Raw genomic sequence first — 461373 nt, forward strand, 5'->3', positions numbered from 1 at the left:
CCTAATGTGAATATATATTGCACGATGACGCAACCGATCAGGGTGCGCGGTATTCTTTATGCGCCTAAATTCGAGGTTGCGGAAAATCATCGGGACCGATCGAGTTTCGAACGGTTGGATTTTATAAGTCGCCTTCGTCAGTTGAATCCAGGGCTTGGTGTTGTACAGGTCTAAGGCGTGGGCTAATACGAGGTGTCATGTGGGGTGGTTGAATAAAATACGCGTCAGTTCGAGATTCGAAGCGCTATCGGGAAAGGATTCCAAAGCTGCTTTTACCTTCAAACCGGCGACTGCCTATCCAGCATATTCTTTTGACAAGAAAGTCGAAAAAAATTTGCAAAAATGGGGGCGTATTTCCGAGATGGGGCTGTGCTTGGTGCATGCCGTGGGCGAGCACGCGCTGGACGACAGTGAGCTGTTCCAAGGGCGCGCACAGCACGTCTTGAGCGGGTGGGATGTCATTTCAACGTCGTTGATCAGTCGCAGACGGCCATGGGCGCAAGTGCAGATCCGCAATCGGGATCCAAAGATCGCCCGGCTGCTAAGGAAGCCTCCGACGATGTATGCAAATGTCGCGTTGATTCTACAGGTACCGCCAGAAAATATTCTGGGAACCTTCCCAACGGACGTCTTCTTCCCAACGCATGAACCGGCAAAAGACTACAGGTTTGCGAGTGCAGTTTTAGGCGACAGAAGTACAGCGCGTCCGGTATTAGGAGGGGCATATACTCAGATTGAGTCGCCGCGCAGGATAATGGAAAGGACCGGGAAAGAGATGCCGGGTACTAAGTATAACGAGATTCTCGTGGTGACCCGCCCTCATGTCAGGTTGCACTTTTCGGAAACGAAGAACGTTGAAGTGAAGGGTATTATTTACACTCAAGGAAGTTGTGGTCTCAGTCCGTCGGAAGCCGAGGTGCTTCAGCGCTTGCGCGAATTGAATCCCGATCTTCCAGTCGAGGAAGGGTAAGCCTGACTTGGCGAGCAGTGTGAATCTGAGCGATGGTTTCAAAAGCGAAAGAGCGAAAACTATATTCCAATCACACCGCGATGCAGCAGGTTTTATCGCAGTGGGAGAATCTCGACCGCCAAGGCATGATGCTGGTGTGCCCCTTCACCTCCATCACGGCTTTATGTGGCTATGAATTGCCAGTCATCCAACAGTGGATTGATCGTCATTGGGTACTGTCCACGTCATTGGTCAATCCGAGCGACATCGAAAAGCAACGGAAAAGCTATCGGCGAATGAATAGGGACGGGCATTTATTTTCCGGTATGCCGGAGGAACTTGGTATTGTGCTCGACGTGCCGCCGCAAAATATCCTACGTGCTGCGGCGGCACCGATGATGACTCGTACCCGAATCAATCAGCAAAAATTCATATTGGCAAACAATGGATTATTCAGTGTTGAAGGTCCAGATATCACGGCTCAGACGGATGCCTCCTTCAACGTTGTTACACCCAAAACGCTAATGAAATCGACCCGTTGGCAGCATAATGAAGTTTTGATCATGGGCAAACCCAACCAACATGTACATGGTGTTGTCACGCAGAGAGTCATCGCCAAAGATATCGTGGTGCTTTCGAAGGACACGCAGTCCGAGTTTTCCCATGAAAATCGGAAGTTGTGGTTGGGTTTTCATACGGCGAATTACTTCAGGGGGCCCTATGCGCCGGCGAGGCGTTAAAGGTCGGAAGAAAGCTAATGATGGTGCGGGGCGCCGTACTGCCGCCTGAAACTCCGGTGTGGACATTGTGTGTTTGAAGCTTGGGCACGTTTGATGCCTTTGCATAGTATTCTTGAGAGGTTGGATGAAAGTATCCCAGGTTATACGAAGACTGAATTGCCTTTCGGTTGCAGAGCCCAAGACGGCTTTCAGTTCAACGCGAGCATCCTTTACGCCTAGATTCTCTTTCGACGAAAAAGTGGAAAGTGATTTGGAGGCGTGGGGGGACATTTCGAAATATGGGCTGTGTCTGGTGCATGCTTTGGGCATTAGCTCTTTTGGGGGCGAGTTATTCCAAAGAAGAGCGCAGGATGTGTTGAGGGGGTGGGACGTAATTTCCACGTCCATGATTGCACGTAATCGTATCCGGCGACAGGCCCAAGCACACAATCTCCCAAACCGGATTCTTCGACAGATCGATAGCTGCAATTGTCTGTACGCCAACCTGGGGCTGATTTTAAAAGTACCTCCCCAAAATATATTAGGTACTCACGAGTATGATGTTTTCTTTCCGACTCATGCGCCGGCGGCACACTACGAATTTGCATCTCGAATACTGGCAAGGCGAACGGCAAAAGGAAAACTTTTCAATGAAGACCTGTTTACCAAGATTGAGTCACCTGCCGAGATCCTGAAGAAAACCATCACGCCAAGTGCCGTGTACAACGAGATATTGGTCGTTACCCGACCCAATGTCAGGGTGCACTTTTCGGCGACGGAAGAGGTTAGGGTGCAAGGCATTATTTACTCGCAGCATGGAAACGCTTTCATCCGAGACAAAAGGCGGGATCAGTTTATGCTAGACAGGTTGTGTCAGGTTAATCCGGATTTAGCTGTCGAATACATATGAGTCTGGTTGTCGGCCTCGATTTTCCTCGCCGCTGGTTGTTTTCATACACCGCCATACTCGATCTGTCAGTGTACATACCATTTGCGCAAAATCTTGCTAGTAGGCTCTTCGCATGGGATGTTTCAGATTTCGATCGCGCGCAGAGTCTCTCTCTGCGGGCTTGGCGAAGGCGGCATTCAAGCCACGGTCGTCGTGTTCATCGCCGTTGTATTCCTTCGACGAGCAGGTCGAGCGCGATTTACGTGAGTGGGGACGGCTTTCAGAATATGGCCTATGCCTGGTTCATACGCTCTGTTTGAATGGATTTCAGGCAGGCGCGCTGTCAGCGGGCAGGGCACAGGATGTCTTTAGATCCTGGGATGTGATTTCAACGTCTTTGGTCATACGCAGGCGTCTGTGGGCACACAGTATGATGCGCAGGAACCGTGCAGGCTTTGTGCAGATTTCGTCTCAGGTGACACCCATGTGTCATTCGGTGGGTTTTATATTGGATGTGCCGCCTGAAAATATCCTCGGCACGTTCTCGCGGGATGTACTTTTTCCTACCCATGCATCAGCCGATGGATACGAGTTTTCCGATGCAGTGCTTAATGGGTTCGAGCAAAACATGATGTGGGCGGGTGGCTTCAGACACATCGAGCCGCCGTTCGAGATATTGCACCATACCCGAGGTCACGGTGTTTTTTCGGATTATAACGAAATCCTTGTGGTGACCCGACCGTGCGCCAAAATACATTTTACGATGACGAAAGAAGTTGGCGTCACCGGGATCTTGTATTCCCCAGACAATAGAGGCGCTGATGCCACTGATGACATCAGACTATTACATGCAATGCTTGCATTGAATCCTGAATTACAAATCGAGCTGGCCTGAGAACTTCTGCGGTTGCGATGGAACGGTAACCCCTGAGAGCCCTCCATGCTTTGCTTCCGCCTCCGTTATGCTATGCGTCGTTCAAATGGGCTGGATGACCGGTGTGATCAATTACCTATGGTTTTTCTTGGCGGCGCTGTTCGAGATTGGCGGCTGCTATGCATTTTATCTCTGGCTGCGCCTGGGCAAGAGCGCTTGGTGGGTAGCGCCTGCGCTGGCCAGCCTGACGGTGTTCGGGCTGATTCTCACCCGTGTCGAAGCGGCGTATGCCGGCCGTGCCTATGCCGCCTACGGCGGTATCTATATCGTTGCCTCATTGCTATGGCTGGCGCTGGTGGAGCGGGCTCGGCCGATGGCCAGCGACTGGCTAGGGGCACTGCTCTGCGTGGCCGGTGCAACCCTCATTGTGTTCGGGCCGCGGTTGCAGCAAGGGTGATGCAGGCAAGGCTGTAGGTGAAATCGCGTGTTTGTGTGGGATGCGTCTATTTCACCTGCGTAACGTTGTGCGGTTGAAGGCGCCACAGGCAGTCTCTGGTTTTCCGTTGGATTGGAGGGTCAGACATGTTGGTGATAGGGCGTCAGGTGGGGCAGGCGATCAAGATCCGGGACGACATCACGATTCGGGTGTTGTCCGTGCAAGGGAGTGAACAGGTGCGTCTGGGCATCAAGGCACCTGCTGATATCACGGTAAACCGGGAAGAGATCAGCGACAGCGTCAAACAAGCCCTGGCGCAGCGGCGCCAGGGCAAGCAGTCAGTCGAATAGCTCCCTGGGCACTTCGTGCTTGGCCAGCAATTGGCATTGCTGACTTTCAAGATCGAACAGAATGAACGCCTGACCTTTGGCCAGTGCCTGGCGGACCCGCAGTACGCGGGTTTCCAAGGGCGTGTCGTCGCCGTTATCGGTGCCGTCGCGGGTTACGAAGTCCTCGATCAAACGGGTGAGGGTTTCGGCTTCGAGTTGGTCGTAGGGGATCAGCATGGTCACAAAGTCTTGGCTGGGATGGGGGCATGCTACGCCAATCGCGCAGGGCTTGCCTCAGGTGCTGTGCCTCCTCGCGCCAAGCGCTCAAGGCTTGTTGCCAACCAGGCTGTCCACCGCCGGCACCCTTGTCTCGCTTTCCATCTGGGCATCATGCTCCAGCTGATGGCTGAAGCGCTCGAGCGATGCATTTGCAGGGTGCGAATCGCTGGCGAATACCGGTGGACTGAGCAGATAAGCCGCCAACAAGCGGCTCAGGGCAGCCAGGCTATCGATGTGGGTCCGCTCATACCCGTGGGTGGCATCGCAACCAAACGCCACCAGCGCGGTGCGGATATCGTGGCCGGCCGTGACGGCCGAATGGGCATCGCTGAAGTAATAGCGGAAGAGGTCACGACGCACCGGTAGGTCGTGGTCGCCAGCCAGTTTCAGAAGGTGCCGTGAGAGGTGGTAATCATAAGGGCCTGAGGAGTCCTGCATGGCCACGCTCACGGCATGTTCGCTTGAGGCCTGCCCGGGTGCCACCGGAGCGATGTCGATGCCGACGAACTCGCTCACGTCCCAAGGCAGCGCTGCCGCGGCACCAGAGCCTGTTTCTTCGGTGATGGTGAACAGCGGGTGGCAGTCGATCAACGGTTGCTGGCCGCACTCCACCACGGCCTTGAGTGCTGCCAGCAGTGCTGCCACGCCAGCCTTGTCGTCCAGGTGGCGCGCGCTGATATGACCGCTTTCAGTGAACTCCGGTAGCGGATCGAAGGCGACGAAGTCGCCGATGGCTATCCCCAGTGCCTCGCAGTCGGCGCGGGTAGCGCAGTAAGCGTCCAGACGCACTTCCACATGCTCCCAACTGATCGGCATCTGATCGATGGCCGTGTTGAAGGCATGCCCGCTCGCCATCAGCGGCAGCACACTGCCGCGGTACACGCCTGTGTCGGTGAACACGCTGACGCGACTGCCTTCGGCGAATCGACTGGACCAGCAGCCCACCGGGGCCAGGGCCAGACGGCCGTTATCGAGCAGTTGGCGCACGCTGGCGCCGATGGTGTCCAGATGCGCCGAGACGGCGCGGTCGGGCGTGTTCTGACGGCCTTTTAGCGTCGCGCGGATGGTGCCGCGGCGGGTCAGTTCGAAGGGGATGCCCAATTCGTCCAGGCGTTCGGCCACGTAGCGTACGATGGTGTCGGTAAAACCGGTGGGGCTAGGAATGGCGAGCATTTCCAGCAGCACGCGTTTGAGGTACTCGAGATCGGGTTCGGGGTGTCCGTTAGACATCAGGTACTCCTTGGGTTAACGCTGTTCTCTCGCGGGTAAGCCCGCTCCCACAGAGCTGCGCCGAGCCCAATGGGAGCCGGTTTACCTTGTGCACGGTTTCATGTCGGTGCTTGGCTGTGGGGAAAGAGCAGGTCGACGAAGCGCTCGGCGGTCGGTTGCGGTTCGTGGTTGGCCAGGCCCACCCGCTCGTTGGCTTCGATGATCACGTAGTCCGGCTGCTCGGCATCGCGCACCATCAGGTCCAGGCCCACCACAGGAATGTCCAGGGCGCGCGCGGCGCGCACGGCGGCGTCTGCCAGCACCGAATGCAGGCGCTCGGTGACGTCTTCGAGCGTGCCGCCGGTGTGCAGGTTGGCGGTGCGGCGCACGGCAAGGCGTTGTCCAGCCGGCAACACGCTGTCGTAGTCCAGGCCCGACGCACGCAAGGTGCGTTCGGTCTCCTCATCGAGCGGGATACGGCTTTCGCCTCCGGTGGCAGCCTGGCGCCGTCTGCTTTGGGCTTCGATCAAGGCCTGAATGCTGTGTTTGCCGTCTCCAATCACCTGGGCCGGGTGACGGATCGCTGCCGCCACCACTTCGAAGCCGATCACCACGATGCGCAGGTCCAGACCAGGGTGATAGCTTTCGAGCAGTACCCGGCTGTCGAAGCGTTGAGCCTGCTCGACGGCCTGGTTGATCTCCTCCAGAGTGCCCAGGTTGACTGCGACACCTTGGCCTTGTTCGCCATCCACCGGCTTGACCACCACTGCGCCGTGCTCTTCGAGAAAAGCCAGGTTGTCATCGGCATTACCGGCCAACTGTTGAACCGGCACGCGCAGACCGGCGGCGTCCAGAACGTGCTGGGTGAGACGTTTGTCCTGGCACAAGGTCATGCTCACGGCACTGGTCAGATCGCTCAAGGATTCGCGGCAACGGACACGGCGCCCGCCCAGGCTCAGGGTGAACAGGCCTGCGCTGGCGTCGTCGACTTGCACGTCAATGCCGCGCCGGTAGGCCTCGTCGACGATCAGACGGGCGTAGGGGTTGAGCGAAGCCTCTGGGCCAGGGCCGAGGAACAGTGGCTGGTTGATGCCGTTCTTGCGCTTGACTGCAAAGGTCGGGAGGTTGCGAAAGCCCAGCTTCTTGTACAGGCGCTTGGCTTGGCGGTTGTCGTGCAACACCGACAGGTCCAGGTAGGCCAGGCCGCGGCTCATGAAGTGCTCGACCAAATGACGCACCAGCACTTCGCCTACGCCTGGGCGGGTGCATTGCGGGTCGACGGCCAGGCACCACAGGCTGCTGCCGTGTTCAGGGTCATCGAAGGCCTTGCTGTGGTTCAGCCCCATGACGCTGCCGATCACAGCGCCCGTGTCCTCGTCCTCGGCCAGCCAGTACACCGGCCCGCCCAGGTGATGGGGGGTGAGCAGCTCTGGGTTGACCGGCAGCATGCCGCGTCCTTGGTAAAGGGCGTTGATGGCATGCCAGTCAGCGTCGGCCTGGGCCCGGCGGATGCGAAATCCGCGGAACACGCGTTGCGCAGGGCGGTAGTCGGTGAACCACAGGCGCAGGGTGTCCGAAGGATCGAGGAACAACTGTTGCGGGGCCTGGGCCAGCACTTGTTGGGGAGCGGCCACATACAGAGCGATGTCTCGCTCGCCGGGGCGCTCGTCGAGCAATGCCTCGGCGAGCACGGCCGGGTCCGGGTAGGTGTGGCCGATCAGCAGCCGGCCCCAGCCGCAATGTACCGCACGGGGTTGGCCGTGGGGTTCGCTGCCGTCACCGGCCAATTGCGCCTGCAGGCGCTCGTAGGAGGGGACTTGTCCGCGGAGCAGGCGCTGGCCATAGGCTGTTTGCGCTTTCATCGGTCAGATTCCTTGTTCGCTGAGCCAGAGGTTCAGGGCGGCCAACTGCCAAAGCTTGGAGCCTCGCAGCGGCGTCAGTTGACCCTGAGGGTTGCTCAGCAGGCGATCGAGCATGGCCGGTTTGAACAGACCTCGGTCTTGGCTTGGGTCGGTCAGCAGTTCACGAACCCAGTCCAGCGTGGCGCCTTGCAGGTGCTTCAGACCCGGCACCGGGAAGTAGCCCTTCTTGCGGTCGATCACCTCATGTGGGATTACCCGTCTCGCCGCGGCCTTGAGCACGTGTTTGCCACCGTCGGGCAGTTTGAATCGGGCCGGGATGCGCGCCGACAGTTCCGCCAGTCGGTAATCGAGAAACGGTGTGCGGGCTTCCAGGCCCCAGGCCATGGTCATGTTGTCGACGCGTTTGACCGGGTCGTCGACCAGCATCACGGTGCTGTCCAGGCGCAGGGCCTTGTCCACAGCCTCGCTGGCGCCAGGGCGGGCGAAGTGTTCGCGAACGAACTCGCCGGCCGCGTCGCTTTCCAGCAGCCACGGGGCCTGGACCGTGTCGCGATACTCGGCATGGTCGCGGTCGAAGAACGCGGTGCGATAGGCCTCATAGGCATCGTCGGCGCCGTCCACCTGCGGGTACCAGTGGTAGCCGGCGAACAATTCGTCGGCGCCTTGGCCGCTCTGCACCCCCTTGCAGTGCTTGGCCACTTCCCGCGAAAGCAGGTAGAAGGCGATGCAGTCATGGCTGACCATCGGCTCGCTCATGGCGCGGAACGCCGCCGGCAGCTGTTCGATGATCTCGCGCTCGTCGATACGCAATTGATGGTGGCGCGTGCCGTAGTGGCGGGCGATCAGGTCCGAATACTGGAACTCGTCCCCGCGCTCACCGCCGGCATCTTCGAAACCGATGGAGAAGGTCGACAGATCGTCCACCCCTACTTCGCGCAGCAGGCCGACCAACAGGCTGGAATCGACGCCGCCGGAGAGCAGCACGCCGACGTCCACCGCCGCCCGTTGGCGGATGGCTACGGCGTCGCGGGTGGCGTCGAGCACGCGTGTGGTCCAGTCTTCCAGGTCCAGGTGCTGTTCATCCGGACGCGGACCGTAGTGCAACTGCCACCAAGTCTCACGCTGCACCTCGCCGTGGCGGTCGATGCGCATCCAGGTCCCGGGTTCGAGCTTCTGCACGTTGGCCAGCAGGGTACGAGGCGCGGGCACTACGGCGTGGAAATTCAGATAGTGGTTGAGCGCCACCGGGTCGATCACCGGATCGATATCGCCGCCCTTGAGCAGCGCCGGGAGTGTGGAGGCGAAGCGCAGACGCTCACCGTTGCGCGACAGGTACAACGGTTTGACGCCGAGACGGTCGCGGGCCAGGAATAGGCGCTGGGCGTCGCGTTCCCAGATGGCCAGGGCGAACATGCCGTTGAGCTTGGGCAGCAAGGCTGCGCCCCAGGCGTGATAGCCCTTGAGCAACACTTCGGTGTCGCCGTCGGAGAAGAAGCGGTAGCCCAGGGCTTTGAGCTCTTCGCGCAGTTCGGGATAGTTGTAGATGGCGCCATTGAAGACCATCGACAGGCCCAAAGTGTTGTCGACCATGGGCTGAGCCGAGGCGTCGGACAGGTCCATGATTTTCAGACGCCGGTGGCCGAGGGCGATCGGGCCCTGGCTGTGGAAGCCCCAGGCGTCGGGGCCGCGAGGCGCCAGGTGATGGGTGATGCGCTCTACCGCGGCGAGGTCCGCCGGGCGAGGGGCTTGGTCGATGGGGGTGAAACGTAACTCTCCTGCTAATCCGCACATAGGTCCTTACCGGTTTTGCCGTTGGGGAATATGCGCCCCGAAATGGGGCACATAAGGAACTGACCCATGGGGGTTGTGAGAGTTTTAGATCAATCCGTTATATGGGTTGAGCGGCCCCGTTGCCGGTGAACCCGGCCTCTCTATTTGCCGCGAATCAACCGACGCAACGCAAACCGGTTCGGATGACACGCCTGCGCCACCGTGCGCGGCAGCGGCAGCGGTTCACCGCACACCCAGGCTGCGACCAGCTCGCCGCTCAAGGGCGCGGTGATCAACCCTCGCGAACCATGGCCGCTGTTCACGTACAACCCGTCGAGCCAAGGACAGGGCGTGTCCGGCACCTGTCGAGCGTCTTTAGCGAGCACTGCATAGGCGTCGGTGAACGCTTGCGCATCCGCCACGGGCCCTACGATCGGCAGGTAGTCTGGGCTTGTGCAGCGGAACGCCGCTCGGCCCTGCAACCGGGCGGGGTCCAGCACGCTGGTATTGAGCCGCTCGGCCAAGTCCGTGGAGATTTCATCGAGCAGGGCCAAGTTGCCCTGGTGTTCGGCGACAGTCGGTGCCAAGTCGTCATTATGGAAGTCGAAGCTTGCGCCCAAGGTGTGCTCATCGCCACGCGGCGGCGCGACGTAGCCTTCGGCACACACCACGGTGCGCAAGGCGCGGCTGGCCTCGGTGGCCGGCAGGCGGGTGATCTGCCCGCGGATGCGCTTGAGCGGCAGCTCGGCGCAGGCCTCGAAGCGGCGGATCTCGGCGGCGCCGGCGAGCACCACCACTGGCGCGCTCGCCAGCAGGCGCTCACCGTCCCACGCTTGCCAACGGCCATCGACTTTGCGCAGTTCGATCACCTCCTGGTGGGTCAGCAACTCGATGTGCGGATGTTGCAGCTGCGCCTGGCACAGCGCTGGCGGGTGCACCCAGCCGCCTTCGGGATAGAACAACCCACCGGCAGGCAGTGCCACACCTGCGACCGACTCGGCCTGGGCTTTATCGAGCACGTGCAGCAATGTGCTGTCGAAGGCCTCGGCCAGCTTGGCCTGGCGCTGTGCTTCCTTGTCGTCGAAGGCCAATTGCAGCACACCGCAGTCGTCCCAGTCCTGTCCGCGTTGCAGCTGTTGCAGCCAACGGCGGGTGTAGCCGAAGCCCGAGAGGATCATCTGCGACAGCGTCGTGCCGTGGGCCGAGAGTTTCAGGTAGAGCACGCCCTGGGGGTTGCCCGAGGCTTCCTGGGCCGGGGCGTCGTGGCGCTCCAGCACGCTGACCTGCCAGCCACGGGCCGCGAGGCTGGCAGCCGTGGCGCTACCGGCAAGGCCGGCACCGATGACCACGGCATGCCGCGGGCCTTGCGCAGGGGCAGGGCGGGCATACCAAGGTTCGGGTTCGGCTGGGGCGGGTTGCTCAGCGGGCCAGCCCTGGAACTGGCCGTGCATGACCTCCCATTTTTTACCGATACCCGGCACCTTGCGCATGGCAAAGCCTGCAGCGATCAGGCCACGACGCACCCAGCCGGTGGTAGTGAAGGTGCCCAGTGTGGTGCCGGGCCGGGACAGCCGGGCCAGTTGCGCGAACAGCTCCGGCGTCCACATGTCGGGGTTCTTCGCCGGGGCGAAGCCGTCGAGGAACCACACATCGACCTGCGCATCGAGCGTAGGCAATTGCGCCAGGGCATCGCCCACCATCAGGGTCAGGGTCACCCGCCCATGGTCGAAGCTGAACTGCTGGAAGCCGCCATGCACCGCCACGTACTGTGCCAGCAGCGGCTGCCAGTAAGGTTCGAGTTGCGGCCACAGCTGTACCGCGCGGGCGAGGTCTTCGCGGGTGAGCGGGTACTTTTCGACGCTGACAAAATGCAGGCGCGCACCCCGCGGGGCGTGTTCGGCGAACAACTGCCAGGCACAGTAGAAATTCATGCCCGTGCCGAAGCCGGTCTCGCCGATCACCAGGCAGTCCTGGGGCGTCAGGGCGGTGCAGCGTTCACGCAGGCGGTTCTGTTCGAGGAAGACATGCTGGGTTTCCTCGATGCCTTCGTTCTTGGAAAAGTAGACGTCGTCGTACTGCCGCGAGTGAGGGCGGCCCTGGTCGTCCCAGTCGATCTGGGCGTGCTGTAAGAAGGTGTCAGGCATGGTTGGCTCAGCATGTCGCGGGAGGACGATTTTAAGCCATTTACGCACCTGTCGCTGCGCCAACCGAACAGAACCGAACGTGGCCAGCGATTGGACCTGAAGCCTGGCGCACAATCCGCTAGTCTTGGTTATCCATTGAAGGAGCCAAGGCAACTCATGTTCGAATCCGCCGAAATTGGTCACAGCATCGACAAGGAGGCTTTCGAGGCCGAAGTACCCGCCCTGCGCGAGGCGCTGCTCGAAGCCCAGTACGAACTCAAGCAGCAGGCGCGCTTTCCGGTGATCGTGTTGATCAACGGCATCGAGGGCGCCGGCAAGGGCGAGACGGTCAAACTGCTTAACGAGTGGATGGACCCGCGTCTGATCGAGGTACGCACCTTCGACCAGCAGACCGATGAGGAACTGGCCCGTCCGCCGGCCTGGCGCTACTGGCGGGCGTTACCGCCCAAAGGGCGCATGGGTGTGTTCTTCGGCAACTGGTACAGCCAGATGCTGCAGGGACGGGTCCATGGTCTGTTCAAGGATGCGGTGCTCGACCAGGCCATCACCGGGGCCGAGCGTCTGGAGCAGATGCTTTGCGACGAGGGCGCGCTGATCATCAAGTTCTGGTTCCATCTGTCCAAGAAACAGATGAAGGCGCGTCTTAAGGCGCTCAAGGACGACCCTTTGCACAGCTGGCGCATTAGCCCGCTGGACTGGCAGCAATCGCAAACCTATGACCGCTTCGTGCGTTTCGGCGAGCGTGTGTTGCGTCGCACCAGCCGCGACTACGCGCCCTGGCATGTGATCGAGGGGGTCGATCCGTACTACCGCAGCCTGGCGGTGGGGCGCATCCTTCTGGAGAGCCTGCAAGCGGCGCTGGCCAACGATCCGAGTAGCAAGCACAAAGGCAACGTGGCGCCATTGGGGCGCAGCATCGACCAGAAGAGCCTGCTCGGCGCGTTGGACCTGAGCCGGCGCCTGGACAAACACGATTACCAAGAGCAACTGGTCACCGAACAAGCTCGCCTTGCAGGGCTGCTGCGCAACAAGCAGATGCGCCGCCATGCACTGGTGGCGGTGTTCGAAGGCAATGACGCGGCAGGCAAGGGCGGCGCTATCCGCCGGGTGGCCGCGGCGCTCGACCCCCGTCAGTACCGCATCGTACCGGTCGCCGCGCCCACCGAGGAGGAGCGGGCCCAGCCTTACCTGTGGCGTTTCTGGCGGCATATTCCGGCGCGAGGCAAGTTCACCATCTTCGACCGTTCTTGGTACGGCCGGGTGCTGGTGGAGCGGGTGGAGGGCTTTTGCACCCCGGCCGACTGGATGCGTGCCTATGGCGAGATCAACGATTTCGAAGAGCAATTGACCAACGCGGGCGTCGTGGTGGTGAAGTTCTGGCTGGCGATCGACCAACAAACGCAGCTGGAGCGCTTCGAGGAACGCGAGCAGATCCCGTTCAAGCGCTACAAGATCACCGAGGACGATTGGCGCAACCGCGACAAGTGGGACCTCTATGTAGAGGCGGTGGGGGACATGGTCGACCGCACCAGTACCGAGATCGCGCCCTGGACCTTGGTCGAGGCCAACGACAAGCGTTGGGCACGGGTGAAGGTGCTCAAGACCATCAACGAGGCGCTGGAAGCGGCATTTCATAAATCCCGCAAATAAGTGCTTGGCTGTCACCTATTTTGGCGAGCGAACCCGCTTCCACAGACTAGCGGTGCACTTGTGGCAGCGGGTTTGCCGGCGAAAAGGCCAGCGTAGGCGACAGGGGAAATCCTGGCATGCCCGCAAGGAATGACCCGATGAATTCTTTTCCCGCGACTTTTCCCCAGCCCTGTACTCCAAGCCCTTAGAATTTCCAGTACCCCCACCCGCAGGGCCTGATTCGAGGACGCTATGCACATTTCTTCCGGACGCTGGGGCTACGGCCTGTTCCTGGCACTGCTGACCGCGTTTCTCTGGGGCATTCTGCCGATCAAGCTCAAGCAAGTCCTGCAGGTGATGGACCCGATCACCGTCACCTGGTATCGCCTCACGGTTTCTGGCTGCCTGCTGTTCGCCTGGCTGGCGGTCAATCGGCGCTTGCCGGCTGTCGGCAAGCTTGGACGCAAGGGCGCAGGCCTGATCTCCGTGGCGGTCTTCGGCCTGATGGGCAATTACGTGCTGTACCTGATCGGGCTCAACCTGCTCAGCCCTGGCACCGCACAATTGGTGGTGCAGATTGGCCCGGTGTTGTTGCTGGTGGCCAGCGTGTTCGTCTTCAAGGAGCGCTTCAGCCTGGGACAGGGGCTTGGGTTGTTGGTGCTGCTGGCTGGATTCGGGCTGTTCTTCAACCAGCGGCTCGAAGAGCTGCTGACCTCGTTGGGCGTTTATACCACCGGCGTGTTGACCATTCTGCTGGCCACGAGCATCTGGGTGTTCTATGCCCTGAGCCAGAAGCAACTGCTCACGGTGTGGCATTCACAGCAGGTGATGATGGTGATGTACCTGAGCTGTGCGCTGTTGCTGATGCCCTGGGCGCATCCATTGGAGGCATTGCAGTTGAGCCCGCTGCAAGGCTGGCTGTTGTTGGCGTGTTGCCTCAATACCCTGGTGGCGTACGGAGCGTTCGCCGAGGCGCTGGCCCATTGGGAAGCCTCGCGAGTGAGCGCGACCTTGGCGCTCACACCTTTGGTGACTTTCCTCGCCGTGGCCGCGGCGGCCGTGCTGTGGCCGGATTATGTCCAGGCCGAAGACATCAACGCCCTGGGATACGTCGGGGCGGTGACGGTGGTGGTGGGGTCGGCCCTCGTGGCGTTGGGACCTTCATTGATGGCCGGCTGGCGTGCGCGGCGTGCGCGATTGGCACAGGTTCAGTGAACCAGACGTGGCTGCGCCAGCTCCCGTAAAAGAGCTGGCGCAAACGGGGCTGCATGGCCTGACGGTCAGCCTTTTGCACCGGGTGCCAGCATGTTCTCTGGCCGCACCCATTGGTCGAACTGCTCGTTGGTCAGGTACTTGAGCTCAAGCGCCGCCTCACGCAGTGTCTTGCCCTCGCTGTAGGCCTTCTTGGCGATCTCGGCAGCCTTGTCGTAACCGATGTGCGGGTTGAGCGCGGTGACCAGCATCAGCCCTCGCTCCAGATGCGCGGCCATCTGCTCGGCATCCGGCTCGATCCCGGCCACGCAGTGCTGCTGGAAGTTGCGGCAGCCGTCGGCCAGCAACTCGATCGATTGCAGCAGGTTGTGGATGATCACCGGCTTGAACACGTTCAACTGCAGATGCCCTTGGCTGGCGGCAAAGCCGATCGCCGCGTCGTTGCCCAGCACCTGGCAGGCAAGCATCGACAAGGCCTCGCATTGGGTCGGGTTGACCTTGCCGGGCATGATCGAACTGCCCGGTTCGTTGGCCGGCAGGCGTACTTCGGCGAGCCCCGCCCGTGGGCCGGAGCCGAGCAGGCGCAGGTCGTTGGCGATTTTCATCAAGGCCACGGCCAGGGTCTTGAGGGCGCCGGCCAGGGTGGTCAGCGGCTCATGGCCGGCCAGGGCGGCGAACTTGTTCGGTGCGGTGACGAAGGGCAGGCCCGAAAGCGCTGCCAGCTCTGCGGCGATGGCTTCGGCGAAGCCGTGCGGAGCATTGAGCCCGGTACCGACCGCAGTCCCGCCCTGGGCCAGCTCGCACACTGCCGGCAGGCTGGCACGAATGGCGCGCTGGGCATAGTCAAGCTGGGCGACGAACGCCGAGACTTCCTGGCCGAAGGTGATGGGTGTGGCGTCCATCATGTGGGTACGGCCGGTCTTGACCAGGTGCTGGTGACGCGCCGACAGCTCGGCCAGGCCCGCCGAGAGTTCGGCGATCGCTGGCAGCAGTTTGTCGTGCACGGCCTGTGCAGCGGCGATGTGCATGGCGGTGGGGAAGCAGTCGTTGGAGCTCTGCGAGCGGTTGACGTGGTCGTTGGGGTGTACCGGCGCCTTGCCGCCTCGACCCTTGCCGGCCAGCTCGTTGGCGCGCCCGGCGATGACTTCGTTGACGTTCATGTTGCTCTGGGTGCCGCTGCCGGTCTGCCAGACGACGAGCGGGAACTGGTCGTCATGTTCGCCTTGGAGCACTTCATCGGCGGCCTGTTCGATAAGACGGGCGATGTCGGCCGGCAGGTCGCCATTGCGGTCGTTGACCCGCGCTGCAGCTTTCTTGATCAGCGCCAGGGCGTGCAGTACAGCCAGGGGCATGCGCTCCTTGCCGATGGCGAAGTTGTTCAGCGAACGCTGGGTCTGCGCGCCCCAGTAGGCGTCCTCTGGAACTTCGACCGGGCCCAGGCTGTCTGTCTCGATACGGCTCATGCTGCGTTCACTCCTTTGTCAGTCCGAAACCGCAGTTTAGGCCCTGATTCGCTCGAGCGGTTCCGTCGCTCGTCATGCCACTTGAGCACTATGGCGCCACGGCGCAGAATGCTCTCCCCGAGGTACCCGCCTCCCTTTCTTTCATGAAGGAAATGCAATGACTCGTCTTCGCGTCCTCTGTGCCGCCGTCGTCCTGGCTTGCGCCAGCGGCCAGGTACTCGCCGCCACTGCCAGCCACAACGCTGCCGCCGAGAAATTCCTGACTCTGGTCAATGCCGACAAGCTGGGCACCCCGGTGTACATGCAAGTCCAGCAGATGTTCGCCCAGCGTTTCGCCCAGACCAAAGCGCCTGAGTCCAAGAAAAACGTGCTCGACAGCTACCAGGCCAAGGCCAATGCCGCCCTGGACAACGCCATCGGCTGGAAGAGAATCAAGCCGAAGATGGTCGACCTGTATACCCAGACCTTCACCGAGCAGGAGCTCAAGGACCTGGTCAAATTCTACGAATCGTCGCTGGGCAAGAAGGTCCTGCGCGAGATGCCCCGCGTGACCCAGCAGTCGGCCCAGCTGACCCAGCAGAGCCTGGAACCGGCGGTCCCAGTGGTCAACAAGCTGCTTGACGACATGACCAAGGAACTGGACCCGAACGCCGGCAAGGCCCCAGCCAAGAAGTGAGTGACGCCCCGATGAACATGCAGCAACGCATCGAACAGCAGTTGGCCGCCCTGGCCCCGGCGCACCTTGAGGTGCTCAACGAGAGCCACATGCATAGCCGTGGCCAGGAGACCCACTACAAGGCGGTGATCGTCAGCGAGCAGTTCGCCGGACTCAATAGCGTCAAGCGCCACCAGAAGGTCTACGCCACCATGGGTGAGCTGATGGGCCAGATCCACGCCCTGGCGATCCATACCTATACATCCGAGGAATGGGCCAAAGTCGGTGCGGCGCCGGCCTCCCCGGTCTGTGCCGGCGGGGGGCACTGAATCCCTTCCGTCGTTCTGGTACAATCCGCGTCATCCGGGGGCCGCTACAGCGGCCCCCTGCTTTTTGTCAAACCCGGTCCGCCCCTTACGAGGGTGACCACCTGGAGAGTTGTTTCATGTCCCAAGCTATCGTCGTGGCGGCCTTGTACAAGTTCGTCACTCTGGAAGACTACGTCGAGCTGCGCGAGCCGCTGCTCCAGACCATGGTCGACAACGGCGTCAAAGGCACCTTGCTGTTGGCCCTGGAAGGCATCAACGGTACTGTCTCGGGCACCCGTGAAGGTATCGACGGGCTGCTCACCTGGCTGCGCAACGACCCGCGCCTGGTCGATATCGACCACAAGGAATCCTACTGCGACGAGCAGCCGTTCTACCGCACCAAGGTCAAGCTCAAGAAAGAGATCGTCACCCTGGGCGTGCCGGGCGTGGACCCGAACCACAAGGTCGGTACCTACGTCGAGCCCAAGGACTGGAACGCCCTGATCAGCGACCCGGAAGTGCTGCTGATCGACACCCGCAACGACTACGAAGTGGCCATCGGCACGTTCAAGGGCGCCATCGACCCGAAGACCGAGACCTTCCGCCAGTTTCCCGACTACATCAAGGCCAACTTCGATCCGAGCAAGCACAAAAAGGTTGCGATGTTCTGCACCGGCGGCATCCGTTGCGAAAAAGCCTCCAGCTACATGCTCGGTGAAGGCTTCGAGGAGGTCTATCATCTTAAGGGTGGGATCCTGAAGTACTTCGAGGAAGTGCCTCAAGAGCAGAGCCTGTGGGATGGCGACTGCTTCGTCTTCGACAATCGCGTCACGGTGCGTCATGACCTGACCGAGGGCGAATACGACCAGTGCCATGCCTGCCGCCACCCGATCAGCGTGGAGGACCGTGCGTCCGAGCACTATTCGCCAGGCGTGAGCTGCCCGCATTGCTGGGACAGCCTGAGCGAGAAGACCCGGCGCAGCGCCATCGACCGGCAGAAGCAGATCGAACTGGCCAAGGCGCGCAACCAGCCCCACCCGATCGGTTACAACTACAAAGCCGAGGCTTGATGCATGTCCGCACGCCTGCTGTATGTGATGGACCCGATGTGTTCCTGGTGCTGGGGCTTCGCCCCGGTGGCCGAGGCGTTGATCGCCCAGGCGCGTGAGGCTGGCGTGCCGACGCGCCTAGTGCTGGGTGGCCTGCGCTCGGGCAGCAGCGCCCTGGATGCCTCGACCCGTCGCTACATCCTCGAACATTGGCAGGCGGTGGCCGAAGCCACCGGCCAGGCGTTTCGCTTCGAAGGTGCCATGCCGGACGGCTTCGTCTACGACACCGAGCCCGCTTGCCGCGCCCTGGTGGCAGCGCGCGAGCTGGACGCCGAGCGGGTCTGGCCTCTGCTGGGATTGATTCAGCGGGCGTTCTACGAGCAGGGGGTGGACGTTACCCGCGCTCCGCAACTGGTGGAGCTTGCCGAGCAGGCAGGTTTTGACCGAGGTCATTTCGCCGAGGCGTTTTCCCGGGCCGATACCCGTGCCGCCACCGCGGCCGATTTCAGTTGGGTGCAGGACCTGGGCATTGCCGGCTTTCCGACGCTGCTGGCCGAGCGCAACGGCCAGCTGGCCTTGCTGACCAACGGCTACCAGCCGCTGGACCGGCTGCAACCCTTGCTCGGCCGCTGGCTGCAGCAGGCCGCCTGTGCTTGACCTGCCAGGGTCATCCGACCCTGTGCCGGGGAAGGCCCCCGCCGTGGCCGATCGTCTGAGCTGGGCGGAGATCCGCCGCCTGGCGTTGCATCACAAGAAGGCCCTGTGGTCCGCCAACCTTGTGGCCGTGCTCGCGGCTTTGTGCAGCGTGCCGATCCCTTTGCTGCTGCCATTGCTGGTGGACGAAGTGTTGCTCGGCCATGGCGATGCGGCGCTCAAGTGGATGAACCGCTTCCTGCCGGACAACTGGCAGGTGGCGGCCGGCTACATCGGCCTGATGCTGATCGCGACCCTTGGCCTGCGCCTGGCTGCACTGGCCTTCAACGTGTTGCAGGCCAAGTTGTTCGCGGGCCTTGCCAAGGACATCGTCTACCGCCTGCGCATTCGCCTGATCGAACGGCTCAAGCGGATCTCCCTCAAGGAATACGAAAGCCTGGGCAGCGGCACCGTGACCACGCATCTGGTGACTGACCTGGACACCCTGGACAAGTTCGTCGGCGAGACCTTGAGCCGCTTCCTGGTGGCCGTCCTGACCTTGACCGGTACGGCCGCCATCCTGATCTGGATGCACTGGCAGCTGGCACTGTTGATCCTGCTGTTCAACCCACTGGTGATCTACTTCACCGTGCAACTGGGCAAGCGGGTCAAGCACCTGAAGAAGCTCGAAAACGACAGCACCGCACGCTTTACCCAGGCTTTGGCCGAGACCCTGGACGCCATCCAGGAGATCCGCGCCGGCAACCGTCAGGGTTATTTTCTCGGTCGCCTCGGGCTGCGTGCCCGGGAAGTGCGCGACTATGCCGTGGCCTCGCAGTGGAAGAGCGACGCCAGCGGTCGTGCCAGCGGGCTGTTGTTCCAGTTCGGTATCGATATCTTCCGCGCCGCGGCCATGCTCACGGTGCTGTTCTCCGACCTGTCCATTGGCCAGATGCTGGCTGTATTCAGCTACTTGTGGTTCATGATCGGGCCGGTGGAGCAACTGCTCAATCTGCAATACGCCTACTATGCCGCCGGCGGCGCCCTGAGCCGGCTCAATGAGCTGCTGGCGCGGGCCGACGAGCCGCAGTATCCGGCGGCGGTCGACCCCTTCGCCGGGCGCGACACGGTCGGCATCGAAGTGCGCGACCTGCGCTTTGCCTATGCCGACGAGCCGGTGCTCGAGCATCTGGATCTTTCCATCGCCCCGGGCGAGAAAGTGGCTATTGTCGGGGCCAGCGGTGGCGGCAAGAGCACCTTGGTACAGCTGCTGCTGGGCCTGTACAGCGCCCAGGCCGGGACCATCCGCTTCGGTGGGGCGAGCCTTCAGGAGATCGGCCTTGAGGCGCTGCGCGAGAATGTCGCGGTGGTGCTACAGCACCCATCGCTGTTCAACGATAGCGTGCGCGCCAACCTGACGCTGGGCCGTGACTGCACCGACGAGGCCTGCTGGCAGGCTCTGCGCATCGCCCAGCTCGATGCCACCATCGCCGCGCTGCCCCAGGGCCTGGACAGCGTGGTGGGGCGCTCCGGCGTCCGTCTGTCCGGTGGCCAGCGCCAGCGCCTGGCCATTGCCCGAATGATCCTCGCCGAGCCCAAGGTGGTGATTCTCGACGAGGCCACCTCGGCCCTGGACGCTGCCACCGAATACAACCTGCATCAGGCCATGGCGCGGTTTCTCAATGGCCGTACCACATTGATCATCGCCCACCGGCTGTCGGCGGTGAAACAGGCAGACCGGGTGCTGGTGTTCGATGGCGGGCATGTGGCCGAGGATGGCGGTCACCAGCAGTTGATTGCCGAGGGCGGGTTGTACGCCAAGCTGTATGGGCATTTGCAGCAGAGCTGAACGTGCCTGGGGGCGCTGCGGGAAAGCGCGCCTCGTCGCGAGCACTGCCACGGCCGGTGCCATTGCCCCGCAACGCTTGATCCAGGCCAGTACCGGTAACGCGGTAACCCACTTCAATTCCCATCAAAAACCCCGTCGTCCCGCTGGCAAATGACCTACGCTGTGCTTGTCTGGGTCGACATGCGCCTTTCTGCTCAGTGACAGGGATTACATGAAGGGAAATCGGACTCTCGAAGCGCCAAGGCTGCTGGGCATCATCTGGCCCTTCATCGCCGTTGTGATTTTCCAGATGCTGTTGGGCAGCATGAGTCTCTACGCATTGTCTGCCGTACGCGCCTATGTGGCAGGCGAAAGCCTGTGGTCCAAGGCCCAGAAGGACGCCATCTACTACCTGAGCCTGTACGCCGATACCCGTGACGAACGCTCTTACCAGCGTTACCTGCAGGCAATCGACGTGCCCAAGGGTGACTACCAGCTGCGTCTGGCGCTGGACCGACCCGATCCTGACATTGAGGCGGCGCGCAAAGGTGTCCTGCAAGGCGGCAACCACCCGGACGATGCCTCCCGGATCATCTGGTTCTACCGCAATTTTCGCCACGTCAGCTATATGGAAACCGCCATCGCCTATTGGGACATCGGCGATAACTATCTGCGCTTGCTCGATGACGTGGCTCGGGAGATGCGCGAGGGGTTTGTCACTGGAGAGGTCACTGCCGGCGACGTGGACCGCTGGCGTGCGCGCATCGTCTCCATCAACGAGGGTGTGACCCCGGCGGCCAAGGCCTTCAGCGATGCACTGGGCGAAGGGTCGCGGATGTTGCTCAGGATGCTGATGATCACCAATCTGGCGACGGCGCTGTTTCTCATCAGTATCGCCTGGCGTCGTTCGAGCAAGCTGCTGGCCCAGCGCCAAGCGTTTGCCCAGGCCCTGCAGGCCGAACGGGAGCGGGCGCAGATCACCTTGCAGTCCATTGGCGATGCGGTGATTACCACTGACGTCGAAGGCTGCATCGTCTACATGAACCCGGCCGCCGAGCTGCTCACCCACTGGCAGGCCAGCCAGGCCCAGGGCATGCCGCTGGCGGCGTTGTTCAGCTTGGTGGACGAGCATGCCGAGCACGACAACCGCACCCTGGTCGAGCAGGTGCTCAGCGGCAGTCTCAAGGGTGGCTCCGAGCATGCCCGGCTGATACAGCGGCTTGATGGCAGCACGGTGTCGATCAACCTGGTCGGCTCGCCGATCGTCAGCGATGGCCAGGTCAGTGGCCTGGTGCTGGCGTTGCATGACATGACCCAGGAGCGCCAGTACATCGCCAGCCTTTCCTGGCAGGCGACTCACGACGCTTTGACGGGCCTGGCCAACCGCCGCGAGTTCGAGTATCGCCTCGAGCAGGCCCTCAACAGCCTGGCACGCCAGCCCGGGCGGCATTCGCTGATGTTCCTGGACCTGGACCAGTTCAAGCTGGTCAACGACACCAGCGGCCATGCCGCTGGCGATGAGTTGTTGCGCCACATTTGCGCGGTATTGCAGGCTGGCCTGCGTGAGGGGGACACCTTGGCGCGGCTGGGGGGCGACGAGTTCGGCGTGCTGCTGGAGAACTGCCCGCCCGAACAGGCCGAGCGTATTGCCGAGCAACTGCGCCAGACCGTGCAGAGCCTACATTTTGTGTGGAAAGGCCGGCCGTTCGTCACCACCGTGAGTGTGGGCCTTGTGCATATCGCCCAACCGGCCGGCACCCTGGAAGCCTCGCTGCGTGCGGCCGACATGGCCTGCTACATGGCCAAGGAGAAAGGCCGCAACCGGGTCCAGGTGTACCACGCCGACGACACTGAACTGTCCCTGCGCTTTGGCGAAATGGCGTGGATCCAGCGTCTGCACGTAGCCTTGGAGGAAAACCGCTTCTGCCTCTATGCCCAGGAAATCGCGCCGCTTTCATCCATGGAAGGGCCTGGCCATCTGGAGATCCTGCTGCGCCTGCACGATGAAAGCGGCCGCACCATCCTGCCCAGCACCTTTATTCCGGCCGCCGAACGCTACGGCTTGATGACTGCCCTGGATCGCTGGGTGGTGCGCAACGTGTTCCAGGTCATTCGCCAATGCCTGGACGAAGGCAGGGAAGGGCCGCTGGCCATGTGCGCGATCAACTTATCCGGATCGAGCATTGGCGACGACAAGTTCCTGGAGTACCTGCGCTCATTGTTTGGCAAGTATTCGATTCCACCGCGGCTGGTCTGTTTCGAGATCACCGAAACCAGCGCCATCGCCAACCTGGGCAGTGCGATTCGTTTTATCAACGAGTTGAAGGGGCTGGGCTGCAAGTTCTCGTTGGATGACTTCTGCGCGGGTATGTCGTCATTCGCGTATTTAAAACATTTGCCTGTAGACTTCCTGAAGATCGACGGAAGTTTCGTAAAAGACATGCTCGACGATCCGATCAACCGCGCCATGGTCGAGGTGATCAATCATATCGGGCATGTGATGGGCAAACGGACCATTGCCGAATTCGTCGAAACGCCGTTGATTGAACAGGCGTTGCAGGAGATCGGCGTGGATTATGCCCAGGGTTACCTCATCGAGCGGCCGCAGGTGTTCACCTGCGACAGCCTGCAACGCCAACGAATAGCCGCAAGGCCCCTGTTGCACCGGGCGCCTGGGACCTTTCGTTGAAGAAGGTGTCGTCCGGAAATCACATGGATTCAAGGAGCAGAAAGTGATTGATACCTTCGTACGAATCGGCCCATTGATGGATGCCGCCAGTTACCCCGATTGGGCTCAGCAATTGATCGAAGAGTGCCGCGAAAGCAAGCGGCGGGTGGTGGAGCATGAGTTCTACCAGCGCTTGCGCGACGGCCAGCTCAAGCAGGCCACTATCCGCCAGTACCTGATCGGTGGCTGGCCGGTGGTCGAGCAGTTCTCCCTCTATATGGCCCACAACCTGACCAAGACCCGCTTTGCCCGGCACCCAGGCGAAGACATGGCGAGGCGCTGGCTGATGCGCAACATCCGCGTCGAGCTCAACCACGCCGACTACTGGCTGCACTGGTGCCAGGCCCACGGGATCACATTGGCTGACCTGCAGGCCCAGGAGGTCCCGCCGGAGCTCAATGGCCTCAATGACTGGTGCTGGCGGGTTTGTGCCACCGAGTCGCTGGCGCTGTCGATGGCCGCGACCAACTATGCGATCGAAGGCGCGACAGGTGAGTGGGCGGCGCTGGTGTGTTCCACCGACACCTATGCCTTGAGCTTCCCCGAGGACATCCGCAAGCGCGCGATGAAATGGCTGAAGATGCATGCTCAATACGATGATGCGCACCCGTGGGAGGCGCTGGAGATCATCTGTACGCTGGCTGGCGAGCACCCGACTCCGGGCTTGCGGGCCGAGCTGCGCAGGACGATCTGCAAAAGCTATGACTGCATGTTCCTGTTCCTGGAGCGATGCATGCAGCTGGAGCATCGTCAGCCTGGGCGTCTGCGGCCGGCGCTGGCGATAGGGTAAGGTCTGGGGCCTTGCGCCCCATCGCAGGCTGCGCCAGCTCTTACAGGGGCAACACGTTACCTGTAGGAGCTGGCCTGGCCTCTGATCGTGTCAGGCTGAACGGCCCAGTTACTGGGCGTCGAACGCCTGCCCGTTCACCTCGGCACTGTCAGGACCCATCAGATACAAGTACAGCGGCATGATCTCTTCGGGCAGCGGATTGTTCTGCGGGTTCTCGCTCGGGTAGGCCTGGGCACGCATCGCGGTGCGGGTGGCGCCAGGGTTGATGCTGTTGGCGCGCACCGGCGCTACGCCGTCCAGTTCGTCGGCCAGGGTCTGCATCAGCCCTTCGGTGGCAAACTTCGAGACACCATAGGCGCCCCAGTATGCGCGGCCCTTGCGCCCGACGCTGCTGGAGGTGAACACCACCGACGCGTCCTCCGACAGTTTGAGCAGCGGCAACAGCGTGCTGGTCAGCATGAAGGTGGCATTGACGTTTATGTGCATCACGCGCATGAAGTTCTCGCCCGAAAGCTGCTCCAGCGGTGTGCGCGGGCCAATGATCGAGGCATTGTTGAGCAGGCCGTCGAGGCGGCCGAACTGCTCTTCGATCATCACGGCCAGTTCGTTGTACTGGTGGGGCAGGGCGGTCTCGAGGTTGAACGGGATCACTACCGGTTGCGGATGGCCGGCCGCCTCGATCTGGTCGTAGACCTCGTTGAGGTTGGCCTCGGTCTTGCCCAGCAACAGCACGGTCGCCCCCAGGGCGGCATAGGCCTTGGCGGCGGCAGCACCGATACCACGGCCAGCGCCTGTGACCAGAATGATCCGGCCTTTGAGCAGGTCGGGGCGGGCGGTGTAGTCGTACATGTCAGGTGTCCTTGCTTGTCAATCTTGCACGGCCCCCTGGGTGAGCGGGTTCCACTTGGGGCCGCATCAGGGGTCAGCAGCCGCACAGCGCGCTGTCGATCACCTTGCGCAGTTCCAGGGGGTGGTCCACCACCACGTCTGCTCCCCAGTTGTTGGGATTGTCCTGAGGATGAATATAGCCATAGCGCACCGCCGCCGTGCGGGTACCGGCATCACGGCCGGACTCGATGTCGCGCAGGTCATCGCCGACGAACAGGACACTGGCCGGGTCCAGGTTCAGGGTCTTGCAGGCGAGAATCAGCGGCTCGGGGTCGGGCTTGCTGTTTTTCACATGGTCCGGGCAGATGAGCAAGGCCGAGCGCTCGGCCAGGCCCAGGCGCTGCATGATCGGCTCGGCGAAGCGCACGGGCTTGTTGGTGACCACGCCCCACAGCAGGTTGCCTTTCTCGATGTCCTCGAGCAGCTCGGCCATGCCGTCGAACAGCTTGCTGTGCACTGCGCAGTCGCGCTGGTAGCGCTCGAGGAATTCCAGGCGCAGGGCTTCGAAGCCTTCTGCGTCCGGATCCATGGCGAAGGTGGCCGCAACCATGGCCCGGGCGCCGCCGGAAATCACGTCGCGAATGCGCTGGTCATCGATGGCCGGCAGGCCACGGTCGGCCAGCATGGCCTGGCAGATGGCAATGAAATCCGGCGCCGTGTCCAGCAGGGTGCCGTCCATGTCGAAGAGTACTGCTCGCAAACGCATGCTCATTCCTCGCGCAGGGTCTGGATCATGTAGTTGACGTCGACGTCGCTGCTGAGCTTGTAGTGCTTGGTCAGCGGGTTGTAGGTCAGGCCGATGATGTCTTTCACCTCGAGGCCCGCGACGCGGCTCCAGGCGCCCAGCTCCGACGGGCGGATGAACTTCTTGAAGTCGTGGGTGCCGCGCGGCAGCATCTTGAGCACGTACTCGGCACCGATGATCGCCAGCAGGTAGGCCTTGGGGTTGCGGTTGATGGTCGAGAAGAAGACCTGGCCGCCCGGCTTGACCAGGCGATGGCAGGCGCGAATCACCGAGGAGGGGTCAGGCACGTGTTCGAGCATTTCAAGGCAGGTGACCACGTCGAACTGCCCGGCCATTTCCTCGGCCATCTCTTCGGCGGTGATGCGGCGGTATTCGACCTCGACGCCGGACTCCAGCTGGTGCAGTTGGGCCACGGCCAATGGTGCCTCGCCCATGTCGATGCCGGTGACGCTGGCGCCACGCAGGGCCATGGCTTCGCTGAGGATGCCGCCGCCGCAGCCGACGTCCAGCACCTTCTTACCGGCCAGGCCCACGCGCTCGTCGATCCAGTTGACCCGCAGCGGGTTGATGTCGTGCAGCGGCTTGAACTCGCTCTCGCGGTCCCACCAGCGGTGAGCCAGGGCTTCGAACTTGGCGATTTCGGCGTGGTCGACGTTGCTCATGGAACAATCCTCTGAATCTTCGATAAAAGTGTTACAGGCGCAAACCCAAGGCTTGCGGCCGTCATTCGTGGCCTGCGATGCGCGCGCCCCAGGCGCGGGCCGTGGTCGTCAAAGCTTGTTCGTCCATCTGCGTCAGGCGTCGGTCGTCGAGCAGTTGGTGGCCGGCGACCCAGACATGCCGTGCGCAGTCGCGGCCTGTGGCGTAAATCAGTTGCGAAACCGGGTCGTGCACGGGCTGCTGGGCCAGCCCCGAGAGGTCGAAAGCCACCAGGTCTGCGGCCTTGCCCAGCTCCAGCGAGCCGGTGACCGCCTCAAGACCCAGGGCGCGGGCACCATTCAAGGTGGCCATGCGCAGGGCTCGGTGGGCATCCAGGGCTGTGGCGGAGCCGGCGACCGCCTTGGCCAGCAGGGCCGCGGTGCGGGTTTCGCCGAGCAGATCCAGGTCGTTGTTGCTGGCCGCCCCGTCGGTGCCCACCGCCACGTTGACCCCGGCCTGCCATAGCCGTTCCACCGGGCAGAAGCCACTGGCCAGCTTGAGGTTGGATTCGGGGCAATGGACAACGCTGGTGTCGCTTTCTACCAACAGAGTGAGGTCATCGTCGCTGATCTGGGTCATGTGCACCGCCTGCAGCCTTGGGCCCAGCAGGCCGAGACGGGCCAGGCGCGCCAGCGGGCGCTCGCCGTTCTCGGCCAGGGCTTGTTCGACTTCGCCGGCGGTCTCGTGGATATGCATGTGCAGCGGGGCGTCGAGCTGGTCGGCGATGACGCGGATCTTCTCAAGGCTCTGATCGCTGACCGTATAGGGCGCGTGAGGCCCCAGGGCGACACTGATGCGTGGGTGGTGGCGCAGGTCATCGAACAGCTCGATGGCCAGGTGCAGGCCTTCGTCGGGCGTGCGGGCGCCAGGGATGGGGAAATCCAGCAAAGGCACGGCGATCTGGGCGCGAATACCGCTGCGGTGCACTCGGTCGCAGGCCTCCCGCGGGAAGAAATACATATCGGCAAAGCAGGTGATGCCGCCCTTGAGCTGCTCGGCGATGGCCAGGTCCGTGCCATCGCGCACGAAGGCTTCATCCACCCAGCGGCCTTCGGCCGGCCAGATGTGCTCTTTGAGCCAGGTCATCAACGGCAGGTCGTCGGCCAGCCCGCGCAGCAGGGTCATGGCGGCGTGGCCATGGGCGTTGATCAGGCCGGGGCACAGCAGACAGTCGGGCAGCTCGCGTACTTCCCGTGCAGCCGGTGCCCGTTCACGCGGGCCGAGCCAGGCGATCAGCCCGTCACGGATGCCCAGGGCGTGCTCCTTGAGTACCACGCCGGCCGGCTCCACGGGGACCAGCCAGCCCGGGACGAGCAGCAGGTCGAGGGGGGAGGGGGCTGTGGGCATGCGAAGGGCACCTGGTTCGGTTGAGTCAAGCGCGCAGTATACCCGAGCGTCCAGGGCTGAGGCTCGCTATAATCGGCCGCTTTTGATCAGCGAACGACGGGGAGAGGCGATGCGCGAGCGACTTTTGGCGGCGGAGAAGGTGACCGGCATCCAGTGGCGTAATGGCACCTTGCATCTGCTCGACCAGCGCCTGCTGCCTGTTCGTGAGCATTGGTTGGCCTGCACCGACGTGACGGCGGTGGTCGACGCGATCCGCCAGATGGCGGTGCGCGGTGCGCCGGCCATTGGCATCAGCGCCGCCTACGGCCTAGTGCTTGCCCTGCGCCAGCGCCTGGCCGAAGGGGAGGACTGGGAGCACGCGCTGGAGGAAGATTTCCTTGCCCTTGCCGAAGCCCGGCCAACGGCGGCCAACCTGTTCTGGTCGCTCAACCGCATGCGCGAGCGTCTGCAGCGTCTGCGTGCGGATGAAGACGTGCTGGCGGTCATGGAGGCCGAAGCGGTGGCAATCCATGAAAGCGACCGCGAAGCCAACCTGACCATGGCCCAGCACGGCCTGGAGCTGATTCGCCGCCAGCAGGGCAACGCGCAGACCATCCTCACCTACGGCAACGCTGGTGCCTTGGCCAGTGGCGGCTTCGGCACTGCGCTGGGGGTGATCCGCGCGGCCTACCTCGAAGGCATGGTGGAGCGGGTCTACGCCGGCGAAACCCGGCCCTGGCTGCACGGCTCGCGCATCACCGCCTGGGAGCTGGCCCACGAAGGCATCCCGGCGACCCTGTGCGCGGATTCGGCGATGGCCCACCTGATGAAGACCAAGGGCATCACCTGGGTGGTGGTGGGCGCTGACTGCATCGCCGCCAATGGCGATGTGGCTGGCAAGATCGGGACTTACCAACTGGCGGTCGCGGCCATGCACCATGGCGTGCGCTTCATGGTGGTGGCGCCGAGCACCACCATCGACCTGAACCTGGCTACCGGCGAGGACATTCCCCTCGAGGAGCGCGAGGCCGACGAGCTGCTGGATGTGGCGGGTAACCGTGTGGCAGCCGAGGTGGAGGTGTTCAATCCGGTATTCGATGTGACGCCAGCGGACCTGGTCGATGTGATCGTGACCGAGCGAGGCGTGGTAGAACGGCCTGATACCGCCAAGATTGCCCAGTTGATTTGTCGCAAGCGTTTGCACTGATCGTTCAGGATTTTACGATGGCCTCATCGTGGGGCAGGAAAAACGGCGTTTTTACAGGCGCAGCGGCAACCTGCCATATCTCCCACGCCCCACGCCTTTGTGATACCATCCGGCAGTTTCCAGGGCCGCTCGTTGAAGCGGCCTTCATTGCGCAGATCCATGGCTCAACTCATTGATTTGTCGTAAGTCGTCGCACCCCTTTGCGTGCGGCGGCGAGCTTCGTTCGTCCTACGAGGGAAACGACGAAGTTTCACCAGAAAAAGGAATCAGGCTTCTCATGGGCGAACTGGCCAAAGAAATCCTCCCGGTCAATATCGAAGACGAACTGAGACAGTCTTACCTCGACTACGCGATGAGCGTGATTGTCGGGCGTGCGCTGCCCGATGCGCGTGACGGCTTGAAGCCCGTGCATCGCCGCGTTCTCTACGCGATGAGCGAACTGGGCAACGACTGGAACAAGCCGTACAAGAAGTCCGCGCGTGTGGTCGGTGACGTCATCGGTAAGTACCACCCCCACGGCGACACTGCGGTCTACGACACCATCGTGCGTATGGCCCAGCCCTTCTCGCTGCGTTATCTGCTGGTCGATGGCCAGGGCAACTTCGGTTCGGTCGACGGCGACAACGCCGCAGCCATGCGATACACCGAAGTGCGCATGGCCAAGCTGGCCCACGAGCTGCTGGCCGACCTGCACAAGGAAACCGTCGACTGGGTGCCCAACTATGACGGCACCGAGCAAATCCCGGCGGTCATGCCGACCAAGATCCCCAACCTGCTGGTCAATGGTTCCAGCGGTATCGCCGTGGGCATGGCAACCAACATCCCGCCGCACAACCTGGGCGAGGTCATCGACGGCTGCCTGGCGCTGATCGACAATCCCGAGGTGTCGATCGATGAACTGATGCAGTTCATCCCCGGTCCCGACTTCCCCACTGCCGGCCTGATCAACGGCCGCCAGGGCATCATCGAGGCCTACCGCACCGGCCGTGGCCGCATCTACATGCGCGCCCGCTCCGAGATCGAGGACATCGACAAGGACAAGACCGGCGGTCGCCAGCAGATCGTCGTCACCGAGCTGCCGTACCAGTTGAACAAGGCGCGGTTGATCGAAAAAATCGCCGAGCTGGTCAAAGAGAAGAAGATCGAAGGCATCACCGAGCTGCGTGATGAGTCCGACAAGGACGGCATGCGCATCGTCATCGAGCTGCGTCGCGGCGAGGTGCCGGAAGTGGTGCTCAACAACCTCTATTCGCAGACCCAGCTGCAGAGCGTGTTCGGCATCAACATGGTCGCGCTGATCGACGGCCGTCCGCGTCTGCTCAACCTCAAGGACCTGCTCGAGGCGTTCGTCCGTCACCGTCGTGAAGTGGTGACCCGCCGTACCGTGTTCGAGCTGCGCAAGGCGCGCGAGCGTGGTCACATTCTTGAAGGCCAGGCCGTTGCGCTGTCCAACATCGACCCGGTGATCGCCCTGATCAAGGCCTCGCCGACCCCTTCCGAGGCGAAGGAAGCCCTGATCAGCACGGCCTGGGAGTCCAGCGCCGTGCAGGTCATGGTCGAGCGTGCCGGTGCCGACTCCTGCCGTCCGGAAGACCTGCCGGAGCAGTACGGCCTGCGTGATGGTAAGTACTACCTCTCGCCGGAACAGGCCCAGGCCATCCTCGACCTGCGCCTGCACCGCCTGACCGGCCTTGAGCACGAGAAGCTGCTGGCCGAGTACCAGGAGATCCTCGAACAGATCGGTGAGCTGATCCGCATCCTGAGCAGCGCTGAGCGCCTGATGGAAGTGATCCGCGAAGAACTCGAAGCGATCCGCGCCGAGTACGGCGATGCCCGTCGCACCGAAATCCTCAACGCCACCCACGACCTCAGCTACGGCGACATGATCCCGGAAGAAGAGCGCGTGGTGACCATTTCCCACGGTGGCTATGCCAAGACCCAGCCGCTGTCCGCCTATCAGGCACAGCGCCGTGGCGGCAAAGGCAAGTCGGCCACTGGCGTGAAGGACGAGGACTACATCGAACACCTGCTGGTCGCCAACAGCCACGCCACGCTGCTGCTGTTCTCCAGCAAGGGCAAGGTTTACTGGCTCAAGACCTACGAGATTCCCGAAGCGTCCCGCGCCGCCCGTGGCCGTCCGCTGGTCAACCTGCTGCCATTGGAAGAAGGTGAGCGCATCACCGCCATGCTGCAGATTGACCTCGAAGCCCTTCAGCAGAACGCCGATGGCGACGAAGAACTGGAGGATGCCGACGACACCGTGCTCGAAGGGGAAGTGATCGAGGCCGAGGAAGTCGACGAAGAAGACGGCGACACCCCGGAATGGGTGGCAGAGCCGACCGGCGCGTACATCTTCATGGCGACCGCCTCCGGTACCGTTAAGAAGACCCCGCTGGCCCAGTTCGCCCGTCCGCGTTCCAGCGGTCTGATCGCCCTGAAGCTCAAGGAAGGTGACACCCTGATTGCCGCGGCCATCACCGACGGCGCCAAGGAAGTCATGATGTTCTCCGACGCCGGCAAGGTGATCCGCTTCGCCGAGAGCGTGGTGCGCGAAATGGGCCGTACCGCCCGTGGTGTTCGCGGCATGAAACTGGGCAAAGGGCAGCAGGTGATCTCCATGCTGATTCCTGAGTCCGGCGCGCAGATCCTCACGGCTTCCGAGCGTGGCTTCGGCAAGCGTACCCCGCTGTCCAAGTTCCCTCGTCGCGGCCGTGGCGGCCAGGGCGTCATCGCCATGGGTACCAAGGGGCGTAACGGTCTGTTGATCGGTGCGATCCAGGTGCAGGAAGGCGAAGAGATCATGTTGATCTCTGACCAGGGCACCTTGGTGCGTACCCGTGTGGGTGAGGTCTCCAGCCTGGGCCGTAACACCCAGGGTGTGACCCTCATCAAGCTGGCGACCGACGAGACGCTGGTGGGGCTGGAGCGGATTCAGGAGCCGTCCGAAGATCCCGACGAACTGATCGACGGGGACGAGGAGGGCGTCGAGGTCGATGCGCTGGACGCAGTCGACGACGACGGTGGTGTCGCCGAAGAGGCGCCACAGGAGTAACTCAGCGCAACACCCCCGAACGGGGCGACCATGGTCGCCCCGTTTGACTGATTACGGCAGGCAGCGTCCTCAAGGACGGTGCACTACCTGTGGAAGCGGGTAAACCCGCTTCCCAGGGTGCTCGGCAGTATCGAAGATTGTAGATTTGTACTATTTGGCAGAGCGAGAGTGGATGTGAGCAAACGAGCCTTTAACTTCTGCGCAGGCCCTGCCGCGCTTCCTGACGCTGTCCTGCAGCGTGCCCAGGCCGAAATGCTGGATTGGCGTGGCAAGGGCTTGTCCGTGATGGAGATGAGCCATCGCAGCGATGACTACGTGGCCATCGCCGAAAAGGCCGAGCAGGATCTGCGCGACCTGCTGTCCGTCCCCTCCAACTACAAAGTCCTGTTCCTGCAGGGTGGTGCCAGCCAGCAGTTTGCCGAGATCCCGCTGAACCTGCTGCCGGAAAACGCTACGGCCGACTACGTCGAGACTGGCATCTGGTCGAAGAAGGCCATCGAAGAGGCGCGCCGCTTCGGTCATGTCAATGTCGCCGCTAGCGCCAAGCCCTACGATTACTTGGCTATTCCGGGGCAGAACGAGTGGAACCTGACCAAGAACGCTGCCTATGTCCATTATGCGTCCAACGAGACCATTGGTGGCCTGCAGTTCGACTGGGTTCCGCAGACCGGTGACGTTCCTCTGGTGGTCGACATGTCGTCCGACATCCTGTCGCGCCCGATCGACGTCTCCCAGTACGGCCTGATCTATGCCGGTGCGCAGAAGAACATTGGCCCGAGCGGTCTGGTGGTGGTGATCGTGCGCGAAGACCTGCTCGGTCGCGCCCGTAGCCATTGCCCAACCATGCTCGACTACAAGGTCGCGGCCGACAACGGCTCGATGTACAACACTCCTGCCACCTATTCCTGGTACCTCTCGGGCCTGGTGTTCGAATGGCTCAAGGAGCAGGGCGGGGTCGAGGCCATGGAGCAGCGCAACCGCGCCAAGAAGGACCGCCTGTACGGTTTCATCGATGGTAGCGAGTTCTACACCAACCCGATCAGCCACAATGCCCGCTCGTGGATGAACGTGCCGTTCCGCCTGGCCGACGAGCGCCTGGACAAGGCCTTCCTGGCCGGCGCCGATGCCCGTGGTCTGCTCAACCTCAAGGGCCATCGTTCGGTCGGCGGCATGCGCGCCTCGATCTACAACGCCCTGGGCCTGGAAGCGGTCGATGCCTTGGTGGCCTACATGGCCGAGTTCGAGAAGGAGCACGCTTGATGTCCGATCAGGAACTCAAGGCGCTGCGCGTACGCATCGACAGTCTCGACGAGAAGATCCTCGAGCTGATCAGCGAGCGCGCCCGTTGCGCCCAGGAGGTGGCCAAGGTCAAGACCGCCTCCCTGGCCGAAGGCGAGAAGCCGGTATTCTACCGGCCCGAGCGTGAGGCTGCTGTGCTCAAGCGCGTCATGGAGCGCAACAAGGGCCCGCTGGACAACGAAGAGATGGCGCGGTTGTTCCGCGAAATCATGTCCTCCTGCCTGGCCCTGGAAGAGCCGCTCAAGGTTGCCTACCTCGGCCCTGAAGGCACCTTCACCCAGGCCGCGGCCATGAAGCACTTCGGTCATGCCGTGGTCAGCCGTCCGATGGCTGCCATCGATGAAGTGTTCCGTGAAGTGGCGGCAGGTGCCGTCAACTTCGGTGTGGTGCCGGTGGAAAATTCCACCGAAGGCGCGGTGAGCCACACTCTGGACAGCTTCCTCGAGCATGACATGGTGATCTGTGGCGAAGTCGAGCTGCGTATCCACCACCATTTGCTGGTGGGCGAGAACACCAAGACCGACAGCATCACGCGCATCTATTCCCACGCTCAGTCCCTGGCCCAATGCCGCAAGTGGCTGGACGCGCACTACCCGAATGTCGAGCGCGTGGCGGTGTCCAGCAACGCCGAGGCCGCCAAACGGGTCAAGGGCGAGTGGAATTCGGCGGCCATCGCCGGCGATATGGCGGCCAATCTGTACGGCCTGACCCGCCTGGCCGAGAAGATCGAGGACCGCCCGGATAACTCCACGCGCTTCCTCATGATCGGCAACCAGGAAGTGCCGCCGACCGGCGATGACAAGACTTCAATCATCGTCTCGATGAGCAACAAGCCAGGTGCCCTGCACGAGCTGCTGGTGCCTTTCCATGAAAACGGCATCGACCTGACCCGTATCGAGACCCGCCCGTCGCGCAGCGGCAAATGGACCTACGTGTTCTTCATCGATTTCGTCGGCCATCACCGCGACCCGCTGATTAAGGCGGTGCTGGAGAAGATCAGCCAGGAGGCTGTGGCGCTCAAGGTGCTGGGGTCCTATCCGAAGGCGGTGCTTTGATCGAAAACCTTTGGTTTTCGCGCGGTACCTGTGGGAGCGGCCTCGTGTCGCGATGGGCTGCCCGGCAGCCCCCTGCGGTCTCACTGACTGGCATAGTTTCTAAACAGGGTTCGCACTCGTGGTAGATGCAGTTACAACCAAACCCGCGCCGATCATCGGCCGCCTGGTCGTCGTAGGCCTGGGCCTGATCGGCGGGTCATTCGCCAAGGGCCTGCGCGAAAGCGGCCTGTGCCGGGAAGTGGTCGGCGTCGATCTGGATGCCCAGTCGCGCAAGCTGGCCGTTTCGCTCGGCGTGGTCGATCGCTGCGAGCAAGACCTCGACGTGGCCTGCGTCGGCGCCGACGTGATCCAGTTGGCCGTGCCCATCCTGGCGATGGAAAAGGTCCTGGCCCATCTCGCGCGCCTGGACCTGGGCGATGCAGTGATCACCGATGTGGGCAGCGCCAAGGGCAATGTGGTGCGTGCCGCACGTGAGGCCTTTGCCGGACGTCTGTCGCGTTTCGTCCCGGGCCACCCGATCGCAGGCTCCGAGCAGAGCGGCGTGGAGGCCTCCAACGCCGCACTGTTCCGCCGCCACAAGGTCATCCTCACGCCACTGCCGGAAACCGATCCGGCCGCCGCGGCCGTGGTCGACCGCCTGTGGCGCGCGCTGGGTGCCGATGTGGAGCACATGCCGGTGGAGCGCCATGACGAAGTCCTGGCCGCCACCAGCCACCTGCCGCACCTGCTGGCGTTCGGTCTGGTCGATTCCCTGGCCAAGCGCAATGAAAACCTGGAGATCTTCCGGTACGCTGCGGGAGGCTTCCGCGATTTCACGAGAATCGCCGGCAGCGACCCGATCATGTGGCACGACATCTTCCTCGCCAACCGCGAGGCTGTCCTGCGCACCCTGGATACATTTCGCAGCGATCTCGACGCCTTGCGCGACGCGGTCGATGCAGGGGACGGGCACCAGCTGCTGGGTGTATTCACCCGCGCCCGGGCTGCCCGCGAGCATTTCAGTAAAATCCTGGCCCGCCGGGCCTATGTGGACGCTATGAACGCCAACGATCTGATTTTCCTGGCCCAACCTGGTGGCCGCCTGTCCGGACGGATCCGCGTTCCGGGCGACAAATCGATTTCCCATCGCTCGATCATGCTTGGCTCGCTGGCCGAAGGTACCACCGAGGTCGAAGGTTTCCTCGAAGGCGAGGACGCCTTGGCGACCTTGCAGGCCTTCCGGGACATGGGTGTGGTCATCGAAGGCCCGCACCATGGTCGTGTGACCATCCATGGCGTCGGCTTGCACGGCCTCAAACCGCCACCCGGCCCGATCTACCTGGGTAACTCCGGTACCTCGATGCGCCTGCTGTCGGGTCTGCTGGCCGGCCAGCCGTTCGATGTCACCATGACCGGCGATGCCTCGCTGTCCAAGCGCCCAATGAACCGTGTGGCCAATCCGCTGCGCGAGATGGGTGCAGTGGTCGAGACCGGTCCTGAAGGCCGTCCGCCGCTGACCATCCGTGGCGGCCACAAGCTCAAGGCGCTCAACTACACGCTGCCGATGGCCAGTGCCCAGGTCAAATCCTGCCTGCTGCTGGCTGGCCTGTATGCTGAAGGCACCACTACCGTCACCGAGCCTGCGCCGACTCGCGACCATACCGAGCGCATGCTGCGCGGCTTTGGTTATGCGGTCGAGACCAACGGCCCGGTCGCTTCGCTCAAGTCGGGTGGCAAGCTCAGTGCAACCCGCATCGAGGTGCCGGCGGATATCTCCTCGGCGGCGTTCTTCTTGGTCGCGGCTTCGATCGCCGAGGGTTCGGAGCTGGTGCTCGAGCATGTCGGCATCAACCCGACCCGTACCGGCGTCATTGATATCCTGCGCCTGATGGGCGGCGACATTACCCTGGAAAACCAGCGTGAAGTTGGCGGTGAGCCGGTCGCGGACCTGCGCGTGCGCGGTGCCAAGCTCAAGGGGATCGAGATCCCCGAGCACCTCGTGCCGCTGGCTATCGATGAATTCCCGGTGCTGTTCGTGGCTGCCGCCTGCGCCGAAGGGCGTACCGTGCTGCGCGGCGCCGAGGAACTGCGCGTCAAAGAATCCGATCGCATCCAGGTCATGGCTGACGGCCTGCTGACCCTGGGCGTGAAGTGCGAGCCAACCCCCGATGGCATCATCATCGATGGCGGCCAGATCGGCGGCGGCGAAGTGCACGGTCACGGTGACCACCGGATCGCCATGGCCTTCAGCGTTGCCTCGCTGCGTGCCAGCGCGCCGATTCGCATCCATGACTGCGCCAACGTCGCCACGTCCTTCCCGAACTTCCTGGCGCTGTGCGCCGAGGTTGGCATTCGGGTCGCAGAAGAGGGCAAATCGTGAGTTCGCAAGCGCCAGTCATCACCATCGATGGGCCAAGCGGTTCGGGCAAGGGTACGGTCGCGGGCATTCTGGCCCGCGAGCTGGGCTGGAAGCTGCTTGATTCCGGCGCCCTGTACCGCCTGCTGGCGTTCAATGCCGTCAACCACGGCGTCGACCTGACCAACGAAGAGTTGCTCAAGGCCTTGGCCGCCCATCTGGATGTGCAATTCGTCGCTGCGGAACCGGGTAAGCTGCAACAGATCATCCTCGAGGGTGAGGATGTCAGCAACGTGATCCGCACCGAAACCGTCGGCGCCGGCGCCTCCATGGTCGCTTCGCTGCCAGCAGTGCGCGAAGCGTTGCTGCAGCGTCAGCGCGCCTTCCGCGAAGCGCCTGGCCTGATCGCTGACGGTCGCGACATGGGCACCGTGGTCTTCCCGGACGCGCCCTTGAAAGTGTTCCTCACCGCCAGCGCGGAGGAGCGGGCACGGCGTCGCTATTTGCAGTTGAAGGGCAAGGGCGATGATGTTAGTCTGGCGAGTCTGCTAGATGAGATTCGTGCGCGCGATGAGCGCGACACCCAGCGCGCGGTGGCCCCGCTGAAACCAGCGGCCGATGCCATCCAACTGGACTCCACCGAGTTGTCCATCGAGCAGGTGTTGCAACGTATCAGGAGCGAGCTCGCCCAGCGCGATCTGCTCTGATAGCCAGGAGAACAGGCAGGGGCACCAGTCAACGTCCTGCCGGTTTTCCTTTATATGAACGAAACCCACATTGTCTGGAATGTGGCTATGGGCGTCTGTTTCGCCCGAATCTACAGGAATTAAAATGAGCGAAAGCTTTGCAGAACTCTTTGAAGAAAGCCTGAAAACCCTCAATCTGCAGCCGGGCGCGATCATCACCGGTATCGTTGTCGACATCGACGGCGACTGGGTTACCGTTCACGCTGGTCTGAAGTCCGAGGGCGTCATCCCGCTCGAGCAGTTCATCAACGAAGCTGGCGAGCTGACCATCAAGGTCGGTGACGAAGTTCACGTTGCGCTGGACGCGGTCGAAGACGGCTTTGGCGAAACCAAGCTGTCCCGTGAAAAAGCCAAGCGCGCCGAGTGCTGGATTGTTCTGGAAGCAGCTTTCGCCGCCGAAGAAGTGGTCAAGGGCGTTATCAACGGTAAGGTTAAGGGCGGCTTCACTGTCGACGTTAACGGCATCCGTGCGTTCCTGCCGGGCTCCCTGGTTGATGTCCGCCCAGTGCGCGACACCACCCACCTGGAAGGCAAAGAGCTGGAATTCAAGGTCATCAAGCTGGACCAGAAGCGCAACAACGTTGTCGTTTCCCGTCGCAGCGTGCTGGAAGCCGAGAACAGCGCCGAGCGCGAAGCCCTGCTGGAAACCCTGCAGGAAGGCCAACAGGTCAAGGGTATCGTCAAGAACCTCACCGACTACGGCGCCTTCGTGGACCTGGGCGGTATCGACGGCCTGCTGCACATCACCGACATGGCTTGGAAGCGCATCAAGCACCCGTCGGAAATCGTCAACGTTGGTGACGAAGTCGACGTTCGCGTCCTGAAGTTCGACCGTGAGCGCAACCGCGTTTCCCTGGGTCTGAAGCAAATGGGCGAAGATCCGTGGGTTGCCATCACCTCGCGCTACCCAGAAGGTACTCGCGTACAGGCTCGCGTTACCAACCTGACCGACTACGGCTGCTTCGCTGAGCTGGAAGAAGGCGTTGAAGGTCTGGTACACGTTTCCGAAATGGACTGGACCAACAAGAACATCCACCCGTCGAAAGTCGTTCAGGTTGGCGACGAAGTGGAAGTCATGGTTCTGGACATCGACGAAGAGCGTCGTCGTATCTCCCTGGGCATCAAGCAGTGCAAGTCCAACCCATGGGAAGACTTCTCCAGCCAGTTCAACAAAGGTGACAAGATCACCGGTACCATCAAGTCGATCACCGACTTCGGTATCTTCATTGGCCTGGACGGCGGCATCGACGGTCTGGTTCACCTGTCCGACATCTCTTGGAACGAGTCCGGCGAAGAAGCCGTACGTCGCTTCAAGAAGGGCGACGAGCTGGAAACCGTCATCCTGTCGGTTGACCCAGAGCGCGAGCGCATCTCCCTGGGTATCAAGCAACTGGAAGACGATCCGTTCTCCAACTTCGTTGCTCTGAACGACAAGGGTGCAATAGTCAAGGGTATCGTCAAGGAAGTTGACGCCAAAGGCGCCATCGTTACCTTGGCCGACGACATCGAAGCTACTCTGAAAGCTTCCGAAATCAGCCGTGACCGCGTTGAAGACGCGCGTAACGTCCTGAAGGAAGGCGAAGAGATCGAAGCCAAGATCATTAGCGTCGATCGCAAGTCCCGCGTTATCAGCCTGTCCATCAAGTCGAAGGACGACGCTGAAGAGCGCGAAGCTATCCAGAGCCTGAAAAACGCCGCTCCGGAAGCTGCTGCCGACACCACCATGGCTGCGCTGCTGCGCGAAGCGATGGCCAAGCAGAACTAAGTTCTGTTTGATCGGTAAAAGAGGGCGACTTCGGTCGCCCTTTTTTGTGCCTGTTTGAAAACAAGCAGATACCGCCCTCGCGTCGCGTGCCGCTTCTGTTGACGCTGACGAAGCCTGCAAAGCGGCGCCAGCTCCCCCTGAATCAATTCACTGCGCCTCGCCTGGTTATTCGGCCATTCCCTACTGCTCATCTCGCTTCCCAGTCTCCTGCAATCTTGAATTTTTTTATTAAGTCAAGATCCACCCTGTTCAAATCCGTCGGGGCGTGCTACAAACTGGTTAAGCAATGATCTAGCTGCTTGATAACGAAGGGAAAAATATGACGAAGTCGGAGCTGATCGAACGTATTGTCACCCATCAAGGGCTGCTCTCGTCCAAGGACGTGGAGTTGGCCATCAAGACCATGCTTGAACAGATGTCACAATGCCTGGCCACCGGTGATCGCATCGAAATCCGTGGTTTTGGCAGCTTTTCCTTGCACTACCGCTCACCACGGGTAGGGCGTAACCCCAAGACCGGCCAGTCGGTGAATCTTGAAGGCAAGTACGTACCGCACTTCAAGCCCGGCAAGGAACTGCGCGATCGCGTCAACGAAGAAGACCAGGTCCCGCACTGATAAAGGAACAGCCTGATGCGTAACCTCAAGCGTGCCTTGGCGGCACTCTTCGTGCTGCTGCTGGCGGCGGTGGTCCTGTTCTTCGTTCTGGAGAATCAGCAAGCCGTCTCCTTGGTCTTGTTCGGTTGGACTGCACCGGCAGTCCCTGTAGCGATACTGGTGATCGCCGCATTGGTCGTTGGCCTGGCTGTCGGCCCGCTGCTCGGCGCTTACGGCGTGCTGCGCAGCAAGCGCAAGATCCGTGCTTCTGCCCGCCAGGCGGCCCTGTCTGGCAACTGAGGATTTTTCCTTCCAGGGGCGGCGAATCCTGCCCTGTATCCTCCAGCTGAATGAATGAAGTAATAGCGCGCTTCAATTCAGACTTTGGAGGTTCAGCAGCATGCAATTCCCTACGCTTTCACACCACGGTGCTACCCGTGGTGTGACCGGCTCATGCCATCAACTTCACATCGACAGCGCGACCAGCCTGTTGATCGACTGCGGCCTCGAGCAGGGCGGTGATGCCGCTCTGAAAGGTGAGAGCGCTTCGCTCGGTTTCGCCATCGATGGCATCCAGGCGCTGATCGTTACCCATGTGCACCTGGACCACGTCGGGCGTATTCCCGCCTTGCTCGCCGCCGGCTACCGCGGCCCGATCATTTGCAGCGAGCCCTCTGCGCGCTTGTTACCTTTGGTGCTGGAAGATGCCTATAAGCTCAGCGTCACTGCCGAGCCTGCCCAGGTCGAGCGATACCTGGAATTTCTCGAGAAATTGATAATCCCCGTACCCTTCGAACAATGGCACACCATAGTAGATCGAGAAGGACTCGTATGCTGCATCCGGCTGCAGCGCGCCGGGCATCTGCTCGGTTCTGCCTATGTCGAGTGCGATGTATGTAAAGCGGATCCGCCCAGCAGCACGCGTGTCGTATTTTCCGGCGACCTGGGGGCTGCGCATAATCCATTGCTCAAGCCCGTGCAGCCACCAGAGCGAGCGGACGTGTTGGTGCTCGAAAGCACCTACGGCGATCGGCTGCACGCGGACCGCAGCGAACGCCAGCAACGACTGGAAGCGGCCATCGATCGCGCGTTGTCCGATCACGGCACCCTCATGATCCCCGCCTTCAGCCTCGGGCGTACCCAAGAGCTGCTCTATGAGCTCGAAGACATCCTGCACCGCAAAGCCCTGCTCGCGCCCCGCAGCGAGAATACCGGGAGTGATCCCCTAGATTGGTCGCAACTCCCCATCATCCTCGATTCGCCCCTGGCCCAGCGCATTACCCGCGCGTACCAAGACCTGCATCAGTTCTGGAACGCCGAAGCCCGGCAACGTTTATATGAAGGCCGCAACCCCTTGAGCTTTGAACAACTGATATGCGTGGATACACACGCCAAACATCAGCAAGTGGTCAATTACCTTAAAAGTACGGGACGTCCCGCTATTGTGATCGCCGGTAATGGCATGTGCTCCGCCGGGCGCATCGTCAATTACCTCAAGGCTATGGTGGGCGATCCCAGACATGAAGTGATGTTTGTCGGTTATCAGGCAAAAGGCACACCCGGTGCCGTCATCCAAGCGAGTCAGGGGGCGGAAGGTTTTGTGCAAATTGACCTAGACGGCAGAATGTACGAAGTGCGGGCGAAAGTGATGAGTTTGGAGGGTTATTCGGCCCATGCGGATCAGGCAGCACTGGTCGATTTTGCACGAGGGCAGGGGAGTGCCGCGAAGGAAATAGTGCTTGTACATGGCGAGGAGCGTGCGAAGCGGGCGCTGGCTGTAGCGCTTCAGCGCGCGTATGACGCGATGAACGAGCACTTAACTGTCTCGATCCCATGACCATTTGGCGGTTCGCCAAGGTCTCGTCGGAATCCCGGGAACTTTTTCAGATGAGCCTCTTCTATCACTGATTAACGCTTAAGGCGTGAAGTCCGACGAGCATACTGGTAAATTGGCACCACGCGCGAAGCGGCCGGCCGGTATGCTTGTCGCCTGGCCTAGGAATGTGTGAATCGCCCCTGGTTTCGTAGACACCTCCAAGCCTCATAATGAGGCCCAAATAGGAGGTGCCATGAGTCGTCAGCGTTACCCCGAAGAATTCAAGATCGAAGCGGTCAAGCAAGTGACCGAGAAAGATTACATCGAGATGTTCTATAACCCTAAACGCCGACACAGCAGTGCTATGCAGCTGTCTCCAGTAGAGTATGAGAAACGCTATTTCCTGAGCTTGGAGAGTGTCTAGAAAACCAGGGGCGATTCATCGATTGGAAATTCGCGAGTGCTATATGAAATGTTTTTCTGGGCCGTTCGAATTGCATTTTCCGCCTGAACCCGCAAGCTTTCCATTTTCGCGAGCACCTGCTGCTTATGCTCTTCTGTACGCGCCCAGGCAAGCTCTTTGTGCAAATCTTCCATAGGAATAGACATAGACATTTCCGTACACAGTTAGAGACATGAAGATGGTAATAGACTAGCGTGATGATATCACTCAACACAAGGCCCGACCGGCCCCATAGCCACAACATGAGAATTTTTAGACACCTAGCAATTAAATTATTGAAACAAAAAAGCCCAGTCGTTTCCGACTGGGCTTTTTTGTTTCAATAATGGTCGGGACGGAGTGATTCGAACACTCGACCCCTTGCACCCCATACAGGTAATAACCTGTCCGAGACTGCCCAATAAAATTCAAAAGCCATCCTTAAACCCCTCTATTTCACTGGCTTACAGCCTTTGTATCGTCCAAAATTGCCCAAAGCGATTCGAAAAAAGCCGATCTCAATTGGCAACCAATTGGCAACGGGGAAGCTGACTACATGGCCAAGATTACAGACCGCCAGATGACCGCCAAACCAGGTACGAGCGACAAGTGGCTGAGCGAAGTCGCCATCTGGGGACATGGCAGCCTGGTGGCACGTATCACCCCAAGCGGCGAGCGCCTTTTTTATTTTCGCTACACAAATAGCAGCAGTGAGCGCATCACCCTCCCCATCGGCACCTATAGCCGCGATGGCAGTGAAGGCACCATGACGCTCGCCGAAGCTGGACAGCGAGCTAAAGAGCTCGCTGGGCTTCATAAGTCAGGTATCAGAGACATAAAGGAACATCTCGAGACTGAGGAGGCCGCACGTGTCGCAGTACGTGACGCCGAGCTTGCACGAATAGCCGCGGAGAAAGCCGCACTGGAGGCAGCCCAGGTCCGACAAGCCGCCAGAAAAAACGTCCAGCACTTGTTCGACCACTGGGCCAAGGTCGACTTGATAAACCGCAAGGACGGAGGTGCAGAGGTGCGCCGCATGTTCGAGAAAGACGTTCTACCGTTGCTTGGCAAGATGGCCGTCGAAGATGTGAGAAAAGGTCACATCACCGAGGTGACTGACGCCCTGCTCGCACGTGGTGTCAACCGGATGGCGAAGATGATCTTCAGCCTGATGCGTCAGATGTTCCGATTCGCCGTAGACCGGGACCTGATTGATCACGATCCGACGGCGAGCATTCGCAAAGCCAAAATTGGCGGCAAAGACATCGAGCGAGATCGCGTATTGAGCGTGGAAGAAATTCGTACGTTAGCCAATCTCACCCCTAAGGCTGGCCTACTTCCCTCATCTGAAGCTGCCATTTGGATTGCGTTGTCGACTTGCTGCCGCATCGGTGAGCTACTCAACGCCAGATGGGAAAATGTCGACCTAACTAAAGGCAACTGGCACATTCCAGCAGAGCACAGCAAAAACGGTAAGGCACATAACGTTACACTCTCATCGTTTGCCATCCGGCAGTTCGAGGCTGTCCGGGTCTACACCACGGCCAGTGAATGGTGCTACCCCAATGTCAAGAATGACGGCCCTGTCTGCTCAAAAACTGTGACCAAGCAGCTTGGAGATCGACAACGTCTTCCAGGTGAAGGGATCCTGAGCAACAGAAGCGCCAAAGCCCAGGCTCTTCTCTTGCCTGGAGGCAAATGGACACCTCATGACTTAAGGCGAACCGGTGCCACTATCATGACGTCACTAGGTGTCTTGCCGGAAGTTGCAGAACGCTGCCTGAACCACACCGAAGAAAACAAGGTGAAGCGTACCTACCAGCGCCATAGTTACACCAAGGAAATGGCTGAGGCTTGGCACGTCCTTGGCCAATATCTGGAAGAAATAACGCACACTGCGTAGCTAGCCCGATTGAAGCCAAGACTGCTTTTATGCAATGAGCTCAAGTAACAAACCGCTGATTAAATATAGTTATTCTAGCATTCCTCTGCTGCTATTTTCGCTATTAGTAGCGAAAATAGCAGCTCACTAGCTCTCAAGCAGGTGCGAATAGGCATCCTATCTTCGCCAGCTAACCCACCTCGCCACCATTACCTCGCGGCCTACCCGCATTAGATTTTCTTCTAGGCAAGACACCCCTCCTAAAAGCCCGCTCTCCCCCTGTCTGTTTGATAGCACCAATGTCCTGATCAGACTTGCACATATAGCCAACAACCTGATCTTTCAGTACAGAAATTTTATCTTCATCACTATAGTCAACCCTCCCAATACCACACTTATCGTACCTACCCATATTCATATTGCAATTATGGAACAACCCATCACCCGCAGTAATATTCTGTCGCCAATACTCACCAATCTGATTAGCCTTATACGCCCCCTTACACACTTTATTTCCGTCATAGAAAAACAGCGCATGGGCATGCGCCCCTTTACTCTCAGCATACTCACTCTTAATCATATAGCCAACCATACCTCCAAACACTGAAGGTTTCCCCCTACGATTAGCCAAGAGGTGGGTAATATCTTCACTCAACCTCTCCAGTGACACGTCCCTAGAACACTCCTTTGTATATGCTAGATCAATACGCACCGCCTCAATCTTAGAATGACAATCCAATATCGCGTCAACATACTCAGTAGCACTCTCCAACATTCTTTTATCTACATCACGAGCCATTAGCTGCACCTCAAAATAGTTAACGGTAAGTTCCAAAGTATGTATACAAAAAATTAACCAAATAAAACATCAAGCAAATAAAGCAACACACAGCAAAGCAATAAAACTAATAACCTAAATACAACTAACATACAAAGCACCGAGCAGTATCAGGTATACATAAATTTGCAACCGAAAACTCTAGAGAACACTAACCCACAACGAACATACAGAGTTATGCACCGAATCCAACACACCCAATCCAGAGCAAAGCCAGCACACAACAACCACTTAGAAATAAAAAAACCGCCTTAAGCGGTTTTTTTATTTCAGATAAAATCTCTTATGAGGGCATACAAACAATCATTGATCGCCCATATGGGAAGTAATAAATTCGTCGCTGATTAACTAAATACTGCAGCACAGGCTCCAATGCTGCTTTCTTCCGTAGCCGGTTAGGTCCATACTGAAGGAGAATTTTTAGCGGAATCCAGCCCATCGGATACTTAAATGCTATATCTCTAACGAAACTCTCAACATCTAGTGCATCCTTTTCAAGCTCACTACCACCTCCAACAAGGCCAAAGACTCTAAGGAACTCGTTAACATACCAATTCATTAAAGAAATCGCTGAAAAAAGCGTCTCCCCCGATATCTCTTCAGCATCTGAATCTACAAGGTGCATTAGCGCGGCGAGTCTTGCAGTATTTTCAGCAACCTTGGATCCAAAATCCTTAGCATTTGATAGCAAACCATCTGCCTGCATCATTGTCTCAATAAGGTCACTGTAATTCTTCCATTGGACCTGAGCATCCTCCGAGAAGACCAGGACGACGTCATCGCGCCGACTTGCAAGCTCAAGCAGTCTCTGACCAAACTGCTCCAAAGCACCATCATTAGGATGACCAGATAGAACAGTCCTAATACCTATGTTAGATATAGGCCATGAAATCAAAAAACGAGCCAACAGGCCTGATGACCTAGCGACATCGCCCTTTTTTAATAAAAACTTTTCAAGTATGCCTGGCTGAACCTGGATGCAAGCTGAAAATCTAGGTTCTCGCAAAATATAGCTGGGCGCATTTTTCCTTTCTATATCAATTGTCCCACCATTCCACAAAGAGCACATATTACCTGGGGATCGCATCACGTAGCCATTTAAGAAACGACCACCCTCGTCCTCGATAAGAGTGGCTGCCTTGGAGGACTCACACAACCCCTCCAACAACCTCTCCGGGGTTACATCCTTATAGATAAGTTTACTTTTTACTGGCTTGGCAGGCTTTGCTTTAGCATGCGCCCTTAACTCACCCTCCAAATCTACAACGGACGTCCCTTTTTCCAAAGCCTTGATTATTTTCCGATCTAGCATTCGCTCTTTTAGATCCCACACTTTCTTAGCGGACTCATAATCAACCATCAGCCCTTCGTAATCATCCTCCCCTTTAGCCTGTATACTTCGCAAGCTTTCAAAAACCAGACTGTCCACGCTTGTCTTTCGCTCGCCGGACTCAGCAATTGTCAAAACGTAAATCGATATATTTGATGTTAAGCCCTTCCACCGCCTAACCCTATAAGTTCCTTGCGCAGCTGTCGCAGCAGCAGCTAGCACGGTGGCAGAAATGAGAGGCAAAGGCGCTTTAGTCTTATGCCCTACATCGTTAATTACGCACTGAATGGACGCAGGAAGACAGCCCATCGGAAACACATTGTTGTTCATGGCGATTTTTCCAAAATTCGAATTTTTTACCTAACAAGACATTAGGCGTGTAAAAACCAGACAAAAGCAGTCAGCACCAGCGCAAAATTATTTATTCTTTTGCACGACCTGCTTAGACATGAGCCATTGGAATATATCAGCCTCAAGCCAACCAACAGCACGCGACCCAATTCTGATCTTCGTTGGAAATGTTGAGTCGTATCGAGGTGATTTCGGATTGGTAATGTCAAACAGCGTTGAACGTGATATACCGATCACGTCGAGGCACGCTCGAACGCGTAAGACCTTATTTTGGATGGCCCGCGGCTGGACGCATTGCATAAAGCACACTCCTGAGAATTAGCTTCTCGAAACCGCTCCAATTAGGAGTCAGGTCGCGAACTCGCAGGCTCAAGTATGTCCAGCGCAATGATTTGGATACGCGACCAAGCAGTCGCATAGGATCAGTTAAATTTGATATGTCAGCGGAAGCTGAATAAGAGACTGCAGGAGCAGTGGGTAAGATGGTGCTGGCTTAAAACACAATTGTATTCGCAGGTTATGCCTACTTCCCGCCAGTAAGGATTTTACAACTAGCAAAAAATCTACCTACACCCCCGACCGTTGTCAAGCCTTATTAAACGAAAAACTGCCTTTTTGAAGCAGCGATAGGTCGAGAACGGTCGTTTACCGGGGTTTCAGCTTTTCCGGTTGATCGATCCACCATGGACAACAATAACCCTCTCCACGTTGCTTGCTGCGCCGTGCATTTGAATGCATCTCAATTGCATATATATCAATTGCTAAATTGGCAAACCCTCGCTGAAACCCATCCCTGCTTTTTGGCAAGGGTGGGTTTCATTTGCCTTGGCAAAAAACTCTACGCATAGCACCGCCAGGAGAGAAACATGATCAGCTGCCCATTTTGTAAATCCACAAACCTCATCAGTCGCCATGCCGGTCGCCAGACCGGTGAACGCATCGGTGGTATCACGGGTGCCATTGGTGGTGCCGCCAACTCAATTTCCGGTGCAAAGCTGGGCTCAATAGTCGGTGCTGTAGGAGGCCCGCTTGGCTTAGCGCTCGGCGGCTTTGCCGGCGCGCTGCTGGGAGGTCTGTTAGGTGCAACAGCCGGAACCGTGGCCGGAAGGCAGATCGGCGATATGGCAGACGGCTCCCTCGTCGACAACTGCCAGTGCTTGAGTTGTGGGAGCACCTTCCGCAGCGTTTAAAGCACTCCCGCCGCCCATCATCTCAAGCAATCCCCTACGCACTCGAACCTTACTTATTGGAGATTCCTCCATGGCTCATCAAATCGAACAAATGGCCTACGTTGGCGCTACTCCGTGGCACGGTCTAGGCAACAACCTGCCGCAGAAACAGCCCATCGAAGTCTGGCAACGCGAAGCCGGTATGGACTGGCAGATCCTGGAAAGCCCTGTACATTTCAAGTCGGACGCCATCGGCCATCTGGGCGCGATCCACTCCTTCCCCGAACAGAAGGTGCTCTACCGTTCGGATACCAAGGCACCGCTGTCGGTGGTCTCGCAGCGTTATCACACCGTTCAGCCGCGCGAGGTGCTGGAGTTCTACCGGGACCTGACCGAAGTTTCCGGCTACGAGCTGGAAACCGCTGGCGTGCTCAAGGGCGGGCGCAAGTTCTGGGCGCTGGCACGAACCGGCCAGGGCGCTGCACTCAAGGGCAACGACCAGGTGAATGGCTATCTGCTGTTGGCCACTTCCTGTGACGGCACTCTGGCCACCACCGCAACACCCACCACCATTCGCGTGGTCTGCAACAACACGCTGACCATTGCCTTGGATGGCACCAGCCGTGCGATCAAGGTGCCGCACAGCACCCGCTTCGACAGCGATCTGGTGAAGAAGCAGCTCGGCATCGCCGTCTCGCAATGGGATGACTTCATGTACCGCATGCGCCACCTGGCTGAACGCAAGGTGCAGTGGCATGAGGCACTGGGCTTCTTCATGAACGTGATGTGCGAGACCAGCCCGACCGGCGCACTGCCGGAACAGCTACCCAACGAGCGCGCGCTGCGCAAGGTGCAGGAGCTGTACGAAGGTCGCGGTCGGGGCAGCCAACTGGACTCGGCACGCGGCACCGCCTGGGGCTTGCTCAATGCCGTAACCGAGTACGTCGATCACGAACGCCGGGCACGCAGCACGGAATACCGTCTCGACTCTGCCTGGTTTGGCCAGGGTGCCCAGATCAAGCAACGCGCTCTCGATACGGCCCTGCAACTGGTCGCCTGACCTTTTTACCTACTCCACCCCATAACGCCCGACCCGCTTCGTTGCAGGTCGGGCGTTTCTATTTCTGCAAGGTGAACACTATGAAAGCCACTTCATTGAATCGCAGCACCAGCAAAACCCGTCCGGCTCTGCGCCTGGTCAGCACCAAGGAATTGCCCCGTGAGGACTGGCTGCAGATCCGCAAGCAAGGCATCGGCAGTTCGGACGCTGCCGCAGCCGTAGGACTGACCCCCTACAAGTCGCAACTGGAGCTGTGGATGGAAAAGACCGGGCGTGATGCCGGCATGCCGAAGGCTGATCCTCAGGATGAGGAAAGCCCTATGTACTGGGGCAACGTGCTGGAGCCCATCGTGGCCTGGCATTACAGCAAGCGCACGAAGAACAAGGTACGGCGCATCAACGCTGTGCTGCAGCATCCGGATCCGGAGCTGCCCTGGATGCTGGCCAACATCGACCGCGAGGTGATCGGGGCGGACGATGTGCAGATTCTGGAATGCAAGACAGCAGGCATAAATGGGGCACGACTCTGGAAAGAGGGCGTGCCTGAGTATGTGCAGCTGCAGGTGATGCACCAGCTCGCCGTCACCGGTAAGCAGGCGGCGGATGTAGCGGTACTGCTGGGTGGCCAGACGCTGGAGATCCACCGCATCGAGCGGGACGAGCAGATGATTGCTCGCCTGATCGAGCTGGAGCGCCAGTTCTGGCACTACGTGGAAACAGATACGCCGCCACCGGCTGATGGCACCGCTTCGGCAGAGTCAGCCCTGCGCTGCCTCTACCCGGAGGACAACGGCCAAGTCGTCGACTTCACCCAGCATGCCGGGCTCAGCGCGGCTTACGTCGAGCTGAAGGCTATTCGTCAGTCGATTGCCGACAAGGAAAAACGCGAGGCTGAGCTAAAGCAGATGCTGCAGCAGGCCATGGGCGATGCTAGCCGGGCGGAGTTCTCCAACGGTTACATCACCTGGCGCAAGGCCAAAGACAGTGTCGGCTTCGATGTCGCGCAACTGCTCAAAGACAAGCCGCACCTGCAGGCCAAGTACCCACTGCTGAAGCCGGGTGCACGGCGCTTCCTGGTCGGCTGAAACCCAACTGCTCCATCCCTTCCCTCCCCTTGGCCAGCCCATGCAGTTCGCGCTGCGTGGCTGGCCTTTTTTCATTTCCAGGAGACTCACCATGCTCAAAGGTCTGGCTATCACCCCGCCGGTGCTCGGGCGGATTTCCATCGGTAAGGTCATCGAGAAGAACGGCAAGCGACTGCCAGAGAAGGATGACCAGTTCACCATCACGTCCCAGGTGCAGGGTAAGGACGGCTGGTTGCTGCACCCGCTCAATGATGAGCTGCGTCAGGGCAAAGACGACAAGCTGCGCAGCATTCCGGTACGCCTGCTGTTCAACGAACCGGAGCTGAATTTCCGAGCAGACTACACGCTGTTCGACCGACAATCCGGACGCCCCGTCTGCGTCGGCAATGGCGAGACCTGCAAGCGGGTCACTCAGGACGGTATGCAGTCGTTGCCCTGCCCTTCGCCGGATGCCTGTCCGCTGGCCAAAGGCGGTGCCTGCAAGCCCTACGGCCGACTGAACGTGGTCATTGGCGATGAGGATCCGCTGGGCAGCTTCGTGTTCCGCACCACCGGCTTCAACAGCATCCGCACCCTCGCCGCTCGCCTGCATTACTTCCAGGCCATCTCGGGCAACCGCCTGGCCTGCCTGCCACTGGAACTACGTCTACGTGGTAAGTCGACTCGCCAGAGCCATGGCACGCCGATCTTCTACGCCGATCTGACGGTACGCGGCGGCATGGACATGGCTGAAGCACTGGTGACCGCCAATGAACTCGATTCTCGGCGCCAGGCTGCCGGCTTCAATCAGGCCGCGCTAGATGAAGCTGCACGACGTGGCTTCGGCAATGGTGCCTTCGAGGACAGCGAGGAGGATGTCAGTGCCATCGTGGAAGAGTTCTACCCCGAGGGTGAGGCACCTGCATCAGCGCCCACCGCTTCACTCCACCCAACCAAACCCAGCCTGGCTGAAAAGCTCGATGCACAGGCCGCTCGTCAAAACACACCCTCAGACCAAGGAGGACGCCATGCGCCTGCACAAGCTGAAAGCCAGTGACACGACCGGCACCTACTTGGTCGATTCGCCGGTGACGGAAAACGACATTCTACTGATGGCCAGGCAACTGGCCAGTCAGCGCCTGCGCAAGGGACGTGCCCTGACGTCGCCTAAGGAGGTGTTCAGTCACCTGCAGGCGCTGCTGGCTGACTATGAGCATGAGGTATTTGCCCTGCTCATGCTCGACAGCCGCCACCGGGTGATTGCGTTCGAGGAGCTGTTCAGGGGGACTCTTGATGGAGCCAGCGTGTATCCCAGGGAGGTCGTGAAGCTCGCCCTGGAGCACAACGCCGCCGCCCTGATCCTGGTGCACAACCACCCTTCGGGTGACCCTGAGCCCAGCATGGCGGATCGCAACCTCACCACGAAACTGCAGGACGCGCTGAATCTGGTCGGAGTCAGAACGCTTGATCACGTTGTGGTAGGCCAGGAGGATTGTGTGTCGTTGGCTGAGCGCGGGTACCTTTAAGGAGGTGCCAATGAAACTGCTGTTACGACTGTTGCCTCGGCATTCATGTTTGCCGGGATCTTGGCCGGTTGTCAGGCGATATTGCTGCTGGTGATTCTGATGGTGCGCTTTCCACCATTGCTGATTGCCGTGGTGTTGGCGTGCTGGATCTACCGGAAGCAGAAAGTAAGAATGAACCCTTGAACGGTGAGCCAGCGTGGGTAGTCGAAAGGCTGCCTGCAATGGCTCTCACTTTTTTCTTTTGCCTTGGTAGCTAACGCTTACCTGCTGCCTTGTAAGCTGCACTTCGTTCACGCTTGCCCACTGCAACCACAATCACAACCACCCGATCATCCTCGACACGATAGACCAATCGATAGCCTGCTGTTCGGAGCTTGATCTTGTAGTGGCCAGGCAGATCCCTGAGGGCATCAGCCTGTACCTTTGGTGCTTCCAGCCGCTCACGCAGTTTTTTCTTTGCCTGCTCACGCACCGTATGACCCAGCTTCTCCCATTCCTTCAGCGCTGAGGGCAGGAACTCGAGCTTATAGGTCATCCAGGTTCACCGGCACACCCTTCTCACCGGAGCGTGCATTAACGACATCGATCAGATCCAGATCGTCCAGACGCTCCAGCATCTGCTCGTACAGCTCGGCTGGCACCATGTACCCCATCACGCGGTTATGATTGAGAACGGCGACCGGCATGCCACCAGCACCAGCCATGACACCGGTGGGGTTTTTCTTCAGCTCAGAAACGCTCACGGCAACGTCAGCCAAAACACTCTGCATACCATAGCTCCTTTTTTAGGTCTTTATTTTGGTCTTAAGGTGCATAGCATAGCAAGGCATCCCCATGGGCAATCTTCGGAATGGCAGGATGCGTCCAGTTTTGAACATACGCCAATCTGACAGCACCGATTGCCCTTAGGCCTTTCATCCAGCTGTGAACCCATGCGCCTTGCGCGCCAAGGTGATTGACGGCAAGACCTCTGATGGCTATTGGTCGCGCATCATCGAGCGCGGCGCCAGGTCGTTCGAGACCTATGTGATTGCCCGCCTGGCCGACCAGGGATTCCGCAACGACTACCTGGCAAACGTGCAGACGCTGGAGCAGTTCAGCCGTGATCCAGGCCGGTATCCGTACCTGACGCCCGTCGAGCAGGGGCAGGTCAACGATGCGTTCGACAAGCTGTTCGCCCCCCTGGAAACCAGGGAAACCGACCTGGGCGTCGCATTGTTCTCCCGAGCCGGCGGCCCGATAGACACGGACGGCTTGCCTGAGTCGAGCATAGTGACCGGCAAAGTCCCGGAGAATCCTGGTGCTTTAGCTCAATTGAGGATTTACTCCGGCCATTCAGCAGTCGTCGTAGCGCCTGGTTATGCTCGGATTTATTAAAAGGTCTCCCGGCGGCTTCAGCGCGTAGCATTTCAAAGTAATCGCTGACAGTGGCCTCCACCTCCATTTCCGACCAATCTTCACCGATGCGGATGATGGTAAAACCGAGGGTAGTTAGCACAGGCACAACCGTGGCTTCGCCGCCCGAGAAACTGTCTGCGCTTAGCGGGCCCATATCGGGAAACTGCTTGCCGAAGGCGACTCCGACAATAGCTTTGGAGTCGCAGTCAACCCCCGTTTTGGGGTCACGAACGAGAAAATCGCGCGACTTGCCAAAGCCATAGCGCGCCAGGAATTTCGTTCTCCCAAGCTGCACAAATTCATCGATAGCAGCCTGTACAGCCGCCGGACTTCGAAGCTGGGAGAGCAGAGACATCGGTTCCTTCCTTTCTTTAAGTTGCATCTGGCAGCGCACAATGCGATGCAGTTCGCCAGCAATAACTCCCTTTGCTCTGATCAATCACGTTCCAGGCGCGGCCAAGAACTGCCGATCATGATGTCTACGACACTTCGGGCAACTCGCTCTCTGTCGGCATCAAGTCGATAGACCAAGCCTCCAACTGTCCCTGCGATACTTGGGAGCTATCGAGCAGATCAAGCAGTTCTTCCTGTCGCGGTTGACCAAAGACCACCCGGTAAGCAGCCAACTGGCGTTTCAACCTGGCGAAGGCTTCAACCTCGCTGGTGTAAGGCAATGCCGGCACATGGCGCTCGATCCGAGCCTCTCCCGGTGCGACCCAATAAGGCACTAGTTCGCTGCGCCCCTGCGCACGCGCTTCCCGATCAGCCCGCACAAAGATTTCTTGCCAGAGGTTGTGACCTGGACGCCAGTTACACAGTGACTTGGAGGAAAAGCGGGCGGCAACATTCTTACGTACTGCGTGCCCCTTATACCGATGCACCCGCCCCTCCCGCTGCTCCATATCCACCGGATTACCGGGCAGGTTCCAGTGAACAATCCGATGACACCACGGATGGAAGTCGAGCCCCTCTTGTCCCACCGATGTACTGGAGAGCAGGAATGGGCGGAATGGGCTGTTGAAGGCCTTTCGGACTGCGTCCTGAGTCAAACCGCCCTCCTCTGACTGCAAATGCCCAAGGCGCAGAGCAAACATCATCCGCAGATGCAGCTCCTCCGTCTCAACCTGATTACCCTTAACCCGATAGCAGCGAGCCAGCACTCGTGAAGGCCGTGGCTCTACCATTTCCACCACATCGGTTACGCAGTCACGGCAGACGGAGTTGATTTCCTGGCCTGCCGCCCAACCATGCTGCTCGAACACTAGATGCCAGGTTTCGTCGAGCACTGCTTGCAAGTTCCCGTCACGGCAATAGCGCAAGACGCGATGCCAGTAGGCATCTTCATCGCTGGAATCAGAACCAGTGGAATCCAGCTGACGGATCAGGCGAATCGATGCCGGGCGGTTGAACAAACGCCAGAATGAATAGGCGGTCCTAGCAGCTAGCTCCCGACGCACCTGCGGTGACAATCCAGGCACATCAAGCATGCGCGCAGCAAGCACAGCAGGCGAGCCAAGAGCTACATCCGTGAGGGTTTCAAGCAAGTGATCAGGACGGCGCCCTAGGGTGCTGATATCCAGGGAGAGCAGGTCATCTACGTAGCCAGGCAAGTACTCAGGATTGGGTCGATACTCCGGGGCCGTAGAGTCGTGCGGCCAGTCAGACAAAAACTCACGCATGCCAGGATCCAGCAGCAACGGCGCCGCCCATTCCCAACGATTATCTACCGCAGCATTCTCAGGATCAGGCAAGGTTTGGAGCAGCTCAGCCACCTGACTACGTACCCATTCGCGCCGGTCAACACCTACTGGAGCAGCAAGAGGATGAGCCTTATCTGCCAGTGTCAGACAGGGCATAAGCAGCAGCAACAGGCGATGCCGGGCTCGAGATCCACCTGTTTCAGTCAGGCGCAACAGGGCGCTCTGGCGACGATCCGGTTCGTGGTAACTCTCAAAATCAGGCCCCAGCATTCGCCGCTCGGCTTCATAGCTGAGCAGACCACTGACTACATCGGGAACCATGTTCCAGGCAGAGAACAACAGCGCCTTGCTCTGCCCATGCTGTCCCTCATAAACTCCAGCCAATGGCCAGTATGGTACGGTCGGTGGCATCCAAAGCAGCTTCCACAATCCACTGTCGATCAAGCGTTCTCGCAAATCACGCAGTTTTGCATGCGCATCCGGCACAAGCTCGAGCTTTGAAACTGCATCGATGGACAGCATGCTGTCTTGGTGCTCGGTGAGCACCTTGGCCAGCTTTTCAGGGAAGCGCTGCTGCGTATCCTGAATCCGCTCGTCCACCTTGTAGCGATGCATGAAGTTGACAAGATAGGGGGCGGACTTCCAGTAAGCCATTGGATCTCGCTCGCCTACCGCACGAAACACCGCATCTGCCGCCAGATACTGGCGTACATCCTCAGGCTGCAGTTTTACGGTATTACCAGGCTCCACCAGCATACCGTCATGTTCCTCTGTAGCTGCCACGCGCTCGGTGCGAGCCATCACCTCTCGCAGGCAGAGTTCAAGCTCCTGCTTGGCTGGCAAGACCTGATCCGTTTCTCCCCTCGCTGCACGACGTAACCCGCGACCAAATTCGGTAATCGCAGACTTCAGACGAGCGCCCCGCTTCTCGTCATGCCCAAGCAGAAAGGCGGTAGTGGCAATGAAATCCTTATAGTGGTCCTCCTGCTCAATCTCTGCGTCCGTGGTGAACAGCTTGTACGGAGTTGCGGAAAGCAGCAGCACCCTCGCAGGGACTCCCTCCGATGATTTAGCGCTAAACAGTGCCTGAGCAATCTCTGCCGCAGGATCAGATTCGGCTTGTTCTGGATCCAGAAGTGTTTTGAAGCGCTGGAACTCATCCACCACTATCAAGTCCGGCTCCAGCGCTTCGACGCAAACCTCAGCCAGCAACTGGCGTAGTTCGCCGATCAAGCGTCGGCGTAAATGACCAGCATCCAGCGGGTAGGACTCCCGATAACGAGCGAAGTAGCCGGTTGCGGCGTCAATGACCTCCTGTTGCAGACGCCCGCTATCCCGGAATCGCTCCCGGAAACGTGCAGCAATGCCCTCCTCCAGCGGCAGTGGCCAGTCATTGAGCTGCTGACGCCAGCGCTCACGGCTCTGGACCGCTCCCTGGAGAAAGTTCATCAGACCCACTCGCGGCCTAACTACACCATCGAGGAGGTGAAACAACAACCGACGCTCATCCCGCATTCCGGTCGAACGCCCCATGTTGAAGGAGGTACTCGGAGTGAAGCTGACAAAGTTCAGCTTGCTACCAGCCAATCCCAGCTGCCCCTCACGGGGGGCAAGCTCAGTAGCGAGCATGGTCAAGCGAGAAGCAAGGGAAAAACTGACCTGGTTGTCACCGGTGATCCGCAGCTTCGGTAGATTGGAGCGGGCAATACTCTGGTTGCTGCAGATATAGATCACGTCGATCCTATCGACATCCTGCCAGAGCTTGTCTACTGCCCGAGCGATCACACCTCGGGCGACCAGCGTCTTGCCAAGCCCTACTTCATCAGCAACCAGGAAGCGGCCCGTACTGTCATCAGCATCGAACAGGCGAAAGAAAGCATGCTCCACTGTGCGCCGCTGGAAAGTCTTCAGTGGGGCCAGAACACTCTCGATATCCGGTCGTTTCATTGAGCTTCCATGTCATTCAGTACTGAATCAACTACTTGCCATACGACATAAAGATCATCGGGCACGATCTTTCGCCCCTCTTCCGACTGGAGCAAATCAGCAATCAGCCGTCTTACCGGGAGCAGCCGCTGCGGGTCCCTTGAGGCGGCGCGCAGCATGCCTTCCAGCAATGGCTCACCTCGGAGTCCCTGCCCTCCGGCAAAATTCCAAGTCTGTCCGGAGCTGGCCCCAATGAGCCCGGCAATCTCTTCCAGGCCGCCTAGCAGGGCCCGCAGGAACTGCATGAAACGCTCTGGGCTATCGATCAGGGTGCGTAACACATGATGGATCCGCTCCTCCGGCATCCCTTCTACAGGCAGCTTGATGGCAAGATCGAGCCTCTCATCATGTCCATCCACGGCGATGCTGAAAGCTATAAATGCTGTCAGCCTGGCAATTGGTAGATGCCAACTGACACCGTCCTGCCACTTCTTAGCCTGATGCCCTTCAACCGATAAGGGCCAGGCTGTCAGTGTGACGCCTTGAGGTAGGGCAATCTCACCCTGCACTGCCATTTGCCAATCGTTTTCTACTGGTCTAAAGCTGACAAGCAACTCCGCCCCCAGCAATGCGTCTCGGACCTGTTTCAGCTTGGTTGCAGCCTCTTGGGCTGTTTCTTCCTCAGGCGTGTACTCAGAAGGCTGGTAGTCTTCACACAGACGCAGAAAGCCCGACTCCATGAACAGGTTGATACCAATTCCTTTGCCCCCAGCACATCCTTTAGGACCTGAGGCTGATGCCATCACCTCAACATTTCTCCCGGTAAAAGCTGCATCAGTCAGATTGGCAGAGCCGACAAACCAGCTGGCTCGGTGCCCATGCTCAAATACCATCAGCTTGGCATGCAGGCCAGATGGCCGTAGCTGAGATCCATCCTCCGCTTCTCCATCGGCCGTCGGACTCAGTACTTGTACGAGGCTCCAATCCTTGGCCAGATCCACTTCAAGCTGCGAGAGCTGATCTGCACGACTAACCAACAGTGACTCACTCGATGCCAGGCTGGCGATTTTTTGCAGCGCCTTGTCAGACAGGAAGGGAGCTATGGCCAGCACCCGAGTTGCCTGCTCGACTGGGCTCCAGTGTCCCTTCTGCTTACCAAAACCCAACACATGAAACTCAAGACCGCTATCGAATCCCTCCGGCGCCGGAAACGCGGTCCGCTGTACTTCATCCGCCAGTTGCTGAATGCCTGCAATGACTGCGTCATCCAGTGTTTCATCTCCTAGGCCTGGTAATCGACGCAACAAGTCAGACAGCGGCTTGCTTGCTGCAATTGTTTTTTTGCCAGGAGTCGCCTCCGACGTCAGGGCAATATCCCAAGACCGATCAAAGGTTAAATTGCGAGAAGCCACAGATACACGAATCAGCGGTGGTTCATTTTCACGAACAAAACGGGCCACCCAGACTTTTGGATGGAATGCTCCGCCGTTAGGCGCTTTTACCTGATGAACGCTGGACTCCAACGCCCCATATAGAGCCCGGCTGTTAGCGGGCACGGCAATGCCAGCTTCGTCGACAAAAACCTGTATACGCTCACCTGCCTCTCGAATAGCCTCGAGCAACACCAGCGGATCCAGCAAGAGCTGCTCGACTCCAGCATCTGTCTGAGCCAATACAGCCAGCGGCAGAGCCAGCAGAACTTCTAGATCCAGGCTGTAGGTCGTCAGTACGGTGCGTTCAAGTCGGTAACCTGGTGGCGGCTTGAGCAAATCCATGGCCACGGCACGGGAGTCGGGAGACAGCATCAGTGCGACAACCCCTCATGTAGATCCATCAACAGTCGGCGCACCTGACTCCAGCGAAACTCCATACGCCCAACTCCTACACGGCCACTCCAATCTGCCAACCGGCCAGCATTTGCAAGTCGCGCCCGCTTGGGGCCTTTGAGGTGCCGCTCTCGCATTTCAATCAGGGAGCGTAATTCTCGATCCTCAAGCGCTCGTTCAGCATCCCCATGACTGACGCACTGCAACCAGCGCTCTACAAAACGGCGTTGAGGCTCCGGACTACGCACCTGCTGACGCAGCACAAAAGCCCACAAGACCTCTGGCTGGAAGGTCTGCAGGTCTGCCTTGGCCCGCACCATCCATTCGGAAAACTCCTGACGGTAGTAGTCAGCTGCTTCCATATCGGCTTTCGACTGATTGGTCTTGCCACGCTTCTCCGCCAACATCAGGTTGTAAAGGAGCGGCGCACCTTCAACAACCAATGAAAACTGGCGAGCCAACTCGAGTGTGGAAACTATCTGGGAGGGAGCATCAGGTGGCAGGTGAACCTCCCAAAGCTTATGAGCCTGCTCGGCAAGATGATGATCAGCCAGCCAACCCAGCAAAGAGCCATTACAGTTGGCACGGATCTGGGCCTGAACGAACTCGGCCTCTTCACGACTCAGAGAAAACTCTGCTCCTACAGGGAATCCAGCCGGTGCTGAAGGCAGTCTCGGGTGCCAGGTATAGCGACCGGACAAAAGCACACCAGGGTCGTCTGCCGATGCATCAGGGCGGCGAGCCCCGCGGCGTAACTCATCAAAATGGGTGTGATACCAGCTCAGGCTCTGCCGAGGTACGAAAATCCCCCAACGTGAAAGTGCGACCCAATAAACGCTGCTTGGCAGACGAGCAAGGGACTCTCGCGCCTGTATGCCGATCACGCCGTCATTGCCTTGATCCGCAAGATGGGAGATCAACTCCACCTCTTTAGAGCGCGCAGTTCTGGCGACATCACCTCCACTCCCCGTTTGCTCGAGACGCTTGTAAATCCAAGGGATAAACAGCACATAGCGCAAGCGTGTATGCAGTACAGAAGTCCCTGGGAACAGTGCATCAGACAGGGCATCGCGGAGACTACCGAGGCCAAGTTCGTCAACAGTGCCCTGCTCCTTGAACAGATCAAGGATTTGGCGAACCTTATCGCGATCGGCTGAGGTCAGGTCCAGCCAGGTTAAAGATGCAGTCAAATTCCGTGCCTCCGTTCAAAAATAGCTCCCTGTTTTAGAAGCACTACCATGAGCTTGATAGCAGAGAGGATCCCCAGACTTGAGTAATCCGCGAACCCGATTTGGCCTGCCGAGCAAGCCCAGATCAGTGGCTAGGTACTCCACAAACCCTTGGGATAACGATCGTCCAGCGCTCGCATTTCTGCAGAGACCGATACTGCTCCTCGCTGTCCTCTAGGAACCGAACCACCACACCCGCAACCTCGCAGTATTCAACCTCAAGATCCAGCCTAAAGGACTGAGAAGTCCGCCCGACAACCCGACCATGGTCGTCCAGAATCACATAACGCTCGCCTCGCTGCTCAAGCTTCAGCGTCGCCCCCGGCTCCAGGGACCTCAGTGCCTCATGGATAGGGTCTGTTACAGGGCTACGTCCGGCAAAACCAATGTCGATGTCCTTCAAACTGAGCTGCAGATAACGCCGCTCCAAAGCTGGGTTGTAATCGCCGGTGAAGGTCTGCTGCACGATGTCAGACGACAAACTTCCACTGAAAGGATTCGCTGCACTGAACTCACACAGAGTCAGCGTCTGCTCTGCGCGCGTCATACCCACGTAGTACAACCGGCGCTCATCGTTAAGTCCCTCAGTCTGTACATTCCATCCACCATCAAGCAGTACGACATGCCTGAACTCTAGGCCTTTCGCTGAATGCACCGTGCCCAAATACAGGCCACTCTTGGTCTGCTGCCGCATCTCCCGAGCGTAGTCATAGAGCCAGTCCACGATTGCAGCACTGTTGAGCTGGCAATCACCGAGCTCGACCTGCAATTGGGTGAAAGCCTCCTGGAAAAAGTTACACCAGCTCTCACCCACTCCCGCAGACACCTGCTGCCACGCCATAGCAGCCGAAAGCGCCTCATTGGCTTCTCGAAGTCGATCAACAACCGCCACGAAATCACGCTGCCGAGTGATGGGCAGCGCACTATCTTTATCCGAGGCCAGAAAGTACGGAACTCCGGCAAGCTCGCAAAGCGCCTGGACTGGCCACAGATACTGATGGGTACGGGCAAGAATGGCGCATCCACTCCAGCCACCCTCTTCCAATGCCAGCAGTCGCTTGAGTTCGCCTATAGCAGCCTGCGCCTGAAGGTTGCCAACAGCTCTATCGCTGGGATCAATTGCCAATCGTGCAACCCGTCCAGAGCGACCTGGATCAAGCGCCTGCCACTGTCCCCCGAGAGGATCTGACTGGCGCTCGCGGTTGATTCGGATCGGATAGGACGCTTTCAAGCGCCCGGGGTTGTTGCCAACCAGGTGATTTGCAGCCGCAATGATGCTCTGAGTCGAACGATAGTTCTCGACGAGGTAACTGGTAGCGGCAGAGTAATCCTCGCGAAAGCGCTCGATGTAGCGGTTGTTGGTATCGCGCCAGGCGTAGATGTTCTGATCATCATCGCCTACCGCCAGAATGCACAAACGCCCTTCCTCACTGGACTGCCTACCGGCAAGCGCACTCACCAAACGGTATTGCAGAGCATCGATGTCTTGGTATTCATCAACCAGGATGTAGCGGTAGCCACGCAACAACTGCTCTCGCAGGTCGTCCTCTCCATCGGCTGTTCCCTTGCCCTCCAAAAGCTCAACAGCGTCCTCCAGAACCTGTTTAAGAGCCCCCTCGTCGACAACATCCCTACGCTCAAAACGAGTGCCGGTCAGTCGCATGGCCATGCTGTGGTAGGTCATGACGCTGACGCCGTAGGCATCAGCTCCGACAAGGCTCAAAAGTCGCCGCCGTATTTCATTGGCCGCATGCCGATTGAAGGTCAACGCCACAATTGCATTGGCAGGAACCCGTCGAACACGCAGCAGGTACGCAATACGGTGAACGATTACGCGAGTTTTGCCAGACCCTGGCCCTGCCAACACCAAGCGATTAACGTCGTCGTCATCGACCACAATGAGTCGCTGTTGAGTGCTCAGATCCTCAACGATGGATCTCCAGGACTCTTCACTGGTGGCATGCTTAAGCACCTCTTCGCGGCCAGAGAAATAGCGCTGCAAGAAGGCATCTTTTGAGTCCGTGAAATAGTGCAGCACCAGCTCCAGCGCACTCGCCATAGCGCCGAGCGCGACCTCGGCATATTCACGCATCACATGGACCTGGATACGCTTTTCGCTGTAATGCTCATCGAGACGCAGGTAATCGTCTTTGAGGTAGCTGCCCTTCTTGTCTGCGTTTACCTCAATGGTCATTGCTCGACGCATCACAGTCATCCCGTGGTTGAGCGTCAGCACCTCCTGCTTGTGCAGGTACAACAGCACATGCTCAATTGCTCGCTGACGCTGGTTGGGGGGGATGACCTGTGAGAGCTCCAGATCCGACTCGATCACACCCACTAGCTCACCGAAGGTGGACTGCACCATCAGATCTTTGCCCTTGGAGGCCGGAGCCAGCTTTCCGATCAAGAATTGAAGCAGCTTGCTGGCAATGACTCTGCGCTTTTCACCAAAACGTTCAATCTGCGACCAGCTGTACTTACCTTGAACTTTTAGCTTGATGTAGTCGTGATTGACCTGCTTTAGCTCAAAACTGCTGCGTGGCTGGCTGTTGCTTTCACGATCTTGAGAGAGGCTGCGCAGCAGGCGAAGCACTTGCAACGGGATGACATCCTCGCGCTCGAGTCTGGCTTTGAGCCCCGCCGTCAGAGCCGCGAGATTGAGATCCTGCCAACTGCCATCCTCGGCATCTGGCGCCAGCTCGCTTAGTACCTCGAACAGCGCCCCCTCTAATGCCAGGGTCTGCTCCAGGCGTTGAATGGAAGCATCCACCACGCCGTGACGCAGCAATACGGTCAGTTGGGTATCGTTGACGAGTAGGCCCAGCTCCTCCATCTGCTTGAGGGTGCTAACAACCTCCTCAGATGTCAGGCTGGTGAGCGACATCAGGTTGTCCGTATTAACCCGCTCATCGGCGTCGGCCTGGTAGAGGTATTTCAGAATTGCGCCGAACTCTTCACGGCGCCGCTCCGACAGATTGGCCTTGAGCAAACGCTGCTCGGCGTCCGCTTCGCTCAGACTCAGGCGCGCCGGAAAAATCTGTGTACTGTTTTCCTCTCGCTTGAGGTATTGCCCCCGCTCCAGCCAGGCAACCGCGGTTACCACTTTGGTTTCAGCATCACTGTCGTCAGCGTCGAACGAAGTCTCGACGGTCTCATCCATGAGAATCTCGCCGGCGGTGATGACCAGCTCACCGCCCTTACGTCTGGCATACTCGAAACGCAGCTTGCGGAGAATTTGTTGGATGTCACGGAGGCTGAGCTTTGAGCGCTCGCACAATCCAAATTGGGTCTCAATATCCTGCGAGTCATAAAGCAGCACACAGCGTGCTGCAACCTGGTCACGCCCTGCCCTGCCTGCCTCTTGAAGGTAGTTCTCCAGCGAACCAGGAATGTCTGCGTGAACTACCAGGCGGATATCGGACTTGTCGACGCCCATGCCAAAGGCATTGGTGGCAACGATGATGCGGAGCCGCCCAGCCTTGAAGTCGTCCTGGATATCCTTCTTGTCATTGGGTTCAATCCCGGCGTGGAAATGGCGGCACGGCCATCCCTGCCCGACTAGAAACTCTGAAAGCTCTTCAGCGCCCTTGCGACTTGCAACGAAAACGACCGCACCACCGTCCTGGCCGCCGAGGTGATCCTCAAGCAATTGATGAGTTCTGGGCCATTTCTCGCCACGACTGCAGGGCAGCACTTCAAAGCTAAGATTCGTCCGCTCATGAGTCCCCAGGAACTGATCAAACTCAATTCCGAGGCCTTCCTTGAAATGATCACGGATATCAGCCAACACATCCGGCTTAGCCGTTGCAGTGAAGCAACCAATGGGGGCCAGGGGTTGATTGCCTGTGTGCTCGCGAATGAAGCGCGAGGCGTACATGTAATCTGGACGGAAATCGTTGCCCCACTTCGACAAGCAGTGTGCTTCGTCGAAGATCCAAGCGCCGATCTGGCGCTGGCGTATCGCACGCCGGAAAGCCTTGTTGCGGAACTGCTCAGGAGATACCAGCAGAATGCCGACATCGCCCATCTGGACCTTCTCCAGCACATCAGCACGCTCAGGCATGGTCAGCAGGCCATTGAGCGTCGCAGCACACTGCACATTTCGCTCAAGAAGCCCGTCAACCTGATCCTTCATCAGCGACTGCAGAGGCGAAATGATGATGGTCAGGCTGCCGTTACGATGAAAACGATTCAGCGCCGGCAGTTGGTAACACAGTGATTTACCACCACCGGTTGCCAGGATCGCGAGCACATGTCTGCCCTGCATGCCTGCGAGAACCACATCGTGTTGCAGGCTTTGGCCGGGGCGTTCGTAGCGGAAATCAGCAAAGCCGAAGTAGCGCTTCAGCTCATGGCGCGGGTCGTGGGTCGTGCAGCAGTAGCGGCAGTCTGAACGGCCGCAGGGAACGTCCCGGAGCTCAGTGATCAATCGCCCCACAGCAGAGAACTGATGCCGCACCCAAGGCGCAAGGACAGAGTTGCCCCCCGACACCCGCAACCACGCAAGGGCATAGGCCAAGGGCAGATGCAAATCCGTCTGCTCAAGGTCCTCAGCCAGGAGAGCTTCCAGTCGAGCTCTACATACCTTGAGATCACGATCCAATGATGGATCGGTTTCCGCCAACAGACTGGGAATGAGCCGCTGCAGATCCGAAATCGGAACTGCAGTCTGCCCCGTTAGCGAGGCGAAAAAAGATCCCAGATCACTCTTTATGCTTGGAGCAAGCAATGCCTGGTAGCAGAGTAGCTCAGCACGATTGGTCTCATTCAACTGCGCAAATGCATCTCGCTGATCTCTGAACAAAACCAGCGTCGAACGACAGTCTGCAAGCGGCGAGTTGAGGCTGTCCCGGATGAGTTTGTAATCCTTGACCAGCCGGTGATACGGGTTCTGCGGAAAGGCCAGAGGGGATAGTCTTAAGGTGTCGATGACTGGCAGAGAATGCAGAGCAAGAGTAGGTGCCTGCTGCTTGAGGATGGGCAAGTCATGTTCGATGACGTTATGCCCCAGAAGAAAGCCAGCGCCATCGGACAGCGCATCGACTTCAGCAAGAATCTCGGAGAGATTTTTCGAGACCTTACGATCAAGCTCGACACCGAGGTCAGGCCGCGCAGCCCCGACCTTAAAGATACGATCTGGCTGCCCCTCCTTACCGGGAGCGACCTCCAGATCGATGACCAAGCTCTTGGGTTGGGGAACTGATGACATCCCTGACGCGATCCCTGCTACTGCAAATGCCTGATTGGACTTTAAAGGCAAAACGCCAGCAACAAAAGTGTGACGCCGTGCCCATGAAACCCAGATGAGCTTATCAGCATCAGGATTCCAATCAGTTGATGCGATCTCGCTCAGCAACTCTGGCCTTGATCCACTCTTGGATCTCATTCTCAAGCCAGCGGTGCCAATTGGCTCCAGCCGACTGCCGCCACTTCACGCTCGCGAAATGCATCGTAAAGACTTACTGACTCACCACGTACCATCCACATCCGCGTCATTTGATGCCCCTCTTAAAATCTTATGCATCCATCTGAGAGCAACGGTCTTAGCTCGTTTGGTGAATGTCATGCGTTACTTAAAAACGGGGTGGCGTAACTGAGAAACTCAACATGAGGCACTCTTTGCTCTCGCCACTTGTATGGCTTGGATGGGGGCGTTTCACGGCGTTCACAGACAGTCATTATCAATCGACGCTTGGCCCGTGATACGCCAACAAAGAAAGCGCAACGCTCTTCGTCTGGCTTCCCCCAGAAGGTCTGGTTTTCGACACCTAAGAGAATGACCGAGTCGAACTCCAGGCCCTTGCTCTTGTGCATCGTCATGATGCGTACCGCTTGGTCATCCGAAAAACGCTCAAGTGCCTTGGGCAGATCAGGTTCGATCTTGAGCAATTCTTCGATGCGCATTTTGGTGTCTCGGACAACTTCCTTGAGCCTGTCATAAGACTCATAGTCCGGGGAAAGCGCGCTCAGGGTTTCGATACTAAGTTGCCTCAAGAACGCCCGTGCGGCCTCCCACCAACCTGAAAACGGCACTTCAAGAAGCTCTGCAACGACAGCTTCTTTTCGCTGACGCTTTATCAATCGATCTACATTCTTGCGAGTGCTGGATTGAATTTCATCATCCGCGAAAGGAATCAACTGGTTCATCAACCGAACCCAGGCTTTGGGCTCACGCTGGCCATAAAGACAGGACAAATAATCCACGATCAATCGCGCTGCCGGTTCGACCGTGATGTCCTGCATCTGCTGTTCGTTACGGAAAGGAATACCACGGTCCTCTAGTGCTGCCATGAGATGGTCGGCGTACAGCTCCAACTGCTTGGAAACCAGCACCGCGATTTCGGACGGTGGTAGCTGTTCAACTCTTATCCAGTTGGCAATCAAGTCGGCCAAGCACTCTGCCTCTTTTCGGCTGTCCTCAAATTGCCACGCAAATACCTCACCTCCATCCCCCGCAAGCTGCTCTTCGGACATGGCTGACGCTGGGTCAAGGATACGGATGATCTCGTTTTGCACTCTGAGTAAGCGAGGCTGAGAACGGAAATTGCGGTACATGTTGAGCGGTACCGCTTCGAAGTCAGCAGCGAAGGCTTCAAAGATGCCATCAAGGGCTCCGGCCCAGCCCATAATTTTTTGTTTGGTATCACCGACGGCTGTGAGACGTATGCTGGTGCCCTGAAAGGCTAGCTTTATAAGGTCATACTGCAGATTGGTGCAGTCTTGGAACTCATCCAAAAAAACATCGCTGTAGGTTTGGCGAATGGCGTTACGGGCCACTTTAGACGTCTGCAATATCTTAATAGCCAACGGCACTAGATCGCCGAACGTAATTTGTGTTCGGGATAAACCCACCTTCCTATCGGTGATTGTGTAACCCGCGTCCAGGGCATCATCCCCGGTCAAAACCGGCCGAAATCTATCGATGATGCGCTTGGCAAAGGCATGAAAGGTGAAGCTATCGAAACGTGAGGCCAGATCTGAGCCACAGCGACGCTGAACCCGCTCTTTCAAGTTCTTGCTGGCATCAACTTTGAACGAGATGGCGAGAATCCGCTTGGGATAACGACAAGTGCCAGTGCGCAAAAGAAAATCAGCTCGCTGTGCCAGCATCTCGGTCTTGCCGGCACCTGGTCCAGCGGTCAACGCAAGACAATGCTCCTGTTCCTTGGCTGCGAGTTTGGCATTAGGCTCCAGCGTCAGCCCATCAGCGGGCTGCCAGGCTTCGGTTACGATCACTCCGGCAACTCCGCGAGTTTGGCGATGACGGCGTCCGCCAATCTACTCAGGGATGCAGGCATATCTTCAAGTAAATCTTGGTCGCTCAGTTGAGCAAGTGCACTGATGTGGGCGGCGGGCTTGCTACCAAGTTTGAAGCGTTGATGATAGGTGCCAAACAGCTTAAGTTCGTCTTCGCTATATTGGGATGAGCCGTGATGGCTTTTCCCCAGAACGGCCTTGATAGCATCAGCATCTGGCACCTCTTCCTCAACGCTATAAGCGTCTGGATAGGCGAGAAGCATCGCGAAATCAAGGTCCATAGGAGACGAGAAATACACTTCTCGTTGCTCAAGTAACCCTAAGTAATGTGGGTAGGTTCGAACAGGTTGAGCGTCATCGTTCCACTGTGGAATTCCATGGTCCGCCGGAAGCATCCTGGCAGGAGCATGTGCTGCCAGTTGGTCGTTCACGTACTTGATGCGCCCCCACCCTGCTTGATGGCGGGCCACATCCAAATCTAGCAGCGTTAGATATGGAATCTGCAGGGCTTCCAGCAGACGCCAGAAATGGTTGACATGCCTGCCCCCCAGCGGCGCTATCACGACAGCTGACTCATCAATCGGCGCACCCTTGGCCCGTAATAGGCGCGGCAACACGATCTCTTCACTGTCCCCTTCGCCGAGGACAACTAATCGAGAGAAATAAACTTCGGGAAATGCCTGTACTGCCTCGCGCACGAACTTGTGCGCGTCGTCCGCTTTGTCAGGCAAGTGAATGCAGGTTACGCGCGATTGTCGCGCCTCAGTCAGCCGCAAGTAGCGAATGTGTTCAGGCTCGACTCGCCGGAGCATGGAAGGCGCATGCGTCGCGATGAGGGCTTGGGCATCGCCTTGGCTTGTCATGGCATTCAGTGCGCTGACAATTCTTCCCAAGTAGTGAGGGGAAAGACTGTTCTCAGGCTCTTCAACGGCAATAAGTGTAAAAACCGGGGGGCGCAGCTTGTCTGGATCAAAGGACTTATCTTGCTCAGTTAAAACGGCGCGACCTATGGCCTGCGACGACAGCACGAGTGACAGATAGAGCATCGATTTCTGGCCATCACTCAGCCGAGAATAATCGACCAAGTTTTCGTCATGCCCTGGTGTGAACGAAACGGACATGTGCCGAAGCAGCGCCTCAATCTCAGAGGCAACGAAAGTAATCTTGGGGTCAGCAAAGAAATTGCCTTTGTGCAGCGACGTCCATGCATTTTGCAAATGCACACTGAACGTATTGACTGATGGGTTGGCTGCCAGGCTATCGCTTATGCCGTCTGTAAGCCCCCTAATAACGTCGCGCTCTTTATCCCACTGCACAGCTCGGAGTATCCGCCCAAGCAAAGCATTGGCCCCGTAAGCAATGTGGTCCGCGGGATCACGTCGCGCGGGCAGGTAGTGAACATGAATATGGTTGCGCTCGGTTCGCGGCACCTGCGCCGTGGTAAGGGGCGAACCATCTGGATTGACGTCCAGTACATAAACAAAGGTTTCTTCGATGTCGCCATCGGGCCCCATGGCAGCGCTCAGACGGAAACGCACTCGTGGAACGCCGTCTGGCTCATCTAGGCGCATGTGTCCAAAATGAGGAGCAACCGTGCTGTTGTCTTCGTCTTCGGCCAGTTCTGGGAAAAGAAAATCTGCTTCGATCCAAAGCTGGCGCTCTGCCGGAATCTCCTTTTCATCGAACGGGACATGGAAGTCAGAGCGCTGAATACGGCGCTGGGCCGGATCAAACGCAAACAAGCGACACAGTGCTTGGAGCGCAGCGGTCTTGCCGGAACCATTGGGGCCGATCAAATAGGTGATGGCTACGAGGTCAACATCAGTAGGCCCGGCACCGTAAGACTGAAAACTTGATAGGCGCAGCGTCTGTAGCTTCATAATGCTCGATCATCCTTGTTGTTACAGCTCGCGGAGCGCAGTACACAGCATCTCGCCGACCACGAAAAATGAAAATCAGAAGCCTGTAAGCAAGATTTGAAATGTGATTAGTTATCAGTCATGGCGGGGCACGTTAGACCACGGTAACCTGGCCGTTCATCAGCATGGGCAGTAGCCAATCGCGGAGTTGAGCAAGCTGCAGGTTCTCTTTGATGTTGTTGGCGATCTTCTCGAACGCGGGCTCAACAACCGCAGCGAATTTTTCGATCACATCCACCGTTGGAATTGCCAACTTAGTCAGTTCAATATCATTTGAGACGATGGAGTCGAAGACAGACCCTGAGGATTTAACCTGCAGGTGATGGATTAATTCCTTGGCGAGGAGGAAAAGAAATGTGTGACTGATTCCTGGTTTGGCGCGCAAAGCATAGCAAGACTGATTCATTGCCATATCGACGCCTGCCAGTGTCAGTTTGCCTACAGATCCGCGCGCTGTAATGAAAACAGTATGCTTTCCAAAAAGCTTGGTACTACTGCCTTTAAGGCCTTGCACGGTTATGTAATCTGCCGTCGAAAACTTGAAGCTTTCCCCATCAGCATCAGTTGGGGTAAAGAATGGGATATCCCCCCCCCAATATTCAGCCTTCTTTTTCGTGGGCGTTCCGCCACCAAGCAGGTCAGCAACGGCCAGAATGCTTGAGTCCTCCCACCCACACGGAATAGCCCGTTTTAGCATAGTGCTGTAAACCATCTTACCGCCGGAGGACTTGTAAGGTTTACCGTTGCAGTCGGGGAAGTCGAACTGCACGAACCAGTAGTCGTATAGCGTCTTGGCCATCGCCTCCAGCTCAGAATTAATACGGTTATTACAGTCAATTTTGGCGTCGAGAGCGGAAAGAACAGCTGCAATCTCTTCAGACTTATCAATCAGCGGGATCTCAAGCTCTTTTAGCAAAGGAATTCGTAAGTTACTAACAATTGACCCTGTTTTATCGCTCTGATTTATTTGCCCCTGAACAAACTCAGACAACATTGCGTAAAGAAGGTATTTACTGCCTATTTTCTCTGGATTAGGCTTTATTAGAACCATTCGCTGACCAAGACAACACTCGATGCCGTCGGGAATAACGCAAACCTCACCCATAGGCGCTTCTCGGGTAATGATCAAGTCCCCCGCTTCAGGCTTGGCCCGTAAAGTTCGCTCCTGAAACGTTTCATCATCCGTATAAGAGACACTACCAAGGTCGAGCCTGCCATTTTTAATGTTAAAAGTTCTAACAACAATTTTCCCGCTTTCGCTCCAGATAGGAGTTGAGTGATGGCAGTCGGTTATTGAGAAACAAAGTTTATGCAACGGGGTTGTTTTCCCAGAAAATTTTCTTTTAGTTTTTATTACTTTACTCATATCGCAAACCCGCCAGCTGCTTATTTATCTCCGCCTTGAGACCAGCCGACTCTTCGAAGAGTTTATTCAAATTCTCACTAAAGCCCTTCATCTTGGCTGCGAACTGCACAGGCGTAAGTTCGCTGTATTCGATTTTCACCTCAAAGTACTGCCCGGCGCTGAGGCTATAGTTCTTCGCCGCGATGTCGGCGTAGCTGACTACCACTGCGAAATCTTCCACGGCCTGCTTGCCATTGAATGAAGCAATGATTCGGTCTTCCTCAGCATCTGAAAGAAGGGTTTTCTGATTTTTTCCGTCCTTAACCTTAGTACCGAGGCCTGATGCGTCGATCAGAACTACATCTTCTTTGTTAGTGGCATCAATGAACAGGATTGATACGTTGGTCCCGGTCGTGGCGAAGATGTTGCTGGGCATTGAGACCACGCCAGCCAGCATTCTGTTATCTACCAGGTGCTGACGGATTCTCTTGTCGATGCCGCTTTGCGCACTTGTGAAGCCGGTGGGTACTACTACAGCCGCTTTGCCGCCAGGCTTTAGCGAATGAATGATGTGCTGCAAGAAGAGCTGGTAAATTGCCATCTTGTCGACGGCCTGCTTGGGAATATTTGGTACCCCGGCGAAGAAGCGCTCCTGATGTTCCTTGCTGTCCAGCTCGTTGCGAAAATCGCTGAAGTCCATCTTGAATGGTGGATTGCTGACGATGTAATCGAACTTTTTAAGCGCCTTGCCCTCCCGGTGGTAGGGGTGGAGCATGGTGTTGCCCTGGATGATGTTAGGGATAGAGTGCACCAGGTTGTTTAGAATCAGGTTCAGGCGTAGCAAGCTGGATGACTTTTGTGAGATATCCTGCGAATAAATGCTGCAGCGCTGCTCGCCGATGGCGTGGGCGATGTTCATCAATAGGGTGCCGGAGCCGGCTGAAGGGTCGTAGCAGCTCACGTTCTTGATTTTGCCGCGCACATCCTCCGGGACCAAGATAGAAGCCATGATCTTCGCTACGGAGTGTGGCGTGTAGTACTCGGCGTATTTACCGCCACTGTTGCTGTTGTAGTCTTTGATCAGGTATTCGAATAGCGCGGCGTAGAAGTCGTACTTCTGGGTGAAGATGCGCTCAAAGCTGAACTCCACCAGTTTGTTGATCAGTGCTCGGCAAAAATTGTCGCGTTTGGACGGGTCTGAAATGTATTCGCTGACGCGATCAAACAGCGTGACCTTGGCTCCGCCATCGGTTTTCACCGCGAAGATGTCATTGTTGGTAATGGCGATGTCGCGAAGGGTGTCGTCAAACAACTTGGCGAATTCAGGCTCATTCTGCCGGCCGAACAGATGGGCGAGAAAGTGCTCAGGCTTCAGGCGTGGAGTGTCCGGCCCCAACTGCAATTGCAGCATTTCCAATTCATCCGCGCTAAGACCGGCGATGGCCTGTTCCCAAGTGAGTGCTTGGTTCAACTCGGGACGGATTTTCTTGGCTTCGAAGGTGAACTTGTCGTTGAGAAACTTATAGAGAAAGACCTGGGTGATGATCTTGAACTCATTGCCATCGTTGCCCAGGCCATAGGCTGCACAAATGGCCTTGAGGCTGTCGATCAGTTGGCGGGTGCGTTGCTCAAATTCTTGCGTTACCACGTACGTGTTCCTGTTCGAGTGCCTGAGGCAAATTCATTAATGTATTCGGCCACAACCAGTTGGTTGATGGTGTGGGAGGCGTCCGGAGTGAGCTGGATTTTCTGGCGGTTTTGGAACTCGCCAATCACCAACGGCATCATCATTCGCTCGAAGTAGCTTTCGTTGTTCACAAGCTGGGTGTTCTGCAGCACCTGCTCGTCGGCCTGCTGTTTGACGCCGGAGAGCGCCTCAAACAAGCGGCGTTCTGTTTGGGTGAGACCGCCGCGCTCTTGCAGGCGCTTGTGGATACGAGTGTATTTGGCGTCGCCTTGGTACTTGGCGCGCAGCTGGTTATTCTTCCGGTTGAGCTCTTTGACCTGGCTATGAATCGCGTTGAGCGCGCCGATGTTGGCGGTCATTTCTTCCTGGGTGACTTCGTTGAGTTTCTTCTTCTTGAACAGCCGCTCCAGCTCTTCCCTCAGAGTGATGAACTTGGGGTCTTGCTGGTCGAAATTGTCGGCCAGAGCCTCGCGGGTCTGGCGCAGAGTGTTCTTGAGCTTGTCAGCCAGTACCAGCTCTTCTTCGCGGACCTTGGTGAACATGAACAGCACATCTTCCAGCGCCACGTTGAGCAGGTTGCTGGTGTCTGTGCTGGATTCGATGTTCTCTTTCAGGTTGAGCAGGTCAAGGTGGTTGCAGGTTTCACGGTAGAGCTGGTTGAGCTTCTGGAAATCAAGCTGTTGCAAAAGCGCGTAATCACCCTGCAGACGAATCAGGTTGTAGAGGCTGCGGGCGTCGGCCAGTGCCTTCTTGAGCGCCAGCACCGTGGCTCGATCCTGAATTTGGGTGATCTGCCGCGAAAACTCTTCGGCGTTTTCGATGTTGAAGCTGAATAGGATGTCCTTGATCGCCTCGATTTCCTCGGCGATTTCTTCAGCGGATTTGAACAGATTGGAGTAGTGCTCGACCTCATCGCCCAGCTCTGCCTGCAGCTCGTCGAAATAGGCCTTGTTGGTGGCGTCGAACTCCTTGCGGATATCGGCAAAATCGACCACATAGCCGTAGCGGAAGTCCTTGTAGGTACGATTGACACGGGTGAGCGCCTGCAACAAGTTGTGCGAACGAATCACCCGGCCTAGATAGAGTTTTTTCAGGCGCTTGGCATCGAAGCCGGTGAGCAGCATGTTGTAGACGAACAGCAAGTCGATCTTGCCCGCCTTGAAGTCTTCCACCCATTGCTTACGCTCTTCCTTGCTGCCGACGTCGTGCAGGATCAGTGCGGCGCTTTTGATGCGGTTCTCCTGCTGGCAGCGGACGGCGTAGCTGCCGGGCTTCGCCGCCGAGACCAAAGCTTGTGAGGAGTCCTGCAAGTTGGGGGTGGGCTGGCCCTGCTTGGCATGAACGGCGTTGAAGATCTCGAACATCTGTCGGGCCTGCTCGGCGCTGTCGCAGATCACCATACCGCCGATGCTAGCATCGGCCAACGCACCGCGGCTCTTCTCGAAGTCACGCACGATGTATTCGAGCATTGGCTCGACAAACCTCGGGTGGGCGTAGACGAGCTTGCGATCTATATCACCCTGTTGCAGTTCTACAGCGGCCAGCGCTTCCTGAAGGATCAGTTTGTAGTTGGTGGCAATTTCTTCGCGGATCAGGCGCAGGGTATAGCCGTCGGCGATGGAGGCGTTGTAGTAGTACTTGTGGATGTAGTCGCCGAACAAGGCGCGGGAATTGTAGTCGTCACCCAGCAAGGGGGTGCCGGTAAGGCCAATCTTGATGGCGCTGCGATCCGACTGGCTGAGGTTGGCTAGGAAACTGCCCTGGGGGTTGTAACTACGGTGCACCTCATCAAGGAAGTAGACGCGCTGGATGTTAACGTCGTAGTCCTCGGTACGCACCACGTCCGGGTCATCCTGGAATTTCTGGATGTTGACCACTGTGATCTCGGGTCTGCCGCTGTGGTTGTGCAACACCTGAGTAGCCTTGATATCGCGCGCGAAGGCTTCACGACTGTCGATGCTGTGTACGATCAGCCCACGCCCGGAAAATTCGCGCTGGGCCTGGATGAGCAGATCGAGCCGGTCGACGATGAAATAGAACTTGGGGATGATGCCCTGTCGCTGGAAGTAGTCAGTCAGGAAGCGGGTGTTGTAATAGGCAAGCGCGGTTTTGCCGCTGCCCTGTGTGTGCCAAATGATGCCCTTGTGCACACCGGCATCGAGCTTCTTCTTAATCGCTTTAGTGGCGAAAAGCTGCGGGTAGCGCATGACGTGCTTTTGCAGCCCGTCAGCCTCGTTGACATAGACGAGTGCAAAACGCAGCAGAAAAGCCAGCCGTTGACGGCTGAACAATGACGTGCAAATACGATTCGTCGGTGCGTCGGGATCCTTGTTAGTAAGGAACTCTGGGCTGTGCTTGATGACGTTGAGATTGTTGTCGCGTAGCACCGCGTTTTCGACAGCGTCATCCTCGGAGGCCAGCAGCTCGGCCAGATCCAACGCCTCTTCTTCGCGAAAGTAGTTAAATGTCGGCATGTCATACGAAGGGCTCGCATAGAAGGCACCTTCGATTGGCTGCGGCGAGCCGTCTTCGTACTCCATGTTGTTGGAGAAGACCATCAACTGGGTGATGTTGATGAAGCGGCGGAAGCGCGGATTGCGGCAGCGAGTGACGATACGGTTGCGCTCGGCCAGCACGCCTTCGCGGTTGTTAGGCTTCTTGACCTCGATAAAGGCAAGCGGCATGCCATTGATAAGCAGGGTGATGTCGGGCCGGAACTCATCATCACCATTTCGGCATGGCAGCTCGGTCACAACGTGGAAGCTGTTGTTGTCGAAATTCTCAAAGTCGATCAGGCGAATGCCAGAACGCTCGGTGAGCTGGTCGTAAAAAGCCTGGCCAAGGTCTTCGTTGTCCAGTAAGAGCTTGACCTCCGCCAGCAGGCGGTCGATGTCAGCGGCGTCCACGCCAGGGTTGATCCTGGCCAGCGAAGAACAAAAAAGCGCCGGGAAGATATTGGTTTGCTCATCCCAAGAAGCCCCTTTCAGGGAGAGGTAGCTGTAGCCAAGGCGAACCAGGTGCAAGATGCAAGGGATCTTGACGCGCGAATCTTCACTGAAAACCATCGGATGTGCTCTTCCTTAATGCGTGGATCAGCTCGGGTAGGCACGAGCTGATCCTCCCCGCCCCCTTGATCGATGCTAGCCCCCTATCCTTCTCAAGCCAATCTCAATTGGCAACCAATTGGCAACCAGAGCGGCTATTTTTTAATCACAACGTTAAACTCTCGCCCATAAAAAAATCCAGTCACCGCTAAGTGACTGGATTTTTTAGGGTTTTTTGGTCGGGACGGAGTGATTCGAACACTCGACCCCTTGCACCCCATGCAAGTGCGCTACCGGGCTGCGCTACGCCCCGACTGGGCTTTGAAGCAAATTCTCAATGTTGCTGAGAACGAGAAGAAATTTACCCTAACCTTTTGATTAATGGAAGCTTTTTTTCAAAAAACTTTCCATTCATCGGGTTCGGTTCACTTCTTCAACACCACCAACACATCCTCCAACTCGGCAATCATCTGCCGGATCAGTTGCCTGTACTGGGTAGTGTCATCCTTGGCCTCGTCACTGGAGAGGCGCAGTCGCGCCCCGCCGATGGTGAAGCCCTGGTCATACAGCAGCGCGCGGATCTGGCGGATCATCAGCACGTCTTGGCGCTGGTAATACCGCCGGTTACCGCGGCGCTTGACCGGGTTGAGTTGCGGGAACTCCTGTTCCCAATAACGCAGCACGTGCGGTTTTACCGCACAGAGCTCACTGACCTCACCGATGGTGAAGTAGCGCTTGCCCGGAATGGGGGGCAGCTCGTCGTTATGGCTTGGTTCCAGCATAGGCCTCAACCCGGGCTTTCAGTTTCTGCCCTGGACGAAAGGTGACGACGCGGCGAGCGGTGATCGGGATCTCTTCCCCTGTCTTGGGGTTGCGGCCCGGCCGCTGGCGTTTGTCGCGAAGGTCGAAGTTGCCGAATCCGGACAGCTTGACCTGCTCGTTCTCTTCAAGTGCGTGCCGAATTTCTTCGAAAAACAGCTCGACCAGCTCCTTGGCCTCTCTCTTGTTGAGCCCCAGCTCCTCGTACAGCCTTTCGGCCATCTCAGCTTTCGTCAGAGCACCCATACGCTATTTCCTTAACGTGGTGTTCAACCTTTGTTCAAGCGAGGTGAGGATGTTTTGCAGGGTAGTGTTCACCTCATCGTCGTTAAGAGTGCGCGATGGATGCTGCCAGGTCAAGCCGACGGCCAGGCTTTTTCTATCAGGATCAATGCCTTTACCTTGGTAGACGTCAAACAGCCTGAGGTCTGTGAGCCATTCGCCCGCATTGTCACGAATTACTTCAAGCACGGAGCTAGAAGCAACATCACGTCCTGCGATCAAAGCCAGGTCACGCCTCACTTCTGGGAACTTGGACAGTTCGCTGAACTTCGGCAGGCGGCCTTCGACCACATCGCTCAGTACCAGCTCGAAGACGAACACTGGACGCTCCAGGCCCAGGGTCTTGGCGAGCTCTGGGTGGATAGCGCCGATGTAGCCGACTTCCTTGCCGTCGCGCTCGATGCGGGCGGTCTGGCCAGGGTGCAGGGCTGGGTGCTTGCCGGCGACGAACGTGAAGTCGTCCAGGGCGCCCGAGTAGCCCAGCAGGGCTTCCACGTCGGCTTTCACGTCGAAGAAGTCGAGGCTGTCACGGCCGTTCGCCCAGCCTTCCGGCAGGCGGCTGCCCGTGGCGACGCCGGCGATCATCGGCTGCTGCTTGAGGTCGCCCAGCTGGCCGACGAAGCGCAGGCCGCTTTCGAACAGGCGTACGCGGTCCTGCTGGCGGTTGAGGTTGTGCTGCAGCGCCTTGACCAGGCCCGGCCACAGGGACGCGCGCATGGCGGCCATGTCGCTGGAGATAGGGTTGGCCAGCAGCAGCGGCTCGACGCCCGGGGTGAACAGCTCGAACAGTTTCGGGTCGATGAAGCTGTAGGTGATCGCTTCCTGATAGCCGCGGGCGACCAGCAGGCGGCGCAGGGTCGGCAGCTCGCCACGGGCTTCCGGGCGGGTCTGCGGAGCCAGGCGGGCTTGCGGGTAGCGGACCGGCAGGTTGTTGTAGCCGTACAGGCGGGCCAGCTCTTCGATCAGGTCGACTTCGAGGCTGATGTCGAAGCGGTGGCTTGGGACTTCGACAGTCCACTGCCCTGCCCCATCAGCGCTGGTTTTCAGCTCCAGGGCGTTGAGCAGTTGCTCGACCTGGGCAGCGTCCATGTCCATGCCAAGCATCTGGTTGATACGCTCGGCGCGCAGGGTGACTGGCGCGACCTTCGGCAGGTGCTGCTCGCTCACGGCCTCGACGATGGGGCCGGCTTCGCCGCCGACGATCTCGAGGACCAGGGCGGTGGCGCGCTCCATGGCTTCACGGGCCAGTTGCGAATCGACGCCGCGCTCGTAGCGGTGCGAGGCATCGGTGTGCAGACCGTAGGAACGGGCCTTGCCTGCGACGGAAATCGGCTCGAAGAAGGCGCTTTCCAAGAACAGATCGCGGGTCTTCTCGGTATTCACGCCGCTGTGTTCGCCACCCATGACGCCGGCGATGGCCAGGGCGCGGGTGTGGTCGGCGATGACCAGGGTGTCGGCACGCAGCGCGACTTCCTGGCCGTCCAGCAGGACGAGCTTCTCGCCCTCCTCGGCCATGCGTACGCGGATGCCGCCGTTGATTTCGGCGAGGTCGAAGGCGTGCATCGGCTGGCCGAGTTCGAGCATCACGTAGTTGGTGATGTCGACAGCGGCGTCGATGCTGCGCACGTCGCTACGGCGCAGGCGCTCGACCATCCACAGCGGGGTCGGCTTGCTCAGGTCGACGTTGCGGATGACGCGGCCCAGGTACCGTGGGCAGGCCGCCGGCGCGCAGACTTCAACCGGGCGCACTTCGTCGTGGGCCGGGGCAACGGCAGGCACTTGAGGACGGGTGACCGGCACGTCGTACAGGGCGCTGACGTCGCGGGCCAGGCCTGCGATGGACAGGCAGTCGCCGCGGTTCGGGGTCAGGCCGATTTCGATGCTGGCGTCGTCCAGGTTCAGGTACTGGCGAATGTCTTCGCCGACCGGGGCGTCAGCCGCCAGTTCCAGCAGGCCGTCGTTCTCTTCGCTGATCTGCAGCTCGGCGGCCGAGCACAGCATGCCGAAGGACTCGACGCCGCGCAGCTTGGCCTTCTTGATCTTGAAGTCGCCCGGCAGTTCGGCGCCGATCATGGCGAACGGGATCTTGATGCCTGGGCGCGCGTTTGGAGCGCCGCAGACGACCTGGAAAGTTTCCTGGCCGTTGCTCACCTGGCACACGCGTAGCTTGTCGGCGTCCGGGTGTTGTTCGGTGGCGAGGATCTCGCCCACCACGATGCCGCTGAACTGGCCGGCAGCGGGGGTCACGCTGTCGACTTCAAGGCCGGCCATGGACAGGCGGGCGACCAGTTCGTCACGGGAGACTTGCGGGTTTACCCAACCGCGCAGCCACTGTTCACTGAATTTCATGCTGTTCTCCTAGAAAGTGCGTCGATTGGGCCTAGCGGAATTGGGCGAGGAACCGCAGGTCGTTGTCGAAGAACAGACGCAAATCGTTGACGCCATAGCGCAGCATGGCCAGGCGCTCGGCGCCCATGCCGAAGGCGAAGCCCTGGAACTCTTCCGGGTCGATGCCGGACATGCGCAGCACGTTCGGGTGGACCATGCCGCACCCCATGACTTCGAGCCAGCCGGTCTGCTTGCACACGCGGCAGCCATTGCCGGAGCACATCACGCACTGGATGTCGACTTCAGCCGAAGGCTCGGTGAAGGGGAAGAACGACGGACGGAAGCGTACCGCCAGTTCTTTTTCGAAGAACACGCGCAGGAACTCTTCGATGGTGCCCTTGAGGTCGGCGAAGTTGATGCCGCGATCGACCAGCAGGCCTTCGACCTGGTGGAACATCGGCGAGTGGGTAATGTCCGAATCGCAGCGATAGACGCGGCCCGGGCAGACAATGCGGATCGGCGGCTGGCTGGACTCCATGGTCCGCACCTGCACAGGCGAAGTGTGGGTGCGCAGCAGCATGTTGGCATTGAAGTAGAAGGTGTCGTGCATCGCCCGGGCCGGATGGTGGCCGGGGATGTTGAGCGCTTCGAAGTTGTGGTAGTCGTCTTCGACCTCAGGGCCTTCGGCGATGCCGTAGCCGATGTGGGTGAAGAACTGCTCGATGCGCTCGAGGGTACGGGTGATCGGGTGCAGCCCGCCAGTGGTCTGGCCACGGCCTGGCAGGGTCACGTCGATGCATTCGGCGGCCAGGCGAGCGTTGAGCTCGGCTTCTTCGAAGGCAGCCTTGCGTGCGTTGAGCACGTCGGTGACGCGCTCTTTGGCGTCGTTGATCAGCGCGCCGACTTTCGGGCGCTCTTCGGCTGGCAGGTTGCCCAGGGTCTTCATCACCTGGGTCAGCTCGCCTTTCTTGCCGAGGTATTGGACCCGGATCTGTTCCAGGGTAGTGATGTCTTCAGCGCGTTCCACGGCCTCGAGGGCTTGGGCAACCAGCGCGTCCAGGTTTTCCATGTACAGACTCCAGATACGAAAATAGGGGAAGAGCTTTTGAAGGCTCTTCCCCTATCGATGACGTTTTACACCCGACGACGCAAAGCGCCGCCGGATGATTGTCGTGGGTACTTAAGCCAGGACGGCTTTAGCTTTCTCGACAATCGCAGCAAACGCCGCTTTTTCGTTCACTGCCAGGTCGGCCAGAACCTTGCGGTCGATTTCGATCGACGCTTTCTTCAGGCCAGCGATCAGACGGCTGTAGGACAGACCGTTGGTGCGGGCACCGGCGTTGATACGAGCGATCCACAGAGCGCGGAACTGACGCTTCTTCTGGCGACGGTCACGGTAGGCGTATTGGCCAGCCTTGATGACAGCCTGCTTGGCAACGCGGAATACGCGCGAGCGTGCACCGTAGTAGCCTTTAGCCAGTTTCAGAATTTTCTTGTGACGCTTACGAGCGATGACGCCACGCTTTACACGAGCCATGAGTAACTTCCTCTATCGTTGACCAGAATTAACGTACGCGCAGCATGCGCTCGACTTTTGCCACGTCAGACGGGTGCAGCAGGCTGGCACCGCGCAGTTGACGCTTACGCTTGGTCGACATTTTGGTCAGGATGTGGCTCTTGAAAGCGTGCTTGTGCTTGAAGCCGGAAGCGGTTTTCAGGAAACGCTTCGCAGCACCGCTCTTGGTTTTCATTTTTGGCATGTTGGAACTCCGCATTCGATAAAATTACACATAATCATCAGGCCTGCCGTGCCCGGGAGATTACTTCTTCTTTTTGGGGGCGATGACCATCATAAGCTGGCGTCCTTCCATCTTCGGATGCTGCTCAACGGTGCCGTATTCGGCGAGGTCAGCTTCGACCCGCTTCAACAGCTCCATGCCCAGCTCCTGGTGGGCCATCTCACGGCCGCGGAATCTCAGAGAGATCTTGGCCTTGTCCCCATCGCTAAGGAAACGTACCAGGTTGCGTAGTTTTACCTGGTAATCCCCTTCTTCCGTCCCTGGACGAAACTTGATTTCTTTGATCTGGATCTGCTTCTGGTTTTTCTTGGCTTCGTTGGCCTGCTTCTTCTTCTCGAAGAGGTGCTTGCCGTAGTCCATGACCTTGCAGACAGGCGGTTGCGCGTCTGCAGAGATCTCCACCAGATCCAGCTTCGCTTCATCAGCGATACGCAGCGCTTCATCAATCGAGACGATGCCAATCTGCTCGCCGTCAGCGCCAATTAACCGAACCTCGCGTGCCGAGATATTCTCGTTGATCGGGGCTTTCGGTGCAGTTCGTTTATCGTTTCTCATTTCACGCTTAATAGTCATTACTCCGATTCTAGGCGACCGCGCTGAGCCACGGCGTCAGCGAGCAGTTGGGTGAATTGGGAGACGGGCATGGAGCCCAGGTCTTTGCCATCACGGGTACGCACTGCAACGGTCTGCGTTTCGACTTCGCGGTCCCCTATAACCAGAAGGTATGGGACCTTGAGCAAAGTATGCTCGCGGATTTTAAAGCCGATCTTCTCATTTCTCAAGTCGGACTTGGCACGGAAACCAGCCCCATTGAGGGATTTTTCCACTTCGAGTGCGAAATCGGCCTGCTTGTCGGTGATGTTCATGATCACCGCCTGGGTCGAGGCCAGCCACGCCGGGAATACGCCCGCGTAGTGCTCGATCAGCATGCCGATGAAGCGCTCGAAGGAACCGAGGATCGCACGGTGCAGCATGACCGGGCGCTTACGGTTGTTATCTTCGGCGATATAGCTGGCATCCAGACGCTCCGGCAGGTTCGGATCGTACTGCAGGGTGCCGCACTGCCAGTTACGGCCCAGGCAGTCACGCAGAGTGAATTCGATCTTCGGACCGTAGAAAGCGCCCTCGCCCGGCTGGTATTCCCACTCCAGGCCCGACTCGTTCAGCGCATCGGCCAGGGCGCCTTCGGCGCGGTCCCACAGCTCTTCGGAGCCCACACGCTTGGCGGGACGGGTCGAGAGCTTCATGGCGATGTCGGTGAAACCGAAGTCCTTGTAGACATCCAGGGTCAGCTTGATGAAGTCGGCCGCTTCTTTCTTCACCTGATCTTCGGTGCAGAAGATGTGGGCGTCGTCCTGGGTGAAGCCACGCACACGCATGATGCCGTGCAGGGCGCCGGACGGCTCGTTACGGTGGCAGGCACCGAACTCGGCCAGGCGCAGCGGCAGGTCACGGTAGGACTTCAGGCCTTGGTTGAACACCTGTACGTGGCAAGGGCAGTTCATCGGTTTTACCGCGAAATCGCGACTTTCCGACGAAGTGGTGAACATGTTCTCGGCGTAGTTGGACCAGTGGCCGGAACGCTCCCAGAGGATGCGGTCGACGACCTGCGGCGTCTTGATCTCCAGGTAGCCGTTTTCGCGCTGCACACCACGCATGTACTGCTCGAGCACCTGATAGACGGTCCAGCCGGCCGGGTGCCAGAAGACCATGCCCGGGGCTTCTTCCTGCAGGTGGAAGAGATCCAGCTGCTTGCCGATCTTGCGGTGGTCGCGCTTTTCGGCTTCTTCGATGCGCTGGATGTAGGCAGCCAGTTGCTTCTTGTCAGCCCAGGCGGTGCCGTACACGCGCTGCAGCTGCTCGTTCTTGGCATCGCCGCGCCAGTAGGCGCCAGACAGCTTGGTCAGCTTGAAGGCCTTGAGGAAACGGGTGTTCGGCACGTGCGGGCCACGGCACATGTCGACATATTCTTCGTGGTAGTACAGGCCCATGGCCTGTTCGTCCGGCATGTCCTCGACCAGGCGCAGCTTGTAGTCTTCACCACGGCTCTTGAACACGTCGATGACTTCGGCGCGCGGGGTCATCTTCTTGATGACGTCGTAGTCCTTGTCGATCAGCTGTTGCATGCGCTGTTCGATGGCGGCCATGTCTTCTGGGGTGAAGGGGCGCTCGTAGGCGATGTCGTAGTAGAAGCCTTCGTCGATCACCGGGCCGATCACCATCTTGGCGGTCGGGTACAGCTGTTTCACTGCGTGGCCGACCAAGTGGGCGCACGAGTGACGGATGATCTCCAGTCCCTCTTCATCTTTAGGGGTGATGATCTGCAGCGTGGCGTCATTCTCGATCAGGTCGCAGGCGTCGACCAGCTTGCCATCGACCTTGCCGGCCAGCGTGGCCTTGGCGAGGCCCGCGCCAATGGAGGCGGCAACTTCGGCAACGGTGACGGCCTTGTCGAACGTACGTTGACTGCCATCGGGAAGAGTAATTACGGGCATGGCGCCTCCTCTCCTAGTGGTGACCCCTACCAAAGGTCACATGGGTTGGGATGAGCCAGTACAAGATCCGACCTGCCTTTCCCGCGGGAAAGCCTGCCTCACAGTGGCAGGAGCCTTTCGGCCAACCAGGGACGAACCAGAGTGACTGGAAAGAAAAATGGAAAACAGCTGCCAGGGTGCAGCTGCAAGCCGAGCATGCTAGCACGCGGCTTGGGCGGCAGGCAGAAATATTTGGAAATTAAGCCGTCTGGGTGAACTTGTTCGGAAAATTCCACCTCAGAGTTTCTGAAGCATCCTACTCTTGATGAGATCCAACCCAAGGAGTGTGTGGTTATGCGACTTCAGTCTCTTCTGGCCCTGACCGCCGCCAGCGCCCTGCTGCTGCCCCTGGCGGCACATGCCGAGTGGCCTGCCGGCAAGAAAGGCGCCTACATGGAGCAGTGCGTCCAGGTGGCGTCGGCTCAAGGTGTCGATGCGAAAACGGCGGACCAGCACTGCAAGTGCGGCGCTGATGCGATCGAGAAGAACTTCACCAAGGCGGAAATCGAAGACCTGGACAGCAAGGACGGTGTCGACGCCAAGCTGATGCAGCGGGCGCAAACCGTGGTACGTCAGGCCTGCGCACCTAAGAGCTGAGCCTTTTTGCGGGGCGATGCACGCATTATTTGCCGTGGATCAGTATCCTGCGAAGGTAACAGGCGCTAGATACGCAGAATTAGACTATGATGTCGCCGGTGCTGCGTAGCCTCGGCAACATCGCACCTCGAAAAAAAACCATGTTTCTGGAGATTCACCCCATGTCCAATCGCCAAAACGGCACCGTCAAATGGTTCAATGATGAAAAAGGCTACGGCTTCATCACCCCAGCAGGCGGCGGCGACGACCTGTTCGTACACTTCAAGGCCATCGAAACCGACGGCTTCAAGAGCCTGAAAGAAGGCCAGTCCGTTTCCTTCGTTGCCGAACGCGGTCAGAAGGGCATGCAGGCTGCGCAGGTTCGTCCGGAGTAATTCGGATACGAATACAAAAAACCCGCCTTCATGGCGGGTTTTTTGTGGGTGTTCGCTTTTGTCGCAGGCGAAACCTCAACCGCAGTTAACGCGGGTCACCACGCCTTTGTCATCGACGTTCAGGTTCAGCCGCTCGGAGCGGTATTCCAGGGTGATTACATCGTGGGGCTTGAGGATACGTGCCAGTTGCGAACCGCTGGCCTTGCGTGCCTGCTCCAGCAGCGCCGGGGTGGCCTGTTTGCCGATGGTGAAGTCGGCACCGCTGGCCTCGCAGCGACCGCCGTTATCGGCCGAGGTGCCTGGGGCCTTGTCGCCACCGCTGGAAGAACCGCCTGTGCTGCAACCTGCCAGGACTGCAGCCGCCAGCAAGGTCGCCAGGTAAGCACGGGTACGGAACATGAATCCTCCTAATCATCATGGGAACTGTCTCATGCGACAGCTCCGCTCAACTTTTGTTGCAAAACCGGGCAAGTCTGCCTGAACCGGCCCCTGATGGCGAAAGGGAATCGTGACTGGATTTTGCGCCGTACGCCTGGCGGTTTATTCGCCAGCGGTCGTGCGACGAATGCAAAGGCATGATTTACTGCAACAACCGGAGCGCAGCACGCCTCCCTTCGAACGCCAGGGTCCGGTGTTCGACCCTTAGCCCAGGCTTGCCACGAGAGCCTCCCATGAGCAGCCACAGCATCGACGCCGACATCAAGGTCAAATGGGCCGAGGGCCAGAGCGCCTACAGCCCCAGCACCCCCGAAGAACTGCTGCTGATCGCCATCGACTTGTTGGTCCGCGACCGCGGCAGCGAAGCAGCGCGCAGCTTCATCGAGCAGGTGTTCGAGCGCTACGCCCCGCACGCCGCTATTGCAATCGAGCCAAGCGCTCGCTGAGCAGGTCGAAAAAGCCCTGGGCATCGCCCTCGTTCAGCCACAGCACATTGGCCGGACGCTTGAGCACCGCGTACCAGTCAACGACGGTCTGGCCAAAGGTCGGGCCTTCACGGCTGTCGACCTCCAGGTGGGCCCGCCTGCCGCTGAACAGCTCGGGCTTGATCAGGTAGGCGATGACACTGGCATCGTGCACCGGGCCTCCGGGCATCCCGTGCAGGTCCATGTCGTGCTTGACGTAGGCGTCGAGGATATCCACCACACGCTGGCTGGCCTGATTGTTGATGGCTGCCAACTGCTTGAAGCGCGCTTCACTGGTGATCACCTTGTGGGTCAGGTCCAGGGGCACGTAGGTCAGCTTGACGCCGCTGGCCAGCACCACCTGCGCAGCATGGGGGTCGGCGTAGAGGTTGAACTCGGCCACCGGGGTGATGTTGCCGCCATTGAAGTGAGCACCACCCATTACCACCACTTCCTTGATGCCTTTGGCGATCTCGGGCTTCTGGATCAACGCCAGGGCCAGGTTGGTCTGCGGACCGAGCATGGCCAGGGTGATGCTGTGAGGCTCGGCGTGGGACAGCGTATCGACCAGGTACTGCACGGCATTGCCCTGGGCCAGGCCCTGTTTGGGCTCGTGGACCTTCACCCCTTCCAGGCCCTCCCGACCATGGATATCGTCAGCGTAGATCGGCTTGCGCACCAGCGGGCGCCCTGCCCCGGCGTAGACCGGGATGTCTTCGCGCCCAACCCATTCCCGCGCGAGGCGAGCGTTGCGTGAGGTCTTGTCCAGACGCACGTTGCCGGCCACGGTGGTGATGGCGCGGATGTTCAAGTCCTCGGGCGAGGCCATGGCGAGCAGCAGCGCGACGACGTCGTCGGCACCCGGGTCGGTGTCGATGATCACATCCCGCGTAGCGGCCTGGAGGGAGGTGGTGGCCACGGCTGACATGAGGACGACTCCTTTGAGGAGGTGTTTGAACATAGGGCACTCCTTGTTGCCTTCGATAGTGGGGCCGCGTTGCGGCCTTTCGTGGGTAAACCCGCTCCCACAGGGTTCGGCGCAGGACCGGGTTTACCCGCGAGTGGGCCTTGACCTCAGAACGTGACACCCGCCACTAGCGCGATGTTGCTGTAGGGTTTGCACTCCCCGGTTCGCACCACGGCCTTGGCCTGGCGGCACAACTCTTTGAACGCTTGATGGCTCAGCAGCTCGCGCACGCCCAGCTGTCCTTGCAGCCCCTGTACCTGCGCCAAGGCTGGCGGCGCTACCTCGAGCATCTGCTCGGCCAGCACATGCCGCTCCACTTGCATCTCCTCCAGCACCGCCTGCAACACACTGGCGAAATCCGGCACACCGGGGGTCACGGCCAGATCGATCAGTTCTACGCCCGGCGGCACCGGCAGCCCGGCATCGCCGATCACCAGGATGTCACCATGGCCCAGCCCGGCGACCACCCTGGACAACGCCACGTTCAACAATCCGGTCTTCTTCATGGCGCAAGCTCCGCCAAATAGGGAATCGAAGGCTGGGCGCCCACGCGGGTCACCGACAACGCCGCGGCCCGCTGGCCGAAGGCGATGGCCTCGCCCTCCTCCAATCCACGCACCAGGCCGGCAGCGAAGCCGCCGATGAAGGTATCCCCTGCCGCGGTGGTATCCACGGGCTTGACCACCGGGGCGGGAAAATGCCGGCTATCCGCAGGGCTGACGAACAACGCACCCTGCGCCCCCAGCGTGACGATCACCTTGCCCGCGCCCAGCTGCAACAGCCGTTCACCGGCGCGGCGTGCACTGTCGATGTCGGTCACCGGCAGCCCGGTCAAGGCTTCGGCCTCGCTCTCGTTGGGCGTGAGGTAATCGATATCGGCGAACCAGTCCGACGGCAGCGGGCCGGTGGCAGGCGCGGGGTTGAGGATCACTGTCTTACCCAGTTCACGCCCACGGGCCAGCGTCCAGGCCACCGTGGTCATGGGCACTTCCAGCTGGCAGATGATCACCTCGGCCGCTTGCAACAGAGCGTCGTAACGCTGCACGGACGCCGGCGTCAGCTGGCCGTTGCCGCCGGGGATGATGACGATGGAGTTCTGGCTGGCGGCATCGACCATGATCAGCGCCACGCCGCTGGAGACGCCTGGGCATACGCCCACCGCTTGGCAATCGATGCCCTCATGCTCCAGGGCCTTGCGCAGTTGCTGGCCATAGGCGTCGTCGCCCACGTTGCCGACCATGGCCACGCTGGCCCCAAGCCGAGCCACGGCCACCGCCTGGTTGGCACCCTTGCCGCCGGGCACGGTGAAGAAGCTGTCGCCGGCCAGCGTCTCGCCGGGCCGGGGCAAACGCTGGGTGCGGGCCACCAAGTCCATGTTGAGACTGCCGACCACCACGACCTTGGCGCTCATGGTCACTCCTTAGCGGTAATCATTGAACAGGTCCGGGCGCGGCCCGGTGGATTCACGCAGCACGATGCGCGGGGCGACGATGCGCTGCTCCACGCCGCCGCTGCGGGGGGTGGCGATGCGCGAGAGCAGCAGCTGCGCGGCGCTTTCGCCCAGCTCGCGGATCGACTGGCCGACCGTGGTCAACGGCGGGTACACATAGCGGCTGAGCTCGATGTCGTCGAAGCCGACCACCGACAACTCGCCCGGCACGTGGATGTTGCGCTCGGCCGCCGCACGCAACACGCCAAAACCGATCATGTCGTTGCCGGCGAAGATCGCCGTGGGCCGCGGGCCGTCGAGCAGGTGGACCGCGGCGTCGTAGCCACCGGGGCTGCTGAAGTCACTGTGCAGAATGCGATTTTCACCCTCCGCCACGCCCTGCTCGGCCATGGCCCGACGGTAGCCCGCCAGGCGTAACTGGGCAGGCCCTGAGTCGGCCGGCCCGCCGATGCAGGCGATGTCACGGTGGCCCAGGTCCAGCAGGTGCCGGGTGGCGAGGTAGCCACCCTGTTCGTGGTCGATGCGTACCAGGTCGGCGTCGATGCCATCCAGGGCGCGGTCGACGATGACCATCGGCGTGCGCACGCAGGCCAGGCTTTCCAGCAGGTCGCTGTCCTGGCCGACCGAGGCGACGATCAGGCCGTCGATGCGCTTTTCCAGCAACACCCGCAGGTAGCTGCGCTGCTTTTGCGGGTTGTCGTCGGAGTTGCAGAGGATCACGCAATAGCCATTGCGCTCGCAGCCGTCCTCGATACCCCGGGCCAACTCGGCGAAGTACGGGTTGACGCTGTTGGGCACCAGCAGGCCGATGGTGGCGGTGCTGCGGGCCTTGAGCGAACGGGCCACGGCGCTGGGCACGTAGTCGAGCTCGGCGATGGCCGCCTCGACCTTCAGGCGCACATGCTCGCTGACCGGGCGGGTCTTGTTCAGTACATGGGACACGGTGGTATAGGAAATACCTGCCAATGCCGCGACGTCTTTGATGGTTGCCATGGGTTCAGTTCCGCCGGCCTGCGCGCCGGCTCCGGTAAGTGTCGAGCACCACGGCGATCACGATGACCGCCCCGGTGATGATGCGTTTGGTGGGTTCGGAGGCACCGATCTGCGCCAGCCCCGCGGCCAACACAGAGATGATCAGCACACCGAAGAAAGTGCTGATGACCGAGCCGCGCCCGCCCATCAGGCTGGTGCCGCCGATGACCACGGCGGCGATGACCTGCAGCTCCAGGCCAGCGCCGGCATTGGGGTCGGCGGCTTCCAGGCGGGAGATCTGGAACAGCGCGGCCAGGCCCGCGAGCAGCCCCATCAAGGCGAACACCAGCACCTTGTAGGGGCGCGGGTCGATGCCTGCCAGGCGCACGGCCTCCTCATTGGTGCCGATGCCGATCAGGTAGCGGCCGAACACCGTGCGGGTCAGCGCCAACTGGGCGACGACGATGACCAGCAAGGCGATGATGAAGGCTGGCGAAATACCGAAGGCGATGGGGTTGGAGAACCAGGCGAAGGCATCGCCGATGTAGGCGGTGCGCGAGTCGGTGAACTGGTAAGCCAGGCCTCGGGCCATCTCCAGCACGCCCAAGGACACGATGAACGATGGGATGCGCCAGGCCACGGTGATGCCACCGGTGACGCTGCCGGCCAGCGCCGCCACGGCCATGCCCAGCAACGCCGCAGGCAACGGGCTCCAGCCCCAGCCCAGGATCGCCACGCTGACCGCCGAGGCGGCCAGGGCCAACACCGAGCCCACCGACAGGTCGATGCCGCCGATGATCAGCACGAAGGTCATGCCCACCGCCAACACCATGAGGTCCGGGATCTGGTTGGCCAGGGTACTGAAGGTGGCGTAGGACAGGAAATGGCTGCTCAAGAACGAGAACAGCACGATCATCGCCAGCAAGGCGCCAGCCAGGCCCAGGTAAGTACCCAGGCCGAAGTAATTGGCGCTGCGGCGCGCGGGGGCGCGGCCCGGGGTGTCGAGGGGTGTGGTCTTCATGGGTCCATCCTGGGAGCTGCTTCATGCAGCAGTGCGTCACGTTTCTGATAGCCGGCGAAGGCGGCGGCGAGCAGTTGATCCTGGCTCCAGCGCTCGCGGTCGAAGGTGTCGATCAGCCGGCCCGCCGAGAGCACAGCGATGCGATCGCAGATCAGCATCAACTCGCGCAGGTCGCTGGACACCACCACCAAGGCCTTGCCCTGGCGCGCCAGCTCGGCCAGCAGGCCATAGATGTCGAACTTGGCGCCGACATCGATGCCCCGGGTCGGCTCGTCGAACAACAGCACCTGGCAGTTGCGCTCCAGCCAGCGGCCGATCACCACTTTCTGCTGGTTGCCGCCGGAAAGCTCGCCCACGGCCTGGGCCGGGCTGGCGCTGCGGATGCGCATGGCATTGATCTGGCGCAGCGCCTGGGCGCGCTCGGCTTCGGCGTCGAGTATGCCCGCGCGGGACACCGCCCCCAGGTTGCCCAGGGCAATATTGGCGCTGATCGATTGAGTGAGCAGCAGGCCTTCGCCCTTGCGGTCCTCGGTGATCAACGCGATGCCCGCGCGCACCGCCGCCTTGGGCGAATCGAGGGTGACCGGCTGCAAGGGCTGGCCAAGTTCGATCTGCCCGCTGTCGGCGCGGTCGGCGCCGTAGATCAGGCGCAACAGCTCGGTGCGTCCGGCGCCGATCAGGCCGGAAATACCGAAAATCTCCCCTGCCCTGACCTCGAACGACACCTCGCGCACCTTGTCGCCACGGCTGAGCTTGTTGACCTTGAGCAGCGTCTGGCCGATCTCGCGACGACCGAGGTCGATATGCTCGCCCAGCTCGCGACCGACCATGAGGTTGACCAGCTCGGCGCTGCTGTAGCGCTGGATCGGCTCGACGCACACCAACTTGCCATCGCGCAGCACGGCGATGCGCTGGGCCACGCGCTGCAGCTCTTCCAGGCGATGGGAGATATAGACGATGGCCACGCCGCGCTGGCGTAGGCGTTCGATCTGAGTGAACAGCAGCTCCACTTCGCGAGCGGTGAGCATCGCCGTGGGCTCGTCGAAGATCAGCACATGGCAATCGCCAATGAGGTTGCGGGCGATCTCCACCATCTGCTGATGGCCGATGCCCAACTCGCCGACCGGGGTGTCCGGGTCGATGGCATCCAGGCCGACCTGGGCCATGGCGGCGGTAGCCAGTTGGCGCAGGCGTTTCTGACTGATCCAACCGGCGCGGCTGGGCAGGTTGTCGAGGAACAGGTTCTCGGCCACGGTCAGGGTGGGCAGCAGGTTGAGCTCCTGCATCACCATGCGCACGCCCAGGCGCTCGGCCGCGCTGCGACTGCCGGGCGCGTAGGGCTCGCCGCGATAACGCATCTGCCCTGTGGTGGGCGTTTCCAGGCCGCTGATCAGCTTGGACAGCGTGCTCTTGCCCGCGCCGTTCTCGCCGGTGAGCGCCAGCACTTCGCCGGCGCGCAGCTCCAGCGTCACATCGCCGAGCACCGGCTGGGTGTAAGTCTTGCCCAGGCCGCTGACGGCAAGGGTGACCTCATTCGCTTCTTTCATGGCAGACACCCCGCCCCAGGGAACGCAGCGGTCTTGTATTGGCTGTGCTGGCCTCCTCGCGGATGAGCCGGTGCCCACAGACCTTGCGCAGGCCTGGAAAACCCTGCTGTACCTGTGGGTGCGGTCCTACCGGCGAAACCGGCGCCGCGATGCCGCATCATCATTTGGTAACCAGTTCAACCGGGGTCTGGATGACGTTGTCGGCATCCACCGCAGGCTTTTCGCCCTTGAGCATCTGCAAGGCCGCCTGGATGCCGAACACTGCCTGGTCGGCGCCATGCTGCTCGAGGGTGGCAAGCACGCGGCCGTCTTTGAGCATGGGCTTGATGGCGCGGATGTTGTCGTACCCAACCACTTGCACCTGGCCGGTCTTGCCTGCCGCCCGCACCGCCGACACAGCGCCCAGGGCCATGCTGTCGTTGCCGGCCAGCAATGCCTTGAGATCGGGGTATTCGTTGAGCATGGCGGCGGCGACGGCGTTGCCCTTGTCGATCTCCCAGTTGCCCGACTGCACCGAGACCACGTTCATCTGCGCAGCTTCCATGGCGTCCTTGAAGCCTGCGGTGCGCTGCTGGGCGTTGGTGGTGGTCGGCACGCCTTCGATGATACCGACCTGGTCCCCGGCCTTGAGCTTCTGCTGGGCCAGGTAGTCGCCGACCAAACGTGCGCCCTTGCGGTTGTCGGGGCCGACGAAGGGCACGCTCAGGCCTTTGCTCTTGAGCACGTCGGGGTCGAGGCGGTTGTCGATGTTGACCACAGTGATGCCCGCGTCCATGGCCTTCTTGATCACCGGCACCAGGGCTTTGGAGTCGGCCGGAGCGATGACCAGGGCGTTGACGCCGGAGACGATCATCTGCTCGACGATGCGGATCTGGTTGCCAGTATCGGATTCGTCCTTGATGCCATTGGCCACCAAGTCGAAATCATCAGCGTGGGTTTTCTGGTAGGTCTTGGCGCCGTCTTCCATGGTCAGGAAGAACTCGTTGGCCAGGGATTTCATGACCAGGGCGACCTTGGGTTTGTCCTGGGCCTGGGCGGCGGACACGGGGAGCGAGAGGGCAAGCGTGGAGAAGACAGCCAGGGCCAGCAAGCGGCCAGGGAATGGCAATTTCATGAATTTGACTCCGAATCTTGTGTTTTTTATCGGATCGCAAACGTTTGCGTTGCCTAACTATGGAAACAAGACCTGCTTTTGTCAAACCCTTACGCGGTTTTGCCCAGGCCGCGTACGTCGGGATTATCCGGAAAATTTCCGAAAAACCGAACACCTTTTCCTACTCTCATTCGGGATACCGAACGGAACAGGCTGTCATGCAGCCCGAACCAGTCTCACAGGTTTGTCGTAACGCGCCCTGATCACGGCCTCATCCAGCCCTTGCTGGGACCACGGCCCCCGCTGGTACGAAACCTGCCTGCTTTAGGGCGCGACACAGCCAACCGTCTCATTTGGAAGAGAGAAAATAAAAACATGAATGCTGCAGTGAAAACCTTCGCCCCAAGCGCCCTCGCCCTGTTGCTGATCCTGCCGACCGGCCTTAGCGCCAAGGAAGCAGAGCAACAGCAGAAGCTGGCCAACGTGGTCATCCTCGCCACCGGCGGCACCATTGCCGGCGCCGGTGCCAGCGCCGCCAACAGCGCCACCTACCAGGCCGCCAAGCTCGGTGTCGACAAACTCATCGCCGGCGTACCGGAGCTGGCCACCTTGGCCAACGTGCGCGGCGAGCAGGTGATGCAGATCGCCTCCGAGAGCATCAGCAACGACGACCTGCTCAAGCTTGGCAAACGCGTCGCGGAGCTGGCCGACAGCAAGGACGTCGACGGCATCGTCATCACCCACGGCACCGATACCCTCGAAGAAACCGCCTACTTCCTCAACCTGGTGGAGAAGACCGACAAGCCAATCGTGGTCGTCGGCTCCATGCGCCCGGGCACTGCCATGTCCGCCGATGGCATGCTCAACCTGTACAACGCCGTAGCAGTAGCCAGCGACAAGCAGTCCCGCGGTAAAGGGGTGCTGGTGACCATGAACGACGAGATCCAGTCCGGCCGTGACGTGAGCAAGTCGGTCAACATCAAGACCGAAGCGTTCAAGAGCGCCTGGGGCCCGATGGGCATGGTGGTCGAAGGCAAGTCCTACTGGTTCCGCCTGCCGGCCAAGCGCCATACCGTCAACTCGGAGTTCGACATCAAGCAAATCAGCGCCCTGCCCCAGGTGGACATCGCCTATGGCTACGGCAACGTGACCGACACCGCTTACAAGGCGCTGGCGCAAAATGGCGCCAAGGCTCTGATCCACGCCGGCACTGGCAATGGCTCGGTATCGTCGCGGGTGGTGCCAGCCCTGCAAGAGCTGCGCAAGAACGGTGTTCAGATCATTCGTTCGTCCCACGTCAATCAGGGTGGTTTCGTGCTGCGCAACGCCGAACAGCCTGACGACAAGAACGACTGGGTCGTGGCCCATGACCTGAATCCACAGAAGGCGCGGATCCTGGCGATGGTGGCGATGACCAAGACCCAGGACAGCAAGGAGCTGCAGCGGATCTTCTGGGAGTATTGATTCGTTGCCATGACGTCGGGCCGGCGCGTTGTATGAGCCGGCCCCTTCGCGGGTAAACCCGCTCCCACAGGGTCCAGAGCGGACGTGGGAGGAGCGGGCTTACCCGCAACTGCATTCACCCGTGAGTGAACCAATTCCATCCCTGCGGTCATAGACGCTTTCGCCTTACACGCTGTTGCGAAATGCCTTACAGTGAAATACTGTATGCGCATACAGCAAAACAAGGAAAAGCCCCGTGGCCAGTACCTCTGCAGCATCCCCTAGTACCTACGAACAACTGGGTCTGCGCATCCAGAAGATCATCAACAGCCCCATCGCCCAGCGCAGCCGCGCGGCCTTGATCTTCCGCCTGGAGCACGAGTCGCCCGACGACTGGGAAACCCTGCTCGAGGAAATCGCCGAAAACGACAACGTCACCCTCGCCCACCGCGATGACGGCGGCGTGCAGATCTTCTGGACTGTGCCCAAGGAAGACTGACCGCGCATGAGAGTTTCGCTTTTCGCAGGCCTGTGCCTGCTGTTCACCGCTGTCACTGCCCACGCCGACGCCCCACGTACCTTCCAGGAAGCCAAGAAGGTCGCCTGGCGCCTGTATGCACCGCAATCCACCGAGTTCTACTGTGGTTGCAAGTACAAAGGCAACAAAGTGGACCTGGCCTCTTGCGGCTACACCCCGCGCAAGAATGCCCAACGCGCTTCGCGCATCGAATGGGAACACATCGTGCCTGCCTGGCAGATCGGCCATCAGCGCCAATGCTGGCAGAATGGTGGACGCAAGAACTGCTCGCGCCACGATGAGGTGTACAAACGCGCCGAAGCCGACCTGCACAACTTGGTACCGAGCATCGGCGAGGTCAATGGCGACCGCAGCAACTACAGCTTCGGCTGGCTGCCGCAGCAACAGGGTCAGTACGGCAGCTGCCTGACTCAGGTGGACTTCAAGGCCAAGAAAGTGATGCCGCGCCCGTCGATCCGCGGGATGATCGCGCGCACCTACTTCTATATGAGCAAACAGTACAACCTGCGCCTGTCCAAGCAAGACCGGCAGTTGTTCGAGGCCTGGAACAAGACCTATCCACCGCAGACCTGGGAGTTGCAGCGCAACCAACAGGTGGCGTGCGTGATGGGCCATGGCAACGACTTCGTCGGGCCGGTGAACATGCAGGCCTGTGGCTGATCAGTTGAGGGTCTGCAGGTAGGCGCTGGCCTGCTGGTAGCGGCAAAGCCGGGCCAGGTCCGCAGGGCCCGGGCATGGGATACGCGACAGGTCACTGTTGTCGGCCAGGTCCGCCAGCTTGACCTGCCGCGCCAGCGGGTCGCCGCCAAGGCGCACCACGAACGCTTCGTAGCTCTCGCCTTCACGCCGGCTCAACGCCAGCACGGCGGCGAGGATCTTCAGGGGGAAGCCTTCGCGCGCGAGGTCCGACAGGGTCAGCGGGGTGTCCTCCAACACGTCGTGGAGCACCGCGACGATCCGCTGCTCGGGCGTCGAAACCCGCATCATCACCCGCAACGGGTGGAGAATGTAGGCCGCCCCACCCTTGTCGTATTGCCCTTCATGCGCCCTGGCAGCGACGGCAATGGCCCGTTCCAGCGTAGACATGAGGCCTTTCCCCCTCAACCACCTGCTTCCCTGCAAGCATAGCCGCACACGCCCCGGACATGCATTTTTGACGCCCTGGAGCCGCTGTGCGGCCCGTGCCTTAGCGCTGTGCGCCGTGCTGGATGACGATCGAGTCCGTGCCCAGGCGCGCCATGACATCGGCCTTGCGTGCCTCGGCCTCGGCCTTGGTGGGGAATGGCCCCATCAACACCACCGGCTTGCCATTGCGATACTCGACCGAGGACGGGATGCCCTTTTCGATCAGGCGGGCAGTCATGTCGGTCAAGGCGCCCATGTTGGCCCCTTGGATCACTTCCACATCCCAGCCTTCCGGGGCCGGCTGGTCAGCCAGGGCATCGGCGCGGCGTTGCAGCTCGGCACCGCCGCAGACCTCACGGATGCGCAGGTTGTTGCCGGTGTCATCGACGAGGATTTCATACTGGCCATCGTGCTTGATCGCCACATAACTGCGGTACGCCTCGTACTGCCCGGCGTCGTCCTTGCCGCGCACCTGGCCGCAGATCGAGCCCTGGGTGTCGATCCGCACGTTGGCGAACTTGGCCGTCTTGAGGTTGTGCAGTTCGGCCACCTGTTTGTGGACACCCTCGACCTCGTTCTCACAGCCCGCCAGGGCCAGCACTGCCATTACCACTGCCAGTTTGCGCACGCGTCTACCTCCTGATTCGAAGCGGCGGATTCTAGCATGAGCGACACCTTGATCTGACTCAGCAACAGGACATTGACCCGACAAATGCACTGTCGGACAACACTTTGTCCGGCAACTTCGGCAACTGTGCGCTACATATCATTGGAGGGCGCGCGACCTGGCGTTTCCACGACACCGTCACACGAACTCGAAACCAAGGCCACCGCGCACTGCCAATGTCCCAAGGAGAACCTGAATGAACCTGAAGTCGTTCGCTACAACCTTGTGCCTGTCCTCGCTACTGCTCTCCGGTTGCGCGAGCAAATACGTGGAGTCCGATCAGTATTCCGGCTTTCTGAAGGACTACAGCATCCTCAAGGAAGAAAAGTCCCCCTCCGGTGCGCCGGTGATGCGCTGGATCAAGCCTGGCGTCGACGTCAACGCCTTCCGCAGCGTGTACATCGAGCCCAGCCAGCTCTATCCGCGGCCGCAGCCGACCGAGAAGGTTCCGCAGTCCACGCTTCAAGGCATCACCCAGTACTACGACCAGACCTTGAAATCACACTTCTCGAAGGTCCTGCCGCTGGCCACCAGCCCAGGCCCAGGCGTGTTGGTCGTGCGCCCGGCGATCACTGCGGTCAGCGCCTCCACCAAGAGCCTGCGCCCGTATGAAGTGATCCCGATCGCCCTGATCGCCGCGGGTATCAGCACCGCCACCGGCATTCGCGACCAGGACACCAGCATCGCCACCGAGGCGGCCTTCATCGATGGCAGCAACAACCAGGTAGTGGCCGAGGTGGTGCGCAAAGGCGCCGGCACAGAGCTGGAGAACTCATCGCAAGTCATGCAGGCCAAAGATGCCAAGGCCGTGCTCGACGGTTGGGCGCAGGACATGGTCAAGTCGTACCAGGCCCTGAAGAAATGATCCTTGTCGGCGCTGCCCTTCTGCGTGGCGCCCGCTTCGCGGGTGAATCGGTTCGGTGTCCGGTTTACCCGTGAAACCTGCACGACCTCACGGTTTTGTCGCGGGCACGGCTTCGAGCAGCGCGCTCACGGCATCCAGATCACAGGCTTCGGCCAATGCACACATATGGGCCGCCAGCATCTCGAGCTCCTGCGGAAGACCTTGCACCCATTCGAACAGGTCCGTGACCGCCCCCGCCTCGAGCAACACACGTAACTCCCGCAAACGATGCGCCTCCAGGCTGCTCAATTGGTGGATCAGCAGCACCCGGTCGCACGGCACCTCCTCCTCCCTGCCTTCCATGCGATAACCCAGCCCCAGTAGCTGCGCCAGCGTCTGGCGCAATGTCGCCAGATTGACCGGCTTTATCAGCGCAGCGTCGAAGGCGGGGTGCGGTGGGCTGGGCAGATGCTGGCTGTGCTGGGTCGCCGAAATCAACACCACAGGCAGCGCGGGCCAACGCTCGCGCAATGCTCGCAGCAACTGCGCGCCGTTGAGCTTGGGCATCAGGTAATCGGTCAGGACCAACGCTGGCGGCTGGGAAACGGTCGCGGCGAGCCGTGCCAGGCAATCCTCGCCATCCACCGCCGCCTGGACAGCGAACCCGCAAGTGAGCAGTTCATCTACCAACAAATTGCGGATGTCGTCGTTGTCTTCGACCACCCACACCGTGCGCCCCTCCCCCAGGACCGGCGGTACGGCAATCGAGAAATCCAGCCATTGCGGCTCGGTGATCTGGCTCTCGCAAGCGACATTGACCGTCAGGCAAAACCCGATGCGCGTCCCTTCTCCAACGGCGCTGTCGACCTCAACGTTCGCGCCCATCAGCCCCAACCAGTGATCGACGATGGCCAAGCCCAGTCCACTGCCCTCCACTTCGTGGGCGTGGCTGCGAAAGAAAGGCGCAAACAGGTTCGGCAAGTCTTCTTTGGCGATGCCAAGGCCGGTGTCGTGCACGCAAAAATGCAGGTCCACGCAGCTCGCCTTGCCCGGTGTATCCGTCGCACGCACCTTCAGGCCGATCATGCCGTCTCGGGTGAACTTGGCGGCGTTGTCCAGCAGATTGATCAACACCTGGCGCAGGCGCTTGGCATCGACTTCCACAACGGGCGGTACAGCCCCAGACAGGTCGAACGAGAATTTGTTGTTGCGTCGCAGGGCCAGGACTTGCGCCTCCATGACCACCGAGTCCAGCACACCATGGAAGTACACCGGCGCCACGAGCAAGGTTTGTCCCGAGGTGCCTTTGGCGTAATCGATCAGGTCGCTGACCAGCGCCAGCATGTGGTTGGCGCTCTTGAAGATCACCCCCGCCTTTCGTGTGATCGCACCCCCTTCGGCTTGCAACAGTTGCGCGTAGCCGATGATCGAGGTCAGCGGCGAGCGCAGATCGTGGCTGACCCGACCGAGAAATTCGATTTTTGCCTGGCTGGCGTTGTTGGCTTCGACCACGGCGGCCTGAAGCGCCCGTGTACGCTGGGCCACGGCCTTTTCCAAGCGGTGCTTTTGCTGGCGTTCGCTCTCGAGCAGCTCCTGCTCGATCTGCTTGCGCCTGACCTGCTGCTCGAGGGCGAACAAGCCAATGATGCCGACAATGATGCCTAACCGGATGAGCATGGCCGAGATGTTGAACAGCCCGTCATAGTTGATGGCAAAGGTGTAGTTGAAGGTGAACCACAGGCTTTCCAGCCAGCTGAGCAGGAACAGCACCAACAGCACCTGGCGATAGGGGTTGCCGCGCAAGGCGACGCGCGATAACGAGAAAGGCCATGCCAGCAGCACGGTCAGGCTCAGGTAGGCGCTGAGCGTGCGCAGCGTATTGTTATCCCACAATGCCTGGCTCAGGACCAACGCCCCTATGAGCACCACGCTCGGCCAATAGAAGTACCGCCACGCCCGGCGCTGGCGAAGGTCGAGCAATAGCAGCGCCGAGGTCAGGAAGCTGAACAGCGCGATCTGCCAGAACGTCGTGCGCAGGGCCAGCCCCATGGATTGCAATCCATCGAACAGCTGAAAAGTCAGGTAGCCTTCCTGTTCGGCCTGCATGGCGAAGGTTGCCAGCAGCCACAGAGCAAGTGTCATGAAGGCCAGCTTCAGCCGCAGTAGCAGGATCGCCACCAGCGCCAGCACACACCCGAACAGCACGGCATGCTGCAACTGCTCGAGGCGGTCCTGGGCCTGCACGGCGTCCGCCTCCCATAACCTGAGTGACAGCGTGGGCCTGTGTTCGCTTTGCACCCGAATCAACAGATCGCTCGGCGTTGCGCCGACGAAAGTGATGGGCAGCAGATTCCGCTGACTGTGAATCGTCCGCGCCTCGATGGGCAGCGAAGGGCCGGTGCGCTGATGGTCGATCACTTCGCCGGTACGGGCATCGAGTTGGTAGAGATCGATGTCTCCGACTCGCCAGGGCGCAACTTCCAGCCAGCGCTCGGTGACCGGCAAGTCCGGTGCCTGGACCTTGAGCCTCAGCCAGAGCGCGGAATGACGACGCGGCGCGCTCAGAAGCGCTTTGCTGGCTGGACGCCAGCGTGCCTGTTGCAGGGCCTGCTGCGCTTCGAGGGCCTGTCCGGGGGGCTCTTCGAAGACTTGGGCACTACCAGTGAGCGCTTGGAACGGGGCGTGGAAACTGCGCTGATCGAACACCGCCACCGAGCCGAAGGCCAGCAACAACAGCAAGGCCCCGAAAAAGACCGTGCATGCGCTACGAGCGTCAGTCGACATCGCCCGACTCCAAGTTGCCGCGCGACTGGCGAAACTGATTGGGCGAGAGCCCGTAACGGTCGCGAAACGCCGTCGAGAAGCTGGCGCCGCTAGTGAATCCCACCTCCAGGGCGATCGCCTGGGAGGCAAGGCCGGTGTTGGACAGCAGGCGGCACGCCTCCTTCATGCGTTCCTCTCGCAGGAATTCGAACACCGTCACCCCGGCGCACTGGCGGAAGGCTTCGTTCAGGCGTTTGCTGTTGGTGCCCACCTGCGCGGCCAGCTCGTGCAGGTCAGGGGTCGTGCTCAACGCATTCACCAACACGTTGCGCGCGGTCTGGAACAGTATGTTGTCGAGGTTGCGCACTGGTGCGGCCTGATGCTCATTCACCGAAGCGTTGTCCAGTTTGCGTCGAAGATGAATCACCAGCCGCAGACGGATCTCTTCCAGCCTGAAGGGTTTGACGATGTAGTCGACCGCGCCGCACAGCAGGCCTTGCACCCGCTGGTCAGGCATGCCCGCGCCTGTCAGGAAGATCACGGGGATCTGCCGGGTCAATGCCGAGGCCTGCATCATTCGACAACAGGTCAGGCCATCGCAAACCGGCATCAGCACATCCATCAACACGATGTCCGGATTGATCAGCTGAACCTTCTTGAATGCATCCTGGCCGTTGCGTGCCAGATACACGCGGCAACCTTGCTGCTGCAGGTAGTCGGCGAGCAGCATCCGCTCATTGTCGACATCATCGACGACCAGGATACGCTGCCCTTGGAGAACGTCTGGCGCAAGATTTAGCGTCTCGATGAAACTCCCTCCTCTACCGGCCGATTACAGAGCCGGCCCGCACCATCACGCAGGCCTGTACAGCCGTTTTATCGCATGCCACTTTTGCGCGCTTCAACTGCGGATACTTCGCGAGCGCGTCTGCGCCAACAAAAATTTCCCGCCGGCGAAAGACGCGGCCCTCCGGGCAAAAGCCACGCCCACCCAATGGCTTGATAATCCACGGTACACCGTGCTCGAAGTGCGACGTCCTCTTGACCGTGGAGCCTCTCCCCATGAATTTACGATCCCTCGCCATCGGAAGCCGCTGCGCGCTTATTTTCTCGCTCATCGCCTTGTTGACGCTGGCGATCGGCGTGACTGCCATCCTGCAAACCCGATCCATGAACGCCTCGGCCGAACAAGTCCGCCAGCACTGGCTGCCCGGTGTGATGGCCACCGGCGATATCAGCAACCATCTGGGGCGGATACGTTCGCTGGCCCTGCGCAATTTCATCGAGCAAGACGTTGAAGACGTGCGCAGGATCGAATCGCTCAAGGGCGATGTTTCCAGCGCGTTGGCCGAATACGAGAAAACCCTCCACAGCGAAGAAGACCGTGCCCTCTTCACCGCCTTCAGCCGCGAATACGCAAACTACCTGACGATACTGGACAAGGTCCTCGCAGCCCAGGGCGACAAGGCGGCGACCATGAACACCATCAAGCATGAGCTGTCCCCTCAGGCCGACAGCATGATGGCCGCCCTCAATGCCCTGCGAATCTTCAACTCCGACAGCGCCGACCGCGCAGCCGAAGCCAGCGAAAAGGCTTACTACGAGGCGTTCTTCGCCATCGTCGTAGCCTTGGTGGTCATCCTGCTCGTGATGCTGCTCTGCTCGTTCTTGCTGACCCGTAGCATCGTGCGCCCGCTGGCGGATGCCATTGCGGTCGCCCAGCGGATTGCCGGCAACGACCTGACCCAAGAGCTCCGTATCAAGGAGCGCGACGAGCCGGGCCAATTGCTGGCATCGCTCAAGCACATGCAGGACAGCCTGCGCCAGACCTTGCAGCACATCGCTCAATCCTCCGACCAGCTCGCCTCCGCGGCCGAAGAGCTGCACGCGGTGACCGAAGATACCAACCGTGGATTGCACCAGCAGAGCGCGGAGATCGAACAGGCCGCAACCGCTGTCAACGAAATGACCGCAGCCGTCGAGGAAGTGGCCAGCAATGCAGTCAATACTGCTCAGGCCTCCGAGGACGCCGACAGCACCACGCGCCAGGGCCGCGAGAAAGTCGAACAGGCACTGGGTTCGCTCCAGCAACTGGTGGGCGATGTCAGCACGACCTCTGGGCAGATCGCCGAGCTGGCGCACCGCGCCAACGAGATCAACCGCGTGCTCGAGGTGATCGGTGAGATCGCCGAGCAGACCAATCTACTGGCCTTGAACGCCGCGATCGAGGCGGCGCGGGCAGGCGAAGCCGGGCGTGGCTTCGCGGTGGTAGCCGACGAAGTACGCGCCCTCGCCCATCGCACCCAGCAGTCCACCGGCGAGATCGAACAGATGATCAGCGGCATCCGCTCCGGCACTGCGCATGCGGTCGATGCCATGCGCGCAAGTGAAAGCCGCGCCAACAGTACGCTGGAAATCGCCCAGGCGGCGGGCCACGCCCTGACGGTTATCTCCCAGTCCATGTCCACCATCAACGACCGCAACCTGGTGATCGCCAGCGCCTCAGAAGAGCAGGCTCAGGTCGCCCGGGAAGTCGATCGCAACCTGGTCAATATCCGTGACCTGTCGATGCAGACCTCCGCGGGCGCAAACCAGACCAGCGCGGCCAGCCAGGCGTTGTCCCAGCTTGCAATCGAACTCAACGGCTTGGTGGCGAACTTCAAGATCTGACCACGGAAGGGTTTGCGACGATGAACGACATTCAATCACCGGAATTTGCCTTGTGGTCGTCAAGGCACGTGCACTTGAAGGGGTTCACCGAATCCGAGTACGACGAGGCCATCCTGGAGGCCCAGTTGCTCCGGCAGAGGGGGTTGGTGACCGAGCAGGAGTGGATTCAAATGGTGAAGACGGCAAACCTTCTCCTGGCCCGGGCCACATCCTGAACGTGCTCTGGGTCACGGCTCACGGCGGTGGAATCAAATCCAACGTGCGCTCCACTTCCTCGATGTCGATCCTGAAACCGTCGCCATCGGGGGTACCGACCACATAAGCGAAGTGCTGGTTGTCTCGGTCGGTGTGGTACTTGTAGTAGCTGACGAAGCGATTGGGCGGTTGCAGGGCGAGCAAAGCACCACCCGGTTGCAGGACATTGACCCCATGCACCAGCTGGCTGCCCTCGACACCGATCACCACCTGCGCCCCGGCGCAGGCCGCAACGATGGACGGCACGTCGCTTTTCAGCGGATCGACCACGTGAAAACCACGGGTTCGACGCAGGTGCTCGGCCAACTCCAGTTCGTTGCGCAGCAAGCGCAGGTCGCCGTCGCCACCGCGCAGCAAGAACACGCCGGGGTGAGACTGATAGTTCACCCGCGACAGCAGCTTGTCGCCCATGGCGCGAAAACGCAGATACTTGTTGCGGTTGTTACAGAAGTCATCGAACAGCACCAGTTCATGGAAGTAGGCGCCACTCAGGCGCCTTGGCTTCATGCCGAGCCAGTCTTCGTAGGGCGGCGCCTGGGTGTAGATGGGAAACCGCGCCGACGGCCCGACAGTGACCGGCACACCTTCCTCGGCGGCCAGGGGATAGGTCACGCAGTCTTCGACCATCCAGTTGCCGAACCAGGTATTGCCGTTGACCGAACAGTAGATTGCCCCGCGGTCGATCTCATGCTCCACGACCACAGGCGGGAATGCCCTGGGCCGTTGGGAAAGCCAGAAACTGGCCCGCCCCTTGTACAGCACTCCGTCGATCAACCAGACGTCCTTGAGCAGATAGCCCCGGGTCGGGCCCTGCACCACTTCGCCCAACCCTGCCATGGTGCGGGCCGGGTGCTCATATGGATAGAAGCGTTTTTCCTCCCAGCCGGTGACGCGCTCCAGCTGGCCGGGCAGCGCAATGGCTGGCGGAGAGAACGACAGGCAACCTGGGGCGATGTCCCAGCTTTTTTCCGCGATGCTTTTCAGGCTGATATCGACATGACGAGCCAGCCGTTTTCGCGCGATGTATTTATACGCGGCCAATGTCCAGTGCCGACGATGATGGGAATCCAATTGACTGAACGCCGACACCTCACTTTCCATGAACAGTCCTCCCCACTGAGCGGGACCCGTCAGGAACGGCAAACCCATAAAGGATGTAGCCACCCTTTATGAACCTGACAAATAGGCCGGAATATCAACGCGAAACGTCAATGCACCCTTTAACTCATTGATATGAAAGCCACGCTTCATTGAAACAGCGCCCCTCATATCCAGTAACAAGTAAAGGTGCCAACAAATGACTTTGCAAGCGCTCTACCTCGGGTATTTGCCAATTATTTTATGGCGTCAAATTAATCACCCGACTTAAATAGTTTGCACTTGCAATGAACATTCAGACTCCGCTTCGCGCCGTCAGTCGATATGAGGATGCTGTTGCGCCAAACGTGCGCGCTGGGCTTGAAGCTCGGCAATCTTCGCGTCGATGTCTTCGATCTTCTGCTCCAGCGTGTCGTGGTGTTCCTGCAGCAGCTCGCGCGCTTCTTCGATGTCCGAGGCAGCGGGGGCAGCGCCGTGCAGGGGCTTGTTGGCCGTCTCCTTCATCGACACGCCCGTGGCCAATCCCACCAATGCGATCACCATCAGGTAGTAGGCCGGCATGTACAGGTTTTCGGTGCTCTCCACCAGCCAGGCGGCGATGGTTGGGGTCAGCCCGGCGATCAGCACCGAAATGTTGAAGGCGCTGGCCAAAGCGCTGTAGCGGATATGGGTGGGGAACATCGCCGGCAAGGTAGAAGCCATCACCCCGATGAAGAAATTGAGCAGCACGGCCAGGATCAGCAAACCGGCGAAGATCACCCCGAGCACGCCGCTGTTGATCAGCATGAACGCCGGAATGGCAAGCACCAACAGCCCCACGCTGCCACCGATGATGAAGGGCCGGCGGCCGACCTTGTCGCTCAACAGGCCAATGATCGGCTGCACGAACAACATGCCGACCATGATCGCGATGATGATCAGCACCCCATGGTCTTCGCTGTAGTGCAGGTTATGGGACAGGTAGCTGGGCATGTAGGTGAGCAGCATGTAGTAGGTGACGTTGGTGGCGATGACCACACCCACGCAGGTCACCAGGCTGCGCCAGTGCTGGGTGGCGACCTCCTTGAACGACACCTTCGGGCCTGAAGCCAGGCCCTCGCGATCGCCCTGCTCCAGCTTGTCGACATGCTGCTGGAAAGCTGGCGTCTCTTCGAGGGCGTGGCGCAGGTAGAGGCCGATCAGGCCCAGCGGCAAGGCCAGGAAGAACGGCAAGCGCCAGCCCCACTCCAGAAACGCCGCCTCGCCCAGTGCAGTGGAGATGAGCACCACCAGGCCCGCGCCCAGCACGAACCCTGCGATCGAACCGAAGTCCAGCCAACTGCCGAGAAAGCCCCGCTTGCGGTCCGGTGCGTATTCGGCCACGAAAATCGACGCCCCGGTGTATTCGCCGCCCACCGAGAACCCTTGGGCCATCTTGGCCAGCAGCAACAGGATCGGCGCCCAGATGCCGATCGAGGCATAGGACGGGATCAGCCCGATGGCGAACGTACTCAAGGACATGATCACGATGGTCGCCGCCAGCACCTTCTGACGCCCATAGCGGTCACCCAACGCGCCGAAGAACAGCCCACCCAGCGGGCGGATCAGGAATGGCACCGAGAACGTGGCCAGTGCCGCGATCATCTGCACCCCGGGGCTTGCGTTAGGAAAGAACACCTTGCCCAGTGCATAGGCAACGAACCCATAGACACCGAAGTCGAACCACTCCATGGCATTGCCCAGCGCCGCGGCGGTGATCGCCTTGCGCATCTTGGCGTCGTCGACGATGGTGATGTCCTGCAAGCCGATCGGCTTGACGGTCTTTTTCCGTGATTTCATGGTCGCTCCCTGTCGCGGATGCACGTTCTATGGCATCAGATACAGCGGAACGTAAAAAAATTCACCGTCAGGCTGTGCAGTCCCCGTGGGGCAGGTTTACCGGCGAATGCCGTTGATGAAACCACTGTCGCATTGGCGGGTAAATTCGCTTCCGCAAAGGGCAGTTTGCGCCCCCTGCAGACCGCAGCACCGGCTTCGTCACGGGCCATCCTGGTTACAGGCATATCGCCAGAGTCTGGCTATGCTTGCTAGGCGCGTGCGCAGCGCACGCCTAACCGGAATCGACGACATGGAAAGAAGCCCGATGAAACTCACCCGCTCCCTCGCCCTTGCTTCGCTGACCTGCGCCGCCAGTTTCACCGTCGTTGCGGCCCCGCTGCCGCTGGGCAGTGAAGCCCTGGAAAGCCACGTCTCCACCCATGTACTGGCGGTGAATGCGCCGAACTACCAGGTCACCGTCGAAGGCCCCAACCAGAAACCTGTGACCTTCCAGCTCACCGAGAAAGCCAAGGCCTTGCCCAACCTCAAGGTGGGGGACAACGTGGACATCTACGTGACCCGGGCGGTCGCCTACGAACTCAATACCGAGGTCGGTGGTGCGCCGAAGATGAGCGAGGAGTCCGGCACCATCCGCGCCACCAAGGACAACCCCAACCCCGGCGGCGAGGCGTTCCGCCAGGTCAAGGTCACTTCCAAGATCAGCAAGATCGACCTGAAGAACCATGAAGTGACCCTGCTGCCGCCGGAAGGCAAGGTGCAGGTGGTCAAGGTCGAGAACCCTGATCTACAAGCGCGCATGAAGAACCTCAAGGTCGGCCAGACGGTCGATGCCATCTACACCGAGGTGCTGCGCGTCGAGACCTCACGCTGAAGGTGTGGCGGTGTTGCAGCCCATCGTAGGCTTTGCCCCACAGGTCCAAGCGCGACGTGGTACCTGTGGGCCTTCATTCGGCGCTCGGCCATTGCGCCTGCAAGAACGCCATCAACGCCCCCGCCGCCGGTGACAGGCTGCGCCCCTTGCGGGTGAGCATGCCGATCTGGCGCTCCACCTTGGGCGCGGCCAAGGGCAGGAAGGCGAGTTTTTCGTTTTCCAGCGGAAACGCCAGGTACGGCAGGGTACTGATCCCTACCCCTTCTTCCAACATCGCGATCAACGAAATCATGTTGGAGACGAACAACCGCCTGTGCTCCAGCAAACACGCTGCATCCGTGCCTTCCAGTAGCCGCGAGGTGCCGTTGCCGATCATCGGCAGGCCCTGCAGCTGCGACCAATGCAAGGCCCCGCCCACTTGCACCAGTGGATGATCGGCCCGGCACACCACGCCCACCTGGTCATGGGCGATCGGCATGAACTCGATCTGCTCGTCCTCCATCCACAGGCTACTGATCCCGAAGTCCACCTGCCCCTTGGTCAACAGTTGCTGGACACTTTCGGCCGTGCCGTCCTGGATGCTGACTTGCACGTTCGGGTGCTCGGCCACGAAACGCGCCAACGGCCCTGGCAGCAAACGGCTGGCCACCGAGGGCACGGTGGCGATGCTGACCTGGCCAATCTCGTGCCGGGCCAGCAAGGTGGCCTCGCGGGCGATGCGGTCGTGGTGTTCGATCAAGCCGCGAAACAGCGGCAGGCAATGCTCGCCGAACGGCGTGAGCTCCACGCGGCCACCGCCCTTCTCGACCAGGGCCTGGCCCAGTTTCTGCTCCAGCTCCCGCACCGCCAGGGAAATGGCCGGTTGGGTGCGAAACGCCTGGCGTGCGGCGGCGTGGAAGCTCTTGAGTTCGGCGACCAGCACGAAATAGCGCAGTTGGGCAATCTTCAGTTCGGGCAGCATGGTTAGCGATCCTTATCAAAGCATTTTTTTTATTAATTTTTATTTGCTGCATATTGCTCGCAAGATGAGAGCCAGGCAAACGGAGGCTTTCATCCATGACGTACAAGAACTACATCGATGGCCAGTGGTGCGAAGGCCAGGCCACCCTGGCGAATCACAGCCCCTCGGATACTCGCGACCTGATCGGCGAGTACCACCAGGCCAGCGCCGAACAGGCCCGCCAGGCGATCCAGGCTGCCCGCGCCGCACAACCCCTGTGGGCCGCCTCGGGCCTTGAGGCCCGCCAGCAGGTGCTGATGGCCATCGGCGACGAGCTGATCGCCCGCAAGGAAGAACTCGGCGAGCTGCTCTCGCGTGAAGAAGGCAAGCCGCTGGCCGAAGGCATCGGCGAGGTCAACCGCAGCGGCCAGTTCTTCCACTACTACGCCGCCGAAGTGCTGCGCCAGATGGGCGAGACCGCCGCCTCCGTGCGTCCAGGGATCGACATCGAAGTGCACCGCGAGCCAGTGGGCGTGGTAGGCATCATCACCCCGTGGAACTTCCCCATGGCCACGGCGGCCTGGAAGATCGCCCCGGCCCTGGCCTTCGGCAATGCCGTGGTGTTCAAACCGGCCAATCTGGTGCCGGCCAGCGCCTGGGCCTTGACCGAGATCATCAGCCGCCAAGGCCTGCCCGCCGGCACCTTCAACCTGGTCATGGGCAGCGGCGCCAGCGTCGGCGAAACCCTGGTCAACTCGGCCGACATCGACGCCCTGACCTTCACTGGATCCCTGGAAACCGGCCGCCGCGTCGCCGTTGCCACCGCCGGCAACCTGGTGCGCTGCCAGCTGGAGATGGGCAGCAAGAACGCTCTGGTGGTGATGGACGACGCCGACCTGGACCTGGCGGTGGAATGCGCGCTCAACGGGGCGTTCTTCGGCACCGGGCAGAAGTGCACGGCGTCTTCGCGCTTGATCGTCTGCGAGGCAATCCACGACCGTTTTGTCGAGGCCCTGCGCCTGCGCATGCGCCAGCTCAAGGTCGGCCATGCCCTGCAAGCCGGGGTGCAGATCGGCCCGGTCGCCGATGCGCGCCAGCTGGAGCAGAACCTGGAGTACCTGCACCTGGCCCAGGCCGAAGGCGCCACCTTGATCGAAGGCGGCGAACGCCTGCAGCTGGACACCGACGGCTATTACATGCGCCCGGCGCTGTTCATCGACAGCCGCAACGACATGCGCATCAACCGCGAAGAGGTCTTTGGCCCCATCGCCTGCGTAATCCGCGTGCGCGACTTCGAAGAGGCCCTAGCCACGCTCAACGACACCCAATACGGCCTCACCGCCGGCATCATCACCCAGTCCCTGCGCCACGCCAGTGAGTTCAAGCGCCGCGCCCAGACCGGCTGCGTGATGGTCAACCTGCCCACCGCCGGCACCGACTACCACGTGCCGTTCGGCGGTCGCAAAGCGTCGAGCTTCGGCCCGCGCGAACAGGGCCAGTACGCCCGCGACTTCTACACCGTGGTCAAGACCACCTACCTGCGGCCCTGAAGGAATACGCGCCATGCATGACCTCTTGATGATCGACGGCCTGCAGTACTCCAACTGGGGCCCGGAGATATTCCAGCAAATGCAGGCCGGTGGCCTGAGCGCGGTGCACGCCACCATCGCCTACCACGAGAACGCTCGCGAAACCCTGTCGCGCCTGGGCGAGTGGAACCGCCGCTTCGAGACCTGGCCCGAACTGATCCGCCCGGTACGCTCGGCCAGCGACATTCGCCTGGCCCATGAAGAGGGCCGCGTGGGGATCTTCTTCGGCTTCCAGAACTGCTCGCCGATCGAGGACGACATCGCCTTGGTGGAAGTCTTCCGCCAGCTCGGGGTGTTCGTCATGCAGCTGACCTACAACAACCAGAGCTTGCTGGCCAGCGGTTGCTACGAGCGCGAAGACAACGGCATCAGCCGCTTCGGGCGCCAGGTGATCGCCGAGATGAACCGCGTCGGCATGCTGATCGACATGTCCCACAGCGCCGAACGCAGCACGCTGGAGGCCATCGAGCTGTCGACCCGGCCAGTGATCATCTCCCACGCCAACCCGTCGAGCTTCCACGCCGCCAAGCGCAACAAGTCCGACGCGGTGCTGCGCGCAATCGCCGAGTCCGGCGGGCTGCTGGGCTTTAGCACCTACCCGTTCCACCTCAAGGGCGCTTCGGAGTGCTCCCTGGAGAGCTTCTGCGACATGGTCGCGCGTACCGCCGACCTGATGGGCGTCGAGCACATCGGCATCGGCACCGACCTGTGCCAGGGACAGCCGCTGTCAGTGCTCGAATGGATGCGCAACGGCCGCTGGAGCAAGGAGAAAGACTACGGCGAAGGCTCCAAGGACAACGCCAACTGGCCAGCGCCGTTGCAATGGTTCCGCGACAGCCGCGACTTCCCCAACATCGCCCAGGGCCTGCGCGCCCGTGGCTTTGCCGAGGAAGACGTGCGCAAGATCATGGGGCTGAACTGGTTGCGCCTGCTGGAAACCGCCACCACGGCGCAGGCCTGAGCCCCTCGCACGGACAGCCTTACAAAAACAACAATCACAGGTTCCGGAGGCTAAATGAAAAACCCAACCACCCTGCCGGCTGACGACCAGACCCTGCGCCTGCCGCTGTCGCGGGACATCGACTGGCCGCTGTTTCTGATCAGCGGCGGTTTCCTCGGCGCATTCCTGTTGGCGGCCCTGATCGACATCGATGTGGTCTCGGCCCTGGTCAACACGTTGTTCGCCTGGTCGACCAAGGCCTTTGGCCTGTATTGGCAGGTCTTGATGCTGGCGACCTTCGTGGTCAGCCTGGCCATTGGCTTTTCCAAGTGCGGGCGCGTACGCCTGGGCGGCGTGACCCAACGCCCGGACATCAGCACCTTCAACTGGATCGCCGTGATCATGTGCGCCCTGCTGGCCGGCGGCGGCGCCTTCTGGGCCGCGGCCGAGCCGCTGATGCACTTTGCCAGTCCGCCACCGCTGTTCGCGGGCGTGCAACCGCACAGCGAAGCGGCGGCCTCTGCAGCCCTGGCGCAGTCCTTCGTGCACTGGGGTTTCCTGGCCTGGGCGGTGCTCGGCAGCTTGCTGGCGATCGTGCTGATGCACCTGCACTACGACAAAGGCTTGCCACTGGCTCCGCGCACCCTGCTCTACCCGCTGTTCGGCGAACGCGCGCTCAAAGGCCCGATCGGCACCCTGGCCGACGCCACCTCGATCATCGCGGTGGTCGCCGGCACCATCGGCCCGATCGGTTTCCTGGGCTTGCAGATCAGCAGCGCCTTGCATGCGGTGTGGGGTGTCCCCAACGGCATCGTTACCCAATCGATCACCATCGTGCTGGTCACGGCGATGTACACCGTCTCCTGCCTGGTAGGGCTCAAGGGCATCCGCTTCGTCAGCGAAATCAACGTCTGGCTGATGATTGGCCTGGCGGTGTTCATGGTGGTGTTCGGGCCGACGCTGTTCATCCTCGGCGGTTTCCCGCAGGCCTTCGCCCTGCATGTGGAGCACTTCATCCCGATGACGATGTTCCGCGCCGATCCCAAGTGGCTGGACTGGTGGACGGTGTTCTACTGGGGCTGGTTCATCGGCTATGCGCCGATGGTGGCGCTGTACGTCGCGCGGATCTCGCGGGGCCGCACCATCCGCGAGATCATCATGACCCTGTCGATCATCGCACCGTTGGTGACCATGTTCTGGTTCACCGTGGTCGGCGGGACCGGCATTGGCCTTGAGTTGCAGACCCCAGGCATTGTCACCGCTCATGGCGCCCAACCCGAGGACCTGCTGCTGGGCGTGACGCAGAACCTGCCGCTGGGCGGCTTGATCAGCGCGCTGTTCCTGTTCCTGAGCTTCATCTCGGTAGCCACCAACGGCGATGCCATGGCCTTCACCGTGGCGCTGGCGATGTCCAGCAACGATAAACCGAAGAAATGGCTGTGCGGCTTCTGGGCCATCGGCATGGGCCTGGCGGCGGTGGTGCTGATCACCATCGGCGCAGGCGGCGTGACCGCCCTGCAGTCCTTCATTGTCATCACCGCGGTGCCGGTGTCGCTGGTGATCCTGCCAGCGTTGTGGGATGCGGTGCGCATCGCCCGGCACATGGCCCGCGAACAAGGCGTCTGAACATGATGCATCCAGGTACGACAACAATGTCCAACACCGTGCTTGCCACCCCCACGCTGCGCCCTGCCGACCAGGTCATGGACTTGGCCCGGTTGGGCAGCCACTTCCAAAGCCCGCTGAGCTTCGTGCGCAGCAGCATGCGGCGGATGATGAACCAGCGCTGGCAGATCCAGCGCAGCCGCTTCGACCTCGATGGCGAAGGTTTCGGCACTGTGATCTACCGCATCGACACGCCGAGTGCCCATTACCACTGCGTGATCTTCTCGGCCTACCTGCCGCCGGAAAAGCGCAGCGACCGGGTGATCGCCGACCAGTGGGACGTGACCTTCGTGCTGGTGGCCGGGGATGTCGACGCGGCGCAACTGGACGAGCTTGCGCGCAACGTGCCGCTGCAGGAAGCCGGTCGCTTCGATGCCCGCGTGCTGGTGCTGTCCCGGGCCAACCGCAGCCTGCGCAACTTCGACCGGTTCCTGGCGGCGCTGGCCGAAGGACAGCAACCGGACCCGCGTCAGCTGGCCGAGGTGGGCTACCTCTACCGCACCACCGCCGTCTACGGCAACGGTAAGTTCGGCATCGCCGACTTTGGTTGCCTGCAAGACAACCCGGACTTCAACCAGCCGTTCAGCGCGCAGATGTTCACGGTGTACCTGCTGCGCCATTTCAGCATCGAGCAGATCGAGCACATGGCCCGTGCGCTCAACCCACAACGGGCGGTACAGCTGGCCCCGGCACTGCAACGCTACCTGGGCGTAGGCAATGCCACGGGCCTGGGCATGGCGCCTTTTTTGATCAATCACCCGCAGCTCGTGGAGCGCTGGATCAGCACGCGGGAAACCGCCCTGGCGCAGGTACTGGCACGATCGGCCGAACCTGCGCATCTGGCCCGCCTTCAGCGGTTGCTCAGCCGCGCCCACCTGCACCTGAGCCAGACCCAGACCGAAGATGTGCGCCAGCACGAGCAAAACCTGCGCACCCTCGCCGAGCTGTCGGCGTTGGCCGACTGGCTCGGTGGCCAGCCGGCGGGCGACGATCTCTGGCCGCGCCTGCTGGCCTGGAGCGAAGCCCACGCCGACCTAGGTTGCCAGGAACTGCTGGTGAGCCTGTTGCTGGAGCTGTACCCCGAGCAAGTCACGCCGCTGGCCGAGCAGATGGGTGTGGTCGAAGGCCTGCGCCTGGATGCCCAGATGCCCCTTGCGCAGTTGCGTGAACTCATCGAGCGGCAGTACGCCTGGGCCCTGGCCTACGACTTCGGCAATGTCGAAGCCGAGCATTTCTTCTGGTACCGCTCGGCCGAAAAAGAAGAGCCGCGCCTGGGCATGCGCGCCGAGGAGCCGGGCGCCGAAAAAGAGATGCAACTGGGCATCGCCCGCAACATCCAGCGCTGTCATGGGGCGTTAGTCGAGCACCTGCGCGAGCAACCCCAGGCACTGACCGCGCATTTCCTCATCGCCCAACCGGCGTTCAAGGGCACGGTGCGCCGCCTGCAAGGCATGGCCCATACCAGCTATGGCGAAATCCGCGCCAACCTGCTGGCCCAGGACATGCTGCCGATCCACCTGCTGCGCTGCAAACTGGCGTTCTTCGGCGCGGGCAAGTTCGACCCCAAGTCCAGTCGCTGGGTACGCATCACGCTGTTCCAGGGCGCGCCGCTGGTCAGCGACATCGGCCAGCCGTTCGATGACGACTGGAACTTCGCGGTGATGCCGCAGGAGGGGCTGTGACCATGCGCGTATCGCTCAACGAAATCCAGGTGATGTGCCGCAAGGCCTTCGAAGGCATGGGCTTTGCCGCTGGCGACTGCGAGGACGCCGCCGACCTGGTCGGCTGGTTGCACCTGCAAGGGCTGGACGGCATCGGCACGCTGGAAAAAGCCCTGGACTATCTGCAAAGCGAAGCCGAGCAGCCGTTCACCCTGTGCTACGAAGACAGCGCCCTGCTGGTGATCGACGCCAAGGGCCAGAGCGTGCTGCGTTGCGCCGCGACCGTGGTGGAACTGGCGCTGGGCAAGGCCCTGCGCAGCGGTCAGGCGGTGCTGCGTATTCACCACTGCCACAACCGCCTGCTGTTGCTGGGCTACCTGAGCCGGGCGGCCGAGATGGGGCTGCAGGTGCAGGCCCGCTGGGACGATGCCCGCCAGCGCCATGTGGCCAGCTTCGCCGCAGGCGCCAACCATCCTCAACTGCACTGCGACGCCCCGCCCGGTGCCGGGGATGCGATCGAGCAAAGCATCACGGTGTTGTTCAGTCGGCCTGCCCGGGCCATCGCTCCGGTCGCCGCGACCCACAGCCTGCTCAACCAAGGGTTCACGGTCAGCGAACACACCTGGCGCAGGCTCAAGCAGATGGCCGATCACATCCTCGTCGAAAGCACCGAAGCCTCCCGCCGCCATGGCGCGGGCGGCGGCAGCGATGCCGACTGACCCTTACCGAACACTCAGGAATTTCCTTCATGAAACATGCGATCAAGACCAACCTGTTCGCCTCCAAGGCCCCATTGGAATGGGCGGTCGTCGGCAATGGCACTCTGTACACCGCACAGATTCCCATCGACGCCCACGGCCAGGTCGTCGCTGGCGGCATCGAGGCCCAGACCCGCCAGACCCTGGACAATCTGCGGCACACCCTGGAGGCGGCCGGCAGCTCGCTGGACGCCGTGACCCAAGTGCTGATCTACGTCACCGACCGCAGTTACCTGGCCACGGTCAACAGCCTGTACACCGATTATTTCCAAGCGCCCTACCCCAACCGTGCAGCCGTGGTGGTGGCCGGTTTGGCGCGGGAGGAAATGCTGGTGGAATTGGTGGTCTACGCCTGCGTGTAAACCCACCCTGAGGCTGCCTGGCAGCCTCGCTCGCGCAAGGCACCGGCCGTGCCGTTCACGGCAGTTCGGTTAACCCGCTCGCACAGGATTCACCGGGGGCCAGGTGGGTGTCGATTTGCACGCGAATGGGCCTCGAGAACCCTGCAAGAACAGAAGTTGGATAGACAGATCGCGCACCGCGCAGACCAATCGCGCACTCATCGTCGTCGCCAGGGGCCTGTGCAATATCGCGGCCCAACGAACGCGCTAATAGTGGCTAGCCCCTACACAACAACGAGGCTAGATCCGTGTATTCACGCGTCCTGTGTTCCCTATCCCTGCTCACCCTCGCCATTGGCGCCGCTCACGCCGCCGAACCGCTCAACACTCCGCGCCTGGTGGGCATGGACAACTTCCGCGACATTGCCGGCACCACCACCGCGTACAGCACCGCCCACAATGGGACCCTGCGCGCCGGCGTGTTCTACCGCACCAACGCCGTGACACCGACCAACGCGGACATGGCCACCCTCACCAGCCTGAACATCGGCAAGGTGTTCGACCTGCGCACCCCCAACGAGATCGCCGTCACGCCTGACCGCCTGCCGCCCGGCGTTCGCTACCAGAACATCGACATCATCGGTGCGACCACCTCGGGGGTGGACATCACCAACACCACGTTTCACAACGCCGACGAGGCGATTGCGATGATGAAGGAGACCAACCGCGCATTCGTCTATGACGCGGGCATGCGTAGCCAGTACACCGTGCTGTTCAACGAACTGGCCAGCGCCGAAGGCGCGACATTGTTCCATTGCACCGCCGGCAAGGACCGCACCGGCTGGACCGCTGCGGTACTGCAAAGCATCGCCGGGGTGGACGACGCCACCATCATGGCCAACTACCTGGCCACCAACGACTACACCGCTGACCGCATCGCGGCGACGCTGGCAGCGCTGCCGCCGAACCTGGCGGCGATCTACGGGCCGATGATCGGCGTGGACGCCAGCTACCTGCAGGCTGGGCTCGATGAGGTCAAGGCGCGCTACGGCACCATGGACAACTACCTCAAACAGGGGCTAGGCCTGTCCCAGGAAACGATCTACGTGCTGCGCGGCAAGATGGTCCGCTATACCAGCCTGCCCGGCCAGGCCAGCCTGCAAGGCAACGCTGCCGCCGGCGCAGGTCTGTTGCAAGACCTGCAGGACAGCTCGCTCTCTGGCACTTACAGCGCCTACAACTACTACCTGCAATCGGCCATCGATGCTGGCACTTTGGGGGGCTTGGAATCCACTGTCGGGGGCCAGGTGCATGCCGATGCGGCCAGCTACCTGCTGCGCCAGGGCGCGATGATCGACCAGGCAGCAGCGCCCTTCACCCATGGCGCGGACCTCAAGCCTGGTCAGTCGCGCCTGTGGAGCACGGCGCTGGCCGGCTATGTGGGCACCGACGGCTCGTCCCACGCACAAAGCAGCAACGAGCACAGCCAGGGCCTGATGATCGGCGTGACCCAGCGCGTTTCCGAGCAGCTCAGTGCCCATGCCGGCTTCGGTTACAGCAACGGCAACGTCGGCGGCGCTGGTGGTGAGGCAGACACCGACCTGACCTTCCTCAGTGCAGGTGCCCGCTTCGCTCCCGGCAGCCTGGAGCGAGGGCTGTTCATCGATGCCAAGGCCAGCGCCGGGTGGTTCGACTATCAAAGCAAGCGCGATCTGGGCGGCGGCCTGGGCCGGGCCAAGGGCGACAGTCACGGCAACCTGGCGGGGGCGAGCGTTGCCTTGGGCTATCGCCTGAACAGCGGCGCGCTGGTGCTGGAACCGAGCCTGGGCGTGAGGGTCAGTCATGTGGACCTGTCGGGGTTCACTGAAAAAGGCAGCGAGCTGGCCCTGGACGTCGATGGCATCGGGCAGACCCGACGCAGCGCCGTGGCCAACCTTCAGGGCAACCTGGCGGCGGTGCACTTGGACAGCGGCTGGCAGCTGGTGCCGGGCTTCTCGGTGGGTTACGAGCATGTGCTTGGGGATCATCAGGTGGACAGCGAAGGTCATCTGCTGGGGCTGGATATCGAACAACGCGCCGCGTTCGACAATCGCGACCAGTTCACCGGCGCGGTCAACCTCATGGCCAACCTGGGTGCGTTCAGCGTGGGCGGTGAAGTGGCGGCCATGGGGGGCGGTGACAGCCATGGGGTGAGCGGGAGCCTGAAGGCCAGCTACGCGTTCTGACCCCCACTGCTCTGCAGAGCGGGGGCTTACACTCCCCGCAGCACCTGAGCGGGGCTCACGCCATAGGCCTGTTGGAAGTAGTGCGAAAACCGCCCGGCGTTGCTGAACCCATGACGCAACGCCACCTCCGACACCGAGCCGGACTCCCCACGTGCCAGGGCTTCATAGGCCCGCTCCAGGCGTACCTGGCGTTGATAATCGACGATCGATGCCCCCACGAACCGCTTGAAGCCCTGCTGCAGAGCCCGCAGGCTGACGTTGGCCAGCGCTGCCAGCTCGGCCCCGCTGGACAGGCTGTGGGGGTTGGCGCGGATGTAGTCCATGGCCAGCTTCACATGCCGCGGCGCGATTTGCGGCGAGGGCCGGCGCAGCGCTTCGCTGTGGTTGTGCGGCCAGGCCTCGAGCACCGCGTCGACCAGCATTTCCTGCAAGCGCACTGGCATCAGCACGCCCGCGTGGATCAACGAGTCGAACGCGTTCCCCGTGGCCAGCTCGAGCAACGCACGAATGCCCTGGAACGCCGCGACACCCAGGTCCACCACCGGCTCGAAGCGGATCGGCTGTAATACCGGACGGCCCAACAGGATCGCCAGCCGCTCGGTGATCAGCCCCCGGCGGATCGACATGCCGCACTGGGCATGGTCGTCGGCAAAATGCAGGGTCCGGATCGCTCGCTTGTCGATGGCCAGGCCCATACCGGGCCGGCCGGTCGTCTCGACGCCGTGCTCGAAGACGACCCGCCCGGCGCTGGGCAGCACGAAGGTGATCTCATCTTGCGGGGCGCCAAAGGTGATGGAGCAATCGCCCCGGTAGTGCATGCGGCGAAAGCTGACGCCCTCGTGCCGCCCATAGACGCCACTGATGACGATGTCGTCCGACAGCGCCAGCGAGTCGGCATAGAGGTTGTCGAACATCTGCGAGAACAACGCACCGAAAGCGTCGCTGCGCAGGCCTCGGGAGCGGAGGATGATCTGTTTGCGGGGCGTGCCGGAAAACACCTTAGGGTCACCTTCTTGTTGTTTGGACGCATGGGCGCCTGACCTTACCAAGGGGGCATGACAGCGACGTGACCTGCACATGGCCAGGGCTTGAGCAAAACAAAACACAACCGCGGCAACATTTCGAAGTAAATTCCTACAGAAAGTAGCGAATTACCCTCGTAGAATTGTCGCCTGGCGTGTGCTGCGTGCGCCCGGGAGCCTTCCCGAATACGGAGAACATTCATTTGTTTTCCGAGAGCTATTTTCATGTTGCATGCAGCCTCCACACTGTTTTGGCGTTCCCCGCTCCGCCGTGTCTCGGCCGGGCTTTCCAAGCGCCATCCCCTTCCCTTCCTCCCATCCTTTGCTGCAGTGGCCCGGAACGTCCGGGGCCATCGTTTTGCTGTGTCCGCATTCCGACGCGCCGCTGCCCTCGCGAAGGTGACGTCATGAACGAGGACTCCCGTATGAATGCACCTGTGCCCACCCTTGCGCGGCCGTCGCTGCTGCACCGCCTGCTGACCAGCGAGGCCGCTGGCGGCGTGCTGCTGATGATCACCGCTGCCCTTGCCATTGTCCTGGCCAACAGCCCTTGGGCTAGCACTTACCAACATCTGTTGCACTTGCCCGTGGGGCCCACGCTCAGCGACAAGCTCGGCCCGATGACCGTTCACCTGTGGGTCAACGACGGGTTGATGGCGGTGTTCTTCCTGCTGGTGGGGCTGGAAATCAAGCGCGAGCTGGTCGATGGCCGTCTGGCCACCTGGGAGCAACGCCGCCTGCCGGCGTTGCCGGCCTTGATGGGCATGGCCGTCCCGGCGCTGATCTTCCTGGCGGTCTCGCGCAGCGAACCGGGCCTTGCCAGCGGCTGGGCCATCCCCGCGGCCACGGACATCGCTTTCGCCGTCGGCGCCCTGGCGCTGCTGGGGCGGCACGCACCGCTGTCGCTGAAGGTGATGCTGGTCTCGGTGGCGATCATCGATGACATGGGCGCCGTGGCGATCATCGCGCTGTTCTACACCTCGTCGATCAACCTGCTGGCCCTGGCTGCAGCAGGCGGGATCATCCTCGTGCTGCTGGCGTTCAACCGTCTGCGCGTGGTGTCGCTGTGGCCGTACCTGCTGGGTGTCGCGGCGCTGTGGTACGTCACCTTGCTGTCGGGTGTGCACGCCACCATCGCTGGCGTGGTCGGCGCACTGTTGATTCCCTACAGCGCCGGGGTCGGCAAAGCCAGCCCGCTGCTCAAGCTCGAGCACGCCCTGGCGCCATGGGTCGGGTTCTTGATCGTGCCGGCCTTTGGCTTTGCCAATGCGGGGGTTTCCTTCAGCCACTTGAGCGTGAGCGATGTGCTCGCCCCGCTGCCACTGGCCATTGCCCTGGGCCTGTTGCTGGGCAAACAGCTGGGCGTGTTCGCAGGCGTCTGGCTGGCGGTCAAGACCGGCCTTGCGGCCAAGCCGCGCGGCGCCAGCTGGCTGCAGATCTACGGGGTGGCGATGCTGTGCGGCATCGGCTTTACCATGAGCCTGTTCATCGGCGAGTTGGCTTTCCCAGGGCAGCCCGAGCGGATCGACGAGGCCAAGATCGGCATCCTGCTCGGCTCGCTGGTGTCGGCGCTCGTCGCCTGCGCCATCCTGCGCTTTGCGCCCAAGCGCCAAGCCTGAAGCGCGGCACTCACGCGCGCACCGTTCGTCGAGGGCCGCACACATGCGGTCCAACCCCCGATGCCAATGCCCTTCTAACGAGCACGTGTTCAACACTGCCTTGGAGGGCAACCGACGATGAACGAACGATTCCTCGAATCGCTGACGACCACGACGCTCTTTGGCATCTCTGTGCTCAACCTGATGCTGGCCCTGGCGGTCAGCATCCTCACCTTCCTGATCGCTCGCTGGGCGATCAGCTTCGTCAAGCGCCGGGTCCAGCATTGGTCCTCCCACGATGGGCATTTCGCCCAAGTCCTGGCCAAAGTCCTCGATGGCACCAGCAACGTGCTGTTGCTGCTCGCCGCGCTGCTGGTGGGCCTGGGCGTGCTGGACCTGCCCGAGCGCTGGCTGGACCGGGTCGGCAGCCTGTGGTTCGTGGTCGCCGCCCTGCAGATCGGCCTGTGGGCCAACCGCGCCATCGCCCTGGGCCTTGCCCGCTATTTCGCGCGGCACAGCGCCGAGGGCTTCTACCAAGGCAGCGCCCTGGCCACCCTGTCGGCCTGGGGCGCGCGGGTGCTGCTGTGGTCGATGGTGTTGCTGGCGATGCTGTCGAACCTGGGGGTGAACATCACCGCCTTCGTCGCCAGCCTCGGCGTGGGCGGGATCGCCGTGGCGCTGGCGGTGCAGAACATCCTCGGCGACCTGTTCGCTTCCCTCTCCATCGCCGTGGACAAGCCATTCGAGGTGGGCGACTTCATCGTCATCGGCCCACTGGCCGGCACGGTCGAACACATTGGTCTGAAGACCACGCGCATCCGCAGCCTGGGCGGCGAGCAGATCGTCATGGCCAACGCCGGCATGATCAGCAGCACCATCCAGAACTACAAACGCCTGCAGGAACGGCGCATCGTCTTTGAATTCGGCCTGTCCTACGACACGCCCACCGAGGCGGTGAAAAAGGCGCCGGGCATCGTCGCCCAGGTGATCAAGTCCCAGCAGCAGGTACGCTTCGACCGCGCGCACCTGCGCGGCTTCGGCAAGGAGTCGCTGGAGTTCGAATGCGTCTACATCGTGCTCGACCCCGGCTACAACCTGTACATGGACATCCAGCAGGCGATCAACTTCCAGTTGCTCGAGCAGTTCGCCAGCATCGGGGCCAAGTTCGCCGTGCCGGCGCGAGCGATCAAAGTGACCTCCCTGCCCCAGGCTTCGAACCAGATGGGCCGCGAAGCCGGCGTGTTCAAGGCCAGGGACTGATCGGTCCGGGCTTTGGCCGCACCACTTCGAAGTGCCCGCGAAATACCGTTTCGACGATGCGCCACTGACCCGCCTCTCGTCGGTAGCGGTCCTGGTAGAAGCCACCAAGCTGGCGGGTCACGCCGGTTTCAGCGTCGCGGTTCTGGTAGTGCAAGGCCCAGCGCGCCTGGGCGTTGTCTGGGTCTTGGTAGTCGATCTGCGGGTTGGCGGCGTGGTGCAGATCGATCACCCGGGGCACACAGGCCAGTTCGCGGTATAGCGCCAGGAACGGTTCGCGGTCGTTGAACACGCCCAGCGGGCCGTAGTCGATCAGCACCGGGCCTTGAGCGAAACAGTCGCGAATCGCGGCCACGTCCTTTAGATCGCATGCGTTCAAGTAACGATGCTTGAGCTCTCGGATGGCCTCCAGGGCCTCGAGGCGGGCGATGCGTTGCTCCAGTGTCATTGCGTCTTGCATGAGGTTCTCCCTGGGATGGTTGCCACCAGACGCTGTTTTCATCTGCTGCACCTTGGGCAGGTGCGCGCCCTCGCAGCCCCCTGCCCTTGAACGTTCCGGGGGCCGCCTGCTGCTTGTCCTGTCGCGGACGGTGCTAGCAAACCTATCCTTACGCGAACGCCCGATGCACCCTCCATTTGGACTAGGTCTGTAGCACAGACCCCGACACCCTCCAACGACATCCCTTTGCCCACTCTCGCCATGCGTAAGCATTCGATTGAGTGCGCGCTTCTTTACACTTGCTTTACATTTGTGAATCGTTACTATTTGCGACAGAAAACAACAACGCGAGTGATTCGTAATGGCAAAAAAGTCTGTCGCCCCAGCATCGCTGTCGATGCTGGGCCTGTTGGTAATCCCTGCCGCCTACGCTGAAACCCAGCAAACGCTGGCCTTGCCAGCGACCCCGGTCACCGGTGCCTACGAGCAGCAAAGCTACAAGGCCAGCGAAAGCAAGAGTGCCCTGAAGATCGATGCGCCCCTGCGCGACATTCCCCAGACGGTCAACGTGGTGCCAGAGAGCGTGATCAAGGATCAAGGCGCACAGTCCATGGAAGACGTGCTCAAGAACGTGCCCGGGGTCGGACTCTCCAACGGCGATGGCCAACGCGACCAGGTCACCATTCGTGGCTTCAGTGCTATCGGCGATATGTACATCGATGGGGTTCGCGACGACGCCTTGTATTTTCGCGATCTGTCCAATATCGAGCGCGTCGAGGTCATCAAAGGCCCGGCTGCCGTGCTCTACGGCCGTGGTTCGTCAGGTGGCTTGATCAACAGCGTCAGCAAGAAACCAGGCTTTGCGCCCAAACACGAAGTGGGGATGACCTTCGACACCGAAGGCAAGCGCCGCACCCAGTTCGACACCGGCTATGCCGACCCGCAGGGCAACCAGGCCTATCGCCTCACCGGCGCGTTCGAGGACAGCGACACCTTCCGCGAAGATGGCTACATTGATCGCAAGGCCATCGCACCGTCGGCGTATTTCCGTCTTTCTGACGACTTGGAATTGAACCTGGGTGCCACCTACCTGTACGACAAACGCCTGATCGACTTCGGTATCCCGGCCCTGGGCAACCGCCCGGTGGATGTGGACCGCGACAAGCGCTTCGGCTCCGGCGACGCCGACCAAGACTACGCCCGCAGCGAAGTGTTTTCCTTCACCGCGAGCCTGGACTACCGCATCAACGACGACTTCACCCTGACCAACACCAGCCGCTACTACCACTACGATCTGGACCGCAACAACACCCTGGCCGACAGCAGCCCGACCCGCTTCGTCACCGCGCCGGACGGCGAGCTGTTGGTCAAACTCAACCGCGGCAACGTGACCCGCGACGAGTACGGCGTGTTCAACCAGACTGAGCTCAAGCAGCAGGCGCAACTGGCCGGCATGCAGCACAACCTGCTGTATGGCGTGGAAGTGGGCTATCAAGACAAATACCAACGCGTGTTCAGCCAGAACAACGTCGCTCAGGTACCGGTGTATCGCGACGGCTTGGTCCCGGTCCCGGAGCATGCCGCCAACCTGACCTCCAAGGGCACCAATTACCAGCAGACCGCAGGCTTTTACGTGCAGGATCTGATCGAGCTGAACGAGCACTGGAAAGCGCTGGTCGGCGTGCGGTATGACATCTTCGGCCAGGAGTACGACGACATCCGTGCCGACGACGTCGACCTTGACCGTACCGACAAGACCTCGAGCCCACGCGTGGGCCTGGTGTACCAGCCCGACCAGATCCAGTCGTACTACGTATCCGTCAGCCGCAGCTACCAGCCTTCAGGGGAAATGTTTGCCGTCAACGCCGGCAACGCGGATTTGGAGCCTGAGAAAACCACCAACTACGAGTTGGGCGCCAAGTGGGACTTGCTGGACAACAAGCTGGCGGTGACTGCAGCCATCTTCCGCCTGGAGCGCACCAACATGCGGACCCCAGACCCGGTCGTCCCAGGATTGACCATCCTGGCCGGCGAGCAGCGTACCGACGGCTTCGAGGCGACGGTCACCGGTCAGCTCTCGGACAAATGGCAGGTCTATGCCGGCTACGCCTACCTGGATGCAGAAATCATCAAATCCAACGCCAAGACCAACGGCGTTGCCAACGAAGGCCAGACCCCAACGCTCACTCCACGCAACAGCGCCAACCTCTGGCTGGTACGCAGCCTCAACGCACAGTGGCGCGTCGCCGCCGGCGCCAATTATGTGGACGAGCGCTACACCGCCTTGGACAACCGTGTGGTGATGCCTGGCTACACCACCTTCGATGCCGCGCTGCTGTACAGCGAACAGCACTGGGACATGGCGCTGCGCTTGAAGAACGCATTCGACCGGGACTACTACGCCTCTGCCCATGGCTCGGTGGACCTGATCACCCCAGGTGCCCCTCGTACCCTGGAAGCCAGCCTGGCCTACCGCTTCTGATGCCACAGGCTGTCCTGGTGCCTGACCAGGACAGCCTGCCACTTGCCACTCACCCCGACGCCAGCCACCGCTCATTGGCTTTCAATGTCCGGCTGGAAGGCTCCAGTTCCCCGATCCGCTCCAGCCGAGCCCGCACGATGTTGCGGCTGATGCCCAGCAGCCGTGCGGTCTGCAACTGATTGCCATGGCAGTAGCGATAGGCCGTGCGAAACACGGCCTCTTCGATGTGCTCGTAGAGGTCCGGCAGGTTGCGCTCGTACAACGCCAGCAACGCAGCATCCAGGCTCGCTTCGAGGGGCGGGGCGGGCAGCGCCTCATGGCGTGACGCAGGGGTGCGCATGTCGGCCAGGTGCAAGTCGCCCGGCTGAACCCGCTGCTGGCGGCAGACCAGCAGCGCATGGTGGATGGCGTTCTCCAGCTCGCGGATGTTGCCAGGCCAGCTGTGCCCGAGCAGCTTGCATTCGGCCTCGGGGCTCAAGGTGGCGCGCTGGTAGCCCAGACGCTGGCAATGCTCCTCGACGAAGAACCTGGCCAGCGGCAGGATGTCCCCGGGCCGTTCGCGCAACGGCGGCAGGCGGATGGTCGCCACGTGCAGGCGGTAGAACAGGTCCTCGCGAAAATGCCCGGCCACTACGGCATCGGCCAGGTTGACGTTGGTCGCCGCCACCAAGCGTACGTCGATGGGGATAGCGTTGCGCGAACCCAGGCGCACCACTTCGCGCTCCTGCAGCACCCGCAGCAGCTTGACCTGCATGTTCAGTGGCAGATCGCCGATCTCGTCGAGAAACAGCGTGCCGCCATTGGCCGCCTCGAACCAGCCGGCCTTGCTGGAGGTGGCCCCGGTGAAGGCGCCCTTCTCGTGTCCGAACAACTCGCTCTCCACCAGGCTCTCGGGGAACGCGCCACAGTTCACGGCAACGAACGGCGCCCGGGCGCGTCGGCTCAACTGATGGATATGGCGGGCGACCAGTTCCTTGCCCGTGCCCGTCTCGCCGATGATCAACGCATTGGCTTCACTGGGGGCAAGGCGCTCGATGCGGCTGAGCAGTTCGCGCGAGCGCGGGTCCTCGAAGACCAACACGGTGGCACGCACCGATTTGCTCAGTTCTCGGGCGTGGGGATGGGTGAGCAGCGACATGGCGGCAAGTCCTTTGGCAGGCAATGGGTCGATAGTGCCCGAAAATCCTTATTACAAAATAATTATAAATATTCATTTGCTTATAACTTTGTTGGCACTGTTGCACCAGCAGCACAGCAGCAGCAACCCTTGCTGCCAGCGCAGATCCCCCAGCCCATGCGACAAGCCCGCCAAAATCAAGAAAATCACAATAAATTCAATTAGTTATCCAACAAAAATAAAAACCGGTACGGTTGTTGCCCTACCCCCAAGGTGTCCTGCCAGACCAGGACGCGCCGGATGCCATGCGCGCCAGCCAACGGACGCACGCACCGTCATTACGACAACGCAGCCACACCGCTGCACGACGTCCGTTCCGAATGCCATTGGGGATCAGCATGTTCAAACGCACCGCACTTTCCATCGCCGTCGCCCTGGGGGGGCTGCCCGCATTGACGGCGCTGGCTGACGAAAGCCTTACGCCCAGTGAGTCGACCACCGTCGACAGTACCGGCTCTACCTTGTCCAAGGTGGTGGTCACCGCGCAGAAGCGCGAGGAGACCGCCCAGGAAGTTCCAGCTTCGATTTCAGTGCTCAGCGGCGACAAAATCCGCGACAGCTCGCTGCAATCGGCCAACGAGGTCACACGCTTCATCCCCAACGCTTCGGCCGGTACTACCGAGGGTCATGGCCGGCCGCGCTGGTGGATTCGCGGCCTGGGCACCGGCGATCAGGGCGCCAATACCGTGAGCCCCGTGGGCATCTATGTCGATGACGTATACATCGCCAACATCAGCGCCACAGGTTTCCCGCTGTTCGACCAGGAGCGCGTCGAGGTCCTGCGCGGCCCCCAAGGTACCCTCTGGGGCAAGAACACCACCGCCGGCGCAATCAACTTCATCTCGCGCAAGCCGACCTTCGAACGCTCTGGCTATGCCAAGGCCGGCTATGGCGACTATGACGATCGTGTGCTCGAAGGCGCCATCAGCGATGCCCTGGTGAGCGATCGCCTGGCCGCACGCCTGTCGTTCCGCCATCAGGGCCGCGATGGCTACAACGAGAACATCGCCGACCACAACGACCAAGGGGCGCTCGAGGACGACGCCGCGCGGCTGCAGTTCCTGGCTTACATCAACGATGATCTGGAGGCCAACCTCAACCTGCATGCCCGCAGCTATCACGACACCGGCGGCTACAGCACCGTGAGCTATGGCCTGCGTCCCGATGGCAGCAACCAGTTCGGCTACCGTATCGATCCCAAGCAGGGCAAGGTCAACTACAACGCCAAATACCAAGTGCAGATCGACCAGGTCGGCACCAACCTCAACCTCAACTGGCAGTTGGGCGACTTGACGCTCACCTCCATCAGCGCGTTCGAGCACTTCACACGCGACGGTTTCAGCGATTCGGACAACACCCCGCTCGAGCTGCAACGCAGCTACGCCTATGCCGACAGCCAGCAGTGGTCCCAGGAGCTGCGCCTGGCCTCGCCGCGCGAGGACCGGCTGAACTGGGTGGTGGGCCTGCACTACTTCAACGAGGACCTCGACTCGCGCAACGCCAGCGCCGCCCTGGACAACCCGTTCATCCCTCGCTACTACAACAACCTCAGCTACAACCAGGGCACCGAGAGCTACGCGGTCTTCGGCAGCAGCACGTTCCGCTTCACCGAGGACTTCAGCATCACCGCCGGCCTGCGCTGGACCCGCGAAACCAAGGACATCGACCTGCGCCGGGTGCAGAACCAGGGCCAGGCTGACTTTTCCAACGGCGACTGGTGGAAGCCTGGCAGCGTGTCCAGCCCGCTGGTGGTCAACGCTGTGCAGGACGAGCACAACACCTGGAGCGACTGGACTTACGATCTCACCCCCGAGTACCAGATTTCCGACAACGCGCGGGTGTACCTGCGCTACGCCTATGGCTTCCGCTCCGGCGGTTACAACACCGGCGCGACCAGCCAGGCGACCGTGGCCACGGTGAACCCGGAATACCTGACCTCCTACGAGCTGGGGGTGAAGTCCGAGTGGCTGGATGGGCGGCTGAACGCCAACGCCGCGCTGTTCTACTACGACTATGAAGACATCCAGCTGAATATCGTCAGCGCGGTGAACAACCAGACCGTCTCGCGCCTGGCCAACGGTGCCGAGGGCGAGGCGTACGGCGCGGAGTTCGAGCTCGAAGCGGTGCCAGTGCAAAACCTGCACCTGAACTTCGCCCTGGGTCTGTTGCACACCGAGTTCACCGACTACACCTCCGGCAGCAACGACTATTCGGGCAACAAGTTCGTCCGCGCACCGAACGTCTCGGCGGTGATCGGCGCGGACTACCGCATCCCGCTGCAAGTCGGCGGCGCACTGGTGCTGGGCACCGACTGGAACACCCGCAGCCGCCAGTACTTCTTCTCCAACGACCAGAGCCAGAACATGCGTAGCGGCGGCTATACCCTGGGCAACGCGCGGATCACCTACGAGCTGCCCGGCGACACCACTCAAGTGAGCGCCTATGTCAGCAACCTGACCGACAAGGAGTACCGCAACCACACCCTGCCGGGCGGCTTCCAAACTGCCGGCGTGATGTTCGGCGACCCGCGCACCTTCGGCGTTTCCGTCACCACCGAATTCTGACCCCAACGCCCGCGGCATGTGCCGCGGGCCTGCTCGAGGAGCCCATCATGCCCATCGCTACCCTGCCCCGGCTGCTGCGTCACCTGCTGCTGCCCGCCGCGTTGCTCACGGCCCAGGCCCAGGCGGCTGAACCACAGACCGTGCGCATCGCCACCGTGGCCTATGCCAATGCCGGCAAGACCATCTTCAATGGCCCGTCCTACGTCATGGATCGGGACAAATGGCTCGAACAGCAGCTGGCCCAGCGCAACATCAAACTCCAATGGGTACCGGCCGCCACTGCCTCGGTGGGGACATTCGTCAACGAAGAGTTCGCTAACCGGCGTATCGATTTCGCCTTCTATGGCGACCTGCCGTCGATCATCGCCAATGCCTCAGGCGTCTCGACCCAACTGATCGTGCCTGGCGGCAGCGGCAACAACGTGTACTTGGTGGTGCCGCCGGGGTCATCGGCCAAATCCATCGCCGACCTCAAGGGTAAGCGCATCGCCCTGCACCGCGGGCGGCCCTGGGAGCTCTCGTTCGCCAAGTTGCTCGACGCCAACCAGCTGCGGTTCGATGACTTTCGCATCTTCAACCTCAACCCCCAGGCCGGTGCCGCTGCGCTCAGTGCGGGGCGTGTCGATGCGCTCTTCACCCTGAGCGATGCGTATCTGCTCGAAGACAAGCAGGTCGGGCGCATCATCTGGTCGAGCAAGCAGGCCCCCGCTGACTGGCGGATGCGCGCCGAACTGTGGGGCGCCAAGGATTTCATCGCCCAGCAGCCTGAGATTACCCAACTGGTGGTCGATGCCTACCTCAAGGCCGCCCACTGGACCGCGCAACTAGAGAATCAGGCAGCGTACCTGGCCTACCAGGCGCAGTCCGGGCAACCTTTGAGCGTGTTGCAGCGCGAAGCCGAGGGCCAGCCTTGGGCGCAGCATTTCAGCCCCCTGTACGACCAGGCGCTGCGCCAGCATTACACCGACGCCATTGCCTATGCCCTCAAGGCTCGGTTGATTCGCGGCGAGGTGAACGTAGAGACCTTGCTCGAGCCGAAATTCGTGCAGCAAGGGTTGCAGAATCTGCAGCTGCAGCAGTACTGGACAGTGCCTGTGGCTTCGGTCGCCACCCAGCCCTGATCAACACCGCCGGGGCTGCGCAGCAGCCGCCGGGATCAGGCCACGCGTTCCAGCAACTTTTGGCCCTGTGCCCACAGCCCGGTCATCTTCCACTGCTGCTCCAGCACGCCCGGGCCGAACTCCTGGGAGGCGCCGAACAGTTCAGCCAGCCCTTGGAAGTGCGCGCCCTCCTCGATCAGCAAAATCAACTTGGACACCTGCAACAACGACTCACCCCAGAACGTGGCGCCGCCATTGGCTTCGAGAATGGCCGGTGTATACGGGTTCTGCTCGATACGCTCGACGATGAACGCTTGTTCAGGCTGGCGACGGTCGATGTAGATCGGCAGCTCGCGGGCCAACGTCACGCGCTGGGAGGCGGCATAGCGGATCGGCAGTACCCGGTGCGCACTGGCCCAGCCCCCCAGGTACGGGGTATGCACGTGAATCACCACATTCACCTCAGGACGCCGCTGGAACACCTGGGCGTAACGCTGGCCATTGCCGCCGGCCTTGCGTCCGCTCAAGGGGGAACTGCCGTCGGCGGTCTCGTCCAGCACCACCTCGCCATCGTAATTGGCAACCACTGCGCGAATGGTCGGGTCATCGGCCCAGGGGCTTGGGGCGTGCAGGGCGATCACCAGATCGCTGTCCGGCACACGCAGGTAGGCCTGGAAGGTATTGGTGGCGCTCAGCGTGCGGGTATCGCGCAACACCTGGAAGGCCTTGGCGAAATCGTGCCGTACGCGATCGAGCTGGGCGAGCAGTGCCGGGGTGATTCGATGGGACATGGTGCAACTCCTGTGTAGCGCCTCGGAAAGTCGGGCTAGCACTGTCTGAGCAGAAGTTGTGCCACTCCTGAATTTCAAGTTTTTTCAATCACTTATCCGTTACAAGATCAATTTCCACGGCACGTACGGCCCGCATCTGCTGCGGCGCCAACAGCCGTTGCTGACCAAGTGTTGCTGGATCAGCAATCGCGCTCATGGATGCGGCTTGAACCACGCTGCACCCCTTGCTGCACAAGGCTTCCAGACTTTCGGCACAGCCCTTGCTCAATGACTGGCAAGCCCACGCTGGATGCGTTCGGGCCTTCCTTCATGCAGCCACTGGAGCACAGCCATGAGCACCGAATTCTTCTGGCGCCTACCCTTGGGTAGCGACGGCCCTTACCTGGCCACCGACAAGAACAACCGCGGCGCCCCGACTTACCGTCCGGGCAACATTGCCCCCGGGCGTCTGCCCAACGGCGAGGCCGACGGCTTCACGTACATCGACTACATCGCCCAGGTGGCCAAGGCCGCCGAGCTTGCAGGCTTCGAAGGGGCCCTGCTGCCCACCGGGCCGGAGCCGTGGATCGCCGCCGCGGCTTTGGCCCGGGAGACCCGCCGCATCAAGTTCCTGGTGGCCTTCCAGGCCACCTGGACGCTGCCGGCCTATGCCGCCCAGCAAGCCGCGATCCTGCAGAACCTCAGCCACGGCCGCCTGGAGTGGAACATCATCACCGGTGGCAACCCTGCCAGCCAACGCGCCAACGGCGACTTCCTCGAACACGACAAACGCTATCAGCGCACCGGTGAATTCCTCGACATCATCGAGGGTCTGTGGCGCAACGAACAGTTCAGCTACCAGGGCGATATCTACCAACTGGAGAACGGCGCGCTGCCACCAGGGCTCAAGCACGAGCGCAAGCCGAGCATCTACTTCTCCGGCTTCTCCGACGCCGCGCTGGACGTGGCCGCGCGCCACGCCGATGTCTACCTGAACTGGGCAGAGCCGGTGGACAAGCTCAAACCCCACTTGGACCGTGTCCGCGAGTTGGCCGACAAACAAGGCCGCCAGGTGCGCTTCGGCATCCGCATCGACCTGTTCGCTCGCGAAACCGAAGACGCCGCCTGGCGCGAGCTGCGCCAGCAATACGAGCGGATCGACACCCGCACCAGTGCCGCGATCAAGCACTTCGCCAGCGGCTCCGACTCGGTGGGCGCCGCCCGCCAGAGCGCCTATCACCAGCACCTGGAACGCTTCGACGACCTGATCCTGGGCCCTAACCTCTGGGCCGGTTTCGGCAAGGCCAAGCCAGGGCCCACCGTGGGTCTGGTGGGCAGCCACGAGAACGTCGCCGAACGCCTGGCCGAATACCGCGACGCCGGTTTCTCGACCTTCATCCTGGCCGGCAATCCGCACCTGGAAGAAGCCCTGCGCATCGGCCAGGAAGTTCTGCCGCTGGTGCAGACCCGCCGTCACTCGCAAGACGACCACCCCACCGCGCTGAAGGCCAGCGCCTGACCCTGCAAGGAGCTGCACATCATGAGTCAACCGCTCGATACCCTCTGGTACACCCGCTGCCCCGTGCCCACCGGGCTCGGCATTGCCTTGCAGAAAGGCTGGCTGGAACAGGCCCTGGGCGACCAGGGCACGCGCATCCAGTCGCTACGTGAGTCCGCCAGCCAGGCAGTGCGTGAGTCGCATTTCGATCACAGCCTGCAGAACTCGGTGCGCCACGGGGGCAGCATTCCGGCCATCTGGGCCCGCGCCAGCGGGCGCGAGACTCGGGTGATCGGCTTGTCTTGGGCCGACGAGGTGCAACTGATCCTCAGTTTGCCGGACAGCGGCATCCGCTCCGTCAAGGACCTTAAGGGCCGGCGCTTCGGCCTGCCCCACTGGACTGGCGCACAGATCGACTTCACCCGCGCCCAGGCCATCCGCGGTCTGGAAAATGCCCTGCGTCTGGAAGGCCTGGAGGTCAAGGACGTGGAGTTGGTGGACTTCATTCAGGGCGGCACCTTCAGCGATGAAGCGCCCCAGCGCATCGCCGGTCTCGGGGCCTTCGGCGGCAGCCGCCGTGGCGGGCAGAACCCGGAGCTCACCGGGCTGCTGCGCGGTGAAGTGGATGCGATCTTCCTCAAGGGGGCTCATGCGGTGCAGCTGGCCCAGCAGTTTGGCCTGCACACGGTGATCGACACCGGCTCGCACCCTGAGCCGCTGGTGCGTTCGAACAACGGAACGCCGCGCACCCTGAGCGTCGATCAGCACCTGCTCGACCAGCACTTCGACAGTGCCGTGGGCATCCTCGGTGCGGTGCTGCGCGCCGAGCAATGGGCCCATGCTCACCCGGAGGACACCCGCCGCTACCTCGCTCGCGAAGCCAACAGCAGCGAGTATTGGGTGGTCCAGGCCTACGGCGAGGACGCGCACCTGCGCCTGCACACCGCGCTCGACGAGCGCGCCGCCACGGCCTTGCAGGACTTCACCGACTTCCTGCACCGCTGGGGCTTCATCCCCGAGCGCTTCGCGGTGCGCGACTGGATCGACCCGCGCCCGCTGGACGCCCTGCGCAGCGCCGTCGCCAAGCGCGCCAGCTGAGCATCATCTGGCCCCGGCGCAGGCTGGGGCCGACTGCCCATCCGCACAAGGCTCTTGCATGAACAACCCACTCGACACCCTCTGGTACACCCACAGTCCGGTACCCACGGGGCTCGGCATCGCTGTCGAATCCGGCCGACTGGCCCGGGCCTTCCAGCCCTGGGGTACGCGCATCCAGGCCCTGCGCGAATCCTCCGACCGCGAGGTGCGTGAGGCGCACTTCGACCATCATCTGCACAATTCGGTACGCCATGGCGGCAACATCCCGGCCATCTGGGCCCGCGCCAGCGGGCGCGATACCCGCGTGCTGGGCCTGTCATGGAGCGACGAGGTGCAGTTGATCGTCACCACCGCCGATAGCCCTGTGCGCGGTATTCGCGACCTGCGCAACCGCCGCTTCGGCCTTCCCAAGTGGGCCAACGTGCAGATCGATTTCACCCGTGCCCAGGCCATCCGGGGCCTGGAAAACGCCCTGCGCCTGGAGGGCCTGAGCCCCCATGACGTGGAGCTGGTGGACTACCCCTATGGCGGCACCTACAGCGACGACCCGGTGCGCCACGTGCACGGTGCCCAGGTCAGCCTCGGCGACCGTGTGCGCCAGCGCAACAACGAGTTGATCGGCCTGCTGCGAGGCGATATCGACGCGATCTTCCTCAAGGGCGCCCACGGCCTGCACCTGGCCGACGAATTCGGCCTGCGGGTGGTGGTGGACATCGGTTCGCACCCCGATCCGCTGGTGCGCGCCAACATCGGCACCCCACGCACCCTGACCGTCGACCAGCACCTGCTGGACCAGCACTTCGACGCCGCGGTGCTGATCCTCGACAGCGTGCTGCGTGCCGAGCAATGGGCCTGGGCCCACCCCGAAGAGACCCGCCGCTTCCTCGCCCGCGAGCTGAACACCAGCGAGTACTGGGTCGCGGCGGCCTATGGCGAAGACGCCCACCTGCGCCTGCGCACCAACCTGGCCGAGCGCTCCATCGAGGCCTTGCAGGACCTCACGGACTTTCTCGAACGCTGGGGGTTCATTGCGCGCCGCTTCGATGTGCGTCAGTGGATCGAACCCCGGCCGCTGGCGCACCTGCTGGAGAACGTCAATGTCGCCATCTAGGCCGCACGGCTTCATCGCCAGCTTCATGTTCCTGGCGACCTTCAGTGGCGCCACCATCGGCATGGCGAAGATCGTCACCACTCTGTACGCCATGCACCTGGGCGCCAGCCCGTTGCAGTTGGGGGTGATCTCGGCCATGGAGTCGCTGGGCATGGTGCTGCTGACCCTGCCGGCGGGCTTCGTCATCGCCCGCGTCGGTGCACGCCGGGTGTACTTTCTGGCCAGCCTCGGGCCACTGCTGCTGAACTTGGCGATCCCGCTGTTCGCCCATTGGACCTGGCTGGCCGTGGCGCGGCTGCTGATCGGCCTGTGCATCCCGTTTCGCATCGTGGCCATGAACAGCGCCTTTCTGCGTCAGTTGCGCCACATAGGCCGCGACAAGGCCGGCTGGTATCGCGGCGCGCTGACCCTGGGCATGGGCTTGCTCGGCCCGTTACTGGGCAATGCCCTGAGCGGTGGCAGCTTTACGTTGGGCTTCGTGGTGATCGGGCTGTGCTTCGGCTCGATGGCGGTGTACAGCCTTGGCTTTTGGGAGCACGAAAACCCGGCCGAGACCGCCCCCGAGATTGACGGCGGCATCCTCGCCCAGTCCCGTGCCTTGCTCGGCCATGCCGAGGTGGCCGAGAGCTGCCTGATCGAACTGTTGTCCGGCGCCACCGGTGCGTTGTTCGGCACCTTCGTCATCGTGCTGGCCATGGAGGTCGCACACCTGAGCCAGGAGCGTGCCGTGAGTTTGGTGATGATCCAGGGCCTGGCGGCGGTGCTGGGCCTGTTCAGCCTTGGCCGCTTGGTAACGCGCGCGGGGCGGCGCCTGACCTACCTTGCAGGTCTGGGCCTGGCAGTGACGGGCCTGCTGCTGCTCGGTCGTGGCCAGGGCTATGCCTGGCTGGCCGCGGGGGCAGTGCTGCTGAGCGTGGCCAGCGCCCTGGCGCACTTGGTGAACATGGCGCGGATGAGCGACTCGCCGCTGGACAAGAGCAAGCTCTCGGGCCTGTTCAACCTGGCCGGGATGCTTGGCGGCTGTACCGGTGCCTTGCTAGGTGGGGTGATCAGCCACTGGATCGGCACGGCCAACCTGTTTTTGGCGTGGACCCCGCTGGTGCTGCTCACCGCCCTGTTCTGCTGGCTGCGCCACGTGCGGCGCGGTACGACCCCTGTCATCGTCGTGGAGGGCTGACTCGATGCGCACACTCCCTTGGCATCACCTGACTCTGCTCGTCTCGCCGCTGGCGCTGCTCGCGGCGTGGATAGTGCTGGCCGACAGCGGCGCCTTCCCGCGCCAGCTGCTGGTACCACCGCGCGAGGTCTGGCAAACCTTCGAGCAGTTGCTGGCCAGCGGCGAGCTGCGCGAACACCTGGGCAGCAGCCTGTCGCGCTTGGCCCTGGGCTTCGTGTTCGGCGCCGGCGCAGGCCTTGCCTTTGGCTGTGCCATGGCCCTGTCGCCCGGTGTCGAGGCCTATTGCGGGCCACTCTTCCATACCCTGCGCCAAGTCCCGTCGATTGCCCTGATCCCGATGTTCATCCTGTTCTTCGGCGTCGAGGAGACGTTCAAGATCGTGATCGTCATCAAGGCCACGTTCTTCCCTGTGGCCCTTGCGACCTGCGAGGGCGTGCGCGGCATCCCGCGCAGCTACTTCGAGGTCGCCCAGGTGCAGCGCCTACCCCTGCCGACCCTGCTCACGCAGGTCGCCTTCCCGGCCGCCGCGCCACCGATCCTCACTGGCCTGCGCATTGGCCTGAGCCGCGCCTGGATGGTGCTGGTGGCTGCTGAGCTGCTGGCCGCCGACAGCGGTCTGGGGCAGATGATCGAGATGAGCCGGCAGATGCTGCGCATCGATGTGGTGATGGTCGGTGTGCTGGTGACCGGGCTGGTGGGCTTCACCCTCGATCAAGGTCTAAGACTGCTGGAGCGGCGCGTGCTGCGCTGGAAGCCCCTATGAACCGACTGATTTCATTGGCCCGCCGGGGCCGCGGGCTGGTACTGCCCCTGTTGTTGATCGCGGCCTGGGACATCGCCTCGCGCCAAGGCGCCAGCCAGGCCTATGCCTTCGTACCGCTCGAGCGCATCGGCCAAGGCCTGGTCGAGCTGCTGGCCAGCGGCGAGCTGTGGTTGAGCGTGCAGGCCAGCCTGCAACGCACCTGCCTGGGGCTGCTGTTCGGCGTGCTGGCAGGCTTCGCCCTGGGCGCCGGGATGGCCTCGTCGCGCTGGCTGGAGCGGCTCTTCGCGCCGTTGTTCCATGGCCTGCGCCAGGTTCCCATCCTAGGGCTGATCCCCCTGTTGGCGTTGTGGTTCGGCAGCGGCGAAGCGACCAAGGTATTGATCGTCTCTCTGGCGGCGTTCTACCCGATGACGCTCAACGCCTTCGAAGGCTTCAGCCACGTGGAGAAACGCTACCGGGAAGTCGGGCGCCTGTATGCCCTGTCGCCCTGGCAGCAGTTCGCGCAGATCCTCCTGCCTGGCGCTCTGCCCAGCTTGTGCAACGGCGTGTTGCACGCGCTGGCCTTCGCCTGGGTCAGTTCGGTGGGCAGCGAGCTGTTCCTCTCCACCGGCATGGGCCTGGGCAACCTGATGATGAACGCCGAGACCGGCTCGCGCATGGAGGTCATCGTGATCGGCGTGCTGTGCATCGGCTTGCTCGGCTATGCCATGAACCAACTGTTCTCCCGCCTCAGCCGGCACCTGCTGCGCTGGCGCGCTCTTCGTCGATAGGTGACCGTGATGACCGCATTGCTCAATTCCGTTCTACCCGCCTACACCCTCGGCCAACCCGGCGCCTTGCAGATTCGTGGGCTGAACAAGCACTACCAGATCGACGGCAAGCCGTTGCAGGTGCTCAAGGACATCGATCTGCAGGTGCTGCCGGGCGAGTTCGTCTGCATCGTCGGCGCCAGCGGGTGCGGCAAGTCCTCGCTGTTGCGGCTGATCGTGGGGCTGGAGCAAGACTACGCCGGGCACATCCATCTGGATGGCGAACGCGTACAAGGCACCAGCCTGGACCGGGGCCTGGTGTTCCAGGATCACCGCCTGTTTCCCTGGAAAACCGTTGAACAGAACGTGGCCCTGGCCCTCAAGCCCCTGCGCCTGGGCAAACGGGAAAAAGCCGAACGGGTCGCCGAGCATCTGGCGTTGGTCGGCCTGCAAGGCTTCGAGCACGCCTACCCGCACCAACTCTCCGGCGGGATGGCCCAACGCGCAGCCATTGCCCGGGCGTTGATCACCCGGCCTAAGCTGCTGTTGCTCGACGAGCCCTTCGGCGCCCTGGATGCCCTGACCCGCATCCACCTGCAACGCGAGCTACAACGCATCTGGCTGCAACAGGGCAGCAGCATGATCATGGTGACCCATGACGTGGAGGAAGCCCTTTACCTGGGCGACCGGGTCATCGTGATGGACCCTCGCCCTGGGCGCATTCGCCATGAAGTGCGCGTGGAGCTACCGCACCCGCGCGAACGGCACGCGCCGCGATTGCAGAAGCTGCGCGACGAGCTGCTGGCCGAGCTCACGGGGGCCTGACGATATGGCGCCAGGTTGCTACCCAATTGCGTCACCGCGATTGAGACAGCCGCCCGGCTTGTGTTACGAGGTTCCTAGGCCCGCCGACCCGCAGCGGGTGAGACAAGGAATCTCGTACATGCCCACGCCAAGAACAATAATCGCCACCACCGCTCTGCTACTCGCCGCGCCCTTCCAGTTGGCGCTGGCCGATACCGCCCCCGCCAAGCCCAACCTGCTGACTGCCGCCGCCGCCTGGCGGCAGACTGCGGCCGAATACCGTGCCTTGTACTACCAGGGCTTCAACTTGGCCAAGCTGCGCCTGGACCAGGCCCTGGCCGAGCGCAAACCTGGTGCCAAGCCGCCAGCGATCATCAGCGACCTGGACGACACGATCCTCAGTAGCAACACCTACTGGGGCGCGCTGATGAACGAGGATAAGGACTTCTTCGACGATGCCCTCTGGGACCGCTGGGTCGCCGACAACGGCCCGACCCTGACACCAGGTGCACTGGCGTTTCTCGAATATGCCAAGTCCAAGGGCGTGGAAATCTTCTATGTATCCAGCCGCGATCAGGGCGACAAGACCGACGCGTACGCACTCGAAAACCTGCGCGCACTGAAGGTGCCCTTCGCCGACAAAGAACACGTGACCATCCTGCGCGAAAGCTCCAACAAAGAGCCTGCGCAAAAGGCCATAGCCGAGCACCACGACGTGCTGCTGATGCTGGGCGACAACCTCAACGACTTCAAACGCCGGTACTACGTCGACAACATCCAGCAGCGCGCCACGTTGCTCGATGAAGACCGTGCCCAGTTCGGCGATAAGTTCATCGTCTTCCCCAACCCGACCGACGGGCACTGGATGAAGGCGATCTTCGGGGAGTCCGAGCCTGCCGACACGCCCGAGAATCGCGCCAAATTCCGCGCGGCAGCGGCCTCGGGTGCCTGGAAGGCCAAGCCATAGGTGCTCGCATTGGGTGGACGCGCAGTGCATGTGCGCACAGTTGAGCGGCGTTTGCCTGCCCCAGAGGCATGACCTTCGGGTAGCTGAGCGCTTCATTGGCTCTCGTTCAAACGGACGATGCGAGGGTTCGACCTCTGGGTCATGGTGGGTGCCTGCGCAGGTAGGCGTCCACTCTCAACCCGACAGAAAACCGAAGATGACGACATCCATTCGTTTCGAAGGCGGTACCGCGGTCATTACCGGCGCGGCCAGTGGCATCGGCAGTGGGCTGGCGCGGCATGCCGCCAAGCTTGGCATGCGTGTGGTGCTGGCCGACCTGGACCGCGACAAACTCGAGGCCGTCGCGGCCACGCTCGACACCGAGACGCTGTGCGTACCGACCGATGTGCGCAATCCGCAAGCGCTCGAGGCGCTGGCCGAGGCCACCTGGCAGCGTTTCGGCGGTGTCGATCTGCTGTTCAACAATGCCGGCATCATGGCCACGGGCTTTAGCTGGGAGATCTCACCGGAGCGCTTCGAAAACAGCTTTGCGGTCAATGTCCATGGCGTGCTCAACGGCCTGCGCAGCTTCGTGCCACCCATGCTAGAGCGCAACGCGCCGGCGCGCATCATCAACACCGCATCGGTGGGCGGGTTTTTGGCAAGCCCACTGATGGCGCCCTACTCGGCGACGAAGTTCGCCGTCGTCGCCCTGACCGAGTCGCTGCATGGCGAGTTGAAAATGCTCGGCACGCCCGTGGGGGTGTCGCTGCTCGCACCGGGCCCGGTGCGTAGTGGCATCTTCGACAATCCCTTTGGCGATGCGCTCGACCGCCCCGAAGTGCGAGGGTTCGTCGACACCATGCGTCAGATGCTGGACGCGCATGGGCTGACCCCGGACCAGTTCGCCGAACGGGTATTCGAAGGAATTCAGGAGGAACGTTACTGGCTCATTCCACAACCGCAGGTGCTCAATGATGCCCTGCAACGACGTGTGGAAGATATTCTCGCCGGACGTGAGCCGGTGATGCCGACGCTCTGACACTTTTCATACGCACCGCCAACGGCACGAACGTCCAGGCGGTGCCCATCCCCCTGGTTCAGCCGGGAGCTTGCGCCTCTGACTGGCGTGGCGTATTGGAAACGGGAAAAACAAAAAAGGCCAAAGATAAAATCTTTGGCCTTTTCTGGAAGCGTTCCGGGATATCGGGTGACACCCCATGAACACTGAATTTGGAGCGGGAAACGAGACTCGAACTCGCGACCCCGACCTTGGCAAGGTCGTGCTCTACCAACTGAGCTATTCCCGCGTCGTGATGGGTGCCATTGTAGCGATCTGCAAAACAACGTCAACCCTTTGATTCAAAAAAACTTTTACTTCTGCTCCGAGCCTTCGCGCAGGTGCGGCCAGGCAGCGACCAGGTAGTGGACCATCGACAGCAGCGTCAAGCCAGCGGCGACCAGCAGCAAGGCGTAGCCGAGCACCACCCAGAAGGTCAGCACCGGTGGATTGGCCAGCAGAATGACCAGCGCCAGCATCTGCGCGGCGGTTTTCCACTTGCCGAGGTTGGACACGGCCACATGCGCCCTCGCCCCCAGTTCCGCCATCCATTCACGCAGCGCCGAAACCACGATCTCGCGACCGATGATCACCGCAGCCGGCAACGTCAGCCAGAAATTGGCATGCACCTGCACCAGCAACACCAAGGCGACCGCGACCATCAGCTTGTCCGCCACCGGGTCCAGGAAGGCACCGAATGGCGTGCTCTGCTGCAGGCGACGGGCCAGGTAGCCGTCCAGCCAGTCAGTGGCGGCGGCAATGGCGAACACCGTGCTGGCGGCAATGTAGCTCCAGTGATAGGGCACATAGAACAGCAGGATGAAGATCGGGATGAGCAGGACGCGTAGAACGGTGAGCAGGTTTGGAATATTCATCGGTACGACTGGCTGCGGGTTGAGGGTGGCATTCTACTCGCTATGCAGGCTGGCATAAATCGACTCGGCAAGCTTTTTACTGATGCCTGGCGCCTTGGCGATTTCATCGATGCTGGCGCGGTTGAGCTCCTGCAGGCCGCCGAAATGTTTCAGCAGGTCACGGCGGCGCTTGGGCCCGACCCCGGCCACGTCCTCCAGGCTCGAGGTGCGCCGAGCCTTGCCGCGCCGGGAACGGTGGCCGGTGATGGCAAAACGGTGGGCTTCGTCGCGGATCTGTTGGATCAGGTGCAAGGCCGGTGAATCCCCCTTGAGGGTGAACTCGTGGGCCACGTCGTTGAGGTACAAGGTCTCGAAACCAGCCTTGCGCGTCACACCCTTGGCCACGCCGAGCAAGGTCAGGTCGGTCAGGGCAAGCTCCTGCATGACCTCGCGGGCCATGTTCAACTGTCCCTTGCCGCCGTCCACCAGGAGCACGTCGGGCAGCTTGCCCTCGCCGTCCTTGATGCGACCGAAGCGGCGCGTCAGGGCCTGGTGCATGGCGGCGTAGTCGTCGCCGGCGGTCACGCCTTCGATGTTGAAGCGTCGATAGTCGGACTTGAGCGGTCCTTCCGGGCCGAACACCACGCAACTGGCCACGGTGGCTTCACCGCTGGAATGGCTGATGTCGTAGCATTCCAGGCGCTGGGGCACTTCATCGAGGCCCAGCACCTGGGCCAGAGCCTCGAAACGCGCGGCCATGTGCTGGCGGTTGGCCAGGCGGGCGTTGAGGGCCTGTTCGGCATTGGTGACCGCCAACTGCTGCCAGCGTGCCCGCGTGCCACGCACCCTATGGCTGATGGCCAGTTCCCGGCCACGCAGGGTCTGCACCGCCTCGCTGATGGCGGCAAAGTCTTCGTGGGTCACGTTGACGATCAATTCGCCCGGCAGTTCGCGCTCGGCATTGCCCAGGTAGTACTGAGACAAGAACGCGGCCATGACCTCGGCCACCTCCTCCTCGATGCCCACCTGGGGAAAGAAGTTCTTGCTGCCCAGTACCCGCCCGCCCCGCACGCTGATCAAATGCACGCAGGCGCCACCCGGGTTGACGAAGGCGGCCACGACGTCGACATCCCCCGAGCCACCTTCCATGTACTGTTGGTCCTGCACTCGGCGCAGCAAGGCGATCTGGTCGCGCAACTCTGCCGCCTTCTCGAAGTTCAGGGCCATGGCGGCCATTTCCATTTCGGCATTGAGCTCATTGCCCAATTGCTGGCTGCGGCCTTCGAGGAACATCATCGAATGGCGCACATCCTCAGCGTACTCCTCTGGCGTCACCAGGCCGACGCACGGGCCTTTGCAGCGCTTGATCTGGTATTGCAGGCATGGCCGGGTGCGGTTGGCGTAATAGCTGTCCTCACATTGGCGCACCGAGAAGGCTTTTTGCAGCAGGCTCAGGCTCTCGCGAATGGCGCCAGCGCTAGGGTACGGACCGAAGTAACGCCCCTTGGCCTTCTTGGCGCCACGATGAATGCCCAGCCGTGGGAATTGACCGTCGGAAAGAAAGACATAGGGGTAGGATTTGTCGTCGCGCAGCAGGATGTTATAGGGCGGACGCCATTCTTTGATCAGCGTCTGCTCCAGCAGCAAGGCCTCGGTCTCGTTGGCGGTGATGGTGGTCTCGACCTGGGCGATGCGCCCCACCAGGGCTGCCGTCTTGGGCGCAAGACCCGTCTTGCGAAAATAACTGGCCAGGCGTTTCTTGAGGTTCTTGGCTTTGCCCACGTAGAGCAGCCGCGCCTCGGCGTCGAACATTCGGTAGACGCCTGGGCGACCGCTGCAGGTCGCCAGGAATGCACTGGCATCGAAGATTTGAGACATGGGGCCTTACAGACTTGCGTCAACCATACCGTGGCGAACGGCCAGCAAGGTCAGTTCGACGTCGCTGGTGACCGAGAGTTTTTCGAAGATCCGATAACGGTAAGTATTGACGGTCTTGGGCGACAGGCACAACTTGTCGGAGATGATCTGCACTTTCTGGCAGCCCACGATCATCAACGCGATCTGGATCTCCCGCTCCGACAGGGCATCGAATGGCGAGCCCTGGGGCTGGAACGACTTGAGCGCCAGCTGCTGGGCGATCTGCGGGCTGATGTAGCGCTGGCCGGCAAAGGCCAGGCGGATAGCCTGGACCATTTCGTCCAGCCCTGCCCCCTTGGTCAGGTAACCGGCCGCCCCGGCCTGCATCAGGCGCGTGGGGAACGGGTCGTCCTCACACACGGTGACCGCGACCACTTTGATGTCCGGATGGCTGCGCAACAACTTGCGGGTCGCCTCCAGGCCGCCGATGCCTGGCATTTTCACATCCATCAGGACGACGTCCGGCTTAAGCTCCCGGGCCAGCTTCAGTGCCGACTCGCCGGAATCCGCCTCCCCCACCACCTGCAGGCCATCGATATCGGCCAACATGCGCGTGATGCCGGTACGCACCAGATCGTGATCATCGACCACCAAGACCCTAATCAAACAGACACCTCGTCAATGGGGCGATTGGATCCCGCCACCTTAACAAAATTTTTCACTGCTGACCTAGTGACCTGGTTGGCTATTTCGCCTCCTAGCGCGCAGCGGTCACTAGGTCAATGCATCGTCGAAAATCACAGACCGACCCGATGTGCGTACCTGGCCACCATCGCGCTCGCCCGCCTCTCCAGCCAGACGCTGCAACAGGTGGCGCAAGGCAACCTGATCAGCCTCAGGCAGTCGGCGGAAAAGCGCCAGCACGCGGTCTTCATCGACGGTCAGGCTGTCCAGTGGGGCTGGGGTATGCGCACCACTGAGCACATAGAGCGCATCAACGCCCCGCTTGGCCAGCGCGGCCAGATAATCGACCCGCGGCGTGCGCTCACCACTTTCATACTTGCCCTGGGCATTGGGCTCGACACCGCCGATGTCGCCGAACACCCGCTGGGTGAGGCCAAGGCGCTCACGCTCTTCCCGCAGCCGCGGACCAATTCCACTCATTCGACTCCCTTCCCTTGCTGTCCATGAATCCCACGGAAATGGTGACCTTCGAGCAAGTGGCCATCACCCCGGATGGCACTATGCCAAGTGGGATCCAATCCTGGCAAGCCATCATTGCGCCATTGGTCACGATCCGTCTCGACAGTCAGCTTTTCGGCGCGACCCCGCGTTGCATACGCACGAAACAGTCGTCCTCGCCCATCTCGACGAAACCATGTCGCCGATAGAGCTGACGCGCAGGATTGCTCTTGAACACCATCAATCTGAGCAAGGGCAGCCCCCGTTGCCCTGCCCACTGGGCCAGAGTCTCCAATACCCAAGCGCCGACACCACGCCCCCTGTGCTCCGGCAGCAGGTGCAACTCGCGGATGAACAGGGCCTGACGATCCTGGCTGAGGCTGCAAAAACCCAGCACTTGCCCCTCCTGCGTCACCAGCCACTGTTCGCGCCAACCCCAGGCTTCGTCGAAGGCTTCCTCGATCCACAGCAGGTCGAACTCCCGGTAGTAAGGCAGCATGGCGCGCCGGGTCAGATCGCGGGCGAAGGTGCGGTAGGCGTCGGTGGCGGGGGTCAGTTCGAACGGCATGTGGAGCAGTCTTCCAGTCAATCTACGGGGCATAGCACACCGGTGAACTACCCGGTCCACGGCGCTCCAGTTCATCCTCCAGCCACCCGGCCAGCACCACGGCGTTATTGTGCTTGGTGTCCTTGCCGGCATAGAGCAAGGTCAAGTTGCCCTTGGCCGCCAGATCCAGCAGGGGGTACCAATGCTCGGGATGGGCCGCGAGTTCCTGCTGGTAGCGCTGGGTGAAACCGGCGAAATCAACCTCGCCATGATGAAACGCCTTACGCAACTCATCGGAGGGTGCGACCTCTCGCAACCATCGGCCGTGAAGGTCGTCCTTGCGTTTGTTGCGTGGCCACAGGCGATCGACCAGCACCCGCTGACCGTCCTCGGCCTCCATTGGATCGTAGACACGTTTGCAACGGATCACGACGTTCTCCTACGCCAGGCTTTCCCATCAGCCTAGGGCCTTCATTGACCAAGGTCACGTGCAGACTCTGAATTGCCTTCTATGCTTTGCCCGCCTGGCATCTTTGCCCGACGCCACCCGGAGCCCTCCATGGCAACCTCGTCACTGGCCAACCAGACCGACCTGGCCCACTGCGACGTCCGCCCGCCGTTGTCGCACAGACCCGGCCGCGGCACCCTCACGCTGTTCATCGGCCTGCTGCTGGCCGCTGTGGCTTACACCGCCTGGAGCCTGAAACAGGATATCAGCGCCAGCGGCACCGTCGTTACTACCTTCACTCCCTTCCTGCTGCTGGGCCTGGCGCTGCTGATCGCCCTGGGCTTCGAGTTCGTCAACGGCTTTCATGACACGGCCAATGCGGTCGCCACGGTGATCTACACCCATTCGTTGCCTGCGTCGGTGGCGGTGGTATGGTCTGGCCTGTGCAATTTCCTTGGGGTGCTGCTGTCCAGCGGTGCCGTGGCCTTCGCCATCATTGCGCTGCTGCCGGTGGAGTTGATTCTGCAGGTCGGCTCAACGGCCGGCTTTGCCATGGTGTTCGCCTTGCTGCTGGCGGCAATCATCTGGAACCTGGGCACCTGGTGGCTGGGTCTGCCAGCCTCGTCCTCACACACCTTGATCGGCTCCATCATCGGCGTCGGCGTGGCCAACGCCCTGATGCATGGCCGCGCAGGCACCAGCGGGGTGGACTGGGCCCAAGCCGGCAAGGTGGGCTATGCCCTGCTGTTTTCGCCGCTGATCGGCTTCGCCTGCGCCGCCTTGCTGTTGCTGGCAATGCGCCTGCTGATCAAGCGTCGCGAGCTATACCAGGCACCGCAAGGGCAGACACCTCCCCCCTGGTGGATCCGCAGCGTGTTGATCCTGACCTGCACCGGCGTGTCGTTCACCCATGGGTCCAATGATGGCCAGAAAGGCATGGGGCTGATCATGCTGATTCTGGTGGGCACCTTGCCAATGGCCTACGCGCTGAACAAGACCATGCCCACCGAGCAGGCACAGCAGTTCTCTGTCATCGCCCAAAGCACCCGTCAAGCGCTGGTGCGCAGTGCGCCTCAAGCAGCACCGGGCGACCCCCGTCAGGCGCTGGTCGCCTTCATTGCCGAGCCCAAGGCGAGCCCCCAGCTGGTCCCCGCCTTGGCCGCACTCAGCGGGATGATCGGCGAACAGGTCAAAGGCTATGGCTCGCTCAACCGAGTGCCAGCCGAAGCCATGGCCAACATACGCAACGACATGTATCTGGCGAGCGAAACCATCCGCCTCATCGACAAGCAACAGTTGGCACGCTTCGACGCCGATACCCACCGCCAGATAACGGTGTTCAAACAGCAACTGGACGATGCCACCCGCTATATCCCGCTGTGGGTCAAGGTGGTGGTCGCCATTGCATTGGGCCTGGGCACGATGGTGGGCTGGCGACGCATCGTGGTCACGGTGGGGGAAAAGATCGGCAAGACCCACCTGAGCTATGCCCAGGGCGCCTCGGCAGAAGTGGTGGCCATGTGCACCATTGGCGCGGCGGACCTGTTCGGTCTACCGGTGTCGACCACCCACGTGCTCTCATCCGGTGTCGCGGGGACTATGGTGGCGAACGGCTCAGGCGTCCAGCGCCGGACGCTGTTCAATCTGTTGATGGCCTGGGTGTTGACCTTGCCGGCAGCAATGTTGCTGGCCGGATGCCTGTACTGGCTGCTGTGCCAGGTATTCTGAAGGTTCAGGGCCGCGTCGCGACCCTGAACACCTGCAGACTCAGCCCGGAATCTTCAGGCCCCGCTGCACGGCAGGCCGGGCCAGGAAGGCCTCCAGCACTCGCTGCACCTGCTTGAACTCATCGAACCGCACCAGCTCCCGTGCGTTGTAGCGCTCCACCAGGTTGCGCACCCAGGGGAAGATGGCGATGTCGGCGATGCTGTAGTCATCAACCATCCATTCGCGTCCGGACAGATGCCGGTCGAGCACGCCCAGCAGACGCCGGGATTCATTGACGTAGCGGTCCCGCGGGCGCTTGTCCTCGTACTCCTTGCCCGCGAAGAAATGGAAGAACCCAACCTGGCCGAACATCGGCCCGATCCCGCCCATCTGGAACATCAGCCATTGCAGGGTCTGGTAACGGGTGGCCGGGTCCTGGCTGAGCAATTGGCCGGTCTTCTCAGCCAGGTACTGCAGGATCGCGCCGGACTCGAACAGCGGCAATGGCTGACCGTTCGGCCCGTTGGGGTCGAGGATGGCAGGAATCTTGTTGTTGGCGCTCAAGGAGATGAACTCAGGGCTCATCTGGTCATCGTTGTCGAAACTGACCTTGTGCACTTCATAAGGCAGGCCGATCTCCTCCAGCATGATCGAGACCTTGACGCCGTTGGGCGTGGCCAAGGAATACAACTGCAGGCGCTCGGGATGACGCGCCGGCCATTTGCGGGTGATGGGAAAAGCGCTGAGATCGGTCATGGGCACTTCCTGAAAACGAGGAAATGACCACTGTAGGGGTAACCCGGTGGTTTGGCCATCGGTTGTTACTGGGGATTTCGCCGCCATGCGTGGGAGTGGGTTTAGCCGCGAATACGTTGGTGAATCCACTACCGCATTCGCGGGTGAACCCGCTCCCACAAAGACCGTGCAGTGTTTCCGATGGCGCGCCCGTGGATGCGCCATCCGTCACATCAGTAGCGCGTCGGAACGCGCTCTGCACCCTTGGAAATGATCACTTCCACACGACGATTGAGCTGCCGGGAATGCGCATCGGCATTGGAGGCAACCGGGTATTCCTTACCATAACCGCCAGTGGTGATGCGGCCAGGCTCCACGCCCTGACGGCGTAGCGCCATCGCCACGGAAGCGGCGCGCTGTTCGGACAGCTTCTGATTGAACGCATCGCTGCCAGTGGCATCGGTGAAGCCTTCTACCAGCACCTTGCGTTCAGGGTTGTCGTTGAGGAATGCGGCCAGCTTCTGGATATCGCGGTCGCTGCTCGGACGCAGTTGCGCTCGCCCGGTGTCGAACAGCACATCGCCGAACGTCACGACGGTGCCACGCTCGGTTTGCTGGGACTTGAGCGATTGCAACGCCTTGAGCTGGGCGGTACGCACCTGAAGGCGCGCCTCGGTACGCTGGGCCTCGATACGCTGAAGACCGGCCTCGGCCTGACGCAGCACGATGGTCTGCTCGGCCGTCTCGATCTTGCGGTTGGCCAGGTAGGCGAGCTGCTCGACCTGCATGTCCTTGCGGTCCTTGAGCGAGGCCAGCTCCGCCTTGCCAAGGGCACGGTAGGCTTCCTGGGTCTCCAGGGCGGCAAGGCGGCTGGCGTCAGGCTTGCTTTGCAGGACCGAATACGCCTCGCGGGCCTCCAGCAAGCTTGGGTTTTCTGGCGTCGCGCTACAACCGGCCAACGCCAGTGCGAGTACCGAGACACAAGGCAACAGATACGATTTCGACATGGTCAGCTCCTTATTCGGCGGTCACGGCAGGCAGTGTGTCGGGTGCTTCGAGCATTTCCCGCTTGAGCACTTCGATGCCTTCGCGGGCGGCACTGAGTTGTGCCTGTGCCTTGCTCGCCTGGGCCTTGCGCTCGGCGAAGCTGGCATCGGCCTCGGCTTGTTCGGCGAGGGTGCGGACTTGAGCCATGTCCTGCTGGCCCATGGCCCGCTCCATGGCATTGAGTTTGTCTTGGGCCGCACGCATTTCGACGGGCGCATACTGGGTCGCATCGGCAGCCACGGCACGATTGACCGCGTTACGGGTCAGCTCGATCTGTTCTGTCGGCACGACAACACTGGCGCAGCCGCCCAGGGCCAATAACAGGCCGCCCAGAGGCATGAGATTGCGGATGGATCTGGCACGCATGAAAACAACTCCTCGGTGCAAGGCGCATGGGCACGGAGCTCCCGCCGCGATCACGCACGCGTTTGCATCAGGGGGGTAGGAAAAGTCTCGGATGCTCAGCAGAACCTCGCCTGCGTCGCAAAGGCGAGAGTGGGAGCTTTATGTGGGATTAAACGAACATCCAAGACCGTCGGTTGCGAAAACCAGACCAGCCTATTCGTAACCCTGGACGAGCCGCATAGGACTCACCTGACAAGCCCGTAAGGTTTTTCAACGAATTGGGGCATTAACCACTCGGCAGACGGCTCAGGACCGTCTGCCGATAGCAGCACTCAAGACAAACCATGGGCCTTGAGCTTGAGCTTCTCGGTATCCACGCGCACGAACACCGAGTCAGCCGTCACGGTCAGTACATCGCCTGCCCAGACTTCGCAGATGACCCGGGTCTTGCGCCCGACTTCACCTTCGACACGTGCTTTGAGCACCAGCTCCACGCCCATCGGCGTGGGTTTGAGGTACGTCAGGCTGAGGGTGCCGGTGACACAATCGATTCGCGGCAGGCTCCCCGCTTCGCGTCCTTCGGCCCGGTAGTGATAGGCCATGGCCGTCCAGTTGGAATGGCAATCCACCAACATGGCCAGGAAGCCACCATAGACCAGCCCCGGCCAGCCGATGAAGCTGCTGTCGGGCGAGTGGCGACAGAGCAGGTGAATACCATCGTCATCCCAATGACTCTTGATGTGCAGTCCGCTGGGGTGCGAGCAGCCACAGCCGTAGCAGGTACCCTCAGGGGCCGCCAGCTCCTGCTGGGAAAGTACGTGTTCGTTCATACGCGTCCTGTGCTTGTTGGTATGCGGAGAAGACGCCACCGATGGTAGCGCCCCACCCTTCCCCCGCCAACGACGAGGCTGCGCTGGCAGCCTCGTTTTGCGCTACCGATCCGTTGCCGGGGCCAGCACCGAGATACCACGCCTGCGGGTCAGGGCAATCAGCAGGATGAAGCAGGTCACCCCCGCCGTCATCAGCGTCTCGTAGCGATAGGCATCGCTGAACAGCATGTAGCCAAGCACCATGACGATCAGCCCGATCACCAGCCAGGTCAGCCAAGGGAACAACCACATCTTCAGCGCAAGCTCCATGCCTTCGCGCTCGGCACGCGCCCGCATGCGCAACTGCGACACGGCAATCACCAAGTACACCAGCAAGGCGATGGCGCCGGTGGTCGACAACAGGAAGCCGAACACCTTGCCAGGCAACACATAGTTGACGAAGCAACCGGCGAAACCTGCCAGGGTCGACAGCACGACTGCCACGGTCGGCACGCCATTGCCGGAGATACGCTTGATCATCCGCGGCGCCTCGCCCCGTGCACCCAGCGAATAGAGCATGCGTGAGGCGGTATAGAGACCGGAATTCATGCAACTGGTGACCGCCACCAGCACCACCAGGTCAACCATCAACTTGGCACCCGGCACGTTCAGCACCTCGAGTACGCGCTGGAAGGACCCCACTGCTTTAAGGCCAGGGTCGTTCCAGGCCACCAGCGACACCACCAGGAAGATCGAGGCCAGGTAGAAGATGGCGATGCGATACACCACCAGGTTGGTAGCGCGGCGAATCTTGTCTTTCGGGTTGGCGGTCTCGTCGGCCGCAATGGTGACGATCTCGGCGCCGAAGAACGAGAAAATCGTAATCAACACGCCGCCGAGCACCGTGCCAAAGCCGTTGGGCATGAAGCCGCCGCTGGCCCACAGATGGCTGACACCGGAGACTTCCGCCAGCGGCCAGACGCCGAACACGGCCATGCTGCAGATGCCGATGAACGCAAGAATGGCGATCACCTTGACCAGCGCGAACCAGTACTCGAATTCACCGAAGTTCTTCACGCTGATCAGGTTGGTGGCCGACAGCACGACCATGATCAGGAACGCGAACAACCAGGACGGCACGCCGGGGAAGTACGCATGGAGGATATCCGCGCCGGCAATCGCTTCGACCGGGATGATCAGCACCCAGAACCACCAGTACAGCCAACCGATGGTGAAACCCGCCCAGGGTCCGATGGCCTCGGCGGCATAGGTGGAGAATGAACCACTGTTGGGGTTGGCAATCGCCATTTCGCCCAACATGCGCATCACCAGCAAGACCAGCAGGCCAGTCATGGCGTAGGAAATCAGGATCGCCGGGCCCGCGGTGGCGATGGCGTTGGAAGAACCGATGAAAAGGCCGGCTCCGATGATGCCGGCGATGGAAATCATGGAGACCTGACGCGAGGTCAGGCCATGTTGCAGCGAGCGTTGTTTTTTTGGGTGTGGCGATGCCATGGGGAACCCTCGAATGGGTCGGCCGCCGCCAGCGGCGGCTGAAAAGGGAGCAGAAGGCAAAATCGTTGCTTTCGTGTTCTTGTTGTTTTCGGTCCGATCAGGCGCAGGCCCTTATCGATGCCGTGCAGTCGGACGCTGGCATTTGCCGATGGCAAATAACATTTCAGCCGCGCCGAGACGTTCGAACGCGTCGACAGTCATTGTTCTTCTCCTGTTTCAACAGCGGGTTGTCATCGTTGATACAGGTCAGTATTAATCTAATAAGACGAGGTCAACAAACGACCTTTTCGAAGCACATGATTCCGTTGCGGAATGAAATCCTTCCAAATTCACGGGGTACTCACCGCTCATGTCAAAACGACTGATGCCTTCTTCCACCGCCCTGCAGTGCTTCGAAGCGGCCGCTCGTCATCTGAGCTTCACGCGGGCGGCGCAGGAACTGCACCTGACCCAGAGCGCCGTGAGCAAGCAAGTGGCGCAACTGGAGGACATGCTGGCGCACCCGCTGTTCCAGCGCATCCGCAGGCGCCTGCAGCTGACACCGGCCGGCGCGCTGTACCTGACCGAAGTGAACAAGATCCTCACCCAAATCGACATCTCCAGCCGCTACATCCTGAGCTACGGCGATGAAACCGAGGTGCTGCGCATCGCCACCCAGCCGACGTTCGGAGCCCGCTGGCTGGTGCCCAGGCTCAAGGGTTTCGGCGATCGTCACCCACGTATCCACCTGGACATCCGCAACGAGCTGGAACCTTTCGACCTGGTCCAGTCCAAGGCGGACATCGCCTTTTTCTTCGGCCAGGGCACCTGGCCTGGCGCGACGTGCATCGAACTGTTCAGCGAGGCAGTGGTGCCGGTGTGTGCGCCATCGCTACGGGCCCAACACCGCTTCGACAGCGCCGAAGCATTGACCCAGCATCGCCTGTTGCAATGCGCTTCGCGGCCCGAGGCTTGGCATGAGTGGTTCCTGGGCCTTGGGTTGCATAGCGAAAACAGCTATCACGGCCCACGTTTCGACACGTTCTACCTATGCATCCGCGCCGCCATCGCAGGTTGCGGCATCGCCCTGATCCCGCGATACCTGGTCGCCGAAGAGCTGGCCGAAGGCAAGCTGGTGGTGGCCTGGGACCACCCGGTACCCAGCAATGGCAAGCACTTCATCGCCCATGCCGAGCATGCGGCGGAGGTACCGAAGGTGCGGGCGTTCGTGCAATGGATCCTGGAGCGGGTGGCACAGGGGGACTGAAGTTTGTCGTGGCCGCTGGTGACAGACCGCGCTGGCGCGCAGGAGGCTAGCCCTGGAAAAGCAAGAATTTTTGGAATGACCGCAATCGAATAATTCGTTTGCGAAACGACACTTCGCCGCGCTTGGATAATAAGAAAATCAAACCAAGGTTTGCGTGCACATGAATCAGGAAAGTATCAGTCAGTCCATTGCAATTGTTCATCCGATTACACTTTCCCATGGCCGCAATGCCGAAGTCTGGGACACCGACGGCACACGTTACATCGACTTTGTCGGCGGTATCGGCGTTCTGAACCTGGGCCATTGCAACCCTGCCGTGGTCCAGGCCATCCAGACCCAGGCCACACGCCTGACCCACTATGCGTTCAATGCCGCCCCCCATGGTCCTTACCTGGCGCTGATGGAGCGTTTGCAGCACTTCGTGCCGGTGAGCTACCCCCTGGCGGGGATGCTCACCAACAGCGGCGCCGAGGCTGCGGAGAACGCGCTGAAAGTGGCCCGTGGCGCCACCGGCAAGCGCGCCATCGTCGCCTTCGACGGTGGTTTCCATGGTCGCACCCTGGCCACCCTCAACCTCAACGGCAAGGTCGCGCCGTACAAGCAACGCGTGGGTGAATTGCCCGGGCCGGTGTACCACCTGCCCTATCCAAGCGCCGACACCGGCGTCACCTGTGAGCAGGCGCTCAAAGCCATGGACAGGCTGTTCAGCGTGGAACTGGCGGTGGAAGACGTAGCAGCGTTCATCTTCGAGCCCGTGCAAGGCGAAGGCGGCTTTCTGGCGCTGGACCCGACCTTTGCCCAGGCACTGCGCCGCTTCTGCGATGAGCACGGCATCCTGATCATCATCGACGAGATCCAGTCTGGCTTCGGCCGCACCGGTCAGCGCTTCGCCTTCCCTCGCCTGGGCATCGAGCCTGACCTGTTGCTGTTGGCCAAGAGCATCGCCGGTGGCATGCCACTGGGCGCGGTGGTCGGCCGCAAGACAGTCATGGACTCGCTGCCCAAGGGCGGCCTGGGTGGCACCTATTCGGGCAACCCGATCGCGTGCGCGGCAGCTTTGGCCAGCCTGGAGCAGATGACCGACGAGAATCTCGCGACCTGGGGAGAGCGCCAGGAGCAGGCCATCGTGGGCCGCTACCAGCGCTGGAAGGCCACCGGGCTGACGTCGGCGCTAGGTCGCCTGACCGGCACCGGAGCGATGCGCGGGCTGGAGCTGGTCAACGCCGACGGCAGCCCCGCGCCAGCCCAACTGGCCAAGGTACTCGAGTCGGCCCGCGCCAAAGGCCTGCTGTTGATGCCAAGCGGCAAGGCGCGGCACATCATTCGCCTGCTGGCACCGCTGACGATCGAGCCGCAGGTCCTCGAAGAAGGCCTGGATATCCTCGAACAGTGCCTCGCCGCGCTGGGCTGACGCGTTAGCGGCCCAACTCTTCCGGGGTGAGCATGTCGGACTCGAAGGCGATCCAGCCGCCTTCGAGTTCGGCGTGGCCATTGACGATCGGGCCGTAGTAGGTCAGGCCGTTCTCCAGCGTCACGCAGATGTGCGTGGCAGACTTTTCCGGTGCGGCCAGGGTGCCGACGAAGTGCACCTTCTTCAGCGTTTCGGTGACCGCTTCCAGGCCCACGCGCATGTTGGGGTTTTCCATGGCTTCGGCATCACCCCCACGGTCTTCGGCGCTGACGGTCACGGTGGCGATGTAGGGGTACTTACTCAATCGGGTTGCCTCATAAGAAAGGGACGGCGCATCGGGCGCCAAGGGTGCGTAGGTTACGGCAGGCGATGCGCGCGCGCGAGTACCGCGCGCGCATTTGCCCGGGCAAACCGCTCGTTCAAAGGCATCCGCCCGTCCCGAGACCGCAGCCCCGAAATCTGTTAGGGTGCCCGCCGATGCACGCCCCACCACACGAGGATCCCGAGTGAGCGCCGAAGAACCCCTGATCGCCGACCTGTTCGAAGTCGACAAACGCCTGAGTCTCAAGCCCGTCGTGGACTTCAACGCCTACCTGCGCAATGCCTTCGGCGAAGGCGCCTGCCGCTGCCACCGCTGCCTGGAACGGGGCGGCGACGAAAGTGACTACAGCCACCAGCACACCTTCGCACTCGAAGGCCGTACCATGCACCGGCGCTTCGCCAACACCGCGGGGAGCGATGTCCTGCTGGTGCTGAAGAAGGCCTGGCTGTCCTACACCAAGAACGATCTACCACTGACCGGCGCGCTGGACCTGGCCACCGTCAAGACGTTCACCGAAACCGCCCTGCACGAGCGTCTGCTGGCCCTGCTGCCAGCCAGCGGCCTGGCCCGCGAAACCGACGGCCAGTGGCACTTGCAAGCCCTGGCCGACTGACCCGGGCGCTTGGCCGCCGGGCTTAGCGCCCCTGGCGGCCATGCACGATGGCACGGCCTTTTTCCAGGTAAGCGTCCATCTCCTCACGCGGCACCATGCTGCCGCCCGTCGCCCAGACTAGGTGGGTGGCATTGGCCATGCGCCGCTCATCCAGGCCCAGACGCTGACGATAGCCTTGGTTTTCCTGCAACACCTGGCCCATGCCCGGCACGCCCGCCAGCGCCGAAGGCTCCAATGCCAGCCCTTCTAGCTTCTCCACCAGCGCCAGCAAGCGGAACAATTCGGCATCGCTGACGGTGTAGTAACCGTCGATCAGGCGCTGCATGGCACGCCCGACAAACCCTGAAGGCCTGCCGACCGCGAGCCCGTCGGCGGCGGTATGGTTGTCCAGACCAAAGTCATAGACCGACACCTGCTCATGCAAACCGGTGTACACCCCCAACAGCATGCACGGCGAGTGGCTGGGCTCGGCGAACAGGCAGTGCACCGCATCGCCGAACGCCTGCTTCAAGCCAAAGGCCACGCCCCCTGGACCACCGCCCACGCCACAGGGCAAATAGACGAACAGCGGATGCTCGGCATCGACGACGATGCCCGCCGCCTGCAACTGCCCGCGCAAGCGTTCGGCCGCCACGGCATAGCCCAGGAACAGGTCGGTGGAATTTTCGTCATCGACGAAGTGACATTGGGGATCGGCATCGGCTTCGCGCCGCCCCTGCTCGACCGCGACGCCGTAATCGGCGTCGTATTCGCGCACCTCGACACCACAGGCCCGCAAGCGATCCTTCTTCCATTGACGGGCATCGGCGGACATGTGGACCGTCGTGCGCAACCCCAGGCGCGCCCCCATGACGCCGATGGACAACCCCAGGTTGCCGGTCGAGCCGACGGCGATGCTGTACTGGCTGAAGAAGACGCGTGCCGCCTCGCTGTCGAGCGTTGCGTAATCATCTCCAGGCTTGAGCAGGCCGCCGGCCAAGGCCAGACCCTCGGCGTGCTTGAGCACTTCATAGATACCGCCACGGGCCTTGATCGAGCCTGAGATTGGCAGCAGGTTGTCTGCCTTGAGCCACAGCGTGCCGAGCGGCGCGATGTCGAGCTCATCGCACAAGGCAGCCTGCAGGCCGGGCAAAGGCAACAGTGGCGATTCGATCAACCCACCGGCGGCTTGGGTCTGCGGGAAGGCCGAGGCGATGAACGGTGCAAAACGCGTCAACCGTGCGCTGGCCTCGGCGATATCGCCTGCCCCCAGCGGTACATCGCCCAACGCCTGGGCACTCGGTGCGACGCCAGGATTGAACCAAGTGACTGGGGCGTGGCGCACCAGGTCGGCGATCAACGGGTGCTGCTGGCACCAGGTCTGCAGCGGAACTTCGAGGGCCATGGGCGACTCCAGGCAGATCATTAGGCAGGGCCTGGATTAGGCGGCACATCAGCCCCCCTTGGCAACCGTCGGATACTTGGCCTGGGCCCCATCAGCAGCGCCATCGTCTGCTACCTTGGGAGAACCCGCTCACCCACAGGTGAATGACCATGGCCCGCACGACTCCCATCGAGCTGTACCGCAACATTGGCATCGTCGCCCACGTCGACGCCGGCAAGACCACCACCACCGAACGCATCCTGTTCTACACCGGGGTCAACCATAAAATGGGCGAAGTTCATGACGGCGCCGCCACCATGGACTGGATGGCCCAGGAGCAGGAGCGCGGCATCACCATCACCTCGGCGGCGACCACGGCGTTCTGGCAAGGCTCGACCAAGCAGTTTGCCGACAAGTACCGGTTCAACATCATCGACACCCCCGGCCACGTCGATTTCACCATCGAGGTGGAGCGCTCGCTGCGCGTGCTCGACGGCGCGGTGGTGGTGTTCAGCGGCGCCGACGGCGTCGAGCCGCAGTCCGAGACAGTCTGGCGCCAGGCCAACAAGTACCATGTGCCGCGCCTGGCCTACATCAACAAGATGGACCGCCAGGGCGCGGATTTCCTGCGGGTGGTCAAGCAGATCGACCAGCGCCTGGGCCACCACCCGGTACCGATCCAGCTGGCCATCGGCAGCGAGGAGCACTTCGCCGGGCAGATCGACCTGGTGAAGATGAAAGCCATCTACTGGAACGACGCCGACCAGGGCACCAGCTATCGCGAAGAGGAGATTCCCGCTGAGCTGCGCGCGCTGGCCGATGAATGGCGCGCGCACATGGTCGAAGCCGCCGCCGAAGCCAATGACGAGCTGACGATGAAGTTTCTCGAGGGTGAAGCGCTGAGCGTTGACGAGATCAAGGCCGGGCTGCGCCAACGCACCTTGGCCAACGAGATCGTGCCGACCATCCTCGGCTCGTCCTTCAAGAACAAAGGCGTGCCTCTGATGCTCGATGCCGTGATCGACTACCTGCCCGCCCCCAGCGAGATTCCCTCGATCAAGGGCGTCGACCCAGATGACGAGGAAAAGCACCTGGAGCGCCACGCCGACGACAACGAACCGTTCTCGGCCTTGGCCTTCAAGATCGCCACCGATCCGTTCGTGGGCACCTTGACGTTCGCGCGCGTCTACTCTGGCGTGCTCAGTTCCGGCGACGCAGTGCTCAACTCGGTCAAGGGCAAGAAGGAACGGGTCGGACGCATGGTGCAGATGCACGCCAACCAGCGCGCCGAGATCAAGAATGTCTGCGCCGGCGACATCGCCGCACTGATCGGCATGAAGGATGTCACCACCGGCGACACCCTGTGCGACATGAACAAGCCGATCATCCTCGAGCGCATGGATTTCCCCGACCCGGTGATTTCCGTGGCCGTTGAGCCCAAGACCAAAGCCGACCAGGAAAAAATGGGCATTGCCTTGGGCAAGCTGGCCCAGGAGGACCCCTCGTTCCGGGTCAAGACCGACGAGGAGACCGGCCAGACGATCATCTCAGGCATGGGTGAGCTGCACCTAGACATCATCGTCGATCGCATGCGCCGCGAGTTCAACGTCGAGGCCAATATCGGCAAGCCGCAGGTGGCCTATCGCGAGAAGATCCGCAACACCTGCGAAATCGAGGGGCGCTTCATCCGCCAGTCCGGTGGACGCGGCCAGTATGGCCATTGCTGGATCCGTTTTGCACCGGGCGACGATGGCAAGGAAGGCCTTGAATTCATCAACGAGATCGTCGGCGGCGTGGTGCCACGCGAGTACATTCCCGCCATCCAGAAAGGCATCGAGGAGCAGATGCAAAATGGCGTGCTGGCCGGTTACCCGCTGATCAGCCTCAAGGCCGCGGTGTACGACGGCTCGTACCACGACGTGGACTCCAACGAGATGGCCTACAAGATTGCCGCGTCCATGGCCACCAAGCAACTGGCCCAGAAAGGCGGTGCCGTGCTGCTGGAGCCGGTGATGAAGGTCGAGGTGGTCACGCCCGAGGAATACCTGGGCGACATCATGGGCGATCTGAGCCGTCGGCGCGGCATGATCCAGGGCTCGGAGGACAGCCCCGCCGGCAAGGTGATCCGTGCCGAAGTACCATTGGGCGAGATGTTTGGCTATTCCACCGACATGCGTTCGATGACCCAGGGCCGGGCCAGCTACTCGATGGAGTTCACCAAGTATGCAGAGGCGCCGGCAAGCATCGCCGACAGCATCGTCAAGAAGAGCAAAGGGGAGTAATCCGCTGTAGCGGCAAGTGGCCAGACACCTTCGCGGGCTCACCCGCGAAGGGGCCGATGCGGGCAAAAGCCCTGCTCAATGCTGCTCCCCTGCCCGCTTGAGCAGCTTCTTGCAGCGCTCCGACAGGTGCACCACGCGCAGGTGCTTGCCAGCCTTGGCATAGCGTTCGCGCAGGGTCTTTAACGCCGCGATCGCCGAGTAGTCGACAAAGCTCAGGTGCTTACAGTCCAGGGTAACGCTGGCTGGATCCTGCGCCGGGTCGAACTGATCGAGAAACGGCGTGGTCGAGGCGAAGAACAGCGTGCCGTGCACTTGATAGACCTTGCCGCCCGCCTCGTCCAGATGGCTGTCGGCATAGAGTTCGCGGGCGTGCTGCCAGGCAAAGTTGATCGCGGCGATGACGATGCCGAACAGCACGGCAGTCGCAAGGTCAGTCAATACCGTCACCACCGTCACTGCGATGATTGCCAGCACGTCGCTGACCGGCACCTTGCGCAACACTCGAAGCGATGCCCAGGCGAAGGTCTGCTGGGCGACCACGAACATCACGCCAACCAACGCCGCCAGCGGGATACGCTCGATCAGCGGCGAGAGGAACAACACGAACAGCAGGATCATCCCGCCCGCCACCACGCCCGACAGCCGGCCGCGGCCATTGGAGCTGAGGTTGATCACGGTCTGGCCGATCATCGCGCAGCCACCCATGCCGCCACATAGCCCCGAGACCATGTTGGCCGCCCCGAGCGCCACGCATTCGCGATCGGGGTAGCCACGGCTTTCGGTGATCTCATCGGTGAGGTTCAAGGTCAACAGGGTTTCCAGCAGGCCGACCATTGCCATCAACACGGCGTAGGGCGCGATGATCTTCAACGTCTCAAGGTTCCACGGCACCTCTGGCAGGGCCAGTCGTGGCAGACCGCCGGCGATGTGCGCCATGTCGCCCAACGTGCGGGTCGGCAAACCAAGCAGATAGACCAGCAGACCGACACCAAGAATCGCGACCAGCGCCGGAGGCACGGCGCGGGTCAGGCGCGGCAGCACGTAGACCACCAGCATGGTCAGCGCCACCAGGCCGACCATCAGGTACAGCGGTGAGCCGCTGAGCCAGTGCTCGCCGTCCTTGAAGTGCTCCAACTGGGCCAGGGCAATGACGATCGCCAGGCCATTGACGAACCCGAGCATCACCGGATACGGCACCAGGCGCACCAGTTTGCCCAGGCGCAGTACGCCAAACAGGATCATCACACCCCCACCGAGTAGCACCGTAGCCAATAGATACTGGGCACCGTGCTGCACCACCAGGGCGACGATCACCACCGCCATGGAGCCTGCGGCACCGGAAATCATCCCGGGGCGCCCACCGAGCAGCGCGGTCAGGGTACAGATGATGAAAGCACCGTACAGGCCCATGAGAGGGTTGAGGTGGGCCACCAGGGCGAAGGCAATACATTCAGGCACCAGGGCGAAAGACGTGGTCAGGCCAGCGAGCACGTCGGCGCGAAGTCGGGCGGGTTTCATGGGGTTCCTGTGTCGTGTCCGGATGCAGAAGCGACCGGGATGAAAAATCGAGGGGCGCGATGTTACGAGATTTGTCCGATAGCGACCACCGATCGGCAGCTCAGCGCACGCGCTCGCGACTCTGTACCGCCAGGTCCAGTGCCCGCAGCATGTCCAGACGCGCCGAACGCCCCAAATCCGGATGCTGCAACTGGCCATTGCGTTCGGAAGGCAGGATTGGCGCGGTCAGGTCTTCGGCGTCCATGGCTTCGAAATCCTGCTGCGGGCCCAAGGTCAGCGCACTGCGGCGCAGCAGCATGCGCACCTGGTCGGGGGTCAGCTGTGGGTTGATCGACAGCATGGCAGCCACTGTGGCAGTGACCAGCGGGGTCGCATAGGAGGTACCGCAATGGACCCGGCCTTGCGGCGCAGGACGGATGCAGGCAGCAGCACTGATATCCACACGCATGTCGACATTGGAGCTGCGCCGCTTGGTCACGTGGGTCGGGCTTTCGAGCGCAACGGCTTGGTCGCTGCGTTGGTGGCCGCCGACCACCAGCAACTGATCGGTGATGAATGACGACGGCAGGCGATATTCATCCCTTCCAGACCAGGAAGCACCGTTGCCTGCCGAATTGACCACTACCACATCCGGATGTGCCTTGCGCAACCACAGGAAGAATTCCTCTAGCAGTTCTTCATAACCGCTCATGGCGAGCCCTGAGCGTACCAGCGAGTCCACCTCATCGCCCCGTACGTCCCTGGCCCCGACGCGGTGGATACCCCAGCTCCAGTTCAGCACCCTCACGCCATCCTCGACCAGATTCACCGAGGCGGCGATGTTGGCAGTGATTCCAGCATCGGCATTGCGCTCGACGATCACTTCGAAGCCCGGGGCGGCCTTGCCCAGCCCCGTGAGAAAGCCGCCTGGCGCGCCCTCGCCGCCTCGTCCGGCGAGAATCCCGGTGACCTGCGTGCCATGGCTTTGCGCCTGGTCGCCATCACGGGCGTACACACAGGTTTCGCCCGCACCGCAAGCGCCGCGGTAGGCCATGAATGCCGGAGCATCGAAGTCCACCGCCCGCTCGATCACGCCGATCCGCAATGGCTTTACGGGCACCTTTGAGGCCGGGATACGGCGCTGGTAGTAATACAAGGCATCCATGAAGCGATTGGCAGCCCATTCCTGGGCCTGATCGATGGGCGGCTTGGCGACTTGCACAGCGCCTTCCTCGCCGCGTTCGGGCGCGGACTCCTCGACGATCACTGCATCCACACTGGTTTCGCTGCCGATACGCAGGATCATCGCGTCCCGCTGCACCAGGTCATGGACTGGCAAGCGCAACTGATAGACGTTGAGCGGAGCAATCGCGCCGACGACCTGGGCGCCATATTTGTCGGCGATGCGCTGCGCTTGACGCAGACCGTCGTGATGTTCCTCGATCAATACACTGACCAAGTTCAGGTAGGTGGTCAGGCCATCCATGTTCTTCGCCACTTCGTCGGGCCCTGCGGCCAGCACATGGCTGCGCTGGCGCGTGAGCCAAACCGGATTGCTCCTCTGGCCGCGGGCTTCGAGCCACAACGGGGCGCTGCGCTGGCGGGGTGGATCGAGGGTCAATGTGAGCGTGTCGCCCTGACGCACCACATGCGTTTCGGACAACGGCTGGTCACCGAGCCACACCGCAGGCTTGCCTTGCTCCAGCCCCTGGACCCGCAGACACCATCGCTGCGGGCCGTCGCCCAGCAAATCGCCACAACGTTGCAGTTGCTGGATGCGCAAGGGTTGCTGTGCGGCCACGGCCGCGCTCAAGGGCAGACAAATCAACAAGACGAGCAAACGCAGCATCAGGGCAGTCCTTTGGGCTTCTTGTGCTGCGACTGCCAGGCCCTGTCAAAGGTTCAGGCAGCCTGCTGCGGGGCCTTCGCAAGCCCGCAAGCAACATGAGCTGCCCAGCCTGTGATCCAGACCCAGCAGAGGCGCGACAAATTTGCCATCATGATCATTCCACCTGCGGAGATCATGGACATGCCGCTACGCCCCTTCATCACGTCTTTTCTGTTGGCCATCAGCCTCACCGCCCAGGCGGCCACCGAGGTGCTGCCACTGCAACATCGCACCAGCGCCGAACTGCTGCCTACCGCTCAGTCATTCCTGGGCAAGGACGGCACGGTCAGCACCTTCGAGAACAAGCTGATCGTCAATGCCAGCCCCGAGCGCATCGATGACCTGCGCGCACTGTTGCAACAGCTCGACACTGCGCCCAAGCGCCTGTTGATCAGCGTCGACAACGACGACAGCAACTTCCAGGACAACCGTGGCAACGCCCGCATCATCCATTACGGCACGAGCAACCGTGAGGGCGGGATGCAGCAGATCCAGGCCAGCGAAGGCCAGCCGGCGTTGATCCAGATCGGTCAGAGCATTCCCATCACCAGTACCAGCACCGACGGCTACGGACGCATTCAAAGCGACACTGAATACCGCAATGTCACCCAGGGTTTCTATGTCACGCCGAGCCTGAGCGGCGATACGGTTCGTCTGCAAATAAGCACCAATAATGACCGAATGAGCCTTGAACGTCAGGATGTAGTAAAAGTTCAAAGCACCGACACGACCGTCACCGGCAAGCTCGGCGAGTGGATCACCCTGGCCGGGTTCAATCAGCAGAGCCAAGCCGAACGTAGCGCCTCAAGCTACACCTACAGCACCCAACGGGGTGAAAACATGACATTACGCGTCAAAGTCGACCTTCTTGACTGATCCCAGGCAATTCAAGGCCTCGACCAAAGGCCTTGAAACTGACCGAAGAGTCTCATTAGACCAAAGATGTAGTAAGCGAAAAAAACCACTACAAAACATTTGACAGGTACTTTTTTCCAAGGGCATGATGGCCTCGCTCCCGCTAATCAGAGGCCCTGGCAAGGGCCTTCGAGACGCGCTCCTCCTTACCCCTGGGGGCGTCTCGTGTCTATACGGCCCACAAGGCGGTTCGACGGGATAGTGACTGCAACGAAGAAGTTGTCCCGAGGGACGGAAGCGCATCACCGCAGTACCTGGCAGTCCTGTCGCACCGCAGCAAGGCATCCACGAGCCGACCTGCCGCCACACCTCGCCCGGCCCTGCACCTCTTCCCCTTCGAGCCTCCCTCGTACGCACTCACCTTCCGCCGGACAGGACAGCCGCCAGGCTTCTGAACCGCAGAGCACAAGCACTTACTTCAAAGACTGATGCGACGAGGTTTTATTTCCATGGCACTGACACGCGAACAGCAAATTGCAGCCCTTGAGAAAGACTGGGCCGAGAACCCGCGCTGGAAAGGCGTGACCCGTACCTATACCGCCGCCGATGTCGTCCGCCTGCGTGGTTCCCTGCAGCCGGAGCACACCTTCGCTCGCCAGGGTGCAGAGAAACTGTGGAAGCTGGTCACCGAAGGTGCCCACCCGTCCTTCCGCCCTGAAAAAGATTTCGTCAACTGCATGGGCGCCCTGACCGGCGGCCAGGCAGTCCAGCAGGTCAAGGCCGGCATCCAGGCCATCTACCTGTCTGGCTGGCAGGTGGCCGCCGACAACAACTCGGCCGAGTCCATGTACCCTGACCAGTCGCTGTACCCGGTCGATTCGGTTCCGACCGTGGTCAAGCGCATCAACAACGCCTTCCGCCGCGCCGACCAGATCCAGTGGAAAGCAGGCAAGAACCCAGGTGACGAAGGCTACATCGACTACTTCGCACCGATCGTGGCAGACGCCGAAGCCGGTTTCGGCGGCGTGCTGAACGCCTACGAACTGATGAAGAACATGATCGAGGCAGGCGCAGCCGGGGTTCACTTCGAAGACCAGCTGGCCTCGGTGAAAAAATGCGGCCACATGGGTGGCAAGGTACTGGTCCCAACCCAGGAAGCCGTGCAAAAACTCGTTGCTGCCCGCCTGGCTGCGGACGTCGCTGGCGTACCGACCATCATCCTGGCCCGTACCGACGCCAACGCCGCTGACCTGCTGACCAGCGATTGCGACCCGTACGACCAGCCGTTCGTGATCGGCGAGCGCACGCGTGAGGGCTTCTATAAAGTCCGCGCCGGCCTCGACCAAGCCATCGCCCGCGGCCTGGCCTATGCCCCGTATGCCGACCTGATCTGGTGTGAAACCGCCAAGCCGGACCTGGAAGAAGCTCGCCGCTTCGCCGAGGCGATCAAGAAGGAGTACCCGGACCAGATCCTGTCGTACAACTGCTCGCCATCCTTCAACTGGAAGAAGAACCTGGACGACGCCACCATCGCCAAGTTCCAGCGCGAACTGTCGGCCATGGGCTACAAGCACCAGTTCATCACCCTGGCAGGCATCCACAACATGTGGCACGGCATGTTCAACTTGGCGCACGACTACGCCCGCAACGACATGACCGCCTACGTCAAGCTGCAGGAGCAGGAGTTCGCTGACGCCAGCAAAGGCTATACCTTCGTGGCGCACCAGCAGGAAGTCGGCACCGGCTACTTCGACGACATGACCACCGTGATTCAAGGTGGCGCTTCGTCGGTAACCGCCCTGACCGGCTCGACCGAGGAAGAGCAGTTCCACTGAGTGTGACGCCCTTCGAACGAGGCCCGACCCTGCAAAGGTGTCGGGCCTTTTTCTTTATCGAGTGGCAACAACGTTGTTCCTACACGTATTTCTGATTACCACGTAGGAACCCGCTTAGCCCTCAGCGTTCGCAGCACAGCCGGCAACATGGGTCTATGCTTGTGGCTACCCAGCAGCAAGGACCGCCCATGCCCCGTCCAAGCCATCTGATCGCCATCGCCCTCACGGCCGCCGCCTTCTATATATATGCATTGGCCAGCGACAATACCCTGCTCGCATTGCTGGCCAAGCCATTGCCAGTGCTGGCATTGATTGCCTGGCTATGCAGCGCTCCTGCGACGCCCTACACGCGCTGGATCAGTATCGGACTCGGTTTTTCGGTACTGGGCGATATCATTTTGGCCGTTCCACGCGATTGGTTCGTTTTCGGCCTTGCAGCCTTCTTCTGCGCACACCTGGCCTACCTGCATGCCTATTGCCGCATCACTCGGCGCCCCGCCCTGGCCACACTGGCGGTATGTGTACTGCTCACCTGCGCGCTGTTCGCACTGCTGGCCAGCCACGGCCTGGGGTCCTTGCTGATACCCGTGGCGCTTTATGCCTTGGCGATTGGTGCAATGCTCTGGCGCGCCCTCGCCTGCGGTGGGCTGGCTGCAATCGGAGCCGGCCTGTTCGTGTTCTCCGACAGCCTGATCGGCATCGACCGCTTCGTCATGCCATTCGCCGGCGCCCAATTCTTGATCATTCTCACCTACTGGCTGGGCCAATGGGCAATCGCCGCGTCGGCTTATCGTGGCTCAATCGATAAACTGTTGATTCAGAGCGGTGCAAGACGCGAGCCCAGCTGCTAGAACGAGAGGCTTTCTTATTTGCAAGATACACGCTGGAAAAATGAACTTTGCAAGCGTCAGGCCAGGTTTAAAACAACACATCAGGCCAAATGATATTAATTATCATTACTGGCGCAAAAGGTCGTTACATGATGCAAGAAACATAATTAACAAAAGCGCGTGCAATGCCCGAAACTCAAGGGTTTCAGCCATTTAGGAGATTTTTTTGTTCTTAATCCTACGAATAAATTTGCCACAGAAATTTTACTTGCACCGGGTTTACCCATAAAATCAGCCCGATTGATTCAGCTGCGACATTTGGTCACTGCAACCGCGACACGCGTCGCCGCTCTACTTATTTCAGACTGCAGAGCTGGGTCTCTGTATAAGGATTTCTAGCATGTCCGATTCGGTAGGACTCATCGCCCACAACTGGGGCTTTGCCATCTTCCTCCTGGGTGTCGTCGGCCTGTGTGCCTTCATGCTCGGCCTCTCCAGCCTGCTCGGTAGCAAGGCTTGGGGTCGCGCCAAGAACGAACCCTTCGAATCCGGCATGCTGCCCGTCGGCAGCGCCCGTCTGCGCCTGTCCGCCAAATTCTATCTGGTCGCGATGCTGTTCGTGATCTTCGATATCGAAGCCCTCTTCCTGTATGCATGGTCTGTGTCCGTCCGCGAAAGCGGCTGGACCGGATTCGTCGAAGCACTCGTTTTCATTGCAATTCTGTTGGCTGGTCTTGTCTACCTATGGCGCGTCGGGGCGCTCGATTGGGCTCCCGAAGGTCGCCGCAAGCGGCAAGCGAAGCTGAAACAATGAGGCTTTGGCATGCAATACAATCTCACCAGAATCGATCCGGATGCGCCCAACGAGCAGTACCCGGTCGGTGAACGGGAAACCGTCACCGATCAACTGCTAGAGGACCAGGTCCACAAGAACATCTTCATGGGCAAGCTCGAAGATGTGCTGCGTGGCGCGGTCAACTGGGGTCGCAAGAACTCCCTCTGGCCGTACAACTTCGGCCTGTCCTGCTGCTACGTGGAAATGACCACGGCCTTCACGGCCCCCCATGACATCGCCCGCTTCGGCGCCGAAGTCATCCGGGCCTCGCCCCGTCAGGCCGACTTCATGGTCGTCGCCGGCACCTGCTTCATCAAGATGGCGCCGATCATTCAGCGCCTCTACGAGCAGATGCTCGAACCCAAGTGGGTGATCTCCATGGGCTCGTGCGCCAACTCCGGCGGCATGTACGACATTTACTCGGTCGTTCAGGGGGTCGACAAGTTCCTCCCCGTGGATGTCTACGTGCCTGGCTGCCCGCCTCGCCCCGAAGCCTTCCTGCAGGGCCTGATGCTGCTGCAGGAGTCGATCGGCCAGGAGCGACGCCCGCTTTCCTGGGTTGTCGGTGATCAAGGCATTTACCGTGCCGAGATGCCCGCCCAGAAAGACCTGCGTCGTGAACAGCGCATCCAGGTCACCAACCTGCGCAGCCCCGACGAAGTCTGATCCAGCGACATGCCGCCCGCTCCGGAAGGAGCCGGCGGCCTGGCTTCATTCTCTACGTTGACTCAAAGCGACCGAGACCATGACAGCGGACACCGCTATTTATATTCCGCCTTACAAGGCTGACGACCAAGATGTGGTCGTCGAACTGCACAACCGTTTTGGCGCAGACGCATTCGTCGCCCAGGAAACCCGCACCGGCATGCCGGTCCTGTGGGTAAACCGCGCCCAGCTCAAAGACGTCCTCTCCTTCCTGCGCAACGTTGCCAAGCCGTACAGCATGCTGTTCGACCTGCACGGCGTGGACGAGCGCCTGCGCACCCAGCGCCGCGGCCTGCCGGCTGCCGATTTCAGCGTGTTCTACCACCTGCTATCGGTCGAACGTAACAGCGACGTGATGATCAAGGTGGCCTTGAGCGAAGGCGACCTGAACCTGCCGTCGGTCACCGGCATCTGGCCAAACGCCAACTGGTACGAGCGCGAAGTCTGGGACATGTTCGGCATCGACTTCGCCGGCCATCCGCACCTGTCGCGCATCCTCATGCCACCGACCTGGGAAGGCCACCCGCTGCGCAAGGACTTCCCGGCGCGCGCCACCGAATTCGATCCGTACAGCCTGAACCTGGCCAAGCAGCAGCTTGAAGAGGAATCGGCGCGCTTCAACCCCGAAGCCTGGGGCATGAAGCGTCACGGCGCCAACGAGGACTACATGTTCCTCAACCTGGGTCCCAACCACCCTTCGGCTCACGGTGCCTTCCGTATCGTCCTGCAACTGGACGGCGAAGAGATCGTCGACTGCGTTCCGGACATCGGCTACCACCACCGTGGTGCAGAGAAGATGGCCGAGCGCCAGTCCTGGCACAGTTTCATCCCCTACACCGACCGCATCGACTACCTCGGTGGGGTGATGAACAACCTGCCGTACGTCCTGGCTGTCGAGAAGCTGGCCGGCATCAAGGTGCCGCAGAAGGTCGACACCATTCGCGTCATGTTGGCCGAGTTCTTCAGGATCACCAGCCACCTGCTGTTCCTGGGTACCTACATCCAAGACGTGGGCGCCATGACCCCGGTGTTCTTCACCTTTACCGACCGCCAGCGGGCCTACACCGTGATCGAGGCGATCACTGGTTTCCGTCTGCACCCGGCCTGGTACCGCATCGGTGGCGTCGCCCACGACCTGCCACGCGGCTGGGACAAGCTGGTCAAGGACTTCGTCGAATGGCTGCCCAAGCGCCTGGACGAGTACGAAAAGGCTGCGCTCAAGAACAGCATCCTCAAGGGTCGTACCATCGGCGTCGCCGCGTACAACACCCAGGAAGCGCTGTCGTGGGGTACCACCGGTGCCGGCCTGCGTGCCACCGGCTGCGACTTCGACCTGCGTAAAGCCCGCCCCTACTCCGGCTACGAGAACTTCGAGTTCGAAGTACCGCTGGCCCACAACGGCGATGCCTACGATCGCTGCATGGTCCGCGTCGAGGAGATGCGCCAGAGTATCCGCATCATCGACCAGTGCCTGCGCAACATGCCGGAAGGCCCGTACAAGGCGGATCACCCGCTGACCACGCCGCCGCCCAAAGAGCGCACCCTGCAGCACATCGAGACCCTGATCACCCACTTCCTGCAAGTCTCGTGGGGCCCGGTCATGCCGGCCAACGAGTCGTTCCAGATGATCGAGGCGACCAAGGGCATCAACAGTTACTACCTGACGAGCGATGGCGGCACCATGAGCTACCGCACCCGGATCCGTACCCCGAGCTACCCGCACCTGCAGCAGATCCCATCGGTGATCAAAGGCAGCATGGTCGCGGACCTCATCGCGTACCTGGGCAGTATCGACTTCGTTATGGCTGACGTGGACCGCTAAGCATGAACAACACGCTTATCCAAACCGACCGTTTCGTCCTGAGCGAAACCGAGCGCTCGGCCATCGAGCATGAGATGCACCACTACGAGGATCCGCGCGCGGCGTCCATCGAAGCCCTGAAGATCGTTCAGAAAGAACGTGGCTGGGTGCCGGACGGCGCCATCTACGCCATCGGCGAAGTCCTGGGCATCCCAGCCAGCGACGTCGAAGGCGTGGCCACCTTCTACAGCCAGATCTTCCGCCAGCCGGTCGGTCGCCACATCATTCGCGTCTGCGACAGCATGGTCTGCTACATCGGTGGCCACGAGTCGGTGGTCAGCCAGATCCAGAGCGAGCTGGGCATCGGCCTGGGCCAGACCACTGCCGATGGCCGCTTCACCCTGCTGCCGGTCTGCTGCCTGGGCAACTGCGACAAGGCCCCGGCACTGATGATCGACGATGACACCTTTGGCGACGTGCAACCTGCCGGCGTCGCCAAACTGCTGGAGGGTTACGTATGACCATCACTTCCTTCGGCCCGGCCAACCGCATCGCGCGCTCGGCTGAAACCCATCCGCTGACCTGGCGCCTGCGTGACGACGGCGAGCCGATCTGGCTCGAAGAGTACCAGGCCAAGAACGGCTACGCCGCCGCCCGCAAGGCGCTGGCGCAAATGTCTGCGGATGATATCGTCCAAAGCGTCAAGGACTCCGGCCTCAAGGGCCGTGGTGGCGCAGGCTTCCCCACTGGCGTGAAGTGGGGCCTGATGCCCAAGGACGAGTCCATGAACATCCGCTACCTGCTGTGCAACGCGGACGAAATGGAGCCCAACACCTGGAAAGACCGCATGCTGATGGAGCAACAGCCCCATCTGCTGGTCGAGGGCATGCTGATCAGTGCCCGCGCCTTGAAGGCCTACCGCGGCTACATCTTCCTGCGTGGCGAATACACCACCGCGGCCAAGAACCTCAACCGCGCCATCGAGGAAGCCAAGGCCGCAGGCCTTCTGGGCAAGAACATCCTCGGCAGCGGTTTCGACTTCGAACTGTTCGTGCACACCGGTGCCGGCCGCTACATCTGCGGTGAAGAAACCGCACTGATCAACTCCCTGGAAGGCCGCCGCGCCAACCCACGCTCCAAGCCGCCCTTCCCTGCCGCCGTCGGTGTGTGGGGCAAGCCGACCTGCGTGAACAACGTCGAGACCCTGTGCAACGTTCCGGCCATCGTCGCCAACGGCAACGACTGGTACAAGTCGCTGGCCCGCGAAGGCAGCGAAGACCACGGCACCAAGCTGATGGGCTTCTCCGGCAAGGTGAAGAACCCTGGCCTGTGGGAACTGCCGTTTGGCGTCACCGCCCGCGAGCTGTTCGAGGACTACGCCGGTGGCATGCGCGATGGCTACAAGCTCAAGTGCTGGCAGCCAGGCGGCGCCGGTACCGGTTTCCTGCTGCCCGAGCACCTCGACGCACAGATGTATGCCGGTGGCATCGCCAAGGTCGGCACCCGTATGGGTACGGGCCTGGCCATGGCGGTCGACGACAGCATCAATATGGTCTCGCTGCTGCGCAACATGGAAGAGTTCTTCGCCCGGGAATCGTGCGGCTGGTGCACCCCGTGCCGTGACGGTCTGCCATGGAGCGTGAAGATGTTGCGCGCCCTGGAGAAAGGCCAAGGCCGTGCCGAGGACATCGAGACGCTGCTGGGACTGGTCAACTTCCTCGGCCCAGGCCGGACCTTCTGTGCTCACGCACCGGGTGCCGTCGAGCCTCTGGGCAGTGCCATCAAGTATTTCCGGTCCGAGTTCGAGGCCGGTGTCGCCCCAGCCAGCGCTGGCGACGCCCTGCGCCCGAACCTGGCCAAGCCGATACCGACCGGGCCGGTCGTGGTCGGCGCATAACAAGATGAATCGCGGATGGTCCGTGCCATCCGCCAGCCTGCAGGCCGGCCCGAACGATTCGTGGCTGGCCGCAGGCTCACCGATTTCCATTAGCCACGCCTGCTCACGCGGGCCAACGAAGAACTTTGAACCATGGCCACTATCCACGTAGACGGCAAAGCGCTCGAAGTCAATGGTGCGGACAACCTGTTACAGGCCTGTCTGTCGCTCGGCCTCGACATCCCCTATTTCTGCTGGCACCCGGCGCTCGGTAGCGTCGGCGCCTGCCGGCAGTGCGCGGTCAAGCAGTACACCGACGAGAACGACACCCGCGGTCGTATCGTCATGTCCTGCATGACCCCTGCCTCCGACGGCACCTGGATCTCCATCGACGATGAAGAATCCAAGGCGTTCCGCGCCAGCGTCGTCGAATGGCTGATGACCAACCACCCGCACGACTGCCCAGTGTGCGAGGAAGGCGGTCACTGCCACCTGCAGGACATGACGGTAATGACCGGCCACAACGAGCGCCGCTACCGTTTCACCAAGCGTACCCACCAGAACCAGGACCTCGGCCCGTTCATCGCCCATGAGATGAACCGCTGCATCGCCTGCTACCGCTGCGTTCGCTACTACAAGGACTACGCAGGCGGTACCGACCTGGGTGTCTACGGCGCCCACGACAACGTGTACTTCGGTCGCGTCGAAGACGGCGTGCTGGAGAGCGAGTTCTCCGGCAACCTGACCGAGGTCTGCCCGACCGGCGTGTTCACCGACAAGACCCACTCCGAGCGCTACAACCGCAAGTGGGACATGCAGTTCGCCCCTAGCATCTGCCACGGCTGCTCCAGCGGCTGCAACATCAGCCCCGGTGAGCGCTATGGTGAACTGCGCCGTATCGAGAACCGCTTCAACGGCTCGGTCAACCAGTACTTCCTGTGCGACCGTGGCCGCTTCGGCTATGGCTACGTCAACCGCAGCGACCGTCCACGCCAACCGCACCTGGCCGACGGCACCAAGCTGGGCCTGGACGCTGCCCTGGACAAAGCCGCCGACCTGCTGCGCGGTCGCACCATCGTCGGTATCGGCTCGCCACGCGCCAGCCTGGAAAGCAACTATGGCCTGCGTGAGCTGGTCGGCGCCGACTATTTCTATTCGGGTATGGAAGCCGGCGAGTTGGCCCGCGTGCGCCTTGCTCTCGAGGTGCTCAACAATAGCCCGCTGCCCGTGCCGACCCTGCGCGACATCGAAGACCACGACGCTGTGTTCGTCCTCGGTGAAGACCTGACCCAGACCGCCGCCCGCGTCGCACTGGCCGTGCGCCAGGCCACCAAGGGCAAGGCCGAAGCCATGGCCGACGCCATGCGCGTACAACCGTGGCTGGACGCTGCGGTCAAGAACATCGGCCAGCACGCGCTGTATCCGCTGTTCATCGCCTCGCTGGCTGAAACCAAGCTCGACGACGTCGCCGAGGAGTGCGTGCACGCAGCGCCGGCGGACCTGGCTCGCCTGGGCTTCGCCGTGGCCCACGCCATCGATCCGAGCGCACCTGCCGTTGACGGCCTGGACGCCGAAGCCAAGGCTCTGGCCCAGCGCATCGCCGATGCCCTGGTCGCAGCCCAGCGTCCGCTGGTAGTCGCCGGCACTTCCCTGGCCGACCCCGCACTGATCGAAGCCGCCGCCAACATCGCCAAGGCCTTGAAGCTGCGTGAGAAGAACGGCTCGCTGAGCCTGGTGGTGCCAGAAGCCAACAGCCTCGGCATGGCCATGATGGGCGGTGAGTCCGTCGACGCCGCGCTGGATGCCGTCATCAGCGGCAAGGCCGACGCTATCGTAGTGCTGGAGAACGACCTGTACGCCCGCGTGCCGGCCGCCAAGGTTGACGCTGCCCTGGCCGCGGCCAAGGTGGTGATCGTCGCCGACCACTCCAAGACCCCGACCACCGACCGCGCCCATCTGGTGCTGCCGGCGGCCACCTTCGCCGAAGGCGACGGTACCCTGGTCAGCCAGGAAGGCCGTGCACAGCGCTTCTTCCAGGTGTTCGACCCGCAATACCTCGACAGCAGCATCCTGGTTCACGAAGGCTGGCGCTGGATGCACGCCCTGCGTGCGACCCTGCTGAACAAGCCGGTCGACTGGACCCAACTGGATCACGTCACCAGCGCCTGCGCCGAAGCCGCCCCGCAACTGGCCGGCATCGTCAACGCAGCGCCTTCGGCCGCGTTCCGCATCAAGGGCTTGAAACTGGCCCGTGAACCGCTGCGCTATTCCGGTCGTACTGCCATGCGCGCCAACATCAGCGTGCACGAACCGCGTACCCCGCAAGACAAGGACACCGCCTTCGCCTTCTCCATGGAAGGCTACTCGGGCTCGGCCGAACCGCGCCAGCAGGTGCCATTCGCCTGGTCGCCGGGCTGGAACTCCCCACAGGCCTGGAACAAGTTCCAGGACGAGGTCGGCGGCCACCTGCGCGCTGGCGATCCAGGCGTGCGCCTGATCGAGCCGCAAGGCGATCGCCTGCACTGGTTCACCACCATCCCGGCGGCCTTCAACCCGGCCCGCGGCACCTGGACTGCCGTGCCGTTCTACCACCTGTTCGGCAGCGAAGAGTCTTCTTCCCGCGCCGCCCCGGTGCAAGAACGCATCCCGGCCGCCTACGTGGCACTGGCCAAGTCCGAGGCCGACCGCCTGGGCGTCAACGAGGGTGCCCTGCTGAGCCTGAACGTGGCAGGCGTCTCCCTGCGCCTGCCGCTGCGTGTCAATGAAGAGCTGGGCGCTGGCCTGGTCGCGCTGCCGAAAGGCCTGGCCGGCATTCCGCCTGCCATCTTCGGAGCATCCGTCGAAGGTCTGCAGGAGGCAGCACAATGAGCTGGTTCACCCCCGAAGTGATCGATGTGATCCTCACCGTCGTCCGGGCCATCGTGGTCCTGCTGGCGGTGGTGGTCTGCGGCGCGCTGCTCAGCTTCGTCGAGCGTCGCCTGCTGGGTTGGTGGCAGGACCGCTACGGTCCGAACCGTGTCGGCCCGTTCGGCATGTTCCAGATCGCTGCCGACATGCTGAAGATGTTCTTCAAGGAAGACTGGAACCCGCCTTTCGTCGATCGCATGATCTTCACCCTGGCGCCAGTCGTGGCCATGAGCGCCCTGCTGATCGCCTTCGTGGTCATCCCGATCACCCCGGTCTGGGGCGTGGCTGACCTGAACATCGGTCTGCTGTTCTTCTTCGCCATGGCCGGTCTGTCGGTGTATGCGGTGCTGTTCGCCGGCTGGTCGTCGAACAACAAGTACGCCCTGCTCGGCAGCCTGCGTGCTTCGGCCCAGACCGTGTCGTACGAAGTGTTCCTGGGCCTGGCACTGATGGGCGTGGTGGTTCAGGTCGGTTCGTTCAACATGCGCGACATCGTCGACTACCAGGCACAGAACCTGTGGTTCATCATTCCGCAGTTCTTCGGCTTCTGCACCTTCTTCATCGCTGGCGTCGCCGTGACTCACCGTCACCCGTTCGACCAGCCAGAAGCGGAACAGGAACTGGCTGACGGCTACCACATTGAATATGCCGGCATGAAGTGGGGCATGTTCTTCGTCGGTGAGTACATCGGCATCATCCTGATCTCGGCGCTGCTGGTGACCCTGTTCTTCGGCGGCTGGCACGGCCCATTCGGCCTGCTGCCACAGGTTCCGTTCCTGTGGTTCGCCCTGAAGACCGCGTTCTTCATCATGCTGTTCATCCTGCTGCGCGCGTCGATTCCGCGCCCACGCTATGACCAGGTGATGGACTTCAGCTGGAAGTTCTGCCTGCCGCTGACCTTGATCAATTTGCTGGTGACCGCTGCGATCGTGCTCTACAACACGCCAGCCGTCGCGGCCCAGTGAGGATTTGACCCATGTTCAAATATATCGGCGACATCGTTAAAGGCACCGGCACCCAGCTGCGCAGCCTGGTGATGGTGTTCTCCCACGGGTTCCGCAAGCGCGATACCCTGCAATACCCCGAAGAGCCCGTGTACCTGCCGCCGCGCTACCGCGGCCGCATCGTCCTGACCCGCGACCCCGACGGCGAGGAGCGCTGCGTGGCGTGCAACCTCTGCGCGGTGGCCTGCCCGGTTGGCTGCATCTCGCTGCAGAAGGCCGAGACCGAGGACGGCCGCTGGTATCCGGAGTTCTTCCGCATCAACTTCTCGCGCTGCATCTTCTGCGGCCTGTGCGAGGAAGCGTGCCCGACCACCGCGATCCAGCTGACTCCGGATTTCGAAATGGCCGAGTTCAAGCGTCAGGACCTGGTGTACGAGAAGGAAGACCTCCTGATCTCCGGCCCCGGCAAGAACCCTGACTACAACTTCTACCGTGTTGCGGGTATGGCGATCGCTGGCAAGCCTAAGGGCGCTGCACAGAACGAAGCCGAGCCGATCAACGTGAAGAGCTTGCTCCCATAAGGACAGAAAGATGGAATTCGCTTTCTACTTCGCATCCGGGATCGCCGTGGTTTCCACCCTTCGGGTGGTGACCGGCACCAACCCCGTGCACGCCCTGCTCTACCTGATCATTTCCCTGATCTCCGTGGCGATGATCTTCTTCTCCCTGGGTGCGCCGTTTGCCGGCGCCCTGGAAGTAATCGCCTATGCTGGCGCCATCATGGTGCTGTTCGTCTTCGTGGTGATGATGCTCAACCTCGGGCCGGCTTCGGTCGCGCAGGAGCGTGGCTGGCTCAAGCCGGGTATCTGGGCAGGGCCCGTGTTCCTGGCCGCCCTGCTGCTGCTTGAGCTGCTGTACGTGCTGTTCGCCGAGCCAAGCGGCGCGGCCATCAGCGGTACTACCGTGGACGCCAAGGCCGTGGGCATCAGCCTGTTCGGTCCTTACCTGCTGGTGGTCGAACTGGCTTCGATGCTGCTGCTGGCCGCGGCCGTCACCGCCTTCCACCTGGGCCGCAACGAGGCGAAGGAGTAAATCATGGGTGCTATCCCTCTCGAGCATGGGCTGGCGGTCGCCGGCATCCTGTTCTGCTTAGGTCTGGTTGGCCTGATGGTCCGCCGCAACATCCTCTTCGTGCTCATGAGTCTGGAAGTCATGATGAACGCCGCTGCCCTGGCGTTCATCGTCGCCGGCGCCCGTTGGGTTCAACCCGACGGTCAGGTGATGTTCATTCTGGTGATCAGCCTGGCAGCCGCCGAGGCCAGCATTGGCCTGGCGATCCTGCTGCAGCTGTATCGCCGCTTCCACACTCTCGACATCGATGCTGCCAGTGAGATGCGCGGATGAACCTTATCTTCCTGACTTTCGTCTTCCCCCTGATCGGCTTCCTGCTGCTGTCGTTCTCGCGCGGGCGGTTCTCGGAGAACCTGTCCGCGCTGATCGGCGTCGGTTCCGTCGGCCTGTCGGCCGCCGTGGCCGCCTATGTGATCTGGCAATTCAATGTCGCGCCGCCTGAAGGCGGTGCGTACAGCCAGCTGCTGTGGCAGTGGATGTCGGTGGACGGCTTTGCGCCGAACTTCACCCTGTACGTGGATGGTCTGTCGATCACCATGCTCGGCGTGGTCACCGGCGTGGGCTTCCTGATCCACCTGTTCGCGTCCTGGTACATGCGTGGCGAAGCCGGTTACTCGCGCTTCTTCTCGTACACCAACCTGTTCATCGCCAGCATGTTGTTCCTGGTGCTGGGCGACAACCTGCTGTTCATTTACTTCGGCTGGGAAGGTGTGGGCCTGTGCTCCTACCTGTTGATCGGTTTCTACTACAGTAATCGCAACAACGGTAACGCTGCACTGAAGGCCTTCATCGTCACCCGTATCGGCGACGTGTTCATGGCCATCGGCCTGTTCATCCTGTTCGCCCAGCTGGGCACTCTGAACGTCCAGGAACTGCTGGTGCTGGCACCGCAGAAGTTCCAGGCAGGCGATACCTGGATGGTGCTGGCGACCCTGATGCTGCTCGGCGGCGCCGTCGGTAAATCGGCCCAACTGCCACTGCAGACCTGGCTCGCCGATGCGATGGCCGGTCCGACTCCGGTCTCCGCGCTGATCCACGCCGCAACCATGGTGACCGCGGGCGTCTACCTGATCGCCCGTACCCACGGCCTGTTCCTTCTGGCGCCGGACATCCTGCACCTGGTGGGTATCGTCGGTGGCGTGACCCTGGTCCTGGCCGGCTTCGCCGCGCTGGTCCAGACCGACATCAAGCGTATCCTCGCCTACTCGACCATGAGCCAGATCGGCTACATGTTCCTGGCCTTGGGCGTCGGTGCCTGGGAAGGCGCGATCTTCCACCTGATGACCCACGCCTTCTTCAAGGCCCTGCTGTTCCTTGCCTCCGGTGCGGTCATCGTTGCCTGCCACCATGAGCAGAACATCTTCAAGATGGGTGGCCTGTGGAAGAAGCTGCCGCTGGCCTACGCCAGCTTCGTGGTCGGTGGTGCCGCCCTGGCCGCCCTGCCGATCCTGACCGCGGGCTTCTACTCCAAGGACGAGATCCTCTGGGAAGCCTTCGCCAGCGGCCATACCGGCCTGTTGTACGCTGGCCTGGTCGGTGCGTTCATGACCTCGCTGTACACCTTCCGCCTGATCTTCATCGCCTTCCACGGCGAAGCGAAGACCGAAGCCCACGCCGGCCACGGTATCTCCCACTGGCTGCCACTGGGTGTGCTGATCGTGCTGTCGACCTTCGTCGGCGCCTGGATCCACCCGCCTCTGGCGGGTGTACTGCCACAGAGCGTCGGTCATGCAGGTGGCGAAGCCCAGCACTCGCTTGAAATCGTCTCTGGCGCCATCGCCATCGCCGGTATCCTGCTGGCTGCGGTGCTGTTCCTGGGCAAACGCACCCTGGTCAGCGCGATCGCCAACAGCGGCATCGGTCGCGTCCTGTCGGCTTGGTGGTTCGCCGCCTGGGGCTTCGACTGGATCTACGACAAGCTGTTCGTCAAACCTTATCTGCTGATCAGCCACATCCTGCGCAAGGATCCGGTTGACCGCAGCATCGGCCTGATTCCTCGGATGGCTCGCGGCGGTCACGTCGCCATGAGCAAGACCGAAACCGGCCAGCTGCGCTGGTACACCGCCTCGATCGCCGTGGGTGCCGTTCTGGTACTCGGCGCCGTGGTAGTGGCCGCGGTATGACTATGAACCTTGCGACTTTGCGAAAGGAAACGAACCCGTCATGATTCTGCCTTGGCTGATCCTGATCCCCTTCATCGGCGGCCTCCTGTGCTGGCTGGGTGAGCGCTTCGGCGCCACCCTGCCCCGCTGGATCGCGCTGCTGACCATGTCCCTGCTGCTTGGCATCGGCCTGTGGCTGTGGGCTAACGGCGACTACACCCTGGCCCCTGCCCCGGGCGCGGAACCGGCCTGGACCCTCGAATACAAAGTCGAGTGGATCAAGCGCTTCGGCATCAGCATTCACCTGGCCCTCGATGGCCTGTCGCTGCTGATGATCCTGCTCACCGGCCTGCTGGGTGTGCTTTCGGTCCTGTGCTCCTGGAAAGAGATCCAGCGCCACGTCGGCTTCTTCCACCTCAACCTGATGTGGATCCTGGGCGGTGTGGTCGGTGTGTTCCTGGCCCTGGACCTGTTCCTGTTCTTCTTCTTCTGGGAAATGATGCTGGTGCCGATGTACTTCCTCATCGCGCTCTGGGGTCACAGCTCCGCCGACGGCAAGAAGACCCGGATCTACGCTGCCACCAAGTTCTTCATCTTCACCCAGGCCAGCGGCCTGATCATGCTGGTGGCGATCCTTGGCCTGGTACTGGTGAACTACAACAGCACCGGCGTCATCACCTTCAACTACAGCGACCTGCTCAAGGCCGAACTGCCAGCCGGTACCGAGTACCTGCTGATGCTGGGCTTCTTCATCGCCTTCGCCGTGAAGCTGCCGGTGGTGCCGTTCCACTCCTGGCTGCCTGACGCTCACGCCCAGGCACCGACCGCAGGCTCCGTGGACCTGGCCGGTATCTTGCTGAAGACTGCGGCCTACGGCCTGCTGCGCTTCGCCCTGCCGCTGTTCCCGAACGCTTCGGCCGAGTTCGCGCCAATCGCCATGACCCTGGGCCTGATCGGTATCTTCTACGGGGCCTTCCTGGCCTTCGCGCAAACCGACATCAAGCGCCTGGTGGCCTTCTCCAGCGTCTCGCACATGGGCTTCGTGCTGATCGGCATCTATTCCGGCAGCCAGCAAGCACTGCAGGGCGCGGTGATCCAGATGCTGGCCCACGGTCTGTCGGCCGCGGCGCTGTTCATCCTGGCCGGCCAGCTGTACGAGCGCATGCATACCCGTGACATGCGCGAAATGGGCGGCCTGTGGAACCGCATCGCCTATCTTCCTGCCATCAGCCTGTTCTTCGCCGCCGCCTCCCTGGGCCTGCCAGGTACCGGCAACTTCGTCGGTGAGTTCCTGATCCTGATCGGCAGCTTCGTCCATGTACCCTGGATCACCGTGATCGCCACCACTGGCTTGGTCTTTGGCTCGGTCTACTCGCTGATCATGATCCACCGCGCCTACTTCGGTCCGGCCAAGTCCGACACCGTACTGGCCGGCATGGACGGTCGCGAACTGGTCATGGTCCTGGGCCTGGCCGGCCTGCTGATCCTGCTCGGCGTGTACCCGCAGCCGTTCCTGGACACCTCTGCCGCCACCATGAGCGGTGTGCAGCAGTGGATCGGTTCCGCTTTCACTCAACTCGCTTCGGCCCGGTAAGAGCGCTATGGAATTCACCACTCAACACTTCATCGCATTGGCGCCGATGCTCATCACCACCGTCACGACGGTGGTGGTGATGCTGGCGATCGCCTGGAAGCGCAATCACTCGCAGACCTTCCTACTGTCCACCGTGGGCCTGAACCTGGCCCTGCTGTCGATCCTGCCGGCGCTGAAGGTCGCGCCGCTGGCGGTCACCTCGCTGGTGACCATCGACAAGTTCGCCTGCCTGTACATGGCGATCATCCTGGTGGCAACCCTGGCCTGCGTCACCCTCGCCCATGCCTACTTGGGCGAAGGGTCCAAGGGCTACCCGGGCAACCGTGAAGAACTGTACTTGCTGCTGCTGATGTCCGCCCTGGGCGGCCTGGTGCTGGTCAGCGCCAACCACCTGGCTGGCCTGTTCATTGGCCTGGAACTGCTGTCGGTACCGGTCTATGGCCTGGTGGCGTATGCATTCTTCAACAAGCGTTCGCTGGAAGCCGGCATCAAGTACATGGTGCTTTCTGCGGCAGGCTCTGCCTTCCTGCTGTTCGGCATGGCCCTGCTGTACGCCGATGCCGGCAGCCTGACCTTCGACCAGATCGGCAAGGCACTGGCTGCCACCAGCATGCCGAGCCTGCTGGCCCAACTGGGCCTGGGCATGATGCTGGTGGGCCTGGCCTTCAAGCTGTCGCTGGTACCGTTCCACCTGTGGACCCCGGACGTGTACGAAGGTGCTCCGGCGCCGGTCGCCGCGTTCCTGGCCACTGCCAGCAAGGTCGCGGTCTTCGCCGTGGTCGTTCGCCTGTTCATGCTCTCCCCTGCCGCCAGCAGCGGTGTGCTGAGCACCGTACTGGCCGTGATCGCCGTCGCCTCGATCCTGATCGGCAACCTGCTGGCGTTGACCCAGAGCAACCTCAAGCGTCTGCTCGGTTACTCGTCCATCGCCCACTTCGGCTACCTGGTCATCGCTCTGGTCGCCAGCAAGGGCCTGGCCCTGGAGGCCATGGGTGTTTACCTTGTGACCTACGTCATTACCAGCCTGGGCGCCTTCGGCGTGATCACCTTGATGTCTTCGCCCTATGCCGGTCGTGATGCCGATGCCCTGTACGAGTATCGCGGCCTGTTCTGGCGCCGTCCGTACCTGACCGCGGTGCTGACCGTCATGATGCTGTCGTTGGCAGGTATCCCGCTGACCGCAGGCTTCATCGGCAAGTTCTACATCATCGCCACTGGTGTCGAGTCGCACCTGTGGTGGCTGGTCGGTGCCCTGGTCATCGGTAGCGCCATCGGCGTGTACTACTACCTGCGCGTCATGGTCACCCTGTACTTGGTAGAGCCAAACCTGCGTCGCCACGACGCTCCGCTGAAGTGGGAACAGCGCACTGGCGGCGTCATGCTGCTGGCCATCGCTATCCTCGCCTTCGTCCTGGGCGTGTACCCACAGCCTCTGTTGGAACTGGTCCAACAAGCCGGCCTGCAATTTATCGGCTGATCAATCTGCAAAAACAAAACACCCCGCACATGCGGGGTGTTTTGTTTTCTGCTCCATGTAGGCGAAGGCGGGTGTCATGCTGTGCTTGGTGTATTTTTGCCATTGCGCGCCGGCTTGCGTGTACAGCCCGGGTTGTGGGCGGCGCGCCGCAACTCACCATAGGCGCTCGGCAGGTGGACATCTGGATTTGGCATACCGCTGGGGGAGAGTTCATGGGTCATCTCGAACTGGGCACGCACCGACCAGCCGCAGGCCTCGTTGACGCATTGCAGGTAGGCGATACGGAGGAAGATATGACGCCCTTCACTGGTACGAATCCGCATTTTGCCGGTGCAATGAGGGCATACCAATTTGTAGCTGCTCACAGGCACCTCCTTTTAGGTACCCTCGCCGCGTGTAAGACACCGTGACGATCACAGTCAGTGTCCGCCCCCACCGATTTAAGACTTCTCGATAAATTCATGTTACTTACCATCCGACGCTGAGTGGAGCTTCACCCATCCATCCAGATGGGTTCGGCTCATGGGCTTACAGAAACATTTACTCGTATTGAGTACTTTCTCCGTCCTGCGATAGCCGAACCAAGCGTCCTGCCTGACTATCTTTTGCCTGAGATTTGTCCATAAGCTTGATTGATTGTTGTTGTAGGTATATAGCTGAGCAAATGTAGGCATTTTCGCTGCGATCATCATTCATACCGTTACCGATTTGTTTGGTGCTCCCAATATATTCTTATCGCATATTTTTGCCTACAGATCTCATACATAGTCCTTTTTTGGTATTCATAATGAGTACACTTTCCCTGTCTGCGATATTGCATCGAATGAAGGACCTCACCGGCGCCAGAACCGATGCCGAACTTGCCAAAGCATTGAGTATCAGCCCGCAAACCTTGAGCAGTTGGAAGATACGCGGGAGTATTCCTTACGCGTTGTGCATGGAGTTGGCGCAGAAACAAGGGGTGTCCCTCGACTGGCTGCTTCTAGGGGACGGGCAACAAAACCGAACATCCAGCGCATCCCTCCCTCAAGGGCATCCCTCTGCTTGGGAGGCGGATCTGCTCGATCAGTTGCGGGCCCTGTCGGCACTGGATCTGCAAGCCATCCGAGCGACCATCGAGGACAAGTTGCGCATCTCTCAGCTGGAACGTCGTCTCGAAGAATTGACCCATCGCCCTGTCAAGCATTGATCCCCCTGCGCTTCGCTACCGGCACCGCTCACCGTCGTTTCCCTGACCTGTTGGGCCAGGCTCCAGCGGGTCCGGGCCTCCACCAGACGCAGATAGCAAATCGAAAGTGCACGCCCCTGCTCATGACTGTCGACATCGATCAGCCGCCGATAGCCACGCTCGCGCAGGCAACGGCGCCAATCAGCGAACTCTCGCGCTGCAACCTCCATCGAGCTCCTGGCGGCGAGCTCCAATCGCGTATCGCTGACCTGCGATGACAACCCCAGTCGCTCACGCAACCGCCCAAGCTCTATCCGCGGCCAGAACGGATCGTGGTAGACCAGATAGCGCTTGGGCCGGCACTCAAATGGGACGTATGAATCCCGACTCACGGCTCGCCCTCCACTCACTGATTGTTCAGCATGCCGTAACGTATCGCCTTGATCACCGCCGCTACCCGGGTGTTCACGGCGAACTTGCGCAAGATATTGCTGACATGGAAATTGACCGTTGACTCCTTGCAGCCCACGATTTGGCCGATTTCCCAGGAGGTCTTGCCGTAGGCGCACCACAGGAGCACTTCCCGTTCTCTGGGGGTAAGGTGGATGGGCTGATCGGCGTCGACGTCAGGTACCAGTTGGCGTTGCAGGTTCATGAGGCACTCTCCTACGGTCATAAGAGCCCAAAGGCATTTACGTTTGATGTGCTTGAACCTTACGAAGCCGTCGCCGCTTGATTCCAGCGCCCAGGGTTGTAGATCGGCGTCCTACACAAAACGTCCTACATGCAGAGGGGCACTTTTTCCCCATAAAAGCGACGTGCTCTGAAGGATTTTGCGTACGTCTGACACCTGTTACCCGCCCTACTGCCCGGAGTTGTACGATGCGTCCCGTTTCACCTTTCCCTTGCGCTGTCGGCCTATGGGTCGTTGCTACCGGCCATTCGACACTGGCCGCTGCGCCTTTGGAGCTGGAGCAGGTCGTGATCGAAGGCCAGCAGCAAAGTGAGCTGGAGTCTGCCGCCCAGCGCCTACGGGAGGTCCCAGGGGCTACCAACCTCATCGACATGCAACGTGTCGAGCAAGGGCGCGTCGCCACCAACCAGGACGTGCTGGCCTATCAGCCTGGTGTCTTCGCCCAGTCGGCCGGCAACGATGGCATCAAACTGTCGATCCGCGGCTCAGGCATCAATCGCGCACCCGGTGCCCATGGCTCTGGTGTCTACACGATGTTCGACGGCCTGCCGTTGACGGGCCCAGGGGGCACGCCCTACGAGCTGTTCGAACCCCTGTGGCTGAGCCGTGCCGAAGTGCTGCGTGGCGCCAATGGCTTCGACCGGGGGGCATTGGCCCTCGGCGGCGCGATCAACTATGTGACCCACACAGGCTACGACGCTGCGCCTGCTCAAGTGCGCTATGAAGTGGGCAGTCGCGGATACGCCCATCGGCACGTGAGCTCCGGACAGGTATTGGGTGACCTGGATTACTACGTGGCCTTGACCGACGCCGAATACGATGGCTATCAGGAACACAGCAGCGGCAGCGCCAAGGGTTTCGCCGCCAACGTCGGCTATCGCTTCAATCCCAACCTGGAAACACGCTTCTACCTGCGCTACCGCGAAACAGAGAACGACCTGGCTGGACGCCTGACCAAAGAACAGGTCAAGCATGATCCACGTGCAGCCAATCCAGCCTACTTGGCCCGAGACGACAGTCGTCCGCACCCGGGTAGCACTTGGGTCGCCAACAAGACCACCTTCTACCTGGAGGATGACGCTCGCCTGGAAGCGGGACTGGTCTACCACGACTACCCGATGGACCTGCGCGAAGGCCCCATGCGTCTTAAGGTCGCCTACACCGATGTCAGCGGGACCCTCAACTATGTGCGCCGCGACACCCTGTTCGGGCATCAGAGCAACACCACCATCGGTTGGCGCACCACCAAACACTTGCCCAACAGCGGCGCCTCGCAGTTCTTCCGCGATGGCGATGTCTTCGGCCCACGCACCCGGGACTTCAGCTACCAGGGCTCGGACACCGTACTGCATGTCGGCAACGACCTGGAACTCATGCCTGACCTATGGCTGACCAGCGGCCTGGCGATGATCTATACCCGCCGCGAAAGCGATGTGACCTACCCGCAGGATGGCGGCAAGGTCAGCCAGCATGACTGGGACTATGCGCCTCGCCTGGGCTTGCGGTACGACATCAGTCCGCAAGTGCAGGTGTATGGCAACCTCAGCCGCTCCGTGGAACCTGCACACCCTTGGTCGCTGATCTGGAGCTCGACAGTCCCTACCCAGCCGATCGAAATGCAAAACCAGACCGCCACCACGCTGGAGCTGGGTGCACGGGGCGATTCGCAGCTGGGGCGTTGGGACCTGGCCTGGTACTACTCGCAGGTACGTCACGAACTGCTGGCCGTAGAAATCGTGCAAGGCGCCCTGCCCAAGGAGTTCAACGCCAGCCCCACCGTACACCAAGGCGTCGAGGCTAGCCTGGACAGCACGCTCTGGGAACAGGCCGGCATCGGCAGGGTATCCCTGCGCCAGGCCTATACCTTCAGCGACTTCCATTACCGGGACGACGACACCTTCGGCGACAACCGCCTGCCAGGCATCCCGATGCACTATTACCAGGCCGAGGTACGCTACGACTGGCCAAGCGGCTTCTATGCAGGCCTCAACACCCAGATGGCCTCCAAAGTCCAGGTCGACTACGCCAACAGCTACCATGCCGATGCCTACGCCCTGCTCGGCGCCCGCCTGGGCTGGAATGCTCCGAAGCAGGACTGGCAGACCTGGCTGGACCTGCGCAACCTGACCAACAAACGCTATGCCGCCACGGTGACGCCTGGGTATGACGATCAGGGCAAGGACAACCCACGCTCCACGCCGGGCGAAGGTTTTGCTGTCTACGCCGGCGTTTCCTACAGCTTTCTCTGAAAGGTCATGACGGCAACTGTACCTGCAACCGACTCGTGAAGATCGCCCAGCTGGACATGAATAGCGCGGCGATCAGCGGACCGATGACGAATCCGTTGAGGCCGAACACCGCCAGGCCGCCCAAGGTGGAAATCAGGATCAGGTAGTCGGGCATCTTGGTGTCCTTGCCCACCAGGATCGGGCGCAGCAGGTTGTCCACCAGGCCAATCACCAGTACCCCAAAAGCGATCAACACAATACCCGGCAGTATTGCGCCGGTGGCCAGGAAATAGACCGCCACCGGCGCCCAGACAATGCCCGCCCCCACCGCTGGCAACAACGACAGAAACGCCATCAACACGCCCCAGACCAACGCACTGGGAATGCCCAGCACCCAGAAGATAAAACCACCCAGCGCCCCTTGGGTAATGGCCACCAGCAGATTGCCCTTGACCGTGGCACGTACCACACGGCTGAACTTCAATTGCAGGCGACGCTTTTGCTGCTCGGGAAGCGGCACGGCCAGCCGTACCTTGCGCGCCAGCTCGCCGCCTTCTCGCAGGAAGAAAAACAACAGGTACAGCATGATGCCGAAGCTCACCAGAAAATCGAACGTACCCTGACCAAAGCTGAACGCCTGGCCCGCCAGGAACTGGCTGCCTTGCGTGGCCCACTTGGTGATCTTGTCCCGCAGCCCTTCCAGATCGCCCATGCCCAGGCGCTCCAAGGCGTTCTGGACGAAGGCCGGCAACAATGACTTGAAACCTTCCAGATGACCGGCGATATCCAGCTCGCCCTTCTCGATGCGCTGATACAGGCTAGCGCCCTCCTGCACCAGCAAGGTACCAATGATGATCACCGGCAAGATGGCGATCAGCAGGCACACCAGCAACGTCAAGGCTGCCGCCAGGTTGCGCCGTCCTCCCAAGCGCAGCATCAGGTCACGCTGCAACGGGGAGAACAGGATGGCAAGGATCACTGCCCAGAACACCGCACCGTAGAACGGCAGCAAGATCCACAGGAAGGCGATGGTCACCAACGCCAGGAGGACAGTCAGGGCCTTGTTCTGCAGTGCGGTCTGGTTCATGGAGTTTTCTCGCGGGGGTCATCCCTTTAGTGCCCGCCGCTTGGGCAAAAGTGCCGTTGATCCAGATCAATGTCGCATCGACGTGCTGGCTTTAGCATCCGCGCCTTTGCCCCGGTGCGCACATGACCCCTCCCGCCAAGCCCGAACTGCTGGCTCCCGCCGGCACCCTCAAGACCCTGCGCTACGCCTTCGCCTACGGTGCCGATGCGGTCTATGCTGGCCAGCCGCGCTACAGCCTGCGCGTGCGCAACAACGAATTCGACCACGCCAACCTGGCGCTGGGTATCCGCGAGGCGCATGCCTTGGGCAAGCGCTTCTACGTGGTGGTCAACATTGCGCCGCACAATGCCAAGCTCAAGACCTTCATCAAGGACCTCGCCCCGGTCATCGAGATGGCGCCCGACGCCCTGATCATGTCCGACCCTGGCTTGATCATGCTGGTTCGCCAGCACTTCCCGCAGATGCCGATCCACCTCTCGGTGCAGGCCAACACGGTGAATTGGGCCAGTGTCGAGTTCTGGAAGCAGCTCGGCCTTAGCCGGGTGATTCTCTCGCGCGAGTTGTCGCTCGAAGAGATCGAGGAAATCCGCCAGCACGTGCCCGACATGGAGCTGGAAGTGTTCGTCCACGGTGCCCTGTGCATGGCCTACTCCGGTCGCTGCCTGCTGTCTGGCTACCTGAACCGTCGAGACGCCAACCAGGGCACCTGCACCAATGCCTGCCGCTGGAAATACCAAGCCACCCCAGCCACAGAGAACGCCACCGGTGAAATCGTCCAGCAGGTCGAGCCGACCCTGGGCATCGGCGCGCCGACCGAGCAGGCGTTCCTGCTTCAGGAAAGCAACCGCCCAGGCGAAGAAATGCCAGCCTTCGAAGACGAACATGGCACCTACATCATGAATGCCAAGGACCTGCGCGCCATCCAGCACGTGGAGCGGCTCACCCGAATGGGTGTGCATTCGCTGAAGATCGAAGGCCGGACCAAGTCGCACTTCTACTGCGCCCGCGCCGTCCAGTCCTACCGTCAGGCCATCGACGATGCCGTGGCCGGACGGCCCTTCGATCGCGGCTTGATGGGCAATCTGGAGTCCCTCGCCCAACGGGGCTACACCGAAGGCTTCCTGCGACGCCATGTGCACGATGAGTACCAGAACTACCAACGCGGCAACTCGGTCTCCGAGCGCCAGCAGTTCGTGGGCGAACTGACCGGCGCACGGGTGGAGGGTCTGGCCGAGGTCAAGGTGAAGAACCGTTTTGCCGTGGGCGATCACCTGGAACTGATGACCCCGCGGGGCAACTATCATTTCGACCTGAATCACCTGCGCGACCGCCATCAACAGACCATCCAGGTGGCGCCAGGCGATGGCCATGTGGTTTACCTGCCCATTCCCGAACAAGTCTCTCTGGAATACGGGTTGCTGATGCGCGACCTGGAATTGGAGCACAAGCGCCTGACAGATCTGTAATGCTGCGTTCAGGCCGCTGACAGCTGGCGAAGGCGAACATCGTGCAGGCCGCCGGTACAGGTGGCAACCGACTGCGCTGCGCCAGAAGGCCGGTTACGCTATGCTGCGGGTCAATTCAGGGTTACGGGCCGCCCTTCCAGACCACGCTGTTCGCGCGTGTCCCAGCACATCGCGGACATGCAAGCGGCCCATCCAGACGCCAGTATCTGCCTGCGTATCTAGAGGACTATCACCATGCTGCGCAAACACCTGTTCTCCCTCGGCCTGCTGGCGATTGCCGGCCTGGCCCAGGCCGCCGAGACCATCGACGTCTACCGCGACCCCAATTGCGGCTGCTGTAAGGAATGGATCAGCCACCTGCGGGAAAATGGCTTCACGGTCAACGATCACGTCGAGCCGAACATGAGCGAGGTCAAGCAGCGCCTGGGCGTAGCCCCACGTCTTGCGTCCTGCCATACCGGAGTGATCAACGGCAAGTTCGTCGAAGGTCATGTGCCGGCCGAACAGATCCGCCTGCTCGCCAAGCGCAATGACCTCAAGGGCATCGCCGTGCCGGGCATGCCCATGGGCTCGCCCGGCATGGAGATGGGTGACCACAAGGACGCCTACCAGGTCATCGGCCTGACCCAGGAAGGCAAGGACGAAGTGCTGGCCAACTATTGATGCTCAGTCTCTGGGCGCTGTTTCTCAGCGCCTTCGGTGCCGCCACCTTGCTGCCGCTGCAATCGGAGGCGGTGCTGGTGGGGTTGCTGCTGCGCCAACCCGAAGCCTGGGCGACGTTACTGCTGGTGGCCACCCTCGGCAACGTGCTGGGCTCGATCGTCAACTGGCTGTTGGGGCGGGCCATCGAGCACCTGCGCGATCGACGTTGGTTCCCCTTCAGTGCCCATCAGCTGGAGCGCGCCCAGCAGCGTTACCGGCGCTGGGGGCAATGGTCGCTGCTGCTGAGCTGGATGCCGGTGATCGGCGACCCATTGACCTTGATCGCCGGCATCATGCGTGAACCGTTCTGGCGCTTCGTGCTGCTGGTGACCTTGGCCAAGGGCGGGCGCTACCTGGTACTGGCGATGATCACCCTCGGGTGGATGCACGGACGCTGACCGTAGTCCGACGTTGAGCCTTGCAAGAGCAGTCTCGCAGGAGAACCGCCGCCCTTACGAGCGTCCCCAGACCAACGCCTCGCTCCATCCCAACTCGGCGAAGTCATCGGCCCGAAGGCAAGCCTCCTCTTCACAGAAGAACTCGTCCAGCTGAGGCGGACGCACCGTCGTATCACTGAGCATGGCGTGCACCTGGCCACGATGATGGATCTGATGCTCGAACAGGTGCGACAGCAAGCGCAGGCGCTGTTCACGCTGCAGGCGATCCGGACGCACGATGCTCACATAACGTTGCAATTGGTCATCGCGCAGAAGCTGGCAATAGGCAATCAGCCGGTGGTCGGCCTGGGCCTGCTCGGCATGCAGGTCTGCACAGGTGGCAAAAGGCTGCTCGGGCTCGAAAAATCGCTCGCCGTCCGGGTCCGGTGCCTCCCCGCGCTGCTCGCACTCCAGCGCATGCAGGTAGAACCAGTCCACCGTCAGGAGGTGGTTGAGCGTGGCCTTGATCGAAGGAAAAAAGCTGCAACGAGGGGCGACGAACTCGTCCTGGGTCAGTTGCAGGCATGCCTTGTACAGGCGGTGGTTAGCCCAGCCATTGTTGTAGGCCTGGGTCAGCAGATGATGCGACAGCGGCTCCATGGTCGACTCCTTCAGGCGAAGCGTTGCAGTTGCATCTCCCGTAGCCGGCTCAGGGTCCGCTGGTACGGGAACGCCAGATACCCTTGAGTGTAGAGCGCTTCGAGCGGGACTTCGGCTTCCAGGTACAAGGCGACCCGACGGTCGTAGCACTCGTCGACCAGGGCGATGAAGCGACGCACGCTGTCATCCTTGGGTGCCAGCGTCGGCAAGTCGCGGTCTCCGGCCACCACTCGCTGGGCCCCATCTTCGGTGCCACGTGCAATGCGTCCCGCCCGCTGGGCACCGCCCAATGCCGGGATGCCTTGGACCAGAATCGCCGAAAAGCGGTCGCACAGCCCCATGAACTCCAGCGCCGACAAGGGTTGCTCGCACACTTCGCTGAAATGGCACCAGATCGTCTGCTCGCTGCGACGAATCACGCGGATTTGCCGCGAACCGATCGACAACGGCCGGTCAGTGGCAGGACCGTCCTGGCTCAGTTGACCGAACACAGCCCCCAGGGCCGTGGGCCGCCCGGGTTCAGCGACCCAATAGCGTTGTCGAAGGGCGCCTGGATGCAGGCGATGATCCTGCTCGCCCGCCACGTTCAGCACACGCATGTGCCGCCCGATGGCGGCGATCGCCGGCAAGAAGCGCTCACGGTTGAAACCGTCTCGGTAGAGCTGCTCCGGCGGCTGGTTTGAGGTGGCGACGATCGTCACCCCCTGGTCGAACAGGGTCTGAAACAGGCGACCTAGGATGATTGCGTCGCCAATGTCGCTGACGAACAGCTCATCGAAGCACAACACGCGAATCTCGGTCGCCAAGGCCTTGGCCAAAGCCTGCAAGGGGTCACGGGTGCCATTGAGCTGGAACAGCCGTTGGTGCACCCAGGCCATGAAGTGGTGGAAATGCTGGCGTCGGGACGGGACCTGCAGACTGCGGTGGAACTGATCCATCAGCCAGGTCTTGCCTCGCCCGACCGGGCCCCAGAGGTACACGCCTAAAGTGGGCTTGCCCAATCGCAGCGCCTCGAAACACGCCTGGAGCGCGTCCACTGCCAGAGCCTGGGCGCCGTCATGGACGAACCCATGCTCGTCGATAGCCTGGCGATAAAGGGTTTGCGGATCGAAGGACATGCCCTGACGCTCGATAAAAGAACGCATCCTACGCATTCGGGCTTGCTGGGGGCAAACGCCCGTCAGTCTTCGCTCAATCCCACCTTGAGCAGCGCCCCGTCCTTCGCATCGGTCAACACGTACAGATAACCATCCGGCCCGACCCGCACGTCTCGGATGCGCGCCTTGAGCTCACCCAGCAGGCGCTCCTCATGCACGATCTTGTCACCCTTGAGCTGCAAGCGAATCAGCTCCTGGGTAGCCAGGGCACCGATGAACAGGTTGTGGTCCCAGGCCTTGAAGGTCGGGCTGTCATAGAACGCCATGCCGCTGATGGCGGGCGACTTTTCCCAGACATGATGGGGGGGCTGGGTGCCCTCCACGTGCTGGCCCTTGGCTTCGGGGATCGGTAACAGCGAGTAGTTGATTCCATGGGTCGCGATAGGCCAGCCGTAGTTCTTGCCGGGCTCAGGGATGTTGATCTCGTCACCGCCCCGGGGCCCGTGCTCGTGAGTCCAGAGCTTGCCAGTCCAAGGGTTGAGCGCGGCACCCTGCTGGTTGCGATGGCCAAAGGACCAAATTTCGGGCCGCACATTGGCCTGACCGACGAAAGGGTTGTCCTTGGGAATTTCGCCATCCGGGAGGATACGTACGATCTTCCCTTGGAGTTTATCCAAGTCCTGAGCAGTGGCACGCTGGTTGTTCTCACCCAACGCGATAAAGAGATAGCCGTCACGGTCGAATACCAGGCGTGAGCCGAAGTGGATGCCTTCAGAGAGCTTCGGCTGCTGGCGGAAGATCACCGTGAAATGCTCCAACCGGGCGAGATCCTGGGACAGCTGCCCACGACCGACCGCGGTACCGGCCTTGCCGTCGGCGCCTTGCTCGGCATAGGAGAGGTATATCGTGCGGTCCTTGGTGAACTCGGGGGACAGCACCACATCAAGCAGTCCGCCTTGCCCCTGGGCCCAGACCACAGGCACACCGCTCAGTGGCGGACCGACCTTGCCCTCGGCACTGACCACGCGCAGGTTGCCGGGGCGCTCGGTCACCAGCATGCCCTGGCCGCCTGGCAAAAAGGCCAAGGCCCAGGGGTTGCGCAAACCTTCGGCAATCGTGCTGACCGTCAGTTCCCCCTCCTCGCTGGGCAAGCGCTGTTCAGGGGCCGCTTGGGCCAACAGGGGTATCAGGGCGAAGGTGGCCAGCCAGGTTCTACGGTTCATGCTCGGTTCCTTCCAGTGGGGCTCAGGGCGCGCGTTGGTTATCACGCGGCGGCCGAGTAGGTTCCAGGTTCGGGCTTTGCTGCTCGCGCCGCAGGTTATCGCCATTGCCTATGCCACGGTTGTCCAGCGTTGGAGGCCGGATGATCGGCTGAGTGGACGGCCCGCGGACCGGAGGTGTGGCCTGCATGCTGCCTTGGCGACTATTGGGGTTGGCGCGCTGGATCGGGCTGTTGTAGGGATTGTTGCGGTCGGCGGCAATGAGCAACGGTTCGGGGAACGGTGCGGCCGACAGTGGCAGGCTCAGCGAAAGGCCGATAACCAGAGCGGATATCGTGGGATTCATGCTCCACCTCCTATACGCAACCGCGCGCTAAAGCGTTGGATAGCCTAAGACGCGACAGGTTCGCGGCAAAGGTGCGAATCCAGGGAGAGAGGTTTCCTGATGTTTCAGTATGAGCCCAGGGGATTGCCCCGCTGGGCTTTCGCGACACAAGGACCACTCATCGCTCAATGGCGCGAGCGGCCTTGATCGAGGTGCTCAAACCTTGGCGTCGACCTTGTGCCGAGCGGCATACAGGCAAAGCATCTCCATGGCCAGCGTGGCGCCAGCCAAGGCGGTGATGTCGGCGTGGTCATAGGCCGGCGCCACTTCCACCATGTCCATCCCCACCAAGTTGATGCCGCGCAGCCCGCCCAGAATCTCCAGCGCCTGCACCGTGCTCAGGCCGCCACAGACCGGCGTACCCGTGCCAGGTGCGAACGCAGGATCGAGGCAGTCGATGTCGAACGTGAGATACACCGGTCGATCTCCCACCCGCTGGCGGATCGCCGCGATCACAGCCTCGGTGCCCTGACGGTGCACCTGGCGCGCGTCGAGGATGGCAAAACCCTGGGTGTCGTCATTGGTGGTGCGCAAACCGATCTGCACGGAACAGGAGGGGTCTACCAGCCCCTCACGGGCTGCGTGCCAGAACATGGTGCCATGATCGATACGCTTGCCCTCCTCGTCCGGCCAGGTATCGCTGTGCGCGTCGAAGTGGATCAGCGCCAAAGCTCCGTGGCGCTCGGCATGGGCCTTGAGCAGCGGGTAACTGATGAAATGATCGCCCCCGAGGGTCAACATGGCGCACCCAGCGTCGAGGATCTGCCTGGCATGGGCCTCGATGCTGGCCGGGACCGACTCGGGTGTACCACTGTCGAAAGCGCAATCGCCATAGTCGATCACCGCCAGATGATCGAAGGGGTCGAACGTCCACGGCCAATGTCTGGCCCAGGCCTGCTGCACCGAGGCGGCGCGGATGGCCCGTGGCCCGAAGCGGGCGCCAGGACGGTTGCTGGTGGCGGTATCGAACGGCACACCGCTGACCACCACATCGACGCCGCGCAGGTCACGGCTATAGCGGCGCCGAGAAAAACTGGTAATGCCGGCGTAGGTGCTTTCCGCGGCAGTGCCGTAAAGGCTATCGCGGGTCATGGCCTGGTCATTGTTATGGGCGTGTTCCACGGTCAAGCTCCTGGTTGTCATTGTTCGTTACTGACGGCTGCGAAACGCAGTCCACATCCGATTGCGCTGGCGCAAGTCAGACAGCGCCATGCCGCGGTCGCCATACAAACGCTGGCGGACCTCGGCGGATGGGTAGATGTCCGGGTCGTTGCGCACGGCATCGTCCACCAGTGGCGTGGCAGCCCGGTTGGCATTGGCAAAGAACAGCGTGTTGGTCAGTTCGGCCACGGATTCAGGACGCAGCATGAAGGCGATGAAGGCGCGAGCAGCCTCCGGGTGCGGGGCGTCCTTGGGGATGACCAAATTATCCTGCCAGACCAACGTTCCCTCGCGCGGGATGCGGTAGATCACTTCGAAGGCCTTGCCGGCACGACGCGCCTGGTCAGCAGCCATCGCCGCATCGCCGTTGTAGGTCAACGCCAGGCATACGCTGCCGTTGGCCAGGTCATTGATCTGCCGGCCGTTGGCCACGTAGCTCACCGAGGGCTGCAACTGACGTAGCAAAGCCTGAGCGGCATCCAGATCGGCCTTGCTCTGGCTGTATGGGTCTTTGCCCAGGTAATTGAGGGTTACCCCGATCACTTCCTGAGGCGAGTCGGGCAAGGCGATGCCACAGCCTTTTAGGCGACTGGCGTATTCGGGTTTGAACAGCAGATCAAGGCTGTCCAGCGGTACGTCCCCCAGACGTTCTCGCACCGCCTCGACATTCACACCCAACCCCAGGGTGCCCCAGGTGTAGGGCACCGCATAGCGATTGCCGGGATCGGTCTCGGCCAGCTTGGCCAGCATATCCGGGTCGAGGTTGCTGTACCCGGGCATTTCCTGGGCCTGCAAGGGCTGCAACGCATTGGCCTTGAGGGCCCTGGCCAGAACCGTGGATGAAGGCACCACCACGTCATAGCCGCTACCGCCGGTGAGCAGTTTGGTCTCCAGTACTTCGGGCGTGTCGAAGGTGTCATAGCGCACCTTGTAACCGGTCTGCTGCTCGAATCGCTTGAGCGTCGACTCCGCGACATAGTCGGCCCAGCTGTAGAGGTTGACGACCTTCTCTTCGGCCTGGAGCGGCAAAGCCAGGACCAGGGACAGCAGACACAGCGATCGACGCATGGCGAACACCTCGGCAAATGAATGGATGCCGTCAGCATGCCAGCCGGGTTACATTGAAAAAATCGCAAGTTTGCAAAGCTGACATTCACCAGGAGTGATGTAATGCTCGGACAACTGCACGACCCAGACCTGCACCTGCTGAGGCTGTTCGTCACTGTAGTCGAGGCCGGCGGCTTCAGTGCCGCCCAAGGCGTGCTGGGCCTGAGCCAGCCCAGCATCAGTCAGCAGATGGGGCGCCTCGAAACCCGCCTGGGATACCGCCTGTGCAGTCGTGGCAAGGGTGGATTTCGCCTGACCGAAAAAGGCGAGTTGCTGCTCAAGGCTACCCGGGAGTTGCTGGTCCAGATCGAGCAGTTCCGTCAGCAGGCAAATGGTGTAGGCGGACGGCTGCTGGGGTCTGTACGCATCGGCATGGCCGAGAACCAGGACGCCAGCGTCACGCTTCGTCTGGCCAATGCCATCGCACGCTTTCGCCAACGCGAGGAGTCGGTGCAACTGGAGTTGATCAGCGCGCCGCCGGCTGAGCTCGAGCGGCTGCTTCTCGAGCAGCGCCTGGACTACGCCATCAGCTACTTCTCCGGTAGCCAGGCTGCGTTCGATTACCAGCCGCTGTTCAACGAAACCCAACGGCTGTATTGCGGCCAGGGACACCCGTTGTTCGCAGTTATGCAGGTGTCGGCGGAGGAGTTGCTCGAAGCTGACCAGGTCCGCCACCCCTACCGCTTCCTCAAAGCGGGTGAGCCCTTCCAGAGCCGACGCAGCTCTGCCTTGGCCGAGCAGATCGACAGTGCCTTGACGTTCATCCTTTCGGGGCGCCACATCGGCTACCTGCCCCTCCATTGCGCCGCGCCCTGGGAGACGCGCGGGCTGCTACGGGCGTTGGATCCGGGCCTGGATTTCAGCGTGCCCTTTACCCTCGCCCGGCATCGTGCCCAAGCACCGGGTGAGGCGCAGCAAGCCTTTGCCGAAGACCTGCGGGAGGCCTTCGCCTGAGTCTTTCGGAGGACTCTGTACAGAGGGTCTTTCAACGCCTGCACCCTTTTGCCACACTGCGGGCTTGATCGTTACGCCAAGGCCATTGCCATGACCACTCGCCGCCTCCGATTCTGGCTGATTGCCCTGTTGGCCTTCACCCTCAATGCCTGCGCCCTGTTCCAGGCGCGTGATCCATTGAACATCAGCGTCGTCGGGATCGAACCACTGCCGTCCGCGGAGCTTGAAATGCGCATGGCAGTGAAAATCCGTGTGCAAAATCCCAACGAGGCGCCTGTCGATTTCAACGGCATTGCGCTCAAGCTTGAGGTCAACGGCCAGCCCCTGGCTGCCGGGGTCAGCGATCAGAAGGGGCACATTGGCCGCTACGACGAAGCGGTCATCGTCGTGCCCATGAGCGTCACGGCCTTTGCGATGGTGCGCCAAGCCTATGGTTTGGGAAGGCTGGGCTCACTGCAAGGGTTGCCCTACGTGCTGCAGGGCAAGATGGCTGGCGGCCCCTTAGGGACCGTGCGCTTCACCGACAAGGGCAAGCTCGACCTGCCCACTGTCGGTAGCGCGACCTGGTGATCGCGCAGGCGGTGTGGCTCAGCGATTGCTGCTGGCCGCGGCCATCATCTTGTTGACTTCGCTGCGCACCATGTTGGCGAACTCAGGGGGCGACATGCCATCGAGTTCGGCGCGAACCCATTCCGCCCATTTGCTCTTGCGCCGTGGCTTCTCACCGATCAACCGCGCAGCCTCGCCCTTAGCCTTGCCGAGGTTGTTCTGCCAATGTTCGAACAGCCGGGCCTTCTCTGCCTCGATCTGTGCCCGTTCCTCGAAGCTTCTGTTGGCCAGATTGAAACTCATGGGATTACCTACCGCTTGAAAATGGCCGCTATCTTACACTGTAGCGGCGAGCAACCGTTACGCCGCGGCAACTTTCCGCACGGCGCGGCATCCATTGCTCAACCCCCTACGATCGAGGACACATTCATGGCCAGGAAAATCGCCGCGCACAGCGACAACGAACAAATCAAGGACCAGGTTTTCAGCGAACTGCAGGCCTTGATCGAAGAATCGGAGCGTCTGCTCCAAGACAGTGCTGCGCTGGTGGGGGACGAGGCCGATACGTTACGGGCACAGGTCGCCCTCAAGCTGCGCCAAGCACGCCAGGCCGCGGATACCCTGCGAGGCAAGGCACAGCCTGCGATAGACGCTGCTGAGCACTATATGGGCGGACACCCATGGCAGACGGTGGCAATCTCTGCGGGTGTGGGGCTGGTGATCGGCCTTGTGTTGGGCCAGCGACGCTGACTCGCCCGATCACCGGACCGCTCAGGCCGCCATGGCCATTGGGATACCGCTGTGGAAGCGCAGTTCCTGATCTGGCGAACAGATCAGTTCCGCCTCGGCTTCACGCACCTGTTCTACGACCCGGGCGATGTCAGTGGCCTCGCCATATTGGTGGGCCAACTTGAGGTAGCCTTGGTAATGGCGCGCTTCGCTCTTGAGCAGGCCGTGATAGAAGGTCCCGAGTTCTTCGTCCAGGTGCGGCACCAACGCTGCGAAACGCTCGCAACTGCGGGCCTCGATGAAAGCACCGACCACCAGCGTATCGACCAGCTTGACAGGTTCGTGAGCCCGCACCAGGCGCCGCAGACCGGACGCATAACGCCCCGCCGACACCGGTCGCAACGGAACACCACGACGCTTCATCAGGCGCAGGACTTGCTCATGATGCACCAACTCCTCACGGGCCAGGCGCGACATCATGTTTATCAAGTCAAGATGGGTGTTGTACTTGGCGATCAGGCTCAGCGCGGTACTGGCGGCCTTGAACTCGCAGTTTTTGTGATCGATCAACAAGGTTTCCTGGTCGGCGAGCGCCGCTTCGATCCAAGCGTCGGGGGTAGGACAGCCCAGGAAGGCATCGATTTCAGGAATCAGGGACATAAGCTCACAACGACAGGCCAACGGCAGGATTGGCGATTATACCGGCGGTGGCGCTGATCGCCAGCGACTATGCTGATACATATCAAGCGGCACTGCGCGGGATGCTGACTATAGTCAGCCATTGGCCGCCACCTACCAAGGGAGTTAATGCCCATGCAAGCCGTCCGCAGCATACTCGTCGTCCTAGACCCCGAACACGCCCACAGTCGCGCCTTGACACGCGCCAAGCTCATCGCCGGGGTGACAGGCGCACGCATGCACTTGCTAATGTGTGACAAGCGCCAGGACCACAGTGCCCTACTCAGCCTGCTGAGCAGTCAGCTACACGATGACGGGTACGACAACATCACCCATGAACAGACCAGGCATGAAAGCCTGCATGAATCCATCATCGAGGTGCAGCAGGCCGAAGGTTGCGAACTGGTCATCAAGGAGCACCGGCCAGACAACCCACTGCGCAAGGCACTGCTGACCCCTAGCGATTGGAAACTTCTGCGCTATTGCCCCTGTGCAGTCCTAATGGTGAAGAACGAGCGGCCCTGGACGGGAGGCGCGATTCTTGCCGCTGTGGATGTAGGCAACAACGATGAAGACCACAGGCGTCTACATGCCAGCATCATCGACCATGGCTATGCGATTGCCGGCCTGGCCAAGGGTGACCTGCACGTCATCGCCGCCCACCCTTCTCCCATGCTTTCGGCGTCTGACCCGACTTACCAGCTCTCCGAAACCATCGAGCAGCGATATCGCGAAGCCTGCACGGCCTTTCAGGCCGAATTCGGTATTTCTGATGATCACTTGCACATTGCCGAAGGCCCGGCAGACGTTCTTATTCCTTACACCGAAAAACAGCTCGATGCGGTGGTGACCGTCATGGGTACTGTGGCCCGCACAGGCATTTCCGGTGCTTTGATTGGCAATACTTCGGAAGTGGTTCTCGACGCCTTGGAAGGGGACGTGTTGGTCCTCAAGAGTGAAGAGGCGACCGCACACCTGGCAGAGCTGGCGCGTGGCTGACGGAGCCAGGGAAGCGACGCGATTTGTATAGGCGTTTATTTCAGGGACCCAAAAGACAAAACCCCTACCTGCTCGCGCAGATAGGGGTTTTGCGAAATGAATCTTGACGATGACCTACTCTCACATGGGGAAGCCCCACACTACCATCGGCGATGCATCGTTTCACTACTGAGTTCGGGATTACATCGAGATGTTCTATAACCCTAAACGCCGACACAGCAGTGCTATGCAGCTGTCTCCAGTAGAGTATGAGAAACGCTATTTCCTGAGCTTGGAGAGTGTCTAGAAAACCAGGGGCGATTCACCCCATTCATAACTTTTTGATTTATATGGATGTCCAAATGTTCTTCGGCGATCCTGACAGCCTTTGATCGCCAAGCGCGGTCTGCCTAAGCCGTGGCGGTTACGCTCAGAGACTTGAGCAATCCCAGACGCGTGGCACGGCAGACAGCGCTCACGACAGCCATGAGTGATGCCTGGAGCACGCTGCCGTCCCTGCCCACTCCAAACAGCAGCTGGTTGTTGACACGTATCTCGATGTAAGCGATGGCTTCGGACTGGGCGCCATCACGCACAGCGTGCTCGTGGTAATCGGCAATATCGAAGGCCAGACCTTGTTGGGCAAGCGCATCTACCAGCGCGGCCAATGGGCCGTTGCCTTCGCCAGCAAGCGCCAGGTGCTCACCGTCAATTGCCAGTTGTGCGTCAAGGTACGTACGGGTTTCGTCCGTGGCGAGCACCGGTTGCAGCAAGGTGTATGGATTGCCCTGCTCCAGATAGTGTTCGGTGAAGCACGACCAAATCATCTCACGGGTGATCTCCCTGCCTTCGCTATCGGCAACCTGCTGCACCAGCCCGCTGAATTCCATCTGCAACCGGCGCGGCAGGACGATACCCTGCTGCTCCAGCAGATAGGCCACACCACCCTTGCCTGACTGGCTGTTGACCCGGATGACGGCTTCATAACTACGTCCCATGTCGGCCGGATCGATCGGCAGGTACGGAACCTCCCAGAACCCGTCGGGATCGCTTTGGCGGCGGGCGAAGCCTTTCTTGATAGCGTCCTGGTGAGAACCGGAAAATGCCGTGAATACCAATTCTCCCGCGTAGGGGTGACGTGGGTGGGTCGGCAACTGGTTACAGAACTCGACCTCGCGCTGGACGTGGATGATGTCGGAGAAATCCAGCCCTGGACTGATGCCACTGGTATAGAGGTTCATCGCCAAGGTCAGAAGATCGACATTACCGGTACGCTCACCATTGCCGAACAACGTCCCCTCGACCCGCTCGGCTCCCGCCAGGCAGGCCTGCTCGGCAGTAGACACGCCGGTACCACGATCATTGTGTGGGTGGACGCTGATGATCACACTGTCACGCTTGCGTACATGGCGGCAAAACCATTCGATCTGGTCAGCAAACACGTTAGCGGTGGAGACTTCCACGGTAGTGGGCAGATTTAGGATCATCTTGTTGGTTGGTGTCGGATCGAATACATCGATCACCGCTTCACAGATTTCCAGGCCAAAGTCGAGCTCGGTGAAGCAAAAGGTTTCAGGCGAATATTGGTAAGTCCACTGCGTCTGCGGGTTGGCCTGCATCAGCGCCTTGATCTCACGGGTGGCCTGAGTGGCAATCTCGATGCAGCCAGCCCGATCCACGCCGAACACCACATCACGAAACACGGGAGCAGTGGCGTTATAAACATGCACGATGGCCCGTGGCACGCCCTTGAGCGCTTCGAAAGTACGTTCGATCAGGTGAGTGCGCGCCTGGGTCATGACCTGAATAGTGACATCCTCGGGAATGGCGCCGCTCTCGATCAATTCACGCACATAGTCGAAGTCGGTTTGTGAGGCGGCCGGGAAACCTACCTCAATCTGTTTGAAACCGACTTTCACCAGCAAGTCGAAAAAACGCCGCTTGCGTTCAGCGTTCATCGGCTCGATCAGTGCCTGGTTACCGTCACGCATGTCGACACTGCACCACAGGGGAGCGGCCTTTTGAACGCGATTGGGCCATTGGCGGTCTGGCAAATTGACTGTGGCGAAATGGCGATACTTACGGGAAGGATCCTTCAACATCATGGCGGCTTCTCCTCTGCCTGGGTTTGCTGTGTAGCCGCCCGAACAGAACCGGAGCGACATTGGATCCAATCTAAACCCTGGCCGCTTCAGGAGGATTGCGTTTTGTCGCTCACAAATGCCAAATTTCCAACATATATTGCTATGTACTTCGAATAATTGGGTTTTTATAGCCGTATAGTTCAAAAACAAGAACTCTTCTACCGAAACACCGTTCTACAGTGATCGACCTTACAAATCGGTACCGTCGCCCGGCACTGCGCAAGACATTCGACAAGTTACCAATGGTAGGTTACTTTTCGTAGCTAACAGCCAGCGGACACCTATGATCTCGACAGCCGCTCGCCAAACTGCCGGAGTATCGCCATGCACAGCCTGATCGTCGTCGCCCACCCCAATCCCGATTCCTTGACTCATGCCATTGCCCGGCACGTCGCCCTGGGCATAGCCGCTTCTGACGCGCAGCACACTAGTGAATTTGCAGATCTCGCGGCCGAAGGTTTCGATCCGCGTTTCAACCAAGAGGATCAAGCGCTCTTCATGAAACAAGCCGCAGCGCCTGCTGACGTGGCCAGTGAGCAAGAGCGACTGGATCGTGCCGATGCCTTGGTCATTGTTTACCCGATCTATTGGTGGTCATTCCCTGCCTTGCTCAAAGGCTGGATTGATCGGGTGTTTTCGATGGGCTGGGCCTACGAGGACAGTGGCAATGGCAAAGTCGTGAAAAAGCTGCAGCGTCTGCAGGTTCACCTGGTTGCCGTTGGCGGCGCCGATGAAGGGACCTTCACTCGACACGGCTACGGGCCTGCGATGAAGACCCAGATCGACCACGGGATTTTCGATTACTGCGGAGCCCGTGTGCACAGCTCCACCTTGCTTCTGGCATCGGATGAGGGTTATCCGCAGGCTCATCTGGAGACTGCGTACAAGATAGGCGCCGGTATGGCAGCTTCCCAGCACTGAACAAGAGTGGGACAATCGGCAGCATGACTTCACCAACTTCCGTACCTTCGCGCCGACGCCTGCCCCGAGAAGCCCGCACCCGCCAGTTGCTGGAGGCCTCCTGGGCATTGATCGGCGATGAGGGTACGGATGCCCTCACGCTGGGTCGCCTGGCCGATGTAGCAGGCATCACCAAACCTGTGGTTTACGATCACTTCGGAACCCGCAATGGCCTGCTCGCCGCCCTCTACGAAGACTACGACATCCGCCAGACAGCCCTTTTCGATGCCGCCGTCGCAACCGCCGAGCCCACGTTGACGGACAAAGCACGTATCTTCGCCGCTGCCTATGTCGATTGCGTGCTGACACAAGGGCGTGAGATCCAAGGGGTCCTGGCGGCACTCAGCGGGTCTCCGGAGCTTGCGGCCGTCAAACGCCGATATCAGAAAGCATTCATCCAAAAATGTGCGGACGTGTTTGCGCCCTTCGCCGGCTCCGCTGGCCTATCGAGCGCTAGCCTGTGGGCCATGCTTGGCGCCGCCGACGCCCTGTCCGATGCTGCGGTAGTGGGAGACATCACTGCAGAGCAGGCAAAGGAAGAGCTGCGCCAGACCATACTGGGCATGGTCAAACGCAGCGGCTGAACTGCGAAACACTGCAACAACGCTTACTGCGATCGAAGTGCAAGAAATGGTCTTGCTCAATTTAGTTGTCGCAATCCAATGGACGTGGACGAAGCCTGTGCCCCCAGCGTTTCGCGAATGCCGCTCAGCTACAAGCAGCCACCGCCTCGATTTCCACAAGCATCCCATCCAGCGCCAGTCGTGACACCGGAATCAACGTACAGACGGGCGCCCTGTCCTTCCAGACCCGATCGACCTCCCTGACCCACTCGCGCAGGCGATGCTCATCATGATCGACGATCAGCAAGGTCAGCTTGAACACTTGATGCAAGCTTGCGCCCTGCGATTGGAGTGCGGTGCTCAGGTTGGCCAATGCCTGTCTGGCCTGCTCAGAGAACGCCGATGGCAGTCGCCCATGGACATCCTCACCGCCTTGCCCGGCGATGAACAACAGCCTGGCCCCAGGCGCCACTGCCGCGACGTGGGAATATCCATTATCGCGCGGGTCATACAACCCAGCTGGATTGGACAGCTCGAACACAGGACGAGAATCGTTGAACATAGGGCTACTCCAGTGGTGAGAGCGGGCATTCTGAAACCTCGAGTTAACCTAAGGTCAAGCGTGCAGCCCGAAGTCGCTTTCAAGGCCCAGTGCACGCATCGGCCGGCGCCTTGCCCTGCGCCGACAGAGGCACATCGAACACACGATCGAAGCTCCACTGAAATACCAGTGCATAGAAGAAGAAAAACACGAACAACCCCAGATCGGTCACCAATGCGGCCCACCACGAGATCTGCAGCCACCAGGCGACCAAGGGCACCAACAGCACCACCAGCCCGCCTTCGAACCCCACCGAATGAAGCAGACGCCTTCCGACAGTACGCGCCCGGTTCGCCTGACGGCTCTCCCAGAACTCGAACAGGTAGTTGTACACCACGTTCCAAAGCAAGGCGCTGGCAGACAGCATCAACGACAGGGCACCGGCATGCGCCAAGCCATTCTTGTAGACCAGGGCGATTGCAGGTGACAGAACGGCGACGGCGATGGCTTCATAAAGCACAGCCTGTACGACTTTTCGAAGAGGGCCTTGCATGACGATGCACCTATGATTGAGCGAGTGCCGCTCACCTTAGCGCCCGATGAAAGCCATGAAAAATGAGATAAATTGAGCCGGTCCCAATCCAATTCATCCAGGGAGGTGGTGGGGTGTTCTCCACGCTTGCGCTCAACGCGCTGCGCAGCTTCGAGGCTGCGGCACGCCTAGGCAGTTTCAAGACCGCTGCCGAGGAACTGTCTGTCACACCGGCGGCCATTTCCCACCAGGTCAAGGCGCTGGAGGCCCGGCTTGGCACGTTGCTGTTCGAGCGCTCCGGGCAAGGCGTGGCACTGACCGAGCAAGGCGAACAGCTGTATCGCCAGGTCCACCAAGCGTTCCTCGATATCAGCCGGAGCCTGGAACACTTCCTGCCGAAAACCACTTCGCTGACCCTCACCCTCACCACGACGCCCGGTTTGGCCGCGAGCTGGCTGATCCCAAGGCTCGGCGCTTTCTATCGTGCTTTCCCGCAGCTGGACATACGGGTCGACACCCGTAACGAGCTGGTGGACCTGTTACGTGACTCCAGCGTCGACATCGCCATTCGAGCCGTCAGCCGCCCAGATCCGAAGCTGTTCAGCCAGCCACTGATGAATGAACGCTTCTCGGTCTATGCCGCACCAGCCGTGCTGGCCCGCCTGGATGAGGACCAATTGCAGCTGATAGACCTTCGCTGGCAGATTCCGCAAGGCGACACGATCAATTGGCAAAGCTGGTGTGCAGCCGCCGGCTGTGCGCACTGGCTGGGACGGGCACGCATGCGTGAGTTCGATGATGAGCATTATGCGTTGGCGGCCGCCATCGCGGGCCATGGATTGGTGCTGGCAAGCAACGTGCTTGTGGCCGACAGCCTCAAGCGAGGTGAACTGATGACCTTCAGGCCTGAAATCAGCCTGCCAGGGCCACGTTACATGGCGGTGTGCGTGCCGGGCCGAGAGCGACAGGAAGAAATGAAAGCGTTGCTTACGTGGTTGGAAGAAGCGGCGGCGGCCACCATGGCGTGAATCCGGTGCGCCGGGGCGGTTTATCCACCCCAGCGCGGTTCAAAGGCAATCAGCGGTCTTTGTCCCACTTTTCAGTGTCGCCTTGCGACTGTTGCCCACCCATGCGGTCTTGCTGCGAGGGGATCTTTTGGTCGGTCATGTTCTGGCCAGACTGCCCACCTTGGCTTCCCGAATCCCGGGAGCGATCCCAATCCTTGTTCATTTTGTCCTCAGGCTTACGGCCGGATTCGGAGCCACCTTTTTGCTGATTGGACCCTTGGCCACCTTGTTGACCTGCGCCGGTGCTGCCGCCTTGGTCGCCACGGTTGTCTTGATTGTTAGCCATGATCGCTTACCTCAAGTCAAACACAGGAAGATCTGTGTTCCTGTATGAGTGGCAGAAGTCGTCGCGCTATGCATTTTCTTCAGCAATTTCAGACCAAATGCCTTAACAACCACAGGCCCGGCATTTACGGCTCAAAACGCCACGACTCCTAGCCTGCAGCCTGACGTCAAGCGCTTGATTGGTCACGCGGTGCCGATGACGACGCCTTGGGCTTTGAGGTTATGGAGCAACGCACTGCCTTGGGATTCGATAGCCGCTCGTTCGACACCCGCCCAATCAGCTACCACGGCGAGGTGTTCCCGACCGGTGAGCGGTTGCTGTTGCATTGACACCAGCAGCGCATGGGCCAACGGCGCAAGCCGCGCGAAGTGGATTTTCTGGTCTGCACCGCGTCGCGCCAGCAACAACGTGGGTTCGGCTGGTGCTGCCAGCGGAATGTGGTCGGGGCCGATATGGCTGACCGGCCAGGCATAGGCCAAGGGCATGGCAAGGCTCGATAGCAGCGGCACACCGTCGAGCAGGTCGCCCTCTGGATCATGGGACGCGTCAGTGGCGTCGCTAAGCAACAACAGGGTCTCGACCCATTCATAGTGGGCCAGTTCGGCGACCCAGCCCGGCAGGTCGGCGCGGGTCTCCAGGTAGTTGACCCACTCGCCTGCCACTTCAGTGAACAACGGCGTCTTGCAGCGGTGGCTGGCATAGAAATCCGCAGTCAGCGATTGCCATTGCGCCTGGGGCAACGTGGCGCTCAGCACAGGGAAGCTGCCAGCCAGCAGCGACCGCATATTGCCCAGAAACAGTTGTCGGTACACCGCCAGGCGCCGCGCTTCGATGCCGGGCGGTGCAGGGTTGGCGTGCGGATCGCGAATGAAACGGCTCATGCACAGTTGCTGTTCGCGCAAAGTCTCAGCCATGACGCACCTCCGGCGCTTGCGCGGCGGCCTGCAGCATCCGGATGGCCTCCACCTCGCCGAGCAGTTCGGCAAGTGGCGGGAAATTGAAATCGCGCTCCAGCAAAGTCGGCACCACCCCCAGGTACTGGTAGGCGCTGTGCAACAATTGCCAGACGTCATGCTGCACCGCAGCACCGTGGGTATCGATCTTAAGATCAGGCGCTTCATCGTAATGACCGGCCACATGCAGGCAAGCCACCCGCCCGGCTGGCACACGGGCAAGGAAAGCGTCAGCGTCGTAACCGTGGTTGCAGGCGTTGACGACCAGGTTGTTGATGTCCAGCAACAGATCGCAGTCGGCCTCATTCAGCACCGCGCACAAGAAATCGATCTCGGACATCGCCTGGTAAGGCGCCGCATAGTAGGAAATGTTCTCCACAGCGATGCGTCGACCGAGGGCATCCTGAACCTCACGAATGCGCCTGGCAGTATGGCGCACCGCTTCATCGGTGAAAGGCATGGGGATCAGGTCGTACAAATGGCCGTCATCGCTGCAATAACTCAGGTGTTCGCTGAACAGCGGGACATCATGCTGGTCGAGAAAGGCACGGATGCGCCGCAAGAACTCATGATCCAGCGGTTCGGGGCCACCAAGGGACAACGAAAGGCCGTGGCAGGACAGCGGAAAGCGCTCGGCCAGGCGGGCCAGGCTCTCACCATAGGCGCCGCCGACGCCGATCCAGTTGTCCGGCGCACATTCGAGAAAATCCACCGCACCAACATCCATGTTCAGCAGCTCAGGCAAAAGCGACCGACGCAGGCCGAGCCCGGCACCGTGCAAGGCAAACGAAGTACTCATGGGTGATCTCCTGGGGGCTGTCGCCTCCCCGGCCGACGTGCTCGGGGAGGCGATCAGCGAAGGTCAGTTCCTGGCCTGGCTCAACTTGCTGTACAGATCGGAAGGGAATGGCTTGCCGTTGGCGTCGAACTGGTTCTTGCGGAACTGGTACACCTCACCCTCGGAGAGGAAGCCGTCGTGATTGGCGTCGATGGCATCGAACTCGGCATTGGCCTTGGGCGCGACCGCCAGCAGCTCGGCACGCGAGACCCGGCCATCATGGTTGGTGTCGGTACGGGCGAAGGAGGCATCGCCACACTTGCCCTCCCCGCACTTGCCTTCAGCCTGGGTCGCCTTGGCCTGGGCGCCATCGGCACCGCATTTGCCCTCGCCGCACTTGCCTTCAGTCTGGGTCGCCTTGGCACCACTGGCACCGCACTTGCCCTCACCACACTTGCCCTCCCCGGCTTTTTGCGCGGAAGCAAGCTGATAGCCCTGGGGCATTGCGTCCACGGCGAAGGCGGCGGATGTCATGTTGATGCCTCCGACCAGGGCGATGGTGAGCAGGCCGAGGCGGGTCTTGCTTGGGAACTGGGAACGGGACATGGTGATTCTCCGAAATATCTATGCGATTGGCCGCTAGGGCGAACGTGCCGGGGAACGTGGCCTAGGGCCGTTTCGTTCAGGCAGGTTCATTTGGCCTCACGCGTGTATCGCGCACGTATCCGCAGGTAGCGGCATTTGTAAGCGAAGCCTTGCAAGCAGGCGCTTAGATACACAGAGATACATTCAGCCCAGGCGTCGGATTACAGCGCTGCCCATTGCTCGCGGTACTGCAGCAGAAAGTCCACGAAGACCCTGACCCGCTGAGGAATGGAGCGCCCATGGGGATACAGCAAGGTATAGGGCCGGGAACGCCCGCCATAAGCGGCGAGAACCTCGATCAAACGGCCATCGGCCAGCTGTTGCTCGACAATGAACTTGTAGGTCTGGAACAGCCCCGCACCGTGTTCAGCGAGCGTGACGCCGCCTAGGACATCGTCGGAGCAGGCATAGCCACCGTCGGTGAAGATCTCTCGCTCTCGGCCTTGCTCCTGGAACAGCCACGAAATCCGCCGCCCACTGCTGGGCAGCTCGAACTGAATGCACTCGTGAGCCTCCAGATCCTCAAGCACCTGCGGTGTGCCGGCCTTGGCCAGATACGCAGGCGAGGCCACCACGACCAGCTTGGCGTCTTCGAGCAAGCGCGCGACCAGCGTCGAATCTGGCTGAGCCCTGACCCGGATCGCCAGATCGTACCCCTCCGCCACGAAGTCGATGTTCCGGTTGCCCAGGTGAATCTCCACGGTGACCTGCGGATAGCGCTCGCGAAACAGCGGCAGCAACGGAAGGATGCGGTGATGCCCGTAGGTGGTCGGCAGGCTGATACGCAAACGCCCAGACGGTGTCGCCTGCGCGCCCATGACGGTTTGCTGGGCTTCCACCAGTTGACTGAGCGCCTGGCTGCACTGCTCGAAGAAGGTTCGCCCGGCCTCGGTCAGGCGGATGCTGCGGGTGGTTCTGGCAAAGAGTCGCGACCCCAGTCGCTTCTCCAGACGAAGAATCGAGCGGCTGACCGCCGCGGGGGTAACACCGGCAAGCTGGGCCGCGGCAGTGAAACTACCGGCCTCTGCAGCCAGGCAGAACAATTCGATGCTGCCCAACTGCAAATCGTCGAAATGGCGCTTCATCACAGGTACCGGGTAGGAAGATCCTGAGGCAGATCTTTACCACACCCGGCAACAGAAAAGCATCGTGACCCCAACGGCTTTACCGCCCGTGCGAGCCGGTAAAGCCACCTTCGGATCAATGGCCTGCGCTCTGGCCACCGTCTACATGCAGGATCTCGCCGGTGACGAAACCTGCGCCCTCCAGGTACAGGATCGCCTGCACGATATCGTCAATCCCGCCCATATGACCGACCGGGTGCAGCTTGCCCAGCGCCTCGTGGGTTTCAGCAGCATGCATCGGCGTTCTGATGATGCCTGGAGAGACCGCGTTGACCCGAATGCCGCGCTTGGCATATTCGATCGCCAGGGATCGGGTCGCCGCATTGATCCCGCCCTTGGTCAGGGACGCCAATACCGAAGGCACGCCGTCGATCGCATGATCGACCAGACTGGTGGTGATGCTGACGACATGGCCGCGCCCTTGTTTTTCCATTTCCACCATCGCCTGCTGGGTGATGTAGAAAAAGCCGCTCATGTTGGTCGCCACGACCTGCGCGTAATCGGCATGGGTGTAGTGGGTGAACGGCTTGGCGACAAAGATGCCGGCGTTGTTGACCAGGGTGTCTATCCGCCCGAAGCGGGCGATCGCCTCGCCAACGACGCGCTCGGCAGTCTGCGGGTCGGCGATGTCGCCAGCGATGGTCAGGATGTCCGGGTCGCTCGACGGCTGGATGGAGCGGGAGGTGGCGACCACCTGCCAGTCGCGTTCGCGAAAGCCCTTGACGACGCCTGCGCCAATGCCTTGGGAGGCGCCGGTAACAATGACGACCTTGCTTGAAGTGTTCATGGTGATTCCTCGGTCAAAGCGATGAGTTCAGGAAAAGCGTTGCGCTAGCGTTTTGCGCGAACAGCTCACTGCGCCTGCTGCTTGCGATAGGCCGTCGTGGTCATGCCCGCGTATCCCCAGTTATCCGTGTCGATCTCTTCGATCACGATATGGGTGAGCGCTGGGTCCTTGTTCAGGACACGCTCCATGGTTTGGGTGATCTCCTGGATCACCTGGGCCTTTTGCTGCGCGGTGACGCCGTCGCGAGTGATACGTACGCTGATGAAAGGCATGGTGTGCTCTCCGTTCGCTGCGGTGTCGGAATGACGGGGCAGCAGGTGGAGAAGACTGTAGAAAGTTGCCATGGAAGGATAAATACAGGCCGGAGCACTTCATTTGTGATGCGGTGTATCAAATAGCGCGGGCAAGCGACCGCGTCTTCACGAGACTCGCCCAGGGTGGGCTGATCGGACCGATACAGCCCAGTTACACGTTAAAGCTGCCCCACCCAATACGACACATCCACCTCGTCGATCTGCTCGGGACGCAAGAACCGCTGCGCATATTCCTGGTACACCCCGCTAGTGAGGAACAACCGCAACAGTTGCCCATCGATGTGGTTGTCGCGGGCCATCGTGACCAGGATCTTCACCGACTCGGACAGGGTCTTGGCCGGTTTGTAAGGCCGATCGGCAGCGGTCAGAGCCTCGAAGATATCGGCAATGGCCATGATCCGCTCAGGAATCCCCAAGTCATCCCTGCCCTGCCGGCGCGGATAGCCCGCGCCATCCATCCGCTCATGGTGGCTGCCGGCGATGGCCGAGACACGCTTGAGATGACGTGGGAACGGCAGTGAGTCGAGCATGATGATGGTCTGCACGATGTGCTCGTTGATCTTGAAGCGCTCCTCCTCGTTGAGCGTGCCGCGGCGGATCGAGAGGTTGTACAGCTCACCGGCGTTACTGGCATGAGCCGGCAGGCGCATGTCGAAGCCCCAGATGTTGCGCGGGTCATCCTTGGCCACAGGTGGCTTGCGCGCCCCCCAGGGCATCCGGTGATCATCGCGGTCAGCCAGCAGCAGCTCATCGGCCGGCAACGGCACGGGAGGAACACCTGCCAATCGCTCTTCCTCGTCCCGCGAGAGCCCCAGCCGATTGTCGAAGTGCCGTTGCCAACGCCGCTGGCCGATACGCTGCAGTCGTTCAATGTCCTGCTCCTGCATGAACTCTCCACCGATATTGGCCTTGGCAACGAAGGCAAACGCTTCCTGCAGTTCGGCCTGGGCGCGCTCGAGCGTACGCTGCAGTGGCGGTTGATCCGCGCCGCTGGCCAGCCCACGCCAGTAATCGAGCTCGGCATCGCGCCAGAGCACTTCGAAGCGCATGCGTATTTCATGGATGCGGTTGTAGAGGGTTTCCAGCTTGGTCGCCTTGTCCACCACGTATTCGGGGCTGGTGACCTTGCCGCAGTCGTGCAGCCAGGCAGCGACATGGAACTCATAGCGCTCGGCATCACTCAGGGTGAAGTCGGCATAAGGGCCGCTGTCGGCTTGCACGGCTTTGTCCAACAGCATCTGGGCCAGTTGCGGCACCCGCTCGCAATGACCTCCCGTGTAGGGGCTCTTGGCGTCGATGGCATCGGCCAACAACTTAATCATGGCATCGAGCAGGCGTTGCTGAGCCTCGACCAACTGACGTGTTTCGATGGCCACGGCCGCGGCGCCGGACAACTCCTCGACAAAGCGTCGAAATGGCTGCCCCACCCCTTCGCCTGTCCGATCAGCTTCCAATTGCAGCACCAGAATGCCGAGCAGCGCCTGACTTCGGTCGTTGAGCACGACCGCCAGGCTGCGCCCGCACAGTTCAAGGGCATGGCTGACGACTGCCGCCAAGTCCCGGTGATCGTCCGCTTGAATCTGGAGCTGCGCTGGATAGGCCTCGCTACCGCAGCAAGTGGCCAGGCGCAACTGCGCAGGCTCCGCATCGAACAGGTAGACCGCTCCGGCGTGCACGCCAGCGGCATCGACCAAGTGCGCCAACACGCCTTCGAGCATGCGTTCGAGTTGGCTCTCACGGCTGAGCGTGAGAGTGATCGCCTGAAAGCTGCGGATCGTCCCGGACATGCGGCTGAGCACCTGGCTCAGCTCGCGCACCTCCGACACCCGTGACCTGACCCCCACCTCGCGGCTGAAGTCGAAACCTGCCAGGCCGCGAACCTGCTCGGCCAGCAGGCGTAACGGACGACCGATACGCTGGCCGAGCAAGCCGCCCAGCACCAGCAAAACGGCCATCAGCGCCGCGGTCCAGAGCAACTGCTCGAACAACACCTTGCGCGCACCCGCCAACAGTTCATGACCAGGCACGGCGATCAGCACCTGCAAGTCCTGCCCGGCCAAGCTGGTGAGCGGCACACGCATGCCGTACCAGGCTTCCCCGCCTACCTGGAAACGCTTGGGGCTGGCGCCTTGGGACTGGTCGGCATACAGCTGCGCAAGGCTGGGAATCCCCAGCTCACTGATGCGCGACAGGCGCACCGTCTCGCCCTCGTGCACGATGACCCGCTTGAGATCCGGATAGGCCACCACGCTGCCTTGATCGTCGATCACCGCAAGCTCGGTCCCTGCGGTCATGCGCAGGTCCCGGCTTTCGCTGGCCAGGTCATCGACCGAGACATCCATGCCGATCACCGCCTCGCCCTTGACGCTGCGCTGGGCCAGGGTCATGCCGACCTCGCGGGTGGTGAAGAACACATAAGGGCGGGTCAGCACAGTGGTGCTTTGCCCTGAAGCCTCGACGAACCACGGGCGCGCGCGTGGATCGAACTGGTAGTCCGGCTTGTCCTGGGCCTGGAGCAGGTTGAGTTGGCGGTCATAGAATCGCCATTGGCCCGACATCGACCCGCCCGCCTGCCGGCTAACGCTCTGCACCAGGAAGGCCGTGCCAGGTGGCGCCGCGAAACGCTCGAGCAGCTGAGGCTCCCGAAGCCTGCGCACGAGCAGGAACTCGCCATTGGCGTAACCCACATAGGCGGCGCTGAGCATCTTGTTGGCGTTCAGGCTCTCGACCAGTTGCGGGAGCCGCTCCAGACGTTGGGCCAGGTCGCCGGCGAGCGGATCGGCGGCCAGCAACCGCAGACTGCTCTGTACCGGATCGACCAGCCGGCGGGCACGCTCGTCGATCGTCTTGCCCACCTGCTGGGCAGTATCCCCAGCGGCGGCCAGCAGGGTCTCTCGAACTCCGCTGTAGCCCTGCCAGGCCAGGCCTGCGCCCAGCAGCAACATGCCCAGCATGATTGCCAGCGCCACCAGAAGCTGCAAAGAAAGGCCACGCCCGGGGGTGTTCATCGCCGCAGCCCCCCTGAGCACCTGGCCGCACATACCCCGGACACAAAGCCCGCCGACTGGCGAGCGACAACGATCAGCACACAGCCCATCCCAGGTACTCCATGTATGGCGCTTCCAACAGTGTAATCAGCCAGCGCGATCGTGCTGGCCCGATGTGTAGCCCTTGCTCAGTGCCGCGCAGTCGCGGGCTCGGAGAGGCGATAAGGACACATCGAGCACGTTCCGGATACGACAGCGCCCACGTCGTCACGTGGGCGCTGTCGTATCAACCGGTCACTGTTCGCATACGGCCAGGAACGTCGCCGACGGCACGAAGAACAGCCCACCGGTGACGGCACGGCTGAAGTCCAGCAGCCGGTCGTAGTTGCCGGGCGGCTTGCCGATGAACATGTTCTCCAGCATTTGTTCGATCGGCGCCGGCGAGCGCGCATACCCGATGAAATAGGTGCCGAACTCCCCTGCCCCAGGGCGCCCGAACGGCATGTTGTCGCGCAGGATCTTCACCTCCTGGCCGTTTTCTTCCAGGGTGGTCAGCGAGCTGTGCGAGTTGCTGGGTTTTACCGACTCGTCCAGCTCGATGTCCGAAAGCTTGGTGCGCCCGATGATGTGTTCCTGCTCCGCCGTGGACAGCCCGTTCCAAGCGGTCATGTCGTGCAGGTACTTCTGCACCAGCACGTAGCTTCCGCCCGCGAACGAAGGGTCTTCGTCGCCGACGAGGGTGAACTTGCCGACCTCGCGGCCCGTGGGGTTCTCGGTGCCGTCGACGAAACCGATGATGCTGCGCATGTCGAAATACCGAAAGCCCTGGACCTCGTCGACCACCGTTACGGCGCCCTCCAGACGCTTCATGATCTGCGCAGCCAACTCGAAGCACAGGTCCATCTGTTCGGCGCGGATGTGCAGCAGAATGTCCCCTGCAGTGGCTACCGCCACGCGATCGCCACTGCCGATTTCACGAAACGGATGCAACGACGCCGGGCGCGGTACCTGGAACAGCACATCCCACACGCTCGCACCAAAACCCACGACGCAGGACAAGTTGCCCGAAGGTACCCGTTTGCCCACCGAGCGAACCAGCCCGGCAAGGTCGCCGCACAAGCCGCGGACGCAATCCCGGCTGGCGTCGCCGGGATTCAAGGTAGCCACGAGGAAAATGGCACTGCGGGTGATCGGGGTTTCGACAGCCTGGGGTTCGATCTCGGAAATGTTCATCACAGCTTTCGCCTTGTTGACAGTCAGCTAGCAGGAACCTTCGCCTGCGCACGGCTGTGCGACGCAGGCTTGGTCTATCGGTATAGCACAGGCCAGTCAGAGGCCCGCCCAAACACCAGGCGCGGTCAGTGGTAAGCATCCCCCGCTTTGACCTTGCCGCGGAACACGTGGTAGCTCCAGAACGTGTAGGCCAGGATGATGGGAATGATGAACAGCGCGCCCATCAAGGCAAACAGCTGGCTTGTGAGCGGCGCGGCGGCCTGCCAGAGGTTGATCGAGGGCGGCACGATGTTAGGCCAGATGCTGATCGCAAGTCCCAGGTAGCCGAGAAATACCAAGGTCACCACGCCCATGAACGGCAAATGCGAATGGCGCTTGCGCAGGGTCTTCTGGATCACCACCACCGCCAGTACGGCCAAACCGGCAATCAGCGCAGAGCGGATCCAGTGGCTGCCGGCGAACCAGCGCTGGGCAATGTCGGCGTGCAGCCAGGCCGTCCAGGCACAGATCACCACGATCACCATTGCCAGCAAATACAGCAGCGGACGGCTGTAATGGCGCATGCGCGACTCCAGCATGCCGTCGGTCTTGATCAGCAACCAGGTGCTGCCGAGCAACGCGTAGGCCAGGATCAAGCCCACGCCGCAGAACAGCGGGAACGGCGCCAGCCAGTCCAGCGCGCTGCCGGCGAACTGGCGGTTCTGCACGGGGATGCCCGAGATATAGGTGCCGATGGCAACGCCCTGGAAGAACGTGGCCAGCACCGAGCCGCCGATGAACGCCTTGTCCCAGAGGTGGCGCTTGCGCGGATGCGCCTTGAAGCGGAACTCGAACGCGACGCCGCGGAAGATCAGCCCGGCCAAAACCAGCACCAGCGGCAGGTACAGCGCCTCGAGAATCACCGAGTACGCCAGCGGAAATGCGCCATACAGCGCCGCAGCCCCCAACACCGCCCAGGTTTCATTGCCATCCCAGACCGGCGCGACGGTGTTCATCATCACATCGCGCTCGCTGGAGTCGCTGATCAGGGGAAACAGGATCCCTAGGCCCAGGTCGAAGCCATCCATGATCACGTACATCATCAGGCCGAAGGCGATGATCACGCCCCAGATGACCGACAAATCGATACCTTGAATTGCCATGCTTGCGCTCCCCTATCAATCCGCTACCGACAGCGGACGACGCGCTGTCGCAAGTTGGCCCGGTTGCTCAGGCAATACGTGCGCCTCATGGGTCTTCGGCCCTTTGCGTACCAGACGCATCATGTAGCCGATACCCACCGTGAACACCGAGAAGTAGATCAGGACGAACAGCGCCAGGGTGATGCTCATCTGGGTGGCGCTGTGATTGGACGCCGCCTGCGTGGTGCGCAACATGCCGTAGACCACCCACGGCTGACGGCCGACCTCGGTGGTGAACCACCCGGCGAGCAAGGCGATCAAGCCCGACGGCCCCATGAGCAAGGCGAACCACAGGAAGAGTCGGTTGCGGTACAGGGCGCCGCCTCGGCGCAATACCAAGGCCAGCAGTGCACAAGCCAGCATCAACATGCCCAGTCCAGCCATGACCCGGAAGCTCCAGAAGATGATCGTAGAGTTGGGTCGGTCCTCTTTGGCAAAGCTCTTGAGCGCCGGAATCTGCTTGTCCAGGCTGTGGGTCAGGATCAGGCTGCCCAGGTAAGGCACCTCCAGGCTGTAGCGGGTCCTTTCGGCGTCCATGTCCGGCAGGCCGAACAACACCAGTGGCGAGGCCTCACCCGGGATATTTTCCCAGTGCCCTTCGATGGCTGCGATCTTGGCCGGCTGATGCTCCAGGGTATTGAGCCCGTGGGCATCGCCCACCACGACCTGCACAGGCGTGACCACCAAGATCATCCACATGGCCATCGACAGCATCTTGCGCACCTGTGGCGTATCACGGCCACGCAGTAAGTGCCAGGCGGCCGAGGCGCCCACGAACAACGCAGTCGACAGGAATGCGGCCAACGCCATGTGCGCCAGGCGGTACGGGAACGACGGATTGAAGACAATCCTGAACCAGTCCATCGGCACGACACGGCCATCGACGATCTCGATACCTTGCGGTGTCTGCATCCAGCTGTTGGACGAGAGAATCCAGAACATCGAGATGAGCGTGCCGATGGCCACCATGATGGTGGCGAAGAAGTGCAGCTTGCGCCCTACCCGGTCCCAGCCGAACAACATCACGCCCAGGAAGCCCGCCTCCAGGAAGAACGCCGTCAGCACCTCATAGGTGAGCAACGGCCCGGTCACGCTGCCCGCGAAGTCTGAAAAACGCGCCCAGTTGGTGCCGAACTCGTAAGCCATGACCAGGCCCGAGACCACGCCCATGCCAAAGTTGACGGCGAAGATCTTCGACCAGAAGTGGTAAAGGTCCTTGTAGACCGCGTTGCCGGTCTTCAGCCAGCAACCTTCGAGCACTGCCAGAAAGCTTGCCAGACCAATAGTGATGGCCGGAAAGATGATGTGAAACGAGACCGTGAAGGCGAACTGAATCCGCGCCAGGTCCAACGCATCTAGATTCGACATGACAATATCCTTGCAGGCCGCCGGCCGTTACCGGCCAGGGCCTGTGCACAGGGGAACGTGAGGGTTATTCGGCGACGGTGTGGATCAGATTGTCGGGCCGCGCCTTTTCCAACCTGATGGCGACGAATTTGGACGTGGGCGTGTAGGTCCGGTCGCCGTAGCTTTCCAGGGGCACCAGCGGGGTGGTTTCCGGGTAGTACGCCGCGGCCTGGCCTTCAGGCAGGTCGTAGGGCACCAACTGAAAGCCCGATACGCGCCGCTCACGGCCGTCTTCCCACAGCGACACCATGTCCACCTGCTCGCCGGGCTCAAAGCCCAGGCGGCGGATGTCAGCTTCGTTGACGAACACCACCTCGCGTAGGCCGAACACGCCCCGGTAGCGGTCGTCCAGGCCGTACAGGGTGGTGTTGTACTGATCGTGCGAGCGCAGGGTCTGCAGAATCAGATCGGGCCGCTCGCCACGCTCGAGCACGGCCTCGTTGACCAGGTGCACCGGCAGTTCGCTGGGCGTGAACTGGGCCTTGCCGGTGGCGGTGTTCCATTCGCGCTCGGCCGCCGCGTTGCCCAGGTGGAAACCGCCCGGTTGCTGCAGTCGGGCATTGAAATCCTCGAAGCCCACGATGGTGTCGGCGATCAGGTCACGGATGCGGGCATAGTCGCCGATCACCCATTCCCAATCGATCGGATGATTGCCCAGGGTCGCCTTGGCCATGCCGGCAATGATCGCCGGCTCCGAGCGCAGGTGCGGCGAGCGGGGTTTGAGCTGGCCGTGGGAGATGTGCACCATGCTGAACGTGTCTTCGACCGTGATGCCTTGCGGGCCTTCGGCCTGCAGGTCGATTTCGGTGCGGCCCAGGCACGGCAGGATCAACGCATCACGGCCGGTCACCAGGTGCGAGCGGTTGAGCTTGGTGGCGATGTGCACCGTCAGTTCGCAGTTGCGCAGCGCCGCGTGGGTACGCGGAGTGTCTGGTGTGGCCTGGGCGAAGTTACCGCCCAAGGCGATGAACACCTTGGCGCGTTTCTCTTCCATGGCCTTGATGGCGAGTACTGCGTTGTGCCCATGCTCACGCGGCACCTCGAACTGGAAGCGCCACTGCAGCGCATCGAGCAGTCGCGCCGGCGGCTGTTCGTCGATACCCATGGTGCGGTCGCCCTGCACGTTGCTGTGACCGCGCACCGGCGAAAGGCCCGCGCCAGGCTTGCCGACGTTGCCGCGCAGCAGTTGCAGGTTGATGATCTCCTGGACGGTCGGCACCGAGTGGCGATGCTGTGTCACACCCATGGCCCAGCACATGATCACCCGCTCAGCCTTGCGGTACATGCGTGCGGCCAGCTCGATTTCGGCCAGGCTCAGGCCGGACTGCTCGACGATATGTTCCCAGGACGTGGCATCCAGGACTGCCAGGTAGACGTCCACACCCGAGGTGTGCGCCTCGATGAAGGCGTGGTCGAACACCGCCGGCTCGCCCTTGGCCTGGGCCTCGCGTTCCCACAGCAGCAAGAACTTGGCGATGCCGCGCATGACCGCCATGTCGCCGCCCAACGCCGGGCGGAAGTACGCAGTGTTGGTCGGCTCCGAGCCGTTGCTGAGCATTTCGAAGGGGTGCTGCGGATGCTGGAAGCGCTCCAGGCCACGCTCCTTGAGCGGGTTGAAGCACACCACCTGGGCACCGCGCTTGACCGCCTCGCGCAGCGGTTCGAGCATGCGCGGGTGGTTGGTGCCGGGGTTCTGGCCGATGACGAAGATCGCGTCGGCTTCCTCCAGGTCATCGAACACCACGGTGCCCTTGCCCACGCCGAGGGATTCGCCCATGCCCACGCCACTGGCTTCGTGGCACATGTTCGAGCAGTCCGGGAAGTTGTTGGTACCGAAGGCCCGCACGAACAGCTGGTACAGGAACGCCGCTTCGTTGCTGGCCCGCCCAGAGGTATAGAACTCGGCCTGGTTGGGCGACTCGAGCGCCTGCAGGTGCTGTGCGATGAGCGCGAAGGCGTCGTCCCAGGAGGTTTCCACGTAATGGTCGGTGGCCGCGTCGTAGCGCATCGGGTGGGTCAGTCGGCCCTGGTATTCGAGCCAATAGTCGCTCTGCTCGGCCAGGGCACTGACGCTGTACTTGGCGAAGAAGGCCGGGTCCACCGAACGGCCGGTGGCCTCCCAGTTGACCGCCTTGGCGCCGTTCTCGCAGAACTTGACCATGTCGCTTCCCGGCGATTCGCCCCAGGCACAACCGGGGCAGTCGAAGCCGCTGTTCTGGTTGGTCTTGAGCATCATGCGCAGGTTCTTGAAGGCATTCTCGCTGCCCAGCCAGGCCTTGGTCACGCTCTTGAGCGCGCCCCAACCGGCGGCCGGGCCGTTGTAACTTCTGATATGTTCTTCTTCGCTCATCGGGCTACCCTTTGATTGATACTCGGCGGGAGATCGAATTGAAGCGCTCACGTTCAACTCACGTACAGAAGTTGAAAAACACACTTCAAACTTTGACAGCCGCAGACTATTTTTGCCGCCACCCTCCGTCAAATCAAAAGTAATGACGACATGATCAGGTTTATCTATCACTGCCGCCAGGGCTTTATCCCCGCGAACTTTCCGGGTGTGATCGACGCTATTGATCACGTATTAATAAAAAACAATCACACGCTCGAGAGCGTTGCATCAGTTAAAGAGGCCATTAATTAAGTTTCGTTGCGAGCCCATTCGCTTTTGCGGGTAATCCGCCCTTGCAGGCTCGGGCTCACTGCCGCGAGCCGCAACGCTCGGCGGCCTTTAGGTGCGGCACGAAATTGCACGGCCGATGCCGCGAATCCAGCTGCTCCACCAAAATCCCCTCCCAGGCCGTACGGCAGGCCCCGGTGGAGCCCGGCAGGCAACACACCAGCGTGCCGTTGGCCAGCCCTGCCAGCGCGCGGCTCTGCACCGTCGAGGTGCCGATATCCAGGATCGACAGGGCTCTGAACAGCTCGCCAAAGCCTTCGATGTGCTTGTCCAGCAGACAAGTCACCGCCTCTGGGGTACTGTCACGCCCGGTGAAGCCGGTGCCGCCGGTGATCAATACCACCTGCACCTGATCGTCAGCGATCCAGCCTGCGACCTGGGCTCGAATCCGATAGAGGTCATCCTTGAGCAAGGTTCGAGCCACCAATCGATGCCCCATTTCCACCGCGCGCGAGGCCAGCAACTCGCCGGATGTATCGGTTTCGAACGTCCGGGTATCGCTGACCGTCAACACGGCGACATTCAGAGGAATAAATTGCGCAGTGGGTTTTGAACTCATCGTGAACACTCTAACTAAACAGGGGCCGTCATTCGCGAGAAACTAGAGCGCCCGCCCCTGTTCGTCCAATCAATAATTCATACTGCATTATCGATATCGCCTATCATCGTCTGCTGATCAGCAGGATCTATCAGGTGTTCGTAAATTCCCATTGGACACTCTTGTTCTTTCATTTTACTTTTCGCCGCCACAGGGTTTCGACCCATCTCAATACACTGACTGCCAGCGTCAACAGGTAAACGATCGGTTCAATGCAACACACCTCCGATACGACTCATGTGTTTGCAGGGCGAGCGATGGATATCAAACAACTTAAATTTCTAATTGCGCTGGATCAGACCCGGCACTTTGGCCAGGCCGCTGCGCTGTGCCATATCACCCAGCCGACCCTCTCGATGCGCCTGCGCAACCTGGAGGACGAGTTGGGCTTGGTGCTGGTGACTCGTAGCCAGCGATTCGAAGGGTTCACCGAGGCGGGCGAACGGATTCTGGCCTGGACGCGCACCCTGTTAGCCGCCTATGACGGCCTGCAGAGCGAAGCCGCCAATTGCCGTGGACAGATCGTCGGTAGCCTGCGCATCGGCATGGTGCCGCTGTCGAGCTTCAATGCCATGCAGTTGCTCAAGCCGCTGCTCGCGCAGTACACCGAACTCACCGTCCAGCTGTCATCGCTCAGCTCCGAACAGGTGATCGATGGCCTGAGCCGTAACCAGCTTGACCTGGGCATCTGCTACCTCGATCGGGTCAACAGCAGCTATTTCGAGATCATCGAGCTGGGCGCCACCCGCATGGGCTTGCTGTACGACACCCGGCATTTTCGCTTCGACGGGCCCGAATTACCTTGGGAAACGCTCGCCGGGTTACCGCTTGGCTTGCTCTCCCAAGGCATGCACTACCGCCAATCGCTGGATTTGAGCTTGCGCAGCCGCGGCCTGCACCCAACCCCCGTGCTTGAAAGCGATTCGACCTATCAGTTGATCCAAGCCGTCTGCGCCGGGCTGTGCTGCGCCATCATGCCGCTCGACGATGGGCTGGAGGAGCTGAGTGAACATATCCGCATCATCCCCATCGCCAGCGCCAACATCCATGCACCGGTCGGCCTGCTGCTGCGCCGCAACGAGCCACGCTCGGCGCTGGCGGAAAAATGCTTCGCCCAGGCCCGGGACTTGCTCACGCCGAGCCCGCCCCCGGCCATTGGCCAGAAAGCCTGACCACCCGACAGACAGCGTCCTCGAGCCTGCCCTCAGCCGGCATGTCAGCATGCCCCGGAGCCCCAATGCCCCCCACCGTCGACTCGCCTTCCTTGACCCACCTGGACACGCGCGGCAACGCCCAGATGGTCGATGTCACCGACAAATCCGAAACGCACCGCCAGGCCACCGCCGAAGCCTGGGTGCGGATGAAGCCTGAAACCCTCAACCTGATCGTCACCGCAGGTCACCCCAAGGGCGATGTCTTCGCGGTGTCGCGCATCGCCGGCATCATGGCCGCCAAGCGTACCCACGAGCTGATCCCGCTGTGCCATCCGTTGCTGTTGACGGCGGTCAGCGTGGAGATCAAGGCGGTCAACCCGGACTCGGTGCGCATCATCGCCACCTGCAGCCTCAAGGGCGTCACCGGTGTGGAAATGGAGGCCTTGACCGCAGCGAGTGTCGCGGCGCTGACCCTTTATGACATGTGCAAGGCCGTCGATCGCAGCATGCAGATCGACTGGGTGCGCCTGCTCAGGAAATCCGGCGGACGTTCCGGTACCTATCGTCTGGAGGCGCTGCCGTGATCCGGCTTCAGTACTTCGCACGCTTTAGGGAGCAGTTGGGCATTGACAGCGAATCGCTGCCTTGGACACCCGCGCTGGCCAGCCTGCGCGATCTGCGGGACCGGCTGGCCGAGCGCGGTGAACCCTGGACCACGACGCTGGGGCATTCTGGCCTGATGTGTGCGCGCAACGAGGCGCTCTGTGACCTGGATGAGCCGTTGCACGATGGCGACGACGTGGCGTTCTTCCCGCCGGTCACCGGGGGCTAGTGCGGGGACGTCCACGCCGCCATGCAGCCGGCGCTTAAATGACCCGGCTGCCCACACTCACCGGCTCGCCATCCTGCGCCGGTACTGGCGAGCGCGCAGGGCATTGGCCAGTTGCTGCACGAGCAACGCCCAACCCGGCGCCACCGCAGGATCAGTCGCCTTGCCCCGGGCAAGCTTGTTCAACTGATACTTGACCACCGCCATGTTGGCCAACGAGGCAAGCGCTTTGTTCTTCCAGGTGATCGCCGGCAGTTGCGGGGCGCTGAGCTGCCCCGCCTGCCAATCACGCGGCAAGGCAGGGTCGATCGCCAGCGCCGTGCCGATGCCGACCATGTCGACGCCACTGTCGATCACCTGTTCTGCAACCGGCAGCCGGCGGATACCGCCGGTCACCATGACCGGCATCCTCGCCACTTCGCGAATCTCGCGGGCGAATTCCAAAAAGTAGGCCTCCCGCGCCAATGTGCGGCCATCCCGCGCCTGGCCTTGCATGGCTGGGGCTTCATAGCTACCGCCGGAAAGCTCGACAAGATCGATGCCCAGTGGGTTGAGCAGACCCACGACCTCTTTGGCATCGTCGGCACTGAAGCCGCCGCGCTGGAAGTCAGCCGAATTGAGCTTTACCGCGACGGCAAAGCCTGGCGACACCGCCGCCCGCACAGCCTTGACGATCTCCAGCAACAGGCGCGCGCGGTTCTCGAGGGCGCCGCCCCATTGGTCGGTACGCTGGTTGGTCAACGGCGAAAGGAACTGGCTGAGCAGGTAGCCATGGGCGGCGTGAATCTGCACGCCGGTAAAGCCCGCCTGCTCTGCCAACTGCGCGCTTCGGGCAAATCGCCGGATGATGTCCTCGATGACCTGCGTCGTCATGGCCTGGGGCTTGCTGAAATGCCGGGACATCGTGCCCAGTTCCAGCGCCACGGCCGAAGGCGCCCAGGTCGCCTGACCAAGGTTGGCCGGCATCTGGCGGCCGGGGTGGTTGATCTGCAGCCAGAACTGCGCCCCCTGCGCCTGCCCGATGCGCGCCCACTGCCGGAACCGCTCCAGGTGCAGTTCATCTTCCAGAACGACACCACCGGGGCCCGTCATGGCGCGGGAGTCGACCATCACATTGCCGCTGATGAGCAGGCCTGCGCCACCCTCCGCCCACGCCTGGTACAGGCGCATCAATCGAGCAGATGGCGCGTGGTCGGCATCGGCCATGTTTTCTTCCATGGCCGCCTTGGCGATCCGGTTTGCGAGGGTGGAGCCGTTAGGCAGTACGAGGGGGGTGAAGGCGTTCATAGCGGCACCTCATTGGACGGTGCCAGCGACGATATCCTTAAAGCCAACTTTAAGGTCAATACCCAGATAGAGGACGAAGTCAATTAGCGCTCGATGTCAGACTTGTTGGCGGCCATGTCCTCACGCAACTGGTTGAGTACGCGCTGTGTGTTGTCCGCGCATGCCATGCCTTCGGGCTTGCTCTGGACGCCATCGATCACCAGCAGCAGTTGCGCCTTGTTGCGCGCCAACTGTTGTTGCAGCGCCTCGATTTCCTCGACCTTGCGCTTGAGCCCGTCGAGCAGTTCATCATGGCGCCAGCCGTTGGCGTTGACGGGCATCAGATGGCGAATCTGCTCCAAGGTGAAACCCGCTGCCTGGGCGCTGGTGATCATCTCCAGCACCCAGACGGCGTCAGCGTCGTAGTCACGGTAACCGTTGGCCTTGCGCTCGACGGCGTGGATCAACCCACTCGCCTCATAGAAACGAATGCGCGATGGCGCCAGGCCGGTGATCTTCGCCAACTCGCCAATTTTCATGAAGCACCTTGTGATGGATGGACCTTGAAGCTCACTTTAATCCTCAGGCGGACGATGGGCCAAGCGGATCTTGGTGTCTGAAATGTGTCCGCACGAAGGTAAATGAACAATCCTTTCAACGCAGTGAGGGCGCGCGTGGATACCTTCGAGCAGCGCCTAGAGACCTGCAATGACCTCAGCTGCGGTAGTCACTTGGCCGAAGTGGTGCTTCCACAGGTCGATGCCCAGTTGGCCAGACCGGTCCAGGGTCGAGCCTACGGTCAAGTCGGTGATCAGCGTCGGGCTCAGCCCTGCATCGAACAGCGCGAAGCCCGCAGCCAGCACGCAGGTTTCTGTCTGCAAGCCGCAGACCAGGACCCGATCGACGCCCAGGCGCTTGAGGTATTCGATCGTTGCGGGCGTTTGCCCATAGCCATGCTTGATGAAGACTTCATCGGCCTCGATCAGGTTCTCGTCTTCGGCCGCCGGGTGCCAGCCGAGCTGACGGTGAAACGGCGTGACCTGCTCGTCATGCAGCTCGATGGACGCGACAGTGGGAATCTTCGCTGACAAATGTCGGATGCGATCGATGAGCCATTCCGGCGGGTTGAACGTGGACTGGACGTCGACAATGAGCAGCACCTGCTCCATGGGCATTTCCTAGCGCGATGTGAAGAGCGCCGAGTATATCGTCCGAACGCGTTCGGGCGCTTCCGTGCAGCCCATCGCAAACTTTGTCGCCCACCCTACAGCCCTGGTTTACCGGCACGGGCAACGACCTCTCAAGTCGCCGCTGTGAGGGGCCACACGCGTTCGCAGGGGCCGCCTCTGGTCATGTGAACGAATCTTCATGTTTCGCGCAGGCGCCTGCCACCGGGCAGATCAGCGGTTTCGCAGCGGCTCGCTGCCCGAGAGTGTCTTGAGCCTCCTTCCCCCGTTGCGTAGCATCGCCCGCCCTCGCGCAGCCCTCTCCCGATCACCAGAGCTTCCGATGCCCCAACCGATTCCCTTGAAGGACCACGAAAAGGAAAAACACCTGGTCAATCGCAGGCTGCTGGCCTGTGCGACGCTGGTGATGAGCCTGGTGGTGGTGCTGGTGGGCCGGTTGTATGTGTTGCAGGTGCTGCAACACGACCAGCAAACCGCAGTGTCGGAAAACAACCGCGTGCACGTGCTGCCCATCCCGCCGGAGCGCGGGTTGATCTACGACCGCAACGGCGTGGTGCTGGCTGACAACAAACCCAGCTTCAACCTGACCATGACTCGCGAGCGCGCAGGCGACAGCGACCAGGTGCTCGATACCCTGGCCCAGGTGCTGGGCCTGGGCGAGGACGAGCGCAAGCAATTCGACAAGGACCTGCGCCGGGGCCGCAAACCGTTCGAGCCGGTGACGCTGATGTTCGGCCTGTCCGAAGAGCAGATCGCGCTGATCGCGGTCAATCAGTTCCGCCTGCCGGGCCTGGACGTGGAGGCGCAGTTCATCCGTGAGTACCCGTTGGGCGAGCACTTCGCCCACTCGGTGGGTTATGTCGGGCGTATCAACGAAAAAGAAGCCAAGACCCTCGACAACACCGAGTATCGCGGCACCCAGTCAATCGGCAAGACCGGCATTGAGCGCTTCTACGAAGACCAGCTCCATGGCCACGTGGGCTATGAAGAAGTCGAGACCAACGCCCAGCGCCGGGTCATGCGGGTGCTGCGCCACCAGGATCCGATACCGGGCAAGGACTTGGTCCTGACCTTGGACGCCCATCTGCAGCAAGCGGCCGAAAAAGCGCTCGGCGGGCGTCGTGGCGCAGTGGTGGCGCTGGACCCGGCCACGGGCGATGTGCTGGCGATGGTGAGCAATCCGGCGTTCGACCCCAACCTGTTCGTCAAGGGCATCAGCTTCAAGCAGTACGCCGCCTTGCGCGACTCGATCGATCGACCACTGTTCAACCGTGTGCTGCGCGGTCTGTATGCGCCAGGCTCGACGTTCAAGCCGGAAGTGGCCATCGCCGGCCTGGACAGTGGCGTGATCACCCCCGCCAGCCGCGTCTTCGACCCGGGTTACTACACGCTGCCCAACTACGACCACAAGTACCGCAACTGGAACCGCAGCGGCGATGGCTGGGTGGACATGTACAGCGCGATCATGCGGTCCAACGACACCTACTTTTACGACCTGGCACACAAGCTGGGCATCGAGCGCCTGCATGACTACATGGCCGAGTTCGGGCTGGGCCAAAAGGTCTCCCTGGACATGTTCGAGGAGGCACCGGGCCTGATGCCCTCCCCGGCCTGGAAGCGCGCCACCCGCCGCCAGGCCTGGTTCCCTGGCGAGACCTTGATCCTCGGGATCGGCCAGGGCTACATGCAGGTCACCCCACTGCAACTGGCACAGGCCACCAGCCTGCTGGCCAGCAAAGGCGTGTGGCATCGTCCGCACCTGGCGCTGAGTGTAGGAGGCCAGGCGCCCGTGGACCCGCACCCGATGCCGGACATCGTGCTGCACGACAAGCACGCCTGGGACCAAGTCAACACCGGCATGCAGATGGTCATGCACGACCCACGGGGGATCGCCCGCGCTGCGGCAGCCGGGGCCCAGTACCGCATCGCGGGCAAGAGCGGCACCGCGCAGGTGGTGGCGATCCGTCAGGGCGAGCGCTACAACCGCGACAAGACCCTCGAACGTCACCGGGACAATGCCCTGTTCGTCGGTTTCGCACCGGCCGAGCACCCCAGTATCGTGGTGGCGGTGATGATCGAGAACGGCGAAGCCGGTGGCCGGGTGGCCGGGCCTGTGGTGCGCGAAGTCATGGATGCCTGGCTGCTCGACGACCAGGGCCATTTAAAGGTGCAGTACGCTGGCGGCACGGGCCAGCCCGCGGTGCCCCACGCCTGAGCGTCAGCGAATCTGATGCTTGTGCAGCAAGCGGTAGAACGTAGGCCTGGAAATCCCCAGCACCTTGGCCGCGACACTGAGGTTGTCGCTGTGCCGATCGAGCACATCCGAAAGCGCCTGGCGCTCGGCCCGGTGCTTGTAGTCTTCCAAAGTGCCCAGTAACTGCTCGTCCTGCTCGATCATCTGCAGCCCCAGGTCCTGTGCCTCGATCTGTCGGCCCTCGGCCAGCACCAAGCCGCGACGCACCCGGTTGGCCAGCTCCCGCACATTGCCCGGCCAGTCGTGCCGGCCCATGGCCGCCAGGGCGCGGTCGCTGAACGAGCGAGGCCGGCGTCCGGTCTCCAGGCTGTAGAAATGCGCGAAATGGCTGGCCAGCATCGACAAGTCGCCGTGGCGGTCACGCAGCGGCGCGGTGATCACCTGCAGGACATTGAGCCGGTAATAGAGGTCCTCGCGAAAGCGCCCCTGCACGATGGCCTTTTCCAAGTCAACGTGGGTAGCCGCCAGAACGCGCACATCCACCGGGATCGGTTGGTCGCCGCCGACCCGCTCGATGTGTTTTTCCTGCAGAAAGCGCAACAGGTTGGCCTGCAGCTCCAAAGGCAGGTCGCCAATTTCGTCGAGGAACAACGTCCCGCCATTGGCGGCCTCGATACGCCCCACCTTGCGCTGATGGGCGCCGGTGAACGCGCCCTTTTCATGGCCGAACAGTTCGGACTGGATCAAGTGCTCGGGGATCGCGCCGCAGTTGATGGCGACGAACGGTTTGTCGCTGCGCTGGGATTGCCGGTGCAGGGTACGCGCCACCAATTCCTTGCCGGTGCCGCTTTCGCCGCGGATCAGCACCGGCGACTCGGTCGGTGCCAGCTTGCCCAGTAACTTGCGCAGTTCGCGGATCGGCCGGCTTTCACCCAACAGTTCATGGGTCGGTTCATCCACCCGGACGGTGCCCTTGCCGCGCAAACGGGCCATGCCGAAGGCGCGCCCGAGCGTGACCTGCACACGCGACACGTCGAACGGCAAGGTGTGGAAATCGAAGAACCACTCACAAACGAAGTCACCGACGTTCTGCATGCGCAGTTGCTCGGGGCTGAGCACGGCGATCCATTCGGTATTGCTGCGGGCGATCAGGTCCTTGACGGCATCGGGATGACGCAAATGCGTGGCCTGCAAGCGCAACAAGCCGACATCGCACGGATGCTCAAGCGCCGAGGTCAGCGAACAGCTATGCACAGCCCAGCCGACGCTGCGCAAGCCCGGTAGTAGACGGTGGCAATCGTCGCAGGGATCGACGATCAGCAGACGGCGTTGGGTGGTCGGTTCGAGCATGACTGTTCCTTGACGCCAATAGTTGGTTTTTCATGTAGAAACAGTAAGTTGCAACGTCCGAATTAACAGTAGCAATGAACCTGAGTTGGCCCAGTACCGTTTGTCCGCCAATTGCATTCGGCGATGGGGCGCTCGGGAATCTTTCAAAGTTTCCAGCGTCACAGCCGGCACAGGTTGCAGACATACTTTTGCCGACTTGAAAAAAAATTCGCCGCCCGTGTGACTTCACCCCTGACTTGGAGCATCAGTACGAATAACCCCGCGCTGCGCCTCCTTGAATATGAAGCAACGCGGACATCTTTTCGCTGTTTGGGACCATAGAGAGACCGAACCATGAACGCCCCGCTCCGTGTCAACGAAGCACTGCTGATCGCCGACCACGCCTTCGAACCTTTCCAGTGCGTAGCCTGGGATGCACCCAACGGTACTGGTGAGCTGAGCCTGGCAGTGATCGACCGGACCAACACGCGTATCGGCAGCAAGCAAGTCTCCTCGCGTATCTATTCCGACCCTGCGCAATGGGCCAGCTTGATCGAGGAGGTGCGTGCCGAACTTTGCGAAAAAGGTTACGACCTGCAACCCTGGTCGATGCCGAAATAATATCGGCGCCCTGCAAGTGCGTGCCAGGCCACGCACTTGTGCAACTTTCTTTTTGCCCTTCCGGCAACTTTTGTCATTGCGACATATCGTCGCAACTTCGACTTTCAACGTTAATCAATTCAACTCCCTGAACTGCTGGATATGCCGATATTCGGCCTGCAGTTGTTCGGCCAGTTGCCGCGCACGCCCCAGGCGCACCGCCGCCAGCTCAATGTCCACCAGCACCGTCGCGCATGGCATGGGTTGCAGTGCATTCCAGCGTTGCAAGCGACCATCGGTCAGCACCAAGCAACGCTGTGTTTCCTGCGGGTAACGCTTGGCCCGTGCCCGCAACCAGTGCTGCGCCTCTTCAAGGGCAGCGATCAACGGCGTACCGCCCCCCGCCCCGAGCGCTTGCAACCAGGGTCGCAGGGCGGCCGATGCCTTGAGGCCATGGCGCTGCCAACGCGGCGCGCCGCCACTGGCGGTGAGCAGGGCTAGGCGGGCGCGTTGGCGATAGGCCTGATCGAACAGCTCGACCAGCAGCCCCTTGGCGTGTGCCAGCGCCTGCTGGCGCCGGGTCGAAGCCGAGGCGTCAACGATCACCAGCCATAATTCCGGCGCCTGGGCCTGGCGCTGCTGCCAACACAGGTCATGGCGATGCCGTGGTCGCCCTTTGAGCAATGTCGCAAGCCACGCCACACGCGTAGCACCACCGATCCGCACGCGACCACGGGGCGTGCCGCTCAGGGTGCCCGGCTGGGGCTTGGCATCCGCCGCCTGGGCGGCGGGCTTGCGGATGCTCAGGGCTTTTTTGCCCAGTTCGGCACCTCGCGCCGTGCCCCGGTGGCGACCGTTTGTGGGGGCAACGCGCCCCAATCCCCCTGCCCACCTTGGGCGTCGGAATGAGCTTGGGTCTGAGGCGGTGGTGAGGTGGAGGATGCGCTGGTCGGGGGCGTCTCTCGGCGTCGATGGCGCAGGGCGAATTCCGCCACAGCCTGCACATCGGCTTCCTCTATCGCATCGCCGCCGCGCCAGGCGGCATGGGCACGGGCGGCCCGCAACCAGACCAGGTCGGCGCGCATGCCATCGACCCCAGCGCTGAAACAGCCCTCTGTGATCCAGGCCAAGGCGCGATCGTCCAGCGGGATGCTGTCCAGGCGCTGACGTGCGGCCTGGCAGCGTTCGCGCAGGTCTGCCTGAGCCTGCGCCCATTGGGCGCAGAACGCCTGCGGATCACTGTCGAAGGCCAGTCGCCGACGAATGATCTGCTGCCGCGCCTGCGGCGGCGGAAGACCTTCGAGCAGCACATTGAGGCCGAAACGGTCGAGCAATTGCGGGCGCAGCTCGCCCTCTTCCGGATTCATGGTGCCGATCAGGACGAATCGAGCATCGTGGCGATGGGAAATACCGTCGCGCTCGATGCGGTTGGTGCCACTGGCGGCCACATCCAGCAGCAGGTCCACCAGCGGATCGGGCAGCAGGTTGACCTCATCCACGTAAAGCACGCCCCCATGGGCTTGGGCCAGTACGCCGGGCGAAAACTGCGCCTTGCCCTGCCCCAGCGCGGCATCCAGGTCGAGGGTACCGACCAGGCGCTCCTCGGTGGCGCCTAGGGGCAGGGTCACGAAGGGTGGTGTCTGCCCAGCCGTACCCAACAGGTCCGCCAGCCCGCGCGCCAAGGTGCTTTTGGCCATGCCACGCGGGCCTTCGATCAACACACCGCCGATTTTGGGGTCGATGGCGGTCAGGCACAGGGCCAGCTTGAGGTCGTCGGCGCCGACTACGGCCGCCAGGGGGAATTGCACGGGTTCGCTCATTTCAAGCCTGTTCCTCGCCATCGAGCAATTGCTCTTCAAGGGCTTCCCGGTAGGCCCCTGGCGACGCCCAGAGGCCGCGTTGCTGGGCTTCCAGCAAGCGTTCGGTCAGGTCGCGCAGGGCTTCGGGGTTGTGCTGTTGCAGGAAGTCTCGGGTCGCAGGGTCGAGCACATAGGCATCGGCCAGCGACTGGTAGTGGTGATCGTCGATCAGGTGCGTGGTGGCGTCGAAGGCGAACAGGTTGTCGACCGTCGCCGCCAGCTCGAAGGCACCTTTATAGCCATGGCGCTTGGCCCCCTCGATCCACTTGGGGTTCAGAGCGCGGGCGCGGATCACCCGGTTCAGTTCTTCCTTGAGGGTGCGGATGCGTGGCCGGTCGGTCTGGCTGTGATCGCCGTGATAACTGGCCCGGGCGGTGCCGGCCAGGGTCTCGGCCGCTGCCAGCATGCCACCTTGGAATTGATAGTAGTCGTTGGAATCGAGCAGGTCATGCTCGTGATTGTCCTGATTTTGCAGCACCGCCTGGACCTGGCCCAAACGCCGGGCGAACGCGGCGCGGGCCGGTGTGCCTTCGTCGCTGCCGCCATAGGCGTAGCCGCCATGGTTGAGGTAGACCTCGGCCAGGTCGCCGCGTGTCTGCCATAAACGTCCATCGATTGCATTCTGCACCCCGGCCCCGTAGCTGCCGGGCTTGGCGCCGAAGACACGCCAGCCGGCCTGGCGCGCCGCCTGCTCGGCGTCCACGCCATCGGCCAGCAAGGCCTCGCGTTCGGCTCGCACCCGCGCAGCCAGGGGGTTGAGGTCGTCAGGCTCGTCCAGCGCCGCCACGGCCTGCACCGCCGCATCGAACAGCCGAATGAGGTTGCCGAAGGCGTCGCGGAAGAAGCCTGAGACGCGCAAGGTGACGTCCACCCGCGGGCGATCGAGCAGGCTCAGCGGCAGGATCTCGAAATCGTCGACTCGCTGACTGCCGGTGGCCCACACCGGCCGCACACCCATCAGCGCCATGGCCTGGGCGATGTCATCACCACCAGTGCGCATGGTCGCCGTGCCCCAGACCGACAGCCCCAGCTGACGCAGGTGGTCGCCATGGTCTTGCAAGTGACGCTCAAGGATCAGGTTCGCCGAGGCGAACCCCAGGCGCCAGGCCGTGGTGGTGGGCAGGTTGCGCACATCCACCGTATAGAAATTACGCCCGGTGGGCAGCACGTCCAGACGCCCCCGGCTGGGCGCTCCGCTGGGCCCGGCCGGGACGAAACGCCCGGCCAGTGCGGCCAGCAGGCCGTCGGTTTCGGCCGCGCCGCAGGCGTCCAGGCTCGGGGCGATGGTGTCGACCAGCGCCTGCAGGACCGTGGCAACCGGATGCCAGGCGGCATCTTCAGGCAATGCCAGGCGGCCTGCCAGCGCACGCTCGATCAAGTCCAGCGCAAGGTGTTCCAGGCGCTCGCGGGTATCGCCCTGGTTGCGCCATGGCGCGGTATCGAGCGCCTGCAGCACCGCTGGGCGCGGCCCCTGCCAAGGCTGGCCGAATTCGCAATCCAGCGGGTCGAAGCCCAACGCCAGGGCTTTGGCCAGCGCACGGATCAGGCTGGCATTGGCACCTTTGCCGTCACCGCGCTCCACGCGCAACAACGCCAGCAACGTATCGCTGCGCAGGCGCCCTTCAGGAGATTGGCCGAACACATGCAGGCCGTCGCGGATCTGCGATTCCTTGAGGTCGCACAGGTAGGTGTCCAGGCGCGGCAACCAGATGGCCGCGTCTTCGAGCTGGCCTTCAAGCTGCAATTCCCGGTCGATGTGGTTGGCCTTGACCAGTTCGAGAATGTCGCGCTGCAGCTCGCGTGCCCGGCGCGGGTCGAGCAGCTGCGCTTCGTAATACTCGTCGGCCAGGCGCTCCAGGTGACGCAGCGGGCCGTAGGTCTCGGCGCGCGTCAATGGCGGCATCAGGTGGTCGATGATCACCGCCTGCGTGCGCCGTTTGGCCTGGGCGCCCTCGCCCGGGTCGTTGACGATGAAGGGGTAGATGTTGGGGAGCGGCCCGAGCAGCGCATCTGGCCAGCATTGCGCAGACAGCCCGACACCTTTGCCCGGCAGCCACTCGAGGTTGCCGTGCTTGCCCACGTGGACCACCGCATCGGCGGCAAAGCCGTTGCGCAGCCAGAAGTGGAACGCCAGGTACCCATGAGGCGGCACCAGGTCCGGGTCGTGATACACCGCGCTGGGGTCCAGCTGGTAGCCCCGGGCCGGCTGGATGCCGACGAAGGTCAGGCCATAGCGCAGGCCGGCGATCATCATCCGACCGCTGCGGAACATAGGATCCTGTTCAGGCGCCCCCCATCGCTCCAGTACCGCACGCTGGTTGGCCTCGGGGAGCGCGGCGAAAGCCTGCTGATAGTCAGCAAGGCTCAGACTTTGGGCACAGGGGCGCTGGTCCAGATGGTCCAGGTCATTGGTCACCCCACCCAACAGCTGATGGATCAACGCGGTACCGCTGTCAGGCAGGCCCTGCACTGGGTACCCCTGCCCTTGCAGCGCCCGGAGAATGTTCAGCGCTGCGCCGGGTGTGTCCAGGCCCACGCCGTTGCCGATGCGCCCGTCGCGGGTCGGATAGTTGGCCAGCACCAACGCCACGCGTTTCTGGGCGTTGGGCAGCCGCGCCAGCTCCACCCAGCGACGCGCCAGCTCGGCGACGAAATCCATGCGTTCGGCGTGAGCGCGATAGCAGACCACGTCGGACTGGCTGCGCTCGCTGCGCCAGGCCAGGTCTTTGAAGCTGACGGGGCGCGTGATGATGCGACCGTCCAGCTCCGGCAAGACAATGTGCATGGCAAGATCCCGCGCGCCCAGGCCCTGCTCATTGGATTCCCACGCCGGCTGGTTGTCCTGGGCGCAGATCGCCTGCAACACCGGGATGTCTCTGCGCAGCGGGCGCAGGTTGGGTTGCTCCGGACTGGACAAGGCAAAACCTGTGGTGTTGAGCACCACCTCGGCCTGAACTTCATCCAGCCAGGTCTCGACCTGGTCCAGGCAGGCCGCCTCCTTGAGGCTGGCCACGGCGATAGGCAGCGGATTGAGCCCTGCTGCCTGCAAGCGCTGGCAGAAAGTATCGATGAACGCTGTGTTGGCCGCTTGCAGGTGCGAGCGATAGAACAAGATGGGGGCCACAGGCCAGTCGGGCTGCCATTCGCAGTACCAGTCCTGCAACACGGCGCTGGGCTTGGCGGGGTGGTACACCGTGGTACGCGGCAAGGGTTGCGGCTCCTCCCAGGCGTAATCGCGCCCAAGCCACAGGCTGGCCAAGCAATTGAACAGATTCGCGGCATTGGCCTTGCCGCCCTGGCGCAGGTAATGCCAAAGGCGCTCGGCCTGATCGCCGGTCACGGTGCCCAACTGGGTCAACTCCGGGTCCGGGCGGTCGTCGCCGGGCACCAGGATCAACTGCACGCCCCGTGTGCTCAGCTCGACCAGTTGCTCGACACCATAGCGCCAGTACCCGACGCCACCATGCAAGGACAACAGGATCACCTTGGCATGGCGCAGCACCTGATCGATGTACAGGTCGACCGAGGCGTGATTCTGCACCTGCATGGGGTTGGCCAGTCGCAGGCTGGGGAAATCCTCCGGCAACTGCTCGGCGGTTTCGGCGAGCAGCGCCAGGTGCGAATCACCGCTGCAGAGGATCACCAGTTCGGCGGGGGTCTGGCCGAGATCGGCAATGCTGTCGTCCGGCACGAAGCCGCCGGGCTGGGTCCGCAGCAGGTGCATGGGTCAGGCGCCCAAGGCCTGGCGCAGGCGCGCTTCGAGCGCGGCAGCGTCCAGCGCCTGGCCGATCAGCACCAGGCGGGTGATACGCGGCTCGTCGGCGCGCCAGGCGCGGTCGAAGTGCTTGTCGAAACGGGTGCCCACCCCCTGGATCAGCAGGCGCATCGGCTTGCCGGGGATGGCAGCGAAGCCCTTGGCGCGCAAGATGCCGAATTCGACCACCAGTTGAGTCAGGGCATCGAGCAGCAGGCTTTCGTCCGCTTCTGGCAGGTCGATGGAAATGGAGTCGAAGGCATCGTGGTCGTGATCGTCATGATCATCGCCCTCGTGGTGTGCGTCATGGTGGGTACGGCGACCATCGATGTGCGCCTCGGCCTCGGCGCCTACGCCCAGCAGCACCTCCAACGGCAGGCGGCCGCTGCTGGCCTCGATCACCTTGACCGCCGGCGGCAGTTCTTCGCTGACTTCGGCACGCACCTTGGCCAGGCCTTGGGGATCGATCAGATCAGCCTTGTTCAGCACCACCAGGTCGGCGCTGGCCAGTTGGTCGGCAAACAGTTCGTGCAGAGGCGACTCATGATCAAGGTTGGGGTCGAGCTTGCGTTGAGCGTCCACTTGGTCCGGGTACGCCGCGAAGGTCCCTGCGGCCACGGCCGGGCTGTCGACCACGGTGATGACCGCATCGACGGTGCAAGCATTGCGGATTTCTGGCCACTGGAAGGCCTGCACCAACGGCTTGGGCAGGGCCAGGCCGCTGGTTTCGATGAGGATGTGGTCCAGGTCGCCGCGGCGGGCCACCAACTCGCGCATCACCGGGAAGAACTCTTCCTGCACGGTGCAGCACAGGCAACCGTTGGCCAGTTCGTAGACCCGGCCGCTGGCTTCTTCCTCGGTGCAGCCAATGCTGCACTGCTTGAGAATTTCGCCATCGATGCCCAGTTCACCGAATTCGTTGACGATCACCGCGATACGGCGCCCCTGGGCGTTGTCCAGCATGTGACGCAGCAAAGTGGTTTTGCCCGAGCCGAGAAAGCCAGTGACGATGGTGACGGGGAGCTTGGCCAGTGTTTTCATGTCGCGATGCCCTTGGCAGGATGGCGCGGGCATGCAGGACGAGTGCCGCGAGCCTTGCTGGCCGGGCCTGTTCGCCACCGGATCACCCCGCCCGGTTGAAAGTCGAAATCGTCTCGAGGCAGGTCTCCTGGCTTGCACCTTACCGGCCGTGCCGGTGGAACGACGCCTTCCCGCGCCTGGGCGCAGTGGCTGTGTCGATCCGGGTTGGTGCCTACAGTTGCGGGGGCAGCCGCGGCTTGAACCGCGTTCCCGTCTTAGCTCCGGCCAATGCCGGAGAACCTCGAATCGGCAAGGCTACGCAGTGGCCGGCAGGCGGTCAACCATGGCGCGTCAGTGTTTGCGGACAGCCCTTTGGAACAGTCGCCCTGGCCTGCGGGTGCGGGTTCGCCCACGAGGAACTCCTAGGTATATTCCAAGCTCGACCTTTCACCACCTGGCCCGCTGAGGGCGCGGCCACCGCAACCTTGCAGATTGACGCCATGGCGCCCCCATGCTTTGCTTGCACCTTGCGTTCAGGTGCCCCCCAAGGGGTGAAACGGGAAATCGGTAACCAAGCCGATGCTGCCCCCGCAACGGTAAGCGAGCGAAGCATCTTGACCACTGTGCCGCGTCGTATGGCATGGGAAGGTGATGCTTTCCAGGAGCCCTGCTCCTCCTTGCAAGCCCGGAGACCGGCCTGGCGTTAATAGAACACCCCGCGGTGGGCGGGCGCTGTCACCTCTTCTGGGTCAATCGTGCCCGGAACGACGCGCGTGTCCGCAGCCTATAAACAGCAGAGGAACGCACCATGCCGATCACCAGCACCAAACACAGCATCGCCACTCCCGTCAGCCTCAGCCAACGTGTCGTCATTGCCGTCGGTGCCAGCCTGCTGGGCCTGTGCCTGGTCTATTTCGCAGGTTTCTCGCACATCGAGGCGGTGCACAATGCCGCCCACGATACCCGCCACAGCGCCGCCTTCCCTTGCCATTGAGTACACCTGCATGATCAAGCGTATCGCCCGTACCGCAGGTTTCAGCGGGCTGCTCGCCGCTCTATTGCTGACCGTGCTGCAAAGTCTGTGGGTCAGCCCGTTGATTCTCCAGGCAGAAACTTTCGAGAGCGCTGTCCCCGAGCAACATGAGCACGACAGCCCCGTCGCAGCGCATTCCCATGACCCAGCGGCCTGGGCACCGGAGGATGGCTGGCAGCGTTTGCTCGCCACCACCGGCGGCAACCTCGTGGTGGCGGTCGGTTTCGCGCTGATCCTCGCCGCGCTGTACAGCCTGCGCGAGCCAAACCGAGTGATGACCGGCGCACTGTGGGGGCTGGCGGGTTTTGCTGTGTTCTGCCTGGCACCCACACTGGGGTTGCCACCGGAGCTGCCAGGCACAGCCGCCGCCGACCTGGGGCAACGCCAGAGCTGGTGGATCGGCACTGCAGCCGCCACGGCCGCGGGTCTTGCGCTGGTGGTGTTTACCCACCATTGGCTGCTCAAGGTGCTGGGCGTCGCTTTGCTAGTGGTGCCACACCTGATCGGCGCACCACAACCACCGGTGCATGAAAGTCTGGCACCGCAAGCACTGGTGGCCCAATTCAAGCTCGCCTCCTGGCTGACCAACGCCGCGTTCTGGCTCGCCCTTGGCCTGCTCAGCGCTTGGCTTTATCGCCGAGCCAACCAGGCCTGATGCGCAACGCCTGGTCCGAGCCGGTATTCTATGCCGGCTTCGGCTGCCGCAAGGGCTGCCCGGTCGAAACCCTGGAGCAGTTGCTGCGCACGACCCTGGCCACACACCGCCTGTGCGCTGATCATCTGGTTGGCCTTGCCAGTATCGATCTCAAATTCGATGAACCTGGGTTGCAGGCCCTAGCCGAACGGCTGGGCATCCCCCTGGTGGTGTTCCCGGCCACCGAGCTACAGCCCTTCGAACCGCAGCTCAGCCATCGCTCACCCGTTGCCTACGCCTACAGCGGCTGCTGGGGCGTCGCTGAAAGCGCAGCCCTGGCACTGGCCGCACGATCGCTCGGCACCTCGCGCTTGCTGGTGACACGCCAGGTGCTGGGCCAGGCTACCCTTGCCCTGGCCCGTGGCTGATAATCGCGTCCACATTACTGCCTATCTGCAAGGATTTCCCATGACGGTCTATTTCATCGGTGCCGGGCCCGGCGATCCGGAGCTGATCACGGTCAAGGGGCAACGTCTGATCCGCCAATGCCCGGTCATCATCTATGCCGGCTCCCTGGTTCCGCCAGCTGTATTGGAGGGACACAACGCCGAGACGGTGATCAACAGCGCCGAACTGAACCTGGAGCAGATCATCGAAGCCCTGCGCCGCGCCCACGAAAATGGCCAGGATGTGGCCCGTGTTCACAGCGGCGACCCCAGTCTGTATGGCGCCATCGGCGAGCAGATACGTCATCTGCGCGAACTGGGCATCGACTATCAGATCATTCCGGGTGTTACCGCCACCGCCGCCAGCGCCGCCCTGCTCGGCTGCGAGCTGACCTTGCCGGAGCTCGCCCAGACGGTGATTCTCACCCGCTATGGCGACAGCTCGCCCATGCCAGCTGGCGAACAGTTGGCCGACCTGGCCCGCCACCGCAGCACCTTGGCGATCCACCTGGGCGTGAAACACCTCGAGCGTATCGTCACCGAACTGTTGCCACACTACGGGCCGGACTGCCCGGTCGCCGTCATTCATCGCGCCACCTGGCCGGACCAGGACTGGGTACGCGGCACCCTGCGGGACATCGTCGCACTCACAGCGGCCAAGGATTTTCGGCGAACCGCGCTGATCCTGGTGGGCCATGTGCTGGGCGATGCACCTTTCGCTGAATCGGCCCTGTACCGGGCCGGGCATGCCCACCTCTATCGCCCCGCCGGTTGAGCGGGCGTTATCTGACAGGAACCCACTCCATGCTTGAATTACGCCCCAACTGCGAATGCTGCGACCGTGACCTGCCGGGCGACAGCGCGGATGCGTTGATTTGCTCGTTCGAATGCACCTTTTGTCGTGCATGCAATGAACGTCAGTTCCAGGGGCGCTGCCCGAACTGTGGCGGCCAGTTACTGCCTCGCCCGGCAAGGGTCGGGACGGCATTGAGCCGCAATCCGGCCTCGCACCTGCGCGTGCTCAAGCCGCACCCGGGCTGCTCCTGAACTATTCTGTGCGTGGCCCGTCCTTGGCGCCTGGGCGGGCTTTACCATGGAGGTTTATTTTGTAGGCCTTTTCAACAATAATCTTCGCTTTTTCAACAAACCTACGCATCCCATTACCAATCGAGAGGAATCTACGTAATCTTGCGCGCTGCCGCGCAGGCTCCCTTTCACGTATTCCTGCGGGACTTCAGGAAACGGACCAAATTCCTACAGGAGTTATCCAATGACAACCGTTTTAATGGTTGACGACCATCCAACCGTTCGACTGGCTGTGCGCATGCTGCTCGAACGTGAACGTTTTCAGGTCATCGGTGAAGCCGGTGACGGCATCGACGCCGTGCAGCAGGCTCGCCAATTACGTCCTGACGTGGTTATCCTCGACATCGGCCTACCTGGCCTCGATGGCATGGAGGTCATCAAACGTCTGCAACTGTTGGAGCCGGCACCGAAGATCATGGTGCTCACCGGTCAACCCGCCGACCTGTATGTCCGTCGTTGCCTGGATGCCGGTATCGCCGCCTTCGTCAACAAGGACGAAGACCTCGATGCCCTGGTGTTCGCCCTCAAGGCGTTGGTCAAGGGCTACTCCACCTTTCCGCAGATGTCGGTCAACAGCAGCTCGCTCGAAAGCGAGTGCAGTCGTCTCGAAAGCCTCTCCAACCGCGAAATGGAAGTGCTACGCCGGCTTACCCGCGGCGAGAACAACAAGTTCATCGGTGAATGCATGAACCTCAGTGCCAAAACCATCAGCACCTACCGTGGACGCATCATGGATAAACTCAAGACCGAGTCTCTGGTCGAAATGGTCGACCTGGCCAAACGCAACAACGTCAGTTGAACATCCCTCCGTCATGAGAGGCGCGGTGTTCACCATCCTGCTGGGCGCGCTCCTGGCCATCAGCGCTGTGGCGCATGCCGACAGCGAAGCCCGGCACCTGCTCGCCCGCTCACTGAGCGCCTCGCCCCCGTTGTCGCTCCAACAAGATGACCGGCACTGGCTCGAACGCCGCAAAGCCCTGGTGCTGGGCAGCTCGCGCCCTGACTACCCGCCGTTCGAGATCAACACCAGCCCCGCCGACTTTGAAGGTCTCAGTGCCGACTATGCGGGTCTGATCGGCGAACAGCTCGGCATCCCGGTCGAGGTTCGCCGCTTCCCCACCCGCCAGGCAGCCATCGAAGCACTGCACGCCGGCAGCATCGACTTGCTCGGCAGCTCCAACGCCTTCGAGGCCGCCGATGCGCAGTTGGTTCTCAGCCAGCCCTATGCCGACGACCTGCCGGTCGTCGTCAGCAAGCAGAATCGTATGCTCGGCCGTCATGGCAAAGCATTGCCAGGGCTACGCCTGGCCATGGTCGATCATTACTTGCCCGAAAAGCTGGTGCGCAAGCAATATCCCGACGTCCAAGTGACCCTGTACCGCTCGACACTGGCCGGATTGTCGGCCGTGGCGATGGGGGCGGCGGACGCTTATCTGGGTGATGCGATCAGTACCGACTACGCGATCGGCAAGAGCTTCCAAGGTTTGGTGAAAATCGATCATTTCAGCTCCTTGCCCGCCGACGTCTTCGCCTTTGCCCTGGCCCGCGATAATCCACGCTTGCAACGCCTGGTCAACGAGGCCCTGGCCAGGATCAGCGACAGCGAGCGCCTGAACATCCTGCGGCGCTGGAGCAGCGGCAATACCAGTTTGCTGATGAAAAATCCGGTCGGTGCCCTCACGCCTGAGGAGCGTGACTGGATAGCGCACAACCCAAAGGTGCGGGTGTTGGTCAATCCCTCCCTGGCGCCCCTGACCTTCAACGATGCTCAACAGCACCCGACCGGAATCACCATCGACCTGCTCAAGCGCATCCGCCTGCAGACCGGTCTGCGCTTCGAGATCGTCGAAGTCGACTCGATCCAGGACATGGTCGACCAAGTGGCCGAGGGGCAGGCGCAGATAATCGGCGCCCTGGGCTACGGCGCCGAACGTGCGACGCGCCTTCGCTTTACTCGCCCCTATGTGGTCAGCCCCCGGGTTTTGATCACCCGCAGCGAAGCCCCCTGGATCGGCACACCGATGACGCTCGATGGGCGACGTGTCGCGTTGTTGCGTGGCTCCCCTCAGCGTGAGGCGTTGCAACGGCGGTATCCCGGCGTCCGTCTGGTCGAGGTCGAAACCCACCTTGAGTTGATGGAAGCCGTCGCCAGCGGCAAGGCCGACGTGGCCTTGAGCAGCCAGATCAATGCCAGCTACTACATCAGCCATGTGTTCAACAATGGTTTGCGTATCGCCGGCCTGCAAAGCGACGATCCGGCCAGCGCCGCTTTTGCGATCGCACCGGATCTACCGGTGCTGCAGTCGATTCTGGACAAAGCCCTGCTTAACATCCCGCCTGAGGAGCTGGACCAGTTGGTCAACCGATGGCACACCAACACGCTGGTCAGCGACAGCCCCTGGCGCAACTACCGCACCCTGGCGCTGCAAGTGCTGGTGCTGGCCGCCGTGCTGTTGGCCGGCGTGGTGTTCTGGAACACGTACCTGCGCAAGCTCATCAACCAGCGCACCGAGGCCCAACGCGCCCTGCAGGCGCAACTGGCGCTCAGCCGCGGTCTGCTGGAGCAGTTGCGTCAAGCCAAGGATGACGCTGAACAGGCCAGCCAAGCCAAAAGTACCTTCCTGGCGATCATGAGCCATGAAATCCGCACACCGATGAACGCGGTGATCGGCCTGCTGGAGCTCGCCCTGGAGGACAGCCGCCGAGGCCACAGCGACCCGCAGACTTTGCATACCGCCCATGACTCGGCCATTGGCCTGCTCGAGCTGATCGGCGACATCCTCGACATTTCCCGCATCGAATCCGGCCACATGTCCCTGCAACCGGTACCGATCGACCTGGTGGAACTGGTGCGCGCGACCCTTCGCGTGTTCGACGGCAATGCCCGGATCAAGGGCTTGTATCTGAACGGGGATCTGCCGCAGGCGCCAGTCTGGGTGCTCGCCGACCCTGTGCGCCTCAAGCAGGTCCTGTCCAACTTGATCAGCAACGCCCTCAAGTTCACCGACCAGGGTGGCGTGCAAGTGACTCTGAAACTCACCTCTCCCAGCGCCACCGGCGATTTCCGGGTTTCGTTGTGCGTACAGGACAGCGGCATCGGTATCAGCCCAAGCGACCAGGCCCGACTCTTCAGCACCTTCGCCCAGGTAAACGGCCCCCAGGCCGGAAAAGGCGCCGGCCTCGGTCTGGTGATCAGCCGAACCCTGGCCGAGTTGATGGGCGGGTCGCTCGAACTGCAGAGCGTCGAGGGCATGGGCACCAAGGTGAGCGTGGACCTGACCCTGCCGGCCACCTCGGTGCCAGCACAGGACGAACAGACCGAGCCGGCTCAGGACATGAGCAGCGGCCCACTGGATATCCTGGTAGTCGATGACTACCCCGCCAACCTGCTGCTGGACAAGCAACTGACCACCCTGGGACACAAGGTGACCCAGGCCGAGAATGGCGAAGCGGCGCTGGCCCTTTGGCGAGCAGGTCAGTTCAATGTGGTGATCACCGATTGCAGCATGCCGGTGATGGATGGCCACGAGCTCACTCGGCGTATCCGTGCCCTGGAGCATGAGCGCGGCCAGCCAGCCTGCCTGATACTCGGCGTTACGGCCAACGCCCAAGCCGAGGAAAAAGCGCGCTGCCTGGCCAATGGCATGGATGAATGCCTGTTCAAACCGATCGGTCTCAAAGCCCTGAAAGCCCACCTTCCCAGCGCGCCGCTGGCGGAGCAGGTGCCGGCCCCCGCACCCGCACCTGAGCCTGCCACGACGGCCAGTGGCTTCAACCTCAGTGAGCTGCGCCACCTGACCCAGGATGACGACCAGTTGATTCGACGCCTTCTCGAACAATTGGCACACAGCGCCGGCGAAGACCTCGCAGCCCTGCGCGCCCTTGGCGAAGCGCCTGAAAGTGACGCGGTGCATGCCTTGGCACACCGCATCAAGGGAGGCGCGAAAATGCTGAAAGTCCGGGGCGTGGTGCGCGATTGCGAAGCGGTCGAACAGGCCGTCGCCCAGAAGCAGCCGACCAAGGCCTTGCTCGAACGGCTGGAAAGTAGCCTGGAGGCACTGCAACGCGAACTGCGCGAAGGCCTCGCGGCACTCAACACCCCCAACTGAGCCCTGCCCGGCCCGAACCAGCCGGTCAGGAGCTCTCGCGCACCATCAGCTCGAATCCCAGATCCTGCTGTTCGGTGGCCACCTGCTTGCCATCGAGCAGCGCCAACAGCGCTTGGGCTGCGCCTCGGCCTACCGCGGCTCGGGGGGTACGGATCGAGGTCAACCGCGGCACCATGTGCGCCGATGCCGGCAGGTCGTTGAAACCAACCATCGCCACTTGGCGCGGCACCTCGACGCCCTGGCGCAAAGCCTGCAATACCGCACCCTGGGCCAAGTCATCGTTACAGAAGAACACGCCGTCGACATCCGGCGCCTGCGCAAGCAACTGGCTGAACAGCTCGCTGCCCAGGCCGATGGATGACGGTTGTGGCGCCAGCAGTTCCAGCTCCGGCGCCTGCAAACCAGCCTCGGCGAGCGCTTGGCGGAAGCCATCGGCGCGCTGCATGACGCGAGGGTCGAGCTGCGCCGCGATGAATGCCAAGCGCCGACGACCACGCTCGATCAAGTGCCGGGCAGCCGCGCGGCCGGCCTGTTGTTGGGAAAATCCGACCGACAGCTGCCCCGCCTCGCCTCCGAGCTCCATCATGTGCACGCACGGCACGCCGCTGGCGGTCAGCATCTGCCGGGAGACTTCACTGCGCTCGAACCCGGTAAGCAGGATCCCGCAGGGCTGGTAAGCCAGGTAGTTGCGGATGAGGTTTTCCTCTTCGGCCAGATCGTAGTGGTAGTTGCCGATCAGTACTTCCAACCCGCGCGGGCGCATCACTTCGTGGATGGCCTCCAGGGTGTCGATGAACAGCTGGTTGGACAACGAGGGGATCAACACCACCACCGACTCACTGCGTGCCGACGCCAATGCCCGAGCAGCCGGATTGGCGACATAGCCTAGGCTCGCCGCAGCGGCCACGACTTTTTCCACCAGTTGCGGGGCCACGGTGCTTACACCGCGCAAGGCGCGGGAAGCGGTGATGGGGGAAACCCCCGAAAGTCTGGCGACTTCTGCCAGGGTGGGACGACCGGTCGTGCGCGAGCCTGTACGAGACATGGGTGTTGTAATTTTACTACTTGCCAGAAGTGGGAACGGCCACTAAGGTAGCGCTGTCTCAGGATACAGGCAATGTATCTTTGGTAGCGGCTATGCGCCTAGCGTCCATACTGCGTAAAGACAAGACCAATAACACCCGGGAGGGTGGCGCTCGCATCCGTTTTCAGCGGCACCGAGACAGCGCTATCTCACCCCGCAGGAGGTACTGATGAACTCTCCCCTGACCGCAATCGTGGTGATGGGCGTGGCAGGCTGCGGCAAGAGCTGCGTGGGCGCTGCCATTGCCAGCACGAGCGGTGGTCGCCTGATCGAAGGCGATGCTTTCCACCCTGCCGAAAACATCCGCAAGATGAGCGCTGGCATTCCTTTGAACGATGACGACCGCGCCGGTTGGCTGGTCCGTCTTGGCCAGGAACTGCAGGCCGTGCTCCAGGCCGGCGAACGCCCCATTCTCACCTGTTCCGCGCTTAAGCGCCGTTATCGCGAGACCCTGCGCGAGGCCGTGCCGGGCCTTGGCTTCGTGTTTCTCGAACTGAGCCCAGCCGAAGCGGAAAAACGCGTACTCGCCCGCCCCGGTCATTTCATGCCAGCCAGCCTCATCGACAGCCAGTTCGCCGCGCTGGAACCGCCCCACGGCGAGCCTCTGACCCTGGCGCTGGACGCCACGCAGCCTATCGAAGCGCTGGCCGTGGCGGTAGACACCTGGCTAAAGCCCCAAGGTGACCGCAGCCTGGCGCGTACCGCCTGAACCGTCAGCCTTCCCGGCTCACCAAAGACAGCGCTATCTCGGCATCCAAAGATGCCGATCGTTTCGCCAAAACAATGATAAGACAGAGGCACATGAACCATGTTCGGACTGGCTACTGATACCTACCTGCTGCTCGACGCTCTGGTCACCATCGTCGGACTTATCCTGCTGATCACCCATTTCAAGGTCCACCCCTTCGTCGCCCTGACCCTGGCAGCCGGCTTCCTTGGCCTGACCTCCGGCATGCCGGTCGCCAAGGTCATGAAGTCCTTCCAGGACGGCTTTGGCGGTGTGCTCGGCTTCGTCGGCATCGTCCTGGCCTTGGGGACCATGTTGGGCAAACTGATGGCCGACTCCGGCGGCGCCGACCAGATCGCGCAAACGCTGATTCGTGCCTTTGGCAAACAGAAGGTGCACTGGGCCATGATGTTCGCCGCCTTCTTGGTGGGCATCCCATTGTTCTTCGAAATCGGCTTCGTGCTGTTGATCCCCCTGGTGTTCATCGTCGCGCGTCGCTCAGGGGTTTCGCTGATCAAGATCGGCATTCCGCTGCTGGCCGGCCTTTCCGTAGTCCATGGACTTGTGCCGCCGCATCCAGGCCCGCTGCTGGCGATCGGCATCTTCCACGCGGATATCGGCAAGACCATCTTCTATGGCCTGCTGGTGGCCCTGCCCACCGCGGTCATCGCAGGTCCGCTGTTCGGTAATTTCATCGCCCGCTACATTCCGGGCAACCCGTCCCAGGAACTGATGGACCAGATCGCCCGGGAAACCAATCAGAACAACCTGCCAAGCTTTGGCGTCACCCTGCTCACCGTGCTGCTGCCGGTCGTGCTGATGCTGCTCAAGACCTTCGCCGATGTGGTGTTACCCGCCGAGCACATCGTGCGCCAGTGGATGGACCTGATCGGTCACCCCATCACCGCCCTGCTCGCGGCATTGCTGCTGGCGTTCTACACCTTCGGTTCGGCCCGGGGCTTCTCACGTCAGCAAATCATGAAGATGCTCGACCAGAGCCTGGCTCCGACCGCCGCCATCGTGCTGATCGTGGGTGCCGGCGGCGGCTTCAAGCAGATGCTGGTGGACACTGGTGTGGGTAACGTGATTGGCCAGATGGCGGTGCAAGCCGAGATTTCGCCGATTCTGCTGGCCTGGCTGGTCGCTGCTGTGATCCGCATCGCGACTGGTTCGGCGACCGTGGCGACCATCACCGGTGCCGGCATCGTCGCGCCGGTGATCGATCTGGTCCCAGGCGTGAACCGCGAACTGTTGGTGCTGGCCACCGGCGCAGGTTCGTTGATTCTGTCCCACGTCAACGACGCCGGTTTCTGGCTGGTCAAACAGTACTTCAACATGACCGTGGCAGAGACGTTCAAGACCTGGAGCATGATGGAGACCATCCTGTCGGTGGTGGGCATCATCTTCATCATGCTGTTGTCGCTGGTGGTCTGACCGTTCGTCGCCGTGGTGGCACCTTGCGTTGAGGGTTGCGGCCCAACCCAGGTACAGGCAACACGCCTTTGCCCGCAAGGAGCCACCCATGAAACGATCGCGAACTTGGCTGCTCGCCGCCCTGCTGACCTCTCCCCTGGCCCTGGCGGTGGGCACCGGTCCGACCCACCCGGACGATCCGCACAACACCGCGCCCAAGCCGGGCGCCGACAGCACCCTCAATCCAATCGAGAAGCCTGTGCCCCGCGATACCGACCCGCGTATCCAGGGCAACGATCCGGACAGCCCGCCCGCCGACCAGAACGATGATCGAAACCTCCCGGGAATGGACGGCGGAGGTTCTGAAGGGATGCGCGGGCATGGCGACGGAGGCACTCGCGGCCAGGGACAGCCCTGAAGAGCCTGGGACTGCCGTGCAGCCCCAGGCTCACCACTGTCGCTTGTCAGGCCGGGTCAGCCCCAGTTTCTCGATGCGGTAGCGCAACATATCCCGCGATAGCCCCAGCAGACGTGCCGACTTGGTGACGTTCCAATCCGTGCGGTCGAGGGTCCGGCACACCAGGTCGCGTTCCATGTCCGGCAGGCTGGTCCCAGGCTCCGGCTCATGCCGTGGGGGCTCGAAAGCCACCGACGTGGGTAAGCTCATGGGTTCGTCCACCAGGGTCATGCACAGGTTCAGCTGGTGCGCGGCCACGACATCATTGGGCGCCAGCAGGACCGTCTGCTCGAGCATGTTACGCAGTTCTCGTACATTGCCTGGCCAGCTGTAACCCAGCATCAGCGCCTCGGCTTCAGCAGAAAAGCGCAGATGGGGTTTGCCATATCGGCGCCCATGGTGAGCCAGGAAGTGCCTGGCCAGCAGCAGAATGTCCTGACCGCGTGCGTATAGCCGCGGCACCTTCAGCGCGATGATGCGCAGGCGGAAGAACAGGTCGCGTCGAAACTTGCCCTGCTGCACCATCTGTTCCAGGTTGCAGTTGGTGGCGCTGATGACCCGCAGGTCCACCTTGCGCTCCTTGACCGCCCCGATCCGGCGGATGCTGCGATCCTCCAGCAGCTTGAGCAGCTTGGCCTGCAGCACCAGGTCCATCTCGCCGATCTCATCGAGGAAGAGCGTCCCGCCATCGGCGGCCTCGACCAGGCCCACACGACGCTCCTTGGCATCGGTGAACGCGCCCTTCTCGTGACCGAACAGTTCGGCCTCCAGCAAATTGGCCGGGATCGAGGCGCAGTTGAATTCAATGAAAGGCCCCTTGCTGCGCGGGCCGTCAAAATGCAGGGCGCGCGCCACCAGCTCCTTGCCGGTGCCTGTTTCCCCTTCGATCAGCACCGGCGGCAGGTCGTCGCTGGCCATGCGCTGCTCTGCATCGAGCAACTGGCGTAGGGTGTGCTTGAGGTTCAGCATCGCCGAGGATTCGCCGATCAACGCCTGCAACCCAGACTTCTGCGCCTCACGCTCTTGGTAGAACGACAAGGTGCGTTCCATGCGCTCGGCCGCCAGGGCTTTATCGAGCATCAGCTTGAGTTCGGCCAGCACCACCGGCTTGGTCAGGTAATGGAACGCGCCTTCTTTCATGGCCAGCACGGCGTCTTCGACATTGCCGTATCCGGTCATCATGATCACCTTGAGCTCCGGCGCCTGGGTGATCAGTGCGCGCAACAGCTCGTGGCCGTTCATGCCCGGCAGGGAGTTGTCAGTCAGTACGGCATCGGGCAAGCCTTGTTTGACCTGCTCCAGAGCCAGCTCCGCGCTATGGCAGACCGTGACTTCGAACCCCTTCAAACCGAGGTAGGTACGTATGTTGTCCGCGAGGATCTCGTCATCCTCGACCACCAGAATGCTGGGCCCCATGGTCCCCTCCCGCTGCAATATTGAATACAAGACTCACGCGGGTTCCTTCCTCTTCGCGGCTGGTCAGGCTGACCGAGCCACCAAAGCGTTCCATGATGCGCTTGACCAGGGCCAGGCCCACGCCGAGGCCGCCCTGCTTGGTGGTGAAGAACGGCTTGAACACCATCCGTTCCTGTTGCTGACTCATGCCTTTGCCGGTATCGCTGAGCACCAGGCGCACCTGCTGCCCTTCCAGGCAACTGACTTCGGCGCACAACAGGCCGCCCTTGGGCATGGCTTCCAAAGCATTGGCGAACAGGCTGTTGAGGATTTGGGTCAGTTGCAGCGGTTGGCTGGCTACCCACTGTTGGGCCGGCCCCTCGAAGCTGAACTGCACGCCGTTGCGCTCGATCTGCTGCAAGAATGCCAGCCGGGTATCCTCGATAGCCGCCACCAGATCCACCGCTTCGGCCTCGTCACTGGTCGGTCGCAGCGACACCAGCAAATCACGCACCCAGCGTGACATCCGGTCAACCTGGCTGATGATGTCGGCAATGTTCTTGCGCGCCGGATCGCTTGCGATTTCCTGGGCTAACTCTGCGCTGGAACGAATGTTGGCCAATGGGTTGCGCAGGCTATGGGCCACGGCCGAAGACATCTCGCCCAAGGCCACGTAGGTCTCGCTGGCCACCAGGCGATCTTGCTGATGATGCAGCATCCCCGCAGCCCGGCGCACGATCCAGAACAGGCCGAAATAAATCAGCGCTCCGCCCACCAGAGTCGAGCACCAGATCAGCACATAGCCGCGCTGAATGCGTCGCACCAGATCTTGGGGCTCCTTGTAGATTTCGACCATCGACAGCACTTGCTCGCCTTGGCTGTCGAACAGCGGAATGTAGTTCTCGATGAACAAATAGCGTGGTTCGCGCTGGAATTTCTGCTCTTCCCGGTCATCTTCCGCCTTGTGATAGCTCGCTGAGACCGGCTTGCGCGAGTGGAAGGCCTCGTCCAAGTCGTCGTCTTCGGCAATGCGCTTGCCCAGCAATTGCGGGTTGGTCGACCAGACAATCGTGCGGTCATGGGCGTAGACATTGGCCAGCAAGATGTCCGGAAGGTGCGCCACGTGATCGAGGAATTCGCCGCGGGTCGATTGCACCAGAGCCGGGGGGATCTGCAAATGCTGATTGTCCAGGCGCGGGTCGAGCAACTCGCCCATGGTGGTGCCCGGGGGCAGTTGCGAATGGCGAACCTCGGCCTGAGCCATGGCCTGGATGAACTGGGCGGTGAGCATGGCATCGCGTTCGACGCTGTCGCGCACCACGAAGCGAGTCGAGAAGTAACCCAAGGCGCCGGCCACCGTTGCGATGATCAGCAAGCTGATGACCGAGAACCAGCGCAGCAGGTTGAACTCGCGCAAGGGCGCAGCGAGCCCAGTGGAGGGGCTGGCAGTCTTGTCCGGAAGATCGTGTTCCAGCATCTGCATCGCATCGTTCCCGTTCGAAGGCTTCGGGGGATGGAGTATCAGGACAGTGCTACTGCCTGTAGCAACGTGATAGCACTTTGCCTGAACTCTTGCCGCTGCCATTGGTCGCTATCATCTTGCTGCAAGTTCTCAGCCACCTACGTACCAATAGAAAATAACCAATGTTATCAGGTAGTTACGACGCAAATTAGAGATCGATTCGAGATGAATCCCCCACTATTGGGTAACATCACCCAACTAAGTCAATTTTCTTATTAAATCAGGTAGATACGAGGCAATTGCAACGTAGAACATCATGATTTGACCAAGCGAAAATTCAGCGAAACGCTGGTACCTTGCCCTTCGCGGCTGCTCAACCGAACCGAGCCTGCGAAGCGTTCCATGATCCGCTTGACCAGCACCAGGCCAACCCCCAAACCGCCCTGTTTGGTGGTGAAGAACGGCCGAAAAGCCATGCGTTGCTGCTGGTCGCTCATACCCCGCCCGGTGTCCGACAGGCGCAAGGTCAGGCTGCGTCGATCCCGGCGCACCACTTCCACTCGCAACTGGCCACCCTTCTCCATGGATTCCAGCGCATTGGCGATCAAGCTGTTGAAGATCTGCCCCAGCAACACCGGATGGCCCACCACCTGCACCGAGGGCAGCGGCTTTACGTCCAGGTTCACGCCGCTGCGCGCCAGCGGCACGGCAAACGCCTGCAGGCTCTCTTGCAGCACCTGGGAGAGGTCAACCGGCACCGCGTCGTCATTGAGCGGGCGCAGCGACTGCAAGAGCTGGCGTACCCATTGAGACATGCGGTCCACCTGGCTGATGATGTCGCTGATGTTTTTCTGCGCCGGCCCTTCGTCGAATGCCTGAGCCAGCTCGGCACTGGAACGGATGCTAGCCAATGGGTTGCGCAAGCTATGGGCGACCGCCGAAGACATCTCGCCCAGCGCCACGTAGGTCTCGTTGCTGATCAGCCGCTTCTGTTGCACTGCCATCACCCGTGCCGCGCGGCGCATGATGCCGTAAAGGCCGAAATACACCAGGCTCGCGCCGATCGCGATGGCCAGCCAGATCAACAACAGGCCATGCTCGATGCGTACGATCAGGTCATGGGGCTCCTTGTAGATCTCCACCATGGCGGTGACCCGTTCGCCATCGGCGTCGAACAGAGGAATGTAATTCTCGATGAACAATTGCTGGGGCGGGGTCACGAACTTCTGTTCGCTGCGCGCGTCCTCGAAGTCGTGATAACTGGCCGACACCTGCATCTTGTATTCGAAGGCCTGCTCCAGATCCTCGTCGGACTCGATCGACTTCCCGGTCAGTGCCGGGTTGCTTGACCAGATCACCGTCCGGTCCGGCGCATAGATATTGGCCAGCAGCATGTCGGGCAGGTGGGCGATATGGTCGAGGAACTCGCCCCGAGCCCGGCGCCGGGCGTCGGGGTCGACGTCGGGCATGGCCTGGTCGGTGCGCGGATCGAGCAACTCGCCCATGGTGCGCACATTGGGGATCGACACATGACGCACTTCGGCGTCGGCAATGGCCTGGATGAACTGCGCCGAGAGCAAGGCGTCTCGCTCGACACTCTCGTTGATGATGAAGCGGCTGGAGATCAGCCCCAGCCCGACGGCAATCGAGACGATGATCGCCAGGCTCACCCAGGCGTACCAACGCAGCAGGTCGAATGGCTTGCGGGCCACGTTGCTGTCGCCGCCAACGGGCACATCGAGTCTGGCGGAACGCGGGGCGAGGTCCATGGTCGACTCCAACGGCTGGGCACCTTCAAAAGGTTATAGCCCAGAGTTGGGGAAGTAGGCACACCCTGCGCGACATTGACCTGCGACACTTTGGCGGCGACTACAACGGCGCATCTTCGGCCAGCCCCTGCAACTTGCGGTAGTCACGCAGCACATTGGGTACGTAGCGGCGCGTCTCGGCGAAGGGCGGGACCACACCTCCGCGACTGATCACCGCATCGGGCCCGGCGTTGTAGGCCGCCACCGCCAAGGTGATGTCGTTGTCGAACAGCGTCAGCATGCGCTTGAGATAGCGCGCCCCGCCTTGCAGGTTGGATGCAGGGTCCAGCACGTCCTTGACCCCCATCTCCTTCGCCGTGTCAGGCATCAGTTGCATCAGTCCGGCTGCCCCCCGGGGCGAGCGCGCCTTGGGGTTGTAACCGGACTCGGCCTTGATCAGCGCGTGCAGCAGCGCCTGGGGAACGCCGTGGGCTTGGGCGGCCTTGGCCACTAGCTCGGCGTAGGGCCGGCCGGTGATCAATTGAGCATCGGCCGGCCCGGCATGGGCCACCGGCTCACGGATGACCCGTTCGTAATGTCGGCCGGACCGGTGCACGTTGGACAGCACATAGCCGCCCTTGGCATCGATGGAGATGTACATGTCGGCCTCTGCGGCGCCCGCCGCGAGCCAGATCAATCCCAGGATGATTCCACGCATGTCGGCTGCCTCCCCGTCGTGGCCCCCGATGTGGGGGAAATGCCCCGGAAAACCCGAGGTTTTCAGCTACGACGCAAGCACTGTGCCGCTTGCTGCGCCCCATGGCGCAAGGCCCCGAGCCAGACGTGCACGGCTGTTGCATGGCAAGGCAAACCTGCCCGAACGCACTGGAGGATTTCACCATGCAACGCAGATCCATCACCCAGCGTGGCTTCACCCTGCTCGAACTGTTGGTGGTCCTGGTGGTGCTTGGCCTGTTGGCCGGCATCGTCGCGCCCAAGTACTTCAGCCAGCTCGGCCGTTCGGAAGCAAAAGTGGCGCGAGCGCAGATAGAGGGCCTGGGCAAGGCCCTTGACCTGTATCGCCTGGAGGTCGGGCATTACCCCAGCAGCGAGCAGGGCCTTCAGGCGTTGGTGGCGGCCCCCAGCGGTGAGCAGCGATGGTCCGGCCCTTATTTGCAAAAGGCCGTTCCGCAGGACCCTTGGGGCCGCGCCTATATCTACCGCCAACCCGGTGAGAATGGTGGCGAGTACGACCTGCTCTCGATGGGCAAGGACGGCCAGCCCGGCGGAGACGGGGAAAATGCCGAAATCACCAGCTGGCAATGAGGAGAACGGCCATGCGCTACAGCCTCAAGGCCCTGGGTCGCCAAGGCATCGTCCAGTTGCAGGTCGAGGCCGAGGATACCGAGCACGCGCGACGACAGGCCGAGAACCAGGGGTTACGGGTCGTGAGCATTCGCAGCCAGGGCGTCGCCCTGCGCGTCCTGGCTTTGCGCCGCGCGCCAGTGTTCGACCTGGTGTTGTTCAGTCAGGAATTGGGCACGTTGCTCAGTGCGGGCCTACCCCTGATCGATGCTCTCGAGAGCCTGGCCGAAAAAGCGCCCAACGCCTCCTCACGCAAGGTGCTGGAGGCGCTAGTACGCCAACTCTACGAGGGCCGCTCGCTGTCCCAGGCCTTGGGCGAACAGCCACGGGTGTTCCCGGCGCTGTATGTGGCCTTGGTGCAATCGAGCGAACGCACCGGTGCCTTGGGAGATGCCTTGGGCCGCTATATCAGCTACCGACAACGCCTGGACGTGGTCCGGCAGAAACTGGTCGGTGCCTCGGTCTACCCTCTGCTGCTGTTGCTGGTGGGGGGTGGCGTGGTGCTGTTCTTGTTGGGCTACGTTGTGCCGCGCTTCAGCCTGGTGTTCGAAGGCATGGGCAACGAGCTGCCGTGGCTTTCGCAGGTTCTGATGAAGATTGGCCTGTTCCTCCACGCGCAGCAGCTACCCCTGGCATTGGCGGCACTGGGGGGCCTTTGCCTCTTGGCCTTGATGCGCCGCAACCCCGCCCTGCGCCGCTGGGCCAGTCGCCAGCTACGCCGTTGGCCCGCGCTGCATCAACGTCTGGTGATGTATGAGTTGGCGCGCTTCTACCGCTCGCTTGGCATCCTCTTGCAAGGTGGTATCCCCATCCTCACCGCGATGTGCATGGCCCGCGGCCTGCTGGGCAGCACCTCGGCGCAAGGGCTTGAACAGGCCAGCCGACGAGTGGGGGAAGGTTTGCCGCTGTCCGATGCGCTGGAGTTGGGCCAGCTGGTCACACCGGTGTCTCTGCGCTTGCTGCGGGCCGGTGAGCAGTCAGGAAACCTGGGGGAAATGCTCGAGCGCTGCGCTGACTTTCACGATCAGGAGATCGGCCGTTGGGTGGAATGGTTCGTACGCTTGTTCGAGCCGCTGCTGATGACCTTCATCGGCCTGCTGATTGGACTGATCGTGATCCTCATGTACATGCCGATCTTCGAGCTGGCCTCGAGTATTCACTAGCATTGGGATGGGTGCGCTGCACGCACCTGATCAGTAGTCGAACCGATCCACCGCCCGTCGCCGCTCGTTGTCGTCGCGCCGGTCGTAGTTGGCGGTGGTCTGGATGTTGGCATGGTGCGCGAGCTTCTGGGCGATGGACAGGTCATGCTCTTCGATCACCCGGGTGATGAATGCCCGGCGAAAATCATGGGGCATGATTTTGACCCCCACCTGAGCCCCACGCTGGCGGGCGATGTAGTAGATGGCGTGCTTGGTGATGCGCGCCCGTGTGATGTGGTTGCCACGGCGGATGCGGTTGAACAGGAATTCATCATCGGCCTCTCCTTCCGGCAAATGCTGGCGTCGAAGATCCAGCCAGGCCTGCAGTTTCTCGAACGCCCAGACGGGGGCGTACTTGATCAACTGGCGATTGCCCTTGCCCATGACCCTCAAGCTACGGGCCTCGAAGTCCACTTGGTCCAGATCGATGTCTACCGACTCGGATTTGCGCATGCCGGTGCCATACAGCAGCGCGATGATCGCCGCATCGCGTACGCCCTGAGGGCGCGGATCGGCGGCGCAGACGTCCATCAACTCGCGAATCAGACTGCGCCTTAAATTGCGCCCCGCCGGCAGCCTGCTGCCGCCTGCCGGCTTGACCTCGCGAATGTGCAACAGCTTTTCATGGTCGATCAGACCCTGGCGCCACGCTTCGTTCATCACCCCGCGTACCGCATTGACATACAGCGACGATGTGTTCGGGGCATAGCCGTCGGTACGCAGCGCTGCCACCAGGGCAACCACATGGCCTGGCTCGAGCTCGTGCCAGGGCACGTCGACGATATCGCAGTCGACAAACCCCAGGCGGTCGGCGGCGTCCTGGAGGATGTAACGCATGGTCAGCTGGCTGGAAGGCGCCAGACGAGCCAGGTACTGCAACAGTGGGTTATGCAAGAAATCGGACAAAACATGGATCCTGAAGCGGGTCTTTCAGATTGGGTGGCAAGCCATATCGACTATAAAACACGGCGGCCATTACGCCTCCGGGTAGTGCCATCATCCTGATATACAAGGCATTTGCCGCTGGCACGGCGGGTGATAGTACCCCATTACCCTCCCTGTTCGAACCCAGGGCGGCGCGCGGTGTCGGAGTCTGGGCTGGATGGCGGGCCAGGCTGAACTAGAGTGTTAGCCATGCTCCTGTCACTGACGAGACCGCATGGCTTTCCACCGCCTCACCCGCACCCACCCTCGCCTGAGCATCGCCATCCTGGCGGGCCTGGTCGGCGCCTGGCTGATTCCTACCGACGATACCGTGCAGCGCATCCTCGCCGGATGGAACCTGGGCGTCTGGCTGTATCTGGTGCTGGTGTTCTGGCTGACCTGGCGCGCCAATGCCGACACCGTGCGCAAGGTTGCCTGCGTGGAAGATGAGAACGCAGGCCTGGTGCTGTTCACCGTCTGCTTCGCGGCCATCGCCAGCCTCGCGGCAGTTACGTTGCAACTGGCCGCCAGCCGTGGCCTGCAGGGAAACGACCAGGCCCTTCATTATTTGTACACGGGTCTGACGGTGGCCGGCTCCTGGCTGCTGATCGGTTGCATCTTCAGCCTGCATTACGCCCGCCTGTTCTATACCAGTGATCCCCACGCGCTGCCGCTGCGCTTTCCCGACGGTGAACGAGCACCGGACTACTGGGACTTTCTCTATTTCTCTTTTACCCTGAGCGTCGCCGTGCAGACCTCCGACATTGGTGTGGCCGGACGCGGCATGCGTCGAGTGGTACTAGCCCATTCGCTGGTGTGCTTCGTCTACAACACGGCAATCCTAGGCTTCACCATCAACATTGCCGCCGGCCTGTTGGGTTGATGCACCGCACCACTGGTCAGAAAAGCACCATGCTCCGACAGCCGCGCGGAACCATCCTGACCAGCCGCTTTTGTCCCGGAAAAACGTTTGCCCTGGCCTTTTGCCGTGATTTGCTGCCCAGACCGTGGCACTGATTCAAATCAAGCAACCGCATATTTGTCATGCTAGGCGCGAGACACTGTCGTCACAGGTGCTATGGTTAGGTTCCTACCGGCCGAATGAGCGGCCGATCACCGCGTCAAGGATCAGGACAAGGAGGCTGGCATGAACAAGATGACGTTCCCCAACGCCTGCCAGGTGATGCGCTGGCATTTCCATCCATTGGGCTTCGAAGCCAGCATGGATGCACCGCGCAGCATGGTCGCCCGGCTGTTCGACCGCGCCACCGGCGAAACATTGCTGGCTATTGCCGGCATCCCCTGCGCGGCCATCATGGCGGCCGCGGATGTAGAGCGGATCATCGAGGCGGTGGAGGCCGAGATGGACGCATTCGAACCCTCATGCGCTCTGCGCGATGCGGTGTAGTCAGAGCGTCTCGGTCTGCCTCACCGTTTTGAGAGCCTTCATGAACTGCTCGGCGGGCATGGGCTGGCCGAGCAGGTAGCCTTGCAGCGAATCACACCCCAGGCGGGTCAAAAACTCCTGCTGGCGGCTGGTCTCCACCCCTTCTGCCACGATGCGCAGCCCAAGGGCCTGGCCCAGGGCGACGATGGCCGAGACGATTGCCGCATCGTCGCTGTCCTGCTCCAGATCGCGAACAAAACCTCGGTCGATCTTCAGCTCATTGGCCGGCAGCCGTTTCAAGTACATCAGGCTTGAATAGCCGGTGCCGAAATCATCGATGGACAGGTCCACCCCCATATCGGAAAGCTTCTGCAGCACGGTCAAGCTCGCGTCGGCGTCGCGCATGGCCGTGGTCTCGGTGATCTCGAGCGTCAGGCGGTTGGCCGGCAGCCGGTTGCTCGCCAAGGCCCGGGCCACGCTATCCACCAGACCGGCATGACAGAACTGGATGGCCGACAGATTCACCGCGATACGCCAGTCGTCATGCCCCTGCTCGAGCCACTCGCGCATCTGCCGGCAGGCTTCGCCGAGCACCCATTCACCGATTGGAATGATCAGGCCGGTCTTCTCGGCAAGGCCGATGAACCGGTCCGGCAACAGCAGCCCGTGCTGCGGATGCTCCCAGCGCAGCAATGCCTCGGCACCGATCGGCTGACGGGCGAGCGCATCGAACTTTGGCTGGTAATGCAGGCGGAACTGGCCATGCTCAAGCGCCGCACGCAGGTCCTGGAGCAGTTGCAGTTGCTGGCGCGCGTTGCTGTTCATCGACACGTCGAAGAAGCTGTAGCCGTTTTTGCCGGCACTTTTCGCGTGATACATGGCCGCATCGGCGTTACGCAGCAGTTCGTGCTGATCCAGCCCATTGCCCGGATAAAGCACGATCCCCACGCTCGCCGAGAGCTGCAGGTCGTGATCGGCCACCCGGTAGGGCCGGGCCACCAGGTTGACCTGCTTCACAGCTACTTCCATGGCATCGGCTGGCTCCTGCAACTCCACCAGCAGCACGAACTCGTCACCACCGATGCGTGCCAGGGTGTCCTGGCTGTGCAGGTGCCCGCGCAAACGGGCCGCCACCGCTTTGAGCAGCAGGTCGCCCACATGATGACCGAAGGCATCGTTGACCGGCTTGAAACCATCCAGGTCAATGAACATCAGGGCAAAGCAGCCGCCCTGCTCCGCCACCTTGCTGATGGCCTGGTCGATGCGCTCGGCCAGTAGGGTGCGATTGGGCAGGCCTGTAAGGGTGTCATGCAGGGCCAACTGGGTCAGTTCCTGGTTGGCCAGGGTCAGGGAGCGTGCGAGGTCCGAGGTGCGCGCCTCCAGGCGCGCATCGAGCACCGACGTGACCAACGCCACGGCGAGCACCGCCAAGGTGGTGATCAACACGACCGAATCCAGGCCGTCGCCACGCAGGCCGTTGGCCAGGGCACCGCAGAAGCTGCCTTCTGGGAAATTGGCCGCCGCCATGCCGGTGTAGTGCATGCCGACGATGGCCATCCCCATCACCACCGCCGCCGCCCCGCGGATGTGCCGCACATAGGGGGTATGACGACGCAGACGGAACGCGATCCACAGGGCCGCCGCCGATGCCCCTACGGCGATGGCCAACGAGGCGCCGAAGAGGGTCGGGTCATAATCGATGCCCGGCACCATCTGCAGTGCAGCCATGCCGGTGTAATGCATACTGGCGATGCCACCGCCCATGATCAGTGCCCCCAGCCCCAACTGCAGCATCGGCAGGCTCGGCTGGCTGACCAGCCACAGGGCGAAGCCCGACGACAGGACCGCGATCAGCAGCGATAGCCCGGTGAGCGTCCAGTCATACCCCAGCTCGATCGGCAGGCTGAAGGCAAGCATGCCGATGAAATGCATCGACCAGATACCGATACCCAGGGCAAAGGCCCCGCCCCCCATCCACAGGTGAGCCGCACGTCCCTGCGCCGTGGCGATCCGGCCAGTGAGGTCCAGGGCGGTATAGGAGGCAAGGATGGCAACGCACAGCGAGATCAACACCAGCGCGGAGGAGTAGCTACCGATCAGCATTTAGATTCCAGCAAAGGGGCTGAGCAAGGGGCCCGAAAAGTTGATTATTGTACTCAAGCGTTAGGGAAACGCACGGGCTTTTTGGGGGTGACAACGAGCCTACCAAGCCACCGCGCAGACCCCGCCCGGGGCCTGCGCGGCGGGTTCGGTCATGCCGTATCGTTTTCGTCCTCCGAGACCGTGAACCAGGGGTAGTACTGCGTGCGTCGCTCGTAGCCCGCGGCAGTGATCACGCGGCACACACGCCCAGTGGCATCGTACAGATGAGTATCGGCATAGAGTCCCTCGCCCGTGCGCTGATCGCTCACCGGGCGCCAATCGTTGAGGTAGAACGGCAGCCAGGTTCGCACCGGTTGTCCCTTGTTGTCGTACTCAGTCTTTCCGCTCACGGCCCAACGTATGGCGGCATGGGCCGTGACAGCCTTGCCATGCTCATCCATCTCCAGCTCGCCCTTGGAGGTGCGGACCAGTGCCTCTCCCGGCTCATGCAAGACCGAGGTCTGCAATGCACGCCCGCCCCCGTCGCTGTAGGTCACGTTCAAGCGCACCTGCTGCTGCGGGTCACCGTCGTAGCGATCGGTCAACAGGCTGATGATGTGCGGCGGCTCGCGCCCTTGGTCCAGGTCAATCTCGAGCCCATGCGTCTGGGCAAAACGCCTGAGCGCCAGTTCGCCGACGCGCCCAGGTTGAAACCTGCCTTGCTCGTCACGGGCCGGGAGCATCCAGCTGTCGGTCACCAGCAGGTGCGCCGTGTGGACCGGCACGTCGCCGCCTTCGAGCGACAGCATGGCCTCCATCGATGTCGGCACTTCGAATGCCCGCGTGGGGTGGTAACCCGCCTTTTCGCCATTTTCCGTGCCGTGGAATCGGCTCTGGACCACCCGTCCCAGTGCATCGAACATCACCGACCGCACATTGTCGTTCGGATCGATGAACGACATTACCGTCATGAAACGCCAGTCATGGCTAAAGCGCGTGCACAAACCTGCTGCGTCGGTCACCTGCTGCACGGCCAGTCCATGAGCCGTCCATTGCACAACCACCTCTCCCGTCAGTTCGCTGTCCCGCGCACCGACCAGCCGGTAGAAACCTTCGGCGCCGCAGTAGCGCGCCAGGCCATGGCGTCCCAGATAGACGCACTTGCCGTCCTCCGGTAGCTCACCGATACGGTAGCCGCCCTGATTCAACAGACGCTCCAGCTCCGCTTGGGGGATGTGGTCTTCGAAAGCGACCAGTGACGCCTGCTCCAGCATGGCCGTCTCGGTGTGAGCCACCAGCGCCTGACGCACCGGCACTTCAGTCAGTTCGCCCGAGGTGTCGCACCACTGCACACGCCTGTATTGACTCAACGCGGCATCGTCCAGTCGCGCAAGAGGCCCCTGCTCTGCCTGCAGGCTTTCCACGGTGAAGCCCCCCTCGGGTACCTGTGCCGACTCCAGTTGCAGCACGTCAGTACGCTCCCCTTCGCTCAGACCGGTCAGATGAACATGCCCGTCATGCAGGTTGCGCACTCGCTGACGCGATAACGTCAGCCACACCACGTTCTGTTGCGCGTCGCGAGAAGCGGCCTCAAGCCCTTCAGGCAACGTGTCCGGGTAAGGCGATGGCGTGACGGCATCCCTGCGCGGATAGCGGATGTCCACGCTTTGCAGGACGCTGCCATAAAGGTCTTGCTCCAGGATGACCACCTGCGAAACCACCGGGTCCTCAGCGATACGCTCCGTAGCCAACGTCAAATGCTCCACCGCGGTTACCAGCGCCGCAGGCTTCGTCGGAATGCCGGTCTCATAGGCCCGTATCTGAAAACGCTGGCGGGTGATGCTGTAGGGCACGCCCGCCCGATCGCTGCCGTCCAGACCGTAGGTTTCCGTACGCACCGGCATTCCCTTCAGCGCGCGCAACAGCCAACGCCGTGTCTCGCCCTCCGGCGCGTAGGGCACCTCCTGCTGGTCGGTTTCCAGCCGGGTGATGCGCAGCGGGCTGACGGCAAAGTCAGACTCCGCCGAGCCCGGCGCCGCAAATATGCCCTCCAAGGTCGTGTCATAAGCTTCGATTCCACTGAGGAACCAGGTGCGGATCTGTGCAGGTGGCGAACGCTCTGGCGCAGTGCCCTGGGCCTCGACCAGCGTGTCGGTCTGGATCAGGCGGGTAAACCCGCGAAACTCTCGTTCGATACCGTCCCAGATGCCGCGCAGGTATGTCATGCCGCTGACGGTACGCAGCCCGCTGATGTCATCGACCGTGGTCACTCGGCTGAGCATGTGTACCGGAAACGGCAGCAGGCTCACCGCCGCCTTGCCTTGTGCGGTCAAGGCGGCTTTTTCATCCAGCCAGCCCTGGGCTGAGCTGCGGTAGTCGAACTGGGTACGGCTTCCGGTGTTGGTGCAGACCTGGGCCAGCAACCACGGCCGCCGGTCGTTGAAACGGTATGCCCAGGTCCGTGGCGCCATGTGCGGCACGGTCAGCACCAGCTCTGCCGTGCCCTGTCCGCGCAGGTCCGTCACCTGCAGCAGGCAGGTGTCATCCAGCACCACTCCCTTCGGCGCCGGCACTGGCGCAGCCTCCACGAAGCAGTTGCCGGCCTGGCTGATGAACACCCTTACACGGTCGGCCTCGCGGTACAGGATGTCGGTGGTGCCGCTGCCATCCGTATCCCCGAGAAACACCCGCGAGGCGCTGAAGTTCTCCACGGCGAAGCCGCCGATGTCGATTGGCTCACCGAAGCGGCCATGGCCGAGCGACGGCCAATAGGTGACGCCCTGCCCAGTAATTTCCATCAGATGCTGCTGGCCGCTGCCGGCCGGATCAGCGAATGCCACCAGCCGATGCTCACCGCCCTCCAAGGGTAATGGCGTCGTCCCCAGGTATGGCGTATCACTCGCCCGCTGCCAGCCTTCGCCGGCAGCACTGGCCCACAACCGGACACTGCGCGGGCCGATCATGGCGACATCCAGCAGTCCTGCGCCCGTCAGGTCGACCCGCTGGGCGCTGGGGTTCAACCATTCCGAGGGCAGGGCCTGGAGGGGAATGAACCGGCTCCACTGGCCGTCCGGGCCAAGGGTGAAGCTGCCATGCATGCCCGGCTGGGCGATCAGCCACTCGGGCCGGCCATCACCGTTCAGGTCGGTCAAGACGCCTGCCGCCATGGCTGGAACCTGGGGTAGTACCTGTGGCCCGCCCCACGTCACGGCATCCGCTCCTTGCGTGGCATCGCGCTGCGGTGCGCGGTAGTGCCAGGCACCTTCGTGCTGGTAAAGCAGCCCTGGCACGCCGTCGCCATGCAGATCGGCCATCTGCCAGCGAGGCGGGCTGAAGCCGTCCAGTTCAGGCAGCGCGTCCCAGGCCGGTGCCTTGCGCCCCGGCCGGCTCAGCTCGAACTCCGTCGGTGGCAGGGTCACCGGCGTACCGTCTGGTTCATAGGCCACCAGCTGGGCCGACATCAGCAGTGTCGCCACGGCTGAATGTTCGTGGACAAGGTGCAGGCGCGAGACCAGCACCGGGGTCGTATCGGCCTTTGCGGCCATCATCTGGGTACGGTGCCAGAGCATGACGTCCCGGCACAGACGCCGTACGCGCGTGTTGAAGCCCCAGCGCCAGAAACTGTAGCGGTCCTGGCGAACCGGCCAAGGCGCGTCCGTCTCGAACGGCGGGGAAACATCCAGGGGCGTATTGCGCTCGCCATAATCGAACAGCATTACGCTCATGAAGTCCTCGGCGTCGAAAGCGCCTTCAGGCACCAGCAAAGCGTCCGACGGGGTCGCGTTCAGCGCATGCACGCCGACCAAATACAGATTCGTCACCTGCCGGTGGGCAGCCAGTTCCTGGACGTCGCAGCCAGCGTCATCCTCACGGCGATAGGTGTAGACCAAGTGCTCGCCCTTGGCGCTGACCGTCTCTTCGGCGTACCAGCCAGCCACCCGCGAAGGGTCCTGCGGATCGCTCAATCGGGCGCTGGCCGACCAGCCGAACAAGGTGATGCTGCCGTCGGCATGGTAGTTGAGCCAGAAGCCTGGTGAATCGGGGCTTGCGTTGGGCCGCCAGTGTTCGAGACGCTCCCCGCGGCCGCCGCTGCGCGACACCCAGGGCGTGACCGTGTACTCAGCGATGACTGTGGAGAACGGCAAGCTGCGCTCGATACGCACACCTGCTTTGTCGCGCAGGATTTCCTCGCCGTCTGGGCCGGCCAAACGATCGTCGTCGTTATACCGTGGGATGCCGAAACGGCTCATGCGCGATACCGCAGGCAGCGGGCAATGCCAGCCGGCGCCGAACGCATCGTTACCGCCACCTGAGCTGTAGCTCAGCGTCAACGACGGCGACAGCTCGCGCCCGGTGGGCAGGGGCAACGGCAACGACCAGCCGGCCGCACCATCGGCGCTGCCGACGGACAGCATGCCGCCACCGATGGAGACGGTACCGCCGCCTTTGGGTAGCGACGGCGGGGTAAACAAGGGGTCGCGGCGAGAGTCCACGGACGTAGAGGATGAATCAGGCATGTTGGGCTCCTGCGCGCCCTCCCGCATGTCGCGGGAACGGCGCAGACTACTGGATGGCATGGAAGGAGCGTGCCTGCATGCCCGCCCGCTGTTGGCGGGCGCTCTGACGCGCATGCAGGGCGAGATCGCTCAAGCTTCGAAAAAGCTTATCCATCGGCCCAACGGGGCAGAACTGCCCGAAACACTAGGTGGCGCCCGGCAGGAAAAGATGCTTGCGCTGCACCTGCCAGCCTGCGCAGCTTTACCGACCGCTAGCGAACCTAATCCGCCTCGGCAAACGCTTGCTGGGCATCCCAGCCACCGCCCAACGCGGCAATCAACTGCACGCTGGCGACCAGCCTGCCCTGAAGCAAAGTCAACACACTGCGTTCGTTGCTGAGCGCGGTGGTTTGGACGTTGACGACATCCAGGTAGCCGATCAGTCCGGCACGGTACTGGTTTTCGGTCAGGCGCAGCGATTCACGGGCAGCATCCAGCGCTTCCTGGCGTACCACGGCTTCGTCCCCATACACCTTGAGCTGAACCAGATAGTTCTCGACCTCTTTGAAGCCATCGAGCACGGTTTGCCGGTACTGGGCCACGGTCTGGTCGTATACCGCCACGGTGCGATCCACCTCGGCACTGCGCCGACCGGCGTCGAACAGGGTCATGGCCAGCGAAGGCCCCACCGACCAGTAGCGGTTGGGCAGCTCGATCCAGTTGCTGAAGCTGCTGCTGGAGTACCCACCGCTCATGCTCAGGCTCAAATCCGGGAAGTACGCCGAGCGCGCCACGCCGATGTTGGCGTTGGCGGCCATCACGTTGCGCTCGGCCGAGGCGATGTCGGGGCGGCGCTCGAGCAGTTGCGAAGGCAGCGACACAGGGATCTGCGGCAAGGCCGGGATGCGTTTGCTATCGGCCAGGGCGAAGTCCGCCGGCGCCTTGCCCAGCAGCACAGCGATGGCATTTTCGTACTGCGCGCGCTGCCAGGCCAGATCGATCAGGTCAGCCTCGGTGCTCTTGAGCTGGGTGCGCGCCTGCGCCACGGCATCGGGCCCGGCAACCCCAGCGCGGTACTGGTTTTCGTTCATTCGCAGCGAACGTGCATAGGCGGCCACGGTGGCCTCCAGCAAGCGCTTCTGCTCATCGATCACACGCAGCTGCAGGTAGTTCTGCACCAGCTCCGACTGCAGGCTAAGGCGGATCGCCGCCAGGTCCGCGAGACTGGCCTGGGCACTGGCCTCATTGGCATTGAGCGTCTCGCGCAACTTGCCCCAAAGGTCGATCTCCCAGCTCACGCCAAGCTGGGCGTTATAGGTGTTGCGGATGCCGCTGCTGTTGTTCGACAGGCTCGAACTGCTACTACCGGTGCCCTGGGCCGAGCGGGTCTTGCCCACGGAAAGGTCCAGGCTTGGGAACAACGCGCCCCGGCTGCTACGCACCAAGGCCTGGGCCTGACGGTACTGGGCCTCGTATTGGGCAACGGTCTGGTTGTTGCGGTTGAGTTCCTCGACCAGGGCATTGAGCTCTGCATCGCCGTAAATCTCCCACCAGGCGCCGCGGGCAATCGCATCGGAGGGGTTGGCCTGGGTCCAGCCCTCGGCCTGCTTGAACTGCGCTGACGTGGCGGTTTCCGGGCGGTGATAGTCCGGGCTCAGGGTACAGGCGCTGAGCAGCGCCACGCAAAGCCCGGCGCCGACCAGGCGCGAGCCGCGCCCACGGGTGAGCAGCTTCAGGGCGTGGTGAAGTGGGGTCTGGGCAAAGTTCATAGCGGGGTATCCAGTGCGGCGTCGGTGCGCACGCCACGCCAGCGGTTGAACCGATGGCGCAGGCGGTCGAGGTACAGGTAGACCACAGGCGTGGTGTAGAGGGTCAGAACCTGGCTGAACACCAGGCCACCGATGATCGTCAGGCCCAGGGGCTGGCGCATTTCGGCGCCCTCGGCACGGCTGAGCAGCAGCGGCAGCGCGCCGAGGATGGCGGCCAGCGTGGTCATCAGGATCGGGCGCAGGCGCAGCAGGCACGCTCGGCGGATGGACTCCTCCGGGCTCAGGCCATCGTTGCGCTCCAGTTGCAGGGCCAGGTCGATCATCAGGATGGCGTTCTTCTTCACCACCCCGATCAGCAGGAACAAGCCCAACAGCGAGATCAGGCTGAACTCGCCCCCGGTGGCGTACAGCGCCAGCAAGGCGCCCACCCCGGCCGAAGGCAAGGTGGAAAGAATGGTCAGCGGATGGATGTAGCTTTCATAGAGGATACCCAGCACCAGATACACCAGCACCAGGGCGCCGAGGATCATCAGCGGCTGGCCCTGGGTGGTCTTGGCGAAGGCATCGGCGGTACCGCCAAGCTTGGCGATCACTTCCTCCGGCAGGCCGAGCTTGGCCACCGTGCGCTCCACCGCGGCCATGGCCTGGTCGGGGCTGTAGCCTTCGGCGACGTCGAAGGCGATGGCTTCGGAAGCGAACTGCCCTTCGTGGCTGACACGGTCATTGGCCAGACTGTTCTCGTAGCGGGCGAAACTCGACAACGGCACACGCGCACCGTCGGCGGTGATCACCTGGACCTGTTCCAGGGTGCTCGGGTCCCAGGCGTACTTTGGGTTGATCTCCAGCACCACTTGGTACTGGTTGAGGCTGTCGTAGATGGTCGAGATCTGCCGCTGGCTGTAGGCGTTGTTCAGCACCGTGGTGACCATCTCCATGTCGATCCCCAAGCGCTTGGCCTGGTCGCGGTCCACCACCAGCGTCACCTGCTGGGTACCGGCGCCGTCACGGGCATCGATGGCCGTCAGCTCGGGCAAGGCGCGCAGGGCTGCGACCACCTTCGGAAACCACTCGCGCAAGGCGCTCAAGTCGCCACTTTGCAGGGTATAGAGGTACTGCGAGGTGGATTGGTCACGCCCGCCTCCGCCCAGCTGCAAATCCTGGTCGGCCATCAGGAACAACCGGCCACCGGGCACCTTGGGCATTTCCTTGCGCAGGCGTTCGATCACCTGCTGGGCCGACAGCTTGCGCTCGCCGATGGGCTTGAGGCGCACCAGCACGAAGGCATTGTTGGTCCCACTGTTGCCGCCAATGAAGCCTGCCACGCTCTCTACCGCCGGGTCGGCCAGCAAGGCGCGGCGGTAGATTTCCATCTTCGGCTGCATCACGCTGAACGACAGGCCATCGTCGCCACGGATGAAGCCCTGCAACTGCCCGGTGTCCTGCTGGGGCATGAGCGTCTTGGGCACCACCACGTACAGGGCGATGTTGACACCGATGGTCACCAGCAGGCTGATCAGCGTGAGCCGCTTGTGACGCAGCGCCCAACCCAGGCTGTGGTCGTAGGCCGCCACCATGCGCTGGTGCAATTGGTCACTCCAGCGCTGCAGGCGGTTCTGTTCCTGGGCGTGGGGTTTGAGCCAGCGCGAGCAAAGCATGGGGGTGAGGGTCAGCGACACCAGCAGCGACACCAGGATCGCCGCGGCCAGGGTGATGGAAAACTCCTGGAACAGCCCCCGCACGATGCCGCCCATGAACAGGATGGAAACGAACACCGCCACCAGCGAGACGTTCATCGACAGCAGGGTGAAGCCCACCTCCTTGGCGCCGAGGTAGGCCGCGCGCATGGGCGGCTGGCCATCCTCGATATGGCGGGAGATGTTCTCCAGCACCACGATGGCATCGTCCACCACCAACCCCGTGGCAAGGATCAACGCCATCAACGACAGGTTGTTCAAAGAGAACCCGAACAGGTACATGATCGCGAAGGTGCCCACCAGCGAGACCGGCACGGCCAGACTGGGAATCAACGACGCACGGACATTGCCCAGGAACAGATACACCACCAGGATCACCAGCACCACCGCGATCAGCAGGGTGTGCTCGGCTTCCTTCAAGGTGGCCTTGATCACCGGCGAGCGGTCCATGGCCACGTTGAGCTTGACGCTTGCCGGCAGCAACGACTGCAAGGCTGGCAACTGCGCCTTGATCTCGTCGACGGTCTGGATGATGTTGGCGCCGGTCTGGCGGTTGACCACCAGCAGCACCGCGGCCTGATCATTGAAGAAGCCACTGTTGTAGCGGTTCTCGACGCCGTCGGTGATGCTCGCCACATCGGACAAGCGCAGGATTGCGCCGTCCTGCTGGCGGATCACCAGCGGCTCGTAGTCCTTGGCTGTTTCCAGCTGGTCGTTGGCACGCACCTGCCAGTTGCGCTCGGCATCTTCGACGAAGCCCATGGGCCGGCGCTGGTTGGCATTGGCCACCGCGGTGCGCACTTCATCGAGGGACAAGCCGTACTGGTTGAGCAATTGGGGTTCCACCGAGATGCGCACCGCCGGCAGCGAGCTGCCGCCGATCTGCACTTCCCCTACCCCGCTGACCTGGGCCAGGCTCTGGGCCAGGATGGTGTCGGCCATGTCGTAGAGCTGGCCTTTGGACAGGACCTCGGAGGTCAGCGACAGCACCATGATCGGTGCCTGGGAGGGGTTGATCTTCTTGTAGGTGGGCATGCTGCGCATACCGCTGGGCAGCAGGTTGCGGGTGGCGTTGATCGCAGCCTGCACCTCGCGCGCCGCACCGTCGATGTCGCGTCCCATGTCAAAACCGATGATCACCCGGGTCGAGCCCTGGTTGGAGCTGCTGGTCAGCGTAGTGACCCCGGCGATGCTGCCAAGCTTGCGCTCCAGCGGCGTGGCCACGGTGGCCGCCATCACCTCAGGGCTGGCCCCCGGCAAGTTGGCCTGCACCACGATCACGGGAAAGTCCATCTGCGGCAATGGAGACACCGGCAGCAAGCCGAAGCTCACGCCCCCCAAGAGCATGATCGCCAGGCTCAGTAGCATGGTCGCCACAGGCCGGCGAATGAACGGGCCGGACAGGTTCATTGGAAGCTCCAAGCCACGAGCTGCACGCTAGGAGAAAGAGCGTCGCCGCCGATCATGCTGCCTCCTGCGTCAAACCCTGCTTGCCAAAGCGGCGGGCCAGACGGTCGAAATACAGGTAGATGACCGGCGTGGTGAACAGCGTCAGCACCTGGCTGACCAGCAGCCCACCCACCATCACCAGGCCCAGGGGCTGGCGCAGCTCGGCGCCGGAACCGGTGGCAAGCATCAAGGGCACGGCACCGAACAGCGCTGCCAGGGTGGTCATGAGGATCGGCCGGAAACGCAACAGCGCCGCCTGGTAGATGGCATCGCGCGGGGCCATGCCCTGGTTGCGCTCGGCCTCCAGGGCGAAGTCGATCATCATGATGGCGTTCTTCTTGACGATACCGATCAGCAGGATGATGCCGATGATGGCGATCATCCCCAGGTCGTTGCCGCTCAGGATCAAGGCCAGCAAGGCACCGACCGCCGCCGACGGCAGGGTCGAGAGAATCGTCACCGGGTGGATGTAACTCTCATAGAGCACGCCCAACACGATATACATGGTGACCACCGCTGCAAGAATCAGCAGCAATGTGCTCGACAACGACGCCTGGAAAGCTTCGGCGGCACCCTGGAAGCGAGTCTGTACGCCCAGGGGCATGCCGATTTCCTGCTGTACCTGCTCGATGACCTTGACCGCTTCGCCCAGGGACGCGCCATGGGCCAGGTTGAACGACATCATCACGGCCGGGAACTGACCGATATGGGAGATCGCCAGCTGCGCCTGACGCTGCTCGATCCTTGCCAGGGCCGACAGACGTACCTGGCCGCCATCGGTGGCCTTGACGTGGATCGACTCCAGTGCCTGCGGGCCAATGGTCGAGGCGGTCTGCGACTGCAGCACGACGCGGTACTGACTGGCCTGGGTATAGATGGTGGAAATCTGCCGCTGACCGAAAGCGTCGTACAGGGCGTTGGTGATCTGCGACACGCTGATGCCCAGGCGGCTGGCCATGTCGCGATCGATCACCAGGTACACCTGCAGGCCCTTGTCCTGCAGGTCGCTGGCCACATCCTGTAGCTCCGGCCGCTGCTGCAGGGCCTGGACCAACTTGCCACTCCACTCGGCGAGCAGGTCGGCGTCGGGCGAAGAGAGGCTGAACTGGTATTGCGTACGGCTGACCCGGTCTTCGATGCTCAAGTCCTGCACGGGCTGCATGAACAGGCGGATCCCCACCAGCTTGTCGACCTGCGGCTGCAGGCGGTCGATGACCTCGCTGGCAGTGACATCCCGCTCGCCGTGTGGCTTGAGGTTGATCAGCAAGCGACCGCTGTTGAGCGTGGCGTTGTCCCCATCCACGCCGATGTAGGACGAGAGGCTCTGGACCGCCGGGTCCTTGAGGATCACCTGGCTCAGCGCCTGCTGGCGCTCGCTCATGGCGGCGAACGAGGTGGACTGGGGCGCTTCGGAGATCCCCTGGATCACGCCGGTATCCTGCGCCGGGAAGAACCCTTTGGGCACGATGACGTACAGCAACACCGTCAGCACCAGGCTTGCCACCGCCACTAGCAAGGTCAGCGGCTGGTGCCTGAGCACCCATTGCAGGCCTCGGCCGTAGCGTTCGATCAGCCAGTCGATCCAGGCGCCACTGGCACGGTAGAAGCGCCCCTGCTCTTCATCCTTGGGCTCACGCTTGAGCAGCCGAGCGCACATCATCGGGGTCAGGGTCAGGGACACCACCAGGGAAATCAGGATCGCCACCGCCAAGGTGATGGCGAACTCGCGGAACAGCCGGCCGACCACGTCAGCCATGAACAGCAGCGGGATCAGCACCGCGATCAGCGAGAACGTCAGCGAGACCAAGGTGAAACCGATCTGACGGGCACCTTTGAGCGCCGCCTGCATCGGCGTCTCACCCTCTTCGATATGCCGGGAGATGTTCTCCAGCATCACGATCGCATCGTCCACCACAAAGCCGGTGGCAATGGTCAGGGCCATCAATGTGAGGTTGTTGACCGAAAATCCGGCCAGGTACATCACGCCGAAGGTGCCGATCAAAGACAGCGGCACGGCAATCGACGGGATAAGGGTGGCGCTGAAACGGCGCAGGAACACGAACGTGACCATCACCACGAGTGCAATGGCGATCAACAGTTCGTGCTGCACGTCCTTGACGGCGGCACGAATGGTCTGGGTACGGTCGGTGAGAACGGTGACATCCAAGCCGGCCGGCAAGTTATCGGTGATCGAGGGCAGCATTTCCTTGATCAGGTCGACCACTTCGATGACGTTGGCACCCGGCTGACGCTGGATGTTCAGCAGCACCGCCTGGTTCTCGTTGGCCCAGGCTGCGAGGCGCTCGTTCTCGGCGCCGTCGACGATCTCGGCGACATCTTTCAGACGCAAGGGCGCGCCGTTGTTGTAGGCCAGGATGAGGTTGGCGTACTCCTCGGGTGAGCGCAGTTGGTCGTTGGCGTCGAGCATCGACACCCGCGTCGGGCCGTCGAAGTTGCCCTTGGGCTGGTTGACGTTGGAGGCGCCGATCAGAGTGCGCACGTCGTCCAGGTTCAGGCCGTTGGCCGCCAAGGCATCGACATTGACCTTGATACGCACCGCCTGACGCTGACCGCCGGCGATGCTGACCATGCCCACCCCGCTGATCTGGGCGATCTTCTGCGCCACCCGGGTATCGACCAGGTCGTTGAGCTTGGGCAGTGGCATGGTCTTGGAGGAAATGGCCAGGGTCAGCACCGGGGTATCGGCCGGGTTGACCTTGTTGTACACCGGTGGCGCCGGCAGATCGCTGGGCAACAGGTTGTTGGCCGCGTTGATCGCCGCCTGGACCTGTTGCTCGGCGACATCCATGTTCATGTCGAGGTTGAAGCGCAGGGTCAGCACCGAGGCCCCGCCGGAGCTGGTGGAGGCCATTTGCGTCAGGCCTGGCATCTGACCGAACTGACGCTCCAGGGGGGCCGTGACTGCGCTGGTCATGACCTGGGGGCTGGCGCCGGGATACAGGGTCATGACCCGGATGGTCGGGTAATCGACCTGGGGCAAGGCCGAGACCGGCAACAGCTTGTAGGCGATCAGGCCGGCCAGGACGATGGCCAACATGCTCAGCGTGGTGGCGACCGGGCGGAGGATGAACAGGCGCGAGAGGTTCATGCGCCCGCCTTGCTCGACTCACCAGCCTGGGCCGAGCCCTTGGCGTCCTGGCCTTGCAGATGCTGCCCGGGAGTGGTCGGCACCTGAGAGCTGTCTTGGACGACCTCCACCTTGCTGCCTTCGCGCAGACGGTCGGTGCCCTCGAGCACCAGGCGATCACCGGCGGCCAGGCCTTCGAGCACTACGCTCTGCTCACCGTCGCTGGGGCCGACCTTGAGCTTGCGGATATTGACCGTGCTCTGGGCGTTGACCACATAGGCGAAGGTGCCGTCATTGCCAAACTGGATGGCTGCGGATGGGGCCAGCAGCACCTGTTTGAGGGTATCGGCCAACAGGCGCACGTTGACGAACTGATTGGGGAACAGGGCCTGGTCCTTGTTATCGAAGCGGGCCTTGAACTTCAGGGTGCCAGTGGTGGTGTCTATCTGGTTGTCCAGACTGCCCAGCACACCGGTGGACTGCAGCTTGCTGTCGCTGCGGTCCCAGGCCTCGACTGGCAGGGTCGCGCCGCTGCGGTAGCGCTCGAGCACGGTGGAAAGCTCGGTCTCGGGCAAGGTAAAGGCCACGCTGATCGGCTCGGTCTGGGTGATCACCACCAGGGCGGTGGTGTCGTTGGCGGCCACCAGGTTACCCAAGTCCAGCTGGCGCAGGCCTACCCGGCCACTGATGGGGGCGCGGATCTGGGTGAAGTCCAGGTTTAAGCGAGCATCGTTGACCTGCGCCTGGTTGGTCTTGACCAACCCCTGGAACTGCGCGACCTGGGCCTGGGCAGTGTCCAAGGTCTGCTTTGCGATGCTGTCTTCGGCATACAAGCCTTTATAACGGGCCAGATCGACCTGGGCGTTCTTCAGCTGGGCCTGGTTCTGCGCCAGGGTGCCTTCTGCCTGCTGCAGGGCGATGCGGTAAGGACGCGGGTCGATTTCAGCGAGCAGATCGCCGGCCTTGACCTGCTGGCCTTCCTTGAAGTGAATCTTGACCAGCTCACCAGCCACCCGGCTACGGACGTTGACGGTATTGGTTGCCGTCACAGTGCCCAAAGCCTTGTAGTACAGCGGGAAATCGCCGACATGCACGGGCTCCACACGCACCGGTACCGGATCGGTGGAACCACCGAAGCCCGGACGCCCCATTCCCATGCCCATGCCTTTGCCGGGCCGTCCGCCCGGCTTCGCCGTATCAGGCGTAGCTGCAGGCCACAGCCACCAGGCCAGGAGGGCCACCAGCAGCAGGATCAGCAGGCCGACGAGCCAGCGACGCGGGGAACGAGAAACGGAAGATTGCATGGGTTGAACGAACCTTGTTCAGGAAATGACGACTGGGGAGGATGAACGATAAGCACTGACACCGTATTAGCAAAGGACCTTTACCAGGCATTTACCTTCGGCTTACGTTGCCAAGATGCTGAACTTTAAATGAAAACGGCCTGGAGATCGCTCCAGGCCGTTACAACGTGTGACCGCTGGGGCACACAGCCCCCGGCCTGTTTACTTCAGCACGGCCAGCGCCGCGTCGTAGTTCGGCTCGTCAGCGATTTCGCCAACCAATTCGCTGTGCAGGACCTTGTCGTTTTCATCCAGCACCACCACTGCACGGGCAGCCAGGCCGGCCAGCGGGCCGTCGGCGATGGCCACGCCGTAGTTTTCGAGGAACTCGCGACCACGCAGGGTCGACAGGTTCTTCACGTTCTCCAGGCCTTCGGCACCGCAGAAACGCGCCTGGGCGAACGGCAGGTCGGCAGAAATGCACAGCACCACGGTGTTGGCCACGTCGTTGGCCTGGGCATTGAATTTGCGCACGGAGGTGGCGCAAGTCGGGGTGTCGACGCTCGGGAAGATGTTCAGCACCTTGCGCTTGCCAGCGAAGTTCTGCAGCGAGGTGTCGGCCAGGCCTTCACCGACCAGGGAAAACGCCGGTGCTTGGGCGCCGACCTGCGGCAGATTGCCTTTGACCTGTACCGGGTTGCCTTTGAGAGTCACTTGAGCCATGACGAGATCCTTATGCGGGGTTTTGAAAGGACACTGAGTTAAGCATGAAGGCGCGCAAGTGCCTATCGGAAAAGTTAAATTGTTCTAATTCCAGGATTTTTTTGTGGACAATAAAAAGACCCAAATGGCGACAAACCATCCGGGCCTTTCTCTTTATACAGTGTCGGCAGGTCAGCCCAGCAGGCTATCGACCACCGAATAGACCACCGAGGACATGGCCACCAGGCCCAGCACCACGACGAAGACGTTGGACATTGCTCCACTGTACTTGCGCATCGCCGGCACACGGCGGATGGCGTGCATCGGCATCAGGAACAGCAGCGCAGCGATGATCGGGCCGCCAAGGGACTCGATCATGCCCAGGATGCTTGGGTTGAGGGTCGCGACGACCCAGCACACCACCAGCATCAGCGCAGCGACCACACGGTCCATGGCCTTGGCACCTGGGCGCAGGCCAGCCTTGCCGATGATGCCCTTGAGACCCTCGCTGGCGCCGATGTAGTGGCCCAGGAAGGATTTGGCGATGGCGATGAAAGCGATCAACGGCGCGGCGAAGGCAATGGCCGGGTTACTGAAATGGTTGGCCAGGTACGACAGGATCGACAGGTTCTGTGCCTTGGCCTCGGCGAGCTGCGCACTGCTGAGGGTCAGCACGCAGCTGAAGACGAAGAACAGCACCATCGCCACCATCAGCAGGTGAGCGCGCGCCAGGATCTGCCCGCTGCGCTCGTCGGCGTGCTCGCCGTAGCGGCGTTTCTGGTCGACCGCAAAGGCTGAAATGATCGGCGAGTGGTTGAAAGAGAACACCATCACCGGGATCGCCAACCACATCGTATGCAGGAAGGCCGAACCCGACGGCAGTTGGCCTGCGCTGTCGAGGATGCCGCCATTCCAGTGCGGTACCAGGTACAGGGCCAGCAGCGCCAGGGCGACGATGAATGGGTAGACCAGCAGGCTCATGACCTTGACCGTCGCCTGTTCTCCGCAGCGCACGATCAGCAGCAAGCCGAAGATCAGCAGGAACGACAACAGCGCCCGCGGTGGCGGAGTCATGTGCAGCTGGTGCTCCATGAAGCTGCTGACGGTGTTGGTCAGAGCGACGCTGTAGATGAGCAGGATCGGGAAGATGGCGAAGAAGTACAGAACGGTGATCAGCGCGCCGGCTTTGATGCCGAAGTGCTCTTCGACCACCTCGGTGATGTCGCCGCCGCTGCGCCCGGAGAGCACGAAACGGGTCAGTCCGCGGTGAGCGTAATAGGTCATCGGGAAGGCCAGTACGGCCAGGATAAGCAGCGGCCAGAAGCCGCCAAGGCCGGCGTTGATCGGCAGGAACAAGGTTCCGGCGCCGATTGCCGTGCCGAACAGGCCCAGCATCCAGGTGGTGTCTTGTCGCGACCAGCTGCCGAGGGTGGCTGGGGTCGATTCTTCGAAGCGTTGTTCAACGCTTGGGGCCTGCTCATTCATTCCGGGTGCAACTCCACTCGCAAGACTGCAACAGGCTGAGAGCGGCGAAACAGAAGGCTTCGCACACCTCAACCGAAAAGAGGGGCGCGATTGTGCGCTGATTGGGTTGCACTTGCATAGCCCCGCCCTACAGACGGTTGCACCTAAAGCGTCAGAATTTTCTGTAAGCGGGCTGCACTCAAACCAAACGGGTTGCACCTGGAAAAATGGAACGACCGTACGACCCTTCTACGACAAAAAAAGCCGCTCCCACGACTCATGCACGCACCGAAGCGCAGCAGGATCGATGGAAGCGGCCTTGTGATGAGAATGGGCCGCGCTGCGGCCCCGAGCGGTTACGCCGAATGCACAGCCGCAAACGCCTCGGCCACCCGACGCAGGTTAGCCGGACGCAGGCCGGACATGCACACCCGACCACTGTCGATCAGGTAGACGCCGAACTCGTCACGCAGGCGACGCACTTGGGCGACGCTGAAACCGGTGTAGCTGAACATGCCGCGCTGGCGCAGGAAGAATTGGAAGTCCTGGCCCGGCAGCAATTCGCCCAGCAGGTCGACCAGACCCTGGCGCATGTCGAGGATACGCTTGCGCATCACCTCGACCTCAGCCACCCATTGGGCGTTGAGCTCGGCATCGCCCAGCACGCCGGCCACCAGTTGCGCGCCATGGCAGGGCGGGCTGGAGTAGTTGCGGCGCACGGTGGCCTTGAGCTGGCCCAGCACGCTTGCGGTGGTGGCTTCGTCATCGCAGACCACCGACAGCCCCCCTACCCGCTCGCCGTACAGCGAGAAGATCTTGGAGAAGGAGTTGCTGACCAGGCACGGCACGCCGGCACGGGCCATTTCGCGGATCGCGTAGGCGTCTTCCACCAAGCCTTCGCCGAAGCCCTGGTAGGCGATGTCGAGGAACGGAATCAGCTGACGCGCCTTGACCACTTCCACCACTTGCTGCCACTGGTTCTGGTTCAGGTCGACGCCGGTGGGGTTGTGGCAGCACGGGTGCAGCAGGACGATGCTGTTGGGCGCCAGGCCTTGCAGGCACGCCAGCATGCCGGCGAAGTCCACGCCACGGGTGGTCGGGTCGAAGTACGGGTAGGTGTGGACCTTGAAGCCCGCACCTTCGAAGATCGCGCGGTGGTTATCCCAGGTCGGGTTGCTCACCCAGACCTCGGACTGCGGGAAGTAGCGCTTGAGGAAGTCGGCGCCGACTTTCAGGGCGCCGGAGCCGCCGACGGTCTGCACGGTGGCCACGCGCCCGCCGGTCACGGCCGGATGATCGGCACCGAACAGCAGCGCCTGAATCGCCTGGCGATAGCTGCCCAAGCCTTCCATCGGCAGGTACAGCGAGGCTTCGTGGGGCTGGTCGGCCAGGCGTTTTTCCACCTCGCCCACTGCCGCCAGTTGCGGCACCACGCCGGCTTCATCGTAGTACAGGCCGATACTCAGGTTGACCTTGTCGGCACGGGGGTCGGCCTTGAAGGTCTCCATCAGCGAGAGAATCGGGTCGCCGGCATAGGCATCGACATGTTTGAACACAGCGCACAGCTCCTTGGATCAGGACAGTTCGGGAAATGCTGCCCCGAGAATACCCTCAGTGAGGCTGGAGGAACATCACTGATGTGCAAGGTGTTCAATGCAGCCTTGCACGGAGCCCTGGGCCGCACCTTTGACTCGGCATCAGCGCTGCCCCTTTTGCGGTTAAACCCGCTCCCACAGGGGCTTGCGCAAGCCCTGTGAAAGCAGCGGTTGTATCCGCGAAGGCCGGCCCGGGCGCGTTCAGTCCGCCAAAGCCTTGAGCCCCTGCAGCTCCTGCTCGGTCAGCGCCACCCCTTCACGCTGCGCCACCTCGCGCTCACGGTAGCGCCGTTCCCCTGGCATGCGGGTCAGCCCCGCTTCCTGCATGTGATCGACCAGCGCTCGGCTGCGCTGGGCAAAGCGTTGCCCTTCGGCCTTGGTCGGGTCGATGACGATGATCAATTGCCCAGTCCAAGGCGTCTTCGCCCCCGGATGCCCGGACCAGTCGAACTCCCAGGAGAAATGCCCACCGGTCAAGGCCGCTGCCAGCAATTCGACCATCATCGACAGCGCCGAGCCCTTATGCCCGCCAAACGGCAGCAGTGCGCCACCTTCGAGAATCGCCTTGGGGTCGCAGGTCGGCTGACCCTGGGCATCCACACCCATGCCCGGCGGCAGTTGCTCGCCGGCCCGCGCGGCGATCTGTACATCACCATGGGCCATGGCGCTGGTGGCCATGTCGAAGACGATCGGATCGTGCCCGGCGCAAGGCGCGGCAAAGGCGATCGGGTTGGTGCCAAACAGAGGCTTGCGTGCGCCATGGGGCACCACGCAAGTCATGCTGTTGACCACGCTCAAGGCCACCAGCCCCTCGTCGGCGAACGGTTCCACGTCCGGCCAGAGCGCTGCGAAGTGATGCGAGTTGTGGATCGCCAGTACCGCGATGCCAGCCTTGCGCGCCTTTTCCACCAGCAAAGGCCGCGCTGCGGCCAGGGCCGGCTGGGCGAAACCACCACCGGCGTCGACCCGCACATAGCCAGGGGCCACATCGCTCACCTGCGGCTCGGCGCGCCCGTTGACCCAGCCACTGGCCAAGGTCGAGACATAACCGGGAATACGAAATACCCCGTGGCTGTGGGCGCCATCGCGCTGGGCGCTGGCGCAGTTGTAAGCCAGCGCCGCGGCGACCGGCTCGGCACAACCATGACGCTGCAGGATGCGTTGCAACAACGCCTGCAGCTCGGCGAAAGGCACGCGCACGACGGGGCTTACGGAATGTGCGGACATCTGGAGCTCCTGTTCTTGTACTTCTTGGACGTGGAATGGCTACAGCGCAAGCAATGGCAAAACTTATCCCGCGAATGACAGCTATCTGTCAATTGTTGACTTGATGACAGAAAACATCCATTTTCTATCGCAAGCCTCACCCATCCCGGAGTCGACCATGAGCCAACCGATCAAGCAACGCCTCGAGAGCAGCCTGCAAAGCGCCGCAGCCTCGGGCCGCAAGATCGCCAGCTACATGCTCGCCAACCTGCACGAGTTGCCGTTCCAGACGTCGGCCAGCATCGCGACCAAGCTTGGCGTCAGCGAATCCAGTGTCGGGCGTTTCTGTCGCTCCCTGGGTTATGCCCACCTCAAGGCGCTCAAGCAAGACCTGCAGAACGACCTGGGGGACGGCCCTTGGCTAGTGGGAGATCGCCTGCAAGAGTATCGCCAAGGCGAGGACGACAGCGAGAGCTCCGGCAGTCTTGACCTTGAAATCGCTGCATTGGTGCGCGTGCATGAGTACCGCCGCAGCCAGGCCTGGCAACAGGTCGCCCAGCGCCTGGCGAGCAAGCGCCGCGTGTTCATCGCAGGTTTCCAGACCGAGCGCGGCGTGGCCATGTGCATGAGCCATTTGCTGCAATACCTGCGTGATGGCGTGCAGCTGGTCGATGGCAGCGCCGGGCATTTCGGCGACGTGCTGCTGGGCCCTGCCCAGGACAGTGCCCTGGTGGTGTTCGAGGCGCGCCGTTACTCCCGCCATGCCCTGCTGCTGTGCAGCAAAGCACGCGAAGCGGGCATTCCGGTCACCCTGGTGACCGACACCTTCTGTGATTGGGCCGATGCCAACGCCGACGAGGTGTTCCGCATCCCCACCGAATTCAACCTCTTCTGGGAGTCCACCTCGGCAATGCTGTCGTGGGTGCACCTGATGGTCAACGAGGTCTGCAGGAAGCTGGGACCTGATGTTGAAAGACGCTTGGAAGCAACTGCCGCTCTACATAACGCATTCGTCGGCTACACCTCGTGGCCAACGGGAAAACAACAATAGCAAGAGTGAAAGTCCAGAGGTGTTAGATGAAAAAGACCCTGTCCGTGGTGGGTGTGTGCGCCCTGTTGCTGACTGGCGCGGCCAGCGCCGAGACCCTGCGCTTCGCGACCGAGGGCGCCTATCCGCCCTTCAACTATGTCGATGCCGATAACAAGCTGCATGGCTTCGACATCGACATCACCAACGCCCTGTGCGCGCAGATGAAAGTCGAATGCACCCTGGTGGCGCAGGACTGGGAAGGCATCATCCCGGCCCTGATGGCCCGCAAATACGATGCTGTGGTCGCCTCGATGATCGACACCGAGGAGCGACGCAAGAAGATCGCCTTCACCAACCACTACTACCGCACCCCGTTGACCGTCGCCGTGGCCAAGGACAGCCCGATCAAGGACGCCCAGGCCGACTTCAAGGGCTACACCGTCGGGGCCCAGTCGTCCTCCACCCAGGCCATCTACGCCGAAGACGTCTACGCCAAGGCCGGCGCCGATGTGAAGCTCTACCCGACCATGGACGAAGCCAACGCCGACTTGGCCGCCGGCCGCCTGGACGGGGTAATCGCCGACAAGTTCCCGCTGCACGAGTGGATGAACAAGAACGGCCAGGACTGCTGCAAGGTCCTGGGTGACGTCAACGGCACCAAGGCCGACGCCGCCATCGCCGTACGCAAGGACGACGTCGCCCTGCGCGAGCGTCTGAACAAGGCGCTGGCCGAAATCGTCGCCAACGGCACCTACCAAAAGATCGCCAGCAAGTACTTCGCCTTCGACATCTACAACTGACCTGACGCCTGCGGGAGCGGGTTTACCTGCGGATACGGCAGTGGACTCACCGACGTATTGGCGGGCAAGCCCGCTCCCACAGGATCGCTGTTGCCTTTCGATATCGATGTCGCTGAGGAGTCTCCTCCATGCTCGATCAACTGTCTTTGCTGTCGTTCGCCAGCGGTGGCTGGGGTCAGGCGCTGCTCGCCGGCGCCCTGGTGACCCTGTCGCTGGCCCTGGCCTGCCTGCCCATCGGTCTGCCCTTGGGCCTGCTCGTGGCCCTCGCCGCGCGCTCGCGCAAGCGCGCTGCACGCGCCTGGGCCACCAGTTTCTCCACGGTGTTTCGCGGCCTGCCGGAGCTGTTGACACTGCTGATCATCTATTACGGCTGCCAGATCGCCGCACAGAAGCTGCTGGCGGCGATGGGCTATGAAGGCGAGGTGCTGATCAACACCTTCCTCGCCGCGATGATCGCCTTCAGCCTGGTGTTCGCCGCGTTTTCCAGCGAAATCTGGCTGGCCGCCTTCAAGACGCTGCCCAAAGGCCAGCTGGAGGCTTGTTCGGCCCTGGGCCTGAGCAAACGCACCGGATTCTTCAAGGTGGTGCTGCCACAACTGACCCGCATCGCCCTGCCTGGGCTGTCGAACAACTGGCTGTCCCTGCTCAAGGACACCTCGCTGGTGTCGACCATCTCGCTGGTCGACCTGATGCGCCAGACCAACCTGGCGGTCAGTGTCACCAAGGAACCGATGTTCTTCTATGGCGTCGCCTGCCTGGGCTACCTGCTGTTCTCGGCACTGTCGGGGCGGGTCTTTGCCTTCATCGAACGACGCTGCAACCGTCACCTGCAAGGAGCCCGGGCATGAGCTTCGAACAACTGCTGGCCATGGTGCTCGACCCCGACCTGCTCGAACGCTACGGCGCGCGCTTCATCGACGGCTTGCTGGTGACCGCCAAGCTGGTGGCGATCTCCTTCAGCCTGGGCGCGGTGCTCGGGCTGCTACTGGCGCTGGCGCGCATGTCCCAAAGCCGCGTGCTGCAGCGCCTGTCGGCGGGCTACGTGTACTTCTTCCGCGGCTCGCCCCTGCTCGCGCAGCTGTTCTTGCTGTACTACGGCCTGGGCTCGCTCAAGGGCTTCTGGCAGGACATGGGCCTGTGGTGGTTCTTCCGCGAAGCCTGGTACTGCACGCTGCTGGCCTTCACCTTGAACACCGCCGCCTATCAGGCGGAGATCTTCCGCGGCAGCCTGATGGCCGTGGCCCCCGGCCAATACGAAGCGGCGCGGGCCTTGAGCCTCAAGCGCTCGACCACCTTCTTCAAGGTCATCCTGCCGCAATCGCTACTGGTGGCCATCGGCCCGTTGGGCAACGAACTGATCCTGATGATCAAGGCCAGCGCCATCGCCTCGCTGGTGACCATCTACGACTTGATGGGCGTGACCAAGCTGGCGTTCTCGCGCAGCTTCGACTTCCAGATCTACCTGTGGGCCGCAGTGCTCTACCTGGTGATCGTGGAGATCGTCCGCCGCGCCCTGAAACACGTGGAAGCCCGCCTGGGTCGCCACCTGAACTGACCGAAGGATACGCTCCATGCATTGCCAAACCATCGTTCTGGGCGCCGGTATCGTCGGCGTCAGTACCGCCCTGCACCTTCAGGCCCGAGGCCGCCAGGTCATCCTGATCGACCGCGACGAGCCGGGCAGCGGCACCAGCCATGGCAACGCCGGGTTGATCGAACGCTCCAGCGTCATCCCCTACGCGTTTCCTCGCAACCTGGGCGCCTTGCTGCGCTACGGACTTAACCGCCAACCCGACGTGCGCTACAGCTTCCTGCACCTGCCCAAGGCCGCCCCCTGGCTGCTGCGCTATTGGCAGCAGTCCGCGCCGGGCCGCCTGGCCAGTGCCGCCGCCGACATGCTGCCGCTGGTGCAACGCTGCGTCGAAGAGCACGACGCCCTGATCGACGCCGCAGGCCTTGGCGCACTGGTGCAGGCCAAGGGCTGGATCGAGGTCTACCGCGACCCTGCCCTGTTCGCCCAGGCCAAGGCCGACCTGCAGGGCCTTGCCCGCTGCAACCTGAAGTACGAGATTCTCGAACGCGACCAACTGCAAGCCCGGGAGCAACAGCTCGAGGGTGATGTGATCGGCGGTATTCACTGGCTGGACCCGAAGACCGTCAACAACCCCGGCGGCCTGACGCGCGGCTATGCCGCCCTGTTCATCCAGCGCGGCGGGCAGTTCATTCATGGCGATGCCCGCAGCCTGCGTCAGGTCGGCACCCAGTGGCAGGTGAACAGCCGCCGCGGCCCGGTCATTGCCGACGAGGTGGTGGCCTGCCTGGGTCCGCAGTCGGCCGACCTGTTCGAGCCCCTGGGCTATCGCTTCCCGCTGGCGATCAAGCGCGGTTATCACATGCATTACAGCACCCGGGACGGCGCCGAACTGGCCCACGCGGTCTGCGACACCCAAGGTGGCTACGTTCTGGCTCCGATGGCGCGTGGCGTACGCCTGACCACCGGGATCGAGTTCGCCGCCCACGATGCCCCCGGCAACGAGATCCAGCTGGGGCGCTGCGAAGCCCTGGCTCGCAGGCTGTTCCCGGCCCTGGGCGAGCGCCTGGACGACCGTCCGTGGCTCGGCCGGCGCCCCTGCCTGCCGGACATGCGTCCGGTGATTGGCCCGGCGCCACGGCATAAGAACCTGTGGTTCAACTTCGGCCACGCCCACCACGGCCTGACCCTGGGCCCGGTCACTGGCCGCCTGCTGGCCGAACTGGTCACAGGCCAGGCGCCTTTCACCGACCCGTCGCCTTACAGCGCCGCACGCTTCGACTAAACATCCACGCGGGAGAACAACAAGATGACCGCCGCCTCTCTGAGCCTTGCCAGTGTCACCCCCGAACCCGACGCGCGCCCAGTGCTGATCCGCATCGAGGGCCTGAACAAGCACTACGGCGCCTTCCATGTGCTGCACGACATCAACCTGCAGGTCCGCGAAGGCGAGCGCATCGTACTCTGCGGCCCCTCAGGCTCGGGCAAGTCGACTTTGATTCGCTGCATCAACCGGCTGGAGATCGCCGAACAGGGCAGCATCCACGTAGCCGGCACGGACCTGGCCGCCACCAGCCGCCAGGCCGCCCAGGTGCGCAGCGAGATCGGCATGGTGTTCCAGCACTTCAATCTGTTCCCGCACATGAGCGTGCTGGACAACTGCCTGCTCGCCCCCACCAGCGTACGCGGTCTGTCGCGCAAGGACGCCGAGGAACGGGCGCGCATGTACCTGAGCAAGGTCGGCATCGAGAGCCAGGCGCACAAGTACCCCAGCCAGCTGTCCGGCGGCCAGCAGCAGCGGGTGGCCATCGCACGGGCGCTGTGCATGAAGCCGCGCATCATGCTGTTCGACGAACCCACCTCGGCGCTGGACCCGGAGATGGTCGCCGAAGTGCTGGATGTGCTGGTGCAACTGGCCGGTACCGGCATGACCATGCTCTGCGTCACCCATGAAATGGGCTTCGCCCGTCAGGTGGCCGAGCGCGTACTGTTCCTGGAAGGCGGGCAGATCATCGAGGACAGCCCACCGGAGGTGTTCTTCAACCACCCGAAAACCCAGCGGGCACAAGCGTTCCTCAAACAAATCCTGCACTAGCGCGCATCAGCGCTCCCTCTCTGGATAAGCACCGCCCCTGTGGGAGCGGGTTCACCCGCCAATGCGATAGTGAATGCACCGTCGTATTCGTGGGTAAACCTGCTCCCACCGCGTTTTTGGCGTCCGGATGGAGCTGGCTGGTTTTTAGTGAGATGGGAACGGGAAGGCCCCCTCGTGCGGGTATTGCAAACCACCAAGCCCCTATACCCGCCGGCACTCATTGCACCCATGCAAAGACCCAACTGCATCGTTAAATATTATTGACCTAACCCACCGCCAAACCCTTGTCACCGCAGGGCTCCAAGCCCTCAACCCCCCGAAAAACGGCGCCTTCACCCCTCGCCACTCGTTTGACATATCGAACGGCTCTGGCAAGCTATGAACAAGCCCCGACCGGAATCGCCTGCCAGGCGAGCCGGCAGTGCTCGGGGTTTCAGGACGTACTCAAGGCCGAGCCCGTGCGCCTGCACAACAACGACAGGATGAACCTGTCCCAAGGTGACATATGTCCAACAGCAACATTGGCAACAAGCAACCCTCCCTGCGCAAACCCGTCGTCCTGATGACCATGGGCAGCCAAGAGCGCAAAGGCCATGACTATCAGGTCATGACCCACAAATACATCACTCCGCTGGTCGAATTCGCCGGTTGCGTCCCGGTCCTCGTGCCCACCTGCTGTGGCGTCGAAGACCTCGAGACCTACCTGGACATGGCCGACGGCGTCTACCTGACCGGCGCGGGCAGCAACATCGACCCGGCCCTCTACGGCCAGGAAAACCAGACCCCGGGCAAGGTCCAGGACAAAGATCGCGACCTGTTCGACATTCCTTTGGTGAAAATGGCCATCGCCCGTGGCCTGCCGATCTTCGGTATCTGCCGTGGGATGCAGGAAATCAACGTGGCCCTGGGCGGTGACATCTACCAGAAGGTCTACGCCGAGCCAGGCTTCAACGATCACCGGGAGAATCCGGAAGATCCGGTCGAGGTCCAGTACCAGGCCGTGCACAGCGTCAAGGTCCAACCAGGCAGCTGGCTGCGCGAGAAGCTCGGCACCGACGAGATCCGCGTCAACTCCCTGCATGGTCAAGGCCTGAACAAGCTGGGCAAAGGCATCGAGCCGATCGCCCACGCTGAAGACGGCCTGGTCGAAGCGATCCACGCCCCGAGCATCTCGCCGTTCCTGTTCGCCGTGCAGTGGCACCCGGAATGGCAAGCCGCGAAGAACCCTGACTCGATCAAGATCTTCGAAGCCTTCGGCGACGCCTGCCGCACCCAGGTGCGCAAATCCCAGGGCAAGCGCAACCAGGCTGCCTGATTCTTCTTCGTTAGTTTTGATCGCGGGGCGGCGCAATGTCGCCCCCGCTTCCCCGGTCACCCTCTGCTGGTCCCAGAACACTTCCCGGAAGCGGGCGGCTGGCTTGTGCCTGTCTCCGCGATCGTTTTTTGCCTCACACCGCCGTGTGCCGTAGTGCCGACGGTGCCTCCCCCATCATCCGTCTATACATGCTGGAAAACGCACTCGGGCTCTCGTAGCCCAAATCCAGCGCCACCCGTGTCACCGACTCCCCCGCCGCCAGACGCGTCACCGCCGCCATCAGGCATGCCTGCTGTCGCCACTGGGCGAACGACAACCCCGTGAGCGTTCGAAAGCGCCGGGTGAAGGTACGAAGGCTCCAATTGAGCCGATGCGCCCAATCCAGTGGCGTGACGCGGATATCCGGTTGAGCCAGAAACGCCAGGCACAACTGCGCAACGCGTGGCTCCTGCGGAATCGGCGCAAACAGTGGCAATGGCCGGGCACGGCTCAGTTCAGCAAGCATCAAGGCGACCAGCAAGCCATCGCGCCCCTGGGTGTCGTACAACGCCGGGACATCGGCACTGGCCAGCAGCAGTTCGTGGAGCAAGGGGCTGACCAGCAAGGCCTCGCATTGCTCACCCGGCCTGGGCACCGCTTCGGGTTCGATGTAGAGGCTGCGTGTGCTGACACCCCGCATACGCACCTGATGGCGCTTACCGGGCGGTATCCAGACGCCGTTGTAGGGCGGAACTACCCAGGCGCCGTCATCGGTCAGCACATCCATCAAACCGCTCATACCGTAGAGAAACTGCGCCCGTCGATGGCTGTGCGCCGCCAGCAGCGTGCCAGGCGGGTAGTCGGTGCCGATGGCAAGCACGGGGCGGGGCGTTGCGTCCATGGTGTGCAAAGGAATGTTGCGCATGCCGATCGCCTTGGCCGAAAAACAACGATTATTGGCCATCGCGCGCAAGCCGGCCAGGCCGAGGCCCATTATCGTGCAGCCTTCATCCGCTCTGGAGGGCGTTGCATGTTCTACGCGTTGCTCGTCGCGTTCGGCCTGTGCGCAGGCGTCACCACGTTGTTGTTCGGCTTTGGCGGCGGGTTCTTCGCGGTGCCCTTGCTCTATGCGCTGCTGCTGGCCAGTCATGATGCGGGCTCCGTGGTCAGTCAGCATGCGATGCAGATCGCTGTAGCCACTTCCGCCGCGGTGATGATCGTCAGCAGTGCCCTGGCCAGCTGGCGTCATCATCGCGCCGGGAGCCTGGACTGGGCACTGGTGCGCCTGCTGGTGCCGGGCATCGGTCTTGGCGCCCTGCTCGGCGCCATCGCCGCGCTCTGGCTGGACAGCGACTGGCTGCGCTGGCTGTTCGTCGCCTACGTGCTGGCAAGCCTGCTCGATGGCTGGCTTCGCCCAGGCTTCGTCGCGAAGACCCGCTCGCAGCGTCCCCCGTTGGGCCCAGGGCACTCGACCCTGATCGGCGTGCCGATTGGTGCGGTGGCGGCGTTGTTGGGTGTTGGTGGCAGCGTCATGACCGTACCGTTGATGCGCCGACGCGGCGCGAGCATGCTGACCGCCACGGCCATGGCCAATCCGCTGTCGTTGCCCATGGCATTGGTGGCCACGCTGACCTACGCCCTGTTGCCTCAGGCGCAACTGACGCTGGGGGTGGGCTATCTGGGCCTGGTCAATCTGTATGCCGCGACAGCCTTGGTGGCGGGCGCCTGGCTGGGGATGGCACTGGCTGCACCGTTGGTCGGACGCATCAACGATACGCTCCATGCCCGCGCCTACCTGCTATTGCTGGGCGGCGTGTTGCTGACGATGCTCCTGGTGCGCAGCTGACGGCAAATTGCTGGCCCCCAGCCCTGCGAAGTGAAGGCAAACTCCCTTTTCCTTCATAAGCTTAGGACAGCATCATGCGGGTATTTCTAGCAACGATCGCCGGCTGTGTGATGGCCACGGCCGCCTTCGCAGCCCAAGCCAAGGCCCTGAACCAGAACGATCGTCAGGTATGCCACTGGGGTTCGCAAATCGCCGCCGATGCGCAGCAGGCCAAGCTTTCCGGCGTCACGCTGTATGCCACGCGTAAGAAGTTGCAGACGCGCAAATTCCCCAAGCCCTGGATGCGCATGACCGCCTTCGGCATCACCGAGCAGACCTACAACAGCCAGTCCCGGCTCAAGCCCGCGGCGATCAGGCAGACGTACTACGAGCAATGCGTACAGCATGCGATCGCAAAACGTTAATACGTTATATATCAGCAGGTTATGCGATTAATTTAACGTTTTTGTTTACATACATAGGGACTGAGCAGACTTGAGATCGAGGCGCAGTCCCTGTGGGAGCGGCTCAAGCTGAAGCCGACAACCGCTCCCCAGCCCTCTTCGAGCGGCCACCCAGGCACGTCACCGCAAACGCGATCACCAGCGCGCTGGTGCCCAACAGGAAGATCAACTGCTGATTCGATCCCTCCACCAGCAAGGCGATCAGGGCTGGGGTCACCGCCGCCGCGCCCATCAGGGTGATGCTCACCAGGGGCGTAAGTTTTCCGGTCGGGTCATTGGTAGTGATCAACGCCATGTAGTACGACAACGACAATACCCAGCCGAAGTTAATCAACAGCAGCGCCACGAATAACTGCATCGGGGTGCGGGTGTGTCCCGTCAGCATGGCGATCGACACGAAGATCGCCACCAGGCCCACGGCGATCATCAGCTGCCGGTTGACCCGCGCGCCCAACAGGCTAGGCAGCCCCGCCCCCGGCAAGCCGCCGATCGCAGAAAGGCCAAACGCCCAGCCGATATCGACACCGTCGATGCCCTGGTCACGCGCCAATTGGTCGATGAAGCCCCACACGCAATAGATGGCGATCTGCATGAACAGCATGCCCACCAGCGCGCTGCGCCCCATGCGCGACGAACCGCCCTGGGCGCACGTCCCCTCGCCGCTACCGATCAGCGCCGCGGGCTTGCGTGGCAGCGCAAGGCTCGCGCCGCAAATCAGCAGGTACCACAGGCCAAAGGAACACAGCGCCGTCACCGTGCCGCTCTGGGCCGCAAGCAGGGGCAAGGCGGCGGAAAACAACGAGTACTCAGGCGTCTGCAGCAACAGCATCAGGCCGAACGAGCGGTCCTGGTTGGGCAAACGACCCAACGTGGACACCGCATAGGCATAGATCAACCCGGCGCACGTGCCCGCCGCCAGGCGTACCAGCAGCAGCGTGCCGTTGCTCGGCGCAAAGGCGGTGGCCATGCTCAGCGCCACGCACAGCAACCCCACCCACAGACAGAGGCTGCGCCCACCCTGGCGTTTCATCACGATCGGGCACAGCAATGTGCCCAGGGTCATGCCGATCATCTCCACCGAGACGACCCAGCCCTGTTGATCGAGCGACAAGTTCAGTTGTTCGGTGACCAACCCCATGAAGATTGGTTGTACACCGCAGACGATGAATGAAGTGCAGGCGATGAAGATGAGGGAAGCACGTAGTAGCTTGGAGTCTTTGATCATGAATGGACCCTGACACGCTGCACAGCATCACCTGCTAGATCAGGTGACCCTGCCCACAGCGTTTGTTTTTATTGTTTGGGTGACTGGGCCCAATACGCCGCGATAGACGCCCCGCAGACCCAGGTGAGCGGTGGCTTGACCGCTCTGGGATGCAATCCTGGGCCTTGCCTGAGGCCTTTGAAAGTTAAATATCGGAATCGACTCCAGTGGGCTTTTTAATGCACGCCGATACCGCTTGCCTGTATCCAGAAACGCACTGCAATCGATGCCGATATTTAATTTGTGAGGCCCCTGGAGATTCCCTACCGTGTGTCGCTACATCCAACCAAGGGGCCATCGCCCGCCACCGTGCGCTTCGTCGAACCGGCCCCGATGATAAAAGGCCAGCCATGAACGACCGTGAGTTCATCAACGCCATCGACGCAGATGGCCTGCCCCTGAACATCGCCGTGAAGAACGGACGTATCACCCACATCGGTCCACAGCGCGCCGCCGTCGCCGCAGCCGAGACCATCGACCTGGAAGGCCTGCTGGCCCTGCCCGGCTTCGTCGATGGCCACATCCACCTGGACAAGAGCTTCGTTGGCGACCGCTGGCGCCCGCACCAGAACGTCGCCACCCTGCGCGAGCGCCTGGCGGTGGAAAAACGCGAACTGGCCAGCGCCCCACCGATCCTCGACCGTGCCGATGCCCTGATCCGCCAGGCCGCCACCTATGGCACGCTCGCCATGCGCTGCCACGTGGACGTGGATGCCACGACTGGGCTGAGCCATCTGAACGCCATTCTCCAAGCACGGGATAACTGGAAGGACCTGATCGACATCGAACTGGTGGCCTTTCCCCAGGCGGGCGTGGTGTCCTGCCCCGGTACCGCCGAAATCCTGGAAGCTGCCGTGCGTGAGGGTGTACAAGTGGTCGGCGGCATCGACCCGACGACGCTGGACGGCGATGCCGAAGCACAGCTGGACATAATCTTCGGCATCGCGGAGCGCCATGGGGTGAAGGCCGATATCCACCTCCATGAACCGGGCGAGATTTGCATTGCCCAGCTCGAACGCATCGCTGCACGCACCCGCGCCCTGGGCATGCAGGGCCTGGTTGCGGTCAGCCATGCGTATGGGTTGGGAGATGTGTCCGAGCAGGTGGTTGACCGAACCGCGCAGGTACTGGCCCACGCAGGTGTCTCGATCATGACCAATGCGCCTGGCGAGCATGCCTTTCCGCCGGTCTTGCGCCTGCGTGCAGGGGGGGTGCGGGTGTTCACCGGCAACGACAACATCCAGGATGCCTGGTGGCCCTATGGCAACGGCGACATGCTGCAGCGCGCGATGCTGGTCAGCTATCGCTCTGGGTTCAATACCGACGAGGAGTTGCGGGTTGCGCTGGACATGGCCACCGAGGCCAGCGCCGCCGTGATGGGCAAGACCGACTACGGCCTGAAGGTGGGCAACGAGGCGAGCTTCTTGTTGTTCAAGGCACCGAACGCGGCGGCAGCGGTGGCGGCGGCGCTGCACGAGCGATTGATCGTGCGCCATGGGGCGTCCTGGGGCGGGCCCGCCATCTTGCAGCTCAAGGCTGCTCAGTTCAGTCGTGAGATGCGCCGCTGAGTCGGCCCCTGGACGGAATCAGGCCGGTTCAGGTGCTTCGTCACGCAGGATGCCGATCAGGATGTCCGCCAGCGCCTTGACCATCGGGTCGGCCGTGGGCCGGTAGAAGATCGCCGCCTCGAACACCTTGATCGGCTTGAAACCCTCCTCGGCGCCCAAGACCCGATGCCCAGGCGTGACCACCCGGGACGGCAGCAGACTGACCCCCAGCCCATTGGCCACCGCCGCCTGGATACCGGCCAGGCTCGAGCTGGTAAACCCGATGCGCCAGCTACGCCCCATGGCCTCGACCGCGCTGATCATGTCGTCTCGATACAGGCCCCGCGGCGGGAAGGTCACCAAGGGGATCGGGTCCTGGGCAAAGCACGGGTACTGCGCGCTGTCGATCCATTCGATGCGTTCCGGCTGGCAGGCATTGGCCTCACGGCTGTGACGGCGTTGCTTGACCAGCACCAGGTCCAGCTCGCCACGGTCGTAGCTGCCCATCAGGTCTCGGCTCAGGCCGCCGGTGATCTCGAGCTTCACTTTGGGATGCTTGCGATTGAACGCCGCCAGCGACGCCATCGTCTTGCCGGCGACAAAATCGTCCGGCAAGCCGATGCGCACGGTCACCGTCACGCCGCCGGATAGCGCCTCGCTCAGCTGGTTGCTCACGGCCAGCAAATGCCGCGCATAACCCAACAGCATCTCGCCGGCATCGGTCGGATGCACTTCCCGGTTGCTGCGATCGAGCAACTGATGCCCGACCATTTCCTCCAACCGCCGCACCTTCTGGCTGACTGTCGACTGGGTAGAGTGAAGCCTGGCAGCGGCTGTGGTGAAACTGCCGCAATCGGCCACCATCACCACGGCCCGTAGCAGATCCAGGTCATAGATCGATCTATTGGGTTTCGCACTGTCTGTCATAGGCAAGATTCATCTTTCGAATACACGCAGTCCGAGCATCATGCCAGAAGCCCTGCGCCTTGGGTGGCGCGATCCGGCCTATCCTTGTGCTTGACCCCTCAGCGGACACGCCCGATGCCCACACCTGACGCCTCGCTGCTGCAAAGCTGGCAGCACAACGCCCAAGCCTGGATAGCCGCCGTGCGCAGCGGTGCCATCGAAAGCCGGCGGCAAGTCACCGACCAGGCCATCCTGCTCGCAGTGCTGGGCCGCCAGCCTGAGCGCGTGCTGGACCTGGGCTGTGGCGAGGGCTGGTTGTTGCGCGCCTTGGCTGAGCGCGGGATCGAGGTGACGGGCGTGGATGGTGACGAGACGCTGGTTCAGGCCGCGCAGGCTGCCGGGGCGAGCCGTGTATACCAGGCGACCTACGAGCAGTTGGCGCAAAGGCAGGTGGACGTCGGCCAGGAGTACGACCTGGTGTGCGCCAACTTCGCCTTGCTGCATCAGGACATCATTCCGCTGCTCGACGCCATGGGCGCCCTGCTCGCCCCAGACGGCGCAATGGTGATCCAGACCCTGCATCCCTGGACGATGGCCAATGGCGATTACCAGGATGGATGGCGCAAAGAAACGTTCGCCGGATTTGCCGGGCAGTGGGCCCCGATGCCTTGGTACTTCCGCACCCTCGCCAGTTGGTTGAATGCTCTGGACATGGCCGGGTTGCGCCTGGTCAGCCTGCAGGAGCCGCAGCACCCGCAAAGCCCGGTACCGCAGTCGCTGTTGCTGGTTGCCCAACGCCAAGTCTTGTAGTGCCCTTTTCGCGAGTAAACCTGGGCCTGTCCCGCCCCCAACTGGATCCCTGAACATCCGCTTGGTTGCGACAGGATTCACACCAGACGCGCCAACCACACCCCGCCCCCTTGCTCCCCTTCGCGCCCACCCGCTAGCCTGCCTTCCTCTCCCGGACGGACCCTGCCCCATGCAACCGCGCGACCTTGCCGCCTATTCGTTCCTGGCCATCACCTGGGGGCTGTCCTTTCTGGTGGTGCTCAAGGTCGTGCATGCCTTCGGTTGGGTCGGCGCGGTCAGCCTGCGCTCGCTGATCGCCGGCGGCACGCTGGCCGTACTGGCGGCGCTGCTGGGGCGGGCGCTGCGCCTGCGCCCCTTGCTCAAGCCGCTGCTAGTCGTGGGCGCCACCACGGTGGCCGGGCAACTGATCGGTCTTTCCTACGCTACACCGCGAATCGGCACCGCCATGTCGGCGATTCTGGTGGCGACCATTCCGCTGTTCTCGATGATCATCGGTCGCGTCTGGGGCCTCGAGAAAATCACCCCCCAGGGCCTGGCTGGCCTGCTGTTGGGCGTACTTGGCATCGTCATGCTGGTGGGGTTCCCGGCGCAGGCCGTGACCGAAGACTTCATCCACGGCTGCATCGCTTCGGTCTTTGGCTGTCTGTGCGCTGCGTTCGGCAGCAACTATGCGAGCCTGCGCCTGCGCGGCCAGGACCCGTGGACGGTCACCGGCGGCGCCTTTCTCGCTGGCGGCCTGTTGACATTGCCCTTGTTGTGGGTGGTGCCTGTACCCACCGTGCCCCAGGCCAGCGACTGGCTGCTGCTGGCCATCAGCGGCGCGGTGATGAGCGCCACTACTTACGTGCTGTACTTCGGCCTGGTCGCGCGCATCGGTGCCACCCGTACCATCAGCGTGGAGTTCGTGGTGACCTTGGTGGCCGTGCTGATCGGCGCGCTGTTCCTCGGCGAAGCCCTGAGCCTTCTGCAGATCGTGGGCGGTGGGGTGATCCTGCTGGGCTGCATGCTGGTGCTCGGCTTGCTGCCGGGGCGCGGCAAGCGCCTGCCCAGCTGATCAGGCCCCCGGCACGTCCGGTGCCACATCCTGCGCCTGGGCGGTGTTGGTATCGATCGGTGGCGTCAGGCGCAGCACCCGGTCTCGCCCGCCTTCGGCGAGCAGGTAGCCACCCTTGCCGTCGGGAACGATGGCCTGAGGCGCCTTGAGGAAGGTCAGCACCGTGTGACGCTGCCCCTGGGCGTCGATGCGCAACAACCGTGCGCGGTGGGTGGAATCTTCGCTGATCCACAGACCACGCTGGTCGCAGAGCAGGAAGGTGGGGTTGCGCAGGCCGCTGGCCACCACCGGGTCCTGGCCATCCTCGCTCAGGGCACGGATTTGCCCGGCGCCCTTTTCGGTGTAAAGCAGGCGGCCATCGCTGCAGCGGGTCAGGCCCTCGGTTTCGGTCAGGCCTGAACGCAGGATGTCGAGCTGACCGCTGTGCCAGTCGTAGCGCATCAAGCGGCCATTGCCTTTGCGGTCTTCGATGGCATAGAGGTAATCGCCGTCGTTCCACAAACCCTGCACGCTTTCGCCATCGAACAGATGGGTCACCTGGCCATCCCGAGCAAGGCTGACCGGTGCTCTGCCGCCCTCCTGGCTGAACACCCAACCGCCTTGTGCAGCCACCATGCCATCAGGCTTGGACAAGCCCTCGATCATGACGACCCGATCGCCTTCGGCGGTGATCTTCAGGATGCTGCCACGGCCATCGTCCAGCTCGCGGCTCACCAACAGACTGCCGTCGGCCTGGGGCAGCAGCGACGCGGCCTTGTCCACCGAGCGGTGAAGTACCTGAACACCCCAGCCATCGGCGGCCTGGACGGGGTAAAAACTCTGCCAGGCAAAGAACCCCAGCGCGCTGGCAAGCACGCCGGCGGTGCCGGCCAGCAACACTTTCACAGCGCGTACGCGTAGGGCTCGTGCCATTGATCGTCTCCTTGGAAGAGGCGAAATCCTAGCAAGAGGATGTGAAAAAAATGTTGTCAGCCCTGCGCGGCCGGCCGTCTATGAAAAACAAAACGATATATAAAGAACAAAACATTCTAACTAAATGGAATTAAAAAATTGAAAGCCCTCGCGCGCCTCCTTAGGCTGGAGAACACCCCACCCAAGCCTTTCCAGGAGATCTTCCCGTGCCCGCCCGTGCCTTCTCTCCCCTTCGCCGCCTGCTGCTTGGCGGCCTGCTGGCCAGTGTCGCCAGTGCCTTGCTGCCTTGGTCCAACGCCTTGGCTGAAGACGCCAAGACCTTGCGCATCGGCTACCAGAAGTTCAACAGCATCAACATCCTCAAAGGCAGCGGCGCCCTGGAAAAAGCGCTGGCGCCGCAAGGCGTGAAAGTCACCTGGCACGAATTCGCCGCCGGGCCACAGTTGCTCGAAGCCCTGAGTACAGGCGCCATCGACCTGGGCCACGCTGCCGACGCACCGTCGGTGTTCGCCCAGGCGGCCGGCAAACCGGTGGTGTACCTGGCAGCCGAACAACCCTACCCCCGCGGCATCGGGCTGGTGGTGCGCGAGCAAGACCACATTGCCCGTGTCGAAGACCTCAAGGGCAAGCGCGTGGCCACCGGCCGTGGCTGGAACGCCCAGTACCTGCTGGCCGTGGCCTTGGAGCAGGCAGGCCTGAGCTACAAGGACATCACCCCCGCCTACGTCAACAACGCCGCCGACGCCGTGGCCGCCCTGCAGTCGGGCAGCGTGCAGGCTGTCACGCTGTGGGACCCGTTCCTGGCCGCAGCCGAACGGCAACCGGGCCTGAAAAACCTGCGTGATGGCAGCGGGCTTTCCAACAACCGGACGTTCTACCTCTCCACGGCCGCCTTCGCCGACCAGCATCGCGACCTGCTCAAGACCTTCTTCAACGAACTGGCCAAGGTCAGCCAGTGGGCCAATGCCAAGCCTGCCGAGGTCGCCAACCTGCTGGCGCCGCAGTTGGGCATCGGTGCCGACGTACTGGAGGTGGCCAGTGAACGGCGCAACTACAACGCCGTGGCCATTACCCCACAGATTGTCGCCGAGCAGCAGAAGCTGGCCGACACCTTCCAGAGCCTGGGCCTGATTCCGCGCAAGCTACAGGTGGCCGACGCGGTCTACCCGGCTTCCGTCCTGCCCTGACGCCAAGGAGCTCCGCATGCCGCGCCCGATTCGCTTCAACGCCTTCAGCATGAACGCCGCCAGCCACCAGTCACCGGGCCTCTGGCGTCATCCGCGCAACACCAGCGTGGATTTCAACCGCCTTGAATACTGGACGGACCTGGCTCGCCTGCTCGAACGCGGATTGTTCGATGCCCTGTTCATTGCCGATGTGCTGGGCATCTACGATGTCTACCAAGGCGGGCCGGACGCAGCCCTGCGTGGCGGCGTGCAGGTCCCGGTCAACGACCCCTTGCTGCTGGTGCCAGCCATGGCCGGGGTGACCGAACACCTGGGCTTCGGCGTGACCTTCTCGCTGACCTACGAACACCCCTACCCCTTCGCCCGACGCATGTCGACGCTCGATCACCTGAGCAACGGCCGAGTCGGCTGGAACATCGTCACCGGTTACCTGGACAGCGCCGCACGCAACCTGGGCCTGGCCCGGCAACTGGGTCATGACCAGCGCTACGACCTGGCCGAGGAATACCTCGAGGTGCTCTACAAGCTCTGGGAAAAGAGCTGGGACGACGATGCCGTGGTGCTCGAGCGCGAGACCGGCCGCTACATCGACCCGTCGCGCGTACACCCCATCGGCCACGCTGGCGAGCACTTCCAGGTGCCTGGCATGCACCTGTGCCAGCCCTCGCCCCAACGTACCCCGGTGCTGTTCCAGGCCGGAGCGTCGGCGCGCGGCCAGCAGTTCGCCGCGCGGCATGCCGAATGCGTATTCATCAGTGGCCCGACACCCACCGTGTTGCGCCGCTATGCCGACGGCATCCGCCAGGCCAGCGAGGTCGCCGGGCGTGGCCGCGATGAAGTGCTCATCTATGCCCAGGCCCTGCTGATCGTCGGCCAGACGCACGAACAAGCCCAGGCACGCTTTGCCGACTACCGCCGCCATGTCGATCTGGAGGCGGCCCTGGCCCTGCTGTCGGGCTGGACCGGCATAGACTTCGCAGGCCTGGAGCCCGACGCGCCCATCGAATATGTGGAGAACGACGCCGGCCGCGCGGCCCTGGCCGCCTTCACCGCCGCGGACCCCGACCGGCGCTGGACAGTACGCGAGGCGGCGCAGTTCGTTGGGCTGGGCGGTCGGGGACCGGTGCTGGTGGGCTCGGCGCAAGAAGTCGCCGACCAGCTGGAAACCTGGCTCGACCAGACCGGCATCGACGGTTTCAACCTCACCTACGCGGTGCAACCGGACGATCTGGCCAATGTGGTCGAGCTCTTGATACCCGAGCTGCAACGCCGCGGTCGCTATCCCTTGGCCTATGAAAAGGGAACCCTGCGCCACAAGCTGTTCGGCCAGGGCGATCGTCTGCCAGAAGCCCATGCCGGGCGCCTGGTCGACATTCACTGAATAAATACCGGACATTTCAACATTTAATTTGTGGATGCCACGGAAAGGCTCATATCCTGTCCGTGCATCCCCTGCGGCGCACCGGCCGGTGCGGTTCAACGGCACGGGGAAAGAACAACAAGTCGAGACTCTCCATGTCGAATCATTCGTACTTCGCCCCTCACGGTGGGCACCCAGGCCAAACCGAGCTGCTGACTGACCGTGCCATGTTCACCGAAGCCTATGCCGTCATCCCCAAGGGCGTGATGCGTGACATCGTCACCAGCCACCTGCCGTTCTGGGACAAGATGCGCATGTGGGTCATCGCCCGCCCGCTGACCGGCTTCGCCGAAACCTTCTCCCAGTACATCGTCGAAGTTGCCCCGGAAGGCGGCAGCGAGCGTCCTGAGCTGGACCCGAACGCCGAAGCGGTCCTGTTCGTGGTCGAAGGCGAGATCGACATCACCGTCGAAGGCAAGCACCACACCCTGGTCCCTGGCGGCTACGCCTTCCTGGCCCCGGGCGCCGACTGGAGCCTGCGCAACAACAGCAAGTCCAACGTCACCTTCCACTGGCTGCGCAAGCACTACCAGAAGGTCGAAGGCCTGGCTGTTCCGGAATCCTTCGTCACCCACCGCAAGGACGCCACCGTCATCGAAATGCCGGGCACCGAAGGCCGCTGGGTCACCACCCGCTTCGTCGACATGGCCGACATGCGCCACGACATGCACGTCAACATCGTGACCTTCCAGCCAGGCGGCGTGATTCCGTTCGCTGAAACCCACGTCATGGAACACGGCCTGTACGTGCTGGAAGGCAAGGCGGTGTATCGCCTGAACCAGGACTGGGTCGAAGTCGAAGCCGGTGACTTCATGTGGCTGCGTGCCTTCTGCCCGCAAGCCTGCTATGCCGGCGGCCCTGGCCCGTTCAGCTACCTGCTGTACAAGGACGTCAACCGCCACGTGCACCTGACGCTCAACCCACAGCGTTGAGTCCAGGCTGATGTCTCACAAGCCCGCCTTCATGGCGGGCTTGTCGTTTGTGTCCATACTTTTTGCACCCCACTGCTTGCGGACCTGCGTCCATGCCCCTGGTGTATCGTCTGTTGCTCGCCCTGCTGCTCCTGTTGCCAGCCCCCTTGCTGGTGGCGGCCGACTGGCGCCTGGCGCATCAGGAGGATGGCGTCGACGTTTATCTGAGCGCTGTGGAAGGCTCGCCCTACCAGGCGTTTCGCGGCGTGACCCGCATCAAGGCAAGCGTGCGTACCCTCACTGACCTGCAGGAGAACCTGCGGGTGGCCTGCAAATGGCTATATGCCTGCGCTGAGATGCGCTTGCTGGAAGTCGAGGGCGACAGTACCTGGGTCTACTTGGTCACCGACCTGCCCTGGCCGGCCCACCCCAGGGACATCGTGCTGCGCGTGCGCACCGAGCGCCTGAACGATGGGACCCTGATGCGCTACCTGAGCGCCGAACCTGGTAGGGTGCCCGCAGCGCCAGGGTTGATCCGCGTACGCCGACTACGCGGGGAATGGACCATGCGCCCGCTGGGGGAAAAGGAAACCGAAGTGAGTTATCAACTGCAGGCCGACCCGGCGGGCGACGTGCCGGGATGGCTGGCCAATCAGTTCGTGGTGGATGCGCCACTGGTCACCTTGCGCACATTGAAGGCCGTGGCCGAGCGTCAGCCCTAAGAGCATTCGCGGGTAACCCCGCTCCCGCAAGGATCACCCTAACCCCTGAGGAGCGGGTTCACCGCCAAACCAGGCCCCGTCCTGACAGCGCAAAAATAAACGCTCGATGAAATAGAAATAATTTGAACAACACCCCGGGAGAGGTTTCGAATGATAGATACCTCCGCGATCCTCCCAGGAGCCCGTCATGTCCCTACGTCCGCTGTGTCAGCCATGAAGGCCCACTACCGCGCTCCCTGCGCCAGCCTGGAGCTGGACTTCGTCCGCGATACGCTGTTCGGCCCGGTGGCTCATCGCGTGGAATGCCAGGTCCAGCTAGCCGCGCTCAACTTGCAAGGCTGCCCGGCGCTGCGCCTGCACATCGACCCACCGCTGCCGGAAAAACTCGACCGCGCCCACAGCGTGGCGTTCGTCTGGGACGGACGCAGCTATCACGGCGTGGTGCGTGACCATGCCAAATGCGGCGATGGCGGCATGAACCTAGTGCTTGAGCTGCAGTGAAGCGATCAACGGGCGACAGATAACCTGAACCCTGGGCGCTGGGGCTTCTCCATAAAAAGAGGACACGCTTGCCCTCGAGGAGATTGCCATGAACAGCCCCTTGCTCAAGCTCTTCACTCAACCGGGTGCCGCCTGGCTGGACATCCGCCGTGCCGAGGAAGCCCACCCGCAACAATACCTGCCACGCCTGCTGGCACTGGCGCTGATCCCGGCCGTGTGCCTGTTCATCGGCACCACCACGTTCGGCTGGAGCCTGGCCGCAGAGGATCGAGTACGCCTGAGCCTGGTCAGCGCTGCGCAGTTGGCGGGCCTTCTGTACGCCACGACCGTGGTCGGCGTCATGTTGATGGGCGTGATGATCCGCTGGATGTCACGAGGTTTCGACGCCCAACCCACCCTCAACCAATGCATCGGCTTTGCCGCCTATTGCGCCACGCCCTGGTTCGTCGCGGGCGTGGTGGGCCTGGTGCCGATGCGCTGGCTGGCCGTGCTGGCCCTGCTGGCAGCCTCGGCCTATGCCACGGTATTGCTCTATGGCGGCTTGCAGACGTTTCTGCGGCTTCGCAAGGAACAGGCCCTGCTGTTCGCAACCTGTGTCTGGGGTGTGGGACTGCTGTTGCTGGTGACCATCCTGGTGTCGATGATCCTGTTCTGGTTCAACGGCCTGATGCCTGAGTATGTGCGCCCGGCCAGCCTTGGCTGACCGGGTCTGCCGAGCCTTTCAGGCGATGGCCCTGGCCACGTGCGGATGACCCAGGCGCTGATCCTTGCGCAACTGGTTCACCAGTTCATGGACATCACGACAGCTATTGAGGCTGTCCAGGGGAATGCCGGTGACGGTCAGGCAATCGTCAAGCCCCTGTTCGTTGCCCAGACGAATGGTCAGGCTGACGCCGTCCGGGCAACTGACCTCGCAGCGGTCGGGCAGACAGGCCTGCTCGATCAGCTGGCGCATTTCCAATAGCGAAACTCCTATCAACGACATGGTTCGACCCTCTCTGTACTGGATGGCCTGTTGTGTGTGAGTACGCCCTGAATTGGCGCAGTGCCAATTGATATTGCGCATGTCCAAGCGGTCACTCATTTGCTGTAGCAATGAGTGCCTGGTGAATCCTCTAGCACCTTAGAAGAAGAGCCCGGCTTGACGCTGGCTGTTCGATCCAATGAAGCAGGCTTACGACGAGCGGTCTTGCCTGTGCCGCTGGTCGGGCAAGGGGGAATTCTTTCAAACTTTTGAGTAAGTCACAGTTTCCCACGGATAGGCCACGGAACGTCTTGCACGTGGCCAGCCTGCGCGGCTGCGCAAGGGATGGGGACCGATGATCGACGCCAAACTTTTCGTGATCGACTACGAACTGCACGGGCAGCACAAGTCGTTCGTGATCCGCGCCGAGCGGATGGACAACGCCGAGGCCTGGCACTGGGCCAGTTGCGATGCGGGAGTGGCCCGCATCGGACGCTACGGGCGCGAGAAGATCAAGAAAGTCAGCAAGCCGGTGGCCGAGCGTTACGGGATCAGTGATGTACAGTGGCGGCAGACCGGTTGAACGGCTGCCGCGCTGTGGCCCATCGACTCAATGCTGGGGGCCCTGCTCCCCCGCCATCTGGCCGAACCGCCCGGCCTGGAAGTCGTCGAACGACTCGGCGATCTCCGCTTGGCTGTTCATCACGAACGGGCCATAGCCGACGATAGGCTCATCGATTGGTTCGCCGCTGAGCAGCAGCAGGCTCACGTCTTCCAAGGCCTGCACCTGTACGTGCTCACCATCGCGCTCGAGCAGCACCAGGCTGGCCGGCCCGGTCTCACGCTCGCCATTGACCTGCACATTGCCCCGCAAGACCACCAGCGCAGCGTTGCGCCCTTGGGCGATGGGCAGTTGCAAGCTGGCACCGGCCGCAAGGCGCAGGTCCCAGACATCCATGGGCGTGAAGGTCCGAGCCGGGCCTTTGTGGCCTTGATAGTCACCGGCAATCACGCGCAGGGTACCGGCATCGTCTAGCAGCTTCACCACCGGGATATCACTGGCCAGCAGCGTCTGGTAGCCCGCTGCAGCGCGCTTGTCCCGGGCAGGAAGGTTCACCCACAGCTGCACCATTTCAAGGGTGCCGCCAGTGCGGGCGAAAGCCGGCGAGTGGAACTCCTCGTGCAGGATGCCGTTGGCAGCGGTCATCCACTGCACGTCCCCGGGGCCGATCAGGCCACCGGCGCCGGTGGAGTCGCGATGCTCCAGCTCGCCCTGGTAGACGATGGTCACCGTCTCGAAGCCGCGATGCGGATGCTGGCCGACACCGCGGCGCGCAGTGGTCGGGGTGAAGTCGTGCGGGCCGGCGTAGTCCAGCAGCAGGAACGGGCTGATGTGACGGGCCAGATTGTCATAGGTGAACAGACTGCGAACCGGAAAGCCATCCCCGACCCAATGGCCGTGAGGGCTACGATGAACACCCAGAATCTCTTTCATGAGAAGTCTCCTCTCTCAGATAGCTGGGTATAACACTACCTATGAGAACAATACTTCGGTAGATAGCAAAAACGGCCCTGATCGTCCCAACAGCAGAACAATTGCAACCGGGTTGGCGGTCATCGTTGTCGGAGCGGGCTTACCCGCCAACACGCCACCGCCGACCTCACTCATTGTGCCGTGGCCGCCCGCAACCGCTGTCCCAGCCGCGGCCCGAACACATTGATCAGCAGCCCCGCCATCACCAGCAACGCGCCCCAACCCTGCACCGCGCTCAAGCGCTCATCCAGCAGCCAGGCCGACGAACTCAAGCCAATCACCGGCACCAGCAACGAGAACGGCGCCACCTTGCCCGCCGGATGGCGCGACAACAGCGTGCTCCAGAGGCTATAGCCCAGCATGGTGGCGACGAAGGCCAAGTACGCCAGCGCCAACACCGAATTCAAGCCGAGGTTGGCCAATGCATGGCCAATGCGCTCCGGACCTTCGAGCCACCAGGACAACGCCAGAAACGGCAGCGGCGGGATCAGCCCGCCCCAGATCACCAAGGCCACCAGATCCACCGAGCCAAAGCGCCGGGTAATGATATTGCCCATCCCCCACATGGCCCCCGCGCACAGGGTCAACAGCAGCGCCAGCAACGGCACGTGGCTGCCATCTTCGCTGCCGATCAGCACCAACCCGCCCGCTGCCACCAGCAACCCCAGCACACTCGCCAAGCGCAGGCGCTCACCCAAAAACAGCGCGGCAAAACCCAAGGTGAAGAACGCCTGAGATTGCAGCACCAACGAGGCCAGCCCCGGTGGCATGCCGCTGTACATGGCCTGGAACAGGAACGCGAACTGTCCCAGGGAAATGGTCGCGCCGTAGGCGATCAACCAGCGCCAGGGAAGCTTCGGTCGCTTCACCAGCAGGATCGCCGGGAACGCCACCAGGGCGAAACGCAACGCACCGAGCAACATGGGCGGCAAGCCATCAAGGCCGACCTTGATGACAACGAAGTTGACTCCCCAGGCGATGATCACCACCAGGGCGATCAGCAGGTCCTTGAGCGGCATTGCGGCTTCCTTCTTCAGGCGTTCTAGACATATTTCGTTACAGCATAAGGCCATTCTTTTTTCACCGACCAGCACAGTTGGGCACCGACCTTGCGCAACAGTCGTTCAAGCGAAGCGTCTGGCAAGCGTGTGTACCGCCACTCGTTACCTGTCAAGCTTCACTTGACCGACCTTGTCTATACATGCTCATATCTCGACACAGCCAGTCTTTGCCGATGGCTCGCCCGCCCCCCACAAAAACAAGTACGCGGAGTGCCCATGTCCAACAAACCCGTGATCGAACGGCGCTCGATCGACTACATCCCCGAAGCTGAACGCCATGGACGCGTGTACAGCCAGTTCACCCTCTGGCTGGGAGCCAACCTGCAGATTACCGCTATCGTGACCGGCGCCCTGGCCGTGGTGCTCGGCGGTGATGTGTTCTGGTCGCTTATCGGCCTGTTGATCGGGCAATTGGTCGGTGGCACGGTGATGGCGTTGCACGCCGCCCAAGGCCCGCGCCTGGGCCTGCCGCAGATGATTTCCAGTCGTGTACAGTTCGGGGTCTATGGCGCGGCCATCCCCATGGTGCTGGTGTGCCTGATGTACCTGGGCTTCACCGCCACCGGCACGGTGCTCTCCGGCCAGGCCATCGGCCAATTGATGAGCGTCAGCGACAGCACCGGCATCCTGATCTTCGCCAGCGTGATCGTGCTGGCCACCCTCGCCGGCTACCGGGTGATCCATTGGATCGGGCGCGTGGCCAGCGTGTTGGGGATCATCGCCTTCATCTACCTCTTCAGCCGCATCCTGATGCTGGCCGACATCGGCCAGTTGATGGACAACCGCCATTTCTCCTGGGCCTCGTTCCTGCTGGCCGTTTCGCTCGCCGCCTCCTGGCAGATCGCCTTCGGCCCGTATGTGGCGGATTACTCGCGCTACCTGCCCAGCAGCACTTCGCCGGTCAAGACCTTCCTCGCCGCCGGCCTGGGTTCAGTGATCGGCGCTCAAGCCTCGATGATCCTCGGTGTGTTCGCCGCCGCCATCGCCGGCGGCCAGTTCACCGGGCACGAAGTGGCCTATATCGTCGGCCTGGGCGGCGCAGGCACTACCGCGGCCCTGCTGTACTTCAGCATCGCCTTCGGCAAGGTGACCATTTCGACGCTGAACTCCTATGGCAGCTTCATGTGCATCGCCACCATCATCAGCGGGTTCCGTGGCCATCTGCAGATCAGCAGAGCGCAGCGCCTGGTGTTCGTCCTGGCTATCGTCGGTGCCGCGACCTTGGTCGCGCTGCTCGGCCAGCATTCGTTCCTGAGCGCGTTCAAGTCATTCATCCTGTTCCTGCTGACCTTCTTCGTGCCCTGGAGCGCGGTGAACCTGGTGGACTACTACTTCATCACCAAAGAGCGCTACGACATCCCCGCCCTGGCCGACCCTGAAGGGCGCTATGGCCGCTGGAACTGGCCTGGGATCATCGTCTACACCTTCGGTGTGCTGGTGCAGATGCCGTTCATCGACACCAAGCTGTACACCGGCCCCATGGTCGCCCACCTAGGCGGCGTGGATGTCTCCTGGCTGATCGGCCTGGTCGTGCCGAGCGTGCTGTACTACTGGGTCGCCCGTGGCCGCGCGGCGCAGGCACCGGCGCACATCATCGTGCCGGACGCTCGCTGACACCGGCGCCTTCGTCCCTTGGGCTGCTGTGCAGCCCATTGCAGGCTTCGCCGGCTCAACGACGCGCTACCCTGGGAGCCGGCGCTGGCGTCTCAGTCGCGATAATCCGGCGCCACCCGCTCCAGCAACCGCAGCAAGGCCTGCCAGGCCAACGCATTGCCGTCTGGGTCCGACAACTCCCCGGCTTTCAACGGCCGCGCCGGGGCATTGAACTGGCGCTCTGTATGCGCGCACACCTCGTGCGGCGGCACGATCACCTGCCCGGCCTGCAAGGCCGCCAACTGGATCTCGCAGGCTTTCTCCAGGTAGTACATGCGCATGAAGGCCTCGGCCACGCTGCTGCCGACGGTCAACAAACCATGGTTGCGCAGGATCATCACCGAGTGCTCGCCCAGGTCCGCCACCAGGCGCTGCTGCTCGTCCATGTCCAGGGCGATGCCTTCATAGGCGTGGTAGCCAACTCGGCCGTAGAACTCCATGGAAATCTGGTTGAGCGGCAGCAAGCCGCATTCGAGCGCCGCCACTGCGCAGCCAGCCCGGGTGTGGGTGTGCAACACGCACTGGGCGTCCTCGCGGGCGCCGTGAATGGCGCTGTGGATGACGAAACCGGCCGGGTTCACCGGGTAGGGCGTCGGCTCCACCGGATTGCCCTGCAAATCGATCTTCACCAGTTTCGAGGCCGTGATCTCATCGAACAGCAGGCCGTAGGGGTTGATCAGAAAATGATGCTCAGGCCCCGGCAAGCGCACGGAGATGTGGGTGAAGATCAGATCGGTCATGCGAAAGTGCGCGATCAGCCGGTAGCAGGCGGCCAGTTCCTGGCGCAGGGTCCGTTCGGAGGGGGTCATTGTTGTTGTCCTGGTTCGAGAATGTGAGAGGCCGAGGTCTGTTCGGCGCTCCGATTTACCCACGAAGGCCGCGAAGCGGCCTTGGGGATTGAATCTACCTCACTTGCTGGCCCATGCGTTGAAGCGCTGCTCCAGCTCCTCGCCATGGTCAACCCAGAACTCGACATTCATCGCCAGCGCGCCCTTTAGGTTTTCCGGTGAAGTCGGCACCCAGCTGGCCAACGCAGGATCGAGCCTGGCTGCGGCCTGAGTGTTGGTCGGGCCATAGGGGATCTGCTGCACATACCGCACTTGGGTATCTGGCTGGTTGGCATAGGCAATCAGACGCCGCGCCTGATCGACATGCTGGGAGCCCTTGATGATCGCCCAGTAATCCATGCCATACAGACTACCCGGCCACACCACCGCCAGCGGACTGCCCTGCTGGGCAGCGACGGCGATGCGGCCGCTGTAGGTGGAGGTCATCACCACATCGCCTGCTGTCAGCCACTGCGCGGGCTGGGCGCCGGCATCCCACCATTGGATGTAAGGCTTGAGTTCGGTGAGCTTGGCGAAGGCGCGCTCGACACCTGCCGGAGTAGACAGCACCTTGTAGACGTCCTCGACCTTCACGCCGTCGGCCAGTAGCGCGAACTCCAGGTTGTACACCGCACGTTTGCGCAGCCCGCGCTTGCCGGGAAACGTCTTCACATCCCAGAAATCCGCCCAGGACGTGGGCGCCTTGGCCAGCTTGTCGCGGTCATAGGCAATCGCCACGCTCCACACCAGCGCCGCCGAACCGCACGCCTGGGCCGCGTCCGGGATCAGCTCGGCGGCATGGCCCATCTGTTGCCAATCCAGGCGCTCGTAGATGCCTTCGTCACAGCCGCGCATGAGGTCCGGGCCTTCGATCTGCACCACGTCCCAATCGACATTCCCGGTATCGGCCATCACCTGGATCCGGGCCATCTCGCCGTTGTACTCGCTCTGGATCAGCTTGCTGCCATCCTGGGCGCTGAAAGGCTGGAAGATCGCCACGTCCTGGGCTTTCTGGCCCGCGCCGCCATAGCCGACCACGACCATCTGCGGCGCCGCCTGCGCACTGCCCAGGCCCAAGGCCAGAAGCACTGCGCACAATCCGGTCCTGCGGGGAAATGCTTGCATCGGTGGTTCCTCCTGCCGGTGCCTGGCCGGTGCAGCGCAGGCTCCGCTTTCTTGTTGTTGTGAGGGATGCCCCTGAGCGAGGGGTCGAGGGAACGCTAGACGCCAGCCAGTAAAAAAACAAGTTGATTTTTTACTGGCGCTACACTTTCATGGAAAAAACAAGAACGACAACCGACCGGAGCTGCGCGCATGTCGACCGCCTTCCCCCACCTGTTCGAACCGCTGCAGATCCGTGGCAAACGCCTGAAGAACCGCATCATGTCCACCGGACATGACACCTGCCTGCCCACCGACAACTTGGTCAACGACAAGCTCATTGCCTACCAGCGCGCCCGCGCCGAAGGCGGCGCCGGCCTGATCGTGCTGCAGGTGGCGGGGGTTCACGACAGCGCCCGCTACACCTCCCATGTGCTGATGGCCACCGACGATGCCTGCATCGACGGCTATCGCCGTCTGGCCGAGGCCTGCCACGCCCACGGCACCGTCGTGCTGTCACAGTTGTTCCACCCCGGGCGCGAGATCATGGAAACCGCCGATGGCCTGCTGGCAGTGGCCTACTCGGCCTCGGCGGTGCCCAACGAGCGTTTCCGGGTGATGCCTCGGGCGCTGGACCAGGCGATGATCGACGAGATCATCCAGGGCTACGCCAGTGCCGCCCGCCGCCTGCATCAGGCCGGGCTCGACGGCGTGGAAGTGGTAGCCAGTCATGGCTACCTGCCGGCGCAGTTCCTCAATCCGCGGGTCAATCGCCGCACCGACGGCTACAACGGCGGCCTCGAGCAACGCCTGCGCTTTGTGCGTGAAGTGCTGAGCGCCGTGCGCGCAGCCACCGACGAGCAATTCATCGTAGGCCTGCGCATCAGCGCCGACGAGCGCGACCCCGAAGGCCTGACCGAGGACGAATCCCTGGTGGCTGCCCAGGCCCTGCAGGGCGAGATCGACTACCTGCACATCGTCGCCGGCACCTCCGCCTCACAAGGCGGTGCGGTGCATATCGTTCCGCCCATGGCCATCGAGCCTGCGTATCTCGCCCGCGAAGCCGGCACGTTCAAGGCGCGCCTGGACATCCCGCTGTTCGTCACCGGACGCATCAACCAGCCCCAGGAGGCCGAGTTGATCCTGGCCCGCGGTCAGGCCGACGTCTGCGGCATGACCCGCGCGCTGATCTGCGACCCGCAGATGCCATCGAAGACCGAACGTGGTCAGGTTGAGGACGTGCGCGCCTGCATCGCCTGCAACCAGGCCTGTATCGGCCATTTCCATCGCGGCCTGCCGATCTCTTGCATCCAGCGTCCAGAGACCGGCCGCGAACTGCAATACGGCACGCTCACCCCCACCCAGGCGCCCAAGCGCGTGATGATCGCAGGCGGCGGCCCGGCCGGCATGAAAGCCGCGGCGGTCGCAGCGGCGCGCGGTCATGAGGTGACCCTGTACGAGGCCGGCCCACAGTTGGGTGGCCAGGTGCAATTGGCCCAGCTGCTGCCGCGTCGCAGCGAGTTCGGCGGCGCCAGCACCAACCTGCAACGGGAGATGGAACTGGCCGGCGTGCGCGTGGTGCGCAACACCCGCGTCGACCGGGCCTTGGTCGAACGCGAACGTCCCGATGTGGTGATCGCCGCCACCGGCGCCCGCCCGTACTGGCCCGAATTCGAACGCAGTGGCGACTTGCAGGTGGTCGATGCCTGGCAGGTGCTGCGCAACCAGGCCACCCTGGGACGCTCGGTGCTGGTGGTGGACTGGCGCAGCGACTGGATCGGCCCCGGCATCGCCGAGCGCCTGGTGCGCGAAGGCCATCAGGTGCAGCTGGCAGTCAATGGCACCCACTGTGGCGAGAGCTTGCCGCTGTACGTGCGCGACCAGATGGCCGGCGAGCTGCACCGCCTGGGCATCCCCATCACCCCCTATGCCCGGCTGTACGGCTGCGACGACAACACCGTCTACCTGCTGCACACCGCCAGTGGCGAACCGATGATCTTCGAAGAGATCGACACCCTGGTCCTGTGCCTGGGCCATCAACCGGTGGACACATTGGCCGAGGAACTGGCCGGTTTGGTTCAGGTGCGGCGCATCGGCGACTGCCTGGCACCGCGCACCGTCGAAGAAGCGATCCACGACGGCCTGACGGTTGCCTGGGCGCTCTGAGGCTGGTCATACTTCTGGCTTTTCCGATGGACCGACGTGCATGAGCCAGCAACCCCAGACGCCGCCGCCCGCCGCCGAAGACGGCGGCGCGGCCCCGCAGTTTCTCGGCACCCGCATCCGCGGCCTGCGCAAGCGCCGCGGCATGACCCTCGCCGAGCTGGCCAAGCAAAGCGAACTGACCGCCGGCTACATCAGCCAACTGGAGCGCAATCTCTCCTATCCCTCGATCCCGGCGCTGTTCAACATTGCCCGCAGCCTGGGCGTGACCATCCAGTGGTTCTTCGCCAGCGAGGCCAGCACCGCCCCTGAGGACCAAGGCTACGTGGTGCGGCGCAACAGCCGCCTGAGCGTGCATTACGAGGACGGTATCGTCGATCAGTTGCTCACCCCCCAGCCCAACCGGCAGCTCGAAATCCTCCATTCGCGCTTTCCCCCGGGCACCTACAGCCAGCAGAGCTACAGCCACGAGGGCGAGGAAGCCGGCTATTTGCTGTCCGGTAGCTTCGAGCTGTGGGTCGGCGAGCGGTATTTCCAACTCAACGAAGGGGACAGCTTCAGTTTCTCGAGCCAAGAGCCCCATCGTTATGGCAATCCCGGAGCAGTGGATGCCGTGGTGATCTGGGTGATCACGCCGCCGACATTCTGATCGGGCCCCTTTTCTCAGCCTCACGCCCTGTCATCTCCCGGTCACGCCACTGTCGTAATCTGCAGCGCATCTTTATGCCACAGGTCTCCGGCATGCCTCGCCTGTTCGCCTTGCTGTGCTGTCTGTTCCCCTTGTGGGCCCTCGCAGGGCCCGCGCAACTGCGCATCCAGGGCTCCAATACCATCGGCGCCGCCCTGACACCCGCGCTCATCCAAGGCCTGCTGGCGGCCCAAGGTGCCACTGCGGTCACTCAAACCCCGAGCCGCCAAGCCAACGAAACCGAAATTAACGCACTCGATGCCCAGGGCCAGCCTTTGCGCATCACCATCGCCGCCCACGGCTCGAGCACCGGCTTCACAGCCCTGGGCGATGGCCAAGCGGACCTGGCGGCCGCGTCCCGCCCCATCACCGACGACGAAGCCCGGCGTCTTCGGGCACTAGGCGATCTTCGCGGCAAAGGCGCCGAACAGGTCATCGGACTGGACGCAGTGGCGGTAATCGTTCACCCGGACAATCCGCTGGCCCAACTGACCACCGCGCAATTGGCCCAAGTGTTCTGCGGCCAGGTACGACGCTGGGAACAGCTCGGCGTGCCCGGCGGGGAGATCCGTCTGTATGCCCGTGACGATCGCTCCGGCACGTTGGAAACCTTCAAGGCTCTGGTGCTGGAGCCACGCCAGCAGACGCTGGCCGGTCAGGCGCAACGTTTCGAATCCAGCGAAGCGCTGGCCGAGCGGGTCAAGGCTGACCGCCAGGCCATCGGTTTCAGCAGCCTGGCCGCCGTGCATGGCGCCAAGGTGCTGGCCATCGCCGAAGGCGACGCGCCAGCCATGCTGCCTACCCCAACGCTGGTCGCCAGCGAGGATTATCCGCTGTCGCGCCGCTTGTTCTTCTACCTGCCTGCTCGCGCCGCCCCTTTGGCGGTCGCCCTGGCCGAGTACACCCAAACCCCCGCCGGGCAGGCCATCGTCGCCCGCCAAGGCTTCGTGGCCCAGCAGGTCAAAGCCCTGCCCGTACCCGCCCAGGCCGACATGCCGCCACGCTATCGGACCCTGGCCGCCGAGGCCCGGCGCCTGACCGTGAACTTTCGCTTCCAGCCCGGCAGCGCCAACCTGGACAACAAGGCGCTGCGCGACGTACGCCGGGTCGCAGACTACCTGCGCCAGGCCGGCAAGCTGCAGCACCAGGTGGTACTGGTGGGGTTTGGCGACCCCAAGGAAACCCAGGGCCGCGCCGCCCTGCTCTCGCGCCTGCGGGCCATGGCGGTGCGCCGCGAGCTCGCCCGCGATGGCGTGGAAATCAAGGAAGTGACCGGCATGGGCGACGAACTGCCTGTGGCCGACAACGACCAGGAACAAGGGCGGCTGCGCAATCGACGGGTGGAAGTGTGGGTGTACTGAAGGACTGGGCAGCCTCGCAAAGAAATGTAACAGCGCGCCATTCGGCAGGCTCACCGATCGGGACTACGCTCAAGCCTATGTGATACCGGGCCCCTCTGACGGCTACCCAGCCGCCATGTCGGATCACTGTTGCCATGCAACGTCGACATTAAAGGAGGGGCTCATGATGGCTCTGCACACATTCCTCACCACCCCGTTCCTCGGCACCAGCGCCTGGCTGTGGCTGGTCTTCATCGCTATCGTCATCGGCCTGCTGGTCCTGGACCTTGGCGTGCTCCACCGCAAGAACCGCGAGATTGAAATGCGCGAGAGCCTGCTGCTGTACGCCGGCTATTTCAGTGTCGGCGTGTTGTTCGGCGCGTGGGTCTGGTACGAGCTGGGCGCGCAGTCGGCGCTGGAGTTCTACACGGGGTTCCTGGTCGAACAATCGCTATCGATGGACAACGTGTTCGTCATGGCCATGATCTTCGGTTTCTTCGCCATTCCCCGCCGTTACCAGCACCGGGTACTGTTCTGGGGCATTCTCGGCGTGGTGGTCCTGAGGGCGATCATGATCGGCGTAGGTGCGGCGCTGGTGCAGCACTTTGCCTGGGTGCTCTACCTGTTCGGCGCCTTCCTGCTGTTCACGGGTGTAAAGATGGCTTTGGCTCGGCAGGAAAGCCACCCTGACCTTGCCAACAACCCGGTGCTACGCTTCGTACGTCGGCACATGCGGGTCACCGACCAAGTCCACGGCGCACACTTCTTCGTGCACCTCACCCCGCCCGGGCAGCACACCGCCGTGCGCCATGCGACGCCGCTGTTCCTGGCACTGGTACTGATCGAGTTGGCCGACCTGGTGTTCGCCGTCGACAGCGTCCCGGCGATCTTCGCCATCACCCAAGACCCGTTCGTCGTCTACACCTCGAACATCTTCGCCATCCTCGGTCTGCGCTCGCTGTACTTCGCCCTGGCGGCGCTGATGCACCGCTTCGTCTACCTCAAGTACGCCCTGGCGCTGGTGCTGGTGTTCATCGGCTGCAAGATCTTCTACCACGGCCTGGTGGGCAAGGTGCCCGCCTTGCTGTCGCTGGGCGTGACGTTCGGCTTGCTGCTCGGCGGGGTGCTGTTGTCACTGTTCAAGACCCGCGACCGGCATGACGACCCGGCGCAAGACCACCCGGACCTTGCAGAAAAAAACGAGCGCGCCGGTTCTCCCCCATCTGGTCCATAACCCGCCTCGGGGCCGCATAAGCGGCCCCAGTTCAGTGACCGCTACGCAGTAGCTCCTTGGGCACATGCTTGCCGATCTCGTACTTGCCCACCGCTGCCCGATGCACTTCGTCCGGCCCATCGGCCAGGCGCAGGGTGCGCTGCATGGCGTACATGTAGGCCAGCGGGAAGTCGCCACTGACACCGGCCCCGCCGTGGATCTGGATCGCCCGGTCGATCACCTTCAACGCCACGTTCGGCGCCACCACCTTGATCTGGGCGATCTCGCTGCGCGCGACCTTGTTGCCGACGGTGTCCATCATGTAGGCGGCCTTGAGGGTCAGCAGCCGCGCCATGTCGATCTCCATGCGCGAATCGGCGATCTTGTCGACATTGCCCCCCAACCGAGCCAGCGGTCTGCCGAACGCCGTGCGCTCGACGGCGCGCTTGCACATCAGCTCCAGGGCACGCTCGGCCATACCGATCGAGCGCATGCAGTGGTGGATGCGCCCAGGGCCCAGGCGACCCTGGGCGATCTCGAAGCCACGGCCCTCGCCCAGGATCACATTCTCATACGGCACCCGTACGTTCTCGAACAGCACCTCGGCATGGCCATGGGGCGCATCGTCGTAACCGAACACCGGCAACGGGCGGACGATCTTCACACCCGGCGTGTCGGTAGGCACCAAGATCATCGAGTGCTGCTGATGACGCGGCCCTTGCGGGTCGGACAAGCCCATGAAGATCATCACTTTGCAGCGCGGGTCGCAGGCACCGGAGGTCCACCACTTGCGCCCGTTGATCACCCACTGGTCACCCTCGCGCACGGCCGTGGCGGCCATGTTGGTGGCGTCGGAGGACGCAACGTCCGGCTCGGTCATGGCGAACGCCGAACGGATCTCGCCGCGCAGCAACGGCTCCAGCCATTGGCGCTTCTGCGCCTCGCTGCCATAGCGCACCAGCACCTCCATGTTGCCGGTATCGGGCGCCGAGCAATTGAACGGTTCCGGCCCCAGCAGCGAGCGCCCCATGATCTCGGCCAGGGGGGCGTATTCGAGGTTGGACAGGCCTGCGCCGTACTCCGACTCGGGTAAGAAGAGGTTCCACAGGCCTTCGGCGCGGGCCTTGGCCTTGAGTTCTTCCATGATTGCGGTGGGCTGCCAGCGATCGCCCTCGGCGACCTGGCGTTCGAACACCGGCTCCGCTGGGTAGACATAGGCGTCCATGAATGCCGTGACACGCTCACGCAATGCCTGGACCTTGGGCGAATAGGCGAAATCCATCAGGGCTACCTTCACAGGCTTGAGAACATGAGCCAGAGCCTAGAGCACCGAGGCGCTATCCACCTAGTCTATTTTCCGCGTGTATTAACATTCATAAGCAATATATGATCGGCCGATAATTCCTATAAAGAGCAGCGCCATGAACCTCAGCAAGGTCGACCTCAACCTGTTCATCGTCTTCGATGCCATCTACACCGAAGCCAACCTGACCCGTGCCGGGCAGATCGTCGGCATTACCCAGCCTGCCGTGTCCAACGCCCTCTCGCGCCTGCGCGAAACCTTCAACGACCCGCTGTTCGTGCGCACCGCCCAAGGCATGGTGCCCACACCAATGGCGCAGAACATCATCGGCCCAGTGCGCAACGCCCTGGCCTTGCTGCGCACCTCGGTGCAGGAAAGCCGTACCTTCAACCCGCAGCAGGCCAACAAGACCTTCCGCATCAGCATGACCGACCTCACCGAGGCGGTGATCCTGCCGCCGTTGTTCCAGCGCCTGCGGCGCCTGGCCCCGGCGCTGGTGATCGAAAGTTTCCTGTGCAAACGGCGCGAGACCACCAAGGAACTGGCCGCCGGTCACCTGGATTTCGCCGTGGACGCCCCGCTGAACATCGACCCGCAGGTGCGCCACGTCAAGCTCATGCAAGATCGCTTCGTTTGCGCAATGCGTCCCGGCCACCCACTGATCGAAGGCAAGCTCACGCTCGACAGCTACCTTGCCCTGACCCACATCCACATCTCCAGCCGCCGCAACGGCCTGGGCTATGTGGACCTGGCCCTGGGCAAAATGGGCCTGCAGCGCAAGATCGCCCTGCGCTCACAGCATTACTTGATGGCTTCGCAGGTATTGCAACAGACCGACATGGTGATGACCGTCCCCGAGCGCTTCGCCCGCCGCCATCAATTGCGCCACTTGCCGCTGCCGGTCGAAGTGCCGCCGCTGGAAACCCACTTGTACTGGCACGAAAGCACCGACCAGGACCCGGCCAACCGCTGGATGCGCGAGCAGATCATCGACCTGTGCGAACGGGTGACGACGGAAGAAGAAAAGCAGCCCCTCTCGGCCTGAAGCTCTGCTCGGAAGGCCTCCCGCTCCCTAGCTGGAGAAATTTTTCCTACACGAATCGATTCCAGAGAAAAATTGATCCTCAAGCCAGAGCACAATCGGCCAACAAGGCAAAAAGCATCTCCGCCCGCTGGGTACGATGGGACATCGATCGCCACTTCACGGCAACTTGCACGGACCCGCCCATCATGCCCAGCGCCCCCCTCTACTTCGACTACGCCGCCACCACTCCTGTCGATGCCCGCGTCATCGAGGCCATGATCACCTGCCTTGGCCACCAAGCGCATTTCGGCAACCCAGCATCCAGCGGCCATGTCTATGGCCAGGCCGCCCGCGAGCTCGTGGAACAGGCTCGCCGCCAGGTAGCCGAGCGCGTAGGCGCAGACCCGACCGACCTGGTCTGGACCTCCGGCGCCACCGAATCCAACAACCTAGCGCTCAAGGGCATTGCCCAAGGCGTCGGCCACCCAGGCCACCTGATCACCAGCGAACTGGAGCACAAAGCGGTGCTCGATACCGTGGCCGAGCTCGAACGTCTCGGTTGGACGGTCACGCGCCTGGCACCGGATGCACGCGGGCTGATCCAACCCCAGGCAGTACAGGCGGCGCTTCGCAACGACACCCGCCTGGTGTCGCTGATGGCGGTGAACAATGAACTGGGCACCCTTACCGATTTCGCCACCATCGGCGAACACGTGCGCGCCCATGGGGCCCTGTTGCACGTGGATGCCGCCCAGGCAGTGGGCAAGGTCGCCCTCGACCTCGCGCGTCAGGCGGTCGATCTGATGTCGTTCTCGGCGCATAAGGTCTATGGACCCAAGGGTATCGGTGCATTGTACGTCGGCCCGCGCGCACGCCCGGTGCTGCGCGCCCAGATGCACGGCGGTGGCCATGAGCGCGGCCTGCGGTCCGGGACCTTGGCGACCCACCAGATCGTCGGCATGGGCAGCGCCTTCGCCCTTGCCGGCGGGCCCGGCGACAGCGAGCACCAACGCATCGTCCAGCTCAGCGAACGCCTGCGCCGTGGCCTGCTCGCACTGCCCGGGGTGCGCCTCAATGGCTGCCCGCAACAACGCATTCCCCATACCTTGAACCTGTGCATCGACGCCAAGGGGTTCAACAGCGCGGCATTGGCCAGCGAACTGGCCCTGTCCTCGACTTCGGCGTGCAACTCGGCGAGCAATGCCGCTTCCCACGTCCTGCTGAGCCTGGGTCTGGACGAAGCCCAGGCACGCAACAGCGTGCGGATCAGCCTTGGGCGCTTCACCTGCGAGGCCGAGGTGGACAAGGCCATCGAGGTGTTCGGGCGGGTGGTGAACGCTGCATCTGTCGCCTTGTGGTGACAGTCCCGACCTGTTCGCGGGTAAACCCACTCCCACAGGCACAGCGGACCAGGTGGGGCGGGTTTACCCGCGAACTGAAATGAACTCCGCCCCCTGAAAAGAGCTCCACTGCCAGGCACACACCGCCAGCCTCGGAGCCCCTTCTGGTGACCCAACGCTCGCCCTGCTCTTCGACCGGGCGCCTTTACCATACTGACATTCCCGCCCGTCTCGACCGCCTGCCCTGGACCCGCTTTCATACACTGCTGGTGATAGCGCTGGGCATCACCTGGTTGCTGGACGGCCTGGAAGTCACCCTGGCAGGCTCGGTGTCAGGGGCCCTCAAAGACAGCCCGGCGCTGCACATGAGCAACACCGATATCGGTCTGGCTGGCGCCGCCTACATCGCCGGCGCCGTGCTCGGAGCCCTGCTCTTCGGCTGGCTGACCGACCGCCTGGGCCGGCGCAGGCTGTTCTTCGTCACCCTGGCGCTGTACATCGGCGCTACAGCGGCCACGGCGTTTTCGTGGAACCTGGCAAGTTTTCTACTGTTCCGGTTTCTCACCGGGGCCGGCATCGGTGGCGAGTACACCGCCATCAACTCGACCATCCAGGAGTTCACCCCCGCGCGCTATCGCGGCTGGGTGGATCTGGTGATCAACGGCACCTTCTGGCTGGGGGCTGCCTTGGGTGCGATCGGCGCGGTGATTCTGCTCGATCCGGCCTGGATCGGCGGCGATCTGGGCTGGCGACTGTGCTTCGGTATCGGTGCGCTGCTGGGCCTGGCGATTCTGCTAATGCGCCTATGGATCCCGGAGAGCCCGCGCTGGTTGATGGTCCACGGGCAACCCGAGCGCGCCGAACGCATCGTCAGCGACATCGAACACCAGCTGCGCGGATGTGGCGCCGTACTGCCATCCCTCGACGCCCCACCCTTGCGCCTGCGCACACGCGACCACACGCCCTTGGGCGAGGTCATGCACAGCCTGTTCGTCGTCCATCGACGCCGGGCCTTGGTCGGCCTGACGTTGCTCAGTGCCCAGGCGTTTTTCTACAACGCGATTTTCTTCACCTATGCACTGGTGCTCACCGATTTCTATGGCGTGCCGTCCGAGCGTATCGGCTGGTACGTGCTGCCGTTCGCCCTGGGCAATTTCTGCGGGCCGTTGCTGCTGGGGCGACTGTTCGATGTGTTGGGCCGGCGGGTGATGATCAGCACCACTTACCTGGTATCCGGTGTGCTGCTGGCCATCAGCGGGTATGGGTTCGAGCAAGGCCTGCTCGATGTCACGGAGCAAACGGCAGCCTGGATGGTGATTTTCTTTTTCGCCTCCGCCGCCGCCAGCTCCGCCTATCTCACCGTGTCCGAGACCTTTCCCCTGGAAATCCGTGCCTTGGCCATCGCCGTGTTCTATGCCTTCGGCACCGGGCTGGGCGGTTTGATCGGACCCGCGTTGTTCGGTGGATTGATCGAGACTGGCGAGCGCATCAACGTGTTGTACGGCTACCTGATCGGCGCAAGCCTGATGATAATCGCCGCGCTGGTGCAAGCACGCTGGGGCATCGCCGCCGAACGCCGCGCGCTGGAGCATGTGGCCAGGCCCTTGTCACAGGAGCCTGACGACTAGCCCCTCGGCTCAGAGGAAGGTGAACACCGTGGAAGCCGGCAGACGCGACTTGTTGAGCCCGGCATTGAAGTCCTGCTCGCTGCGATAGCCCAGGGCGAGCACCACCACACTGGTGAAACCCTGCTCGCGCAGGCCCAGTTCCGCATCCAGCACCTTGCTGTCGAACCCTTCGATAGGCGTTGCGTCCAGGCCATGGGCAGCGGCGCCGAGCAGCGCGGTGCCCAAGGCCAGGTAGGTCTGCTTCTCCATCCAGTGCTGCAGATCCTTCTGGTCGAAGCGGTGCAGATTCACATAGCCACGACGGCTGGCGTCCTGCCCGGCACGGGCCTGCTCGTCGCGGAATCGTCCATCGGCCTGTTCCTGCTCGAGCAAGGCATTCAGGTGCGCTTCGGTCATGTCGGTGCGGGTGCAGAACACGATCACATGGGAGGCGTCGAGGATTTTTGGCGAGTTGTAGGCAAAACGCCCATCAGCGGCCTTCGCCAGGCGCGCCTTGCCCTCGGCGCTGTCGGCGATGACGAAGTGCCAGGGCTGCGAGTTGACCGACGACGGGCTGTGGCGCAATTGTTCGAGCAGCGCATCGACAGTGGCCTGGGGAATGCGGCGTGCGGCATCGTAGGCTTTGGTGGTGTAGCGGCGCTTGGCCAGGGCAACGGTATCCATCAGGACAACTCCTCAAGAGAACGGATGTGTGGCGCATCTTATCTTTCCCGTTAAAAAGAAAAACCCGCACAATGCAGCAACACTTTCATCGCTGGAGTGAAAATGCTGCGTCTTACCGATCTCGAACTGTTCGTGCGTAGCAGCGCCTTGGGCAGCTTCACCGCCGCCGCCCATGAAGCGGGTCTGCTGCCGGGACAAATGGCGGCAGCGATCAAGCGCCTGGAGCGCGAGCTGGATGTGCGCCTGTTCGCCCGAACCACCCGCAGCCTGCGCCTGACCGCCGAGGGCGAGCTGTACCTGCCCACCGCCCAGAGCGTGCTGGACACCCTGCGCCAAGGGCGCGACAACCTGCACGGCGCACACAGCAGCCTGCGTGGCGTGCTGCAGGTGTCGGCGCCTTCGGACCTTGGGCGCAACATCCTGCTGCCCTGGCTCAGTGCGTTTCGCCGCGAACACCCAGAACTGAGCCTGCGGTTCTTTCTTTCCGACCAGGTCGCCGACTTTTCCCGCGATCCGGTGGATGTGGCTATTCGCTACGGCCTGAACGCCGAGGCCAACTACATTGCCCTGCCCCTGGCGCCCTGGAACCGTCGGGTACTGGTGGCCTCCCCTGACTACCTGGCCCGCCACGGCCGTCCGCGCACGCCCGAAGAGCTCCAGCAGCATGCCTGCCTGCTCTACTTGCAACTGGGGCGGGTCTACGACAAATGGCGCTTGGGCAGCCGCACCGTACAGGTACGCGGCCCACTGTTCAGCGACGATGCCGACGTGGTGCGGCGCTGGGCCCTGGAAGGCGAAGGGATCGTCTATAAGTCATGGCTGGATGTGAGTGCCAACGTGGCGGCGGGCGAGCTGGAAATCCTGATGCCCGAGCACCCCGGCGAGCCCACACCCGTGACTCTGGTGTGCCCCCACCGCAAGCAATTGTCGCCTGCGGTTTCGCAGTTGCATCTGTGGCTACGCGAGCGCTTCGCGGCGTTGCAGCCCGACGACACTTGATGCGATCAGCCTGCTCAGCACCGTCTGCTTCGCCGCCGGATTCAAGAGCGCCTGCGTCTACTTGCCTAACGCCTGGCGAAACCGCGCCGTACTCGCCGCCGCCAGCACCAGCCCCACCACCGCAACGCTGCCACCGACCACGCCGATGTACGCCACATCCAGTTGGCTGCTGACGATACTCCCCAGCAGGGCACCACCGCCGATGCCGATGTTGTAGATCCCCGAGAACAGCGCCATGGCCACATCGGTGGCGTCCGACGCCAGCTTCAGAGTCTTCGATTGCAACGACAGGCTGAAGCTCAGGATCGCCACGCCCCAGACCATGCTCAAGGCCGCGAACACATAGAAATTGCCCGACAGCGGCAGCAACAGCAGCAGGCACGCGGCCAGGGATGCGATGGCCGCCACCAGGAACCCATGGGGGAAGCGGTCGCTGTAGCGGCTGAACAACAGCGACCCGAACACCCCGGCCCCGCCGAACAGCAGCAGCAACAGCGTCGTGCGCTCGCCGCCGATCTGCGCCACGTGCAAGGCAAACGGCTCGATGTAGCTGTAGGCGGTGAACTGCGCGGTGATCACCAACGTCACCAGCAGGTAGGTGATCACCAGTGCCGGGCGTTTGAACAGGATCGGCAGGCTGCGCAGGGAACCGGAGTTCTGGCTCGGCAGCAGCGGCAGCGACTTCACCAGGCACAGCAAGGTGGCCAGTGCCACACCGGCAATGCTGAGGAAGGTCACCCGCCAGCCCAAAGCCTCGCCCACCACGCGTCCCAGCGGAATGCCCATGACCATGGCCAAGGTGGTACCGGTGGCCAACAGGCCCAGGGCCTTGGCCTGCTGGCCTGGGGGGGCCACGCGCACCGCCAGCGACGCGGTGATGGCCCAGAACACCGCATGGGACAGGGCAATGCCGATACGGCTGACCAGCAGCATGGCGAAGCTCTGGGACAGCCACGACAACAGGTGGCTGACGATGAACACCAGAAAGACGAACAACAGCAGGCGCCGACGCTCGATGTTGCGGGTGATCAGCATCATGGGCAACGAGGCCAGCGCCACTACCCAGGCATAGATGGTGAGCATCAGACCGACCTGGGCGGTGCTCATGTCGAAGCTGTGGCCAATGTCGCTGAGCAGCGCCACCGGTACGAACTCGGTGGTATTGAAGATGAAGGCCGCCAGCGCCAGGGCGATGACACTGAGCCAGCTGCCGCTTTGCGCGGTGGTGGGCAAGACGCTTGGAGTAGGTCCGTTCATGGATGGGTTGTTGATCTCCGCAGGCAAGACGAAAAGCCACACGCCACGTGCCGATGCTGGCCAGTGCCGTGCGGTTTGTTATTGAAAGGAATGCTCGGCATGGTACGCGTCAAGCCCCTGTCTCACAACCATGAAGCCTGTGCTGGCCTCAGCCTTCCAAAGGCCACTCGGCCAGTGGCCAATAGGCGCCCTTGCGCGACTCGTAGAGCACGAACGAGCGCGCGGCAAGGAAAAACTCCGGCGCCGTGGGAGACTCCGGCACCTGGGCGCGAAAATCGCGGGACAGCGTCAGGTGTGGCCGGTACTCGCGGGTCTGCTCGGCGACGCCCAACGGCAAGGCTGCCTGTTGCAGGGCGTAGACCAACTGACCCAAGGCCGGAGGCGTCTGCTGGGGCTCAAGGACCAAGACACTGGCGCGATGCCACACTTGTAGACGATCCAGCACCAGACGTATCGGCGCCTCTGGACGCTTGAGCTGATCCACGGCGGCGCACAGGGCGGGCACCTGGGCGACATCCACATCGCCTAGAAACAACAATGTCAGGTGAAAGTTCTGCGCCGGCACCGGCTTGCCACTGCGCAGCGCCAGCGCGCGCCGCCATTGGGCAATGGCGCGGCGCTGGGCATCGCTGACCGTCAGAGCGAAGAACAGGCGCTTGAAGGGCTGGCCCTTGTCGCGTTCGACGAATGCCATTGGTCATTCCCTCCTGGAAAAGGTCTAGGCCGGGGCACACGGCACGAACGGGGCTTATCGTACGATTGTCTGCCTGGCAATGTGAGATTAATTCTATAAAGCCGACGCATGATTGTTTATGCTGGCGGGCTCAAGCCACGAAGCATGGCCATCTTGACAAGCAGCCGTCCATGAAAATTGCATTAGTACTTCTATTCGTCCTCTCGATCGCCTATGTCCACCTGCGCGGTCGGGTTCGCCACAAGTTGACCCGCCAGCTGGGCGATCACTCCAGTTTCCTGGCGCCGGTCAACGCCTTCCTGTACCTGTTCTCCAAACACCCGGCCAAGCCCTACTTGCCGGTGGAGGCCTTCCCTGAGCTGCAACCACTCAAGGACCACTGGCAGGAAATCCGCGAAGAAGCCCAGCAGTTACTGCACGTCGGCGAGATCAAGAAATCCGACAACTATGACGATGTCGGTTTCAACTCGTTCTTCAAGACCGGCTGGAAGCGCTTCTACCTGAAGTGGTACGGCGAGAGCCATCCTTCTGCGATGAAGCTGTGCCCCCGCACCACCGAGCTGCTGCAGGGTATCGGCACGGTCAAGGCCGCCATGTTCGCCACCCTGCCGCCAGGCGCCAAGCTCGTGCGTCACCGCGATCCGTATGCCGGCTCCTATCGCTACCACCTGGGCCTGGACACGCCGAACGACGACGGCTGTTACATCGATGTGGATGGCGAAAAGTACGCTTGGCGCGACGGCGAAGCGGTGGTGTTCGACGAGACTTACATCCACTACGCCGCCAACACCACCGAGCACAATCGCATCATTCTGTTCTGCGACGTCGAGCGCCCGCTCAAGTACCGCTGGGCGACCGCCTTCAACCGCTGGTTCAGCCGCAACGTCATGGCCGCCGCCGCCGCGCCCAACGACGCCAATGACAAGACCGGCGGCATCAACCGCCTGTTCACCCGTATCTACAAGATCCGCGAGCGCGGCAAAGCGCTGAAAAAGCGCAACCGCACCCGCTACTACCTGGAAAAGTGGGCGGTGGTCGCAGCCTTGGTGCTGTTCTTCATCTACATCTGAAATGCCAATGGGCCGCTTCGCGGCCCATCGCGACACAAGCCCGTCCCTTGCCGAAAACTTCGACTAGCCTGAAAGCTCCACTCCGCAACCTTCCCAAGGTGAAGACGATGAGCATGATGGACTGGGACGCCTACCGTAAGCAGTTGATGGCCGGCATCGGCGATCTCAAGCAGTTGTCTCCGGACACCGTGGCCGGCTACATGACCGCCAGCGGCGCCGGTGCCAAGACCAACCACCTCGATGCCAAGACCCGCGAGCTGATCTCCCTCGCCGTCGCCGTGACCACCCGTTGCGACGGCTGCATCGCCGTGCACTCCCAACAGGCGGTCAAGCAAGGCGCCACCCGTGAAGAGATCGCCGAGGCACTCGGCGTGGCCGTGGCGATGAACGCCGGCGCCGCGCTGGTCTATTCGGCCCGCGCCATGGACGCCGTGGGCAAAGCCGGCAGTTGAACCCGACCGGCGTCGTCGCCCTTGCGCGGCGGCGCCAAGCCACCCAGACTTGGCGGTCCAGCCCGCAGGAGCCGCCATGATCCAGATCCGCCCCATGACCCCGGAAGACTTCGACCGTTTCTGGCCGACCTTCCAGGCCATCGTCCAGGCCCGCCAGACCTACGCCTTCGACCCCGCACTGACCTTCGAGCAGGCCCGCCAGCTGTGGCTGGATCTGCCCCTGCGCACCCTGGTGGCCGAGCAGGACGGCGAGTTGCTGGGGTCTTACTACCTCAAGGCCAACGCCGCCGGCCCTGGCAGCCATGTGGGCAACTGCGGCTACATGGTCAGCGAGGCCGCTCGTGGCCGTGGCGTGGCCCGATTGATGTGCGAACACTCACAGAAGCTGGCCCGCCAGGAAGGTTTCCTGGCACTGCAGTTCAACTCGGTGGTGGCTACCAACGAAGTGGCGGTGGCGCTGTGGCACAAGCTCGGCTTCGAGACCGTCGGCCGGCTGCCCAAGGCGTACCGCCATGCCCAACTGGGGTTGGTGGACTGCCTGGTGATGTACAAATGGCTGGCGGACGAGCCGGTGGTGGAAAAGCCCGCGCTGCTGATCGGGCGCAAGAATATCGAGGCGCGGGTCTCGCGCCGACGCGGGCGCTGAGCCCTCGCCTTTCCCCCGCGCATTGACTGCCCACCCGATCAATGGTCAGATGCGTGCCAGTTTCAGGTGTCCTGCGCCGCCGCGCGCAGGGTGAAACGGGAAGCCGGTGAGTCGTCCCTACGACAAGTCCGGCGCTGCCCCCGCAACGGTAAGCGAGCGAATCCTTCGACAGACCACTGTGCGCCTGCATGGGAAGGTGAAGGCTTCATGACCCTCGCAAGCCCGGAGACCGGCCTGGAACTTCACATTGGCAAACCCGCGGTGGGCGGGCGCAGGCCGGTCTTCGCGCACGCCCCTTGCGTGCGCGTTCGCTTGTCTTTGCGTTGTTTCCACCGGGATCCATTCATTCCTGCAGCAGTGGAACGACATGTCCCGTACCTACACGCTTCATGCCTTGGCGGCCTGCCTGGCCGTTGCCCTTCCGGCAGTGGCCGATGAACAGCACAATCCCGTGCTGGCCCTGCCTTCGACGACCATCACCGACACCCACGACACGCCGGCCATCGATCTGGCCACCCCGACCGATGCCGGATCGCGCCTGAACCTGAGCGCCCTGCAAACCCCGGCCAGCACCAGCACCCTCAGCGCCGAACAGATCGAGCGGCGCAACAACCTCACCGTCCAGGACGCCGTGACCCGCTCGCCAGGCATCAGCTTCACCGGCAGCCCCGGCGATGGCGGCACCGGCCTCTCGGCCCGGGGCTTCGAAGGCCATAGCTCGGTGATGACCCTGTTCGACGGCTCGCGCCTGTACAGCGGCGCCGGTACGCTGACCTTCCCGGTCGATCCGTGGATGGTCGAGCGCATCGACATCCTCCGCGGGCCAGCCTCGGTCCTGTATGGCGAAGGCGCCACCGGGGCGGTGGTGAACGTGATTCCGAAAAAACCTTTCGCCGGCGACGTCCACAACCGGCTGCGCTTGGGCTACGGCTCCTGGGACCGTCAACAGCTCGGCCTGGACAGCGGCGGCAGCCTGAGCGAGCGTCTGAGCTACCGGATGACGGTCAACCAGCAGGCCGGCAACGGCTGGGTCGATCGTACCGACTCGCGCAGCCTGGCTTTGAGCGCCGCGCTGCGTTTCGACGCCACCGATGACCTGAGCTTCACCCTGGCCCACGAGCGCGGCGATGCAGAACCTGCCAACTACTACGGCACGCCGCTGATCGAGGGGCATTACCGCAGCAGTCTGCGCAAGAAGAACTACAACATCCAAAACGACGTCCAGCGCTACCACGAGGAATGGACCCGGCTGAACACCGACTGGACCCTCAGCGACAGCGTATCGGCCAGCAACCAGCTGTACTACATCAAAAGCCGCCGGCATTGGCGCAATGCCGAAACCTATGCCTGGAATGGTGATCAAGACCGGCTGGAGCGCGGCAGTTTCCTTGAGATCAAGCACAACCAAGAGCAGATCGGCGACCGCCAGAGCTTGACCTTTGACCATGATCTGTTTGGCCTGGCCAGCACGACGCTGGTCGGCGCCGAATACAACAAGATCCGCTTCAACGTCGACAGCAACGCGCCCTACGACGATGGCATCACAGACCCGCTCGACCCTTGGCATCCCGCCCCTGGCAGGTTCCATAGCCTGTCGCCGACACGCCCCCAGACTTTGTCCACCACTCACACCTTTGCCCTGTTCGCCGAGAACCGCACCGAGCTGACCGAGCGCCTGTCGTTGGTGACTGGTATCCGCCGCGACCAGAATCACATCGAGCGTAACGATCTGGTCAACGACACCCGCAGCGAGCGCAGCCTGCCAGGCGGAAACTGGCGCGCCGGGCTGGTGTTCGCCGTCAACGACGACTTGTCGCTGTACGGGCAATACTCGACCAGCGAGGATGGCGTAGGCGATTTGTTGACCCTGCGCCCGGAGCAACGCTACGACCTGACCGAAGCCAAGCAGACCGAGCTGGGCCTCAAGCAACGGTTCTGGGAGGGCCGTGGCGAGTGGACGCTGGCGGCCTACCACATCGTCAAGAAGAAACTGCTGGTTGCCGACCCCGTGAATCACGGCGTACAGCAAGCGGGCCAACAGACCTCCGATGGCCTGGAGGCGACGGTGGAACTGGCCTTGGCCAACCAGTGGCAGGTCTCGGCCAATGCTGCAGTGGTGCGCGCCAAGTTCGATGACTATCTCGAGAACACCGGAAGCGGCGTGGTGGATCGCGCTGGCAACAGACCGGGCAACGTGCCAAGTCGCACGGCCAACCTGTGGCTGAGCAAGGGGTTTGGCCAACAGGTCGATGCCGGCCTGGGTGTGCGTTACGTGGACCAGCGCTACGACAGCGCGGCCAATGAGAACAGCGTACCTGGCTATACGGTGGTCGATGCCAATCTGGGCTGGCAGGTGTTGCCGGATGTGCGCCTGGGCTTGCAAGTGAACAACCTGTTCGACCGTGAGTACGCGGCGTCCTACGTCTATACCAGCGACCAGTGGCTGCTGGGGGCACCGCGTTCGTATTTTGCGACGCTGGATTACACGTTCTGAAGGCTGGCATGGGGCTGCGCTGCGGCCCCCTGCCCCCGGACATGATTAAATAGCGCCTTTTCCAGCCCAAGGCCCTCCTCCATGCTCCACGTCCTGGTCATCGGCCAAGCCTGGCCCGAACCGCGCTCTTCCGCCGTCGGCGGTCACATGATGCAGATCCTCGAGAGTTTTCTCGCCCGCAACTGGCGCATCACCTTTGCCAGCACCACCGAGCCTGCCGAGCACAAGGCCGACCTCCGCGCCCTGGGCATCACCGAGCTGGCCCTCGCCGGCGACCACGCAAGCATTGCCCACCTCCTCACCGAACAGGCGCCCGACCTGGTGCTGTTCGACCGATTCGAAATGGAAGAGCAATTCGGCGCCATCGTTGCCCGGCACTGCCCCAACGCCCTGCGCGTGCTGGAAACCTCAGACCTGCAAAGCCTGCGCGAGGCCCGCCACCAATTGCTGCGCCGGCGACTGATCGAAGGCTTGGACCCCAACGACTTCCGCGGCCTGTTCAACACCAGCGGCCCCGAGCTGTTCCGCCAAATGGCGCCGAGCGCGCTGGCCCAGCGTGAGCTGGCCGCGATCTACCGCTGCGACCTGTCGCTGATCATCTCGGACGTGGAAACGGACCTGCTGGTCAATGGCTTTGGTGTGCCGGACTACCTGTTGCACTGGTGTCCGCTGATGCTCGACCCTGCGGCCCAGACGTTGCGCCCCTTCGCCGAGCGCGAGCACATCGTGACCATCGGCAACTTCCGCCATGCACCCAACTGGGACGCGGTGCTGTGGATGAAGCACAACCTCTGGCCGATGATCCGCCGCCACTTGCCCGGAGCCCAGTTGCACATCTACGGCGCCTACGCCTCGCCCAAGGCCCAGGCGTTGCACAACCCAGACGAAGGTTTCCACCTGCTCGGCTGGGCCGAGGATGCCTTGCAGGTGATGAGCAACGCGCGCCTGTGTTTTGCGCCGCTGCGCTTTGGCGCCGGGATCAAGGGCAAGCTTGCCGACGCCATGCTCTGTGGTACCCCCAGCGTCACCACGCCCATCGGCGCCGAGGCCATGCACGGCGCCCTGCCCTGGCCCGGCGCCGTCGCCGGGACCGCCGAGGCACTGGCGAAAGCCTGCGTGCGGCTCTACAGCGACCAAGCGGCGTGGCAACAAGCCCAGGCGGCCTGCGCCCCCTTGCTCAAGACCCGCTACGACCGCAACCGCCACGCCTTGGCCCTGACCGAGCGGATCGAGCACAGCCTGGCGCATCTGGATGAACAGCGTCTGTACAACTTCACTGGGGCCATGTTGCGTCGGCGTTGAAACCGGGGACGCAAAGCGGCCCCGATTGCCGATCTGTCCCACGTCAGCATTCGCGCCGCAGCAAGTAGGTGTCCATGATCCATCCCTTGCGTCGCCGCAATCGCACCCTCAACTCGAGAATCTGTGCCTTGACCTCTTGCAGCGGCCCAGCGACCAGCACCTCATCATCGGTCCCCAGGTAGGCGCCCCAATAGATGGTCAATTGCGGATCGTCCAACCCGGCGAAGGCGCACTGCCCATCGAGCATCACCACCACGTTGTCGATCCGTGTCTGCTCGGCCAGGCGCCGCCCAGGCAGCACAGTCAGAGGCTCGCCGATACGATTGAGGGGAATCTGATGGCGCGCGGCCAGGGCCTGCACGCTGCTGATGCCGGGGATGACCTCCAGCATCAAGGCCATGCCCTGTTGGCGAACAAGGTCGAGCACACGCAACGTGCTGTCGTACAACCCCGGCTCGCCCCAGAGCAGGAAGGCGCCAACATCGTCAGGGCCCAGCTCGTCCTGCAGCCACTGGCCATACAAGGCCGCGCGCTGGCGATGCCAGTCCTGCACCGCGCCGAGGTAATCCTGCGCCTGGCCATCGCGCCGCGGGTCGCTCAATTGCACCAAGCGATAACCGCCTTGTGGCACGTAGCGCGCCAGGATGTTTCTGCGCAACTGCACCAGTTCATCCTTGTCGTCGCCTTTGTCGAGGACGAAGAACACCGTGGCGCGCCGCAGCGCATCCACCGCTTCATAGGTGATCTGGCGTGGGTCGCCCGGACCGATGCCAATCAGCAGCACGCGTTTCATCGCCCTGTCCTCCTGCCAACCAGCCGCCATTGTCGAGCGGCCGGCGGCATTTGGCAAAACGCTAGAGAATCGAGAAGTTGTAGCTCACGATCACCCGCGTCTCGTCCATGTCCCGCGCCCATTTTTCATAGTTGCTGCGGTAGGTGGAGTTACGCAGGCGCACGCTCACGTCCTTGAAGGTGCCGCTCTGCACTTGGTACTTGAGCTCGGTATCGCGCTCCCACTCTTTGCCTTCGGCGCTGCTGCCGGGAACCTTGATATGGTCGCCGTTGATGTAGCGGGTGAAGAATGTCAGGCCCGGTACGCCAAGGGCCTTGAAGTCGTAGTCATAACGCAGTTGCCAGGAGCGCTCTTGAGCGGCGGCAAAGTCATTGACCTGGGCGTAGTTGACCAAGTAAGGGTTGCTGCCATCCAGATACGGCATGGCGCTCTGGCCATACATGCGCTGCCAGCCGGCGCTGATCTTGTGCCCACCCAGGCTGTAACCGAGCATCCCGCTGAAGGCACGGTGGTCGATTTCACCCGCGCGGGCGTTGCCGATATCGTCGCTCTTGATCAGGCGTAGGTCGGCCGACAGGCTGCCCACCGCCAGAGGCTGGCTGGCCACCAGGCCCAGGAATTGTTGGCGATAGATGTTCTCCAGGCGCGACACCTGGTACTGGCCACTGAGGCGGTCATTGAAACGGTAGTCAAGGCCGGCCAGGTCGAAGTGCTCGGCCTCGATGTTGCAGGCATAGCGCTTGTTCTTGCAGTGAACGCGGATGTCCTGGCGATCGGTGGAGTCCCGAGCGGTGTACTGGTTCAGGCGAGCCAAAGTGAACTTCAGGTCACGCACTTCTTCGGAGGTAAGCATCGCGCCATGGAACATCGTTGGCAGCAGACGGCCATCGTTGTACTTGAGCAGCGGCATATCCGGCATCATCGATCCGTAGCGCAGCACAGTGTCGGACACCTTGACCTTGCCAGCCAGGCCAAGCTTGGCGTACTGATCGGCCGAACCGCGCGGGTCATGGCCCGACGAGGGCAGCAGGCCACTGTTGCTATCGGCCGGGCTGGAATCGAGCTTGAAGCCGACCATTCCCAGTGCATCCACACCAAACCCCACCGGCCCCTGGGTATAACCGGACTGCACATTCAGAATGAAACCCTGGGCCGCTTCTTCGCGTTTGGATGCGCCTTGACTTGAACTGCTGTGGCCATCACGGAAATCCCGGTTGAAGTAGACAGTGCGCGCTTCGACCTTGGCGCTGCTGTCTTCAAGAAAACCGGCGGCCTGGGCATGGGCACCGACACACAGGAACAACAGGCCGGTAAAACGGCGCCCGGGGGCTGAGGAAAACGGGGGAAACATGCGAAAGGAACATCCAGGAAGAAGGCGAAAAACGATCCGGGGCAGCATTGCCCCCGGCACTACGGAACAGCCGACAAACACGACGGCCATCATCTTGAATGATCGTGCAACCCCTCTAGCATGCGCCATTGGACGAAGGTCTAAGCACCGCTGAAGAGCAATTTGCAACGCGCTGCGAATAAGGCGCGAAAAACTAACAAAGTTCCGCGATTACTTATAAAAAGTTTGCGGTTTACCCAGTAGAGGTCGACGACTACAATCGATATCAGCGAACAGCTGTACCCATCCCCGTGGCCGGCGTTTATTGCTTCTTGTATGTTCGTCACGCCCTGCCACGACACTTACAGGAGTGATGACAGTGTCCAGACTTGCAGAGTTTCGTGCTGCCGAAAAAGCTCTCCAGGAACAAATGGCGCAACTGGAGGCGATGAAAAAGGACGCCGGCCTAAAACGCGAAATCGAATTCGAGCAGAAACTAGTCGGCCTGATGAAAAGCTATGACAAGAGCCTGCGCGACATCGTCGCCATCCTCGACCCGAAGGCAGTGGCCAAGGCACCGACCACGGCGCCCAAGCAGCAGCGCCGCCCCCGTGTGGTGAAGGTGTACGAGAACCCGCACACCGGCGAGCTGATCGAGACCAAAGGTGGCAACCACCGCGGGTTGAAGGCCTGGAAAGAACAGTACGGCGCCAAGACAGTGGAAAGTTGGGTACGCCCATGAAACATCAACACCCACTTCACACTTTTTTCACATCGACACGCGCAGTATCGAACCAGCTAAAGGACTAGCGACCCCATCACGCGCCCGCACATGCGGGCCTCTAATTCCAGCGCCCTGCACTCGTGCAGGGCGCTTTCGTTTGCGCTCACGCCTCACTGCCGTATCATGGCTCACCTGTCTTTCCCGCTGGGGCCTTGTGTCCCGGCCTCTCTTCTGGAGTACCCATGAGCCTGCACGATCTGCACGCCCTGCCAGGCGTCACCGCCACACCGGATGCCGCCACCGCCAACTTCGTCTTCAACCACACCATGCTGCGGGTCAAGGACATCGAAAAGTCGCTGGACTTCTACACCCGCGTGCTGGGCTTCAGCCTGGTGGACAAGCGCGACTTCCCTGAAGCGGCCTTCAGCCTGTACTTCTTGGCACTGGTCGATCCGGCACAGATCCCGGCCGATGACGCCGAGCGTCACCAGTGGATGAAGTCGATCCCCGGCATTCTGGAGCTGACCCACAACCACGGCACCGAGAACGACCCCGAGTTCGCCTATCACGATGGCAACACCGACCCGCGCGGTTTTGGCCACATCTGCATCTCGGTGCCGGATGTACGCGCCGCCTGCGAGCGTTTCGAAGCCCTGGAAGTGCCCTTCCAGAAGCGCCTGTCGGACGGCCGCATGAAGCACCTGGCCTTCATCAAGGACCCGGACGGTTACTGGGTCGAAGTGATCCAGCCGACCACGTTCTAAGCCTCGCCCGCCAGGGCACGCTCGTCGGGCCGGGAACTCCCGGCCCCTCGCTGTGGTATATGGAATAAACCGTTTCCAAGCCACAGCGAGGTAAAGGACGATGCAAACCCTTCACTGTGAATACCGCGACCACACCATCACCGCGAGCGTCATGACCCATCCTGGGTCGCCGCTGCCGTTCGCTGCCGGCTGCCTGATCACCGATCCCCAAGGACACACCAGCCGCCGCCTGTCGCTGCCGATGAAGATGGCCTTCCTGTCCGACCTGGAGAACGCCCAGCACGCCGCGCTGGCCCATGGCCGCTGGCTGGTCGATCAACAGCTCGACGGTGACCGCCAGGTGTTCTGACGGTTCGAAGACTGCTGCACCCATGGGAGCGGGTTTACTCGCCAAACGTCGACTGATCCACTACCGCTTTCGCGGGCAAAATCCGCTCCCACAACGTCTGCACGGCCCTAAGCCTGCCGCGCATACTCCACCGCCGCCGCCACCTGCGCGTCCGTCGGACGTACGCCGGTATACAGCACGAACTGCTCCAGCGCCTGCAACGCGATCACCTCCAACCCAGTAATCACGGGCTTGCCCAGCGCCTCGGCATGGCGGATCAACGGCGTGCGCGCCGGCATCGCGACCACATCGAACACTTGCTGCGCTGCTGCGATGGCATCCGGGCTAAATGCCAATTCCTCTGCCTCGGGCCCACCGGCCATGCCGATTGGCGTCACGTTCACCAGCATTGGCGGGCACAGGTCGCCCAGCTGCGGCAGCCAGCGATAACCGCACACATCCGCCAGTTGCCGCCCGGCCTGCTCGTTGCGCGCCACGATGATGCCTTCGGCGAATCCGGCATCGCGCAAGGCACTGGCCACCGCCTTGGCCATGCCACCGCTGCCGCGAAGGGCGAACGCAGTGCTGGGGTCGATCTGATGGCGTTGGAGCAATTGACGCACCGCCAGGTAATCGGTGTTGTAAGCCTTCAAATACCCGCCTTCGTTGACCAGGGTATTGACCGACTCGATGGCCGCCGCCGAAGGATCGATTTCATCGACCAAGGCCATGCACGCTTCCTTGTAAGGCATCGACACACCGCAACCACGAATGCCCAGGGCGCGGATCCCTGCAACCGCGGCGGGCAGATCCTGGGTGGTCATGGCCTTGTAGTAGTAGTCCAGCCCCAACTGCCGGTAGAGGTGGTTGTGAAAGCGTACCCCGAACGTGCCGGGGCGCCCGGCCAGGGAAATGCACAACACGGTGTCTCTGCTCGGTGGAATCGTCATTGCCCCGCTCTCCTAGGCTGAATCGTTTACGTAGCGTAACAGAGGGACTGCTTCGCACCCGAGTTAACGTTGATATAACTGATTAGCACTATTGAGGAAGTTGATTTCAAGCCGCGCCGGATGCCCGATAAGGTAGCCCCATGTCACACAGGAGGTTCTCAAATGGCCACTATCCAGATCATGTCCGTCATCGGCAGCGCCGTCCCGGCCACCTTGCGTGAACAAGGATTGCTGGCCTGCTGGTACCTGATCCGCAATGGCGAGACCGTCAGCGGTCCACTGACCTCCCGAGCCACCGCCCAGGCCCTTGCCGAGCGTTTGCAGGCCGCAAGCCTGCTGGCCTGACCGAATTTGTTGTGCGTTGCTCCCAAGCCCCTATTGCCCGCCTCCTTGGCGGGCTTTTTTTTGCCTGTTGGAGCCACATCCTGTGTGGGGTTTGCCGCGAGAACGTCAGAGAGGCAAGCCCCGGCCTTCATTGCAATGCGGATCGTATTCTGGCCATCAGCCATAGAGCGCTGGCCAAACACAGAGTGAGAATGCAGATCGAAGCAGGCAGGTGAAACTGATGAAAGCCAGCCAAGCCGAAACCGGTATGGATAAAGACCGTAAGCAGGCCCAGGCCGGCACACACTTTAGCGAAGACCATGGCGTTGGCCGTACCCAGCAAAACATTTCGATAGCCAACCAGCAATACGGGGATTGCCAAGCTATTGAACAGCAAAAAGCCCTGCACCCCGCCAGGCAGGAAAAACATCTCCCATTCCTGCCAGTACGCGGCATCTATCTGATGAAGGATGAGCGCAAGCATCGTGACAAAATAGCTTCTTTCCATTTAAGCAATCCCTTCAAGCCAGTGAGGATCATCCCTGCGTAAAGCGTTGGCGATGATAGGAGCTGCGACGACGAAACGCTAATTCACCCACTGCGGTGCCCGTAAAGCACAGGCCTGACCAGGACGGCTAAAACCTCGACCCGCGAAAGGGCCTCAAAGGCAGTGAGGCGAGAGATCGGGCAGGTTGAGCAGAAGGCTATGCTTATTGGCTAACCGGGAGGGAAGTCAGATGTGCGGAAGGCTCAGCCAGTACCGTGGCATACACGACTTCGTCGATACGCTGAGCATGCCTGGGGTTTGGCGCGACACCATTGGCGACCAAGCCATGGAGTGCTACAACGTGGCGCCCACCACGCAGGTAGCCGTGCTGCGAATGGATGACGCAGGCCTGCGGGCGGATCTGGTGAGGTGGGGATGGCGGCCGCACTGGGCGACCGATCGAGCGCCGCCGATCAACGCCAGAATCGAGAAGGTCGCCCACGGGCCATTCTTCCGGGCAATCTGGCCGCATCGGGCGATCACGCCGGTGGACGGGTGGTATGAGTGGGTCGATGAAGGCGGGCCGAAGAAGCAGCCCTACTACATCCGGCGTCGGGACGGGCGACCCGCCCTATGTGCCAGCATCGGCCAGTTCACCGGCAGTGAGCACGACGGCTTCGTGATCATCACCGCCGACGCCCAAGGCGGCATGGTCGATGTGCATGATCGGCGACCGGTGGTTCTGGCCCCAGGGCCAGCCAGAGCCTGGGTAGACCCTGCATTCCAACCAGAGCATGCCGAGCAAATGGCCTTGAACCTGGGCGAACCCGCTGAAGAATTCGAGTGGTTCCGGGTGAGCGCGGCCGTGGGCAACGTCAGAAACCAGGGCCCGGAGCTGATCAAGCCGATTCAGTGATGGCTGTCGCGCTTCCCTCGGCCGCCCGGAACGACTTCGCCGAATATCCCCAGGGCCACACGTTTCAGGCGTGCCCTGCTTGTTGATGAGCGCAATCTAGTATCGCTTATGCAAAACTGCGTAGCTCAGTTGAAAGGAAGGCTTTCGGACCGAGTACATATGAATCACTTCGTCGTTATTTCCGGCTGCTCAGGCGCAGGTAAATCAACTCTCTTGTCCGAGCTTAAGCGGCGCGGCTATGCAGTGGTAGAAGAGCCCGGGCGGCGTGTCGTGCAGGCAGAGGAACGCGCAGGCGGGAAGGCATTGCCTTGGCTTGATATGGAAGCCTTCTTGCGTCGGGCCATCGACGTAGCGCTGGAGGACTATGCCAATGCGCCATGTGGTAGTTCGCAATGGGTGTTCTTCGACCGTGGCCTGATCGACGCGGCGGCTGCGCTTCAGACCCTGACCGGCGATCTCATACTGGAAAAGCTCAGCCAGCAGCATCCCTATAAACCTCATGTTTTCCTGGCACCGCCATGGGCAGAGATTTATGTGCAGGACGCAGAGCGCCGCCATGACATGGCTGCCGCTCGATGTGAGTTCGAGCAGCTCCAGAAGACTTATCCAGCGCTAGGCTACGCGGTATCGCTGCTGCCCAAGATCAGCGTGACTGAGCGTGCCGACTTCGTATTGACCACGTTGGGCATCGCTGAGCCCAGCGGTACTGGCTATGTCGCTGAACGGGTACAGGATTAAATTTCCTTCACCTTGCGCCCTTTGGATATAAGGCATTCGACAGCCGTTCGGCCATACTCCAGAGATGTTTTCCGCGTTTTCGTGAGTTCCTGTAAGTGACGAAACCCAATAAATGCGGGGGTTTCGTCACGCAGGGTCACGCTCACACACCCACCAAAACACAGCCATTGGTACAAAAATTGGTACGAGATTTCGAGGACCTCGGCCAGTGTTACATAGGCGATTAATGGACCGCCTCTACCCTCCCCGGCACCCCCGCCGATCACGATCCTTTCTGGACCGTTCACTTACCACTCATCTGATTTTTCGGACCAGGAAATCCTGTCCACACATCAAATTCATGCTCGACCAGCGCCCACAGCCGGGCCGACTCGACAAACTCCAGCATGTCGGAAAGACCGCCCGCATCCACATCCTCCCGTCGTCGGGCGGCAAATGCCATTTCGCAAAGCACCCTGGCCCTTCCATCCGGATCGGTGATCAGGGCGCTCTGGTCGTTCAACTCGGCCAGCCAGGCCTGCGGCAGAGAGCTACCCATCATCGCGACCTGCACCACCACGACTGCGCATACAGCACGCCGTCGATCTCTTCCACGCCGGTGAGGCTCAGGCCGCCCTGGGCCATGGACGTGACCCTGGCGTCGTGCAGGCGCGGGATAACGTCAGACCCAGGCGTAGGGTTGAACACCCAGGCCTGCGTCGAGATCCGGCCCAGTGGCCGGCTGTGGTTCTCACCCATATGGAGGTCGGCCTCCAGGGGCTGGATCTTGCGCAACTGTTCTGGAGGGATGGCCACGCCATTCTCGCGGCGCCGGACTAGGTAGACGTACATGGCTGCACCAATACTGTATATAAAGCCAGTATCGTATTGGCGATTTCCGCCATGGGCAATTGCCGGTCAGCGGATCGGCTTCATGCCGTCGACGATCGCCTCGCAGGCAAGACCTGCTATTCGACTTCGCTCAAGCGCTGTCGAGAGGCCAGATTCCGTTCTTCCTCTCTCATCAGCGCCCAAGCCATATCCTCATCCTTCACCCCACCCTTGCACGCCGCATAGCGCGACCCACCGCCGACCCGCAGACCGGCGTACATCAAGCCAGCCCGTCGCTTGTCTGCGCCCAGGGCGAGCAGCATCTCGTAGAACAGCGCATCGCACACGGCGCGGGGCAGTTGGTTCTGGCAATAAATCCAGTCATGGATGACCCCGGCCTCGCGGTCCTCGATGTCGCGGAACAACGGCTTGACGATCCAGGGCACGGAAGCCAGGTCGGTGATGAAGTACCGCGGCGCCGTGTAGACGGTACCGTCGAGCGCCTGGTAACGGAAGTCGCTGGTCAGCACCCATTCGCCTTTGTCGTACGCCCGCAGTAGTAGCGGGTCGAGGAAGCGGCCGGTCATGGCGCACCGCCGCAGGTGACTTCGACACGATTCGGCGCGATCGAGGCGTTGACCAGGATGCGGTTGGCGGCGCGCACATCCACTGGAGTCGCGCAGTAGGCGTTGGCGGCGTAGCTCAGGGCCTGGACAGCGCAGCCCTGGAGCAGGATCACGACGGTCAGCAGAATGGCTTTCTTCATGCCACCTCCTCCATTGTCTGGGCATACAGAGCGTCCCAGGTCTGCCGGTGCGGCTTGCCCGGGCGCCAAGTGCGCAGGTACAAGGCCCATGCCCGCTGAACCTCACCCACCGCAGGCAGCGGCGCAGGATCGGTCCACAGCAGAAGCCGGGCGAACGCGGCAGCAAGCACATCGTCGTGCTCCAGCGCGGCATAGACAGCGGCGTCGGTCGCCGGCACGCCTCGGGCCTGGCATGCGGAACGCGCCAGGGCCTGGGTGCTCGGGTGCTCGAGCACACCACGGACACCGCCACCCTTCTCGAACTGCCAGAGTCCTCGGGCCGGGCCGCCGATCTGCCGGCGATGGATCAGCCGGCTTTCCTGTAGCCCGATGCTCAGCAGCATCTGCTCAGCGCGCCGGCCCGACATTTTCGCAGGCAGCAGTTTGAGCGCCGGGGCAATTGCCGAGGCGCGGATTTGTTGCAGCATGGGTTTCTCCAAACGAAAAAGCCCGCGCTAGGCGGGCCGTGAAATAGATGCGCTATGATCTGCCCATCACAGAGAGAGTGGCCTGATGAAGAAGCTATGGATGGGCGTAGCGCTTACGGTAGCGCTGAGCGGGTGCGGGACTGTGCGAACAGTGTCGAGCGAGTCAAAGGCTGCGGATGACCTGGCGAAATGGCAGACCGATTGCCACACCATTCCTCGGGTGTATAGCGGCGCTGCGTATCAGTTTTGCAATTTGAGTGGGCCGCAAAGAGCGGGGGCTCACTGGGCGCCATTCCCGATCCTGATCGACATGGCGGCGTCGGGTATTGCCGATACAGTCATCCTTCCGTACACGGGCTATCAGCAATACAAGTTCGGCAATATACCAATCCGGAGGCTTGAGTATTGATCCGCAGGCGCTGATATAGGTCTGGTCGGTCGGGGATGCTTGCGTCAGATCGAGGCTATTACGGCCACCCTTGCTCCAGCATCTCGACGGTGATCGACCCGTCAGCCACGGCGGTCAACAGCTCAGCCTCCCGATCGAAACAGCGCTGGACGTGGTCAGCAACGGCGTCAGCCATAGCCAGGACTTGGGCGCCGCTTAAATCGATGAAGCCGTCGCCAGTCTTCCAGCGCAGCGTGTAGCCTGGCTCGCGTGATGCGCGTAGGGCTGCACCGTTGATCAGCAGCTTGCTGCGGTCGTCCGTGGCCACCTGCATTCCCTGCAGCTCAATGCCGGCGGTCTCGGTCTGGTAACGGCGGGCAGCGATGAGGCTCGTCCAATCCGGCACAGGCGGTTCAGGCAAGACGGGCACCGGATAACTCGAAAGCTTTTTCCACTCGAAGCCGTCCCACTGCGCAAATTCCCCCTCCTTGAGCTCTGGCGGAGCAATATTTGTACCTGCCGGAACCGGGCCATAAATGTCCTCAACTTTGAAAGCTGATGTGAACACCCGGTTGCCGTCGTACTGATAGATGTAGATATCGTCCATAATTACTCCTTACGCCTCAAGGGCGCGAATGTAGCAGTTAAGACCCAACGGGGCCGGGACATACGGCAGCGCGAATTGACTGACGGTGTCATACGCATATGTGGGTATTGATTTGACCACGGTGGCCGGACTCACGTTTATTGAACCAAATACCCAGCCGTCAAGCGCCGCGACCTTGAACATTCCACTAATGTTTGTCACGGGCATAATGTTTGAATCGCCCCTGGTTTCGTAGACACCTCCAAGCCTCATAATGAGGCCCAAATAGGAGGTGCCATGAGTCGTCAGCGTTACCCCGAAGAATTCAAGATCGAAGCGGTCAAGCAAGTGACCGAGAACGATTACATCGAGATGTTCTATAACCCTAAACGCCGACACAGCAGTGCTATGCAGCTGTCTCCAGTAGAGTATGAGAAACGCTATTTCCTGAGCTTGGAGAGTGTCTAGAAAACCAGGGGCGATTCACAGTGTGACGAGCAGAAACGCTAGAAGTCAGGAATAGCGAGGCTTACAGGCTACCCGCAACGATTACCCGTTAACCTGGTCAGGCCCGGAAGGGAGCAGCCATAGCGGGAACATCGTGTGCCGGGGTGTGGCTGGTGGGGCCGCCTCCATTTCTGGCGTCCGCCAAGCGATTCACCTGTCTCTCCTACCCCTCTCCCTGCGCCAGAATTCAACGTCTGGTAATACCGCGCGTCTTTCTCCCGCCCCTGCGAGCGCCTTATCATGCAAGGCATTCCGTTCGCTGTTTCACCTCCTGAGGTACGCCCATGGATCACCTAGATGACCAGACCCGCCACAAGATCCGTGATTGGCAAATCCGTCGCCTGGAAATCAAGGACCTGATGGCTGCCCATCCCGAGCGGGTTCTGGAGCTGTCGAGGGTGCTCGACCAGATGGAAGAGGAGCATGAGCGCATCCTCGGCGAGGCCGAAGTCATTGCAAACACTGATCAGGGCGTCGTCGCTCAAGGGGCTTTGGGTTTTGAGCTCAAGGTTTCGGCTGGTAGCGCCCGGGACCTGCGCAAGCTGCTGGAAATGGCAATCTATGAACTCGACGGCACGCTGGAAGCCGGCCTCCCAGAAGCACGAAGCTATCCGGGCGGCATGTCGGGCAGCCTTGGGGCGTACGAGTACACCCTGACAGTGGCCGAGGCCGACGGGCCTTGCCGCGTTGAATGATTTTCCCGTGAGCGCGTATGCAACCTGAACACTACGATTTCACCAACCCCGTGTTCCTGCCGGTCTCCCTGGAGACCTGCCAGGGGTTGCTCGATGCCCAGGATCACAGCGCGCTCGATGCGCTGGGCGATGCGCAGTTGGCAGCGGTATTGGTTATCCAGAATCTTGTCGAGGCCAAGGGGCAGGTGCTCGATCCCTCTGCAACCGAAAAGGTACTGGCCAGGCTGTTGGCCTGGTCGGTCGATGTTCGCCATTCACCTGGGATAGGGCTGTTGTCGGAAGCGCGGCGGTTGTTCGATGCGCGAAAACTGTACTTCGGGCTGGAGCTCATCAAAGGCTCGAAGCTGCATTTGCTGATGGCTGACGAAGTGGCGGCCGGCGAGTACCTGTTACCTGATGGCAAGTGGGATTTCGAGTTCAAGATCCGCCGCCACCAGCGCAACAATCCGTTTCGTCAGCAAGCGATCACCAGGTTCGACAGGGAGCGCTGGCTCACCGCCGAGCAGGACAAGCTGGTCAGGATAGTGCGGGCCAATCCGGACGAGGACTTGCACGTTCAAGGCTATGCGGGTATCGGCAAGAGCTATTTGCTCGGGGCATTGATGGACTGCCTGCCCGCGGGGAGCGTGCTGCCGCTGGCGCGTACCTCCGGCAAATTGCACGCGCTGCGGCGGCGCCTGGGTGTCGCTGCCGATAGCAAGCGAGGCAAGACGTTTGGCGAATTCGCCCATGAGTTGTTGCAGGGCTCGCGACGCGCTCCTGCCAAGGCCGTGAGGGTTCCGCGCAAACGTGCCTTGGCCGAGGAACTGGGCATTCTCGGTTTTCGCCAGTACGGACCGGAGAAAACGCTGGAGATCTGCCTTGAGCTGCTGAAGAACTACTGCGAGTCCTGGGACTACAGCATCACTGCCCGGCACCTGCCCTATTTCGAACACCCGCTGTCCAACCTCGACAGTCGGGTACTGCTGGAATATTCAAGCCGGCTGTGGACCTACCTCCAGGCTAATCCTGCCTGGGACAGCCACACGGGATTCCTGGCACTGTTGCTGATCAAGCGTGCAAGCCTTGCCGGTTGCAGTGTGCCGGCCCGCTATAGCCACGTGATCATCGACGAGAGCCAGGACGTGCCGGCGTCCTTGTTGCAGATCATCGAGCGTGGCCGTCAGGTCCTGATTACCCTTGGCGATGAGTACCAGCGCGCCTGGGGGCCGGGACTGCGCAGGCAGCGCGAGGTGCGTCAGCGCGATATCGCCTTCTCCGTGCGTAGCGGTCCTCAGGTCGAGCGCTTGATCAACCCGCTGATCAGCGTGCATTCGCAAAAGTCCAAGCTGGCATTCGAGGGCGCGGGTAGCGCCGAGGTCGGCGTGGAGTTCTATCCAGAAGGCTTTGTGCCGCCGGAGGGCTGCGTGGTGTTGACCGCATCCCACTGGGACGCGATGAAATGGGCGATGGAACTGGCCGGCAAGCATTACGCAATCGCCTTTGCCGAGCAGATGAACCTGCAGGGCTTCATGGAAACCGCGATCAGGTTGTTCAGGGGAGAGCAGGATAGTGACGAGTCGCATCCGTCCTTCGCTCACTCCACGGATTGGCGGCAGGTTCGCGAAATCCATCAGCACGATGCTGCATTCGTCTGGGTCGAGGCCAGGCTGCAGGAAGGCTTCCGTATCGCTGAGCTGAACAAGGTCAAGGCTCGGGTGACCGGCCAGCCCGGCAGCGTTCTGTTGATGCTGGCCCAGGATGCGGGAGGGTTGGAGTTCGAGCGCGTGCTGTTGACGCCGGAGCTGATGAGCACCGACCCCTTCAAGGACGCCTATGCGTTCGATGCTCGGGTCTGTGCAGTGTACATCGCACTTTCGCGGGCGCGGCGTCAGCTTTACCTGCCCTATGAGGTAGAGGAATGGGTGGCCTACCATAAGAGTCAACCGTTCCGGGAATCGCACGGTTACTGAGGCTTGGCCTGCTTTTTCGCTCGTGTACTGGCGGCGGCAAGCTTCAGCAGTCGCTGAAACGTCGGGCAGTTCAGGTGATCCTCTTCAGGACATGCCGCCGCATGGCGAAGGCCTTTGCTCATCGCTTGCAGGCGCTTGATTCGTTGATCCAGCTCGTCGGCCTTGTCTCGCAGCATCTGTCGATCGACTTGCTGCTCCACCAACATCGCCCCCACTTCATCCAGTGAAAATCCTGCAGCCTGGCCTAGGGCGATCAACCCCAGCCGCTGGGCGATATCGGCAGGGAATTGTCGGCGCTCGCCCTGCCTGGACAGCGACCTGATCAGACCTTTCTTGGCGTAGTAGCGCAGTGTCGAGGCCGGTACCCCTGTGCGCCTGGCCACATCGGCGATGTCCATTTGTGCATCCCTTGACTTGAAGTTGACTTCAACTTCTATGCTGCGCGGCATGGAATTTTCCGTCAATGCCAGAGGGCGTTCGTATGTCTGCCACAACTGCTTTCCTAAGTACTTTGTCGATCGGCATCGGCGCCACGCTGGTCATGGACCTGTGGACGTTGATGCTCAAGCGTATAGGCGTTGCCACCTTGAACTATGCGATGGTCGGACGTTGGGTAGGCCATATGGGACATGGGCATCTGCGCCATGAAGCAATCGCCAAGGCCGCGCCCATTAGGCACGAACGCGCACTGGGCTGGCTCATGCACTACGCCACCGGCCTCGCCTTTGCAGCATTGCTGGTGAGTTTGGCAGGGGAGGCGTGGCTGAGCTCGCCAACACTCTGGCCGGCCCTGGCTTTCGGCTTGTGCTCGGTCGTGGCACCGCTTTGTTTCATGCAGCCTGCCTTGGGGGCAGGCTTCTTTGCGTCGCGTACGCCCAAGCCGCTGGTCAGCTGCCTGCGCAGCGTCGCGACGCATATGGTGTTCGGGGTGGGGTTGTTCTTGAGTGCGATGCTGGTGCAGGCGGGCCCGTGGTGAGGGTCAGCGATCGAGAATCTGGGACGATGTCACTGTCTGCGAGCTGACCGGCCGTGTGGGCGGGGTGCTGTAGCGCTGCAGAATCCGCTCGATCTGCCCTGACTGCTTCATGTGTGCCAGGGCGTTGAGCACTGCCTGGGTGGGGACTGTCGGGTCATTGCGCACGATACAACGCAAGTCCTGCTCCTCCAGTACGGCAAGGGCCTGTAATTGTTGCGCCGGGGGCAGTGTGCGATTGAACCATAGCAGTGAGAATTCGTTGCTCACGGCATGGCGGTAGCGGCCTGCCTGGAGCTTTTGCAAGACGAGAACCTGATTGCGACTGTCTTCGCGACGTAACCGACCTTGGTCAAACAATGCGTCCAGTGCGGGGTAGCGATAGCCTAGGACTGTGCCAACGGCCTGAGTCGGCAGTTGTTCAAGGCGGGTAGGAGCGTACTGGCCGGGGCTCCCGACCAGCAGGTCACGCTGGTGAAGGAGAGGTACACTCCACAGGAACTTGTCGAAGCGGTTGTCGAACCACGCCGGGGTCACATGGCAGCGTACATCGACTTCGTCCGCGTCCATTGCCTGTTGCACCCGCAGGCGTGCCATGACGTGATATTCCGCCCGTGTGCCTGTCTCCCGTGCCAGTGTCTGCATCAGATCGAACAGAATGCCCTCCACCGGCTGGTCCTGTTCGATGCGGATCAGCGGCATGCTCCAGCTTTCGGCGACGGAGAATCGCAGCACTGGCTGCTCGGCCAGGGCGTTGCCGGCCCAGAGCATGAGGATGAGCAGGGCTCTGTGCACGTCAATCCTCCTTGATCGCTGCCAATGCGTGCGTTTGTCCTTAGCTTAGACGAGTTCGGCAGGGTGCAATTTTGCCCCCGCTCCGCTAGCATTAGCGATCTTCCGCTTGTTCAGGTTGCGATGGTTTTTTGATGAGTTATCAGGTTCTTGCACGTAAATGGCGCCCGCGCTCGTTCCGCGAAATGGTCGGCCAGGCCCATGTGCTCAAGGCTTTGATCAACGCCCTGGACAACCAGCGCCTGCACCATGCCTATCTATTCACCGGTACGCGCGGCGTGGGCAAGACCACGATCGCGCGGATCATCGCCAAGTGCCTGAACTGCGAAACCGGTATTACCTCAACACCTTGCGGTACCTGTTCGGTCTGCCGAGAGATCGACGAGGGGCGCTTCGTCGACCTGATCGAGATCGACGCGGCGAGCCGGACCAAGGTCGAGGACACCCGTGAACTGCTCGACAATGTGCAGTACGCGCCGAGCCGTGGGCGTTTCAAGGTCTATCTGATCGACGAAGTGCACATGCTTTCCACCCACTCGTTCAACGCCCTGTTGAAGACGCTGGAAGAGCCTCCGCCTTACGTCAAGTTCATCCTCGCGACCACCGATCCGCAGAAGCTTCCGGCGACCATCCTGTCTCGTTGCCTGCAGTTCTCGTTGAAGAACATGAGCCCGGAGCGGGTGGTGGAGCATCTGAGCCATGTCCTGGCTGCCGAAAACGTACCGTTCGAGGAGGATGCCCTGTGGCTGCTCGGCCGTGCGGCTGATGGCTCCATGCGCGACGCCATGAGCCTGACCGACCAGGCCATCGCTTTCGGTGAGGGCAAGGTGCTGGCCGCCGATGTCCGGGCAATGCTCGGCACCCTCGACCATGGTCAGGTGTATGGCGTACTCCAGGCGCTGCTGGAGGGCGATGCGCGGGCGCTACTGGAGGCCGTGCGCAATCTCGCCGAACAGGCGCCGGACTGGAACGGCGTGCTGGCCGAGATGCTCAATGTGCTTCACCGGGTCGCGATCGCCCAGGCGCTGCCAGAGGCCGTGGACAACGGCCAGGGCGATCGTGACCGCGTGCTGGCCCTGGCCTCGGCATTGCCGGCCGAGGATGTGCAGTTCTATTACCAGATGGGCCTGATCGGTCGACGGGACCTGCCGTTGGCGCCGGATCCGCGGGGCGGATTCGAGATGGTCCTGTTACGCATGCTGGCTTTCCGCCCGGCGGATGCCGAAGATGCGCCGAAGCCGGTACTAAAGCCGGTGGGGATCAGCCAGGCCACAGCTGATCCGGCAAAACCGGTGGCAGCCGCGACGCCTGTCGTCGAGCCGCCTGTCGCGAGTGTTCCCGAGCAATCCGAGATGCCGGCCCAGGCAGCTGTTGCTGCTGAGCCAGCGGCTGTGCCGCCGGTCGAACCACCGTCAGCGGTTGTCGACCCGGTACCTGCGCCCGAGCCCGAGCGACAAGTCGAGGTAGCTGCGCCGGAGCCGGATGTGGTGGTGGAGGACGTCATCGACCTGCCGTGGGAAGACCCCGTCGCGTCACCTGCGCCCGACGTCTCGCCCGCGCCGCAGGCTCAGCCTGTTCCGGTGTCCAGTCAGAGCCCAAGCCATGACGAGCCGCCTTTCGATCCGTCAGCCTACGGCTCGGCCGCCATGGACCGCGACGACGAACCGCCGCTCGATGAGGATTACTACACGCCTGACAGCGATCCGGCAGGTTTCAGCTACCTGGACGAATTGGCCGAGCATGTGCACGAAGCCGAGCCGGCGAAGGCGCCGGAGCCTCTGCCAGCGGCCAAGCCGGCCACGGGCTTGGCTCTGCAATGGCTGGAATTATTCCCACAGTTGCCTGTCTCCGGTATGACAGGCAACATCGCCGCAAACTGTACGCTGATTGCCGCTGATGGTGACGATTGGCTGCTGCATCTGGACCCGGGGCAGGGCGCGCTGTTCAATACGACCCAGCAGCGCCGGCTGAACGATGCGCTGAATCAGCACTTGGGACGAACCCTGCGACTGAAGATCGAACTGATCCGCCCCGAGCAGGAAACTCCGGCCCAGGCTGCTGCGCGCAAGCGTGCAGAGCGCCAGCGCGAGGCTGAGGTATCGATCGAGCAGGACCCACTCATCCAGCAGATGATCCGGCAGTTCGGTGCGACGGTACGACAGGATACTATTGAGCCTGTGCAAGCCCTGGTCAGCCAGGGCGAATGAACGGATAACCATGCGCCCGGTAGCAAGCCGGGGCGCATCACATGACCCAATCGAGGTGTACCCCATGATGAAAGGTGGCATGGCCGGCCTGATGAAGCAGGCCCAGCAGATGCAGGAAAAAATGGCCAAGATGCAGGAAGAGCTGGCCAATGCTGAAGTGACTGGCCAATCCGGTGCCGGCTTGGTCAGCGTGGTGATGACCGGTCGTCATGACGTCAAGCGCATCAGCATCGATGACAGCCTGATGCAAGAGGACAAAGAAGTGCTGGAAGACTTGATCGCTGCTGCTGTGAACGATGCAGTGCGCAAGGTCGAGCAGAACAGCCAGGAGAAGATGGGTAGCATGACTGCAGGCATGCAGCTGCCACCGGGCTTCAAGATGCCGTTCTGACTGTTGCCTGGCCAGGCAATGACTGGCTGCGCATCGAAAAGCCGCTACCGATGATCGGGGCGGCTTTTTTATTTGGCTGTGAAAAGCCATGCTGATCCAGCACATCAGCGACAACGGGTTCGCTGCCCATGCCCCTCTTCATACGTGATTGATGGTGTCTGGACTATCGCGCATGAAGAGCAAGGGCGGCGGGAAGTGAGGTCGTTGCTGGTGGCCGCTTGAAGGGGGTATTTGACGTATATGACCCCGGCCGGTATAAACCGCCTCCTATTGATCTGTCAGGCCTTTCCCATGAGCTTCAGCCCCCTGATCCGCCAACTGATCGACGCCTTGCGCACGCTGCCCGGTGTCGGCCAGAAAACCGCCCAGCGTATGGCCCTGCAGTTGCTCGAGCGCGACCGCAGTGGCGGTCTGCGTCTGGCCCAGGCCCTGAGCCAGGCCATGGAAGGCGTCGGCCACTGCCGTCAATGCCGGACCCTGACCGAGCAGGAATTGTGCCCGCAATGCGCCGACACGCGCCGAGACGACACACAACTTTGTGTGGTCGAAGGTCCGATGGATGTGTATGCAGTGGAGCAGACAGGGTACCGAGGCCGCTACTTCGTCCTGAAGGGGCATCTGTCACCGTTGGACGGGCTTGGCCCGGATGCGATCGGTATTCCGCAATTGATGGCACGGATCGAGGAGCAAGGCAGCTTCACCGAAGTGATTCTGGCGACCAACCCTACCGTGGAAGGGGAGGCAACCGCCCATTACATCGCCCAGTTGCTGACCGAGAAAGGCCTGATCGCCTCGCGAATCGCCCATGGCGTGCCGTTGGGTGGGGAGCTGGAGCTGGTCGATGGCGGTACCTTGGCTCATGCCTTCGCCGGGCGTAAGCCGATCTCGCTCTGAATCATGAACAGAACCGCGCCTGCAGTCGCCTGTAGGCGCAGGGCTCTGACAAAAAATCAGAACTCGCTCAGCGAAAACTCGGTCAGGCAGAAGGTGGGTACGCCCGCAGCCTGCAGGCGGCGCGAGCCGTCCAGCTCAGGCAGGTCGATGATGGCCGCAGCCTCGAACACCTCGGCACCGGTGCGACGGATCAGATTGGCGGCCGCCAGCAGGGTACCGCCGGTGGCGATCAGGTCGTCGAAGATCAGTACCGAATCACCCTCGCAGAGACTGTCGGCATGCACTTCGAGAAACGCTTCGCCGTACTCGGTCTGGTAAGCCTCCGATAGCACGTCGGCCGGCAGCTTGCCTTGCTTGCGGAACAGGATCAGTGGCTTGTTCAGCTGGTGGGCAATGATCGAGCCGATCAGAAAACCCCGGGCATCCATGGCACCAATGTGACTGAACTCGGCTTCGACATAACGCTCGATGAACTGGTCGGCCACATAGCGCAGCCCGCGCGGCGACTGGAACAGAGGGGTAATGTCGCGGAAGATCACGCCCGGCTTGGGAAAGTCCGGGACCGGGCGGATCAGGGCTTTGAGGTCGAAGGTATCGCTGTGCATGTGGCTTTCCTGGAAAACGGATGCGCCAGTATACCTTGCCGGTGCGGCTTCAGGCTTCTATCGCGCCGCCGGCCAGCGCGCACAGCTGGATCGGGTCGAGGATATGAACTTCCTTGCCCTCGGCCTTGATCAGGCCGTTCTGCTGGAAGCGGGTAAACACCCGGGACACGGTTTCCACCGCCAGGCCCAGATAGTTGCCGATTTCGTTGCGCGACATGCTTAGGCGGAACTGGTTGGCCGAATAGCCCCGGGCACGGAAGCGGGCGGACAGGTTGACCAGGAAGGTGGCGATGCGTTCGTCAGCGGTCTTTTTCGACAGCAGCAGCATCATCTGCTGGTCATCGCGAATCTCCCGGCTCATGACCCGCATCAACTGGCGACGCAACTGGGGCAGCTGGACCGACAGCTCATCCAGCCGCTCGAAGGGGATCTCGCAGACCGAGGTGGTTTCCTGGGCTTGGGCCGACACCGGGTAGGTCTCGGTGTCCATCCCCGACAGCCCGACCAGTTCGCTCGGCAGATGGAAGCCGGTGATTTGCTCTTCGCCACCATCACTGAGGCTGAACGTTTTCAGGGCGCCGGAACGTACGGCGTAGACCGAGCCGAAATTGTCACCCTGGCGGAACAGGAACTCACCCTTTTTCAGGGGACGGCCACGCTTGACGATTTCATCCAGTGCATCCATGTCCTCCAGATTGAGTGACAGGGGCAGGCACAGGGGGGCCAGGCTGCAGTCCTTGCAATGGGCCTGGTTGTGTGGGCGCAGTTTGACTGGCTCGGACATTTCTATCGATCCTTGTGGGAAAGCACACATAAGCTGTAAGGGTAACTCACAGCATAGGCAGTAGGCCAGCGTGCGCTATTTTGGTGCGACCTGGCCGGGGCTTTGGCGGGAGTATGCCAAGGCCTGTTAACTGTCCATAGTGTGCCTGACAAGGCGTTCTGTCCATGCGGTTGATCGACTCGGTTTGTTTATATCACCCGAGAGAAGCGTTGCTGGTTGTGCATGGCCAAATAGGCGTCGAACACCATGCACACCGAACGTACCAGCAGTCGCCCGGCAGGCAGTACCCGAATACCCTTTGCATCCAGGCTGATCAGACCATCACGCTGCATGGCCTGCAATTGTGGCCATTGGTCCTTGAAGTAACCTCGAAAGTCGATGGTGAAAGCTTGCTCGATGCTGTCGAAGTCCAGCTCGAAATGGCAGATCAATTGCTGGATCACCGCGCGTCGCAGGCGGTCATCCGGGTTGCACAGCAGCCCGCGCTGGGTGGCCAGCTGGGCGCTGGAAAGGGTGTCTTGGTAGGTGGCCAGGTCGCTGCTGTTCTGGCAGTAGAGATCGCCGATCTGGCTGATGGCCGATACGCCCAGGCCAATCAGGTCGCAGTGGCCGTGGGTGGTATAGCCCTGGAAGTTGCGTTGCAGGGTGCCCTCTTCTTGGGCGATCGCCAGCTCGTCATCGGGCAAGGCGAAGTGGTCCATGCCGATGTAACGATAGCCGGCGCACGTCAATTGCTCGATGGTGCCCTGGAGCATTTCCAGCTTGGCCGAAGGCGTTGGCAGCTCAGCGCTGTCGATGCGTCGCTGGGGCATGAAGCGCTCGGGCAGGTGGGCATAGTTGAATACCGAAAGGCGGTCCGGCTGCAGGCGGATCACTTCCTCGACGGTGCGGGCGAAGCCTTCCGGGGTCTGGCGGGGCAGGCCATAGATCAGATCGAGGTTGACCGAGCGGAACTGCAAGGTGCGTGCGGCCTCGATCAAGGTGCGGGTCTGCTCCAGACTTTGCAGGCGGTTGATCGCGCGCTGCACGGCCGGGTCGAGATCCTGCACGCCCAGGCTGACGCGGTTGAAGCCCAGCTCGCGCAAAAGGCCCATGGTCGACCAGTCGGCTTCGCGTGGGTCGATCTCGATACCGTAGTCGCCGGAGTCGTCGTCCAGTAGGTGGAAGTGCTGGCGCAGGGTGGCCATCAATTGGCGCAGTTCGACATGGCTGAGGAAGGTGGGTGTGCCTCCACCGAAATGCAATTGCTCGACCCGCTGCTTGGCATCCAGATGGCAGGCGATCAGCTGGATCTCTTGCTCCAGGCGTTGCAAGTAAGGCTGGGCTCTGGCGCGATCCTTGGTGATGACCTTGTTGCAGGCGCAGTAGTAGCAGATGTTGGCGCAGAACGGCACGTGTACGTACAGCGACAGTGGGCGGACCGCGCGACGGCTCTCGCGCAGGGCGTGGAGCAGGTCGAACGAACCCACTTCGCCGTGCAGTTGCATGGCGGTCGGATAAGAGGTGTAGCGTGGGCCGGCCAGATCGTAGCGGCGGATCAGGTCGCAGTCCCAGCGTAGGTCGTCGAGCATGGTGGTCCCCGGAGAGAGCGGCAGTGTCCGGAGTCTAGGGCGGCCCGCTGGGGCTCGTCTTGATTTGCATCAACGGGGTCTGGATGGGAGCGCGTAGCTGGGGCTGAGGCGCTGTCAGTGTCCCATCAACCAGTGCTGGTGCGGCCCTGGCAGGGTCCACAGGCCGAACAGGACCACCAGCAGTCCCCCGGCCATGCGTACGCCGCGCCGCCGCAGCACCGCGCCGATGCGTTCGGCAGCCAGCCCCGTAGCCACCAGCACCGGCCAGGTCCCGATGCCGAACGCCAGCATCAAGGCCGCGCTATGAGCGGCATTGCCCTGGCTGGCAGCCCATAGCAGTGTGCTGTACACCAAGCCGCACGGCAGCCAGCCCCACAGGGCTCCGAGCAGCAGCGCCCGGGGCAGGCTGGAGACTGGCAGCAGGCGAGTGGCCAGGGGCTGGATGTGGCGCCACAAGCCGCGGCCCAGTGCTTCGATGCGGGTCAGGCCGCTCCACCACCCCGCCAGGTACAGGCCCATGGCGATCAACAGCAGTGCAGCGACCACGCGCAGGCCTTGGGCCAGTGGGCTGCTGGCCAGTGCCACGCCGGCCAGGCCGAGCAACAGGCCTGCGGTGGCATAGCTCAGTACGCGCCCTAAGTTATAGGCCAGCAGCAGGTGCAGGCGACGGCTGCGTTGCTCAGGAGGGATGGCCAGCGTCAGGGCGCCCATCAGGCCGCCGCACATGCCCAGGCAGTGCCCACCGCCGAGCAAGCCTAGGACCAGTGCCGAGCCGAGCAGGGGAAGCAGGTCAGGCACGGGTGGGCGGATCCTTGTCGTCTGGCTGGTTTTCGTCGGGTTTGACAGCGGCCTGGTGGCGTGGGTCCTGATCGTCGAACAGGATGCTGTGGGCAGGGCTGTCGAGGTCGTCGTATTGGCCGCTGTCCACTGCCCAGAAAAAGATGTAGACGGCCACGCCGACGATCAGCAGAGCCGCGGGGATCATGACGTAGAGGGCGGGCATAGCGGTTTCCTTTCGGTCGCGGGCGTCTGGCTCGCAAGCAGGCTCGCGCCTGTCGGCCGGGTCAGGCGCAGGGCATTGAGCACCACGATCAGCGAACTGACCGACATGCCGATGGCTGCCCAGACCGGGGTGATCCAGCCGAGGGCGGCGAACGGCAACATGAGGCCATTATACAAGGTCGCCCAAAGCAGGTTCTCGATGATATTGCGGCGAGTGCGTCGGGCCAGGTCGAAGGCTTGCACCAGAGCGTCCAGACGGTTGGACAACAGCACTGCGTCGGCGCAGGTCTTGGCAAGATCAGTGGCCGAACCCATGGCGATGCTTATGTCGGCGGCGGCCAGCACCGGCACGTCGTTGACCCCGTCTCCCAGCATCAGCACCTTGCGACCCTCGGCCTGCAGCGCCTTGAGGCGTTCCAGTTTGTCGTCCGGGCGCAGGCCGCCAATGGCCTGGTCAATGCCCAGTTGTGTGGCGACTTCAGCGACCATTGGCGAGTTGTCGCCCGATAGCAGCAGGGTGTGCCAGCCACGGGCTTTGCAGGCGGCCAGCAGGGCAGGTGCGTCATCACGCAGCCGATCATCCAGGCCGAACCAGGCCAGCGGACCTTGGCGATCACCCAGCAGCAACCATTGGCCACGCGCCTCTGGTACTGGCGGGATCTGGGCGCCACTCAACGCGCAAACGAACGTGGCCTGGCCGATGCGCAGTTGCTGCCCGTCGAAGCGCCCCTCCAGCCCCAGCCCGGGCACGGTCTGCAAATCTTCGGCTGGCTCGGCGGTACGACCGAAGGCGCGAGCGATGGGGTGCTCGGAGCGGTTCTCCAAGGCGGCGGCCAGCGCCAGGCAACGATCGGCAGGCAGCGCCCCCAAGGGGAGGATGCTGCGTAGCGCCAAGCGACCCTCGGTGAGGGTGCCGGTCTTGTCGAAGATTACCGTATCGACCTGGTTCAGCCCTTCCAACACATGGCCTCGCGTCACCAGCAGGCCCAGTTTGTGCAGGGTGCCGGTGGCGGCGGTGAGGGCGGTCGGAGTGGCCAGGGACAGCGCGCAGGGACAGGTCGCTACCAACATGGCCAGGACGATCCAGAAGGCTCGCGTCGCATCGAGTTGCCACCACAGCAGGCCAATGGCTGCGCTGGCCACCAGCGTGAACAGCAGGAACCATTGAGAGGCGCGGTCGGCGATCTCGGCCAGGCGCGGTTTTTCCGACTGGGCTCGCTCCAGCAGGCGCACGATGGCTGAGAGGCGCGAGTCCTGGCCAATGGCTTCGACCGCCACGGTCAACGTGCTCTCGACATTCAAGGTGCCGCCGGTGACCCGGTCACCGACCTGCCGTGCCAGAGGCAGGTATTCACCGGTGAGCAGCGATTCGTCCACGCTGGAGCGGCCATCGACAATACGCCCGTCAGCGGGGATCACCGAGCCAGGCAGCACCTGGACCCGATCACCCTGGTTGAGCTCGCCGAGCAGGATGCGCTCAGCGTTTCCGACGCTGTCCAGGCGCAGGCAGGAGGCGGGGAGTAGGTTGACCAGTTGGGCGGTGGCCGCTGCTGTGCGCTCCCGCGCACGGCGTTCCAGATAACGGCCGGTGAGCAGGAACAGCGCGAACATACCGACGGTGTCGAAGTACAGCTCGCCGCTGCCGGTGATGGCTGTCCAGATGCCGGCGCCATAAGCCAGGGCAATGGCCAGAGACACCGAGACGTCCATGGTCAGGTGGCGTGTGCGCACGTCGCGGGCGGCACCTTTGAAGAACGGTGCGCAGCTGTAGAACACGATTGGGGTAGTCAGAAACAGCGCGACCCAACGCAGGATAGTGTGCAGTTCCGGGCTCAGGTCGATGTTGAATTCCGGCCAGGTGGCCATGGTCGCCATCATCGCCTGGAACCACAGCAGGCCTGCCACGCCCAGGCGGCGCAGCGCACTGCGGTTCTCCTGGGCCAGGCGTTCGGCGGCTTGGTCCGGTTGATAGGGGTGGGCGGCGTAACCGATCTGGCGCAGTTCGGCCAGCAGCTGGGAAAGGGGCAATTGGCGGTCGTCCCAGGTCACCAGCAAGCGGTGATTGGACAGGTTCAGTCGTGCTTCGGCGACGCCGGCCAGGTTACGCAGATGCTTTTCGATCAGCCAGCCGCAGGCGGCGCAACTGATGCCTTCGATCATCAGTGTGGCTTCGGACAGCTCGTCTTGGTGACGTACGAACGCCTGCTGCACATCGGCGCGATCATAGAGCGCCAGTTCGTCCTGCAATTGCCGAGGCAGGGCTTCGGGGTTAGCGCTGGTGTCGCTGCGATGCTGATAGTAGTGCTCCAGGCCACCTGCGACGATGGACGCAGCCACTGCCTGGCAGCCCGGGCAGCAGAACTGACGCGGCTCGCCAAGGACTACCGCGGTGAAACGACTGCCGGCGGGGATGGGGAGGGCGCAGTGGTAGCAGGGGGTGGGTTGGGTCATGTGATGTCTTCTGGCTGCAGCGCAACCCTGTGGGGCGGGTTCACCGCGTAATGGCGCCGGACTGCCTGTCTCATCGCCAGGTCGGGCGCCATCGTGCGGTAAACCTGCTCTAACGGGGAATCGTTTACTCTTGGTGCTCGGCGCCCTGCAGGGCCTCGTCGCCCAGCGCCAGGGTCACGCCATGGGCAACTTTCTCCTCCTCGAACAGACGCCAGACGTGACCGTCTTCGCTGCCCAGCAGTTCGACGAAGCGCCGGCCTTCGACCCGGTCGTCAAGCTGGCCGAGGTAACGACCGGGTTCGCTGCGGGCTAGCTGTACCTTGCGGTCCTTGTCTGGCTGGGTGGGCGAGATCAGATTCAGCTCCAGCGTCTGAGGGGCGCTGTTGCCGGTCAGGCGTACATCGACTTCGCCGGTCAGTTCGTCCAGGTGCACACTGGCCTTGAGGTTGAGGGTCTGGGCCAGCAGTTCACGATCCAGGGAGCGATTGATGCCTTTGCCGGCCTCGTAGTAGTTGTCGTTCACCAAGTTGTCGGGGTTGTGCACGGCGATGCTGACCATGGTCAGGCTCAGGCATACCGAGGTGGCCAGGATACCGATGATGATCCACGGCCAAAGGTGTTTGTACCAGGGGCTGTCGGCGGTTGCGGCAGGCATTGTCGAATTCTCTCTCAGCGTATTTGCGGGCCGATGAAGCGGCTCTTGGCTTCAACCTGGGTGGCGCTTTGATCAGCGTCCTTGAGGATGAAGGTGATTTCGTTGGTGGTCGAGGGCAATTGCTCGGGCGCGACCGACAACTGCACTGGCAGGCTGACGATATCGCCGGCAGCGACGCGGATCTCGCGATGGCCTTCGAGCTGCAGGCCCGGCAGGCCGGTGGCGTCGAGCACGTAGACGTGGTCGCGCTGGTCCTTGTTCATGACCTTGAGGCTGTATACGTTCTCGATCCGTCCTTGGGCGTTTTCGCGATACAGCACTCGGTCCTTGCTGACATCGAAGCCCACCAGCGAGCGGGTGGCGAAGGCGGTGGCAAGCAGACCGATCATCACCAGTAGCACCACGGCGTAGCCGATCAGGCGTGGACGCAGCATGTGGGTCTTCTGCCCGGACAGGTTGTGCTCGGTGGTGTAGCTGATCAGCCCTTTGGGATAGTCCATTTTCTCCATGATGTTGTCGCAGGCGTCGATGCAGGCCGCGCAGCCGATGCACTCGATCTGCAGACCGTCGCGGATGTCGATGCCGGTGGGGCAGACCTGCACGCACATGGTGCAGTCGATGCAGTCGCCCAGGCCTTTGGCCTTGTAGTCGATGTCTTTCTTGCGCGGGCCTCGGGTCTCGCCGCGGCGTGGGTCATAGGAGACGATCAGGGTGTCTTTGTCGAACATTACGCTCTGGAAGCGGGCGTAAGGGCACATGTACACGCACACCTGCTCACGCAGCCAGCCGGCATTGCCGTAGGTGGCGAGGGTGAAGAACGCGACCCAGAAATAGGCCCAGCCATCGGCTTGGCCGGTAAAGAACTCGGTGACCAGTTCGCGAATGGGCGAGAAGTAGCCGACGAAGGTCATGCCAGTGACGAAGCCGATCAGCAGCCAAAGACTGTGCTTGGCGGCCTTGCGCAAAAACTTGTTGGTGCTCATTGGCGCCTTGTCGAGTTTCATGCGCTGGTTGCGGTCACCCTCGGTGACCTTCTCGCACCACATGAAAATCCAGGTCCAGACGCTCTGCGGACAGGTATAACCGCACCACACACGCCCGGCGAACACCGTGATGAAGAACAAGCCGAAGGCCGCCACGATCAACAGGCCCGAGAGCAGGATGAAGTCCTGCGGCCAGATGGTGGCGCCGAAGATGTAGAACTTACGCTCGGGCAGGTTCCACCACACAGCCTGATGCTCGCCCCAGTTCAGCCACACCGTGCCGAAGTAGAGCAGGAACAGGATGGCCCCGCCGACCATGCGCAGCCTGCGGAACACGCCGGTGAAGGCACGGGTGTAGATTTTTTCCCGTGAGGCGTAGAGGTCGACGGATTCCTTGCCTTTCTTGGCGGGCGGGGTGACGTCATGTACCGGAATTTGCTTGCTCATCATCATGTCCCACGGCAGTGGAAAAACGCTGCGGCCAGTGCATGCCGACCGCGTTTGTGACCCATCAGGTGTCCGTGCATGATACGCCCGTCATGGCACCTGGAGTGTGGCTGCGGCGTTAAGTCGCATTGGGTTGCATTTGATTATCGTGTATTGGGGCTCGCCTTGACGCAGGTCAATTGACAAGGCGTGCCCGCCGCAGGCAAGTGTCTATGCCCGATACAGCCTCAGGTGCCTCAGTGTTTCGGCCTGGGTCCAGTCATTGTTCCTCACGCGTTTGATGGCCAACCCTTGGGCATCGTCGTCCAGTTCGGCCAGCAGGTAGGTGCGCTGGGAGGCCGAACCACTCAGGAAGACCGGGACCGCGCCATATTGCCGGTTGGAGCGATGCCAGCCTCCGGCTTCGGTGTGATAGTGGCCACCGAACACCGCGTTGACCTGGAAGTGGTTGATCATGTCCCTGAAATGCATCAGGTCCTCCTCGGTGCCGTCCCAATCGTCTGGCTGATGCAGGTTGAGCAGGACGATCTGGCCGTTCTCATAGGCTTCTTTCAATTGCCCCTCCAGCCAGCCCAGTGCGTCATTGATCCTGAACTTATCGCGGGGCTCGAAAGGCCATGCCCAGCCACTGTCGAAATCCACACGGTAGGTGGGCTCGTTGTTCAGCTGGATCAGGCGAACCCTGCCGAAGCTGATGCTGTACGCCAGGCTGCCGCTGTAGCTGGTCAGCCTGTAGCTGCTCGAGGTCGCGACATCCATCGTGTCCACCACATCTCGGTGGTGATTGAGCAGATCCATCACGCTGTCCCGGGGCCCGCCGTTGTTGAATGAGCCTCCGAATTCATCGGTGATGTTGTTCTTGTAATCATGATTGCCCAGGCCAAAGTAGTAGTTCTTGTGCAGGTGGCGCTCGATGATCGGGTAGAGGACTTTGCGTTGCCAGCCGTGCCCGTATGCTGTCATGTCGCCATTGATCATCACCGGGACGCCCGTGCCACCCAAGCTGTTGCGGTAGCTCGCAATGCTGGCGTACTGCTCGTTGATCAAGGCTTTCGATTCTTTGTTGCGTTCAGCGTCGCTTTCATATTCGCCATAGTCGGAAGCGGGCGTCCATGGGTACTGTGGATCGGATGCGAACACGAACGCTCTGGGTGTCGGGCGGTTGCCATAGCGGCCAGGCTGTTTTGGGGGTAGGGCTACGGGATAGGTGGGGTAGGCCATTTCTTAAATCCTCTGGGTAAGTCAGGCTCGATGCCTGTCCACCAGAGAATTTCCTAGTGTCCTGTTCTTCGGAATCCGGTAGCGATTCCTCCTATCAATCCTGCCAGCCCAGAAAAAACGGCCCCGGTGGTGATCGCCGGGGCCGCTTGCTGTGGTTACTCTGCTTTCTGCTGCGCAGCGTCTTGATGCGACAGGCTGTAGACATAGGCCGCCAGCAGGTGGACCTTGTCGTTGCCCTGCATCTGCGCCTGAGCCGGCATCTGGCCTTGACGACCGTAGCGGATGGTCTGTTGCAGCTGAGCGAAGCTCGAGCCGTAGATGAACGCCTGCGGGTGGGTCAGGTTAGGCGCGCCCATCGCTGGAGTGCCTTTGCCTTCGGGGCCATGACAGGCCACGCAGTTAGCGGCGAAGAGCTTCTGGCCATTGGCCGGATCGGCTTTGGCGCCTTCGGGCAGTGTGCGGCCGTCAAGATTGGTCAGGACGAAGGCTGCGACATCGGCCACGCCTTGCTCGCCCAGCACTTCGGCCCAGGCCGGCATGACGCCGTGGCGACCATTCATGATGGTGGTCTTGATGGTCTCCGGCTCGCCGCCCCAACGCCAGTCGTTGTCGGTCAGGTTGGGGAAGCCGTAGGCGCCCTTGGCATCGGAGCCGTGGCACACCGAGCAGTTGGAGGCGAACAGGCGACCTCCCATCTTCAGCGCCTGCGGATCCTTGGCGACTTCCTCGACCGGCATGGCGGCGAATTTGGCGAAGATCGGCCCGAAGCGGGCATCGGCCTTGGCCATTTCCTTTTCCCATTCGTGCACGCCGGTCCAGCCGGCCTGGCCGTTGGAGAACTCGGTCTGCTTTTCGGTATCCAGGTACTGGTAGCCAGGCAGGACGCCTTTCCAGTTACCCAGGCCTGGGTACAGCACCAGATAGCCCAAGGCGAACACGATGGTGCCGACGAACAGCCAGAACCACCACTTGGGCAGCGGGTTGTCGTATTCCTCGATACCGTCAAAGGCATGGCCGACGGTCTCGTCGGTGATTTCCTCGCGCTGGCCCTTGCGGGTGGAGAGCAACAGCCAGGTCAGGGAAAAGATGGTGCCCAGGGTCAGGACGGTGACGTACAGACTCCAGAAGGTTGTCATTGTTCTTTGCTCCTAGAAGCTTTCGCTTGCGCTTGCTCGACGTGCCGGCTGGCTTCGGGATCATCGGCGAACGGCAACTGGGTTGCCTCGTCGAACTCTTTCTTGCGCCGTGGGTTGAACACCCACAGCGCCAGGCCTACGAAGGCGACCATCACCACGACGGTGCCCAGGCCACGAATCATCCCGATATCCATCAGTGTCACCGCTTGCTCTTGATGATGGTGCCGAGGCCTTGCAGGTACGCCACGAGGGCGTCCATCTCGGTCTTGCCCTTGACCGCGTCGCGGGCGCCGGCAATGTCCTCGTCGGTGTAGGGCACGCCCAGGGTGCGCAGGACTTCCATTTTCTTCGGCGTGTCCTTGCCATCGAGCTTGTTTTCCACCAGCCAGGGGTAGGAGGGCATCTTCGACTCGGGCACGACGTTGCGCGGGTTGTACAGGTGCGCGCGGTGCCAGTCATCGGAGTAGCGACCGCCCACACGCGCCAGGTCCGGGCCGGTGCGCTTGGAGCCCCACAGGAACGGATGATCCCAGACACTCTCGCCGGCCACCGAGTAATGGCCGTAGCGCTCGGTCTCGGCGCGGAACGGACGGATCATCTGCGAGTGGCAGCCGACGCAGCCTTCGCGGATGTAGATGTCGCGACCCTCGAGCTCCAGCGCGGTACGCGGCTTCATGCCTTCGACGGGCTTGTTGGTGACGTCCTGGAAGAACAGCGGGACGATCTGGGTCAGGCCGCCGATGCTGACGGCGATGACCATGAAGAAGGCCAATAGGCCGATATTCTTCTCGACTGCTTCGTGCTTCATCAGTGAGCTCCCACGACGACGATCTTGGCGGCTTCCTCAGCCTCGGCCGGCTTCGCGGCGCGGACAGTGCGGTAGACGTTGTAGGCCATCAGCAGCATGCCGGAGGCGAAGAACGCACCGCCCAGGGCGCGGACGATATAACCCGGATGGCTGGCCTGGAGGGCTTCGACGAAGGAATAGGTGAGGGTGCCGTCGTCGTTGATGGCGCGCCACATCAGGCCCTGGGTAATGCCGTTGACCCACATCGAGGCGATGTACAGCACGGTACCGATGGTCGCCAGCCAGAAGTGGGCGTTGATCAGGCCGACGCTGTGCATCTGCTGGCGACCGTAGAGGCGCGGGATCATGTGATACACGGCACCGATGGAGATCATCGCGACCCAACCGAGGGCGCCGGCGTGGACGTGGCCGATGGTCCAGTCGGTGTAGTGCGACAGCGAGTTGACGGTCTTGATGGCCATCATCGGGCCTTCGAAGGTGGACATGCCATAGAAGGCCAGCGAGACCACCAGGAACCGCAAGATCGGGTCGGTGCGCAGTTTGTGCCACGCACCGGAGAGGGTCATCATGCCGTTGATCATGCCGCCCCAGCTCGGGGCCAGGAGGATGATCGACATCACCATGCCCAGCGACTGCGCCCAGTCAGGCAGCGCGGTGTAGTGCAGATGGTGCGGGCCTGCCCAGATGTACAGGGTGATCAGTGCCCAGAAGTGGACGATCGACAGGCGATAGGAGTAGATCGGACGCTCGGCCTGCTTGGGCACGAAGTAGTACATCATCCCCAGGAAGCCCGTGGTCAGGAAGAAGCCCACAGCGTTGTGCCCGTACCACCACTGGATCATTGCATCGGTGGCGCCGGAGTAGGCCGAGTACGACTTGAACAGGCTGACCGGCAAGGACATGTGGTTGACGATGTGCAGCATCGCCGTGACAACGATGAACGCACCGTAGAACCAGTTGCCGACATAGATGTGCTTGGTCTTGCGCTTGACGATGGTGCCGAAGAACACCAGGCCGTAGGTGACCCAGACGATGGCCAGCAGAATCGCCAGCGGCCACTCGAGCTCGGCGTATTCCTTGGTGGTGGTGTAGCCCATCGGCAGGGTGACCAGCGCGCCGACGATCACTGCCTGCCAACCCCAGAAGGTGAACGCGGCCATGCTGTCGGAGATCAGCCGAGTCTGGCAGGTGCGCTGCACGACGTAGTAGGAAGTGGCGAACAGCGCGCAACCTCCGAAGGCGAAGATCACCAGGTTGGTGTGCAGCGGGCGAAGGCGGCCGAAGCTCGTCCATGGCAGGTCCAGGTTGAGCTGGGGCCATACCAGTTGCGAGGCAATGAAGACGCCGAGGCCCATGCCAAGGATCCCCCAGACCACCGTCATGATGGCGAACTGGCGGACGACCTTATAGTTATAAGCAGTCGGACTGATTGCAGTGCTCATTCTAAGGTTCCACGGTTTTGGGTGTTCTTGTTGGTCGAAAATCGGCGCCAGTATCGATAACCACCAGGGTTATGGCAATGCAAGGATCATGACGCCGACCCGTGTCCAGGCCCTTTCCACCACCGTCCCGCGGTTTAGGGGCTGGGTGATTGTACACAAATAAATGTTTGTAATGTGTACCGTTTTTCGCCTTTTTCTGATCGATCGGTCAAGCTTTTTCTGCAGGGCTCCGGTAAGAAGGGACGTCTACCGAAATCTGTTCGATCGACCCGCAAAAGCCGGTGCGCGGAGTCAGGCCATGCGCCGCGCCATGTGGGTTCGCTATAAGCGAGGCCACTGTGGCAACAAGCTTAGTTCTGTTCAGAGGGGGTGCAAGGAGGGATGAGGCGGGGAGGGCGGAGCGCAGCCCTTGGCGGACGTCGCTTGTCCTGGTGCTTGGGCGGGATATTCGCGGGTGAACCCGCTCCCACAAGGATCGGCGCTGTTCCTGTGGGGGCGGGTTTACCCGCGAAGGGTGTTACTTGGCAGTCACGGTTTCGGACGCGTCATCCTGCGACAGGCTGTACACATAGGCTGCCAGCAGATGCACCTTGTCGTTGCCCTGGATTTCGCGCTGGGCCGGCATCTGGCCCTGACGGCCGTAGCGGATGGTCTGCTGCAGCTGGGCGAAACTCGAGCCGTAGATGAACGCCTGCGGGTGGGTCAGGTTGGGCGCGCCCATCGCCGGGGTGCCCTTGCCCTCAGGACCGTGGCAGGCCACGCAGTTGGCCGCGAAGATCTCCTGACCTTTGACCGGGTCGGCCTTGGCGCCTTCAGGGAGGGTACGGCCATCGAGGTTGGTGAGCACGAAGGCAGCCACGTCGGCCACGCCCTGTTCACCGATCACTTCGGACCAGCCTGGCATCACGCCATGGCGACCGTCCATGATCGACGCCTTGATGGTTTCAGGCTCCCCGCCCCAGCGCCAGTCCTTGTCGGTCAGGTTGGGGAAGCCGTAGGCGCCCTTGGCGTCGGAGCCGTGGCACACCGAGCAGTTGGAGGCGAACAGGCGGCCACCCATCTTCAGGGCTTGCGGATCCTTGGCGACTTCTTCGACCGGCATGGCGGCGAACTTGGCGAAGATCGGCCCGAACTTGGCGTCGGCCTTGTCCATTTCCTTTTGCCATTCATTGACCTGGGTCCAACCATTCTCGTAGCCCGGCAGGATGCCTTTCCAGTTACCCAGACCCGGATAGAGGATGAGGTAGCCCACCGCGAACACCAGGGTGCCGACGAACAGCCAGAACCACCACTTGGGCAGCGGGTTGTCATACTCCTCGATGCCATCGAAGCTGTGGCCCATGGTCTGGTCGGTGGTGTTGTTGCTCTGGCCCTTGCGGGTGCCGAGCAGCAGCCAGGTCAGGCCAATCAGGCTGCCGATGGTCAGTACACTGATGTAGGTACTCCAGAAGGTGGTCATTACCGATTATTCCTCATGGCAGGTTCCTGCCCGGCAGGGGGCAGGCGGTCATCGACGAAGGGCAGCAGGCGCGCTTCGGCGAAATCACGGTCGCGGCGGCGGTTGAAGACCCACAGGCTCAGGCCGATGAAGGCGATCATCACCACCAAGGTGCCCAGGCCGCGGATCATGCCGATATCCAGTGACAGTTCCATCGTTACCTCTTGTTCTTGATCGCGGTGCCCAGCACCTGCAGGTAGGCCACCAGGGCATCCATCTCGGTCTTGCCCTTGACCGCGTCGCGGGCACCGGCGATGTCTTCGTCGGTGTAGGGCACGCCCAGGGTGCGTAGGGTGCGCATCTTGGTGTCGGTGTGACTGTTGTCGACCTTTTGCGCGACCAGCCACGGGTAGGACGGCATCTTCGATTCGGGCACCACGTTGCGCGGGTTGTACAGGTGCGCGCGGTGCCAGTCGTCGGAGTAGCGGCCACCGACGCGGGCCAGGTCCGGACCGGTGCGCTTGGAGCCCCACAGGAACGGGTGGTCCCAGACGCTCTCGCCAGCCACCGAGTAGTGGCCGTAGCGCTCGGTCTCGGCGCGGAACGGACGGATCATCTGCGAGTGGCAGCCAACGCAGCCTTCACGGATGTAGATGTCGCGGCCTTCGAGCTGCAGGGCGGTGTAGGGCTTCATGCCTTCGACCGGCTTGTTGGTGACGTCCTGGAAGAACAGCGGGACGATCTGGGTCAGGCCGCCGATGCTGACGGCAAAGACCATCAGCAAAGCCAGCAGGCCTACGTTCTTTTCGATGACTTCATGTTTCATCAGGCGTGTCTCCTCAGGCCAGCTGGGCGTTCGCAGGGGCGGCGTCGGTGGCCGGTGCGCGCACGGTGCGCCAGGTGTTCCAGGCCATCAGCAACATTCCGCTGAGGAAGATCGCGCCGCCGACGAAGCGGACGATGAAGCCAGGATGGCTGGCCACCAGCGTCTCGACGAAGGAGTAGGTGAGCGTGCCGTCGGCGTTGACCGCGCGCCACATCAGGCCCTGGGCGATGCCGTTGACCCACATCGAGGCGATGTACAGCACGGTGCCGATGGTCGCCAGCCAGAAGTGGGCGTTGATCAGGCCAATGCTGTACATGCGCTCCTTGCCGAACACCTTGGGAATGGTGTGGTACAGCGCGCCGATGGAGATCATCGCGACCCAGCCGAGGGCGCCGGCGTGGACGTGGCCGATAGTCCAGTCGGTGTAGTGGGAGAGGGCATTGACGGTCTTGATGGCCATCATCGGGCCTTCGAAGGTGGACATGCCGTAGAAGGCCAGCGAGACCACCAGGAAGCGCAAGATCGGGTCGCTGCGCAGTTTGTGCCAGGCGCCGGAGAGGGTCATCATGCCGTTGATCATCCCGCCCCAGCTCGGCGCCAGCAGGATCAGCGACATGATCATGCCCAGCGACTGCGCCCAGTCGGGCAAGGCGGTGTAGTGCAGATGGTGCGGGCCTGCCCAGATGTACAGGGTGATCAGCGCCCAGAAGTGGACGATCGACAGCCGATAGGAATACACCGGGCGCTCGGCCTGCTTGGGCACGTAGTAGTACATCATCCCCAGGAAGCCTGCGGTCAGGAAGAAGCCCACGGCGTTGTGGCCATACCACCACTGGACCATTGCATCGGTGGCGCCGGCATAGATCGAGTAGGACTTGGTCAGGCTGACGGGCATTTCCAGATTGTTGACGATATGCAGCATCGCCACGGTCAGGATGAAGCCGCCATAGAACCAGTTACCGACGTAGATGTGTTTGGTGTTGCGCTTGATCAGCGTACCGAAGAACACCACGGCGTAGGCGACCCAGACGATGGTGATCAGGATGTCGATGGGCCATTCCAGTTCGGCGTATTCCTTGGAACTGGTGAAGCCCAGCGGCAGGCTGATGGCCGCCAGCAGGATCACCAGCTGCCAGCCCCAGAAGGTGAACGCCGCCAGGGTGGGGGCGAACAGGGTGGTCTGGCAGGTGCGTTGCACCGAATAATAGGAAGTGGCGAACAAGGCACAGCCGCCGAAGGCGAAGATCACCGCATTGGTGTGCAGCGGTCGCAGGCGGCCGAAGCTGGTCCAGGGAAGGTCGAAGTTCAGGGAGGGCCAGACGAGTTGCGCGGCAATGAAAACGCCGAGCCCCATCCCGACGATTCCCCACACCACCGTCATGATGGCGAATTGGCGGACCACCTTGTAGTTATAGGCGGTACTGCTGGTTGTGTTCATGTATGGGTTCCCATCCACGGTTATAGGCAGGCTAGATAGCGAGGCAAGCATGAGTAATGGGCACATTGCCGGTATTGACGGGGATCAATGGGCGCAGGTGGGAAATATCCCAGGCTTGCGCTGCGATCCTCCGAGAATTCGGGGGGATCAGGACTACAAGGGCTGCCTGATCCTGGCCCACGGCGCGGGGGCGCCGATGGACAGCGACTTTCTGGAGGACATGGCGCAAAGGCTGGCAGCGCAAGGGGTAGGCGTGATCCGCTTCGAGTTCCCCTACATGGCCCAACGTCGTGAGGGCGGCGGCAAGCGGCCGCCCAACCCACAGAAGGTGCTGCTCGACTGCTGGCGCGAGGTGTATCGGCAGGTGCGACTATTGGTCGCGGGGCCGTTGGCCATTGGCGGCAAGTCCATGGGCGGGCGCATGGCGAGCCTGCTGGCCGATGAGCTGGGGGCCGATGCCTTGGTTTGCTTGGGGTATCCGTTCTATGCGGTGGGCAAGCCGGAAAAACCCCGGGTCGAGCATCTGGCGGGATTGCGCACGCCTACGCTCATCGTCCAGGGCGAGCGCGATGCCCTGGGGAACCGGGAGGCGGTGGCGGGGTATGTGTTGTCGCCTGCGATCGAGTTGTGTTGGTTGGCGGCAGCGGATCATGACTTGAAGCCGCTGAAGGCGTCGGGTTTGACGCATGAGGGGCATCTGCAGGTGGCGGCTGAGCGGGTTGCTGCGTTTTTGATGAGGTAGTGGTGTTGGTTTGAGGTTTGTGGCTGATCCGTCTGATGTGCGCCGCTTGGTCACCTTTGCGCCATTGCGGCGACCTACTTTTGCCCAACAGCAACAGTAGTCGCCGCAAAGGCGAAAAGCGTCGGTGGCGTCACCACCAGAAACGGATAATCACACTATCCAAGAAGAGCTCAGTCGCGATACTCACACAGGTAAGCTGTATCCACCGCCACCTTCAGCTGGAACTTGCTGTCCGCAGGCACATTGAACTGGCTCCCCGCCTTGAAGACTTCCCAGTTATCGCTCCCCGGCAGCTTCACGGTCAGCGCGCCGGACACCACGTGCATGATTTCCCGCTTGGCCGTGCCGAACTCGTATTCGCCCGGCGCCATGACACCCACGGTAGCTGCACCTTCCTCGCCCGTGAAGGCGATCGACTTGACGGTGCCATCGAAGTACTCATTGACCTTGAACATGGAGCGACTCCTGAAAAAAGGGAGGAAAAAAGGCTGGCCAGTATGCCCAAGCCCCAACACCTCGTCATCTGAATTCAGGTGCCGCTGGCCGGCAGGCTCAACGGAAGTAACCGCGCAGTGTTGCGGGCGTCTTCCAGGGCGCGATGCTGCTGGCCGGCGAACTGCAGGCCGGCCAGTTGCAGGGCGCTGTTCAGCCCCATCGGGCGCTGCAGTTGGCGGGCCTTGGCAAAGCGCTGTTTAAGGTTGATGTGGGGCAGGGCCTGCAGCAGGCTGGTGAGCTGGTGCTGTTTCCATTCCTGTTGCAGCTGCTGGCGGTCGTAGTCGCCCCAGCTGACCCAGGCCTGCAACTGCCCCTGATGATGGCCGAGCCAGCGCTCGAACTGCGCCCAGACCTCGGTAAAGGAGGCTGCGCCGTCGACACTGGCCTGGGTGATATGGGTCAACTCACGGCAGAAGGGGGTCAGCTGTGGTCGCCGCCTGGGCCGCACGAAGCGCTGGAAGTGATCGATCTCGCGACCTTCGCGTGTCACCAGGCTCGCCCCGATTTCAATGATTTCCATCTCCGTGACGGGCCAGCCACCGTCATCGGTGGTCGCTTCCAGGTCAATCACCAGCCAATGCCCCATACCGGGCTCCCGTGCAAGACGCAGTCCCCTGCGTGGTCGCTAGAGCGTAGCCAATCTGAGGCCCAAGGGCATCCCCTGGCACAATGCTGCTGTTTTGACATCGCAGAAGGTTGTGCCCTGGCGGGAAAGCGCCTAGCTTAGTTGAATCCATTCACAAACCGTGATGAGTGTCTGCTTTTGACTTCCGTGACCGGCTCGAAGGCCTTGTCTTCCTTGTTGATACTCGCCGCAGTGTGGATGGCGCTGCCTGCGTCGGCGCAAGCGGTTGTCGAGGTGAGGGTCGGGGCGGCGCATTTTCCGCCCTATACCGTGCGTCCCGAGCAGGGCGCTGACAACGGCCTGTTGCCGCAATTGCTCAAAGCCCTCAACCAGCAACAGCACAGCTACCACTTCGTGCAGGTTCCCACGTCGATTCCTCGGCGTTTTGGCGATTTCCAGCAAGGGCGCACGGACATCGCGATATTCGAGAATCCCAAATGGGGCTGGGAACAGGTTCCCCACGAAAGCGTAGACGTGGGCCTGGAAGATGCCGAAGTGTTCGTCGCACGCCAACAGGCCGGGCGAGACCAGCACTATTTCAGCAGCCTGCAAGGCAAACGCCTGGCATTGTTCCACGGCTATCACTACGCCTTTGCCGACTTCAATTCCGACCCTCGCTATCTGAGCCAGAACTTCAGCGCCACGCTGACCTACTCCCACGACAGCAACTTGCTGATGGTGCAGCGTGGACGTGTCGACATTGCCCTGGCGACGCGATCGTTTCTAGCCGACTTCATGGCGCGAAACCCGGACAGCCGGGCGCAGCTGATGGCCTCCGAGCGGGTCGATCAGGTCTATCACCACTATGCGATGGTGCGACCAGGCGCGCCGATCGATGCCCGGACATTCGCCGCCTTGCTCGATCGGCTGCGCGCGAGCGGCGAATTGCTGCGCATCTTCCAGCCCTATCGGATCAACGTCGTGGCGCCGAGCGGCCACTAAATTCCCTAATGCCCGTCACGTCTATCGGATTGAGCCTTCATTTCAATGCCGTGAGCCATGACCATGCCGTTCGATGCCGATTCGCAGCCCCTTTCCCTGCCGCGTTGGCGCAGTCTCAGCGCCGATGAAAACGATTGCCGGTTGAGCCTGACCCTTGAGGGGCAAGCGTTGATCCGGGTTCGCCTGACCCCAGGCGAGCCGCTGCACGTCCACCTCGAGCAGGTGTGCCAAGCGCGCCCCGCGCAAGCGCTGTGGGCAGCCTGCTACTGGCTGCTCTCGCGGGATCCAGCGCGCCAGCGCCTGGTCTGGCATTGCCCGCATCCAGTGGATTCGGCCTTGGCCAGCGGCCTGCTGGTGCCCGGTGACCAGCCAGGGTTGTACCTGTGCGAGCGAGCGATGTTCTGGCAACTGCCGCAGCCCTGGCTGGGCGATGCGCAAGCCGGCGCTTATCCGCAGCAAATGCAGATCAGCGATGGCAAGCGCCATCCTCGTCGTGCACCCAAGCCCCGAGGTGAGGTGTACCGGCGATTCGATGCGCGCCTGGGGGCCTGGGTGTCGCTGCGCACGCTTGAAATCGAACAGGACCTGGAACGCTTCAATCGCTGGCAGAACGATGCACGTGTGCTGCAGTTCTGGCAGGAAGGCGGCACGCTCGAACAGCATCGCCAATACCTGACCAAGCTTCAGGCCGACCCGCATACCCTTACCTTGATCGGCTGCTTCGATGACCAGCCCTTTGCCTACTTCGAGGCCTACTGGGCCAAGGAGGACCGCATCGCGCCGTTCTATCCGGCGGACGACTACGACCGGGGTATCCATATGCTGGTGGGCGAGCAGGCCCATCGCGGTCCGCACAAGGTAGCCAGTTGGCTGTCGGCGCTGGTGCACTATTTGTTCTTGGACGATCCGCGGACCCAGCGGGTGGTCGCCGAGCCGCGTGCCGACAACGGCAAGATGATCGGCTACATGCACGATCAGTGCTTCCATTGCGAAAAAGAGTTCGATTTTCCGCACAAACGGGCGGCGTTGATGATCTTGGCGCGGGAGCGGTTCTTCGACCGCTGCTCACTGTCCTGAACCCGGTGGGGCCGCACAGCGGCCCCATCGGGTTCAGGCCTGGCGGGTGTGCTTGCGGCAATGGATCAGGGCATCGCGGATCATGAAGTTGACCAGCGTCGGCGACACCCCAAGTTCCTTAGCGATGTCTTTCTGCGGCACGCCATGCAGGCGATACATCTCGAAGGCGTAACGGGTGCGCTGGGGCAACTCTCCGAGGGCCTCGGCGATGTGCTCGAGGGTGGCGAGGTTGATGTGGGTGGTTTCGGGCGAGGCGTTCTGCAGGACGACGTTCAGGCCTTCTTCTTCACTGCCGGAATACTTCTGCTCCATGGCCTGCTTGCGGTAGTGATCGATGGCCAGGTTGCGCACGATCTGGAACAGGTAGCTGAGCTGGGCCTTGAACGACGAGGTGATCTGCGGCGCGGCGCTGAGTCGGAAGAAGGCATCCTGCACCACATCTTCGGCGCGTGAACGGCAGCCGGTGATGCGGGCCGCGATCTTGACCAGGATGCTGCGGTTGTCGACGAATGCCTGGAGCAGTGGTGAATCGCACTTACTTGTGGATAGTTGTTCCGCCATGGAAATCACCTGGACGCTGAAGGGAAGGGGAAGGCGTCTGTGTGGGACGCTTCCTACGACGAGCGACAAATTATTCACAATGATAATGATTGTCAAATGCGAAAAGTAATTAGTAGCGTGGCGTTTGCGTTCTAAGCCTCGACCGTTGAAATCGGCCCCTTTCGCCTCTCGTCTGCTTTGTCTGCCGCTGCCAAGCGGTTTAATTATTTGCCCCGCCCATCCGTTCCCCTGTGTACATCCGGCTGTCGAACGCTTTGCGCCTGTCTCGCGGCGCAGCGTCGGCACGACTTATCCAGACACTGGCAGGAACTCCCCATGATGGACGCCTTCGAACTCCCGCTCTCGTTGGTCCACGCCCTGGCGCAGCGCGCCACGCGGACCCCCGACCGGATCGCCTTGCGCTTTCTGGCCGATGATCCCAGCGAGCAGGCCGTGCTCAGCTATCAGGAGCTGGATCTGCGAGCGAGGGCCATTGCCGCGGCGCTGCAGGCGCGTACCGATTTTGGCGACCGGGCGGTACTGCTGTTTCCCAGTGGCCCGGACTACGTGGCGGCGTTCTTCGGTTGCCTGTACGCCGGGGTCATTGCCGTGCCGGCGTATCCGCCGGAATCTTCGCGGCGCCATCACCAGGAGCGTCTGCTATCGATCATCGACGATGCCCAGCCGCGCCTGCTGCTCACCGTCGACGCCTTGCGCGACAGCTTGCAGGGCCTCGATGCCCTGGCGCAGCAGGGCGCCCCTGGCCTGCTGGCCGTGGACTGTCTGGACCCGGCGCTGGCGGCCGACTGGCGCGAGCCGGTGCTGACCGGTGAGCACATTGCCTTCTTGCAATACACCTCCGGCTCGACTGCCTTGCCCAAGGGCGTGCAGGTCAGCCATGGCAACCTGGTGGCCAACGAGCAACTGATCCGTCAGGGCTTTGGCATCGACCTGAACCCGGACGACGTGATCGTCAGCTGGTTGCCGCTGTATCACGACATGGGCCTGATCGGCGGGCTCTTGCAACCGATCTTCAGCGGCGTGCCCTGCGTGCTGATGTCGCCGGGCTATTTCCTTGCCCGGCCACAGCGCTGGCTGCAGGCGATCAGCGACTATGGCGGCACCATCAGCGGTGGTCCGGATTTCGCCTACCGCCTGTGTAGCGAGCGGGTCAGCGAGGCGGCCCTGGCTGGCCTGGACCTGAGCCGTTGGCGGGTGGCGTATTCAGGGTCCGAGCCGATTCGCCAGGACAGCCTGCAGACCTTCGCGGACAAGTTCAGTGCATGTGGATTCGAGGCGAGCAGCTTCTTTGCCAGCTACGGCCTGGCCGAGGCGACGCTGTTCGTCAGCGGTAGCCGCCGGGGCCAGGGCATCGCTGCCATGGCCCTGGACGCCGAGGCGCTCGCCGCCAATCGCGCCGAACCTGGCCAGGGCAGTGTACTGATGAGCTGTGGCTATCCGCAGCCCGGCCACGCCGTGCGCATCGTCGACCCGCAGCGCCTGGCGGTGTTGGGCGATAACCGCATCGGCGAAGTGTGGGCTGCAGGGCCGAGCATCGCGCAGGGCTATTGGCGCAACCCAGAGGCCACCGCACGCACCTTTGTCGAGCAGGACGGCCAGACCTGGCTGCGCACCGGGGACCTGGGCTTCATGCGTGATGGCGAGGTGATCGTCACCGGGCGCCTGAAAGACATGCTCATCGTTCGGGGCCAGAACCTCTACCCACAGGACTTGGAAAAGACCCTTGAACGCGAGGTCGAAGGGCTGCGTAAAGGCCGTGTCGCGGTATTCGCCGTGGACGACCAGGAGGAAGAGGGTATCGGCGTGGCGGTGGAGATCAGCCGCAACGTGCAGAAGGTCATCAAACCTCAGGACCTGATCCGTACTGTGCGCCAGGTCATTGCCGATGCCTGCCGCCAGGCACCTGCGGTGGTACTGCTGCTCAACCCCGGCGCCTTGCCCAAGACCTCCAGTGGCAAGCTCCAGCGCTCGGCCTGCCGCCTGCGCATGGCCGATGGCAGCCTGGACTGCTATGCACGTTTTCCGACTGTCGAAGCGCCTGTGGCTGCGCAGGCGATAGGTGGTGAGCTGCAGGAGCGCATCGCGGCCATCTGGCGTGAGGTGCTCAAGGTCGAAACGGTGGCACCGGACGATCATTTCCTGCTGCTGGGCGGCAACTCCATCGCCGCCACCCACGCGACCGCTCGCCTGGCGGACGCACTGGGTGTTGGCCTGAGCCTGAGCACGCTGTTCGAGTCGCCGACCCTGGCCGATTACAGCACTGCGGTGGCAGCGAGCCTGGCCGAAGGTGGCACCGCGTCCGCGGCCATCGATGCTCTGGGGCGTGGCAAGGCTCTGCCGCAATCGCTGGCGCAGAACCGTCTGTGGCTACTGTGGCAGCTGGCGCCGGAGTCGGCGGCCTATAACATCCCTGCCGGTTTGCACCTGCGGGGTGAGTTGGACGAGTCGGCGCTGCAGGCGAGCTTCCAGGCGCTGGTGGCACGTCACGAGTCCTTGCGTACGCATTTTTGCGAGGTCGACGGCCAGGCCATGCAGCAGGTCTTGCCCGAGGCGACCTTCGAGCTGCACCGCACGGATCTGCAAGGGGCGGACGCCGAGCAGGTCCTGGCCTGTCGCGAGGCCGAGGCGCGGCAGCCGTTCGACCTCACCCAAGGACCGCTGCTGCGCGTCACGCTGGCGCGCCTGGGCGATGAGGACCACCAGCTCTGGGTAACCCTGCACCACATCGTTGCCGATGGCTGGTCGTTGAACATCCTGCTCGACGAATTCGCCAAGCTGTACGCCGCCCATTGCCAAGGCCTTCAGGCCAACCTGGCGCCCCTGCCGCTGGGCTACGCCGACTATGGTCATTGGCAGCGCCAATGGTTGGCCGGCGGCGAAGGTGAGCGGCAGTTGAACCACTGGAAGGCGCAACTGGGCGATGAATTGCCGGTGCTCGACCTGTGCACCGACCATCCGCGCGCCACTGAGCGCACCCATCGCGCCGCGCGTCTGAGCGTGAAGGTGCCCGCCACGCTGGCCACTGCCCTGGACACGTTGGCCCGCGAGCAGCAGGCTAGCCTGTTCATGGTCCTGCTGGCCGCCTGGCAAGGCCTGTTGCACCGGTACACCGGTCAGGGCGATATCCGCGTCGGTGTGCCCAACGCCAACCGCCCGCGCCTGGAAACCCAGGGCATGGTGGGCTTTTTCATCAATACCCAAGTGCTGCGCGCCGAACTCCATGGCCGCCTGCCGTTCAATCAGTTACTGGCCCAGGTGCGCCAGGCCACACTGCTGGCCCAGGCCAACCAGGACTTGCCGTTCGAGCAATTGCTCGAGGCGCTGCCAGATGCCCGCGAGCAGGGGCTGTTCCAGGTGATGTTCAATCATCAGCAGCGTGATCTTTCGGCGCTGCGCCGCCTGCCTGGTCTGCTCGCCGAAGAATTGCCCTGGCATAGCCGCGAGGCCAAGTTCGACCTGCAATTGCACAGCGAGCAGGATCACCAGGGGCGTTTGAGTCTGGCGTTCGACTATGCCGCCGAGCTGTTCGAGGCCGATACCATCGAACGTCTGGCCAGGCACCTGCTGACCCTGCTCGAGCAAGTCTGCGCCTGCCCGCAGCGCGTGCTGGGCGAGGTGCGCTTGCTCGACGACGCAGGCCATGCGCAACTGCTGGCTTGGGGGCAGGCGCCTGGGCCGAGCGCCCAGCGCCTGGTGGTCGAGCAACTGACCGACCAGGGCCAACGCACACCGGAGCGTACGGCGCTGGTGTGGGAAGGTGGCAGTCTCGACTACGCCAGCCTGCACCAGCAGGCCAATCGCCTGGCCCACTACCTGCGTGACAAGGGCGTCGGCCCGGACACCCGCGTGGCCATCGCCCTGGAACGCTCGCCACAGTTGATGATCGGTCTGTTGGCCATCCTCAAGGCCGGTGGCGCCTATGTGCCGCTGGATGTCGACTACCCAGCCGAGCGCCTGGCTTACATGCTCAGCGACTGTGGCGCCGCACTGCTGCTCAGCCACAGCGCCACGCTCGAACGCCTGCCGCAGGTCCAGGGCGTCAGTGCCATTGCTTTGGACCAGCTGCATTTGGACAGCTGGCCGAGCCATGCCCCAGGCCTGCACCTGGACGGCGACAACCTGGCCTATGTGATCTACACCTCAGGCTCCACCGGCCAGCCCAAGGGCGTGGGCAACACCCATGCCGCGTTGGCTGAGCGCTTGCAATGGATGCAGGGCACCTACGCGCTGGACGACAGCGACGTGCTGATGCAGAAGGCACCGATCAGCTTCGACGTATCGGTGTGGGAGTGCTTCTGGCCGTTGATCCAGGGGTGCACGCTGGTACTGGCCGGCCCTGGCGAGCACCGCGACCCGCGGCGTATCGCCGAGCTGGTGCAGGCCCATGGCGTGACCACGCTGCATTTCGTCCCGCCGTTGCTGCAGGTGTTTGTCCAGGAGCCGCTGGCGGCGAGCTGTACCAGCCTGCGCCGGGTGTTCTCCGGCGGCGAGGCGCTGTCGGCGCACCTGCGTGACCGCGTGCTGCAAGTCTTGCCGCAGGTGCAGTTGCACAACCGCTATGGCCCGACCGAGACCGCCATCAACGTCACCCACTGGCATTGCCAGACGCAGGATGGCGAACGCTCGCCGATCGGCCGGCCGCTGGGCAACGTGCTGTGCCGAGTGCTGGATGACGAGCTGGAACTGACCGCGCCGGGCGTACCGGGCGAGTTGTGCCTGGGCGGCGCGGGACTGGCCCGTGGTTACCTGGGCCGTCCTGGGCTGACCGCCGAACGCTTCGTGCCCCAGCCCGATGGCAACGGCGAGCGCCTGTACCGCAGCGGCGACCGTGCCCGCTGGCTGGTGCCGCAGCAAGCCTTGGAATACCTCGGCCGCCTCGATCAACAGGTCAAGGTGCGAGGATTTCGTGTCGAGCCCCAGGAGGTCCAGGCCTGCCTGTTGGCCGAGCCGGGCGTCGACCAGGCCTTGGTGCTGGTCCACCCCGATGCCGTCGGTGCGCAGCTGGTCGGCTACTACAGCGGTGTCGAACAGTCCGAGGCGCTGCTCGCGGCCTTGGGCGAGCGCCTGCCGACCTACATGGTGCCGGCGCAACTGATTCACCTGGCACAGATGCCCCTAGGGCCGAGCGGCAAGGTTGATCGCAAGGCACTGCCGGCACCGGTCTGGCAGCAACGCGGTCATGTCGAGCCGCAAAGCGCTGTGCAGAAACAGGTGGCGGCGATCTGGCGTGAGGTGCTGAATCTGCCGCGGGTCGGTCTTCTGGATGACTTCTTCGCCCTCGGTGGCCACTCGCTGCTCGCCACCCAGATCGTCTCGCGTACCCGCCAGGCGCTCGACGTCGAGCTGCCGCTCAAGGCCTTGTTCGAGGCCAGCGAACTGGGCGCCTTCTGCGCCGAGATCGAGCGCATTCAGGCCGCCGGCGAGCACAACCGGCAAGGCGTCATCGAGCGGGTCGATCGGCGCCAGGCAGTGCCGCTGTCGTATTCGCAGCAGCGCATGTGGGTGCTGTGGCAGATGGCGCCGGAGAGCCCGGCCTACAACGTCGGCGGTATGGCGCGCCTGGGCGGCGTGTTGCATGTGGATGCCTTCGAGCGGGCCTTGCAGGCCCTGGTCGTGCGCCATGAGACCCTGCGCACGACCTTCCCTGAGATCGACGGCGTGCCATATCAGTGCGTGGCCGAAGACAGCCCGCTGCGTGTGCAGTGGCATGATTTTTCCGCGCTCCAGGGCGAAGATCGCCAGCAGCGCTTGCAGCTACTGGCCGATGAGCAGGCGCACCTGCCGTTCGACCTGGCGCGCGGCCCGTTGCTGCGCGCCTGCCTGGTCAAGACCGGTGAGCGCGAACACTACTTCGTGCTGACCCTGCACCACATTGTCACCGAAGGCTGGGCCATGGACATCTTCGCCCGTGAGCTGGGCGAGCTGTACGAGGCCTTCGTCGATGAGCGCGAGTCGCCCCTGGCGCCGCTGCCGGTGCAGTACCTCGATTACAGCGTCTGGCAGCGCCAGTGGCTCGAAAGCGGAGAAGCAGCCCGCCAACTGGCCTACTGGAAAGCCCGCCTGGGGCACGAGCATCCGGTGCTGGCGCTGCCTTCGGACCGTCCGCGTCCGGCCGTACAGAGCCATCGTGGCGAGCTGTACCGCTTCGACCTCGACCCCGCGCTGGTCGAACGTGTGCATGCCTTCAACAGCCAGCATGGCTTGACCTTGTTCATGACCATGACCGCCACCCTGGCCGCCTTGCTGCACCGCCATAGCGGTCAGCGCGACCTGCGCATCGGCGCGCCGATGGCCAACCGTATCCGCCCGGAAAGCGAAGGGCTGATTGGCGCCTTCCTCAACACCCAGGTGCTGCGTTGCGAGCTCGATGGGCAAATGACCGGCAGCCAATTGCTCGAACAGGTCCGTCGCACCGTGATCGATGGCCAGTCGCACCAGGACCTGCCATTCGACCAGCTGGTGGAGGCCTTGCAGCCCCCGCGCAGTAGCGCCTACAACCCGTTGTTCCAGGTGATGTGCAATGTCCAGCGCTGGGCCTTCCAGCAAAGCCGCGAACTGGCGGGCATGAGCGTGGATTACCTGGTCAACGACGCCAGTGCGACCAAATTCGACCTTTACCTGGAGGTGACTGACCTGGACGGTCGCCTGGGCTGTTGCCTGACCTACAGCCGTGACCTGTTCGACGAGCCGCGCATCGCCCGCATGGCTGAGCACTGGCAGCAATTGTTGGTCGGCCTGATCGATGCCCCGGGCTCGCGCCTGTGCGAGCTGCCGATGCTCAGCAACGCTGAGCAGCACGCGCTGGTCGGCCAGTTGCAGGGTGAGCAAGGCCTCGAGCTCGACCAGACCCTGCATGGCCTGTTCGCCTTGCAGGCTTCGCGCAGCCCTCAGGCCCGGGCGCTGACCTTCGCCGGCCAGCACCTGACCTACGCTGAACTGGACCAGCAGGCCAACCGCCTGGCCCGCGCCCTGCGTGAACGTGGCGTCGGGCCGCAGGTGCGGGTGGGCCTTGCCCTGGAGCGTTCGCTGGAAATGGTCGTGGGCTTGCTTGCCATCCTCAAGGCCGGCGGTGCCTATGTGCCGCTGGACCCGGAGTATCCCCTCGACCGCTTGCGCTACATGATCGAGGACAGCCGACTCGGCCTGCTGCTCGGGCAGCGTGCTCTGTTCGATGCCATAGGGGGGCTGCCTGAAGGCGTGGCCCAATGGTGCCTGGAAGACGATGCCGCGTCGCTTGCGCATTACAGCGATGCGCCACTGGACAACCTCAACCTGCCGCAGCATCAGGCCTACCTGATCTACACCTCAGGCTCCACCGGCCAGCCAAAGGGTGTGGTGGTCAGCCATGGCGAAATCGCCATGCATTGCCAGGCGGTGATCGCGGCCTTCGGCATGCGCAGCGACGACTGCGAGTTGCACTTCTATTCGATCAACTTCGACGCCGCCACTGAGCGCCTGCTGGCGCCGCTGTTGTGCGGCGCTCGGGTGGTGCTGCGTGGCCAGGGCCAGTGGGGGGCCGAAGAGATCTGCCAGCTGGTGCGCGCGCAGCAGGTGAGCATCCTGGGCTTTACCCCCAGTTACGGTAGCCAGTTGGCCCAGTACCTGCTCGGGCAGCACGAGCAGTTGCCGGTGCGCCTGGTGATCACCGGGGGCGAAGCATTGACCGGGGAGCATCTGCAGCGAATCCGCCAGGCATTCCTGCCACAGCAGTTCTTCAACGCCTACGGGCCGACTGAAACCGTGGTCATGCCGCTGGCCTGCCTTGCGCCGCAGCAGTTGCCGGCGGATGCGGGCAGCGTGCCGATCGGCCGGGTGATCGGGGCGCGCACGGCTTACGTTCTGGATGATGACCTGGCGTTACTGCCTCAGGGCGGCATCGGTGAGCTGTACATTGGGGGCGCCGGTCTTGCCCAGGGGTATCACGATCGTCCGGGGCTGTCGGCTGAGCGCTTCGTCGCCGACCCGTTCAGTCAGGAGGGCGGTCGTCTGTACCGCACAGGGGATTTGGTGCGCCTGCGCGCCGATGGTCTGGTCGAGTATGTGGGGCGTGCCGATCAGCAGGTGAAAATCCGTGGTTTCCGTATCGAACTGGGCGAGATCGAAAGCCAGCTGCAGGGCCATGCCGCTGTCGATGAAGCCGTGGTCGTCGCCCTGGACCTGCCGGGGGGCAAGCAATTGGTGGGCTATCTGGTCTGCCCGCAAGCCAGCGCTGACGCCGACACCCAGGCGGCCCTGCGCGAGGCGGTCAAGGCCCATGCCCGGCAGCACCTGCCGGATTACATGGTGCCTGCGCACCTGGTGCTGCTGAGCAGCCTGCCGCTGATGGGCAACGGCAAGCTCGATCGCCGCGCCTTGCCGGCGCCGGACATCGAGCAGGCACGCCAGCACTATCAGGCGCCGGCCAACGAACTGGAGCAGCAACTGGCGCAGGTCTGGCAAGAGGTGCTCAACGTTGCCCGCATCGGTGTGCAGGACAACTTCTTCGAATTGGGGGGCGACTCGATTTTGTCGATTCAGGTGGTCAGTCGCGCCCGCCAGTTGGGCTTGCAGTTCACCCCGCGCGATCTGTTCCAACACCAGACTGTCCAGGCGCTCGCCGCCGTGGTCAGCCGTAGCGAGGCGCAAAGCGGCATCGAGCAGGGCGCTCGGCAGGGCAGCAGCGCCCTGACGCCAATCCAGCGATGGTTCTTCGACAGCGAGATCGTTCACCCTCAACACTGGAATCAGGCCGTGCTGCTGGAGGTCCGTCAGCCGTTGCAGACTCAGGCGCTGGAGCATGCCCTGGCGGCGCTGGTGGCGCATCACGACAGCCTGCGCCTGCGCTTTACCCAGGCCAACGGGCATTGGCAGGCCGAGTACGTCCAATCGCCGGGTCAGCAATTACTGTGGGTCGCCACCGTGGCGGGTTTCGAGAATTGCCAGGCGCTGTACACCGATGTACAGCGCAGCCTGGACCTTGCCGAAGGCCCATTGCTGCGTGCGCTGCTGGTGACCGACGGGCAGGGCGCCCAGCGCTTGCTGCTGGCGATCCATCACCTGGTGGTGGACGGTGTGTCCTGGCGCGTGTTGCTCGAGGACCTGCAGGCGCTCTACCGCGGCCAGCCACTGGCGGCCAAGACCCACGCCATGGCTGACTGGGCCGCGCGCCTGGTCAGCTATGCCGGCAGCGACTCGCTGCGTGACGAGCTTGGCTGGTGGCAGGATCAGCTCGGTACTGCCCGTCGCGAACTGCCCTGCGATCATCCCCGGGGCGGCAACCTGCACCGCCATGCCCGTACCTTGGCCATCGGCCTGGACGAGGAGCAGACCCGCCAGTTGCTGCAACAGGCACCTGCGGCCTACCGGACCCAGGTCAATGACTTGCTGCTCACCGCCCTGGCGCGCACCCTGTGCCGCTGGAGCGGTGACAGCCAGGTACTGGTGCAACTGGAAGGCCATGGTCGTGACGGCCTGTTCGAGGACATGGACCTGACCCGCAGCGTCGGCTGGTTCACCAATGCCTATCCGCTGTGCCTGACGCCGCAACTGGGCGACACCGAACAGGACGTCGCCGCGGCCATCAAGGGCATCAAGGAACAACTGCGCCAGGTGCCGCACAAGGGGCTGGGATATGGTGTGCTGCGCTACCTGGCCGACACCACCGGGCGCGAAGCCATGGCCGCCTTGCCCCAGGCGCGCATCACCTTCAATTACCTGGGTCAATTCGACCAGCAGTTCGACAGTGCCGCGCTGTTCCAGCCGCTGGATGCGCCGGCAGGCCTGGCCCATGACCTGGATGCGCCGCTGCCCAATTGGCTCAGCGTCGATGGCCAGGTGTATGGCGGTGCCCTGCAACTGCGTTGGACCTTCAGCACCGAGCGCTATGACGAGGCGACCATCGCCGCGTTGGCCGAGGCCTATCGCCAGGAGCTGCTGGCCTTGGTCGGCCATTGCCTGACCGACGGCACCGGCAGTTTCACGCCTTCGGATTTCCCGCTGGCTCGCCTGACCCAGGCGCAGATCGACGCCTTGCCGGTACCGGCAGCGCAGATCGAGGATGTCTACCCGCTCACGCCCATGCAGGAAGGCCTGCTGCTGCACACCTTGCTGGAACCGGGCACAGGCATCTATTACATGCAAGACCGCTACCGCATCCACAGCGCCCTGGATCACGAGCGCTTCGCCCAGGCCTGGCAGGCCGTGGTGGCGCGCCACGAGGCCCTGCGAGCATCGTTCAGCTGGAACGCCGGCGAAGCGATGCTGCAGATCATCCACAAACCAGGCAAGACGCCGCTGGACTACCAAGACTGGCGCGGTCTTGACGACGCGGCCCAGGAGGCGCGCCTGCAAGCGCTGCACAAGCAGGAGCGCGAAGCCGGCTTCGACCTGCTGCGCGAGGCTCCTTTCCACCTGCGGCTGGTACGGGTTGCTGACGACCGCTACTGGTTCATGATGAGCAACCACCACATCCTCATCGATGCCTGGTGCCGTTCGTTGCTGATGAACGATTTCTTCGCGCTCTACCAGGCCCTGGGCGAGGGGCGCGCCGCTCAGTTGCCGGTGCCGCCGCGCTACCGCGACTACATCGGCTGGCTGCAACGCCAGGACCTGGGTGAGGCGCGCCAGTGGTGGCAGCGCAACCTGGCAGGCTTCGAGCGCGCCACGGCCATCCCTAGCGACCGGCCGCTGCGCCATGACCATGCGGGCAACGGCATGATCGTCGGCGACTGCTACACCCGCCTGGACGTGCGCGACGGCGTGCGACTGCGCGAGCTGGCCCAGGCCCATCAGTTGACCATCAACACCTTCGCCCAGGCGGCCTGGGCGCTGGTGCTGGCCCGCTACAGCGGCGAGCGCGACGTGGTCTTCGGCGTCACCGTGGCCGGCCGCCCGGTCAGCCTGCCGCAGATGCAGCGCACTGTAGGCCTGTTCATCAACAGTATTGCCCTGCGTGTGCGACTGCCCGAGCCGGGCCAGCGTCAGCGCGTGGGGCAATGGTTGCAAAGCCTGCTTGAGCGCAATATGGAACTGCGCGAGTACGAGTACCTGCCGCTGGTAGCGATCCAGGAGTGCAGCGAACTGCCCAAGGGCCAGCCACTGTTCGACAGCCTGTTCGTGTTCGAGAACGCCCCGGTGGAAACCGCCGTGCTGGACCATGCCCAGCAATTGAACGCCAGCTCCGATTCGGGCCGTACCCACACCAACTTCCCGCTCACGGCGGTGTGCTACCCGGGCGACGACTTGGGCCTGCACCTGTCGTTCGACCAGCGTTACTTCGACTTCGCCACCGTCGAGCGCTTGTTGGCCGAGTTCAAGCGCCTGCTGCTGGCGCTTGTAGACGGCTTTGACGGTGATGTGGCCGAACTGCCGTTGCTTGGCGAAGCCGAGCAACGCTTCCTGCTGGAAGACTGCAACCGCACCGAACACGCCTATGCGCTGGAGCAGAGCTATGTCGAGCTGTTCGAGGCGCGGGTCGCCGCGCACCCTGAGCGCACGGTCGCTCGCTGCCTGGACGCGTCCTGCGATTACGCCGGGCTGAACCTTGTGGCCAACCGCCTGGGCCATGCCTTGATCGCCGCGGGCGTGGCCGTCGATCAGCCGGTGGCGCTGCTCGCCGAGCGTGGTCTGCCGCTGCTGGGCATGATCGTCGGTTGCTTCAAGGCCGGCGGTGGTTATCTGCCGCTGGACCCGGGCCTGCCGCCTGCGCGCCTGCAGCGCATCGTCGAACTCAGCCGCACGCCGGTGCTGGTGTGCACGGCGGCGTGCGCCGAGCAGGCGCGTCAGTTGCTCGACGAGATCTCCGGGGTCGCCAGGCCGACGCTGCTGGTATGGGAGCAGGTGCAAGCCAGTGCCATGGCCAGTCACAACCCAGGCATCTACAGCGCGCCCAACAACCTGGCCTACGTGATCTACACCTCCGGCTCCACCGGCCTGCCCAAGGGGGTGATGGTCGAGCAACGCGGCATGCTCAACAACCAGTTGAGCAAGGTGCCGTACCTGGAGTTGGACGAGCACGACGTGATCGCCCAGACCGCGTCCCAGAGCTTCGATATTTCGGTGTGGCAGTTCCTCGCAGCGCCCTTGTTCGGCGCCCGGGTGCAGATCGTGCCGAACGCCATCGCCCACGACCCACAAGGCCTGCTGGCGCACGTGCAGGCCACTGGCATCACGGTGCTCGAGAGTGTGCCTTCGCTGATCCAGGGCATGCTCGCCAGCGAGCAGCGGGCACTCGAGGGCCTGCGCTGGATGCTGCCAACCGGTGAGGCCATGCCTCCGGAGCTGGCCGCCCAATGGTTGCAACGCTATCCGCACATCGGGCTGGTCAACGCCTATGGCCCGGCGGAGTGCTCGGACGATGTGGCGTTCTTCCGGGTCGATGCTGCATCTACCCGCGGCAGCTACCTGCCGATTGGCACGCCGACCGATAACAACCGACTGTACTTGCTCGACGAGACCCAGGCGCTGGTGCCCTTGGGAGCGGTGGGCGAGTTGTGCGTGGCCGGTACCGGCGTGGGGCGTGGCTATGTGGGGGACCCGCTGCGCACGGCGCTGGCTTTCATCCCTCACCCCTACGGTGCCCCAGGCGAGCGTCTGTACCGCACGGGCGACTTGGCACGGCGCCGGGTCGATGGTGTGCTCGAGTACGTGGGCCGGATCGACCACCAGGTGAAGATCCGCGGCTACCGCATCGAGCTGGGTGAGATCGAAGCCCGTCTGCATGAGCAGGTCGAGATTCGCGATGCGGCGGTGGGCGTACAGGAAGGCATCAACGGCAAGCACTTGGTCGGCTATCTGGTGGCGCATCAGGGCGTGGCGGCCGATGCCGTGCTGTTGGAGCAGCTCAAGTCGCGTCTGCGCGCCGAGTTGCCGGAATACATGGTGCCGCTGCACTGGGCCTGGCTGGCGAACCTGCCCCACAACGCCAACGGCAAGCTCGACCGCAAGGCCCTGCCTGCGATCGACATCGGCGCGCAGCACAGCCAGGACTACCTGGCGCCCCGCGACGAGCTGGAGCACAAGCTAGCGGGGATCTGGGCCGATGTGCTCAAGGTCGAGCGCGTGGGGGTGCACGACAACTTCTTCGAGTTGGGCGGGCATTCATTGTTGGCAACCCAGATCGCCTCGCGTGTGCAACAACAGTTGCAACTGAATGTGCCGCTGCGGGCGATGTTCGAGTGCAACACGGTGGAGGCATTGGCCGAATACGTGCGAGCGCTGGAGGGCAGCGCGCTGGATGAGGGCAAGGTCGACCGGCTCAGTGACCTGATGGCGGAGTTGGAGGCGCTTTGAGGTGTAGGGGCCGCGTTGCGCCCCTTCGCGGGAAGCCCGCTCTGGCAGACACTGCGGTGTTCTCACAACCACGGTGCCTGCGGGGGCGGTTTTACCCGCGCATCAGGGGGCTGGGCAGGCTACTGTTCAGCGCTTGCCCAGAATCTGCCCGAGCATCTCGGGCCGCGGCGCGCCTTGCTGGCTCTGTAACTGGCCTTTGTCATTCTGGTAGAAGATCGCCGGGGTCGCTGCCAAGCCCATCTCTTCCATCAAGGCCATGTTGGCCTCCAGCTTTTGACGCACCGCCTCGGGGATGGTCCCCAGCGGCTTGAGGGTGCTCGCCTTGCCGGCTTTCTCATGCTGTTGCAGCGCTTTGGCCGGGTCCTTGGCAGCCAACAGCGCCGCTGACTTGCCCGGGCTGTCCTCGCGGATGATGCCGACCATGATGTGGCGCAGTTGCACCTTGCCCGATTCCACCCAAGGCCGCGCCTGCTCCCAGAACATGTTGCAGTACGGGCAGTTGGGATCGCTGAACAGGTACACCTTGCGCGGTGCGTCGTCCCTGCCGTCGGCGATCCAGGCGGTTTTTTCCATCTTCGCCCAGATCGCTTTGCTCATCGGGGCATACACGAGTTTTTCCAGCGGCTCGGCGCTGAGGTCCTTGCCTTGTTCGTCGAACAGGCTGCCCACCAGCACGTGCTTGCCATCGGGGGTGAGGTACAGGGCGATGCCGTTGTTCTGGTAGGCAGCGGCATAGCCTTTGAGGCCATTAGGCGCATCGAAGGTGCCTTTGATTTCGGCGCCCTTGGCTTGCAGTTGCTCGATGGCCTTGGGCAACTCTTCAGCCTGCAGTGCGGGGGCCGTGAAAGCCATGAGGGCAAGGGGCAGGAGGGCATTCAATCGCATGTCAATTTCCTTGTGCGGCGGAGGCGGGCACGTTGGCCTGCTCGAAAGGTTCCAGGGCGCGGTGCAGACTGGCCCGGGACAACTCGCCCAGGTGACTGCCGATCAAGCGCCCTTCGGCGGTGTAGAACAAGGTGGTGGGCAGGGCCATGGAGCCCACCTGCTGGGCCAGCTGACCGCTACCGTCGAACAGCACGTGGGTCAGGCTCAAGCCGGTAGTGGCCAGGAAGGTGCTGACGTTCTCCGGCGTCTCGCCTTGGTTCACGAACAGGAACGTCACGTGCGGGTACTCGTCCTGGGCCTGTTGCAGCACAGGCATTTCCCGACGGCACGGTGGGCACCAGGTGGCCCAGAGGTTGATCACCAGCGGCTTGCCTCGGTAATCGTGCAGTGCCACCGATTGGCCGCCGGCATTGCGCAGGCTCAATGTCGGCAACTCGGTGCCTTTGCTGTAGAGATGGCTGCCTAGGCTGGCAAGGATCCAGAACACCGCACCGCTCAGCAGCGCCCAGCCCAGTGGCCGACGCAGGCCCGGATGTCGCCGGCCCTGCCACAGCGCGCCGATGACGATGCCGATCAGGCCGGCCCACAGCAGGAAACCGCCGTCGCGAATGTCGATCGCCTGCAGCGGATCGTCGCGGAACATCGGCCAGTACGCCAGGACGAAACCTGCGCGGGCACACAGCAGCCCCAGCAGGAACAGGTTGAACAGCGCCGACTCGGGGCTTTCACCGCCGCGCCGGGCCACCCACCAGCCCACGACACTGGCCACGGCCAGGGCCGCGAGCAGTAGCAGGTGGTTGAGGGCCATGGTCAGTGGCCCCAGGGTCACAGTCAGCATCAGCCTTGGCTCCTGGTCTGTGCCCAGTGTTGCTTGAAGGCTGCGGCATCCACTTCACCGGTGATGCGCCGGGCTCGGCGCTCGTCGCCTTCCGGACCGATCCAGATCAGGCTGGGCGGGCCTGGCACCTGGTAGCGTTGCAGCAACTCGCGGCTGGCGGGCGTGTCGGCGGTGACGTCCAGGCGCACCAGGTGCACGCTGGCGAGGTCGGCAAGCACATCGGGCCGGGCGAATACCTGTTTCTCCATCACCTTGCACGACACGCACCAGTCGGCATAGTAGTCCAGCATGACCCACTGGCCACGCGCCTTGGCAGCGTCCAGTTCGCGTTGCAGATCCTGGGGCTGGCTGACAGTGACGAAGGCGTCCTCGGCCTTGGCCGCGCTTTGCACGCCGCTGCCGGCAAAGGGCTGCAAGGGTTGCCACAGATCGTCGCCGCCAGCGGCCGCGCCGACCAGCAACAGCCCGCCCCAGAGCGCACCCAGCAAGGGGATCGCGCGCAGGGCCGGCAAACGGTGCAGGGCCGGCCAGGCGGCCCAGGCCAGGGCGATCAACCAGGCGCCACCCAGGGCCAGCAGCAACGGGGCCGGCAGCAGGCTGCGCAAGGTGTACAGGGCCATGGCCAGGAAGACGAAACCGAACAGCCCCTTGACCAGGTTCATCCAGGCGCCGGGGCGGGGCAGGTAGCGGTTACCGAGGGTGACCAGCAACAGCAGAGGGACGCCCATGCCCAGCCCGAGGCTGAACAGCACCAACGCCCCTTGCAGCACGTCGCCGCTCTGGGCGATGTACAGCAATGCGCCGGCCAGCGGTGCGGTCATGCAGGGCCCCATGAGCAGACCGGAGAGCGCGCCGAGCAGGGCTGCGCCATACACATTGCCACCACGGGTGCCTTGGCCGGCCCGGTCCAGGCGATCGCGCAGGGCGGCAGGCAGTTGCAGTTCGAAGGCGCCGAACATCGGCAGGGCGAGCATCACGAACAACGCTGCCAGGCTGCCCAGCAACCAGGGTTGTTGCAGCCAGGCCTGCAGGCTGGCGCCGAGCAGGGCGGCCACCACGCCGAGGCCGGCATAGACCAGCGCCATGCTCAGTACATAGACCCCCGCCAGCAGCCAGCCACGGCGGGCGCTGGCGCCATTGCCCAGGACCAGCCCGGCGAGGATCGGCAGCATCGGCAGCGAACAGGGCGTGAAGGCCAGCAGCAGGCCAAGGCCGAAGAACGCCAGCAGGCTCCACGCCAGGCTGGCCTGTTGCAGGTCGCTGGCCAGGGCCTGGTCAGTGGCTTGATCCGAAGCCGGCACCGCCTGGCCACCCAGGTCGATGGCGGTGGTTTGAGGCGGGTAGCACAAGCCTGCATCGGCGCAGCCTTGCCAGCCCAGGCGCAATTGGCCCTGGGCATTGGCGGGTATCAGCAATTGGAGTTGGTGGCGGTAGACCGCGCTGTCACCGAAGAACTCATCATGGTGGTTTTCGGCGGGAGGGAGCTGTGGCTGTTGTTCAGGCGCGAGGCCGTCGAACTTCAGACGCTTTTGGTAAAGGTAATAGCCGTCCTTGATCTGGAAGTTCAGGCGCATCTGGCCGTCTGCCTGGCGGTCATGGGTCAGGACGAAAGCCTGGTTGACCGGCAGGAAGTCAGGCTTGGTCTCGAACGGGTTGGCCTGCAGCGGGCCGGCCAGCAGAGATGTCAGGAAGAGCAGGAGAACGCGCATGTCTTCGCCTTGGCAGTACTGTGAATCTGGCCATGCTGGCCTTGGCTGATTAACCCAAAGTTAACCGGTGTCGTTTTGCTGCCATCCTGCAAGTGCCGCCCGAGGTTCGATTGGCAATGGGCGGGTACAGCCGTCTCGTTAATCATTCATAATCGGTTCTTAATCCGCCAAGCGTGCAATACAAGCTTCCCCATCGGAGACCCCTCATGCACGTACTGCTTTGCGAGGACGACGACCTGATCGCCAGCGGCATCTGCGCCGGCCTCGCCGCCCAAGGCTTGACCGTGGACAGGGTGGCCACCGCTTCGGCCGCGCAGGCCTTGCTTCAGGCTGCGCAGTTCGATGTGATGATCCTCGATCTGGGCCTGCCCGACGAAGATGGCCTCAAACTGCTGCGCCGCCTGCGCCAACAAGGCGTGACCCTGCCCGTGCTGGTGCTCACCGCCCGCGATGCGGTCACCGACCGGGTCGATGGCCTGCAGGCCGGGGCCGACGACTACCTGCTCAAACCCTTCGACCTGCGCGAACTGGCGGCCCGTCTGCACACTCTGTTGCGGCGCGTAGCGGGTCGTGCGGTGAATGTCATCGAGCATGGCCCCCTACGTTACGACCCCAGCAGTTGCGAGGCCACCCTGGCCGGCCGGGCGGTGGACCTGTCCCGCCGCGAGCAGGCGCTGCTGCAGGCCTTGCTGCAAAATCCCGGACGGGTGCTCTCCAGCGAGCAGCTCAAGGACTGCGTCTATGGCTTCAGCGACGAGGTCGAAAGCAATGCCTTGAACGTCCATATCCATCACCTGCGCCGCAAGCTCGGCAACAGCATCGTCGAGACCGTGCGCGGCCTGGGTTATCGCCTAGGCCCGGCGCAGGCGCCGCAGGAGCCAGCACCATGAGCCTGCGCGCGCGCCTGACGCTGATCCTTGGCAGCGCCTTCGTGATCATCTGGGCATTGGCCGCCGCCTGGATGCTGCGCGACCTGCGCCAACAGATGATGTTTTCCCTCGACCAACGGCTGGTCGCATCGGCGCGTATGGTCGCCGGGCTGATCGAACAACTGCCGCAGCCGCTGGCGGCCAAGGGCGAGGATGCGCATTTCTCCGCCGACCAGCTCAGCGTGCCGGATGGCATGGCCTGCCAGGTCAGCTCCCTGCGCGGCGAGATCCTGGCCAGCAACCACAAGCACGACGGTGCCATGGATGATCAGCGCAGTGGCTTCCGTGACCAGACCATCGACGGTGCGCTGTGGCGCACTTTCACCTACAACCATGGCGATGTGCGCATCACCACCGCCGACCGTCACCAGGAACGCGAGGCGCTCAATCGCTCGATCTTGCTGGCAGCCTCAGCGCCGGTATTGATGGCCCTGCTTGGCAGCCTAGGGTTGTTGTGGATCGGCGTCGGCAAAGGGCTGGAGCCGCTCAACCGCATGCGCGATGCGCTGCGCAGACGCCGCGCCGACAGCGTCGAGCCGCTGCAGGTAGCGGGCATGCCCAGTGAGCTGCAGCCATTGCTCGAGACCCAGAATCAACTGTTCTTGCGCATCGCCCAGACCATCGAGCGCGAACGGCGCCTGACCGACGATGCCGCCCATGAGCTGCGTAGCCCGCTGACGGCGATCAAGACCCACCTGCAGGTCGCGCGCATGACTGACGGCGCGGTCCGCGAGCAGGCCCTTGAGCATGCCGAGCAAGGCACTGACCGCATGCACCGGACTCTCGAACAACTGCTGATGCTGGCCCGGGTTGAGGGCAGCCTGTCGTTCGACGACGGCGTGCAGTGCAGCGCCGAGCAGGTGGCACGCCAGGCGGTGCAAGACGCCGGCGGCGGCGACAACCGCCGCATCGTGGTACGCCTGCCGGAGGAGGCCAGCCGGATCTACCTGGGCATGCCCGCGCCGCTGGCGGTGGCGGCATTGCGCAACCTGCTGGACAACGCGCTGCGCCACGGCGGCGAAAACGCGGTGGAACTGGAGGTGCAGATGGCCGACGGGCAGGTGGGTTTCATGGTTCGGGACCACGGGCCGGGGATCGCCGAAGAGGACATCGAGCACCTGACCGAACGCTTCTGGCGTCATGACCAGAGCGGTGGCTGCGGGTTGGGGCTGGCGATTGTCCAGGCCATCGTGCAGCGCTGCGCCGGCAGCCTGCGCTTCGAAAGCCACAACGATGGGCTGCGGGTGTGGCTGCAGGTGCCGGCGCGCCAGGAGGCTTGATCCTCGATGTGGCGCAAACCTCATGACGGTTAAACCCGTTCCCATTCGGCCCACCTGGGCCCTGCGGGAGCGGGTTTACCCACGAAGAGTGCGCCTGCGGAAAAACCTGCCTGACAGCTAAATCCTTGCCTCGCTGAAGCGTTTTCCAAGCGATAACCACCCGACACCCATCCGCTTACCGGGGCGTGGCGGGGCTCATTCGCTTGTTCGCGAGGATTTTTCCGATGTCGATCGCTTCCAGCCTTGCCCAGGTCCTGCCGAGCAGCGCGCCACAGACGCTGTACGAGTTCGAGGATTCCCCCCTGCTGTTGCGCCAGCAGCAACAGGAGTCCAACGCCCGCAGTTACCCGCGGCGTATTCCCTTGGCACTCAAGCGTGCCCGTGGCATCCATGTCGAGGACGTCGAAGGCCGTCAGTTCATCGATTGTCTGGCAGGTGCCGGCACCCTGGCCCTGGGCCACAACCACCCGGTGGTGATCGAGGCCATCCAGCGCGTGCTGGCCGAAGAGCTGCCCCTGCACACCCTGGACTTGACCACGCCGGTCAAGGACCGCTTCGTCCAGGACCTGTTCGGCATCCTGCCCGAAGCCTTGCGCCGGGAGGCAAAGGTCCAGTTCTGTGGACCGACCGGCACCGATGCGGTGGAGGCGGCGCTGAAACTGGTACGCACCGCCACGGGACGTAGCACGGTGCTGGCCTTTCAGGGGGCCTACCATGGCATGTCCCAGGGGGCGTTGAGCCTGATGGGCAGCCTGGGGCCGAAACAGCCGCTGGGTGCGCTGCTGGCCAATGGCGTGCAGTTCCTGCCGTATCCCTATGACTATCGATGCCCCTTCGGCCTGGGTGGCGAGGCGGGCGTGCGTGCCAACCTGCATTACCTGGAGAACCTGCTGTGCGATCCGGAAGCTGGTGTCGCGTTGCCGGCGGCGGTGATCGTCGAAGTGGTGCAGGGCGAAGGCGGAGTGATCCCTGCGGATATCCAGTGGTTGCGTGGCCTGCGCCGTATCACCGAGCAGGCCGGCGTCGCGTTGATCGTCGACGAGATTCAAAGTGGCTTTGCCCGCACCGGGCGCATGTTCGCCTTCGAGCACGCCGGCATCGTGCCGGACGTGGTCACCCTGTCCAAGGCCATCGGCGGCAGCCTGCCCCTGGCGGTGGTGGTCTATCGCGACTGGCTGGACACCTGGAAGCCTGGAGCCCATGCCGGTACCTTCCGCGGTAACCAAATGGCCATGGCGGCAGGTTCCGCGGTGATGGGCTACTTGGTCGAGCATCGCCTGGCCGAGCACGCCGAGGCCATGGGCCAACGCTTGCGTGGCCACTTGCTGCGTGTGCAGCAGGATTATCCGCAGCTTGGAGATGTTCGGGGGCGTGGGCTGATGCTTGGGGTCGAACTGGTGAACCCGGATGGCGCCGTCGATGCGCTGGGCCGGGCTCCGGCCAACGGCACCCTGGCACCGAAAATTCAGCGCGAATGCCTCAGGCGCGGCTTGATCCTGGAGCTCGGCGGGCGCCACGGTGCGGTGGTGCGCTTCCTGCCACCGCTGATCATCAGTGCCGAACAAATCGACGACGTGGCCGACCGCTTTGCTCAGGCCGTGCAGGCAGCGGTGTCCGCCGGTTGAACGAACGGAACCTGCCAAGGCTCGGGGGCTTCTGCCAGCAGTAAATTTCCCGATCCAGGTTACGTCCTAGCTTGGACAGAACCCGCAGTGTGGCTGGAACGGATAGAGGCGCAATGGGCATTTCCCGACGAGGATTCATCGCAGGCCTGGCAGTGGCGGGGGCAACCGGTACGGCTGCCTATCACGCACACAAGGCGCTGACCCACGATCCTGAGGACGACATCGTCACGCCAGGGGAGGCCAGCGTCGAGTTGGCCGACTACGCAGGACAAGTACTGGCCGATCACCTGCGTGGCATCTGGGACCTGCGCTTCGAAGGCACAGAAGCGGGCCTTGAAGGGTTGCCCGTGGTCGGTGTCGAGCTGTTTCTCGACGTTGCCACCAAGGGGCGCGGCTTGCGCGGCTTTGTCGATACCGGTGAGCGCTTGCGTAGTGTCGGGGTGGCCCGCTATCGAGTGTTGGGCGATCTGGTCGAGGCATCGTCTGCGCAGGTGCGTTGGCGCTTGCTGAACCAGCAGGGAGGGGCCAGCTACGAATGCATTGCCAGTCTCGACGAGGTCTGGGGCGATTTCGCCAATGCTGGCACCGGTACCCTGAGCGGACGTCTGCAGCGGTTGGACCGACCGCTCATGCTGCCGGTGGCCGACAGCCGCTTCGTCGCGGTCAAGCGGCGCTTCCCCGAAGCCCGTGAGCGCATCGGCTATACGCCACAGATGCACGCCTGGGTGCTCAGTGCCGAGCATCGGTTGTTCCACCAGCTTTGGCATGCCACCCGGGACAAATGGCACGACCTGTCCGAACAGCAGCGCGGCGCCCTGCGTGGCCTGGGCTGGCAGCCAGGCCCACGGGAGCGTGAGCGCGATGCCCGCGGCCCGCGCAAGCACCGCAATGGCTCGGGGATCGATTTTCTGTTCATGCACAGGCATATGCTGCAGACCGCTCGTCAGCTGCAGGACTTGCCATCCTGGACGCACTTCCCATTGCCTGCGCCAAATGTCGAGCTCGACCGGGCAGGCTTTGCCCGCTATCACGAGAATCACGATGGTTGCTGTGTGCCACCGAGCTGGCAGGCGCCGGATGATGAGCCCTATGGGCAGTGGGTGTCGGCGATCAAGGCCAGCGAGACGTTTTGCAGTAACTTCCAGGTCTGGGAGTCGCAATACCAGGACCCTCGGTACCTCGCGAAGCTGAGCCTGGGCGCGCTGGGATCGGAGATGGAGATGACCCTGCACGACTGGCTGCACATGTGCTGGGCTTCGGTGCCGCGTGATCCGCTCAATGGTGCGCCGGTGCCTTTCGCCCGCGATCCGGCTGACTTCGCCCTGCGTTGGTTCGGGCCGGAGAACGACTTTCTCGGTGACCCGTTCTCTTCCCATGTGAACCCTGTGTTCTGGGGCTTCCATGGTTGGATCGACGACCGGATCGAGGACTGGTACCGCGCCCAGGAGCGCTACCACCCAGGCCAGGTGCGGCGTATGCAGGTCAACGGTGTGGACTGGTTCGCGCCAGGGCGCTGGGTAGAGGTCGATGACCCCTGGCTGGGGCCGGACACCCATGGTTGCAGCACGGTTCCTGGCACGCGTCCCGGCAAGTCGGTGGAGATGGATGTCGAGATCATGAAACTGGCGCTGCGCATCACCTTTGGCGAGGATGATGCGATCGGCGACCTGGTGCGGCGGGTGCCTCGCCGGCCCTGGTATGCGCGGCATCTTTCGGTGAAGAACATCGTGTCCTGATCGATGTCCAGGGGCCGTATGCGGCCCCGATGCCGTTCAGCGCGAAGGCACCTGCCAGCCACCCCCCAACGCCTTGTACAACGCCACGCTGCCCTGTAGCCGGGCCAGGCGCAATTGCGCCTGCTGGTCCTGCGCGTCATATAGGGTGCGCTGGGTCTGCAGCACGCTGAGCAGGGTCTCTGCGCCGGCAGCATAGCGTTGCTGGGCAAGATCGAAGGCGATGCGCGCCTGGCGCACTTCCTCGTCCTGCCACTGGCGCTGGTGGTCCACACCCTGGATGGCATTGAGCGCCTTCTCCACGTCGGCAAAGCTCGCCAGAATGCTCGTCCGGTAGTTTTCCAGCAGTTCTTGCTGCTCGGCAGTGGCCAGGTCGCGGGCGGCACGCAGGCGGCCGTTGTTGAAGACCGGCGCGATCAGCCCGCTGGTGAGGGTGTAATAGGGGCTGTCCAGGATCTGGGCGAAGGTGCGCGCGCCGCTGCCCAGGTCGGCGCCCAAAGTCAGCTTGGGCAACAGCGCGGCCCGGGCGACCTGAACGTTGGCGCTGGCTGCCGCCAGGCGTGCCTCGGCAGCGGCGATATCGGGGCGGCGGCCGAGCAGATCGCTGGGGACGCCGCTGCCGATGCGCGGCCATTGCAAGGCGCCGATCGTGCCACGGTTGGCGGGCACGTGCTGGACCGGCTCGCCCAGCAGAGTGGCCAAGGTGACGCGGCTGTCTTGCCATCGCTGCTCAAACAGCGGCACCTGGCGTTCCTGGGCGGCCACCAGGCTGCGCTGCTGGGCCAACTCCAGGCGTGTGGCCGAACCTGAGCGTTCCCGCGCTTGTACGAGCGCCAGCACGTCACGCGCATTGTCCAGGTTCAGACGGGCAATACGCAGTTGTTCCTCCAGTGCCAAGCCTTGCAGGTAACTGTCGGCCACCGCGCAGGTCAGCGTCAGCTCGACCGTCTGGCGGTCGAAGCGACTGGCGTCCAGGCCATGCAAGGCGCTGTCGCGTGCAGCGCGCAGGCCTCCCCAGAAATCGATCTCGTAGCTGGCGCTCAGGCGGGTGCCGAAGGAGGTGCTGGTACGCTCGCTGCTGCTGGCATCGAGTTGGTCGTTGCCGTCGCCGCGCAACAGGCGCTGGCGGCTGGCATCCAGGCCGAACTGCAGCTCTGGCAACAAAGGTGCGCCGGCGATCACTGCGCGGGCCTGGGCCTGGCGCACCCGTGCGGTGGCGGCGGCGAGGTCATGGCTGTTGCGCAGGGCTCGCTCGATCAATTGGTCCAGCTGGGGGCTGGCGAATGCCTTCCACCAGATGGCATCGGGCAGGGGGCGGGTGGCGTCTTCGCGCTGCGCCTGCCAGGTCGCCGGCGCGGTGATATCGGCCTCTGGACTGGGCGGTGTGCTGCACGCGGCAAGGGCGAGGCTCAGGGTCAACAGGCTGATGCGGCTGGGCAATGTCATGAGTTATACGCTGGTGAGGGCTTTGACCGGATCGAGGCGAGCGGCCTTGCGGGCTGGCATGAAGCCGAACACCACGCCGGTGACGACGGCGCAGGCGAATGCACCGAGCATGGCGGGTAGAGCGAAGGCCACGGCGATGTCGGCCAGCATCAGGCCTGCGCCGATGCACAGGGCCAGTACGATGCCGGTGACCCCGCCGACCATCGACAGCATCACCGCTTCGCTGAGGAATTGACGCAGGATGTCGCGCTGACGGGCCCCAGTGGCCATGCGGATGCCGATCTCACGGGTGCGCTCGCGCACGGTCATGAGCATGATGTTCATCACGCCGATGCCGCCAACCAGCAAGGAGATGGCGGCAATCGCGCCGAGCATCAGCGACAGGCTGTTCTGGGTGCGGGCTTCGGCTTGGATCAAGGCTGCATCGTTGGTCAGTTCGAAATCGCGCTTGCCTTGGTGGCGCTGGCGCAGCAGGTGGTCGATGGCCGCCTCGGTGGCGTGGACCTGGGATGAGTCGAGAGCGGCAATGGCGATGTACTCGGGCTCATAGCGCCCGAACAAGCGGATGGCGGCGGCGGAGTAGGGCACCACGATGCGCTCGTCGCTGTCCTGGTCCCCCGAGCTTGCACCCTTGCCGGCCAGAATGCCCACGACCTGGAACGGCACGTTGCCGATCAACAGGTACTGGCCCAGCGGGTCGCGCCGGTTGCCGAGCATCTTCTCCTTCACTTTCTGCCCGATCACCGCCACGGCAGCACCACTGGCCTCGTCAGACTCACTGAAAAAGGCCCCTTCGACCACTGGCCAGTTGAAGACTTCCGGGAACCAGGTGTTGTTGCCACCGACATAGAACTGCTGGCTGTTGTTGCCGTAGCGCACCATCAGCTCTTCGCCGATGACCGGCATGACGCGTTTGACCTGTGGCAGTTCGGCGATCGCGTCGACATCATCGAGGGTGATGAGGCCTGCAGGTTCGCGCAGTGTCGCCGCTTTGCCGGACAGGTAGAGGATGTTCGAGCCGAACGCGGCCATTTGTGCCATGACCTGGCGCTTGCTGCCTTCGCCGACGGCCAGCATCACCACCACCGAGGCGACGCCGATGACGATGCCGAGCAAGGTCAAGGCAGTGCGGAAGCGGTTGATCCACATGACCCGCCAGGCCGCCTGCAGGGCTTCGAGCAGCTCGCCTTTCCAGGCGCCGCGCAGGGTGGCGCCGCGGTCCAGACGCTGGCGCAGCTCGTCGGCTTGCAGGCCTGGGTACGTAGCGGTTGCAGGTTGCTCGTCGGCGGAGTCGCTGAGCATCAGGCCATCACGGATCTCGATGACCCGATGAGCTCGTGCCGCCACTTCGCGGTCGTGGGTGATCAAAATGATCACGTGGCCTTGGTGGGCGAGCTCATCCAGCAGGGCCATGACTTCGGCGCCGCTGTGACTGTCCAGCGCGCCGGTGGGCTCGTCGGCGAGGATGATGTGTCCGCCGTTCATCAGTGCCCGGGCGATCGATACCCGCTGTTGCTGGCCGCCGGAGAGTTGGTGCGGGCGGTTGGTGGTGCGGCTGGCCAGCCCCAGGCGTTCGAGCAGCGCACGAGCTCTGGCGTGGCGTTCGGCGGCGGGCGTTCCGGCATAGATGGCCGGCATCTCGACGTTTTCCTGGGCGGAGCCCGAGGGGATCAGGTGATAGCCCTGGAACACGAAGCCAAAGGCCTCGCGACGCAGCCACGCCAGCTCATCGCTGTCCAGGTCGGCGACGTCCTTGCCGGCGAAGCGATAACTGCCGGCGCTGGGGCGATCAAGGCAGCCGAGAATGTTCATCAGCGTCGACTTGCCTGAGCCCGAGGCACCGACGATGGCGACGAACTCGCCGGGGTGGATGGTCAGGCTGATGCCGCGCAACACCTCGACTTTCGGTGTGTCGATGCCGCCATAGGCCTTGCGGATGTCGGTGAGTTCGATCAGAGGGACAGGCATTCAACCTCCGCTGGCGGCCGGGGCGCCGATAACCAGTTGTTCGCCTTCACTCAGGCCTTCGAGGATCTGCACGCGCAGACGATCGCTCAGGCCCGTTCGCACTTGGCGCTGCTCGATCTTGCCCTCGCGATTGAGCACTTGGGCCAAGTACAGGCCGTCGTCATCGGCGTCCTCCAGAGCGGCCAGGGGGGCTGTGAGCACCTGCTTGGCCTGGCCGGCAACGAAGAACACCTGGGTGGTCATTTCGGCCATCAGGGCGCCATCGGGGTTGTCGACATCCAGCAGCACGGTGTACTGCACCACCTTGTTGCCGGTGGTGCCGGCGCTGGCGCTGGCCGGGCTGCCGCCGCCCTGGCTGGCCTGGTCCAACGGCTTGGGCGGGATCGGCAGGATCTGCCGCACGCGGCTGCTCCAGCGGCGCTTGCCGCCGGCCAGGGTGGTGAAGTAGGCGCTCATGCCGGGCTGGACCTTGCCGATGTCGGCCTCCGATACCTGGGCCCAGACGGTCATCGGCGAGAGTTTGGCGATACGCAGGATCAACGGCGTCTGTTGCTGGGCGTTGAGGGTCTGGCCCTCCCGGGCATCCACAGCGACCACGGTGCCGCTCATGGGGGCATAGATGCGCGTGTAACCCAACTCGGCCTCGTCGCTGCGCAGGCTGGCTTGAGCCTGGCGGATCTGCGCCTGGTACATGTCGATGCGCGCCTGGGTCACTTTGAGTTGGGCTTGGGCTGTTTGCAGGTCTTCCTCGCGGGTGGCGCCTGCGGCGGCTAGATCACGTTGGCGTTGGTACTGTTGCGTCGCCAGCTGGTACTGGGCGCGTTGCTCGGCCAGTTGGGCCTTGAGGTTTTCGATGGAGTAGCGACCGGCATCGAGCTTGGCTTGCTGGGTGGACGGGTCGATCTCGACCAGCAACTGACCCTGGCGCACCACATCGCCCACCTCCACGTGCAACGTGCGGATCTGCCCGGAGGCCTGGGCGCCCACATCGACATAACGCCTGGGCTGCAAGGTGCCCAAGGCCGTGACGCTGCTTTCGATATCGCCTCGCACGACCTGGACGGTGCTAACCGGCAGGGTGCCGAAGGGCAGGGTCTTCCAGGCCAGGATGGCGCCCAGGCCAAGCAGGCCCAGGCCACCGAGCAGGATCCGACGGCGGGTGTGGATTAAGCGTCTCATGCGGGCTTCCGGCCAGGGGTGAAAGTCACACGCGGCCAATCGTGGCACGCAGGGCGGTCTCAGGTAGACGAAGCCACAACGGGGAGATTTAGTCGATTCGAGAAGTGGGGGTGGGTTGTTGCTGAGAATAATTATAATTTGTAATATGTCGCGCTGATATCACTTCGTCCCGTGTTCCGATTGCAAGTGTCGAGCAAGGAAATGCCAGGTACCGTCGTGGAACATTACTATCGTGAGCTGGTGAGTTTCCTTTCCGCGCGCCTGGGCAACCGTCAGGCGGCGGAGGACGTCGCCCACGATGCCTACCTGAGAGTGCTGGAGCGCACTGACGCTCAGCGCATCGAACACCCGCGCGCTTTTTTGTACCGCACTGCGCTGAACCTGGTGGTCGATCGCCACCGACGTCATCAGGTGCGCCAGGCCGAGCCGCTGGAAGTGCTGGACACCGACGAGCGCTGGCACGGGCCTGGGTTGTCCCACAGCATGCAGATGGACCAGCGCCTGGAATTGATGCAGCGCGCCCTTGATGAGCTGAGCAAACCCTGCCGGGACAGCTTCCTGCTGCGCAAACTCGAAGGGCTGTCTCACCCGCAGATCGCCGAGCGCCTGGGGATTTCTCGTAGCCTGGTGGAAAAGCATATTGTCAATGCCATGAAACACTGCCGCGTACGCATGCGCGAGTGGGAATCCTGACGTTGCCGACACATCCCTGAAACACCCGTATCAGCCGCGTTACACCCTTGATGGGAAATGAAAATTCCCCATGCTGGCGACTTGATTTCTCCTGCTTTCCCGACAACTATCAAGGAAAGACCCCGGCCGGGCCCCCGTCGTGGTGGTTGCCTGTACTGGCGCAGTAGGGGCAGGGCATATTCCCTCAACGCCTCGTTGCCCAGGTGCAGACAATGGCAAACAAGACCATGCGCATCCTCATTGCCGACGAGCATCCGTGCCAACGTTTGCAGCTGGAAAAAATGCTCAATGGCCTGGGCTACTACCGCATCGCCCCGGTGGAAAGTTTCGAAGACCTCCAGCGTTTGGTGCAGAGCGCGCTGCAGCCATTCAATCTATTGATCGGCAACATCGAGCTGGCCAGCCACGCCGGCGTCGACCTGGCGCGCTTTTGCCAGGTCAGCACCCAGATCCAGCATGCCTTGCTCTACCATTCTCAGCACCTGAAGGTGCCCGCAGTGCCTCAGGCCCAGCGCCAGGCGGTGAACATCAGCCTGCCGCGCGTACCGGATGACGAGGCGCTGCAATCGTTCATGGCGATCATCGACCTGCCTTTGGTGGTAGGGCAGTTGCCGCTGCCGGCGAGCCTGGCGGGCAAGGGCAATCCGATCCGGCACCGAAACTTCGGCCACACAATGTTCAGCCGTTCGAGCTGAGTCAGGTGGGGCAAGGGGGTGGCATTTGCTATCCTCTTGCCCTTTGCCGATTTGCGGAACCATGCCATGACTGTCATCGATACCGCCCGTGCACCCCGGTTCAGCCGCGGCGATCACCGGACCCTGGGCCTGGCGGCGTTGGGCGGCGCGTTGGAAATCTACGATTTCATTATCTTCGTGTTCTTCGCCCTGACCCTCAGCCAGCTGTTTTTCCCGCCTGAAATGCCTGAGTGGTTGCGGCTGCTGCAGAGTTTCGGAATTTTCGTCACCGGGTACCTGGCCAGGCCCCTGGGCGGCATCCTGATGGCGCACTTCGCCGACCACCTGGGGCGCAAGCGGGTGTTCAGCCTGAGCATCCTGATGATGGCCCTGCCGTGCTTGCTGATCGGCCTGATGCCGACCTATGCCGATATCGGCTATGCCGCGCCGCTGATCCTGCTGGCGTTGCGTATCCTCCAAGGCGCTGCGGTGGGTGGCGAGGTGCCGAGCGCCTGGACCTTCGTTGCCGAACATGCGCCTGTGGGCCGACGCGGCTATGCCCTGGGCTTTCTGCAAGCTGGACTGACCTTCGGCTACCTGCTGGGCGCCTTGACCGCGACCTTGTTGGCGAAGCTTTACAGTCCGCAGGAGATTCTCGACTACGCCTGGCGTTATCCCTTCCTGTTGGGCGGTGTGTTTGGTGTCGTCGGCGTCTGGTTGCGCCGCTGGTTGAGTGAAACGCCGGTGTTCCTGGCCCTGCGCGAACGCCAGGAACAGCCAGTGGCCTTCCCGCTGCGTAGCGTGCTGGGCACGCATCGTCATGCACTGATTCCGGCGGCCTTGCTGACTTGCGTGCTGACGTCGGCAGTGGTGGTGCTGGTGGTGATCACCCCTACCGTGATGCAGCAGCGCTTCGGCATCGCAGCGGGCCACACCTTCGCCCTGAGCAGCGTGGGAATTGTCTTTCTCAACATGGGTTGCGTGCTGGCCGGCTTGCTGGTCGACCGCATCGGTGCCTGGCGCGCCTTGATGATCTACAGCCTGCTGTTGCCTGTGGGCATCGGAGCGTTGTACGCAAGTCTGGTGGGGCAGTTTGGCTGGACGTGGCTGGCCTATGCCTTGGCAGGGTTGTCCTGCGGTGTGGTAGGGGTGGTGCCATCAGTGATGGTCGGGTTGTTCCCGGCGCAGATCCGAGTGTCGGGTATTTCCTTCACCTACAACATCGCCTATGCCTTATGGGCCAGCACCACGCCGCTGGCGTTGATTGCATTGATGCCATGGAGCCCCTGGGTGTGCGTCGGGTTCTGCCTGATCATGGGGCTTGTCGGTTTCATGACGGCGGCCTACTTCCGCGGTCGTGGAGTGGCGTGCGCGACGTCGTGCTCGGCTACCTCGCCCCTCTGAAGGTGCAGTGCGTGTCCTACGGTGCGCGAGCTTGGGTTCACGCAAGGTAAGGGGAACGGCACTGACTGTCGGTGGTGGAGCCTCTGCGTAGATTGCTCGGTGCTTGATTCAAGCACCCGCATCTACCGGATTTGGAGGCTGCCGATGTATGGCTTTAACGTGAAGTGGCAGACGCGCGAGCAACTGCCGGAAATCCCCCAGGACATGTTGTTCTCCGGTGTGGCGCGCGACACGCCAGAGGCTGATCCCGGTCATGCCCCTGTGATGAGTACGCCCGTCATACGCTGGGGAAACAGCAAAGCCTGCGTCTTTGATGACCGGGTACACCATGAGCAGGCCTGGCTGGTGGTCTATGGGGATGGCCAGCGGCTCACGGGGGGCCGACCTCTGCAAGGGTTCCGGCATATCGCTGATATCCAGGAGGCGGCCAGTGGCGTTGCACTGCGTCTGATCGATGCCAATGGCCATGAGGTGGAAATCTCGCACCTGGAACTTGATTCGCTGGATGGCAAGGACGGCCGCGAGTCCGAAATCGAGGGATTGCCAGTGGGTATCCCTTTTTGCCTGGGCCATGACCATGCTTTGCTGATGGCCGATGAAAAGGGCGTGCGCATTGATTCGGGGCCGGAGACCCTGGCCATGCAATGGATGTTCAAGGACGGAAAACTGAGCAGCGTCGCCACCGGTCAAGTCCTTGGCCTGGGAGTACGTTGTCTGCCGCCCGCCCAAGGGCTTGAAAAATGGCATCTTTCTCCCGAAGGGGTGCTTGCGTTTGGCCCTCAGGCGCAGGCGCTGTGCGCAGACCCGGCGCATGGCGAGGTCTGGCTTCAGCCTCAGGACCCGGGGTTGCCATCTGTGCGTTGGCAGGTGAAACGACCGCGTAACAAGGCGTCGGGCATGCAGGTCGAGAAGCTGGTCCTGCATGTGCAGGTCTGCGACGACTACAGCGCCGGGACTTCGGACAGCGTCTACTTCTCGATCAATGGCAGCCGTCATCAGCAGCTTCTGGCCAGGAATTTCGAACGAGGCTCGGCGCTGGCTGCCGAGGTGGATCTGGCCAGTATGTTCCAAGGGCGCACCATCTTTGCCGACGAACTCGTCAGCGTGGAGCTGTATCAGGTAAGCGGCGACGGCTACGGTCCAGCATGGCGTATGAACGCGCTGGATCTGGTGGTCAATGACCACATGAGCAACCGTGTGCTCGGGTCCGACAGTCCATGGCTGTTGCCAACGTCAGGCGCAAACTGGACGGGTACGATCAATTGGCTGGACTGGCGTGAGGAGGGCGGTCAGACGCCGTTGGACTTTGCCGGGTACACCTATCCGGTCAATTGGGGGCCACTGCTGTCCGATTGGCTGAATTGGCGTTCGTATGAACCGGAAACGCTCACGGGGGTGTGCCAGTTGATTGGCGAGTATCAGGGCAGGCTTCTGGCCTACGATCTCAAAGACAAGAAACCGGTCTATCTTGAGCCCAATACCGCAATCGATTCTTACACGTGGGTCTACACCCCACAGGGAAGCATCATCATCCGGCGTTGGGACAAGACCGCGTCCCGCAGCAGCTATATCCGTCATAGCCAACTCGGCTCCGGCAATCCAGTGGTGTGCGCCGGAGAGCTCACCATCACTCGTGTTGCGACCCACATGGCTGTGCAGGATCTTTTGGGGATGATCAACGACGCGTCCGGGCATTACCTGCCCGATGGCGGCACATGTCTGGCACATGTGCGCGAACGGCTGGCCCAACTTGGGCTGGATACGAGCAGTACGCAGATCCGATACAGGACGCAAACCCCGGCGATGTGATGGCCTGCAACCCAAACGAAAAAGCCCCCAAGGCCTGGCCTTGGGGGCTTTTTTCATGCGGGGCGATGTTACATGTTCGGGTAATTCGGCCCGCCTGCGCCTTCTGGAGTGACCCAGGTGATGTTCTGGGCCGGGTCCTTGATGTCGCAGGTCTTGCAATGCACACAGTTCTGCGCGTTGATCTGGAAGCGCTTGCTCCCGTCTTCCTGGGTAACCACTTCGTACACGCCGGCCGGGCAGTAGCGCTGGGCAGGTTCGTCATACAGCGGCAGGTTGCTGGCGATCGGTACGCTGGCATCGGCCAGTTTCAGGTGGCAGGGCTGTTCCTCTTCATGGTTGGTGCTGGAGAGGAACACCGAACTCAGCTTGTCGAAGCTGAGCTTGCCGTCGGGTTTGGGGTAGTCGATCTTCTGCGAATCGGCTGCCAGCTTGAGGCAGGCGTAGTCCGGCTTGGTGTCGTGCAGGGTGAACGGCAGCTTGCCGCCGAACCAGTTCTGGTCGATGTAGTTGAACGCACCACCGAGCAAGGGGCCGAACTTGTGCAGCGCAGGGCCGAAGTTGCGGCTGGCGAACAGCTCCTCATACAGCCAGCTGGCTTTGAAGGCGCTGACGTAGTTGTCGAGGGTGTCGCCACCTTCGCGACCGGCGAACAGAGCTTCGGCCACGGCGTCGGCGGCGAGCATGCCGGACTTCATGGCGGTGTGGCTGCCTTTGATCTTGGAGAAGTTCAGGGTGCCCAGGTCGCAACCGATCAGTGCGCCGCCGTTGAAGACCATCTTCGGCAGCGAGTTCAGGCCGCCCTTGCAGATGGCGCGGGCACCGTAGCTGATGCGCTTGCCGCCTTCGAGGTACTGGCTCATCACCGGGTGGTGCTTCAGGCGCTGGAACTCATCGAATGGCGACAGGTAGGGGTTGGCATAGGAGAGGTCGACGATCAGGCCGACCACCACCTGATTGTTCTCCAGATGATAAAGGAAGGAGCCGCCGGTGTTCTCGGCGCTCACTACGTCCAGCGGCCAGCCGGCGGTGTGCACCACCAGGCCTTGCTCGTGCTTGGCCGGATCGATTTCCCAGATTTCCTTGAGGCCAATGCCGTAGTGCTGGACGTCGGACTCGCTGTCGAGGTTGAAGCGCTTGATCAACTGTTTGCCGATATGACCACGGCAGCCTTCGGCGAACAACGTGTACTTGGCGCGCAGTTCCATGCCTGGCGTGTACAGGCCGTCTTTAGGGTTGCCTTCGCGGTCGACCCCCAGGTCGCCCGTGATGATCCCGCGGACCACGCCGTTCTCATCGAACAGCGCTTCCTGGGCGGCGAAGCCTGGGTAAATTTCCACGCCCAGGTTCTCGGCTTGTTGGGCCAGCCAGCGGCACAGATTGCCCAGGGAGATAATGTAGTTACCCTGGTTATGCATGGTCTTTGGCACGAACAGGTCAGGGACCTTGGTCGAGCTGCTCGCATCCTTGAGTACATAGATGTCGTCGCGCTTGACTTCGGTGTTCAGCGGAGCACCGAGTTCTTTCCAGTCGGGGAACAGTTCGTTCAGAGCACGTGGCTCGAACACCGCGCCGGAGAGGATGTGGGCACCGACTTCCGAGCCTTTCTCGACCACGCAGACGCTGATCTCGTTACCGGCTTCGGCGGCCTTCTGCTTCAGGCGGCAGGCGGCGGACAGGCCCGCCGGGCCTGCGCCGACGATGACCACGTCGAATTCCATGTATTCGCGTTCCACTGGTTCTCTCCTACTCAAGGCTCATCGCTGTTGCTTGTCTTGTCTTTTTGGGTGATGGAGGGCCATGCACGACTGTATAAGCTGTAGCTTCGTGGATGACGGACTACACCGCTTTGTCTTGGCCGCGCATTATATCTACACCACTTGGTGGGTCCAATACAAACGTTTGTTTGAATTTGCCGGAGCCCAGTAAAATCACTGGAACGCGGCTGGAGGCTGGCCGATTTGCCGTATTGACCGGATTAGGTGTTACGGTCAAGATACGAGCGGTTTTACGCTCGCCGTAGGCTGACCGCCGGGCGCAGGTGTACCCCTAAAGACCAGGCATGGAGCAGGGTTTTCGGGCCGAATCCGGTTTTGTAGTGGAGTCTACACGCCACGACAGAAAATGACCCGTCGGTTTTGCCGGCGAAGTCGAAACAGGACTGTTCGGTCACAGGAAATTCCCCGCAGCCAGGAACGTTTTTAGAGGTGCCCTTGTACCCACGCGCAATCGCCGGGCATGCCCCAGGCGACATTCTTTTCACCGGAGAGTAACGAGGAATCCATGAAGGTTCTTGTAGCTGTCAAACGAGTGGTCGACTACAACGTCAAGGTTCGCGTCAAGGCGGACAACTCCGGCGTCGACCTTGCAAACGTCAAGATGTCCATGAACCCCTTCTGCGAAATCGCCGTGGAAGAAGCCGTACGCCTGAAGGAAAAGGGCGTTGCGACCGAGATCGTCGCCGTTGCCGTCGGTCCGACCGCTGCTCAGGAGCAGCTGCGTACCGCCCTGGCGCTGGGTGCCGATCGCGCCATCCTGGTCGAGACCGCCGAAGAGCTCAACTCCCTGGCCGTGGCCAAGGCGCTCAAGGCCATTGTCGATAAAGAGCAGCCACAGTTGGTCATCCTTGGCAAGCAAGCCATCGACAGTGACAACAACCAGACCGGCCAGATGCTGGCTGCGCTGACCGGCTACGCCCAAGGCACCTTCGCCTCCAAGGTCGAAGTGGCTGGCGACAAGCTCAACGTCACCCGTGAAATCGATGGCGGCCTGCAGACCGTCGCGCTGAACCTGCCGGCGATCGTCACCACCGACCTGCGTCTGAACGAGCCACGCTATGCGTCGCTGCCGAACATCATGAAAGCCAAGAAGAAGCCGCTGGAGACTGTCACTCCAGACGCGCTGGGCGTCTCCACCGCTTCCACCACCAAGACCCTGAAAGTCGAAGCCCCGGCTGCTCGCAGCGCGGGTATCAAGGTCAAGTCGGTGGCTGAACTGGTCGAGAAACTGAAGAACGAGGCGAAGGTAATCTAAATGACTATCCTGGTTGTCGCTGAACACGAAAACGGTGCCGTTGCCCCGGCTACCCTGAACACTGTTGCCGCTGCCGCCAAGATCGGTGGGGATATCCATGTGCTGGTCGCAGGCCAGAACGTCGGTGGTGTCGCTGAAGCTGCCGCCAAGATCGCTGGCGTTGCCAAGGTACTGGTCGCTGACAATGCCGCCTACGCTCACGCGCTGCCGGAAAACGTAGCGCCGCTGATCGCCGAGTTGGGCAAGGGCTACAGCCACGTGCTGGCTCCGGCCACCACCAATGGCAAGAACATCCTGCCACGCGTCGCCGCGCTGCTGGACGTCGACCAGATCTCCGAGATCATCTCGGTCGAGTCTGCCGACACCTTCAAGCGCCCGATCTATGCCGGTAACGCCATTGCTACCGTGCAGTCCAGCGCTGCGGTCAAGGTCATCACCGTGCGTACCACCGGCTTCGATGCCGTGGCCGCCGAGGGTGGTTCGGCTGCTGTCGAGGCCGTTGGTGCCGTGCACGACGCTGGCAAGTCTGCTTTCGTTGGTGAAGAGCTGGCCAAGTCCGACCGTCCTGAGCTGACCGCTGCCAAGATCGTCGTTTCCGGCGGTCGCGGCATGGGCAACGGTGACAACTTCAAGCATCTGTACGCCCTGGCCGACAAGCTCGGCGCTGCTGTCGGTGCCTCGCGTGCCGCGGTCGACGCAGGCTTCGTGCCCAACGACATGCAGGTCGGCCAGACCGGCAAGATCGTTGCGCCGCAGCTGTACATCGCCGTCGGTATCTCGGGCGCGATCCAGCACCTGGCGGGCATGAAGGACTCCAAGGTGATCGTTGCGATCAACAAGGACGAAGAAGCACCGATCTTCCAGGTCGCCGACTACGGCCTGGTCGCCGACCTGTTCGAGGCGGTTCCAGAGCTGGAAAAGCTGGTCTGATCCGGCGGCTTCACTTATAAAGAAGCCCGGCCCTCCGAAACGAGGGCCGGGCTTTTTTCTGGCTGCAAGGAGTAGGGCATGGAGTTTCGCAAAGCGGGCAGGGTGCTGGCCTGCATGGCGGCGTTGTCGGCGCCATGGACAATGGCAGCAGGCAAGTGCGAACGCCTGGTGGCGACTGGCAGCCCGGATGCTCCGCCGTATTCCTGGCAGGATCCGAAAGATCCTCGGCATCTGATCGGTGCCAATGTCGACCTGCTGCGTCAGGTCGCCGCCGAGCTTGGGGTGTCGGTCGAAGTGCTGCACGCCGGCAAGCGCGACCAGGCGCTGGAGGAAGTGCGCAGCGGGCGTATGGACCTGTTGATCGATACGCCCATGCAGGTCGAACAGTTGACCGCCCTGGACTACATCCATCCGCCGTTGCAGCTCAACGAGTACCTTGTCTGGACTCGTCATGACGCCACGTTGGTCTTCGACGGGCCGGCGGACCTTGCCCAGTACCAAGGCAGTATTTCCGAGCGGGCTCGCCTGACTCCGGCTTTCGAAGCCTTCGCCAAGGCCCAGCTCAAGCTGGCCCCTGCGCAGAACCTGACTCAGGCCTTCCAGAAACTGGTACTGGGCCAGGTCGATTATGTGCTGGCCGGGCGCTATTCGGGCATGGGCATGGTCCAGAGTCTGGGGATGGGCAATGACTTGATCGCCCGAGGCTTGCCGGTGGACCGCCCAGGCCTGTACCTCGCTGTGTCGCACAACTCGGCCTGCAATGACGCCTGGCTGCGCGGACAACTGGCAAAAAAACTGACAGAATTGCCGATCTCCGGGGTGTCCCAGGCTGTGCTGCAGCGCAATGTCGAGCGCTGGAAGGCGCAGATGCAGGCGCCTCTGGATGCCCCTAAACAGTAGGAATGCAATGAGAACCCAACCACTGATCCTTGCCTTGGCCATGCTCGGCCTGGCTGGCTGTGCCAACGATCCTGCGCCCAACGAGCAGATGCGTCTGTCCGAGCAGGCCCTGGAGCAGGCCAAGGCCGTCGGTGCCACCGAGCAGGTGGCGGAATTGAAACTGGCCGAAGACAAACTGGCGAGAGCCAAGACCAACATGGCCACCGAGGATTACCGTGACGCGCGCATGCGCGCCGAGCAGGCCGAGCTGGATGCGCGCCTGGCCGAGGCTCGGGTGTTGACCCAGAAGAGCGAAGAGCAGCTTCAGGTCGTGCAGGCGCGGGTCAAGCGCCTTCGCAAGCAACTGGAGGTCCAGCCATGATGCGTCGCCAATCAATGGCTGCACTGGCGCTGATGGCGCTGGTCGGGTTGCAGGGTTGCGCGAGCCAGCGCAGCGAGTCGGCGCTCGATGAAGCGGCGGTCGCCTTCCAAAAGGTCAAGGATGACGCCGATGTGCTGCGCAGCGCGCCGCGCGATGTGATTCGTGCTGGTGAATCCCTGGCGCGTGCCGAGCGTCTCTCGAGCTACATCGGCACCGGGTCCGACGTGCGTCACTACGCCTATTTGAGCAAGCGCTACAGCGAGATCGCGGCCGAGCATGCCAAGTTGGCCCTCAATCAAGAGCGTCTGGCCAAGCTCGACCTGGAGCGCCAGCGCTTGCAGCTGGGTCTGCGCGAAGCCAAATTGGCCAGCGTCCAACAGCAGGGTAAGTGGGTCGAAGCGCAGATCGCGGCCATGGCCTCCGAGCAAAGCGATCGTGGCTTGGTGATGACGTTGGGCGATGTGCTGTTCGACACTGGTCGCGCCGAGCTCAAGACCTCTGCCAGCCGCACGGTGCTCAAGCTCGTCCAGTTCCTGCAGCTCAATCCTCGTCGTGTGGTGCGGGTCGAAGGGTATACCGACAGTACCGGACTGCCCGAGGATAACCTCGCGCTATCGCGGGATCGTGCCCAGGCCGTGGCTGATATGTTGATCGACCTGGGTGTAGACGAAAAACGCATACAGGTCGAAGGCTATGGCGACCAGTATCCGATCGACGCCAATGCGTCCGAGCGGGGCAGGGCGCAGAACCGTCGGGTCGAAATCGTCTTTTCCGACGACAAGGGCAAGCTCGCGCCAGCGCGTTGAAGCCGGGCGTTCTTGTAGGTTTTTGGCTATCTCGTTCGTCGGTAACGGGCGGGTTTGTTGATTCTGTGATTGTTACCTCACTGTATTGTTGACTATTCTCCAATCTGTCCCAGTACACTTCGTAACTGTTACGGTATTCTGACTCGGCTTTGAGTCGCACAAGAACAACGAACCCGTCCGCGTTTCGAGAGCCGCCATGACCAACCTGCTGTTGTACCAGCGCATTGCCCAGCAACTGGCCGATGACATCCGCCGAGGTGTCTACCAGCCTGGTGAGCGTGTGCCCTCCGTGCGCAAGATGAGCGCCCAGCTCAACGTCAGTCATGCCACGGTGCTGCAGGCCTATGCCAATCTGGAGGATCAAGGCCTGATCCGCGCGCGGCCGCAGTCCGGCTACTACGTGCACCAGACCCCGGCACTCACCGCACAGACCCCTGATATCGCCCGGGTCGAGCGGCCGGGCCTGGTCACTCGTGCGAGCATCATCCAACAGGTGCTGACCGAGGCGCGACGAGACGGAGTTTTCCCCTTTGGTGCGGCAGTCCCGCACGTTGACTATTTGCCGGTGCGGGCTCTGCATCAGCAATTGGCCAAAGTGACGCGCTTTCACAGCCCGCGCGCCTTCAGTTACATGTTCAGTCCTGGCTTCGAGCCACTGCGCCGGCAGATAGCCATTCGTATGCGTGACGCCGGGGTGCTGGTCGATCCGCGTGAGGTGGTGGTGACCCATGGTTGCGTCGATGCCCTGCAAATGTCGTTGCGGGTACTGACTCGCCCAGGCGACCTGATCGCTGCGGAGTCGCCCACCTATTATGGATTGCTGCAATTGGCCGACTTGTTGGGGCTCAAGGTCATCGAGATTCCGAGTGACCCGTCGACCGGCATCAGTCTAGAGGCCTTACAGTTGGCTGCCAACCAATGGTCAATCAAGGCCCTGGTGTTGACCCCGCGTCTGAGCAATCCCTTGGGGGGCACGATCCCTGAGGATCGGCAAAAGCAGCTGTTGCGTCTGGCCTCGGACTTCGATATCCAGATCGTCGAGGACGACATCTATGGCGAACTGATGTTCGAGCAAGGCCGGACCAAGGCGCTCAAGGCATTCGATCGTCTGGATCGGGTCATCTACTGCTCAAGCTTTTCCAAGACCCTTTCGCCTGGAGTGCGGGTAGGTTGGATGATTGCCGGTCGTTACCAGGACGAGATCCAGCGGCTGCAGACCTTCACCACCCATTCGGCGTGCAGCGTCACCCAGATGGGTGTGGCCGCCTATCTGGAAAACGGCGGATATGACCGCCACCTGCGGTACATCCGCCAGGAGTACCGCAAGAACCTCAGCGCCTATCAGTTGGCCGTGCAGCAGCATTTTCCTGAAGGTACGCAGATGACCCGGCCTACGGGAGGATTCATTCTCTGGGTGAGCCTGCCTGGGAGGGTCAACACCCAAGATCTGCATGTGCGGGCGTTGGAGCAAGGCATCAGCATCGCGCCGGGGCTTATCTTCAGCAACACCGAGCAGTTCAACCATTGCATTCGGCTCAACTGCGGCATTCCATGGAACAAGGAGGCCGAGCGTGCAGTGATCACGCTGGGTCTGCTGGCTCATCAGTTATGCAAATCGTCGACAGGATCACTGTTGTAAATCTTGCCAGTGGCGTTCGGAACAGAGAGCATACGCACACTTTTCCAGCACGCTCCTGATGTCCATGAAAGCGCTTCGCTCTTTTGTCCTACTCCTTTGCCTGGCGCCGTTGTGCCTGTCCGCTGCTATGGCACACGCCACGCAGCCGGCGGCCAAAGCGTCTGCGACGCAAACCAAGCCGGCGGCCAAGCCAGTACGCAAGCAGGCGGCGAACAAGGCCGGCAAAGTCGCGAGCAAGACGCCGGGCAGGGGCAAGGCCAAGCCGTCCGGCAAGGTAGTGCGCAAAAAACCTTTGACCAAGGCGGTCGCCAAGCCGTTGCCCAAGCCAAAGCTAGACCTGAGTTTGCCTGCCGCGATGGTCGAAGAACTCAAGCCAGAGGTGGGTGATCCGGTGATGCGGCGCAAGCCTTTGCTGCCGTCCATGTTTCCGCAAAAGCCAGTCAGCGATGACAGTCCCTTCCAACTCAATGGGCGCCTGATCAACAACGAAATGCAGTTACAGCTGCGCAACGACAGTCGTCATGATGTGGAGGGCGCTGCTATCGATTTCGAGTTTCGTCAGTAGGTGTTCCAACTGACTGCCGGGTCACGGCAGATTTCATCCGATCCGCAATTTCAAACATATGTTTGAGCGGTTACTATCCAGGGACGTTCGTCCCGTTTTGCTCGTGGGAGTCCTGTTTCATGAAATGCCGAGAGGGCTGCGGCGCATGCTGCATTGCCCCATCCATCAGCTCGCCGATGCCGCGCATGCCCCAGGGCAAGCCAGCTGGCGAGCGGTGCCTGCACCTGACCACTGACAACCTCTGTGAGTTGTTTGGCAAGCCTGAGCGGCCGGCGGTGTGTGGTGGGTTCAAGGCGGACGTGGAGGTGTGCGGCAATGATCGCGACGAGGCGATCAGGATTCTCGGCTGGTTGGAGCAAATGACGGCGGCGTAACAGGTTGGATCTTCGACAACAAGGAACAAAACGATGAGATCGATCAAGCGTATTGCACTGCTGTGTGGCGTCGGTGTTCTGCTGTCGCCGGCTGCCTGGGCCGAGAACTGGCAGGTGGCCAAGGATGAGGACGGCATCAAGGTGTCCCTCAGTGAAGTGCCGGGTTCGAAGTACAAAGCCTATCGCGGCGTGACCTTGATCAAGGCGCCGCTGGCCAAGGTCAAGGCTTTGCAGGAGGACACCGTAGGTGCCTGCAAGTGGATTCATGAGTGCGAGTCGCAAAAGCTGCTCAAGCAGGATGGCGCGCAGAGCTGGACCTATACTCGTTTCAATACGCCCTGGCCGGTGACGCCGCGTGATTCGATCCTTCACGTGACCACCACCGAGGAGGCTGACGGCAGCCTGGTCCGAAAGCTCGAGGAGGACCCCAAATACCTGCCGGAGGAAAAGGGCTATGTGCGTGTGGCACAGGTCCAAGGCTTCTGGAAGCTGGTGCCCAAGGGTGACAGCACCGAGGTTACCTACCAAGTGCACACCGAGCCTGGAGGCAGTGTGCCGTCCTGGCTGGCCAACAAGTTTGTGGTCGACGCGCCGTTCAATACCCTCAAGGGGTTGCGCGACAAGGCTGAAAAGCCCTGAGTCTGATGGCAGGCATGCCCGCGAAGCGGTGAGCAGCGGTCTATCGGTTGCTGCGCTATAAAAAAGGCTGCCCAAGGGCAGCCTTTTTTACGTTCGGCTCGAAGAGCTTACTTGCGGTCTTTCAAGTCAACGATGTCACGCTGCTCGTGGCCAGTGTACAGCTGGCGCGGACGGCCGATCTTGTACGGGCTGGAGAGCATCTCCTTCCAGTGCGAGATCCAGCCGACGGTGCGTGCCAGGGCGAAGATCACGGTGAACATGCTGGTCGGAATGCCGATCGCCTTCAGGATGATGCCGGAGTAGAAGTCGACGTTCGGGTACAGCGAGCGCTCGATGAAGTACGGATCGGTCAGTGCGATCTCTTCCAGGCGCATCGCCAGTTCGAGCTGCGGATCGTTCTTGATGCCCAGTTCGCTCAGCACCTCGTCGCAGGTCTTCTTCATCACGGTGGCGCGTGGGTCGCGGTTCTTGTAAACGCGGTGACCGAAGCCCATGAGCTTGAACGGATCGTTCTTGTCCTTGGCCTTGGCGATGTACTTGTCGATGTTGGAGACATCGCCAATTTCATCGAGCATGGTCAGTACGGCTTCGTTGGCGCCGCCGTGGGCCGGACCCCACAGTGCAGCGATGCCGGCGGCGATACAGGCGAACGGGTTGGCGCCCGAGGAGCCCGCCAGGCGCACGGTGGAGGTAGAGGCGTTCTGCTCGTGGTCGGCGTGGAGGATGAAGATCCGGTCCATTGCCTTGGCCAGCACCGGGCTGATCGGTTTGATCTCGCACGGCGTGTTGAACATCATGTGCAGGAAGTTTTCCGCGTACGACAGGTCGTTGCGCGGATACATCATCGGCTGGCCCATGGAGTACTTGTAGACCATCGCGGCCAGGGTCGGCATTTTTGCGACCAGGCGCACCGCAGAGATCTCGCGATGCTGCGGGTTGTTGATGTCCAGGGAGTCGTGATAGAACGCCGACAGGGCGCCGACCACGCCGCACATCACCGCCATCGGGTGAGCGTCGCGGCGGAAGCCGTTGAAGAAGGATTTCAGCTGCTCGTGAACCATGGTGTGGTTCTTCACGGTGCTGACGAACTGGGCCTTCTGCTCGGCGTTCGGCAGTTCGCCGTTGAGCAGCAGGTAGCAGGTTTCCAGGTAGTCCGATTTTTCGGCGAGCTGTTCGATCGGGTAGCCGCGGTGCAGCAGGACACCCTTGTCGCCATCGATGTAGGTGATCTTCGACTCGCAGGACGCAGTCGCCATGAAACCGGGGTCGAAGGTGAAGTGACCAGTAGCCCCCAACCCGCGGACGTCGATAACATCGGGACCAACGGTGCCGGTTAAAATGGGCAGCTCGACGGGGGCAGCGCCCTCGATGACCAACTGCGCTTTTTTGTCAGCCATGTGGCCTCCTATTAATGCTTGAAATCATCAGACAGACCCCCCACGCAGGGCCCGCACCACTATAGAGGGATAAATTCGAATGTCAATTTGCCTAAAGGCTGGTTGAAACACCCTCTGAGCCCTGATTTTTCACGAAATTCTCGCCCATTTACGCCTTTTGTTCGCTAAAGGCAATGCGCTATTTGGGCTAGCCCCTCACGTTGTCATAAGCAGCCTAACTGTCTATACTCCGCAACCGACCGCCAGGGGCTTGCAAGCCCGTTCCGCTGGGGGTCGTCGCTCCCTGGGTGGTGGGTACCTGACCAGTACACTTACCAACAACTTTGCCCTGTTAGCTAGGGGCTCTTCAGTGTGAAAAAAGCCGTGAAAAGCCAACGACCTGTAAACCTAGACCTAAGGACCATCAAACTCCCGATCACCGCGTACACGTCCATTCTTCACCGTATCTCCGGCGTCATCCTGTTCCTTGGCCTGGCCATCATGCTTTACGCATTGGGCAAGTCGCTGGGTTCCGAGGAGGGCTTTGCCGAGGTGAAGGCGTGTCTGACCAGTCCGCTGGCCAAGCTGGTGACTTGGGGCCTGCTGTCCGGCCTGCTGTACCACCTCGTTGCAGGTGTACGCCACCTGATCATGGACATGGGTGTCGGTGAGACGCTAGAGGGCGGCAAGCTGGGCTCGAAAATCGTGATCGTCATCTCCGTGGTGCTGATCGTTCTGGCGGGAGTTTGGGTATGGTAACTAATGTCACGAACCTGTCGCGTTCGGGCCTCTATGACTGGATGGCGCAGCGCGTATCTGCGGTCGTTCTCGCGGCTTACTTCATTTTCCTGATCGGCTACGTCGCCGTTCACCCGGGTCTCGACTATGCCCAGTGGCACGGTCTGTTCTCCAACAACGCGATGCGTATCTTCAGTCTGCTGGCACTCGTTGCCCTGGGCGCTCACGCCTGGGTCGGCATGTGGACCATTGCCACCGACTACCTGACGCCGATGTCCTTCGGCAAGTCGGCGACTGCGATTCGTTTCCTGTTCCAGGCTGTGTGCGGCGTTGCGATGTTCGCGTACTTCGTCTGGGGTGTGCAGATTCTCTGGGGTATCTGATCCATGGCTAGCATTCCAACCATTTCTTTCGACGCCATCATCATCGGTGGCGGCGGTGCCGGCATGCGCGCTGCGCTGCAGCTGGCCCAGGGCGGTCATAAGACTGCCGTAGTCACCAAGGTCTTCCCGACCCGTTCGCACACTGTATCCGCCCAAGGCGGCATCACCTGCGCCATCGCTTCGGCCGACCCGAACGACGACTGGCGCTGGCACATGTACGACACCGTCAAAGGTTCCGACTACATCGGTGACCAGGACGCTATCGAGTACATGTGTCAGGAAGGTCCTGCTGCGGTCTTCGAACTGGACCACATGGGTCTGCCGTTCTCGCGTACCGAAACTGGGCGTATCTACCAGCGTCCGTTCGGTGGCCAGTCCAAGGACTTCGGCAAGGGTGGCCAGGCCGCCCGTACCTGCGCCGCTTCCGACCGTACCGGTCACGCGCTGCTGCACACCCTGTATCAGGGCAACCTGAAAGCAGGCACCACCTTCCTCAACGAGTACTATGCCGTTGATCTGGTGAAGAACCAGGACGGCGCTTTTGTCGGCGTGATCGCGATCTGCATCGAAACCGGCGAAACCCTGTACATCAAGTCCAAGGCTACCGTACTGGCCACTGGCGGTGCGGGCCGTATCTACGCCTCGACCACCAACGCCCTGATCAACACCGGTGACGGTGTCGGCATGGCCCTGCGTGCCGGCGTGCCGGTGCAGGACATCGAAATGTGGCAGTTCCACCCGACCGGCATCGCCGGTGCCGGTGTACTGGTCACCGAGGGTTGCCGCGGCGAGGGTGGCTACCTGATCAACGCCCACGGCGAGCGCTTCATGGAGCGTTACGCGCCGAACGCCAAAGACCTGGCTGGTCGCGACGTCGTCGCCCGTTCCATGGTCAAGGAAATCATCGCCGGCAACGGCGTGGGCCCGAACAAGGACCACGTGCTGCTGAAGCTCGACCACCTGGGCGAGGAGGTGCTGCACAGCCGCCTGCCAGGTATCTGCGAACTGTCCAAGACCTTCGCTCACGTTGACCCTGTGGTCGCGCCGGTTCCGGTCATCCCGACCTGCCACTACATGATGGGTGGTATCGCCACCAACATTCATGGCCAGGCCATCACCATGGACGCCGAAGGCAAGGATCAGATCATCCCAGGCCTGTTCGCTGTAGGTGAAGTGGCTTGCGTATCGGTTCACGGTGCCAACCGTCTGGGCGGCAACTCGCTGCTGGACCTGGTGGTCTTCGGCCGTGCAGCTGGTCTGCACCTGGAGAAGGCGCTGACCGAAGGCGTCGAATACCGCGACGCCAGCGACACCGACGTCGACGTAGCCCTGAACCGCCTGAACAAGCTCAACGAGCGCACCACTGGCGAAGACGTTGCCAGCCTCAAGCGCGAGCTGCAGAGCTGCATGCAGAACTACTTCGGTGTATTCCGTACTGGCGAATACATGCAGAAGGGTATCGCTCAGCTGGCTGGTCTGCGCGAGCGTATTGCCAACGTCAAGATCAACGACAAGTCCCAGGCCTTCAACACCGCGCGTATCGAAGCGCTGGAGCTGCAGAACCTGCTGGAAGTCGCCGAAGCTACCGCCATCGCGGCCGAAGCCCGTAAAGAGTCTCGCGGTGCTCACGCCCGTGAAGACTACGAAGACCGTGACGACGAGAACTGGCTGTGCCACACCCTGTACTACCCGGGTGAGAAGCGCGTTGCCAAGCGTGGCGTCAACTTTGCGCCGAAGACAGTTCCTGCCTTCGAACCGAAAGTCCGGACTTACTAAGGGTGGCCGCTATGTTGCAAGTCGAAGTTTATCGTTACAACCCGGATACCGATTCGGCGCCGAAGATGCAGACCTTCCAGGTCGATACCGGTGGCAAGGATCTGATGGTCCTGGACGTGCTGGCACTGATCAAGGAGCAGGACGAGGGCTTCTCGTACCGTCGCTCCTGCCGTGAAGGCGTTTGCGGTTCCGATGGCATGAACATCAATGGCAAGAACGGCCTGGCCTGCATCACTCCGCTGTCGTCGGTGGTCAAGGGCAACAAGCTCGTTCTGCGCCCGCTGCCGGGTCTGCCGGTCATTCGTGACCTGGTCGTCGACATGAGCATCTTCTACAAGCAGTACGAGAAGGTGAAGCCGTTCCTGCAGAACGACACGCCGGCCCCGGCCATCGAGCGTCTGCAGTCGCCGGAAGACCGCGACAAGCTGGACGGTCTGTACGAGTGCATCCTGTGCGCTTGCTGCTCGACCTCCTGCCCGTCGTTCTGGTGGAACCCGGACAAGTTCCTGGGCCCCGCCGCGCTGCTGCAGGCCTACCGCTTCCTGGCCGACAGCCGTGATACCAAGACTCAGGAGCGCCTGGCGTCCCTGGATGACCCGTTCAGCGTATTCCGCTGCCGCGGGATCATGAACTGCGTAAACGTTTGCCCGAAAGGTCTGAACCCGACCAAGGCAATCGGTCACGTACGTAACATGCTGCTGCAAAGCGGCACCTGATTCAAAAATGTTGCACCTGCAGTAAGCCGAGGTGCGGGCGCTGAGCCCGCACCAAGGTAAAACCCGAGCAAGGGCCTACAAAGCCCGCGCTCATTACCTATGAAGATATGAGACCAGCAGGGGCTTCCGGGCTGGTACCCGGAAAATCAGCAGGATCCAGGTGGCGTGGTTCAGTCGCTGTGTTCGGACTTTTCCAGGTTTGCTGTGGCTTTTGCCGATCAGTCCCCTAACCGAGGGTGACCAAGCATGCAAGAAAGCGTGATGCAGCGCATGTGGGAAAGCGCCCACCTTTCAGGTGGTAACGCTGCATATGTGGAAGAGCTTTATGAGCTCTACCTGCACGACCCTAACGCTGTGCCAGAAGAGTGGCGCACCTACTTCCAGAAGTTGCCCGCCGACGGCAGCACCGCTACCGATGTATCGCACTCTACAATCCGCGACCATTTCGTACTGCTGGCAAAGAACCAGCGCCGCGCCCAACCGGTATCCGCCGGGAGCGTGAGCAGTGAACACGAGAAGAAGCAGGTTGAAGTTCTGCGACTGATCCAGGCCTATCGTATGCGCGGCCATCAGGCTGCCAAGCTCGACCCGTTGGGGTTGTGGCAGCGTCCTGCGCCCGTAGACCTGTCGATCAATCACTACGGCTTGACCAATGCCGACCTTGATACGACCTTCCGTACCGGTGACCTGTTCATCGGCAAAGAGGAAGCGAGCCTACGCGAAATTTTCGATGCGCTGCAGAAGACATATTGTCGCACCATCGGCGCCGAGTTCACCCACATCGTCGATTCCGAGCAGCGCAGCTGGTTCCAGCAGCGTCTGGAAAGCGTTCGTGGCCGTCCTGAATTCTCCGCTGACGTGCAGACTCACCTGCTCGAGCGCGTCACCGCGGGCGAAGGCCTGGAAAAGTACCTGGGCACCAAGTACCCGGGGACCAAGCGTTTCGGCCTCGAGGGCGGCGAAAGCCTGATCCCGATGCTGGACGAAATGATCCAGCGCTCCGGCTCCTACGGCACCAAGGAGGTCGTGATCGGCATGGCCCACCGCGGCCGCCTGAACGTGCTGGTCAACACCTTCGGCAAGAACCCGCGCGAGCTGTTCGACGAGTTTGAAGGCAAGAAGATGAACGAGCTGGGCTCCGGTGACGTGAAGTATCACCAGGGCTTCTCCTCCAACGTGATGACCCCCGGTGGCGAAGTCCACCTGGCCATGGCGTTCAACCCCTCCCACCTGGAAATCGTCTCGCCGGTGGTGGAAGGTTCGGTGCGCGCCCGCCAGGACCGTCGCAACGACACCGTGGGTGACAAGGTTCTGCCGATCTCGATCCACGGTGACGCTGCGTTCGCCGGTCAGGGCGTGGTCATGGAAACCTTCCAGATGTCGCAGACTCGCGGTTTCAAGACCGGCGGGACCGTGCACATCGTGATTAACAACCAGGTTGGCTTCACCATCTCCAACCCGCTGGACTCGCGCTCCACCGAGTACGCTACCGACGTCGCCAAGATGATCCAGGCGCCGATCCTGCACGTGAACGGCGATGATCCGGAAGCGGTGCTGTTCGTCACTCAGCTGGCTATCGACTATCGCATGCAGTTCAAGCGTGACGTGGTCATCGACCTGGTCTGCTATCGTCGTCGCGGCCACAACGAGGCCGACGAGCCGAATGGTACCCAGCCTCTGATGTACCAGCAGATCAGCAAGCAGCGCACCACCCGTGAGCTGTATGCCGACGCGTTGATCCAGGCTGGTCGCATCGATGCCGAGCGCGCCCAGGCCAAGATCGACGAGTACCGCAACGCCCTGGACAACGGTCTGCACGTGGTCAAGAGCCTGGTCAAGGAGCCGAACCGCGAGCTGTTCGTCGACTGGCGTCCGTACCTGGGCCATGCCTGGACTGCGCGTCACGACACCCGCTTCGACCTCAAGACCCTGCAGGACCTGTCGGCCAAGCTGCTCGAGCTGCCGGAAGGCTTTGTCGTCCAACGTCAGGTCGCGAAGATCTACGAAGACCGCCAGAAGATGCAGGCCGGTGGCTTGCCGATCAACTGGGGTTACGCAGAGACCATGGCTTACGCCACCCTGCAGTTCGAAGGTCACCCGATCCGCATGACCGGCCAGGACATCGGTCGTGGCACCTTCTCGCACCGCCATGCGGTGTTGCACAACCAGAAGGACGCCAGCACCTACGTACCGCTGCAGAATCTATTCCCGGGCCAGCCGAAGTTCGAGCTGTACGACTCCTTCCTGTCGGAAGAGGCGGTACTGGCCTTCGAATATGGCTACTCCACCACCACGCCGAACGCGCTGGTGATTTGGGAAGCCCAGTTCGGTGACTTCGCCAACGGTGCCCAGGTCGTGATCGACCAGTTCATCACCAGTGGCGAGCACAAGTGGGGTCGTCTGTGCGGCCTGACCATGCTGCTGCCGCATGGCTATGAAGGCCAGGGTCCCGAGCACTCCTCGGCGCGTCTGGAGCGTTACCTGCAGCTGTGCGCCGAGCACAACATCCAAGTCTGCGTACCGACCACTCCGGCTCAGATCTACCACCTGCTGCGCCGCCAGGTCATCCGTCCGCTGCGCAAGCCGCTGATCGTCCTGACGCCTAAGTCGCTGCTGCGCCACAAGCTGGCCGTCTCGACCCTGGAAGATCTGGCCGAAGGTTCGTTCCAGACCGTGATCCCGGAAATCGACACTCTCGATCCGGCCAAGGTCGAGCGCCTCGTGCTGTGCAGCGGCAAGGTCTACTACGATCTGCTGGAAAAGCGCCGTGCCGAAGGCCGCGAAGACATCGCCATCGTGCGTATCGAGCAGCTGTATCCGTTCCCTGAGGACGACCTGGTGGAAATCCTGGCGCCTTACACCAACCTCAAGCACGCGGTCTGGTGTCAGGAAGAGCCGATGAACCAGGGCGCCTGGTACAGCAGCCAGCATCACATGCGCCGTATCCTGACCCGCCACAACAAGGCGCTGGTCCTGGAATACGCCGGTCGCGACGCTTCCGCCGCGCCAGCCTGTGGCTACGCTTCGATGCACGCCGAGCAGCAGGAAAAACTGCTGCAGGATGCTTTCACTGTCTAACGCCTTCGCGCACCTGAAACCGAATTTAAGGAAACACTGATAATGGCTATCGAGATCAAAGCCCCAACCTTCCCGGAATCGGTCGCCGACGGCACCGTTGCCACCTGGCACAAGAAGCCGGGCGATGCCGTCAAGCGTGACGAGCTGATCGTCGACATCGAGACCGACAAGGTCGTCCTGGAAGTTCTGGCCACCGCCGACGGCGTGCTGGGCGACATCGTCAAGGGCGAGGGCGATACCGTCCTGTCCGACGAAGTCCTGGGTTCGATCGTTGAAGGTGGCGCTGCCGCCGCCGCGCCTGCCGCCGCCCCGGCCGCTGCTGCTCCGGCTGCCGCTGTCGCCGACGCTGGCGAAGAAGACCCGATCGCCGCTCCAGCCGCTCGCAAGCTGGCTGAAGAGAACGGCATCGATCTGGCTTCGGTTGCCGGCACCGGTAAAGGTGGCCGCGTCACCAAGGAAGACGTGGTTGCCGCCATCGCCAACAAGAAGGCCGCGCCTGCCGCCGCTCCGGCTGCCAAGCCTGCCGCTGCTGCTGCGCCACTGGTCACTGCCGCAGGCGATCGCACCGAGAAGCGTGTGCCGATGACCCGTCTGCGCGCCAAGATCGCCGAGCGTCTGGTCGAAGCCCAGTCGAGCATGGCCATGCTGACCACCTTCAACGAAGTGGACATGACCGAAGTCATGGCCCTGCGCTCGAAGTACAAGGACCTGTTCGAGAAGTCCCACAACGGCGTACGCCTGGGCTTCATGTCGTTCTTCGTCAAGGCTGCCACCGAAGCACTGAAGCGCTTCCCGGCCGTCAACGCCTCGATCGATGGCAACGACATCGTCTACCACGGTTATGCTGACGTCGGCGTTGCCGTCTCCAGCGACCGCGGCCTGGTGGTTCCTGTCCTGCGCAACGCCGAATCGATGTCGCTGGCCGAGATCGAGAACGGCATCGCCACCTTCGGCAAGAAGGCCCGCGAAGGCAAACTGGCCATCGAAGAGATGACTGGCGGTACCTTCACCATCACCAACGGTGGTACCTTCGGCTCGATGATGTCGACCCCGATCGTCAACCCGCCGCAGGCTGCCATCCTGGGCATGCACAACATCATCCAGCGTCCGATGGCGATCAACGGCCAAGTGGTCATTCGCCCGATGATGTACCTGGCGCTGTCCTACGATCACCGCCTGATCGATGGCAAGGAAGCGGTAACCTTCCTGGTGACCATCAAGAATCTGCTGGAAGATCCGGCTCGTCTGCTGCTGGACATCTAATCGCGCAGCTGCAAGCTGCAAGCGGCAAGCTTCACGTCGAAGCTTGCCAGTCTTGCGGCTTGCAACTTGCCGCTTGAAGCTAAAAAGGAATCTTTTATGACCCAGAAATTCGACGTAGTGGTGATTGGTGCAGGTCCTGGCGGCTACGTGGCCGCGATCAAGGCTGCTCAGCTCGGCCTCAAGACCGCCTGCATCGAGAAATACACCGACGCCGAGGGCAAACTGGCCCTGGGCGGTACCTGCCTGAACGTGGGTTGCATTCCTTCCAAGGCCCTGCTGGACAGCTCCTGGAAGTACAAGGAGGCCAAAGAGAGCTTCAACGTCCACGGTATCTCCACTGGCGAAGTGAAGATGGACGTTGCTGCGATGGTTGGCCGCAAGGCTGGCATCGTCAAGAACCTGACCGGTGGTGTCGCCACCCTGTTCAAGGCCAACGGTGTTACCTCTATCCAAGGTCACGGCAAACTGCTGGCTGGCAAGAAAGTCGAAGTCACCAAGGCTGACGGCACCACCGAAGTCATCGAAGCCGAGAACGTGATTCTGGCCTCCGGCTCGCGTCCGATCGACATTCCGCCTGCTCCGGTCGACCAGAAAGTCATCGTCGATTCCACCGGCGCCCTGGAATTCCAATCGGTACCGAAGCGTCTGGGCGTCATCGGCGCAGGCGTGATCGGTCTGGAGCTGGGTTCGGTATGGTCCCGCCTGGGTGCCCAGGTGACCGTCCTGGAAGCCTTGGACACCTTCCTGATGGCCGCTGACACCGCGGTTTCCAAGGAAGCCCAGAAAACCCTGACCAAGCAAGGCCTGGACATCAAGCTGGGCGCTCGCGTGACCGGCTCGAAGGTCAATGGCGAAGAAGTCGAAGTCACCTACACCGACGCCAACGGCGAGCAGAAGATCGTCTTCGACAAACTGATCGTGGCCGTGGGCCGTCGTCCGGTGACCACCGACCTGCTGGCTGCCGACAGCGGTGTGACCATCGACGAGCGTGGCTACATCTACGTCGACGACTACTGCGCGACCAGCGTACCGGGCGTGTACGCCATCGGTGACGTGGTCCGTGGTCTGATGCTGGCGCACAAGGCCTCGGAAGAGGGCATCATGGTCGTCGAGCGCATCAAGGGCCACAAAGCCCAGATGAACTATGACCTGATTCCGTCGGTCATCTATACCCACCCGGAAATCGCGTGGGTCGGCAAGACCGAACAGGCCTTGAAGGCCGAGGGCGTTGAGGTTAACGTGGGCACCTTCCCGTTCGCGGCCAGCGGCCGTGCGATGGCAGCCAACGATACCGGCGGTTTCGTCAAGGTCATCGCCGATGCCAAGACCGACCGTGTCCTGGGTGTTCACGTGATCGGCCCATCGGCTGCCGAGCTGGTTCAGCAAGGCGCGATCGCAATGGAATTCGGCACCAGTGCCGAGGATCTGGGCATGATGGTCTTCAGCCATCCGACCCTGTCCGAAGCGCTGCATGAAGCAGCGCTGGCTGTGAATGGCGGCGCCATTCACGTCGCCAACCGTAAGAAGCGTTAATTATAAGAAACCACGGCGGGCTGCCCGTCGTGGGTCTTGCGTGCAAGACTCACCGCGGAACGTCCGCCGGACCGGATCACACGGGAAACCCGGGGTCAACGGTCACAGGTGGTGCGGCGCCAGTGATGGCGCAGCGCCGAAGCGCAGTACCTAACGAAGACGGTAAAAAGCATGAATCTTCACGAGTATCAGGGTAAACAGCTGTTCGCTGAATACGGCCTGCCAGTTTCCAAGGGTTTCGCAGTCGATACCCCTGAGCAAGCTGCAGAAGCCTGCGACAAGATCGGCGGTTCCGAGTGGGTCGTAAAGGCCCAGGTCCACGCTGGTGGTCGCGGTAAGGCGGGCGGCGTCAAGCTGGTTCGCAGCAAGGAAGACGCCAAGGCGTTCGCTGCACAGTGGCTCGGCAAGAACCTGGTCACCTACCAGACCGATGCCAACGGTCAACCAGTTTCCAAGATCCTGGTCGAATCCTGCACTGACATCGCCAAAGAGCTGTACCTGGGCGCTGTAGTCGATCGTTCGAGCCGCCGTATCGTGTTCATGGCTTCCACCGAAGGTGGCGTGGACATCGAGAAAGTCGCTCACGAAACTCCCGAGAAGATCCTCAAGGCTACCATCGATCCGCTGGTCGGCGCTCAGCCGTTCCAAGGTCGTGAACTGGCGTTCCAGCTGGGTCTGGAAGGCAAGCAAGTTCAACAGTTCGCCAAGATCTTTGTTGGCCTGGCCAAGCTGTTCAAGGATCACGATCTGGCCCTGCTGGAAGTGAACCCGCTGGTCATCAAGGCCGACGGCGACCTGCACTGCCTCGATGCCAAGATCAACATCGACGCCAACGCCATGTACCGTCAGCCAAAGCTGAAGACCTTCCACGACCCGTCCCAGGACGACGCCCGTGAAGCCCACGCTGCCAAGTTCGAACTGAACTACGTTGCCCTGGAAGGCAACATCGGCTGCATGGTCAACGGTGCCGGTCTGGCCATGGGTACCATGGACATCGTCAACCTGCACGGCGGCAAGCCGGCCAACTTCCTCGACGTTGGCGGTGGTGCTACCAAAGAGCGCGTTACCGAAGCGTTCAAGATCATTCTGTCCGACAGCAATGTCGCGGCCGTTCTGGTCAACATCTTCGGCGGCATCGTTCGTTGCGACATGATTGCCGAAGGCATCATCGGTGCAGTGAAAGAAGTCGGCGTTAAAGTTCCGGTCGTCGTTCGCCTCGAAGGCAACAACGCCGAACTGGGCGCTAAAGTACTGGCAGAAAGCGGTTTGAACATCATTGCGGCAACCAGCCTGACCGACGCTGCTCAACAAGTTGTCAAAGCTGCGGAGGGCAAGTAATGAGCGTCCTGATCAATAAAGACACCAAAGTCATCTGCCAGGGCTTCACCGGCTCGCAGGGTACTTTCCACTCCGAACAAGCCATCGCCTACGGCACCAAGATGGTTGGCGGCGTAACCCCAGGCAAGGGTGGCACCACCCACCTGGGCCTGCCGGTGTTCAACACCGTGAAGGAAGCGGTTGAGGCCACCGGCGCCGAAGCTTCGGTCATCTATGTTCCGGCTCCGTTCTGCAAAGACTCGATCCTGGAAGCTGCCTTTGGTGGCATCAAGCTGATCGTCTGCATCACCGAGGGTATTCCTACCCTCGACATGCTGGACGCCAAGGTCAAGTGCGACGAGCTGGGTGTACGCCTGATCGGCCCTAACTGCCCAGGTGTCATCACCCCGGGCGAGTGCAAGATCGGCATCATGCCAGGCCACATCCACCTGCCAGGCAAGGTCGGTATCGTTTCCCGTTCCGGCACCCTGACCTACGAAGCGGTCAAGCAGACCACCGACGCAGGTTTCGGTCAGTCGACCTGCGTTGGTATCGGTGGTGACCCGATCCCAGGCTCCAACTTCATCGATATCCTGAAGCTGTTCCAGGAAGATCCGCAGACCGAAGCGATCGTTATGATCGGTGAAATCGGCGGTTCTGCTGAAGAAGAAGCCGCGGCCTACATCAAGGCCAACGTGACCAAGCCTGTCGTTTCCTACATCGCCGGCGTTACCGCGCCTGCGGGCAAGCGCATGGGCCACGCTGGCGCCATCATCTCCGGTGGCAAGGGTACTGCTGACGAGAAGTTCGCCGCCCTCCAGGACGCTGGTGTCAAAACCGTGCGTTCCCTGGCTGACATCGGCAAGGCGCTGGCCGAGCTGACCGGTTGGGAAATGAAGAAGTAATACGCTTTACCCCCCACGCGCACAAAGGCCACCCTCGGGTGGCCTTTGTCGTTTCAGGGGATTACTTCCATCTTAATGACGTTACCCATGTCAGAGATCATCCCGCTCGAGATCAGAAGAGCGGATGAAAGAAAACTTCATGGAAGCATTGCTGAGTAGGAAACCCGAACCGGCCGTCCTGTTGGAACAGGTGAGGTGTACCGACATGCGTGCATTCGTCAACGCCGCATGGCAGGGTTTTGACCAACGCATGAAAGACCAGGGCGAGCCTGGGAGCAAGGCCATGTTGTGTGGCACGGTCGCTCATTTCAGTGAGCGTCTACGACTCAATGCCCCACATGAACCTGTTGCACTGGATGTCACGCGGGTGCGCTCGACAGCGGATCATCTGTATTCCACTTCGGGTTACAGCATCTGGTTTGCACCCCAGGGCTTCGAATACCCCCTATGGCTGTTCAACCGCGAATCCGACCGCCTGTGCAACGGTGTGAAGGTGGAGGTGACACCCCAAGCGCCCGTGCTTGTAGACGGTGCTTGTAAGGTGGTGGCGCTATGCCCAGATGAACGGTCAGAGCGTCTGGTCTTCAGCTTGAACCTGCCAAACCCCGGCAGTGACATCGAGGTGTTCGACCGCACCACGCTGGCACGTATCGCCTGGTTTCCGGCCGATCCGCAGGTTTCGCGCTTTCTTGTGTGGCTCGATGCACTCCAGCGCATCGAGGATCCGTATCTGGAAGCTGTGGCAGGTGAGCTGATCTATCACCACCATTCGGCTGTCCGTTGGCGGGCTTTCGAGGTGTTGATGAGATTGGCTCCAGGGCATCTTGAGCATTATCTGAAGGTCCTTCGCTCACTATCCGACCCTGCACTCGACGACATGCTGTCGAACTACCTTGGGCAGGGGGCGGCATGAAACTGGATACATTCATCGAGCGACTCGAGCAGCGGGATCTTGAGCGAGAGCAGGACGCGATCAGCGCCGACCTTCTGGCGCTTGCGCAGAATCGCAGCCTGCTTGGGGAGTGCATGTATGAGCACATCCAGCAACACGCCTTCAGCCGCGGGGAGCAGGTGTACAGCCCGTACGGTTTTGCGTTGCATGCCTCGCAGTACGTCTCCCTGCGAATGACCTGCTGGTTGCCGGCCCAAGCGCAGGCTGAGCGGCAAACCTTCATCTATGGCGTGCCACATACCCACGATTTCGAACTGTATGCCGTGGGTTATCAAGGCTGCGGCTACCGAACCATGAAGTACCCGATACTCAATGCAGCGCAGGTCGACGCGCGGACCAGGCCTGTACTGGGTGAGCCTGAAGAAGTTCGCTTGAGCCCAGGCAAGCTCCTACATATGCGTGCCTTTGAGGACCTGCATTATCAGATTCCTCCCGAGGAGTTTTCCCTGTCGTTGGCATTGATGGTCGCTGTTCCTGCCGCGAGCCGAAATGGGCGGCAGGAGTGGTGTTTCGATGAGGAACTGCGGCCGATCTATTCGGGGCTTGGTTCGCAAGAGCAGCATATACACCAGCGCATCCAGGCGCTGTGGCAAGCACATCAATCCTGATGTAAACCGTGAAAAAGGTAGAAAGTCATGCACAAACCTGTTTGGGCGCAAGCCCGTCTATACAGCGCCGGTAGCGAAACCTTGCCGCAGACCGGCGTCGACTCCGAAATTTTTTGTTCCGGTGACGGTGGCTTTTACACCGGGCCACGCTACAACTTTGGCAACATTCACGAAATCAAACGCTTTTGGCAGAGCGTTGGGATAGACGCGGCTGACAAACCGCTTTGAGGAATGACCTGCCGAGGACAAGCCGGCGTTTTCGGCAGGTTTGTGTAACTTGTAAGAAAAATCGATCGATTTGATAGGGATTTTAAGGCAGACGGGCTTGATCCTATCTGCCAGCATTAACCGCGTCACAGAGTCACCCAGACGACAAGAACATACGCACATCGGACAAGCAGGCCTGTGCCAGTGCGTTTGCCGGGTAAAACGGTTAACCTACGCGTTCACTCTGTGCCCGTCCCCCAAAAGGGAACGACACGCTAAACGGGTCTGGCCTATCAAGCCGGGCAGCATTTTCCCATACCCCTGGGGAAATCCCTTCTCGAACCCCGATTTCAGCAGTGTGGTACTACCCTAAATGAAAGTGTTGAAAGGCCAGGATATCCTGGCGCTTGGCTTTATGACGTTTGCGCTTTTCGTCGGCGCGGGCAACATCATCTTCCCGCCTATCGTTGGTTTGCAATCCGGTCCACATGTCTGGATGGCAGCCCTTGGCTTCCTCGTCACCGCTGTGGGTCTGCCGGTCATCACCGTGGTTGCCCTGGCCAAGGTCGGCGGCGGCATGGACGCCCTGAGCAGCCCGATCGGCAAGTTCTTCGGCGGCCTGCTGGCGGCCGTGTGCTACCTGTCGGTGGGCCCGTTGTTCGCCACCCCGCGTACAGCTACGGTCTCGTTCGAGGTCGGTGTGGCACCGCTGACGGGTGAGAGCCCGCTCGCGCTGTTCATCTATAGCCTGATCTACTTCATCGTGGTGCTGGCCGTGTCGATGTATCCGGGTAAGCTGCTCGATACCGTCGGCCGGTTCCTGGCCCCGTTGAAGATCATCGCCCTGGCCGTGCTGGGCATCGCTGCCTTCGCGCTGCCGGCCGGCACCATCGGTGAGGCGCAGCCGGCCTACGTGGCCGCGCCGTTCTCCCAGGGCTTCATCAATGGCTATCTGACCATGGACACCCTGGGTGCGCTGGTCTTCGGTATCGTCATCGTCAATGCCATCCGTTCGCGCGGTGTGGAGTCGCCGAAACTGATCACCCGTTACGCCATCATCGCTGGCCTGATCGCTGGTGTGGGCCTGGCGCTCGTGTACATCAGCCTGTTCCGATTGGGTGCCGGCAGCCATGACATCGCCATGGGTGCGACCAACGGCGCTGCGGTCCTGCATGCCTACGTGCAGCACACCTTCGGCTCGCTGGGCAGTGGCTTCCTCGCGGTGCTGATCGCACTGGCATGCCTGGTGACCGCCGTGGGCCTGACCTGCGCCTGTGCCGAGTACTTCAGCCAGATCCTGCCGCTGTCCTACCGTGCACTGGTAGTGATCCTGGCCGGCTTCTCGCTGCTGATCTCCAACCTCGGCCTGACCAAGCTGATCCTGTTCTCGATCCCGGTTCTGACCGCCATCTACCCGCCCTGCATCGTTGTGGTGGGCCTGAGCTTCGTCAAAGAGCTTTGGAACTCGCCGGTGCGCATCCTGGCGCCGGTAATGCTGGTGTCGCTGCTGTTCGGCATGGTCGATGCCATCAAAGGCAGCAACCTGGCGCACATGCTGCCGGACGCCATGGCCCATCTGCCGCTGAGCGATCAGGGCCTGGCCTGGCTGGTGCCGTCGGTCATCACCCTGGGCTTGGCCGTTGCATGCGATCGCATGCTGGGCAAGCCCCGCGAGGCGCTGGCCTGATACGTTGAAGCCAGAGCGCTGGCGCCGGCCACAAGCCAAAGGGCGCCAGCCGATGGTCAAAACGCCAACCCCGTGTCCATTCGGATACGGGGTTTTTTGTTGCTACGTTTTGTTTCCAGAGCGTGTCTTTTCTGGCCGCCGTGCGTCGAAAAGCGGACTTCAATATTCTCAGGACTTGAACGATCAGGAGCCTGCATGAGCTTCATTCACAGCAATCTGAGCCACTGGGTTGCGGCCTGCTGGTTCGCCCTCTGTTGGGGTGGCTACACCCGTTATGCGATTTGGAAAGGGCGCGACACCGCGTGCCTGGCCAGCGTGCTGCACTTGTACCGGGAGGACTGGATGCGCCGCATGTTGTTGCGTGACAACCGCATCGCCGATGCCAGCGTGATCGGCAATCTGGAGCGCAACGCCTCGTTCTTCGCCTCCAGTACGCTGATCATCCTTGCCGGTATCCTCACCGTGCTCGGGGCATCGGACCGCGCGCTGTCGTTGCTGGCCGACCTGCCTCTGGTGCAGCAGGCGTCCCAAGGCATGTCGGAAATCAAGCTGCTGGGGCTGGCAATGGTGTTCGTCTATGCCTTCTTCACTTTTAGTTGGTGTATGCGCCAGTACAACTTCGCCGCAGTTCTGGTGGGTTCTGCGCCCATGATCGGTGAGCGACAAGTCAGTGAGTTGGAGCGCAAGGCATTTGCATCTAGAGCGGCGCGGGTATTATCACTGGCAGCCAACCAGTTCAACTTCGGGCTGCGTTCGTATTACTTCGGAATGGCCATGCTGGCCTGGTTCATCAGCCCTTGGTTGTTCATGGTCACCAGTGTCTGCGTGGTGCTGATTCTCTATCGCCGGGAGTTTCATTCCGATGTGCTCGAGGTAATGGTATTCACGCCCACCGAGCCGGTGGCCGGGGAGGGGCTCAAAGAGCCTGCCAGCCCGGCTAGCTGACCCCTTCCCTGAACGCCAGGCATAAAAAAACCCGACAGTGTCGGGTTTTTTTACGTGCTGCTTACTGCTTGGCCGGCTCTTCGCTTGGAGCGGTTTCCGGAGCAGGAGTGGCTTCCGGAGCTGGGGTAGCAGGGGCGGCTTCTGGAGCCGGGGTAGCTGGGGCAGCTTCAGGGGCGGCTTGCTCGGTCTTGGTTTCCGGAGCCTTGTTTTCGCTCGCCTTGTCGCAAGCGGCCAGGCCCATGGCAGCGGCCAGCATCAGGGCAAAAGCAAAAGGTTTACGCATGGGGTGTCTCTCCTTGGTGGAATAACTTACTTGTTCCATTCGAGCTCAAGTAAGTGGAATAAGTTCCGCGAAGATTACAGATATATATAGCGTGGATCCAGATAGACTTTTCCTCGGATTTGTGCAGAGTGAATAGCCTCACAAAAACAGGTTGCCCCATGACAGATACAGACCTGCGGGCCATGGCCGAACGCTTTCTGTCCGCATTGAAACATTGTCAGTTATTGCGGATGCGAGTCCACCACGCCGATGCCGAAGGCATGACACTGGTGCTGCCTTGGTCTGCGGCCATCGTCGGCAATCCGCAGACCGGCGCGGTGCACGGCGGAGCCCTGACCACGCTGATGGACACCACCTGTGGCATGGCCACCTTGTGCGCCCTGCCGCGCTTCGAGGTCTGCCCGACGCTGGACCTTCGCATCGACTACATGCACCCGGCCGAGGCAGGCAAGGATATTCACGGCCATGCGCAGTGCTACCGGGTGACTCGCGACGTGATCTTTACCCGCGGCACTGCCTACCAGGACGATCCGTCACGCCCGATTTGTCATGTGGTCGGCACCTTCATGCGTCTGGGGCAGGAGGTCAAGGGCGGCATCCGCTTCGGCAACAGCCTCAAGGAGGAGAGGTCATGATTCCTGCTGATGTTCGTCTCCAGCTCAACGAAGCCCACGCCGTCGGCAATTACCAGCCTTTGCTGAGGCTGATTCCCTACGCCGGACTCATCGGCATCGAGTGCGAGCGCCAGGGTGATGACTTACTGTTTCGTCTGCCGGCGAACCAGGACAACATTGGCAATCCCTTGCTGCCCGCGATCCATGGCGGGGTGATCGCAGGCTTCATGGAGCTCTCCGCGGCCCTTTACCTACTGATCTACAGTGAGAGCGCCAGCATTCCCAAGATCATCGATTTCTCCATCGATTACCTGCGGGCCGGGCACTATCGCGACACGTTCGCGCGTTGTCAGCTCTGGCGCCAGGGGCGTCGGGTGACCAACGTCGCCATCACCGCCTGGCAGGCCGACCCCGACTCACCGATCGCTACCGCGCGTGCTCATTTCAAGATTGAACCGGAAAAGCCCTTGAAATAGTCAGGCCAGCCCCCATCTGCTGGACATCCGCCGCCAACGCAGCCCTTCGAGGGGCGCCAGGTGGCCACCGCCAACAGATCGGAGTTTTGAAGACCATGAGTGTGGAAACTCAAAAAGAAACCCTGGGCTTCCAGACCGAGGTAAAGCAACTGCTGCACCTCATGATCCATTCCTTGTATTCGAACAAGGAGATCTTCCTGCGTGAGCTGATTTCCAACGCCTCCGACGCCGCCGACAAGCTGCGTTTCGAAGCGCTGGCCAAGCCAGAGCTGCTCGAAGGCGACGCCGAGCTGAAGATCCGCGTTAGCTTCGACAAGGACGCCGGCACCGTGACCCTCGAGGACAACGGTATCGGCATGAGCCGTGAAGACGTCATCACGCACCTGGGCACCATCGCCAAGTCCGGCACTGCCGACTTCATGAAGAACTTGACCGGTGACCAGAAGAAGGACTCGCACCTGATCGGCCAGTTCGGCGTCGGCTTCTATTCGGCGTTCATCGTCGCCGACAAGGTCGATGTCTACAGCCGTCGCGCAGGTCTTCCTGCCGCCGAGGGTGTCCACTGGTCGTCCAAGGGTGAAGGCGAGTTCGAAGTCGCCACGCTCGACAAGCCGCAACGCGGTACCCGTATTGTCCTGCACTTGAAGAAGGGCGAAGAAGAGTTCGCCGATGGTTGGCGCCTGCGCAACATCGTCAAGAAATACTCCGACCATATTGCTCTGCCGATCGAACTGCCCAAGCAGCACGTCGAGACCGCCGAAGGCGAAGAAAAGCCTGCCCAGGAATGGGAAACCGTCAACCGCGCAAGCGCCCTGTGGACCCGTCCGCGTACCGAGATCAAGGACGAGGAGTACCAGGAGTTCTACAAGCACATCGGCCATGACTTCGAGAACCCGCTGGCCTGGAGCCACAACAAGGTCGAAGGCAAGCTGGAGTACAACTCGCTGCTGTACGTGCCGGCCCGCGCACCGTTCGACCTGTACCAGCGCGAAGCGCCGCGCGGCCTGAAGCTGTATGTGCAGCGCGTATTCATCATGGACCAAGCCGAGTCGTTCCTGCCGCTTTACCTGCGTTTCATCAAGGGTGTGGTCGATTCCAATGACCTGTCGCTGAACGTCTCGCGCGAAATCCTGCAGAAGGATCCGATCATCGACTCGATGAAGTCGGCGTTGACCAAGCGCGTGCTGGACATGCTGGAGAAACTGGCGAAGAACGAGCCTGAACAGTACAAGAGCTTCTGGAAGAACTTCGGTCAGGTGATGAAGGAAGGCCCGGCCGAAGACTTCGCCAACAAGGAGAAGATTGCCGGCCTGCTGCGCTTTGCCTCGACCGCCGACGAAAGCGGCGAGCAGAGCGTTGCGCTGGCGGACTACCTGGCCCGCGCCAAGGAAGGCCAGGACAAGATCTACTACCTGACCGGCGAGTCCTACGCACAGGTCAAGAACAGTCCGCACTTGGAAGTCTTCCGCAAGAAAGGCATCGAGGTTCTGCTGCTGACTGACCGCATCGACGAGTGGCTGATGAGCTACCTCAATGAGTTCGACGGCAAGGCCTTTGTCGATGTCGCCCGTGGCGACCTGGACCTGGGCAAGCTGGACTCAGAGGAAGACAAGAAGGCCCAGGAAGAAGTCGCCAAGGAGAAGGAAGGCCTGGTCGAGCGCCTGAAGACCGCCCTGGGTGAGAGTGTCGCCGAAGTGCGTGTCTCGCACCGTCTGACCGACTCGCCGGCGATCCTTGCCATCGGCGAGCAGGACCTGGGCCTGCAGATGCGCCAGATCCTCGAGGCCAGTGGTCAGAAGGTGCCGGACTCCAAGCCGATCTTCGAATTCAACCCGAGCCACCCGCTGATCGAGAAGCTGGATAATGAACAGAGCGAGGACCGCTTTGCGGAGCTTTCCCACATCCTGTTCGACCAGGCTGCGCTGGCAGCAGGTGACAGCTTGAAGGATCCGGCGGCGTACGTTCGTCGCCTGAACAAGCTGTTGGTCGAATTGTCTGCTTGAGTTGAAGACAAAGCCCGCTTCGGCGGGCTTTTTTCATGGTGCAAGGAGGAGTTTGATGAGCAAGGTAATCGTCGAATCGCTGGTCTATCACCATGCGGGCAAGGCCTACGAGAGCCGCCTGGTCTATGAGCCGGGCGCGCTGCCCCAGCCGGGCCTGGTGATGGCGCCGAACTGGATGGGCGTCGGCGAAGGCGCCGAACGGATTGCCAAGGAAGTGGCCAGCCAGGGGTATGTGGTGCTGGTTGCTGACCTTTACGGACAATCGGTTCGTCCATCCAATGCCGACGAGGCGGGCGCGGCGATGATGCCGCTCAAGAATGACCGTGGCGAACTGCGCAAGCGCATGCAGGAAGCCTTGGCACAATTGCTCGGGCAGTCCAAGGCATTGCTGGAGCCGGGCAAGGTGGCGACCTTTGGCTTCTGTTTCGGTGGTTGCTGCGCTCTGGAGCTGGCCCGTACCGGCGCCGACCTACGGGCGGCAGTGTCGTTCCACGGGACGCTGGATACGCCGAACCCGGCCGATGCCCAGCGCATCAAAGGCTCTGTGCTGGTGTTGCACGGTGCTTCCGACCCGCTGGTGCCAAAGGAGCAGTTGCCGGCGTTCGAGGAGGAGATGAACGCGGCCAAGGTCGACTGGCAATTGCTCAGTTATGGCGGTGCGGTGCACTCGTTCACCGACCCGTCCGCCAACGTGCCCGGCAAGATGCAATACGACCGCCGTACCAGCGAGCGTGCGTTCCGTGCCATGCACAACCTGCTGGACGAAGTGTTCCAGCGCTGACTGGGCAAGGGCTGCGCGGCAGCCCATCGCAGGCTAAGCCAGCGCCCACGGATCTGCCGCGCTACAACGCCACAAGCCCCTTGGGTCCTTGCGAGGCCTGCGTTGACCACATGGCGGCCCTCTCAACGCGGCAATTCGATCCGCGACGTTTCCCCCGGCACTGTCGGCCAATCCCCCGCAGCCCAGCGCGCCCGGGCCTGTTCGATCAGTTCCGGATCGCTGGCCACGAAGTTCCAGTTCATCCGCCGTGGCCCATCCAGCGGCGCGCCACCGATCAGCACCAGCTGGCACTCGCTTTGTGCATACAGCGTCACCTCTTCGCCTTCGGGCAGTACCAGCAGGTTGCATGGCTCGACCTCGTCCTCGCCCAGCAGCAGCTCGCCATCAAGCAGGTAGAGGGCACGCTCGGCATGTTCGAGGGGCACGTTGAGCGTGGTGGCCGCCTGCATTTGTACCAGGGCATACAGGGTAGGGGAGAGCACCGGCACTGGGGATTCAAGACAAAACCCTTGGCCTGCGATCATGCGGATGCTTACGCCCAGATTGTCGCTGACCGGCAGGCTATCAGCCGGATGATGGCTGTAGCTGGGCGGCCCTTGCTCATTCTCGCGGGGCGAAGCCAGCCATACCTGTAGGCCATGCAGGCGCGAACCCCTGCTCAAGGCATCGGCGGGAGTGCGCTCGACGTGAGCGACGCCGCTACCTGCAGTCATCCAGCTGACATCGCCGGGCAGGACGCGCTGTTCGGAGCCCAGGCTGTCCTTGTGCAGGATTTCGCCTTCGAACAAATACGTCAGGGTCGACAGGCCGATATGCGGGTGTTGGCGGATGTCCATGCCGCTGCCGGGGGCATAGCGTGTATCGAGCATGTGGTCGAAGAACACGAAAGGACCCACGCTGCGACACTGGGCCGATGGCAGTGGGCGCAGGATCGGTTGGCCCTCTACCGATTCGGCGCGCGGATGAATGATCAAGGGGCGGCTCATGACAGGGCTCCAGGCGGGCGACGGATGCCTCAAGCATAGCGGTTCAGCGAAGCGGGCTGAACCGCCTTGCGCAGGCTCGGGTCTACTCTTCTCCAAGCCGCAGAGGAAAGACCACCATGATCGCCAGAGCGCTGGCCTGCCTGCTGTTGTCCACCGTCCTGTGCCTGACGGTGCAGGCGCGGGATTACCGCTACAGTGATGCCCACCTGCATTACGTCGACTTCTTCCAGGAGAGCGAGGGCATGGCTGCGCTGTTCAAGGCCATGGACGAGGCTGGGGTCGAGCAGTCCATGATCGCGGGTATTCCCGTGGCCAAGAAGTGGCATGAAGATGAGCCCAAGCGCCCGCGCTACTACGCCGGTGATGATGCGGACGCCTACTGGTACAGCGCCACCGATGTCTACGTCGCCGCCGCGGTGCAGCAGTTGCCGCCGCAGCAGCGCCGACGTTTGCATCCATTTCTCAGCGGCTTCAATCCGGTGGACAAGAATGCCGTCAGCCACATCGAGCGCATGCTTGAGCTGTACCCAGGGCTTTGGCAGGGCATTGGCGAGGTGTTCACCCGTCATGACGATCTGACTGCGCTCACCAGTGGCGATACGCCCAGGGCCAACAATGAGGCCATGACGCGGATCTATCACTTGGCGGCCGAGCGTGACTTGCCGGTGCTCATCCATTCCAACATCACCTCCAAGCGCGAGCGCAACCCGCTTTACCTGGCGGAGATCGAAGAGCCACTGCGTAACCATCCACACACCCGCTTCATCTGGGCCCATGCCGGTACCAGCGCGGAAATCCATCGGCATCAGACACAGATGAACTTCCTCCTGCCAGTGCTCACCCGGCTGCTCGAAGACTACCCGAACCTGTATATCGATCTCTCTTGGAGCATGCGCGAGCCTTACTTGCTGGACGGGCAGGGCAAGCCGCACGAGGCATGGGTCAAGCTGGTCGAGCGGTTCCCGGGGCGTTTCATGCTCGGTTCGGATGTGGTCGGGCGCTTTTCCGGAATCGGCGAGCAGATGCACGGTTTTGATGCCTTCCTCGATGCGCTGCCGGTCGAAGTGGCCAACCGTGTGGCGCACACGAATTTTCTGTCAGTGCTACCGGGTGCACCAAAATAATGCGTGCCGCTTGATTCTGGCCCTTTGATATTGCCTTTTCGTCTTAAGCAAATTCGGCCCCTCCCCGATAGTGTCTATAACAACGACAACGTGGCAGAGGGAGCTGTACATGAGTCTGAGACGTTTGAATATCGCCCCCCGTGCGGGGCTTGGCTTTGGCCTGATGGCCTTGCTGGTCGCCCTGCTCGGGGGCTTTTCTCTCCAACAGATGACACAGATGCGCCAGCAAGCCGAGCAGGTGGACGACAACTGGTTGCCCAGTGTCATTTCGGTCGGGCGCATGACTCAGGACATGTTGCGAATCCGCGCCCTGACCTTGCGCCTGCTGATCGACCCGGCGCCGGCGGCACAACAGCAGAACCGTGCGCGTATCGAAGAACTCAAAGCCGGCTTGAACGAAGTCCAGCAGCGTTATAAGGCGCTGATCGTGTTGCCGGAAGAGCACACGCTGCTCACTCGCTACCAAGGGCTTGAACGCCAATACCTGGACCTGCAGGGCCAGGTAATGCAACTGGCGGGCGAAGGGCGCACCGATGCGGCCGCGACCTTGGTCAACGGCGAGATGAACCAGTTCGCTGACCAGATGACCGCGACCCTCAACGAACTGATCGAGCTGAACATCCACCATGCCGATCGCGCCACGGATCTTGCCGAGGCGGTCTACGCAGGGGCCAAGGTCTGGGTGTGGGGATTGTTACTGGTGGCGGTGACCATGACCGTGGTCCTGGCGCTGGCCCTGACACGCAGTATCGTGCGGCCGCTGGGGCAGTCGTTACAGGTGGCTGAGACGGTCGCCAAGGGCGACCTGACGCCGCAGATCACTGTGCAGGGCGAGGACGAGCCTGCGCGCTTGCAGGCGGCGCTCAAGGTCATGCAGCAGAGCCTGCGTGACACCATCGGACGAATTTCCGATTCGGCGGGACAGTTAGCTTCAGCTTCCGAGCAGCTCAGTGCGGTTACCGAGGACGCTACCCGAGGGTTGCAGCAACAGAGCCAGGAAATCGAACAGGCGGCGACGGCCGTCAACCAGATGACCTCGGCAGTGGAGGAGGTGGCGAGCAATGCGGTAGCGACGTCAGAGGCCTCCCGCGAGTCCGACCGTATCGCCCGCCAGGGGCGTGAACAGGTGCAGGCGACCGTGCATGCCATCGAGTCCCTGGCGGCGGGCGTGGCCGACAATGCCGATGAGGTCGGGCAACTGGCCCAGCAGGTTCAGGACATCAGCAAGGTGCTGGATGTGATAGGTGCTATTGCTGAACAGACCAACCTGTTGGCGCTCAATGCCGCTATCGAGGCGGCGCGGGCGGGAGAGGCGGGGCGTGGCTTTGCGGTGGTGGCTGATGAGGTAAGGGCGTTGGCCCACCGCACACAGACGTCTACCCGCGAGATTGAGCAGATGATCGTTGCCATCCAGGCCGGCACCGAACGTGCGGTGCACGGCATGCAACAAAGCAATGAGCGGGCGCGTTCGACCCTTGAGGGTGCCCATGCCGCGGGCGAGGCGTTGGAGGCGATCACGGCGGCCATAGCGCGGATCAACGAACGCAACCTGGTGATCGCCAGTGCATCGGAAGAGCAGGCTCAGGTGGCCCGAGAAGTGGATCGCAACCTGACCACCATCCGCGACCTGGCGCACCAGTCCTCGGCGGGGGCCGAGCAGACCTCGGCGGCGAGCCAGGCCTTGTCGCAGCTGGCGGTGGATCTGAACGCACTGGTGCACAGGTTTTCGGTGTAGCCCAGCAAGGGCAAGGCCCTCGCTCTGTTCTTGCAGCCAAACGAAAACGCCCCGAACCAGTCGGGGCGTTTTCGTTGCAGCGAGGTCAGGCTGTTACTTGCCAGTCCAGCGCTTGAGCACCAGGGTGGCGTTGGTGCCACCGAAGCCGAAGCTGTTGCTCATGACCGTGTCGATCTTGGCGTTTTCTTCGGTCTGGCGCAGGATCGGCAGGTCGGCGACCTCCGGGTCCAGCTCGTCGATATTGGCGGAGCCGGCGATGAAGTTGTTTTCCATCATCAGCAGGCAGTAGATCGCCTCGTGTACGCCTGCGGCACCCAGGGAGTGGCCGGACAGGCTCTTGGTCGAGCTGATCTTCGGAGCCTTGTCGCCGAACACTTCACGTACACCTTTGATCTCGGCGACGTCACCGACCGGAGTCGAGGTGCCGTGGGTGTTGAGGTAGTCGATCGGGGTGTCGACGGTGGCCAGCGCCTGCTGCATGCAGCGGATCGCGCCTTCGCCGCTCGGGGCAACCATGTCGTAGCCGTCGGAAGTTGCGCCGTAGCCGACGATTTCGGCATAGATCTTGGCGCCACGGGCCAGGGCATGTTCCAGCTCCTCGACCACGACCATGCCGCCACCACCGGCGATGACGAAGCCATCGCGGTCAGCGTCATAGGCGCGCGAGGCCAGTTCAGGGGTTTCGTTGCGCTTGGTCGACAGGGCGCCCATGGCATCGAACAGGAACGACTGGCTCCAGTGCTCTTCTTCACCGCCGCCGGCGAAGACGATGTCCTGCTTGCCCCACTGGATCTGCTCCAGGGCGGTGCCGATGCAGTGTGCGGAGGTGGCGCATGCCGACGAGATCGAGTAGTTGATGCCCTTGATCTTGAACGGGGTGGCCAGGCACGCCGATACCGTGCTGCCCATGGTGCGGGTGACGCGGTACGGGCCGACGCGCTTGACGCCTTTCTCGCGCAGGGTATCCAGGGCTTCCATCTGGTTCAGGGTGGAGGCGCCGCCGGAACCTGCAACCAGGCCGGTACGCGGGTTGGAGACTTGCTCCTCGGTCAGACCGGCGTCCTTGATCGCGTCCTGCATGGCCAGGTAGGCGTAGGCAGCGGCATGGCCGACGAAGCGGTAGACCTTGCGGTCGATCAGCTCTTCGAGGTTGAGGTCGATGGAACCGGAAACCTGGCTACGCAGCCCCATTTCCTTGTATTCCGGGTTGTAACGGATACCCGGACGGCTGTTGCGCAGGTTTTCGGTGACGGTAGCTTTGTCATTGCCCAGGCACGATACGATGCCCAGACCAGTGATAACGACGCGGCGCATGCGAATAACCCTTAGAAATTGTCAGTGGAGGTGAACACGCCGACCCGCAGGCCTTCGGCGGTGTAGATCTCGCGGCCGTCGACGCTGACCGAGCCATCGGCGATGGCCATGTTCAGCTTGCCCTTCAGGACGCGCTTGATATGAATGTTGTAGGTGACTTTCTGGGCCGAAGGCAGTACCTGGCCGAAGAATTTCACTTCGCCCGAGCCCAAGGCGCGGCCGCGGCCTGGCAGACCCTGCCAGCCAAGGAAGAAACCGACCAGTTGCCACATGGCATCCAGGCCCAGGCAGCCTGGCATGACGGGGTCGCCCTCGAAGTGGCAGGCGAAGAACCACAGGTCCGGATTGATATCCAGCTCGGCGACCAATTCACCTTTGCCGTACTTGCCGCCTTCGGCGCTGATATGGGTGATGCGATCGACCATCAGCATGTTCGGGGCGGGCAGTTGCGCATTACCTGGGCCGAACAGCTCACCGCGACTGCAGCGCAGCAAATCTTCCCGAGTAAAGGCGTTTTGTTTGGTCATGCGAGCTCCTCAATAATCCCCGTGCGGCTGGGGCTGAATCTTCCCGGCCGGCTCGGCGGTTGAGTCCGAGACGGCAGCCTACAGGTAGACTATTGCGTTGTGGTGAAAGTCACAGCGCACCTGGCAAAGAAGTACAGGTGTGCACTGAAACGCTTATTTTCAGGGCCTATGCAGGTCCTGTCTAGTGGCCACGGCGGTTAATTCGGTTGCTTTGCGTCGTCGGGCGACCCGTCACCGACACCGGACAAGCCGCGTTCTGGCCTCCATCTCCCTAGACTGCCGCATTTCGGCGTTAATCGCCAGTCGCGGCTGTCCGTCCGGATAACCAGCGTTGCAGCACCTGCTGCAGTTCCGTTCGTTTGAAAGGCTTGCTCAGGTAGTCGTTCATCCCCGCTGCCAGGCATCGCTCGCGATCGCCCTGCAGCGCGTTGGCCGTGAGGGCGATGATCGGCACCTGCGCGCCGTTGGGCAGCAGGCGGATACGCCGAGTGGCCTCGTAGCCGTCCACAACGGGCAGGCGGCAGTCCATCAGCACGGCGGCGAAGCGTTGTTCAAGCACCTGCTCGACGGCCTGAAGACCATCGAGGGCGGTGACGACATCGAAGCCCAGGCTGCGCAGCATGGCCTCGATGACGCTCTGGTTGACCGGGTTGTCTTCTACCAGCAGGATCTGCCCGCCTTCCCAGGCCGCTTGGCCTTCGACGTCCTGGGCCGGCAGCAAGGTCGCCGTGGCGCTGGCCAGGGCCAAAGGCATTTCCAGGGTGAAGGTCGAGCCCAGCCCTTCGCGGCTTTCGCCGCGCAACTGCCCGCCCATGCGCTCGGCGAGGGTCCGTGCGATCGCAAGGCCAAGGCCTGTGCCGCCATAGCGACGGGAAATCGAGCTGTCGGCCTGCTGGAAGGCCACGAACATCATCTCCAGGCGGTCGCTGTCGATGCCGATGCCGGTGTCACGCACCGCGCAGGTGAACCACACCTGTTGGGCATCCAGGGCCCGCCAGCGGGCCTCCACTTCCACTTGGCCGTGTTCGGTAAATTTCAAGGCGTTGCCGATCAGGTTCAGCAAGATCTGGCGGATCCGTGTCGGATCGCCTGTGACCTGCAACTGGTCGATGCCTTGGGGGAGCTGCAAATGCAGGCCCAGCCCGCGCTGCTGGGCGCTGTGCTGGAACGACTGAACGCTGCTGCTGATCAGCTCGCCCAGGTTGAAGGCGATGTGTTCGAGTTCCAGCGTGGTGCGCTCGATCCGCGAGAAGTCGAGGATGTCGTTGATCACCTTGAGCAGATGCCCGGTGGATTCGCTGGCCACGGCGGTGTAGTCAGCCTGCTCGCTGGTCAGCGGGGTGGTCTCGAGCAGTTGCAGCATGCCCAGGACACCGTTCATGGGGGTGCGCAGTTCATGGCTCATCATCGCCAGGAACTCCGATTTGGTCCGGTTGGCTTGCTCGGCCTCCTCACGCGCCTGAATCATCTGCGCCATGGCCTGCTTCTGCTCGGTGCTGGCTTTCTCCAAGGCACTGGCCAGGTTGTTGATGTGTCGGGCCAGGTGCCCCAGCTCGCTGTCGTCGACTTCCGGCACCTGGGTCTTGAATTCGCCCTTCTGGATGGCCTTGACCGCATGCCCCATGTCGCTGATCGGCTTGGCCAGGCTCATGGCCAGGCGGCGGGCGAGCAGAAAGGTGAACAGCAAGGCGAACAGGGCCAGGATGCCGGCCTTTATCACGATTTCCTGCTGGCGCTGGCTGAAGGCATCGTCGGACATGCCCACGATCACCCGCCCCAGATAGTCATCGCCAATGCTGGGAGCAGGCGCGTTGCCCTGTTGCAAGAAGTCGTTGTCCAGGCGGATCTGCTGCAGGCGGATCGGCGCCTGGAACACTTCCACGCGCTGGGCACGGTTGACGTTCTCGCCGTTCTGCTCGACGTACACCAGGATGTGGTTGCGGCTGTCCTGCACCTCGAGAAAGCGTACGTGCGGAATGCTCAGGGTCGCGCGCATGAGGCTTTCGAGTACCTCATTGTTGCCGGAAATCACGCCATATTCGGAGGCGGGAGCCAACTGGTTGGCGATCAGTTGCCCGGTATGGTTGAGCTCCTGGCGCAGGTCCTGCAGACGCACGAAGGTGAAGAAGCTGATCAGCAGCAGGGTCAGCAACAGGGCGGGGCCCAGGCTGATGATCTGGGTGCGGGTGTGGATGTCCCAGCTCAGGCGGTTGCTCATGGGGTGGGCTCTCCTTCGGCCAGGACCACGGCGGCGGCCTTGGGGTCGATCGGCTCCAGCCCCAGGGCGCGAGCCACTTGCTGGTTGCCGCTGACCCCATAGTGCGTGGGGTAGTGGCTGCGCGGCCAACTGGTGGGCGAGCGGTCGAGCAATTGGTCGAGCACCGCTAGCCAGTCGTCCTGGTCGCTGAAGGTGCTGGCCAGCGCCCCGGCGCGGACAAAACCTGCGTTGGGACCGATCAGCGCCATCTGCCGGCCATAGCTGCTGAGCAGGACGTTCTTGGCGGTCTTGGAGTTGTACAGGTCGGGGTCGTCGATCCCCAGCAGGACATCGCTGTTGCTCAGCAGGTGTTGCAGCGGGCGGCTGTCGCGCGGGTCCGGCCAGTCCTGTGCGACGATCTCAAGGCCCAGCGGGCGGGCGGCCAGGCGCAGTTCGTCAAGCATGAAGCGGCTATGTTCGCCGTACAGCACACCGATTCGTCGCGCCTGTGGCAACAAGTAGCGCGTCAGGCGCAATTGCCGACCAGGCGGTGGATCGCTCCACAACAGGCACAGGTAGGCGGGACGCGACTTTCCCAGGCGTTGTTCCGCCTGTACCCGGCTGACCCGCAAGGCCAGCGCCGGAGGGCCAGCGGCCTCGCCCAGGCGCCATTCGAATGCTGCGCTGTCGAGCAGCACCAGGCGCACATCAGCCTTCAACTGCCCTGGCTTGGGCAGGGCGTCGACGGTCTTGAAATGCACCTGGTCGTTGGGACGGCGCGCTTCCAGGGCGGAGACGAAGCTGCGTACGCCTGGTTGGTCGCTGGCGCCTACCAACAGAATCTCGCTGGCTGATACCGCGCCCAAAGGCCACAGGCAGAACAGCAACAGGCGCAGCAACAAGGCCATCAGAACTCCAGCTCCGCGCTCACGCTCAAGCGGTGACGGCTGTCGTAGCGGTTCTGCGGCACGGTGACCGGCTCGTCATCCAGGCGCTGCTGCCAGAGCGCGGCCAGCTCAAGATTGCTGCCCTGGATGCGAAAGCGTTTGGCCACGCGCAGGTCGAGGCGTTCGTAGCGGTACTGGTTGAGCGCGTCGTCACCGTAGTAGAACAGGGCGCTGGACCAGCCCTGGCCCCATTCGCGCATCCAGCCGGCCGAGCCACTGTTGCGTGCGCTCAGGCGTCGGTCGCTGGGGTTGCTGGCCCAGGCATCGACGTAGGCGTAGGTCAGGCGCAGTCGGTCACGCAGGGTAGGGCGCCAGTCCAGCTGCGCTTCGCTGCCGCTGAAGCGGGCCTTGTTGGCGTTGCTGGCGATGTACTGGTTGTTGCGCAACGGCTCGCTGATCATTCCGGTGATCTCGTCATAGAACAACTTCACATCCATGTTCAAATCGATGTCGCTGAAATTGCCGTTGTAGCCCAGCTCCCGCGAGCGCATGCGCTCTTGTTCGAGGTCGCCAGGGCCGCGGGTCTTGACGAAGTATTCGCCGTGCTGCAACCCATACACGTTGGGGGTCAGGTTGTTGACCGTGTAGCTCCAGTTGACGTTGTTCTCGAACATGTCCGGCGAGCGCACCGCCTCGGAGTACACCGCGCGCAAACCGTGACGCGGGGTGATCAGGTAGTTGACCGCCATGCGCGGGGTGAGCGAGCTGCCCGACAGGCGCGAGTCCTCGAACATCGCGCCACCCTGGAGAATCCAGTGCTCGTCGGCGCGCCACTCCAGTTGACCGAACAGGCGCCAGGTCTGGTCGTCCAGGCTGCCGTTGAAGTAGGTCTGCGAGTCGGCGCGATCATAACGGTAGTTCATTCCGCTGAGCAGACGCAGGTTGTCGGTCAGGCTCAGGGTGTCCTGGACCTCGAGATCGAAGCGGGTTTCCCGAGTGCTTTGGTCCACATCGCCGCAAACCACTTCACGACCACCATTGGCCCATTGGCTGGCGATCTGGTCGCGCAGGGCGTTCTGCACGGGGTCGCTGCTGGGGGGCGGGTTGTTGGCGTTGCGTGCCACTTGCTCGGCATAGTCCGGGTTGATCTGCCAGAGCCGCGTCAGCTCCGGGCTGAAGGCGATGGCCGCATCGCAGGCCAGCCAGACCTGTTGCCGGTCGAAGTGCTGGGCCGAGCCCTGGACATACAGGCTGTGTTCGGGATTGAAATCGATGTTCCAGCGCATCGAGCCCGCATAGTCCTTGGCATTGACGTCGGCGTTGTCGCCTCGGGCGGTCACGAAGGGAAACACCGGCTGATAGGTATAGGGCCGCTGATTGCTCCCTTCCTTGGCCGCCAGTTGCCATTCAAGGGTCTGGTTGACCGCCAGGTTGTGGCTGGCGCTGAGGTTGAAGCGGTTGAGGCGGCGGCTGTCGCGGTAGTCGTTGCCGAACTGGTCCTCGTCGAAGCCATCATCCTGCATGCCGGACAGCGACAGGCGCATGTCGCCGCCTTCCCAGCCGAAGCCCTGGCTGGCGTAGTAATCGTTGATGCCGTCCTGGCCGCGGGTCACCTTCACGCGGGTGCCATGGCTGTCGGCGGGGTTGCGGGTGAGGATGTTGACCACGGCCATCAAGGCGTTGGCCCCGTAACTCACGGTGTTGGGGCCGCGGAATACCTCGATCCGGTCGATGTCCTCGATGGCCAGCGGGATGTCGCTCCAGTCCACCGTGGCAAGGCCTGCGCGATACACCGAGCGGCCATCGATCAGCACTTGCATGCGCCGCGCGTCGTTGACGTTGCTGCCATGGTAGTTGACGGTCGGCTGGTTGCCGGCGACGTAGCCCACCATCATGCCGGGTACCAGGCGCATCAGCTCGGGAATGTCGCGTGCGCCGCTGGCGCGGATCAGTTCGCTGTCGAGCACCGTCATGCTGCCAGGTACGGCGGCCGGGGATTGTTTCAGGCGTGTCGCGGTCAGAACCTGCGGCAGGTCCTGGTTGTCGAGGAACATGTCATCGGCCAGGGCCGGGCCGCCCAAGAGGGCAGTCAGCAACAGCAGGCGAGGGTAAGGTGGCGTGCCAGGGAACACGGTACGGCCTTGTTTCAGAGATGAAACAGGCATGTTAACTGACCGCTTGGGTTTTGCCAGTGCGATTTGATATCCATACGCAGGGCTGGCACTGCCACTGGCTCTGTCGCATGCGCGCCGTATAATGCCCCGGTCGCCAACTTAACTTATTGGCTTTAACGGATTGGATATGACTGAACAGCAACCTGTTGCAGTTCTTGGGGGCGGCAGCTTCGGCACCGCCGTGGCGAACTTGCTGGCCGAAAACGGCGTGCCGGTCCGGCAATGGATGCGTGACCCCGAGCAGGCCGAGGCCATGCGCGTCAATCGCGAGAATCCTCGCTACCTCAAAGGCATTCGCCTGCAGGACGGGGTGGAACCTGTCAACGACCTGCTGGCCACGTTGCAGGCCTGCGACCTGATCTTCGTCGCGCTACCTTCCAGCGCCTTGCGCAGCGTGCTGGCGCCCCATGCCGAACTGTTGCGCGGCAAGGGTCTGGTCAGCCTGACCAAGGGCATCGAGGCGCAAAGTTTCAAGCTGATGAGCCAGATCCTCGAAGAGATCGCGCCCGAGGCCCGCATCGGCGTGCTGTCGGGGCCGAACCTGGCCCGCGAGATCGCCGAACACGCCCTGACCGCCACCGTGGTCGCCAGTGAGGACGAAGCCCTCTGCCAACGTGTGCAGGCGGTGTTGCATGGCCGCACCTTCCGCGTCTACGCCAGCGCCGACCGCTTCGGCGTCGAACTCGGCGGCGCGTTGAAGAACGTCTACGCCATCATTGCCGGCATGGCCGTCGCCCTGGGCATGGGCGAGAACACCAAGAGCATGCTGATCACCCGCGCGCTGGCCGAGATGACCCGCTTCGCCGTGAGCCAGGGCGCCAACCCCATGACTTTCCTGGGCCTGGCCGGGGTTGGCGACTTGATCGTCACCTGCTCCTCGCCCAAGAGCCGCAACTATCAGGTCGGCCATGCCCTGGGCCAGGGTCTGAGCCTGGAGCAGGCGGTGAGTCGCCTGGGCGAGGTGGCCGAAGGGGTCAACACCCTCAAGGTACTCAAGGCCAAGGCCCAGGAGGTACAGGTGTACATGCCGCTGGTGGCTGGCCTGCACGCGATCCTCTTCGAGGGGCGTACGCTGAACCAGGTGATCGAGCACCTGATGCGCGCCGAGCCCAAGACCGACGTCGATTTCATTTCCATCAGCGGTTTCAATTGATCCCGGAGCACATGCATGAACGACACAGCCAACCGCGCCCAGCGCGAATCGATCATCCTGCGGGTACTGTGGATGCTGGTGTTCCTCTTGGTCTGGCACATGGCGCAACTGTTGCTGGGTGGCCTGGTGCTGGTCCAGCTGATCTACCGCCTGGTCTATGGCGCGCCCAGCGGTAGCCTGATGAATTTCGGCGACAGCCTGAGCCAGTTCCTGGCGCAGATCGGCCGCTTTGGCACCTTCCACAGCGACCAGAAGCCCTGGCCGTTCGCCGACTGGCCGACCCCTCGCGCCCCTGAAGGCGAAGTGCCTCACGAAGTTGCCTCGGCGCCTCATCCGGTGCGTGATCAGGAGCCCAAGCTGTGAAGGTCTGGGTGCTGCGCCACGGCGAGGCCGAGCCACGCGCCAACACCGACGCCGAGCGGCGCCTGACCAACCATGGTCGCGAGCAGGTGCTGCGTAGTGCCGCGCGCCTGTTGGGCCAACCGCTGCAGGCGATCATCGCCAGCCCGTACGTTCGAGCCCAGCAGACAGCCGCTCTGGTGCACGACGCCTTGGGCTTGGATGAGCCGGTGCGTACCGTGCCTTGGCTCACCCCCGACAGCGATGTCGGGCAGGTGATCGGCGAGCTGGACCAACTGGGCCTGGAGCACGTGCTGCTGGTGAGTCACCAACCCTTGGTCGGCACCTTGGTAGGCATGCTCGAACACGGCCATGGCCAGCAACCGGCGCCGCTGAGCACAGCGACCCTGGCTGAGCTGGAAGGGGACTGGCCGCTGGCTGGGTTGATGACCTTGCACGGGCTGTACCACGCCGGCTGACCCTGGCTGTTGAAGGTGCCTTCTTCGCGGGTTCACGCGCGAAGAAGGCGACACACATGCCAGGCATGTCCGGATCGCCCTCAGCGATGACCTTTCCGAACGTTGCCGCCCCAGCACGCCATGCCGACAATGGGCCATCACTTCCCATTCAGACCAGGCCGCCATGTCGCAGCAGATCTTCTTCGCCCACGCCAATGGCTTCCCTTCGGCCACCTACGGCAAGTTGTTCGCCGCCCTGGCGCCGGACTACCAGGTCCAGCACCTGGCGCAACATGCCCACGACCCCCGATTCCCGGTCAACGACAACTGGCAGAACCTGGTCGATGAGTTGCTTCACCACCTGGCCCAGCAGGGGCAGCCGGTCTGGGGCGTCGGCCATTCCCTGGGTGGCCTTCTGCACCTGCATGCCGCGCTACGTTGCCCGCAGTACTACCGAGGCGTGGTAATGCTCGATTCGCCTGTGCTGACCCGCGCCGACCAGTGGATGATCCGCGCGGCCAAGCGCCTGGGCTTCATCGACCGCATCACCCCGGCCGGGCGCACCCTGGGGCGTCGCGAGGCATTCCCCGACCGTGACAGCGCACGGGCCTACTTCGCCGGCAAGACGTTGTTCCGCCACTTCGACCCCGATTGCCTGGAGGCGTATCTGGAGCACGGCCTGCAAGCCACCCAGGAGGGCTTGCGCCTGCGCTTCGACCCCACGACCGAGATCGACATCTACCGCAGTATCCCCCACCTCAGCCCGGCGCCAGCGCGCCAGCTGCAGGTACCGCTGGCGGTGGTGCGTGGCGACCAGAGCCGGGTGATCCGCCGCCACCATGCCCTGGCGGTGCGCGGCATTCCCCGGGGCGAATACCACAGCCTGCCCGGTGGGCACATGTTCCCGCTGGAGCGGCCGGGGGATACAGCGCACTTGATCAAGGGCCTGTTCGATCGCTGGAGTCGAGCATGAGCACGCATGTCGAAGAGATCCGTCTGAGCCTCGGCCATATCGAGCTGGCGGCGCACCTGTTCGGGCCGGATGACGGTCTGCCGGTGATCGCCTTGCATGGCTGGCTAGACAACGCCAACAGCTTCGCCCGCCTTGCGCCGCGCCTCGACGGGCTGCGCGTAGTCGCCCTGGACCTGGCCGGGCATGGCTATTCCGAGCATCGCCCTGTCGGCGCCGGTTACGCTTTGGCCGACTACGCCCACGATGTGCTACGGGTGGCCGAGCAACTGGGCTGGAAGCGCTTTGGTCTGCTCGGACACTCGTTGGGCGCAATCATCAGCGTGCAGCTGGCGGGAGCCTTGCCCGATCGCATCAGCCACCTGGCGTTGATCGACGGCGTGATCCCGCCCACGGCCCGCGAGCAGGACGCCGCCGAACGCCTGGGCATGGCGCTGCAGGCGCAACTGCGCTTGGATGGCAAGCACAAGTCGGTGTACGCGACCCTTGAAGATGGCGTGCAGGCGCGCATGAAAGGCATGGTCGCGGTCAGCCGCGAAGCCGCCGAGCTGCTGGCCCAGCGTGGCCTGATGCCGGTGCCGGGCGGCTACAGCTGGCGCAGCGACAGCCGCCTGACCTTGCCATCACCGGTACGCCTGAACGAGGCGCAGGCCATGGCCTTCGTGCATCGGGTCGCGTGCCCGGCCTGCCTGGTGGTGGCGGCCGATGGCATGCTCGCGCAGCACACAGCCTTGCTGGAGCAGCTACCCTTTGAGCAGGTCACGCTGCCCGGTGGCCATCACCTGCATTTGAATGACGAACCGGGCGCAACCCTTGTTGCAGACTGTTTCAATCGCTTCTTCGGCTTTTCTTGACTTGCACAGGACAAGTGTCGAGGCTTGGCGGGTTGAACACGGAGACAACCATGCAAATGCCAGACATCCTGGATTACCCCATCGGCGCCCTGTGCGTGACAGGTGGCCGATGATCACGCGCACACTGATCGCCGTTTGCCTGGGCTTGGCCAGCCCCTTGTCGTGGGCCGGCAGCCTGCCCGTGCCGGTGGATGCCAAAGTGGTCGACCAGCGTCCGGCCGTGGAGCAGGAGCGGGTCTATCCCATGGGCCCTTTACGCAAGATCAGCGGCCGCCTGAGGGTGGACGAAAAAGTCGAAAGCCGCGGTCAGGTCAGTTCCGTCACCTATGAGCTCCCTGTCGAACGGACTGCCCGCGAGGCCTTCACCAGTGCCCGCGAGGCCTTGCAGCGCGAGGGGGGCTATCCGCTGTTCTGGTGCCAGGGCCGCGATTGCGGCGAAGCCAGCCTGTGGGCCAACGAAGTATTCGCCAATGCCCGCCTCAATGGTGGTGACGAGCAACAGGCGTTCATCCTCCTGCGCCGCTCCGCCGAAGAGGCCGACACCTTGGTCTCGCTCTACAGCGTCACCCGTGGCAATCGCCGCGCCTACCTGCACGTCGAGGAGTTCGTGGCCGACCAGCCTCTGGGCGAGCTGTTGCCGACACCAGCCACGGTGCTGCGCGAACTGCGCGACACCGGCAAGCTGGACTACCCTGACCTTGCCGCACCGCAGCCCACCTGGGTGGCCTTGCTCGGGCGCAGCCTGAACCTGGACAGCACCCTGCGCGCCAGCCTCAGCGGCGCCCAGGCCGAAGCCTGGCGCGAGCAACTGGTAAACGCCGGCGTGCGCAGTACCCGCCTGGAAGTCGGGACGGCACCCACCGATGGCCTGCACCTTGAGCTGATCCGTTGAATGAGTCCCTCCATGCCCAACAATGACCGCCTGCTGATCCAGATCCTGCTGCTGGCCCTGCTCGGGGCCGGGTTGTGGGTGATGGCGCCTTTCATTTCGGCATTGCTCTGGGGCGCCATCCTGGCCTTCGCCAGTTGGCCGCTGATGCGCTTGCTCACCCGCGCGCTGGGCGGGCGCGAAACGCTCGCCGCGAGCCTACTGACCGCCGTGTGGATCCTGGTGGTGGCCTTGCCGCTGGTGTGGCTCGGCTTCAATCTGGCCGACCACATCCGTGATGCCACCGCGTTCATCCGGGACGTGCAGGTCGACGGCTTGCCCGACGCCCCCGACTGGCTGGGCAGCATCCCCCTGGTGGGGGAGCGACTGGTGCGCTGGTGGGATTCCATGGATCAACAGGGCGCGGCCTTGCTGGCCTCGGTCAAGCCGCACCTGGGGCAGGTCGGCAACTGGCTTCTGGCGCGCAGTGCGCAGATTGGCAGCGGCGCGTTGGAGCTGACCCTGAGCCTGGTGTTCGTGTTCTTCTTCTACCGTGACGGGCCGCGCCTGGCGGCCTTCGTGCTGCGCCTGTTGCAGCGGTTGATGGGGGAACGCGCCGAGTATTACCTGGACCTGGTGGCTGGCACCGTGCAGCGCGTGGTCAACGGCGTGATCGGCACTGCCGCGGCCCAAGGCTTGCTGGCTTTGATCGGCTTCCTGATCGCCGGTGTGCCGGGCGCCATCGTGCTGGGGCTGGTGACCTTCATGCTCAGCCTGATTCCCATGGGGCCGCCGCTGGCCTGGATACCTGCCACCGGCTGGCTGGTGTGGAAGGGTGAGTACGGCATGGCGGTGTTCCTCGGCCTGTGGGGCACCTTCATCATCAGCGGCGTCGACAACGTCCTCAAGCCGTACTTGATCAGCCGCGGTGGCAACCTGCCGTTGGTGATCGTGCTGCTCGGGGTGTTCGGCGGGCTGATCGCCTTTGGCTTCATCGGCCTGTTCATCGGGCCGACCTTGCTGGCGGTGGGCTATAGCCTGCTGCTGGACTGGAGCCGTAACGCGGGGCAGCAGACACCCCAGCGGTAGTCAGGCCAAGGCTCTCCATGCCGCCATCCTTGCGGGGTACCCGCGACGATGGCGGCTGCCGAAAAGGCTGATCTTTACGCACTCTTTATGCCCTGACCCCACCCCCCATCTCGTCCCTTTACGCCCCTCCCTCGGACAATTTCCCTAAAGCGGCCCATGCGCCGTACCAAGGGAGATGCGCACATGAACATGCTGGACGGGGTGTCACTGCTGCTGGCAGTGGCGTTGGCGATGTACCTGCTGGTGGCGCTGCTGCGCGCCGATCGCAGTTAAGGGGCGGCCATGCACAGTTACGACTACCTATTGCTGTTGGCGTTCTTCGCCATCGTGCTGCTGCCAGCACCTTGGCTCGGGCGCTTTTGCTTCAAGGTGATGGAAGGGCAGCGCACCTGGCTGACACCGGTGCTCGGCCCGCTGGAGCACGGTTGCTACCGCCTGGCCGGTGTACGCGCCGAGCAGGAGCAGAACTGGAAGCAATACACCCTGGCCTTGCTGGCCTTCAACCTGGTCGGCTTCGTATTGCTGTTCACCGTGCTCCTGCTCCAGGGGTATCTGCCGCTGAACCCGCAGCAGCTGCCGGGGCAGGAATGGACGCTGGCGTTCAACACTGCAGTCAGTTTCATGACCAACACCAACTGGCAGGCCTACAGCGGTGAAGCGTCGGTCAGCTACCTGAGCCAGATGATCGGCCTGACTGTGCAGAACTTCGTGAGCGCCGCCACCGGTCTTGCCGTGCTGGTCGCCCTGTGCCGAGGGATTGCCCGTCGCTCCACCACCACGTTAGGCAATTTCTGGGTCGACTTGACCCGCGCCACCCTCTACGTGCTGCTGCCACTGTGCCTGGTGCTGGCACTACTGCTGGTGTGGCAGGGCGTGCCGCAAACCTTCGCCGACTACGCCCACGCACTGACCTTGCAAGGCAGCGACCAGGCACTTCCCCTTGGCCCGGCCGCCAGCCAGATCGCCATCAAGCAACTGGGCACCAACGGCGGCGGCTTTTTCGGCGTCAACTCGGCGCACCCGTTCGAGAACCCCACAGCCTGGAGCAATCTGTTCGAGGTGGCATCGATCATCCTCATTCCGGCAGCGCTGGTGTTCACCTTCGGCCATTACGTCAAAGACTTGCGCCAGAGCCGGGCGATCCTCGCCTGCATGCTGGGCCTGTTCCTGATCGGCGGCGCTACGGCGCTGTGGTCCGAGCAACAGCCCAACCCTGCCTTGGAAAGCGCCCAGGTACAACAGACCGCGCCGCTCGAAGGCAAGGAAAGCCGCTTCGGCACCACCGCCTCGGTGCTATGGAGCGTGACCACCACCGCCGCCTCGAACGGTTCGGTCAATGCCATGCATGACAGCCTCAACCCGCTCACGGGCATGGTGGCCATGGTCAATATGATGGTCGGCGAGGTGATCTTCGGCGGCGTCGGCGCAGGCCTTTACGGCATGTTGCTGTTCGTGCTGATCGCCGTGTTCCTGGCGGGCCTGATGATCGGTCGCACGCCAGAGTACTTGGGCAAGAAGCTCCAGGCGCGGGAGGTGCAACTGCTGGTGGCGACCTTGCTGGTGATGCCGGTGGGTGTGCTGGTGCTCGGCGCCATCACCGCGAGCCTCCCCGGGCCTGCCAGTGCCGTGACCAATCCCGGTGCCCACGGCTTCAGCCAACTGCTTTATGCCTATACCTCCGGCACCGCCAACAACGGTTCGGCGTTCGCCGGTTTCGGTGCCAACACGCCGTACCACAACCTGATGATCGGCCTGGCCATGCTTATCGGCCGCTTCGGCTACATCCTGCCGGTGCTCGCCCTGGCTGGCAGCCTGGCAGCGAAGAAGAGCGCGCCCCAGGGGCTGAACAGCTTCCCCACCCATGGCCCGCTGTTCGTGGTCCTGCTGCTGGTGACCATTGTGCTGGTCGGTGGCCTGACTTTCCTGCCGACCCTGGCCCTCGGGCCGATTGCCGAACACCTGAGCCTGGGCTTCTGAGGACCTCCCATGAACATGCCTATTCCTGATGTCAAAGCCAACCGCACCGCCGTGGACCAGACCCGCTTCGCCGCGCTCTGGCGTCCGGCCCTGGTCCAGGCTTTCGTCAAGCTCGACCCCCGCCAACTCAAACGCTCTCCGGTGATGTTGGTGGTCGCCCTGACCGCGCTGCTGACCACGCTGCTGTGCTTCGTCCCCGGCAGTGGCGTGGGGACCGGCGTAGCCCTGCAGATCGCCCTGTGGCTGTGGTTCACCGTGCTGTTCGCCAACTTCGCCGAAGCCTTGGCCGAAGGCCGTGGCAAGGCCCGTGCCGACAGCCTCAAGGCCGGCAGTCAGGGCCTGACCGCCCAGCGTCGCACCGTCGATGGCCGCTTCGAGACCGTGCCCGCCACCCAACTGCGCAAGGACGATGTGGTCAAGGTCGTTGCCGGCGAGTTGATCCCCGGTGACGGCGAGGTGCTCGAAGGCATCGCTGCGGTCAACGAGGCGGCCATCACCGGCGAGTCGGCCCCTGTGATCCGTGAGTCCGGCGGCGACCGCTCGGCGGTGACCGGCAACACCCGCCTGGTTTCGGACTGGCTGTTGATCCGCATCACCAGCAACCCCGGCGAGTCGACCCTGGATCGCATGATCGCCTTGGTCGAAGGCGCCAAACGCCAGAAGACCCCCAACGAAATCGCCCTGGATATCCTGCTGATTGGCCTGACGTTGATCTTCCTGATCGTGGTGGTGACGTTACAGCCGTTCGCCCATTTCTCGGCTGGCAGCCTGCCGCTGATCTTCCTTGCTGCGCTGTTGGTCACGCTCATCCCCACCACCATCGGTGGCCTGCTCTCGGCCATCGGCATCGCCGGCATGGACCGCCTGGTGCGCCTTAACGTCATCGCCCGCTCCGGCCGTGCGGTGGAGGCGGCGGGTGACGTGCACACGCTGATGCTCGACAAGACCGGCACCATCACCTTCGGCAACCGTCGTTGCAGTGCACTGCATGCCGCGCCCGGCATCACAGCGCGGGAACTGGGGGAGGGCGCGTTGTTCGCCTCGCTTGCCGACGACACTGCCGAGGGCAAATCGATTGTCGAATACCTACGTCAGCAACAGGCGTTCATCGAACCTTCGGCCAACCAGTTCGAAGCCATTGCCTTCAGTGCAGAGACGCGGCTCTCGGGTATCGACTTCCAGCAACGCTGCTACCGCAAGGGCGCGGTCGATGCGGTGTTGGCCTTCGTCGGCCTGCAACGCCTGGAGATGCCCACGCCGCTGGCCCGTGAAGTCGAGCGTATCGCCCAGAGCGGTGGCACACCGCTGCTGGTGTGCATCGACAAGCGTTTGCTGGGAGTGATCCACCTCAAGGATGTGGTCAAGCCCGGCATTCGCGAGCGTTTCGCCGAGCTGCGCAAGCTGGGGATCCGTACGGTGATGGTGACGGGCGACAACCCGCTGACCGCCGCTGCCATTGCCGCCGAAGCGGGGGTCGACGATGTGCTGGCCGAGGCCACGCCGGAGAAGAAGCTGGCGCGCATCCGCCAGGAACAGAACGACGGCCGCCTGGTGGCCATGTGCGGGGACGGCGCCAACGATGCCCCCGCCCTGGCCCAGGCCGATGTCGGCATGGCCATGAACGATGGCACCCAGGCCGCGCGCGAGGCGGCCAACATGGTCGATCTGGACAGCGACCCGACCAAGTTGCTGGACGTGGTCCAGGTGGGCAAGGAGCTGCTGGTCACCCGCGGTGCGCTGACCACGTTCTCCATCGCCAACGACGTGGCGAAGTACTTTGCCATCCTGCCGGCGCTGTTCGCCGCGATCTACCCGCAGTTGGGCGTGCTCAACCTCATGCAACTGCAGAGCCCGCAGAGCGCGATCCTCTCGGCCATCGTGTTCAACGCGCTGATCATCGTCGTGCTGATCCCGCTCGCACTGCGCGGCGTGCGCGTCCAGGCGGCGAGCGCGGCCCACCTGCTGCGACGCAACCTGCTGATCTACGGTGTGGGCGGCATCATCGTGCCGTTTGCCGGGATCAAGGCGATCGACCTCTTGCTCAACGCTTTGCACCTGGTTTGAAGGAGATGGACATGACCACTTACCTGCGCCCGGCCCTGAGCCTGGCCCTGCTGATGACCCTGGTCACCGGCGCGCTGTATCCCTTGGCGGTGACCGGCATCGCCCAGGTCGCCTTCCCCGAGCAGGCCAATGGCAGCCTGGTACGTGACGAGCAGGGGCGGGTGCGCGGCTCGGCCTTGATCGCCCAGGACTTCACTGGCGATGCCTGGTTCCACTCGCGCCCGTCGGCCGGCGCCTACGCCACCGTCGCCAGCAGCGCCAGCAACCTCTCGCCGAGCAATCCGGCCCTGGCCGAGCGGGTCAAGGCCGAGGCCTCTGCGCTTTATCAACCCCAGCAAGGTCCTGTACCCCTGGCCTTGCTGACCACCTCCGGCAGCGGCCTGGATCCGCACCTGCCGCCCGATGCCGTGGCCTACCAACTGCCCCGTGTGGCGTCGGCGCGGCAAGTGCCGGTGCAGCGCTTGCAAGCGTTGGTGGAAGCGTCCACCCTCCACCCATTGATCGGCCCGCCTGTGGTCAACGTGCTGGCGCTGAACCAGGCGCTGGAGCGCCTGGCCCCGATGCCCTCCGGCTCCTGAGCCTTATCGGAGCTGGCGAAGCCTGCGGCCTGCACAGCAGGCTCCAGGCTCTCTGAAATCGAAGGATGAAACATGAGTGACTCCGCCCGCGCCGATGCGCTCCTGGCGGGCCTGCCGCGCGAAGGTCGTGGCAAGCTCAAGGTATTTCTCGGCGCCGCCCCCGGCGTGGGCAAGACCTACGCCATGCTCCAGGCCGCCCACGCCCAGCAACGTCTGGGCGTGCAAGTGCTGGCCGGGATCGTCGAAACCCACGGCCGCGCCGAAACCGAGGCGCTGCTCGGCGGCCTGGCCCAGCAGCCCTTGTTGCGTACCGACTACCGCGGCGTGACCCTCGAGGAGATGGACCTCGACGGCTTGCTCAAGGCCGCCCCCACCTTGGCCCTGGTGGACGAACTGGCCCACACCAACGCCCCCGGCAGCCGCCACGCCAAGCGCTGGCAGGACGTGCAGGAACTGCTCGCTGCCGGCATCGATGTCTATACCACCGTCAACGTCCAGCACCTGGAAAGCCTCAATGACAAAGTCCGCGACATCACCGGCGTTCAGGTCCGCGAGACCCTGCCGGACTGGGTCCTGCAGGAAGCCTTCGAGCTGGTGCTGATCGACCTCCCACCGCGTGAGCTGCTCATGCGCCTGCGCGAGGGCAAGGTCTATGTGCCGGAGCAGGCGAGGGCGGCCATCGACGCCTACTTCTCCCAGACCAACCTCACCGCCCTTCGCGAGCTGGCCATGCAGACCGCCGCCGCTCAGGTCGATGCCGACCTCGCCCACGGCTACCGCCAGCGCGGTCAGGAGGCCCCGGCCCTGCGCGGGCGCCTGCTGGTGGGCGTGGACGGTGACGAGCAGGCCGAACGCCTGGTGCGCCATGCCAGTCGCGTTGCCCAGCGCCGCCACTTGCCTTGGAGCCTGGTGCACGTGGACAACGGCCGCCTGCGCGACGAGACCGCCCGCCAGCGCCTGCAGGCCGCCCAGCAACTGGCCGAGCGTCTGGGCGGCGAAGTGGTCGTGCTGCGTGCCGGCGAAGTGGCCCGCACCCTGATCCAGCACGCCAGCGAACGCCGGGCCAGCCTGGTACTGGTAGGCCAGTCCCGCGATCGGCTGCGCCGTCGCTTGTTCGGCGCAGGCGTGGCCGCGCGCCTGCTGCGAGAAAGCCACGGCCTGGAAATCAACGTCCTCGACCGCGACACCCAACCCCGCACAGCACCCTCGGCGGTGCAGCGCGTGTGGGTCTGGCGCCATTACCTGCTGGCATTGATGGCCACCGTGCTGGCAGCAGGGTTGTCGTGGGCGGTATCCAGTGTGCTGGCGCTGCCCAATATTTCCTTGGTGTTCCTCGCTGCCGTGCTGCTGGTGGCGGTGCGCAGCAGCCTGGGGCCGGCGCTGGCCTGCGCGGCGCTGTCGTTTCTCACCTATGACTTTCTGTTCATCCCGCCCAACTTCTCCTTCGCCATCCAGCGCGAAGAAGACGTGCTCACCCTGGTGTTCTTCCTGCTCATGGCGGGCCTCACCGGCAACCTCGCCGCCCGCCAGCGCCGTCAGTTGCAGGCCCTGCGCGAAACCCAGGCCGAGACCACGCAACTGCTGGACCTCTCACGTCGTCTCACCGTGGCCACGGACCGCCAGGCTGTGTTCAACGCCGCCGGCCAGCACCTGGGCGCCTGGCAGGACATGCAGGCCTGCCTGCTCGAGCGCAATGCTGAGGGCCTGCTGCAAGCCACCAGCAGCCACGAACCGCAACTGACCAACAACGAACGCGCCGCCGCCGAATGGGCCTGGCAGCACGGCCAGGCCGCCGGGCACGGCAGCGACACCTTGCCTGATGGGCGTTGGTGGTGGTGGCCGCTCGCGGTGGACGATCAACCCCTGGCCCTGCTTGGCGTGCGCCCACGCACAGGGGAGACCTTAAGCCCCCAACGCCGACGCCTGTTGATGTCTCTCGGCCAACCCCTGGCCCAGGCCCTGGCTCGCGCCCGCCTGGGCGAGCAACTGGAGGCCGCGCGCCTGCATGGCGAGACCGAACAACTGCGCAGTGCACTGCTGGCCTCTGTTTCCCACGACCTGCGCACCCCCCTGACCGCCATGCGCGGCAGTATCGACAGCCTGCTGGCCCTGGGCGACGCCATCCCCCCGGCCGATCGCCAAGAGCTGCTCGAAGGCACCCGCAACGAAGCCGAACGCCTGGACCGCTATATCCAGAACCTCTTGGACATGACTCGTCTCGGCCACGGCGGCCTCAAGCTCGCCCGCGACTGGGTCGCCCCGGCCGACATCGTCGGCAGCGCCCTCAACCGCCTGCGCGTGGTCCTGGCTCCGCTGCGTGTGCACACCGATGTGCCGCCCGAGCTGCCGCTGCTGTTCGTGCATGCGGCGCTGATCGAACAGGCGCTGGTCAACGTGCTGGAAAACGCGGCCCGTTTCTCGCCGGTCAACGGGCGCCTGGCGCTGCAAGTCTCTGAGCAGAATGAGCAACTGCACTTCGCCGTCAGCGACCAAGGCCCGGGCATTCCGGTGAGTGAGCGCGAGAAGATTTTCGACATGTTCTACACCGCAGCCCGCGGCGACCGGGGAGGGCAGGGCACCGGCCTTGGCCTTGCCATCTGCCAAGGCATGATCGGCGCCCACGGCGGGCAGATCCTCGTCGGCGACGGCATCGATGGTCAGGGCACCTGCATCACTCTATGCTTGCCGTTGCCTCCACAACCTGAGCCTGAAAGCGAAGCCCCATGAGTCAGTCCGCCACCCTGCTGGTCATCGACGATGAGCCGCAGATCCGCAAGTTCCTGCGCATCAGCCTCGCCTCACAAGGCTACAAAGTCATCGAAGCCGCCACCGGCGCCGAAGGTCTCGCCCAGGCCGCGCTGAGCAAGCCGGACCTGGTGGTGCTCGACCTTGGCCTACCCGACATGGACGGCCAACAGGTGCTGCGCGAGCTGCGTGAATGGAGCGCCGTGCCAGTGCTGGTGCTCTCGGTGCGCGCGAGTGAAGTACAGAAAGTCGACGCACTCGATGGCGGCGCCAACGACTACGTGACCAAACCTTTCGGCATCCAGGAATTCCTTGCCCGCATCCGCGCCTTGCTGCGCCAGACGTCCCAGGCCGACGCTGTCCAGTCGAGCGTAAGTTTCGGCCCCTTGGTGGTGGACTTTGCGTTTCGCAAGGTGACCCTCGACGGTGCGGAAGTAGCCCTGACCCGCAAAGAGTACGCATTGCTCGCCCAGCTCGCCGGCCACCCCGGCCGCGTCATCACCCAGCAGCAACTGCTCAAGGACATCTGGGGGCCGACGCACGTCGATGACACCCATTACCTGCGCATCGTCGTCGCCCACGTGCGGCAGAAGTTGGGGGATGATCCGACTGCGCCGCGGTTCATCATCACCGAAGCCGGCGTAGGCTATCGCCTGGTTGCCCCGGGGCCCTGACCGGTGCCGCTTCGCGCCCCAACGCGGCGCAAGGGCTGCAAAGCAGCCCTGAATCCAACAGCACCTTGACCTCAGCCCATCATGCCCAACTCCGCATCATCCATCAGCGCCTTCGCTAACGCCGCCAGATAGTGCGACGCCCATACCAACTGCGGCTTGTCGTCCATCGCGCCTGTTAGGGTCATGTCCCCCACATACCCCATCAACTCCGAGATACCAGGCTCGATGCAAAACAGCGGCGCGGTCATGCCCTCGCCCTGGTAGAACTTCGTCCTGCCCACCGTCCTCGGCTCGATGTCCTTCGTGGTCATTGTTCGATCTCCCTGAAATGATCAGCGCCGCCCCGCAGGCACACCGCTGCCCCCACGACAACGCAAAACCTCTGTGGGTGCGGATTCACTCGCGAATGGGCCGGCGCAGATAGCACATGGTTAAAGGCTTAAATGCAGCGTCTTAGGGTTGGACACGCAAGCCCAAAACCTGAATCGAAAGTGGGAGTAGCGGGATTGGATGGTGAGCTACGATCCGAATGGATTGAATTTGCGTTGTTGAGGCTGGGGATCGTGCTTTGAGAAAGGGATAGCGAGATGGATCGAAGATCGTTTTTCAGCATGGCAACTCCTGTATTCCCGATAGTGCTGCACACGACCTGCTGTCAAACAGGTGGGTGGCAGCTGCGTATGGGTTGACAGACCGGTGGAATACAGGAAGACCGGCGCACGCGAACGTGCCCCACACACAGCCGCCATTGAAGGCCAAGCTATGCCCCTGCGTTCCGTTGCGGCCTGTCAAAGCCGCGTCGTTGAAGTGCAACGGCTCGCCGAGACTAGAGCCCTGCCAGAGCACCCGCAACGGAAAAAAGGTGGCGGGAGTGTGTTTGGGAAATGGACTACGAGGAAGAGGGGGAATCTGATTTTTTCTACGGTTTCGGAGCATTTGGAAGAGGCCGTGCAGACTGGTGAGCTAGTAGGTTTCCTAATGCACGCCCTCGATCCGGATGAGAACAGCCGGTGGATCTACCGCCTGATGATTGATCGCAACCACCAAGGCCGTGGTTACGGGCGTGCGGCCCTGCGAGCGCTCATGGCTCATCTCCACTCCTTGCCTGGGGGACCAAGCGTCGCCCTTGGTGTTGACCCCGAAAACGTCGGCGCGCGACGTCTCTATGCATCCGAAGGCTTCGTCGAGACCGGTGAAGTCATTGATGGTGAGTTGATCATGCGACGGATGTCTACGTGATCCTAGACAGGGGCGCCGTGGCGCCCCTGCAACTTCGAAGAGCCACGGCCACTATGGGTCGATAACAGTCCCTCGCGACTCACTGACCTATCAGGGCAGCGAAATCCCGTACTCTGCGAGCTTGGCCTTGTGCTCATTTTTCACGTAACTCTTGTTGACCATCTGCGAGAACTTCATGAAGTCGGCTTTGGCATCATCTTGACTCTCCAAATGGTCGTACGCTATTCCACGCGCATAATAGGCCCATGCGTAGTCTGGCTGGCGCTGAAGGCCCGTGCTGAAGGCTTCGGCGGCCTCCCGGTATTGCCCAAGATCTGTCAGCGCGAGGCCCAAATGATAATAGGTCGGCATGTGAAAGCCGGTGCCTTTGCCTGCCTCTCCGATTCCGTTATCAAGGTTGTACTGGACGAGTTCGAGCGCCTTTTTCGGATTGCCAGCGTCACGATACATGGCGCTCAAATCCAGGTTGTCGCGTGGGCTAGGCTTACCGTCGAGCTGCATGGATTTTTCCTTGGCGACCACGGCTTCGGGGAAGCGCTTGAGGTTGCTATACGCATCCGCCTGCACCGCGTAAACCAAACTTTGCAGCGAAGCGGACAGCGTATTCTTTTGCAGGCATAGATCACCCTCCTGCAACGCCAGAGGGTAGTTTGCGACTTTGTGCGCTTTGAACTGATTAGTGCAGTGGATCAGGTTGGGGTTTTTCGGGTTTTGAATCGCCCCTGGTTTTCTAGACACTCTCCAAGCTCAGGAAATAGCGTTTCTCATACTCTACTGGAGACAGCTGCATAGCACTGCTGTGTCGGCGTTTAGGGTTATAGAACATCTCGATGTAATCGTGTGGGTCGGGCGAGTTCAGCTTCGGCAGCGGGTGCGCGGCGGCCGAGGGTACGACCAAGCGATCGCCGGGCTTGAGGGTATCGAGGTCGCGGCCGGGGTTGAGGCTGCGCAGGGTGGCGATGGTGGCGGCGTATTGGGTGGCGATCGAGGCCAGGGTGTCACCCATGGCGAAGGTGTGAAGACGGGAAGGCGCGGGTGATCGCTTGGCCGGTTCAGTGGTGGGGGCGGCACTGGCTGAAGGCGTGGCCAATGCCAGGGTCAACGGAAGGACCGCCTGGACGCCGATGTTGAGCCAGGCCATCCAGCGGATGCCCAAAGAGGTACCGGAATAAATAGGTTGGTTTTTCATGAAAGTCACGTGGGCAAGAGTTACGTAACTTCGCTACGAAAAGGCCGTGGAACCCATATTTCATTCAGGCGTGCCTAAATACTTGGTTACCCGCACAAAGGGGGCGGTAAGTTGAAGTTGGCAACAGAAATGAAGTAAGCGGCCTTTTCAGCAAAGCAGCGGAGTTCTACTTATCTGAAGGCGCTTGAATGATTGAGAAGTACGAGCATATCGAATGTCCCTTAGTATTTTCAGGGCGCGAAAAATACAAGGCGTTATGCGTTTGATCTGTAAGAAATTACGGATTGTTAACTTGAAAAAGCCGATGGTGGTATGGGTAGGCCCAAGGTAGGTGGCTGCACCAGTGGGACAATGCTCGCATTCGACAAAAAAGTGCTTAACGGCGTGGAACACTCTTGGCAGATGAAGTGACCTGCTGAGACGGCAGGTATGTTCAACGCGCCTGCCCTGACTGTTTTTGTCGCAGTGCCTTGGCGACCTCGGCCTCGATCTTGTAGGCCGGCCCTTCCAGGTCCTCGTAGTTGCGGGTGTACCGCCGGGCAAATTCCTCCACCCCCAGGTCCTGGTACTGCTGCACATGCTTGAGTTCATGAGCCCAGAGCGCCACGTTGTCCTCGGCGTCTTGGGCGTGGCGGAAGATGATCGTGTCGATCAGGGTCACCGCGTTCACGTCCGGGTTTTGCAGCAGGGCATTGGCCGCGCTGACCTGCTGCTCGTCTCCCACCCGATAACGCGCTGCATCGAGCACGGCAAAGTCATACCAGGGCTCGAGTTGGGCGCGGATGTGCAGGGGAATCGGCTCGGTGCCGTTGGCGGTGGCTTCGTCGCGAGCTTGGCGCAGAGCGAAGGCCAGGCTACCGGAGGCCATGAGTTCGACGTCCTTGAGTACCTGGCCGGCCTGGCCTGGGTCGATCGGTGCGCAGAAACAGCCCATCAGGCACACCTGGTACTGCCCAGGCGGGCAAGTGTTTTCGGCCAGGGCCGGCAAGGCGAGCGCCAGGCCGAGCAACAGGCTGATGCGCTTCATTCAGAGATTCCCGTGGCCAGGAGCTGCTCGATGCGGCCACGCTCCCAGATACTCAGCAGATCGGTGGGGTTGGTGCCATAGCGGTGCCAATCTTGCAGGCCGGCTTCATGGCCGTCGGGTGTGCGGCAATGGCTGCACTGGACCAGGCCATCGGCGTCCAGCAGCAAGCGCAGCTGCCAGCCGTCGATGAGTACATCGACCTGCCCCTCGGGTGTGCGGGCCAACACCTGCAGCGCATGGATACCCAGAGCGGCGTCACGCAGGCGTTGGCAGGCTTCTCGGCTATTGGGCGGCAGCACGGCGGATCAGAAGTTGGCCGGGGTGTTGGCGCTGATGATCTCGGCCTCGTCCGGGCCGATGTTTTTGAAACTGTGCGGCAGGGTGGTGGGGATGTAGTAGCCATCGCCTGCATTGAGGACACTTACCTGGCCATCGACCCACAGCTCGATGGTGCCACGGGTGACCAGGCCACATTCTTCGCCTTCGGAGTGCACGATCGGTTCGCCCGAATCGGCGCCCGGTGCGTAGAGCTCGCGCAGCATGCGCATTTGCCGGCCGGGGACGCTGGCGCCGACCAACAGCATGCGCAGGCCATTGCGGCCCAGGTCGGGTTGCTCGCCGCCGCGGAACACATAGCGCTCTTCGCGCACCGGCTCATCGAAGCTGAAGAATTCCGCCAGGGACATGGGGATGCCTTCGAGCAGCTTTTTAAGGGAGCTGACCGACGGGCTGACGCGATTCTGCTCGATCTGCGAGATCGTCGAGTTGGTCAGGCCGCTACGGCGGGCCAGCTCCCGCTGGGAGAGGTTGTTGCGTTCACGCACCAGTTTGAGTCGTGTCCCCGTGTCCATAGCCGCCTTGTTAGATAGAGAGGTGTCAAAAATAATGGGCGACGCATTAAAGCACACTCTGGACAGCAACGCGCTGTGCTTGTCAGTGACGTTTATCGGCGGGTGTCGGCCATAGCCCGACCAGCAGCAACAGCACAGCGACCGCCGCGAAGGGCAGGGCTGGATCGACCGCATAGACCAGCGTGCCGGCCAGCGGACCGAGCACTGCGCCCATGCCCTGGGCCGCGCCGATGGAACCTGCGGTGGCGCCTTGTTCGGTGGCATGCATGGCGTTGGCCGCCAGTGCCGAAAACGCCGGGAAGACAAACCCCATGCCAGCGGCTGCCACGAAGAATGCCCCCCACAGCCAAGGCGCGGTGTTCGCCAGGGCGGCGCTGGCAAACCCCAATGCCGAGACTGTGGCGCCCACGCGGATCATCTTCAGCGGCGGCCACTCGAGCTTGCGCAGCAGTACCTGGGCCAGTATCAGCGCGACACCTACGCAGGTGAGGGCGATGCCCGCGGCCTGGGCAGCCTCGACCGCGGCCAGGTGCAGGCGGTCGAGGGCAAAGAAGCCCACGGTGATCTGCGAGACCGTCACGCTGAACATGGCGCTGAAGGCCACCAGCAACGGGCGACGCAGGCGCGGATCGCGCAGCCGCACCGGGCTAGGCGCATGGCCATGTGCCAAGGGTTGTGGTTTGAGTTTGAACAGCAGCACGAAGAAAGCGCTCGCCGGCAACAGCGACATGACATAGAACGGCATGCTCAGGCTGTGGCGAGCCAGCAAGGCCGCCAAGGCCGGCCCCAGGACCAGGCCGACGGCGTTGGCTGCGCCCAGCGAAGCCATGGCCCGCGCCCGGCGTTGGGGTTCGACATGGTCGGCGATCAGGGCGTTGGCCCCTACCGGTAGTGCTGCATAGAACGCACCGATCAGACCGCGAGTGAGCATCAGGCCGATGAAGGCCAGGGTCGCCCCAGGCATCCAGCGCAGTGCACCGTCGATGAACAGGCACAGCGACCAATACGAAAGCGTGAACCCCGCGCTGCCCAGCAACAGGATGCGTCTGCGGCCATAGCGGTCGGCGGCGCGCCCCCAAGGCCGGGCCAGCAGTACCCAGACCACCCCTGCCACGGTCACCGCTGCACCTGCCTGCCAGGTAGCCATGCCCAGCTGGCGGGCGATCGGGCCGATCAGTGCCACGAACGCCATCATCGACAGGGTGCACGCGCCGCTGATCAGCAGCAGCGGGCGCAGATCCAAGGTCGCAGGGGGAATCAGGGCAGCAGGGTCCTTTGCAGCGGTCATGGGCAGTCCAGTCGGTTGGAGGTCAGGGGCCAAACTGGCCCGCAACGCTCATTCGCTGCGGCGCACTGGGCCAGGCCACATGCTACGCAATACGCCGTCCCGACGCACCCAAGCGTGCATCAACGCAGCGCCCAGGTGCACCAGGATGGTGGCGAATAACAGGTAGCCAGCCCAGCCGTGAGCCTGGCGCAACACCGCGTACAGCTGCAGGTCATGGGGGGCGATGGCCGGCAGTTGCAGTGGGCGCGGGTAGTCGCCGGCCGAGAGCATGGCCCAGCCAAGCAGCGGCATGGCTAGCATCAGGCCATACAGCAGCAGGTGGGAAGCACCGGCGGCCAGGCGCTGAACGGGCGGAATGTCCCTGGGCAGCGGTGGGTGAGGTAGGGTCAGGCGCAGGGCGATGCGCAGCACCACCAACACCAGCAAGGTCAGCCCCGTGGCCTTGTGCAACTCGACCAGCAGCGGATGGCGTGGCGACAGGTCGCCGACCATGCTCACGCCGATGAACAGCATCGCCAGGATCAGCACGGCCATCAGCCAATGCACCAGTCGGGCGAGGGGATGGAAGACGGTGACGGTCATGGGCGTGCTCCGGTAGCGAGAGACTCGCGGCTGCGGCGGTTGAAAGACTCCGAGTACGCGGCCGAACGAGCGGCCAGGATCGGGTCGGCGGAGGGCTCGATGCCCTTGGGCAGGATCAGCGGGTCGAAGTTGATGTCACGGCACGCGCCTTGTTCGGGTGCATCGACCTGTTCGACGACCAGGGTGCCGGCCTCGATGCTGCGCCGCTCGGCAGGCCAGGGGCGAGAGGCGTCATCCACTGGGTCGCCGGGTTCGGCAAGCACCAGGCGCAGCGTCCAGCGCAGCGGGCCTTGCGCCAGGCGTCGCTGCAGGTCGTGCTGCAGGAACTGCTTGTCATCGATTTGCGTCGGCAGCGCTACGAACGGGGTTTGCGGTTCCAGCTGCCAGCGCACCGGATGGCTGATGCCGCCGCGATCCTTGAGCAGGAAGGCATTGATGCTGTGGTATTGGGTGCTGGCGAAGCTGTCGCTGGGTTTGTAGGTGGCGGCCCATTGACGGAAGGCCGCGCTTTCGGGGTGGGCCGCGAAGAAGGCCTGCATCTTTGCAGGGTCGGGCTTGCCGGTGGCAGGGGTTGGCGCCATGGCCAGGACTTGCTCGTAGAACGCTTGCGGCGTGCCGATTGCCAGCACAGGCGGATTGTTCATGCCGGTCCGCCAGATCTGCCCGTCATCGGTGCTGAATTGCAGCGCCAGGCTGCGTACCGGAATGCTGGTGTCCGGGGCGAACGGGTTGGCGCCACCGATGGCGAAGCGGCCAACGACTGGCACGCGGGGCTGGCTGAACACCCGCGCACTGGACAACGGCTCGGCCAGTCCGCTGCTCTGGAAGTAGCCGCTCACGCACAGGCCTTTGGCGTGGTTCTTGCGATAGCCGGGGTAATGGCCGGCCTGGGCTTCGAAGGTGTCGATGATGCGTTGGGGCGTCAGCGCCGGGGCACCGATCCAGCCGGCGGCATAGGCAAAGCCGGCGCCCACGGCCAGCAGGGCCGCGCCGATGGCCGCCAGGCGCAAGGCCTTGGCCGGGCCGTGCAGAGAAGTGGTCATGGTCAGGTTCCACGCAGTGAATGAGCCGGTACGACGGGCCGGCCAGAGATTTATTCCCGCTATGGGAATAAATGTCGTGCCAGTGCGTCTGCCCCCTTAGACTGACCATCAAAGGGCCCGGGACCTGACCATGCACGACCTGGATGAACAACAATGGCGCGAACTGCTGCAGCGGCTGCGCCGCTTCGCGTTGTGGCTGTGCCGTGAGTCTGGCAGCGCCGACGATCTGGTCCAGGCTACCATCGAGCGCGCCTTGCGCCGCAGCGGGCAGCAGCGTGACGCCGACAGCCTGCGCGCCTGGCTGTTCACCATCCTTTATCGCCTGTTTCTCGACGGCAAGCGCCGCGAGCGCCTGCATGCCCGCTGGCTGGCCTGGTTCGGCCGTGGCCAGGAAGAAGCGCTGGGCGGCGAAACCGAGCGCATCGTCATGGCCCATGCCGACCTTGCGGCCTTCGCCCGGCTGTCCACGGAACAGCGCGCCTTGCTGTTGCTGGTGAGCGTCGAAGGGTTGAGCTACAAAGAGGCCGCCCAAGCCCTGGGCATCCCCATCGGTACGGTCATGTCGCGCCTGTCACGCGCCCGAGCCGCCCTGCGCGACCTGACCGAGGGCGACCCGACGCCCCCAGCCTTGCGGAGACTGAAATGACCCCGTTGATCCCCACCGAACATGAGCTGCATGCCTACATCGATGACCGGCTCGACCCGGTGCGCAGAGCCCAGGTGCACGCCTGGCTGGCAGCCAATCCGCAGGAGGCGGCGCAGGTGGAGGCCTGGCGCAACGACGCCCGGCGCCTGCGCGCGGCCCTGGCCGGATTCGGGCAGGCCACCACCACGACCGACCTGGATCTTGGGCAGTTAAAGCGGCGCTTGCGTCAGCGTCGCCAGCGGCAGTGGGCATCGGCTGCGTTGCTGCTTCTGGCGCTGGGCGTGGGAGGTTTCGGAGGGTGGCAGGCCCGCGAGGCGACGCTGGTGGCCGATATCTTGCCGATGGCCGACGCCGTACAGGCCCATCGCCTGTTCGCAGGTGGAACCAAGCTGGATGTCCAGGCCGGCGACCCACAGCTCTTGCAGGCCTGGCTCGAGCGCCATTTCGAGCGCGTCGGGCAGTTGCCGGACCTTGGCGCCTACGGGTTCCAGCCGGTGGGCGCCCGGCTGCTGAGCAACGAACAAGGCCCGGCGGCGCTGCTGGTGTTTCAGGACAACAAGGGTGAGCGGATCAGCTTGTTCCTGCGCTCGCCCAGCGAGCGCTTTGCACGTATGCCCAGCGGGCAACGGACTGAGGGGCAGCTCGAAGCGCGCTACTGGTCTCATGGCGCCTACAATTTTGCCCTGGTTGGCGCGGCCGATGATGCACGTGCTGATCGATTGCGGCAGGCGTTGGGCGTGAGCCTTTAGTCGCTGACACACCAGACGTAACTATTTAACGCGTGTACCTGTACCGTCCTCTCTAGCCTCACCGCTTCGTTTATCGGTGAGGGAATTCGCGGTATGGGAAACGTCAGTGACAACGCGCAATCGACGGCCATGGACATGATGGCCATTGCGCAGCAGTTCCAGGATCAACTGATTGCCAGGCGCCTGCCTGATTGGATGGGCAAGGTTCGGGTTTCTGATTTCACGCTCCTGCGGGAGGCGTTGGTCAACGGCCTGCAGAGTCGTCGGCAATTGGCCAAGTGTTGGAGCAAGATTGAAAGCCTCGACAGCTTCTGCATCACGCGCCTGAACACCGCGCTGCAAGAGAAATTCAACGCCGGTCTGGATGCAAAGCAGCACTTCCTGCGCCAGTGGTACACCTACACGAGCCCCGAGCACAGTTACTACACCAGCCATTACCCGACGCCGGCGAGCGACTACTTCGACGTGTCGTTGCTCAGCGCAGCAATGTCCAATTTCAGCAAGGCTCAGGCTGCCGAGGGCGGGCAGCATGCGCGTAACACGCTGGTCGATGGGCCGGGGGCCGCGCTCACGACACCCTCGGTGCCGGCATTCGCCACGTTCTGCCGTGACCTGGACTTGGGGGGACAGTACCAGAGCCATCTTGAAGCAGTGCTTGAGGCCAAAGAGCTCAAAGACATGCAGAGCTGCAAAGCCTTGCTCAAGGCGCAATACCGCTCAAACCTGCTGGTGGACGCCTTCAAGGCCCATGCCGAGGGTGTACTCAGGGACGCCGAACTCGAACTGATCATCGGCTTGTATACCGACGGCAAGCTCGGGCGGCTCGAAGGCGCACCGGTGGTCGCCAAGCAGCTCAAGGCATTCAACTGTCACCTTCAGCAGATCGTGGTGTTGGACGTGATCGACGAAGGCTTGCTGCTCAACAGCAGCAAGCGGGTGCTGGTGTATATCCCAGGGGACCGACTAGGTGCCTGGTGCGTCGCCAAGAACCTGGAAGGCTTCGCCAGGAAGATTCTGGGCAAGCGCCTGCGCAAGGACGATTACCGGCAGTTCTTCGAGCGGTTCGTCCTTCAGCGCGACCGCGCCGGATTCTTTGCCGCTGTCCAACAGCGGGTGGGCGATGTGGCGGACTGGGCCACGCGGGAGTTGGACCAGCACATGAAGGTCTACCCGACGCCCTTGTTCGACCATTTGGCGACGATGCGCATCCAGCAAATCAAGGACGACGCGGCCGTGTTCGCCACACCTGTTGCGCGCATCGATGGCGATGTCGCGTTGGCCAAGAGCGAGCGTCGGCATGCGCAAGGGATGGCCCTGTTGGCGCTCGCAGGGCTGTTCATCCCGGCGATCGGCGCGGCGTTGTTGGCGGTGATGGCCTGGGAGCTGCTCAGCGAGGTATTCCAGTCGGTCAAGGACTGGCGGGAGGGGGACACCAATGCGGCTCTGGACCATTTGGTGAACGTAGGCAAGGACGTGGCCCTGCTGGGGGCCACGGCTGTCGGAGTGGCGGCGGCGCGAACGCTGTGGACGCGCAGTGTCCTGGTGGACGGGCTGGTACCTGCGATGCTTGGTGCAGTCCAAGGATTTTGCGATAGACCAAACCGCACGCGACCTGGCCGATCGAATCTTCTCCCTGCTCGGTGCTATGGAGGAAGACGAAGCGCTGAGCGAGCATTTGTTGGCACTGGCTCAAGAACCTAACTGTGGTGATAACGCCCTGTTGCGTTTCGTCGACCTGGAAAACAGAAAGCTGGCGTGGGACGCCGAGCATGATGAATACGAAGTCGATCCAGAACCAGGGCTGCTGCGCTTGGGGGGGCAGCTTTGGCGGCAAAACGCGTTGGAGGAGTATGCCAGGCGTTTTGCCGCAGGCATGCGTGGCCCTGTGGATGAGGTCGAAGTGGTGCTCGCATTTCGGGTTCGCTTGTACAAGGACCTGCAGTTGCCGGGCCATCCCAGTCAAATACGTTTCGAAGACGTGGTGGGCGACATTGACGAAGGCGTCGAGAACGCCCGCGAAACCATTTTGAGAAGCCAGGACGAGGACACGCTTTCATTGTGGATGGTCAACCAGTCCTTCTGGAACAAGTACCTTGAGCACGCCTATGGGTCCAGACTCAAGCTGCCACGAGAATACCGCAAGAAAGAGCAGGAGTTGTCCAGTCGCGGTGGGACCCGGCAGGAGTTCGATGCGCTTCAGGCGCAGGTGAAACAATGGCGGCTCAATCAACGCCTGGCATTGACCAAGGCGGCAATGCGCCGATTGGTGTCTGATTGGCACCTCTCGACTCCAGGCCAGCTGGTCTAGCCCAGCGTACGTTCCAGCGCGCCGAGCAGCAGGCTCTGCATCAAGGCCAGGCCTTGGTCGCTGTCCAGCTCACGCCCGCGCAGCAGTCCGGGCAGTTGGTTGAGCAGTGTGGCCAGCACATGCCCGGTGGCCGCCAAGGCCTGGCCTTGCAGCCGGGCCTGTGGCGCGATCAGGTGCAGCAAGCCTTTCTCGTAGCGGGCCCGCGTACTGGCCAGGCGGGCTTGCTGGTCTTCGCTCAAACAGCAGAAATCGCGCTCGGCCAGACGAAACTGCAGGGGGCGCTCCTCGTGCAATTGCCAATGTGCGGCAATCAAACAAGGCAGCACCGCCTGGCCGCGAGCGAGGGCGCGCCGGCCCTGGTCGAGTGTTGCCTGCAGCTCTTCATAGAGCTCCTCGATCAAGTCGAACAAAAGGTCCTGCTTGCTGGGGAAATGGTGATACAGCGAGCCTGCGGTCAAGCCCACATGGGCCGCCAGCTCGCGCATGCTGACCTGGCCAAAGCCTTTTTCGGCAAAGAGCGCCATGGCCTTGTCGCGGCGCTCTTCGAAGCTCGCACAGCGTAGGGCGGCAGTGACTGGCATGGCGCTCGCTCCCGATCAGTAGGTGAAGAAACCGCGACCGCTCTTACGGCCCAGGTAGCCGGCGGCGACCATTTCCTTGAGCAGCGGGGCAGGGCGGTACTTGCTGTCGTTGAAGCCCTCGTGGAAGGCCTCCATGATCGCCAGCAAGGTGTCCAGGCCGATCAGGTCGGCCAGGGCCAGCGGGCCGATCGGCTGATTGCAGCCCAGACGCATGCCGGTGTCGATGTCCTCGGCACTGGCCAGGCCCTCCTGGCGGACGAAGATCGCCTCGTTGATCATCGGCACCAGGATGCGGTTGACCACGAAGCCCGGGCGGTTGCCGGCGGTGATCGGCGTCTTGCCCAGTTTTTCGGTGACCACCAGGGCCTGGGCATAGGTACTGTCGCTGGTTTGCAGGCCGCGGATGATCTCCACCAGGGCCATCATCGGCACTGGGTTGAAGAAGTGCACGCCAATGAAGCGCTCAGGGTGCTCGATGCTGGCCGCCAGCGCAGTGACCGACAGCGACGAGGTGTTGGTGGCGATCAGGCAGTCGCTGGCGACGTTGGCCGCCACCTGCTTGAGGATGCGTTGCTTGAGCTCCAGGTTCTCGGTGGCCGCTTCGATCACCAGTTGCGCGCTGCCCAAGTCGGCATAGTCGGTGCTGGTGCGGATGCGCGTCTTGGCCGCCTCGGCCTTGTCGGCTTCCAGTGTGCCTTTGTTGACCTGACGCTCCAGGTTCTTGCCCAGGGTGGCCACGCCACGCTCCAGTGCCGCCTGCGAGACGTCGATCAGCAGGACCTGGTAACCGGCCACCGCGCACACCTGGGCAATACCGTTGCCCATGGTGCCGGCGCCGATCACGGCGATGTGTTGAATGCTCACGTTCAGGCTCCTCAGACGCGCTCGAAGACAACGGCGATGCCTTGGCCGCCGCCGATGCACATGGTGGCCAGCGCATAGCGGCCCTGGGTGCGTTGCAGTTCATGAATGGCCTTGGTGGCGATGATCGCTCCGGTGGCACCGACTGGGTGGCCGAGGGAGATGCCCGAACCATTGGGGTTGACCTTCTCTGGATCGAAGTCCAGCGCGCGGGCCACGGCGCAGGCCTGGGCGGCGAAGGCTTCGTTGGACTCGATTACGTCCAGATCCTTGATGCTCAGGCCGGCTTTTTCCAGGACTTTGCGTGTGGCCGGGATCGGGCCCAGGCCCATCAGCTCCGGCTCGACGCCAGCGTGGGCGTAGGCCACCAGGCGTGCCAGAGGCTTCAGGCCCAGGCGGCGAACCGCATCGCCGGTGGCCAGGACCAGGCCGGCTGCACCGTCGTTGATGCCACTGGCGTTGCCGGCGGTGACGCTGCCGTCTTTCTTGAACACCGGCTTCATGCCTGCCAGTTGCTCGGCGGTCACTTCGCCACGCACGTGCTCGTCGGTGGCGAACTGCACGCTGCCTTTGCGGGTTTTCAGCTCGATCGGGACGATCTGGCTGTCGAAGCGACCTTCGGCGATGGCGCGGGCGGCGCGGCGCTGACTGGTCAGGGCCAGTTCATCCTGCATTTCGCGCGTGATGCCATGCTGGGCGGCGACGTTCTCGGCGGTGATGCCCATGTGGAAGTGCTCGAAGGGATCTTGCAGCACGCCGACGGTGTAGTCGATGCCCTGCAGGTCACCCATGCGCGCGCCCCAACGGGCTTGCGGCAGCAGGTAGGGGCCACGGCTCATGGATTCGGCGCCAGCGGCCAGGGCCACATCGGTGTCACCCAGCAGCAGGGTCTGGGCGGCCGAGACGATGGCTTGCAGGCCAGAGCCGCACAGACGATTGACGTTGAAGGCTGGGGTTTCCTTGGGCACGCCCGCGTTCATCGAGGCGACGCGGCTCAGGTAGGCATCGCGCGGCTCGGTCGGGATCACGGTACCCATGACCACATGGCCGACATCGCTGGCGGCGACGCCCGAGCGCTCGATGGCGGCGCGGGTGATGGCGCTGGCCAGGTCTGCCAGTGGCAGGTCCTTGAGAGACCCACCGAAACCACCGATGGCCGAACGGACTGCACTGACGACGTAGATTTCTGCGTTGCTCATGGAAGGCTCCGATTGCGAAGGCATGGCGGGACCGGCACAGGCTCTGCGAGAATGGCCGGTGTTCCCGGAATGGGTCGAGTCTAGGCAACCGCTCAGGCTTGGCCTATGCCGGATCTGTTCAGTAAACCTGGCATTTTTTGCCACCCAGCATAGACAGTGAAAACCAGCCATGCGCGATAGCGATTCGGTCGCGGTGTACTTTCTCAACGCCATGCTCCATGCCTTGCGCGAGCGCCCCGCCGAGCGCGATGCCTACCTGCGCGGCGTGGGGATCGACCCGGCACTGCTCGAGCAGCCCCAGGCCAGGGTGCCGGCCAAGGCGTTCGCCCAACTCTGGCTGCAGATGATCCATGTGCTGGACGATGAGTTCTTCCACCTCGACAGCCATGGCATGCCCTTGGGCAGCTTCGCCCTGATCTGCCGGGGGCTGATCCAGGAGCCCACCCTGGAAAAGGCCTTGCGCCAATACCTGGGCAATTTCGCGCTGTTCCTGCGCGATGTGCGCGGTACGTTTTCGGTGCGCGGCGGGCGGGTGGTGATCAGCGTGCAATCGAGCATCACCGATCCGTTGACGCGGGTCTATGCCGAGGAGACCTACCTGGTGCTGGTGGTCGGATTGCTGTGCTGGCTGGCCGGGCGGCGCATCGCGATCGACCGCACCGAACTGGCCGTGGCGCGCCCGGCCCAAGAGGACGACACCTTGTTGTGGGGCCCGGACCTGCGGCTGGGCAGTGGGCGTACGGAAGTGGAGTTCGACAGCGCCTACCTGCGCTTGCCGGTGGTGCAGGACCTGGCGGCGCTCAAGACCTTCCTGCGCAGTGCGCCCCAGGGGCTGGTGATTCGCTTTCGCAATCAGAACGGCCTGGCAGCGGTGGTCTATCGCCATCTGCGTGTCCGGCGCTACGGCCAATGGCCGACCCTCCAGGCCATGGCCGAGCAGCAGGGCATCAGCGCCAGCACCTTTCGCCGGCAGCTGGAGCGCGAAGGGCGCTCCTACCAGCAGATCAAGGATGAAGTGCGCCGTGCCATGGCGTTCGAACGTTTGCGCGAAGGTGTACTGAGCATCGCCGAAATCGCCGAGCAGACCGGCTTCCAGGAGCCCAGCGCCTTCCACCGCGCTTTCAAGAAATGGACCGGTTACAGTCCCGGCAGCTATCGGGCGCGATTGGCCGATCGCACCCGCTAGGCGTTGTCA

415 protein-coding genes, 2 tRNA genes, 1 rRNA gene, 1 other RNA gene, 4 pseudogenes and 3 riboswitches (2 of these 426 only partly in view) are annotated in these 461373 nt (G+C 62.3%); of the genes and pseudogenes, 227 read left to right on the plus strand and 196 right to left on the minus strand.

Features of this window, described 5'->3' with window-relative positions; translation table 11 throughout:
• From R6G97_RS17385 to R6G97_RS17415, 7 genes are all read left to right on the plus strand, one after another.
• Positions 1-174, plus strand: partial view of a hypothetical protein gene (locus tag R6G97_RS17385; protein ID WP_317847271.1) — the 3' portion only. Its footprint begins 522 nt before the window's first position; only the last 174 of its 696 coding nucleotides appear in the window; the start codon falls outside the window, past its left edge; it ends in the stop codon at positions 172-174.
• 34 nt (positions 175-208) lie between these two features.
• Entirely contained in the window at positions 209-970 is a 762-nt protein-coding gene (locus R6G97_RS17390) for a hypothetical protein (protein ID WP_139205737.1), read from the plus strand.
• A 32-nt stretch (positions 971-1002) separates the two neighbouring features.
• Positions 1003-1689, plus strand: a complete 687-nt coding sequence (locus R6G97_RS17395) for a hypothetical protein (protein ID WP_197853330.1) — start codon at positions 1003-1005, stop codon at positions 1687-1689.
• 124 nt (positions 1690-1813) lie between these two features.
• Positions 1814-2578, plus strand: coding sequence for a hypothetical protein (locus tag R6G97_RS17400; RefSeq protein WP_197853331.1), 765 nt, complete (start codon positions 1814-1816; stop codon positions 2576-2578).
• A 463-nt stretch (positions 2579-3041) separates the two neighbouring features.
• A complete protein-coding gene (locus R6G97_RS17405; RefSeq protein WP_043206616.1) occupies positions 3042-3452 on the plus strand; it encodes a hypothetical protein in 411 nt (136 codons plus the stop codon).
• Positions 3453-3555: 103 nt separating this feature from the next.
• Positions 3556-3888: a YnfA family protein gene (locus R6G97_RS17410; protein ID WP_090344022.1), complete on the plus strand. Its 333-nt coding sequence runs from the start codon at positions 3556-3558 to the stop codon at positions 3886-3888.
• A gap of 125 nt (positions 3889-4013) precedes the next feature.
• On the plus strand, positions 4014-4217 hold the full coding sequence (locus tag R6G97_RS17415; RefSeq protein WP_043206614.1) for a carbon storage regulator: 204 nt from the start codon (positions 4014-4016) through the stop codon (positions 4215-4217).
• Here R6G97_RS17415 and R6G97_RS17420 read toward each other — a convergent pair.
• The 5 genes from R6G97_RS17420 to mnmC all read right to left on the minus strand — a co-directional run bounded on the left by R6G97_RS17420 (position 4206) and on the right by mnmC (position 11460).
• A complete protein-coding gene (locus R6G97_RS17420) occupies positions 4206-4433 on the minus strand; it encodes a YheU family protein (protein ID WP_043206612.1) in 228 nt (75 codons plus the stop codon). The two genes, R6G97_RS17415 and R6G97_RS17420, sit on opposite strands and share 12 nt — an antisense overlap.
• A gap of 87 nt (positions 4434-4520) precedes the next feature.
• Complete coding sequence (locus R6G97_RS17425; RefSeq protein ID WP_043206611.1) at positions 4521-5705, minus strand: osmoprotectant NAGGN system M42 family peptidase; 1185 nt, start codon at positions 5703-5705, stop codon at positions 4521-4523.
• Positions 5706-5803: 98 nt separating this feature from the next.
• Positions 5804-7546: an N-acetylglutaminylglutamine synthetase gene (gene ngg, locus R6G97_RS17430; RefSeq protein ID WP_317847272.1), complete on the minus strand. Its 1743-nt coding sequence runs from the start codon at positions 7544-7546 to the stop codon at positions 5804-5806.
• Between the two features lie 3 nt (positions 7547-7549).
• Entirely contained in the window at positions 7550-9337 is a 1788-nt protein-coding gene (locus R6G97_RS17435; protein ID WP_043206609.1) for an N-acetylglutaminylglutamine amidotransferase, read from the minus strand.
• Positions 9338-9477: 140 nt separating this feature from the next.
• Positions 9478-11460 carry a bifunctional tRNA (5-methylaminomethyl-2-thiouridine)(34)-methyltransferase MnmD/FAD-dependent 5-carboxymethylaminomethyl-2-thiouridine(34) oxidoreductase MnmC gene (gene mnmC, locus R6G97_RS17440; protein WP_317847273.1) on the minus strand — a complete coding sequence of 661 codons (1983 nt, stop codon included), beginning with the start codon at positions 11458-11460 and terminating at the stop codon, positions 9478-9480.
• Between the two features lie 156 nt (positions 11461-11616).
• On the opposite strand from mnmC, the gene pap reads away from it, so the two are divergent.
• Both pap and R6G97_RS17450 read left to right on the plus strand, forming a co-directional pair.
• The gene (gene pap / locus R6G97_RS17445; protein WP_043206607.1) at positions 11617-13110 is read left to right on the plus strand and encodes a polyphosphate:AMP phosphotransferase; all 1494 of its coding nucleotides are present in this window, start codon (positions 11617-11619) and stop codon (positions 13108-13110) included.
• Between the two features lie 231 nt (positions 13111-13341).
• Positions 13342-14304: a DMT family transporter gene (locus R6G97_RS17450; RefSeq protein WP_317847274.1), complete on the plus strand. Its 963-nt coding sequence runs from the start codon at positions 13342-13344 to the stop codon at positions 14302-14304.
• 65 nt (positions 14305-14369) lie between these two features.
• Here the strand turns inward: R6G97_RS17450 and R6G97_RS17455 are convergent, their stop codons facing one another.
• Complete coding sequence (locus R6G97_RS17455) at positions 14370-15764, minus strand: class II fumarate hydratase (RefSeq protein WP_317847275.1); 1395 nt, start codon at positions 15762-15764, stop codon at positions 14370-14372.
• 157 nt (positions 15765-15921) lie between these two features.
• Here R6G97_RS17455 and R6G97_RS17460 point away from each other — a divergent pair, with 157 nt between their 5' ends.
• From R6G97_RS17460 to R6G97_RS17490, 7 genes are all read left to right on the plus strand, one after another.
• Complete coding sequence (locus R6G97_RS17460; protein ID WP_317847276.1) at positions 15922-16440, plus strand: DUF2059 domain-containing protein; 519 nt, start codon at positions 15922-15924, stop codon at positions 16438-16440.
• Positions 16441-16451: 11 nt separating this feature from the next.
• Positions 16452-16748 carry a BolA family protein gene (locus tag R6G97_RS17465; RefSeq protein ID WP_043206603.1) on the plus strand — a complete coding sequence of 99 codons (297 nt, stop codon included), beginning with the start codon at positions 16452-16454 and terminating at the stop codon, positions 16746-16748.
• Positions 16749-16864: 116 nt separating this feature from the next.
• Positions 16865-17797, plus strand: a complete 933-nt coding sequence (gene trhO / locus R6G97_RS17470) for an oxygen-dependent tRNA uridine(34) hydroxylase TrhO (RefSeq protein ID WP_043206602.1) — start codon at positions 16865-16867, stop codon at positions 17795-17797.
• A 3-nt stretch (positions 17798-17800) separates the two neighbouring features.
• Positions 17801-18433: a DsbA family protein gene (locus R6G97_RS17475; protein ID WP_102082352.1), complete on the plus strand. Its 633-nt coding sequence runs from the start codon at positions 17801-17803 to the stop codon at positions 18431-18433.
• Positions 18426-20258 (plus strand): ABC transporter ATP-binding protein, encoded by a 1833-nt coding sequence (locus R6G97_RS17480; RefSeq protein WP_043206600.1) that lies wholly within the window; start codon positions 18426-18428, stop codon positions 20256-20258. The genes R6G97_RS17475 and R6G97_RS17480 overlap by 8 nt, the downstream gene beginning before the upstream one ends.
• 211 nt (positions 20259-20469) lie before the next feature.
• Positions 20470-22926, plus strand: coding sequence for an EAL domain-containing protein (locus tag R6G97_RS17485; RefSeq protein WP_317847277.1), 2457 nt, complete (start codon positions 20470-20472; stop codon positions 22924-22926).
• Between the two features lie 43 nt (positions 22927-22969).
• On the plus strand, positions 22970-23755 hold the full coding sequence (locus R6G97_RS17490; RefSeq protein ID WP_043206598.1) for a TenA family transcriptional regulator: 786 nt from the start codon (positions 22970-22972) through the stop codon (positions 23753-23755).
• 108 nt (positions 23756-23863) lie between these two features.
• Here R6G97_RS17490 and R6G97_RS17495 read toward each other — a convergent pair whose 3' ends face one another.
• From R6G97_RS17495 to R6G97_RS17510, 4 genes are all read right to left on the minus strand, one after another.
• Positions 23864-24604 (minus strand): YciK family oxidoreductase, encoded by a 741-nt coding sequence (locus R6G97_RS17495; RefSeq protein ID WP_317847278.1) that lies wholly within the window; start codon positions 24602-24604, stop codon positions 23864-23866.
• A gap of 73 nt (positions 24605-24677) precedes the next feature.
• Positions 24678-25349: an N-acetylmuramic acid 6-phosphate phosphatase MupP gene (gene mupP, locus R6G97_RS17500; protein ID WP_043206596.1), complete on the minus strand. Its 672-nt coding sequence runs from the start codon at positions 25347-25349 to the stop codon at positions 24678-24680.
• A 2-nt stretch (positions 25350-25351) separates the two neighbouring features.
• Entirely contained in the window at positions 25352-26050 is a 699-nt protein-coding gene (ubiG, locus tag R6G97_RS17505; RefSeq protein ID WP_043206595.1) for a bifunctional 2-polyprenyl-6-hydroxyphenol methylase/3-demethylubiquinol 3-O-methyltransferase UbiG, read from the minus strand.
• 61 nt (positions 26051-26111) lie between these two features.
• On the minus strand, positions 26112-27434 hold the full coding sequence (locus R6G97_RS17510) for a TRZ/ATZ family hydrolase (protein ID WP_070573124.1): 1323 nt from the start codon (positions 27432-27434) through the stop codon (positions 26112-26114).
• Positions 27435-27543: 109 nt separating this feature from the next.
• Here R6G97_RS17510 and mtnA point away from each other — a divergent pair, with 109 nt between their 5' ends.
• The 11 genes from mtnA (at position 27544) to R6G97_RS17565 (ending at position 41707) form a co-directional block, all read left to right on the plus strand.
• Positions 27544-28620: an S-methyl-5-thioribose-1-phosphate isomerase gene (gene mtnA, locus R6G97_RS17515; RefSeq protein WP_043206593.1), complete on the plus strand. Its 1077-nt coding sequence runs from the start codon at positions 27544-27546 to the stop codon at positions 28618-28620.
• Between the two features lie 277 nt (positions 28621-28897).
• Positions 28898-31672 (plus strand): DNA gyrase subunit A, encoded by a 2775-nt coding sequence (gene gyrA, locus R6G97_RS17520; RefSeq protein WP_043206592.1) that lies wholly within the window; start codon positions 28898-28900, stop codon positions 31670-31672.
• 174 nt (positions 31673-31846) lie between these two features.
• On the plus strand, positions 31847-32932 hold the full coding sequence (gene serC / locus R6G97_RS17525) for a 3-phosphoserine/phosphohydroxythreonine transaminase (RefSeq protein ID WP_182816025.1): 1086 nt from the start codon (positions 31847-31849) through the stop codon (positions 32930-32932).
• On the plus strand, positions 32932-34026 hold the full coding sequence (gene pheA, locus R6G97_RS17530; protein WP_023379266.1) for a prephenate dehydratase: 1095 nt from the start codon (positions 32932-32934) through the stop codon (positions 34024-34026). The genes serC and pheA overlap by 1 nt, the downstream gene beginning before the upstream one ends.
• 151 nt (positions 34027-34177) lie before the next feature.
• Positions 34178-36385: a bifunctional prephenate dehydrogenase/3-phosphoshikimate 1-carboxyvinyltransferase gene (locus R6G97_RS17535; RefSeq protein WP_241502469.1), complete on the plus strand. Its 2208-nt coding sequence runs from the start codon at positions 34178-34180 to the stop codon at positions 36383-36385.
• Entirely contained in the window at positions 36382-37068 is a 687-nt protein-coding gene (cmk, locus tag R6G97_RS17540) for a (d)CMP kinase (protein WP_043206590.1), read from the plus strand. The genes R6G97_RS17535 and cmk overlap by 4 nt, the downstream gene beginning before the upstream one ends.
• A gap of 124 nt (positions 37069-37192) precedes the next feature.
• Positions 37193-38872 (plus strand): 30S ribosomal protein S1, encoded by a 1680-nt coding sequence (gene rpsA, locus R6G97_RS17545; protein ID WP_043206589.1) that lies wholly within the window; start codon positions 37193-37195, stop codon positions 38870-38872.
• Between the two features lie 319 nt (positions 38873-39191).
• Entirely contained in the window at positions 39192-39488 is a 297-nt protein-coding gene (gene ihfB, locus R6G97_RS17550; protein WP_043206588.1) for an integration host factor subunit beta, read from the plus strand.
• A 15-nt stretch (positions 39489-39503) separates the two neighbouring features.
• On the plus strand, positions 39504-39767 hold the full coding sequence (locus tag R6G97_RS17555) for a LapA family protein (RefSeq protein ID WP_043206587.1): 264 nt from the start codon (positions 39504-39506) through the stop codon (positions 39765-39767).
• Positions 39768-39867: 100 nt separating this feature from the next.
• Positions 39868-41304, plus strand: a complete 1437-nt coding sequence (locus R6G97_RS17560) for an MBL fold metallo-hydrolase (protein WP_317847279.1) — start codon at positions 39868-39870, stop codon at positions 41302-41304.
• A gap of 232 nt (positions 41305-41536) precedes the next feature.
• Positions 41537-41707, plus strand: a complete 171-nt coding sequence (locus R6G97_RS17565; protein WP_317847280.1) for an IS3 family transposase — start codon at positions 41537-41539, stop codon at positions 41705-41707.
• Here R6G97_RS17565 and R6G97_RS17570 read toward each other — a convergent pair.
• The gene (locus tag R6G97_RS17570) at positions 41704-41892 is read right to left on the minus strand and encodes a hypothetical protein (protein ID WP_317847281.1); all 189 of its coding nucleotides are present in this window, start codon (positions 41890-41892) and stop codon (positions 41704-41706) included. The two genes, R6G97_RS17565 and R6G97_RS17570, sit on opposite strands and share 4 nt — an antisense overlap.
• 389 nt (positions 41893-42281) lie before the next feature.
• Between R6G97_RS17570 and R6G97_RS17575 the strand changes: the two genes are divergently transcribed.
• The gene (locus R6G97_RS17575) at positions 42282-43628 is read left to right on the plus strand and encodes a tyrosine-type recombinase/integrase (protein WP_317847282.1); all 1347 of its coding nucleotides are present in this window, start codon (positions 42282-42284) and stop codon (positions 43626-43628) included.
• 169 nt (positions 43629-43797) lie between these two features.
• Here the strand turns inward: R6G97_RS17575 and R6G97_RS17580 are convergent, their stop codons facing one another.
• The 3 genes from R6G97_RS17580 to R6G97_RS17590 all read right to left on the minus strand — a co-directional run bounded on the left by R6G97_RS17580 (position 43798) and on the right by R6G97_RS17590 (position 46426).
• Positions 43798-44406 (minus strand): YagK/YfjJ domain-containing protein, encoded by a 609-nt coding sequence (locus R6G97_RS17580; protein WP_317847283.1) that lies wholly within the window; start codon positions 44404-44406, stop codon positions 43798-43800.
• A gap of 322 nt (positions 44407-44728) precedes the next feature.
• Positions 44729-46105, minus strand: a complete 1377-nt coding sequence (locus tag R6G97_RS17585) for a YfjI family protein (protein WP_317847284.1) — start codon at positions 46103-46105, stop codon at positions 44729-44731.
• A gap of 87 nt (positions 46106-46192) precedes the next feature.
• On the minus strand, positions 46193-46426 hold the full coding sequence (locus R6G97_RS17590) for an AlpA family phage regulatory protein (protein ID WP_257779622.1): 234 nt from the start codon (positions 46424-46426) through the stop codon (positions 46193-46195).
• A 566-nt stretch (positions 46427-46992) separates the two neighbouring features.
• Here R6G97_RS17590 and R6G97_RS17595 point away from each other — a divergent pair.
• From R6G97_RS17595 to radC, 5 genes are all read left to right on the plus strand, one after another.
• On the plus strand, positions 46993-47316 hold the full coding sequence (locus tag R6G97_RS17595; protein ID WP_317847285.1) for a hypothetical protein: 324 nt from the start codon (positions 46993-46995) through the stop codon (positions 47314-47316).
• Between the two features lie 70 nt (positions 47317-47386).
• Positions 47387-48355 carry a DUF932 domain-containing protein gene (locus R6G97_RS17600; RefSeq protein ID WP_317847286.1) on the plus strand — a complete coding sequence of 323 codons (969 nt, stop codon included), beginning with the start codon at positions 47387-47389 and terminating at the stop codon, positions 48353-48355.
• An 80-nt stretch (positions 48356-48435) separates the two neighbouring features.
• Positions 48436-49440: a YqaJ viral recombinase family nuclease gene (locus R6G97_RS17605; RefSeq protein WP_317847287.1), complete on the plus strand. Its 1005-nt coding sequence runs from the start codon at positions 48436-48438 to the stop codon at positions 49438-49440.
• A gap of 91 nt (positions 49441-49531) precedes the next feature.
• A complete protein-coding gene (locus tag R6G97_RS17610) occupies positions 49532-50476 on the plus strand; it encodes a recombination directionality factor (RefSeq protein ID WP_317847288.1) in 945 nt (314 codons plus the stop codon).
• Positions 50448-50945: a RadC family protein gene (gene radC / locus R6G97_RS17615; protein WP_317847289.1), complete on the plus strand. Its 498-nt coding sequence runs from the start codon at positions 50448-50450 to the stop codon at positions 50943-50945. Before R6G97_RS17610 ends, radC begins: the two co-directional genes overlap by 29 nt.
• Positions 50946-51198: 253 nt before the next feature.
• Here the strand turns inward: radC and R6G97_RS17620 are convergent, their stop codons facing one another.
• Both R6G97_RS17620 and R6G97_RS17625 read right to left on the minus strand, forming a co-directional pair.
• The gene (locus R6G97_RS17620; RefSeq protein ID WP_074918669.1) at positions 51199-51480 is read right to left on the minus strand and encodes a type II toxin-antitoxin system RelE family toxin; all 282 of its coding nucleotides are present in this window, start codon (positions 51478-51480) and stop codon (positions 51199-51201) included.
• Positions 51470-51715 (minus strand): type II toxin-antitoxin system Phd/YefM family antitoxin, encoded by a 246-nt coding sequence (locus R6G97_RS17625; protein WP_132444928.1) that lies wholly within the window; start codon positions 51713-51715, stop codon positions 51470-51472. Before R6G97_RS17625 ends, R6G97_RS17620 begins: the two co-directional genes overlap by 11 nt.
• A gap of 169 nt (positions 51716-51884) precedes the next feature.
• Between R6G97_RS17625 and R6G97_RS17630 the strand changes: the two genes are divergently transcribed.
• The gene (locus R6G97_RS17630) at positions 51885-52322 is read left to right on the plus strand and encodes an LPD1 domain-containing protein (protein ID WP_442800206.1); all 438 of its coding nucleotides are present in this window, start codon (positions 51885-51887) and stop codon (positions 52320-52322) included.
• Positions 52323-52822: 500 nt separating this feature from the next.
• Here R6G97_RS17630 and R6G97_RS17640 read toward each other — a convergent pair whose 3' ends face one another.
• The 18 genes from R6G97_RS17640 to thrS form a co-directional block, all read right to left on the minus strand.
• Positions 52823-55990 carry a DEAD/DEAH box helicase gene (locus tag R6G97_RS17640; protein WP_317847290.1) on the minus strand — a complete coding sequence of 1056 codons (3168 nt, stop codon included), beginning with the start codon at positions 55988-55990 and terminating at the stop codon, positions 52823-52825.
• Positions 55987-57774, minus strand: a complete 1788-nt coding sequence (locus tag R6G97_RS17645; RefSeq protein WP_317847291.1) for a phospholipase D family protein — start codon at positions 57772-57774, stop codon at positions 55987-55989. Before R6G97_RS17645 ends, R6G97_RS17640 begins: the two co-directional genes overlap by 4 nt.
• Entirely contained in the window at positions 57774-58985 is a 1212-nt protein-coding gene (locus R6G97_RS17650; protein ID WP_033942940.1) for a DUF6361 family protein, read from the minus strand. The genes R6G97_RS17645 and R6G97_RS17650 overlap by 1 nt, the downstream gene beginning before the upstream one ends.
• Positions 58986-59109: 124 nt before the next feature.
• Positions 59110-64233: a RecQ family ATP-dependent DNA helicase gene (locus R6G97_RS17655; protein WP_317848164.1), complete on the minus strand. Its 5124-nt coding sequence runs from the start codon at positions 64231-64233 to the stop codon at positions 59110-59112.
• 353 nt (positions 64234-64586) lie between these two features.
• Positions 64587-66260: an ATP-dependent helicase gene (locus tag R6G97_RS17660; protein WP_317847292.1), complete on the minus strand. Its 1674-nt coding sequence runs from the start codon at positions 66258-66260 to the stop codon at positions 64587-64589.
• The gene (locus R6G97_RS17665; RefSeq protein WP_317847293.1) at positions 66257-68161 is read right to left on the minus strand and encodes an AAA family ATPase; all 1905 of its coding nucleotides are present in this window, start codon (positions 68159-68161) and stop codon (positions 66257-66259) included. The genes R6G97_RS17660 and R6G97_RS17665 overlap by 4 nt, the downstream gene beginning before the upstream one ends.
• 133 nt (positions 68162-68294) lie before the next feature.
• Positions 68295-69566 carry a restriction endonuclease subunit S gene (locus R6G97_RS17670; protein WP_317847294.1) on the minus strand — a complete coding sequence of 424 codons (1272 nt, stop codon included), beginning with the start codon at positions 69564-69566 and terminating at the stop codon, positions 68295-68297.
• Positions 69559-71193 carry an HsdM family class I SAM-dependent methyltransferase gene (locus R6G97_RS17675; protein ID WP_317847295.1) on the minus strand — a complete coding sequence of 545 codons (1635 nt, stop codon included), beginning with the start codon at positions 71191-71193 and terminating at the stop codon, positions 69559-69561. Before R6G97_RS17675 ends, R6G97_RS17670 begins: the two co-directional genes overlap by 8 nt.
• Positions 71187-74297 (minus strand): type I restriction endonuclease subunit R, encoded by a 3111-nt coding sequence (locus R6G97_RS17680; RefSeq protein ID WP_317847296.1) that lies wholly within the window; start codon positions 74295-74297, stop codon positions 71187-71189. The genes R6G97_RS17675 and R6G97_RS17680 overlap by 7 nt, the downstream gene beginning before the upstream one ends.
• 215 nt (positions 74298-74512) lie before the next feature.
• Positions 74513-74589 (minus strand) — tRNA-Pro (locus R6G97_RS17685).
• Positions 74590-74701: 112 nt separating this feature from the next.
• Positions 74702-75058, minus strand: coding sequence for a MerR family transcriptional regulator (locus R6G97_RS17690; RefSeq protein ID WP_317847297.1), 357 nt, complete (start codon positions 75056-75058; stop codon positions 74702-74704).
• Entirely contained in the window at positions 75039-75341 is a 303-nt protein-coding gene (gene ihfA / locus R6G97_RS17695; RefSeq protein WP_003250679.1) for an integration host factor subunit alpha, read from the minus strand. Before ihfA ends, R6G97_RS17690 begins: the two co-directional genes overlap by 20 nt.
• A 3-nt stretch (positions 75342-75344) precedes the next feature.
• Entirely contained in the window at positions 75345-77726 is a 2382-nt protein-coding gene (gene pheT, locus R6G97_RS17700; RefSeq protein WP_102081999.1) for a phenylalanine--tRNA ligase subunit beta, read from the minus strand.
• Between the two features lie 31 nt (positions 77727-77757).
• Positions 77758-78774 carry a phenylalanine--tRNA ligase subunit alpha gene (gene pheS, locus R6G97_RS17705; RefSeq protein WP_043215859.1) on the minus strand — a complete coding sequence of 339 codons (1017 nt, stop codon included), beginning with the start codon at positions 78772-78774 and terminating at the stop codon, positions 77758-77760.
• Between the two features lie 111 nt (positions 78775-78885).
• Positions 78886-79242, minus strand: coding sequence for a 50S ribosomal protein L20 (gene rplT / locus R6G97_RS17710; RefSeq protein WP_003250671.1), 357 nt, complete (start codon positions 79240-79242; stop codon positions 78886-78888).
• 28 nt (positions 79243-79270) lie between these two features.
• Complete coding sequence (rpmI, locus tag R6G97_RS17715; protein WP_003250667.1) at positions 79271-79465, minus strand: 50S ribosomal protein L35; 195 nt, start codon at positions 79463-79465, stop codon at positions 79271-79273.
• Positions 79466-79525: 60 nt separating this feature from the next.
• Positions 79526-80077, minus strand: coding sequence for a translation initiation factor IF-3 (infC, locus tag R6G97_RS17720; protein ID WP_170831750.1), 552 nt, complete (start codon positions 80075-80077; stop codon positions 79526-79528).
• Positions 80077-81999, minus strand: coding sequence for a threonine--tRNA ligase (thrS, locus tag R6G97_RS17725; RefSeq protein WP_317847298.1), 1923 nt, complete (start codon positions 81997-81999; stop codon positions 80077-80079). The genes infC and thrS overlap by 1 nt, the downstream gene beginning before the upstream one ends.
• Before the next feature lie 333 nt (positions 82000-82332).
• Here thrS and R6G97_RS17730 point away from each other — a divergent pair, with 333 nt between their 5' ends.
• A complete protein-coding gene (locus tag R6G97_RS17730; protein ID WP_043215857.1) occupies positions 82333-82635 on the plus strand; it encodes a hypothetical protein in 303 nt (100 codons plus the stop codon).
• Between the two features lie 161 nt (positions 82636-82796).
• Entirely contained in the window at positions 82797-83009 is a 213-nt protein-coding gene (locus tag R6G97_RS17735) for a cold-shock protein (protein WP_070091905.1), read from the plus strand.
• A gap of 75 nt (positions 83010-83084) precedes the next feature.
• Here R6G97_RS17735 and R6G97_RS17740 read toward each other — a convergent pair whose 3' ends face one another.
• Positions 83085-83408, minus strand: a complete 324-nt coding sequence (locus tag R6G97_RS17740; protein ID WP_070571896.1) for an I78 family peptidase inhibitor — start codon at positions 83406-83408, stop codon at positions 83085-83087.
• 272 nt (positions 83409-83680) lie between these two features.
• Between R6G97_RS17740 and R6G97_RS17745 the strand changes: the two genes are divergently transcribed.
• Positions 83681-83893, plus strand: a complete 213-nt coding sequence (locus tag R6G97_RS17745; protein ID WP_043214792.1) for a hypothetical protein — start codon at positions 83681-83683, stop codon at positions 83891-83893.
• Here R6G97_RS17745 and R6G97_RS17750 read toward each other — a convergent pair.
• The 7 genes from R6G97_RS17750 to R6G97_RS17780 form a co-directional block, all read right to left on the minus strand.
• Entirely contained in the window at positions 83865-84872 is a 1008-nt protein-coding gene (locus R6G97_RS17750) for a nucleoside hydrolase (protein WP_317847299.1), read from the minus strand. The two genes, R6G97_RS17745 and R6G97_RS17750, sit on opposite strands and share 29 nt — an antisense overlap.
• Before the next feature lie 113 nt (positions 84873-84985).
• Positions 84986-85384, minus strand: a complete 399-nt coding sequence (gene rbsD / locus R6G97_RS17755) for a D-ribose pyranase (RefSeq protein WP_090345621.1) — start codon at positions 85382-85384, stop codon at positions 84986-84988.
• A complete protein-coding gene (gene rbsK, locus R6G97_RS17760; RefSeq protein WP_090345620.1) occupies positions 85381-86289 on the minus strand; it encodes a ribokinase in 909 nt (302 codons plus the stop codon). Before rbsK ends, rbsD begins: the two co-directional genes overlap by 4 nt.
• 9 nt (positions 86290-86298) lie before the next feature.
• On the minus strand, positions 86299-87321 hold the full coding sequence (locus R6G97_RS17765; RefSeq protein ID WP_043214798.1) for a LacI family DNA-binding transcriptional regulator: 1023 nt from the start codon (positions 87319-87321) through the stop codon (positions 86299-86301).
• A 4-nt stretch (positions 87322-87325) separates the two neighbouring features.
• Positions 87326-88321, minus strand: a complete 996-nt coding sequence (locus R6G97_RS17770; RefSeq protein ID WP_090345617.1) for an ABC transporter permease — start codon at positions 88319-88321, stop codon at positions 87326-87328.
• Positions 88318-89868: a sugar ABC transporter ATP-binding protein gene (locus R6G97_RS17775; RefSeq protein WP_043214804.1), complete on the minus strand. Its 1551-nt coding sequence runs from the start codon at positions 89866-89868 to the stop codon at positions 88318-88320. The genes R6G97_RS17770 and R6G97_RS17775 overlap by 4 nt, the downstream gene beginning before the upstream one ends.
• Before the next feature lie 160 nt (positions 89869-90028).
• A complete protein-coding gene (locus R6G97_RS17780; RefSeq protein ID WP_090345613.1) occupies positions 90029-90982 on the minus strand; it encodes a sugar ABC transporter substrate-binding protein in 954 nt (317 codons plus the stop codon).
• A gap of 354 nt (positions 90983-91336) precedes the next feature.
• On the opposite strand from R6G97_RS17780, the gene R6G97_RS17785 reads away from it, so the two are divergent.
• The 3 genes from R6G97_RS17785 to R6G97_RS17795 all read left to right on the plus strand — a co-directional run bounded on the left by R6G97_RS17785 (position 91337) and on the right by R6G97_RS17795 (position 93602).
• Complete coding sequence (locus R6G97_RS17785) at positions 91337-92425, plus strand: asparaginase (protein ID WP_043214809.1); 1089 nt, start codon at positions 91337-91339, stop codon at positions 92423-92425.
• A 235-nt stretch (positions 92426-92660) separates the two neighbouring features.
• Complete coding sequence (locus tag R6G97_RS17790) at positions 92661-92903, plus strand: DUF1654 domain-containing protein (protein ID WP_043214811.1); 243 nt, start codon at positions 92661-92663, stop codon at positions 92901-92903.
• A 6-nt stretch (positions 92904-92909) separates the two neighbouring features.
• Complete coding sequence (locus R6G97_RS17795) at positions 92910-93602, plus strand: endonuclease (RefSeq protein ID WP_070571888.1); 693 nt, start codon at positions 92910-92912, stop codon at positions 93600-93602.
• On the opposite strand, the gene R6G97_RS17800 is transcribed toward R6G97_RS17795, so the two are convergent.
• Positions 93603-94028 carry a GTP pyrophosphokinase gene (locus R6G97_RS17800; RefSeq protein WP_043214816.1) on the minus strand — a complete coding sequence of 142 codons (426 nt, stop codon included), beginning with the start codon at positions 94026-94028 and terminating at the stop codon, positions 93603-93605. It abuts the gene before it with no gap.
• Positions 94029-94128: 100 nt separating this feature from the next.
• Positions 94129-94695, minus strand: coding sequence for an SPOR domain-containing protein (locus tag R6G97_RS17805; RefSeq protein WP_317847300.1), 567 nt, complete (start codon positions 94693-94695; stop codon positions 94129-94131).
• A 235-nt stretch (positions 94696-94930) separates the two neighbouring features.
• Here R6G97_RS17805 and R6G97_RS17810 point away from each other — a divergent pair, with 235 nt between their 5' ends.
• The gene (locus R6G97_RS17810; protein ID WP_070571886.1) at positions 94931-95599 is read left to right on the plus strand and encodes a DUF3313 domain-containing protein; all 669 of its coding nucleotides are present in this window, start codon (positions 94931-94933) and stop codon (positions 95597-95599) included.
• Between the two features lie 87 nt (positions 95600-95686).
• Here R6G97_RS17810 and R6G97_RS17815 read toward each other — a convergent pair whose 3' ends face one another.
• The gene (locus tag R6G97_RS17815) at positions 95687-98362 is read right to left on the minus strand and encodes a hybrid sensor histidine kinase/response regulator (protein ID WP_182818517.1); all 2676 of its coding nucleotides are present in this window, start codon (positions 98360-98362) and stop codon (positions 95687-95689) included.
• The gene (locus R6G97_RS17820) at positions 98352-99149 is read right to left on the minus strand and encodes a response regulator transcription factor (protein WP_317848165.1); all 798 of its coding nucleotides are present in this window, start codon (positions 99147-99149) and stop codon (positions 98352-98354) included. The genes R6G97_RS17815 and R6G97_RS17820 overlap by 11 nt, the downstream gene beginning before the upstream one ends.
• A gap of 254 nt (positions 99150-99403) precedes the next feature.
• On the opposite strand from R6G97_RS17820, the gene R6G97_RS17825 reads away from it, so the two are divergent.
• Both R6G97_RS17825 and R6G97_RS17830 read left to right on the plus strand, forming a co-directional pair.
• A complete protein-coding gene (locus R6G97_RS17825) occupies positions 99404-101011 on the plus strand; it encodes a methyl-accepting chemotaxis protein (protein WP_090345605.1) in 1608 nt (535 codons plus the stop codon).
• A 20-nt stretch (positions 101012-101031) separates the two neighbouring features.
• Positions 101032-101226: a hypothetical protein gene (locus R6G97_RS17830; protein ID WP_090345603.1), complete on the plus strand. Its 195-nt coding sequence runs from the start codon at positions 101032-101034 to the stop codon at positions 101224-101226.
• Positions 101227-101245: 19 nt separating this feature from the next.
• Here R6G97_RS17830 and R6G97_RS17835 read toward each other — a convergent pair whose 3' ends face one another.
• Positions 101246-102367, minus strand: a complete 1122-nt coding sequence (locus R6G97_RS17835; RefSeq protein ID WP_090345601.1) for a glycosyltransferase 61 family protein — start codon at positions 102365-102367, stop codon at positions 101246-101248.
• A gap of 312 nt (positions 102368-102679) precedes the next feature.
• Positions 102680-104182: a glycine betaine/L-proline transporter ProP gene (gene proP, locus R6G97_RS17840; protein WP_043214829.1), complete on the minus strand. Its 1503-nt coding sequence runs from the start codon at positions 104180-104182 to the stop codon at positions 102680-102682.
• Between the two features lie 304 nt (positions 104183-104486).
• Here proP and R6G97_RS17845 point away from each other — a divergent pair, with 304 nt between their 5' ends.
• The gene (locus R6G97_RS17845; protein ID WP_317847301.1) at positions 104487-105053 is read left to right on the plus strand and encodes a hypothetical protein; all 567 of its coding nucleotides are present in this window, start codon (positions 104487-104489) and stop codon (positions 105051-105053) included.
• Positions 105054-105126: 73 nt separating this feature from the next.
• Here R6G97_RS17845 and R6G97_RS17850 read toward each other — a convergent pair whose 3' ends face one another.
• On the minus strand, positions 105127-106014 hold the full coding sequence (locus R6G97_RS17850) for a LysR family transcriptional regulator (RefSeq protein ID WP_182941167.1): 888 nt from the start codon (positions 106012-106014) through the stop codon (positions 105127-105129).
• A 95-nt stretch (positions 106015-106109) separates the two neighbouring features.
• On the opposite strand from R6G97_RS17850, the gene R6G97_RS17855 reads away from it, so the two are divergent.
• From R6G97_RS17855 to R6G97_RS17885, 7 genes are all read left to right on the plus strand, one after another.
• Complete coding sequence (locus tag R6G97_RS17855) at positions 106110-107543, plus strand: aldehyde dehydrogenase family protein (protein ID WP_102081978.1); 1434 nt, start codon at positions 106110-106112, stop codon at positions 107541-107543.
• A gap of 13 nt (positions 107544-107556) precedes the next feature.
• Positions 107557-108543, plus strand: coding sequence for a dipeptidase (locus R6G97_RS17860; RefSeq protein ID WP_090345593.1), 987 nt, complete (start codon positions 107557-107559; stop codon positions 108541-108543).
• A 54-nt stretch (positions 108544-108597) separates the two neighbouring features.
• Positions 108598-110148: a BCCT family transporter gene (locus tag R6G97_RS17865; RefSeq protein ID WP_317847302.1), complete on the plus strand. Its 1551-nt coding sequence runs from the start codon at positions 108598-108600 to the stop codon at positions 110146-110148.
• Between the two features lie 26 nt (positions 110149-110174).
• Positions 110175-111869, plus strand: a complete 1695-nt coding sequence (locus R6G97_RS17870) for a hypothetical protein (RefSeq protein WP_197853600.1) — start codon at positions 110175-110177, stop codon at positions 111867-111869.
• A 2-nt stretch (positions 111870-111871) separates the two neighbouring features.
• The gene (locus tag R6G97_RS17875) at positions 111872-112567 is read left to right on the plus strand and encodes a DUF3726 domain-containing protein (protein WP_043209242.1); all 696 of its coding nucleotides are present in this window, start codon (positions 111872-111874) and stop codon (positions 112565-112567) included.
• A gap of 29 nt (positions 112568-112596) precedes the next feature.
• Positions 112597-112968, plus strand: a complete 372-nt coding sequence (locus R6G97_RS17880) for a RidA family protein (RefSeq protein WP_090345589.1) — start codon at positions 112597-112599, stop codon at positions 112966-112968.
• Positions 112969-113255: 287 nt separating this feature from the next.
• On the plus strand, positions 113256-115172 hold the full coding sequence (locus tag R6G97_RS17885) for a tyrosine-protein phosphatase (RefSeq protein ID WP_317847303.1): 1917 nt from the start codon (positions 113256-113258) through the stop codon (positions 115170-115172).
• A 26-nt stretch (positions 115173-115198) separates the two neighbouring features.
• Here the strand turns inward: R6G97_RS17885 and R6G97_RS17890 are convergent, their stop codons facing one another.
• Complete coding sequence (locus tag R6G97_RS17890; RefSeq protein WP_232092034.1) at positions 115199-116170, minus strand: helix-turn-helix transcriptional regulator; 972 nt, start codon at positions 116168-116170, stop codon at positions 115199-115201.
• A gap of 449 nt (positions 116171-116619) precedes the next feature.
• On the opposite strand from R6G97_RS17890, the gene nhaA reads away from it, so the two are divergent.
• Both nhaA and R6G97_RS17900 read left to right on the plus strand, forming a co-directional pair.
• On the plus strand, positions 116620-117813 hold the full coding sequence (gene nhaA / locus R6G97_RS17895) for a Na+/H+ antiporter NhaA (RefSeq protein WP_102082004.1): 1194 nt from the start codon (positions 116620-116622) through the stop codon (positions 117811-117813).
• A 117-nt stretch (positions 117814-117930) separates the two neighbouring features.
• A complete protein-coding gene (locus R6G97_RS17900) occupies positions 117931-119052 on the plus strand; it encodes a mechanosensitive ion channel family protein (protein ID WP_043209235.1) in 1122 nt (373 codons plus the stop codon).
• Here R6G97_RS17900 and R6G97_RS17905 read toward each other — a convergent pair.
• Complete coding sequence (locus R6G97_RS17905; RefSeq protein ID WP_232092036.1) at positions 119036-119509, minus strand: nuclear transport factor 2 family protein; 474 nt, start codon at positions 119507-119509, stop codon at positions 119036-119038. The genes R6G97_RS17900 and R6G97_RS17905 overlap by 17 nt on opposite strands.
• A gap of 340 nt (positions 119510-119849) precedes the next feature.
• Between R6G97_RS17905 and R6G97_RS17910 the strand changes: the two genes are divergently transcribed.
• Positions 119850-121970, plus strand: coding sequence for a TonB-dependent receptor (locus R6G97_RS17910; protein WP_317847304.1), 2121 nt, complete (start codon positions 119850-119852; stop codon positions 121968-121970).
• A gap of 49 nt (positions 121971-122019) precedes the next feature.
• Here the strand turns inward: R6G97_RS17910 and R6G97_RS17915 are convergent, their stop codons facing one another.
• Positions 122020-123108 (minus strand): sigma-54 interaction domain-containing protein, encoded by a 1089-nt coding sequence (locus tag R6G97_RS17915; RefSeq protein WP_197853605.1) that lies wholly within the window; start codon positions 123106-123108, stop codon positions 122020-122022.
• Here R6G97_RS17915 and R6G97_RS17920 point away from each other — a divergent pair.
• The 3 genes from R6G97_RS17920 (at position 123091) to R6G97_RS17930 (ending at position 126832) form a co-directional block, all read left to right on the plus strand.
• Complete coding sequence (locus R6G97_RS17920) at positions 123091-123312, plus strand: hypothetical protein (protein WP_253132442.1); 222 nt, start codon at positions 123091-123093, stop codon at positions 123310-123312. The two genes, R6G97_RS17915 and R6G97_RS17920, sit on opposite strands and share 18 nt — an antisense overlap.
• Before the next feature lie 173 nt (positions 123313-123485).
• Positions 123486-125711: a TonB-dependent receptor gene (locus tag R6G97_RS17925; RefSeq protein WP_197853606.1), complete on the plus strand. Its 2226-nt coding sequence runs from the start codon at positions 123486-123488 to the stop codon at positions 125709-125711.
• Between the two features lie 47 nt (positions 125712-125758).
• Positions 125759-126832: an ABC transporter substrate-binding protein gene (locus R6G97_RS17930; protein WP_317847305.1), complete on the plus strand. Its 1074-nt coding sequence runs from the start codon at positions 125759-125761 to the stop codon at positions 126830-126832.
• Positions 126833-126867: 35 nt separating this feature from the next.
• On the opposite strand, the gene R6G97_RS17935 is transcribed toward R6G97_RS17930, so the two are convergent.
• A complete protein-coding gene (locus R6G97_RS17935) occupies positions 126868-127602 on the minus strand; it encodes a class II aldolase/adducin family protein (protein WP_317847306.1) in 735 nt (244 codons plus the stop codon).
• A 331-nt stretch (positions 127603-127933) separates the two neighbouring features.
• Here R6G97_RS17935 and R6G97_RS17940 point away from each other — a divergent pair, with 331 nt between their 5' ends.
• From R6G97_RS17940 to R6G97_RS17980, 9 genes are all read left to right on the plus strand, one after another.
• Entirely contained in the window at positions 127934-129100 is a 1167-nt protein-coding gene (locus R6G97_RS17940) for an LLM class flavin-dependent oxidoreductase (RefSeq protein ID WP_043209223.1), read from the plus strand.
• A gap of 21 nt (positions 129101-129121) precedes the next feature.
• A complete protein-coding gene (locus R6G97_RS17945) occupies positions 129122-130177 on the plus strand; it encodes an ABC transporter substrate-binding protein (protein ID WP_090345579.1) in 1056 nt (351 codons plus the stop codon).
• A gap of 58 nt (positions 130178-130235) precedes the next feature.
• Positions 130236-131288, plus strand: coding sequence for an ABC transporter substrate-binding protein (locus R6G97_RS17950; RefSeq protein WP_043209218.1), 1053 nt, complete (start codon positions 130236-130238; stop codon positions 131286-131288).
• Entirely contained in the window at positions 131275-132465 is a 1191-nt protein-coding gene (locus tag R6G97_RS17955; RefSeq protein ID WP_090345576.1) for an MFS transporter, read from the plus strand. Before R6G97_RS17950 ends, R6G97_RS17955 begins: the two co-directional genes overlap by 14 nt.
• Before the next feature lie 4 nt (positions 132466-132469).
• Positions 132470-133228, plus strand: a complete 759-nt coding sequence (locus R6G97_RS17960; protein ID WP_180962722.1) for an ABC transporter permease — start codon at positions 132470-132472, stop codon at positions 133226-133228.
• Entirely contained in the window at positions 133225-133998 is a 774-nt protein-coding gene (locus tag R6G97_RS17965; protein WP_178113765.1) for an ABC transporter permease, read from the plus strand. Before R6G97_RS17960 ends, R6G97_RS17965 begins: the two co-directional genes overlap by 4 nt.
• A gap of 9 nt (positions 133999-134007) precedes the next feature.
• On the plus strand, positions 134008-134802 hold the full coding sequence (locus tag R6G97_RS17970; RefSeq protein WP_043209210.1) for an ABC transporter ATP-binding protein: 795 nt from the start codon (positions 134008-134010) through the stop codon (positions 134800-134802).
• A 118-nt stretch (positions 134803-134920) separates the two neighbouring features.
• Positions 134921-135748 (plus strand): 5'-nucleotidase, lipoprotein e(P4) family, encoded by an 828-nt coding sequence (locus tag R6G97_RS17975; RefSeq protein ID WP_317847307.1) that lies wholly within the window; start codon positions 134921-134923, stop codon positions 135746-135748.
• 196 nt (positions 135749-135944) lie between these two features.
• Positions 135945-136769 (plus strand): SDR family NAD(P)-dependent oxidoreductase, encoded by an 825-nt coding sequence (locus tag R6G97_RS17980; RefSeq protein ID WP_317847308.1) that lies wholly within the window; start codon positions 135945-135947, stop codon positions 136767-136769.
• A gap of 192 nt (positions 136770-136961) precedes the next feature.
• Here the strand turns inward: R6G97_RS17980 and R6G97_RS17985 are convergent.
• The 7 genes from R6G97_RS17985 to R6G97_RS18015 all read right to left on the minus strand — a co-directional run bounded on the left by R6G97_RS17985 (position 136962) and on the right by R6G97_RS18015 (position 141657).
• Positions 136962-137037: transfer RNA gene (locus R6G97_RS17985), tRNA-Gly, on the minus strand.
• A gap of 64 nt (positions 137038-137101) precedes the next feature.
• Positions 137102-137662, minus strand: a complete 561-nt coding sequence (gene pgsA, locus R6G97_RS17990; RefSeq protein WP_043209203.1) for a CDP-diacylglycerol--glycerol-3-phosphate 3-phosphatidyltransferase — start codon at positions 137660-137662, stop codon at positions 137102-137104.
• Between the two features lie 33 nt (positions 137663-137695).
• Positions 137696-139519 carry an excinuclease ABC subunit UvrC gene (gene uvrC / locus R6G97_RS17995; RefSeq protein ID WP_317847309.1) on the minus strand — a complete coding sequence of 608 codons (1824 nt, stop codon included), beginning with the start codon at positions 139517-139519 and terminating at the stop codon, positions 137696-137698.
• 6 nt (positions 139520-139525) lie between these two features.
• Complete coding sequence (gene gacA, locus R6G97_RS18000; protein ID WP_043209199.1) at positions 139526-140164, minus strand: response regulator transcription factor GacA; 639 nt, start codon at positions 140162-140164, stop codon at positions 139526-139528.
• 108 nt (positions 140165-140272) lie between these two features.
• Complete coding sequence (locus R6G97_RS18005; protein ID WP_043209197.1) at positions 140273-140662, minus strand: helix-turn-helix domain-containing protein; 390 nt, start codon at positions 140660-140662, stop codon at positions 140273-140275.
• Between the two features lie 145 nt (positions 140663-140807).
• On the minus strand, positions 140808-141248 hold the full coding sequence (locus R6G97_RS18010; RefSeq protein ID WP_043209194.1) for a GNAT family N-acetyltransferase: 441 nt from the start codon (positions 141246-141248) through the stop codon (positions 140808-140810).
• A 22-nt stretch (positions 141249-141270) separates the two neighbouring features.
• A complete protein-coding gene (locus R6G97_RS18015) occupies positions 141271-141657 on the minus strand; it encodes a DUF488 domain-containing protein (RefSeq protein ID WP_043209192.1) in 387 nt (128 codons plus the stop codon).
• A gap of 129 nt (positions 141658-141786) precedes the next feature.
• Between R6G97_RS18015 and R6G97_RS18020 the strand changes: the two genes are divergently transcribed.
• Entirely contained in the window at positions 141787-143403 is a 1617-nt protein-coding gene (locus R6G97_RS18020) for an inorganic phosphate transporter (RefSeq protein WP_317847310.1), read from the plus strand.
• Positions 143404-143442: 39 nt separating this feature from the next.
• Here the strand turns inward: R6G97_RS18020 and R6G97_RS18025 are convergent, their stop codons facing one another.
• The 5 genes from R6G97_RS18025 to R6G97_RS18045 all read right to left on the minus strand — a co-directional run bounded on the left by R6G97_RS18025 (position 143443) and on the right by R6G97_RS18045 (position 147833).
• On the minus strand, positions 143443-144138 hold the full coding sequence (locus R6G97_RS18025) for a glutathione S-transferase N-terminal domain-containing protein (protein ID WP_043209187.1): 696 nt from the start codon (positions 144136-144138) through the stop codon (positions 143443-143445).
• A gap of 212 nt (positions 144139-144350) precedes the next feature.
• Positions 144351-145124 (minus strand): OmpA family protein, encoded by a 774-nt coding sequence (locus R6G97_RS18030; RefSeq protein ID WP_043209186.1) that lies wholly within the window; start codon positions 145122-145124, stop codon positions 144351-144353.
• A 10-nt stretch (positions 145125-145134) separates the two neighbouring features.
• Complete coding sequence (locus R6G97_RS18035) at positions 145135-145530, minus strand: DUF4398 domain-containing protein (RefSeq protein ID WP_070571846.1); 396 nt, start codon at positions 145528-145530, stop codon at positions 145135-145137.
• Positions 145531-145841: 311 nt separating this feature from the next.
• Positions 145842-146339 (minus strand): PaaI family thioesterase, encoded by a 498-nt coding sequence (locus R6G97_RS18040; RefSeq protein WP_317847311.1) that lies wholly within the window; start codon positions 146337-146339, stop codon positions 145842-145844.
• 102 nt (positions 146340-146441) lie between these two features.
• Positions 146442-147833: an amino acid permease gene (locus R6G97_RS18045; RefSeq protein WP_317847312.1), complete on the minus strand. Its 1392-nt coding sequence runs from the start codon at positions 147831-147833 to the stop codon at positions 146442-146444.
• A gap of 349 nt (positions 147834-148182) precedes the next feature.
• On the opposite strand from R6G97_RS18045, the gene gcvA reads away from it, so the two are divergent.
• Both gcvA and R6G97_RS18055 read left to right on the plus strand, forming a co-directional pair.
• Positions 148183-149079, plus strand: a complete 897-nt coding sequence (gcvA, locus tag R6G97_RS18050; RefSeq protein ID WP_043209178.1) for a transcriptional regulator GcvA — start codon at positions 148183-148185, stop codon at positions 149077-149079.
• Between the two features lie 160 nt (positions 149080-149239).
• Positions 149240-150490, plus strand: a complete 1251-nt coding sequence (locus R6G97_RS18055; RefSeq protein WP_043209177.1) for a 2-aminoadipate transaminase — start codon at positions 149240-149242, stop codon at positions 150488-150490.
• 4 nt (positions 150491-150494) lie between these two features.
• Here the strand turns inward: R6G97_RS18055 and R6G97_RS18060 are convergent, their stop codons facing one another.
• Complete coding sequence (locus tag R6G97_RS18060) at positions 150495-150794, minus strand: hypothetical protein (RefSeq protein WP_442800207.1); 300 nt, start codon at positions 150792-150794, stop codon at positions 150495-150497.
• A 202-nt stretch (positions 150795-150996) separates the two neighbouring features.
• Here R6G97_RS18060 and R6G97_RS18065 point away from each other — a divergent pair, with 202 nt between their 5' ends.
• On the plus strand, positions 150997-151425 hold the full coding sequence (locus R6G97_RS18065) for a hypothetical protein (RefSeq protein ID WP_090345563.1): 429 nt from the start codon (positions 150997-150999) through the stop codon (positions 151423-151425).
• Positions 151426-151447: 22 nt separating this feature from the next.
• Here R6G97_RS18065 and dsdA read toward each other — a convergent pair whose 3' ends face one another.
• Entirely contained in the window at positions 151448-152809 is a 1362-nt protein-coding gene (gene dsdA / locus R6G97_RS18070) for a D-serine ammonia-lyase (protein ID WP_317847313.1), read from the minus strand.
• Between the two features lie 149 nt (positions 152810-152958).
• On the opposite strand from dsdA, the gene fusA reads away from it, so the two are divergent.
• Positions 152959-155070: an elongation factor G gene (gene fusA, locus R6G97_RS18075; RefSeq protein ID WP_043209170.1), complete on the plus strand. Its 2112-nt coding sequence runs from the start codon at positions 152959-152961 to the stop codon at positions 155068-155070.
• A gap of 75 nt (positions 155071-155145) precedes the next feature.
• On the opposite strand, the gene R6G97_RS18080 is transcribed toward fusA, so the two are convergent.
• Positions 155146-156588 carry a SulP family inorganic anion transporter gene (locus R6G97_RS18080; protein WP_317847314.1) on the minus strand — a complete coding sequence of 481 codons (1443 nt, stop codon included), beginning with the start codon at positions 156586-156588 and terminating at the stop codon, positions 155146-155148.
• Positions 156589-156688: 100 nt separating this feature from the next.
• Positions 156689-158416 carry a S8/S53 family peptidase gene (locus R6G97_RS18085; RefSeq protein ID WP_317847315.1) on the minus strand — a complete coding sequence of 576 codons (1728 nt, stop codon included), beginning with the start codon at positions 158414-158416 and terminating at the stop codon, positions 156689-156691.
• A gap of 150 nt (positions 158417-158566) precedes the next feature.
• Between R6G97_RS18085 and R6G97_RS18090 the strand changes: the two genes are divergently transcribed.
• From R6G97_RS18090 to nuoN, 16 genes are all read left to right on the plus strand, one after another.
• Entirely contained in the window at positions 158567-159331 is a 765-nt protein-coding gene (locus R6G97_RS18090; protein WP_197853612.1) for a secretin N-terminal domain-containing protein, read from the plus strand.
• Positions 159332-159819: 488 nt separating this feature from the next.
• A complete protein-coding gene (aceA, locus tag R6G97_RS18095) occupies positions 159820-161145 on the plus strand; it encodes an isocitrate lyase (protein ID WP_043209162.1) in 1326 nt (441 codons plus the stop codon).
• 188 nt (positions 161146-161333) lie between these two features.
• The gene (locus tag R6G97_RS18100; protein WP_317847316.1) at positions 161334-161996 is read left to right on the plus strand and encodes a lysoplasmalogenase; all 663 of its coding nucleotides are present in this window, start codon (positions 161334-161336) and stop codon (positions 161994-161996) included.
• 379 nt (positions 161997-162375) lie between these two features.
• The gene (locus R6G97_RS18105) at positions 162376-162789 is read left to right on the plus strand and encodes an NADH-quinone oxidoreductase subunit A (RefSeq protein WP_043209159.1); all 414 of its coding nucleotides are present in this window, start codon (positions 162376-162378) and stop codon (positions 162787-162789) included.
• Between the two features lie 9 nt (positions 162790-162798).
• Entirely contained in the window at positions 162799-163476 is a 678-nt protein-coding gene (locus R6G97_RS18110) for a NuoB/complex I 20 kDa subunit family protein (protein ID WP_043209157.1), read from the plus strand.
• A 79-nt stretch (positions 163477-163555) separates the two neighbouring features.
• Positions 163556-165337, plus strand: coding sequence for an NADH-quinone oxidoreductase subunit C/D (gene nuoC, locus R6G97_RS18115; protein ID WP_043209154.1), 1782 nt, complete (start codon positions 163556-163558; stop codon positions 165335-165337).
• Between the two features lie 2 nt (positions 165338-165339).
• Complete coding sequence (gene nuoE / locus R6G97_RS18120) at positions 165340-165837, plus strand: NADH-quinone oxidoreductase subunit NuoE (protein ID WP_043209152.1); 498 nt, start codon at positions 165340-165342, stop codon at positions 165835-165837.
• On the plus strand, positions 165834-167213 hold the full coding sequence (gene nuoF, locus R6G97_RS18125) for an NADH-quinone oxidoreductase subunit NuoF (RefSeq protein WP_043209150.1): 1380 nt from the start codon (positions 165834-165836) through the stop codon (positions 167211-167213). Before nuoE ends, nuoF begins: the two co-directional genes overlap by 4 nt.
• A gap of 132 nt (positions 167214-167345) precedes the next feature.
• Positions 167346-170060 carry an NADH-quinone oxidoreductase subunit NuoG gene (gene nuoG / locus R6G97_RS18130; protein ID WP_043209148.1) on the plus strand — a complete coding sequence of 905 codons (2715 nt, stop codon included), beginning with the start codon at positions 167346-167348 and terminating at the stop codon, positions 170058-170060.
• Positions 170057-171064 carry an NADH-quinone oxidoreductase subunit NuoH gene (nuoH, locus tag R6G97_RS18135; protein ID WP_043209145.1) on the plus strand — a complete coding sequence of 336 codons (1008 nt, stop codon included), beginning with the start codon at positions 170057-170059 and terminating at the stop codon, positions 171062-171064. The genes nuoG and nuoH overlap by 4 nt, the downstream gene beginning before the upstream one ends.
• 11 nt (positions 171065-171075) lie before the next feature.
• Complete coding sequence (nuoI, locus tag R6G97_RS18140) at positions 171076-171624, plus strand: NADH-quinone oxidoreductase subunit NuoI (RefSeq protein ID WP_043209143.1); 549 nt, start codon at positions 171076-171078, stop codon at positions 171622-171624.
• A gap of 10 nt (positions 171625-171634) precedes the next feature.
• Positions 171635-172135: an NADH-quinone oxidoreductase subunit J gene (gene nuoJ, locus R6G97_RS18145; RefSeq protein ID WP_043209139.1), complete on the plus strand. Its 501-nt coding sequence runs from the start codon at positions 171635-171637 to the stop codon at positions 172133-172135.
• 3 nt (positions 172136-172138) lie between these two features.
• Positions 172139-172447, plus strand: a complete 309-nt coding sequence (gene nuoK / locus R6G97_RS18150; RefSeq protein WP_023631349.1) for an NADH-quinone oxidoreductase subunit NuoK — start codon at positions 172139-172141, stop codon at positions 172445-172447.
• Complete coding sequence (gene nuoL / locus R6G97_RS18155) at positions 172444-174297, plus strand: NADH-quinone oxidoreductase subunit L (protein ID WP_070091880.1); 1854 nt, start codon at positions 172444-172446, stop codon at positions 174295-174297. Before nuoK ends, nuoL begins: the two co-directional genes overlap by 4 nt.
• A gap of 40 nt (positions 174298-174337) precedes the next feature.
• A complete protein-coding gene (gene nuoM / locus R6G97_RS18160; protein WP_317847317.1) occupies positions 174338-175870 on the plus strand; it encodes an NADH-quinone oxidoreductase subunit M in 1533 nt (510 codons plus the stop codon).
• Between the two features lie 7 nt (positions 175871-175877).
• Positions 175878-177347 carry an NADH-quinone oxidoreductase subunit NuoN gene (gene nuoN / locus R6G97_RS18165; protein ID WP_197853615.1) on the plus strand — a complete coding sequence of 490 codons (1470 nt, stop codon included), beginning with the start codon at positions 175878-175880 and terminating at the stop codon, positions 177345-177347.
• 74 nt (positions 177348-177421) lie between these two features.
• Here nuoN and R6G97_RS18170 read toward each other — a convergent pair whose 3' ends face one another.
• The gene (locus R6G97_RS18170; protein WP_043209133.1) at positions 177422-177712 is read right to left on the minus strand and encodes an ogr/Delta-like zinc finger family protein; all 291 of its coding nucleotides are present in this window, start codon (positions 177710-177712) and stop codon (positions 177422-177424) included.
• 422 nt (positions 177713-178134) lie between these two features.
• Between R6G97_RS18170 and R6G97_RS18175 the strand changes: the two genes are divergently transcribed.
• Positions 178135-178536 carry a helix-turn-helix domain-containing protein gene (locus R6G97_RS18175; protein ID WP_043209131.1) on the plus strand — a complete coding sequence of 134 codons (402 nt, stop codon included), beginning with the start codon at positions 178135-178137 and terminating at the stop codon, positions 178534-178536.
• Between the two features lie 8 nt (positions 178537-178544).
• On the opposite strand, the pseudogene R6G97_RS18180 reads toward R6G97_RS18175, so the two are convergent.
• Together R6G97_RS18180 and R6G97_RS18185 are read right to left on the minus strand one after the other, a co-directional pair.
• Positions 178545-178859, minus strand: a pseudogene (locus tag R6G97_RS18180) (head completion/stabilization protein); the annotation flags it as partial.
• A gap of 62 nt (positions 178860-178921) precedes the next feature.
• On the minus strand, positions 178922-179170 hold the full coding sequence (locus R6G97_RS18185; RefSeq protein ID WP_043209129.1) for a helix-turn-helix domain-containing protein: 249 nt from the start codon (positions 179168-179170) through the stop codon (positions 178922-178924).
• A gap of 227 nt (positions 179171-179397) precedes the next feature.
• Between R6G97_RS18185 and R6G97_RS18190 the strand changes: the two genes are divergently transcribed.
• Positions 179398-181458 (plus strand): TonB-dependent receptor family protein, encoded by a 2061-nt coding sequence (locus R6G97_RS18190; RefSeq protein ID WP_317847318.1) that lies wholly within the window; start codon positions 179398-179400, stop codon positions 181456-181458.
• 4 nt (positions 181459-181462) lie between these two features.
• Here R6G97_RS18190 and R6G97_RS18195 read toward each other — a convergent pair whose 3' ends face one another.
• The gene (locus R6G97_RS18195) at positions 181463-182524 is read right to left on the minus strand and encodes an AI-2E family transporter (RefSeq protein ID WP_102081958.1); all 1062 of its coding nucleotides are present in this window, start codon (positions 182522-182524) and stop codon (positions 181463-181465) included.
• A 122-nt stretch (positions 182525-182646) separates the two neighbouring features.
• Here R6G97_RS18195 and trhP point away from each other — a divergent pair, with 122 nt between their 5' ends.
• The 3 genes from trhP (at position 182647) to R6G97_RS18210 (ending at position 185090) form a co-directional block, all read left to right on the plus strand.
• A complete protein-coding gene (gene trhP, locus R6G97_RS18200; RefSeq protein WP_070571833.1) occupies positions 182647-183990 on the plus strand; it encodes a prephenate-dependent tRNA uridine(34) hydroxylase TrhP in 1344 nt (447 codons plus the stop codon).
• Between the two features lie 234 nt (positions 183991-184224).
• On the plus strand, positions 184225-184653 hold the full coding sequence (locus R6G97_RS18205) for a DUF411 domain-containing protein (RefSeq protein ID WP_043209122.1): 429 nt from the start codon (positions 184225-184227) through the stop codon (positions 184651-184653).
• Positions 184653-185090, plus strand: a complete 438-nt coding sequence (locus R6G97_RS18210; protein ID WP_043209121.1) for a YqaA family protein — start codon at positions 184653-184655, stop codon at positions 185088-185090. The genes R6G97_RS18205 and R6G97_RS18210 overlap by 1 nt, the downstream gene beginning before the upstream one ends.
• A 54-nt stretch (positions 185091-185144) precedes the next feature.
• On the opposite strand, the gene R6G97_RS18215 is transcribed toward R6G97_RS18210, so the two are convergent.
• The 6 genes from R6G97_RS18215 to R6G97_RS18240 form a co-directional block, all read right to left on the minus strand.
• The gene (locus R6G97_RS18215) at positions 185145-185729 is read right to left on the minus strand and encodes a DinB family protein (RefSeq protein WP_102081956.1); all 585 of its coding nucleotides are present in this window, start codon (positions 185727-185729) and stop codon (positions 185145-185147) included.
• An 11-nt stretch (positions 185730-185740) separates the two neighbouring features.
• On the minus strand, positions 185741-186847 hold the full coding sequence (gene zapE, locus R6G97_RS18220; RefSeq protein ID WP_197853622.1) for a cell division protein ZapE: 1107 nt from the start codon (positions 186845-186847) through the stop codon (positions 185741-185743).
• A gap of 62 nt (positions 186848-186909) precedes the next feature.
• A complete protein-coding gene (locus tag R6G97_RS18225; protein WP_197853617.1) occupies positions 186910-188049 on the minus strand; it encodes a PQQ-dependent sugar dehydrogenase in 1140 nt (379 codons plus the stop codon).
• A 22-nt stretch (positions 188050-188071) separates the two neighbouring features.
• On the minus strand, positions 188072-188392 hold the full coding sequence (locus R6G97_RS18230; protein WP_043209110.1) for a hypothetical protein: 321 nt from the start codon (positions 188390-188392) through the stop codon (positions 188072-188074).
• Positions 188393-188587: 195 nt separating this feature from the next.
• The gene (gene speB / locus R6G97_RS18235) at positions 188588-189553 is read right to left on the minus strand and encodes an agmatinase (protein ID WP_090345540.1); all 966 of its coding nucleotides are present in this window, start codon (positions 189551-189553) and stop codon (positions 188588-188590) included.
• Positions 189554-189580: 27 nt separating this feature from the next.
• On the minus strand, positions 189581-190660 hold the full coding sequence (locus R6G97_RS18240; protein ID WP_043209106.1) for an extracellular solute-binding protein: 1080 nt from the start codon (positions 190658-190660) through the stop codon (positions 189581-189583).
• A 102-nt stretch (positions 190661-190762) separates the two neighbouring features.
• Here R6G97_RS18240 and R6G97_RS18245 point away from each other — a divergent pair, with 102 nt between their 5' ends.
• Complete coding sequence (locus R6G97_RS18245; protein WP_182941348.1) at positions 190763-191653, plus strand: LysR family transcriptional regulator; 891 nt, start codon at positions 190763-190765, stop codon at positions 191651-191653.
• A gap of 90 nt (positions 191654-191743) precedes the next feature.
• Positions 191744-192223, plus strand: coding sequence for an LEA type 2 family protein (locus tag R6G97_RS18250; protein WP_043209101.1), 480 nt, complete (start codon positions 191744-191746; stop codon positions 192221-192223).
• A gap of 18 nt (positions 192224-192241) precedes the next feature.
• Here R6G97_RS18250 and R6G97_RS18255 read toward each other — a convergent pair whose 3' ends face one another.
• On the minus strand, positions 192242-192505 hold the full coding sequence (locus R6G97_RS18255) for a hypothetical protein (protein ID WP_043209099.1): 264 nt from the start codon (positions 192503-192505) through the stop codon (positions 192242-192244).
• A gap of 126 nt (positions 192506-192631) precedes the next feature.
• Here R6G97_RS18255 and R6G97_RS18260 point away from each other — a divergent pair, with 126 nt between their 5' ends.
• Positions 192632-192952 (plus strand): DUF883 family protein, encoded by a 321-nt coding sequence (locus R6G97_RS18260; RefSeq protein WP_317847319.1) that lies wholly within the window; start codon positions 192632-192634, stop codon positions 192950-192952.
• A gap of 21 nt (positions 192953-192973) precedes the next feature.
• On the opposite strand, the gene R6G97_RS18265 is transcribed toward R6G97_RS18260, so the two are convergent.
• Complete coding sequence (locus tag R6G97_RS18265) at positions 192974-193591, minus strand: tRNA-(ms[2]io[6]A)-hydroxylase (protein WP_317847320.1); 618 nt, start codon at positions 193589-193591, stop codon at positions 192974-192976.
• A gap of 153 nt (positions 193592-193744) precedes the next feature.
• Between R6G97_RS18265 and R6G97_RS18270 the strand changes: the two genes are divergently transcribed.
• Positions 193745-194608, plus strand: coding sequence for a universal stress protein (locus R6G97_RS18270; protein ID WP_197853619.1), 864 nt, complete (start codon positions 193745-193747; stop codon positions 194606-194608).
• 101 nt (positions 194609-194709) lie between these two features.
• Here R6G97_RS18270 and rrf read toward each other — a convergent pair.
• Positions 194710-194817 (minus strand): 5S ribosomal RNA (gene rrf / locus R6G97_RS25015).
• 2 nt (positions 194818-194819) lie between these two features.
• Here rrf and R6G97_RS18275 point away from each other — a divergent pair.
• Positions 194820-194894 (plus strand): annotated as a pseudogene (locus R6G97_RS18275) (hypothetical protein); the annotation flags it as partial.
• A gap of 103 nt (positions 194895-194997) precedes the next feature.
• Here R6G97_RS18275 and leuA read toward each other — a convergent pair.
• Positions 194998-196692: a 2-isopropylmalate synthase gene (gene leuA / locus R6G97_RS18280; protein WP_317847321.1), complete on the minus strand. Its 1695-nt coding sequence runs from the start codon at positions 196690-196692 to the stop codon at positions 194998-195000.
• A gap of 363 nt (positions 196693-197055) precedes the next feature.
• Between leuA and R6G97_RS18285 the strand changes: the two genes are divergently transcribed.
• The gene (locus R6G97_RS18285; protein ID WP_317847322.1) at positions 197056-197652 is read left to right on the plus strand and encodes an NAD(P)H-dependent oxidoreductase; all 597 of its coding nucleotides are present in this window, start codon (positions 197056-197058) and stop codon (positions 197650-197652) included.
• A 23-nt stretch (positions 197653-197675) separates the two neighbouring features.
• Positions 197676-198275, plus strand: coding sequence for a TetR/AcrR family transcriptional regulator (locus R6G97_RS18290; protein WP_043211827.1), 600 nt, complete (start codon positions 197676-197678; stop codon positions 198273-198275).
• 124 nt (positions 198276-198399) lie between these two features.
• Here R6G97_RS18290 and R6G97_RS18295 read toward each other — a convergent pair whose 3' ends face one another.
• Both R6G97_RS18295 and R6G97_RS18300 read right to left on the minus strand, forming a co-directional pair.
• Positions 198400-198816, minus strand: coding sequence for a RidA family protein (locus tag R6G97_RS18295; RefSeq protein WP_289717355.1), 417 nt, complete (start codon positions 198814-198816; stop codon positions 198400-198402).
• 79 nt (positions 198817-198895) lie between these two features.
• Positions 198896-199348: a PACE efflux transporter gene (locus tag R6G97_RS18300; RefSeq protein ID WP_090343013.1), complete on the minus strand. Its 453-nt coding sequence runs from the start codon at positions 199346-199348 to the stop codon at positions 198896-198898.
• 113 nt (positions 199349-199461) lie between these two features.
• Between R6G97_RS18300 and R6G97_RS18305 the strand changes: the two genes are divergently transcribed.
• Complete coding sequence (locus R6G97_RS18305; protein WP_043211818.1) at positions 199462-200355, plus strand: LysR substrate-binding domain-containing protein; 894 nt, start codon at positions 199462-199464, stop codon at positions 200353-200355.
• 49 nt (positions 200356-200404) lie between these two features.
• Here R6G97_RS18305 and R6G97_RS18310 read toward each other — a convergent pair whose 3' ends face one another.
• From R6G97_RS18310 to moaB, 13 genes are all read right to left on the minus strand, one after another.
• On the minus strand, positions 200405-200680 hold the full coding sequence (locus R6G97_RS18310; protein WP_289717356.1) for a hypothetical protein: 276 nt from the start codon (positions 200678-200680) through the stop codon (positions 200405-200407).
• 182 nt (positions 200681-200862) lie between these two features.
• Positions 200863-201594: an HvfC family RiPP maturation protein gene (locus tag R6G97_RS18315; protein WP_043211813.1), complete on the minus strand. Its 732-nt coding sequence runs from the start codon at positions 201592-201594 to the stop codon at positions 200863-200865.
• Entirely contained in the window at positions 201587-202432 is an 846-nt protein-coding gene (locus R6G97_RS18320; RefSeq protein WP_253131692.1) for an HvfB family MNIO-type RiPP peptide maturase, read from the minus strand. Before R6G97_RS18320 ends, R6G97_RS18315 begins: the two co-directional genes overlap by 8 nt.
• 63 nt (positions 202433-202495) lie before the next feature.
• Entirely contained in the window at positions 202496-203017 is a 522-nt protein-coding gene (locus R6G97_RS18325) for an HvfA family oxazolone/thioamide-modified RiPP metallophore (RefSeq protein ID WP_043211809.1), read from the minus strand.
• A 200-nt stretch (positions 203018-203217) separates the two neighbouring features.
• Entirely contained in the window at positions 203218-204141 is a 924-nt protein-coding gene (locus tag R6G97_RS18330; RefSeq protein WP_090343024.1) for a LysR family transcriptional regulator, read from the minus strand.
• Positions 204142-204256: 115 nt separating this feature from the next.
• On the minus strand, positions 204257-204967 hold the full coding sequence (locus R6G97_RS18335; RefSeq protein ID WP_317847323.1) for an SDR family NAD(P)-dependent oxidoreductase: 711 nt from the start codon (positions 204965-204967) through the stop codon (positions 204257-204259).
• Positions 204968-205032: 65 nt separating this feature from the next.
• Positions 205033-205239 carry a tautomerase family protein gene (locus tag R6G97_RS18340; protein ID WP_043215742.1) on the minus strand — a complete coding sequence of 69 codons (207 nt, stop codon included), beginning with the start codon at positions 205237-205239 and terminating at the stop codon, positions 205033-205035.
• A gap of 200 nt (positions 205240-205439) precedes the next feature.
• Positions 205440-208289 (minus strand): HD domain-containing phosphohydrolase, encoded by a 2850-nt coding sequence (locus R6G97_RS18345; RefSeq protein ID WP_317847324.1) that lies wholly within the window; start codon positions 208287-208289, stop codon positions 205440-205442.
• A gap of 273 nt (positions 208290-208562) precedes the next feature.
• The gene (locus R6G97_RS18350) at positions 208563-209501 is read right to left on the minus strand and encodes a Dyp-type peroxidase (protein WP_102082086.1); all 939 of its coding nucleotides are present in this window, start codon (positions 209499-209501) and stop codon (positions 208563-208565) included.
• Between the two features lie 125 nt (positions 209502-209626).
• Positions 209627-210643, minus strand: coding sequence for a cytochrome d ubiquinol oxidase subunit II (gene cydB, locus R6G97_RS18355; RefSeq protein WP_070574561.1), 1017 nt, complete (start codon positions 210641-210643; stop codon positions 209627-209629).
• A 15-nt stretch (positions 210644-210658) separates the two neighbouring features.
• Positions 210659-212050, minus strand: coding sequence for a cytochrome ubiquinol oxidase subunit I (locus R6G97_RS18360; protein ID WP_317847325.1), 1392 nt, complete (start codon positions 212048-212050; stop codon positions 210659-210661).
• 64 nt (positions 212051-212114) lie between these two features.
• Positions 212115-214439: an FdhF/YdeP family oxidoreductase gene (locus R6G97_RS18365; RefSeq protein ID WP_317847326.1), complete on the minus strand. Its 2325-nt coding sequence runs from the start codon at positions 214437-214439 to the stop codon at positions 212115-212117.
• Positions 214440-214785: 346 nt separating this feature from the next.
• Positions 214786-215325 carry a molybdenum cofactor biosynthesis protein B gene (gene moaB, locus R6G97_RS18370; RefSeq protein WP_317847327.1) on the minus strand — a complete coding sequence of 180 codons (540 nt, stop codon included), beginning with the start codon at positions 215323-215325 and terminating at the stop codon, positions 214786-214788.
• Positions 215326-215621: 296 nt separating this feature from the next.
• On the opposite strand from moaB, the gene R6G97_RS18375 reads away from it, so the two are divergent.
• The 3 genes from R6G97_RS18375 (at position 215622) to R6G97_RS18385 (ending at position 217350) form a co-directional block, all read left to right on the plus strand.
• Entirely contained in the window at positions 215622-216536 is a 915-nt protein-coding gene (locus R6G97_RS18375) for a LysR family transcriptional regulator (protein WP_043212406.1), read from the plus strand.
• A 65-nt stretch (positions 216537-216601) separates the two neighbouring features.
• Entirely contained in the window at positions 216602-217102 is a 501-nt protein-coding gene (gene moaC, locus R6G97_RS18380; protein WP_090346583.1) for a cyclic pyranopterin monophosphate synthase MoaC, read from the plus strand.
• On the plus strand, positions 217099-217350 hold the full coding sequence (locus R6G97_RS18385; RefSeq protein ID WP_043212402.1) for a MoaD/ThiS family protein: 252 nt from the start codon (positions 217099-217101) through the stop codon (positions 217348-217350). The genes moaC and R6G97_RS18385 overlap by 4 nt, the downstream gene beginning before the upstream one ends.
• Before the next feature lie 57 nt (positions 217351-217407).
• Here the strand turns inward: R6G97_RS18385 and R6G97_RS18390 are convergent, their stop codons facing one another.
• From R6G97_RS18390 to R6G97_RS18400, 3 genes are all read right to left on the minus strand, one after another.
• Entirely contained in the window at positions 217408-218634 is a 1227-nt protein-coding gene (locus tag R6G97_RS18390; RefSeq protein WP_043212400.1) for an NADH:flavin oxidoreductase/NADH oxidase family protein, read from the minus strand.
• Between the two features lie 83 nt (positions 218635-218717).
• Positions 218718-219152 (minus strand): MerR family transcriptional regulator, encoded by a 435-nt coding sequence (locus tag R6G97_RS18395; RefSeq protein WP_317847329.1) that lies wholly within the window; start codon positions 219150-219152, stop codon positions 218718-218720.
• A gap of 156 nt (positions 219153-219308) precedes the next feature.
• Positions 219309-219782: a cysteine hydrolase family protein gene (locus R6G97_RS18400; RefSeq protein WP_070571395.1), complete on the minus strand. Its 474-nt coding sequence runs from the start codon at positions 219780-219782 to the stop codon at positions 219309-219311.
• Positions 219783-220122: 340 nt separating this feature from the next.
• Here R6G97_RS18400 and mrdA point away from each other — a divergent pair, with 340 nt between their 5' ends.
• Positions 220123-222015, plus strand: a complete 1893-nt coding sequence (gene mrdA, locus R6G97_RS18405) for a penicillin-binding protein 2 (protein WP_317847330.1) — start codon at positions 220123-220125, stop codon at positions 222013-222015.
• A gap of 3 nt (positions 222016-222018) precedes the next feature.
• Here mrdA and R6G97_RS18410 read toward each other — a convergent pair whose 3' ends face one another.
• A complete protein-coding gene (locus R6G97_RS18410; RefSeq protein WP_043212396.1) occupies positions 222019-223344 on the minus strand; it encodes a sigma-54 dependent transcriptional regulator in 1326 nt (441 codons plus the stop codon).
• A gap of 333 nt (positions 223345-223677) precedes the next feature.
• Between R6G97_RS18410 and R6G97_RS18415 the strand changes: the two genes are divergently transcribed.
• Positions 223678-223944, plus strand: a complete 267-nt coding sequence (locus R6G97_RS18415; RefSeq protein WP_043212394.1) for a hypothetical protein — start codon at positions 223678-223680, stop codon at positions 223942-223944.
• Positions 223945-224058: 114 nt separating this feature from the next.
• Here the strand turns inward: R6G97_RS18415 and R6G97_RS18420 are convergent, their stop codons facing one another.
• From R6G97_RS18420 to cobW, 4 genes are all read right to left on the minus strand, one after another.
• Positions 224059-224649 (minus strand): vWA domain-containing protein, encoded by a 591-nt coding sequence (locus R6G97_RS18420; protein ID WP_043212413.1) that lies wholly within the window; start codon positions 224647-224649, stop codon positions 224059-224061.
• Between the two features lie 77 nt (positions 224650-224726).
• Complete coding sequence (locus R6G97_RS18425; protein WP_317847331.1) at positions 224727-225743, minus strand: ATP-binding protein; 1017 nt, start codon at positions 225741-225743, stop codon at positions 224727-224729.
• A 1-nt stretch (position 225744) separates the two neighbouring features.
• Entirely contained in the window at positions 225745-229506 is a 3762-nt protein-coding gene (cobN, locus tag R6G97_RS18430; RefSeq protein WP_102081897.1) for a cobaltochelatase subunit CobN, read from the minus strand.
• A gap of 3 nt (positions 229507-229509) precedes the next feature.
• Positions 229510-230577, minus strand: a complete 1068-nt coding sequence (gene cobW, locus R6G97_RS18435) for a cobalamin biosynthesis protein CobW (protein WP_090346566.1) — start codon at positions 230575-230577, stop codon at positions 229510-229512.
• Positions 230578-230677: 100 nt separating this feature from the next.
• A riboswitch (cobalamin riboswitch) is annotated at positions 230678-230875 on the minus strand.
• 199 nt (positions 230876-231074) lie between these two features.
• A riboswitch (cobalamin riboswitch) is annotated at positions 231075-231271 on the plus strand.
• A 93-nt stretch (positions 231272-231364) separates the two neighbouring features.
• Between cobW and R6G97_RS18440 the strand changes: the two genes are divergently transcribed.
• From R6G97_RS18440 to R6G97_RS18470, 7 genes are all read left to right on the plus strand, one after another.
• A complete protein-coding gene (locus tag R6G97_RS18440) occupies positions 231365-231550 on the plus strand; it encodes a CbtB domain-containing protein (RefSeq protein WP_043212388.1) in 186 nt (61 codons plus the stop codon).
• A 10-nt stretch (positions 231551-231560) separates the two neighbouring features.
• Positions 231561-232244: a CbtA family protein gene (locus R6G97_RS18445; protein ID WP_182815219.1), complete on the plus strand. Its 684-nt coding sequence runs from the start codon at positions 231561-231563 to the stop codon at positions 232242-232244.
• Positions 232244-232651, plus strand: coding sequence for a cobalamin biosynthesis protein (locus tag R6G97_RS18450; RefSeq protein WP_182815221.1), 408 nt, complete (start codon positions 232244-232246; stop codon positions 232649-232651). Before R6G97_RS18445 ends, R6G97_RS18450 begins: the two co-directional genes overlap by 1 nt.
• Before the next feature lie 40 nt (positions 232652-232691).
• Positions 232692-233444 carry a precorrin-4 C(11)-methyltransferase gene (gene cobM, locus R6G97_RS18455; protein ID WP_317847332.1) on the plus strand — a complete coding sequence of 251 codons (753 nt, stop codon included), beginning with the start codon at positions 232692-232694 and terminating at the stop codon, positions 233442-233444.
• A 29-nt stretch (positions 233445-233473) separates the two neighbouring features.
• Complete coding sequence (locus R6G97_RS18460; protein WP_080642116.1) at positions 233474-233716, plus strand: DUF1272 domain-containing protein; 243 nt, start codon at positions 233474-233476, stop codon at positions 233714-233716.
• Between the two features lie 223 nt (positions 233717-233939).
• Positions 233940-234554 carry a response regulator transcription factor gene (locus R6G97_RS18465; protein WP_043212380.1) on the plus strand — a complete coding sequence of 205 codons (615 nt, stop codon included), beginning with the start codon at positions 233940-233942 and terminating at the stop codon, positions 234552-234554.
• 13 nt (positions 234555-234567) lie between these two features.
• Entirely contained in the window at positions 234568-237864 is a 3297-nt protein-coding gene (locus R6G97_RS18470) for a transporter substrate-binding domain-containing protein (RefSeq protein WP_317847333.1), read from the plus strand.
• A gap of 25 nt (positions 237865-237889) precedes the next feature.
• Here the strand turns inward: R6G97_RS18470 and R6G97_RS18475 are convergent, their stop codons facing one another.
• Positions 237890-238909 (minus strand): LacI family DNA-binding transcriptional regulator, encoded by a 1020-nt coding sequence (locus tag R6G97_RS18475; protein ID WP_043212378.1) that lies wholly within the window; start codon positions 238907-238909, stop codon positions 237890-237892.
• Between the two features lie 208 nt (positions 238910-239117).
• Here R6G97_RS18475 and R6G97_RS18480 point away from each other — a divergent pair, with 208 nt between their 5' ends.
• The 3 genes from R6G97_RS18480 (at position 239118) to R6G97_RS18490 (ending at position 241506) form a co-directional block, all read left to right on the plus strand.
• The gene (locus R6G97_RS18480; protein WP_090346554.1) at positions 239118-239657 is read left to right on the plus strand and encodes a gluconokinase; all 540 of its coding nucleotides are present in this window, start codon (positions 239118-239120) and stop codon (positions 239655-239657) included.
• A 99-nt stretch (positions 239658-239756) separates the two neighbouring features.
• On the plus strand, positions 239757-241109 hold the full coding sequence (locus tag R6G97_RS18485; RefSeq protein WP_043212374.1) for a GntP family permease: 1353 nt from the start codon (positions 239757-239759) through the stop codon (positions 241107-241109).
• An 88-nt stretch (positions 241110-241197) separates the two neighbouring features.
• Complete coding sequence (locus R6G97_RS18490) at positions 241198-241506, plus strand: hypothetical protein (protein WP_317847334.1); 309 nt, start codon at positions 241198-241200, stop codon at positions 241504-241506.
• A gap of 30 nt (positions 241507-241536) precedes the next feature.
• Here the strand turns inward: R6G97_RS18490 and R6G97_RS18495 are convergent, their stop codons facing one another.
• The 4 genes from R6G97_RS18495 to R6G97_RS18510 all read right to left on the minus strand — a co-directional run bounded on the left by R6G97_RS18495 (position 241537) and on the right by R6G97_RS18510 (position 246868).
• Positions 241537-242961 (minus strand): sigma-54-dependent transcriptional regulator, encoded by a 1425-nt coding sequence (locus R6G97_RS18495; protein WP_317847335.1) that lies wholly within the window; start codon positions 242959-242961, stop codon positions 241537-241539.
• Entirely contained in the window at positions 242930-244423 is a 1494-nt protein-coding gene (locus R6G97_RS18500) for a sensor histidine kinase (RefSeq protein WP_090346548.1), read from the minus strand. The genes R6G97_RS18495 and R6G97_RS18500 overlap by 32 nt, the downstream gene beginning before the upstream one ends.
• Before the next feature lie 293 nt (positions 244424-244716).
• Positions 244717-246171, minus strand: coding sequence for a sensor histidine kinase (locus tag R6G97_RS18505; RefSeq protein ID WP_043212364.1), 1455 nt, complete (start codon positions 246169-246171; stop codon positions 244717-244719).
• Between the two features lie 100 nt (positions 246172-246271).
• Entirely contained in the window at positions 246272-246868 is a 597-nt protein-coding gene (locus R6G97_RS18510; RefSeq protein WP_043212362.1) for a lytic transglycosylase domain-containing protein, read from the minus strand.
• 182 nt (positions 246869-247050) lie between these two features.
• Between R6G97_RS18510 and gspG the strand changes: the two genes are divergently transcribed.
• A complete protein-coding gene (gene gspG, locus R6G97_RS18515) occupies positions 247051-247476 on the plus strand; it encodes a type II secretion system major pseudopilin GspG (protein ID WP_043212360.1) in 426 nt (141 codons plus the stop codon).
• 11 nt (positions 247477-247487) lie between these two features.
• Positions 247488-248678: a type II secretion system F family protein gene (locus R6G97_RS18520; RefSeq protein ID WP_289717369.1), complete on the plus strand. Its 1191-nt coding sequence runs from the start codon at positions 247488-247490 to the stop codon at positions 248676-248678.
• A 30-nt stretch (positions 248679-248708) separates the two neighbouring features.
• Here R6G97_RS18520 and R6G97_RS18525 read toward each other — a convergent pair whose 3' ends face one another.
• Positions 248709-249623 (minus strand): site-specific integrase, encoded by a 915-nt coding sequence (locus R6G97_RS18525; RefSeq protein ID WP_043212356.1) that lies wholly within the window; start codon positions 249621-249623, stop codon positions 248709-248711.
• 253 nt (positions 249624-249876) lie between these two features.
• Between R6G97_RS18525 and R6G97_RS18530 the strand changes: the two genes are divergently transcribed.
• Positions 249877-250524 carry a DUF1345 domain-containing protein gene (locus R6G97_RS18530; RefSeq protein WP_090346535.1) on the plus strand — a complete coding sequence of 216 codons (648 nt, stop codon included), beginning with the start codon at positions 249877-249879 and terminating at the stop codon, positions 250522-250524.
• A gap of 264 nt (positions 250525-250788) precedes the next feature.
• Positions 250789-251049, plus strand: coding sequence for a DUF1652 domain-containing protein (locus tag R6G97_RS18535; RefSeq protein WP_043212353.1), 261 nt, complete (start codon positions 250789-250791; stop codon positions 251047-251049).
• Here R6G97_RS18535 and R6G97_RS18540 read toward each other — a convergent pair whose 3' ends face one another.
• The 10 genes from R6G97_RS18540 to R6G97_RS18585 all read right to left on the minus strand — a co-directional run bounded on the left by R6G97_RS18540 (position 251050) and on the right by R6G97_RS18585 (position 271877).
• Positions 251050-253131 carry a putative bifunctional diguanylate cyclase/phosphodiesterase gene (locus R6G97_RS18540; protein WP_043212351.1) on the minus strand — a complete coding sequence of 694 codons (2082 nt, stop codon included), beginning with the start codon at positions 253129-253131 and terminating at the stop codon, positions 251050-251052.
• A 149-nt stretch (positions 253132-253280) separates the two neighbouring features.
• A complete protein-coding gene (locus tag R6G97_RS18545) occupies positions 253281-257627 on the minus strand; it encodes a SpvB/TcaC N-terminal domain-containing protein (protein ID WP_317847336.1) in 4347 nt (1448 codons plus the stop codon).
• Positions 257628-257887: 260 nt separating this feature from the next.
• Positions 257888-259375, minus strand: a complete 1488-nt coding sequence (locus tag R6G97_RS18550) for an efflux transporter outer membrane subunit (RefSeq protein WP_070571375.1) — start codon at positions 259373-259375, stop codon at positions 257888-257890.
• Positions 259372-262479 (minus strand): efflux RND transporter permease subunit, encoded by a 3108-nt coding sequence (locus R6G97_RS18555; RefSeq protein WP_317847337.1) that lies wholly within the window; start codon positions 262477-262479, stop codon positions 259372-259374. Before R6G97_RS18555 ends, R6G97_RS18550 begins: the two co-directional genes overlap by 4 nt.
• 52 nt (positions 262480-262531) lie before the next feature.
• Positions 262532-265627 (minus strand): MdtB/MuxB family multidrug efflux RND transporter permease subunit, encoded by a 3096-nt coding sequence (locus R6G97_RS18560; RefSeq protein ID WP_043214252.1) that lies wholly within the window; start codon positions 265625-265627, stop codon positions 262532-262534.
• Positions 265624-266910, minus strand: a complete 1287-nt coding sequence (locus R6G97_RS18565) for an MdtA/MuxA family multidrug efflux RND transporter periplasmic adaptor subunit (protein ID WP_043214250.1) — start codon at positions 266908-266910, stop codon at positions 265624-265626. The genes R6G97_RS18560 and R6G97_RS18565 overlap by 4 nt, the downstream gene beginning before the upstream one ends.
• A gap of 201 nt (positions 266911-267111) precedes the next feature.
• Positions 267112-267612 (minus strand): thiol peroxidase, encoded by a 501-nt coding sequence (tpx, locus tag R6G97_RS18570; protein ID WP_043214248.1) that lies wholly within the window; start codon positions 267610-267612, stop codon positions 267112-267114.
• Between the two features lie 171 nt (positions 267613-267783).
• Complete coding sequence (locus R6G97_RS18575) at positions 267784-269076, minus strand: serine/threonine transporter (protein ID WP_317847338.1); 1293 nt, start codon at positions 269074-269076, stop codon at positions 267784-267786.
• A gap of 335 nt (positions 269077-269411) precedes the next feature.
• Positions 269412-270611, minus strand: coding sequence for an amino acid aminotransferase (locus R6G97_RS18580; protein ID WP_090346528.1), 1200 nt, complete (start codon positions 270609-270611; stop codon positions 269412-269414).
• Positions 270612-270851: 240 nt separating this feature from the next.
• Positions 270852-271877: an Ldh family oxidoreductase gene (locus R6G97_RS18585; RefSeq protein ID WP_317847339.1), complete on the minus strand. Its 1026-nt coding sequence runs from the start codon at positions 271875-271877 to the stop codon at positions 270852-270854.
• Between the two features lie 157 nt (positions 271878-272034).
• Here R6G97_RS18585 and R6G97_RS18590 point away from each other — a divergent pair, with 157 nt between their 5' ends.
• The 7 genes from R6G97_RS18590 (at position 272035) to R6G97_RS18620 (ending at position 278627) form a co-directional block, all read left to right on the plus strand.
• On the plus strand, positions 272035-272907 hold the full coding sequence (locus R6G97_RS18590) for a MurR/RpiR family transcriptional regulator (RefSeq protein WP_043214236.1): 873 nt from the start codon (positions 272035-272037) through the stop codon (positions 272905-272907).
• Between the two features lie 26 nt (positions 272908-272933).
• Positions 272934-273686 carry a transporter substrate-binding domain-containing protein gene (locus tag R6G97_RS18595; RefSeq protein WP_317847340.1) on the plus strand — a complete coding sequence of 251 codons (753 nt, stop codon included), beginning with the start codon at positions 272934-272936 and terminating at the stop codon, positions 273684-273686.
• A 128-nt stretch (positions 273687-273814) separates the two neighbouring features.
• Positions 273815-274534: an ABC transporter permease gene (locus tag R6G97_RS18600; protein WP_043214234.1), complete on the plus strand. Its 720-nt coding sequence runs from the start codon at positions 273815-273817 to the stop codon at positions 274532-274534.
• The gene (locus tag R6G97_RS18605) at positions 274531-275241 is read left to right on the plus strand and encodes an ABC transporter permease (protein WP_317847341.1); all 711 of its coding nucleotides are present in this window, start codon (positions 274531-274533) and stop codon (positions 275239-275241) included. The genes R6G97_RS18600 and R6G97_RS18605 overlap by 4 nt, the downstream gene beginning before the upstream one ends.
• 16 nt (positions 275242-275257) lie before the next feature.
• Positions 275258-276502 carry an NAD(P)/FAD-dependent oxidoreductase gene (locus tag R6G97_RS18610; RefSeq protein ID WP_317847342.1) on the plus strand — a complete coding sequence of 415 codons (1245 nt, stop codon included), beginning with the start codon at positions 275258-275260 and terminating at the stop codon, positions 276500-276502.
• A gap of 24 nt (positions 276503-276526) precedes the next feature.
• On the plus strand, positions 276527-277312 hold the full coding sequence (locus tag R6G97_RS18615; RefSeq protein WP_043214230.1) for an amino acid ABC transporter ATP-binding protein: 786 nt from the start codon (positions 276527-276529) through the stop codon (positions 277310-277312).
• A gap of 505 nt (positions 277313-277817) precedes the next feature.
• Positions 277818-278627, plus strand: coding sequence for a gamma-glutamyl-gamma-aminobutyrate hydrolase family protein (locus R6G97_RS18620; protein ID WP_317847343.1), 810 nt, complete (start codon positions 277818-277820; stop codon positions 278625-278627).
• Between the two features lie 133 nt (positions 278628-278760).
• On the opposite strand, the gene R6G97_RS18625 is transcribed toward R6G97_RS18620, so the two are convergent.
• Complete coding sequence (locus R6G97_RS18625; RefSeq protein ID WP_317847344.1) at positions 278761-279531, minus strand: AraC family transcriptional regulator; 771 nt, start codon at positions 279529-279531, stop codon at positions 278761-278763.
• 105 nt (positions 279532-279636) lie between these two features.
• Here R6G97_RS18625 and R6G97_RS18630 point away from each other — a divergent pair, with 105 nt between their 5' ends.
• The gene (locus tag R6G97_RS18630; protein ID WP_253132397.1) at positions 279637-280452 is read left to right on the plus strand and encodes a sulfite exporter TauE/SafE family protein; all 816 of its coding nucleotides are present in this window, start codon (positions 279637-279639) and stop codon (positions 280450-280452) included.
• A 74-nt stretch (positions 280453-280526) separates the two neighbouring features.
• Entirely contained in the window at positions 280527-280856 is a 330-nt protein-coding gene (locus tag R6G97_RS18635) for a hypothetical protein (protein ID WP_043214223.1), read from the plus strand.
• A 103-nt stretch (positions 280857-280959) separates the two neighbouring features.
• Here R6G97_RS18635 and R6G97_RS18640 read toward each other — a convergent pair whose 3' ends face one another.
• Complete coding sequence (locus tag R6G97_RS18640; RefSeq protein ID WP_090346513.1) at positions 280960-282120, minus strand: MFS transporter; 1161 nt, start codon at positions 282118-282120, stop codon at positions 280960-280962.
• Positions 282121-282509: 389 nt separating this feature from the next.
• Between R6G97_RS18640 and R6G97_RS18645 the strand changes: the two genes are divergently transcribed.
• Complete coding sequence (locus R6G97_RS18645; protein ID WP_317847345.1) at positions 282510-283727, plus strand: amidohydrolase family protein; 1218 nt, start codon at positions 282510-282512, stop codon at positions 283725-283727.
• Between the two features lie 18 nt (positions 283728-283745).
• On the opposite strand, the gene R6G97_RS18650 is transcribed toward R6G97_RS18645, so the two are convergent.
• The gene (locus tag R6G97_RS18650) at positions 283746-284633 is read right to left on the minus strand and encodes a LysR substrate-binding domain-containing protein (protein ID WP_043214218.1); all 888 of its coding nucleotides are present in this window, start codon (positions 284631-284633) and stop codon (positions 283746-283748) included.
• Between the two features lie 114 nt (positions 284634-284747).
• Here R6G97_RS18650 and R6G97_RS18655 point away from each other — a divergent pair, with 114 nt between their 5' ends.
• On the plus strand, positions 284748-285422 hold the full coding sequence (locus R6G97_RS18655) for a class I SAM-dependent methyltransferase (RefSeq protein ID WP_289717381.1): 675 nt from the start codon (positions 284748-284750) through the stop codon (positions 285420-285422).
• Between the two features lie 169 nt (positions 285423-285591).
• The gene (locus tag R6G97_RS18660; protein WP_289717382.1) at positions 285592-286476 is read left to right on the plus strand and encodes a DMT family transporter; all 885 of its coding nucleotides are present in this window, start codon (positions 285592-285594) and stop codon (positions 286474-286476) included.
• On the opposite strand, the gene R6G97_RS18665 is transcribed toward R6G97_RS18660, so the two are convergent.
• Positions 286477-287388, minus strand: a complete 912-nt coding sequence (locus R6G97_RS18665) for a hypothetical protein (protein ID WP_090346494.1) — start codon at positions 287386-287388, stop codon at positions 286477-286479.
• A gap of 206 nt (positions 287389-287594) precedes the next feature.
• On the opposite strand from R6G97_RS18665, the gene R6G97_RS18670 reads away from it, so the two are divergent.
• The 6 genes from R6G97_RS18670 (at position 287595) to R6G97_RS18695 (ending at position 292832) form a co-directional block, all read left to right on the plus strand.
• The gene (locus tag R6G97_RS18670) at positions 287595-288575 is read left to right on the plus strand and encodes an aliphatic sulfonate ABC transporter substrate-binding protein (protein ID WP_043211657.1); all 981 of its coding nucleotides are present in this window, start codon (positions 287595-287597) and stop codon (positions 288573-288575) included.
• A 16-nt stretch (positions 288576-288591) separates the two neighbouring features.
• Entirely contained in the window at positions 288592-289956 is a 1365-nt protein-coding gene (locus tag R6G97_RS18675) for an LLM class flavin-dependent oxidoreductase (RefSeq protein WP_043211655.1), read from the plus strand.
• Positions 289957-290090: 134 nt separating this feature from the next.
• Positions 290091-290927, plus strand: a complete 837-nt coding sequence (locus R6G97_RS18680) for a bifunctional allantoicase/(S)-ureidoglycine aminohydrolase (RefSeq protein WP_043211653.1) — start codon at positions 290091-290093, stop codon at positions 290925-290927.
• Between the two features lie 101 nt (positions 290928-291028).
• The gene (locus R6G97_RS18685; RefSeq protein WP_043211670.1) at positions 291029-291628 is read left to right on the plus strand and encodes an START domain-containing protein; all 600 of its coding nucleotides are present in this window, start codon (positions 291029-291031) and stop codon (positions 291626-291628) included.
• 213 nt (positions 291629-291841) lie between these two features.
• Positions 291842-292129 (plus strand): hypothetical protein, encoded by a 288-nt coding sequence (locus R6G97_RS18690; RefSeq protein WP_043211651.1) that lies wholly within the window; start codon positions 291842-291844, stop codon positions 292127-292129.
• A gap of 88 nt (positions 292130-292217) precedes the next feature.
• Entirely contained in the window at positions 292218-292832 is a 615-nt protein-coding gene (locus R6G97_RS18695) for a Yip1 family protein (protein WP_043211649.1), read from the plus strand.
• Between the two features lie 18 nt (positions 292833-292850).
• On the opposite strand, the gene R6G97_RS18700 is transcribed toward R6G97_RS18695, so the two are convergent.
• Positions 292851-293114: a DUF1652 domain-containing protein gene (locus R6G97_RS18700; protein ID WP_043211647.1), complete on the minus strand. Its 264-nt coding sequence runs from the start codon at positions 293112-293114 to the stop codon at positions 292851-292853.
• Between the two features lie 334 nt (positions 293115-293448).
• On the opposite strand from R6G97_RS18700, the gene R6G97_RS18705 reads away from it, so the two are divergent.
• Positions 293449-293676, plus strand: coding sequence for a DUF6555 family protein (locus R6G97_RS18705; protein ID WP_043211645.1), 228 nt, complete (start codon positions 293449-293451; stop codon positions 293674-293676).
• Between the two features lie 27 nt (positions 293677-293703).
• Here R6G97_RS18705 and R6G97_RS18710 read toward each other — a convergent pair whose 3' ends face one another.
• Both R6G97_RS18710 and R6G97_RS18715 read right to left on the minus strand, forming a co-directional pair.
• Entirely contained in the window at positions 293704-294588 is an 885-nt protein-coding gene (locus R6G97_RS18710) for a pirin family protein (RefSeq protein WP_317847346.1), read from the minus strand.
• A gap of 170 nt (positions 294589-294758) precedes the next feature.
• A complete protein-coding gene (locus tag R6G97_RS18715) occupies positions 294759-295646 on the minus strand; it encodes an EamA family transporter (protein WP_043211640.1) in 888 nt (295 codons plus the stop codon).
• A 258-nt stretch (positions 295647-295904) separates the two neighbouring features.
• Here R6G97_RS18715 and R6G97_RS18720 point away from each other — a divergent pair, with 258 nt between their 5' ends.
• Positions 295905-297302, plus strand: coding sequence for a purine-cytosine permease family protein (locus R6G97_RS18720; RefSeq protein WP_182943092.1), 1398 nt, complete (start codon positions 295905-295907; stop codon positions 297300-297302).
• A 92-nt stretch (positions 297303-297394) separates the two neighbouring features.
• Here R6G97_RS18720 and R6G97_RS18725 read toward each other — a convergent pair whose 3' ends face one another.
• Together R6G97_RS18725 and R6G97_RS18730 are read right to left on the minus strand one after the other, a co-directional pair.
• The gene (locus R6G97_RS18725; RefSeq protein WP_269475539.1) at positions 297395-298213 is read right to left on the minus strand and encodes a class II aldolase/adducin family protein; all 819 of its coding nucleotides are present in this window, start codon (positions 298211-298213) and stop codon (positions 297395-297397) included.
• Between the two features lie 36 nt (positions 298214-298249).
• On the minus strand, positions 298250-299293 hold the full coding sequence (locus R6G97_RS18730) for an ABC transporter substrate-binding protein (RefSeq protein ID WP_102081882.1): 1044 nt from the start codon (positions 299291-299293) through the stop codon (positions 298250-298252).
• Positions 299294-299482: 189 nt separating this feature from the next.
• Between R6G97_RS18730 and R6G97_RS18735 the strand changes: the two genes are divergently transcribed.
• The 4 genes from R6G97_RS18735 to R6G97_RS18750 all read left to right on the plus strand — a co-directional run bounded on the left by R6G97_RS18735 (position 299483) and on the right by R6G97_RS18750 (position 304694).
• Complete coding sequence (locus R6G97_RS18735; RefSeq protein WP_043211636.1) at positions 299483-301435, plus strand: oxidoreductase; 1953 nt, start codon at positions 299483-299485, stop codon at positions 301433-301435.
• A gap of 40 nt (positions 301436-301475) precedes the next feature.
• Positions 301476-302081: a cupin domain-containing protein gene (locus tag R6G97_RS18740; protein ID WP_043211635.1), complete on the plus strand. Its 606-nt coding sequence runs from the start codon at positions 301476-301478 to the stop codon at positions 302079-302081.
• A 92-nt stretch (positions 302082-302173) separates the two neighbouring features.
• Entirely contained in the window at positions 302174-303481 is a 1308-nt protein-coding gene (locus R6G97_RS18745; protein ID WP_182815266.1) for a substrate-binding domain-containing protein, read from the plus strand.
• A 163-nt stretch (positions 303482-303644) separates the two neighbouring features.
• A complete protein-coding gene (locus R6G97_RS18750; protein ID WP_317847347.1) occupies positions 303645-304694 on the plus strand; it encodes a TerC family protein in 1050 nt (349 codons plus the stop codon).
• Positions 304695-304725: 31 nt separating this feature from the next.
• On the opposite strand, the gene R6G97_RS18755 is transcribed toward R6G97_RS18750, so the two are convergent.
• Positions 304726-305955 carry an acyl-CoA dehydrogenase gene (locus R6G97_RS18755; protein WP_043211633.1) on the minus strand — a complete coding sequence of 410 codons (1230 nt, stop codon included), beginning with the start codon at positions 305953-305955 and terminating at the stop codon, positions 304726-304728.
• A gap of 139 nt (positions 305956-306094) precedes the next feature.
• On the opposite strand from R6G97_RS18755, the gene R6G97_RS18760 reads away from it, so the two are divergent.
• From R6G97_RS18760 to R6G97_RS18770, 3 genes are all read left to right on the plus strand, one after another.
• On the plus strand, positions 306095-307021 hold the full coding sequence (locus R6G97_RS18760; RefSeq protein ID WP_043211632.1) for a LysR family transcriptional regulator: 927 nt from the start codon (positions 306095-306097) through the stop codon (positions 307019-307021).
• A 185-nt stretch (positions 307022-307206) separates the two neighbouring features.
• The gene (locus R6G97_RS18765) at positions 307207-308361 is read left to right on the plus strand and encodes a cysteine desulfurase family protein (protein ID WP_182815272.1); all 1155 of its coding nucleotides are present in this window, start codon (positions 307207-307209) and stop codon (positions 308359-308361) included.
• Between the two features lie 146 nt (positions 308362-308507).
• On the plus strand, positions 308508-309968 hold the full coding sequence (locus R6G97_RS18770) for an MFS transporter (protein ID WP_317847348.1): 1461 nt from the start codon (positions 308508-308510) through the stop codon (positions 309966-309968).
• A 9-nt stretch (positions 309969-309977) separates the two neighbouring features.
• On the opposite strand, the gene R6G97_RS18775 is transcribed toward R6G97_RS18770, so the two are convergent.
• On the minus strand, positions 309978-310631 hold the full coding sequence (locus tag R6G97_RS18775; RefSeq protein WP_043211626.1) for an oxygen-insensitive NAD(P)H-dependent nitroreductase NfsB: 654 nt from the start codon (positions 310629-310631) through the stop codon (positions 309978-309980).
• A gap of 102 nt (positions 310632-310733) precedes the next feature.
• Here R6G97_RS18775 and R6G97_RS18780 point away from each other — a divergent pair, with 102 nt between their 5' ends.
• Positions 310734-311630 (plus strand): LysR family transcriptional regulator, encoded by an 897-nt coding sequence (locus R6G97_RS18780; protein WP_317847349.1) that lies wholly within the window; start codon positions 310734-310736, stop codon positions 311628-311630.
• Between the two features lie 57 nt (positions 311631-311687).
• Here the strand turns inward: R6G97_RS18780 and R6G97_RS18785 are convergent, their stop codons facing one another.
• Together R6G97_RS18785 and thpR are read right to left on the minus strand one after the other, a co-directional pair.
• Positions 311688-312887, minus strand: a complete 1200-nt coding sequence (locus R6G97_RS18785; RefSeq protein WP_070571403.1) for a sugar transporter — start codon at positions 312885-312887, stop codon at positions 311688-311690.
• Positions 312888-313035: 148 nt separating this feature from the next.
• Entirely contained in the window at positions 313036-313581 is a 546-nt protein-coding gene (gene thpR, locus R6G97_RS18790) for an RNA 2',3'-cyclic phosphodiesterase (RefSeq protein ID WP_182815279.1), read from the minus strand.
• A gap of 170 nt (positions 313582-313751) precedes the next feature.
• Here thpR and lpxO point away from each other — a divergent pair, with 170 nt between their 5' ends.
• The 5 genes from lpxO to R6G97_RS18815 all read left to right on the plus strand — a co-directional run bounded on the left by lpxO (position 313752) and on the right by R6G97_RS18815 (position 319545).
• On the plus strand, positions 313752-314651 hold the full coding sequence (gene lpxO, locus R6G97_RS18795; protein WP_043211619.1) for a lipid A hydroxylase LpxO: 900 nt from the start codon (positions 313752-313754) through the stop codon (positions 314649-314651).
• A 107-nt stretch (positions 314652-314758) separates the two neighbouring features.
• On the plus strand, positions 314759-315103 hold the full coding sequence (locus tag R6G97_RS18800; RefSeq protein WP_043211617.1) for a carboxymuconolactone decarboxylase family protein: 345 nt from the start codon (positions 314759-314761) through the stop codon (positions 315101-315103).
• A gap of 76 nt (positions 315104-315179) precedes the next feature.
• Positions 315180-315749, plus strand: a complete 570-nt coding sequence (locus R6G97_RS18805; protein WP_090346464.1) for a GNAT family N-acetyltransferase — start codon at positions 315180-315182, stop codon at positions 315747-315749.
• 47 nt (positions 315750-315796) lie between these two features.
• Positions 315797-316001: riboswitch (cobalamin riboswitch) on the plus strand.
• 115 nt (positions 316002-316116) lie between these two features.
• Positions 316117-318243 (plus strand): TonB-dependent receptor, encoded by a 2127-nt coding sequence (locus R6G97_RS18810; RefSeq protein ID WP_317847350.1) that lies wholly within the window; start codon positions 316117-316119, stop codon positions 318241-318243.
• Positions 318244-318324: 81 nt separating this feature from the next.
• The gene (locus tag R6G97_RS18815; RefSeq protein WP_043211663.1) at positions 318325-319545 is read left to right on the plus strand and encodes a glycosyltransferase; all 1221 of its coding nucleotides are present in this window, start codon (positions 318325-318327) and stop codon (positions 319543-319545) included.
• Positions 319546-319588: 43 nt separating this feature from the next.
• Here the strand turns inward: R6G97_RS18815 and cobF are convergent, their stop codons facing one another.
• Positions 319589-320338, minus strand: coding sequence for a precorrin-6A synthase (deacetylating) (gene cobF, locus R6G97_RS18820; RefSeq protein ID WP_090346458.1), 750 nt, complete (start codon positions 320336-320338; stop codon positions 319589-319591).
• A 61-nt stretch (positions 320339-320399) separates the two neighbouring features.
• Positions 320400-321689, minus strand: a complete 1290-nt coding sequence (locus tag R6G97_RS18825) for an OprD family porin (protein WP_317847351.1) — start codon at positions 321687-321689, stop codon at positions 320400-320402.
• Between the two features lie 358 nt (positions 321690-322047).
• On the opposite strand from R6G97_RS18825, the gene R6G97_RS18830 reads away from it, so the two are divergent.
• The 3 genes from R6G97_RS18830 (at position 322048) to R6G97_RS18840 (ending at position 323505) form a co-directional block, all read left to right on the plus strand.
• Entirely contained in the window at positions 322048-322410 is a 363-nt protein-coding gene (locus R6G97_RS18830; RefSeq protein WP_090346451.1) for a histone-like nucleoid-structuring protein, MvaT/MvaU family, read from the plus strand.
• 224 nt (positions 322411-322634) lie between these two features.
• Positions 322635-323156: a lactoylglutathione lyase gene (gene gloA / locus R6G97_RS18835; protein WP_043211604.1), complete on the plus strand. Its 522-nt coding sequence runs from the start codon at positions 322635-322637 to the stop codon at positions 323154-323156.
• A 100-nt stretch (positions 323157-323256) separates the two neighbouring features.
• A complete protein-coding gene (locus R6G97_RS18840; RefSeq protein ID WP_070571333.1) occupies positions 323257-323505 on the plus strand; it encodes a hypothetical protein in 249 nt (82 codons plus the stop codon).
• Between the two features lie 107 nt (positions 323506-323612).
• Here R6G97_RS18840 and R6G97_RS18845 read toward each other — a convergent pair whose 3' ends face one another.
• Positions 323613-324434, minus strand: a complete 822-nt coding sequence (locus tag R6G97_RS18845) for a shikimate 5-dehydrogenase (protein ID WP_102081874.1) — start codon at positions 324432-324434, stop codon at positions 323613-323615.
• 162 nt (positions 324435-324596) lie between these two features.
• On the opposite strand from R6G97_RS18845, the gene R6G97_RS18850 reads away from it, so the two are divergent.
• The gene (locus tag R6G97_RS18850) at positions 324597-324779 is read left to right on the plus strand and encodes a hypothetical protein (RefSeq protein WP_043211600.1); all 183 of its coding nucleotides are present in this window, start codon (positions 324597-324599) and stop codon (positions 324777-324779) included.
• Positions 324780-324906: 127 nt separating this feature from the next.
• On the opposite strand, the gene R6G97_RS18855 is transcribed toward R6G97_RS18850, so the two are convergent.
• The gene (locus tag R6G97_RS18855) at positions 324907-325266 is read right to left on the minus strand and encodes a DUF6713 family protein (protein WP_317847353.1); all 360 of its coding nucleotides are present in this window, start codon (positions 325264-325266) and stop codon (positions 324907-324909) included.
• Between the two features lie 229 nt (positions 325267-325495).
• On the opposite strand from R6G97_RS18855, the gene R6G97_RS18860 reads away from it, so the two are divergent.
• Together R6G97_RS18860 and R6G97_RS18865 are read left to right on the plus strand one after the other, a co-directional pair.
• Positions 325496-326161 (plus strand): SOS response-associated peptidase, encoded by a 666-nt coding sequence (locus tag R6G97_RS18860; RefSeq protein ID WP_043211597.1) that lies wholly within the window; start codon positions 325496-325498, stop codon positions 326159-326161.
• A 159-nt stretch (positions 326162-326320) separates the two neighbouring features.
• Complete coding sequence (locus R6G97_RS18865; protein ID WP_317847354.1) at positions 326321-326899, plus strand: AAA family ATPase; 579 nt, start codon at positions 326321-326323, stop codon at positions 326897-326899.
• 283 nt (positions 326900-327182) lie between these two features.
• Here the strand turns inward: R6G97_RS18865 and R6G97_RS18870 are convergent, their stop codons facing one another.
• From R6G97_RS18870 to R6G97_RS18890, 5 genes are all read right to left on the minus strand, one after another.
• The gene (locus R6G97_RS18870) at positions 327183-327437 is read right to left on the minus strand and encodes a hypothetical protein (protein WP_317847355.1); all 255 of its coding nucleotides are present in this window, start codon (positions 327435-327437) and stop codon (positions 327183-327185) included.
• Positions 327437-327730, minus strand: coding sequence for a hypothetical protein (locus R6G97_RS18875; protein ID WP_317847356.1), 294 nt, complete (start codon positions 327728-327730; stop codon positions 327437-327439). Before R6G97_RS18875 ends, R6G97_RS18870 begins: the two co-directional genes overlap by 1 nt.
• A 116-nt stretch (positions 327731-327846) precedes the next feature.
• Positions 327847-328296, minus strand: a complete 450-nt coding sequence (locus tag R6G97_RS18880; RefSeq protein WP_317847357.1) for a DUF1353 domain-containing protein — start codon at positions 328294-328296, stop codon at positions 327847-327849.
• Positions 328293-328475, minus strand: coding sequence for a hypothetical protein (locus tag R6G97_RS18885; RefSeq protein ID WP_200928568.1), 183 nt, complete (start codon positions 328473-328475; stop codon positions 328293-328295). The genes R6G97_RS18880 and R6G97_RS18885 overlap by 4 nt, the downstream gene beginning before the upstream one ends.
• Positions 328472-328942 (minus strand): hypothetical protein, encoded by a 471-nt coding sequence (locus R6G97_RS18890; RefSeq protein WP_274119523.1) that lies wholly within the window; start codon positions 328940-328942, stop codon positions 328472-328474. The genes R6G97_RS18885 and R6G97_RS18890 overlap by 4 nt, the downstream gene beginning before the upstream one ends.
• Before the next feature lie 100 nt (positions 328943-329042).
• Between R6G97_RS18890 and R6G97_RS18895 the strand changes: the two genes are divergently transcribed.
• Positions 329043-329351, plus strand: coding sequence for a YceK/YidQ family lipoprotein (locus R6G97_RS18895; protein WP_317848167.1), 309 nt, complete (start codon positions 329043-329045; stop codon positions 329349-329351).
• A gap of 58 nt (positions 329352-329409) precedes the next feature.
• Here the strand turns inward: R6G97_RS18895 and R6G97_RS18900 are convergent, their stop codons facing one another.
• Positions 329410-329937: a DUF4376 domain-containing protein gene (locus R6G97_RS18900; protein ID WP_317847358.1), complete on the minus strand. Its 528-nt coding sequence runs from the start codon at positions 329935-329937 to the stop codon at positions 329410-329412.
• Positions 329938-330276: 339 nt separating this feature from the next.
• On the opposite strand from R6G97_RS18900, the pseudogene R6G97_RS18905 reads away from it, so the two are divergent.
• The 4 genes and pseudogenes from R6G97_RS18905 to R6G97_RS18920 all read left to right on the plus strand — a co-directional run.
• Positions 330277-330384 (plus strand): annotated as a pseudogene (locus R6G97_RS18905) (IS3 family transposase); the annotation flags it as partial.
• Between the two features lie 61 nt (positions 330385-330445).
• Positions 330446-330542: signal recognition particle sRNA small type (gene ffs, locus R6G97_RS18910), an RNA gene on the plus strand.
• Positions 330543-330707: 165 nt separating this feature from the next.
• Positions 330708-331118, plus strand: coding sequence for a hypothetical protein (locus R6G97_RS18915; protein ID WP_317847359.1), 411 nt, complete (start codon positions 330708-330710; stop codon positions 331116-331118).
• A gap of 17 nt (positions 331119-331135) precedes the next feature.
• Complete coding sequence (locus R6G97_RS18920) at positions 331136-333070, plus strand: hypothetical protein (RefSeq protein ID WP_317847360.1); 1935 nt, start codon at positions 331136-331138, stop codon at positions 333068-333070.
• Here the strand turns inward: R6G97_RS18920 and R6G97_RS18925 are convergent.
• Entirely contained in the window at positions 333064-333468 is a 405-nt protein-coding gene (locus R6G97_RS18925) for a helix-turn-helix domain-containing protein (RefSeq protein WP_043215544.1), read from the minus strand. The genes R6G97_RS18920 and R6G97_RS18925 overlap by 7 nt on opposite strands.
• An 83-nt stretch (positions 333469-333551) precedes the next feature.
• Here R6G97_RS18925 and R6G97_RS18930 point away from each other — a divergent pair, with 83 nt between their 5' ends.
• On the plus strand, positions 333552-334046 hold the full coding sequence (locus tag R6G97_RS18930) for a DUF2938 domain-containing protein (RefSeq protein WP_090346009.1): 495 nt from the start codon (positions 333552-333554) through the stop codon (positions 334044-334046).
• A gap of 3 nt (positions 334047-334049) precedes the next feature.
• On the opposite strand, the gene R6G97_RS18935 is transcribed toward R6G97_RS18930, so the two are convergent.
• A complete protein-coding gene (locus tag R6G97_RS18935; RefSeq protein WP_232111682.1) occupies positions 334050-334814 on the minus strand; it encodes a substrate-binding periplasmic protein in 765 nt (254 codons plus the stop codon).
• Positions 334815-334969: 155 nt separating this feature from the next.
• On the opposite strand from R6G97_RS18935, the gene dnaX reads away from it, so the two are divergent.
• Both dnaX and R6G97_RS18945 read left to right on the plus strand, forming a co-directional pair.
• A complete protein-coding gene (dnaX, locus tag R6G97_RS18940; protein ID WP_317847362.1) occupies positions 334970-337042 on the plus strand; it encodes a DNA polymerase III subunit gamma/tau in 2073 nt (690 codons plus the stop codon).
• Between the two features lie 64 nt (positions 337043-337106).
• Positions 337107-337433 carry a YbaB/EbfC family nucleoid-associated protein gene (locus R6G97_RS18945; protein WP_043212277.1) on the plus strand — a complete coding sequence of 109 codons (327 nt, stop codon included), beginning with the start codon at positions 337107-337109 and terminating at the stop codon, positions 337431-337433.
• Here R6G97_RS18945 and R6G97_RS18950 read toward each other — a convergent pair.
• Entirely contained in the window at positions 337417-337563 is a 147-nt protein-coding gene (locus tag R6G97_RS18950; RefSeq protein WP_178113759.1) for a hypothetical protein, read from the minus strand. The two genes, R6G97_RS18945 and R6G97_RS18950, sit on opposite strands and share 17 nt — an antisense overlap.
• A 161-nt stretch (positions 337564-337724) precedes the next feature.
• Between R6G97_RS18950 and recR the strand changes: the two genes are divergently transcribed.
• Positions 337725-338327: a recombination mediator RecR gene (gene recR / locus R6G97_RS18955; protein WP_070574258.1), complete on the plus strand. Its 603-nt coding sequence runs from the start codon at positions 337725-337727 to the stop codon at positions 338325-338327.
• Between the two features lie 56 nt (positions 338328-338383).
• Here recR and R6G97_RS18960 read toward each other — a convergent pair whose 3' ends face one another.
• The 17 genes from R6G97_RS18960 to ccoN (R6G97_RS19040) all read right to left on the minus strand — a co-directional run bounded on the left by R6G97_RS18960 (position 338384) and on the right by ccoN (R6G97_RS19040) (position 355134).
• On the minus strand, positions 338384-338932 hold the full coding sequence (locus R6G97_RS18960) for an adenine phosphoribosyltransferase (RefSeq protein ID WP_043212282.1): 549 nt from the start codon (positions 338930-338932) through the stop codon (positions 338384-338386).
• A 49-nt stretch (positions 338933-338981) separates the two neighbouring features.
• A complete protein-coding gene (gene fnrA, locus R6G97_RS18965; protein WP_070574256.1) occupies positions 338982-339716 on the minus strand; it encodes a Crp/Fnr family transcriptional regulator FnrA in 735 nt (244 codons plus the stop codon).
• Between the two features lie 188 nt (positions 339717-339904).
• Positions 339905-341287, minus strand: a complete 1383-nt coding sequence (hemN, locus tag R6G97_RS18970; RefSeq protein WP_043212285.1) for an oxygen-independent coproporphyrinogen III oxidase — start codon at positions 341285-341287, stop codon at positions 339905-339907.
• A gap of 114 nt (positions 341288-341401) precedes the next feature.
• The gene (locus R6G97_RS18975) at positions 341402-342085 is read right to left on the minus strand and encodes a sulfite exporter TauE/SafE family protein (protein WP_043212288.1); all 684 of its coding nucleotides are present in this window, start codon (positions 342083-342085) and stop codon (positions 341402-341404) included.
• Entirely contained in the window at positions 342078-342290 is a 213-nt protein-coding gene (gene ccoS, locus R6G97_RS18980) for a cbb3-type cytochrome oxidase assembly protein CcoS (RefSeq protein ID WP_043212290.1), read from the minus strand. The genes R6G97_RS18975 and ccoS overlap by 8 nt, the downstream gene beginning before the upstream one ends.
• Entirely contained in the window at positions 342269-344740 is a 2472-nt protein-coding gene (locus R6G97_RS18985; protein WP_317847363.1) for a heavy metal translocating P-type ATPase, read from the minus strand. The genes ccoS and R6G97_RS18985 overlap by 22 nt, the downstream gene beginning before the upstream one ends.
• Before the next feature lie 124 nt (positions 344741-344864).
• The gene (locus tag R6G97_RS18990; protein WP_043212295.1) at positions 344865-345395 is read right to left on the minus strand and encodes a FixH family protein; all 531 of its coding nucleotides are present in this window, start codon (positions 345393-345395) and stop codon (positions 344865-344867) included.
• Between the two features lie 14 nt (positions 345396-345409).
• Positions 345410-346825 (minus strand): cytochrome c oxidase accessory protein CcoG, encoded by a 1416-nt coding sequence (gene ccoG / locus R6G97_RS18995; RefSeq protein WP_043212297.1) that lies wholly within the window; start codon positions 346823-346825, stop codon positions 345410-345412.
• Between the two features lie 210 nt (positions 346826-347035).
• Positions 347036-347965, minus strand: coding sequence for a metallophosphoesterase family protein (locus R6G97_RS19000; RefSeq protein ID WP_178113760.1), 930 nt, complete (start codon positions 347963-347965; stop codon positions 347036-347038).
• Positions 347966-348201: 236 nt separating this feature from the next.
• On the minus strand, positions 348202-349182 hold the full coding sequence (ccoP, locus tag R6G97_RS19005; protein WP_043212299.1) for a cytochrome-c oxidase, cbb3-type subunit III: 981 nt from the start codon (positions 349180-349182) through the stop codon (positions 348202-348204).
• Positions 349179-349376: a CcoQ/FixQ family Cbb3-type cytochrome c oxidase assembly chaperone gene (locus R6G97_RS19010; protein ID WP_070092136.1), complete on the minus strand. Its 198-nt coding sequence runs from the start codon at positions 349374-349376 to the stop codon at positions 349179-349181. The genes ccoP (R6G97_RS19005) and R6G97_RS19010 overlap by 4 nt, the downstream gene beginning before the upstream one ends.
• Positions 349377-349381: 5 nt before the next feature.
• Positions 349382-349990: a cytochrome-c oxidase, cbb3-type subunit II gene (gene ccoO, locus R6G97_RS19015; protein WP_043212301.1), complete on the minus strand. Its 609-nt coding sequence runs from the start codon at positions 349988-349990 to the stop codon at positions 349382-349384.
• On the minus strand, positions 349990-351432 hold the full coding sequence (gene ccoN, locus R6G97_RS19020) for a cytochrome-c oxidase, cbb3-type subunit I (RefSeq protein ID WP_090345947.1): 1443 nt from the start codon (positions 351430-351432) through the stop codon (positions 349990-349992). The genes ccoO (R6G97_RS19015) and ccoN (R6G97_RS19020) overlap by 1 nt, the downstream gene beginning before the upstream one ends.
• 517 nt (positions 351433-351949) lie before the next feature.
• On the minus strand, positions 351950-352891 hold the full coding sequence (ccoP, locus tag R6G97_RS19025; protein WP_043212306.1) for a cytochrome-c oxidase, cbb3-type subunit III: 942 nt from the start codon (positions 352889-352891) through the stop codon (positions 351950-351952).
• On the minus strand, positions 352891-353079 hold the full coding sequence (locus R6G97_RS19030; protein ID WP_043212339.1) for a cbb3-type cytochrome oxidase subunit 3: 189 nt from the start codon (positions 353077-353079) through the stop codon (positions 352891-352893). Before R6G97_RS19030 ends, ccoP (R6G97_RS19025) begins: the two co-directional genes overlap by 1 nt.
• A gap of 8 nt (positions 353080-353087) precedes the next feature.
• On the minus strand, positions 353088-353696 hold the full coding sequence (gene ccoO / locus R6G97_RS19035) for a cytochrome-c oxidase, cbb3-type subunit II (protein ID WP_043212308.1): 609 nt from the start codon (positions 353694-353696) through the stop codon (positions 353088-353090).
• 13 nt (positions 353697-353709) lie between these two features.
• Positions 353710-355134 carry a cytochrome-c oxidase, cbb3-type subunit I gene (gene ccoN / locus R6G97_RS19040; protein ID WP_317847364.1) on the minus strand — a complete coding sequence of 475 codons (1425 nt, stop codon included), beginning with the start codon at positions 355132-355134 and terminating at the stop codon, positions 353710-353712.
• Positions 355135-355183: 49 nt separating this feature from the next.
• On the opposite strand from ccoN (R6G97_RS19040), the gene R6G97_RS19045 reads away from it, so the two are divergent.
• Positions 355184-355876 (plus strand): alpha/beta family hydrolase, encoded by a 693-nt coding sequence (locus R6G97_RS19045; protein ID WP_043212341.1) that lies wholly within the window; start codon positions 355184-355186, stop codon positions 355874-355876.
• A gap of 170 nt (positions 355877-356046) precedes the next feature.
• On the opposite strand, the gene ppnP is transcribed toward R6G97_RS19045, so the two are convergent.
• Both ppnP and R6G97_RS19055 read right to left on the minus strand, forming a co-directional pair.
• Complete coding sequence (gene ppnP / locus R6G97_RS19050) at positions 356047-356331, minus strand: pyrimidine/purine nucleoside phosphorylase (protein WP_317847365.1); 285 nt, start codon at positions 356329-356331, stop codon at positions 356047-356049.
• 74 nt (positions 356332-356405) lie between these two features.
• On the minus strand, positions 356406-356957 hold the full coding sequence (locus R6G97_RS19055) for an exonuclease domain-containing protein (protein ID WP_043212313.1): 552 nt from the start codon (positions 356955-356957) through the stop codon (positions 356406-356408).
• A 237-nt stretch (positions 356958-357194) separates the two neighbouring features.
• On the opposite strand from R6G97_RS19055, the gene R6G97_RS19060 reads away from it, so the two are divergent.
• Positions 357195-357938: a substrate-binding periplasmic protein gene (locus R6G97_RS19060; protein WP_442800218.1), complete on the plus strand. Its 744-nt coding sequence runs from the start codon at positions 357195-357197 to the stop codon at positions 357936-357938.
• A gap of 63 nt (positions 357939-358001) precedes the next feature.
• Positions 358002-359015 (plus strand): GNAT family N-acetyltransferase, encoded by a 1014-nt coding sequence (locus tag R6G97_RS19065; RefSeq protein WP_317848168.1) that lies wholly within the window; start codon positions 358002-358004, stop codon positions 359013-359015.
• A 33-nt stretch (positions 359016-359048) separates the two neighbouring features.
• On the opposite strand, the gene R6G97_RS19070 is transcribed toward R6G97_RS19065, so the two are convergent.
• Positions 359049-359576: an RNA polymerase factor sigma-70 gene (locus R6G97_RS19070; RefSeq protein WP_043212316.1), complete on the minus strand. Its 528-nt coding sequence runs from the start codon at positions 359574-359576 to the stop codon at positions 359049-359051.
• Positions 359577-359891: 315 nt separating this feature from the next.
• Between R6G97_RS19070 and R6G97_RS19075 the strand changes: the two genes are divergently transcribed.
• A complete protein-coding gene (locus R6G97_RS19075; RefSeq protein WP_317847367.1) occupies positions 359892-372845 on the plus strand; it encodes a non-ribosomal peptide synthetase in 12954 nt (4317 codons plus the stop codon).
• Positions 372846-372971: 126 nt separating this feature from the next.
• Here the strand turns inward: R6G97_RS19075 and dsbG are convergent, their stop codons facing one another.
• The 3 genes from dsbG to dsbD are packed head-to-tail and all read right to left on the minus strand — an operon-like array spanning position 372972 to position 376277.
• Positions 372972-373730 (minus strand): thiol:disulfide interchange protein DsbG, encoded by a 759-nt coding sequence (gene dsbG / locus R6G97_RS19080; RefSeq protein ID WP_182818333.1) that lies wholly within the window; start codon positions 373728-373730, stop codon positions 372972-372974.
• A 1-nt stretch (position 373731) separates the two neighbouring features.
• On the minus strand, positions 373732-374568 hold the full coding sequence (locus R6G97_RS19085) for a TlpA disulfide reductase family protein (RefSeq protein ID WP_317847368.1): 837 nt from the start codon (positions 374566-374568) through the stop codon (positions 373732-373734).
• On the minus strand, positions 374568-376277 hold the full coding sequence (dsbD, locus tag R6G97_RS19090) for a protein-disulfide reductase DsbD (RefSeq protein WP_317847369.1): 1710 nt from the start codon (positions 376275-376277) through the stop codon (positions 374568-374570). Before dsbD ends, R6G97_RS19085 begins: the two co-directional genes overlap by 1 nt.
• Before the next feature lie 206 nt (positions 376278-376483).
• Between dsbD and R6G97_RS19095 the strand changes: the two genes are divergently transcribed.
• From R6G97_RS19095 to pvdP, 4 genes are all read left to right on the plus strand, one after another.
• Positions 376484-377167: a response regulator gene (locus R6G97_RS19095; protein ID WP_070574229.1), complete on the plus strand. Its 684-nt coding sequence runs from the start codon at positions 376484-376486 to the stop codon at positions 377165-377167.
• Positions 377164-378486: an ATP-binding protein gene (locus R6G97_RS19100; RefSeq protein WP_090345942.1), complete on the plus strand. Its 1323-nt coding sequence runs from the start codon at positions 377164-377166 to the stop codon at positions 378484-378486. Before R6G97_RS19095 ends, R6G97_RS19100 begins: the two co-directional genes overlap by 4 nt.
• A 224-nt stretch (positions 378487-378710) precedes the next feature.
• On the plus strand, positions 378711-380111 hold the full coding sequence (locus tag R6G97_RS19105) for an aspartate aminotransferase family protein (protein ID WP_102081754.1): 1401 nt from the start codon (positions 378711-378713) through the stop codon (positions 380109-380111).
• A 113-nt stretch (positions 380112-380224) separates the two neighbouring features.
• Entirely contained in the window at positions 380225-381847 is a 1623-nt protein-coding gene (gene pvdP, locus R6G97_RS19110; protein ID WP_317847370.1) for a pyoverdine maturation tyrosinase PvdP, read from the plus strand.
• A gap of 36 nt (positions 381848-381883) precedes the next feature.
• Here pvdP and R6G97_RS19115 read toward each other — a convergent pair whose 3' ends face one another.
• The 3 genes from R6G97_RS19115 to R6G97_RS19125 are packed head-to-tail and all read right to left on the minus strand — an operon-like array spanning position 381884 to position 386437.
• On the minus strand, positions 381884-383290 hold the full coding sequence (locus R6G97_RS19115) for an efflux transporter outer membrane subunit (protein WP_289717094.1): 1407 nt from the start codon (positions 383288-383290) through the stop codon (positions 381884-381886).
• Between the two features lie 3 nt (positions 383291-383293).
• Positions 383294-385258: a MacB family efflux pump subunit gene (locus R6G97_RS19120; protein WP_090345931.1), complete on the minus strand. Its 1965-nt coding sequence runs from the start codon at positions 385256-385258 to the stop codon at positions 383294-383296.
• Positions 385259-386437 (minus strand): efflux RND transporter periplasmic adaptor subunit, encoded by a 1179-nt coding sequence (locus R6G97_RS19125; RefSeq protein ID WP_090345928.1) that lies wholly within the window; start codon positions 386435-386437, stop codon positions 385259-385261.
• 216 nt (positions 386438-386653) lie between these two features.
• Here R6G97_RS19125 and R6G97_RS19130 point away from each other — a divergent pair, with 216 nt between their 5' ends.
• The 4 genes from R6G97_RS19130 (at position 386654) to R6G97_RS19145 (ending at position 391017) form a co-directional block, all read left to right on the plus strand.
• The gene (locus tag R6G97_RS19130) at positions 386654-387130 is read left to right on the plus strand and encodes a sigma-70 family RNA polymerase sigma factor (RefSeq protein WP_070574319.1); all 477 of its coding nucleotides are present in this window, start codon (positions 386654-386656) and stop codon (positions 387128-387130) included.
• A 212-nt stretch (positions 387131-387342) separates the two neighbouring features.
• Positions 387343-387825 carry a histidine kinase gene (locus tag R6G97_RS19135; RefSeq protein ID WP_317847371.1) on the plus strand — a complete coding sequence of 161 codons (483 nt, stop codon included), beginning with the start codon at positions 387343-387345 and terminating at the stop codon, positions 387823-387825.
• A 66-nt stretch (positions 387826-387891) separates the two neighbouring features.
• Positions 387892-389208 carry an MFS transporter gene (locus tag R6G97_RS19140; RefSeq protein WP_052352466.1) on the plus strand — a complete coding sequence of 439 codons (1317 nt, stop codon included), beginning with the start codon at positions 387892-387894 and terminating at the stop codon, positions 389206-389208.
• Between the two features lie 144 nt (positions 389209-389352).
• Positions 389353-391017, plus strand: a complete 1665-nt coding sequence (locus R6G97_RS19145) for a hypothetical protein (protein ID WP_317847372.1) — start codon at positions 389353-389355, stop codon at positions 391015-391017.
• A 68-nt stretch (positions 391018-391085) separates the two neighbouring features.
• Here the strand turns inward: R6G97_RS19145 and R6G97_RS19150 are convergent, their stop codons facing one another.
• On the minus strand, positions 391086-392750 hold the full coding sequence (locus R6G97_RS19150) for an electron transfer flavoprotein-ubiquinone oxidoreductase (protein WP_043211441.1): 1665 nt from the start codon (positions 392748-392750) through the stop codon (positions 391086-391088).
• A gap of 547 nt (positions 392751-393297) precedes the next feature.
• On the opposite strand from R6G97_RS19150, the gene R6G97_RS19155 reads away from it, so the two are divergent.
• From R6G97_RS19155 to R6G97_RS19195, 9 genes are all read left to right on the plus strand, one after another.
• The gene (locus R6G97_RS19155) at positions 393298-394047 is read left to right on the plus strand and encodes an electron transfer flavoprotein subunit beta/FixA family protein (protein ID WP_043211439.1); all 750 of its coding nucleotides are present in this window, start codon (positions 393298-393300) and stop codon (positions 394045-394047) included.
• Entirely contained in the window at positions 394048-394977 is a 930-nt protein-coding gene (locus R6G97_RS19160) for an electron transfer flavoprotein subunit alpha/FixB family protein (RefSeq protein ID WP_043211437.1), read from the plus strand.
• 78 nt (positions 394978-395055) lie between these two features.
• Positions 395056-395877 carry a substrate-binding periplasmic protein gene (locus R6G97_RS19165; protein ID WP_043211436.1) on the plus strand — a complete coding sequence of 274 codons (822 nt, stop codon included), beginning with the start codon at positions 395056-395058 and terminating at the stop codon, positions 395875-395877.
• A gap of 7 nt (positions 395878-395884) precedes the next feature.
• Positions 395885-396238, plus strand: coding sequence for a DUF4398 domain-containing protein (locus R6G97_RS19170; protein WP_043211434.1), 354 nt, complete (start codon positions 395885-395887; stop codon positions 396236-396238).
• On the plus strand, positions 396235-397044 hold the full coding sequence (locus tag R6G97_RS19175; RefSeq protein ID WP_043211433.1) for an OmpA family protein: 810 nt from the start codon (positions 396235-396237) through the stop codon (positions 397042-397044). Before R6G97_RS19170 ends, R6G97_RS19175 begins: the two co-directional genes overlap by 4 nt.
• A gap of 196 nt (positions 397045-397240) precedes the next feature.
• Entirely contained in the window at positions 397241-398683 is a 1443-nt protein-coding gene (locus R6G97_RS19180) for an aminotransferase-like domain-containing protein (RefSeq protein WP_043211432.1), read from the plus strand.
• Between the two features lie 64 nt (positions 398684-398747).
• Complete coding sequence (locus R6G97_RS19185) at positions 398748-399248, plus strand: hypothetical protein (RefSeq protein ID WP_197853298.1); 501 nt, start codon at positions 398748-398750, stop codon at positions 399246-399248.
• A 119-nt stretch (positions 399249-399367) separates the two neighbouring features.
• Complete coding sequence (locus tag R6G97_RS19190; RefSeq protein ID WP_043211431.1) at positions 399368-399622, plus strand: YkgJ family cysteine cluster protein; 255 nt, start codon at positions 399368-399370, stop codon at positions 399620-399622.
• A gap of 33 nt (positions 399623-399655) precedes the next feature.
• On the plus strand, positions 399656-400261 hold the full coding sequence (locus R6G97_RS19195) for an START domain-containing protein (protein ID WP_043211429.1): 606 nt from the start codon (positions 399656-399658) through the stop codon (positions 400259-400261).
• A 107-nt stretch (positions 400262-400368) separates the two neighbouring features.
• Here the strand turns inward: R6G97_RS19195 and gltA are convergent, their stop codons facing one another.
• Entirely contained in the window at positions 400369-401658 is a 1290-nt protein-coding gene (gene gltA, locus R6G97_RS19200; RefSeq protein WP_043211428.1) for a citrate synthase, read from the minus strand.
• Between the two features lie 351 nt (positions 401659-402009).
• Between gltA and sdhC the strand changes: the two genes are divergently transcribed.
• The 14 genes from sdhC (at position 402010) to R6G97_RS19270 (ending at position 417745) form a co-directional block, all read left to right on the plus strand.
• Positions 402010-402396 (plus strand): succinate dehydrogenase, cytochrome b556 subunit, encoded by a 387-nt coding sequence (gene sdhC / locus R6G97_RS19205; RefSeq protein ID WP_023628897.1) that lies wholly within the window; start codon positions 402010-402012, stop codon positions 402394-402396.
• Entirely contained in the window at positions 402390-402758 is a 369-nt protein-coding gene (gene sdhD, locus R6G97_RS19210; protein ID WP_043211427.1) for a succinate dehydrogenase, hydrophobic membrane anchor protein, read from the plus strand. Before sdhC ends, sdhD begins: the two co-directional genes overlap by 7 nt.
• Positions 402759-402761: 3 nt before the next feature.
• Positions 402762-404534, plus strand: coding sequence for a succinate dehydrogenase flavoprotein subunit (gene sdhA, locus R6G97_RS19215; RefSeq protein ID WP_043211425.1), 1773 nt, complete (start codon positions 402762-402764; stop codon positions 404532-404534).
• Between the two features lie 11 nt (positions 404535-404545).
• Positions 404546-405250 carry a succinate dehydrogenase iron-sulfur subunit gene (locus tag R6G97_RS19220; protein WP_043211423.1) on the plus strand — a complete coding sequence of 235 codons (705 nt, stop codon included), beginning with the start codon at positions 404546-404548 and terminating at the stop codon, positions 405248-405250.
• Positions 405251-405496: 246 nt separating this feature from the next.
• Positions 405497-408328 carry a 2-oxoglutarate dehydrogenase E1 component gene (locus R6G97_RS19225; RefSeq protein ID WP_043211421.1) on the plus strand — a complete coding sequence of 944 codons (2832 nt, stop codon included), beginning with the start codon at positions 405497-405499 and terminating at the stop codon, positions 408326-408328.
• A 42-nt stretch (positions 408329-408370) separates the two neighbouring features.
• Positions 408371-409591, plus strand: a complete 1221-nt coding sequence (odhB, locus tag R6G97_RS19230) for a 2-oxoglutarate dehydrogenase complex dihydrolipoyllysine-residue succinyltransferase (RefSeq protein ID WP_317847373.1) — start codon at positions 408371-408373, stop codon at positions 409589-409591.
• A gap of 96 nt (positions 409592-409687) precedes the next feature.
• Entirely contained in the window at positions 409688-411124 is a 1437-nt protein-coding gene (gene lpdA, locus R6G97_RS19235) for a dihydrolipoyl dehydrogenase (protein ID WP_043211417.1), read from the plus strand.
• A 171-nt stretch (positions 411125-411295) separates the two neighbouring features.
• A complete protein-coding gene (sucC, locus tag R6G97_RS19240) occupies positions 411296-412462 on the plus strand; it encodes an ADP-forming succinate--CoA ligase subunit beta (protein ID WP_011534748.1) in 1167 nt (388 codons plus the stop codon).
• The gene (gene sucD, locus R6G97_RS19245; protein ID WP_043211414.1) at positions 412462-413346 is read left to right on the plus strand and encodes a succinate--CoA ligase subunit alpha; all 885 of its coding nucleotides are present in this window, start codon (positions 412462-412464) and stop codon (positions 413344-413346) included. The genes sucC and sucD overlap by 1 nt, the downstream gene beginning before the upstream one ends.
• Positions 413347-413470: 124 nt before the next feature.
• Positions 413471-414259 (plus strand): hypothetical protein, encoded by a 789-nt coding sequence (locus R6G97_RS19250; RefSeq protein ID WP_317847374.1) that lies wholly within the window; start codon positions 413471-413473, stop codon positions 414257-414259.
• Positions 414256-414906, plus strand: a complete 651-nt coding sequence (locus R6G97_RS19255; RefSeq protein ID WP_043211410.1) for a hypothetical protein — start codon at positions 414256-414258, stop codon at positions 414904-414906. The genes R6G97_RS19250 and R6G97_RS19255 overlap by 4 nt, the downstream gene beginning before the upstream one ends.
• 27 nt (positions 414907-414933) lie before the next feature.
• Positions 414934-415134, plus strand: coding sequence for a hypothetical protein (locus R6G97_RS19260; protein WP_043211409.1), 201 nt, complete (start codon positions 414934-414936; stop codon positions 415132-415134).
• Positions 415135-415486: 352 nt separating this feature from the next.
• Positions 415487-416800: a branched-chain amino acid transport system II carrier protein gene (gene brnQ / locus R6G97_RS19265; protein ID WP_043211407.1), complete on the plus strand. Its 1314-nt coding sequence runs from the start codon at positions 415487-415489 to the stop codon at positions 416798-416800.
• Positions 416801-416995: 195 nt separating this feature from the next.
• A complete protein-coding gene (locus R6G97_RS19270) occupies positions 416996-417745 on the plus strand; it encodes a DUF599 domain-containing protein (protein WP_317847375.1) in 750 nt (249 codons plus the stop codon).
• A gap of 61 nt (positions 417746-417806) precedes the next feature.
• Here the strand turns inward: R6G97_RS19270 and R6G97_RS19275 are convergent, their stop codons facing one another.
• Positions 417807-418028, minus strand: coding sequence for a hypothetical protein (locus tag R6G97_RS19275; protein ID WP_043211402.1), 222 nt, complete (start codon positions 418026-418028; stop codon positions 417807-417809).
• 158 nt (positions 418029-418186) lie between these two features.
• Between R6G97_RS19275 and R6G97_RS19280 the strand changes: the two genes are divergently transcribed.
• From R6G97_RS19280 to R6G97_RS19295, 4 genes are all read left to right on the plus strand, one after another.
• Positions 418187-418663 carry a PaaI family thioesterase gene (locus tag R6G97_RS19280; protein ID WP_043211400.1) on the plus strand — a complete coding sequence of 159 codons (477 nt, stop codon included), beginning with the start codon at positions 418187-418189 and terminating at the stop codon, positions 418661-418663.
• Positions 418660-419118 (plus strand): PaaI family thioesterase, encoded by a 459-nt coding sequence (locus tag R6G97_RS19285; RefSeq protein ID WP_090345916.1) that lies wholly within the window; start codon positions 418660-418662, stop codon positions 419116-419118. The genes R6G97_RS19280 and R6G97_RS19285 overlap by 4 nt, the downstream gene beginning before the upstream one ends.
• A gap of 95 nt (positions 419119-419213) precedes the next feature.
• Positions 419214-421121, plus strand: coding sequence for a molecular chaperone HtpG (gene htpG, locus R6G97_RS19290; RefSeq protein ID WP_043211396.1), 1908 nt, complete (start codon positions 419214-419216; stop codon positions 421119-421121).
• A 55-nt stretch (positions 421122-421176) separates the two neighbouring features.
• Positions 421177-421902, plus strand: coding sequence for a dienelactone hydrolase family protein (locus tag R6G97_RS19295; protein ID WP_043211395.1), 726 nt, complete (start codon positions 421177-421179; stop codon positions 421900-421902).
• A 122-nt stretch (positions 421903-422024) separates the two neighbouring features.
• Here the strand turns inward: R6G97_RS19295 and R6G97_RS19300 are convergent, their stop codons facing one another.
• Entirely contained in the window at positions 422025-422888 is an 864-nt protein-coding gene (locus R6G97_RS19300; protein ID WP_043211393.1) for a pirin family protein, read from the minus strand.
• Between the two features lie 116 nt (positions 422889-423004).
• On the opposite strand from R6G97_RS19300, the gene R6G97_RS19305 reads away from it, so the two are divergent.
• Entirely contained in the window at positions 423005-424012 is a 1008-nt protein-coding gene (locus tag R6G97_RS19305) for an amidohydrolase family protein (RefSeq protein ID WP_043211390.1), read from the plus strand.
• 109 nt (positions 424013-424121) lie between these two features.
• Positions 424122-425747, plus strand: a complete 1626-nt coding sequence (locus tag R6G97_RS19310; RefSeq protein ID WP_182818386.1) for a methyl-accepting chemotaxis protein — start codon at positions 424122-424124, stop codon at positions 425745-425747.
• A 93-nt stretch (positions 425748-425840) separates the two neighbouring features.
• On the opposite strand, the gene fabB is transcribed toward R6G97_RS19310, so the two are convergent.
• The 5 genes from fabB to R6G97_RS19335 form a co-directional block, all read right to left on the minus strand.
• Positions 425841-427061 carry a beta-ketoacyl-ACP synthase I gene (gene fabB, locus R6G97_RS19315; protein ID WP_043211385.1) on the minus strand — a complete coding sequence of 407 codons (1221 nt, stop codon included), beginning with the start codon at positions 427059-427061 and terminating at the stop codon, positions 425841-425843.
• Between the two features lie 11 nt (positions 427062-427072).
• Positions 427073-427588 (minus strand): 3-hydroxyacyl-[acyl-carrier-protein] dehydratase FabA, encoded by a 516-nt coding sequence (gene fabA, locus R6G97_RS19320; protein ID WP_043211383.1) that lies wholly within the window; start codon positions 427586-427588, stop codon positions 427073-427075.
• A gap of 292 nt (positions 427589-427880) precedes the next feature.
• Positions 427881-429806, minus strand: a complete 1926-nt coding sequence (locus tag R6G97_RS19325; protein WP_070574175.1) for an ATP-binding protein — start codon at positions 429804-429806, stop codon at positions 427881-427883.
• Complete coding sequence (locus tag R6G97_RS19330; RefSeq protein WP_102081765.1) at positions 429803-430693, minus strand: ABC transporter substrate-binding protein; 891 nt, start codon at positions 430691-430693, stop codon at positions 429803-429805. The genes R6G97_RS19325 and R6G97_RS19330 overlap by 4 nt, the downstream gene beginning before the upstream one ends.
• Positions 430693-432837: a TonB-dependent receptor plug domain-containing protein gene (locus tag R6G97_RS19335; protein ID WP_177343699.1), complete on the minus strand. Its 2145-nt coding sequence runs from the start codon at positions 432835-432837 to the stop codon at positions 430693-430695. Before R6G97_RS19335 ends, R6G97_RS19330 begins: the two co-directional genes overlap by 1 nt.
• A 136-nt stretch (positions 432838-432973) precedes the next feature.
• On the opposite strand from R6G97_RS19335, the gene R6G97_RS19340 reads away from it, so the two are divergent.
• The 13 genes from R6G97_RS19340 to R6G97_RS19400 all read left to right on the plus strand — a co-directional run bounded on the left by R6G97_RS19340 (position 432974) and on the right by R6G97_RS19400 (position 446615).
• Positions 432974-433999 (plus strand): NAD(P)H-dependent glycerol-3-phosphate dehydrogenase, encoded by a 1026-nt coding sequence (locus R6G97_RS19340; protein WP_043211374.1) that lies wholly within the window; start codon positions 432974-432976, stop codon positions 433997-433999.
• Between the two features lie 15 nt (positions 434000-434014).
• A complete protein-coding gene (locus R6G97_RS19345) occupies positions 434015-434362 on the plus strand; it encodes a DUF4389 domain-containing protein (RefSeq protein WP_043211372.1) in 348 nt (115 codons plus the stop codon).
• Positions 434359-434817 carry a phosphohistidine phosphatase SixA gene (gene sixA / locus R6G97_RS19350; protein WP_182818390.1) on the plus strand — a complete coding sequence of 153 codons (459 nt, stop codon included), beginning with the start codon at positions 434359-434361 and terminating at the stop codon, positions 434815-434817. The genes R6G97_RS19345 and sixA overlap by 4 nt, the downstream gene beginning before the upstream one ends.
• 163 nt (positions 434818-434980) lie before the next feature.
• Positions 434981-435769 carry an alpha/beta fold hydrolase gene (locus R6G97_RS19355; RefSeq protein WP_090345896.1) on the plus strand — a complete coding sequence of 263 codons (789 nt, stop codon included), beginning with the start codon at positions 434981-434983 and terminating at the stop codon, positions 435767-435769.
• Complete coding sequence (locus tag R6G97_RS19360) at positions 435766-436620, plus strand: alpha/beta fold hydrolase (RefSeq protein ID WP_182818392.1); 855 nt, start codon at positions 435766-435768, stop codon at positions 436618-436620. Before R6G97_RS19355 ends, R6G97_RS19360 begins: the two co-directional genes overlap by 4 nt.
• A 109-nt stretch (positions 436621-436729) precedes the next feature.
• On the plus strand, positions 436730-437512 hold the full coding sequence (locus tag R6G97_RS19365; RefSeq protein WP_043211363.1) for a DUF4892 domain-containing protein: 783 nt from the start codon (positions 436730-436732) through the stop codon (positions 437510-437512).
• A 12-nt stretch (positions 437513-437524) separates the two neighbouring features.
• Entirely contained in the window at positions 437525-438577 is a 1053-nt protein-coding gene (locus R6G97_RS19370; RefSeq protein WP_090345889.1) for an AI-2E family transporter, read from the plus strand.
• Positions 438578-438760: 183 nt separating this feature from the next.
• Entirely contained in the window at positions 438761-438850 is a 90-nt protein-coding gene (gene kdpF, locus R6G97_RS19375; RefSeq protein WP_043211358.1) for a K(+)-transporting ATPase subunit F, read from the plus strand.
• A gap of 9 nt (positions 438851-438859) precedes the next feature.
• Positions 438860-440554 (plus strand): potassium-transporting ATPase subunit KdpA, encoded by a 1695-nt coding sequence (gene kdpA, locus R6G97_RS19380; protein WP_102081767.1) that lies wholly within the window; start codon positions 438860-438862, stop codon positions 440552-440554.
• Between the two features lie 9 nt (positions 440555-440563).
• Entirely contained in the window at positions 440564-442618 is a 2055-nt protein-coding gene (kdpB, locus tag R6G97_RS19385; RefSeq protein WP_317847377.1) for a potassium-transporting ATPase subunit KdpB, read from the plus strand.
• An 11-nt stretch (positions 442619-442629) separates the two neighbouring features.
• Positions 442630-443196, plus strand: coding sequence for a potassium-transporting ATPase subunit KdpC (gene kdpC / locus R6G97_RS19390; protein ID WP_043215936.1), 567 nt, complete (start codon positions 442630-442632; stop codon positions 443194-443196).
• A 72-nt stretch (positions 443197-443268) separates the two neighbouring features.
• Complete coding sequence (locus R6G97_RS19395; RefSeq protein WP_317847378.1) at positions 443269-445923, plus strand: sensor histidine kinase KdpD; 2655 nt, start codon at positions 443269-443271, stop codon at positions 445921-445923.
• Positions 445920-446615, plus strand: coding sequence for a response regulator (locus tag R6G97_RS19400; protein WP_090345877.1), 696 nt, complete (start codon positions 445920-445922; stop codon positions 446613-446615). Before R6G97_RS19395 ends, R6G97_RS19400 begins: the two co-directional genes overlap by 4 nt.
• Positions 446616-446686: 71 nt before the next feature.
• Here the strand turns inward: R6G97_RS19400 and R6G97_RS19405 are convergent, their stop codons facing one another.
• Positions 446687-446926: a DUF3077 domain-containing protein gene (locus tag R6G97_RS19405; protein WP_102081769.1), complete on the minus strand. Its 240-nt coding sequence runs from the start codon at positions 446924-446926 to the stop codon at positions 446687-446689.
• Positions 446927-447377: 451 nt separating this feature from the next.
• Here R6G97_RS19405 and R6G97_RS19410 point away from each other — a divergent pair, with 451 nt between their 5' ends.
• Positions 447378-447854, plus strand: coding sequence for a GNAT family N-acetyltransferase (locus R6G97_RS19410; protein WP_317847379.1), 477 nt, complete (start codon positions 447378-447380; stop codon positions 447852-447854).
• A gap of 90 nt (positions 447855-447944) precedes the next feature.
• Here R6G97_RS19410 and R6G97_RS19415 read toward each other — a convergent pair whose 3' ends face one another.
• The 8 genes and pseudogenes from R6G97_RS19415 to R6G97_RS19455 all read right to left on the minus strand — a co-directional run bounded on the left by R6G97_RS19415 (position 447945) and on the right by R6G97_RS19455 (position 453840).
• Positions 447945-448592, minus strand: a complete 648-nt coding sequence (locus R6G97_RS19415; protein WP_317847380.1) for a tetratricopeptide repeat protein — start codon at positions 448590-448592, stop codon at positions 447945-447947.
• A pseudogene (locus R6G97_RS19420) lies at positions 448585-448701 on the minus strand (IS3 family transposase); the annotation flags it as partial. The pseudogene R6G97_RS19420 and the gene R6G97_RS19415, both read right to left, overlap by 8 nt.
• A 775-nt stretch (positions 448702-449476) precedes the next feature.
• A complete protein-coding gene (locus tag R6G97_RS19430; protein WP_090342131.1) occupies positions 449477-450070 on the minus strand; it encodes an eCIS core domain-containing protein in 594 nt (197 codons plus the stop codon).
• A complete protein-coding gene (locus tag R6G97_RS19435) occupies positions 450067-450369 on the minus strand; it encodes a DUF7693 family protein (RefSeq protein WP_317847381.1) in 303 nt (100 codons plus the stop codon). The genes R6G97_RS19430 and R6G97_RS19435 overlap by 4 nt, the downstream gene beginning before the upstream one ends.
• Before the next feature lie 6 nt (positions 450370-450375).
• The gene (locus R6G97_RS19440) at positions 450376-450921 is read right to left on the minus strand and encodes a cupin domain-containing protein (RefSeq protein ID WP_043214747.1); all 546 of its coding nucleotides are present in this window, start codon (positions 450919-450921) and stop codon (positions 450376-450378) included.
• Between the two features lie 82 nt (positions 450922-451003).
• Positions 451004-452209, minus strand: a complete 1206-nt coding sequence (locus R6G97_RS19445; protein WP_090342134.1) for an MFS transporter — start codon at positions 452207-452209, stop codon at positions 451004-451006.
• Between the two features lie 48 nt (positions 452210-452257).
• On the minus strand, positions 452258-452791 hold the full coding sequence (locus R6G97_RS19450; RefSeq protein ID WP_043214752.1) for a cytochrome b: 534 nt from the start codon (positions 452789-452791) through the stop codon (positions 452258-452260).
• Positions 452788-453840 carry a catalase family peroxidase gene (locus R6G97_RS19455; RefSeq protein ID WP_090342137.1) on the minus strand — a complete coding sequence of 351 codons (1053 nt, stop codon included), beginning with the start codon at positions 453838-453840 and terminating at the stop codon, positions 452788-452790. Before R6G97_RS19455 ends, R6G97_RS19450 begins: the two co-directional genes overlap by 4 nt.
• A 124-nt stretch (positions 453841-453964) precedes the next feature.
• Here R6G97_RS19455 and R6G97_RS19460 point away from each other — a divergent pair, with 124 nt between their 5' ends.
• The 4 genes from R6G97_RS19460 (at position 453965) to R6G97_RS19475 (ending at position 457537) form a co-directional block, all read left to right on the plus strand.
• The gene (locus tag R6G97_RS19460; protein WP_043214755.1) at positions 453965-454480 is read left to right on the plus strand and encodes a sigma-70 family RNA polymerase sigma factor; all 516 of its coding nucleotides are present in this window, start codon (positions 453965-453967) and stop codon (positions 454478-454480) included.
• The gene (locus tag R6G97_RS19465) at positions 454477-455229 is read left to right on the plus strand and encodes an anti-sigma factor family protein (RefSeq protein ID WP_102082306.1); all 753 of its coding nucleotides are present in this window, start codon (positions 454477-454479) and stop codon (positions 455227-455229) included. The genes R6G97_RS19460 and R6G97_RS19465 overlap by 4 nt, the downstream gene beginning before the upstream one ends.
• 93 nt (positions 455230-455322) lie before the next feature.
• Positions 455323-456930, plus strand: a complete 1608-nt coding sequence (locus tag R6G97_RS19470; RefSeq protein ID WP_317847382.1) for a dermonecrotic toxin domain-containing protein — start codon at positions 455323-455325, stop codon at positions 456928-456930.
• Complete coding sequence (locus R6G97_RS19475; RefSeq protein WP_317848169.1) at positions 456842-457537, plus strand: NEL-type E3 ubiquitin ligase domain-containing protein; 696 nt, start codon at positions 456842-456844, stop codon at positions 457535-457537. Before R6G97_RS19470 ends, R6G97_RS19475 begins: the two co-directional genes overlap by 89 nt.
• On the opposite strand, the gene R6G97_RS19480 is transcribed toward R6G97_RS19475, so the two are convergent.
• From R6G97_RS19480 to R6G97_RS19490, 3 genes are read right to left on the minus strand one after another with little or no spacing between them, the layout of a single operon-like run.
• Complete coding sequence (locus tag R6G97_RS19480) at positions 457534-458118, minus strand: TetR/AcrR family transcriptional regulator (RefSeq protein ID WP_090342144.1); 585 nt, start codon at positions 458116-458118, stop codon at positions 457534-457536. The two genes, R6G97_RS19475 and R6G97_RS19480, sit on opposite strands and share 4 nt — an antisense overlap.
• A 15-nt stretch (positions 458119-458133) precedes the next feature.
• A complete protein-coding gene (locus R6G97_RS19485) occupies positions 458134-458982 on the minus strand; it encodes a 3-hydroxybutyryl-CoA dehydrogenase (RefSeq protein WP_043214763.1) in 849 nt (282 codons plus the stop codon).
• Between the two features lie 11 nt (positions 458983-458993).
• Positions 458994-460178: an acetyl-CoA C-acyltransferase family protein gene (locus tag R6G97_RS19490; RefSeq protein ID WP_043214765.1), complete on the minus strand. Its 1185-nt coding sequence runs from the start codon at positions 460176-460178 to the stop codon at positions 458994-458996.
• A 169-nt stretch (positions 460179-460347) separates the two neighbouring features.
• On the opposite strand from R6G97_RS19490, the gene R6G97_RS19495 reads away from it, so the two are divergent.
• Positions 460348-461364 (plus strand): AraC family transcriptional regulator, encoded by a 1017-nt coding sequence (locus R6G97_RS19495; RefSeq protein WP_317847383.1) that lies wholly within the window; start codon positions 460348-460350, stop codon positions 461362-461364.
• A 6-nt stretch (positions 461365-461370) separates the two neighbouring features.
• Here R6G97_RS19495 and R6G97_RS19500 read toward each other — a convergent pair whose 3' ends face one another.
• Positions 461371-461373, minus strand: the final stretch of a protein-coding gene (locus tag R6G97_RS19500) for a catalase (RefSeq protein ID WP_317847384.1). 1527 nt of this gene lie beyond the right edge of the window; 3 of the gene's 1530 nt are visible here — the last part of the coding sequence; the start codon falls outside the window, past its right edge; its stop codon occupies positions 461371-461373.

The organism is Pseudomonas sp. HTZ2, from assembly GCF_033173945.1.
Classification (GTDB): domain Bacteria; phylum Pseudomonadota; class Gammaproteobacteria; order Pseudomonadales; family Pseudomonadaceae; genus Aquipseudomonas; species Aquipseudomonas guariconensis.

Bases quoted from the DNA above. Each gene is read 5' to 3' on its own strand.
- R6G97_RS17795 (WP_070571888.1), top strand. From the start codon at position 92,910: ATGAGAGTTTCGCTTTTCGCAGGCCTGTGCCTGCTGTTCACCGCTGTC.
- R6G97_RS19115 (WP_289717094.1), bottom strand. From the start codon at position 383,290: ATGACATTGCCCAGCCGCATCAGCCTGTTGACCCTGAGCCTCGCCCTT.
- R6G97_RS17595 (WP_317847285.1), top strand. From the start codon at position 46,993: ATGATCAGCTGCCCATTTTGTAAATCCACAAACCTCATCAGTCGCCAT.
- R6G97_RS19280 (WP_043211400.1), top strand. From the start codon at position 418,187: ATGACAGATACAGACCTGCGGGCCATGGCCGAACGCTTTCTGTCCGCA.
- pheS (WP_043215859.1), bottom strand. From the start codon at position 78,774: ATGGAAAACCTGGACGCGCTGGTTGCCCAAGCCCTCGAGGCCGTGGAA.
- pgsA (WP_043209203.1), bottom strand. From the start codon at position 137,662: ATGAATATTCCAAACCTGCTCACCGTTCTACGCGTCCTGCTCATCCCG.
- R6G97_RS18110 (WP_043209157.1), top strand. From the start codon at position 162,799: ATGCAATACAATCTCACCAGAATCGATCCGGATGCGCCCAACGAGCAG.
- R6G97_RS17485 (WP_317847277.1), top strand. From the start codon at position 20,470: ATGAAGGGAAATCGGACTCTCGAAGCGCCAAGGCTGCTGGGCATCATC.
- R6G97_RS18605 (WP_317847341.1), top strand. From the start codon at position 274,531: ATGAGCTTCGAACAACTGCTGGCCATGGTGCTCGACCCCGACCTGCTC.
- kdpF (WP_043211358.1), top strand. From the start codon at position 438,761: ATGAACATGCTGGACGGGGTGTCACTGCTGCTGGCAGTGGCGTTGGCG.
- R6G97_RS19325 (WP_070574175.1), bottom strand. From the start codon at position 429,806: ATGAGCAACCGCCTGAGCTGGGACATCCACACCCGCACCCAGATCATC.
- R6G97_RS19155 (WP_043211439.1), top strand. From the start codon at position 393,298: ATGAAGGTTCTTGTAGCTGTCAAACGAGTGGTCGACTACAACGTCAAG.
- R6G97_RS17965 (WP_178113765.1), top strand. From the start codon at position 133,225: ATGAACCGACTGATTTCATTGGCCCGCCGGGGCCGCGGGCTGGTACTG.
- R6G97_RS18010 (WP_043209194.1), bottom strand. From the start codon at position 141,248: ATGCCGTTCGAACTGACCCCCGCCACCGACGCCTACCGCACCTTCGCC.
- R6G97_RS17880 (WP_090345589.1), top strand. From the start codon at position 112,597: ATGAAACATGCGATCAAGACCAACCTGTTCGCCTCCAAGGCCCCATTG.
- R6G97_RS19220 (WP_043211423.1), top strand. From the start codon at position 404,546: ATGTTGCAAGTCGAAGTTTATCGTTACAACCCGGATACCGATTCGGCG.
- R6G97_RS17905 (WP_232092036.1), bottom strand. From the start codon at position 119,509: ATGCAAGACGCAATGACACTGGAGCAACGCATCGCCCGCCTCGAGGCC.
- ihfB (WP_043206588.1), top strand. From the start codon at position 39,192: ATGACGAAGTCGGAGCTGATCGAACGTATTGTCACCCATCAAGGGCTG.
- R6G97_RS18575 (WP_317847338.1), bottom strand. From the start codon at position 269,076: ATGAATGAGCAGGCCCCAAGCGTTGAACAACGCTTCGAAGAATCGACC.
- R6G97_RS19490 (WP_043214765.1), bottom strand. From the start codon at position 460,178: ATGAGCAACGCAGAAATCTACGTCGTCAGTGCAGTCCGTTCGGCCATC.
- R6G97_RS17455 (WP_317847275.1), bottom strand. From the start codon at position 15,764: ATGAGCCGTATCGAGACAGACAGCCTGGGCCCGGTCGAAGTTCCAGAG.
- sucC (WP_011534748.1), top strand. From the start codon at position 411,296: ATGAATCTTCACGAGTATCAGGGTAAACAGCTGTTCGCTGAATACGGC.
- nuoF (WP_043209150.1), top strand. From the start codon at position 165,834: ATGACCATCACTTCCTTCGGCCCGGCCAACCGCATCGCGCGCTCGGCT.
- R6G97_RS19165 (WP_043211436.1), top strand. From the start codon at position 395,056: ATGGAGTTTCGCAAAGCGGGCAGGGTGCTGGCCTGCATGGCGGCGTTG.
- R6G97_RS18360 (WP_317847325.1), bottom strand. From the start codon at position 212,050: ATGTCGAATCTAGATGCGTTGGACCTGGCGCGGATTCAGTTCGCCTTC.
- nuoE (WP_043209152.1), top strand. From the start codon at position 165,340: ATGAACAACACGCTTATCCAAACCGACCGTTTCGTCCTGAGCGAAACC.
- R6G97_RS17565 (WP_317847280.1), top strand. From the start codon at position 41,537: ATGAGTCGTCAGCGTTACCCCGAAGAATTCAAGATCGAAGCGGTCAAG.
- rbsK (WP_090345620.1), bottom strand. From the start codon at position 86,289: ATGAGCGCCAAGGTCGTGGTGGTCGGCAGTCTCAACATGGACTTGGTG.
- R6G97_RS18040 (WP_317847311.1), bottom strand. From the start codon at position 146,339: ATGAACGAACACGTACTTTCCCAGCAGGAGCTGGCGGCCCCTGAGGGT.
- R6G97_RS18270 (WP_197853619.1), top strand. From the start codon at position 193,745: ATGCAAGCCGTCCGCAGCATACTCGTCGTCCTAGACCCCGAACACGCC.
- cobN (WP_102081897.1), bottom strand. From the start codon at position 229,506: ATGCACCTGCTGCGGACCCAGCCCGGCGGCTTCGTGCCGGACGACAGC.
- R6G97_RS18610 (WP_317847342.1), top strand. From the start codon at position 275,258: ATGCATTGCCAAACCATCGTTCTGGGCGCCGGTATCGTCGGCGTCAGT.
- moaC (WP_090346583.1), top strand. From the start codon at position 216,602: ATGCCCCCCACCGTCGACTCGCCTTCCTTGACCCACCTGGACACGCGC.
- R6G97_RS19075 (WP_317847367.1), top strand. From the start codon at position 359,892: ATGATGGACGCCTTCGAACTCCCGCTCTCGTTGGTCCACGCCCTGGCG.
- R6G97_RS18555 (WP_317847337.1), bottom strand. From the start codon at position 262,479: ATGAACCTGTCCGGCCCGTTCATTCGCCGGCCTGTGGCGACCATGCTA.
- cobW (WP_090346566.1), bottom strand. From the start codon at position 230,577: ATGAAAACACTGGCCAAGCTCCCCGTCACCATCGTCACTGGCTTTCTC.
- R6G97_RS17950 (WP_043209218.1), top strand. From the start codon at position 130,236: ATGAACAACCCACTCGACACCCTCTGGTACACCCACAGTCCGGTACCC.
- R6G97_RS17855 (WP_102081978.1), top strand. From the start codon at position 106,110: ATGACGTACAAGAACTACATCGATGGCCAGTGGTGCGAAGGCCAGGCC.
- R6G97_RS19450 (WP_043214752.1), bottom strand. From the start codon at position 452,791: ATGACCGTCACCGTCTTCCATCCCCTCGCCCGACTGGTGCATTGGCTG.
- R6G97_RS19305 (WP_043211390.1), top strand. From the start codon at position 423,005: ATGATCGCCAGAGCGCTGGCCTGCCTGCTGTTGTCCACCGTCCTGTGC.
- R6G97_RS18080 (WP_317847314.1), bottom strand. From the start codon at position 156,588: ATGAAACCCGCCCGACTTCGCGCCGACGTGCTCGCTGGCCTGACCACG.
- R6G97_RS18320 (WP_253131692.1), bottom strand. From the start codon at position 202,432: ATGAGTACTTCGTTTGCCTTGCACGGTGCCGGGCTCGGCCTGCGTCGG.
- R6G97_RS19495 (WP_317847383.1), top strand. From the start codon at position 460,348: ATGCGCGATAGCGATTCGGTCGCGGTGTACTTTCTCAACGCCATGCTC.
- rplT (WP_003250671.1), bottom strand. From the start codon at position 79,242: ATGGCTCGTGTAAAGCGTGGCGTCATCGCTCGTAAGCGTCACAAGAAA.
- ccoG (WP_043212297.1), bottom strand. From the start codon at position 346,825: ATGAGCAAGCAAATTCCGGTACATGACGTCACCCCGCCCGCCAAGAAA.
- fusA (WP_043209170.1), top strand. From the start codon at position 152,959: ATGGCCCGCACGACTCCCATCGAGCTGTACCGCAACATTGGCATCGTC.
- R6G97_RS18325 (WP_043211809.1), bottom strand. From the start codon at position 203,017: ATGTCCCGTTCCCAGTTCCCAAGCAAGACCCGCCTCGGCCTGCTCACC.
- R6G97_RS18615 (WP_043214230.1), top strand. From the start codon at position 276,527: ATGACCGCCGCCTCTCTGAGCCTTGCCAGTGTCACCCCCGAACCCGAC.
- R6G97_RS18800 (WP_043211617.1), top strand. From the start codon at position 314,759: ATGAGCATGATGGACTGGGACGCCTACCGTAAGCAGTTGATGGCCGGC.
- ccoP (WP_043212299.1), bottom strand. From the start codon at position 349,182: ATGACAACCTTCTGGAGTCTGTACGTCACCGTCCTGACCCTGGGCACC.
- ccoN (WP_317847364.1), bottom strand. From the start codon at position 355,134: ATGAACACAACCAGCAGTACCGCCTATAACTACAAGGTGGTCCGCCAA.
- R6G97_RS18390 (WP_043212400.1), bottom strand. From the start codon at position 218,634: ATGAACGCCTTCACCCCCCTCGTACTGCCTAACGGCTCCACCCTCGCA.
- R6G97_RS18105 (WP_043209159.1), top strand. From the start codon at position 162,376: ATGTCCGATTCGGTAGGACTCATCGCCCACAACTGGGGCTTTGCCATC.
- R6G97_RS17425 (WP_043206611.1), bottom strand. From the start codon at position 5,705: ATGTCTAACGGACACCCCGAACCCGATCTCGAGTACCTCAAACGCGTG.
- zapE (WP_197853622.1), bottom strand. From the start codon at position 186,847: ATGTCCTTCGATCCGCAAACCCTTTATCGCCAGGCTATCGACGAGCAT.
- fabB (WP_043211385.1), bottom strand. From the start codon at position 427,061: ATGCGCCGCGTCGTTATCACTGGTCTGGGCATCGTATCGTGCCTGGGC.
- R6G97_RS19465 (WP_102082306.1), top strand. From the start codon at position 454,477: ATGACCCCGTTGATCCCCACCGAACATGAGCTGCATGCCTACATCGAT.
- R6G97_RS18545 (WP_317847336.1), bottom strand. From the start codon at position 257,627: ATGCCTGATTCATCCTCTACGTCCGTGGACTCTCGCCGCGACCCCTTG.
- R6G97_RS18895 (WP_317848167.1), top strand. From the start codon at position 329,043: ATGGGCGTAGCGCTTACGGTAGCGCTGAGCGGGTGCGGGACTGTGCGA.
- R6G97_RS18260 (WP_317847319.1), top strand. From the start codon at position 192,632: ATGGCCAGGAAAATCGCCGCGCACAGCGACAACGAACAAATCAAGGAC.
- gyrA (WP_043206592.1), top strand. From the start codon at position 28,898: ATGGGCGAACTGGCCAAAGAAATCCTCCCGGTCAATATCGAAGACGAA.
- R6G97_RS18055 (WP_043209177.1), top strand. From the start codon at position 149,240: ATGAATCAGGAAAGTATCAGTCAGTCCATTGCAATTGTTCATCCGATT.
- ccoN (WP_090345947.1), bottom strand. From the start codon at position 351,432: ATGAGCACTGCAATCAGTCCGACTGCTTATAACTATAAGGTCGTCCGC.
- R6G97_RS17740 (WP_070571896.1), bottom strand. From the start codon at position 83,408: ATGTTCCGTACCCGTGCTTACCTGGCGACCTTGCTGGCGGCTGCAGTC.
- R6G97_RS18785 (WP_070571403.1), bottom strand. From the start codon at position 312,887: ATGAACGGACCTACTCCAAGCGTCTTGCCCACCACCGCGCAAAGCGGC.
- R6G97_RS18625 (WP_317847344.1), bottom strand. From the start codon at position 279,531: ATGCGCAACATTCCTTTGCACACCATGGACGCAACGCCCCGCCCCGTG.
- R6G97_RS17830 (WP_090345603.1), top strand. From the start codon at position 101,032: ATGAACGACATTCAATCACCGGAATTTGCCTTGTGGTCGTCAAGGCAC.
- R6G97_RS18675 (WP_043211655.1), top strand. From the start codon at position 288,592: ATGCCGCGCCCGATTCGCTTCAACGCCTTCAGCATGAACGCCGCCAGC.
- R6G97_RS18705 (WP_043211645.1), top strand. From the start codon at position 293,449: ATGATCGACGCCAAACTTTTCGTGATCGACTACGAACTGCACGGGCAG.
- R6G97_RS18880 (WP_317847357.1), bottom strand. From the start codon at position 328,296: ATGACCGGCCGCTTCCTCGACCCGCTACTACTGCGGGCGTACGACAAA.
- R6G97_RS19310 (WP_182818386.1), top strand. From the start codon at position 424,122: ATGAGTCTGAGACGTTTGAATATCGCCCCCCGTGCGGGGCTTGGCTTT.
- R6G97_RS19395 (WP_317847378.1), top strand. From the start codon at position 443,269: ATGAGTGACTCCGCCCGCGCCGATGCGCTCCTGGCGGGCCTGCCGCGC.
- R6G97_RS18230 (WP_043209110.1), bottom strand. From the start codon at position 188,392: ATGAATCCCACGATATCCGCTCTGGTTATCGGCCTTTCGCTGAGCCTG.
- R6G97_RS18935 (WP_232111682.1), bottom strand. From the start codon at position 334,814: ATGCTCTGGGCCGGCAACGCCCTGGCCGAGCAGCCAGTGCTGCGATTC.
- fnrA (WP_070574256.1), bottom strand. From the start codon at position 339,716: ATGTCCGAGCCAGTCAAACTGCGCCCACACAACCAGGCCCATTGCAAG.
- R6G97_RS17405 (WP_043206616.1), top strand. From the start codon at position 3,042: ATGTGTCATTCGGTGGGTTTTATATTGGATGTGCCGCCTGAAAATATC.
- R6G97_RS18350 (WP_102082086.1), bottom strand. From the start codon at position 209,501: ATGAACATTTCCGAGATCGAACCCCAGGCTGTCGAAACCCCGATCACC.
- R6G97_RS17475 (WP_102082352.1), top strand. From the start codon at position 17,801: ATGTCCGCACGCCTGCTGTATGTGATGGACCCGATGTGTTCCTGGTGC.
- R6G97_RS18600 (WP_043214234.1), top strand. From the start codon at position 273,815: ATGCTCGATCAACTGTCTTTGCTGTCGTTCGCCAGCGGTGGCTGGGGT.
- R6G97_RS18400 (WP_070571395.1), bottom strand. From the start codon at position 219,782: ATGGAGCAGGTGCTGCTCATTGTCGACGTCCAGTCCACGTTCAACCCG.
- R6G97_RS18540 (WP_043212351.1), bottom strand. From the start codon at position 253,131: ATGCTGATCGGTAGCTACTCCTCCGCGCTGGTGTTGATCTCGCTGTGC.
- lpxO (WP_043211619.1), top strand. From the start codon at position 313,752: ATGAAAATTGCATTAGTACTTCTATTCGTCCTCTCGATCGCCTATGTC.
- R6G97_RS17810 (WP_070571886.1), top strand. From the start codon at position 94,931: ATGAACCTGAAGTCGTTCGCTACAACCTTGTGCCTGTCCTCGCTACTG.
- R6G97_RS18020 (WP_317847310.1), top strand. From the start codon at position 141,787: ATGGCAACCTCGTCACTGGCCAACCAGACCGACCTGGCCCACTGCGAC.
- R6G97_RS18825 (WP_317847351.1), bottom strand. From the start codon at position 321,689: ATGTTTCCCCCGTTTTCCTCAGCCCCCGGGCGCCGTTTTACCGGCCTG.
- R6G97_RS18665 (WP_090346494.1), bottom strand. From the start codon at position 287,388: ATGGCACGAGCCCTACGCGTACGCGCTGTGAAAGTGTTGCTGGCCGGC.
- R6G97_RS18700 (WP_043211647.1), bottom strand. From the start codon at position 293,114: ATGTCGTTGATAGGAGTTTCGCTATTGGAAATGCGCCAGCTGATCGAG.
- ccoP (WP_043212306.1), bottom strand. From the start codon at position 352,891: ATGACCACCTTCTGGAGTACCTACATCAGTGTACTGACCATCGGCAGC.
- R6G97_RS19370 (WP_090345889.1), top strand. From the start codon at position 437,525: ATGCCCAACAATGACCGCCTGCTGATCCAGATCCTGCTGCTGGCCCTG.
- R6G97_RS18470 (WP_317847333.1), top strand. From the start codon at position 234,568: ATGAGAGGCGCGGTGTTCACCATCCTGCTGGGCGCGCTCCTGGCCATC.
- R6G97_RS18490 (WP_317847334.1), top strand. From the start codon at position 241,198: ATGAAACGATCGCGAACTTGGCTGCTCGCCGCCCTGCTGACCTCTCCC.
- mtnA (WP_043206593.1), top strand. From the start codon at position 27,544: ATGCGCGAGCGACTTTTGGCGGCGGAGAAGGTGACCGGCATCCAGTGG.
- nuoM (WP_317847317.1), top strand. From the start codon at position 174,338: ATGATTCTGCCTTGGCTGATCCTGATCCCCTTCATCGGCGGCCTCCTG.
- hemN (WP_043212285.1), bottom strand. From the start codon at position 341,287: ATGCTCGACGACCTACGCTGGGACTGCGACCTGATCCGCCGCTACGAT.
- R6G97_RS19195 (WP_043211429.1), top strand. From the start codon at position 399,656: ATGAGATCGATCAAGCGTATTGCACTGCTGTGTGGCGTCGGTGTTCTG.
- R6G97_RS17935 (WP_317847306.1), bottom strand. From the start codon at position 127,602: ATGTCCCATCGAATCACCCCGGCACTGCTCGCCCAGCTCGATCGCGTA.
- R6G97_RS18025 (WP_043209187.1), bottom strand. From the start codon at position 144,138: ATGACCGATCTCAGCGCTTTTCCCATCACCCGCAAATGGCCGGCGCGT.
- R6G97_RS18755 (WP_043211633.1), bottom strand. From the start codon at position 305,955: ATGGATTTCGCCTATTCGCCCAAGGTCCAGGCATTGCGTGAGCGTGTC.
- R6G97_RS18815 (WP_043211663.1), top strand. From the start codon at position 318,325: ATGCTCCACGTCCTGGTCATCGGCCAAGCCTGGCCCGAACCGCGCTCT.
- R6G97_RS17945 (WP_090345579.1), top strand. From the start codon at position 129,122: ATGAGTCAACCGCTCGATACCCTCTGGTACACCCGCTGCCCCGTGCCC.
- nuoH (WP_043209145.1), top strand. From the start codon at position 170,057: ATGAGCTGGTTCACCCCCGAAGTGATCGATGTGATCCTCACCGTCGTC.
- R6G97_RS18930 (WP_090346009.1), top strand. From the start codon at position 333,552: ATGTCTGCCACAACTGCTTTCCTAAGTACTTTGTCGATCGGCATCGGC.
- R6G97_RS19120 (WP_090345931.1), bottom strand. From the start codon at position 385,258: ATGCCTGTCCCTCTGATCGAACTCACCGACATCCGCAAGGCCTATGGC.
- R6G97_RS17815 (WP_182818517.1), bottom strand. From the start codon at position 98,362: ATGTCGACTGACGCTCGTAGCGCATGCACGGTCTTTTTCGGGGCCTTG.
- R6G97_RS18710 (WP_317847346.1), bottom strand. From the start codon at position 294,588: ATGAAAGAGATTCTGGGTGTTCATCGTAGCCCTCACGGCCATTGGGTC.
- R6G97_RS19180 (WP_043211432.1), top strand. From the start codon at position 397,241: ATGACCAACCTGCTGTTGTACCAGCGCATTGCCCAGCAACTGGCCGAT.
- R6G97_RS17765 (WP_043214798.1), bottom strand. From the start codon at position 87,321: ATGGCAACCATCAAAGACGTCGCGGCATTGGCAGGTATTTCCTATACC.
- R6G97_RS18750 (WP_317847347.1), top strand. From the start codon at position 303,645: ATGATGGCTCTGCACACATTCCTCACCACCCCGTTCCTCGGCACCAGC.
- pheA (WP_023379266.1), top strand. From the start codon at position 32,932: ATGTCCGATCAGGAACTCAAGGCGCTGCGCGTACGCATCGACAGTCTC.
- R6G97_RS18590 (WP_043214236.1), top strand. From the start codon at position 272,035: ATGAGCCAACCGATCAAGCAACGCCTCGAGAGCAGCCTGCAAAGCGCC.
- pap (WP_043206607.1), top strand. From the start codon at position 11,617: ATGTTCGAATCCGCCGAAATTGGTCACAGCATCGACAAGGAGGCTTTC.
- ccoO (WP_043212308.1), bottom strand. From the start codon at position 353,696: ATGAAACATGAAGTCATCGAAAAGAACGTAGGCCTGCTGGCTTTGCTG.
- R6G97_RS18885 (WP_200928568.1), bottom strand. From the start codon at position 328,475: ATGAAGAAAGCCATTCTGCTGACCGTCGTGATCCTGCTCCAGGGCTGC.
- R6G97_RS18620 (WP_317847343.1), top strand. From the start codon at position 277,818: ATGTCCAACAGCAACATTGGCAACAAGCAACCCTCCCTGCGCAAACCC.
- R6G97_RS18585 (WP_317847339.1), bottom strand. From the start codon at position 271,877: ATGTCCGCACATTCCGTAAGCCCCGTCGTGCGCGTGCCTTTCGCCGAG.
- R6G97_RS18640 (WP_090346513.1), bottom strand. From the start codon at position 282,120: ATGATCAAAGACTCCAAGCTACTACGTGCTTCCCTCATCTTCATCGCC.
- R6G97_RS18985 (WP_317847363.1), bottom strand. From the start codon at position 344,740: ATGACCCAACCCACCCCCTGCTACCACTGCGCCCTCCCCATCCCCGCC.
- thpR (WP_182815279.1), bottom strand. From the start codon at position 313,581: ATGGCATTCGTCGAACGCGACAAGGGCCAGCCCTTCAAGCGCCTGTTC.
- R6G97_RS17750 (WP_317847299.1), bottom strand. From the start codon at position 84,872: ATGTTCAAACACCTCCTCAAAGGAGTCGTCCTCATGTCAGCCGTGGCC.
- R6G97_RS19175 (WP_043211433.1), top strand. From the start codon at position 396,235: ATGATGCGTCGCCAATCAATGGCTGCACTGGCGCTGATGGCGCTGGTC.
- gspG (WP_043212360.1), top strand. From the start codon at position 247,051: ATGCAACGCAGATCCATCACCCAGCGTGGCTTCACCCTGCTCGAACTG.
- R6G97_RS18460 (WP_080642116.1), top strand. From the start codon at position 233,474: ATGCTTGAATTACGCCCCAACTGCGAATGCTGCGACCGTGACCTGCCG.
- R6G97_RS17640 (WP_317847290.1), bottom strand. From the start codon at position 55,990: ATGAAACGACCGGATATCGAGAGTGTTCTGGCCCCACTGAAGACTTTC.
- R6G97_RS18870 (WP_317847355.1), bottom strand. From the start codon at position 327,437: ATGGGTAGCTCTCTGCCGCAGGCCTGGCTGGCCGAGTTGAACGACCAG.
- kdpB (WP_317847377.1), top strand. From the start codon at position 440,564: ATGAACATGCCTATTCCTGATGTCAAAGCCAACCGCACCGCCGTGGAC.
- cobF (WP_090346458.1), bottom strand. From the start codon at position 320,338: ATGAAACGCGTGCTGCTGATTGGCATCGGTCCGGGCGACCCACGCCAG.
- R6G97_RS17560 (WP_317847279.1), top strand. From the start codon at position 39,868: ATGCAATTCCCTACGCTTTCACACCACGGTGCTACCCGTGGTGTGACC.
- R6G97_RS17975 (WP_317847307.1), top strand. From the start codon at position 134,921: ATGCCCACGCCAAGAACAATAATCGCCACCACCGCTCTGCTACTCGCC.
- R6G97_RS18425 (WP_317847331.1), bottom strand. From the start codon at position 225,743: ATGAGCGAACCCGTGCAATTCCCCCTGGCGGCCGTAGTCGGCGCCGAC.
- R6G97_RS18215 (WP_102081956.1), bottom strand. From the start codon at position 185,729: ATGGAGCCGCTGTCGCATCATCTGCTGACCCAGGCCTACAACAATGGC.
- nuoC (WP_043209154.1), top strand. From the start codon at position 163,556: ATGACAGCGGACACCGCTATTTATATTCCGCCTTACAAGGCTGACGAC.
- R6G97_RS19270 (WP_317847375.1), top strand. From the start codon at position 416,996: ATGAGCTTCATTCACAGCAATCTGAGCCACTGGGTTGCGGCCTGCTGG.
- rpsA (WP_043206589.1), top strand. From the start codon at position 37,193: ATGAGCGAAAGCTTTGCAGAACTCTTTGAAGAAAGCCTGAAAACCCTC.
- nuoK (WP_023631349.1), top strand. From the start codon at position 172,139: ATGGGTGCTATCCCTCTCGAGCATGGGCTGGCGGTCGCCGGCATCCTG.
- R6G97_RS18760 (WP_043211632.1), top strand. From the start codon at position 306,095: ATGAACCTCAGCAAGGTCGACCTCAACCTGTTCATCGTCTTCGATGCC.
- sdhD (WP_043211427.1), top strand. From the start codon at position 402,390: ATGGTAACTAATGTCACGAACCTGTCGCGTTCGGGCCTCTATGACTGG.
- R6G97_RS19190 (WP_043211431.1), top strand. From the start codon at position 399,368: ATGAAATGCCGAGAGGGCTGCGGCGCATGCTGCATTGCCCCATCCATC.
- R6G97_RS17690 (WP_317847297.1), bottom strand. From the start codon at position 75,058: ATGCTGGAACCAAGCCATAACGACGAGCTGCCCCCCATTCCGGGCAAG.
- R6G97_RS18645 (WP_317847345.1), top strand. From the start codon at position 282,510: ATGAACGACCGTGAGTTCATCAACGCCATCGACGCAGATGGCCTGCCC.
- R6G97_RS17900 (WP_043209235.1), top strand. From the start codon at position 117,931: ATGAACGAACGATTCCTCGAATCGCTGACGACCACGACGCTCTTTGGC.
- R6G97_RS19430 (WP_090342131.1), bottom strand. From the start codon at position 450,070: ATGAAGCGCATCAGCCTGTTGCTCGGCCTGGCGCTCGCCTTGCCGGCC.
- odhB (WP_317847373.1), top strand. From the start codon at position 408,371: ATGGCTATCGAGATCAAAGCCCCAACCTTCCCGGAATCGGTCGCCGAC.
- R6G97_RS19285 (WP_090345916.1), top strand. From the start codon at position 418,660: ATGATTCCTGCTGATGTTCGTCTCCAGCTCAACGAAGCCCACGCCGTC.
- nuoN (WP_197853615.1), top strand. From the start codon at position 175,878: ATGGAATTCACCACTCAACACTTCATCGCATTGGCGCCGATGCTCATC.
- R6G97_RS18185 (WP_043209129.1), bottom strand. From the start codon at position 179,170: ATGAACCTGCAACGCCAACTGGTACCTGACGTCGACGCCGATCAGCCC.
- R6G97_RS17920 (WP_253132442.1), top strand. From the start codon at position 123,091: ATGGGTGAGCAGCGACATGGCGGCAAGTCCTTTGGCAGGCAATGGGTC.
- R6G97_RS17785 (WP_043214809.1), top strand. From the start codon at position 91,337: ATGAATGCTGCAGTGAAAACCTTCGCCCCAAGCGCCCTCGCCCTGTTG.
- R6G97_RS18175 (WP_043209131.1), top strand. From the start codon at position 178,135: ATGAGTACACTTTCCCTGTCTGCGATATTGCATCGAATGAAGGACCTC.
- R6G97_RS18035 (WP_070571846.1), bottom strand. From the start codon at position 145,530: ATGCGTGCCAGATCCATCCGCAATCTCATGCCTCTGGGCGGCCTGTTA.
- R6G97_RS18775 (WP_043211626.1), bottom strand. From the start codon at position 310,631: ATGGATACCGTTGCCCTGGCCAAGCGCCGCTACACCACCAAAGCCTAC.
- R6G97_RS19335 (WP_177343699.1), bottom strand. From the start codon at position 432,837: ATGCCTGTTTCATCTCTGAAACAAGGCCGTACCGTGTTCCCTGGCACG.
- R6G97_RS19070 (WP_043212316.1), bottom strand. From the start codon at position 359,576: ATGGCGGAACAACTATCCACAAGTAAGTGCGATTCACCACTGCTCCAG.
- R6G97_RS18535 (WP_043212353.1), top strand. From the start codon at position 250,789: ATGAACAAGATGACGTTCCCCAACGCCTGCCAGGTGATGCGCTGGCAT.
- aceA (WP_043209162.1), top strand. From the start codon at position 159,820: ATGGCACTGACACGCGAACAGCAAATTGCAGCCCTTGAGAAAGACTGG.
- pheT (WP_102081999.1), bottom strand. From the start codon at position 77,726: ATGAAATTCAGTGAACAGTGGCTGCGCGGTTGGGTAAACCCGCAAGTC.
- nuoL (WP_070091880.1), top strand. From the start codon at position 172,444: ATGAACCTTATCTTCCTGACTTTCGTCTTCCCCCTGATCGGCTTCCTG.
- R6G97_RS18655 (WP_289717381.1), top strand. From the start codon at position 284,748: ATGCCCACACCTGACGCCTCGCTGCTGCAAAGCTGGCAGCACAACGCC.
- R6G97_RS18845 (WP_102081874.1), bottom strand. From the start codon at position 324,434: ATGACGATTCCACCGAGCAGAGACACCGTGTTGTGCATTTCCCTGGCC.
- moaB (WP_317847327.1), bottom strand. From the start codon at position 215,325: ATGAGTTCAAAACCCACTGCGCAATTTATTCCTCTGAATGTCGCCGTG.
- trhO (WP_043206602.1), top strand. From the start codon at position 16,865: ATGTCCCAAGCTATCGTCGTGGCGGCCTTGTACAAGTTCGTCACTCTG.
- R6G97_RS18250 (WP_043209101.1), top strand. From the start codon at position 191,744: ATGACCACTCGCCGCCTCCGATTCTGGCTGATTGCCCTGTTGGCCTTC.
- R6G97_RS17435 (WP_043206609.1), bottom strand. From the start codon at position 9,337: ATGTGCGGATTAGCAGGAGAGTTACGTTTCACCCCCATCGACCAAGCC.
- radC (WP_317847289.1), top strand. From the start codon at position 50,448: ATGCGCCTGCACAAGCTGAAAGCCAGTGACACGACCGGCACCTACTTG.
- R6G97_RS17460 (WP_317847276.1), top strand. From the start codon at position 15,922: ATGACTCGTCTTCGCGTCCTCTGTGCCGCCGTCGTCCTGGCTTGCGCC.
- R6G97_RS19445 (WP_090342134.1), bottom strand. From the start codon at position 452,209: ATGACCGCTGCAAAGGACCCTGCTGCCCTGATTCCCCCTGCGACCTTG.
- R6G97_RS18445 (WP_182815219.1), top strand. From the start codon at position 231,561: ATGATCAAGCGTATCGCCCGTACCGCAGGTTTCAGCGGGCTGCTCGCC.
- ppnP (WP_317847365.1), bottom strand. From the start codon at position 356,331: ATGTTCAAGGTCAATGAGTACTTCGATGGCACCGTCAAGTCGATCGCC.
- R6G97_RS19125 (WP_090345928.1), bottom strand. From the start codon at position 386,437: ATGAGACGCTTAATCCACACCCGCCGTCGGATCCTGCTCGGTGGCCTG.
- lpdA (WP_043211417.1), top strand. From the start codon at position 409,688: ATGACCCAGAAATTCGACGTAGTGGTGATTGGTGCAGGTCCTGGCGGC.
- R6G97_RS18340 (WP_043215742.1), bottom strand. From the start codon at position 205,239: ATGCCTTTCATCAGCGTACGTATCACTCGCGACGGCGTCACCGCGCAG.
- R6G97_RS18550 (WP_070571375.1), bottom strand. From the start codon at position 259,375: ATGAACTTTGCCCAGACCCCACTTCACCACGCCCTGAAGCTGCTCACC.
- R6G97_RS18630 (WP_253132397.1), top strand. From the start codon at position 279,637: ATGTTCTACGCGTTGCTCGTCGCGTTCGGCCTGTGCGCAGGCGTCACC.
- R6G97_RS19055 (WP_043212313.1), bottom strand. From the start codon at position 356,957: ATGGGGCATTGGCTGGTGATTGACCTGGAAGCGACCACCGATGACGGT.
- R6G97_RS17745 (WP_043214792.1), top strand. From the start codon at position 83,681: ATGAGCAGCCACAGCATCGACGCCGACATCAAGGTCAAATGGGCCGAG.
- R6G97_RS17600 (WP_317847286.1), top strand. From the start codon at position 47,387: ATGGCTCATCAAATCGAACAAATGGCCTACGTTGGCGCTACTCCGTGG.
- R6G97_RS17415 (WP_043206614.1), top strand. From the start codon at position 4,014: ATGTTGGTGATAGGGCGTCAGGTGGGGCAGGCGATCAAGATCCGGGAC.
- R6G97_RS18485 (WP_043212374.1), top strand. From the start codon at position 239,757: ATGTTCGGACTGGCTACTGATACCTACCTGCTGCTCGACGCTCTGGTC.
- cydB (WP_070574561.1), bottom strand. From the start codon at position 210,643: ATGGCAATTCAAGGTATCGATTTGTCGGTCATCTGGGGCGTGATCATC.
- R6G97_RS18085 (WP_317847315.1), bottom strand. From the start codon at position 158,416: ATGCTGCGTTTGCTCGTCTTGTTGATTTGTCTGCCCTTGAGCGCGGCC.
- R6G97_RS17465 (WP_043206603.1), top strand. From the start codon at position 16,452: ATGAACATGCAGCAACGCATCGAACAGCAGTTGGCCGCCCTGGCCCCG.
- fabA (WP_043211383.1), bottom strand. From the start codon at position 427,588: ATGACCAAACAAAACGCCTTTACTCGGGAAGATTTGCTGCGCTGCAGT.
- R6G97_RS19470 (WP_317847382.1), top strand. From the start codon at position 455,323: ATGGGAAACGTCAGTGACAACGCGCAATCGACGGCCATGGACATGATG.
- mnmC (WP_317847273.1), bottom strand. From the start codon at position 11,460: ATGCCTGACACCTTCTTACAGCACGCCCAGATCGACTGGGACGACCAG.
- R6G97_RS18945 (WP_043212277.1), top strand. From the start codon at position 337,107: ATGATGAAAGGTGGCATGGCCGGCCTGATGAAGCAGGCCCAGCAGATG.
- R6G97_RS18810 (WP_317847350.1), top strand. From the start codon at position 316,117: ATGTCCCGTACCTACACGCTTCATGCCTTGGCGGCCTGCCTGGCCGTT.
- R6G97_RS17925 (WP_197853606.1), top strand. From the start codon at position 123,486: ATGTTCAAACGCACCGCACTTTCCATCGCCGTCGCCCTGGGGGGGCTG.
- R6G97_RS18745 (WP_182815266.1), top strand. From the start codon at position 302,174: ATGCCTCGCCTGTTCGCCTTGCTGTGCTGTCTGTTCCCCTTGTGGGCC.
- R6G97_RS19255 (WP_043211410.1), top strand. From the start codon at position 414,256: ATGAAACTGGATACATTCATCGAGCGACTCGAGCAGCGGGATCTTGAG.
- R6G97_RS17845 (WP_317847301.1), top strand. From the start codon at position 104,487: ATGAAACTCACCCGCTCCCTCGCCCTTGCTTCGCTGACCTGCGCCGCC.
- R6G97_RS19460 (WP_043214755.1), top strand. From the start codon at position 453,965: ATGCACGACCTGGATGAACAACAATGGCGCGAACTGCTGCAGCGGCTG.
- R6G97_RS17570 (WP_317847281.1), bottom strand. From the start codon at position 41,892: ATGTCTATTCCTATGGAAGATTTGCACAAAGAGCTTGCCTGGGCGCGT.
- rpmI (WP_003250667.1), bottom strand. From the start codon at position 79,465: ATGCCAAAAATGAAAACCAAGAGCGGTGCTGCGAAGCGTTTCCTGAAA.
- R6G97_RS18715 (WP_043211640.1), bottom strand. From the start codon at position 295,646: ATGCCGCTCAAGGACCTGCTGATCGCCCTGGTGGTGATCATCGCCTGG.
- R6G97_RS17875 (WP_043209242.1), top strand. From the start codon at position 111,872: ATGCGCGTATCGCTCAACGAAATCCAGGTGATGTGCCGCAAGGCCTTC.
- R6G97_RS19065 (WP_317848168.1), top strand. From the start codon at position 358,002: ATGCCGTTCGATGCCGATTCGCAGCCCCTTTCCCTGCCGCGTTGGCGC.
- R6G97_RS17865 (WP_317847302.1), top strand. From the start codon at position 108,598: ATGAAAAACCCAACCACCCTGCCGGCTGACGACCAGACCCTGCGCCTG.
- kdpA (WP_102081767.1), top strand. From the start codon at position 438,860: ATGCACAGTTACGACTACCTATTGCTGTTGGCGTTCTTCGCCATCGTG.
- R6G97_RS19260 (WP_043211409.1), top strand. From the start codon at position 414,934: ATGCACAAACCTGTTTGGGCGCAAGCCCGTCTATACAGCGCCGGTAGC.
- brnQ (WP_043211407.1), top strand. From the start codon at position 415,487: ATGAAAGTGTTGAAAGGCCAGGATATCCTGGCGCTTGGCTTTATGACG.
- R6G97_RS19410 (WP_317847379.1), top strand. From the start codon at position 447,378: ATGCCCCTGCGTTCCGTTGCGGCCTGTCAAAGCCGCGTCGTTGAAGTG.
- pvdP (WP_317847370.1), top strand. From the start codon at position 380,225: ATGGGCATTTCCCGACGAGGATTCATCGCAGGCCTGGCAGTGGCGGGG.
- dsbG (WP_182818333.1), bottom strand. From the start codon at position 373,730: ATGCGATTGAATGCCCTCCTGCCCCTTGCCCTCATGGCTTTCACGGCC.
- R6G97_RS18660 (WP_289717382.1), top strand. From the start codon at position 285,592: ATGCAACCGCGCGACCTTGCCGCCTATTCGTTCCTGGCCATCACCTGG.
- R6G97_RS18690 (WP_043211651.1), top strand. From the start codon at position 291,842: ATGAAGGCCCACTACCGCGCTCCCTGCGCCAGCCTGGAGCTGGACTTC.
- R6G97_RS18920 (WP_317847360.1), top strand. From the start codon at position 331,136: ATGCAACCTGAACACTACGATTTCACCAACCCCGTGTTCCTGCCGGTC.
- R6G97_RS18635 (WP_043214223.1), top strand. From the start codon at position 280,527: ATGCGGGTATTTCTAGCAACGATCGCCGGCTGTGTGATGGCCACGGCC.
- R6G97_RS19135 (WP_317847371.1), top strand. From the start codon at position 387,343: ATGGCAAACAAGACCATGCGCATCCTCATTGCCGACGAGCATCCGTGC.
- R6G97_RS17555 (WP_043206587.1), top strand. From the start codon at position 39,504: ATGCGTAACCTCAAGCGTGCCTTGGCGGCACTCTTCGTGCTGCTGCTG.
- R6G97_RS19225 (WP_043211421.1), top strand. From the start codon at position 405,497: ATGCAAGAAAGCGTGATGCAGCGCATGTGGGAAAGCGCCCACCTTTCA.
- R6G97_RS19340 (WP_043211374.1), top strand. From the start codon at position 432,974: ATGACTGAACAGCAACCTGTTGCAGTTCTTGGGGGCGGCAGCTTCGGC.
- nhaA (WP_102082004.1), top strand. From the start codon at position 116,620: ATGAATGCACCTGTGCCCACCCTTGCGCGGCCGTCGCTGCTGCACCGC.
- R6G97_RS17915 (WP_197853605.1), bottom strand. From the start codon at position 123,108: ATGTCGCTGCTCACCCATCCCCACGCCCGAGAACTGAGCAAATCGGTG.
- R6G97_RS17980 (WP_317847308.1), top strand. From the start codon at position 135,945: ATGACGACATCCATTCGTTTCGAAGGCGGTACCGCGGTCATTACCGGC.
- R6G97_RS19185 (WP_197853298.1), top strand. From the start codon at position 398,748: ATGAAAGCGCTTCGCTCTTTTGTCCTACTCCTTTGCCTGGCGCCGTTG.
- ccoO (WP_043212301.1), bottom strand. From the start codon at position 349,990: ATGAAGCACGAAGCAGTCGAGAAGAATATCGGCCTATTGGCCTTCTTC.
- tpx (WP_043214248.1), bottom strand. From the start codon at position 267,612: ATGGCTCAAGTGACTCTCAAAGGCAACCCGGTACAGGTCAAAGGCAAT.
- R6G97_RS19045 (WP_043212341.1), top strand. From the start codon at position 355,184: ATGAGTAATGGGCACATTGCCGGTATTGACGGGGATCAATGGGCGCAG.
- R6G97_RS18890 (WP_274119523.1), bottom strand. From the start codon at position 328,942: ATGCTGCAACAAATCCGCGCCTCGGCAATTGCCCCGGCGCTCAAACTG.
- R6G97_RS17670 (WP_317847294.1), bottom strand. From the start codon at position 69,566: ATGAGTAAAGTAATAAAAACTAAAAGAAAATTTTCTGGGAAAACAACC.
- R6G97_RS18990 (WP_043212295.1), bottom strand. From the start codon at position 345,395: ATGCCTGCCGCAACCGCCGACAGCCCCTGGTACAAACACCTTTGGCCG.
- nuoG (WP_043209148.1), top strand. From the start codon at position 167,346: ATGGCCACTATCCACGTAGACGGCAAAGCGCTCGAAGTCAATGGTGCG.
- R6G97_RS17575 (WP_317847282.1), top strand. From the start codon at position 42,282: ATGGCCAAGATTACAGACCGCCAGATGACCGCCAAACCAGGTACGAGC.
- R6G97_RS18255 (WP_043209099.1), bottom strand. From the start codon at position 192,505: ATGAGTTTCAATCTGGCCAACAGAAGCTTCGAGGAACGGGCACAGATC.
- R6G97_RS19440 (WP_043214747.1), bottom strand. From the start codon at position 450,921: ATGGACACGGGGACACGACTCAAACTGGTGCGTGAACGCAACAACCTC.
- dnaX (WP_317847362.1), top strand. From the start codon at position 334,970: ATGAGTTATCAGGTTCTTGCACGTAAATGGCGCCCGCGCTCGTTCCGC.
- R6G97_RS18840 (WP_070571333.1), top strand. From the start codon at position 323,257: ATGCAAACCCTTCACTGTGAATACCGCGACCACACCATCACCGCGAGC.
- R6G97_RS18345 (WP_317847324.1), bottom strand. From the start codon at position 208,289: ATGAACACCCCCGGGCGTGGCCTTTCTTTGCAGCTTCTGGTGGCGCTG.
- R6G97_RS18950 (WP_178113759.1), bottom strand. From the start codon at position 337,563: ATGGGCAGCGAACCCGTTGTCGCTGATGTGCTGGATCAGCATGGCTTT.
- htpG (WP_043211396.1), top strand. From the start codon at position 419,214: ATGAGTGTGGAAACTCAAAAAGAAACCCTGGGCTTCCAGACCGAGGTA.
- R6G97_RS17655 (WP_317848164.1), bottom strand. From the start codon at position 64,233: ATGTCATCAGTTCCCCAACCCAAGAGCTTGGTCATCGATCTGGAGGTC.
- R6G97_RS18375 (WP_043212406.1), top strand. From the start codon at position 215,622: ATGGATATCAAACAACTTAAATTTCTAATTGCGCTGGATCAGACCCGG.
- R6G97_RS19275 (WP_043211402.1), bottom strand. From the start codon at position 418,028: ATGCGTAAACCTTTTGCTTTTGCCCTGATGCTGGCCGCTGCCATGGGC.
- R6G97_RS17420 (WP_043206612.1), bottom strand. From the start codon at position 4,433: ATGCTGATCCCCTACGACCAACTCGAAGCCGAAACCCTCACCCGTTTG.
- R6G97_RS18410 (WP_043212396.1), bottom strand. From the start codon at position 223,344: ATGCTCGAACCGACCACCCAACGCCGTCTGCTGATCGTCGATCCCTGC.
- R6G97_RS17835 (WP_090345601.1), bottom strand. From the start codon at position 102,367: ATGGAAAGTGAGGTGTCGGCGTTCAGTCAATTGGATTCCCATCATCGT.
- R6G97_RS19360 (WP_182818392.1), top strand. From the start codon at position 435,766: ATGAGCACGCATGTCGAAGAGATCCGTCTGAGCCTCGGCCATATCGAG.
- R6G97_RS18195 (WP_102081958.1), bottom strand. From the start codon at position 182,524: ATGAACCAGACCGCACTGCAGAACAAGGCCCTGACTGTCCTCCTGGCG.
- R6G97_RS17495 (WP_317847278.1), bottom strand. From the start codon at position 24,604: ATGTACGACTACACCGCCCGCCCCGACCTGCTCAAAGGCCGGATCATT.
- rbsD (WP_090345621.1), bottom strand. From the start codon at position 85,384: ATGAAGAAGACCGGATTGTTGAACGTGGCGTTGTCCAGGGTGGTCGCC.
- R6G97_RS18530 (WP_090346535.1), top strand. From the start codon at position 249,877: ATGGCTTTCCACCGCCTCACCCGCACCCACCCTCGCCTGAGCATCGCC.
- R6G97_RS19250 (WP_317847374.1), top strand. From the start codon at position 413,471: ATGAAAGAAAACTTCATGGAAGCATTGCTGAGTAGGAAACCCGAACCG.
- R6G97_RS18090 (WP_197853612.1), top strand. From the start codon at position 158,567: ATGATCATTCCACCTGCGGAGATCATGGACATGCCGCTACGCCCCTTC.
- R6G97_RS18925 (WP_043215544.1), bottom strand. From the start codon at position 333,468: ATGGACATCGCCGATGTGGCCAGGCGCACAGGGGTACCGGCCTCGACA.
- R6G97_RS18740 (WP_043211635.1), top strand. From the start codon at position 301,476: ATGAGCCAGCAACCCCAGACGCCGCCGCCCGCCGCCGAAGACGGCGGC.
- R6G97_RS18730 (WP_102081882.1), bottom strand. From the start codon at position 299,293: ATGCAAGCATTTCCCCGCAGGACCGGATTGTGCGCAGTGCTTCTGGCC.
- R6G97_RS18395 (WP_317847329.1), bottom strand. From the start codon at position 219,152: ATGAAAATTGGCGAGTTGGCGAAGATCACCGGCCTGGCGCCATCGCGC.
- dsdA (WP_317847313.1), bottom strand. From the start codon at position 152,809: ATGGCCCTCGAAGTTCCGCTGCAGACCTGGTGCCAGCAGCACCCGTTG.
- R6G97_RS17800 (WP_043214816.1), bottom strand. From the start codon at position 94,028: ATGTCTACGCTGGAACGGGCCATTGCCGTCGCTGCCAGGGCGCATGAA.
- R6G97_RS17665 (WP_317847293.1), bottom strand. From the start codon at position 68,161: ATGAAGCTACAGACGCTGCGCCTATCAAGTTTTCAGTCTTACGGTGCC.
- R6G97_RS19300 (WP_043211393.1), bottom strand. From the start codon at position 422,888: ATGAGCCGCCCCTTGATCATTCATCCGCGCGCCGAATCGGTAGAGGGC.
- trhP (WP_070571833.1), top strand. From the start codon at position 182,647: ATGACCCCTCCCGCCAAGCCCGAACTGCTGGCTCCCGCCGGCACCCTC.
- R6G97_RS18210 (WP_043209121.1), top strand. From the start codon at position 184,653: ATGCTCAGTCTCTGGGCGCTGTTTCTCAGCGCCTTCGGTGCCGCCACC.
- cobM (WP_317847332.1), top strand. From the start codon at position 232,692: ATGACGGTCTATTTCATCGGTGCCGGGCCCGGCGATCCGGAGCTGATC.
- dsbD (WP_317847369.1), bottom strand. From the start codon at position 376,277: ATGCGCGTTCTCCTGCTCTTCCTGACATCTCTGCTGGCCGGCCCGCTG.
- mupP (WP_043206596.1), bottom strand. From the start codon at position 25,349: ATGCGTTTGCGAGCAGTACTCTTCGACATGGACGGCACCCTGCTGGAC.
- R6G97_RS19330 (WP_102081765.1), bottom strand. From the start codon at position 430,693: ATGGCCTTGTTGCTGCGCCTGTTGCTGTTCTGCCTGTGGCCTTTGGGC.
- R6G97_RS18005 (WP_043209197.1), bottom strand. From the start codon at position 140,662: ATGAGTGGAATTGGTCCGCGGCTGCGGGAAGAGCGTGAGCGCCTTGGC.
- R6G97_RS19480 (WP_090342144.1), bottom strand. From the start codon at position 458,118: ATGCCAGTCACTGCCGCCCTACGCTGTGCGAGCTTCGAAGAGCGCCGC.
- R6G97_RS18680 (WP_043211653.1), top strand. From the start codon at position 290,091: ATGTCGAATCATTCGTACTTCGCCCCTCACGGTGGGCACCCAGGCCAA.
- kdpC (WP_043215936.1), top strand. From the start codon at position 442,630: ATGACCACTTACCTGCGCCCGGCCCTGAGCCTGGCCCTGCTGATGACC.
- R6G97_RS18900 (WP_317847358.1), bottom strand. From the start codon at position 329,937: ATGGACGATATCTACATCTATCAGTACGACGGCAACCGGGTGTTCACA.
- R6G97_RS18805 (WP_090346464.1), top strand. From the start codon at position 315,180: ATGATCCAGATCCGCCCCATGACCCCGGAAGACTTCGACCGTTTCTGG.
- R6G97_RS18915 (WP_317847359.1), top strand. From the start codon at position 330,708: ATGGATCACCTAGATGACCAGACCCGCCACAAGATCCGTGATTGGCAA.
- R6G97_RS19405 (WP_102081769.1), bottom strand. From the start codon at position 446,926: ATGACCACGAAGGACATCGAGCCGAGGACGGTGGGCAGGACGAAGTTC.
- R6G97_RS18240 (WP_043209106.1), bottom strand. From the start codon at position 190,660: ATGCGTCGATCGCTGTGTCTGCTGTCCCTGGTCCTGGCTTTGCCGCTC.
- R6G97_RS17680 (WP_317847296.1), bottom strand. From the start codon at position 74,297: ATGGTTTTCAGTGAAGATTCGCGCGTCAAGATCCCTTGCATCTTGCAC.
- R6G97_RS18030 (WP_043209186.1), bottom strand. From the start codon at position 145,124: ATGTCGAAATCGTATCTGTTGCCTTGTGTCTCGGTACTCGCACTGGCG.
- R6G97_RS18290 (WP_043211827.1), top strand. From the start codon at position 197,676: ATGACTTCACCAACTTCCGTACCTTCGCGCCGACGCCTGCCCCGAGAA.
- R6G97_RS18595 (WP_317847340.1), top strand. From the start codon at position 272,934: ATGAAAAAGACCCTGTCCGTGGTGGGTGTGTGCGCCCTGTTGCTGACT.
- R6G97_RS17510 (WP_070573124.1), bottom strand. From the start codon at position 27,434: ATGCCCACAGCCCCCTCCCCCCTCGACCTGCTGCTCGTCCCGGGCTGG.
- R6G97_RS18865 (WP_317847354.1), top strand. From the start codon at position 326,321: ATGAATCACTTCGTCGTTATTTCCGGCTGCTCAGGCGCAGGTAAATCA.
- R6G97_RS17770 (WP_090345617.1), bottom strand. From the start codon at position 88,321: ATGAAGACCACACCCCTCGACACCCCGGGCCGCGCCCCCGCGCGCCGC.
- R6G97_RS18850 (WP_043211600.1), top strand. From the start codon at position 324,597: ATGGCCACTATCCAGATCATGTCCGTCATCGGCAGCGCCGTCCCGGCC.
- R6G97_RS18860 (WP_043211597.1), top strand. From the start codon at position 325,496: ATGTGCGGAAGGCTCAGCCAGTACCGTGGCATACACGACTTCGTCGAT.
- nuoJ (WP_043209139.1), top strand. From the start codon at position 171,635: ATGGAATTCGCTTTCTACTTCGCATCCGGGATCGCCGTGGTTTCCACC.
- R6G97_RS19105 (WP_102081754.1), top strand. From the start codon at position 378,711: ATGTCGATCGCTTCCAGCCTTGCCCAGGTCCTGCCGAGCAGCGCGCCA.
- R6G97_RS18335 (WP_317847323.1), bottom strand. From the start codon at position 204,967: ATGAACACTTCAAGCAAGGTCGTCATTGTTACCGGCGCCTCCCAAGGC.
- R6G97_RS17960 (WP_180962722.1), top strand. From the start codon at position 132,470: ATGCGCACACTCCCTTGGCATCACCTGACTCTGCTCGTCTCGCCGCTG.
- R6G97_RS17930 (WP_317847305.1), top strand. From the start codon at position 125,759: ATGCCCATCGCTACCCTGCCCCGGCTGCTGCGTCACCTGCTGCTGCCC.
- proP (WP_043214829.1), bottom strand. From the start codon at position 104,182: ATGAAATCACGGAAAAAGACCGTCAAGCCGATCGGCTTGCAGGACATC.
- R6G97_RS18330 (WP_090343024.1), bottom strand. From the start codon at position 204,141: ATGAAGCGCCATTTCGACGATTTGCAGTTGGGCAGCATCGAATTGTTC.
- R6G97_RS17910 (WP_317847304.1), top strand. From the start codon at position 119,850: ATGGCAAAAAAGTCTGTCGCCCCAGCATCGCTGTCGATGCTGGGCCTG.
- leuA (WP_317847321.1), bottom strand. From the start codon at position 196,692: ATGATGTTGAAGGATCCTTCCCGTAAGTATCGCCATTTCGCCACAGTC.
- R6G97_RS17775 (WP_043214804.1), bottom strand. From the start codon at position 89,868: ATGAAAGAAGCGAATGAGGTCACCCTTGCCGTCAGCGGCCTGGGCAAG.
- ihfA (WP_003250679.1), bottom strand. From the start codon at position 75,341: ATGGGTGCTCTGACGAAAGCTGAGATGGCCGAAAGGCTGTACGAGGAG.
- gcvA (WP_043209178.1), top strand. From the start codon at position 148,183: ATGTCAAAACGACTGATGCCTTCTTCCACCGCCCTGCAGTGCTTCGAA.
- R6G97_RS19095 (WP_070574229.1), top strand. From the start codon at position 376,484: ATGCACGTACTGCTTTGCGAGGACGACGACCTGATCGCCAGCGGCATC.
- R6G97_RS19145 (WP_317847372.1), top strand. From the start codon at position 389,353: ATGTATGGCTTTAACGTGAAGTGGCAGACGCGCGAGCAACTGCCGGAA.
- R6G97_RS18190 (WP_317847318.1), top strand. From the start codon at position 179,398: ATGCGTCCCGTTTCACCTTTCCCTTGCGCTGTCGGCCTATGGGTCGTT.
- R6G97_RS17450 (WP_317847274.1), top strand. From the start codon at position 13,342: ATGCACATTTCTTCCGGACGCTGGGGCTACGGCCTGTTCCTGGCACTG.
- R6G97_RS18650 (WP_043214218.1), bottom strand. From the start codon at position 284,633: ATGACAGACAGTGCGAAACCCAATAGATCGATCTATGACCTGGATCTG.
- R6G97_RS18225 (WP_197853617.1), bottom strand. From the start codon at position 188,049: ATGAACCGTAGAACCTGGCTGGCCACCTTCGCCCTGATACCCCTGTTG.
- R6G97_RS17400 (WP_197853331.1), top strand. From the start codon at position 1,814: ATGAAAGTATCCCAGGTTATACGAAGACTGAATTGCCTTTCGGTTGCA.
- R6G97_RS19170 (WP_043211434.1), top strand. From the start codon at position 395,885: ATGAGAACCCAACCACTGATCCTTGCCTTGGCCATGCTCGGCCTGGCT.
- R6G97_RS18855 (WP_317847353.1), bottom strand. From the start codon at position 325,266: ATGGAAAGAAGCTATTTTGTCACGATGCTTGCGCTCATCCTTCATCAG.
- R6G97_RS17940 (WP_043209223.1), top strand. From the start codon at position 127,934: ATGAGCACCGAATTCTTCTGGCGCCTACCCTTGGGTAGCGACGGCCCT.
- R6G97_RS17730 (WP_043215857.1), top strand. From the start codon at position 82,333: ATGCGACTTCAGTCTCTTCTGGCCCTGACCGCCGCCAGCGCCCTGCTG.
- infC (WP_170831750.1), bottom strand. From the start codon at position 80,077: ATGACTATTAAGCGTGAAATGAGAAACGATAAACGAACTGCACCGAAA.
- R6G97_RS19010 (WP_070092136.1), bottom strand. From the start codon at position 349,376: ATGGATATCGGGATGATTCGTGGCCTGGGCACCGTCGTGGTGATGGTC.
- recR (WP_070574258.1), top strand. From the start codon at position 337,725: ATGAGCTTCAGCCCCCTGATCCGCCAACTGATCGACGCCTTGCGCACG.
- R6G97_RS17645 (WP_317847291.1), bottom strand. From the start codon at position 57,774: ATGCTGTCTCCCGACTCCCGTGCCGTGGCCATGGATTTGCTCAAGCCG.
- R6G97_RS18480 (WP_090346554.1), top strand. From the start codon at position 239,118: ATGAACTCTCCCCTGACCGCAATCGTGGTGATGGGCGTGGCAGGCTGC.
- R6G97_RS18245 (WP_182941348.1), top strand. From the start codon at position 190,763: ATGCTCGGACAACTGCACGACCCAGACCTGCACCTGCTGAGGCTGTTC.
- R6G97_RS18520 (WP_289717369.1), top strand. From the start codon at position 247,488: ATGCGCTACAGCCTCAAGGCCCTGGGTCGCCAAGGCATCGTCCAGTTG.
- R6G97_RS17870 (WP_197853600.1), top strand. From the start codon at position 110,175: ATGTCCAACACCGTGCTTGCCACCCCCACGCTGCGCCCTGCCGACCAG.
- R6G97_RS19160 (WP_043211437.1), top strand. From the start codon at position 394,048: ATGACTATCCTGGTTGTCGCTGAACACGAAAACGGTGCCGTTGCCCCG.
- gltA (WP_043211428.1), bottom strand. From the start codon at position 401,658: ATGGCTGACAAAAAAGCGCAGTTGGTCATCGAGGGCGCTGCCCCCGTC.
- R6G97_RS19400 (WP_090345877.1), top strand. From the start codon at position 445,920: ATGAGTCAGTCCGCCACCCTGCTGGTCATCGACGATGAGCCGCAGATC.
- R6G97_RS18565 (WP_043214250.1), bottom strand. From the start codon at position 266,910: ATGCAATCTTCCGTTTCTCGTTCCCCGCGTCGCTGGCTCGTCGGCCTG.
- R6G97_RS19345 (WP_043211372.1), top strand. From the start codon at position 434,015: ATGAACGACACAGCCAACCGCGCCCAGCGCGAATCGATCATCCTGCGG.
- R6G97_RS18365 (WP_317847326.1), bottom strand. From the start codon at position 214,439: ATGAGCGAAGAAGAACATATCAGAAGTTACAACGGCCCGGCCGCCGGT.
- R6G97_RS19085 (WP_317847368.1), bottom strand. From the start codon at position 374,568: ATGCTGACTGTGACCCTGGGGCCACTGACCATGGCCCTCAACCACCTG.
- R6G97_RS18045 (WP_317847312.1), bottom strand. From the start codon at position 147,833: ATGGCATCGCCACACCCAAAAAAACAACGCTCGCTGCAACATGGCCTG.
- R6G97_RS19355 (WP_090345896.1), top strand. From the start codon at position 434,981: ATGTCGCAGCAGATCTTCTTCGCCCACGCCAATGGCTTCCCTTCGGCC.
- R6G97_RS18875 (WP_317847356.1), bottom strand. From the start codon at position 327,730: ATGTACGTCTACCTAGTCCGGCGCCGCGAGAATGGCGTGGCCATCCCT.
- R6G97_RS17620 (WP_074918669.1), bottom strand. From the start codon at position 51,480: ATGACCTATAAGCTCGAGTTCCTGCCCTCAGCGCTGAAGGAATGGGAG.
- R6G97_RS17605 (WP_317847287.1), top strand. From the start codon at position 48,436: ATGAAAGCCACTTCATTGAATCGCAGCACCAGCAAAACCCGTCCGGCT.
- R6G97_RS18265 (WP_317847320.1), bottom strand. From the start codon at position 193,591: ATGTCCCTGATTCCTGAAATCGATGCCTTCCTGGGCTGTCCTACCCCC.
- mrdA (WP_317847330.1), top strand. From the start codon at position 220,123: ATGCCCCAACCGATTCCCTTGAAGGACCACGAAAAGGAAAAACACCTG.
- R6G97_RS17735 (WP_070091905.1), top strand. From the start codon at position 82,797: ATGTCCAATCGCCAAAACGGCACCGTCAAATGGTTCAATGATGAAAAA.
- R6G97_RS18310 (WP_289717356.1), bottom strand. From the start codon at position 200,680: ATGGCTAACAATCAAGACAACCGTGGCGACCAAGGCGGCAGCACCGGC.
- R6G97_RS19060 (WP_442800218.1), top strand. From the start codon at position 357,195: ATGGCGCTGCCTGCGTCGGCGCAAGCGGTTGTCGAGGTGAGGGTCGGG.
- R6G97_RS18475 (WP_043212378.1), bottom strand. From the start codon at position 238,909: ATGTCTCGTACAGGCTCGCGCACGACCGGTCGTCCCACCCTGGCAGAA.
- thrS (WP_317847298.1), bottom strand. From the start codon at position 81,999: ATGCCCGTAATTACTCTTCCCGATGGCAGTCAACGTACGTTCGACAAG.
- nuoI (WP_043209143.1), top strand. From the start codon at position 171,076: ATGTTCAAATATATCGGCGACATCGTTAAAGGCACCGGCACCCAGCTG.
- R6G97_RS17395 (WP_197853330.1), top strand. From the start codon at position 1,003: ATGGTTTCAAAAGCGAAAGAGCGAAAACTATATTCCAATCACACCGCG.
- R6G97_RS18295 (WP_289717355.1), bottom strand. From the start codon at position 198,816: ATGTTCAACGATTCTCGTCCTGTGTTCGAGCTGTCCAATCCAGCTGGG.
- R6G97_RS17860 (WP_090345593.1), top strand. From the start codon at position 107,557: ATGCATGACCTCTTGATGATCGACGGCCTGCAGTACTCCAACTGGGGC.
- R6G97_RS17625 (WP_132444928.1), bottom strand. From the start codon at position 51,715: ATGCAGAGTGTTTTGGCTGACGTTGCCGTGAGCGTTTCTGAGCTGAAG.
- uvrC (WP_317847309.1), bottom strand. From the start codon at position 139,519: ATGTCTCAAATCTTCGATGCCAGTGCATTCCTGGCGACCTGCAGCGGT.
- R6G97_RS19365 (WP_043211363.1), top strand. From the start codon at position 436,730: ATGATCACGCGCACACTGATCGCCGTTTGCCTGGGCTTGGCCAGCCCC.
- R6G97_RS18720 (WP_182943092.1), top strand. From the start codon at position 295,905: ATGTCCAACAAACCCGTGATCGAACGGCGCTCGATCGACTACATCCCC.
- R6G97_RS17955 (WP_090345576.1), top strand. From the start codon at position 131,275: ATGTCGCCATCTAGGCCGCACGGCTTCATCGCCAGCTTCATGTTCCTG.
- R6G97_RS18415 (WP_043212394.1), top strand. From the start codon at position 223,678: ATGAACGCCCCGCTCCGTGTCAACGAAGCACTGCTGATCGCCGACCAC.
- ccoS (WP_043212290.1), bottom strand. From the start codon at position 342,290: ATGCCCGCCCTCTACGTCATGATCCCCGCGGCTCTGCTGATCGTCGGC.
- gloA (WP_043211604.1), top strand. From the start codon at position 322,635: ATGAGCCTGCACGATCTGCACGCCCTGCCAGGCGTCACCGCCACACCG.
- R6G97_RS18780 (WP_317847349.1), top strand. From the start codon at position 310,734: ATGCTGCGTCTTACCGATCTCGAACTGTTCGTGCGTAGCAGCGCCTTG.
- R6G97_RS18695 (WP_043211649.1), top strand. From the start codon at position 292,218: ATGAACAGCCCCTTGCTCAAGCTCTTCACTCAACCGGGTGCCGCCTGG.
- ngg (WP_317847272.1), bottom strand. From the start codon at position 7,546: ATGAAAGCGCAAACAGCCTATGGCCAGCGCCTGCTCCGCGGACAAGTC.
- R6G97_RS18765 (WP_182815272.1), top strand. From the start codon at position 307,207: ATGCCCAGCGCCCCCCTCTACTTCGACTACGCCGCCACCACTCCTGTC.
- R6G97_RS18960 (WP_043212282.1), bottom strand. From the start codon at position 338,932: ATGCACAGCGATACCTTCGACCTCAAAGCCCTGATCCGCCCGGTCCCG.
- R6G97_RS18560 (WP_043214252.1), bottom strand. From the start codon at position 265,627: ATGAACCTCTCGCGCCTGTTCATCCTCCGCCCGGTCGCCACCACGCTG.
- R6G97_RS18495 (WP_317847335.1), bottom strand. From the start codon at position 242,961: ATGGGGCCCAGCATTCTGGTGGTCGAGGATGACGAGATCCTCGCGGAC.
- R6G97_RS18500 (WP_090346548.1), bottom strand. From the start codon at position 244,423: ATGCAGATGCTGGAACACGATCTTCCGGACAAGACTGCCAGCCCCTCC.
- R6G97_RS17780 (WP_090345613.1), bottom strand. From the start codon at position 90,982: ATGAAATTGCCATTCCCTGGCCGCTTGCTGGCCCTGGCTGTCTTCTCC.
- R6G97_RS19295 (WP_043211395.1), top strand. From the start codon at position 421,177: ATGAGCAAGGTAATCGTCGAATCGCTGGTCTATCACCATGCGGGCAAG.
- R6G97_RS17580 (WP_317847283.1), bottom strand. From the start codon at position 44,406: ATGGCTCGTGATGTAGATAAAAGAATGTTGGAGAGTGCTACTGAGTAT.
- R6G97_RS18440 (WP_043212388.1), top strand. From the start codon at position 231,365: ATGCCGATCACCAGCACCAAACACAGCATCGCCACTCCCGTCAGCCTC.
- R6G97_RS17610 (WP_317847288.1), top strand. From the start codon at position 49,532: ATGCTCAAAGGTCTGGCTATCACCCCGCCGGTGCTCGGGCGGATTTCC.
- R6G97_RS17585 (WP_317847284.1), bottom strand. From the start codon at position 46,105: ATGAACAACAATGTGTTTCCGATGGGCTGTCTTCCTGCGTCCATTCAG.
- sucD (WP_043211414.1), top strand. From the start codon at position 412,462: ATGAGCGTCCTGATCAATAAAGACACCAAAGTCATCTGCCAGGGCTTC.
- R6G97_RS17590 (WP_257779622.1), bottom strand. From the start codon at position 46,426: ATGCAATGCGTCCAGCCGCGGGCCATCCAAAATAAGGTCTTACGCGTT.
- R6G97_RS18465 (WP_043212380.1), top strand. From the start codon at position 233,940: ATGACAACCGTTTTAATGGTTGACGACCATCCAACCGTTCGACTGGCT.
- R6G97_RS18285 (WP_317847322.1), top strand. From the start codon at position 197,056: ATGCACAGCCTGATCGTCGTCGCCCACCCCAATCCCGATTCCTTGACT.
- R6G97_RS18100 (WP_317847316.1), top strand. From the start codon at position 161,334: ATGCCCCGTCCAAGCCATCTGATCGCCATCGCCCTCACGGCCGCCGCC.
- ubiG (WP_043206595.1), bottom strand. From the start codon at position 26,050: ATGAGCAACGTCGACCACGCCGAAATCGCCAAGTTCGAAGCCCTGGCT.
- R6G97_RS19140 (WP_052352466.1), top strand. From the start codon at position 387,892: ATGACTGTCATCGATACCGCCCGTGCACCCCGGTTCAGCCGCGGCGAT.
- R6G97_RS17970 (WP_043209210.1), top strand. From the start codon at position 134,008: ATGACCGCATTGCTCAATTCCGTTCTACCCGCCTACACCCTCGGCCAA.
- R6G97_RS18735 (WP_043211636.1), top strand. From the start codon at position 299,483: ATGTCGACCGCCTTCCCCCACCTGTTCGAACCGCTGCAGATCCGTGGC.
- R6G97_RS18315 (WP_043211813.1), bottom strand. From the start codon at position 201,594: ATGGCTGAGACTTTGCGCGAACAGCAACTGTGCATGAGCCGTTTCATT.
- sdhA (WP_043211425.1), top strand. From the start codon at position 402,762: ATGGCTAGCATTCCAACCATTTCTTTCGACGCCATCATCATCGGTGGC.
- R6G97_RS18450 (WP_182815221.1), top strand. From the start codon at position 232,244: ATGCGCAACGCCTGGTCCGAGCCGGTATTCTATGCCGGCTTCGGCTGC.
- R6G97_RS18510 (WP_043212362.1), bottom strand. From the start codon at position 246,868: ATGCGTGGAATCATCCTGGGATTGATCTGGCTCGCGGCGGGCGCCGCA.
- R6G97_RS18205 (WP_043209122.1), top strand. From the start codon at position 184,225: ATGCTGCGCAAACACCTGTTCTCCCTCGGCCTGCTGGCGATTGCCGGC.
- R6G97_RS17825 (WP_090345605.1), top strand. From the start codon at position 99,404: ATGAATTTACGATCCCTCGCCATCGGAAGCCGCTGCGCGCTTATTTTC.
- R6G97_RS18505 (WP_043212364.1), bottom strand. From the start codon at position 246,171: ATGGACCTCGCCCCGCGTTCCGCCAGACTCGATGTGCCCGTTGGCGGC.
- R6G97_RS17850 (WP_182941167.1), bottom strand. From the start codon at position 106,014: ATGCTGCCCGAACTGAAGATTGCCCAACTGCGCTATTTCGTGCTGGTC.
- R6G97_RS19100 (WP_090345942.1), top strand. From the start codon at position 377,164: ATGAGCCTGCGCGCGCGCCTGACGCTGATCCTTGGCAGCGCCTTCGTG.
- R6G97_RS18300 (WP_090343013.1), bottom strand. From the start codon at position 199,348: ATGCAAGGCCCTCTTCGAAAAGTCGTACAGGCTGTGCTTTATGAAGCC.